The 404,166-nt window shown below is 65.0% G+C and carries 370 protein-coding genes, 5 tRNA genes, 1 pseudogene and 1 riboswitch (1 of these 377 running past the window's edge); of the genes and pseudogenes, 197 read left to right on the top strand and 179 right to left on the bottom strand.

Annotated elements, in window-relative coordinates:
- The first annotated feature begins 500 nt into the window (after positions 1-500).
- The 5 genes from RB623_RS02150 to RB623_RS02130 all read left to right on the top strand — a co-directional run bounded on the left by RB623_RS02150 (position 501) and on the right by RB623_RS02130 (position 8,592).
- Positions 501-2,453 carry a M23 family metallopeptidase gene (locus tag RB623_RS02150; RefSeq protein ID WP_308055091.1) on the top strand — a complete coding sequence of 651 codons (1,953 nt, stop codon included), beginning with the start codon at positions 501-503 and terminating at the stop codon, positions 2,451-2,453.
- 199 nt (positions 2,454-2,652) lie between these two features.
- Complete coding sequence (locus RB623_RS02145) at positions 2,653-3,729, top strand: alpha/beta fold hydrolase (protein ID WP_308055090.1); 1,077 nt, start codon at positions 2,653-2,655, stop codon at positions 3,727-3,729.
- A gap of 292 nt (positions 3,730-4,021) precedes the next feature.
- Positions 4,022-5,455, top strand: a complete 1,434-nt coding sequence (locus RB623_RS02140; RefSeq protein WP_308055089.1) for a DUF1254 domain-containing protein — start codon at positions 4,022-4,024, stop codon at positions 5,453-5,455.
- 69 nt (positions 5,456-5,524) lie between these two features.
- On the top strand, positions 5,525-7,039 hold the full coding sequence (locus RB623_RS02135) for a DUF1254 domain-containing protein (protein WP_308055108.1): 1,515 nt from the start codon (positions 5,525-5,527) through the stop codon (positions 7,037-7,039).
- Positions 7,040-7,515: 476 nt separating this feature from the next.
- Complete coding sequence (locus tag RB623_RS02130; RefSeq protein WP_308055088.1) at positions 7,516-8,592, top strand: class I SAM-dependent methyltransferase; 1,077 nt, start codon at positions 7,516-7,518, stop codon at positions 8,590-8,592.
- Positions 8,593-8,664: 72 nt separating this feature from the next.
- Here RB623_RS02130 and RB623_RS02125 read toward each other — a convergent pair whose 3' ends face one another.
- The 5 genes from RB623_RS02125 to RB623_RS02105 form a co-directional block, all read right to left on the bottom strand.
- The gene (locus RB623_RS02125; protein ID WP_308055087.1) at positions 8,665-9,903 is read right to left on the bottom strand and encodes an MFS transporter; all 1,239 of its coding nucleotides are present in this window, start codon (positions 9,901-9,903) and stop codon (positions 8,665-8,667) included.
- A 379-nt stretch (positions 9,904-10,282) separates the two neighbouring features.
- Entirely contained in the window at positions 10,283-11,773 is a 1,491-nt protein-coding gene (locus RB623_RS02120) for a L,D-transpeptidase (protein WP_308055086.1), read from the bottom strand.
- Positions 11,774-11,938: 165 nt separating this feature from the next.
- Complete coding sequence (locus RB623_RS02115) at positions 11,939-12,304, bottom strand: MmcQ/YjbR family DNA-binding protein (protein WP_308055085.1); 366 nt, start codon at positions 12,302-12,304, stop codon at positions 11,939-11,941.
- Between the two features lie 92 nt (positions 12,305-12,396).
- Positions 12,397-13,563, bottom strand: a complete 1,167-nt coding sequence (locus RB623_RS02110) for an MFS transporter (protein WP_308055084.1) — start codon at positions 13,561-13,563, stop codon at positions 12,397-12,399.
- Between the two features lie 13 nt (positions 13,564-13,576).
- Positions 13,577-13,819: a DUF1127 domain-containing protein gene (locus RB623_RS02105; protein ID WP_374121622.1), complete on the bottom strand. Its 243-nt coding sequence runs from the start codon at positions 13,817-13,819 to the stop codon at positions 13,577-13,579.
- Positions 13,820-14,051: 232 nt separating this feature from the next.
- On the opposite strand from RB623_RS02105, the gene RB623_RS02100 reads away from it, so the two are divergent.
- Both RB623_RS02100 and RB623_RS02095 read left to right on the top strand, forming a co-directional pair.
- On the top strand, positions 14,052-14,972 hold the full coding sequence (locus tag RB623_RS02100) for an agmatinase (protein ID WP_308055082.1): 921 nt from the start codon (positions 14,052-14,054) through the stop codon (positions 14,970-14,972).
- Positions 14,973-14,997: 25 nt separating this feature from the next.
- Positions 14,998-16,518, top strand: a complete 1,521-nt coding sequence (locus RB623_RS02095) for a winged helix-turn-helix domain-containing tetratricopeptide repeat protein (protein ID WP_308055081.1) — start codon at positions 14,998-15,000, stop codon at positions 16,516-16,518.
- A gap of 76 nt (positions 16,519-16,594) precedes the next feature.
- On the opposite strand, the gene RB623_RS02090 is transcribed toward RB623_RS02095, so the two are convergent.
- The 8 genes from RB623_RS02090 to RB623_RS02055 form a co-directional block, all read right to left on the bottom strand.
- Positions 16,595-17,413: a hypothetical protein gene (locus RB623_RS02090; protein WP_308055080.1), complete on the bottom strand. Its 819-nt coding sequence runs from the start codon at positions 17,411-17,413 to the stop codon at positions 16,595-16,597.
- Positions 17,414-17,928: 515 nt separating this feature from the next.
- A complete protein-coding gene (locus RB623_RS02085) occupies positions 17,929-19,452 on the bottom strand; it encodes a M81 family metallopeptidase (protein ID WP_308055079.1) in 1,524 nt (507 codons plus the stop codon).
- A 9-nt stretch (positions 19,453-19,461) separates the two neighbouring features.
- A complete protein-coding gene (locus RB623_RS02080; protein WP_308055078.1) occupies positions 19,462-20,412 on the bottom strand; it encodes an ATP-binding cassette domain-containing protein in 951 nt (316 codons plus the stop codon).
- Positions 20,409-21,317, bottom strand: coding sequence for an ABC transporter ATP-binding protein (locus RB623_RS02075; RefSeq protein ID WP_374121621.1), 909 nt, complete (start codon positions 21,315-21,317; stop codon positions 20,409-20,411). Before RB623_RS02075 ends, RB623_RS02080 begins: the two co-directional genes overlap by 4 nt.
- 5 nt (positions 21,318-21,322) lie before the next feature.
- On the bottom strand, positions 21,323-22,144 hold the full coding sequence (locus RB623_RS02070; RefSeq protein WP_308055076.1) for an ABC transporter permease: 822 nt from the start codon (positions 22,142-22,144) through the stop codon (positions 21,323-21,325).
- A gap of 3 nt (positions 22,145-22,147) precedes the next feature.
- Complete coding sequence (locus RB623_RS02065; RefSeq protein WP_308055075.1) at positions 22,148-23,083, bottom strand: ABC transporter permease; 936 nt, start codon at positions 23,081-23,083, stop codon at positions 22,148-22,150.
- Between the two features lie 86 nt (positions 23,084-23,169).
- A complete protein-coding gene (locus tag RB623_RS02060; protein WP_308055074.1) occupies positions 23,170-24,762 on the bottom strand; it encodes an ABC transporter substrate-binding protein in 1,593 nt (530 codons plus the stop codon).
- A 68-nt stretch (positions 24,763-24,830) separates the two neighbouring features.
- Positions 24,831-26,456 (bottom strand): amidohydrolase, encoded by a 1,626-nt coding sequence (locus tag RB623_RS02055; protein WP_308055073.1) that lies wholly within the window; start codon positions 26,454-26,456, stop codon positions 24,831-24,833.
- Between the two features lie 338 nt (positions 26,457-26,794).
- On the opposite strand from RB623_RS02055, the gene RB623_RS02050 reads away from it, so the two are divergent.
- Positions 26,795-27,742, top strand: coding sequence for a LysR family transcriptional regulator (locus RB623_RS02050; RefSeq protein WP_308055072.1), 948 nt, complete (start codon positions 26,795-26,797; stop codon positions 27,740-27,742).
- Here RB623_RS02050 and RB623_RS02045 read toward each other — a convergent pair.
- From RB623_RS02045 to RB623_RS02020, 6 genes are all read right to left on the bottom strand, one after another.
- On the bottom strand, positions 27,729-28,529 hold the full coding sequence (locus tag RB623_RS02045; protein WP_308055071.1) for a M55 family metallopeptidase: 801 nt from the start codon (positions 28,527-28,529) through the stop codon (positions 27,729-27,731). The genes RB623_RS02050 and RB623_RS02045 overlap by 14 nt on opposite strands.
- Positions 28,526-29,554, bottom strand: a complete 1,029-nt coding sequence (locus tag RB623_RS02040; RefSeq protein ID WP_308055070.1) for a P1 family peptidase — start codon at positions 29,552-29,554, stop codon at positions 28,526-28,528. The genes RB623_RS02045 and RB623_RS02040 overlap by 4 nt, the downstream gene beginning before the upstream one ends.
- Before the next feature lie 31 nt (positions 29,555-29,585).
- The gene (locus RB623_RS02035) at positions 29,586-30,461 is read right to left on the bottom strand and encodes a D-amino-acid transaminase (protein WP_308055069.1); all 876 of its coding nucleotides are present in this window, start codon (positions 30,459-30,461) and stop codon (positions 29,586-29,588) included.
- Positions 30,462-30,589: 128 nt separating this feature from the next.
- Entirely contained in the window at positions 30,590-31,636 is a 1,047-nt protein-coding gene (locus tag RB623_RS02030) for a mandelate racemase/muconate lactonizing enzyme family protein (RefSeq protein ID WP_308055068.1), read from the bottom strand.
- Between the two features lie 71 nt (positions 31,637-31,707).
- Positions 31,708-32,544 carry a pyrroline-5-carboxylate reductase dimerization domain-containing protein gene (locus tag RB623_RS02025; protein WP_308055067.1) on the bottom strand — a complete coding sequence of 279 codons (837 nt, stop codon included), beginning with the start codon at positions 32,542-32,544 and terminating at the stop codon, positions 31,708-31,710.
- 39 nt (positions 32,545-32,583) lie between these two features.
- The gene (locus RB623_RS02020) at positions 32,584-34,557 is read right to left on the bottom strand and encodes an FAD-dependent oxidoreductase (protein ID WP_308055107.1); all 1,974 of its coding nucleotides are present in this window, start codon (positions 34,555-34,557) and stop codon (positions 32,584-32,586) included.
- A gap of 216 nt (positions 34,558-34,773) precedes the next feature.
- Between RB623_RS02020 and RB623_RS02015 the strand changes: the two genes are divergently transcribed.
- The 5 genes from RB623_RS02015 (at position 34,774) to RB623_RS01995 (ending at position 41,848) form a co-directional block, all read left to right on the top strand.
- On the top strand, positions 34,774-35,670 hold the full coding sequence (locus tag RB623_RS02015; protein ID WP_308055066.1) for a LysR substrate-binding domain-containing protein: 897 nt from the start codon (positions 34,774-34,776) through the stop codon (positions 35,668-35,670).
- Between the two features lie 84 nt (positions 35,671-35,754).
- Complete coding sequence (locus RB623_RS02010; RefSeq protein ID WP_308055065.1) at positions 35,755-37,311, top strand: trimethylamine methyltransferase family protein; 1,557 nt, start codon at positions 35,755-35,757, stop codon at positions 37,309-37,311.
- 62 nt (positions 37,312-37,373) lie between these two features.
- Positions 37,374-39,428, top strand: coding sequence for an NADH:flavin oxidoreductase (locus tag RB623_RS02005; RefSeq protein WP_308055064.1), 2,055 nt, complete (start codon positions 37,374-37,376; stop codon positions 39,426-39,428).
- 17 nt (positions 39,429-39,445) lie between these two features.
- Positions 39,446-41,092 carry an ABC transporter substrate-binding protein gene (locus tag RB623_RS02000; RefSeq protein WP_308055063.1) on the top strand — a complete coding sequence of 549 codons (1,647 nt, stop codon included), beginning with the start codon at positions 39,446-39,448 and terminating at the stop codon, positions 41,090-41,092.
- A gap of 66 nt (positions 41,093-41,158) precedes the next feature.
- The gene (locus tag RB623_RS01995; protein WP_308055062.1) at positions 41,159-41,848 is read left to right on the top strand and encodes a B12-binding domain-containing protein; all 690 of its coding nucleotides are present in this window, start codon (positions 41,159-41,161) and stop codon (positions 41,846-41,848) included.
- 106 nt (positions 41,849-41,954) lie between these two features.
- Here RB623_RS01995 and clpB read toward each other — a convergent pair whose 3' ends face one another.
- The 6 genes from clpB to RB623_RS01965 all read right to left on the bottom strand — a co-directional run bounded on the left by clpB (position 41,955) and on the right by RB623_RS01965 (position 51,909).
- On the bottom strand, positions 41,955-44,561 hold the full coding sequence (clpB, locus tag RB623_RS01990) for an ATP-dependent chaperone ClpB (RefSeq protein WP_308055061.1): 2,607 nt from the start codon (positions 44,559-44,561) through the stop codon (positions 41,955-41,957).
- Positions 44,562-45,037: 476 nt separating this feature from the next.
- Positions 45,038-45,892: a DUF4167 domain-containing protein gene (locus RB623_RS01985; protein WP_308055060.1), complete on the bottom strand. Its 855-nt coding sequence runs from the start codon at positions 45,890-45,892 to the stop codon at positions 45,038-45,040.
- A 302-nt stretch (positions 45,893-46,194) separates the two neighbouring features.
- On the bottom strand, positions 46,195-47,088 hold the full coding sequence (gene prmC, locus RB623_RS01980; protein WP_308055059.1) for a peptide chain release factor N(5)-glutamine methyltransferase: 894 nt from the start codon (positions 47,086-47,088) through the stop codon (positions 46,195-46,197).
- Complete coding sequence (gene prfA / locus RB623_RS01975) at positions 47,081-48,160, bottom strand: peptide chain release factor 1 (RefSeq protein ID WP_308055058.1); 1,080 nt, start codon at positions 48,158-48,160, stop codon at positions 47,081-47,083. The genes prmC and prfA overlap by 8 nt, the downstream gene beginning before the upstream one ends.
- Before the next feature lie 127 nt (positions 48,161-48,287).
- Positions 48,288-50,558 carry a phosphoenolpyruvate--protein phosphotransferase gene (gene ptsP / locus RB623_RS01970; protein ID WP_308055057.1) on the bottom strand — a complete coding sequence of 757 codons (2,271 nt, stop codon included), beginning with the start codon at positions 50,556-50,558 and terminating at the stop codon, positions 48,288-48,290.
- 76 nt (positions 50,559-50,634) lie between these two features.
- On the bottom strand, positions 50,635-51,909 hold the full coding sequence (locus RB623_RS01965; protein WP_308055056.1) for an aspartate kinase: 1,275 nt from the start codon (positions 51,907-51,909) through the stop codon (positions 50,635-50,637).
- 266 nt (positions 51,910-52,175) lie between these two features.
- Between RB623_RS01965 and RB623_RS01960 the strand changes: the two genes are divergently transcribed.
- From RB623_RS01960 to RB623_RS01935, 6 genes are all read left to right on the top strand, one after another.
- Positions 52,176-52,252, top strand: a tRNA-Arg gene (locus RB623_RS01960).
- An 847-nt stretch (positions 52,253-53,099) separates the two neighbouring features.
- Positions 53,100-54,206, top strand: a complete 1,107-nt coding sequence (locus tag RB623_RS01955) for a LacI family DNA-binding transcriptional regulator (RefSeq protein ID WP_308055055.1) — start codon at positions 53,100-53,102, stop codon at positions 54,204-54,206.
- Positions 54,207-54,622: 416 nt separating this feature from the next.
- A complete protein-coding gene (locus RB623_RS01950; protein ID WP_308055054.1) occupies positions 54,623-55,609 on the top strand; it encodes an ABC transporter substrate-binding protein in 987 nt (328 codons plus the stop codon).
- Between the two features lie 153 nt (positions 55,610-55,762).
- Positions 55,763-57,262, top strand: a complete 1,500-nt coding sequence (locus RB623_RS01945) for a sugar ABC transporter ATP-binding protein (protein ID WP_308055053.1) — start codon at positions 55,763-55,765, stop codon at positions 57,260-57,262.
- A 166-nt stretch (positions 57,263-57,428) separates the two neighbouring features.
- Positions 57,429-58,427 carry an ABC transporter permease gene (locus RB623_RS01940; protein ID WP_308055052.1) on the top strand — a complete coding sequence of 333 codons (999 nt, stop codon included), beginning with the start codon at positions 57,429-57,431 and terminating at the stop codon, positions 58,425-58,427.
- A 2-nt stretch (positions 58,428-58,429) separates the two neighbouring features.
- The gene (locus RB623_RS01935; RefSeq protein ID WP_308055051.1) at positions 58,430-59,431 is read left to right on the top strand and encodes an ABC transporter permease; all 1,002 of its coding nucleotides are present in this window, start codon (positions 58,430-58,432) and stop codon (positions 59,429-59,431) included.
- Between the two features lie 13 nt (positions 59,432-59,444).
- Here the strand turns inward: RB623_RS01935 and RB623_RS01930 are convergent, their stop codons facing one another.
- Positions 59,445-62,111, bottom strand: coding sequence for a molybdopterin-dependent oxidoreductase (locus RB623_RS01930; protein WP_308055050.1), 2,667 nt, complete (start codon positions 62,109-62,111; stop codon positions 59,445-59,447).
- A gap of 66 nt (positions 62,112-62,177) precedes the next feature.
- Between RB623_RS01930 and RB623_RS01925 the strand changes: the two genes are divergently transcribed.
- Positions 62,178-62,363 (top strand): type II toxin-antitoxin system HicA family toxin, encoded by a 186-nt coding sequence (locus RB623_RS01925; RefSeq protein ID WP_106771309.1) that lies wholly within the window; start codon positions 62,178-62,180, stop codon positions 62,361-62,363.
- Positions 62,364-62,377: 14 nt separating this feature from the next.
- Complete coding sequence (locus RB623_RS01920; RefSeq protein ID WP_308055049.1) at positions 62,378-62,776, top strand: type II toxin-antitoxin system HicB family antitoxin; 399 nt, start codon at positions 62,378-62,380, stop codon at positions 62,774-62,776.
- Between the two features lie 17 nt (positions 62,777-62,793).
- Here the strand turns inward: RB623_RS01920 and nirD are convergent, their stop codons facing one another.
- The 6 genes from nirD to RB623_RS01890 form a co-directional block, all read right to left on the bottom strand.
- Positions 62,794-63,123, bottom strand: coding sequence for a nitrite reductase small subunit NirD (gene nirD / locus RB623_RS01915; RefSeq protein WP_308055048.1), 330 nt, complete (start codon positions 63,121-63,123; stop codon positions 62,794-62,796).
- A gap of 55 nt (positions 63,124-63,178) precedes the next feature.
- On the bottom strand, positions 63,179-65,629 hold the full coding sequence (nirB, locus tag RB623_RS01910) for a nitrite reductase large subunit NirB (RefSeq protein ID WP_308055047.1): 2,451 nt from the start codon (positions 65,627-65,629) through the stop codon (positions 63,179-63,181).
- A 16-nt stretch (positions 65,630-65,645) separates the two neighbouring features.
- Positions 65,646-66,950, bottom strand: coding sequence for a nitrate/nitrite transporter (locus tag RB623_RS01905; protein WP_308055046.1), 1,305 nt, complete (start codon positions 66,948-66,950; stop codon positions 65,646-65,648).
- Between the two features lie 339 nt (positions 66,951-67,289).
- On the bottom strand, positions 67,290-68,531 hold the full coding sequence (locus tag RB623_RS01900) for a CmpA/NrtA family ABC transporter substrate-binding protein (RefSeq protein WP_308055045.1): 1,242 nt from the start codon (positions 68,529-68,531) through the stop codon (positions 67,290-67,292).
- Entirely contained in the window at positions 68,528-69,130 is a 603-nt protein-coding gene (locus tag RB623_RS01895) for an ANTAR domain-containing response regulator (RefSeq protein WP_308055044.1), read from the bottom strand. The genes RB623_RS01900 and RB623_RS01895 overlap by 4 nt, the downstream gene beginning before the upstream one ends.
- Before the next feature lie 102 nt (positions 69,131-69,232).
- Entirely contained in the window at positions 69,233-70,030 is a 798-nt protein-coding gene (locus RB623_RS01890) for a glycerophosphoryl diester phosphodiesterase membrane domain-containing protein (RefSeq protein WP_308055043.1), read from the bottom strand.
- 135 nt (positions 70,031-70,165) lie between these two features.
- Here RB623_RS01890 and RB623_RS01885 point away from each other — a divergent pair, with 135 nt between their 5' ends.
- The 7 genes from RB623_RS01885 to RB623_RS01855 all read left to right on the top strand — a co-directional run bounded on the left by RB623_RS01885 (position 70,166) and on the right by RB623_RS01855 (position 77,717).
- On the top strand, positions 70,166-70,801 hold the full coding sequence (locus RB623_RS01885; protein ID WP_308055042.1) for a DUF4129 domain-containing protein: 636 nt from the start codon (positions 70,166-70,168) through the stop codon (positions 70,799-70,801).
- The gene (locus RB623_RS01880) at positions 70,798-72,009 is read left to right on the top strand and encodes a DUF4350 domain-containing protein (RefSeq protein WP_308055041.1); all 1,212 of its coding nucleotides are present in this window, start codon (positions 70,798-70,800) and stop codon (positions 72,007-72,009) included. The genes RB623_RS01885 and RB623_RS01880 overlap by 4 nt, the downstream gene beginning before the upstream one ends.
- Complete coding sequence (locus RB623_RS01875) at positions 71,996-72,949, top strand: MoxR family ATPase (protein ID WP_308055040.1); 954 nt, start codon at positions 71,996-71,998, stop codon at positions 72,947-72,949. The genes RB623_RS01880 and RB623_RS01875 overlap by 14 nt, the downstream gene beginning before the upstream one ends.
- Complete coding sequence (locus RB623_RS01870; RefSeq protein ID WP_308055039.1) at positions 72,946-74,259, top strand: DUF58 domain-containing protein; 1,314 nt, start codon at positions 72,946-72,948, stop codon at positions 74,257-74,259. The genes RB623_RS01875 and RB623_RS01870 overlap by 4 nt, the downstream gene beginning before the upstream one ends.
- Complete coding sequence (locus RB623_RS01865) at positions 74,256-75,272, top strand: stage II sporulation protein M (RefSeq protein WP_308055038.1); 1,017 nt, start codon at positions 74,256-74,258, stop codon at positions 75,270-75,272. Before RB623_RS01870 ends, RB623_RS01865 begins: the two co-directional genes overlap by 4 nt.
- Positions 75,272-76,141, top strand: coding sequence for an RDD family protein (locus RB623_RS01860; protein ID WP_308055037.1), 870 nt, complete (start codon positions 75,272-75,274; stop codon positions 76,139-76,141). Before RB623_RS01865 ends, RB623_RS01860 begins: the two co-directional genes overlap by 1 nt.
- Positions 76,142-76,310: 169 nt before the next feature.
- Positions 76,311-77,717 (top strand): DUF1254 domain-containing protein, encoded by a 1,407-nt coding sequence (locus RB623_RS01855; RefSeq protein ID WP_308055036.1) that lies wholly within the window; start codon positions 76,311-76,313, stop codon positions 77,715-77,717.
- A gap of 34 nt (positions 77,718-77,751) precedes the next feature.
- Here RB623_RS01855 and RB623_RS01850 read toward each other — a convergent pair whose 3' ends face one another.
- Complete coding sequence (locus RB623_RS01850; RefSeq protein WP_308055035.1) at positions 77,752-78,849, bottom strand: Hint domain-containing protein; 1,098 nt, start codon at positions 78,847-78,849, stop codon at positions 77,752-77,754.
- Between the two features lie 620 nt (positions 78,850-79,469).
- On the opposite strand from RB623_RS01850, the gene RB623_RS01845 reads away from it, so the two are divergent.
- Together RB623_RS01845 and RB623_RS01840 are read left to right on the top strand one after the other, a co-directional pair.
- The gene (locus RB623_RS01845; protein ID WP_308055034.1) at positions 79,470-79,709 is read left to right on the top strand and encodes a DUF3302 domain-containing protein; all 240 of its coding nucleotides are present in this window, start codon (positions 79,470-79,472) and stop codon (positions 79,707-79,709) included.
- Positions 79,706-80,641: an efflux RND transporter periplasmic adaptor subunit gene (locus RB623_RS01840; RefSeq protein WP_308055033.1), complete on the top strand. Its 936-nt coding sequence runs from the start codon at positions 79,706-79,708 to the stop codon at positions 80,639-80,641. The genes RB623_RS01845 and RB623_RS01840 overlap by 4 nt, the downstream gene beginning before the upstream one ends.
- A 58-nt stretch (positions 80,642-80,699) precedes the next feature.
- Here RB623_RS01840 and RB623_RS01835 read toward each other — a convergent pair whose 3' ends face one another.
- Both RB623_RS01835 and RB623_RS01830 read right to left on the bottom strand, forming a co-directional pair.
- The gene (locus RB623_RS01835; protein WP_308055032.1) at positions 80,700-81,533 is read right to left on the bottom strand and encodes a phytanoyl-CoA dioxygenase family protein; all 834 of its coding nucleotides are present in this window, start codon (positions 81,531-81,533) and stop codon (positions 80,700-80,702) included.
- Positions 81,534-81,650: 117 nt separating this feature from the next.
- Positions 81,651-81,998 carry a DUF423 domain-containing protein gene (locus RB623_RS01830; protein ID WP_308055031.1) on the bottom strand — a complete coding sequence of 116 codons (348 nt, stop codon included), beginning with the start codon at positions 81,996-81,998 and terminating at the stop codon, positions 81,651-81,653.
- Positions 81,999-82,114: 116 nt separating this feature from the next.
- Between RB623_RS01830 and RB623_RS01825 the strand changes: the two genes are divergently transcribed.
- On the top strand, positions 82,115-82,402 hold the full coding sequence (locus RB623_RS01825) for a BrnA antitoxin family protein (RefSeq protein WP_308055030.1): 288 nt from the start codon (positions 82,115-82,117) through the stop codon (positions 82,400-82,402).
- Positions 82,403-82,704: 302 nt separating this feature from the next.
- Here the strand turns inward: RB623_RS01825 and RB623_RS01820 are convergent, their stop codons facing one another.
- Both RB623_RS01820 and RB623_RS01815 read right to left on the bottom strand, forming a co-directional pair.
- On the bottom strand, positions 82,705-82,848 hold the full coding sequence (locus RB623_RS01820; protein ID WP_308055106.1) for a DUF1127 domain-containing protein: 144 nt from the start codon (positions 82,846-82,848) through the stop codon (positions 82,705-82,707).
- A 171-nt stretch (positions 82,849-83,019) separates the two neighbouring features.
- A complete protein-coding gene (locus RB623_RS01815) occupies positions 83,020-83,637 on the bottom strand; it encodes a TetR/AcrR family transcriptional regulator (protein ID WP_308055029.1) in 618 nt (205 codons plus the stop codon).
- A 121-nt stretch (positions 83,638-83,758) separates the two neighbouring features.
- Between RB623_RS01815 and RB623_RS01810 the strand changes: the two genes are divergently transcribed.
- From RB623_RS01810 to RB623_RS01785, 6 genes are read left to right on the top strand one after another with little or no spacing between them, the layout of a single operon-like run.
- Positions 83,759-84,364: a CDP-alcohol phosphatidyltransferase family protein gene (locus RB623_RS01810; RefSeq protein ID WP_308055028.1), complete on the top strand. Its 606-nt coding sequence runs from the start codon at positions 83,759-83,761 to the stop codon at positions 84,362-84,364.
- Between the two features lie 20 nt (positions 84,365-84,384).
- Positions 84,385-86,184 (top strand): bifunctional alpha/beta hydrolase/class I SAM-dependent methyltransferase, encoded by a 1,800-nt coding sequence (locus RB623_RS01805; RefSeq protein ID WP_308055027.1) that lies wholly within the window; start codon positions 84,385-84,387, stop codon positions 86,182-86,184.
- A complete protein-coding gene (locus tag RB623_RS01800) occupies positions 86,181-87,497 on the top strand; it encodes a phosphatase PAP2/dual specificity phosphatase family protein (RefSeq protein WP_308055026.1) in 1,317 nt (438 codons plus the stop codon). The genes RB623_RS01805 and RB623_RS01800 overlap by 4 nt, the downstream gene beginning before the upstream one ends.
- Complete coding sequence (locus RB623_RS01795; protein WP_308055025.1) at positions 87,494-87,934, top strand: hypothetical protein; 441 nt, start codon at positions 87,494-87,496, stop codon at positions 87,932-87,934. Before RB623_RS01800 ends, RB623_RS01795 begins: the two co-directional genes overlap by 4 nt.
- Before the next feature lie 9 nt (positions 87,935-87,943).
- The gene (locus RB623_RS01790) at positions 87,944-88,609 is read left to right on the top strand and encodes a lysophospholipid acyltransferase family protein (RefSeq protein WP_308055024.1); all 666 of its coding nucleotides are present in this window, start codon (positions 87,944-87,946) and stop codon (positions 88,607-88,609) included.
- Positions 88,609-89,541: a phosphatidate cytidylyltransferase gene (locus RB623_RS01785; protein WP_374121620.1), complete on the top strand. Its 933-nt coding sequence runs from the start codon at positions 88,609-88,611 to the stop codon at positions 89,539-89,541. The genes RB623_RS01790 and RB623_RS01785 overlap by 1 nt, the downstream gene beginning before the upstream one ends.
- A gap of 94 nt (positions 89,542-89,635) precedes the next feature.
- Here RB623_RS01785 and RB623_RS01780 read toward each other — a convergent pair whose 3' ends face one another.
- On the bottom strand, positions 89,636-90,100 hold the full coding sequence (locus RB623_RS01780; protein ID WP_308055022.1) for a L,D-transpeptidase: 465 nt from the start codon (positions 90,098-90,100) through the stop codon (positions 89,636-89,638).
- A gap of 359 nt (positions 90,101-90,459) precedes the next feature.
- Between RB623_RS01780 and RB623_RS01775 the strand changes: the two genes are divergently transcribed.
- On the top strand, positions 90,460-90,771 hold the full coding sequence (locus tag RB623_RS01775) for a hypothetical protein (RefSeq protein WP_308055021.1): 312 nt from the start codon (positions 90,460-90,462) through the stop codon (positions 90,769-90,771).
- Positions 90,772-90,806: 35 nt separating this feature from the next.
- On the top strand, positions 90,807-90,974 hold the full coding sequence (locus tag RB623_RS01770; protein ID WP_308055020.1) for a hypothetical protein: 168 nt from the start codon (positions 90,807-90,809) through the stop codon (positions 90,972-90,974).
- Between the two features lie 17 nt (positions 90,975-90,991).
- Here RB623_RS01770 and RB623_RS01765 read toward each other — a convergent pair whose 3' ends face one another.
- On the bottom strand, positions 90,992-91,678 hold the full coding sequence (locus RB623_RS01765; protein ID WP_308055019.1) for a response regulator transcription factor: 687 nt from the start codon (positions 91,676-91,678) through the stop codon (positions 90,992-90,994).
- Between the two features lie 45 nt (positions 91,679-91,723).
- Between RB623_RS01765 and RB623_RS01760 the strand changes: the two genes are divergently transcribed.
- A complete protein-coding gene (locus tag RB623_RS01760; RefSeq protein ID WP_308055018.1) occupies positions 91,724-92,503 on the top strand; it encodes a response regulator transcription factor in 780 nt (259 codons plus the stop codon).
- A 30-nt stretch (positions 92,504-92,533) separates the two neighbouring features.
- Complete coding sequence (locus RB623_RS01755) at positions 92,534-94,621, top strand: PAS domain S-box protein (protein ID WP_308055017.1); 2,088 nt, start codon at positions 92,534-92,536, stop codon at positions 94,619-94,621.
- Positions 94,622-94,724: 103 nt separating this feature from the next.
- Here the strand turns inward: RB623_RS01755 and RB623_RS01750 are convergent, their stop codons facing one another.
- Positions 94,725-95,135: a hypothetical protein gene (locus tag RB623_RS01750; protein WP_308055016.1), complete on the bottom strand. Its 411-nt coding sequence runs from the start codon at positions 95,133-95,135 to the stop codon at positions 94,725-94,727.
- Between the two features lie 445 nt (positions 95,136-95,580).
- Between RB623_RS01750 and RB623_RS01745 the strand changes: the two genes are divergently transcribed.
- Positions 95,581-96,780, top strand: a complete 1,200-nt coding sequence (locus tag RB623_RS01745) for an aromatic ring-hydroxylating dioxygenase subunit alpha (protein WP_308055015.1) — start codon at positions 95,581-95,583, stop codon at positions 96,778-96,780.
- A gap of 345 nt (positions 96,781-97,125) precedes the next feature.
- Here the strand turns inward: RB623_RS01745 and RB623_RS01740 are convergent, their stop codons facing one another.
- Positions 97,126-98,544: an aminotransferase gene (locus RB623_RS01740; protein WP_308055014.1), complete on the bottom strand. Its 1,419-nt coding sequence runs from the start codon at positions 98,542-98,544 to the stop codon at positions 97,126-97,128.
- Positions 98,545-98,791: 247 nt separating this feature from the next.
- On the opposite strand from RB623_RS01740, the gene RB623_RS01735 reads away from it, so the two are divergent.
- From RB623_RS01735 to RB623_RS01725, 3 genes are read left to right on the top strand one after another with little or no spacing between them, the layout of a single operon-like run.
- Positions 98,792-99,709 carry an ABC transporter permease gene (locus tag RB623_RS01735; protein WP_308055013.1) on the top strand — a complete coding sequence of 306 codons (918 nt, stop codon included), beginning with the start codon at positions 98,792-98,794 and terminating at the stop codon, positions 99,707-99,709.
- The gene (locus RB623_RS01730) at positions 99,706-100,518 is read left to right on the top strand and encodes an ABC transporter permease (RefSeq protein ID WP_308055012.1); all 813 of its coding nucleotides are present in this window, start codon (positions 99,706-99,708) and stop codon (positions 100,516-100,518) included. The genes RB623_RS01735 and RB623_RS01730 overlap by 4 nt, the downstream gene beginning before the upstream one ends.
- Before the next feature lie 7 nt (positions 100,519-100,525).
- Positions 100,526-101,599 carry an ABC transporter ATP-binding protein gene (locus tag RB623_RS01725; RefSeq protein WP_308055105.1) on the top strand — a complete coding sequence of 358 codons (1,074 nt, stop codon included), beginning with the start codon at positions 100,526-100,528 and terminating at the stop codon, positions 101,597-101,599.
- Positions 101,600-101,633: 34 nt separating this feature from the next.
- On the opposite strand, the gene RB623_RS01720 is transcribed toward RB623_RS01725, so the two are convergent.
- The 3 genes from RB623_RS01720 to RB623_RS01710 form a co-directional block, all read right to left on the bottom strand.
- Positions 101,634-102,035, bottom strand: a complete 402-nt coding sequence (locus tag RB623_RS01720) for a hypothetical protein (RefSeq protein ID WP_308055011.1) — start codon at positions 102,033-102,035, stop codon at positions 101,634-101,636.
- A 96-nt stretch (positions 102,036-102,131) separates the two neighbouring features.
- A complete protein-coding gene (locus RB623_RS01715) occupies positions 102,132-103,544 on the bottom strand; it encodes a flavin monoamine oxidase family protein (RefSeq protein WP_308055010.1) in 1,413 nt (470 codons plus the stop codon).
- Positions 103,545-103,708: 164 nt separating this feature from the next.
- On the bottom strand, positions 103,709-104,092 hold the full coding sequence (locus RB623_RS01710; protein ID WP_308055009.1) for a hypothetical protein: 384 nt from the start codon (positions 104,090-104,092) through the stop codon (positions 103,709-103,711).
- Between RB623_RS01710 and RB623_RS01705 the strand changes: the two genes are divergently transcribed.
- Entirely contained in the window at positions 104,091-104,480 is a 390-nt protein-coding gene (locus RB623_RS01705; protein ID WP_308055008.1) for a low affinity iron permease family protein, read from the top strand. The two genes, RB623_RS01710 and RB623_RS01705, sit on opposite strands and share 2 nt — an antisense overlap.
- Before the next feature lie 79 nt (positions 104,481-104,559).
- Here RB623_RS01705 and RB623_RS01700 read toward each other — a convergent pair whose 3' ends face one another.
- The 4 genes from RB623_RS01700 to RB623_RS01685 form a co-directional block, all read right to left on the bottom strand.
- Positions 104,560-105,642: an extracellular solute-binding protein gene (locus RB623_RS01700; protein WP_308055007.1), complete on the bottom strand. Its 1,083-nt coding sequence runs from the start codon at positions 105,640-105,642 to the stop codon at positions 104,560-104,562.
- A 25-nt stretch (positions 105,643-105,667) separates the two neighbouring features.
- Complete coding sequence (betI, locus tag RB623_RS01695; protein ID WP_308055006.1) at positions 105,668-106,342, bottom strand: transcriptional regulator BetI; 675 nt, start codon at positions 106,340-106,342, stop codon at positions 105,668-105,670.
- Positions 106,343-106,592: 250 nt separating this feature from the next.
- On the bottom strand, positions 106,593-107,375 hold the full coding sequence (locus tag RB623_RS01690; protein ID WP_308055005.1) for a methyltransferase domain-containing protein: 783 nt from the start codon (positions 107,373-107,375) through the stop codon (positions 106,593-106,595).
- Positions 107,372-107,893, bottom strand: coding sequence for a GNAT family N-acetyltransferase (locus RB623_RS01685; RefSeq protein WP_308055004.1), 522 nt, complete (start codon positions 107,891-107,893; stop codon positions 107,372-107,374). The genes RB623_RS01690 and RB623_RS01685 overlap by 4 nt, the downstream gene beginning before the upstream one ends.
- Positions 107,894-108,022: 129 nt before the next feature.
- Here RB623_RS01685 and RB623_RS01680 point away from each other — a divergent pair, with 129 nt between their 5' ends.
- Together RB623_RS01680 and RB623_RS01675 are read left to right on the top strand one after the other, a co-directional pair.
- Positions 108,023-109,642 carry an NAD(P)/FAD-dependent oxidoreductase gene (locus RB623_RS01680; RefSeq protein ID WP_308055003.1) on the top strand — a complete coding sequence of 540 codons (1,620 nt, stop codon included), beginning with the start codon at positions 108,023-108,025 and terminating at the stop codon, positions 109,640-109,642.
- Positions 109,629-111,191, top strand: coding sequence for an NAD(P)/FAD-dependent oxidoreductase (locus RB623_RS01675; protein ID WP_308055002.1), 1,563 nt, complete (start codon positions 109,629-109,631; stop codon positions 111,189-111,191). Before RB623_RS01680 ends, RB623_RS01675 begins: the two co-directional genes overlap by 14 nt.
- Before the next feature lie 82 nt (positions 111,192-111,273).
- Here RB623_RS01675 and RB623_RS01670 read toward each other — a convergent pair whose 3' ends face one another.
- On the bottom strand, positions 111,274-111,528 hold the full coding sequence (locus RB623_RS01670) for a hypothetical protein (protein WP_308055001.1): 255 nt from the start codon (positions 111,526-111,528) through the stop codon (positions 111,274-111,276).
- Here RB623_RS01670 and RB623_RS01665 point away from each other — a divergent pair.
- Positions 111,517-112,755 carry an aminomethyltransferase family protein gene (locus RB623_RS01665; RefSeq protein WP_308055000.1) on the top strand — a complete coding sequence of 413 codons (1,239 nt, stop codon included), beginning with the start codon at positions 111,517-111,519 and terminating at the stop codon, positions 112,753-112,755. The genes RB623_RS01670 and RB623_RS01665 overlap by 12 nt on opposite strands.
- A gap of 1 nt (position 112,756) precedes the next feature.
- On the top strand, positions 112,757-113,011 hold the full coding sequence (locus RB623_RS01660; RefSeq protein WP_308054999.1) for a hypothetical protein: 255 nt from the start codon (positions 112,757-112,759) through the stop codon (positions 113,009-113,011).
- 270 nt (positions 113,012-113,281) lie between these two features.
- On the opposite strand, the gene rpoH is transcribed toward RB623_RS01660, so the two are convergent.
- Both rpoH and RB623_RS01650 read right to left on the bottom strand, forming a co-directional pair.
- Entirely contained in the window at positions 113,282-114,193 is a 912-nt protein-coding gene (rpoH, locus tag RB623_RS01655) for an RNA polymerase sigma factor RpoH (RefSeq protein WP_308054998.1), read from the bottom strand.
- 176 nt (positions 114,194-114,369) lie between these two features.
- Entirely contained in the window at positions 114,370-115,395 is a 1,026-nt protein-coding gene (locus tag RB623_RS01650) for an RluA family pseudouridine synthase (protein ID WP_308054997.1), read from the bottom strand.
- 20 nt (positions 115,396-115,415) lie between these two features.
- On the opposite strand from RB623_RS01650, the gene RB623_RS01645 reads away from it, so the two are divergent.
- From RB623_RS01645 to RB623_RS01635, 3 genes are all read left to right on the top strand, one after another.
- Positions 115,416-115,802: a fimbrial protein gene (locus tag RB623_RS01645; protein WP_308054996.1), complete on the top strand. Its 387-nt coding sequence runs from the start codon at positions 115,416-115,418 to the stop codon at positions 115,800-115,802.
- Positions 115,799-116,209: a VOC family protein gene (locus RB623_RS01640; protein WP_308054995.1), complete on the top strand. Its 411-nt coding sequence runs from the start codon at positions 115,799-115,801 to the stop codon at positions 116,207-116,209. The genes RB623_RS01645 and RB623_RS01640 overlap by 4 nt, the downstream gene beginning before the upstream one ends.
- Before the next feature lie 92 nt (positions 116,210-116,301).
- A tRNA-Glu gene (locus RB623_RS01635) sits at positions 116,302-116,376 on the top strand.
- Between the two features lie 593 nt (positions 116,377-116,969).
- On the opposite strand, the gene RB623_RS01630 is transcribed toward RB623_RS01635, so the two are convergent.
- The 5 genes from RB623_RS01630 to RB623_RS01610 are packed head-to-tail and all read right to left on the bottom strand — an operon-like array spanning position 116,970 to position 122,923.
- Entirely contained in the window at positions 116,970-118,469 is a 1,500-nt protein-coding gene (locus RB623_RS01630; protein ID WP_308055104.1) for an ABC transporter substrate-binding protein, read from the bottom strand.
- 49 nt (positions 118,470-118,518) lie between these two features.
- Positions 118,519-120,195 carry an ABC transporter ATP-binding protein gene (locus RB623_RS01625; protein WP_308054994.1) on the bottom strand — a complete coding sequence of 559 codons (1,677 nt, stop codon included), beginning with the start codon at positions 120,193-120,195 and terminating at the stop codon, positions 118,519-118,521.
- Positions 120,192-121,046 carry an ABC transporter permease gene (locus RB623_RS01620; RefSeq protein WP_374121618.1) on the bottom strand — a complete coding sequence of 285 codons (855 nt, stop codon included), beginning with the start codon at positions 121,044-121,046 and terminating at the stop codon, positions 120,192-120,194. The genes RB623_RS01625 and RB623_RS01620 overlap by 4 nt, the downstream gene beginning before the upstream one ends.
- A complete protein-coding gene (locus RB623_RS01615) occupies positions 121,043-121,981 on the bottom strand; it encodes an ABC transporter permease (protein ID WP_308054993.1) in 939 nt (312 codons plus the stop codon). The genes RB623_RS01620 and RB623_RS01615 overlap by 4 nt, the downstream gene beginning before the upstream one ends.
- 51 nt (positions 121,982-122,032) lie before the next feature.
- Positions 122,033-122,923, bottom strand: coding sequence for a proline iminopeptidase-family hydrolase (locus tag RB623_RS01610; RefSeq protein ID WP_308054992.1), 891 nt, complete (start codon positions 122,921-122,923; stop codon positions 122,033-122,035).
- Between the two features lie 116 nt (positions 122,924-123,039).
- Here RB623_RS01610 and RB623_RS01605 point away from each other — a divergent pair, with 116 nt between their 5' ends.
- Positions 123,040-123,801 (top strand): LuxR family transcriptional regulator, encoded by a 762-nt coding sequence (locus RB623_RS01605; protein WP_308054991.1) that lies wholly within the window; start codon positions 123,040-123,042, stop codon positions 123,799-123,801.
- Positions 123,802-123,937: 136 nt separating this feature from the next.
- Positions 123,938-124,834: a proline iminopeptidase-family hydrolase gene (locus RB623_RS01600; RefSeq protein WP_374121617.1), complete on the top strand. Its 897-nt coding sequence runs from the start codon at positions 123,938-123,940 to the stop codon at positions 124,832-124,834.
- 53 nt (positions 124,835-124,887) lie between these two features.
- Here the strand turns inward: RB623_RS01600 and RB623_RS01595 are convergent, their stop codons facing one another.
- Genes RB623_RS01595 through RB623_RS01565 form a run of 7 tightly spaced genes read right to left on the bottom strand, consistent with a single transcriptional unit; the run spans position 124,888 to position 131,448 of the window.
- Complete coding sequence (locus RB623_RS01595; protein ID WP_308054989.1) at positions 124,888-126,216, bottom strand: aspartate aminotransferase family protein; 1,329 nt, start codon at positions 126,214-126,216, stop codon at positions 124,888-124,890.
- Entirely contained in the window at positions 126,213-126,881 is a 669-nt protein-coding gene (locus tag RB623_RS01590) for an isochorismatase family cysteine hydrolase (RefSeq protein ID WP_308054988.1), read from the bottom strand. The genes RB623_RS01595 and RB623_RS01590 overlap by 4 nt, the downstream gene beginning before the upstream one ends.
- The gene (locus RB623_RS01585) at positions 126,878-127,897 is read right to left on the bottom strand and encodes a branched-chain amino acid ABC transporter permease (protein ID WP_308054987.1); all 1,020 of its coding nucleotides are present in this window, start codon (positions 127,895-127,897) and stop codon (positions 126,878-126,880) included. Before RB623_RS01585 ends, RB623_RS01590 begins: the two co-directional genes overlap by 4 nt.
- Complete coding sequence (locus tag RB623_RS01580) at positions 127,894-128,784, bottom strand: branched-chain amino acid ABC transporter permease (RefSeq protein ID WP_308054986.1); 891 nt, start codon at positions 128,782-128,784, stop codon at positions 127,894-127,896. Before RB623_RS01580 ends, RB623_RS01585 begins: the two co-directional genes overlap by 4 nt.
- Complete coding sequence (locus tag RB623_RS01575; protein WP_308054985.1) at positions 128,781-129,494, bottom strand: ABC transporter ATP-binding protein; 714 nt, start codon at positions 129,492-129,494, stop codon at positions 128,781-128,783. The genes RB623_RS01580 and RB623_RS01575 overlap by 4 nt, the downstream gene beginning before the upstream one ends.
- Positions 129,487-130,221 (bottom strand): ABC transporter ATP-binding protein, encoded by a 735-nt coding sequence (locus RB623_RS01570; protein WP_308054984.1) that lies wholly within the window; start codon positions 130,219-130,221, stop codon positions 129,487-129,489. The genes RB623_RS01575 and RB623_RS01570 overlap by 8 nt, the downstream gene beginning before the upstream one ends.
- A 54-nt stretch (positions 130,222-130,275) precedes the next feature.
- Complete coding sequence (locus RB623_RS01565) at positions 130,276-131,448, bottom strand: ABC transporter substrate-binding protein (protein WP_308054983.1); 1,173 nt, start codon at positions 131,446-131,448, stop codon at positions 130,276-130,278.
- A 515-nt stretch (positions 131,449-131,963) separates the two neighbouring features.
- On the opposite strand from RB623_RS01565, the gene RB623_RS01560 reads away from it, so the two are divergent.
- Entirely contained in the window at positions 131,964-132,830 is an 867-nt protein-coding gene (locus RB623_RS01560; RefSeq protein ID WP_308054982.1) for a MurR/RpiR family transcriptional regulator, read from the top strand.
- Positions 132,831-132,942: 112 nt separating this feature from the next.
- Here the strand turns inward: RB623_RS01560 and RB623_RS01555 are convergent, their stop codons facing one another.
- From RB623_RS01555 to RB623_RS01525, 7 genes are all read right to left on the bottom strand, one after another.
- Positions 132,943-133,842 carry a hypothetical protein gene (locus RB623_RS01555; RefSeq protein WP_308054981.1) on the bottom strand — a complete coding sequence of 300 codons (900 nt, stop codon included), beginning with the start codon at positions 133,840-133,842 and terminating at the stop codon, positions 132,943-132,945.
- A gap of 622 nt (positions 133,843-134,464) precedes the next feature.
- Positions 134,465-135,529: a c-type cytochrome gene (locus tag RB623_RS01550; RefSeq protein WP_308054980.1), complete on the bottom strand. Its 1,065-nt coding sequence runs from the start codon at positions 135,527-135,529 to the stop codon at positions 134,465-134,467.
- 20 nt (positions 135,530-135,549) lie between these two features.
- Positions 135,550-136,197, bottom strand: a complete 648-nt coding sequence (locus RB623_RS01545) for a cytochrome c oxidase assembly protein (RefSeq protein ID WP_308054979.1) — start codon at positions 136,195-136,197, stop codon at positions 135,550-135,552.
- Entirely contained in the window at positions 136,185-136,571 is a 387-nt protein-coding gene (locus tag RB623_RS01540; RefSeq protein ID WP_308054978.1) for a hypothetical protein, read from the bottom strand. The genes RB623_RS01545 and RB623_RS01540 overlap by 13 nt, the downstream gene beginning before the upstream one ends.
- Positions 136,571-139,087, bottom strand: a complete 2,517-nt coding sequence (ctaD, locus tag RB623_RS01535) for a cytochrome c oxidase subunit I (protein ID WP_308054977.1) — start codon at positions 139,085-139,087, stop codon at positions 136,571-136,573. Before ctaD ends, RB623_RS01540 begins: the two co-directional genes overlap by 1 nt.
- Positions 139,084-140,067 (bottom strand): cytochrome c oxidase subunit II, encoded by a 984-nt coding sequence (gene coxB, locus RB623_RS01530; RefSeq protein ID WP_308054976.1) that lies wholly within the window; start codon positions 140,065-140,067, stop codon positions 139,084-139,086. The genes ctaD and coxB overlap by 4 nt, the downstream gene beginning before the upstream one ends.
- Positions 140,068-141,514: 1,447 nt before the next feature.
- A complete protein-coding gene (locus tag RB623_RS01525; RefSeq protein WP_308054975.1) occupies positions 141,515-142,444 on the bottom strand; it encodes a hypothetical protein in 930 nt (309 codons plus the stop codon).
- A gap of 312 nt (positions 142,445-142,756) precedes the next feature.
- On the opposite strand from RB623_RS01525, the gene RB623_RS01520 reads away from it, so the two are divergent.
- Both RB623_RS01520 and RB623_RS01515 read left to right on the top strand, forming a co-directional pair.
- Complete coding sequence (locus RB623_RS01520; protein ID WP_308054974.1) at positions 142,757-144,748, top strand: hypothetical protein; 1,992 nt, start codon at positions 142,757-142,759, stop codon at positions 144,746-144,748.
- Between the two features lie 128 nt (positions 144,749-144,876).
- A complete protein-coding gene (locus RB623_RS01515) occupies positions 144,877-145,722 on the top strand; it encodes a hypothetical protein (RefSeq protein ID WP_308054973.1) in 846 nt (281 codons plus the stop codon).
- A 39-nt stretch (positions 145,723-145,761) separates the two neighbouring features.
- Here the strand turns inward: RB623_RS01515 and RB623_RS01510 are convergent, their stop codons facing one another.
- Positions 145,762-147,528 carry a cation:proton antiporter gene (locus RB623_RS01510; protein ID WP_308054972.1) on the bottom strand — a complete coding sequence of 589 codons (1,767 nt, stop codon included), beginning with the start codon at positions 147,526-147,528 and terminating at the stop codon, positions 145,762-145,764.
- Positions 147,529-147,746: 218 nt separating this feature from the next.
- On the opposite strand from RB623_RS01510, the gene ubiG reads away from it, so the two are divergent.
- A complete protein-coding gene (gene ubiG, locus RB623_RS01505) occupies positions 147,747-148,499 on the top strand; it encodes a bifunctional 2-polyprenyl-6-hydroxyphenol methylase/3-demethylubiquinol 3-O-methyltransferase UbiG (RefSeq protein ID WP_308054971.1) in 753 nt (250 codons plus the stop codon).
- An 18-nt stretch (positions 148,500-148,517) separates the two neighbouring features.
- On the opposite strand, the gene RB623_RS01500 is transcribed toward ubiG, so the two are convergent.
- Both RB623_RS01500 and RB623_RS01495 read right to left on the bottom strand, forming a co-directional pair.
- Positions 148,518-149,495, bottom strand: coding sequence for an OmpA family protein (locus RB623_RS01500; protein WP_308054970.1), 978 nt, complete (start codon positions 149,493-149,495; stop codon positions 148,518-148,520).
- Between the two features lie 409 nt (positions 149,496-149,904).
- A pseudogene (locus tag RB623_RS01495) lies at positions 149,905-150,806 on the bottom strand (DMT family transporter).
- 181 nt (positions 150,807-150,987) lie between these two features.
- On the opposite strand from RB623_RS01495, the gene RB623_RS01490 reads away from it, so the two are divergent.
- On the top strand, positions 150,988-151,335 hold the full coding sequence (locus RB623_RS01490) for an MmcQ/YjbR family DNA-binding protein (protein ID WP_308054969.1): 348 nt from the start codon (positions 150,988-150,990) through the stop codon (positions 151,333-151,335).
- 12 nt (positions 151,336-151,347) lie between these two features.
- Here RB623_RS01490 and RB623_RS01485 read toward each other — a convergent pair whose 3' ends face one another.
- From RB623_RS01485 to RB623_RS01470, 4 genes are read right to left on the bottom strand one after another with little or no spacing between them, the layout of a single operon-like run.
- Positions 151,348-151,773 (bottom strand): DUF1178 family protein, encoded by a 426-nt coding sequence (locus tag RB623_RS01485; RefSeq protein WP_308054968.1) that lies wholly within the window; start codon positions 151,771-151,773, stop codon positions 151,348-151,350.
- Positions 151,770-152,636 carry a carbon-nitrogen hydrolase family protein gene (locus RB623_RS01480; protein WP_308054967.1) on the bottom strand — a complete coding sequence of 289 codons (867 nt, stop codon included), beginning with the start codon at positions 152,634-152,636 and terminating at the stop codon, positions 151,770-151,772. Before RB623_RS01480 ends, RB623_RS01485 begins: the two co-directional genes overlap by 4 nt.
- Before the next feature lie 11 nt (positions 152,637-152,647).
- Positions 152,648-152,917, bottom strand: a complete 270-nt coding sequence (gene grxC / locus RB623_RS01475) for a glutaredoxin 3 (protein WP_308054966.1) — start codon at positions 152,915-152,917, stop codon at positions 152,648-152,650.
- 35 nt (positions 152,918-152,952) lie between these two features.
- Positions 152,953-153,726: a ComF family protein gene (locus tag RB623_RS01470; protein WP_308054965.1), complete on the bottom strand. Its 774-nt coding sequence runs from the start codon at positions 153,724-153,726 to the stop codon at positions 152,953-152,955.
- Positions 153,727-153,796: 70 nt separating this feature from the next.
- On the opposite strand from RB623_RS01470, the gene RB623_RS01465 reads away from it, so the two are divergent.
- The gene (locus RB623_RS01465; protein ID WP_308054964.1) at positions 153,797-154,660 is read left to right on the top strand and encodes a methyltransferase domain-containing protein; all 864 of its coding nucleotides are present in this window, start codon (positions 153,797-153,799) and stop codon (positions 154,658-154,660) included.
- A 35-nt stretch (positions 154,661-154,695) separates the two neighbouring features.
- On the opposite strand, the gene RB623_RS01460 is transcribed toward RB623_RS01465, so the two are convergent.
- The 7 genes from RB623_RS01460 to RB623_RS01430 form a co-directional block, all read right to left on the bottom strand.
- A complete protein-coding gene (locus RB623_RS01460; RefSeq protein ID WP_308054963.1) occupies positions 154,696-154,878 on the bottom strand; it encodes a Flp family type IVb pilin in 183 nt (60 codons plus the stop codon).
- A 110-nt stretch (positions 154,879-154,988) separates the two neighbouring features.
- Entirely contained in the window at positions 154,989-155,303 is a 315-nt protein-coding gene (locus RB623_RS01455) for a hypothetical protein (RefSeq protein ID WP_308054961.1), read from the bottom strand.
- Between the two features lie 130 nt (positions 155,304-155,433).
- Positions 155,434-155,850 (bottom strand): (deoxy)nucleoside triphosphate pyrophosphohydrolase, encoded by a 417-nt coding sequence (locus RB623_RS01450; protein WP_308054960.1) that lies wholly within the window; start codon positions 155,848-155,850, stop codon positions 155,434-155,436.
- A gap of 1 nt (position 155,851) precedes the next feature.
- On the bottom strand, positions 155,852-156,658 hold the full coding sequence (locus RB623_RS01445) for a GNAT family N-acetyltransferase (RefSeq protein WP_308054959.1): 807 nt from the start codon (positions 156,656-156,658) through the stop codon (positions 155,852-155,854).
- Positions 156,639-157,880 carry a bifunctional glutamate N-acetyltransferase/amino-acid acetyltransferase ArgJ gene (gene argJ, locus RB623_RS01440; protein WP_308054958.1) on the bottom strand — a complete coding sequence of 414 codons (1,242 nt, stop codon included), beginning with the start codon at positions 157,878-157,880 and terminating at the stop codon, positions 156,639-156,641. Before argJ ends, RB623_RS01445 begins: the two co-directional genes overlap by 20 nt.
- A gap of 259 nt (positions 157,881-158,139) precedes the next feature.
- Positions 158,140-158,472, bottom strand: a complete 333-nt coding sequence (locus tag RB623_RS01435) for a hypothetical protein (RefSeq protein WP_308054957.1) — start codon at positions 158,470-158,472, stop codon at positions 158,140-158,142.
- Positions 158,473-158,775: 303 nt separating this feature from the next.
- The gene (locus tag RB623_RS01430; RefSeq protein ID WP_308054955.1) at positions 158,776-159,681 is read right to left on the bottom strand and encodes a peptidylprolyl isomerase; all 906 of its coding nucleotides are present in this window, start codon (positions 159,679-159,681) and stop codon (positions 158,776-158,778) included.
- Between the two features lie 233 nt (positions 159,682-159,914).
- Here RB623_RS01430 and secA point away from each other — a divergent pair, with 233 nt between their 5' ends.
- The gene (gene secA / locus RB623_RS01425; RefSeq protein WP_308054954.1) at positions 159,915-162,656 is read left to right on the top strand and encodes a preprotein translocase subunit SecA; all 2,742 of its coding nucleotides are present in this window, start codon (positions 159,915-159,917) and stop codon (positions 162,654-162,656) included.
- A gap of 584 nt (positions 162,657-163,240) precedes the next feature.
- Here the strand turns inward: secA and RB623_RS01420 are convergent.
- The 7 genes from RB623_RS01420 to RB623_RS01390 form a co-directional block, all read right to left on the bottom strand.
- Entirely contained in the window at positions 163,241-164,317 is a 1,077-nt protein-coding gene (locus RB623_RS01420; RefSeq protein WP_308054953.1) for a helix-turn-helix transcriptional regulator, read from the bottom strand.
- Entirely contained in the window at positions 164,310-165,440 is a 1,131-nt protein-coding gene (locus RB623_RS01415) for a helix-turn-helix transcriptional regulator (RefSeq protein ID WP_308054952.1), read from the bottom strand. Before RB623_RS01415 ends, RB623_RS01420 begins: the two co-directional genes overlap by 8 nt.
- A gap of 52 nt (positions 165,441-165,492) precedes the next feature.
- On the bottom strand, positions 165,493-166,590 hold the full coding sequence (locus RB623_RS01410) for a helix-turn-helix transcriptional regulator (RefSeq protein WP_308054951.1): 1,098 nt from the start codon (positions 166,588-166,590) through the stop codon (positions 165,493-165,495).
- 179 nt (positions 166,591-166,769) lie between these two features.
- On the bottom strand, positions 166,770-167,417 hold the full coding sequence (locus RB623_RS01405; protein WP_308054950.1) for an Isoquinoline 1-oxidoreductase subunit: 648 nt from the start codon (positions 167,415-167,417) through the stop codon (positions 166,770-166,772).
- A 4-nt stretch (positions 167,418-167,421) separates the two neighbouring features.
- A complete protein-coding gene (locus RB623_RS01400) occupies positions 167,422-169,584 on the bottom strand; it encodes a xanthine dehydrogenase family protein molybdopterin-binding subunit (protein ID WP_308054949.1) in 2,163 nt (720 codons plus the stop codon).
- Positions 169,585-169,587: 3 nt separating this feature from the next.
- Entirely contained in the window at positions 169,588-170,046 is a 459-nt protein-coding gene (locus tag RB623_RS01395; RefSeq protein WP_308054948.1) for a 2Fe-2S iron-sulfur cluster-binding protein, read from the bottom strand.
- Positions 170,047-170,159: 113 nt separating this feature from the next.
- Entirely contained in the window at positions 170,160-170,783 is a 624-nt protein-coding gene (locus RB623_RS01390; RefSeq protein WP_308054947.1) for a hypothetical protein, read from the bottom strand.
- 215 nt (positions 170,784-170,998) lie between these two features.
- On the opposite strand from RB623_RS01390, the gene RB623_RS01385 reads away from it, so the two are divergent.
- The 3 genes from RB623_RS01385 (at position 170,999) to RB623_RS01375 (ending at position 174,329) form a co-directional block, all read left to right on the top strand.
- The gene (locus tag RB623_RS01385; protein ID WP_308054945.1) at positions 170,999-172,405 is read left to right on the top strand and encodes a lipopolysaccharide biosynthesis protein; all 1,407 of its coding nucleotides are present in this window, start codon (positions 170,999-171,001) and stop codon (positions 172,403-172,405) included.
- The gene (locus tag RB623_RS01380) at positions 172,405-173,682 is read left to right on the top strand and encodes a GNAT family N-acetyltransferase (RefSeq protein ID WP_308054944.1); all 1,278 of its coding nucleotides are present in this window, start codon (positions 172,405-172,407) and stop codon (positions 173,680-173,682) included. Before RB623_RS01385 ends, RB623_RS01380 begins: the two co-directional genes overlap by 1 nt.
- 167 nt (positions 173,683-173,849) lie before the next feature.
- Complete coding sequence (locus tag RB623_RS01375) at positions 173,850-174,329, top strand: VOC family protein (protein ID WP_308054943.1); 480 nt, start codon at positions 173,850-173,852, stop codon at positions 174,327-174,329.
- A 36-nt stretch (positions 174,330-174,365) separates the two neighbouring features.
- Here the strand turns inward: RB623_RS01375 and RB623_RS01370 are convergent, their stop codons facing one another.
- On the bottom strand, positions 174,366-174,896 hold the full coding sequence (locus tag RB623_RS01370; protein ID WP_308054942.1) for a DUF6428 family protein: 531 nt from the start codon (positions 174,894-174,896) through the stop codon (positions 174,366-174,368).
- Between the two features lie 42 nt (positions 174,897-174,938).
- Here RB623_RS01370 and RB623_RS01365 point away from each other — a divergent pair, with 42 nt between their 5' ends.
- From RB623_RS01365 to RB623_RS01350, 4 genes are all read left to right on the top strand, one after another.
- The gene (locus RB623_RS01365; protein WP_308054941.1) at positions 174,939-175,292 is read left to right on the top strand and encodes a metalloregulator ArsR/SmtB family transcription factor; all 354 of its coding nucleotides are present in this window, start codon (positions 174,939-174,941) and stop codon (positions 175,290-175,292) included.
- A gap of 93 nt (positions 175,293-175,385) precedes the next feature.
- Positions 175,386-175,913 carry an arsenate reductase ArsC gene (locus RB623_RS01360; protein WP_308054940.1) on the top strand — a complete coding sequence of 176 codons (528 nt, stop codon included), beginning with the start codon at positions 175,386-175,388 and terminating at the stop codon, positions 175,911-175,913.
- Positions 175,913-176,584, top strand: coding sequence for an MIP/aquaporin family protein (locus RB623_RS01355; protein WP_308054939.1), 672 nt, complete (start codon positions 175,913-175,915; stop codon positions 176,582-176,584). The genes RB623_RS01360 and RB623_RS01355 overlap by 1 nt, the downstream gene beginning before the upstream one ends.
- On the top strand, positions 176,581-177,756 hold the full coding sequence (locus tag RB623_RS01350; protein ID WP_308054938.1) for an MFS transporter: 1,176 nt from the start codon (positions 176,581-176,583) through the stop codon (positions 177,754-177,756). The genes RB623_RS01355 and RB623_RS01350 overlap by 4 nt, the downstream gene beginning before the upstream one ends.
- A gap of 85 nt (positions 177,757-177,841) precedes the next feature.
- Here the strand turns inward: RB623_RS01350 and RB623_RS01345 are convergent, their stop codons facing one another.
- The gene (locus RB623_RS01345; protein WP_308054937.1) at positions 177,842-179,476 is read right to left on the bottom strand and encodes an AMP-binding protein; all 1,635 of its coding nucleotides are present in this window, start codon (positions 179,474-179,476) and stop codon (positions 177,842-177,844) included.
- Between the two features lie 299 nt (positions 179,477-179,775).
- Between RB623_RS01345 and RB623_RS01340 the strand changes: the two genes are divergently transcribed.
- On the top strand, positions 179,776-180,780 hold the full coding sequence (locus RB623_RS01340) for a calcium-binding protein (RefSeq protein WP_308054936.1): 1,005 nt from the start codon (positions 179,776-179,778) through the stop codon (positions 180,778-180,780).
- A gap of 19 nt (positions 180,781-180,799) precedes the next feature.
- On the opposite strand, the gene RB623_RS01335 is transcribed toward RB623_RS01340, so the two are convergent.
- The 3 genes from RB623_RS01335 to RB623_RS01325 all read right to left on the bottom strand — a co-directional run bounded on the left by RB623_RS01335 (position 180,800) and on the right by RB623_RS01325 (position 182,533).
- Positions 180,800-181,318, bottom strand: coding sequence for a disulfide bond formation protein B (locus tag RB623_RS01335; protein ID WP_308054935.1), 519 nt, complete (start codon positions 181,316-181,318; stop codon positions 180,800-180,802).
- Between the two features lie 28 nt (positions 181,319-181,346).
- Positions 181,347-181,934 (bottom strand): YqaA family protein, encoded by a 588-nt coding sequence (locus RB623_RS01330; RefSeq protein ID WP_308054934.1) that lies wholly within the window; start codon positions 181,932-181,934, stop codon positions 181,347-181,349.
- A gap of 299 nt (positions 181,935-182,233) precedes the next feature.
- Positions 182,234-182,533, bottom strand: a complete 300-nt coding sequence (locus RB623_RS01325) for a hypothetical protein (RefSeq protein ID WP_308054933.1) — start codon at positions 182,531-182,533, stop codon at positions 182,234-182,236.
- A 253-nt stretch (positions 182,534-182,786) separates the two neighbouring features.
- On the opposite strand from RB623_RS01325, the gene RB623_RS01320 reads away from it, so the two are divergent.
- From RB623_RS01320 to RB623_RS01290, 7 genes are all read left to right on the top strand, one after another.
- Positions 182,787-182,873 (top strand) — tRNA-Leu (locus RB623_RS01320).
- A gap of 128 nt (positions 182,874-183,001) precedes the next feature.
- A complete protein-coding gene (locus RB623_RS01315; RefSeq protein ID WP_308054932.1) occupies positions 183,002-184,165 on the top strand; it encodes an ROK family transcriptional regulator in 1,164 nt (387 codons plus the stop codon).
- Positions 184,162-184,926, top strand: coding sequence for an ATP-binding cassette domain-containing protein (locus tag RB623_RS01310; protein ID WP_308054931.1), 765 nt, complete (start codon positions 184,162-184,164; stop codon positions 184,924-184,926). Before RB623_RS01315 ends, RB623_RS01310 begins: the two co-directional genes overlap by 4 nt.
- A gap of 41 nt (positions 184,927-184,967) precedes the next feature.
- Positions 184,968-186,008 carry a sugar ABC transporter substrate-binding protein gene (locus RB623_RS01305; RefSeq protein WP_308054930.1) on the top strand — a complete coding sequence of 347 codons (1,041 nt, stop codon included), beginning with the start codon at positions 184,968-184,970 and terminating at the stop codon, positions 186,006-186,008.
- Between the two features lie 265 nt (positions 186,009-186,273).
- Positions 186,274-187,269, top strand: a complete 996-nt coding sequence (locus tag RB623_RS01300; RefSeq protein WP_308054929.1) for an ABC transporter permease — start codon at positions 186,274-186,276, stop codon at positions 187,267-187,269.
- Entirely contained in the window at positions 187,266-188,036 is a 771-nt protein-coding gene (locus RB623_RS01295) for an SDR family oxidoreductase (protein WP_308054928.1), read from the top strand. The genes RB623_RS01300 and RB623_RS01295 overlap by 4 nt, the downstream gene beginning before the upstream one ends.
- Positions 188,033-188,683: a GNAT family N-acetyltransferase gene (locus RB623_RS01290; protein ID WP_308054927.1), complete on the top strand. Its 651-nt coding sequence runs from the start codon at positions 188,033-188,035 to the stop codon at positions 188,681-188,683. Before RB623_RS01295 ends, RB623_RS01290 begins: the two co-directional genes overlap by 4 nt.
- A gap of 169 nt (positions 188,684-188,852) precedes the next feature.
- Here RB623_RS01290 and RB623_RS01285 read toward each other — a convergent pair whose 3' ends face one another.
- Both RB623_RS01285 and RB623_RS01280 read right to left on the bottom strand, forming a co-directional pair.
- Positions 188,853-189,410 carry an HNH endonuclease gene (locus RB623_RS01285; RefSeq protein ID WP_308055102.1) on the bottom strand — a complete coding sequence of 186 codons (558 nt, stop codon included), beginning with the start codon at positions 189,408-189,410 and terminating at the stop codon, positions 188,853-188,855.
- Positions 189,411-189,521: 111 nt separating this feature from the next.
- Complete coding sequence (locus tag RB623_RS01280) at positions 189,522-190,181, bottom strand: DNA-3-methyladenine glycosylase (protein WP_308054926.1); 660 nt, start codon at positions 190,179-190,181, stop codon at positions 189,522-189,524.
- A gap of 72 nt (positions 190,182-190,253) precedes the next feature.
- Between RB623_RS01280 and gluQRS the strand changes: the two genes are divergently transcribed.
- Positions 190,254-191,135, top strand: a complete 882-nt coding sequence (gene gluQRS, locus RB623_RS01275) for a tRNA glutamyl-Q(34) synthetase GluQRS (RefSeq protein WP_308054925.1) — start codon at positions 190,254-190,256, stop codon at positions 191,133-191,135.
- 102 nt (positions 191,136-191,237) lie between these two features.
- A complete protein-coding gene (locus tag RB623_RS01270) occupies positions 191,238-191,939 on the top strand; it encodes a thioesterase domain-containing protein (protein ID WP_308054924.1) in 702 nt (233 codons plus the stop codon).
- Between the two features lie 184 nt (positions 191,940-192,123).
- On the opposite strand, the gene RB623_RS01265 is transcribed toward RB623_RS01270, so the two are convergent.
- Entirely contained in the window at positions 192,124-192,966 is an 843-nt protein-coding gene (locus RB623_RS01265) for a hypothetical protein (RefSeq protein WP_308054923.1), read from the bottom strand.
- 583 nt (positions 192,967-193,549) lie between these two features.
- On the opposite strand from RB623_RS01265, the gene RB623_RS01260 reads away from it, so the two are divergent.
- Positions 193,550-194,422, top strand: coding sequence for a DMT family transporter (locus RB623_RS01260; protein WP_308054922.1), 873 nt, complete (start codon positions 193,550-193,552; stop codon positions 194,420-194,422).
- A gap of 194 nt (positions 194,423-194,616) precedes the next feature.
- On the opposite strand, the gene RB623_RS01255 is transcribed toward RB623_RS01260, so the two are convergent.
- Entirely contained in the window at positions 194,617-195,468 is an 852-nt protein-coding gene (locus tag RB623_RS01255; protein ID WP_308055101.1) for a YihY/virulence factor BrkB family protein, read from the bottom strand.
- 60 nt (positions 195,469-195,528) lie between these two features.
- On the opposite strand from RB623_RS01255, the gene RB623_RS01250 reads away from it, so the two are divergent.
- The 7 genes from RB623_RS01250 (at position 195,529) to RB623_RS01220 (ending at position 201,196) form a co-directional block, all read left to right on the top strand.
- The gene (locus tag RB623_RS01250; RefSeq protein WP_308054921.1) at positions 195,529-196,395 is read left to right on the top strand and encodes an SDR family oxidoreductase; all 867 of its coding nucleotides are present in this window, start codon (positions 195,529-195,531) and stop codon (positions 196,393-196,395) included.
- 23 nt (positions 196,396-196,418) lie between these two features.
- Complete coding sequence (locus tag RB623_RS01245; RefSeq protein WP_308054920.1) at positions 196,419-196,619, top strand: twin transmembrane helix small protein; 201 nt, start codon at positions 196,419-196,421, stop codon at positions 196,617-196,619.
- Positions 196,620-196,663: 44 nt separating this feature from the next.
- The gene (locus tag RB623_RS01240) at positions 196,664-197,245 is read left to right on the top strand and encodes a cob(I)yrinic acid a,c-diamide adenosyltransferase (protein WP_308054919.1); all 582 of its coding nucleotides are present in this window, start codon (positions 196,664-196,666) and stop codon (positions 197,243-197,245) included.
- Between the two features lie 42 nt (positions 197,246-197,287).
- On the top strand, positions 197,288-198,058 hold the full coding sequence (locus tag RB623_RS01235; RefSeq protein ID WP_308054918.1) for a rhomboid family intramembrane serine protease: 771 nt from the start codon (positions 197,288-197,290) through the stop codon (positions 198,056-198,058).
- A gap of 204 nt (positions 198,059-198,262) precedes the next feature.
- Positions 198,263-199,012, top strand: a complete 750-nt coding sequence (locus RB623_RS01230; RefSeq protein WP_308054917.1) for an electron transfer flavoprotein subunit beta/FixA family protein — start codon at positions 198,263-198,265, stop codon at positions 199,010-199,012.
- Between the two features lie 162 nt (positions 199,013-199,174).
- Positions 199,175-200,104, top strand: a complete 930-nt coding sequence (locus tag RB623_RS01225) for an electron transfer flavoprotein subunit alpha/FixB family protein (RefSeq protein WP_308054916.1) — start codon at positions 199,175-199,177, stop codon at positions 200,102-200,104.
- A 213-nt stretch (positions 200,105-200,317) separates the two neighbouring features.
- Positions 200,318-201,196 (top strand): 3-hydroxybutyryl-CoA dehydrogenase, encoded by an 879-nt coding sequence (locus RB623_RS01220; RefSeq protein ID WP_308054915.1) that lies wholly within the window; start codon positions 200,318-200,320, stop codon positions 201,194-201,196.
- 148 nt (positions 201,197-201,344) lie between these two features.
- Here the strand turns inward: RB623_RS01220 and RB623_RS01215 are convergent, their stop codons facing one another.
- The gene (locus RB623_RS01215; protein ID WP_308054914.1) at positions 201,345-203,177 is read right to left on the bottom strand and encodes a hypothetical protein; all 1,833 of its coding nucleotides are present in this window, start codon (positions 203,175-203,177) and stop codon (positions 201,345-201,347) included.
- 142 nt (positions 203,178-203,319) lie between these two features.
- Positions 203,320-204,033 carry a TlpA disulfide reductase family protein gene (locus RB623_RS01210; protein WP_308054913.1) on the bottom strand — a complete coding sequence of 238 codons (714 nt, stop codon included), beginning with the start codon at positions 204,031-204,033 and terminating at the stop codon, positions 203,320-203,322.
- 31 nt (positions 204,034-204,064) lie between these two features.
- Between RB623_RS01210 and argH the strand changes: the two genes are divergently transcribed.
- From argH to RB623_RS01185, 5 genes are all read left to right on the top strand, one after another.
- Positions 204,065-205,465, top strand: coding sequence for an argininosuccinate lyase (argH, locus tag RB623_RS01205; protein WP_308054911.1), 1,401 nt, complete (start codon positions 204,065-204,067; stop codon positions 205,463-205,465).
- 8 nt (positions 205,466-205,473) lie between these two features.
- The gene (locus RB623_RS01200) at positions 205,474-205,851 is read left to right on the top strand and encodes an ACT domain-containing protein (RefSeq protein ID WP_308054910.1); all 378 of its coding nucleotides are present in this window, start codon (positions 205,474-205,476) and stop codon (positions 205,849-205,851) included.
- Between the two features lie 85 nt (positions 205,852-205,936).
- Positions 205,937-206,143 (top strand): lipoprotein, encoded by a 207-nt coding sequence (locus RB623_RS01195; protein WP_308054909.1) that lies wholly within the window; start codon positions 205,937-205,939, stop codon positions 206,141-206,143.
- Between the two features lie 46 nt (positions 206,144-206,189).
- Positions 206,190-207,455, top strand: a complete 1,266-nt coding sequence (lysA, locus tag RB623_RS01190) for a diaminopimelate decarboxylase (RefSeq protein ID WP_308054908.1) — start codon at positions 206,190-206,192, stop codon at positions 207,453-207,455.
- 204 nt (positions 207,456-207,659) lie between these two features.
- Positions 207,660-210,236 carry a TIGR02302 family protein gene (locus RB623_RS01185; protein WP_308054907.1) on the top strand — a complete coding sequence of 859 codons (2,577 nt, stop codon included), beginning with the start codon at positions 207,660-207,662 and terminating at the stop codon, positions 210,234-210,236.
- A 10-nt stretch (positions 210,237-210,246) separates the two neighbouring features.
- On the opposite strand, the gene RB623_RS01180 is transcribed toward RB623_RS01185, so the two are convergent.
- Together RB623_RS01180 and RB623_RS01175 are read right to left on the bottom strand one after the other, a co-directional pair.
- A complete protein-coding gene (locus RB623_RS01180; RefSeq protein ID WP_308054906.1) occupies positions 210,247-211,107 on the bottom strand; it encodes a LysR family transcriptional regulator in 861 nt (286 codons plus the stop codon).
- A gap of 199 nt (positions 211,108-211,306) precedes the next feature.
- Positions 211,307-212,770, bottom strand: a complete 1,464-nt coding sequence (locus RB623_RS01175) for an amidase (RefSeq protein ID WP_308055100.1) — start codon at positions 212,768-212,770, stop codon at positions 211,307-211,309.
- A gap of 196 nt (positions 212,771-212,966) precedes the next feature.
- On the opposite strand from RB623_RS01175, the gene RB623_RS01170 reads away from it, so the two are divergent.
- Positions 212,967-213,863 (top strand): lipid kinase, encoded by an 897-nt coding sequence (locus tag RB623_RS01170; protein WP_308054905.1) that lies wholly within the window; start codon positions 212,967-212,969, stop codon positions 213,861-213,863.
- On the opposite strand, the gene hpt is transcribed toward RB623_RS01170, so the two are convergent.
- Positions 213,860-214,405 carry a hypoxanthine phosphoribosyltransferase gene (gene hpt, locus RB623_RS01165; RefSeq protein WP_308054904.1) on the bottom strand — a complete coding sequence of 182 codons (546 nt, stop codon included), beginning with the start codon at positions 214,403-214,405 and terminating at the stop codon, positions 213,860-213,862. The genes RB623_RS01170 and hpt overlap by 4 nt on opposite strands.
- 9 nt (positions 214,406-214,414) lie before the next feature.
- Positions 214,415-215,026 carry a hypothetical protein gene (locus tag RB623_RS01160; RefSeq protein ID WP_308054903.1) on the bottom strand — a complete coding sequence of 204 codons (612 nt, stop codon included), beginning with the start codon at positions 215,024-215,026 and terminating at the stop codon, positions 214,415-214,417.
- A 157-nt stretch (positions 215,027-215,183) separates the two neighbouring features.
- Between RB623_RS01160 and ftsE the strand changes: the two genes are divergently transcribed.
- From ftsE to RB623_RS01140, 4 genes are all read left to right on the top strand, one after another.
- Positions 215,184-215,843, top strand: a complete 660-nt coding sequence (gene ftsE, locus RB623_RS01155; RefSeq protein ID WP_308054902.1) for a cell division ATP-binding protein FtsE — start codon at positions 215,184-215,186, stop codon at positions 215,841-215,843.
- The gene (locus tag RB623_RS01150) at positions 215,836-216,822 is read left to right on the top strand and encodes a cell division protein FtsX (protein WP_374121616.1); all 987 of its coding nucleotides are present in this window, start codon (positions 215,836-215,838) and stop codon (positions 216,820-216,822) included. Before ftsE ends, RB623_RS01150 begins: the two co-directional genes overlap by 8 nt.
- A 69-nt stretch (positions 216,823-216,891) precedes the next feature.
- The gene (locus RB623_RS01145) at positions 216,892-217,602 is read left to right on the top strand and encodes a YdcF family protein (RefSeq protein ID WP_374121619.1); all 711 of its coding nucleotides are present in this window, start codon (positions 216,892-216,894) and stop codon (positions 217,600-217,602) included.
- Positions 217,603-217,720: 118 nt separating this feature from the next.
- Complete coding sequence (locus tag RB623_RS01140; protein ID WP_308054900.1) at positions 217,721-218,509, top strand: 1-acyl-sn-glycerol-3-phosphate acyltransferase; 789 nt, start codon at positions 217,721-217,723, stop codon at positions 218,507-218,509.
- A 24-nt stretch (positions 218,510-218,533) separates the two neighbouring features.
- Here RB623_RS01140 and RB623_RS01135 read toward each other — a convergent pair whose 3' ends face one another.
- Positions 218,534-219,481, bottom strand: coding sequence for an aldo/keto reductase (locus RB623_RS01135; RefSeq protein WP_308054899.1), 948 nt, complete (start codon positions 219,479-219,481; stop codon positions 218,534-218,536).
- A gap of 84 nt (positions 219,482-219,565) precedes the next feature.
- On the bottom strand, positions 219,566-220,141 hold the full coding sequence (locus tag RB623_RS01130; protein ID WP_308054898.1) for a gamma-glutamylcyclotransferase: 576 nt from the start codon (positions 220,139-220,141) through the stop codon (positions 219,566-219,568).
- Positions 220,142-220,260: 119 nt separating this feature from the next.
- On the opposite strand from RB623_RS01130, the gene RB623_RS01125 reads away from it, so the two are divergent.
- A complete protein-coding gene (locus RB623_RS01125) occupies positions 220,261-221,247 on the top strand; it encodes a DUF2125 domain-containing protein (RefSeq protein ID WP_308054897.1) in 987 nt (328 codons plus the stop codon).
- Between the two features lie 4 nt (positions 221,248-221,251).
- On the opposite strand, the gene RB623_RS01120 is transcribed toward RB623_RS01125, so the two are convergent.
- Both RB623_RS01120 and hisC read right to left on the bottom strand, forming a co-directional pair.
- Positions 221,252-222,178: a prephenate/arogenate dehydrogenase family protein gene (locus tag RB623_RS01120; protein ID WP_308054896.1), complete on the bottom strand. Its 927-nt coding sequence runs from the start codon at positions 222,176-222,178 to the stop codon at positions 221,252-221,254.
- Positions 222,179-222,186: 8 nt separating this feature from the next.
- Positions 222,187-223,293: a histidinol-phosphate transaminase gene (hisC, locus tag RB623_RS01115; protein WP_308054895.1), complete on the bottom strand. Its 1,107-nt coding sequence runs from the start codon at positions 223,291-223,293 to the stop codon at positions 222,187-222,189.
- Between the two features lie 1,011 nt (positions 223,294-224,304).
- Here hisC and RB623_RS01110 point away from each other — a divergent pair.
- The 7 genes from RB623_RS01110 to RB623_RS01080 all read left to right on the top strand — a co-directional run bounded on the left by RB623_RS01110 (position 224,305) and on the right by RB623_RS01080 (position 232,023).
- Positions 224,305-224,517, top strand: coding sequence for a hypothetical protein (locus RB623_RS01110; protein WP_308054894.1), 213 nt, complete (start codon positions 224,305-224,307; stop codon positions 224,515-224,517).
- A gap of 144 nt (positions 224,518-224,661) precedes the next feature.
- Positions 224,662-226,107 (top strand): DUF1254 domain-containing protein, encoded by a 1,446-nt coding sequence (locus tag RB623_RS01105; RefSeq protein ID WP_308054893.1) that lies wholly within the window; start codon positions 224,662-224,664, stop codon positions 226,105-226,107.
- Positions 226,108-226,156: 49 nt separating this feature from the next.
- Complete coding sequence (locus tag RB623_RS01100; RefSeq protein ID WP_308054892.1) at positions 226,157-227,686, top strand: DUF1254 domain-containing protein; 1,530 nt, start codon at positions 226,157-226,159, stop codon at positions 227,684-227,686.
- A gap of 650 nt (positions 227,687-228,336) precedes the next feature.
- Positions 228,337-228,657: a hypothetical protein gene (locus RB623_RS01095; RefSeq protein WP_308054891.1), complete on the top strand. Its 321-nt coding sequence runs from the start codon at positions 228,337-228,339 to the stop codon at positions 228,655-228,657.
- 237 nt (positions 228,658-228,894) lie between these two features.
- Positions 228,895-228,972, top strand: a riboswitch (SAM riboswitch).
- Between the two features lie 56 nt (positions 228,973-229,028).
- The gene (gene metA, locus RB623_RS01090) at positions 229,029-229,952 is read left to right on the top strand and encodes a homoserine O-succinyltransferase (protein ID WP_308054890.1); all 924 of its coding nucleotides are present in this window, start codon (positions 229,029-229,031) and stop codon (positions 229,950-229,952) included.
- Between the two features lie 124 nt (positions 229,953-230,076).
- A complete protein-coding gene (locus RB623_RS01085) occupies positions 230,077-231,243 on the top strand; it encodes an ATP-grasp domain-containing protein (RefSeq protein ID WP_308054889.1) in 1,167 nt (388 codons plus the stop codon).
- Positions 231,244-231,246: 3 nt separating this feature from the next.
- Positions 231,247-232,023, top strand: a complete 777-nt coding sequence (locus tag RB623_RS01080; protein ID WP_308054888.1) for an alpha/beta hydrolase-fold protein — start codon at positions 231,247-231,249, stop codon at positions 232,021-232,023.
- 8 nt (positions 232,024-232,031) lie between these two features.
- Here RB623_RS01080 and RB623_RS01075 read toward each other — a convergent pair whose 3' ends face one another.
- Together RB623_RS01075 and RB623_RS01070 are read right to left on the bottom strand one after the other, a co-directional pair.
- Complete coding sequence (locus RB623_RS01075) at positions 232,032-232,820, bottom strand: DUF1194 domain-containing protein (RefSeq protein WP_308054886.1); 789 nt, start codon at positions 232,818-232,820, stop codon at positions 232,032-232,034.
- Positions 232,821-232,889: 69 nt separating this feature from the next.
- Positions 232,890-233,621, bottom strand: coding sequence for a class I SAM-dependent methyltransferase (locus RB623_RS01070; protein ID WP_308054885.1), 732 nt, complete (start codon positions 233,619-233,621; stop codon positions 232,890-232,892).
- A gap of 378 nt (positions 233,622-233,999) precedes the next feature.
- Between RB623_RS01070 and gloB the strand changes: the two genes are divergently transcribed.
- Entirely contained in the window at positions 234,000-234,767 is a 768-nt protein-coding gene (gene gloB, locus RB623_RS01065; protein ID WP_308054884.1) for a hydroxyacylglutathione hydrolase, read from the top strand.
- Between the two features lie 2 nt (positions 234,768-234,769).
- Positions 234,770-235,231: a cupin domain-containing protein gene (locus tag RB623_RS01060; RefSeq protein WP_308054883.1), complete on the top strand. Its 462-nt coding sequence runs from the start codon at positions 234,770-234,772 to the stop codon at positions 235,229-235,231.
- 12 nt (positions 235,232-235,243) lie between these two features.
- On the opposite strand, the gene RB623_RS01055 is transcribed toward RB623_RS01060, so the two are convergent.
- The 4 genes from RB623_RS01055 to RB623_RS01040 form a co-directional block, all read right to left on the bottom strand.
- Positions 235,244-235,915: a lysoplasmalogenase gene (locus tag RB623_RS01055; protein WP_308054882.1), complete on the bottom strand. Its 672-nt coding sequence runs from the start codon at positions 235,913-235,915 to the stop codon at positions 235,244-235,246.
- Positions 235,912-236,802: an EamA family transporter gene (locus RB623_RS01050; RefSeq protein WP_308054881.1), complete on the bottom strand. Its 891-nt coding sequence runs from the start codon at positions 236,800-236,802 to the stop codon at positions 235,912-235,914. The genes RB623_RS01055 and RB623_RS01050 overlap by 4 nt, the downstream gene beginning before the upstream one ends.
- A 28-nt stretch (positions 236,803-236,830) precedes the next feature.
- The gene (locus tag RB623_RS01045) at positions 236,831-237,613 is read right to left on the bottom strand and encodes a DUF3108 domain-containing protein (protein WP_308054880.1); all 783 of its coding nucleotides are present in this window, start codon (positions 237,611-237,613) and stop codon (positions 236,831-236,833) included.
- A gap of 91 nt (positions 237,614-237,704) precedes the next feature.
- Positions 237,705-238,460 (bottom strand): adenylate/guanylate cyclase domain-containing protein, encoded by a 756-nt coding sequence (locus tag RB623_RS01040; protein WP_308054879.1) that lies wholly within the window; start codon positions 238,458-238,460, stop codon positions 237,705-237,707.
- 239 nt (positions 238,461-238,699) lie between these two features.
- Between RB623_RS01040 and rpmB the strand changes: the two genes are divergently transcribed.
- The 4 genes from rpmB (at position 238,700) to RB623_RS01020 (ending at position 241,481) form a co-directional block, all read left to right on the top strand.
- Positions 238,700-238,996 (top strand): 50S ribosomal protein L28, encoded by a 297-nt coding sequence (gene rpmB / locus RB623_RS01035; RefSeq protein ID WP_308054878.1) that lies wholly within the window; start codon positions 238,700-238,702, stop codon positions 238,994-238,996.
- A gap of 98 nt (positions 238,997-239,094) precedes the next feature.
- On the top strand, positions 239,095-239,772 hold the full coding sequence (locus RB623_RS01030) for a queuosine precursor transporter (protein WP_308054877.1): 678 nt from the start codon (positions 239,095-239,097) through the stop codon (positions 239,770-239,772).
- Positions 239,769-240,443 carry a hypothetical protein gene (locus RB623_RS01025; protein WP_308054876.1) on the top strand — a complete coding sequence of 225 codons (675 nt, stop codon included), beginning with the start codon at positions 239,769-239,771 and terminating at the stop codon, positions 240,441-240,443. Before RB623_RS01030 ends, RB623_RS01025 begins: the two co-directional genes overlap by 4 nt.
- A 144-nt stretch (positions 240,444-240,587) precedes the next feature.
- Positions 240,588-241,481: a DMT family transporter gene (locus RB623_RS01020; RefSeq protein ID WP_308054875.1), complete on the top strand. Its 894-nt coding sequence runs from the start codon at positions 240,588-240,590 to the stop codon at positions 241,479-241,481.
- 69 nt (positions 241,482-241,550) lie between these two features.
- Here RB623_RS01020 and RB623_RS01015 read toward each other — a convergent pair whose 3' ends face one another.
- Both RB623_RS01015 and RB623_RS01010 read right to left on the bottom strand, forming a co-directional pair.
- Complete coding sequence (locus tag RB623_RS01015; RefSeq protein ID WP_308054874.1) at positions 241,551-242,315, bottom strand: DUF4239 domain-containing protein; 765 nt, start codon at positions 242,313-242,315, stop codon at positions 241,551-241,553.
- Positions 242,316-242,426: 111 nt separating this feature from the next.
- Positions 242,427-242,729 (bottom strand): BolA family protein, encoded by a 303-nt coding sequence (locus RB623_RS01010; RefSeq protein ID WP_308054873.1) that lies wholly within the window; start codon positions 242,727-242,729, stop codon positions 242,427-242,429.
- A gap of 140 nt (positions 242,730-242,869) precedes the next feature.
- Between RB623_RS01010 and RB623_RS01005 the strand changes: the two genes are divergently transcribed.
- The 6 genes from RB623_RS01005 (at position 242,870) to RB623_RS00980 (ending at position 248,825) form a co-directional block, all read left to right on the top strand.
- Complete coding sequence (locus RB623_RS01005; protein WP_308054872.1) at positions 242,870-243,487, top strand: DnaJ domain-containing protein; 618 nt, start codon at positions 242,870-242,872, stop codon at positions 243,485-243,487.
- 261 nt (positions 243,488-243,748) lie between these two features.
- The gene (cobS, locus tag RB623_RS01000) at positions 243,749-244,735 is read left to right on the top strand and encodes a cobaltochelatase subunit CobS (protein WP_308054871.1); all 987 of its coding nucleotides are present in this window, start codon (positions 243,749-243,751) and stop codon (positions 244,733-244,735) included.
- Positions 244,732-245,202 carry a hypothetical protein gene (locus RB623_RS00995; RefSeq protein ID WP_308054870.1) on the top strand — a complete coding sequence of 157 codons (471 nt, stop codon included), beginning with the start codon at positions 244,732-244,734 and terminating at the stop codon, positions 245,200-245,202. Before cobS ends, RB623_RS00995 begins: the two co-directional genes overlap by 4 nt.
- A 75-nt stretch (positions 245,203-245,277) precedes the next feature.
- Positions 245,278-245,679 carry a hypothetical protein gene (locus tag RB623_RS00990; RefSeq protein WP_308054869.1) on the top strand — a complete coding sequence of 134 codons (402 nt, stop codon included), beginning with the start codon at positions 245,278-245,280 and terminating at the stop codon, positions 245,677-245,679.
- 15 nt (positions 245,680-245,694) lie between these two features.
- The gene (cobT, locus tag RB623_RS00985; protein ID WP_308054868.1) at positions 245,695-247,593 is read left to right on the top strand and encodes a cobaltochelatase subunit CobT; all 1,899 of its coding nucleotides are present in this window, start codon (positions 245,695-245,697) and stop codon (positions 247,591-247,593) included.
- 260 nt (positions 247,594-247,853) lie between these two features.
- On the top strand, positions 247,854-248,825 hold the full coding sequence (locus tag RB623_RS00980) for an esterase-like activity of phytase family protein (protein WP_308055098.1): 972 nt from the start codon (positions 247,854-247,856) through the stop codon (positions 248,823-248,825).
- A 31-nt stretch (positions 248,826-248,856) separates the two neighbouring features.
- On the opposite strand, the gene RB623_RS00975 is transcribed toward RB623_RS00980, so the two are convergent.
- The 3 genes from RB623_RS00975 to RB623_RS00965 form a co-directional block, all read right to left on the bottom strand.
- Positions 248,857-250,473: a GMC family oxidoreductase gene (locus RB623_RS00975; protein WP_308054867.1), complete on the bottom strand. Its 1,617-nt coding sequence runs from the start codon at positions 250,471-250,473 to the stop codon at positions 248,857-248,859.
- Positions 250,474-250,485: 12 nt separating this feature from the next.
- A complete protein-coding gene (locus tag RB623_RS00970) occupies positions 250,486-250,920 on the bottom strand; it encodes a sugar dehydrogenase complex small subunit (protein WP_308054866.1) in 435 nt (144 codons plus the stop codon).
- A 105-nt stretch (positions 250,921-251,025) separates the two neighbouring features.
- Positions 251,026-254,115 (bottom strand): calcium-binding protein, encoded by a 3,090-nt coding sequence (locus RB623_RS00965; RefSeq protein WP_308054865.1) that lies wholly within the window; start codon positions 254,113-254,115, stop codon positions 251,026-251,028.
- Positions 254,116-254,408: 293 nt separating this feature from the next.
- Here RB623_RS00965 and RB623_RS00960 point away from each other — a divergent pair, with 293 nt between their 5' ends.
- Positions 254,409-255,296 (top strand): DMT family transporter, encoded by an 888-nt coding sequence (locus RB623_RS00960; RefSeq protein ID WP_308054864.1) that lies wholly within the window; start codon positions 254,409-254,411, stop codon positions 255,294-255,296.
- Positions 255,297-255,318: 22 nt separating this feature from the next.
- Here the strand turns inward: RB623_RS00960 and aroE are convergent, their stop codons facing one another.
- Positions 255,319-256,218, bottom strand: a complete 900-nt coding sequence (aroE, locus tag RB623_RS00955) for a shikimate dehydrogenase (protein ID WP_308054863.1) — start codon at positions 256,216-256,218, stop codon at positions 255,319-255,321.
- A 159-nt stretch (positions 256,219-256,377) separates the two neighbouring features.
- Here aroE and RB623_RS00950 point away from each other — a divergent pair, with 159 nt between their 5' ends.
- Both RB623_RS00950 and RB623_RS00945 read left to right on the top strand, forming a co-directional pair.
- Entirely contained in the window at positions 256,378-256,770 is a 393-nt protein-coding gene (locus tag RB623_RS00950) for a hypothetical protein (RefSeq protein WP_308054862.1), read from the top strand.
- Positions 256,771-257,041: 271 nt separating this feature from the next.
- On the top strand, positions 257,042-258,139 hold the full coding sequence (locus RB623_RS00945) for a calcium-binding protein (protein ID WP_308054861.1): 1,098 nt from the start codon (positions 257,042-257,044) through the stop codon (positions 258,137-258,139).
- A gap of 21 nt (positions 258,140-258,160) precedes the next feature.
- Here RB623_RS00945 and RB623_RS00940 read toward each other — a convergent pair whose 3' ends face one another.
- From RB623_RS00940 to RB623_RS00925, 4 genes are all read right to left on the bottom strand, one after another.
- Complete coding sequence (locus RB623_RS00940; RefSeq protein ID WP_308054860.1) at positions 258,161-259,075, bottom strand: transporter associated domain-containing protein; 915 nt, start codon at positions 259,073-259,075, stop codon at positions 258,161-258,163.
- The gene (gene aroB, locus RB623_RS00935) at positions 259,072-260,190 is read right to left on the bottom strand and encodes a 3-dehydroquinate synthase (protein ID WP_308054859.1); all 1,119 of its coding nucleotides are present in this window, start codon (positions 260,188-260,190) and stop codon (positions 259,072-259,074) included. The genes RB623_RS00940 and aroB overlap by 4 nt, the downstream gene beginning before the upstream one ends.
- Positions 260,187-260,777: a shikimate kinase gene (locus RB623_RS00930; protein ID WP_308054858.1), complete on the bottom strand. Its 591-nt coding sequence runs from the start codon at positions 260,775-260,777 to the stop codon at positions 260,187-260,189. The genes aroB and RB623_RS00930 overlap by 4 nt, the downstream gene beginning before the upstream one ends.
- A gap of 369 nt (positions 260,778-261,146) precedes the next feature.
- A complete protein-coding gene (locus RB623_RS00925; RefSeq protein WP_308054857.1) occupies positions 261,147-262,310 on the bottom strand; it encodes a M20 aminoacylase family protein in 1,164 nt (387 codons plus the stop codon).
- Positions 262,311-262,514: 204 nt separating this feature from the next.
- Between RB623_RS00925 and RB623_RS00920 the strand changes: the two genes are divergently transcribed.
- From RB623_RS00920 to RB623_RS00895, 6 genes are all read left to right on the top strand, one after another.
- Positions 262,515-263,666, top strand: a complete 1,152-nt coding sequence (locus RB623_RS00920; protein ID WP_308054856.1) for a D-alanyl-D-alanine carboxypeptidase family protein — start codon at positions 262,515-262,517, stop codon at positions 263,664-263,666.
- Positions 263,667-263,712: 46 nt separating this feature from the next.
- A complete protein-coding gene (locus RB623_RS00915; RefSeq protein ID WP_308054855.1) occupies positions 263,713-264,867 on the top strand; it encodes a GTP-binding protein in 1,155 nt (384 codons plus the stop codon).
- Between the two features lie 77 nt (positions 264,868-264,944).
- A complete protein-coding gene (locus tag RB623_RS00910; RefSeq protein ID WP_308054854.1) occupies positions 264,945-265,100 on the top strand; it encodes a histidine kinase in 156 nt (51 codons plus the stop codon).
- The gene (locus RB623_RS00905) at positions 265,097-266,008 is read left to right on the top strand and encodes a site-specific tyrosine recombinase XerD (RefSeq protein ID WP_308054853.1); all 912 of its coding nucleotides are present in this window, start codon (positions 265,097-265,099) and stop codon (positions 266,006-266,008) included. Before RB623_RS00910 ends, RB623_RS00905 begins: the two co-directional genes overlap by 4 nt.
- 87 nt (positions 266,009-266,095) lie before the next feature.
- The gene (locus tag RB623_RS00900) at positions 266,096-267,046 is read left to right on the top strand and encodes an acetyl-CoA carboxylase carboxyltransferase subunit alpha (RefSeq protein ID WP_308054852.1); all 951 of its coding nucleotides are present in this window, start codon (positions 266,096-266,098) and stop codon (positions 267,044-267,046) included.
- A 210-nt stretch (positions 267,047-267,256) separates the two neighbouring features.
- The gene (locus RB623_RS00895) at positions 267,257-268,525 is read left to right on the top strand and encodes a murein L,D-transpeptidase family protein (protein WP_308054851.1); all 1,269 of its coding nucleotides are present in this window, start codon (positions 267,257-267,259) and stop codon (positions 268,523-268,525) included.
- A 98-nt stretch (positions 268,526-268,623) separates the two neighbouring features.
- Here RB623_RS00895 and ligD read toward each other — a convergent pair whose 3' ends face one another.
- The 3 genes from ligD to RB623_RS00880 all read right to left on the bottom strand — a co-directional run bounded on the left by ligD (position 268,624) and on the right by RB623_RS00880 (position 272,372).
- A complete protein-coding gene (ligD, locus tag RB623_RS00890) occupies positions 268,624-271,146 on the bottom strand; it encodes a DNA ligase D (protein WP_308054850.1) in 2,523 nt (840 codons plus the stop codon).
- 152 nt (positions 271,147-271,298) lie between these two features.
- Entirely contained in the window at positions 271,299-272,147 is an 849-nt protein-coding gene (locus RB623_RS00885; protein ID WP_308054849.1) for a Ku protein, read from the bottom strand.
- 3 nt (positions 272,148-272,150) lie between these two features.
- Complete coding sequence (locus tag RB623_RS00880) at positions 272,151-272,372, bottom strand: hypothetical protein (protein WP_308054848.1); 222 nt, start codon at positions 272,370-272,372, stop codon at positions 272,151-272,153.
- 124 nt (positions 272,373-272,496) lie between these two features.
- On the opposite strand from RB623_RS00880, the gene RB623_RS00875 reads away from it, so the two are divergent.
- Both RB623_RS00875 and RB623_RS00870 read left to right on the top strand, forming a co-directional pair.
- The gene (locus RB623_RS00875; protein WP_308054847.1) at positions 272,497-272,985 is read left to right on the top strand and encodes a GNAT family N-acetyltransferase; all 489 of its coding nucleotides are present in this window, start codon (positions 272,497-272,499) and stop codon (positions 272,983-272,985) included.
- A gap of 114 nt (positions 272,986-273,099) precedes the next feature.
- Positions 273,100-273,423 carry a hypothetical protein gene (locus tag RB623_RS00870; protein WP_308054846.1) on the top strand — a complete coding sequence of 108 codons (324 nt, stop codon included), beginning with the start codon at positions 273,100-273,102 and terminating at the stop codon, positions 273,421-273,423.
- A 5-nt stretch (positions 273,424-273,428) separates the two neighbouring features.
- Here the strand turns inward: RB623_RS00870 and RB623_RS00865 are convergent, their stop codons facing one another.
- Positions 273,429-275,477 carry a M3 family metallopeptidase gene (locus RB623_RS00865; protein WP_308054845.1) on the bottom strand — a complete coding sequence of 683 codons (2,049 nt, stop codon included), beginning with the start codon at positions 275,475-275,477 and terminating at the stop codon, positions 273,429-273,431.
- 178 nt (positions 275,478-275,655) lie between these two features.
- On the opposite strand from RB623_RS00865, the gene RB623_RS00860 reads away from it, so the two are divergent.
- Positions 275,656-276,129: a MarR family winged helix-turn-helix transcriptional regulator gene (locus tag RB623_RS00860; RefSeq protein ID WP_308054844.1), complete on the top strand. Its 474-nt coding sequence runs from the start codon at positions 275,656-275,658 to the stop codon at positions 276,127-276,129.
- The gene (locus RB623_RS00855; RefSeq protein WP_308054843.1) at positions 276,126-277,382 is read left to right on the top strand and encodes a multidrug effflux MFS transporter; all 1,257 of its coding nucleotides are present in this window, start codon (positions 276,126-276,128) and stop codon (positions 277,380-277,382) included. Before RB623_RS00860 ends, RB623_RS00855 begins: the two co-directional genes overlap by 4 nt.
- Here the strand turns inward: RB623_RS00855 and RB623_RS00850 are convergent.
- The 5 genes from RB623_RS00850 to RB623_RS00830 all read right to left on the bottom strand — a co-directional run bounded on the left by RB623_RS00850 (position 277,376) and on the right by RB623_RS00830 (position 280,473).
- Entirely contained in the window at positions 277,376-277,810 is a 435-nt protein-coding gene (locus RB623_RS00850; protein ID WP_308054842.1) for a nuclear transport factor 2 family protein, read from the bottom strand. The two genes, RB623_RS00855 and RB623_RS00850, sit on opposite strands and share 7 nt — an antisense overlap.
- Positions 277,810-278,454 (bottom strand): carbonic anhydrase, encoded by a 645-nt coding sequence (locus tag RB623_RS00845; RefSeq protein ID WP_308054841.1) that lies wholly within the window; start codon positions 278,452-278,454, stop codon positions 277,810-277,812. Before RB623_RS00845 ends, RB623_RS00850 begins: the two co-directional genes overlap by 1 nt.
- A gap of 104 nt (positions 278,455-278,558) precedes the next feature.
- The gene (locus RB623_RS00840) at positions 278,559-279,344 is read right to left on the bottom strand and encodes a DUF429 domain-containing protein (protein ID WP_308054840.1); all 786 of its coding nucleotides are present in this window, start codon (positions 279,342-279,344) and stop codon (positions 278,559-278,561) included.
- A gap of 13 nt (positions 279,345-279,357) precedes the next feature.
- The gene (pdxY, locus tag RB623_RS00835; RefSeq protein WP_308054839.1) at positions 279,358-280,245 is read right to left on the bottom strand and encodes a pyridoxal kinase PdxY; all 888 of its coding nucleotides are present in this window, start codon (positions 280,243-280,245) and stop codon (positions 279,358-279,360) included.
- Positions 280,246-280,251: 6 nt separating this feature from the next.
- The gene (locus tag RB623_RS00830; protein WP_308054838.1) at positions 280,252-280,473 is read right to left on the bottom strand and encodes a hypothetical protein; all 222 of its coding nucleotides are present in this window, start codon (positions 280,471-280,473) and stop codon (positions 280,252-280,254) included.
- Positions 280,474-280,613: 140 nt separating this feature from the next.
- On the opposite strand from RB623_RS00830, the gene RB623_RS00825 reads away from it, so the two are divergent.
- From RB623_RS00825 to RB623_RS00805, 5 genes are all read left to right on the top strand, one after another.
- Positions 280,614-281,246: a LemA family protein gene (locus tag RB623_RS00825; protein WP_308054837.1), complete on the top strand. Its 633-nt coding sequence runs from the start codon at positions 280,614-280,616 to the stop codon at positions 281,244-281,246.
- A gap of 220 nt (positions 281,247-281,466) precedes the next feature.
- Positions 281,467-282,264: a YgcG family protein gene (locus tag RB623_RS00820; protein ID WP_308055097.1), complete on the top strand. Its 798-nt coding sequence runs from the start codon at positions 281,467-281,469 to the stop codon at positions 282,262-282,264.
- A gap of 10 nt (positions 282,265-282,274) precedes the next feature.
- The gene (locus RB623_RS00815; RefSeq protein ID WP_308054836.1) at positions 282,275-282,910 is read left to right on the top strand and encodes a TPM domain-containing protein; all 636 of its coding nucleotides are present in this window, start codon (positions 282,275-282,277) and stop codon (positions 282,908-282,910) included.
- Between the two features lie 336 nt (positions 282,911-283,246).
- Positions 283,247-285,418 carry a calcium-binding protein gene (locus RB623_RS00810; RefSeq protein ID WP_308054835.1) on the top strand — a complete coding sequence of 724 codons (2,172 nt, stop codon included), beginning with the start codon at positions 283,247-283,249 and terminating at the stop codon, positions 285,416-285,418.
- 180 nt (positions 285,419-285,598) lie between these two features.
- Entirely contained in the window at positions 285,599-286,105 is a 507-nt protein-coding gene (locus tag RB623_RS00805) for a GNAT family N-acetyltransferase (RefSeq protein ID WP_308054834.1), read from the top strand.
- Between the two features lie 67 nt (positions 286,106-286,172).
- Here the strand turns inward: RB623_RS00805 and RB623_RS00800 are convergent, their stop codons facing one another.
- The gene (locus RB623_RS00800) at positions 286,173-287,411 is read right to left on the bottom strand and encodes a tetratricopeptide repeat protein (protein WP_308054833.1); all 1,239 of its coding nucleotides are present in this window, start codon (positions 287,409-287,411) and stop codon (positions 286,173-286,175) included.
- 267 nt (positions 287,412-287,678) lie between these two features.
- Here RB623_RS00800 and ppa point away from each other — a divergent pair, with 267 nt between their 5' ends.
- The gene (gene ppa / locus RB623_RS00795) at positions 287,679-288,212 is read left to right on the top strand and encodes an inorganic diphosphatase (protein WP_308054832.1); all 534 of its coding nucleotides are present in this window, start codon (positions 287,679-287,681) and stop codon (positions 288,210-288,212) included.
- Positions 288,213-288,270: 58 nt separating this feature from the next.
- On the opposite strand, the gene RB623_RS00790 is transcribed toward ppa, so the two are convergent.
- The 3 genes from RB623_RS00790 to RB623_RS00780 form a co-directional block, all read right to left on the bottom strand.
- A complete protein-coding gene (locus tag RB623_RS00790) occupies positions 288,271-288,870 on the bottom strand; it encodes a hypothetical protein (RefSeq protein WP_308054831.1) in 600 nt (199 codons plus the stop codon).
- 306 nt (positions 288,871-289,176) lie between these two features.
- The gene (locus tag RB623_RS00785) at positions 289,177-289,497 is read right to left on the bottom strand and encodes a DUF167 family protein (RefSeq protein WP_308054830.1); all 321 of its coding nucleotides are present in this window, start codon (positions 289,495-289,497) and stop codon (positions 289,177-289,179) included.
- Between the two features lie 9 nt (positions 289,498-289,506).
- Positions 289,507-289,797: a YggT family protein gene (locus RB623_RS00780; RefSeq protein WP_308054829.1), complete on the bottom strand. Its 291-nt coding sequence runs from the start codon at positions 289,795-289,797 to the stop codon at positions 289,507-289,509.
- A gap of 172 nt (positions 289,798-289,969) precedes the next feature.
- On the opposite strand from RB623_RS00780, the gene RB623_RS00775 reads away from it, so the two are divergent.
- Positions 289,970-290,045 (top strand) — tRNA-Ala (locus RB623_RS00775).
- 134 nt (positions 290,046-290,179) lie between these two features.
- On the opposite strand, the gene RB623_RS00770 is transcribed toward RB623_RS00775, so the two are convergent.
- Together RB623_RS00770 and RB623_RS00765 are read right to left on the bottom strand one after the other, a co-directional pair.
- A complete protein-coding gene (locus tag RB623_RS00770; RefSeq protein ID WP_308055096.1) occupies positions 290,180-292,282 on the bottom strand; it encodes a mechanosensitive ion channel family protein in 2,103 nt (700 codons plus the stop codon).
- A gap of 232 nt (positions 292,283-292,514) precedes the next feature.
- Entirely contained in the window at positions 292,515-296,690 is a 4,176-nt protein-coding gene (locus RB623_RS00765; RefSeq protein ID WP_308054828.1) for a PAS domain-containing protein, read from the bottom strand.
- Between the two features lie 238 nt (positions 296,691-296,928).
- Here RB623_RS00765 and RB623_RS00760 point away from each other — a divergent pair, with 238 nt between their 5' ends.
- The 8 genes from RB623_RS00760 to typA all read left to right on the top strand — a co-directional run bounded on the left by RB623_RS00760 (position 296,929) and on the right by typA (position 305,794).
- Entirely contained in the window at positions 296,929-297,177 is a 249-nt protein-coding gene (locus tag RB623_RS00760) for a hypothetical protein (RefSeq protein ID WP_308054827.1), read from the top strand.
- A gap of 131 nt (positions 297,178-297,308) precedes the next feature.
- Complete coding sequence (locus tag RB623_RS00755; protein ID WP_308054826.1) at positions 297,309-298,364, top strand: dipeptidase; 1,056 nt, start codon at positions 297,309-297,311, stop codon at positions 298,362-298,364.
- A 34-nt stretch (positions 298,365-298,398) separates the two neighbouring features.
- Positions 298,399-300,042, top strand: coding sequence for an ABC transporter substrate-binding protein (locus RB623_RS00750; protein WP_308054825.1), 1,644 nt, complete (start codon positions 298,399-298,401; stop codon positions 300,040-300,042).
- A gap of 21 nt (positions 300,043-300,063) precedes the next feature.
- Positions 300,064-301,128, top strand: a complete 1,065-nt coding sequence (locus RB623_RS00745) for an ABC transporter permease (RefSeq protein WP_308054824.1) — start codon at positions 300,064-300,066, stop codon at positions 301,126-301,128.
- The gene (gene nikC, locus RB623_RS00740) at positions 301,125-302,039 is read left to right on the top strand and encodes a nickel transporter permease (protein WP_308054823.1); all 915 of its coding nucleotides are present in this window, start codon (positions 301,125-301,127) and stop codon (positions 302,037-302,039) included. The genes RB623_RS00745 and nikC overlap by 4 nt, the downstream gene beginning before the upstream one ends.
- On the top strand, positions 302,036-302,866 hold the full coding sequence (locus RB623_RS00735) for an ABC transporter ATP-binding protein (RefSeq protein ID WP_308054822.1): 831 nt from the start codon (positions 302,036-302,038) through the stop codon (positions 302,864-302,866). Before nikC ends, RB623_RS00735 begins: the two co-directional genes overlap by 4 nt.
- On the top strand, positions 302,863-303,633 hold the full coding sequence (locus tag RB623_RS00730; RefSeq protein WP_308055095.1) for an ABC transporter ATP-binding protein: 771 nt from the start codon (positions 302,863-302,865) through the stop codon (positions 303,631-303,633). The genes RB623_RS00735 and RB623_RS00730 overlap by 4 nt, the downstream gene beginning before the upstream one ends.
- Before the next feature lie 334 nt (positions 303,634-303,967).
- Positions 303,968-305,794, top strand: a complete 1,827-nt coding sequence (gene typA, locus RB623_RS00725; RefSeq protein WP_308054821.1) for a translational GTPase TypA — start codon at positions 303,968-303,970, stop codon at positions 305,792-305,794.
- Between the two features lie 37 nt (positions 305,795-305,831).
- On the opposite strand, the gene RB623_RS00720 is transcribed toward typA, so the two are convergent.
- The 4 genes from RB623_RS00720 to RB623_RS00705 form a co-directional block, all read right to left on the bottom strand.
- The gene (locus RB623_RS00720; RefSeq protein ID WP_308054820.1) at positions 305,832-306,131 is read right to left on the bottom strand and encodes a type II toxin-antitoxin system RelE/ParE family toxin; all 300 of its coding nucleotides are present in this window, start codon (positions 306,129-306,131) and stop codon (positions 305,832-305,834) included.
- Positions 306,128-306,382 (bottom strand): type II toxin-antitoxin system ParD family antitoxin, encoded by a 255-nt coding sequence (locus RB623_RS00715; protein ID WP_308054819.1) that lies wholly within the window; start codon positions 306,380-306,382, stop codon positions 306,128-306,130. The genes RB623_RS00720 and RB623_RS00715 overlap by 4 nt, the downstream gene beginning before the upstream one ends.
- A gap of 74 nt (positions 306,383-306,456) precedes the next feature.
- On the bottom strand, positions 306,457-307,593 hold the full coding sequence (locus tag RB623_RS00710) for a DegT/DnrJ/EryC1/StrS family aminotransferase (RefSeq protein WP_308054818.1): 1,137 nt from the start codon (positions 307,591-307,593) through the stop codon (positions 306,457-306,459).
- 174 nt (positions 307,594-307,767) lie between these two features.
- Entirely contained in the window at positions 307,768-309,111 is a 1,344-nt protein-coding gene (locus RB623_RS00705) for a nucleotide sugar dehydrogenase (protein ID WP_308054817.1), read from the bottom strand.
- A 241-nt stretch (positions 309,112-309,352) separates the two neighbouring features.
- Here RB623_RS00705 and denD point away from each other — a divergent pair, with 241 nt between their 5' ends.
- Together denD and RB623_RS00695 are read left to right on the top strand one after the other, a co-directional pair.
- Positions 309,353-310,333, top strand: a complete 981-nt coding sequence (denD, locus tag RB623_RS00700) for a D-erythronate dehydrogenase (RefSeq protein ID WP_308054816.1) — start codon at positions 309,353-309,355, stop codon at positions 310,331-310,333.
- Between the two features lie 357 nt (positions 310,334-310,690).
- Complete coding sequence (locus RB623_RS00695; RefSeq protein WP_308054815.1) at positions 310,691-311,533, top strand: fumarylacetoacetate hydrolase family protein; 843 nt, start codon at positions 310,691-310,693, stop codon at positions 311,531-311,533.
- 97 nt (positions 311,534-311,630) lie between these two features.
- Here RB623_RS00695 and RB623_RS00690 read toward each other — a convergent pair whose 3' ends face one another.
- The gene (locus tag RB623_RS00690; protein WP_308054814.1) at positions 311,631-312,233 is read right to left on the bottom strand and encodes a HupE/UreJ family protein; all 603 of its coding nucleotides are present in this window, start codon (positions 312,231-312,233) and stop codon (positions 311,631-311,633) included.
- A 349-nt stretch (positions 312,234-312,582) separates the two neighbouring features.
- On the opposite strand from RB623_RS00690, the gene RB623_RS00685 reads away from it, so the two are divergent.
- From RB623_RS00685 to RB623_RS00650, 8 genes are all read left to right on the top strand, one after another.
- Positions 312,583-314,625, top strand: coding sequence for an adenylate/guanylate cyclase domain-containing protein (locus tag RB623_RS00685; RefSeq protein WP_308054813.1), 2,043 nt, complete (start codon positions 312,583-312,585; stop codon positions 314,623-314,625).
- 174 nt (positions 314,626-314,799) lie between these two features.
- Complete coding sequence (locus RB623_RS00680) at positions 314,800-316,809, top strand: CocE/NonD family hydrolase (RefSeq protein ID WP_308054812.1); 2,010 nt, start codon at positions 314,800-314,802, stop codon at positions 316,807-316,809.
- A 15-nt stretch (positions 316,810-316,824) separates the two neighbouring features.
- A complete protein-coding gene (locus RB623_RS00675) occupies positions 316,825-317,775 on the top strand; it encodes an ABC transporter permease (RefSeq protein ID WP_308054811.1) in 951 nt (316 codons plus the stop codon).
- Positions 317,768-318,646, top strand: a complete 879-nt coding sequence (locus RB623_RS00670) for an ABC transporter permease (RefSeq protein ID WP_308054810.1) — start codon at positions 317,768-317,770, stop codon at positions 318,644-318,646. The genes RB623_RS00675 and RB623_RS00670 overlap by 8 nt, the downstream gene beginning before the upstream one ends.
- Positions 318,643-319,608 (top strand): ABC transporter ATP-binding protein, encoded by a 966-nt coding sequence (locus RB623_RS00665; protein WP_308054809.1) that lies wholly within the window; start codon positions 318,643-318,645, stop codon positions 319,606-319,608. The genes RB623_RS00670 and RB623_RS00665 overlap by 4 nt, the downstream gene beginning before the upstream one ends.
- A gap of 169 nt (positions 319,609-319,777) precedes the next feature.
- On the top strand, positions 319,778-320,836 hold the full coding sequence (locus RB623_RS00660; protein ID WP_308054808.1) for an ABC transporter ATP-binding protein: 1,059 nt from the start codon (positions 319,778-319,780) through the stop codon (positions 320,834-320,836).
- Complete coding sequence (locus RB623_RS00655; RefSeq protein WP_308054806.1) at positions 320,808-322,370, top strand: ABC transporter substrate-binding protein; 1,563 nt, start codon at positions 320,808-320,810, stop codon at positions 322,368-322,370. The genes RB623_RS00660 and RB623_RS00655 overlap by 29 nt, the downstream gene beginning before the upstream one ends.
- Before the next feature lie 43 nt (positions 322,371-322,413).
- Complete coding sequence (locus tag RB623_RS00650) at positions 322,414-323,085, top strand: TetR family transcriptional regulator C-terminal domain-containing protein (RefSeq protein ID WP_308054805.1); 672 nt, start codon at positions 322,414-322,416, stop codon at positions 323,083-323,085.
- Positions 323,086-323,388: 303 nt separating this feature from the next.
- On the opposite strand, the gene RB623_RS00645 is transcribed toward RB623_RS00650, so the two are convergent.
- From RB623_RS00645 to RB623_RS00600, 10 genes are all read right to left on the bottom strand, one after another.
- Positions 323,389-324,927 (bottom strand): trimethylamine methyltransferase family protein, encoded by a 1,539-nt coding sequence (locus RB623_RS00645; protein ID WP_308054804.1) that lies wholly within the window; start codon positions 324,925-324,927, stop codon positions 323,389-323,391.
- Positions 324,928-324,935: 8 nt separating this feature from the next.
- Positions 324,936-327,035, bottom strand: a complete 2,100-nt coding sequence (locus tag RB623_RS00640) for an FAD-dependent oxidoreductase (RefSeq protein WP_308054803.1) — start codon at positions 327,033-327,035, stop codon at positions 324,936-324,938.
- Positions 327,036-327,187: 152 nt separating this feature from the next.
- A complete protein-coding gene (locus tag RB623_RS00635; protein ID WP_308054802.1) occupies positions 327,188-329,818 on the bottom strand; it encodes an AAA family ATPase in 2,631 nt (876 codons plus the stop codon).
- Positions 329,815-330,939 carry a DNA repair exonuclease gene (locus tag RB623_RS00630; protein WP_308054801.1) on the bottom strand — a complete coding sequence of 375 codons (1,125 nt, stop codon included), beginning with the start codon at positions 330,937-330,939 and terminating at the stop codon, positions 329,815-329,817. The genes RB623_RS00635 and RB623_RS00630 overlap by 4 nt, the downstream gene beginning before the upstream one ends.
- Before the next feature lie 551 nt (positions 330,940-331,490).
- Entirely contained in the window at positions 331,491-332,954 is a 1,464-nt protein-coding gene (locus RB623_RS00625) for an NAD-dependent succinate-semialdehyde dehydrogenase (RefSeq protein WP_308054800.1), read from the bottom strand.
- A gap of 72 nt (positions 332,955-333,026) precedes the next feature.
- The gene (locus RB623_RS00620) at positions 333,027-333,536 is read right to left on the bottom strand and encodes a cupin domain-containing protein (protein WP_308054799.1); all 510 of its coding nucleotides are present in this window, start codon (positions 333,534-333,536) and stop codon (positions 333,027-333,029) included.
- A gap of 35 nt (positions 333,537-333,571) precedes the next feature.
- A complete protein-coding gene (locus tag RB623_RS00615) occupies positions 333,572-334,054 on the bottom strand; it encodes a 2Fe-2S iron-sulfur cluster-binding protein (protein ID WP_308054798.1) in 483 nt (160 codons plus the stop codon).
- Positions 334,051-334,926, bottom strand: a complete 876-nt coding sequence (locus RB623_RS00610; protein ID WP_308054797.1) for a xanthine dehydrogenase family protein subunit M — start codon at positions 334,924-334,926, stop codon at positions 334,051-334,053. The genes RB623_RS00615 and RB623_RS00610 overlap by 4 nt, the downstream gene beginning before the upstream one ends.
- Positions 334,923-337,244 (bottom strand): xanthine dehydrogenase family protein molybdopterin-binding subunit, encoded by a 2,322-nt coding sequence (locus RB623_RS00605; RefSeq protein ID WP_308054796.1) that lies wholly within the window; start codon positions 337,242-337,244, stop codon positions 334,923-334,925. Before RB623_RS00605 ends, RB623_RS00610 begins: the two co-directional genes overlap by 4 nt.
- 3 nt (positions 337,245-337,247) lie before the next feature.
- Positions 337,248-338,291, bottom strand: coding sequence for a leucyl aminopeptidase (locus RB623_RS00600; protein WP_308054795.1), 1,044 nt, complete (start codon positions 338,289-338,291; stop codon positions 337,248-337,250).
- Between the two features lie 139 nt (positions 338,292-338,430).
- Between RB623_RS00600 and RB623_RS00595 the strand changes: the two genes are divergently transcribed.
- The 5 genes from RB623_RS00595 to RB623_RS00575 all read left to right on the top strand — a co-directional run bounded on the left by RB623_RS00595 (position 338,431) and on the right by RB623_RS00575 (position 343,594).
- On the top strand, positions 338,431-339,402 hold the full coding sequence (locus RB623_RS00595) for a LysR family transcriptional regulator (protein ID WP_308054794.1): 972 nt from the start codon (positions 338,431-338,433) through the stop codon (positions 339,400-339,402).
- Between the two features lie 127 nt (positions 339,403-339,529).
- Positions 339,530-341,149, top strand: coding sequence for a GMC family oxidoreductase N-terminal domain-containing protein (locus tag RB623_RS00590; RefSeq protein WP_308054793.1), 1,620 nt, complete (start codon positions 339,530-339,532; stop codon positions 341,147-341,149).
- A gap of 83 nt (positions 341,150-341,232) precedes the next feature.
- Positions 341,233-342,030, top strand: coding sequence for an enoyl-CoA hydratase/isomerase family protein (locus tag RB623_RS00585; protein WP_308054792.1), 798 nt, complete (start codon positions 341,233-341,235; stop codon positions 342,028-342,030).
- A gap of 32 nt (positions 342,031-342,062) precedes the next feature.
- Positions 342,063-342,674: a flavin reductase family protein gene (locus RB623_RS00580; protein WP_308054791.1), complete on the top strand. Its 612-nt coding sequence runs from the start codon at positions 342,063-342,065 to the stop codon at positions 342,672-342,674.
- Positions 342,675-342,697: 23 nt separating this feature from the next.
- A complete protein-coding gene (locus tag RB623_RS00575) occupies positions 342,698-343,594 on the top strand; it encodes an amidohydrolase family protein (RefSeq protein ID WP_308054790.1) in 897 nt (298 codons plus the stop codon).
- Between the two features lie 141 nt (positions 343,595-343,735).
- Here the strand turns inward: RB623_RS00575 and RB623_RS00570 are convergent, their stop codons facing one another.
- The 6 genes from RB623_RS00570 to RB623_RS00545 all read right to left on the bottom strand — a co-directional run bounded on the left by RB623_RS00570 (position 343,736) and on the right by RB623_RS00545 (position 350,280).
- Positions 343,736-344,209, bottom strand: coding sequence for a MaoC/PaaZ C-terminal domain-containing protein (locus tag RB623_RS00570; RefSeq protein WP_308054789.1), 474 nt, complete (start codon positions 344,207-344,209; stop codon positions 343,736-343,738).
- Positions 344,209-346,410 carry an acetate--CoA ligase family protein gene (locus RB623_RS00565; RefSeq protein ID WP_308054788.1) on the bottom strand — a complete coding sequence of 734 codons (2,202 nt, stop codon included), beginning with the start codon at positions 346,408-346,410 and terminating at the stop codon, positions 344,209-344,211. Before RB623_RS00565 ends, RB623_RS00570 begins: the two co-directional genes overlap by 1 nt.
- Before the next feature lie 153 nt (positions 346,411-346,563).
- Positions 346,564-347,319: an ABC transporter permease gene (locus RB623_RS00560; RefSeq protein WP_308054787.1), complete on the bottom strand. Its 756-nt coding sequence runs from the start codon at positions 347,317-347,319 to the stop codon at positions 346,564-346,566.
- Positions 347,320-347,430: 111 nt separating this feature from the next.
- Positions 347,431-348,231: an ABC transporter ATP-binding protein gene (locus RB623_RS00555; protein ID WP_308054786.1), complete on the bottom strand. Its 801-nt coding sequence runs from the start codon at positions 348,229-348,231 to the stop codon at positions 347,431-347,433.
- A complete protein-coding gene (locus RB623_RS00550; RefSeq protein ID WP_308054785.1) occupies positions 348,228-349,247 on the bottom strand; it encodes an ABC transporter substrate-binding protein in 1,020 nt (339 codons plus the stop codon). The genes RB623_RS00555 and RB623_RS00550 overlap by 4 nt, the downstream gene beginning before the upstream one ends.
- Before the next feature lie 25 nt (positions 349,248-349,272).
- Entirely contained in the window at positions 349,273-350,280 is a 1,008-nt protein-coding gene (locus tag RB623_RS00545; RefSeq protein WP_308054784.1) for a nitronate monooxygenase, read from the bottom strand.
- A 426-nt stretch (positions 350,281-350,706) separates the two neighbouring features.
- Here RB623_RS00545 and RB623_RS00540 point away from each other — a divergent pair, with 426 nt between their 5' ends.
- The 3 genes from RB623_RS00540 to RB623_RS00530 are packed head-to-tail and all read left to right on the top strand — an operon-like array spanning position 350,707 to position 354,876.
- Positions 350,707-351,969 carry a DUF1116 domain-containing protein gene (locus RB623_RS00540; RefSeq protein WP_308054783.1) on the top strand — a complete coding sequence of 421 codons (1,263 nt, stop codon included), beginning with the start codon at positions 350,707-350,709 and terminating at the stop codon, positions 351,967-351,969.
- A gap of 29 nt (positions 351,970-351,998) precedes the next feature.
- On the top strand, positions 351,999-353,330 hold the full coding sequence (locus RB623_RS00535; RefSeq protein ID WP_308054782.1) for a malonyl-CoA decarboxylase: 1,332 nt from the start codon (positions 351,999-352,001) through the stop codon (positions 353,328-353,330).
- 31 nt (positions 353,331-353,361) lie between these two features.
- Positions 353,362-354,876: a malonyl-CoA synthase gene (locus RB623_RS00530; protein ID WP_308054781.1), complete on the top strand. Its 1,515-nt coding sequence runs from the start codon at positions 353,362-353,364 to the stop codon at positions 354,874-354,876.
- 60 nt (positions 354,877-354,936) lie between these two features.
- On the opposite strand, the gene RB623_RS00525 is transcribed toward RB623_RS00530, so the two are convergent.
- Complete coding sequence (locus tag RB623_RS00525) at positions 354,937-355,404, bottom strand: carbon monoxide dehydrogenase subunit G (protein WP_308054780.1); 468 nt, start codon at positions 355,402-355,404, stop codon at positions 354,937-354,939.
- A gap of 178 nt (positions 355,405-355,582) precedes the next feature.
- On the opposite strand from RB623_RS00525, the gene RB623_RS00520 reads away from it, so the two are divergent.
- The 7 genes from RB623_RS00520 to RB623_RS00490 all read left to right on the top strand — a co-directional run bounded on the left by RB623_RS00520 (position 355,583) and on the right by RB623_RS00490 (position 363,470).
- A complete protein-coding gene (locus RB623_RS00520; protein ID WP_308054779.1) occupies positions 355,583-356,863 on the top strand; it encodes an amidase in 1,281 nt (426 codons plus the stop codon).
- 161 nt (positions 356,864-357,024) lie between these two features.
- Complete coding sequence (locus tag RB623_RS00515) at positions 357,025-357,921, top strand: ABC transporter permease (protein WP_308054778.1); 897 nt, start codon at positions 357,025-357,027, stop codon at positions 357,919-357,921.
- Positions 357,921-359,891: an ATP-binding cassette domain-containing protein gene (locus RB623_RS00510; RefSeq protein ID WP_308054777.1), complete on the top strand. Its 1,971-nt coding sequence runs from the start codon at positions 357,921-357,923 to the stop codon at positions 359,889-359,891. Before RB623_RS00515 ends, RB623_RS00510 begins: the two co-directional genes overlap by 1 nt.
- Positions 359,892-359,915: 24 nt before the next feature.
- On the top strand, positions 359,916-361,007 hold the full coding sequence (locus tag RB623_RS00505) for an ABC transporter substrate-binding protein (protein ID WP_308054775.1): 1,092 nt from the start codon (positions 359,916-359,918) through the stop codon (positions 361,005-361,007).
- 27 nt (positions 361,008-361,034) lie between these two features.
- On the top strand, positions 361,035-361,811 hold the full coding sequence (locus tag RB623_RS00500; protein WP_308054774.1) for a class II aldolase/adducin family protein: 777 nt from the start codon (positions 361,035-361,037) through the stop codon (positions 361,809-361,811).
- Positions 361,812-361,873: 62 nt separating this feature from the next.
- Positions 361,874-362,845 carry an NAD(P)-dependent oxidoreductase gene (locus tag RB623_RS00495; protein ID WP_308054773.1) on the top strand — a complete coding sequence of 324 codons (972 nt, stop codon included), beginning with the start codon at positions 361,874-361,876 and terminating at the stop codon, positions 362,843-362,845.
- Between the two features lie 4 nt (positions 362,846-362,849).
- The gene (locus RB623_RS00490; RefSeq protein ID WP_308054772.1) at positions 362,850-363,470 is read left to right on the top strand and encodes a flavin reductase family protein; all 621 of its coding nucleotides are present in this window, start codon (positions 362,850-362,852) and stop codon (positions 363,468-363,470) included.
- Positions 363,471-363,488: 18 nt separating this feature from the next.
- Here RB623_RS00490 and RB623_RS00485 read toward each other — a convergent pair whose 3' ends face one another.
- The 3 genes from RB623_RS00485 to RB623_RS00475 form a co-directional block, all read right to left on the bottom strand.
- On the bottom strand, positions 363,489-363,953 hold the full coding sequence (locus RB623_RS00485) for a MaoC/PaaZ C-terminal domain-containing protein (RefSeq protein WP_308054771.1): 465 nt from the start codon (positions 363,951-363,953) through the stop codon (positions 363,489-363,491).
- An 83-nt stretch (positions 363,954-364,036) separates the two neighbouring features.
- Positions 364,037-365,059 carry an ABC transporter substrate-binding protein gene (locus RB623_RS00480; protein WP_308054770.1) on the bottom strand — a complete coding sequence of 341 codons (1,023 nt, stop codon included), beginning with the start codon at positions 365,057-365,059 and terminating at the stop codon, positions 364,037-364,039.
- Positions 365,060-365,403: 344 nt separating this feature from the next.
- Positions 365,404-365,493, bottom strand: a tRNA-Ser gene (locus tag RB623_RS00475).
- A gap of 271 nt (positions 365,494-365,764) precedes the next feature.
- On the opposite strand from RB623_RS00475, the gene rplU reads away from it, so the two are divergent.
- The 9 genes from rplU (at position 365,765) to RB623_RS00430 (ending at position 373,809) form a co-directional block, all read left to right on the top strand.
- Positions 365,765-366,367: a 50S ribosomal protein L21 gene (gene rplU / locus RB623_RS00470; RefSeq protein WP_308054769.1), complete on the top strand. Its 603-nt coding sequence runs from the start codon at positions 365,765-365,767 to the stop codon at positions 366,365-366,367.
- An 80-nt stretch (positions 366,368-366,447) separates the two neighbouring features.
- Positions 366,448-366,717: a 50S ribosomal protein L27 gene (rpmA, locus tag RB623_RS00465; RefSeq protein WP_308054768.1), complete on the top strand. Its 270-nt coding sequence runs from the start codon at positions 366,448-366,450 to the stop codon at positions 366,715-366,717.
- Positions 366,718-366,837: 120 nt separating this feature from the next.
- Positions 366,838-367,425 carry a GNAT family protein gene (locus tag RB623_RS00460; RefSeq protein WP_308054767.1) on the top strand — a complete coding sequence of 196 codons (588 nt, stop codon included), beginning with the start codon at positions 366,838-366,840 and terminating at the stop codon, positions 367,423-367,425.
- A 262-nt stretch (positions 367,426-367,687) separates the two neighbouring features.
- Positions 367,688-368,722, top strand: a complete 1,035-nt coding sequence (obgE, locus tag RB623_RS00455; protein ID WP_308054766.1) for a GTPase ObgE — start codon at positions 367,688-367,690, stop codon at positions 368,720-368,722.
- Positions 368,723-368,776: 54 nt separating this feature from the next.
- Positions 368,777-369,925, top strand: a complete 1,149-nt coding sequence (proB, locus tag RB623_RS00450) for a glutamate 5-kinase (protein ID WP_308054765.1) — start codon at positions 368,777-368,779, stop codon at positions 369,923-369,925.
- 43 nt (positions 369,926-369,968) lie between these two features.
- A complete protein-coding gene (locus tag RB623_RS00445) occupies positions 369,969-370,289 on the top strand; it encodes a hypothetical protein (RefSeq protein WP_308054764.1) in 321 nt (106 codons plus the stop codon).
- A 10-nt stretch (positions 370,290-370,299) separates the two neighbouring features.
- A complete protein-coding gene (locus RB623_RS00440) occupies positions 370,300-371,583 on the top strand; it encodes a glutamate-5-semialdehyde dehydrogenase (RefSeq protein WP_308054763.1) in 1,284 nt (427 codons plus the stop codon).
- A 100-nt stretch (positions 371,584-371,683) separates the two neighbouring features.
- The gene (locus tag RB623_RS00435) at positions 371,684-372,280 is read left to right on the top strand and encodes a nicotinate-nucleotide adenylyltransferase (protein ID WP_308054762.1); all 597 of its coding nucleotides are present in this window, start codon (positions 371,684-371,686) and stop codon (positions 372,278-372,280) included.
- Between the two features lie 308 nt (positions 372,281-372,588).
- Complete coding sequence (locus RB623_RS00430) at positions 372,589-373,809, top strand: MFS transporter (RefSeq protein WP_308055094.1); 1,221 nt, start codon at positions 372,589-372,591, stop codon at positions 373,807-373,809.
- Positions 373,810-373,971: 162 nt separating this feature from the next.
- On the opposite strand, the gene RB623_RS00425 is transcribed toward RB623_RS00430, so the two are convergent.
- On the bottom strand, positions 373,972-376,110 hold the full coding sequence (locus tag RB623_RS00425) for a calcium-binding protein (RefSeq protein ID WP_308054761.1): 2,139 nt from the start codon (positions 376,108-376,110) through the stop codon (positions 373,972-373,974).
- A 297-nt stretch (positions 376,111-376,407) separates the two neighbouring features.
- Here RB623_RS00425 and RB623_RS00420 point away from each other — a divergent pair, with 297 nt between their 5' ends.
- Complete coding sequence (locus tag RB623_RS00420; RefSeq protein WP_308054760.1) at positions 376,408-377,337, top strand: hypothetical protein; 930 nt, start codon at positions 376,408-376,410, stop codon at positions 377,335-377,337.
- 103 nt (positions 377,338-377,440) lie between these two features.
- Here RB623_RS00420 and RB623_RS00415 read toward each other — a convergent pair whose 3' ends face one another.
- The gene (locus RB623_RS00415; RefSeq protein ID WP_308054759.1) at positions 377,441-377,884 is read right to left on the bottom strand and encodes a globin domain-containing protein; all 444 of its coding nucleotides are present in this window, start codon (positions 377,882-377,884) and stop codon (positions 377,441-377,443) included.
- Positions 377,885-378,214: 330 nt separating this feature from the next.
- Here RB623_RS00415 and RB623_RS00410 point away from each other — a divergent pair, with 330 nt between their 5' ends.
- From RB623_RS00410 to RB623_RS00400, 3 genes are all read left to right on the top strand, one after another.
- Entirely contained in the window at positions 378,215-379,099 is an 885-nt protein-coding gene (locus RB623_RS00410; protein WP_308054758.1) for a LysR family transcriptional regulator, read from the top strand.
- Between the two features lie 35 nt (positions 379,100-379,134).
- Complete coding sequence (locus RB623_RS00405; protein ID WP_308054757.1) at positions 379,135-379,605, top strand: globin domain-containing protein; 471 nt, start codon at positions 379,135-379,137, stop codon at positions 379,603-379,605.
- 318 nt (positions 379,606-379,923) lie between these two features.
- Positions 379,924-381,642 (top strand): calcium-binding protein, encoded by a 1,719-nt coding sequence (locus RB623_RS00400; RefSeq protein ID WP_308054756.1) that lies wholly within the window; start codon positions 379,924-379,926, stop codon positions 381,640-381,642.
- Between the two features lie 169 nt (positions 381,643-381,811).
- Here the strand turns inward: RB623_RS00400 and RB623_RS00395 are convergent, their stop codons facing one another.
- From RB623_RS00395 to RB623_RS00380, 4 genes are all read right to left on the bottom strand, one after another.
- The gene (locus RB623_RS00395) at positions 381,812-382,276 is read right to left on the bottom strand and encodes a TIGR03067 domain-containing protein (RefSeq protein WP_308054755.1); all 465 of its coding nucleotides are present in this window, start codon (positions 382,274-382,276) and stop codon (positions 381,812-381,814) included.
- Between the two features lie 240 nt (positions 382,277-382,516).
- Positions 382,517-384,949, bottom strand: coding sequence for a calcium-binding protein (locus tag RB623_RS00390; protein ID WP_308054754.1), 2,433 nt, complete (start codon positions 384,947-384,949; stop codon positions 382,517-382,519).
- A 312-nt stretch (positions 384,950-385,261) separates the two neighbouring features.
- A complete protein-coding gene (locus tag RB623_RS00385) occupies positions 385,262-388,159 on the bottom strand; it encodes a S8 family serine peptidase (protein ID WP_308054753.1) in 2,898 nt (965 codons plus the stop codon).
- Between the two features lie 316 nt (positions 388,160-388,475).
- Positions 388,476-388,844, bottom strand: coding sequence for a DsrE family protein (locus tag RB623_RS00380; protein WP_308054752.1), 369 nt, complete (start codon positions 388,842-388,844; stop codon positions 388,476-388,478).
- Between the two features lie 234 nt (positions 388,845-389,078).
- Between RB623_RS00380 and RB623_RS00375 the strand changes: the two genes are divergently transcribed.
- A complete protein-coding gene (locus RB623_RS00375) occupies positions 389,079-389,939 on the top strand; it encodes a cupin domain-containing protein (RefSeq protein WP_308054751.1) in 861 nt (286 codons plus the stop codon).
- A complete protein-coding gene (locus tag RB623_RS00370; protein WP_308054750.1) occupies positions 389,878-390,039 on the top strand; it encodes an AraC family transcriptional regulator in 162 nt (53 codons plus the stop codon). Before RB623_RS00375 ends, RB623_RS00370 begins: the two co-directional genes overlap by 62 nt.
- A gap of 16 nt (positions 390,040-390,055) precedes the next feature.
- Here the strand turns inward: RB623_RS00370 and RB623_RS00365 are convergent, their stop codons facing one another.
- On the bottom strand, positions 390,056-390,268 hold the full coding sequence (locus RB623_RS00365; protein WP_308054749.1) for a hypothetical protein: 213 nt from the start codon (positions 390,266-390,268) through the stop codon (positions 390,056-390,058).
- 215 nt (positions 390,269-390,483) lie between these two features.
- Here RB623_RS00365 and RB623_RS00360 point away from each other — a divergent pair, with 215 nt between their 5' ends.
- On the top strand, positions 390,484-391,509 hold the full coding sequence (locus RB623_RS00360; protein ID WP_308054748.1) for an AraC family transcriptional regulator: 1,026 nt from the start codon (positions 390,484-390,486) through the stop codon (positions 391,507-391,509).
- Between the two features lie 14 nt (positions 391,510-391,523).
- On the opposite strand, the gene RB623_RS00355 is transcribed toward RB623_RS00360, so the two are convergent.
- Positions 391,524-392,423 (bottom strand): mechanosensitive ion channel domain-containing protein, encoded by a 900-nt coding sequence (locus RB623_RS00355; RefSeq protein ID WP_308054747.1) that lies wholly within the window; start codon positions 392,421-392,423, stop codon positions 391,524-391,526.
- A gap of 253 nt (positions 392,424-392,676) precedes the next feature.
- Here RB623_RS00355 and rsfS point away from each other — a divergent pair, with 253 nt between their 5' ends.
- On the top strand, positions 392,677-393,054 hold the full coding sequence (gene rsfS / locus RB623_RS00350; protein ID WP_308054746.1) for a ribosome silencing factor: 378 nt from the start codon (positions 392,677-392,679) through the stop codon (positions 393,052-393,054).
- 70 nt (positions 393,055-393,124) lie between these two features.
- Positions 393,125-393,607 (top strand): 23S rRNA (pseudouridine(1915)-N(3))-methyltransferase RlmH, encoded by a 483-nt coding sequence (gene rlmH, locus RB623_RS00345; RefSeq protein WP_308054745.1) that lies wholly within the window; start codon positions 393,125-393,127, stop codon positions 393,605-393,607.
- Here rlmH and alr read toward each other — a convergent pair.
- From alr to RB623_RS00320, 5 genes are all read right to left on the bottom strand, one after another.
- Positions 393,595-394,779: an alanine racemase gene (alr, locus tag RB623_RS00340; RefSeq protein ID WP_308054744.1), complete on the bottom strand. Its 1,185-nt coding sequence runs from the start codon at positions 394,777-394,779 to the stop codon at positions 393,595-393,597. The two genes, rlmH and alr, sit on opposite strands and share 13 nt — an antisense overlap.
- 91 nt (positions 394,780-394,870) lie before the next feature.
- Positions 394,871-395,395, bottom strand: a complete 525-nt coding sequence (locus RB623_RS00335; protein ID WP_308054743.1) for an RNA pyrophosphohydrolase — start codon at positions 395,393-395,395, stop codon at positions 394,871-394,873.
- A 156-nt stretch (positions 395,396-395,551) separates the two neighbouring features.
- The gene (locus RB623_RS00330; RefSeq protein ID WP_308054742.1) at positions 395,552-396,700 is read right to left on the bottom strand and encodes a divergent polysaccharide deacetylase family protein; all 1,149 of its coding nucleotides are present in this window, start codon (positions 396,698-396,700) and stop codon (positions 395,552-395,554) included.
- A gap of 172 nt (positions 396,701-396,872) precedes the next feature.
- On the bottom strand, positions 396,873-398,198 hold the full coding sequence (locus tag RB623_RS00325; protein ID WP_308054741.1) for a S41 family peptidase: 1,326 nt from the start codon (positions 398,196-398,198) through the stop codon (positions 396,873-396,875).
- Positions 398,188-399,540 (bottom strand): murein hydrolase activator EnvC, encoded by a 1,353-nt coding sequence (locus RB623_RS00320; protein WP_308054740.1) that lies wholly within the window; start codon positions 399,538-399,540, stop codon positions 398,188-398,190. The genes RB623_RS00325 and RB623_RS00320 overlap by 11 nt, the downstream gene beginning before the upstream one ends.
- A 193-nt stretch (positions 399,541-399,733) precedes the next feature.
- On the opposite strand from RB623_RS00320, the gene RB623_RS00315 reads away from it, so the two are divergent.
- The 9 genes from RB623_RS00315 to RB623_RS00275 form a co-directional block, all read left to right on the top strand.
- On the top strand, positions 399,734-400,039 hold the full coding sequence (locus RB623_RS00315; protein WP_308054739.1) for a type II toxin-antitoxin system RelB/DinJ family antitoxin: 306 nt from the start codon (positions 399,734-399,736) through the stop codon (positions 400,037-400,039).
- Entirely contained in the window at positions 400,020-400,307 is a 288-nt protein-coding gene (locus RB623_RS00310; RefSeq protein WP_308054738.1) for a type II toxin-antitoxin system RelE/ParE family toxin, read from the top strand. Before RB623_RS00315 ends, RB623_RS00310 begins: the two co-directional genes overlap by 20 nt.
- Positions 400,308-400,348: 41 nt before the next feature.
- Entirely contained in the window at positions 400,349-400,609 is a 261-nt protein-coding gene (locus RB623_RS00305; protein ID WP_308054737.1) for a hypothetical protein, read from the top strand.
- A 134-nt stretch (positions 400,610-400,743) separates the two neighbouring features.
- Positions 400,744-401,997 carry a D-amino acid dehydrogenase gene (locus tag RB623_RS00300; RefSeq protein WP_308054736.1) on the top strand — a complete coding sequence of 418 codons (1,254 nt, stop codon included), beginning with the start codon at positions 400,744-400,746 and terminating at the stop codon, positions 401,995-401,997.
- Entirely contained in the window at positions 401,994-402,761 is a 768-nt protein-coding gene (locus tag RB623_RS00295; RefSeq protein ID WP_308054735.1) for a hypothetical protein, read from the top strand. The genes RB623_RS00300 and RB623_RS00295 overlap by 4 nt, the downstream gene beginning before the upstream one ends.
- Before the next feature lie 31 nt (positions 402,762-402,792).
- A complete protein-coding gene (locus RB623_RS00290; RefSeq protein ID WP_308054734.1) occupies positions 402,793-403,029 on the top strand; it encodes a hypothetical protein in 237 nt (78 codons plus the stop codon).
- A gap of 56 nt (positions 403,030-403,085) precedes the next feature.
- Positions 403,086-403,295, top strand: a complete 210-nt coding sequence (locus RB623_RS00285) for a cold-shock protein (RefSeq protein ID WP_308054733.1) — start codon at positions 403,086-403,088, stop codon at positions 403,293-403,295.
- A 124-nt stretch (positions 403,296-403,419) separates the two neighbouring features.
- On the top strand, positions 403,420-403,602 hold the full coding sequence (locus RB623_RS00280) for a hypothetical protein (protein ID WP_308054732.1): 183 nt from the start codon (positions 403,420-403,422) through the stop codon (positions 403,600-403,602).
- Between the two features lie 105 nt (positions 403,603-403,707).
- On the top strand, positions 403,708-404,166 hold the 5' end (the start) of the coding sequence (locus RB623_RS00275) for a cache domain-containing protein (protein WP_308054731.1). It continues 675 nt past the right edge of the window; the window shows 459 of its 1,134 coding nt (coding positions 1-459); the start codon lies at positions 403,708-403,710; its stop codon lies off the right edge, out of view.

The raw sequence follows: 404,166 nt of genomic DNA, 5'->3' as shown, positions 1-404,166 counted from the left end.
GCAACCCCCTCCCCACCACCAACAGCCCTCCCGAAAGTACGGTTCCGATTGCTTGTCCGGCGAAGTTTTTGCCGTCGCCCTGCGTTGCCCACCGGCACCAGGCCGGCGGCCGTCGATCAGTCCGGCAGGCGGCAGCCGCCGGCCATCCTCACCGCTCCGGCAGAAGCGCCGGCATCGACGCGAACGTCTTTCCCTCCTCGCATGGTCGGCGGCTTTCCACTGCAGGACAAGGCGTTGCTCGGTCCCTCTTTATATACATGCAATGGAAAGCCATCCGCGGCGACGGCGCGTCGCGGGCCCTTGCTGCGCCCAAGCCCTATTGCCGCCGCATTGGCGGCCCAGTCCTCGCCGACCGCCGGCCGCCTCGTTACAGGATTCGGGGGATCGCGAAGCCGGAGCGTCGCATATTCCAACCGCTTCGTTGACTTGCGGGGCCGCGGCGGGCAATTGTCGTGGCCAACAAAAAGACCGCCGAACCATCGGGGAAATTCGCCCGCGGAATGCAAGAGACCGAGTTGACCATAGCCGAACTCGGCAACGACCCGCCGCTGATCGCGGACGGGCGCGCGGGTCCGCCCGATCGCCGCGAGGTTTCGGCGCGCTGGCTGACGGGCACGTTTCTCACCGGCGTCACCTCGACCGTGCTGATGGGCGTTGCCCTCATCGTCGCGCTCGACGGCCGCGAGCAGCTCGCCACGCCGCCCGAAATCGCCGACATCGCCCCGGTCGCCGATGACGGCGGCGGCGAGGCGGCCAAGACGACGCGGCTGGTTCCGCCGCGCCAGGTCGCTCGCGCCAAGAACAGGCGGCGCATGGAAGTCTCGATGATGACGCGCGTCGGCGACCGCGACGTCATCAAGACGATGCCGTTCGTGCAGATCAAGATGCCGCTCGCCGCCGGCTACAAGACGAACCGCTCCTATCCGCCCTTCGACCCGCTCGCCGTCTTCGCCGAGGACGGCGCCGCGGTTGCCGCCGCCACCACCGGCGCGCAGATCTACGGCTCCAAGATCGAGAGCGAGATGAGCCTGAAGACGATCGATTTCCCGATCGCCACGGCAACCTTCGACGAGCGGAGCGACCTGACCTCGTCCGAGGTCGAGGAGGTGGTGCGCACCGCCGGCGCCTCGCTGACCGACGGCGCCGTCCAGGTCGCCGCCCTGCATTATGTCGACCCGCAGCGTTTTGGCGACGCGCTCGACGCGCAGACGCTCGCCACCGCGTCCTACGGCATCCGCATCACCCAGGAGAACGTGTCGATCGCCCCGCGCAGCGTGGATGTCGACAAGGAACTCGCCTATGCCGAGGACTTGATCCCCTTCAACAGCGACCGCGATATCGCCGAAGCGCTGGCCGACGCCGGTTATGCCGGCGACGATGCCAAGGCGATGGCCGCGGGCGTCGCCGACAGGCTGAACGCCACGACGCTGAGGGCCGGCACCGTGCTGTGCGTCGGGCTGGAAGTGCGTGGTGAAGAAGCCCGCATGGTGCGGCTCGGCGTCTACGACCGCACCCAGCATGTTCTGACCGTCGCGGTCAACGAAAGGAACACCATCGTCACCACGCCCGAGGCCGAGCCGAACCCCGGGCTGCAGACCGCTTTCGACGACACGCCGATCGTCACCGCGCGCGGCGCGCTGCCGTCCATCTATGACGGCATCTACCAGGCCGCCTATTCCTACGGCATGTCGCGCTCGATGACGCGCCAGCTCGTCAGACTGCTTGCCTCCGACGTCGACTTCCAGTCGCGCCTCAGCCCGACCGACCAGATCGAGGTGTTCTTCACCCAGCCGGACGACGCCGACGCGGTGTCCGACGATTCGGAACTGCTCTATGTCGCCACCAATTTCGGCGGCGTGGCGCAGAAATTCTACCGCTTCGCCTCGCCCGACGGCTCCGTCGATTATTTCGACGAGGAAGGCCGCAGCTCGAAGCAGTTCCTGCTTCGCAAGCCGGTGCCGAACGCCGTCTTCCGCTCGGGCTTCGGCGGGCGCAACCACCCGATCCTCGGCTATAATCGTATGCACACCGGCGTCGACTGGGCCGCACCCCGGGGCACGCCGATCATCGCCGCCGGCAACGGCGTTGTCGAAAAGGCAGGATGGGCCGGCGGTTATGGCCGCCAGACCATCGTCCGCCACGCCAATGGATACGAGACATCATACAACCACCAGAGCGGCATCGCCAAAGGCATCAAGCCGGGCACGCGCGTCCGCCAGGGCCAGGTCATCGGCTTCGTCGGCACCACCGGGCTGTCGACCGGCCCGCACCTGCACTTCGAGCTGGTCGTCAACGGCACAAAGGTTGATCCGATGCGCGTGCGCCTTCCTTCCGGCCGCGCCCTGAAAGACGATGACCTCGAGCGCTTCCAGGTCGAGCGCAAGCGCATCGACGACCTGCTCAAGGAAGAGAAAGACGGCAACGGCCTGAAAGTCGCCAGCGCCGGGAAATAGTTCGGACAGTGGCCCACGCATCGTTGCGCCGGACTGCCGGACAGTTTCCCGTAGCCGATCGAGGTTCAACAGGCCGCAAGCCGATCGCCGCGCCTCGCGGATTGCCTTTCCGTCCCAGCCGCCACGCTTGACGCCTCCTCGCACTTTCGCCGCGGACGGCACTACCGCCGGCGACGGTCCGTGCGTAGTGTGCGTGCCCATGGCGCTGCGCCAGTCCATACGGTTCTGCACCTCGCGCGACGGCACGAGGATCGCGGTCGCTTCGGTGGGAAGCGGGCCGCCGCTGCTGCGCGCCGCGCATTGGCTGAGCCACGTCGAATACGACCTCGAAAGTCCGGTGTGGCGGCCATGGCTGTCGGCGCTCTCGGAACACAACACCTATGTCCGCTACGACCAGCGCGGCTGCGGTCTGTCCGACCGGCAGCCGACCGACATATGCTTCCACGCCTGGCTAGCCGATCTCGAAGCGGTGGCCGCCACCATCGGGCAAAAATCCTTCCCGCTGCTGGGCATGTCCCAGGGCGGCGCGCTGGCCATCGCCTTTGCGCTCCGCCATCCGGAACGGGTTTCCCGCCTGATCCTTTTCGGCGCCTATGCGCGCGGCGCGCAATGCCGGGCGGAGAGCGAAGCGGAGCGGCTGGAGGCAAAAACCCTCGTCGATCTGATCCGCGTCGGCTGGGGCCGCGACAATCCGGCGTTCCGCCAGGTGTTCACCAGCCTGTTCATTCCCGGCGGCACGGCGGAACAGCATCGCTGGTGGAACGATCTCGAACGCATTGCCTGCCGCCCGGAGATCGCGGCGCGCACTCTCGAGCAGCTTCACGACATCGACGTCTCCGAAATGGCGGGGCAACTCCAGGTGCCGACGCTGGTCCTGCATGCGCGTGGCGATGCCAGGGTGCCGTTCGAGGAAGGACGCAGGTTGGCGGCGCTGATCCCGAACGCCCGCTTCGTGCCGCTGGACAGCGACAACCATACGCTCCTGCCCACCGAACCGGCCTGGCGCCAGTTCCTGGCGGAGGTCCAGGCCTTTGTAGCGCCTGCATCGGAAGGCGGCCGGCCGGCCGCGATCGATCGTGCGGGCCTGACCGCCGCCGAGGCCGAGGTTTTGGCGCTGGTCGCCGCCGGCCTGGACAACCGGGCCATCGCCGGACGGCTCGGCAAGGCGGAGAAGACAGTACGCAACCAGCTTTCCGCGGTTCTCGACAAGCTCGGGGTGAACAGCCGGTCGGAAGCCATCGTGCTGGCGCTGAAGGCCGAAGCCGGCGGCTCGTGATGTCGATTGCTTGCGCCCTTCCTGCCGGATGATGTCTCTGTTCGAATGTCCGGTTTCGACCCCGTTGCGGAAATGCGCAAGTGGCACTGCGAGATGCATTTTACGCTTCATGGTGACCATTGAGGACAGCTCTGTCGGTCCTTAGAGCCGACATTGGGGCGACCGGCGTCGCGGATAAGTCAGCGCATCGCATCGCGTTCGAGGCTCCAGATCACCCACTCGCAACAGTAATTTACGTTGCCATAGGCCCGGAAGCGACGCACCTTGATGAGGTGTTTTGAAGGGGAATGCTATGGAACTGACCAAACGTAGTTTTATTGCATCGGCCATCGCGGTTGGTGTCTCCAGTTTCCTCGTTGCCGGACCGGTCTTAAGCGCTGAATGGCCGGACATCATTGAGGCCAAGGACATCGCCGAGGAAGGCTTCATCTACGGCCTGCCGCTGGTGATGAACTACGCGGTCATGCAAGAGTTCGCCGTCGACAGGAATTCGGGGCAGTTCAAGGCGCCGTTCAACGAGATTTACAGCTATCACCACGTCGCCACTCCCGAGGATACGGCAGTCATCACGCCGAACAGCGACACGCCTTACTCGTTTCTCTGGCTGGATTTGCGCGCCGAGCCGATGGTTATCTCGGTGCCGGCGATCGAAAAGGACCGCTACTACGCCGTGCAGTTGATCGACGGCAACACCTACAATTTCGGCTACATCGGCACGCGCGCCACGGGGAGCGATCCGGGCGACTATCTGGTGGTCGCTCCCGACTGGAAAGGTGAAACGCCGACCGGAATCAAGAAGGTTTTCCGATCAACGACGCCGTTCACGCTCGCGCTTATCCGCACCCAACTCTTCAACCCCGACGACATGCCGAACGTAGAGAAGATCCAGGCCGGCTACAAGGCGCAGCCGCTTTCCGCCTTCCTTAAACAACCCGCCTCGCCCGCCGCGCCCCAGATCGACTTCCTTCCCGCCACCACCGCCGGGATCAAGGACAACTTCTTCGAATATCTCGACGTAGCCCTGCAGTTCGTCCCCGAGACGCCGAGGGACCAGGCGATCCGTGCGAAACTTGCGAAGATCGGCATCGGTCCCGGCAAGACCTTCGACTTCAAGGAACTATCGCTCGAACATAAAGCCGAGATTTTGATCGCCATGAAGCAAGGTGACGATAAAATCAACAAATGGCTGGCCAGCGGAAACAAACCCATCAACGGCTGGAACGTCAGCTCGCTTCTCGGCGACGAGGCTTTCTACAACGGCGATTGGTTACTGCGGGCCGGAGCTGCCAAGGCCGGGCTCTATGGCAACGATGCAGCCGAGGCAATGTACCCCTTCACCCGAACGGACGCGACCGGGGAACCCCTCGACGGCAGCAGGCACAACTACACCATCACCTTCGCATCCGGCCAGTTGCCGCCAGTGAATGCGTTCTGGTCGGTGACGATGTACGACGGCAAGAGCCAACTCCTGATCAAGAACCCGATCAATCGCTACCTCATCAACTCGCCGATGTTGCCGGGCATGAAGAAGAACGAGGATGGTTCGCTCACGCTCTATATCCAGAAAGACAGCCCCGGCGCGGACAAGGAAGCTAACTGGCTGCCTGCGCCCAATGACACGATCTATCTCGTGATGCGCCTGTACTGGCCGAAGACGGAAGCGCCTTCCATCCTGCCGGCCGGTGCAGGGACGTGGCAGCCGCCCGGTATCGTCGCGGCGCAATAATTTATCCCGACCATGAATTATCCCGACCATGCTGATGCGTGGCGTTGGCTGTCGATGAGGAAAGAGCAAATAATACGAACGACGAGACTAATTTGCGCCAGCGCCGCGATGGTGCTGATAAGCTTGGACGCCGCTTCCGCCGATACACAGACCTACAAGATGACGACGCCTTTCGCACCGGGCGTCGCCGTGCCGGACAAGATCGAGTCGTCGATCGGGCCGCTTAATCTCCACTACGGCTATCCGTCGGAAGATACCGTCGACAAAATCTACGACAACCTCGACCGCTCGCGCGCGCTACAGGCTTATCTGCTGGCGATCCCGATCGTAAATCAGGCCGGCATGCGCGACTCGATTCGCAAGTTCGGGCCTGACAACCAGACCGACGTGATCTGGGAAAATCTGGTCGATCCGAGGTCCGTAGAGCTGACGGCCAACGACAACACGATCTACAACTACGTTTGGGTCGACACGAGCAAGGGACCGCTGGTGGCCGAGATTCCGCCCAAAGTGCTGGGGATGATCGACGACTTCTGGTACAAGTGGGTGGCCGACATCGGCATTACCGGGGCCGACAAGGGCGAAGGCGGCAAGTACCTCCTGTTGCCGCCTGGGTTCAAGGGCGACATACCATCGGGGTATCACGTCGTCCGGCCGAGCACCTTTGGCAGCTACTTCGTTTTTCGCGCCTTCGTCGTCGATGGCTCCACCCAACCCGGGGTTGACTCGGTCAAGAACAACCTGCGGATTTATCCCCTGGCTGAGGCCGCTAACCCGCCGCCCATGAAATTCGTCAATGCCTCCGGAATTCCATCGAACTTCGTCGCACCGGGGGACTATTCGTTCTGGAGCCTGTTGAACCAGGTCATCCAGGAAGAGCCGGCGGACGGTTCTGATCCCACCACCTTGGGCCTGTTCGCCTCGATCGGGATCGTCAAGGGCCAGCCCTTCAATCCCGATGAGCGGATGAAGAAAATCCTCACCGACGCTGCCAACATCGGCGCTGTGACGGCGCGGACGATCGCCTTCAAGGTTCGGGCGAAGGATGCGTATTTCTATCCGGACAGTACGTGGCGCCTGCCGTTTTTCGGCGGCTACAAATTCGAGGTAGCTCCCGGCGTCAGCAACCTCGACGGTGCCGTCTTCTACTATTACTTCGCCATCGGCGTCACGCCGGCGATGGAAGAGAAGATGGTGGGCCAGGGCTCGCAATATCCCTGGTCGGTTCAGGATGCGGAGGGCAATCCCTTTGATGGCGGCAAGACTTACAAGATGCGGCTGCCGCCAAATATCCCGGTCAAGGATTTCTGGTCGGTCATCGTTTACGACAACCAGACCCGCCCGATGGTGCAAACCGACCAGCAAGCTCCAAGCGTCAGTAGCCAGAACAAGGAGGTCAAGGTCAATGCGGATGGTTCGGTGGATGTCTACTTCGGACCCAAGGCCCCGGCGGGAATGGAGCACAACTGGGTGCAGACGATTCCGGGCAAGGGCTGGTTCATGATCCTTCGCCTCTACGGTCCGCTGGAACCATGGTTCGACAAGACCTGGAAGCCGGGCGAAATTGAACTGGCGCATGGGTAGACAGTCAAATCGGGCGGATGGCTTTCATCCGCTCGCTCGATTTACGAGCCGCCTCGCTGGCACACAGCCTACTGCGCGGTGCGATGCGGCAGCAATCCACCCATAGCCGACATTCGAATCGAGACACTGCCGGCAAGCTCTCTCGTAAGAACAGATCCCCGACCGACATCTCTGCGCAGATCTCTTCGACTGTGCCGATTGGCAAGATCGGCTGCCAGGGGCGATGATAGCTGCGCGGCGGCCACGGCAAACGAACCCGGTCGATCCGGGACAGGCCCACCATACCGGCAGCCGTTTTTTCGGAATGCGCGGGACAACCGCCTCATGCCTTCGGCGCAGAAGCACGTCTTTCTGGCCAAGACTCCGCTTCGCCGGCCCGCATGCCGCGGCCGCGCCAGGTGCGTCGAAACCCTCATGGACGGTCCTGCCGCCTTCCCGGCGTCGCCGGGGCCGCACCTTACCTCGGAGGAAACCAGATGGACGCGTCCAAACAGGACAAATTCAACGAAGAGAAACTGAATAGTTTTATCGGACAATTGCTGTCCGATCTCGGCGGCGCCGCCAGCGTCCCGCTGGTCAGGATCGGCGACACGCTGGGTCTGTACCGGCTGCTCCACGAGAAGGGCCCGATGACCCCGGCGGCGCTGGCTGGGGCCAGCGGCTACCACGAGCGCTATCTGCGCGAGTGGCTCAGCGCCCAAGCCGCGTCGAACTATCTTGCTTATGACGGCAAGACCGGCGCCTTTTCGCTGCCGCCCGAACAGGCCATGGTGTTTGCCGTGGAAAGCAGCCCCGTCAACATGATCGGCGCCTTCGATATGATGGCGGCGATGGTCGAGAACCAGAAGATGGTGGAAACCGCGTTCCGCAGCGGCAAGGGCGTGGCCTGGGGCAATCAGGCCGGCTGCCTGTTCTGCGCGGTCGCCCGCTTCTTCCGTCCGGGTTATCTGAACAACCTGGTCTCCGCCTGGATCCCGGCCTTGAACGGCGTCGTCGAAAAGCTGCAGCGCGGCGCCAGGGTAGCCGATGTCGGCTGCGGACACGGCGTCTCGACCATGCTCATGGCGAAGGCTTTCCCGAACTCGACCTTCATCGGCTACGATTTTCACGAGGGTTCGATCGCGGAGGCCAACGCCCACGCCAGGGCGCACGGCGTCACCGGCAACCTGCGGTTCGAGGTCGGCCTTGCCAAGGACTATCCGGCCAGGGACCTGGACCTCGTGACGTTCTTCGACTGCCTGCACGACATGGGTGACCCCCACGGCGCGGCCGCCCATGTGCGGAAGTCGCTGAAACCCGACGGGACCTGGATGGTCGTCGAGCCGATGGCGCAGGACACGGTCGAAGCCAATTTGAATCCGGTCGGCCGGCTCTATTATTCGGCCTCGACGATGATCTGCGTGCCGACCTCGCTTGCCCAGGAAGAGCGCACGGCCCTTGGCGCACAGGCCGGCGAGAGCAAGCTGAAGGACGTCATCCGTTCCGGCGGCTTCGGCAGCGTGCGGGTGGCGACGTCGACCCCGTTCAACATGGTGCTCGAGGCGACCGCCTGAAGGTTCGAACCCTGGAGTTGTGAGCCGCCCGCCGCCGGATCGCCGGCGGCGGGCGCATGTCCGGATCGGCGTTCACGCCGGCTGAAGCTGCTCGCGCTGACGCGATGGCAATGGCGGGAAGGCGAGAGCCACCGCCACCGCCGCGAAGCCGACGCCCACCGAGCCGATGAACATCCAGTCATAGGCGTTGAAGGAATCGAACACCATGCCGCCGGCCCACGGCCCGATCGCCATGCCGATGCTGGAGGCCATGGTCGCGGCGCCGAACACCGCCCCCATCGCCTGCTGCCCGAAATATTCGCGCGCCAGCACCGCGTAGAGCGGCATCACGCCGCCATAGGCGGTGCCGAAGATCACCGCCAGCACGTAGAACTCGGAGAGTTCGTTGACATGGAGATAGGCGCCCATGACCAGGGCCTGCACGACCAGCCCGACGACCAGCACCAGCTTGACACCCAACCTGTCCGCCAGCACGCCGAGCAGCAGCCGTCCGCCGAGGCCCGCCAGACCCTCCACGCTGTAGATGCTGACCGCGGCAAGCGCCGGGATGCCGCAGGCGATCGCATAGGCGACCATGTGGAAGATCGGTCCGGCATGCGCCGCGCAGCACAGGAAGAAGGTGAAAGCCAGCACGAAGAACTGCGGCGTGCGAAACGCCTTCGCCGCCGTCATGCCACCGCTGCCCTCCGCAGCCGGCGCCTCCGCGCCTACCTCGGCGCCGGCCGGCCGCTGCCGCACGAAAAGCGCGGCGGGAACAAGCAGTATCCACGCGGCGACGCCGATCGTCATCATCGCCGTTCGCCAGTCATAGGACGTCAGCAGCCAGGCGGCGAAGGGCGAGATCGTCATCGGCGCTACGCCCATGCCGGCCGACACCAGCGAGACGGCAAGGCCGCGATTGGTGTCGAACCAGGCGGTGGCCGCCGCGATCATCGGCGCGAAGAATGCGCCGGCCGCGAGCCCGACAAGGATGCCGTAGATCAACTGGAACGCCGGCAGGCTGGTGGCGCGGCTGGCCAGCACCAACGCCAGGCCGAGCAGCACCGAGCCGGCAAGCACCACCGGCCTTGCGCCAAACCGGTCGCTGAGTGTGCCCCAGCCAAAGCCGGCCGCGCCCATCACCAGGAAATTGAGGGTCATGGCACTGGAGATGCCGGCCCGCGTCCAGCCCGTGTCGGCCGACATCGGCTGCAGGAAGATCGCCAGCGAGAACATCGCGCCGATGCCCACGCAACTCATCAGCGCGCCGATGGCGACGATGACCCAGCGATAGGAAATTTGCGTCTGCGATTCCGTTGTTGAATGGGACATGAGATGCCTCTTGCTCCGTCGAGGCGCAGCCTGGCCAATCCGGCAGGCAAAAATCCGCCTTCATGCCAATGACGTTCTCGCGGCGGCAAAGGAGACACTTTGAGCGAAAAAATCTGCGGCGGCCGGGCGAAGGCAACGAGGCCATTCGCTTCCATGATCCAACGGCAGCCTGAAGCAAGCTCATCGGCCCCGCAGGCAAGCCGAAAGCTCCCGAAAAGCAGTGAATCGGCGATTTTTGCGGGCCTGTTTCAAGCCCGCGGCGCGATTCCGCAGGCACTTCCGGAATAAGTCGTTGAAATCGCTCGACCTTCCTGACTTCACGCAGTTTTGGCCGAGAGGCCCGACCGTTGAAAAATCAGGGCTTTTCGGCCGTGAGATCTTATTCGACGAATTCGACCATCACCCCGGCCGAAACCAGCTTGGCGAGTTCCTGCGCATCCCAGTTGGTCAGCCGTACGCAGCCATGGCTCTCGGTCTTGCCGATCTTCGACGGGTCCGGCGTGCCGTGGATTCCATAGGTCGGCTTGTCCAACGCGATCCATACCGAGCCGACCGGCCCGTTCGGCCCGGGCGGGATGGTCAGCACTTTGTCGTTTTCGCCCTGCTTGAAGTTAAGCTTCGGATTATACGTGTAATTCGGGTTTATCGCGACGCGCGAGACAGCGTGCATGCCGGTCGGCGACGGGGTGTCTGCCGAGCCGATCGTCGCCGGATAGGCGACGACCAGCCTGTCGTCGGCATCGTAGGCCCGCACCTGCTTCTGGCCCTTGTCGGCGATGATGCGGGTGACCTTGGTGGTGGCGTTGGACCCGAAGTTGGCGACGCGCACAAGCGTGCCCGGTCGGGAGAAATTCGCTTCCGGATTCAAGGCCTTGAGATAGTTTTCGTCCATATGGAAGCGCTCCGCCAGCATCTCGGTGACGGAGGTGAAGCTCATATGCTCCAGCCTGGCCTTCTCGCCGTAGTCGGCGGGAACCGCGGCCACAAAAGGCCCGGCCGCGTCCTCCGGCGTGATTTCATAGAGGCTGAACGCATCCCCACCGCTGGCGGCAAGCGCCGCCTTGATCGCCACGGTGTCCGTGGACTTGAGGTTGGTGCCGGTGAGTTCGCGGTAGGCGGCGAGCGCCTTGTCGACATTGGACCCGAACTTTCCGTCGATAACCCCCGGCGAGGCCCCTGCCCTGTCCATAAGCACCTGAATTGCCGCGACATCCTCGCGCGCGGTGAAATTCAGCGCCGGCGGCGCGGACGGCTGCATCGTCGTGTCGGGACGCGGCTCGACGGTGCCCGTAATGTCCGGGTCGGAGGCGCTCCCATCGCCTGGCTCGACCGACGTGAAGCGCTGGTCATCGAGAGGCCGGCGCTCGATCGTGTCGCCTCGGGCAGTAACCGGTGGGACTTCCCGTTCGGCTTGGGGCGGCGGGGGCGCTTGCGGGAACTCGTCCGAGCGGTAATCGTCGTCTGGCAGGACGTAGTCCGGCTGCTGATAATCCGGAACGGCGTAGCCGTCGTCCAGCGGAACCCAGCCCTCGTCGCGCCGCAGCCGCGCCATGTCCTCCGGGTCGTCGAGATAGTAGCGGTCCTGGCGCCTGATTTCGCGGCGGCGCTCCTCCATGCGCTCGCGCCGCGCGTTGAGGCCGCCCGGCTGGACGGCGATCACCTCGCCGGTGACCGCATCGACGATCACCCGGTTGCCGTTGCCGTCGTAATAGACTTCGGCCTGGCGGTATTGCGCGAGCCGGATCTCGTCTTGCGCGGGCACTGGCCGCGCCTCTTCGCGCACCCACGCCGCGGGCGATTCGGCTGCCGCTGCGGCGCTTGCGGCAAATCCGATTGCCATGGCCGGAACAAAAATCAGCCCGCGAAACATCTTGGTCGCTCTCTCCGGTTCCTTCCCGCCCCACCGCGCCAAGGATGATCGACGGTAACGCGCCTGCGAATCTAGTTGTTCCAGTATGAACGGGGCATGAAGATGGCCGCCAGCATTTTCGTCATGACGGTCGGACCCGTCCCGAGGGAACCTCCGAATCGCCCGTCAAACCTCATTCAGCCCCAGGTCGCTCCGCACCTTCCTCGTCAGCCCAAGAACGACCAGCCGCCGGCTCTCGCGCAGATAGTCCTTGAGCGCGCCGTCGTCCATGGACGCTGCGGAAATACGCTGGATCCATTTCATGCCGCGTGAGGCGAGGTAAGGCGCCGGCCGGCAGCCCGGCTGCTCCTTCAGGATGTCGTAGGCCATCTCGGAAGTCTTGAAGGTGACGGCAAGGACTTCGCCGTCGCTCCATCCGGCGATGGCGAACACCTTGCCGCCGACCTTCCAGACATGCGCGCCGCCCCACTGCACGACATGGGTGGTTGCGGGCAGCGCGGCGCAGAAGGCGTTGTAGTCATCGAGGGTCATGATGTGCTGCTATCGCGGATCGCTGGCATCATGCTGGCTCCCTGTTGGTGGAAGCCGGCATAGCATCGAAGCGGCGGGAGGCAAGCCCTCGATCAGACCCGCCGTCTCCGCGCCATCAGAAACACCGCCAGCACGCCGCACAGCAGGCCGAGCGACAATGGCAGCCCCTGATGTCCGACAAGTTGCATCGCCAGCCCCGTCGCAGGCGAGCCCACGATACCGCCGATGCCCCAGACGAGCGAGAAGGCCGCGGCGCCGGTGATCAGGGCCTGACCGGCAAAGCGCTCGCCGAGTTGGACCAGCGCCATGGTGTAGATGCCGAACGAGACCCCGCCCCAGACGAAAAGCAGCGGCCAGACAAGCCACGAGTTGAACATCACCGGCAGAGCCAGGCAGCCGGCCAGCGAAGCCACTACGCAGAACAGCATGATCTGGGCCGAACCGAACCGTTCTGCCATGCGCCCGAGCACGATCTGCAGCGCTGCGTCACCTGCGATGAAACAGGCGATGAGCGAAGCGATGCGCCCTTCGCCGCTGCCGAGTGCTGCGCCGTAGACCGCGAACAGGGAGATCAGCGTCTGCTCGAAGGCGGCCGCGGCGAAAACCGCAAACAGCAACAGCGGCGCCAGCGCGAAGAAGCCCCCGACCGATGCTGCATCGTCTTCATGAGCCATTACCGGCAGACGCGGCACGATCGCAAACACGATCAGGCCGCAGACCAGGAAGGCCGCGATCCCTATCATGAAGGGCGGCCAGCCCTGCGTGCCGACCAGGCCGAGCGACAGCGGGCCGATGGCGAAACCGGCTGAGACGATCGACGAATAGAGACCCATGACGCGGCCCCGGCGCGAGGGCGGCGTGATCGCGATCAGCCAGGTTTCGCAGATCACGTAAGGCGGCTTGGAGAAGGAGCCGAGCAGGAAGCGCAGCGGCATCCACGCCCAGACGTCCTCGGCCCAGGCAATCGCGGCGATGCTCTGCGCGGTGAGAATTGAGCACAGGATCGCGAGCCGGGCTCCGCCCAGATGCCGCGCCAGAGCCGGCGTGAAGGCCGAGGCGACGATGAAGCCCAGCGGCGTCATCGCCGCCGACAGGCCGATCAGGCCGGGCGTCGTGCCCTGCCGCTCGAGGATGAAGCTGAGCAGCGGATAGAGTACCCCCTGCGCCAGGGCGCCCACCGTGACGGCCGCGATGATACCCGCCATCGCCGCCCAGGGCAGCCGGTCCTCGCAAGGTGCTGTCGTGCTTTCGGCGGTCATTGCGGCATCCGCACTAAGCTCGCCAGAAGGGCTTTGCGATCTCCGCCTCGACCTGCCGTCTCGTCAGACCAATATCGTCGATCAGATGGGGACTGTCCTTCGACCTTTGCGCAAGGTCCCAGCGAAAGCGCATTCGCTCGCTCCATGCTGCAACAAGGTCTCGCAGGGTCGCGATGCCGTCGTAACGCCGCGGGGCATCTGCCGGCCTGACAGGCGTTTCACGCCACGCCGCCGGATGTGGGATCAACCCAAGCATATCGTTCATGGCAACCTCCATGTCGGTCGAAGGCACGGGGCCCTAGACCTGAAAGAGGTTGAATTCTGCGGGATTGGAACGGAGCCGTAATTAAGCGCGCCCAAATAGTTCCAAAAACTTCCAAACGGTCTAAGCTCGCGCCCTACCGGCTTGGCGTCAGCCCCCAATCGCCCCGACGCATCCTGCGCCCTACACCGAAGCTCAGCCAATTCATCAACGAGACGAACGAGACATGACAGCTTCGCCTCCCTTTCTCGGCTTACCCGATCGTCTCGCCAACGGCGGCAAGCCGCGTGCGGTGATCTTCGGAGCCGGTCACGGTAGCACCTATCCCGGCCAGGACAGCAGCGGCTATGCGCTCGCCGCCGACGCCATCCGCGCCGCCAGCCAATTCGATGCCGGGCTCGTCGGACACTGGGATTTCGATCTCGGCGGCCCGCTGTTCAACGGCGGTCCGGTCTGCTGCATCGACGCCGGCGACGTCCCGACCACCATGCATGACAATGCCGGCAACCGGGCCCGGATCGAGGCGAAGACGCGCGAGGTGCTGGCCTTGCAAGCGGTGCCGATCATGCTCGGCGGCGACGATTCCGTGGTCATTCCCTTCCTCGCCGGCTTTGCCGGCCACGGACCGGTCTGGATCCTGCAGATCGACGCCCATATCGACTGGCGCGATGAGGTGCATGGCGAACGCCATGGCTATTCGAGCCCGATGCGGCGAGCGAGCGAGATGCCGCATGTCGCCGGCATGGTGCAGGTCGGGCTACGCAGCGTCGGCAGCGCGCGCCACGGCGAAATCGAAGCGGCACGACGCTTTGGCAGCCGCTTCGTGACCGCCCGCGAGATCCATGCGCAGGGCGTCGAAGCCGCGCTCCGGCATATTCCGGAAGGCGCGCGGGTGGTCGTCACGCTGGACTGCGACGGCCTCGATCCCGGCATCATGCCGGGCGTGGCGGCGCGCACGCCGGGCGGCCTCACTTACACGCAGGCGATCGACTTGATCGCCGGCCTTGGCCGGCAGGCCAGGATTGCTGGCTTCGATCTGGTCGAGCTCTATCCGCCCGCCGACATGGACGGCCTGTCGGCCCAGACCGCCGCGCGGCTTGTCATCAATGCGATCGGCGCCATCGTCCGGCAGGACGGTTCCGTCTGAGCCTCAAAGGCTCTATGGATCCCCTATGCAGGGATCGCGCTTCGCCTTCGGTCCGTTCGTGCTTGATCCGGATGCGGGAACGCTCACCCGGGACGATGCCCCCGTCGCAATCGGCTACCGCGGGCTGAAACTGCTCGCAGCACTGGTCGGACGGCCCGGCGAAATTCTCGGCAAGGCCGAGCTGATGGACGCGGCGTGGCCGGGCACGGCCGTCGAGGAAGGCAACCTCACCGTGCAGATCGCGCAGCTCAGGAAACTGCTCGGTCCGGCCGGCGATGCCGGCAACGGGAGCGGCGAATGGATCGCCACGGTTCCGCGCGTCGGCTACCGTTTTGTGGGCGCCGTCGAACGGCTCGGCGAGGCAAAGCGCAGCCCTTTGCCGCCACCCGGAAAGCCATCGATCGCGGTGCTGCCCTTCGTCAATCTCGGCGGCGACCCCGAGCAGGAGGCCTTCGCCGACGGCTTGACCGAAGACCTGATCACCGACCTGTCCAGGGTCTCCGGCCTGTTCGTCATCGCCCGCAACCCGGCCTTCGCCTACAAGGGCAAGGCGACGGACATGCGCGGGATCGCGCATGATCTCGGCGTGCGCTATCTGCTGGAGGGCAGCGCACGGCGCGCTGCCGGTCGCGTGCGCATCAACGCACAACTGGTCGACGCCGTGAGCGGCGAGCATCTGTGGGCCGAACGCTTCGATCGCGGCCTGGAGGACATCTTCGCCGTTCAGGACGAAGTGACGGCCAGGATCGTGGAGGCCCTGCTCGGCCGGCTGCGCGCGCCGCCGCCGCGCAACCCGCCCAGCAATCCCGAGGCCTACGAACTCTGCATGCGGGCGCGCAAGCTCATGGATGATTCGCCGCGGATGGCGCGGGAAGTGCACCTGATGCTGACGCGCGCGGCAGCGCTCGATCCGCAATACGCCGAGGCCTATCGCTGGCTTGCCATGAACCACTGGATGGGCTGGGTGCATTGGGGCGGGCCGACCGAAGCCAACCGCGAGGTCGCCCTGGAGCTGGCGCGCAAGGCCGTGGCGATCGATCCGGACGATGCAGGCTGCCGCTGGGTCCTGGCCTACCTGCTGGCCTATGAACGCAGCTTCGACGAGGCGGATGCGGAATTTGCCAAGGCGATCGAACTCGACCCCAACGAGGCCGACACCTGGACGGCGCTGTCCGACATCGCGGTGCTTGCCGGGCGGGTCGAGGAAGGCCTGGAACACATCCGCAAGGCGTTCCGGCTAAGCCCGTTTCCGACAAGCTGGTATTATCTGACGCTCGGCCAGGCGCAATATGCTTCGCGGGACTATGGCGCCGCCATCGAGACCCTGCGCCGGGACGAGACCTACCGGACAAGTTCACGCCGTTTCCTGGCGGCAAGCCTTGCCCAACTCGGCCGGCTCGAGGAGGCGCGCGCCGAGGTCGAGTTGTTTCTTGTCGGCAACCCGCATTTCACCACGCGCCACTGGGCCGAGACGGAGCCGTTCCGCGACGCCGCCACGCTCGACCATTTCGTCGACGGTTTTCGCAAGGCCGGGCTGCCGGCGTGAGGGAGCGGCGGGAGGACGCCGGAATTTCCCGCCGTCATCCACAAAACGATCCGGTTTGCCGCCAGTCGGGCCGCGGTCACGAGGTGTCGGGGCGCAGCGCATAATGGGCCAGCGCATGGGCGTGCGCCAAAATCTCGTCGACATCGCGGATGTTGCTCCTGCGCGGCGCGTCCGGTTCGTAGCGCGACAACCGGCCGCCCGGCGGCCGGCCGCCGCGCAGTGCCGAGACGCGATGAATGCGCCCCGCGGCAAGCGCCCGGTCGCGCCGCGCTTTCCAGCGCGCGAAGCGTTTTGCCTGCCCCGGCAGGTCGTCAAGCGCGCCGGCGAGCGCGGCAAGCCGCCGGCCGAGGCGGCCCGCATCGAGCGGATCGTCGGGCAGGGGCGGTTTTCGGGACGGGACGGCAAGGCGCAGGGCATCCTCGGCGATGGAAATGCGCGGCACGCCGGCAGCGGCCGGCCGCCGGCGGCGGCCGCTCCGGCGCTTCAGCGGATCGAGCAGCGGGAATGAGAGCGGGCGGGCAGCGGCCTTACGCGGAACGAGATGGGCCAGATGCGCCGGAACCGGCGCGCCTTGCCGCAGCACGATGCCGGTACCGACACCGTCGCGCACGAAGATGGATGTCGGCTTTGGCTTCGTCGGCCTGGCCTGGCGCGGGCGTGGCGGCGTCACCACGATGCCGCGCGCCAGCACGATGACCAGGCGCCGCGCCGCTGATTCGGCCGGCCGCAGCATTTTTAGTATGGCGCGGTGGAGATGGCGCGGCGCCATTCCGCCGGCCCCGGCGAAGCCACGCGAAACCAGGGTTGCCGCGCCGAATTCGAGCATGGCGACAAGCCCGGCCACGATGCGCCTCAGCGCCTCGCGGTGCTTCTCGATGACTGCGTTCAAGTCCATCGCCGCCTTCCTTGCTTAAAACACCGGCGCGAGGATTGTCGCCTGCGTCGCGGAGGGTGGGGACAGATCGGACGAATTTTTTTCGCCTGAACCAGGCAAGTAGCTGGGAATCATGGGGGAATATTTTTGACCTGCCGGAAAAGCCGAGAAATCTATCCCCTTTTTTGCCAACGATCCTGGAGTTTGACGCACGGCTCGGCCTTGAAGCCCCGGCCCTTCGGGCCACCTCTCCCTCACGGGCAGGGCAATCGGATATGAGTTTACCCCCACCCCTAACCCCTCCCCACAAGTGGGAGGGGGACTTGGCCAGGTTTTCGCCGCGCGCCAATCGTCGATGAGCTCGCTCGATATGGCGGCCGCAAGGTCCCCCTCCCCCTTGTGGGGAGGGGTTAGGGGTGGGGGTACGAGCGACAAAAGCCCCTGCGGTTCGTCATATGCGATTGCCCTGCCCGGGGGAGAGGAGCGCCGGCCGCAAGGGATGCGCCCGGAATATCCGCAAGCTCCTCCGGACGAGATCAGACTGCTTCGGAACGGGAGACGGGACGCTCGAAGTCCTTGTCGAGCGGCCAGAGCGGGCGCGGCGCGCGGACATAGGCACGCCGCTCGGCCCGCGGCGTCGCCAGCGCGCCCGCATCGCAGACGACGACCTTGCCCGCAATGGGCTCGAAGGCCGCGCGGAAATGCTGCATCGACTTCAGAACCAGAACGCGACGCGCGGTCGGCTCGATGCCGAAGGCGCGCAACTGCTGCAGGTCGATCATCTGCTGCGCCTCCGAGACGACCAGAACCTCGATCCCGTCGACATCGATCACGGCGGTCGGCCCGAAACTGTGGCTGAGCCCGCCAAGAATCGGTCCGTCGCCGACATAGGCGCCGTCTGAGAGCCTGCGGAGCACGCCGGTCACCGTCAGCGGGCCGCCGCCGAAAGCCGGATCGCCCTTGCCGCCGATCGTCACCGTCACGGTTTCGCCTTGCGTGTGGCGGTGCAATTCCTGCGCGGCCTGGGGATCGACCATCGGCGCGAACACGGCGCCATCCACGCCCGCGGCAAGCAGGCCCTCAAGCAGCGCGGTGGAATCGCCGTAGGAGCCGGCGCCCGGGTTGTCGGCATAGTCGGCGATGACAAGCGGCTTGTCCGCGCGCCAGAAACGCGCCTCGGCGGCGGCCTCGTCGATCTCGATGAACACATTGCGTTTCTTCGCGCGCCGCTGCCAGATCGCGCCGGCAAGTTCCTCTGCCACCTGTCTGGCGGCCGTTTCCGCCCCCGGATCACGGCTGTCATAGGTCGCGAGCACCGTGGGACCCACGCAGAACACGTCCGCCCCCGTGAACGCCGCGTTGACGGAAACCGCGAGCAGTCCCCGAGATTCGGCCTCGCGGGCGCGGTCGTAGAGCGCCAGCGTCTCGGGAATGTCGGTGCGGCCGGAATTCGCCTCGTCCAGCATCGGCACATGCGCCCTCACGGTGCGCGGCGCGACTTCGCCCTTCATCGCACGATCCAGGATCCGCGCGGCATGCGCGCCGGTTTCGCGCATATCCACGTGCGGATAGGTCTTGTAGGAGACAAGGATCTGCGCGTGCCGGACCATGTCCTGCGACACCATCGCATGCAGGTCGAGCGTCGCTGCGATGGGAATGTCGTCGCCCAATTCGGCCCGCAGAAGGCCGAGAAGGTATCCTTCCCCGTCCTGGCAGAACTCGGGCACCATCGAGCCGTGAAGACCGAGAAGCACGCCGTCGAGCCGGCTCCTGTTCGAACGGGCCGCGTCCAGGATGACGCCGGCGACATGATCGTAGGCCGCCTTCGTCACCTGCCCACCCGGCACGGCATGAGCCGAGATCGCGTGGACGACGTTCCAGCCCGCCACATCCGCCACGTCCATGAAGCCGGCGAGTTCGGTATTGGCGTTGCGCCGGGCGCGGATAGCCTCATCGCCGTAGAGCAGCGTATCCGCCTGGAACTGCGGCAGGCCGGTGCGGTAGCGCGAGAACGTATTGCTCTCGTGCATGAATTCGCAGGTAAGCACGGTGAACGTCATCAGAAGTCTCTATTGCGCGAGGCGGACGCGATGGCCTTGGCCGATCGGGACAAGCTCGCTTGCCTCGGGTTGCTCGTCAGGGTCCGGGCGGCGCGAAATGTCGGGCGAAAAGCGCGCTGCGCCGGGAACGGAGGCGGCGTCCGGCAAGGCGCGTGCGCCGGTCAGGATGGCGTCGGGATCGGGAACCGAACCGATCAGGCGGCGCGTATAGGGGTGCGTCGGGCTGCTGAAGATCGAATGCCAGTCGCCATCCTCCACCACGCGACCGAAATACATCACCGCGACATGGTCGCTGACATGCTCCACCACGCTGAGGTCGTGGGAGATCATGATGTAGCTGAGGCCCAGCGTCTCCTGCAGGTCCATCAAGAGGTTGATGATCTGCGCCTGGATCGACACGTCCAGCGCCGAGACCGGCTCGTCCAGCACCAGTATCTTGGGGTCGAGCATCAGAGCCCGCGCGATCCCGATCCGCTGGCGCTGCCCGCCCGAGAATTCATGCGGGTAACGGTCGGCATGGTCCGGGGTGAGGCCAACACGCGTCAGCATGTCGGCGACACGGTGACTGGCCTCGGTTCCCCTGGCGATTGCGTGCAGGACAAGCTGCGAGGACAGCATTCGGCCGATGGTCTGGCGCGGATTGAGCGACGCGTAGGGATCCTGGAACACCATCTGGGCGATGCGGGCACGTTCCTTCCGGGCGGGAGCGCTAGGCCCCGTCAACGGTCTGCCCTGAAACAGGATTTCTCCCGAGGTCGGCTCCTGCAGGCCCATCACGGCCAGCGCGGTGGTGGATTTTCCGCAGCCGGACTCGCCGACGATGGACAGGCACTCGCCCTCGTTCAGGGTCAGATTCACGCCCTGGACGGCGCGGAGCGTCCGCTTCGGCCCGAAAAGCGATCGGCGCGGCAGCGGGAAGTGGACGTTGAGGTCGCGGATCTCCAGCAGAGGCGGCTTCACGCGGTCGCCTCCGCCTGGAAGCCGCGCGGCGTGGTCATTGTCGGCGTATCGCGCGCGCGGTCCTCGCTGGCCACCACCTGGTCGAGTTCGGTCAGGCGGCCGCGTCCGGAAAGCGTTCGCGAGCCGAGGCGCGGGCGCGCCGCGAGCAGGCCCCTGGTATAGGGATGCATCGGGTTTGCGAAGAGGGCCCTGGTGTCCTGTTCCTCGACGAGCCGCCCCCGGTCCATGACCCCGACGCGCCGGCACATATTGGCGATCACGCCCAGATCGTGGCTGACCAGCAGCACGGCCGTTCCCTCGGCCTTGCAAAGCTCGGCGATCAGTTCAAGCACGCCCGCCTGCACCGTCACGTCAAGCGCGGTGGTTGGCTCGTCGGCGATCAGCAGGTCGGGACGGCAGGCCAATGCGATCGCGATCATGACGCGCTGGCGCATCCCTCCGGAGAGTTGATGCGGATAGGACCGGGCGCGCTCCTCTGGCGACGGCACACGGACGCTTTCCAGCGCCTCGACGGCCTTCCTGCGGGCATCCGCCCACCCCATGCCGCGATGAACGACGAACATTTCCGCGATCTGCCGGCCGATCGTCGCCAGCGGGTTGAGCGCCGTCATCGGCTCCTGGAACACCATCGCCATGCGGTCGCCGCGCAGGCGGCGGCGCGCGCGGCTGCCAAGCTTGAGGACGTCCTGTCCCCTGAACAGGACCGAGCCGCCGATCACTTCCAGCGGGCGCTTCAGCAGCCCCATCACCGACAGGCCGGTGATGCTTTTTCCCGAGCCGGATTCCCCGACAAGCCCGTAGGTCTCGCCGGGCAGGATGTCGAAAGACACGTCGTGCAGGATTTCGTTGCGCCTGCCGACACCGATGCGCAGGTTGCGCACCGACAGGACCGGATCGGGAAGGATGCCGTTCATGCCTTCCGCGTCCTCATATGGGGGTCGAGCATGTCGCGCAGCCCGTCGCCGAGCAGATTGAAGCCGAGGACCGTGATGAAGATCGCGAGGCCGGGGAACACCGACGCCCAGGGGGCGGTACGGATCAGTTCGCGCGCGTCCGTCAGCATGTTGCCCCAGCTTGGCTGCGGCGGGCGGATGCCGACGCCGAGGAAGGACAGCGCCGCCTCCGCCAGCACCGCGCCGCCGATGCCGAGCGTCGCGATCACCAGCACCGGCCCGAGGATGTTCGGCAGGATCTGCGTGCGCATGATGTTGGTGTCGCTGAAGCCGGCCGACCTGGCGGCCTGCACAAAACCCTGGTTCTTGAGCGAGAGGGTGGAACTGCGGGCGATGCGGCATGTCCACGACCAGTTGGTCAGGCCCAGCGCAATCAGCAGGCTTGGCAGCCCCGGCCCCAGCACAGCCATGATGGCGAGCGCGAAAACCAGCGACGGGATCGCCAGCATGACGTTCGTCAGCCCGTTCACGAGATCGTCCCACCAACCGCCGAAATAGCCGGCCGAAACGCCGAGCGCCGTGCCGATGCACGAGTTGATCAACTGTGAAACCAGGCCGACGGTGAGCGACACCCGCGCGCCGTAGAGGATGCGGGAAAGCACGTCGCGGCCCTGTCCGTCGGTGCCCAGCCAATGCTCCCAGCTTGGCGGCATTTCCGAGTTCATCAGGTCCGCGTCGATGACCGGATCGTAGGGCGCAATCCAGCCGGCACTGATCGCCGCGACGACCACGAGCAGCGCCAGCGCCAGTCCGAGGACGAAGTTGAAGCGCAGCCGCATGGATCAAGCCACCTTGATGCGCGGGTCGATCGCGGCATAGGCGACATCAACCAGCATGTTGATGACAAGGAACCACAACACGATGACGATGACCGCGCCCTGCACCACGGGAATGTCGCGCGCCGATACGCTGTCGACCAGCAGCGATCCGATCCCCGGCCAGGAAAACAGCTTCTCGATCACGATCGCCTGCCCCATGAGCGAGCCGATCTGAAGACCAAGCGTGGTCAGGATCAGCACCAGCACGTTGCGGGTGACATGAGCGCGAACCAGACGCGGTTCGGACAGGCCCTTGGCGCGCGCCGTACGCACGAAATCGGCGTTCATCACATCCAGGACGCCGGCGCGGGTGGTTCGCGCCAGCAGCGCCATCGGCGAGACGCCAAGCGCGATGGCCGGCAAGATGATGTGCCGGATGCTGTCGGCCTGGTAGCCGAAGCTAGGCAACAAGCCGAGCTGCAGCGCGAACACATACATCAGGAGCAGGCCAAGCCAGAACTCGGGAACCGACAGGCCGGAGACCGCCAGCATCATCGTGCCGGTATCGAACACGCTGCCCGGCTTGAGCGCCGCGAGAAATCCGAGGGGAATGCCGACCACGCCGGCAAAACCCATCGCTGCCAGCGCGAGCTTGATCGACGGCCAGAGCCGCGGCTCGATCACATTCCACACCGGCTCGCGGGTCCGGTAGGAAATTCCAAGGTCGAAATGCGCCAGCCCCCACAGATAGTCCCACAGGCGGACCGGCAGGGGCTTGTCCAGCCCGAACTGTTCGTTCAAATGCGCCATCACATCCGCGTTCGTGGCGTTGCGCCCCTCCGCCATCAGGCTCGATATGAAGCTGCCGGGGACGACGCTGAAGATCACGAAGATGATCAGGACGACCGCCAGCAGGGTCGGGATCATCTGCAGCGTGCGGCGAAAGATGAAGCGCAACATCCGCGGGTTCTGCCTCTCGTTGGGCGGGCGCCATGCGGCGGGCGGGACCGTGCCTGCCGGTCCCGCCCGCCAGTCATGCTACCCCGCTACTTGCGCGACGCGGGGGCGCTGTCGTCGATCCAGATGTCCTCGTAGTCCTGGATCGCCAGTTCCATGGCGTTCGGCTTCAGCCCATGGACCCACGGCTGATAGGCCATCACCGCCTTGTTGTAGTTGAAGAACCAGACCGGCGCTTCCTCCTGCAACAGGTTGTTGGCCTGCCTCAGGAGATCGTTCTGCTTGGCCGGATCGGTTTCGTTGCCCGCCTGCTCGATCAGCTTGTCGAAATCGGCATTGGAGAATTTGACGTAGTTGCAGGCGGTCTGAGAGGTCTTCGAATGGAAGCAGTTCAGATATTTCAGCGGATCCGGCCCGGACGAGTTCGACCAGATATAGGCGTCGAAATTGTCGGAAAGGATCTTGTCCGACAGCACCGAGCCTTCCACCGGGTCGGTCGTCACCTCGACGCCCACCTTGGCCAGCATCGGGATGATCGCCTCGACGATCGGCACGCCCCAGCTTTCGTTCGGGGTCGCGGTGACCGAGAACTTCAGGCTGGTCTCGAACCCCGCCGCCTTCAGCAGCTCCTTGGCCTTTTCCGGATCATAGGCATAGGGCTTGGCATCCTTGTCGAAGGCCGGCGACGAAACCGGCAGCCAGGAGACCGCGGAATAGGCCTTGTTCTTCAGCAGCTTCTCGACGATCAGGTCCTTGTTGATCGCGTAGTTGATCGCCTGGCGGACGCGCTTGTCCTTGAACGCCTCGATCTTCGTGTTGAAGCCGACATTGCGGGTATAGACTTCGGCCACCTCGGAGATGTGATCCTTGAGGGCCGGATCCTGGCCATAGGCTTCATATTGAACGGGTCCGAGAACGTTGACGTCGATCTCGCCGTTGCGGAAGGCGACGTCGCGGGCCGAGGCTTCGCCCATCAGCATGATGTCGAGCTTGTCGAGATGCGGCTTGCCCTTCTCGAAATAGCCGTCGAACTTCACCAGCTCGACTTTCGAGCCCGGGACATAGTTCGCCAGCTTGAACGGGCCGAGGCCGTTCGGCTTGGAGGCGAGCTGATCTTCCGGATAGTCCTTGGAATAGATCGGCGCATAGTTCGACATCAGGTTCCAGCCCGGTTCGGCCAGGTTGATGAAGGTGATCTCGATGGTCCTGTCGTCGATCTTCTTCAGCCCCGAAATGTGGTCAGCCTTGCCCGCCTGGAACTCGGCGACGCCGGCGATCTGCAGCATCTGCTCGGCGCCCGGCAAGGCCTTCTTGGGATCGGCCAGGCGGTTGTAGGACCAGATCACGTCATCGGCGTCGAACTTGTCGCCGTTGTGGAAGGTCGCTTCCCTGAGCTTGTAGGTATAGGTCTTGCCGTCGTCCGTCGTCTCGACCGATTCCGCGAGATCGAGCTCGGGTTTGCCGCTTTCCGGGTTCCATTTGTAGAGCGAGCGGTTGATCGCCTTCGCGACGATCTCGTCCTGAGTATGAGGCGTCGCCGTGATGTCGAGCGACGTGATGGAGTTGCCGTAGGGCGCGGTGAACACAAATCGCCCGCCATCCTTCGGAGTGGCGTCCTGCGCCAGCGCGGCGGTCGCCGTCCCAAGCGCAAGGGCTGATATAAGGCCAAGTCTGGTCAACATTCCATTTCCTCCCTGTAGGGTCTTTTGCTCATTTCCCGTCGGCACCCGGCGCGTCCGAGCGTTCCGCCTCACCCTCTGTCATGGACGATGCGCCCATCCAGAATCGTCATCTCGCAATGCGTTTCACGCAGGATCTTCTCGGGCTCGGCTGTCAGGAGATCGCTCGAGAACACGGCGATATCCGCCAGCATCCCGGGCTCCAGCCTGCCCTTCACCCGTTCCGCGCCCTGGGAATAGGCTCCATGCTCGGTATAGGCCCGCAAAGCCTCTTCTGGCCCAAGGATCTCGGAAGCGTCCATCACCGTGCCCTTGTGCGTCTTGCGCGTAAGCATGGCGTAAAGATCCGGGAAGGGATTGGGCGAGCAGACGGGCGAGTCGCTGCCGGTGGACGGCTTCATGCCCAGACGGTCCCAGGTCGCGATCGGATAGGAGGAGAGTCCGCGCTCGGGCCCCAGAACCGAGACATAGGCGTCGCCGAAATCGTAGATGAACGCCTGCTGCGGCGCGGGCAGGATACCCGCCTTGAGCATCCGCCGGTTGAGGGCATCGTCGACATAGCCGCAATGCTCGATCCGGTGGCGGCGTTCGTGGTCCGGGTTGGCGGCGCGCACGCGCTCATAGGCGCGCACGAGCTGGTCGATGGCGGCATCGCCGATGCCATGGCAGACCATGGTGTAGCCCATCGCGGTATAGCGGTCGACCAGTTCGAACAACTGGGCATCGGGCAGCATCCGGACACCGAAATTGTCTGGTTGGCCGACATAGGGCCGGCGCATCCACGCCGTGCGGCCACCCGCCGAGCCGTCGGTGAACACTTTCACGCCGCCGATGCGGAACATGTCGCTGCCAATGCCCGTGATGAGGCCCATGGCATGACAGGGCTCAACGATGGACGAACCGGGATCGCCCAGTAGCGTCGCCCAGACCCGGACCGGCAGCCGGCCGCTTTTCTCGGCCTGCCGGTAAGCATCGATCTCGGTCATTCCGTCGATCTGGCCGACTGCGGCATCCATGCAGGAGGTGATGCCGAACTGCAGCAGGTGCTGGCCGCCCGCTTCGATGGCGTCGACGATCTCGGCAAGAGACGGTGTCGGCTGGACATCGTAGACGAGGTTCTGCGCGTTCTCCGCCAGCATTCCGGTGAGCTGGCCGTTCTCCCGCCCGATCACACCACCGTCCGGATCGGGCGTGTCGACGTGGATCCCCGCCAGCGCCAGCGCCCGCGAGTTCGCAACCGTGATGTGGCCGCAGGCGCGCGTGACCGAAACCGGATGATCCGGCAGAGCGGCATCCAGTTCCTGCACGGTGGGCATCAATCCATCGGCATAACGGGTCTGGTCAAATCCGCGCGCCGTTACCCAGCCGCCTTTCGGCGTTTCGGCGGCACGCGCCTGCAACGCGGCCATCAACGCGCCGCGGGTCGGCGCGGCATCCGGCGTCGCATCGACCTTGCCGCGCAGCAGTCCTGTCGAGATCAGATGCAGATGCGCATCGTTCAGACCTGGCATCGCGAAACGCCCGGCCAGATCGACAACCTTGGTTCCGGGCCCGATCAGCGTCTTGATGGCGGTGTTCGAGCCGCTGGCCAACACCGTGTTGCCCCCGACCGCGATCGCCTCCGCGACCGGATTTCCATAGCCGGTCCAGATTTTGCCGCCGTGCAGAACAAGATCGGCCTGGTTCATGGAGTTCATATTACCCTTTTCTTCCTCCCGGCGACCGAACGTCACCAGCAATGGTTGGCGAGAAATGCCACCCTGCCCTCGTCGATAGGCTGCACAGCAAATTGCCTTGCGTCTGCGACGAGTGGAGCCTCCGACAGATCGACGCAGGAATTCGAGATTGTTCGCCCTCCGAACGCCGGCTTCGGCTGCCGGCTTGTTCGTTTTGCCTACGTTGCGGTGTCCGTGGCCGCATGGCCAATTCGGTTTTCGCAAGCACTCATGCAAAATTTGCATAACATTGCAATTAGAATGAGATATTTTGCCGGATGTGGCCTGCTCGAAGGTCGGGACGCTATGGAGGGGGCCGGGTGGAGATCAAATGGCTCGAAGATTTTGTGACGCTTGCGGAAACGTCGAGCTTTTCGCGGGCGGCCGAAATCCGCAATGTTACCCAGCCCGCCTTCAGCCGGCGCATCAAGCAGCTCGAGACATGGATCGGAGCGCCGCTCATCAGCCGCGCCACCATGCCGGCCGAACTGACGCCGGCCGGGCGCAACTTTCTGCCGATGGCGCAAGACGCGATCAGGATGTTCTATTCGGTGCGCGAATCGCTGCGCCCGCCCGCGGAGCAGGGGCTCGTACGGTTTGCGGCCCTTCACACATTGACCATCACATTCTTTCCGGTCTGGCTGCGGGAGTTGCAGCGGAACACCCACAAGTTCGGCACATCCTTCATAGCCGACAGAGGCGGCATCGAGGCGAACTTGGCTGCACTGACCGACGGCGAAGCCGACTTCTTCCTGACCTATGCGCACCGCGAAGTGCCGTTCCACCTCGACCGCGACAAGTTTGCCTATCTGGCGATCGGATCGGACCGCCTCATCCCCGTCGCCGCGCCGCAACTGCGCCTCGACAAGTCGGTTGCCCCTGCGGCAGGAATTCTGGACCATCCAAACACGGCGAAACTCGCCCTGCCCTATCTGGGCTATGGTCACAGCTCATTCTTCGGCGTCGCGCTCGGCAGCCTCTTCTCGAAGCACTCGCCGTTCCGGCGCCAGACGGTGCATGAAAGCACGATCAGTGCGGGCCTCAAGGAACTGGCACTGACGGGCGCCGGCATTTGCTGGCTACCGGAAAGCCTGGTCGCGTCAGACATCTCCAATGGCAGTCTTGTGGCCTGCTCGAATGACCGCACCTGGACGCTCGACCTTGAGATCCGGTTGTATCGCAGCTCGGAGAAGACGCGCAGCACCATGGTGGAAGCGCTCTGGCAGGCGTCCAGGGCGTTGGCAGCGAACGGCTTCAGCTTTTCATGAAGCGAAAGGCGCGCAGCACCTCGAAAAAATCGTCCGATCGAAACGCGACGGCGCGCGGCCCGTGCCGGCGCACGCCGGGATACCAGGAGGCACGGTAGGCATCGGCGGGATTGCTGAATTCGATGACGATCTCGATGTTTTCAGGGATCCGGGGCACGGCTTGCCGCGCCTTGTCGCGCAGCGCCCTTTCGACGCCCTCGCATATGGCGGCACGCGCCGCCGCCGGCGTTAGCGAGATCGTAGCCGCGCCGACGCCCTTGAGGGTCCCGACCGTGGCGATCCCCGGAACGAGGGCTTTGGCGTCCGCGCAAATGCCTTCGTCGCCGGAAAGAAAGAGCGAAGGCACGCCGTAACGCGCCGCGCATAGTGCATTCAAAGTGAACTCCGAGGCTGTTTCTCCATTCAGGGTCAGCCGCGAAATGCGCAATGTCGACGTGTGGGCGAGCGGGTTGTCTTCGGTTCCTGCCTTGGAATGATAGCCCGTATAGAGCGCGGCATCGAAGCTTTCGTCGACCCCGAACATCATCGCGTCCGGATGCCCAGACCAGCCCCTCACGATGCGCGCATAAGCAGGCAACCGCTCGAGAATAAGGTTGCGCCCACTGTCATGTGCATCCTTGATGACGATCTCGGTCGCGCCGGCAGCCCGCGCGCCCTCGCAGGCGGCCAGCACCTCCGCGGTCATCAGCGCACGAAATTCCGCGTAGTCCGCGTGCGTTCTTTCCGTTTCGTCCCAGGACAGGATGCCTGCCGTGCCTTCGATATCGGCCGAGATGAAAACCCTCATCCGCGCTCCCCCAACCAGTCGCCCAACGCCGGAAACCTGCGGCCATTTCGCCCGACCGTACTTTTCGCGGCGCACAGCGCGTTCAGCACGGCCTCGGCCGTGGCTTCCACAGCCGCTTCGAAAACCAGGTCGATGTACCTGTCATCGAGACGTTCAATCGAGTTGAATGGCGAAGACTGGACGTGCGGCAAGGGATCGGCGGTCGTGAAGGCGATGGCGATGTCGCCGCTGCCATGTCCCCAGAACGAGCCCAGGCGTGCGATGCCGGCACCGCCGCGGCGTGCAACCCGGTTCAGTTGCCTGTCGTCGAGCGGGATGTCCGTGCCGAGAATGACGATGATCGACCCGCTTTCAGGCGACTTGAGCCCTTTGGGATCGGCTCTGCGCCCATCCGGGAGGATCAGATCCCCTGCCCTGCCAAAGTTGGACAAGACCAGGGCGCCTAGCGTGAAGACGCGGCTCCCGATCTTGACGGTCCGGGACGCGCTGCCAATGCCGGCCTTGAACCCAAACGACGTCATTCCGGCGCCAGCGCCGATGCTGCCCTGTTCGACCGGGCCGGCGCTCGCGGCGTCCAGCGCAATCTCGGCGTCCTGCCGGCTGACCGCCATTGCCTGAATATCGTTGATGCCACCGTCGTTGCATTCGCACACGACAGGGTTGACCGTGCCGGTTTCGCGCCCGATCTGCGGATTGGCGGCAATGGCGCGCCTGATCAGCGCTTCGACGCAGGGCGCGACCGAGAACGTATTCGTCAGGAGGATCGGCGTCTCGATCGTGCCCAACTCGGCCAGTTGCATGAGCCCGGCAGACTTGCCGAAACCGTTGATGACCTCGACCGCTGCCCTGACCTTCGATCTGAACAGATCGCCGCCATGAGGCAGGACAGCCGTGACGCCGGTGGCCAGCCCGTCTGCGACGATCGTCTTGTGGCCGACCAGAACCCCCGGCACATCGGTGATCGCGTTGTTCAGGCCAGGCGCCAGCCGGCCCACGCCAAGACCGAGATCCCGCGCGGCTCCCATTCTCACATCCCGCTTGTCGGGCAAGTGCGGCTCATTCCGCGGCACTCCGGTTCGGCTCTCCAAAAGCTGCCCGCAGGTAGATTTCCTGCAGGCGGCATGTCAACGGGCCAGGCTGGCCGTTTCCGATCCGGTGGCCGGCGATCTGGACGACGGGTGTAACCAGGCTGGAGGCAGAGGTGTGGAACGCTTCCGCCGCCGAAAATGCTTCCTCGGGCGAGAACGCCCGCTCTTCCAAGACGATACCCGTGCTGTCGCATAGACGCTCCAGCGCCCGTCGCGTGCAGCCGGGCAGGATGGTCCGGGAATTGGCGCGTGTCACGACGCGGCCGTCGCCTGTCACAATAAACGCCGTCGCGGAAGCGCCTTCGGTCACCAACCCGTCTTCGACAAACCAGACGTCGTTGAAGCCGCCCTGGCTTGCGGCACGCTTTGCCAGGACCTGCCCCAGCAGCATGACGGTTTTTATGTCCCGCCGCGCCCAACGCGGATCGGGGGCGAGATCGACGGCGATGCCTTCGGCCTGGGCCTTGGTCCCCGTCAGCTTGCGGGCGCTTGTGAAGGCGATGAAGGTGGGCTCGATATCATCCGGAAACAGGAAGTCGCGTTCGGCTTCGCCGCGCGAAACCTGGAGATAGACCGTCCCTTCGTCCAGCCCGTTGCGCGAGACGAGTTCCAGTTGGACGGCTTCAATCTCGGCAAGCGACATGGGCATGGGAATGCCAATCTCGGCAAGCGATCGCTGCAGGCGGCCGAGGTGGAAGTCATTGTCTATCATTCTGCCGCCGATCACGGCGGTCACCTCGTACACGGCGTCCGCGAAGAGGAACCCGCGATCGAACAGGCCGATGCGCGCCTCGCCTTCGGGCATGTAACGTCGATTGCAATAGACTTGCGCCAATTTGGACATCCTCGGTTGTCAGCGTATCGCCGACCTTCCCGATTGATGCCAATGCCGGCCGGCGAATGCCAATTCCAAAAATGCAATTCGCTATGCCGATACCGTTGAGGCGCATCGTGCATGGGTTCCGTGGCGGCTCATCGCCCGTAGGTCGCGATCGGATTTCCCAAGCTTGCCTTGTCAGGCCGCACACCCAGCCCAGGGCCTTTGGGCACCTTGATGTGACCACCCTCTATGAGGACCGGATTCTCACGGTCGTAGTGGCCTTCGATGTATTCCTGCGCTATCCAGGCGCCTTCGAACCGACGCGGCTCCACGGTCGAGCCGAGATGCACGCAGGCCGCCGCAATGACGTCTCCACCCCACGCGTCGTCACAGCTATGCGGCAACGATCGGATGGCGCAAAGGTCGCGCGCGACGGCAGCCTTCGTCAGTCCGCCGAGCCGGGTCACCTTGAAACCGAACCCGTCCGCCATGCCGGTGGCGATTGCGCGCAGGACCGCATTGAGATCTTCCGTACTCTCATCGAGATACAGAGGACGCCGGATGCGCCCCTTCAAGCCCTGGTTTTCCTCCATCGTATTGCAGGGCTGCTCAAGCACGAAGGGGATGCCCTCGCAGAGAAGGTCGAACTGTAGCGCGTAGGCCGCCGTCATGCCGCGGTTGCCGTCGACGGCGAATCGAACGCGGTGACCAACCGCCTCCCAAACCTTGTGGACCGTCTCGGCGTCCTGCTCCAGGTTTTTCCCGCCGACCTTGATCTGCAGCCGCGGATAGCCCTTCTCGACCTTCTCGCGCGCGATCCGGGCGGTGTCGTCAGGCTGGCCGACGATGGTGGAATAGTAGCTCGGCACCCGGTCGGTGACCGCGCCACCCAACAGCGTCCCCACCGATACGCCGAGATGCCTGCCCAGGAGATCCATGAGGGCGATGTCGACGGCGGCCTTTGCGTATCCGTGTCCTGTCAGCCGCGAATCCATGCGAATCGCGACGGTGCGGGTCGAGGTCGCGTCGGCGCCGACCAAGCCGGGGCAAATCTCTTCGAGCGCTGCCCGTGCGCCCAGCGCGTGGTGCGGCTGATAGACCGGTCCGATCGGGCACGTTTCGCCCCATCCGGAGAGTCCGTTGTCGGCAACGATCTCCACGAGCGTGCTGTCCAGACCATTCACCGTCGCGCTGGCCATGCGATACGGACCGCCCACGACCGGAAGCACTACGCCATAGATGTTGATGTGTTCGATCCGCATGACGCTCCTCAGGAACTGCGACGACCGGTCTCGCCCGTTTCGCCGACCTCCGATGAAGACAGGCCCAATGCCTGCGACCTCTCAAAGGCTCGCTGAAGTCCCCAGGCGACGGCGCTGTCGAAACCCCGGTCGCGCATTGCCTCGATGGCCGCCGCGGTCGTGCCGCGATACTCGAGAAAGACGTCGACGACCTGATCCGGCGTTTGCCGGCGGGGTTCAAGGAGCCTGCCGGCGCCTGTAAGGACCGTCAGCGCAGCCTTTTCGGCAATTGTGCGTGACAAGCCGAATGAGACGGCATGGTCGACCATGGCCGACGCCAGCAACGCCGGGAACGCGGGTCCGGAGCCGGCAAGTCCGGTCAGGTAGTCCAGGTCCCGCTCGCTGGCCACTTCGTCCTGCGCTCCGCATGCCTCGAAGACGGCGCGAACGATCGACCGATCGTCTTCGGTCGTTTCTGCGGTCGCGATCCATGGGGTATAGGACAGGCCCACTTCCGCCGCGGCATTCGGTATCGTTCGCACCGCACGCCGCGTGCCATGGCGGTCGCAGATCGCGGCGAGCGGAATGCCCGCCATCACCGAGATCGTCAGCTTTCCGGCGGCATCCAGGTTCAGCACCGGCCAGTCTTGCGGACGGACCGAGAGGATGATCACGTCGCAACGATCGGCAAGCGCCTGGCTGTCCGGGGTCCAGAATGCTCCAGGAAACCGCTCCGGCTTCTTGCGCCTGTAGGACAGCGAAAGATTGCGCTCCTCGACGATGCCGGCGTTCAGCATCGCTTCCACGATGGCACTGCCTAGCCATCCGCCGCCGCCCACCACTCCGACGCGAATTGCGCTGCCCATTCCACCTTCTCCCCCGATTAGCCTGGCCGTGCAGGCGTCTCACAATCCGAGTGCTGCCTTGCGTCCATCGTGGAAGGCAAAGGCTGCCTGGCGCGAGGCCGTGCAGTCGCCGATGGCGGTGAAGGCGATACCGCGTTCGGTCAGCCGCATGGACAACGTGTCGTCGGCGACACTGGTCGCCGCATAGACGAGCGCGTCGGCGTCGAGTTCCTGCTCCCGCCCGCTCAGCAACGAAGCGATCCGGGCGGTCTTGCCGTCCCAGTGCACGATCGCGCTTTCGGTTACGAAGCGGACGCCGAGCGCGGCAAGGGCGCGGCGCAGGGGCAGGTCGACCGCCATCCGCTGCAATTCCTTGCCCACCATCGCATCGGGCGTAACGATCGTCACGTCATGGCCGTCTTCCGCCAATTTCCAGGCGGTGCCGCAGCCTTTCCAGTTGCCGCCATCGTCCAGCACGATCACACTTTTCCCCGGCCGTGCCTCGCGGGCCATGACGGCCTCGGCCGACAAAGCCTTCCCGCCGCCCGGAATGTCGTCGAACTGCGGGAGGGCGCGCTGGAAGGCGCCGTCAGAAGGAAGCGCGCCGGTGGCGATCACGACGCGATCGGGGCTTTCCCGCTCGACATCCTCCGCCTCCATGTACTGCCCGAAGCGGACCTCGACCTGCAACTGGTTGAGCTGGCGTTCGTACCAGTCGATCAGATCGAGTATCTGGGCGCGGCGCGGCTGCATGCCCGCCAGGCGGAACTGTCCGCCCAGCCGATCCGAAGCTTCAGCCAGGGTCACGCGATGGCCACGCTCAGCCGCCACGCGGGCCGCCTCCAGCCCCGCCGGTCCGCCTCCGACGACGAGAACGCTCTTCGGGCGCGCCGACGGCGTGAAGCGATCGCCACCCCATTCCCACTCCCGCCCGGCGGAAGGGTTGATCACGCAACTGATCCAGTAGTCACGCGAACGGCGGCCCCAGCACATCTGGTTGCACGACAGGCAACCCCGGATGTCCTGCGGCCTGCCCTCCGCGGACTTGGCGGCGAGATGCGGATCGGCGATCTGGCCGCGCACGATGGAGACGAGGTCGGCGCGTCCCTCGCTCAGCACTGTTTCGGCATTCTCAGGGGTGCGGATGTGGCTCTCCGCGGTCACCAGCGCGTGGCGCACCGTCGACTTGAGGACGGCTGCGAGATCGGCGCCGAGCTTCTCGGGATAAAGAAAAGTCGGCATGATCCTGTAGAAATCGAAATAGCTGCCCGATCCGCAGGTGACGTAGTCCATCATTGCATCGCGGTCGTGCAGGTCGACGATCTCGGCCAGCGCTTCGCGCTTGAGCGCGACTTCCACCTCCGGTTCGTCATTTATCGCAAGGCCGATGATGAAATCATCGCCGCAGGCCTTGCGGATGCGGGTCATGACCTCGCGGCTCATGCGGGTCCTGTTTTCAAGGCTTCCGCCCCAACGGTCGTCTCGCCTGTTGGACCAAGGTGTCCAGAACTGGTCGAGCATGGAGTGGTAGGCCGCCCACACCTCGACCCCGTCGAAGCCGGCCTCATGACAGCGGCGCGCCGCCTGCACGAACCCGTCGATCGTCTCCTCGATCTCCGCTTCGGTCATCCGGTGCGAGCCATCGGAATCGTGATAGCTCGGCAGGCCGGACGGCGACCACCCGGCATGGAACGAATTGTCGGCGTCCGCGTGCTGGCCAACATGGTAGAGCTGCTGGATCGCCACCGCGCCGTTGCCGCGGATCGCCTCCGTCACCTTGCGAAAATGGGGCACGACACGGTCGTCGGCGGGACGAAAGTTGCCCCGGGTCAGCACCGCCGCCGGGTGAACCGGCATGGGCTCGACCACGATCATGCCGGCGCCGCCGATCGCACGCTCCGCGTAGTAGCCGACGTGCCGCTCGGTCGGCAGGCCGTCGACCGCCATGTTGGCGGTATGTGCGCCGAACACGATCCTGTTGCGGAGCGTCTTGCCCCGCAACGCGGCCGGGGTGAAAAGTCGTTTGAAGACCATTTCGGACACTGCCCCTCCCTCAGACGCTCAAAGCCGAGCGTGTCGTGGCGCTTGCGGCGCATCCATCGTCATGCAGACGGCGATTGCACATCGACAGGCAACTGGGGCTAATAGTCAACGTGAACGAAATTCGTCGGCGATTGAGCCCTGGACAACCGACGCCGCAAGACGAGTCGGCGCGCAGGATCAACCGGCAAATGGGATGATGGCAGCGGGATGGTGCGCAGATATTACAGCCTTCCTTCGTTGAGCGCCCTCGCAGCGTTCGAGGCGGCGGCACGATATCTGAGCCTGACCAAGGCAGCCGAGGAACTGAATGTCACGCCCGGCGCCATTTCGAAGCAAGTTCGAATTCTGGAAGAGGAACTCGGCAGCCCGCTGTTCGTGCGCCGGCACCGGGCGCTCGAAATGACACGCGAGGGCGAGACGATGGCCGCGGCGCTGCGCGAAGGATTCGAGCGAATCTCGTCCACTTTCCTGCAAGTGAAGGCCGCCGGCGGCCAGCCGAACGTCACCATCGGCTGCACGATGGCCATGGCTCATCTCTGGCTCATGCCCCGGATGAACGCTTTCTGGAGCAGCCACCAGGACATCGTTGTCGATCACGTGATCTCCGATCAGCCACACGGCCTCAACCGTCCCGACATCGATCTCAGACTACGTTATGGCAGTGGGGACTGGCCGGACGAGTTGTCGGCGAAACTTTACGACGACCGCATATTTCCCGTGGCGAGCCCCGAGTTCGCGCGCCTGAATCCGGTGGCAACGGTCGAGGATATCTCGAAGCTCCAACTGCTTTCCGTCGAGGGAATAGAGTGGGATTGGACCACCTGGGCGGATTTTTTCCGGGAGCTGGGCTCGCCAAACCTGCGTCTGAATGTGCGACGCTTCAACAGCCACGTCATTGCTCTGCAGGCTGCCCGTACAGGCCAAGGGGTGGTGTTGGGGTGGGCAAGCCTCGTGACGCCCTTGATCGAGGCCGGCGACCTGGTGCAGATCGCCGGCGTGGCGATACCCGCCCCGCACTCATACTTCGTGACCTGGAGCGCTCGCCGGCCGCTCAGTCGCCAGGCAACCATCCTGAGGGACTGGCTCCTGTCCCTTGATCGTTGAGCTGAATTCAAGCGAAGTGGGCCGCTTATTCGCTTGAATCCGTGAGCGTGAGCGGTTCTCCTAGCGGCAAGGGAGTGCCCAGGAATGAATTCAACGAACGCCGTACAGATATCCGAGGAACCTTCTCACCGTCGCGGCGGCGGTCGCGTCGGCCGCAGAGCGATGCGAAGCGCGCCCGTCGCGTCGTTCCCGGCGCTGGTCCGCAACATTCCCGTCTATGAGATCGTGCCGGACGAGGCCGTCGAGCTGATCCACCAGGAATCGTTGGCCATCCTCGAGGAGGTCGGCTGCGAGTTTCGCGACGACGAAGCCATCGCATTGTGGAGGAAGGCCGGCGCGGATGTCACCGACACGCGGGTGCGCCTGGACCGTCATCTGCTCATGGATCTCGTTTCAAAGATCCCTTCCGAGTTCACCCTCAATGCGCGCAACCCGCAGCGTTCGGTGAAGGTTGGCGGCAAGAACTCCATCTTCGTCCCGATGTATGGCGCGCCTTACGTCCGCGACCTCGACAACAACCGCCGCTATGGCACGCTCGAGGATCTCCAGAATTTCCACAAGCTCGCCTATATGGCGCCGGCCCTGCATTCCTCGAGCTCGATCATCTGCGAGCCGATGGAGATCGCGGTGCCCAAGCGGCATCTGCACATCATCCATTCCGCGCTGAAGCACTCCGACAAGCCGTTCATGGGCATCGTCACGTCGAAGGATCGGGCAGAAGATACGATGGAGATGGCCGGCATCGTCTTCGGTGCCGACTATGTCAGAGACAATCCCGTCCTGGTTTCCATCACCAACTGCAACTCACCGCTGGTGTGGGACGCCACCATGCTGGACGCGATGAAGGTCTATGCGCGGCACAACCAGCCCCTGATCCTGGCGCCCTTCGCGCTGTGCGGCGCTTCCACCTCCGCCTCCGCTGTCGGCGCCGTCGCGCAGGTCAACGCCGAGGCGCTCGCAGGACTGGCCTTTACCCAGCTTATCCGCCCAGGCTCTCCCCAGATCTACGGCCAGTTCATGGTCACGGTCGACATGAAGACGGGCGCCCCCATGGGTGGCACGCCGGAGGCGGCCCAGATGATGTACCTGATGGGCGCGCTGGCGCGGAAGTACCGGCTGCCGTGGCGCACCTCCGGCTTCCATGTCGGGTCGAAGCTCAACGATGCGCAGGCCGGCTATGAGGCGAACATGCTGATGCATGCCGCGATCCTTGCGGGCGCCAACTACATCTGGCATTCGGCCGGTTGGCTCGAAGCCGGGCTCACCTGCGGCTACTCCAAGTTCGCCACCGACTGCGAACAGCTCGTCGGCTGGTACAAATATGCCGGCGGCCTTTCCTTCGACGATTTCAAGGACGCGATGGCGGCCATCCGCGAAGTCGGCCCGCAAGGCCACTTCCTCGGCACGCAGCACACCCTCGATCATTTCGAGAAGGCCTTTTTCATGCCGACGCTGATGGATTTCAATTCATTCGAACAGTGGTCGGCGGAAGGCGCCAAGGACCACGACACACGCGGCCGCGAGAAGGCGCGCAACATGTTGAAGGACTACGAGGAGCCTAAGCTCGACGAGGGTGTCGCGGAAGGGCTGCGCGATTTCATGGCGCGACGCGAGCAACGCCTGCCGGATACAGTCAACTGACCGGCAGTTCACCCAATGGTCAGCGCATCCGACATGTCCAGAACGGCTCCCACGGTGCAGCGATGAACGCTCCGCTCACGAGGGACCCCATCCTCCAGCCCTACCAGCTCAAACATCTGCGGCTGAAGAACCGGATCATGTCGACGAGCCATGAACCGGCCTATTCCGAGGACGGCATGCCGAAGGAGCGCTATCGGCTCTATCATGCCGAAAAGGCGAAAGGCGGCATGGCGCTGACCATGACGGCTGGCTCGGCCATCGTGTCCCGCGACAGCCCCGCCGCCTTCGGCAACCTGCATGCTTACCGCGACGAGATCGTGCCGTGGCTGAGCGAACTGGCCGACGCCTGCCACGAGCATGATTGCAAGGTGATGATCCAGATAACCCATCTGGGTCGGCGGACGGGCTGGAACAAGGCCGACTGGCTGCCGGTGCTGGCGCCGTCGCCGGTGCGCGAGCCAGCCCACCGCGCCTTTCCGAAGGCCATGGAGGAGTGGGACATCGATCGCATCGTTGCCGACTACGCCACCGCCGCCCAGCGTATGCAGGCGGCCGGTCTGGACGGCATCGAGTTCGAATCCTACGGCCATCTGATGGACGGGTTCTGGTCGCCGCTGACCAATCACCGTGACGACGAATACAACGGCTCCCTCGACAACAGGCTGCGCTTCACCTTCCGTGTCATAGATGCGGTGCGCGCGGCGGTGGGGCCGGACTTCATCGTCGGCATCCGTATGGTGGCCGACGAGGTTCTGGACAAAGGCCTGACCAAAGCCGATGGCATCGAGATCGCCCGCCGGCTGGCGTCGTCGGGCAAATTCGACTTCCTCAACATCATACGCGGCACGATCGAGACGGACGCCTCGCTGACCAAGGTCATCCCGATCACCGGGATGCGGTCGTCCCCGTCGCTGGATTTCGCCGGCGAGGTACGGCAAGCGACGAAGTTTCCGGTGTTCCACGCGGCGCGCATCGCCGACGTCGCCACGGCGCGCCACGCCATCGCGGAAGGCAAGCTCGACATGGTCGGCATGACGCGCCCGCACATCGCCGACCCGCATATCGTGCGCAAGGTCATGGCCGGCGAGGAGCACCGCATACGCCCCTGCGTCGGCGCGACCTACTGCCTGGACCGCATATACGAGGGCGGCGAGGCCCTTTGCATCCACAACGCGGCGACCGGGCGCGAGGCTTCCATGCCTCATGTCATCACGCGGACCGACGGGCCTCTCAAGAAGGTGGTGGTCGTCGGCGCCGGCCCAGCCGGGCTCGAGGCCGCACGCGTGACGGCCGAGCGCGGTCATTCGGTCACCGTGCTGGAAGCCTCTGGCCACGCCGGCGGACAGATCCGCCTTGCAGTCCAGAATCCGCGCCGGAAGGAACTGATCGGCATCGTCGACTGGCGCGTATCCGAACTGGAACGGCTCGGGGTCGACATGCGCTACGATGTGTGGGCAGAGGAAGGTGATGTCTTGCCCCTGGGACCCGACGTGATCGTCATCGCCACCGGCGGTCTGCCGCAGGCTCCGTCGCTTGAAACGGGGCAGGACCTCGTCGTATCGAGCTGGGACATCCTCTCCGGTGCCGTCAGGCCGGGTGAACGCGTGTTGTTGTACGACGACAATGGCGGGCACCAGGGCATGGGCGCAGCCGAGGCAATCGCCAACGCCGGAGCCCAGCTCGAACTGGTCTCGCCGGAGCGCTTCTTCGCACCCGAAATGGGCGGCATGAATCATGTGCCCTACATGAAGACGTTCCACGAGAAGAACGTGCAGATCACGATCAACACGCGGGTCACAGCGGTTCGCCGCGAAGGCAATGCGTTGGTCGCGACCTTGTCTTCCGATTTCGCGGAAGGCTGGCGTGACGAGCGCCGTGTCGACCAGGTGGTGGTCGAGCATGGAACCGCGCCGCTCGACGACCTCTATTTCGCGCTGAAGCCCAACTCCAGGAATCTTGGAGCGGTGGACTACGAGGCGTTGGTCAGGGGCGACGATCCTTTCCCGGAACGCCGGCCCGACGCCGCCTTCACCATGTTCCGCATCGGCGATGCCGTCGCCGCGCGCAACATCCACGCCGCGATCTACGACGGGCTTCGCTACACGCTCACCATCTAGATCAAAGGGAGGAAGACATGGGACTGTTCAAGAGCAATGGTGATCGCGTTCCGGCGGCGATCGAGAAGTTTGCCGAGGAAACCCGCGCCGGTCGCATGGATCGACGCGAGTTTCTCGCGATGGCCAGCGCGATGGGTGCATCGGCGGCGCTGGCCTATGGAATGATCGGGCTCGCGGCGCCCACTCCCGCCCTCGCGCAGGAGGGCACCAAGGGCGGCACGCTGCGCGTCGCCATGGCCGTGAAGGGTCAGAAGGATCCGCGCGTTTACGACTGGGTGGAACTCGCCAACATCAGCCGCTGCTGGCTTGAGCCGCTGGTCACTTATACGCGGCAGTTCACCTTCGAGCCTGTCCTTCTGGAAAGCTGGGAGGTCAGCGACGACGCTACGGAATACACGCTTCATGTACGCAAGGGTGTCGCCTGGACCAATGGCGACGAACTCAACGCCGACGACATCGTCCACAACCTCAACCGCTGGTGCGAGAAGGGCGTGTCGGGCAACTCGATGGCCGCACGCGTAGGCGCGCTCATCGACGAGGCGACCGGCAAGGCCAAGGAAGGTGCGATCACCAAGGTCGACGATCACACCGTCCAGTTGAAGCTCAACGCGCCAGATATCTCGCTGATCGCGAACTTCACCGATTATCCGGCGCTCGTCCTCCATCGCAGCTATTCCGGTGACGATCCGATCACGAACCCGATCGGAACCGGCGCCTTCGAACTCGTATCCTACGATGTCGGCTCGAAGGCCGTGGTGAAGCGGCGCGAGAACGGCAAATGGTGGGGCGGCGAGGCGCTGCTCGATTCCATTGAGTTCATCGACTACGGCACGGATTTCTCGGCGACAGTGAATGCCTTCGAATCCGCGGAGATCGATGTCAACTTCGAAACTCCCGCTGATTTCATCGACATCCTGGACAAGATCGGCCTGACCAAATCGGAGGTGGCCACCGCCACGACGCTGGTGGCGCGCACCAACGTCACCCACAAGCCCTACGACGACAAGCGTGTGCGCAACGCGCTGCAGATGGCCGTCGACAACAAGGTGGTGCTCGACCTCGGCTACAACGGACGCGGCGACGTTGGCGAGAACCACCATGTCAGCCCCATCCACCCCGAATACTATCCGCTGCCGAAAAAGACCCGGGATGCGGCCGGCGCCAAGAAGCTCATGGAGGAAGCCGGGCAGGCGGACTTCGAGCACGAACTCATAACCATCGAGGACGACTGGCAAAAGAATACGGGGGATGCGATCGCCGCGCAGCTTCGCGACGCGGGTATCAAGGTCAAGCGGACTGTGTTGCCTGGTTCGACCTTCTGGAACGACTGGACAAAATATCCCTACTCGATGACGATCTGGTACATGCGGCCGCTCGGCGTGCAGATCCTGGCGCTCGGATATCGCACCGGAGAGGCCTGGAACGAAAGCGCCTATTCCGATCCGAACTTCGACGCGAAGCTGAAGGACGCGCTATCCATCAGCGACCCGGAGAAGCGGCGCGAAGTCATGAAGGACCTAGAGACGATCCTTCAGGACTCGGGCGTGATCATTCAGCCTTTCTGGCAGAAGCTCTACAGCCATACCGCAGCGAATGTGAGGAACTACGGCGTTCACCAGACCTTCCAGATGGACCTGCAGAAGGTCTGGCTGGAACAAGCATAAGACAACGTCACGCGGACCGGCGGCTATGGCGCCGGTCCGCTACCTGCTTTGAGGAGAATGTGCCCGGTGGCCGACGACGAGATCATCCTGTCCGAGCTTTCCGACGACGAACTCGTGCAGCAGATGCACGACGATCTTTATGACGGCCTCAAGGAAGAGATCGAGGAAGGCACGAACATCCTGCTCGAGCGCGGCTGGGTGCCCTACAAGGTGCTGACCGAGGCGCTGGTCGAAGGCATGCGCATCGTCGGCGAGGATTTTCGCGACGGCATCCTGTTCGTTCCCGAAGTGCTTTTGTCGGCCAACGCCATGAAGGCCGGGATGCACATCCTGCGTCCGCTGCTCGCCGCCACCGGCGCGCCGAAGCAGGGCAAGCTGGTCATCGGCACGGTCAAGGGCGACATCCACGACATCGGCAAGAACCTCGTCGGCATGATGATGGAGGGCGCCGGCTTCGACGTCATCGACCTCGGCATCAACAATGCCGTCGAAAAATATCTCGCCGCCATCGAGGAACACCAGCCCGACATTCTGGGCATGTCCGCCCTGCTGACGACGACCATGCCCTACATGAAGGTCGTCATCGACACGCTGAAGGAAAAGGGCATCCGCGACGACTATGTCGTGCTGGTCGGCGGCGCCCCGCTCAACGAGGAGTTCGGCAAGGCCGTCGGCGCCGACGCCTATTGCCGCGACGCGGCGGTTGCCGTCGAAACCGCCAAGGACTTCATGAAGCGCAAGCACAACGTCCGATAGCGAGCTACCGCGATCGATGCCAAACGACGCGGCAGGCCAATCATAAAACCGGCGGTCGCCGGGCGATTACCCTCCCCGCGAACGGGGAGGGTGGCCGGCGCTCCGGTCATGCAGCTTCGGCCTCAGCGGCCACCGACGGACGCGGGCGGAAATTCAGCCGGTCCGAGCCCGCCGTGATCTTCACGGTCGAGTTGTCGCGCACGTCGCCGAGCAGGATGCGCTCGGCGAGCGGGTCCTGCAGGTCCTTCTGGATCACCCGCTTCAGCGGGCGCGCACCATAGGCGGGGTCGTAGCCCTTGGCGGCCAGCCATTCGATCGCATCCTGGTCGATGTCGAGCCTGATCTTGCGGTCGGCCAGCAGCTTCTCCAGCCGCTTCAACTGGATCTCGACGATCCGGCCCATATCCTGGCGACGCAGGCGATGGAACAGGATGATCTCGTCGATCCGGTTCAGGAACTCCGGCCGGAAGGACGCCCGCACGACGTTCATCACGTCGTCGCGAACCAGGTCGACATCCTGATCCTCGGTGAGGTTCACCAGATATTCTGAGCCCAGGTTCGAGGTCATGACGATCAGCGTGTTGCGGAAGTCGACCGTGCGGCCCTGGCCATCGGTCAGCCGGCCGTCGTCGAGCACCTGGAGCAAGACGTTGAAGACGTCGGGATGCGCCTTCTCGACCTCGTCGAACAGCACGACCTGATAGGGCCGCCGCCGCACGGCTTCGGTCAGCGCGCCGCCTTCCTCGTAGCCGACATAGCCGGGAGGCGCGCCGATCAGCCGGGCCACCGAGTGCTTTTCCATGAACTCCGACATGTCGATACGCACCATCGCGGTCTCGTCGTCGAACAGGAAGTCGGCGAGCGCCTTGGTGAGCTCGGTCTTGCCGACGCCCGTCGGGCCGAGGAACATGAACGAGCCGATCGGCCGGTTCGGATCCTGGAGCCCGGCGCGCGCCCTTCGCACGGCCTTGGAAACCGCCTGCACCGCCTCGCCCTGGCCGACGACGCGCGTGCCGATCTCGTCTTCCATGCGCAGCAGCTTGTCGCGCTCGCCTTCCAGCATCTTGTCGACCGGAATGCCGGTCCAGCGCGACACGATGTGGGCGACATGGTCCGGCGTCACGGTTTCTTCGACCATGCCGGCCTTGCCGTCCTGGGCTTCGGCTTCGTTCAGCCTTTTCTCGACCTCGGGAATCTTGCCGTAGGCGAGTTCGCCGGCACGGGCGAAATCGCCCTTGCGCTGCGCGATGGCGAGTTCGTTGCGCATGTCGTCGAGCTGCTTTTTCAGGTCGGCTGCGAGGCCGAGCTTCTGCTTCTCGGCCTGCCACTTGGCGGTGAGTTCGGTGGACTCCTCCTCGAGCGAGGCGAGATCGTTCTCGATGCGGGCCAGCCGGTCCTTCGACGCGTCGTCCTTTTCGAGCTTGAGGGCCTCGCGCTCGATCTTGAGCTGCATGATGCGGCGGTCGACCTCGTCCAGCGACTCGGGCTTGGAGTCGACCTGCATCCTGAGGCGCGCCGAGGCCTCATCCACCAGGTCGATTGCCTTGTCGGGCAGGAAGCGGTCGGTGATGTAGCGGTTCGACAGTGTCGCGGCCGACACGAGCGCGGAATCCGAGATGCGCACCTTGTGGTGCTGCTCGTATTTCTCCTTCAGCCCGCGCAGGATCGAGATGGTGTCCTCCACCGTCGGTTCCTCGATGAAGACCGGCTGGAAGCGGCGGGCAAGTGCTGCGTCCTTCTCGACATGTTTTCTGTATTCGTCGAGCGTGGTGGCGCCGACGCAGTGCAGTTCGCCGCGCGCCAGCGCCGGCTTCAAGAGGTTGGAGGCGTCCATCGCCCCGTCCGCCTTGCCGGCGCCGACCAGCGTGTGCATCTCGTCGATGAACAGGATGATCTGGCCGTCGGCCGAGGTGACCTCGTTGAGCACCGCCTTCAGCCGCTCCTCGAACTCGCCGCGATATTTCGCGCCTGCAATCAGCGCGCCCATGTCGAGCGCCATGAGCTGCTTGTCCTTGAGCGATTCGGGCACGTCGCCGTTGACGATGCGCAGCGCCAGCCCCTCAGCGATCGCCGTCTTGCCGACGCCGGGCTCGCCGATCAGCACCGGATTGTTCTTGGTACGCCGCGACAGCACCTGGATGGTGCGGCGGATCTCGTCGTCGCGGCCGATCACCGGATCGAGCTTACCGCTGCGTGCGTCGGCGGTGAGATCGCGCGCATACTTCTTCAGCGCGTCATAACCCTGCTCTGCGGAGGCCGAATCGGCGGTGCGTCCTTTTCGGATGTCGTTGATGGCGGCGTTCAGCGCCTGCGCGGTGACGCCGGCCTTGGCGAGGATGTCAGCGGTCTTGGCCGACTTCTCCATGACCAGCGCCTGCAGCAGCCGCTCGACGGTGACGAAAGAATCGCCGGCCTTCTTGGCCAGATCCTCGGCGGTGGAAAACACCTTGGCCAGCGGCTGCGCCATGTAGAGCTGGCCGTTGCCGCCCTCGACTTTCGGCAGCGCCTCGAGTGCCGCCTCGACGCCGAGTTTTGCGTCACGGGCACGGCCGCCGGCGCGTTCGATCAGCGACGCGGCCAGCCCTTCCTCGTCGTCGATCAGGACCTTGAGGATGTGCTCGGGCGTGAACTGCTGGTTGTTGCGGGAAAGTGCAAGCGTCTGTGCGGACTGGATGAAACCGCGCACGCGCTCGGAGTATTTTTCGACGTTCATATACTTGTCTCCTTTCCGTCCCGGCCCGCTTTGCGGCGCCGGTTTGGCGCTAGAGCGAGATCAGATGATTCCCGATCATTCTGCCGGAGCAGGTTTGGGCCAAGGTCGAGGGCTTCGTCGCGGGTCGGGCTGGTGGCCCGGACAAGACGAAGCCCGAAGGATTTGGCTCAAACCGGCACGGCCCTCCGGGTTTCGGTTTGGCGGGCGCCCACTTTGTCGGGCCGCTCGGCCGATGGAACCCCATCGACCTTCGCGACCCTCCGCGTGGATCGCCTCGCCAAACCAGAAACAGAATGACCGGGGATCATCTGATCTCGCTCTAAGATGACGAACCCCCTCGAAACCGAGGCCGGTTCAACTTGGGCGGATATGGGTATGTGCGGGTATTCCCTCAAGGCAGCTTTGAGCCGGATTGAAAAGAAAACGGCCGGACATTTCTGCCCGGCCGTTCGATGCGAACAATGGTGATTGGAAACTCAGCTCTCGACGGGAGCAGCGGCCTCGCCGGTGCCTTCCGGCGCGGCGATCAGTTCGCCCTGCGCCGATCCCTCGGCGTCTTGCGTGCGCTCGCCGCGGCGCGGCCGGCGGCCACGGCGCGGACGCGGCTGTTCCTCGGCGGCCGGGGCCTCGTCGGTCGCTGCAACGGCCGGCGCGGCCGGTTCCGGCGCCTGTTCCGGCTGCGGCGCTGGGGCCGGCGCCTCCTCGGCGTTTGCGTTCGCCGCATGGGCGGAGCCGCCATTCATGCCGTTGTGACGATTGTGCTGGTGCCGCCGGTCGCGATGGCGGCCGCCGCCGGTCGGCTGGCCGGCCGGCTCGCTGTTAAGCGCCACTTCCGCCGGCACACCCTCGATCACCGGCTGCGGGCCGGAGCCGTTCATCGGCTGGTGCTGCTGGGGCTGCTGCTGCTGTTGCGGCGCCTGCTGCTGCGCAGGTGCCTGCTGGTAGTTATCGGCGTTACCGTTCACGCCCCCGTCGAAGCCGAAGGACGCATCGTCGAGATCCTCGTCGAGGTCGTCGCGGACCGCCTGCGGCTGCTGCGACGCGAACTGCGCCTGCGCGGCGGCGATGATGCGATTGTAGTGTTCGGCGTGCTGGAGGTAGTTTTCCGCCATGACGCGGTCGCCGGAACTCTGGGCATCACGTGCCAGCGTAGCGTATTTTTCGGCGATCTGCTGGGCGGAACCGCGGATCTTCACGTCCGGCCCGTTGCTTTCGTAATTGCGCGTGAGGGGATTTGGGCCCCTGCGGTTGTTGTTATTATTGTTGTTATTGTTGTTGCCGCCGCCGCCATTGCGGCCGCGCATGCGCCTGTTCTGCTGTTGTGGCCTCATCAGACTCTCTTCGTTTAGAAAAAACTTTCACGAACGATGCGCCGTGCCGGCCATCCGGTTCGTAATCCTCCGACGGTGTTCGCCCGCATCGGTTGCGTCGGCGTCACATGCCATCCTGTTTCGGTCTCATGACACGACCCGGACGATCCCCGTACGAAGCATCAGCATCGTTTGCGCGATCAGGCAGCTAGCTACTTAGGGAACCGAATTGTTCAGAGCACTGCCTGCTTCGTCTCATCCGGTGGCCGGACCCTAACCGCATTCTTCCGGATTGCCAAGCGATATTTCCGGTGCCTTTTTCCTCAAATACCGGTCGCCCGTGAAGTTTTCGTGGCAAAAATCAGGACGCGGTCATTGCCTCCCAGATCTTTTGCCGACCCGGCCGGTACGAAACCGCTTTCAACGAACACGGCTGTCACCGACCGCTTCTGGTCGAAACCGATTTCAAGGCCAATTCGGCCATCCGCGTCGAGATGGTTCTTGGCTCGCCCGGCGATTCGGCGGTAGGCATCGAGCCCATCCTCGCCACCGTCCAGCGCTTTCAGCGGTTCATGATCACGAACCTCGCGCGCCAGGCCGGCGATGCTTTCCGTCGGTATATAGGGCGGGTTGGAGACGATTACATCCCATCGCCCCGAAACATTTTCGAACCAGTCCGACAGAAGCGGCGTGAAGCGGTCGGTCACCCCGATTCGCCGGGCGTTTTCGGTCGCCGCGGCCAACGCGTCGCGCGAGACGTCGACGCCGGTGGCCACCGCCGCCTCCACCTCGGACAGCAGCGCCAGCGCGATCGCGCCCGTGCCGGTACCCAGGTCGAGGATACGGCATGAGCCTTTCCGACCGGCGGTCTCGCGCACGAACGGAAGCATTGCGTCGACGAGCGTCTCGGTGTCCGGACGCGGCTCCAGCGTCGCCGGCGAGATCAACAGGTCGAGCCCGTAGAAGGCGCGAAAGCCGATGATGCGGTGGACCGGCTCGCCGGCCAGCCGCCGCTCGAACGCCGCCGTGACGCGTGCAGCGACCGCCGCTTCGACCGGCCGCCTCGGCGAGACGATCGCGTGTGCCCGCGTCGTGCCGGTGAAATGCTCGACCAGCAGCCGCGCATCCAGCGCCGGATCGTCGATACCGGCCGCGGAAAACATCTCGCGACCGACGCGGAGCAGGTCCTCCAGCGCCGTCGGGCGTTCGTCAGGCATCGCCGCCGACTTCGGCGAGCAGCTTCGACTGGTGGTCGGAAATCAGCGCCGAGACGATCTCGTCGAGTTCGCCCATCATGACGCGGTCGAGCTTGTAGAGCGTCAGGTTGATGCGGTGGTCGGTCACCCGCCCCTGCGGAAAATTGTAGGTACGGATGCGCTCGGAGCGGTCGCCCGACCCGACCTGCAGTTTTCGCGACTCCGACCGTTCCTCCGCCGCCCTGGTGCGCTCCATGTCGTAGAGGCGCGCACGCAGGATCTGCATTGCCTTGGCGCGGTTCTGGTGCTGCGATTTTTCCGCCTGCACCACCATGATGCCGGTGGGCAGATGGGTGATGCGGACCGCCGAGTCGGTGGTGTTGACATGCTGGCCGCCGGCGCCAGAGGCCCGCATCGTGTCGATGCGCACGTCCTCGGGACGGATTTCGATGTCTACCTCCTCGGCTTCCGGCAGAACGGCGACGGTCGCGGCGGAGGTGTGGATGCGCCCGCTGCCCTCGGTCTCCGGCACCCGCTGCACCCGGTGCACGCCCGATTCGAATTTGAAATGGGCGAAGACGCCGCGCCCGGAAACAGTGGCTATGATTTCCTTGAAGCCGCCGGCCTCGCCCTCGCTGGACGACTCGACCTCGACCCGCCAGCCCTTCGACGCCGCGTAGCGCTCATACATGCGAAACAGGTCGCCTGCGAACAGCGCCGCCTCGTCGCCGCCGGTGCCGGCGCGGATTTCCAGAATGGCATTCTTTTCGTCGGCCGCGTCCTTGGGCAGCAGCAGGATCTGAATGTCGTGCTGCAACGTCTCGACCCGCTCCTCCGCCGTCGGCAGATCGGCTTCGGCCAGTTCCCGCATCTCCGCGTCGGTCGCCTTGTCGTCCAGCATGGCATGCAGGTCGGCGACTTCCGCTTCCGCCGAACGCAGAGCCCGGACCTTGCCGACGATCTCCTGCAGTTCGGCATATTCGGACGCCATCTTCACATAGGCGTCAGGTTCCGGGCCGGCCGACATCTGCGCCTCGAGCATCTCGAAACGCTTGACGACCTGGTCCATGCGGTCACGGGGAAGAGAGATCATGATTGCGGTCGATGGTCCAGTCGGGGAGCCATTGCACTTAGTGTGTTTGGCCGTGCCGGCTCGGGAAACAGGACGGGGCAATAGCGAAGTTTGCGGAAAACCTCAACGCTCTGGCAGGCGGATGCGTTTACAGCGGTATCCCCCGGTCATCCGCGAAGGTATGCAGCAGCGCGCGCATCGGCAATCTGGCGCTCATGCCGGCGAGATTCTCGTTCATGAAGGTGGTGAGGTCGTCCACCGGCAGTTCGGCGAGCATGGCCTTGACCGGTCCGATCGCCGCCGGCGACATCGAGATCGCCCGGTAGCCGAGGCCGATCAGCGCCATCGCAGAGATCGGCTTGCCGGCGAGTTCGCCGCACAAGGTGACCGGCGTCTCGTTGCGTTTTCCCGCCTGCGCGATCTGCCGCAGTATGCGCAGGAACGGCACTGACAGCGCGTCGAAGCGGTCGGCAAGCTGGCTGTTTCCCCGGTCCGTCGCCATCACGAACTGGAACAGGTCGTTCGAGCCGACCGAGACGAAATCGACCGTCTGCATCAGTTCGTCGAGCTGGAACAGTAGCGAAGGCACCTCGAGCATGGCGCCGATCTTGAGGCTGTTCGGCAGATGGTGGCCGAAGCGCGACAGGTGCCGCACCTCGCGGTCGATGATCTCGCGCGCCTGCGCGATCTCGCCGAGCTCGGTGACCATCGGGAGCATTACGCGCAGCTCGCGCCCGCCGGCCGCGCGCAGCAGCGCCCTCACCTGGGTGCGCAGCAGTCCCGGCCGGTCCAGCGTGAGGCGCACCGCCCGCCAGCCTAGCGCCGGGTTCTCCTCCTGGCCGGCATCCTTGAAGTAAGGCAGCACCTTGTCGCCACCTATGTCGATGGTGCGGAAGGTGACCGGCTTGCCCTGCGCGGCGTCCAGCACGTCGCGGTAGAGCCGCTCCTGGGCCTCGGCGCGCGGGAAGGTGGAGGCCACCATGAATTGCAGTTCGGTGCGGAACAGCCCGATGCCGGCTGCGCCGGCGTCGGCAAGCTGCGGCAGGTCGACCGCAAGCCCGGCATTCATCATGAGGTCGACGCTCACACCGTCCCTGGACACCGACGGCTTCTTGCGCAACTCGCGATAGAGCTGCTGGCGCCGCGCCCGGAACCGCACCTTTTCCGCATAGGCGGACTCCACGTCGGATTGGGGGCGCAGATGGACCGCCCCTTCCTCGCCGTCGACGATGACGGCGTCGCCGTTCTCCGACATGGAGACGCCGCCCTTGACCTGGCCGACCACGGGGATCCCCATGGCGCGCGCCACGATCACCACATGGCTGGTGATGGCGCTGTCTTCCAGCACCAAGCCGCGCAGCTTTTCGCGCGGATAGTCGAGCAGTTCGGCCGCGCCCATGGAACGCGCCACGATAATGGAGTCCTTGGGCAGCGCCGCGGCGATGTCGTCGGGCGACCGCCCCATCAACTGGCGCAGCAGCCGGTTGGCGAGATCGTCGAAATCGCTCATCCGCTCGCGCATATAGGGGTCGGTCATGTGCACCATGCGCGCGCGCATGTCGGACTGCACCTTCTCGACCGCCGCCTCGGCGGTCAGGCCGTTACGGATCGCCTCCTCCAGCCGCCGCACCCAGCCGCGGTCGTTGGCGAACATGCGGTAGGCTTCGAGCACGTCGCGATGTTCGCCCTCGAAAGCGACCTCGCGCCGCGACAGCATGTCGTCGATCGACAGGCGCAGCGAGCCGAGCGCGGCGTCCAGCCGATCGACCTCCGCTTCCGAATCCTCGTTGAACAGGTTGGTGACGACGATGCGCGGCTCATGCAGCACGACATGGCCGAGACCGACGCCTTCGTTGAAGGCAAGGCCGGTCATCGATACCGGCCGGCTGAGGTCGAGCTCGATGCCGGGCCGCGACAGCCGTGCCAGGTCGCCGGCGGCAATCATCTCGGCGATCACCATGGCGGTGGTCTCGAGCGCCTCGACCTCGTCCTCGCGATAGGTCCGCATGGTGCGGTTCTGCACGACCAGCACGCCCAGCGTGCGGCCGGCGCGCAACACCGGCACACCGAGGAAGGAGTGGTAGATCTCCTCGCCCGTCTCCGGCAGGTAGGCGAAGGCCGGATGCTCCTGCGCGTTGGAAAGGTTGAGCGCACGCGCGCTGGCTGCGATCGTGCCGACGAGGCCCTGGCCGAGGCGCAGTTGCGCCAGATGCACCGAACCGGGATTCAGGCCCTCGGTGGCGTAGAGCTCGAGCACCGAGTCGGCGCGCAGCACATAGAGCGAGCAGACCTCCGCCACCATGTTGCGGGCGATGTCGCGGACGATATGGTCGAGCCGCTCCTGCGGCCCCAGGGGCTCGGCCATGAGCTCCCTGAGCCGTTTCAGCAATACGCGTGGTCCTACGACCGAATCACGCATCGGGGCTCCGTCTCCAAACGGCCTTGCGACCCTGCCACCCGGCAAGGCGCGAATCCCCGCCGGCTACTTTTCCAGTCTAATGCTTATCGAGGCCGTAGACCGAATGCAAAGTGCGAACCGCGAGTTCGGTGTAGGCGCCGTCGATCAAGATGGAAATCTTGATCTCGGAGGTGGTTATGGCGCGGATGTTGATGCCTTTTTCCGATAGCGCCTTGAAGGCGGTGGCGGCGACGCCGGCGTGGCTCCTCATGCCGATGCCGATGACGGAGACCTTCGACATGCCCTCGTCGTGCTGGATAACGTCGTAGCCGACCGAAGCCTTGCCCTTTTCGAGCACGTTGAGCGCCTTCATGACGTCGCCGGACGGCACGGTGAAGGTCATGTCGGTAAATTTTCCGTCCTCCGAAATGTTCTGGACGATCATGTCGACATTGATGTTGGCCTCGGCCAGCGGCCCGAAGATGCCGGCGGCGACGCCTGGGCGGTCTGCAACCCTGCGCAGCGAGATCTGGGCCTCGTCCTTGGCGTAGGCAATTCCGGTGACGACCTGCTGTTCCACGATTTCATCCTCGTCGCAAATAAGCGTTCCGGGTGGGTTTAGGAGGTCGCCCATGCCCGGCGCGTCGGGGTCGTCGAAGGACGACCGCACAAAAGTGCGCACCTTGTGCACCATGGCAAGCTCGACCGAGCGTACCTGCAGCACTTTCGACCCAAGCGAGGCCATTTCCAGCATTTCCTCGAAGGAGATGCGGTCGAGGCGGCGCGCCTTCGGCTCGATGCGCGGATCGGTGGTATAGACACCGTCCACGTCGGTATAGATGTCGCAGCGGTCGGCCTTCACCGCCGCGGCGATCGCCACCGCGGACGTGTCGGAGCCGCCGCGTCCCAGCGTCGAGACGCGGTTGTCCGGCGCGATGCCCTGGAAACCGGCGATCACCGCCACCTGCCCCTCGCCGAAACGCTTGATCAGGAAGGAGCCGTCGATGTCTGCGATGCGGGCGGCGCCGTGCGCATGATCGGTCCGGATCGGGATCTGCCAGCCTTGCCAGGAGCGGGCGTTGATGCCCATCGACTGCAGCGCGATGGCCAGCAGACCCGAGGTCACCTGCTCTCCGGAGGCGACGATGGCGTCGTACTCGCGGGCATCGAAGAAGGGGGTGTTGGCGCCGGTCGCCTTCGGCATGCCTTGCACCCAGCCGACGAGCTCGTTGGTCTTTCCCGACATGGCCGAGACCACGACGGCGACCTCATGGCCGGCGTCGACCTCGCGTTTGACGTGCCGCGCCACATTGTGGATGCGGGAGAGGTCGGCGACGGAGGTTCCGCCGAACTTCATCACGATACGCGCCATGGAAAGCGGATGCCCCGTTCGACTGTCCCGGGCTCGCGGAAGCCTTGGAATGCCTCGATTGAGGCGCCGGAAACGCCCGGCGCCGATGCGCGGCCTCATTAGCCAAAACACTCTGTTTCCGCAAGGCTCGCGACCATGCGGTCGAAATCGGGACGGACTGCATATCGGCGCCCGTTCCGTCACACCCCGTTCCGTCACATAATGAAACAGGACGCTCCGGAATCAGTTGGCGAAGCCACCGGAAGCCGCTATGTGTCGTTCCGGCTGGTCCCGTAGCTCAGTAGGATAGAGCGGCAGATTCCTAATCTGTAGGTCACAGGTTCGATTCCTGTCGGGATCACCACCCGGTCCCTGTACAGCCCGGCGTTCCAAGGCTCCTTCCGCCTCGCACCTCGTCGCTTGCGGGATCGCTCCCGCGATTTCCACCGGGAGCACGCTGGCATGAGGCCACGTCAGGCCAAAACCGCCGTTAACGAATTCTTAACCATGATTGCGGCGGGATGTGCGTATCGAATTGGCGCATGGCGGAGGCGCTCGACTTGGAATATGCGAGAGGTGGCCGGGCTCACTTCGAGGTCCAGTTGGCGAACTCAGGCAACATATCGCCAGTTGGGTGTGAGTCCGGCCACCTTTTCAACGCTCGACGGGATTTAAGAACCCCACCCGCCCTCTTTCCCGCCGAGCTGCATTCCCGATTTGGTACATCGGCGCCAAGATAGTCCTGGCGCTTTCAACCGCTGCAGGAACCATGCCAAGGCTGCGGGGTCGCGGTTCGACAGGCCCATGCTCCGACTGACTTGATTGACGCGGCCGGGCGCAACCGGCTTGCCCGGCAGCCAGCGCATCCATGTCGCACGAATGCATCCTGTGAGCCCTCGCCGAACGACAGGCGGTCACAGCCGGCTTTCACCGCATGCCTCGCAACCCCACAGCCCTCCCCTCCGATGTCCGATGTCCGATGGTGAGTGGGCGCTCGCGGCGCCCGTGTCTTTTGAGGTTGCCAGAAGGCGGCGGGCGGGCGCATTTCTGCCAGTTCGCGACCAGATAATTTCATGCCTAATCGATGGCGAAAATATTACTAGCTCACTGCAAATTTCATGATTATCCTGTTTCCGGGCTTTCACACGCGCCGCGACCCCGCAGGAGACCGCATGGGCAAACCGGCGCCGCGGCGGCAAGCGGAGAGCGGCATGACAAAAATCGACAGCAATGAAGATGCCGGCGGCGACAAACGCCGCGGCCGACCGACCATGACCGATGTCGCGCGCATCGCCGGCGTGTCGCAGTCCAGCGTTTCGCTGGTGCTCAACCAGATGTCGGGGGCGCGCATATCGCCGGAGACCCAGCAGCGGGTTTTCGACGCCGCGCGCCAGGTCGGCTACAAGCTGCCCGGCACAAGGCACGAGGCGGCGGACGGATCGGAGCGCCGCACCATCGCCTACCTGGTCGACGAGATCTCGACCAGCCCACATCCTGTCGTCAGTCTCGACGGCGCCCGCGATTTCGCCTTCGAGCAAAACTTCCTCGTTTCCACCTACGTGACCCGCTCCAATCCGGAACTCGAGGAGGCCACGATCGAGGCGGTCAAGCGCGACAAGTCGGTGATCGGCGTCATCTATTCGTCGATCTTCACCCGCCATGTGACCCTTCCCAAGGCGCTCGAAGGCGTGCCCACCGTCCTGCTCAACTGCTACGCCGAGCCGCGCAAGCATATCGCCATCCTGCCGGGTGAAGTCGCGGGCAGTTTCACGGCGACGGCGCATCTGACGGAACTGGGGCACCGGCGCATCGGTTTCATCAATGGCGAACCGTGGATGGACGCCTCCGTCGACCGGCTGAAGGGCTACCGCCAGGCGCTCGCCACCGCCGACATCGCCTTCGACGAACGGCTGATCCGCAATGGCGACTGGCTGCCGCTGACCGGCTACCACCATGCCCTCGACCTGCTCGGCGCCGACAATCCGCCCACTGCCATCCTCTGCGGCAACGACCTGATGGCCATGGGGGCCATGGAGGCCGCGCAGGAGATGGGGCTGAAGGTTCCCGACGAACTGACGATCATGGGTTACGACGACCAGGAACTGGCGCGCTACACCCATCCGCCGCTGACGACCCTGGTGCTGCCGAACTACGAGATGGGCCAGCGCGCCGCCGAGGCGCTGCTCGACATCACCATCCACGGCAAGAAGTTGAAGCCGATGACAATCAAGATCGACGGACCGCTCGTGATCAGGGCGACAACCGCGGCGCCAGCCGCTGTTCCAGCCCCGGCAAACGGCCTCCGGGTCGCGCGCTGAGGCGCAAGCCACTGTTTTTGATCATGTTGTCGTCAAGGGCCGTACCTTCAACCGTCGCCACGACCGCACATTCGGGAATTTGGTGAAGCGCGGAAGACGGAATGATTTCAAGAAGTTGCAGAGAGAAGACGAGGAAAATCCGGCGACTCGCTTGACGCCAGGCCTCGAACGCGCGGCACAACATGCTTGCAGGTGCGTTCGGGCTTGACGCCGGGCCTCCTTGGATTGACGATCAGCGCTTCGGCGCCTGCCCGCGGAAGAACCAAGAACTGGACCATCGGTGCAAACCGGCTGGTTCCTGATTTGGATTGACCGCTCATAAAATTAGGAGATATGATCAGTTTATGAGGCGGCGCGAACCCGCTTCTGTCCCGGCGGAGGAGCCGGGCTCGTCGGCCAAATTTGGAGGAACACCCATGCGTGACATCACCCGCCGCACGCTTCTGCTCGCGGCCACCGCAGTCGCGGCAGCCGGCCTGACCGCCGGCGCGGCATTTGCCCAGGACCTGCCGCCGCTCGAAAAGAAGGACACTTACAAGGTCGGCTTCGCTCAGACCGAGTCCAACAATCCCTGGCGCATCGCCCAGACCCAGAGCATGCAGGACGAAGCCAAGAAGCTCGGCTACCAGCTCGTCTACACCGACGCCGCCGGCTCCGCCGCAAAGCAGGTCGCCGACGTCAATTCGATGATCGCCCAGGGCGTCGACCTGATCTTCCTCGCCCCGCGCGAGGAGAAGCCGCTGATCCCGGCCGTCATGGCCGCCAAGAAGGCCGGCATCCCGGTGATCCTGCTCGACCGCAATGTCGACCAGGCGCTGGCCAAGGCCGGCACCGACTACGTCACCTTCATCGGCTCGGACTTCATCGACGAGGGCAAGCGCGTCGCCGAATGGCTGGCCAAGAACGCCAACGGCAAGTCGAAGATCATCGAGCTCGAAGGCACCACCGGCTCGTCGCCCGCCAACGACCGCAAGAAGGGTTTTGACGAGGCGATCGCCGCGGCCGGCGGCTTCACCATCCTGGCCTCGCAGTCGGGCGACTTCGCCCGCGACAAGGGCCGCCAGGTGGCGGAATCCCTGCTGCAGGCGCATCCCGACGCCGACATCATCTATGCCCACAATGACGAGATGGCGATGGGCGCCATCGCGGCGCTCGAAGCCGCCGGCAAGAAGCCCGGCACCGACGTGATCGTGCTTTCGATCGACGGCGGCAAGGAAGCCGTGCAGGCGGTGGTCGACGGCAAGATCAACGCTGTCGTCGAGTGCAACCCGCGCTTCGGGCCGAAGGCCTTCGAGACCATGGCCAAATACGCGGCCGGCGAGAAGATCGACGCCTGGGTCAAGAACGACGACAAGTTTTATGACCCGTCCAACGCGGCGGCTGAGCTGGCGAACGCGTACTGAGTTTTTCCTGAAAGGGCCGGGCAGGGATTCGTCCCTGTCCGGCTTTGTTTGTCTGGCGCCTATCTCCCCCGCAAGGAGGGAGATGGAGCGAACCCGCATTGCGCCCCGCCCCTCACGCATGCAAGATCACCTCGAGGGAGGAGCCCCAAAACGATGCTTTTATCGATGAAGGCCATCGACAAGAGCTTTTCCGGCGTGCGCGTGCTGACCGCCGCGACGCTCGACGTCGCGCCGGGCGAGGTGATGGCGCTGATCGGCCAGAACGGCGCCGGCAAGTCGACCATGATAAAAATCCTGACCGGCGCCTATTCGCGTGACGCCGGCGATATCGTCTTCGAGGACAAGCCCGTCGATTTTCGCTCCACCGCCGAGAGCCAGGCGGCCGGCATCGCCACCATCTACCAGGAGATCAACCTGGCGCCGAACCGTTCGGTCGCCGAGAACATTTTTCTCGCCCGCGAGCCGCGCACGAGGCTCGGCCTCGTCGACCGCCGGAAAATGCGGGCCGACGCCCGCGCGGTGCTGAAACGATTCAACCTCGACGTGGATGTCGACCGCCCGCTGGAGGATTTCGGCGCCGCGACGCGCCAGATGGTGGCGATCGCCCGCGGCGTCACCCAGAACGCAAGACTGGTCATCATGGACGAGCCGACCTCCTCGCTCGACGAGCGCGAGGTCGCCGTGCTGTTCGAGACCATCCGGACGCTGAAGGCCGACGGCGTGGCGACCATCTTCATCAGCCACAGGCTGGATGAACTCTACGCCATCTGCGACCGCGTCACCATCATGCGCGACGGGCGCACGGTCGCCGTCAGCACCATGAAGGACATATCGAAGATAGAGCTGGTCCGCTCCATGCTCGGCAAGGAACTGACCGCCTTCACCGCCCGCGTTCATGGCGAGGATATCGCCCGCGAACCCTTCGTCGACGCCACGCAACTCGGCGCCGGCCTGCGCGTGCGCGACGTGTCGCTGTCGATCGCGCGCGGCGAGATCGCCGGCCTGGCCGGCCTGCTCGGCGCCGGCCGCACCGAGACGGCCCGCCTGCTCTACGGCGCCGACCGCAAGGACAAGGGTTCGATCAGGGTCGCCGGCGCGGAGAAATCCTACGCCGCGCCGGCCGATGCTATTCGTGACGGATTCGGCTTCGTGTCCGAGGACCGCAAGGTCGAGGGCATCGTCCCCGAGATGAGCGTGCGCGAGAACATGACGCTGGCGATCCTGCCGCGCCTGCAGAAATCCGGCGTCGTCGACACCGCCGAACAGCAGCGCATCGTCGACCGCTACATCAAGGCGCTCGGCGTCAAATGCGCCTCGCCCGAGCAGCCGATCCGCGAGCTTTCGGGCGGCAACCAGCAAAAAGTGCTGCTCGCCCGCTGGCTATGCATGAATCCAAAACTGCTCATCGTCGACGAGCCGACGCGCGGCATCGACGTCGGCGCCAAGGCCGAGATCCTGAAACTGCTGCGCGGCCTCGCCGACGACGGGCTGTCCGTGCTGATGATCTCGTCGGAACTGGAGGAACTGATCGCCGCCGCCGACCACGTCACCGTGCTCAGCGACGGCTATTCGGTCGCGCATCTCGGCGCCGGGGAGATCACCGAGGAAAGGCTGATGACGGCGATGGCGCATCAGGACGAGGAAGCGGCGTGATGATGGTGCGACTATCCCCCTTCTCCCCGCTTGCGGGGAAAAGGTCCCGCCAGGGGGGTCCGAAGGACGGGCGGCACCTGCTCTTCAAAAGCGATCTCCTGCCCCTCATCCGCCCCTTCGGGGCACCTTCTCCCCGTTTACGGGGAGAAGGAAGGGGCGTGTCATCATGACCACCATCGAAACGACCGCGCCGCAAACCCGCCCGAAAGGCAGCGCTCTTGCCTGGGTCAGCCGCTACGGCACGCTGATCGCCTTCCTGGCGCTGATCGCCTTCAACGCGGCGGTGACGCCGAACTTCCTCACCTGGCAGACGCTCAACGTCAACCTGACCCAGGTGGCGACCATCGTCATCGTCGCCACCGGCATGACGCTGGTGATCGCCACCGGCGGCATCGACCTTTCGGTCGGCTCGCTGATGGCGATTTCCGGGGCGCTGGCGCCGATGATCTTCCTCGGCACCATCATGCCGATCCCCTCGCCGTTCCTGGCGATCCTGCTAGCCTTCACCGTGCCGGTCATCGTCGCCGCCGCCTTCGGCTGGTTCAACGGCATGCTGATCACCCGCTATTCCATCCAGCCGATCGTAGCCACGCTGGTGCTGTTCATCGCCGGGCGCGGCATCGCCCAGGTGATGACCAACGGCAATCTGCAGGTCTTCAAGAACGACGCCTTCCAGTTCATCGCGCTCGGCCGCGTGTTCGGCATCCCGACGCAGGTCATCATCATGGCCGTCATCGTGGCGCTCGCCGCCTTCATGGTGCGCCGCACCGCCTTCGGTCGGCAGATGCTCGCCGTCGGCGGCAACGAGAAAGCCGCAAGGCTGGCCGGCATTCCGGCCGTGCGGGTGAAACGCCTCGTCTACGTTATCAGCGGCGCGCTGGCCGGCATTGCCGGGCTGATCGTGGTTGCCCGCAACTCCGCCAGCGACGCCAATCTCGTCGGGCTCGGCATGGAACTCGACGCCATCGCGGCGGTCGCCGTCGGCGGAACCCTTTTGACAGGCGGCCGCGCCAACATTCTGGGCACCCTTCTCGGCGCCTTCGTCATCCAGCTCGTGCAATACACGCTGCTCGCCAACGGCGTTCCCGACGCCGCCGCGCGCATCGTCAAGGCGGGGCTGATCATCGCAGCGGTGTTCATCCAGCTACGCGCGGCGCGGGGTTAGATATGAACACGCTCGCCTCCCGCCTCGCCTTCCTCGGTCCGCTGGCGCCGCGCTCCAACATCGACCTGGCGCGGCTGGGCGTCGTCGTCGCGCTGGCCGCGCTGATCGTCTTCGGCGCGCTGCGCTACGACGGGTTCCTGTCGGCCTTCAACGCGCTGTCCTTCCTGCGCTACAACTCCATGTTCGCGCTGATCGCGCTGGGCATGGCGCTGGTCATCATGACCGGCGGCATCGACCTGTCGGTGGGCGCGACCGCAGCACTTGCCAGCGTCGTCGCAGCCCTTCTGTCGCCCTATCACTGGGCGGCGGGGCTCGCCGGCGGGCTGGCGACCGGCCTCGTCGTCGGCACCATCAACGGCCTCGTCATCACGCGGCTGAAGATCCAGCCCTTCATCGCCACGCTGGCGGCCATGCTGGCGGCCTACGGAACCGGCCTGCTGCTGGCCGACAACCAGTCTGTGTCGGTCTCCTACGACAGCGGCTTCACCGAGATCGGCCAGGGCGACTTTTTGGGCTTCCCGATCCCGGCCTGGATCGCGCTCGCTGCCTATGTCGTCGGCTGGATCGCGCTGGAGCGCCATCCGGTCGGCCGCCGCGTGCTCGCCATAGGCGACGGCGAGGCGACGGCGACGCTGATGGGCCTCAAGGTCGAGCGCACGCTGATGGGCGTCTACATTACCTCCGGCGTGCTCGCCGGGCTGGCCGGCGTCATACTTGCCTCGCAGTTCGGCGCCGGCCAGCCTATCGAAGGCCAGGGCTGGGAACTGATCGCCATCGCCTCGGTAGTGGTCGGCGGCACCCTGCTCACCGGCGGCGTTGGCTCGATCGGCGCGACGCTGGCCGGCGCGCTGCTGCTCGGGCTGGTGTTCAATATCCTGAACTTCGAGAACGGGCTGGGCTGGATCTCGCTGTCGGCTTACTGGCAGTCGGTCATCCGCGGCCTGTTCCTGCTCGCGGTCGTGGTGCTGCAGGCAAAACTCGCCAACGTCCGCCGCAATGCGTGAGTGATCCCCGCCGCTACTCCGCCGCCTGCAGGCTGGACGCCGCCAGCACCGCCCTGATCTCCGACCGGCAGGAGCCGCAATTGGTGCCGGCGTTCAGCGCCTTGCCGACATCCTCGACGCTGCGGCAGCCGGCGGAGACGGCGCCTGCGATCTGGTTGACCCCGACATTGAAGCAGGAGCAGACGATGCGGCCCACCGACGGCGCCGGCACCGGCGCCCGCCCCGACAGCAGCGCGCGGCGGTCGAGTGGCGATAGCGGTTCGCCCGACGCCAGCAACGCCAGCAGCCAGTCGCGCTCCGGCAACTGGCCGGGCCGGCCGACCAGCAAGGCCTCCGCAAGCCGCCCCTCCGCGTCGGTGGCCGCGGCGCGGAACATCACGCCCTTGCGGTCGGTGTAGTCGATCAGCCGGTCGCGCGGCACACCCGCGATCAGCGTGCGGGCCAGCAATATGCCCTGGTCGGGCGGCTCGGTGCCGGCAAGCTCGTAGGCCCAGCCGCCCGCGACCGCAGCCCGGCTCCAGTGGACCAGGCCGGTCGGGCGGATGTCGCGGCGGGTGATCAGCACGCCGGCCCATTCGATCGGCTCGCGGGAGATCCGCACGGGCACGTGCTTCAGTTCCGGCTGGCCGGAAAACGGGTCGGCGAGCGGCGAGGACAGCGGCCCCGCCGCCGCGTTTGCGGAAAAACGCCCGCTCCAGTGCATCGGCAAAAAGGCCTCGCCGCGGCGCTGGGCGTCGGTGACGCGCACTTTTGCGCGGGCGCCGCCGTAGCGGCTCTCGACGCGCGCCAGGTCGCCGTCGCGCAGGTTGCGCGCGGCCGCGTCGGCCGGATGCATCTCGACCGCGGGTTCCGGCGCGTTCGCCATCAGCCGGGGCACCCGCCCTGTGCGTGTCATCGTGTGCCACTGGTCGCGCGAGCGGCCGGTGTTAAGCGCCATCGGAAAGGCCGCGCCGAGCGGCAGCGCCGGCCCTTCCTGCCGCACCGCGACGAAGCGCGCCCGCCCGTCCGGCGTCGGAAAGCGACCGTCGGCCAGCAGCCTTGCGGTTTCTTGTTCGCTTTCCCCCTTGAGCGGCCAATGCACGGGCGACAGGCGCTCGTATTCGGCCTCCTCGATATTGGCCAGGCCGCCTATGTCGAACAGGCGTCCACCGCTGTTCTCGAATGCCGAAAGGGCGGCATGCTCGCGGAAGATTTCCGCGGGCGTCGAGTAAGAAAACGCCCCGGCGAAACCCATGCGGCGGGCGACCTCGGTGACGATCCACCAGTCAGGACGGGCCTCGCCAGGCCAGGACGCGAAACGCCGCTGGCGCGATATGCGTCGTTCGGAATTGGTGACGGTGCCGTCCTTTTCGCCCCAGCCGGCGGCCGGCAGCAGCACGTCGGCGAAACGCGTCGTGTCGGTTTGCGTGATGTCGGAGACGACGACGAAGTCACATTTTTTCAGCGCGGCCCGCACCCTGGTCGCGTCCGGCATGCTGACGGCGGGGTTGGTGCCCATCACCCACAGCGCCTTGAGGCCCCCGTCGGCGGCGGCCTCGAACAGGTCGACCGCCTTCAGCCCGGCGCGTCTGGCGGTCCGGGGGGCATTCCAGAAGCGGGCGACGCGGTCGATGTCCGCCGGGCTGTCAAAACCCATATGCGCGGCAAGCTGGTTGGCGAGCCCGCCAACCTCGCGCCCGCCCATGGCGTTGGGCTGGCCGGTGACGGAGAACGGCCCCATGCCGGGTTTGCCGATACGGCCGGTGGCGAGATGGCAGTTGATGATGGCGTTGACCTTGTCGGTGCCGTGCGCCGATTGGTTTATTCCTTGGCTGTAGACGGTGGCGCTGCGCTCGGTCTTGGCGAACCAGGCGTAGAAGCGCTCGACATCGGCGAGAGCGACATCGCAGCCCTCGGCAACCCGCGCCAGCGTCGGCGCGTCGGAGGCGGCCAGCGCCAGCGCGGCATCGAAGCCGGTCGTATGGGCGGCGGCATAGGCGGCGTCGACAAAACCCTCGCGCGCGAGATGGGCAAGCAGACCGTTGAACAACAGCACGTCGGTGCCCGGCCGGATCGGCAGATGCAGATCGCAATCCGCGGCGGTCGCCGTGCGGCGCGGATCGATGACGACGATCCTCGTTCCGCGTGTGGCGCGGGCCGCAAGCAGGCGCTGATAAAGCACCGGATGGCACCAGGCGGTGTTCGATCCGGCGAAGACGACGAGGTCGGCCTGCTCGAAATCCTCATAGGTGCCCGGAACGATGTCCTCGCCGAAGGCGCGCTTGTGTCCTGCCACCGAGGACGCCATGCACAGGCGCGAATTCGTGTCGATGTTGCCGGAGCCGATAAAACCCTTCATCAGCTTGTTGGCGACGTAATAATCCTCGGTGAGAAGCTGACCGGAGACGTAGAAGCCGACGGAATCCGGCCCGTGCGCCGCTATCGTCTCGGAAAAACGGCGCGCCACGAGGTCGAGCGCCGCATTCCATTCCGCGCGCTTGCCGCCGATCTCCGGGTGAAGCAGCCGGCCGTCGAGGCCGAGCGTCTCGCCGAGCGCCGAGCCTTTCGAGCACAGCCTGCCGCGATTGGCCGGATGATCGGGGTCGCCGCGGACGGCAACGCTGCCGTCCGCGGCGACCCGCGCCAGCACGCCGCAACCCACCCCGCAATAGGGGCATGTGGTCCTCACCTCGGCTGCCATGACGACCTCGTGACTTGAAACGGGACCCATCGATGTGTATTTTGATGCGCATAGAGGGAGGCGGGATTGGAGAGGAACAGCCGCCGGATCATCCAGAGGCTGAAAGCCGAGGGATTCGAGGAAGTGTCCGTCTCCGGTTCACACCACAAATTCCGCAAGGGCGACAGGACCGTGATCGTTCCGCATCCCAAGAAGGATCTGCCGGAAGGGACGGCGCGAAACATCGCCCGGGCCGCCGGCTGGCTGAGATAGAAGGACCGTCTTCCATGCGGGCTTACTTTGCCATCGTCCACAAGGATCGGGACAGCGCCTACGGCGTCTCGTTTCCCGATCTTCCGGGCGTGTTTTCCGCCGCCGACGAGGAAGAGGATATCGTGTCTAATGCGCTGGAGGCGCTGCAACTCTACGCCGAAGATGCAGAGTTGCCTGAACCTTCGACCATCGACGCTGTCGTGGCGAAGCCCGAACTCCGCGAGGAACTGGCGGCCGGCGCCTTCATCATCCGCGTTCCGCTCGTGGACAACGACACCCGCGTGGTCCGCGCGAACGTGACCTTCGAGGCTGGAATGCTGCGGGCAATCGACGAGACGGCGCAGCAGCGTGGCCTGACGCGATCGGCGTTCCTCGCGAGTTGCGCCCGCAAGGAAATCGAAGCCACGGGCTAAAAAGGCCGTCCCGCGCATCATTCTGCCGCGAGCAGCATTTCGCCGAGCGCGATCGCGATGCGGCCATCCTCGACCTTGACCGGTATCGTCCTGACCGCCCCCTCGTCCGCGCCCTGCGCCTTGCCTGTCTCCAGCGAGAACACCCAGTTGTGCAGCGGGCAGGTGACCGCCGCGCCGTGCACGATGCCCTGGCTGAGCGGTCCGCCTTTGTGCGGACAATGATCGTCGATGGCGAAGACCTGGTCGTCCGCTGTGCGGAAGATGCCGATCTTACCTTGCGGGGTGTCGACGCAGCGCGCGCCGCGCCTAGGAATGTCGGCGAGCATGCCGATGGGTGTCCAGTTCATCGCGTATCTCTCTTGTCGTGTGGCGTCAGGCGGTTTGCTCTTCTCAGGGCTGCGCTCACTCTGCCGCCTCCGCGAAACCCACCGTTGCCATCGGCTGGAACTCGTGCTTGTCCTTGCCGGAGACGCGTTCCGACCAGGGGTCGACCTGCGCGAACTTTTGGCTGAAGACGAAGCGCTCGTAATAGGCCTTGCGGCGTTCGACATCGTCCAGCACCTGGCGCTTGATCTCGGCCGTGCCGATGCGCTTGGCCCATTTGTAGATGCGCTCGAGGTAGCGCGCCTGCTCGCGGTACATCTGCGTCAGCGCGACGATGACCTCCAGCGCCTCGTCCTCGCTCTTTACCAGGCCGAGCACCTCGGTGCCCTTGATGTCGAGGCCGGCAGCACCGGCGAAGTGGATCTCGTAACCTGAATCGACGCAGATCACGCCGACGTCCTTGCAGGTCGCCTCCGCGCAGTTGCGCGGACAGCCCGACACCGCCATCTTCACCTTGGCCGGCGTCCACGAACCCCACATGAACTTTTCGATGCGGATGCCCAGCCCCGTCGAATCCTGCGTGCCGAACCGGCACCAGTCCGTGCCGACGCAGGTCTTCACCGTGCGCAGGCCCTTGGCGTAGGCCTGGCCCGAGACGAAGCCGGCCTTGCCGAGATCGGCCCACACCGCCGGCAGATCCTGCTTGCGGATACCCAGCATGTCGATGCGCTGGCCGCCGGTGACCTTCACCGCCGGTATCGCAAACTTGTCGACGACATCGGCGATGGCGCGCAGCTCCTTCGACGAGGTCATGCCGCCCCACATGCGCGGCACCACCGAATAGGTGCCGTCCTTTTGGATGTTGGCGTGGACGCGCTCGTTGATGAACCGCGACTGGTAGTCGTCGGCATATTCGTCCGGCCAGTCGGCAACGAGGTAGTAGTTGAGCGCCGGCCGGCATTTGGCGCAGCCACAGGAGGTCTTCCACTGAAGCTCCTGCATCACGGCGAGGATGCTCTTCAGCCCCTTGGCCTTGATCAGCCGGCGCACGTCGTCGTGGCCGAGCGTGGTACAGCCGCACATGGGCTGCACGGCGGCCGGGTTGTAGCTGTCTCCCAGCGTCAGTTTCAGAAGCTGTTCGACGAGGCCCGTGCACGAACCGCACGAGGCGGACGCTTTTGTGTGGGCGCGCACGTCGTCCAGGCCGGTCAGGCCTTTGCCGGTGATAGTAGAGGTGATCTTTCCCTTGCAGACGCCGTTGCAGCCGCAGATTTCCGCATCATCCGCCAGTGCCGCAACGGCCGCCAGAGGGTCCGCGGAGGCGCCCCCCTGGAAGGCCTGCCCGAAGATCAGCGTATCGCGCATCTCCGAAATGTCGGTCTGCTTCTTCTTCAGATCGTTGAACCAGGCGCCATCGCCGGTCTCGCCGAACAGCACCGTGCCGATGATCTTGTTGTCCTGCAGGATGAGGCGCTTGTAGATGCCGGCCGAGGCGTCGCGCAGGATGATCTCCTCGCGGTCCTCGCCGTCGGCGAAATCGCCGATCGAATAGAGGTCTATGCCGGTGACCTTGAGCTTCGTCGGCGTATCGGAATGGACGAAGCGCTTGTCCTCGCTATCGGAAAGCTTCGCCGCCGCGACACGGGCCATCTCGTAGAGCGGCGCGACAAGGCCGTAGACATGGCCGCCGACTTCGGCGCATTCGCCGAGTGCGAAGATCGTCGGATCGGAGGTGCGCATGCGGTCGTCGGTGACGATGCCGCGGTTGACCTTCAGCCCCGCCTCCCTGGCAAGCGCCACATTCGGCCGGATGCCGACTGCCATCACCACCAGTGTCGCCGGGATGATTGTACCGTCGGCGAGTTCGACGCCTTCGACCTTGCCGTTGCCGATGATGGCCTTGGTGTTGGCCTTGGTGATGACCTTGATGCCGCGCGCCTCGACCGCCTTCTGCAGCAGGTAGCCGGCGGCGGGATCGAGCTGCCGCTCCATCAGGGTGGGCATGACGTGCAGCACGGTGACGTCCATGCCGCGTTCCTTGAGGCCGGCCGCCGCCTCCAGTCCGAGCAGGCCGCCGCCGATCACCACCGCCTTGGCTCGCGACTGGGCGGCCAGCAGCATGGCGTTGACGTCGTCGAGGTCACGGTAGCTGAGCACGCCGGGCAGGTCCTTGCCCGGCACCGGGATGATGAAGGGCACCGAACCCGTGGCGATCACCAGCCTGTCGTAGTGTTCCGTCACGCCATGGTCGGAGGTGACGGTTTTCGCGTCACGGTCGATGGCGACGATCTTGTGGCCCTTGTAGAGCGTGATGCCGTGCTTGATGTACCAGCCGTCGCCATGGATGACGATCTCCTCGAACGCCTTCTCGCCCGACAGGACCGGCGACAGCATGATGCGGTCGTAGTTCACGCGCGGTTCGGCGTTGAAGATGGTGACCTGGTAGCGGTCGGGCGCGGCTTCCAGCAGGTGCTCCAGCATCCTGCCCGGCGCCATGCCGTTGCCGACGATGATGAGTTTCTCGGTCATGTCGCTGATCCCCGCTTCACTCGGCCGCCGCCACGAGCGACGGCTCGCGCGCCGTCGAGATGTCGCGGTTCATCCGCAGGATTGCCGCATGCATCCAGGCGAGGCAGGCCGCGACGACCAGGAAGAGCAGCATGAAGCAGCTCGACCAGACGCCCGTCAGGTCGTTCAGCGCCCCGAAGGCGATCGGCAGGACGAAGCCGCCAAGCCCGCCGATCATGCCGACGAGGCCGCCGACGGCACCGACACTGTCGGGGTAATAGACGGGGATGTGCTTGTAGACGGCGGCCTTGCCGATCGCCATGAAGAAGCCCAGCACGAAGGCGATGGCGATGAACGCCAGCCAGCCGATCTCGATGTGGAAGACGATCGGGCCGTCGATGCCGCGCACGGCATAGTCGGTCGCCGGCAGCGCCAACACCGCGCAGCACACTGCCGACACCACGAAGGTCCAGTAGAGCACGGTGCGCGCGCCGAGCCGGTCGGACAGCACGCCGCCATAAGCCCGGAAGATCGAGGCGGGGATCGAATAGGCCGCGCCGATCATGCCGGCGGTGGCGATGTCGAAACCGTAGACGCCGATCAGATAGCGCGGCAGCCACAGCGCCAGCGCGACGAAGCCGCCGAAGACGAAGAAGTAATAGAGCCCGAAGCGCCAGACCTGGAGGTTCTTCAGCGGCGCAAATTCCTGCCAGAAGCTCTTTGCGCTACGGTCCACGCCAGCCCGGCGCGCGCGGATCACCGGATCGTCCTCGGTGCCGAACCAGAAGATCAAGGCCATGAAGGCGAGCACGCACGCCCAGATCACGGCGACATCCTGCCAGCCAGCGGCCAGCAGCACGAACGGCGCCAAAAACTTCGTCACCGCCGCACCGACATTGCCTACCCCAAAAATGCCGAGCGCCGTGCCCTGCTTGCCGGCCGGATAGAAGCGCGACACATAGGCGACGCCGACCGCGAAGGAGCCGCCGGCCAAGCCGACGCCAAGTGCGGCGACCAGCATCTGCGCATAGGTCTGGGCGAAGGCCAGCAGGAACGTCGCGATTGCCGCAGCCAGCATGGTCGCGGTGTAGACGAGGCGCCCGCCAAAACGGTCGGTCCACACGCCGAGCAGAATGCGCACCAGCGAGCCGGTGAGGATCGGCGTGCCGACCAGCAGGCCGAACTCGGTTTCGCTCAGACCGAGTTCCTGCTTGATGCGCACGCCGATGATCGAAAAGATCGTCCACACGGCGAAGCAGACGGTGAAGGCGATGGTGGACATGGCAAGCGCGCGGGCCGGGGCTTTGTCCTGGCTGGGCGCGGCTGGGAAGGTTTCTGTCATTGTCGGCTCCGTTGGGCGGCGTGCGGGCCACGCCGGCTGGATCGCGAAAACAAAAAAGCTGCCGGCCAGGCTGCCTGCGTCCGTCCATCCGGGATCGCGGAAACCTGATCGGCAGCTTTGCCTGGGGGCGCCCGCCATTGGACGCCGATATTTTTGGCCCGAGGGCCTCGGATTTAACGAAGCAGGGAACGTGCCAGACTCGAAATCGAGTTAGAAGGGACGTAATTTCAATAGCTTGCAAAAATTGGCGATCAGACCGAGCCGTGACAGGTGCGATCAAACGCTAGTCAATCGCTGGTCAGTCTGCTCATTTATTGTGCGATGCACAAGAATGCCTGTTCAGCGATCAGGGGCCGTGGCCTGCCCCGCGATATAGGCGTCGAGCGCATCCGGGTCGAACAGGCTTCCGTCGAAGAAGCCGTCGGGACCGAGCGTCAAGCTTGCGCCCGCCGAACCGACCGGAGTGGCCGTCTTCAGCGCGCCTTCCACCTTGGCGTTGGCGCCGGGTAGCGCCACGCCGAGCGGCTTCAGCGCCTCGCGGTAGAGGTCGGGACGATAGGTTTCGCGGGCGATCGAGGCGTTGGCGGCGCTGTGCCCGACCTGCCCCCAGCGCGCCATCTGGCTATAGAACCACAGCGCGTGGCTCTTCCACGGAAAGGTCGCAGCCTTGGCCTGCGGCACGAAGAAATCCTGCACGCCGACGGTCGTTTCCGGCCCGGTTTGCAACCGGCCCGACAAAGCCGGCAGCATCCATTCGGTCGGCCGGCCGACATAGGCGGGAGCCGCGAGCATGCGCGCGAGTTCGCCCAGATTGGCGGGATCGCCGCACCACGCGGCGGCGCGGTAGAGCGCGCGCAGCAGCGAAGCCAGCGCCTCCGGCCGCGCCTCCGCCCAGGATTGCGCCACACCCAGCACCTTTTCCGGGCTGGAGCGCCAGATCGCCGCCTTCACCGTGGCGATGCGTCCGTGGCCGAGCTGCACCGCCGCCGTGTTCCAGGGTTCGCCGGCGCAATAGCCGTCGATCGCCCCGGAGCCGAGCGCGTCGGCCATCAGCGGCGGCGGCACGATGACGATGTCGATGTCGCGATCGGGGTCGACCCCACAGGCCGCCAGCCAGTAGCGGAGCTCGTAGTTGTGGCCCGAATGCGGGTGCACGACGGCGAAGCGCAGCGGCGGCTGGCCGGCGCGCGACCGCTCCGCGACGACCGTCTTCAGCGCGGCGCCGGCAGCGCGCGGCGCAAGATCATCGGTCGCGCCATGCGCCGCCAGAGCCTGCCAAAGCATGTTGGAGACCGTCACCGCGTTGCCGCCCAGCCCGAGCGCCATCGGCGCCACGGTGCGCGCGGCCAGCGGCGTCAGCCCGAGATTGCAGGCGATCGGCATCGGCGCCAGCATATGCGCCACCTGGAAATGCCCTACGGCCAGCCGGTCGCGGATGTTCGCCCAGGAAGTTTCGCGCGCCAGCGTCAGGTCCACGCCCTCCTTCGCCGCGAAGCCCGCCTCCTTGGCAGCGACCAGCAGGGCGCTGTCCAGCAGCGGCAGGAAACCGGCGGTGATCTGGTGCGGCGCGTCGGTGCTCATGCGTCGTCTCCCGGGCCGAGCAGGCCGGCGGCCAGGATCAGGCTGCGCGCCACCTCGCCGATCTTGCGGTTCTGGTTCATCGCGGTCTTGCGCAGCAGCGCGTAGGCTTCCGTCTCCGGCAGCCCGCGCGACTTCATCAGGATGCCCTTGGCCTTCTCGACCGCCTTGCGATCCTCGAGTTCGCTGCGCGCCTCCTCCAGTTCGCGCGACAGCCGCGAAAAGGCATTGAAGCGGCTGATCGCCAGGTCGAGGATCGGCTTCACCCGTTCGCGCTTCAACCCGTCGACGATATAGGCGGACACGCCGGCGTCGATCGCCGCCTCGATCGAATCGCGGTCCGAGCGGTCGACGAACATGGCGATCGGCCGCTTCACCGCGCGCGACAACTGGAACATGTTCTCCAGCATATCGCGGTTGGGGTTTTCCAGGTCGATGACGATCACGTCGGGGTTGATCGCGGCGATCCGCCGGGCAATGCCAGCAACGTCGTGCACCAGCGTCACGTCGTCATGGCCGGCCTCGCGCAGCCCCGCCTCGATGATCGAGGCGCGGATGCGGTTCTCGTCGATGACCAGAATGGCGAGGGGCGCTTGAGCCATGCCGCATTTTGCGCGCCGCCGATGATTGTGCAATGCGGCATTTGCGAAACCGGCCTCGGCGAAGCGAGGCCGGCGCTTGCTCCAGCATTTTCGCCTGGGCGGTTAGGCGAAGATCTCGGCGAGCTGCTTCACATCCGTGCCTTCCTTGACGTAGCGCAGTTCGACATAGGCGACGGCCATGGCGATCGACGCGATCACCGACGTCACCGCCGAAAGCACGGCAACCAGCGCCGTGGCCAGGACCGTCCCAAGGATGGGCATTATCGCCAGGGCCAGAAGTCCCAAAACGAGCTGCAAGATCCAGATCGCGACGATCAGGATGACGAACAGCCCGAAGATGCGCCAGCGGCTTCCCTTCGTCAGTTCGGAGCTGCGTCTCATGCTTTCAAGAACGCCGAGACGCTCGTGGACCAGCGCCGGCACCGCGGCCGACCAGCGGATAAGCAGATAGAGGCCCGGAATGATCAGCAGCACGAAGCCGATGCCGATGCCGAGATACATCAGGAACAGGAGGCCGATGATCGGCAGGAGCACGGCTATGCCGCGGCTCAGCGCGTCGGCGAATGTCGGCTGCTGCCCATTCAGGTCCTCGATTGTCGTCCGCACCAGGGCCGCCTGCAGGATCGACGCCAGCACCAGGTAGATGATGAAATAGACGAGGCCGGCAAGCGCCGACGTCGGCTCGAACTCGGGCGGCGGCACCGCCCCTGTCTCGGCCGACAACAGCGCGGCGTCGATCTGCGAGCCTGTCAAGAGCTGGTACAGGAAAGTCGGAATGCCTGAGAAAATCACCGCCAGCCCGAGGCAAAGCCCAAAATTGCGCCCAAGCACGCTGAACGTATCGCCAAACACCCGGCCGATGCGGAACGCCGCCGGCCGGTCGTAACTTGCCATGCTCATGTGGTCCTCTCCTTCGCAGCGTGTCCCCCGCGCTGCATTTCGAGCACAAGTTGCCAATCTCTCCGCGTTTCGTCCAGCGTCGCTTGCATTTTTCAGGCGCTGTTGCCAGTGATTGTCGCATGATGCGGAGATCGCATGGAAGGAAGTGACGCAGCGCTGGACGGATCGGCCGGCAGGCTGGCGGAGGCCCACCGCCGGTTGCTGGAGGACGACTCGATCCAGTTCGCGCTTCCGCCCTACCAGCAGCCCAAGCCGCCCGAGTGGCTGGTACCGCTCACCGATGCGCTGCAATGGCTGGCGCCTTACGCGATCTATATCTTCTGGACGGCGGTCATCGCCGGTGCGGTATTCATCCTCGTCCTGGTGATCCTCGAGCTGAAGGGCGTCGCCTGGCGCTTCCCGTGGCAGGGCAAGGCCGAGGAAACCGCGCCGGAGGAAGTTTGGCGTCCCGACGCCGTGGTCGCCCGCACGCTGCTGACGGAAGCCGATACGCTCGCCGCGCGCGGCGACTACGACGAGGCGGTGCATCTGCTGTTGCGCCGCAGCGTCGAGGATATTTCCCAGCGCATGCCGCATTTTCTGCGCCCTTCGCTGACGGCGCGCGACATTGCCGGCGCGACGCTGCTGCCGGCCCTGGCGCGCGGCGCCTTCGCGCAGATCGCCCAGATCGTCGAGGCGGCGCTGTTTGCCAAAAAACCGGTCGGCGTCGACGGCTGGCGCGAGGCGCGCGACGCCTATGAGCGCTTCGCCTTCCGGGATGCCTGGGCATGAGCATTGCGCCCTCGCCCGCCGCGACCGAATCGCCGTTCAACCGGCGGGTCGTCTTCTGGGGGATTCTGGCCAGCCTGCTCGCCGCCGCCGGCTTCGTGCTGTTGTCCACCTATGCGCCGGATTTCCGCATCGGCCGGCAAGGCGGCGCTTCGGCCCTGTCCAAGAGCGGCACCGGCTTCGCCGGCCTGGTCGAACTGATGACGCTGCTCGATGACGAGCCGTGGACGGCGCGCAGCATCGACGATCTCCATACCGACGGTCTCCTCGTCGTCACGATGTCGCCGCAGAGCGATCCGGATGCGCTGAAGGACATCATCGAAGCGCGCAGCGGCATGCAGACGCTGTTCGTCCTGCCCAAATGGCGGACGATCCCCCATGCCGGCCACGAAGGCTGGGAGGCGCAGGTCGGCAGGCTTTCCGCCGGCGGTGTCGACCGATGGCTGGCGCGTTTCGTGGAAGCCAGGCTCGGCAGCGACACGGTCGACGTGCAGCGCCTCCAGGTTCGCGGCGGCGCCTTTCCGGCGCTGGCGCCGCGCGACCTGCAATGGGCCGCGTCGGAAAATGCCGTGATTTCTGCCGGCGGCAACCGCGCCGTGCTGATCGAGGCGAAGGACGAGCCGTTTTTCGTGCTCACCGACCCCGACCTGCTCAACAACGCGGCGTTGAAGGACCCCGAGCGCGCCGCCGCAGCCATCGGCCTGATCGACATGGTGAGACCCAACGACGAGCCGGTGGCGTTCGACCTCACCCTGCATGGCGCCAACCGCAAGCACGATTTGATGAAGCTGCTGCTGGAGCCGCCGTTCCTGGCGTTGACGCTGGCGATCCTCGCGGCCGCGGCGCTGGCGCTGCTGCACGGTCTTGGCCGGTTCGGTCCGGCGCAGGCGGAAACCCGCGCCATCCCGTTCGGCAAGCGCGCGCTGGTGGACACGACCGCTCGGCTGATGCGCCGGGCCGGCCGGCTGGACCTTCTAGGCCCGCGCTACGCAGCGCTCATGCGCCGGCGCGCCGCCACTATCCTTGGCGCTCCGCAGGGTTTGCGCGACGACGCGCTCGACCGCTGGCTCGAGGCGCGAAACGACAGGGACAAGCAAGGTTATGCAGAACTCGCGGGCGCAACACGCCGGGCCGACAATGAGGCCGACCTCATGACGGCCGCCCGCCGGCTGCACCAGTGGATCGCAAGGAGGTTCAGTGAACGTCGATGATGTGAAGGCCGCCGCCGGCCGTATCAGGGCCGAGGTCGGCAAGGCGATCACCGGGCAGGCCGATACGGTCGACTTGATGCTGACGGCGCTGTTCGCAGGCGGCCACATATTGCTGGAAGGCCCGCCGGGCACGGCCAAGACCATGATCGCCCGCTGCTTCGCCCGGGCCCTCGGCGTCACCTATGGCCGGATCCAGTTCACCCCGGATCTGATGCCGGGCGACATCGTCGGCTCCAACATCTACAACTTCCAGACTGGCCAGTTCACGCTGACGCACGGCCCGATCTTCTGCGACCTGCTGCTTGCCGACGAGATCAACCGCACGCCGCCAAAGACCCAGGCCGCGCTGCTCGAAGCCATGCAGGAGAACGCCGTCACCTTCGACGGCGCCACCCATTCGCTGGGCAGCAACTTCATGGTGGTCGCCACCCAGAACCCGATCGAGCACCAGGGCGTCTATCCACTGCCCGAAGCCCAGCTCGACCGTTTTCTGTTCAAGCACAAGGTGTCCTATCCGAGCGTCGAGGAGGAGCGCGCCATCATCGTCAGTCACGGCGGCGCCGGCGCGCGCAAGATCGAGGATTTCGACATCGGGCCGCAGCTCGACGGGGACGGACTCCAGGCGGCGCTGGCGACGGTGAGTTCCGTCACGCTGGTCGACGAGGTGGTCGACTACATCGCCCGGCTGGTGCGCGCCACCCGCGACAGCGCCGAGTTGGAAGTCGGCGCCAGCCCGCGCGCCGGCGTCATGCTGGCGCGCGCTGCCCGCGCCCGCGCCGCGCTCGACGGCCGCGGCTACGTTATCCCCGACGACGTCAAGACGCTCGCCGTGCCGGCGCTTCGCCATCGCGTCGTGCTGTCGCCCGCCGCGCAGATCGACGGCCGCGAGATCGAGCAGATCGTCGCCGACCTCGTCGACCGCACGGAGGCGCCGCGTTGATCTATCCGACCGGCCGTTGCGTCTGGGCGGCCGTCATCGGCGTCGTCCCGGCCTTCCTGGTGGCGCTGGCGCTGCCGTCGGTCTGGTATCTCGGCCTGTTGTGGGTCTGCGTCCTTCTGGGGTTTCTGGCGGTCGACGCCTCCGCCGGTCCCGGCCGCGCCTCGCTCACCGCCGGCATCCGGTCCGTCCCCCAGGTCGGCATTGGCGGCCAGTTCCCGGTCTTCGTCAGCGCCTATTTTTCCGGCAGGTGGCCGAGCCGCATCGAGGCGCGTCTTGCCCATGACGAGCGGATCGTCCCCATCGGCGATGCCGGCGGCGCGCTCCATGCGACGCCCGAGGGCGGCGGGCTGGAGCTGCGCTTCCGCGCCGTGCGGCGCGGCATGGCCAGCCTCGACCGGCTGTGGCTGCGCTGGCCGGGGCCGTTCGGGCTGACGTGGAAGCAGGTCGCGCTGCCGATGGACAACAGGATAGCCGTGCTGCCCAACATCGCCGGCGTGCGCGACGACGCCATCTCTCTGCTGCAGCGCGACGCGCTGGTCGAGGGCAAGGAGCAGCGCCGTTCCGGCCAGGGCCGCGAGTTCGAAGCGCTGAAGGACTATCAGCCCGGCATGGGCCGGCGCATGATCGACTGGAAGCGCAGCGCCCGTCACGGCAGGCTGGTGGCGCGCGAATTCCGCGTCGAGCAGAACAACAACATCGTGCTCGCCATCGATTCCGGCCGGCTGATGTGCGAGCCGATCGACGGCGTCGCGAAGCTCGATCGCGCCGTCACCGCCGCGCTGCTCACCGCCTTCGTCGCGCTGAAGGGCGGCGACATGGTTGGCCTGTTCAGCTTCGACGCCCGCCCGCGCGTCATCGGCAAGGCGGTGCGCGGCTCCAGCGGCTTCTCGACCGTGCAGAAGCGCGCCGCCGAGATCGACTATTCCAACGAGGAGACCAACTTCACGCTGGCTTTGACCACGCTGTCGGCGCAACTCGACCGGCGCTCGCTGGTCGTCGTCTTCACCGATTTCGTCGACCCTATCAGCGCCGAGCTTATGCTGCGCACCGTCGGCCGGCTCACCGAGCGGCATCTGGTGCTGTTCATGCTGATGAAGGACGAGGAACTGGAAACCCTCTCCGACACCGAGCCCTCGACCGGCGAGGACGTGGCGCGCTCGGTCATCGCCGGCGGCCTGCTGCGCGAGCGCGAGGTCGTCATCGCAAAACTGCGGCGGCTCGGCGCCCATGTGGTCGAAGCCGATCACCGCCGCCTCGGTCCTGACTTGGTGCAGCACTATCTCGACCTGAAGCGGGAGAGCCTGCTGTGAGCGCCCCGGTCGTCGACGGCGTCCGCCAGTCGCTCGCCAGCTTCCGCTCGGAGCGCGAGCGCGACTGGAAGGCGTTCGAGGACCTGATCACCCGCGCCGAAAAACACTCGCCGAAAGCGCTCACCGACGAGGAGCTGCTTTCGCTGCCGGTGCTCTATCGTTCGACGCTTTCGGCACTTTCGGTGGCGCGCGCCACCTCGCTCGACAATGCGCTGATCGCCTATCTGGAATCGCTCTGCCTGCGCGGCTATTTCTATCTCTACGGCGCGCGGCGCGGTCTGATCGAGCGCATCGCCGACTTCTTCGTCCACGACTGGCCGGGCGCCATCCGCGACCTGTGGCGCGAGACACTTGCCGCGGTGGCGCTGATGGTGGTCGGGTTCGTCGCCGGCTTCCGGCTCGTCGCCTCCGACAAGACCTGGTACGACGCCATCATCCCCGCCGACCTCGCCGGCGGACGCGGCCCCGACGCCACCGCCGAATGGCTGCGCGCGGGCCTTTACGATGGCGGCGACGGCTATCTCTCCACCTTCGCCGCCTATCTGTTCACCCACAACGTCGAGGTGTCGATCCTCGCCTTCGCGCTCGGCTTCGCGCTGGCGGTGCCGACCGTGCTGCTCATATTGATGAACGGCTGCATCCTCGGCGCGATGTTTTTTGTGTTCTGGTCGAAAGGCCTGGGTTACGAATTCGGCGGCTGGCTGTTCATCCACGGCAGCACCGAGCTTTTCGCCATCTGCATAGCGGGTGCGGCCGGCATGCGCATCGGTACCCGCATCGCCTTCCCCGGCTCCTTGTCGCGCATGAAGGCCGCCGCCAAGGCCGGCCGTGTCGCCGCCAGCGCCATGGTCGGCGTCGCCATCATGCTTCTCGCCGCCGGCCTGCTCGAAGGGTTCGGCCGCCAGCTCATCACCAGCGACGGCCTGCGCTATCTGATCGGCGGCGGCTTCCTCGCCCTGTGGCTGGCCTATTTCTACCTGCTCCGGGCCGAGAACCCGGATGGAAAAGCCTGATGGCGCGGCCGAGCAAACGCCAGCCCGGAACCCGCAGGCGCTCGCTGGTCACGCCGGAGGGCGTCGATCTCGGCGTCACGCTCGCCGATGCCGGCGCCCGCGCCGGCGCGTTCTTCCTCGACGCGACCTTCATCATCATCGCCGGCATCCTCATCACCCTCGTCGCTTTGTTCGGCCTGGGCGGCCTCGGCCTCGACGGCGTCGAGCCGATCGCAATCGTCTGGATCGTGTTCGTCTTCTTCCTGCGCAACGCCTATTTCCTCGCCTTCGAGGCCGGCCGGGGCGCACGCACGCCGGGCAAGCGCATCATGGGCCTGCGCGTCGCCTCGCGCGACGGCTCGGGGCTGGCCATCGACCAGGTGATCGCCCGCAACCTGATGCGCGAGATCGAGGTATTCTTGCCGCTGTCCATGCTGCTGGCGCGCGCCGGCACCGGCGTCGCCGACACGCTGACCACGGTGTTCGGCCTGGCCTGGGCGCTGATCTTCGCGCTGTTCCCGCTGTTCAACCGCGACCGCATGCGCATCGGCGACCTGCTCGCCGGCACCTGGGTGGTGGAAGCCCCCAAACGCGCGCTGGCCGAGGATCTTGCGCGACGGGTCGACCGGGAAGCAGACGTCTATCGCTTCACCCCGGAACAACTCGACGCCTACGGTATCGCCGAATTGCACAAGCTGGAGGAGGTGCTGCGCGGCGACAACGACGCGGCGCTCGACACAGTGGCGAGGGCGATCGGCGACAAGATCGGCATGCCCTACCGCGGTTATCGCGCGCGACCGTTCCTGACCGCCTACTACACCGAGCTGCGCGCTCATCTGGAGCGCAAGCTGCTGCTGGGAAAGCGCCGCGCCAGCAAGCACGATGCCTGAGGATGCTCGCCTGACGCATCGGAGCGGACGCCCCTGTTTGCGACGGACCCTCGCTGGAAACGCCCGAAACGGATGCGGCCGGCGCGGCCAGGACTCCGCCGCTTGACTTGATTGTTCGCATGGTGTCCCGTCGCCACACGGACGGGCTATGCGAATGGAGGAGACCATCATGATTCCGTGGCGGCGCATCTCGGCGTCAGCGCTGTTGCTGGTCGCAATGACCGGCATCGTGGCCGCCGCCGAAGCGGTCAGCGACCAGGAAGCCCAGGCGATTGCAAAAGAGGCGTATGTCTACGCCTATCCGCTGATGCTGACGCACACCACGCTGCGGAAGCTGTCGAACTTCGCCGAGCCGGTCGACGGCGACGCCTTTGGCCCGCCCAACCAGTTCCATCACGCCCGCGCCTTCCCCAATCCCGACGACAAGATCGTCATCCGCGAGAATGTCGACACGCTCTATTCGGCCGCCACGCTCGACCTGAAGGCAGAGCCGATGGTGCTCACGGTGCCGGCGACCGATCGCTATTTCATGCTGCCAATGCTCAGCCTGTGGACCGACGTATTCGCCGTGCCGGGCACGCGCACCACCGGCAAGAACACGGCGCGGGATTTCCTCGTCGTCGGACCGCAGTGGAGCGGCGATGTCCCGGCCGGGCTGGAACTGATCAGGAGCCCGACGCGCTATGTGTGGATCATCGGCCGCACCCAGACCAACGGGGCGGCGGACTATGAGAATGTCCACAAGGTGCAGGACAGTTTTAGGCTGACGCCGCTCTCCGCCTGGGGCAAGAGCGACACCGTGCCGGCGAAGCATCAGGTCGATCCGGCGGTCGACATGAAGACGCCACCGCCGGAGATCGTCGACAAGATGGACGCCGCGACCTATTTCGGCCGCTTCGCCGAGTTGTTGAAGGACAATCCGCCGAACCAGGTCGACTATCCGATGATCCACCGTCTGGAGCGGGTGGGCTTCGAGGTCGGCCAGAGCTTTGACCTCGCGGCTGTGCCGGAAGCCGTCCGGCAGGCTTTCGAAAAAGGCTACGCCGACGGCAAGGCGCTGGTGCTGGCCGAAGGCAGGAAGGCCGGCGGCATCGGCGAAAAGGGCTGGGTCTACACCACCCGCAGCGGCGCCTATGGCGTCGACTACCTCTACCGCGCGGCGATCGCGCAATGCTGCGTCGGCGAAAACCTGCCGCAGGACGCGGTCTATCCCGCGCTGTCGAGCGACGGCGACGGCCAGCCGCTGGATGGCAACAACAGCTACGTCCTGCATTTCGACAAGGGCAAGCTGCCGCCGGTGGATGCCTTCTGGTCGGTGACCGCCTATGACGCGGAAGGCTACATGATCCCGAACGTGCTGAAACGCCAGGCGATCGGCGACCGCGACAAGCTCACCGCCAATGCCGACGGCTCGCTGGACGTCTACATCCAGGCAGAGCCGCCGGGCAAGGACAAGGAGGCCAACTGGCTGCCGGTCGGCAAGGCGCCGTTCACGCTGCTCATGCGCCTCTATTCGCCCCGCGAGGAGTTCCTCGAAGGCAACTGGGCGCCGCCGCCCGTCACGAAGGTCGAATGACGCTCAGGCGTGTCATGGTTTCCATGGCCGGCGGCTAGGCTCCCCTTTTGTGCGCTGGCAGCAAGCTGCCCGCCACCACGGCGATCCGCGCCTTGATGGACGGAGGAACCTGGCGAGAACTCATGGCGCGCGGCTGCCGCAGCTCTTCCATCGCGATCGGAGCGGCGCCGTAGAGCGCCTCGTACTCGGCATGATTGTCGAACCACCGGCGCGAGACATTGTCTATGAACGATTCCGCCGGAGTGCCTTGCGCCAGCACGATCTCGTGGTTCTCCGTTTCGATGTGGTAGACGACGAAACGCTCGCCGAGTTCGTCGTCGGGAATGCGCCGGATCGTCATGCCGTTCACCAGCGCGCCGGCATGCACCAGCACGCCGTCGATCAGCAGTGCGTGCGTCGAGGTCAGGCGCAGGTCGCGCGTCGGCAGGCCCTCCCCCAGCGCGCCGGCCGCGATGCGGACGGGTCGCCGCCCGTCCGGCATCCCGAACCGCATCGAAAGCGTTTGCCGGCCGATCCACTTCACCGGCACGGACCGGCCGTCGACGGTCCGCACCAGATCGCCAATGGCGAGCGATTCCACCGAAGCCTCGCCGGATGGCGTGCCGATCATCGTGCCGGGCAGATAGCAGACGGTGAAGCTGACGCCGTTGAGCGGCGATTCCGGATCGTTGAGGAAGTCGCCTTCCGGCGCGATGCCGTCGTTCGACTGGTCGCCGGTAGCGTCCTGCGTCGCCCAATTGCCGGAATTGTTGAGGGCGGCGAGCGTCGTGTCGCGGTCGGCGAAATTCGTGCCGGCGGTGCTGGGGTCATAGACGCCGAGATCCGCCCCCTGGTTCACCGCGCCGAGATCGACCGCGGTCTCGCCGGCCACGAGGCCGGTTCCGGTCAGACCTCCGGACGTGGCCGAGAATCCGTCGTTGGACACAGCGGCCAGGAAGGTGTCGGGGGCGTCCGGCGATCCGGTATAGGCGTAGAGTGTTTCGGAAACGGCGTTAAGTCCGCCGCTGGTCGGAGCGATGTCCACATTGGCGGTCGTGCCGATATTGGCCGTGCCGGCGGGCGCCGCTCCGACGCCGACGTCCGTGACCTGCACCACGGTTCCGGCGGGCACGCCGCCGACGGGGCCGTCCAACTGATGATGTTCTCGTTCGCGTCGTTGAACGACGTGCCGTTCCATTCATCCTGGCGGAAAAAGATCACTTCACCCGGATCGATGTCGTCGACCGCGACGAAAGCAAAACCGTCGCCGCCGTCGGCATTGTAGCCGGCGAAGGCGATGGAACCAGCGCTCAAGGCCATTGTCCGCTCCTTATCCGAAAAGGGTCATTGCAAATAGGCCGTGTGCAAGTCCGTCCAAAAAGACCTGCTCGCATTCCGATAGGACATTGGGAAAGGGCGCTACCCGGACAGGAGCCTGGCGCATCCGGGAACTGCGTGGCGCGCGAATTTGCAAACAAATGATGGCATGGCCTCTCCTCCGTGCCTTGCAAGCGTCGGACAGCCACCCACCCGCGATGACGATACAGAAATCACCGCAATGTGCAATCTAGCGGCTGGCAGCCACGGCGGGTACGCCGCAGGCCGAGCGGCCGGGCGAGCACTGCCAGGACGTTTGATCGGTGCCGGCGGAGAGTGGCATCTTGCCCCCGCGCAGCGATAGATACTCCGGGAAATCACCCGATTCCATCGCTCCAGGGCATAGGAAATATCTGGCCGTCGACGTACGATCGGCCGACTCATCGAGGCACGGCAATGAGCTTCATCGACATATTCGCCTGGATCGTCCTGCTTGTCGTCATCGCGACCTTGGTTGCGATCTTCGTGACCCTGGGCATGATGCCCGGGCGCATCGCGCGAAGGCGCGGACATCCCTGGGCTGAGGCCGTCACGGTCGGTGGCTGGGCGACGCTGATCTTCGGTTTCGTCTTCTGGCCCCTGGTGCTGATCTGGGCTTACGTGGACTATCCCGAGCGCAAGGAGCGGCCGCAATGATCGTCGTCCTGCTCAACAGCTATATTGCGCTGCTCGCTTTGTTCGTCTGGCTGCGGTTCATCCCCTTCAACCTGTTCTGGAAGCTGTCGCCGGTCCTGGTGCTGCTCGTGCTTCTTGTCGGACTGTTCATACCGATGGGATGGGGCGCACCGTCCGGGCCGGTCGCCGTCATCCGCAATTCCGTGGAGATCGTGCCTTCGGTGGCCGGCGAGGTGGTCGACGTTCCAGTCGTCGCCAACACGCCGGTCAAGGCCGGCGATATCCTGTTTCGCATCGATCCGACGCAGTACCAGGCTCAGGCCGACGCGGTTTCAGCTCAGTTGAAGCTTGCCGAGTTGCGGCTGGCGCAGATGACGAAACTGGCCAGCAGCGGGACCGGCCGAGAATTCGACGTTGAGCAGAGGCAGGCCGAAGTCGATCAATTGCGCGCGCAGCTTGCCGCCGCGCAGTGGGACCTGGACAGGACGACGGTCGTCGCACCGGCCGACGGATACGTCACCAATCTGGCGCTGCGCAAGGGTGCGCGCGTCAGCGGCCAGGCGCCGGTGATGGCTTTCATCGATACCGCCGATACGATCATCGGCGCGGAGATACCGCAGATCTATGCCCGCTACATTGCGCCGGGCCAGCCGGTCGAGATCACGTTCAAGACGTTTCCCGGGCAGGTTTATTCGGGTCAGGTGGAAACGGTGGTTCAGGCGATCGCGACGGGCCAGACGCAGACGGGCGGGCTCGCAATTGCGCCGGAGGCGATCAGCGCGGCGCCTTTCGTCGTGCGGGTCAAGCTGGACGACGCCGGCATTGCCGGCAGACTTCCCGCCGGCAGCACCGGCCTCGCCGCGATCTATACCGACCGCGTCAAGGCCAGCCACGTCATCCGCAAGGTCGTGCTGCGGCAGACCGCCATCCTGAACTACGTCAATCCGTTCTGATTCTGGGAAGCCGAGGCTCGCCCCGGCACCCGCTTGAGAGACGCAGGGCTGCTGCCCCTCACTCCACGCCCATCACCAGCCCCTCGATGTCGTGCTTCTGGGTGACCGGCACGAGTTCGTCGACCACGCGGCAGACCAGATGCTCGCGCACCTGGCGCGGCAGGGCGTCGAAATAGTCCTGCGTCACCATCAAATCGTGCAGCTTGTCATGCCCGGCGCCAGGCGCGTCGACGCCCAGCACCATCACCGGCCGGGCGATCGGCGAGGGATGCGCGGTGCCGCGATGCACGGTCAGCGCCGAACGGCAGGAAATATCCCCCATTTTCGGGTATTTCTTCATCCCCTTTGCGGCGAACCGGTCCCAGATCTCCTGCGGCGGGAACATTTCGTGCTTCCAGTCGCGCCCGTCGACATACTGCGTGCCGGGCGCCACCTCGAACGGGCCCATGTCCTCGGTGACGTCGACACCGGTGAGGTTGAAGGCGAGAGAGGTGATGCGGCGATCGCGAAAAGTGTCCTCCGGCGAGGGGAAATCGCGGTGCCAGGGCTGGTTCTTGGCGCCCTGGAACGGCGTGTCGAAGCCGATCTCGACGATTCTGTAATCCGGCCCGAGCGCCGCCTCGCACATCGCCACCACCCAGGGATGCGTGGTGAGTTCGACGAAACCGGAAAACTCCTGCGGATGGATTTCGACATACCAGCGGCGTGGGCCTCGTCCGACGGCGCCGCCCGGCCGCTGGATCGCCTTCCAGAAGGCGGTCGTCATGTCCTCTCGCATCGCCTCGGCGAAATCGCGGGAAAAAGCACCCTTCCTTCCCACGATGCCATCCTCGACCAGCGTTGCGAGATCGGGCGAAACGTCCGGTCGGGCTATGGCTTCATGCATGGTCATGGGTTCCTCCACCGCCTGCGCTCATACGCAGTTCATAGAATTCATATCGTTCATATTATGAGCGAAAATTGAGCTTTGCAACATGGATAGGAAGGGACACCTCGCCCGAGGAATCCCTTATTGCCGCCGCGGCGCCGAGGCGGCGATCACCAGCCAGCCAGCGATCAGCAACAACCCGCCGGCCGGCGCTGCGTAGGGGAAAAGCCGGCCGCCGAGAAAGTCGCGGGCCAAGAGGTCGCCGCAGAACAGAACCAGGCCGAGCGCCAGCACCGCGCCACCCAGCCGGGCCGCGCGGCCGGCGAGCAAAGCCGTCGCCAGCAGCGCCGGCGCGTGGATCAGGAGAAGATTCGCGGCGGTCTGGAGATTCTGTCCGCTGCCATGCGCGGCGGCCGCCGACAGCGCCACGCCCGCCGCTCCGGCAAGGCCGGCGATCACCACCAGCACCCGCTCCGCCATCTTCGCCATGGATTTTCCTCCGCCCTGCGACACGCCGGTCTCGTCAACCGCCTTTTGCCGGGCTAAATCTAATGCATGTCAGGCTGCGCCGCCTTGCGGCGTTTCGACTTCTCAGGAGCATTTCCATGGCATCCCCCACCCGCAGGCCCGGCGATCCGTTCAAGGCCGCCGAGGCCGTCTTCAAGCGCACCGCCAAGCCGGCCACCGAGGCGCCTCGCGCCCGACAGTTCAGCGCCGCCGCCCGCGAAACCGTGACGCTGAAACTCGACCGCGACGTGCTCGATCATTTCCAGGCCGACGGGCCCGGCTGGCAGGAACGCATCAATGCCGCGCTGCGCGAAGCAGCCGGCATCGGCGGGCTTGGCGAAACCGGCAAGCGGCCGGAAGAGCTCGACGCATCCAACGACGATTGATGCGCGAAGCGTTTTGGATGCCGCGCGAAGCTAATGAGCCGGAAAACACAGCGCAAACCGGCTATTTCGGGCCTCTGGTGAAGCGAATTGCGTGCCGCTCATCGTGCTGTCGCGGTAAGCAACTGATTCTGCTCGATCTTCCGGACTTCACGCCTTTTCGGCGATCGGCGGCCATTCACAGGTGAACAAAAAAGCCCGCCGGCAGGGGCCGACGGGCTTCAAGGATGACCGGCATTCCGGGAGGGGAACGAATGCCGGTCCTAGTCGCCGCGGAGGGAGGGAGCCGCGACGAAAACTGGTTCTTACTGGCGGCCCTTGGCGGCCACGACAGCGATGTCGGCGCGGGTGATGCCCAGGTCGGCGAGCTCGCGGTTGGAGAGGCGGCTCAGCTCGTTGACGGTGTCGCGATAGCGGCGCCAGTTACGGAAATTGCGGATCAGGTTCATGGTCTTCACTCTTCTTTTCTTTGCTCTTGCACGTACGGTCGTCTGTGTACGGTGCTCAGATAGGGGTTCCCCCTTCATATTTGAATTGACGCAAATGCATGAGTGCAATGCACAAATGCAAGGCTGTTTGCCGCCTCCTAAGGCAGCGAAAACGCCGGGATTGCCGGTTTTTTAACCTTTTTGCAGTGCAGCACCGTCGCAGAAGGCTTCGACGATGAAAACAATCTGTTCCTCGGCTTCCTTCGGCGACTCGGCCAGAAAACGCCTTTGAAATCCAAGACTTACGATTCCATGCACGGCCGCGAACAGCGCCCGCGCCACCAGCGCCAGCCGCTCCTCCCCTGCCCCAGGCAGCAGAACCTTCAGCGGCCTGACGATGTGTCCGACCAGCCTCGTGTTCTCCGCCTCGCGCTTTTCGGCGAATTCCTTGCCCAGCCTGGCCGACTGCTCGAAAATCGCCGACCACAGCAATGGGTTCTCCACCACGAAGGCAAGATAGGTCCGACCCAGCAGCACGAGCTGGCGTTTCGGCGTGCCGGCCTCGGCGTTTTTCGCGAAGGCTTCCGCCACCGCTCTCTCCAGCCGCGCGCCGGTGCGGGTATTCATCGCCGCCACCAGCGCATCCATGTCCTTGAAAATATTGTAGATCGCGCCGACCGCGCAGCCCGCTTCCGCCGCCAGCTCGCGCGCCGTCAGCGCCCGGTAGCCGTTTTCGGCGATCCGCCGCTCGGCAATTTCGAGCAGCGTTTCGCGCAGCCTGTCACGCCTCAACTCGGTCTTTCCGGCCACCGGGAGCTCCGCTTCAGAGTTTTTGAACGTCGTTCACAAACCATCTTGAACGTCGTTCAAAGTTGTGACACAAATAGCCTGAACAGCATTCAAGTCAAGCTGCAGGGGGAGAATCGGGCCGATGCCGACGCTTTACGATCTGAAGCCGGCCTTCCAGGGTTTGTTGCGCCCGCTCGCCGACCGCCTGGCGAAAGCCGGCGTCACCGCGAACCAGATCACGGTCGCGGCAGCGGTCATGTCAGTCGCGGCGGCCGCGCTCGTGGCCCTCTTTCCTGAAAAGCCGACCCTGGTCCTGATCATCCCTATCGTGCTGTTCCTGCGCATGGCGCTGAATGCCATCGACGGCATGCTGGCGCGCGAGCATGGCCAGGCCTCAACCTTCGGCATGTATCTGAATGAACTCTGCGACGTCGTCTCCGACCTCGCCCTCATTCTCGCTTTCGCCGCCCTTCCGGTCTTCCCGGCCTGGAGCGTGGTGGCCTTCGCGATCACGGCCGTCATGGCCGAGTATGCCGGCGTGCTCGGCGTGCCGGCCGGCATCGGCCGCAACTATGCCGGTCCGCTCGGCAAAAGCGATCGCGCCTTCGCACTCAGCCTCATCGCCGTGCTGCTCGCCTTCGATCTCTGGATCGATCCGGTCGCGCCCTACGTCTTCCCGGCTCTCGCCCTGCTGTCGCTACTCACTGTCGCAAACCGCGTCCGCGCCGGCCTTCGGTCCGCCGCGTGAACCGGTCCATCGAGGACATCATGAACCACGAACCCTCTTCCTCGAACCGGAAGACCGATCGGCGAACGGCCTCCGCCATAGAGCGCACATTTTCGACCCACGACGGCGCCGAACTGTTCTACCGCTACTGGCCGGCGGCCTCGGCCGAGCCGAAAGGCGCCGTCATCCTGTTCCATCGCGGCCACGAGCATGGCGGACGCATGGCGCATCTGGTCGACGAACTCGAGATGCCGGACCATGCCTTCTACGCCTGGGACGCGCGCGGCCATGGCCGCTCGCCCGGCGAGCGCGGCTACTCGCCTTCCTTCGCCGCCTCGGTGCGCGACATCGACAGTTTCATGAGCGAAATCAGGGATAAGGACAGCTTCGCCGAGGCGGACATCGCCGTCGTCGCGCAATCGGTCGGCGCGGTGCTCGCCGCCACCTGGGTGCACGACTACGCCCCAAAGATTCGCGCGCTGGTGCTCGCCTCGCCCGCCTTCTCGGTAAAGCTCTACGTGCCATTCGCGCGGCAAGGCATCGCGCTGTGGCAGCGGTGGAAGGGTCGCTTCTTCGTCAACTCCTATGTCAAGGCGCGTTTCCTGACGCACGATCCGGAGCGCATAAGATCCTTCGAAGCCGATCCGCTGATCACCCGGCCGATCGCCTCAAACATCCTGCTCGATCTTTACGACCACGCCGAGCGCATCGTCGCCGATGCCCGCGCCATCACCGTGCCGACGCAACTCCTGATCTCCGGCAGCGACTGGGTGGTGCGCCACGGCCCGCAGCACGAATTTTTCGTCAACCTCGCCAGCCCGGCCAAGGAGCGTCATGTGCTGCCCGGCTTCTTTCACGATACGCTCGGCGAACGCGACCGGGCGAAGGCGGTGGTGCTCGCGCGCCGCTTCATCGTCCGCCAGTTCGACGCACCGGAGCCCAAGGTGAATCTCACCCAGGCGGACCGCGCCGGCTTTACCCGCGACGAGGCCGACCGCCTTGCCTCACCCCTCGCCCTGCTTTCGCCAAGGGGCCTTTACTGGGCGCTGAGCCGCGCCTTCATCCGCATGGGCGGCTGGGTGTCGAACGGCATCGCCACCGGCGTGAAGACCGGTTTCGATTCCGGCTCGACCCTCGACTATGTCTATGAGAACGAGCCGCGCGGCCTTGGTCCGGTCGGCCGCTTGGTCGACCGCACCTTCCTCGACGCCATCGGCTGGCGCGGCATCCGCCAGCGAAAACTCAATCTGGAGGAACTGATCGGCCGGGCGGCGCGCGACCTGCGCATCGCCGGCCACCCGCTGCATATCCTCGACATCGCCGCCGGCCACGGCCGCTACGTGCTCGACGCCATCGCCAATCTCGAGGAGCCGCCGGCCTCCGTGCGCTTGCAGGACTATTCGGACATCAACGTCGAAAAGGGCAAGGCGCTGATTTCCCAGCGCGACCTGCCCGACAGCGTGACGTTCCGCCAGGCCGACGCCTTTGACGGCGAGGCGCTGGCGGCAATCGAGCCCGCGCCGGATCTGGCGATCGTCTCCGGCTTGTACGAACTCTTTCCGGACAACACGCTGATCCGCGGCTCGCTCGGCGGCCTGGCGCAGGCCATCGAGCCGGGCGGCATGCTGATCTACACCAACCAGCCCTGGCATCCGCAGCTCGAAATGATCGCCCGCAGCCTGACCTCGCATCGCGGCGGCCAGGCCTGGGTGATGCGCCGCCGCACGCAGGCCGAGATGGACCAGCTCGTCGAGGCCGCCGGTTTCGAGAAGGTCGACCAGCGCATCGACGAATGGGGCATTTTTTCGGTATCGCTGGCGCGGCGGGTTTCTTCGGCATGACCGCGTTCCCCGCTTCGCTATCGCCGCCCGACACGTTCGGCAAAATCTTCCGGCGCGCGGCGCTGTGGCTCCTCTTCCTCGCGCCGTTCTTCTACCTGACCTACGGCTACGCCAACTGGCTGGCGTCGCAGCGCGGGAACGTCGGCAGCATCGTGTTCTACTGGGAATACGCCGTGCCCTTCGTCGCCTGGACGATCCTGCCCTACTGGTCGATCAACCTGTTCTACGGCCTGTCGCTGCTGATCAACACGACGACTGGCGGCGTCGACCGGCTCGCCGGTCGCTACCTGACGGCGCAAATCATCGCGGTTGCCTGTTTCATCGCATTCCCGCTGACCGCAACGTTTACGCGGCCCGCAACGGACGGCCTGCCGGGTTTTATGTTCGCCGTGCTCGGCGGCTTCGACAAGCCGTTCAACCAGGCGCCGTCGCTACACATCGCGCTGCTTGTAATCATCTGGGACCACATCCGCCACCGCCTCGCCGGCGGGTGGAACCTGCTCTGGCACCTCTGGTGCCTGCTGATCGGCGCTTCCGTGCTGACGACATGGCAGCACCATTTCATCGACATCCCGACCGGCGCGCTGCTCGGCCTGTTCGCGCTCTGGCTGTTCCCGCGAGAGAGTCCCCTGCCCTTTGCCGGAGCGCGCCTGGCAAGGGACGGGAAGGCGCGGCGGCTTGCTGCCGGTTATGGCCTTGGCGCGGCACTGCTGCTTGCGGTCGCCGCAGGAGGCGCCTTCATCTCACCGGTCTGGCTGTTTTTCCTGTGGCCGGCCCTGTCGCTGGCGATCGTCGCCTTCGCCTATGCCACCCGCAGCGCTTCGGTCTTCCAGAAGTCCGCCGATGGCCACGTCACGCTGGCAAGCCGCCTGCTGCTCTTGCCCTACCGTATCGGCGCGCGCCTCAACGCATGGGCGTGGACACGCCGCCTGCCGCGCGCCGTCATGGTCGCCGACGGCATTTTCCTCGGTCGCTACCCGAGCGCCGCTGAAGCGGCCCGCTTCGTCTCCGTGATTGACCTCGCCGCCGAGTTCGAAAGACCCTCGGACTCACCCTGCACCTGGAAGAGTTTTCCCATGCTCGATCTGCTTCCGCCGCATCGCAGCGATCTCGCGATTGCCGCCGAAGCAGTGGAAGCCGCGCGGCTCGCCGGCCCCGTGCTGGTCTGCTGCGCGCTCGGTTTCCAGCGCAGCGCCGGCGTCGTCGCCGAATGGCTGCTGCGAACTGACCGCGCAGCAAACTTCGACCAGGCCCGATCAATGATCGCCGCGGCCGGACGGCCGGTCCATCTTCACGAGCCGGCGGAACCATGACCGCCGGCAGCCACGCCGATCGCGCCGAGAGGCTGGCGCGCCGGGCGCTGTCGCAGGCGCTGTGGCCGCCGCTTGCGGCTATCGCCGTTGGCGTGGCCGCGGTGGCCAACTGGCCCGATACCGCCTGGGCCGGGCCGTTCGGCTGGATGGCTGCCGGGCTGGCGGGCGCATCGAGCCTCGCCCTGATCGGCTTTTCGGCCTTGCTTGTGTTCGACGCGCTTCTGTTCCGCCTCGCCGCAAGTTATGAAGACGAATGGAAAGGCGGCGCCGCCGTCGACGACATTCTTGCCCGCATGCGCCTGAAACCCACTCCGCCGAAAACCCGCTCGCTATCCGACCGCGCCGCCGGCACGCGCCGCATCGTCTCCCGGCAGCGCATGGCGCTCGCGCTCCTGACACTGTCGGTCTGCGCGCCGTTGCTGGCCGCGCCGGCCTGAGCGCCAGCCATGAGCGCAGCGCGCGCCATCCGCCACCATCTGTTGCGCCCGGCGGCCTCGGTCGGCCTGTCGGCGCTGGCCTGGGCGATCACCGGCGTGCGGCCGATCTGGATGGGCAGCGAGCCGTCCGAGCGCCAGCGCATCTATTTCGCCAACCATGCCAGCCATGGCGACTTCATCCTGCTATCGGCCTGCCTGCCCGAGAGCGAGCGCCAGCGCACCCGCGCGGTGGCCGCCGGCGACTACTGGGGCAAGTCGCGCCTGCGCCGCTTCATCGCCGAGGACATGCTGTCTTCCGTGCTGATCAACCGCAACTGGACAGAACCCAAGGACAACCCCATCAACGCCATGCTTGCCGTGCTCGACCAGGGCGATTCGTTGATCCTGTTTCCGGAAGGCACGCGCAACATGGGCGACGAGCCGCTCATGCGCTTTCGGTCCGGCCTCTACAATCTGGCAATCATGCGGCCCGACGTCGAACTTGTGCCGTGCTGGATCGAGAACATGTCGCGCGTGCTGCCCAAGGGCCACTTCTTGCCGGTGCCGCTGCTTTGCCGCGTCGTCTTCGGCCCGCCGGTGGCGGTCGAGCGCGGCGAGGATCGCCACGATTTCCTGAAGCGTGCCCACGCCGCGCTGCTGGCGCTGAAACCGCGCCTCAAGGGGGACCGCAGATGATGCGCGAGACGACCCTGCTGATCGCCGGACTGGCAGGCGTGCTGACGCTTGCCAGCATCGTGGCGGCGATCCTCACCTTTCGCGCGCCGGACAGAAAAAACCCGGCGCTCGTCAACCTCAACCAGCGCATTCTCGCCTGGTGGGTGATGGTGGCGCTCATCGCCATCGCCTTCGTCTTCGGCAAGGACGGCATGACCGTGCTGTTCGCGCTGATCTCGTTTGCCGCGCTGCGCGAATTCGTGACGCTGACCCACACGCGGCGCAGCGACCACTGGGTGCTGCTCGCCATGTTCGCGGTCATCATTCCGATCCAGTACTGGCTGGTGTGGACGGCCTGGTATGGCCTCTTCACCATCTTCATCCCGGTCTACTGTTTTCTGCTGATGCCGGCCGTCACTGCCTTGCAGGGCGACACCGAACGTTTCCTCGAGCGCGTGGCGGCGCAGCAATGGGCGGTGATGTTGGCGATCTATTGCGTCAGCCACGTGCCGGCGCTGTTGACGCTGCAGGTGCCGGGCTTCGAGGGCCGCAACCTTCTGCTCATCGCCTTCCTGATTATCGTCGTGCAGGGCAGCGACGTGCTGCAATACATCTTTGGAAAACTGCTCGGCCGCCACAAGGTGGCACCGTCGGTGTCGCCCTCAAAAACCTGGGAGGGACTAATCGGCGGCGTGGCGTCGGCCAGCCTGCTGGGTGCGGCCCTGTCCTTCCTGACACCGTTCAGTCCAATTCATGCCGCGATCGTGGCGTTCCTGGTCTGCCTGATGGGTTTCCTCGGCGGGCTGGTGGCCTCGGCCATCAAGCGCGACCAAGGCGTGAAGGACTGGGGTCACCTGATCGAGGGCCATGGCGGCATGCTCGACCGCGCCGACAGCCTTGTCTTCGCCGCGCCGGTGTTTTTCCACATCGTGCGGTATTTTTGGACGGTGTAAGGGAATAGGGGAATGTTGAGCAGCCAGTGGCGGCTGCAAAGACGATCTGAACGAAGTAATGGCTGCGAGCCTACTTCCCCACTTCCCTACCGCCCTACTGTGAAATCACGATGCGGGTGTTGGCCGGTCCGAACGTCTCGACCAGCCGGTAGAAATCGGCTGCCGCCTCCGGATGCAGCCGCACGCAACCGTGCGAGGCGGGCCGGCCGAGCCGCTTGATGGCGTCTGTCGCATGCACCGCATAGCCGCCATTGAAGAACACGGAATGCGGCATCGGCGCGTTGTCGTATTTCCTCGAATACCACATCTCGTGCATGCGGTACGGCTTGAAGGAACCTTTCGGCGTCACGTAACCCTTGGCGGCGGTCGACACTTTCCACTGGAAGGCGGGCCGGCCGTCGATCGAAACATTCATGGTCTGCGTGGAGATCGAAACCTCGGCGACCAGCTTCGCGTTCGAAGCATGCGCGGCGCCGGAGCCGGCATCGAAGAACAGAGCCAAGCCAGCCATGGCAGCGGCGGCGACGTTGATCAGCTTGGCGGAAATGACGGTATCCATTTGCTCGACCCCTCTGTCGTGGACCGGGTTGTTCTCGGCCTCTGCCGTTCGGTCCTCATGGCCCCGCTTATCCCAACGTCACGTTTCGGATTGATTTCGCAATCGCGCCTTTTCGTTTCGTGATTGTTTCTATTTTTGACCGATTTTGCATCTTTATATGGACTTTTTCAGTCATATGTGGTCACATCGCCTCCATCGATCGAGTAGCAGGCCGATCGGTCAGGCTGACGGAAGGCAGACAAACAAAGGCTTTCCGGGCGAAGGAAACGGAACTGCAACAATGTGGTTTCTGAACGGCATAGTCCGGATACATCGTTGACGGATTATGCTGGACAACGAAAGCAGGAACGAAAGTGGCTATGAGCGGCACGGGGACTGGTTGGCTGAAGAGGGTCGTCATCGCGACGGCGATCCTGACGGCGATCGGTCTGCTGGCGGACACGGGAAAGGCGATGGCGGCCGGTAGCGGCGCCGACGGCGGTTCCACGGCTCACGCCCTCGGGCTCTTCCTTCTCGTCTGGCTGCTTTCAAACATTCGTGTTCGGCGCAAGGCGGGTCATTTTCGGCTCGGGTTCGAACCTTCGCCGCTGCCGCGCGTTAGGGCGCTATCGACGGTGCGCCGCGCCAACCGGCGTGGGCCGCATGACAATTCGGGACGACTCGGCGGCTGACGCCGGGCCGGCCCAACAAGGATCGAGACAGGGACATGAAGACCAATGTGGCTTCGGGCGTGTTGACCGCCCTGATCTATGCTCAGGTCGTGCTGTGCTTTGCTGGCGCAGTCACGGTCCTGATGCGCGACCGCGACGCCTCTCCGCAGCATGTGGCGAGCGAGGCCGAGGCGCCGGCGGCTTCTGCGGGAGTACGCCTCTAAGTGACGTCAGCGCCGGCCTATTCCGGCCAACCGGCCGGCGGATCGAAACGATATCCTGAACCGCGGATAGTGACGATCGATTCTGTGTCGAGCTTGCGGCGAAGCCGCACGATCCGCGAATCGATCGACCGGTCGAAAGCATCACTGCTTTCGGCCGGTGCCGCCGCGATTATATCGTCCCGCGTCAGCACCTTGCGCGGATGCGACAGGAACAGCCTGAGCAGCGCCACCTGCCCCGGCGACAATTGCTCCTCGCTTCCTGAATTGTGCATCACCAGGGCGGAGCGGATGTCCACAGTGGAGTTCTCCAGGCTGATCAGTTCCGGCTTGGGCTTGCCGCGTCGAGCGAGCAGGCCGGCGATGCGCGCCGACACCTCGCGCGGGTCGGCCGGCATGTCGACGACGTCGGCGGCGCCCAGTTCGAGCGCCAGCACCGTCTCCACCAGTTCGGTCTTGGGCCTGAGCAACATGACGCAGGGATCGGTGTCCTTCTGCAGGCGCCGCAGCAGCCCCATGGCGGAAGCCGCCGGCAAGTTCTCGCCGACGACGATGACGTCGACCTGCGGCGATGCGAGCAGCGAGCGAAGCTCCCACTCCTCCGCCGCTTGCACCACCTCATAGCCGCGCCGTTCGAGGTAGTCCGTGAAGGTTTCCGTCAACTCCTCGCCCAGGCAGGCAAGTGCTACGACCGGTCTTCTTGCCATCAGCGTTCCGATGCTTGTTCCGAATTCACAACCCGGCTGGACATTATGTTCTTATCTAATCTACTTTCCGCCGGGTTTGGAGGCCAGACCGCCCTGCGTGCCAAAATCGCCATAGTCGAGGACGAGCCCGACCTGCGGGACGCCGTCGCCGAGTATCTCGGCGCGAACGGCTATGACGTGACTGCGCTGGATAGCGCCCAGGCGATGCGGGACGCGGTGGAGACCGAATTCTTCCACCTCGCCATCCTCGACATCGCCATGCCGGGAGAGGACGGGCTGTCGCTCGGCCGCTGGCTGCGCTCGCGCATGCCGATCGGCATCATCTACGCTACCGCTGCCGGCGCCGCCATCGACAGGATCGTCGGGCTGGAGCTCGGCGCCGACGACTACATGGTCAAGCCCTACGAGCTTCGCGAGATGCTGGCCCGGGTCCGCAGCGTTCTGCGTCGCGTGCCGACGGCGGAGGAGGCGCAGGCAGCCAAGCCGGCCGGGGAAGAGCAGCATCGCCGCGCCGTCGCCTTTGGCGACTTCAGCGCCGACCTCGACAGCCGCATGCTCACCGGCCCTGCCGGGCATGCCATCGACATGGCCAAGAGTGAATTCGACGTGCTGGAGGTCTTCCTGACGCGGCCGAATCGGCTCCTGACCCGTGCAGCCCTTTCGGAGGCCATTGGCCTTACCGAGGAGCCGGAAACCTCCCGCGCCGTCGACATCCGTGTCATGCGCCTGCGCAAGAAGATCGAGGTCGATCCGGCCAATCCGCGCTTTCTGAGGACCGTGCGGGGTGAGGGTTACATTTTCGCGTTGCCCGACGACGCAAACTGACCGCGGCCCGGCCGCAAGGGGAACGCATTGATGACTGATGGGACGAACAGGCAGGTGGACACGCCTGTCGTGACAGCCGGCTCGGCGGTCGCTGCGCTGCGGATGACGCGGCTGCTGCGGCAGGCGCCCGACTGGCAGCAGACCGTTCCCGAGGTGCTGGAAACGCTCGCCCGGTCGCTCGACACCCACCGCGCCATCCTCTTCCGCCTGCGCGAAATGCCCGGCAAGGGTTTTGCCCAGTCGATCGCCGCCTATTGGGTCGACCCCGCGATCGAGGGCATTGCCGACCACCCGACCATGATCAGCCAGGAGAACATCGATTCCGATCCCCTGCTGGAACGGCTTTCGACCGAGGTGCGGCAGGGCAAGGTATTCGCCGGCCTGACGCGGGAGATCAGCGGCTTCCTGCGTCGCGATTTCGAGAGCCAACGGATAAAATCGTTCCTGTCGGTTTCCGTTTTCGCTCATGGCCATCTGTGGGGCACGCTCGCCGTCAACGACTGCGTCCACGAAAGAAGCTGGACCGAGGACGAGATTGCGGCGATCGAGATCGTCGCCTTGGCGATCGGCGATGCGATCGAGCGCTCCTTCTCGGAGGCGCATGTCAGCGAGATCATCCGCCGTACCATGATCCAGGCCTCTCTCGACGCCATCATCGTCATCGACGAGACCGGCGGCGTGGTCGAGTTCAACCCCGCGGCCGAAAAGATGTACGGCTACAAGCGCACCGAGGTGCTGGGCCGCGACCTGCTCGACCTCGTCGTGCCCACCAGCTACCGCGACGGCTACACCAATGCTTCGGACTACATGGCCGGACGCGGCGCGCCGATGATCGGCCAGCGCATGGAGACCGTGACCCAGAACGCTGCCGGCGAGGTCTTCCCGATCGAGCTGACGGCAACCGAGATCAAGGTCGCCGACCGGAAGCTGTACTTCGGATCCGTCCGCGACCTGCGCGAAAAACACCGCGCCGAGGAGGAGATCAACCGCCAGCGCGACCGGCTGCACCAGAACGAGAAGATGGCGGCGATGGGCTCGCTGCTCGCCGGCGTTTCGCACGAGTTGAACAATCCGCTGGCGGTGGTGGTGGCGCAGTCGACGCTCCTGCACGAATTCGCGCCGGATCCACAGACCAAGATGCGCGCGGAGAAGGTGCGCGCGGCCGCCGAACGCTGCGGCCGCATCGTCAAGAGTTTCCTCGGCATGGTACGCCTGCACCCTCCGAGCCAGGGCGAGATGGACCTGAACAACGCGGTGCGCGCCGCGATGGAAGTCACGGCCTATGGCGCGCGTTCCAGCGGCATCCTCATCGAAACGGATTTTGTCCGCGGCGCGCTTCCCGTCCTAGCCGACCCGGACCACATAACGCAGGTCGCTGCCAACCTTTTGGTCAACAGCCAGCATGCGCTCGCCGCCAACAATGGCGACAAGCGCATCAAGGTTCGCACCTTCCGCCGCGAGGACGGCAAATGCGGCTTCCTGGTCGAGGACAATGGCCCCGGCGTTCCCATGAACATCCGCCACCGCATCTTCGAATCCTACTTCACCACCAAGCCGGTCGGCGTCGGCACAGGCATCGGCCTTTCGATCTCGAAGTCGATCGTCGAGCGCCACAAGGGGCGCATCTATTACGAATCGGCCTTCCCCACCGGCGCGCGCTTCGTCGTCGAACTGCCGACGATGAAGGGCGGCGCCGACAGCTTTGCCGTCGGCCCGACGCAGGCGACCGGCATCATGGATGCGCTGATCATCGACGACGAACCGGACGTCGCCGCGTCCCTGTCCGATCTGCTGCTTTTGATGGGCATCAAGTCGCGCACGGTGCTCGCCTGGACCACCGCCGAGGAGGTGCTCGGCGGCGAGGACGTCGACATCGTTTTCAGCGACCTGCGAATGCCCGGTGTCAACGGCCTCGCCATTTTCCGCGAGCTGGTCGAGAAGCGGCCGGAACTCGCGGATCGTTTCGTGCTGGTCACCGGCGACATGATCGGCGCGCGCGCCGAGGTCGACGCCCTGCCCGGCGAACACCGGCCACAAATCCTGGAAAAGCCGTTCAGCACGCTAGACGTGCGCGGCATCCTGGCGATCGTCAACGATCAGTTGCTGGCGAAGCGGTAGGAACCGGGTTGGGCTGGGCCGGATCCCAGCGAAAAGGCCCCTGCCGGCAGGGGAGATCGGCAGAGGCCTTCGCGGTACGCCTGAGACGGCGCTGGGAGGAACTTTAGAAGACGGCAGACGCGGCGACGGGGGACCCGGCGAGCGCCAGCTTGCGCACATGGAATGCTTCGGACTTGCCGGAGTCCTTGGCGATCTGGACGAGGCAGTCATAGCTCTCCTCGCCCCAGGCCTGCCCGCGGCATACGTTGTCGGTCTCGCGCAGCGGCAACCGCGAGGTTTTCGCGGTCGTCTTCGCTCCGCTGGCGACCTCGGCCGGCCGCTCGAAGGAGGCGAAGCTCGTGCCTGTCGACGGCGTCGCCGCCATCGAGAGGAACGCCGCGCCGGCGGCGACGGCGAACATCGCCATCGGATGGTCGGCGGACCGGCGGCGCAGCGCCAGGCGCGGCATGACGCGGTTGCGTTCGCGCGGCGTGAAGCGGCGGTCGAAATCGGTGAAGGTGATCGAGGCGGTCATCGTCGTCTGCCTGTCGGCTTTTGTCGTTTCTTTCCCTGATGAAGAAAGGATTAAGGCGGCATTGTTTCTGCCCGATGCTGCCCGTATTTGCCGGTGTAACACGATTGAAACAGCGCAACCGGGCGAGTGGCGACGGGGCGCGCTGCCGCGTGATTATCCCCGAGGTGGCGTGCATGTTTGGCGGCCTCGGCCAGTGAAGACCGCCTCGGCCCACAGGGCGGAGACGTGAGAAAACCGCTCCTTTCCGCGTCGCGGCTGGCGCCTCCAACTCCTTGGCTAAGTCGCGGAGAATGCGGGATTTTCGCCGGCGCACCTATCTCGGCAAGACCGCCGCTCGGCTCCCACCGCCTTCTCGTCGGACAAGGCAAAAATTCATAAAGCATTGCTTGGAATACAAAAATGTGCTTATATTGAATGATCGTTCAATAAAAATCAGAGCATAATCATGAATCTCCACAGCCGTGACGTGACCGTTCCCAAAGATTGGGACCGGCGCGGCCTGCCGGGCTGGAGCTATCACAGCCAGGCCCTGCTCGACCTCGAGAAGGAGCACCTTTTCCGCAACCATTGGCAGATCGTCGGCCACGTGTCCGACGTTCCCAATCCGGGGGACTATCTCGCCATCGACATCGTCGGCGAGCGTGCGCTGGTGGTCCGCGGCAAGGATGGCGTGGTGCGCGCCTTCCACAATCTGTGCCGCCACCGCGGCTCGCGCGTCGTCGCCGACAACAAGGGCACCTGCAAGAACGCCCTGGTCTGTCCCTTCCACGGCTGGGTCTACAATCTCGACGGCACGCTGCGCGGCGCCGCGCGCCCCGGCTCGTTCCCTGAACTCGACAAGGCCGAATTTGGCCTGACGCCCCTCGAGCTCGACATCTGGATGGGCTTTTTGTTCGTGCGGTTCCGCAAAGGGCCGCAGCCTTCGGTGTCCGAACTCATGCAGCGGGTCGAGGGCGAGATCGCGCATTACGGAATCGCCGACATGCTGCCCGCCTATGGCGTGTGGACGCAGAAGACGCCGGTCAACTGGAAGTCGGTGCGCGACGTCGACAATGAAGGCTATCACGTCGCCATGGCGCATCCGGCGCTGCAGGACCTCTACGGCTCGACCTATTTCGACGAGCCATTCGACAACGGCGTGTCGCGCTCCTTCGCCACCTACAACCCGCATGCCGGCCGCCGCTGGAGCGTCAGGAACTATGTCCGCATCTCGCCCGAAGCGACGCATCTGCCCGAGCACCTGCGAAAAGCCTGGATCTATTACGGCATTTTCCCCAACATGGTGATCGCGCTGACGCCGGAGACCGCGCAGTTCTACCAGGAGTTCCCGCTGTCGACCGGCCAGACGCTGCTACGCGGCGCCATCTATCGCTACGCCGACGAAAGCCGGCGGCAGGCCGCGGCGCGTTACCTCGCGCTGCGCATCGACCGCGAGACAACCGCCGAGGACGTGCAGCTCAGCGTCTGGTCGAACGAATCCATGCTGTCCGACGCCTTTGCGGGTTTTTACCTGTCGGACCTGGAATATGGCGTGCGCACCCACCACGACCATCTGCGCGGCCAGCTTCCGGTGCTGGCGCTCGAAACCGCGCCGGAGGAAAAGGATATCTGGGGTCTCAACGAGGCCCTTCGCTCCCGGTCGTAGGTTCGCCGATACCGGCGGTCGCTAATTTTGAGCGGCGCCCCCGGCCGAAAAGGCCGCGCCCTCATTGCCGCTACGAGTGGTGTTACGCCCGTTTTTGCCGTCAATGCCGCCATATCGGCCGAAATCCCCCGAAATGCCATCAGCAAGGCATCATAGAGACAGCTAGACTGCGGATGCGGTCAGGGTTCGGCCGCGGCGTATTCAGCGGCGGCTTGCGAGAGGCTCGCCGTCCGGTGCTGGCGTCCCAAGCCCCAAGGGCGCCGTCGCCGCGCGCTCTTCGAAGGCTTCTCCTTGCGGGATGTCGAAGGGGGCGCGGTGAGCAACTCGCGAACCGCGCCCGCGCAGTCAGCCCCGCCAGACGCCTTCCTTGCGCAGATCGTCCATCGTCCGCGAGATTCCCTCGCGCAGGATGGCGACCATGTCGTCGACTTGGCTGCGCGAAATTATCAGCGGCGGGCTCATCACGCACATATGGATCAGTGGCCGCACCAGCAGCCCCAGCGCGTGGCAATGCGCGTCGATGCGCTTTCCCACCTCATAGTCCAGCTTCAGCGCGTCCTTGCTCTCGCGGTCGGCGACGCACTCCACGCAGCCCATCAGGCCGATGCCGCGCACCTCGCCCACCAGCGGCAGGTCTTCCAGTGTCCTGAGCCGCTCCTGGAAATAGGGCGCGACCGCGCGGGCATGATCGAGGACGCCGTTTTCCAGCAGGTCGAGATTGGCGAGCGCCACCGCGCAGCCGACCGGATGGCTGGTATAGGTCAGCCCGTGCGCATACATCGCGTCCGGATGGTTCGACTTGCGCAAATCGTCGAGCAACCGATCCGAGATGACGACGCCGCCCAGCGGGAAATAGCCGGAGGTCACGCCCTTGGCGAAGGTGATCATGTCCGGTTCCAGGCCGAACACCTCCTTGGACGCGAAAATTTCGCCGAGCCGGCCGAACGCCGTCACCACCTCGTCCGAAATGTAGAGGATATCGTTCTCCCGGCATATCTCGCGGATGCGCGGCAGGTAGTTCGCCGGCGGCACGATCACGCCGCCAGAGGCCTGCACCGGTTCGCCGACGAAGGCGCCGATTTTTTCGGCGCCGATCTCCTTCACGGTGTCACGGAACTCGTCGACCAGGAAATCGGAAAACGCCTCGATGGTCATACCGGCCGGCCGCCGGAACGGGTCTGGCGACGACAGTTTCACGACGAGCCCCTCGGCGACGTCCATCCAGTCGCGGTCGCGCGGCCTGCCGTTCAGCGACGCCGACAGATAGGTCGAGCCGTGATAGGCGCCGCCCCGCGACAGCACCAGCTTCTTCTCCGGCCGGCCGCGCACATTGTTGTAGAACTGCATGAAACGCAGCGCCGTCTCCACCGCCGACGACCCGCCGGTGGTGAAGAACACATGATTGAGATCTCCCGGCGCGTATGCCGCGATGCGCTCCGCCAGCACCGCCGACGGCTCGTTCATCGTGTACCACGGCGTGTTGTAGGACAGCGCCATCGCCTGGTCGTACATGACCCGGGCAAGCTCTTCGCGCCGGTGCCCGACATTGACGCACCACATGCCGGCAGGGCCGTCGATCAGCCGCCTGCCCTCGCCGTCGGTGATGTAGATGCCGTCGCCGCTGCCGATCAGGCCGCGCGCCTCGCTGCCGATCGAACCGGCATAGGGCCAGGGCTGCACGAGGTGCCGCTTGGCGAGTTCGACCGCTTCCGCCGCCGAATTTTCACCACCGTCGAGCCTGTCGATATCCCGGACCGCCGCCATGCCGGCCTCCTTCTCATGAAAATTCCGTGATCGCGAAACCGACTCCCGGCAAGCTGTCGGAAATCGGACCTTATTCGCCTTATTTTGAATATCCGTTCAATCAATATCCCAGAAATGCCGCTTGATTTCAATCCACTCTTGGGCCCATGATGTGGGAAAGCCGGGAAACAAGGGAACGGCCGGCGATCGGGATGGGAGCAGCCATGGAACGCAGGCCCACGCGATTCGCGACAGGCGAGCCGTTGCAATGACGGCTGCCGCGGAAGGGTCCATTGCGTACCGAAAGGCACGCCAGAACGCAAAACCCCTTCTGCAATCCGAGGCGGCGCGCGGCTTCGCGCTGGTCAGCCCCACCCTCGCCTTCGCGGTCGTCATGCTCTTGGTGCCGATCCTGGTAGTGATCGCCCACAGCTTCTGGACACAGAACTATCTTACCGTCGACTACACCTTCACGCTCGAACAATACCGCATCGCGCTGACAGAGCCGATCTATCGCGACCTTCTCCTGCGCTCGCTGTTCATCTCGTTTTCGGTCAGCGTGCTCACGGTCCTGCTCGCCTACCCGATCGCCTACTACATTTCCTTCCATGGTGGCCGTCACAAGAACCTGTGGCTGTTCCTCATCACCATCCCGTTCTGGACCAGCTATCTGCTGCGCGTCATGTCGTGGAAGGTCATTCTCGGCTACAATGGCGTGCTGAACTCCGGTCTGCTGGGGCTCGGCATCATCGACGAGCCGTCGACCGCGCTGCTCTACAATTCGAGCGCCGTCATCATCACGCTGACCCATGCCTGGGCCGCCTTCGCCATCCTGCCGATCTTCGTATCGCTGGAAAAGGTCGACCGCACGCTGATCGAGGCGGCCACCGACCTCGGCGACGGGCCCATCCGCAGCTTCCTGCGGGTGACGCTGCCGCTGTCGATGACGGGCGTCATCTCGGCGCTGCTGATCGTCATGATCCCGACCGTCGGTGATTACGTCACGCCGAAACTCGTCGGCGGCAAGGATGGCGTGATGATCTCCAACGCCATCCAGGCGCAGTTCGGCAAGGCGCTGAACTGGCCGCTCGGCGCGGCACTTTCGGTCTCCACCATGCTGGTCGTGTCGGCGATGGCCGCAGCATCGGTCCTGCTGCTCAGGCTGCTGGTGAGGCGGGCACGATGAAACGTTTGCTCGACCGCTGGCTTCCCGCCTACGCGGCGCTCTACATCGTCTTTCTCTACCTACCGGTGCTTCTACTGCCGATCTTTTCGATCAACACTTCGGCGGTGCCGAAATTCCCGCTCTCCGGCTTCACCTTCAAATGGTACGAGGAGCTTCCGCGCACCACCGCTCTGCTCGACGCGGCCTGGAACAGTTTTATCGTCGGCATCGCCGCCTCGCTGCTGGCGACCATACTTGGAATCTGCGCGGCGCGCGCCATCACTCGTTATCGCTTCCCCGGCCGCCGCCCGATCAACGGGCTGATCATGGCGCCGCTCATCCTGCCGGAGATCATCGTCGCCGTCTCCATGCTGCTGGTGCTGCAGCGCATGGGGCTCGGCCTGACGCTGTTCACGGTCGTGCTCGGCCATGTGCTGATCTGCATCCCCTACTCCGTCACCGTTCTGACCTCCGGCTTCGAGGGGTTCGACCGCAGCCTGGAAGAGGCCTCGGCCGATCTCGGCGAGACGGCATGGGGCACGTTCCGCCGCGTGACGCTGCCGATGATGGCGCCGGCGATCATCTCCTCGTTGCTGGTGTCCTTCACGATTTCGCTCGACGACTTCATCATGGCGTTCTTTCTTGCCGGCACAGAGACGACACTGCCGATCTACATCTGGGGCCAACTGCGTTTCGCGGCAAAACTGCCCAGCGTGCTGGCGCTCGGCACGCTGTTGCTGGTCGGCTCCTTCATCCTTCTCACCATCGCCGAAACTCTGCGCCGCCGCGCCGAGCGCAGGACGCACCTGACGGGAGTTGCCGTTGCCTGATCGCTCGATGATCGAAATCCGCAACGTCACCCGCAGCTACGGGACGTTCAAGGCCCTGGACGATGCCAATCTCGCCATTCGCGAGGGCGAGTTCTTTTCGCTGCTCGGGCCTTCCGGCTGCGGCAAGACCACGCTGCTGAGGATGATCGCCGGCTTCGATACGCCGACCAGCGGGTCGATCCTCATCGACGGCCAGCCGATGGACGGCATTCCGGCCAACCGCCGCCCCACCAACATGGTGTTCCAGAGCTACGCCATCTTCCCGCATCTCAATGTCGAGCAGAACGTCGCCTATGGGCTGAAGCGCATGAGGCTGGACGCGGCGGAAGAAAAGCGCCGCGTCGACGAAGCGCTGGCCATGGTTTCGCTGGCCGGCCTCGGCAAGCGCGGCGCCACGGAACTGTCCGGCGGTCAGCGGCAGCGCGTGGCGCTGGCGCGAGCACTGGTCATGCGGCCGAAGGTGCTGCTGCTCGACGAACCACTGTCGGCGCTCGACAAGAAGCTGCGCGAGCAGATGCAGGTCGAGTTGCGCCGCCTGCAGCAGGCGGTGGGCATCACCTTCATCCTGGTCACCCACGACCAGTACGAGGCGCTTGCCATGTCCGACCGCATCGCCGTGATGTTCGGCGGCAAGATCGCCCAGGTCGCCGCGCCGAAGGAAATCTACCAGCGCCCGGTCAACCGCCAGGTCGCCGATTTTTTGGGTGGCATGAACTTCATCAAGGCCGAGATCGTCGACGATGCCGGCACGTCGATCGTGGTCGATACGCTGGGTTTCGGCCGGGTCAAGACCGACAAGCCGGCCGCCTATGTGAAGAACGGCTCAGCGGCCACCATCGGCATCCGCCCGGAGCGGCTGCGCGTGCTGTGGGACGACGCCACCGCCAGGCACGAAGTCGCCGGCACGGTCGTCGAACGCCATTATTTCGGCGAGATCACCCACCTGATTGTCGAGGTGCCGGGCATGGACAGGCCGCTATCCGTCACCGAAACCAACGATTTCGGCGCCGACGACCTGCCGCTCGGCGCCACCATCCGGCTAGGCTACGATCCCGACGCGCTGGTGGCGATGGCGGATTGAGTTATTCGAATCTCATTCCAACGGTTATTTCTGTTCAGTCTGTCAACAACCGTGCAGCGAGATAGTCTCGCAGTTGGCTATCCCCACGTTTCTTCGATTCATCAAGAAAATATTTCAGGTCGCCAATCGCAACGAGTCCGTGATTTTCGAGATAGTAGATCGCCAGTTCCGGATCCGGAGAACATTTCGGATTGTTCAATTGGGTCAGCACGTGAAACTGAAGCCCGTGGTCGGTCTCCCAAACAGCGAAGGAGTTTATCGGCCAGCCGGCCTCAACCTCGGATCGGAGGGAACTCGCAGAATACTGACATACGCCCTTGAGCGAATTGTCCAGTTCCTCAATCTTGACGGGAGCGGTTGCGGACACACGGCCGACGGTAAAACCTGCAACGGCCATAATCGCTGCCGTCACCACAATGGCCAGTCCGCTTTTCATTTCGACCCTCCCATGGCTTTCCTCGCCGCTGCCTGCCCCGTAGGGCAATGATGGTAGCGCGGAGCGAGTAAGCAAGGCCATTCCAAGCGGTCGACATCAAGGGGTCTTGGTATTGAGGGGCGCGAAGACCTGTCTCGCTGTCCTTTCCGGCATCTCATCCCCCGGCTCAGGCGGCAGCCCACCGATCCTTTCAAGAATAGCCAATGCCTTATCGGGATCGGCCCTGGCGGCTCGTGTCTGAACAACAGCCTGTTGTGCCGCCGCCCGACCGGCCACGATCGCGCCCTCGATATAACCCGGATAGGACGGCGACAGTTCCGACGAGGCGAAAGTCACCGACGGTATGCCGCGCCGCATGATCGCTTCCGCGTCCTTCGCCGAAAAATCCATGATCGTGTCGAAATAGCCGCCGCCACTCCACGGGTCGTTCGTCCAGTCGCGCATGGTGACATCAAGCGGCGCGGCCGCCGCCGGTCCGAGCGCCGTCGCCAGCTTTTCAAGGATCATCGTGCGTGCCGCCTCGTTGCCAGCCTTGCGCCATTTTTCGGCGAGGCTGCCGCCGGCGAAGACGACGATCGCTGCATGGTCGTCGTCGCGGCTGGCGTCGCAGGCATAGAGCCCGAGCGGGTCGAGGAAAAACACGCTGCCGCTAAAACCCTTGTCGCGCCAGAACGGTTTTTCGTAGCGCACCAGCGCCTTTATCACCTTGCCGCTGCGCCAGGCCGACGTCGCCTGGCAGACTTCCACCGGCAGCGGCGGATCGTACATCAGCCGCCGCGTCATCACCGGCGGCACCGCGACTATGGCGTGTTCGGCCTCGTAGAGGCCCGCGTCCGTACGGATGCTGACCTTGTCCGGCCCGTGCCTGATGCTGCGCACCGCCTCGCCGAGCCGCAGCCGCGGTCCCAGTTCCCGGCCGAGATCCTCGGCCAGCGACTGCATCGTCTCCTTCAGGAAATATTGCAGCTCCGGTACTTCGTTGGTGATGCGCCGGTCGTTGGACACGAGATACCAGAGCGGCAGCAGATCGGTCGGCTGGCACCACAGGCCCTCGATCGTCCCGAGAAAAGCCCATTGCGCGTCATAGGCGTCCGGCTGCGCCTCCGCCCACGCCCGCACCGAGACGTTTTCGATGGACGGATCGTCAGGGTCGAGTTCGTTTGCCCGGTGGCGAATACTCGCGGAGCGGCGGTAAAGATCTTCGACCGTGCCGACGATCGTCCCCGGTTCGATCAGCCATCGACCCGCAAACAGTCCGTCCGCCCGCGTCTTGCCATAGGCATCCGCCAAGGCCGAAATTTCCGGCATGTCGTCGCAGAAATACTGGCCGCCAGCATCGATGCGCTCGCCCAGCCCGTTCTCGACCGCTTCCACACGCCCGCCGACGCGCTCGCGCGCCTCGATGACGATGAAGTCGACACCCGCATGTCTGAGAAGTTGCGCCGCCGAAAGCCCGGTGAAGCCGGCCCCTACGACGATTACCTGTGAACGAACAATTCTGGCACTCAATTGCCTGCCTCTGCCCTGCCCCATGCGGCAGGCAAGCCTGCCGGCGGCTCCGTCGGCCGCTTCCCGGCATCATACTCCGACGGCGCATGGCTGATGTCCACCGTCAGGGCGCCCAACACACGAGGCTTTTACCGGGCGCGACGACGGCAAACGGCGATCAGCGGTCAAAGCGTGGCCGCGCCCTTCTTGGGTTCCACTGCGCCAAGCTTGTCGAGAGCCTTGCGCACCTGACGCAATTCGTCGTCCCACCCGTCATTGGGGTTCATCGGGCCTTCGCTCGCGGCGCGTTGCATTCCACGCACCTCGGATTCGATGCCCCGCAGCTTCTCGATCTTGGTTTCGGTGCTCATCGACTTGTCCTCGACGATCTCCTGCACCCGCATTTCCCGGAACGTGACCATCATCGAACCTCCGATTGATCGTCCCTGAGAACGCGCGATCACGCTGGCCGTTCCGTCGTGCAGCGGTCCGCCCACCGGAACCCGTGCGGCGTCTCGATTGTTTAGAAGCAACTTGAGTTCCCGCGACGGAATGCGCGAGAGGGCCATGGAAAAACATTTCACGAAGATCGCCAACAAGGTGGCCTATGCCGCCGGCAAGCCGGTCACCTTCATCCTATGTGTGGGTATCATCGCGCTCTGGGCAGTGAGCGGCCCGCTCTTCGGCTTTTCCGATACCTGGCAACTCATCATCAACACCGGCACGACCATCGTCACCTTCCTGATGGTGTTTCTGATCCAGAACACCCAGAACCGCGACGGTGCCGCGCTGCAGACCAAGCTCGACGAACTAATCCGCACCTCGAAAGCAAAGAACCATTTCATCGGCATCGAGCACCTGACCGAGACCGAGCTCGAGGAAATCCGCAAGAAATGCGAGCAGGCCGCCAACCGCGCCGATGCCGCCGCGGAGGCGGCGGAAGAAGCCGCCGCCTGAGCCGACGAAAAGCCGGAGCGAAAACCCCGGCTTCCGGAATGGTTAGGGCCTGCCGGCTGCGGGCCGGCAGCAAGCCCCCTTAGTATCCCGCCTTGATCTTCTCGAACTCGGCGATCATCTTCTGCTTCAGTTCCGCCGGCACCGGCGACTGGAACAGCGTCTTGTCGACGAATTTCTCGACATTGTCGTAACCCTTCTCGGCCAGCACCTTCGGGTCGATCGCTTCCATCGCCTTGGCGTTGGCGTGGCCATAACCCCAGTCCGACAGCAGGAACTGCGCCACCGGCCCGGTATTGATCGAGTTGAGGAACTCGTAGGTCTTGTCGATGTTGCCCGGCGCGCCCTTCAGCCTTACATAACCGCACACCCAGGTCGACAGGCCCTCATCCGTGTCCTTCTTCGCCTTGATCGGCGCGCCGGCCAGCGCCGACTGCACGCTGGCGTCGTCCCAGGCCCAAGCGAGGTCTACCTCGCCGCCGCTCATCGCCTGCACGATGTCGGTATTGTCGGTCCAGTAGACCCGCACGTTCTTGTGCACCTCGCGCAGGAAGTCGGAAGCCTGCTTGAACTGCTCGTCGGTCATCTGTGTCCAGTCCTTCAGCCCAATCACCAGCGAGGCCAGCGCATAGGCGTCGTCGACATTGTCGCCGATCGACACCCGGTCCTTGAACTTCGGGTCGGCAAAGGCCTTCAGCGACTGGATGTCCTTCTCTTCGACCTTTTCGGAATTGTAGGTCACCAGCGTGTTGCCCCAGTCCCAGGGCAGGAACCATGCCGTGCCGTCGGCGGTGGTGGCGAGATCCTTCATCGCCATGATGCCGGGGTTGAGGTCCTTCCAGGCGGCGATCTTGGAGGTGTCGAGCGGCTCCAGCAGCCCGGCGTCGCGCCATTTCACCACGCTCTGCGAGCAGGGATGCGCCAGGTCGGTCTTGAAACCGGAGCGTATCTTCTCGAACGCCTCGTCCTCGTCGCCGAAGAAGGTGAAGGTCGGCGAATCCCCGTATTTCGCGATGTAGTCGGGGTGGAATTGCTCGGCCTCGTAGCCGGACCAGTCGAAGATCGTCAGCTCCGAATCCGCAGCCGTTGCGATGGCCGGCAAGGAGGCCGACAGCGCCGCGGCGAGCGCGATCGAAAGCGTTATGCGTCGGGAAAGGGTAGTCATCGTTCCATCCTCTTTTGGTTTTTTCTCATGCTATCTTGCGGACGCGCGGCGCCTCTCGCGAAAAATGCTTGGGAAACACCGAAGCCAAAAATTCGGAAGCCGCGTGCTGGGCGATCTCGCGGGTGGCGTTTTCGGTACCCATCATCAGCCGCAGCCACAGCCCCTCCAGCATCGCGCTCAAGCCCAGCGCCGTGGAGAAGGCGTCGAAATCATAACCGCCATCGTCCTTCAGGCGCCGGCAGAGATCGATGAACACCTGCTGATAGGCCTCGTCATTGGCCCCGCACAGCACCTGGTAGGTCGGCCGCGACTTCGCCTCGCCCCAGAAGGCGCACCAGGCCGCCAGCTTGCGCTTGTTGCAGATGGTGCGGTCGAAGTCGGCCTGCACCAGCGCCGAAAGCTGGCGGGCCGGGTCGTCGCCCGCCTTCAGCAGCGCGGCCCGCCAATGCGCCGAATATTCGTCGGCCATGTATTGCAGCGTGGCGACGAGCAGCTTTTCCTTGCTCTCGAAATGGAAGTTGACGATGCCGCGCGACAGGCCGGCGCCGTCGGCTACATCCGCCATGGTCGTCTCGGAATAGCCGCGCTTGGCCAGCGAATCGATCGTCGCCTCGATCAGTTGCTGCCGCCGTGTCTCCTTGGAGGCTTTTCGGCCACGCTTCTCGCCGTCCGCCGGCTGTTCCTTCAAGGGAGCGTTCATGGGCGCCCACCTTTACCCTCCCCCTTGAGGGGAGGGTCGGCGAACGATCGAAACGAAGTGGAGAGAGCGAGCCGGGGTGGGGTCGCTTCAGGATGGAGCACTTCATCACCAACCCCTCCCCGTGTCGCAATCCTGCTCGTTCCGAGCAGTTTGCGCCGCAACCATCCCCCCAAGGGGGAGGGTTCGCCGGCCGCGTCTCTCGGCAGAACAAAAGGGGATACGAAAGGGCTCATCGTCTCAATTCTTCCGCCTAATCCGGTTTCCTGCCGCGCAGATGAGTGGGACGGTGCTCGCCCGAGTCAAGCACCTTCTGCATGGCCTCCCAGGTGCGGATGTTTTTCGCCACATAGGCCTTGCCGACCGCCGCCACCGCCTGCCCGAACAGCGGCCCTTTCAGCCTTGCCAGTTCGTCGCGCGCGACATCGCGGTACCAGGCGTTGCGGTCCGAAACGACAATGTCGTGAAACCCGGCCCGTTCCATCGCCAGCCGGTAGCGGCCGGGCGACGCCATGGAAAAGCTCAGCCCCTCGGCATCGACATAGGCCTTCATGTCGGCCGACGGCTCGCCGTCATGGGAAATCAGCCAGTCGCTGGCGGCAAACACGCCACCGGGTTTCAGCACCCGAAAAATGTCGGCAAACAGCGCGTCCTTGTCCGGCACATGCAGCAGCGCATCCTTGGAAAACACCACATCGAACGAACCGTCGGCGAACGGCAATCTGCCCGGCGGCGCCTGCACAAAATCGGCACGGTCCGAAAGCCCCTTTGCTGCCGCCCGCTCGCGGGCGCGAAAGATCACCGGCGCCTCGATGTCGAAACCGGTGACATGGCCGGCATCGTGGTGCTCGACCAGGTGCAACGCGATGCCGCCCGCCCCGCAGCCGATGTCGAGCACGGATTTGTCCTTCAGCGACAGGCCGGCCAGCACCCGGTCGACCTCGTCCGGGCCGCCGGGCGAGAGATAGCCCTCGCCCCATAGCGCCTCCAGGAAGCGGATCGCGATATCGTCGTATTCGGGCTCGTCTGCTGTCACGTGCGTCTTTCCATGACGAGGCCGTTTTCGATGCCGTCGCCCCATTCGAAACCGGTCTCGCCGCAGACGCTGAACCCGTGTTTGCGATAGAACGCGATCGCCCGTTCGTTGCGATGCCAGACGCCGAGCCAGATGCGGCGACGCTGGCGCCGCGCGCATTCTTCCAGGGCAACTTGCAGGAGCCGCTGGCCGAGACCCGTCCCCCGCTGCCCCGGGTCGAGATAGATGCGGTTCAACTCCATCTCGTTGCCGCCCGGATCGTCGGTTATCTCGACATACCCGGCGATCTCGCCACATTGGTCCGCGATGAAGATCGAGACGGCAGGGTCGGCGATCTCCGCTGCCTGGACGTCGGGCGAGAATGCCTCACGCAGATAGTTGTGCATGTCGGGCGGGTCGTAGGTGCCTGCAAAAGCCTCCTCGAACACCGCTGCCGCGAAACGGGAAAGGCGCACGGCGTCCGCAACAATGGCGTGCCTAACCCTGATTTCCGCTTCCAACGCAAAATCCCCGGACATCGCACCTCCGCTGCAAAACCTATAGCAAACAAGAGGAAGCGCAAGGTCATTTGTTGAACATTCATTCAAAATCTCTGGACAGTTCCGTCACTCCCATGCCAGATTTGTGAAAAATGGGAACGCCGAAGCATGAAGAGCTGGGACGCGATCGTTGTCGGCGCGGGCCATAACGGGCTCGTCAACGCCTGCTATTTGCAGCGGGCGGGGCTCGATGTACTGGTGGTCGAGAAGAACGAATGGGTCGGCGGCGCGGCGGTCAGCCGCTCGCTGACGCCCGGCTTCCTCTATTCGAACTGTTCCTATGTCTGCTCGCTGTTCCGCCCCGAGATCATGCGCGATCTGGAACTGCCTAAGCATGGGCTCCAGGTCATCTCCTACGAAGGCGGCGCGGTGTTCACCCGCGACGGCGACTATCTCGCCAACTACCGCGACCACCATGCCCACCGCCGCGAATTCGCGCGATTCTCGAAGAAGGACGCCGAAGCCTACGACCGCTACGCCCGCGACGTGACGCGGCAATGCCGCTTCATCCAGCCGCTGCTGATGCGCACCGCGCCGGACCCGACCTCGCTGAAGCCGCGCGACATCGGCGAATTGCTTTATCTCGGCAGGAAATTCGCCGGGCTGGGCGCCCGCGAAATGGCCGACACGCTGCGCTTCTGGACCATGTCGATCTCCGATTTCCTCGACGAATATTTCGAGACCGATGTCATCAAGGCGAATTTTGCGCTCTCCGGCATCATCGGCACGGCACTCGGGCCGATGTCGCCCGGCACGGCCTATGTGCTGCTGCACCACTATATGGGCGAGGTCGACGGTTCGGTCGGCGCCTGGGGTTATGCGCGCGGTGGCATGGGGGCGATCACCAGGGCGCTGGCGGATTCCTTCCGGGCGGCCGGCGGCACCATCCGCACCGAGGCGGAGGTGGAACGCATCCTGGTCGAGAACGGCCGCGCTGGCGGCGTAGTGCTTGCCGGCGGCGAGGAAATCCGCGGAAAACTGGTAGTCTCCAACGCCGACGTAAAGCGCACTTTCCTGAAATTCGTCGAGGAAAAGGAACTGCCTGACATCTTCCTGCGCCGGGTGAAGAATTTCCGCATGCGCGGCTCCTCGGGCAAGGTCAACATCGCGCTGGATTCGATGCCGGAATTCCCGGCCCTGCCGCCGGATTCCCCCTGCCTGCGCGCCGACATGCATTTCACTGATTCGGTCGAGCGCATGGAGCGCGGCTACGACGACTGGAAGGCCGGGCGCTGGTCGGCCGATCCCTTCCTCGACATGGTCATCCCGACCACGCTCGACCCGACCATGGCGCCTCCCGGAAAACATTTCATGAGCTGCTTCGTGCAATATTGCCCACCCAAGGTGGAAGGTCGCGACTGGACCGACGCCGACCGCGACGCCTTCGGCGAAACCGTGATCTCGCAGATCGCCGACTACTCGCCCGGTTTTCGCGACCGCATCGTCCACATGGAAATCCGCACCCCGCGCGAGCTGGAGGCCGAGGTCGGCCTCACCGAAGGCAACATTTTTCAGGGCGAGCTCACCTTCGACCAGCTTCTGTTCAACCGCCCGGTGCCGGGCTACGCGCAATACCGCTCGCCGATCGGCGGGCTTTACATCTGCGGCTCGTCCACCCATCCGGGCGGCGGCGTCATGGGCGCGCCCGGCCGCAACGCCGCCAGCGAAATCCTGCGCGACCTGTCGCGCGGCGCCAAACACATGAGCCCGGCCCATGACGTCATTTGACGCGATCGTCATCGGCGGCGGCCACAACGGCCTGGTCGCGGCGGCCTTTCTCGCGAAATCCGGCCGCAAAGTGCTCGTGCTGGAAGCCGAACAGGAGACCGGCGGCGCCGGGCGCAGCCACGAATTCGCGCCTGGCTTCCGCGTTTCCATGGCGCATCTGCTGAACAGGCTGCACCCGGAGGTGGTGAAAGGCCTTGGTCTCGAAAGCCACGGCCTGAACCTTTCGCCGGCGCGCCAGATACCGAGCGTCGCTCTGTCGACCGAAGCCGATCCGCTGGTCCTGACGGGAGCCTATGGCGAACGCCTCGAAGGCATCTCGCCGGCAGCGGAACGCGAGTGGGCCGATGTGCGTGCGCAGCTTTTCCGCTATGCCGGCATTCTGAAGCCGCTGCTTGCCCGACGCCCGCCTGCCCTTGGCGGCATGGCGCTCACTGAGGCCGCCGCCTTCGCCATGACCGGCCTTTCGCTGAAGCGCCTCGGCAAGGAGGACATGCGCGATTTCCTGCGCGTGCTTTTGATGAATGCCGCCGACTTCCTCGACGAGGGGCTTGCCGACGACCGGCTGAAGGGGCTGCTTGCCTTCGACGCGGTGATCGGCAGCCATCTCGGCCCCCGCTCGCCAACTTCGCTGCTCGGCCTCTATTACCGGCTCACCGGCGAGACCGGCGGGGCGCCGGGCGGCCAGTTGCAGCCGGCGGGCGGCATGGGCGCGGTGACGGCTGCGCTGCGCAAGGCCGCCGAAAAGGCCGGCGCGACGATCCGCACCGGATCGGCCGTGAAGGCCATCACCGTCGAGAATGGCCGGGCCGCCGGCATCGTTCTGGAAGACGGCGAAGCGATCCGGGCGGCAACGATCGTCTCGGCCATGAACCCGCGCACGACCTTCATGGACCTCGTCGGCCCGCGTCACCTCGACACCGGTTTCACCAGGCGGGTGCAGAATATCCGTATGAAGGGCGACGCGGCAAAACTCCATCTGGCGCTCGACCGAGCCCCGGAATTTTTGGGCCTCCCTCTCGAACACCGGCGCGGCCGGCTCGTCATCGCCCCGTCGACCGACTATGTCGAAAACGCCTTCAATCCGGCCAAGTACGGCGAATTTTCCCTCGAACCGGCGATGGAGATCACCTTGCCGTCGCTCGACGATCCCTCGCTCGCGCCCGCTGGCGCCTGCGTGCTCTCGGCGACGGTCCAGTACGCGCCCTACGCGCTGAAGGAAGGCTGGGAGCGCGGCAAGCCGAAATTCCTGGAAGCCATCCTTTCCGTGCTGGAACGTCATGCGCCCGGCATCCGCAAGACCATTGTGCATTCCGAACTCCTCACGCCGGTTGATATCGAACAGCGCTACCGCATGCCGGGCGGCCACTGGCACCATGGCGAGTTGCAGGCCGACCAGATGCTGATGTCGCGGCCGGTGTTCGGCGCCGAGGGCTACGACACGCCGATCGCCGGCCTGTTCCTCGCCGGTTCCGGCTCGCATCCCGGCGGCGGCATTTCGGGCGTGCCCGGCATGAACGCGGCCAAGCGGGTGCTGGGGGTGAAGGGATGATTTCTTTCGCAGCCCACACCACATGGAGCGACGGGCGCCAGCCGCAATTTTGCGACACTAGCAAAATCATGCCTTACCGCCGTCACGCTGTCAAGGACTTTATTCCTAGATCTTTCGCCTCGTTCGGCAGGAAGAAGTCGATTGCATCGTTGGCGAGGCCCCATCGGCGATTTTCAACGCTGGAAACAGCCCTTTTTCGGTGTTTTTTGAAGCGCGAAACGCTGAAATCCCTTCCCGCTGCGACCATCGATTTGTTTTCAAACGATTTTCCCGACTTCACGCATCGTTTTGCGCGCGCCCGGGACGCGTGCGAAGGAGAGCCGTCATGACGCTGCAAGGCACTCTTCCGAAAGCCGCGCCGCGCCTCTCCCTCCAGCCGCATTTCCGCAAGCTGAAGCTGGATTCGCCGTTCCAGCCGCGCCTGGACGCCCTCAACCTGCAAGAGGCCTGGTACGATTGGGCGGGATACAAGGCCCCGTCCGCCCTGTGGGACGAGGAACTCGAATATTTCGCGATCCGCAGCCAGGCCGCCGTCTTCGACATTTCGCCGATGGTCAAATACCGCATCGAGGGTCCGGACGCCGAAGCCTTCCTCGACCGCCTCACCCTGCGCGACGTCACCAAACTGAAACCCGGCCGCGTCCACTACACCGCCTGGTGCGACGACGACGGTTTTGTGCTCGACGACGGCACTTTGTTCCGCCTCTCCCAAACCCGCTTCCGCCTTTGTTGCCAAGAGCGGCATCTGCCCTGGCTGCTCGACAGCGCCCTCGGCTACCACGTTGAAATCGAAGAGGAAACCGAGGCGATAGCCGGTCTCGCTTTGCAAGGCCCGACCTCTTGGTCCGTCCTCAACGTCGCCGGTTTCGTCGGTTCGGAAAGGCTGAAACCCTTTGATATCGCTACCTTTTCTCATGAAAACGGCGAGGTCACCATCTCCCGCACCGGCTTCACCGGCGACCTCGGCTACGAGCTTTTTGTCGATGCCGAACAGGCTCTCTCCCTCTGGGACCGCCTGTTCGAGGCCGGAAAACTTTTTGGAATCAGAGCCATAGGTTATCATGCCCTCAACACTGCCCGCATCGAGGCAGGCCTGATCGTCGCCAATGCCGACTTCGTCACCGCCGAACACGCCATCCGCCAGGACCGCGTCCGCATGCCCGACGAGATCGGCCTGGGTTTCATGGTCGACCCGAACAAGCCCAATTATTTCAACGGCCGTCGCGCCATCGAGGCCGCTCGGAAAATGGGCGGCCCCGCCCATGTGCTGGTCGGGCTGGAGATCGAGGGTAACGTGCCGGCCGAGCATGCCATTGTTTATCATAACAAAAAACGCGAGGTCGGCCTGGTCTCGGCGGCGATCTGGTCGCCGCTGGCCAAACGCAACATCGCCATCGCCAGCCTGCAACGCGCCTACGGCGAGGAAGGCAGCGCCGACCTCTGGGTCGAGATCTACGCGATGCGCGAACTGCAATATGTCAAGCTGATGAAACGAGCGAAAATCGTGCCGCGCCCGTTCATAAAACTCGACCGCCGCACGGCAACCCCGCCCCGGACGTTCTGAGATGGCCGACGACACGCCGCAGGAAGTCGCCGAACAGTGGGAACTGATCAACACCCCGCTCGGCGAGGCCTGGTCGGGCCGAACCCGCTACGCCGCTGCGATGTTTTTCCACAAGCGCGGCGACATGAACGCCGACACGCTGGAGGTCTACCGGCTCTGCTCGCGCCTCGACAATGAAGACCCGCTGCCGATCATCCGCCAGCGCGGCGTGGGCAAGGCGTGGCTGGAAAGGGTGGAGAGAGGCGGTCCGGCGTGACAGTGCGTCCTCCGAGGCTCGCCCCTCGATGATTTCGCTCCGACCGCGAACGGATTGCGGGCTCGCACCTCAGGATGAGGACGTAGTGCCGGCAGGCCAATCGCGAAGTCTCATCGGCACTCCGGAGGCCTCAGCACGTAACCACGCCTGAAGGTGAGCGTTGCACGCACAACGGTCCCCATCCTGAGGTGCGAGCCCGCAAGGCCTTGCAATTGTAAGATAAAACTTCGGCGGGCGAGCCTCGAAGGACGCACCCTCCACCAGCCGGCGTTACATCGCCGGCTGGGCCTCGATGGTGCGCAGGGACTGCGCCTGGCGCTTGGCGGCAGCCTTCACCGCGTCCTGCACCTTCTCGAAGGCGCGCACCTCGATCTGCCGCACGCGTTCGCGCGAAATGCCGAACTCGGCCGACAGGTCTTCCAGCGTCAGCGGCTCTTCTTCCAGGCGGCGCGCCTCGAAGATGCGGCGCTCGCGCTCGTTGAGCACCGACATGGCGTTGGTCAGCATGCCACGCCGGTTTTCCAGCTCGTCCTGCTCGATCAGCACCGCTTCCTGGCTGTCGTGGTCGTCCACCAGCCAGTCCTGCCACTCGCCGCTTTCGCCCTCGGTGGCGCGGATCGGCGCATTCAGCGAGGCGTCGCCCGAGAGCCGGCGGTTCATCGAAACCACCTCCTCCTCGGAGACGTTCAGCCGCGTGGCGATCTCGGCGATCTGGTCTGGCTTCAGGTCGCCCTCGTCGAGCGCCTGGATCTTGCCCTTCACCTTGCGCAGGTTGAAGAACAGCCGCTTCTGGTTGGCGGTCGTGCCCATCTTCACCAGGCTCCACGAGCGCAGTATGTATTCCTGGATCGAAGCCTTGATCCACCACATCGCATAGGTGGCCAGCCGGAAGCCGCGCTCCGGCTCGAACTTCTTGACGGCCTGCATCAGGCCGACATTGCCCTCCGAGATCACCTCGCCGATCGGCAGGCCGTAGCCGCGATAACCCATGGCGATCTTGGCCACGAGCCTCAGATGGCTTGTGACGAGCTTGTGAGCAGCGCCAGTGTCCTCATGCTCCTGATACCGCTTGGCGAGCATGTACTCTTCCTGCGGCTCGAGCATCGGGAAACGACGAATTTCTTCCAGGTAGCGGGAAAGCCCGCCCTCTCCGGAAACGATACTTGGTAATGACTGGGCCATGATAGCGCCCTCCTCTCTTCTGATTGCCCCCTGATCAAGGCGGGCATGTGGCGCCGCTGCATTCCCGCCAGGCGGCGCCAAACAGACTTATATAGGAACAAATCGGGAAAAGACAGGATTTGTTCAACCTGAAACAGTGCGTCACATATAAGTGAACAACGGTGAGCAGGTAACCGTTAGATACCGCGAAACGCATCGAGGAGTCCAGAAAAATCGCTTGGCACAGGCGCCTCGAAACGCATCAATTCGCCGCTGACCGGATGACGGAAGGCGAGCAGCCAGGCATGCAGCGCCTGGCGCGGGAACGTCGCGACCACGCCGCGCGCCGGTTCCGGCAGGCGGTTCGCCTTGGTGCGAAAACCGGTGCCATAGTCGCGGTCGCCGACCAGCGGGTGGCCGATATGCGCCATGTGGACGCGGATCTGGTGGGTACGCCCGGTCTCAAGCCGGCATTCCAGCAGCGCCGCCCGGGCGCCGCCGCTGTTTTCGCCAAAACGCTCCAGCACCTCATAGTGGGTCACCGCGTGGCGGGCATCGTCGCGCCCTTCCGGCACCACTGCGCGACGCACCCGGTCGGCGGCGCGGCCGAGCGGCGCGTCGACGGTTCCGCTCATCCGCGATGGAATGTTCCACACCAGCGCCAGGTAGGCGCGCTCCAGGTCGCCGTCGCGGCCGTGGTCGGCAAAAGCCTCCGACAGCGCCTTGTGCGCGCGGTCCGTCTTGGCCGCCACCAGCACGCCGGACGTATCCTTGTCGAGCCGGTGGACGATGCCCGGACGCCGCACGCCGCCGATACCCGAAAGGCTGTCACCGCAGTGATAGATCAACGCGTTGACCAGCGTGCCGGTCCAGTTGCCGGCGCCGGGATGCACGACCAGCCCCGCCGGCTTGTTGACAACGATCAACTCGTCGTCCTCGTAAAGAACATCGAGCGGAATGTTCTCGCCCAGCGGCTCCGCCGGCTCCGGTTCGGGCAGCACCACCCCGACCATCTCGCCCGCCGCCATCTTGCGCTTCGGCTCGGCCACCGGCCTGCCGTCGACGCTCACCGCGCCCTGGCGGATCAACGCTTGCAGGCGGCTGCGCGAAAAATCGCCGCCGAGGGCTGCCGCCAGCCACTGGTCGAGCCGCTGGCCTGCGGCGTCCGGGCCGGCCGCCAGCCCTTTCCTAACGCCGTCGCCTTCGTTATCAGGATCGCCCATAAGAAGGCTCGGAAAACCGCATGATCAGGCCCACATTCGACGACGAGGAAGAAAAGCCGCTCGACCCGGGGGTCGAGAAGGTGCGCAAGAAACTCGTCCGCTTCGTCGCGATCAATCTCGGGCTCTTGTTCGTCGCCCTTATGGCCGTGGTGGCGGCGATTGTCTACAAGACCCGCAGCGAAGCCCCCGCTGTCGCCGAACTCCCCCATTCCGACATTCCAGTCGCCGCCGGCGCGGTGCTGGAGGGCGAGATCGCGCTGCCGGCCGGCGCAAGGATCGTGTCGCAGTCGCTGTCGGGCAGCCGGCTGTCACTCGGCCTCGAGATGCCGGGCGGCTCCCGCGCCATCTATCTCTATGATCTTGCCGAGCGCCGCATCGTCGGTCGTTTCACGATCACAGCGCAATGAGCGAGCCCTCGCCCGAACCGCAGCGGCGCATCGCCACCGTCGCGCTGGTCGTCGCCGGCTATGATGAGGCGATCGCCTGGTACACGCAAAAGCTCGGTTTCATGCTGTTCGAGGATGTCGATCTCGGCGACGGCAAGCGCTGGGTCACGGTCGGTCCGGCGCAAGGCGGCGTCCGGCTCCTGCTGGCCGAAGCGAGCACCGAGCAGCAGCAAACACGCGTCGGCGACCAGACCGGGGGCCGCGTCTTCCTGTTCCTGGAGACCGACGATTTTGCCCGCGACCACGCGGCGATGCTGGTAGCCGGTGTAACCTTCCGCGAAGCGCCGCGCCGCGAAGCCTATGGTATCGTTGCGGTTTTCGCCGACCTCCACGGCAATCTCTGGGACCTGATCGAGCCGAGACGGTAGGCGCCAAGCGCTCGAGCCACGCGTCTTCTTCGTGATCGAGAATGCCGGTTGCTTTTTTCCGCCGCCCATCATAGATACGGCCCACTGGTCACGCGCCCATCGTCTAGCGGTCAGGACGGCGCCCTCTCACGGCGCAAACAGGGGTTCGATTCCCCTTGGGCGTACCAGTAAAATCAATTACTTAGCGTAAATTTCGGAAATACGTTGAATAACCGTCGAATAAACGCCGCCGGACGAACATGAACATTTGGGTGCGTGGTTCTGGACTAGAACCTCGTCAACGTCCCCCCGACCGGCTGGCAGATGGCGAAGGCGGTCCCACGCGGGTTCGCTAGAACTGCGCAGTCCACATAGAAATTCTAGATCTACCCGGAAACTTCCGGCTCGGAGATGCTTCCCGGGAGTTCGATGGCCACGACGTCTGGCGAGATAGCAGTCGTGCGCGGCTGTTTTGCGGTTTAACCTCCTAGCGCGGGGCCTACCCGGCGCACCCAATTGGCGTGTCCGCAATTGAGCCGTCGGCAGGCTATGGCGCCCATCCGACGCTCCGCGCCGGATGACATTGCGTCCTGTGTGGGGCCGCAAGCGGACCGTCCGCAGTCAACGCGGACCTTTCAGAAAGCGGAAATAGCGACGCCAGCCGGTCGCTCACCTCATCCCGGCAAACCACGCGCGGTGACCAGAACAGGCTAGACGCCTAGCATGTTGTCAGGGTTGGGCGGAACGCCCCCGGGGGCGTCCCGCGGCGTCGCTCGTAAGCCTAGTTCTTAACGACATCTTCCAGGAAGAACCGGCCCAGCGGATTCTGGTAAAAATTCTCGACGTTCTTGCGCGAAACGTTGATGAACGGGCTGTAGTAGAGGTCGATCCAGTTCACGTCCTCCTTGGCCATCTTCTGCAGGTCGGTATACATCTGCTCGCGCTTGGCAGGATCCATCTCGATGCGCGCCGCCGCCACCATCTCCTTGACCTTCTCGTTGTTGTAGCGGGTCATGTAGTTCATGTTGGCGTCGTGGCCGAGCACGAAGGTGGTCTTCTGGTCGGGGTCGAGGATGTCGTTGGTCCAGTAGTTGACGCCGACGTCATAGTCGCCGGCCACCAGCATGTCCCATTCCTGGCTCGGGTCGACCTTCTGGATGTTGACCGTTACGCCGGCCTTGGAGAGTTGCTCCTGAAGGAGGACGGCGGTCTGCTCGACGATCTCGTCGCCAGCGCGCACCACGTAGTTGAGCGACAGGTCGGAGGCGCCGGCATCGGCCAGCATCTGCTTGGCCTTCTCCGGATCGTAGGGCCGCTTCAGATTGTCGGCGTGGTAATAGAGCGCGCCTTTCGGTACGTAAGAATTCGCGACCTCACCATAACCGAAGGTCACCGTGTCGACCACGGCCTGCTCGTCGATGGCCATGTCGAGCGCCTGCCGCACTTCCTTCTTTGCCAGCGCGCCCTTCTCGTGATTGATCAGCAGGTGATCCTCGCGGGTGGACGGGTCGAGATGGACGGTGAGGTTAGCGTCCTTTTGCAGTTCGGCGACACGCGAGAACGGCACGAAGATCGCGGTGTCGAGCTGGCCGGCCTGCACGTTCAGCATGCGGGTGTTGTCGTCCGGCACGGAAATCCACTCGATACCGTCGAGGCTGACGCGATCGGCCTGCCAGAAATGCGGGTTCTTCGCGAGGATGACGCGGTCGCCGCGCCGCCATTCGGTGATGGTGAAGGCGCCGGAGCCGATCGGCGTCTCGGCATACTTCTCCGGTCCGAGTGTCTCGAAACCCTTCTTGGAAAGGATCGAGGCGATCGGAAAGGCGAGCGTGGCCAGGAACGGCGCGGTCGGCTGCTTCAGCTTGATCGTGACGGTCTTCGGGTCGGTCGCCTCGACGGTCTCCATCACCTTGAAAGGATCGGCCCACAGCGATCCCTCGTCGTCGCGGATGCGGGTAAGGCTGAACACCACGTCCTCGGCGGTAAGGTCGGATCCGTCCGAGAACTTCGCATCGCGCAATTTCAACGTATAGGTCAGGCCGTCCGGGCTGACCTCCCAGCTCTCCGCCAGGCCGGGCTCCAGCTTGGTGCCCGTCTTGTCGACGCGGATCAGCACGTCATAGACGTTGGCGAATACCCAGAGATCGATGTTCTGGGCGGTCTTGATCGGATCGAAGGTGGTCGAGTCCTCGCGCCGGCCGATGGTCAGCACGCCGGCAGCCTCGGCGATCGTCGCTCCGATGGAAAGGCTGGTCATCACCGTGACCAGGCCGATCCGCATCCATTTGTTCTTCAACATCTCACTTCCCCTTCTGGTTGGCTTCTGGTGGTCAATTCGCGGCCGCATGAGCATAAGCGGTCGCCATCTTCGGCGGAGCAAGCAGCGGCTTGTCCGGGTCGATATGCGGAACGGCGGCGACGAGGGCGGCTGTGTAGGCATGCCTTGGGCGGGAGAACACGTCCTCCGACCGGCCTTCCTCAACGATCGCGCCGCGATGCATCACCACGACACGCTGGCAGAGATTTCGCACGATGGCGAGGTCGTGGGCGATGAATATAAGGGTCAGCGACATGCGCTCCGCCAGTCCGCGGAACAGCTCGACGATCTGTGCCTGGATCGTCACGTCCAACGCGGCCACGCATTCGTCGGCGATGATCAGTTTGGGATCTACGGCAAGAGCGCGCGCGATGCCGGCGCGCTGGCATTGGCCGCCGCTCATCGAGCGCGGCTTGCGATCGAGGAATTCGCGCCCCAGCCCGACCAGGTCAAGCAACTCGCCGCAGCGCGCCGGGATCCGCGCGGACTCGATCTTTCCCTGCACCCGCAGCACCTCGGCCAGCATCTGACCGATCGTCATCCGCGGGTTCAAGGCGTTGAACGGGTCCTGGAAAACCATCGCGGTTTCGCGCCGCAGGGTCGCCAGCGCTGCTCGACCCGACGTTATGTCGTTGCCGTCGAAGCGTATCGCGCCGGACGAAACCGGTGTCAGCCCGAGCACGGCGCGCGCCAATGTGCTCTTGCCGCTGCCGGATTCACCCACGATGCCGACCGTCTCGCCGGGCATCACCCGCAGAGTCACGCCGTCGACGGCGTTGACTGAGCTTCGCTTGAACAGCCCGCCGCTGGCGAAGCGCACATGCAGCTTCTCGATGTCGACCACCGGCACCGCTCCCGGCATCTGGAGCTTCTCGGCCTTCGGCGCCGCCTCCTCCTCCGGCAACGAGGGGTGACTGGCAATCAGCGAGCGCGTATAGGCATGGCTTGGCGCGGCGAGAAGGCCGCGTTTCTCTCCAACCTCAACCACGCGCCCGTGCCGCATCACCGCGATGCGATCACAGACCTGGGCGACGATGCCGAGATCGTGGGTGATGAGGATCACGGAGAGCCCACGCTTTGCGCGGATGTCCATCAGCAGCCGCAAGATCTGCGCCTGTATCGTGACGTCCAGCGCCGTCGTGGGCTCGTCTGCGATCAGTATCTTCGGATCGCAGGACAGCGCGGCCGCGATCATGGCGCGCTGGCGCATGCCGCCCGAAAACTCATGCGGATAACTGTCGTACTGGCGCGCCGGGTCAGAGAAGCCGACCTGCGCCAACACATCCGTCGCCGCAGCGCGTGCGGCCCGGGCGTCCAGCCCCTGATGGAAGCGGATGCCTTCCGCGACCTGGTCGCCGATCCTCATAACGGGATCGAGATGGCTGGTCGGGTTCTGGAAGATCATACCGATCTCCCCTCCCCGCACCTTGAGCATCACGGATTCCGGTGCGTCGGTGAGCTCGTGTCCGGCAAGCTTGACCGAGCCGCCGGCGATCCTCAGCCGGCTCGACGGCAGCAGCCTGACCAGCGAGCGGCAGAGCAGGCTCTTGCCCGAGCCGCTTTCGCCGACCAGCCCGAGCACCTCGCCTTGGGCGAGGTCGAGCGAGACCGCATCGAGCAGCGCGCGCGTGCCGGCGTCGCCGTCATGGACGACGGTGAGGTCTGTGATCGCAAGCAGCGGCGCGCTCACTCATGCACTCCGAAGAGATCGGCCAGCCCGTCGCCGATCATGCTGAAGGCGAAGGCGAGCGTCACGATCGACAGGCCAGGAAACAGCGTAATCCACCAGGCAGTGGTGACGAAGGGCTGGCCTTCCGCGACCATGACGCCCCATTCGGCGATGGGGGGTTGAACGCCGAGCCCGAGATAGCTGATCGCCGCGCCGCTGAGCAGCACAAGCACTGCGTCGGACATGGCGAAGACGATGGAGCCGGCGGCGGCGTTCGGCAGCAGGTGGCGGAACATGATGCGCGTCCGGCTGAAGCCCAGGCTGACGGCTGCCACCGCATAGTCGTGATTTTTCAGCGCCAGCATCTGGGCGCGGATCAGCCGCGCATAGGACACCCAGCCGACCAGGGCCATGGCGATGTAGAAGCTGCCGAGACCCGGCCCGAGGATGGCGATGATCGACAGCATCAGCACCAGGAAGGGGAAAGCCAGGATGATGTCGACCAGCCGCATAAAGATGGCGTCGACGATGCCGCCGAAGAAGCCAGCCACCGTGCCCAGCGTGGTGCCGATGATGAAGGGGAAGAGCACGCCGATGATGGCGATCTGCAGGTCGATACGCGTGCCCCAGATGACGCGCGAGAGGATGTCCCGGCCGAAATTGTCGGTGCCGAACGGATGCAGCCACGACGGCCCTTGTAGCCGCGCCGCCGCGTCCTGCGCGATTGGATCGTAGGGAGCGATGAGCGGCGCGCCAAGCGCCAGGACGATGAACGCGCCAAGGAGGAATACGCCGACGGCGAGCGTACCGCGGCGGCGGAACAGGCTGAGCCGGCCGGCAAGCGGGGCAGTGACGGCCAGGGGTTCGCTCACAGCTTCACCCTCGGGTCGAGCGCCACGGTGGCGATGTCGGCCAGGAAGTTGATCAGCACGGTCGCGCAGGCGAACACCATCGCCACGCCCTGCACGACCATGTAGTCGCGCGAGAAGATCGCCCGCACCAGGAGCTGTCCCATGCCGGGCAGCGCGAACACCGTCTCCACCACCACCGTGCCGCCGATCAGCCAGCCTATGTTGACGGCGAGCAGGTTGACGGTGGGCACCAGCGAGTTGGGCAGCACGTGCCGCCAGAACACGATGCTTTCCGGCATGCCGCGGGCTCGCGCTGCGGTGGCGACGTCGGAGCGCAGCGCCTCCACCATGGCCGCGCGTAGGCTGCGCGCCAGCACGGTGGACAGCGACAGCGAGATGGTGAGGCTGGGCAGGAAGAGATGCGTGAGCTTCTCGGGCAGCGTATTGCCGTAGCCCGATACCGGGAAGATATCGAGCTTCACGCTGAACAGGATGATGAGCATCAGCCCCAGCCAGAAGGGCGGGAAGCCGATGCCGAAGGTGGAGATGACGCGGATTGCCTGGTCGGCGAACCTGCCCTGGTTGCGGGCTGCGACCGCAGCGACCGGCACGGCAATCAGCACCGACAGCACGACGCTGCACAGCACCAGCATCAGCGTCGGCTCGATGCGTGTGAGGATGAGCTTAAGCACATCGATCTTGTAGAGGATCGACCGCCCCATCTCGCCGTCCGCAAGATTGCGCAGGAAATAGAGGTACTGGACAAGGAACGGCTCATCGAGACCGTACTGCTCGCGGATGCGGGCGATTGCCTCGGGCGTCGCGCGGGTGCCGAGCAGCACGCGCGCCGGGTCGCCGGGGATCAGCCGGACCAGGATGAAGGTGATGATGCTGATGCCGAACAGCACCGGCAGGAACTGCAGCGGCCGGTAGAGAACGAACTTATAGCGGTGCATGGCCGTGACGGTTGTCTCCGTCCGCTCTCTGCAGCCTGGACCGAACCTGCATCAACCAGCCCTGTTGCGCTCGAGGAAGCGGGACAGGATCGGATAATACACAGCCGGGTTCTCGTAGAAAGGCATGTGGCTCGCGTTCGGGATTATATGCAGCTCGGCTTGCGGTAAGGCAAGCTTCATGCGCAGGCCGCAAGCCGGCGTCAGTTCGTCATGCTCTCCATGCGTGATCAGCACCGGGACCTTGATCTTCGGCAGCTCCGGCACCCGATTCCAGTCCTTGAGATTGCCTATGTAAAGGAACTCGTTCGGGCCCTGCATCGTCTCGTACGGGCCCATGTTCCAGTCGTCGAGCGAGCGACGGACGGGGGCCGGCCACTCCGGCAGCCGGCAGACATGGCGGTAGTTGAGGATCGTCACCGCCGCCATGTATTCGGGATGGCTGTAGGTACCCTGCGCTTCGTGCTTCTGCATCATAGACACCGTCTCGGGCCCGAGCGAGGCGCGCAGCCGCTCGAGCTCCGAGACCAGGTGCGGCATGTCGGCGACGGTGTCCTCGAGGATCAGCGTCCGCAGGTTCTCCTGGTAGGTCAGCGCATAGTCGATCGCCAGCCAGCCGCCCCAGGAGTGGCCGAGCATGTGTACCTTGCCGAGCCCCAGCACCTTGCGCATCGTCTCGGTCTCCTCGACGTAGCGGGCGATCGTCCACAGCGACGCGTCGATGGGCCGGTCGGATGCGCCCGTGCCGAGCTGGTCGAACGCCACGACGCGGTAGCCCTGGTCGACCAGGCAGGAATGCGACTCGCGCAGATAGTCGCACGGCAGGCCGGGTCCGCCGTTCAGGCAGAACACCGTCTCGCTGCCGGAGCCGAAGCTGTAGGCGACGACCTTGAAGCCGTCGACATCGACCTCGATGCGGTCGTCGGCCGCGATCTCACGCCACATCACGTTCCCCGCATGCACAGCTTTTGAGCATGCCCATACTGTTAGCTAAATGTTGTGCGTGTGTCAGCTATAAGAAGTGATAGGGTGTCTTCGGGATGGCGCTGCGGACAGGTATGATGCTTGACGAAGTCACTGCAACCAGGCGTCGGTTCGAGGGGCATCACTCGCTCGAAGAGTGTATCGACGAGGCCTTCAGGGCGGCCGGCCGCCTCGGCTACGATGCCCTGATCTACGATTACACGCCGGTTCCCTACGATCTCGACGGCACGATCATGATCCCGTCGATGCTGAAGCTGCGCAACATCGCCGATGACATGCACGACTACTGGTGCGACCGCGGCTATTTTCGCATCGACCCGGTGCAGATCGTCGCGGCGCGCAGTTCGACACCGTTCGCGTGGAACTATGACAAGGGGATGGATACCGAGATCGGTGCGCTTCTGAACGAGACGACCGAGCCGGTGGCGCGCTATCTGCGCGAGCGCGATCTCGCCAGTGGCGTGACCATCCCCATCCACATGCCGCGCGGCGGCTATGCCACCGTCACCGGCATCCGACCCGGTTCAAGCGACGGGGAAAACCACGATGCCGCGATCATCGCGCGCTTCAGCCTGCTGGCGCATGTCTTCCACGACGCCGCCTACGCCCACTACGACCGCTCGGCGCTCAGCCCGCGCCTGCCGGCCCTGACCGAGCGCGAGCGCGAATGCCTGCGCTATTCCGCGCACGGCCTGTCGGCCAAGGAAATCTCGCGCATTATCGAGCGGTCGGTGCCAACGGTGGTCATGCACCTCACGGCTGCCGCGCGGAAGCTTGGCGCCCGGAACCGCACGCAGGCCGTCGTGCGCGCCGCGCATTTCCGCCTGCTCGACGATTAAGGCGGTGACGGAGCGCGCATCCGCTCGTCGACGCTCAAGGTCCGCGGTCCCCTGCCCGCAGCCACCTATCACTTCTCATAGCTGCCGCGTATCGCCAGCCGCCCTTATGATGTCGCCAGCAGCGAGGAGAGAGCTTTTGACCGAGACGACCGAAGGCCACATCGCGTTTCGCGACTACCGCACCTGGTACCGCATAACCGGCACCCTGGAGTCTCCGAAATTGCCCCTGGTCGTGGCGCATGGCGGGCCGGGCTGCACGCACGACTATGTCGATGCCTTCAAGGATATCGCCGCGCTCGATGGCCGGGCCGTGATCCACTACGATCAACTCGGCAATGGCAACTCCACCCGTCTCCCGGACAAGGGTCCGGACTTCTGGACTGTCGACCTGTTCCTCGATGAACTCGACACGCTGCTGCGGGCGCTGGGGATCGGGAAGCGATATGCCTTCCTGGGCCAGTCCTGGGGCGGCATGCTCGGCGCCGAGCACGCCGTGCGCAGGCCGGAAGGCCTCAAGGCCCTGGTGATCGCCAACTCGCCGGCCAACATGCACACCTGGGTCACGGAGGCCAACCGGCTGCGCCGCGACCTGCCTCAGGAGGTACAGGATACGCTGGCACGACACGAGACCGCCGGCACGATCACCGATCCCGAATATGTGACGGCCTCGCGGGTATTCTACGACCGGCACGTCTGCCGCGTCGTGCCGTGGCCGCCTGAAGTGGCCCGCACCTTCGCCATCATGGACGAGGACAATACGGTCTACCGCAACATGAACGGTCCGACCGAATTCCACGTCATCGGCACGATGAAGGATTGGACCATCGACGACCGGCTGCCCAATATCGCCGTGCCGACACTGCTGATCTCCGGCCGCCACGACGAGGCCACGCCCGAGGTGGTACGACCCTATGTGGAGCGCGTTCCGGGTATTCGATGGGTACTTTTCGAGCATTCGAGCCATATGCCGCACGTCGAGGAGCGGGACCTCTGCATGCGCACTGTCTCGGACTTTCTCAACACGCAGGACTGAGGCGGAACCGGCAAGTATCGGGACGCGGGATGGGATGATGCCCTTGCCGTTGGTCACCATCCCGAAAATGCAGCCGCAGAGGCCGCATCCACGCGGCCGGCTGCGACATCCGTGAGCGCGCGGTCGAGCAGGTCGACGCCAATTTCGACTTCAGCCTTCGTCAGCGTCAACGGCGGCGTGAACTCGAGCACGTTGGAGCTTACGCCGACGTAGTAGAGTACCAATCCGAGCTCGAAGGCGCGAAGCACCGCCAGCGCCGTCTCGGTCTTCGCGGGCGTCTTCGTCGCCCGGTCCGTGACCAGCTCGACGCCGATCGCCAGGCCGCGGCCGCGCACGTCGCCGACCAGTGCATGCTTTTGTTTCAGGCCTTCCAGACGCATCCTGAGATGCGCCCCTGTCTCGGCGGCGTTGGCGACGAGCCCGTCGCTTGCGATCGTGTCGAGCACCGCGCATCCGGCCGCAGCCGAGATCGCGTTCCCGTGCACCGTCTGGAAGGAGAAGGCGGCGGCATGGTTCATGATCGCCTCAGGCCCAACCGCAGCCGACAGAGGCAGACCACCGCCCAGGCCTTTTCCGAAGACAACCGTGTCGGGCTCGATGCCGAGATGCTCGAAGGCGTTGAAGCGTCCGGTGCGGCCGAGCCCCACCTTCACCTCGTCGGATACGATCAGGATGCCGTGCTTGCGGCAGAGCGCCTCGACCGACCGAAAGTAGGTGTCCGGAGGCACCAGCATGCCGCCGTCGGACTGGATGGGCTCCAGGAAAAGTGCCGCCACCTCTTGCGGCGGTACCGACCCCGCGAACAGCGCCTCGAGCTCGGCCAGCGCAGCCTTGCCTGCCGGCTCCGCGCCGCCGTCGCGGTAAGCGTTTGGGTAGGGGACAAGGCTCAACCCGGCCGCCTTTGGCACGCCCTGCTGGACAGGATGGCCGGAGATCGCCATCGAGCCGGACGTGCCGCCGTGATAGGCGCCCTTGAACGAGATGATGCGCGGTCGCCCGGTCGCCGCGACGACCGCACGCGCCACGGTCTCGTTGGCATCGGAGCCGGAATGGCCGAGCCAGACGCGGCCCCTCGCCCGCTGCGGCACGATTTCGAGCAGACGTTCGGCCAGTTCCACGGCCGGCAGATTGGCGCTGGACAGGTGGCTTGCTGCGGCCTGGCTGGCGAGCGCCCGGTTGACGGCCTCGCGCAAGGCCGGATTCGAATGGCCGAGCGCTGCCGCGCCCCAGGACGCCGAAAAGTCGAGCAGCCGGCGCCCGTCGTCGCCGGTCAGCCAGGCGCCGTCGCCGCCAGTCACCGCCAGCGGGAAGAAACGCAGGAACGACATTTTCGACAGCGCCTGCTGGTCGCGCTCGTAGAGGCTCGCGCCGCCCTTGCTCATTTGAAGAAGCCGGTGACCTCGTCGAGCTGAACCACATGGCAGTAGATCATGTTGATGATCTCCAGCTCATGCCGGTGCAGTTCCATCGTCGCGGCCGCGCAGCAATCGTCGACGACCACGACGTCAAAGCTCTCGTCCACTAGGCTGCGCACCGTCGACGACACGCACTGGTCAGTGAAGATGCCTACGCAGACCACGTCCTTGATGTTCATGTTGCGCAAGAGCAGCCTGAGATTGGTGCCGGTTAGCACACTGTCGGTAGTCTTGGTCACGACGATGTCGTCGCCCTGCGGCGCGAGTTCCTTCACGATCTGGCCGTCGGGCAGGTCCTTCGGCAGCAGCAGATAGTTGAAGCCCGGCTTCTTCTGGCTGAGCGACCGGTCCCGCCCGTCGCGCTTGTGACAGGCAATACGCGCGTAGATCACCTCGACACCGAGGCCACGGCAGTCATCGATCAGCTTGGCGATGTTGGGGATGACGGTCTGGCGCATTCGGTCGTAGAAGGGCTGCCAGCGGGCCGTCTCGGCCGGCGTGTCCTTCGGCGCAAGGTAGACGTCCTGGACGTCGATCACCAGCAGCGCGGTCGTCGCCGGGTCGAGCACGATGTCGGCCGGCTCCTCGGCATTGGCGTAGTAGAAGGAACGGTACGCGGTCTTCCAGCTCATTTCCTGGTCTCCATGCGCCGCCTCAGAAGCGCGCCGATTTCGCGGGTGGGGAACAGCCCGCCAGGCCTGAGGATCAGCACCGCGATCATAGCGAGCGCCAGCACGATCTCGGTCAGTCCGATCACCGGCTCGCCGGTGACTTTCGCCTCGTTGAGCACGCCTTCTAGGCCACGCAGCCCCTCATAGGCGATGGTGACGATGAAGGTGCCAACAACCGCACCAGTAACCGTATTGGCACCGCCGATCACCAGCATCGACAGGATGACGAAGGTCTCCTTGAGGTAAAAGGCTTTTGGCGAGAACGACGTGATGAAATGCCCCCAGAGCGCGCCGCCTATCCCGGCGAAAAGCGCGGCCACAACGAAGGCGCGCCAGCGCAGCGCGGGTATGTTCACGCCGATCGCGGCCGCCGCTCGCTCGTCATCGCGGCTTGTGCGCAACAACCTGCCGGTCCGCGACTCCTTGAAGATAAGCGCGCCAATCACTGCCAGGATCGCCACGAACGCCGAAAGATAGATGTCGGTCGCCTTGGGCAGGCCAAAGAGCGTCCGCGGGCCGTTGGTCAGCGCGCTCCAGTTCGTCATCACCGTGTAAAGCACGACCAGCAGCGCGAAGGACGTGATGACCGCCGCGGCATCCGACAGGCGCATCAGCGGATAGGACACGACGGCCGCCACCACCGCCGCCATGACGCCGGCAATCGCGATCGACAGGTATGGCGACAGCTCGACGCCCTGCAGGAAAGGGTAGAGGTCGGGCAGGGCCATCCCCTTCATCTGCGCAGGGATCGAAAGTACGGCCGAGGTATAGGCGCCCACGCCCATGAAGCCCATGTGAGCGAAGGACAGGATGCCGGAATTGCCCATGAAGAGCTGCAGGCCAAGGACCAGCACCAGCGATATGCAGAGGTTCGTGACGATGCGGTCGTAGAGGCGGATGCCGAGCAACTGGCTGGCCAGCACCGCGAGAACGACGAGGCCGGCGAGGATTGCGGCGGTGAGGATATGACGCTTCATGTCCTCTGCCCCGTCGCCGGGCCTTTGACCAACCCTTCCGGCCGCCAGAGCAGGATCAGGATCACCAGGCTGAAGGTGAAGGCGTCGCGAAACTTCAAGAGGTCCTGCGACAGCGTGTAGTTGAGCGTGGTGTCGATCAGCGCCAGCAGGAAGCCGCCGATTACTGCGCCGGACAGGCTGCGCATGCCGCCGATCACGGTGGCGATGAAGGCCACGAGAAGCGGTTCGAGACCGATACCGGGAACCACCGTGCCGATACGGCCGATCCAGAGCAGCCCGACCACGCCAGCGAGGAAACCGGAGATCGCGAAGGCCGAGGAGATGATGAGGTTGGCCGGCACGCCGAGCATGCGCGCCATGGTGAAGTTGGTCGCCGCCGCGCGCATGGCGATGCCGAGCACGGTGCGCCGCATGAGGAGAGCGAAGAGCGCGAGCAGTATTACTGCGGCCGCGATGGTGATCAGGTTGCGCAGCGGCGTGATAGCCCCGCCGATCGTCACCGTCTGCGAGAAGAGTGCTGGCAGCGGAACGGTCTGCGGGCGCGGGGAGATGAACAGGAGCGCCGCGTTCTGGAGCAGCGTCGAGAAGGCGAAGGAGGTGATCAGCACCGCCGTCACCGACTTGGCGCGGACAGGTCGGAAAGCGACGTAGTCGGTGGCAATGCCGGCCAGCACCGCCATGATGACGGCGACCGCCGCCATCACCAGCCAAGGCAGGCCGGAGCCGCTGAATAGGAACATCGTGTAGCCGGCAACCATGATCAACTCGCCATAGGCGAAGTTCACGAGCCGCAGGATGCCGTAGACGATAACCAGCCCCAGCGCCATGAGCGCATAGGCGCCGCCGAGGCTCAGCACGTCGATCACGAACTGGATCGCGAACGTCATGGCTCGGCCCCGAGGTAGAGCGCGCTGAGGTCGGTGGCCGCGCTGATCTCGGCGGCGGTGCCCGACGCGGCGATCCGGCCGAGCCGCATCACATAGACGCGATCCGCGACCGACAAAGCCTTGGCGACGTTCTGCTCGACGAGGAGGATGGTGGTGCCGGCGGCCTTCAACTGCGCGATCATCGCGAAGATCTGGTCGACGATCACCGGCGCCAGTCCGAGCGACGGTTCGTCCAGCAGCAGCATCTTCGGCCGTGACATCATCGCCCGGGCGATGACCAGCATCTGCTGCTCGCCGCCGGAAAGCGTTCCGGCGGGCTGGCCGCAGCGCTCGGCGAGCCGGGGGAAGAGCGCGAACATCTTCGCGCGGTCTTCCGCGAGCCCGGCCGCGTCGCCACGTCTGGTATAGCCGCCCAGCGTCAGGTTCTCATCGACGGTGAGGTCGGGGAAGACGTCGCGCGTCTCCGGCACCGTCGCGATGCCTCTCCGTACGATCGACTCCGGCTTTCCAGAGGTGATGTCCTCGCCAACGAGACGCACCGAGCCGCCGGCCGCCTTCAGCGCGCCGGCGATGCACATCATCGCCGACGATTTGCCGGCGCCGTTCGCGCCGATGAGGGCGACCAGCTCGCCCTTCTTCACGGTCAATGAAATTCCGCGCAAGGCGCGGATCGCGCCGTATCGGACTTCGAGGTCGACAACCTCAAGCATGGGCGGCCTCGTGGCCGAGATAGGCCTCGATCACCGCAGGGTCGCGGCGGACCTCCTCGGCTGTGCCGGCGGCGATGGTGCGGCCAGAGGCGAGCACATGCAGACGCTGGCAGAGCCGCATGATCAGGCCCATGTCGTGGTCAATGATCATCAGGCCGAGGCCGCGTGCTTTCGGCAAAGCCGCGAGCGTATGGAGCAGCGTATCGGTCTCGGCTTCGTTCATGCCTGCCGCCGGCTCGTCGAGCAGCAGGAAGCTTGGGTTCGCGGCCAGTGCGCGTGCGACCTCGACGCGGCGCTTGTCGCCGTAGCTCAGCGCGGCGCCGAGTTCGTCCGCCCGCGCGGCAAGCCCGAATTCGGTCAGCAGCGCTTCGGCCTTGGTCCTGGCGGCGCGAAGGCTGTCGCCGCGGGCGAGAGCTGCCGCCTCGATGTTCTCGACCACGGTCATGTTGTTGAAGAGGCGCACGATCTGGAACGAACGCGAGATGCCCTTCAGCGCGACTTGGCGCGGTGCCAGCCCGGAGATGATTTCGTCGCCAAGCGTAACGCGGCCGGCGGCCAACCGTACCTGGCCGGTGATGGCGTTGATGAGCGTCGTCTTGCCCGACCCGTTCGGCCCGATCAGGCCGACGATCTCGCCGCGCGTCAGCGTCAGCGATACGCCCGCCAGCGCCTTCAGGCCGGCAAACTCGACGGAGACGTCGATTGCGTTGAGAGTGGATTCTTGCATGGCGATCGCGGAGGAACTGCGCCGGGGTCGAGCCCCGGCGCAGATACCTTTGGCTCAGGGAGCCGGCAGCCTCTCCGGCGTACGCCAGCCAAGGAAAGTCGGCTTGCCGCCCTTGAGCTCGACCATCACCGCTGCCTTGTTGGGGACGTGGCCCTCCTCGGTGGTGCCGTAGTCGAGATCGCCGGTCAAAAGCTTGAACTTGCCATCCTCGAGCGCCTTGGCGACCGCTCCGCCTTCCGTGCTGCCGGCAGCCTTCACGGCCTCCGCCATCAGCATGACGGTATCCCAGCCCGTGGCGACGAAAGCCGTGTCCGGGGCTGCGCCGTGCATCTGCTGGTAGAGGTCGAGGAACTTCTGCATGTCCGGATGGGCGTCCGGCGTCATGAAGGTGTGGGTGACGAAGAATACGTTGTTGCCGAGGCTCTCGCCGAGCGCTGCGTGCATGCCCGGATCGTCATAGGCGTCGCCGCCAAGCACCGGCGCGTCATAGCCGACTTCGCGCAGCGCTCGGATGATGACGCCGATATCCTGCCCGTAGGATGACAGGAAGATCACGTCCGGCTTCTTCCCGAGGGCCTGCAGACGGGCAAGCTGCGCCGAGAAGTTGTTGTCGCCGTTGGTGTAGGTGTCCTCGAGCAGGATCTCGCCGCCATTCGCCTTGAACTGGTCGACGAAATACTTCGACAGCGACTTGGTGTAGGCGATGAACTGGTCGGTCACCACGTAGGCGGTCTTCCAGCCCTTCTCCTTGAAGGCGAAGTCGGCCGCAGTTGCGCCCATCGTCGTGTTCCACATCGACAGGGTGAACTGCTTGTCGCCGAGCGACCAGGACGAATAGAGCGGGTCGGACGCGCAGGCGGAGATGCCGACGATGCCGGCTTCCTGGGCTTCGCGGCTGGCGGGGCTGCCGAAGTCGAAGTCGCAGGGGGCCATGATCAGGTCCGCGCCCTTGTCGATCAGCTCGACGGCTGCATTGCCCACCGTAACCGGGTCGGACTTACCATCCACGTTGATGAACTCGACCTGCTTGCCGAGCAGGCCGCCATTGTCGTTGAGGTATTTCACCGCAACCTCCGCGCCCTTCATTCCGGGCGTGTCCAACGGCGCCTGGACGCCGGTCAGGCACATGGCACCACCGATGATGATCTTGTCGTCCTGAGCGCTGGCGGTTCCGGCCAGCAACAGAAGTGCCGTCAGGCTGGCGAGGCTTTTCGTCGTGATCTGCATTTTTGCTTCCCCTTTTTTGCTTGTTGCTCTCACATTCTGTGGCGGTCTTTAAACGCTTACGCTAGCCGCGTTTTTTGGCCACCACAATTCGGCTCCTTGCCTCATTTCGAGGCACGCCTTTCGCCTGGTCGGTTTGCCTCATTCGGCGGCCTTGAAACGCCCTCGGCGCCAATGTCCCAGGCGATGTGCCGGTCCATCTCCTCACGGGCGACGCCGAGATCGCTGAGGCTTTCGGGAATGGCGTGGCCCGCATGCTCGCACGGCGAACGGCGAGGGACCGCCGGCATTGACCAGCTCGACCGGGCTGGGATCGCGCGGCGACGGCACCTTCGTTGTCATGTCGGTATACTGCAACATTCGTAGGAGGCTCGCTGGCTCGCAGACCCCGGTCTTTCGAAGGAAAGGAAACTTTTCAATCAGAGTCAATCAACCGATCCAGTTTGACTAATTTTTTTCAAGGTGGATAGTGCGATGTCGGTTATCAGTTTTCGGGACAATCTGAGCGACAGCGCCCCATGACCGTGCGTGAGACGATCCGGCGGGAGACGGCAAACCTGACCGCGAGCGAGCGCAAGATCGCCAATGCGGTGCTGGCGGACTATCCGTTCGGCGCTTTGCAGACGATCCAGGAGCTCGCCGAAAGGACCGGTGTCAGTGCGCCTTCCATCACCCGCTTCGTCAGCAAGATCGGTTTCGCCGGCTACCAGGAATTCCAGCGCCAGCTAATCGGTGAGCTCAAGGAAGGCAGCCGCTCGCCGCTCGACCTGAAGGCCACGGCGAAGCTGGGCGACGGCGATTTCGTCGCCGACTACGCGCACCGCGCCGCTGTCTTGCTCGGCGACATGGCGGGAAGCGTTTCGCAGGAGCAGTTCGACCGCATCGTCAGGCTTCTGTCCGACCCGGCGCGAACCATATTCCTGCTCGGCGGACGCATCAGCGACAGCATCGCCCGACTCTTCTCGCAGCACCTCAGGCAAATCCGCCCGCGCATCTACCACCTGCCGCCCAACCAGGAGGACTGGCCCGATCACGTGCTTTCCATGCGCAAGCAGGATGTTGTCTTCCTGTTCGATTTCCGCCGCTACCAGCCCGATCTCGCCCGGCTTGCCGAGCGCATCGCGGCCATGCGGCATCCGACGATCGTGCTGGTCACCGACAAATGGATGTCGCCGGTCGCGCGCCACGCCGATCATGTCGTGGCGCTGCCGATCGAGAACGACACGGCCTGGGACACGGCCATCTGCGCCGTGGCTTTCGTCGAGGCGCTGATCGTGAAGGTCTCGGAGGCCGACTGGCCGGCGACGAGGGGCCGTATCGAAACGTGGGACACGCTGCGGCTTTTGCCGCCAACGATGAAGAGCGGCGACAGCAATGACTCCTGAGGAGATGATCATCGCCTGCTGCCGCGACCTTGCTGGCAAGGTTCGGGGCAGGGCATTTCCGGCGCAAAACCCTACGCGCCTTTGCAGGGCGGACCACTCGGAGATCGAGAATTCAGACCACCTTTTCCACTTTTCCGAAGATCTTGTACAGGGCGGCTTCCTGCGACTTCGTAAACCCGAGATTGTGATCGAGTTTGTCTCTCAGTATCTCTTCAACATGCTCGGGCTCATTCACCGGGCCGATTTCGGCGAAGCCTTCTCGATGGATTGCCACAACGTCCGGAGTGTTCTGCACGCCGCGTTCCTGGTGTGCCTTAAGCGAGAAAACGTCAATTGGCGGCCGATCGAATGTAAATTTGAGAATGATGCCTTCCTGGTCGGAACTGTTCGCATTGCCGAAAGCCTTAACTTTTGCCAATGATGAAGACATCCAATAGCGGTAGTTTTCGGTATCTGTATTTTTAAATGCCGCCGCAAAGGGACTTCCCTTTTCCTTTTCTTTTCCCTTTCCCTTTCCTTTTCCCTCTTCCACCCCCATCGCCTCCCACTCGCCTTGGCTCACTTTTCGATAGTAGACTTTCGGGTCGGCGACAAATTCACTGATATCCAGGCGCTTCTCAAAATTCCTATGGTCAAACTCCCGGAGCAGGTTATCTTTCTCATAGATGTTGGCCAGTTGTCGCTGGACGCTGGGACGAACCTTTGACGATTTCATTCCCTTGGACAATACCTCTCTTTGCGATCGATACTCGAGATCCTTCTTGGACGGATTCTCGATGGTGTAATATTCTCCTGATATAACTGAACTGCTGACAGCATCATTCGAATGCTTCTCACCGGGCTGCCTTTGGAAAGGATCCAACGTCGTGAAGAATTCCTGGAAGACGCCCTTTGGACTGGTGCTTTCCACGTCTTTTCCTCTGCAAGTGAAGACGTGCAGCTTCATAGTCATGACGATAAACTTGGTATCTTTGCTGATGTCCTTCTTGCATTCCTTGCAAAACAGACCCATGCGCGTTCCCCAATGATGTCTTTTGCGGTTGCGCGGCAAATCCTTCGCCGTATTCAGCGCACAATTCCCGTAGCTGCTCTCCCAGTTGACGCCAGGTATTCTAGCAGCTTCGAACCGTCACTTGTATCCATATGAAATATTCGCGGAGAAAAAAGCGCGCTGCCCCGGTCACTGTCCAGATGCGCCGGCTGATGCCAACCGCGCAGGGCCTGCTGGCGAGCCTGTTTCACGCCAATTCGAGACGGAGGCGGTCAAGCCTTCTTCATTCTCTCCGGGGCGTACCATCGACGCTCCTTGCCGCCTGCGGTGCATCGGCTGCCCTGGCCAAGCGTAGCGCGCGCAGCCGTGCTGTCTTCAACGCGCGCGCTCTTGCTTCGTGGTCGATGATCTCCCGAGATGCCTGATCGATCCGCGCCATCTTGTCCGTGAACGACTCTGACTTCTTGGCCATTCTCACGAATTAGCGCGGAACTCGGCGCTTTCCACCGGCAGACCGCATTTGCCGGTGGCTGCAGGAACTTTTCCTGTATGTCGGCAGCTTCCTTTTCCTGGCCGAGCGATCACGTTCGTCTCGATCCGACTTGTCTTGCCCGTGGATCCTATTCGGAGAGGCCAAACGGCTTCAGGGGCCGTGTGTTGCAACCGGTGGACGCAAGGACGAAAAAAATGCCGCGACGCTCGCTATGTCGGCGTCGGACAGGCGCTTCGCCGCGCTTTCCATCAGATGGCTGAATCGCGTGCCACCCCTCTGTCCGTTCCGGAACAGGCGTAGCTGCGTGGTCATATACGCCGCCGATTGCCCTTCCAGCCTGGGGTAGGCCGGGTTCCGGTCGGGGCCGCCATGACAGCCGAGGCAGGCCGGTACCTTTTGCAGGGGCAGACCACGCCTGGCGATCTCTTCGCCGCGGCGCGAGACCTTTGCGTCGGCAGTCGACACGCTGTCGTTGCGGGGCGGCAGCGCCGCGAAATGTTTCGCCAGCGCCTGCATTTGCGCCGGATCGATGGCAACCGTTGGAAGCTGCATCATGCCGCTCGGACGCCGTGCCTCCGCATAGGCGCGCAGGCTCGCGAGCAGGTACGCTTCGTTCTGCCCGGCAATGACCGGCGTCGACGGGCTGCGCCCGAGGCCGTCCGACCCGTGACAGCGGCTGCATTCGGCGAGCGCGTCTTCGAAGCGGACCGGTCGAGACGGCGGCGGACGGCCGCTCCCGTAGGCAAGGTCGCGGTATCTCGCCGCATCCATCGTCGGGAGTTCGCGCAGGAAGGCGACCATCGCCCACACTTCGTCGTCGCGCGCCTGTGTCGGCCAGGCCGGCATGCCGGTGAAACGAACGCCGTGCTTGACAAGGCGGAACAGCTCGGCATCCTCCCACTCGCCGACGGCTTGCGCCAGGTCCGGCGGTTGCGGCAGCATGGCGAGCGCTGCAGGCGATCGCGGTTCGCCGGGCGCGCCATGGCAGATCGCGCAGCCGCGCGCGAAGTGGCCGGCCGCGGGCTGCACGCCGTCATGGGGCAGCCTGTCGGGAACCTCCACCGCAAGCGCATAGGTGCGCACGGCCGAGCGCATGGCGAAATGCAGGAACCATTCGGTTATCTTCCAGTGACCCGTGGAAGCACCCACGTTGAAGAAGCCGATCCAGGTTGCAACGAGGACGACAACGGGCAGAAATGCGAGAGCGATAGCCAAATGTTTCCAGCGAATGTGCATCAAGCCACCATTCGGGAACGGCCCGCCAGCACACCGGCCATCAGCGCCACGCCTCCCGCAAGATAAACCGCCGCACCGACGAGCAGCATTATGACGGCGCCCAACTGCTGGTCCTGCGCGGCCGTCAGTGTCGTGCCGAAACATACGACGTCGCCCGGGCCGTAGAGGGGGCGCGGGCTCAACCCGAGAAGAGCCCCCAGCAACGTCATGTGAACCGTGGTGAGCAAGAGGCCGAACGCTCCGGCCGCCCGGTGCGCCATGTCTTCCCGCGTGCCGATGGCCAGGCAGGACAACCAAAGGAACAGACCGGCGGCGAGGAAAGAGCCTTGTTCGAGCGCCGTCGCAGCGAAAGACCTTTCCACCCATGCGCGCGGGGCGGGGGCATGCCATCCCCAGACCACGATGAACTCGACGAGGGAAGCGACGACCGGAAGAGCCAGATAGCGAGAGGCCCTCGCGACTTTTCCAGAACCGAAAGCGTCCCGCAGTCCGAACGCGATCAAAGGGGCCGCGATTGTCACGACCCCCATATGCGCAAGCATGTGGGCTGCAAAGGATTCACGCCATTCGCTCAGAAGCGGGCCAAGCCAGATTGCCGCTAACACCAGCACTCCGAGCGTGAGACTGAGCAGCCTCATCGGAGGCACTCCGTCATGAAGAGAGCCGGCATGCCGGTCATGATGACGGCGACGAAGCTCAGCCCAGACAGCAAGAGGGTGGCGAAACCCTGAAACAGGACACGGTCGTGCCGTGTCGGATCGTCGTGCGGGGGGTCTCGGGTGCCGAAGCTCCATTGCCTCCAGGCGAGGAAGGCGGAAAGCACGATGGCCGCAAGGGCCGCGAAGGTGGCAAAGGCGATAGTTAGCCGGAGGGTTCCGAATCCCAGGCCGAACAATTGAGGCTTGGCGCAGAAAACCGCCGCTCCGACATAGCAGAGGAGAAAATGTCCGGCCCACACGATTGGTGCGGTGAACAGCGTCCACAGCGATTCGACTTCCTCTGGCAAAAGCCGGAAGACCATCAGATCGCCTCCGGGAACAGGCCTATCACCAGGAAAGCCACAACTGCAGTGACGGCCATGAAATGCCAGTAGAGTGCGACATTCCACAGGTCGATGTCGTGCTCGGACGTAAGGCGTCCGGCGAGGCTTCGAGCCAGGCAGTAGGCGAGCATGACGGCGCCTACTGCCCCGTGCGTAAGAACCCATGCGGTCAACACCCAGACAATCGCCGGATAGACATGAGCGGTGGGATCCATGCCGTGCGAGAACGGCCCGGCAAAGCCCGCCACCAGGGCAGCTCCCGTCAATCCAATCGCAACGGCGAGACCGCCGCGCAGGCCGCCCACATGGCCTTTGGCATTGAAATGCCTCGACGCAAGGGTCGCGCCCCAGGCGGCGACAAAAAGCAACGCCGACGTCAACGGCCATAGTTTGCCAGGCCCGGCGATGTTGCCCGCGAAGTCTTCGTGGATGGTCCAATAGAAGAAATATCCGAAGATCAGGCTGGCAAAGGCAGTGCCGTCGCCGATCATGGTGATGAACATCGCCCACCAGCCGACGGATGCCGGGCCGGACGCATAGAGCGGAAGCGTCAATCCGAGGCCGACGTCCTTTTTCGGTTTTTCCGGAATTTCGGCGGTTCCGGTCCATAGCCAATAGAGGATTGCGCAAATGCAGATTACCGCGGCGACGGCCGTGGCGAGCCACCATTTGAAGGTCATGGCTACGAACACGGCGCCCAGCGACAAGGCCGAGACGATGGTCACGTAGGAGGTGCCGCCCATCCGCAGAACCTGTTCGGGTTCCGCGTCGAGCACGGAGGTGATCAAGCCCTCGCGGAGACCTTCCTGCGCATCGGGCAGGTAGTAGCGGCCGTCGTTCACGTCGCGAAACAGTTCAGGTTGATCCCAAAGCGGGTAGCGGCTTTCGACCCTTGGGATCGACCGTACGCCCCAGTTCTCCTCGGGTTCGCTGATCCATTCCAGCGTGCCGGCATTCCACGGGTTCTGTTCGCCTCGGGACTGCCGGTGTTTTGGCCGCACGACGTCGAGGACGATGATGCATATCCCGAAGGCAAGAACAAACGCACCGACGGTCGAGACCAAGTTGAGCCAGTCCCAGCCCACATCACCCGGATAGGTGAAGACCCGTCGTGGCATGCCGCGCAGACCGGTCAGGTGCATCGGAAAGAAGCCGATGTTGAAGCCGATGAACATCAGCCAGAACGCAATGCGGCCAAGGCGGTTCGACAGGTGTTTCGCGTCGATAAGCGGATAATAGTAGTAGATGCCGCCGATCACCGGAAACAGCATGCCCCCGATCAGCACGTAGTGCAGGTGCGCGACGATAAAATAGGTGTCGTGCGCCTGCCAATCGAACGGTGCCAGCGCCACCATGACGCCCGTGAGTCCGCCGATGACGAAGATGGCGATGCCGCCGATCCCGAACAGCATCGGCGTCGAGAAGATCACCCGGCCGGCCAGCATGGTGGCCATGAAGACGAAGATCTGCACCGCCGTTGGGATCGCCACCGCCTCCGAAGCCGCGGAGAAGAAGGCGAGCGATATCTGCGGCAGGCCGGTTGCGAACATGTGGTGCACCCACAAGCCGAAGGACAGGAAGCCTGTGCCGACTGCCGCAAGCACGATCCAGGAATAGCCGACGATCGGCCTCTGCGAAAAGGTCGGCACGATCATTGCCATCAGGGCGATGGCCGGCAGGAAGATGATGTAGACCTCGGGATGGCCGAAAATCCAGAACAGGTGCTGCCACAGCAGCGGATCTCCACCGCGCGCCGGATCGAAGAAGGGCCAGTCGAACATGCGCTGCAGTTCGAACAGGATGTCGCCGGCGATCAGTGGCGGGAAGGCGAACAGGATCATGCCCGCGACGATCAGCAAGTACCAGGCAAAGAGCGGCATCAGGTTGATGCGCATGCCGGGTGCGCGGCATTTCATGATGCCGACGATGAGTTCGACCGCCGCCGCGATCGAAGCGACCTCGATGAAGGAGAGACCGAGCAGCCAGATATCCGCTCCGATGCCCGACAGTTCCTCGTCGGTGGCGAGTGGCGGATACATGAACCAGCCCGACGATGGAGCGGCATCGAAGAAGATGGATCCGCAAACAAAGACGCCACCGAGAAAAAAGCTCCAGAACCCAAAGGCGCCCAGCCTGGGGAAGGGCAACTCCCGCGCACCCAGCATCGGCGGCAGGAGAAAGATCGCCACCGCCTCGAAGATCGGCACGGCAAAGAGGAACATCATCACCGTGCCGTGGAGGGTAAAGGCCTGGTTGTAGAAGTCGGCGGACACCAGATCATTGTCGGGCACGGCGAGCTGCGCGCGCATGATGAGAGCCAGCACGCCGGCAAACAGCATGAAAGCAAATGCGGCCGATGCGTACCAAAGGCCGACCTGAGTGTTGTTGGCACTCGTCCAGTAGCGCCAGCCCGTCGGGTTCGCCCAAACCTTGCGCAGCCGCTCGGCCTGCGCATCGCGCTGGTCAGGTGGAAGGATTTCGATGGGGCCGGTCATTCCAGCCCTTTCAACCACGCCGCGATGGCCCGGATGTCGTCTGGTGGCAGCATGCCGAATGCCGGCATCTCGACGCCAGGCTTGATCTTGTCCGGCTCGGTGATGAATCGGGCTATGTTTTCGGCGGTGTTGGGCAGGATCCCGGCACCGAGGGTCAGGCGGGAGCCGAGATGCGACAGGTCGGGGCCGAGCGTGCCCGCCGCTTCCGTTCCGGCCACTGTGTGGCATGAACCGCAACCATGGCGAAGAAAGAGGCCGGCGGCGCCGGCCGTTGCTCCGGGCGAAGGTTTGACTCGCGAAGCAAGCCACGCGTGAAAATCCTTCGATTCCATGGCGACGGCGGAGAAGGCCATCAGCGCATGCGAAGTGCCACAGAACTCGGCGCAGGGACCGCGGAACGTGCCTGGCTTCGTGGCGAGCAGCGAAAGCCGGTTTTCGCGGCCGGGTATCATGTCCATCTTGCCGCCGAGCGCCGGGATCCAGAAGGAGTGAATCACGTCGTCGCTATGCAGGGTCAGTTCGACGCGCTCGCCAACCGGGAGACGGACTTCGTTGGCCGAGATGAGCGCCGGGTAACCGGGAACGTGATAGACGACCCGCCACCAGTACTGCCGCCCCGTGATCTCGATACGCAGGGATGTCCCGGCTTCGCCTGCGAAGGGCCTGAGGGACGGCATCAGCCACAGCGCAAAGCCGAGCAGGACGACAAGTGTTGCGGCCGTAAATACGCCACCCCACAGGATCAGGCTACTCGCCGCTGCCTCCGTGATCGGACGTCGCCCCGACCGAACGCCGTAGAGGAGAATGCCGCTGACGCCGAGCCAGATGATCGTGCCGACGGCCACAAGCACCCAGAACAGCTTGGCGATGGCGTCGGCTTCCGCCCCGGCAGGATCAAGCGCGGACTGAATACCTGAACAGCCGGTCACAACCCCGACTGTGGACAAAAGGCCGGCGCTCGCAAAATGCCGGAGTATCATCGGAAATTCCGCGTCAGCGGCCGGTGTGATTGGCTTTGCCGGCGACCTCGAATCGACTGACCGAAACAGTCACAAATGCTTCCGGTCTCGAATTCGAAGCGGTGTTTCGGCACTGCATCACCTTCTGGCAGAGATGGTCGCACCCTCGTCGCTTGAGAGGTCATCGCGGCACCACGGATTCAGGAGAACGGGCTCACATCAGGCCTTCGTCTCGCCGTGTACGTTCCTGTCGTCCGACATGCAGATCCTCCGGTCGAAGTTGAGGAACTGCGAGCACACGGGGAGAGTTCCGCGAGCAACGCGCGGAAAGTATGTCGGGTAAAGTTTGGCTGGACGTTCCCGCCCCGATGTCTGGAGCTGAACCGGTGTTGGCGACGCTTCGGTGAAGTCGTCGGATAGGCTATGCCTTCAAGGTTAAAGCAGAAGTTGAACTGGGAGAAGAAATCTCCGACCTGGACGAAGCCCGGTTCAATAGCGGCCGTTTCCTGGCGAGCTCAACACGACGACTCCGCCCATCCATCTTCGGCGGGTCGTCTTTAGACAAAAGCTTATCTTCCTGACTTCACGAATTCGTGTATTCTTGATGATGGAGCGGGCTGGGAGGAAACCAATTGACCAGGCCGTTCCGGGCCGCTGGCCACACCCCCCGCACCCTGCCCATGGCCGGCGGCCCTCATCTCTCTCACGAACTCATGGAATCGCTGTCGGCGCTTGAAGACGTTTGGAAACAGGCCAAAGCGGAGCGAGAACAGGTGCTTTTGTGAAGGGACGTTAGTCTCCGGCGACCGAAACTGCGCGCGTGCTCTCAAATCGCAGCATCACATGGCACGGCTGTTCGGCAGCCGCGGATATGTCTTTTTTCACGTCTGTGTCGAAGTACCAGAGATCATACTCAGTCGGAGACTGAGGCAGGCGTTCTGGTCGTGCCGCTTTCTTCATTATGGCTTCCCCCCTCACCGTGTCGGAAACTAAACGGGAGGATCGCCCTGCCGGCAACCCCGACCAAAGGCGCACCGCTGAACGTCAACTGGCGACCTAACGACCGGTCGTGTCGGGTGTCGCGGCGAAGCCACCCACTGTTTGACGGCGAAGGATGTCATTTCCGGCTGGAGAGCCGCTTCGGGACGCGCCCGACTGGCACGGCTTATGCAGCGTTTGAAGCAGCCAGCCCAATTCTGGCCTCGATGTACCAAATCGGGAATGAAGGATCGCCGGGCCTCGGGTGGGGCGGGGTAAAGGCCCGGCGATCTTTCAACGGGTTGGTGACCGAGCTTGCCTCATGGCATGGCGACGGGTTGCCTGGGTTCGCCGCGTGCCGATGGGCAATAAGTCCGGTCAACTTCCACGTTGTCTGACCCCAGCGTGCGCCGCCTTGTCCAAGGCAAAACGCTTCGCAGGGGTCGCGGCGCGGAAACGAACCGCGCCGCCTTCCAGGCGGCTATGCCGCTCAGATGATGATGAAATCCTGGTAGGTCAGGATCGGAACGTCGCCGGAAAAGTTGTCGGCTATCGCAAAGAGCACGGCGGCTTTGCCGCCGGCTCCGTCGGCGTCGTAGTAGATGGCGCCGTTGTTCTGGTTGTAGAGGATGTGGTCGTTGGCATCGACGGTCTGGCCGTTGCCGATCACCTTGAAGTCGCTCTGCTTGATCGTGCCGAGCGCCTGGCCGGTCCACTGGAAGATGGCGTCGTCGATCCGGATCGAGTCGTCCTGCGGACGGAAGTCGCCGATGTGATCGAGGTTGCCGTTGCCGGATAACAGTGCGGTGTTGAACACGAAAACGTCCCTGCCGTCGTCGCCATAGAGCGTGTCGCGGCCGAGGCCGCCATTGACGAGGTCGTTGCCGTCACCGCCATGGATCGTGTCATTGCCCTTGCCGCCGTGCAGCCAGTCGCCGAAATCGGAGCCGATGATTTCGTTCTTGCCGTCGTTGCCCGTGATCACGACGCGCGACGTCGCCATATTCGCTTCGATGTTCAGCAGTTGCGGCTCGGTGAAGCTTTTCGAGAAGTCCAGGGTTCCGCCGGCTCCCTGCAGGAAGAAGTAGAACGTCTCTCCTTCGTTGTTCACGCCGAAATGGGTGACGTCCTTGAGTTGCGCGACGGTGGCCGTGAGGTTGGTGGAGTCCACGATCATTTCCTCGACGCCGACGATATTCAGTCCGGCGTCCAGTACGTTGTTGCCGGCCCCCTGCAGGTGGACGCGGTCGTAGCCGGCGCCGCCGTCGATCAGGCCGGTCTGGCCGGTCTCGATCATGAACAGGTCGTTGCCGCCATTGCCGCGCAGGCTGTCGATGCCGCCCGCCGTGCCATGGAAGATGTCGGTGCCGTTGCCGGCACTGATCGTATTCTGGTTTCCATCGATTGTGTAAGTCGTCATTGTGGTTTCCTGGTGTTGCTTGTGTTGAAGGTTGCAGATAGAAGCCGGCATCACCCTCGGGTAACGGGCCGGCCAACTGCGAGGGTCGAAGCTGCTTCAGCGTGCGTGGTGCCTTCCGGTTCTTGGGGCATGACCTCGCAACGAAGCCATCCGACTCCTCTACGGAGCCGCGCGTGGGAGGACGCGCAGCTAGTCCGGATGGTATGGTGCCGCCTTCGTGTTTCGAGGCGGATTCGGGTTTGGCGCTCGATGCGCCGTTCCTTCGGTTGGTGGCTTTAAAGGCGTGCCGTGGAAGAGAGCGTGGGAGAAAGCGTGGACACGGCCATGGAATCGACCGGGCGACGCCCGATCGAAGCGGGCCGGCCGCTGGAGATTCGTCTGCTCGGACCTTTGGCGATCCGCCGCAACGGCACCGCGCTGCCGCCGCCGGCATCGCGCAAAGCGCGTGCGCTTCTGGCCTATCTCGCGCTTTCGCCGCATCCGGCGACGCGCGGCCAGCTCTGCGATCTTTTGTGGGACCTTCCAAACGATCCGCGCGGCGAGTTGCGCTGGTGCCTAAGCAAGATCAGAAGCCTGGTCGACGAGCCCGGCCTCCGCAGGGTCCGTGCGCATGGCGATACGCTCAGCCTCGACCTCGCCGGCTGTCTTGTGGACGCGGTGGCCGTCGCCGAGGCGGCGCAGCAGGGTTTCGACACTTTTTCCCCCGAGCGGCTGAAGGCGCTCGCCGGCCTGTTCGCCGGCGATTTTCTCGCTGGCCTGGAGATCGACCGCAGCCCGGTTTTCGAGGCCTGGCTCGTCGCCCAGCGCCGCCGCTTTCGCGATCATCACGCCGGCCTGCTGGAGCACCTGACCCGGCGCCTGCCGGACGACGAGGCGAAAATCTATCTCGACCGGTGGCTCCAGCTCACCCCCTTCGACCCGCTCCCCCATGAGGCGCTGCTGAACGCGCTGGCCGCCGAGAACCGCATCCGCGAAGCGGAAGAACATCTGTCGGCGACCGCAAGACTGTTCGAAGCCGAGGGTCTCGATTTTTCGCCGATGCGCGCGGCATGGCAATCGGCGAGGGTGCGCCCTGCGGCCCCGCCGCCATCTCGCGTGGCCGACGCGACGGGCACGCCCACGCCCACCGCACCCCTGCCATTGCCGGCCAAACCTTCGATCGCCGTCCTGCCGTTCCTCAGCATGAGCGACGATCCGGAACATGAATCCTTCGCCGACGGATTGACCGAGGACCTGATCACCGACCTGTCGAGGAATGCCGGCCTGTTCGTGATCGCGCGCTACTCGGTCTTCGCCTACAAGGGCAAGTCCGTGGATGTGCGCCAGGTGTCGCAGGAACTCGGCGTCCGATACCTGCTGGAGGGCAGTGCGCGCCGCGCTGCCGGTCGCGTGCGCATCAACGCCCAGTTGATCGACGCGGCCGCCGGTGAACATTTGTGGGCGGAGCGTTTCGACCGGACCCTCGAGGACATTTTTGCGGTCCAGGACGAGGTGGCGGCCAGGATCGTCGAGGCTCTCGTCGGCCGGCTGACCGCGCCGGTGCCGCGCAAGCGGCCGCAAAACCTTGAGGCGCACGACCTCTGCGTGCGCGCCCGCCTCCTGACCGAGGAGTCGCCGCAGACAGCGCGTGAAGCCTATCTGCTGCTCAAGCGGGCAGTCGAACTCGATCCGTCCTATGCCGAGGCGCACGCCTTGCTGGCCTATAACCGGTGGCTGGCATGGACGCATTTCGGTGAGCCGGAAGATCCGAACCGCACCCTGGCAATCGAGCTTGCGCAGAAAGCTGTTGTGCACGACCCGAACGACGCCGGCAGCTTCTATTTCCTCGGCACCATCCTGGCCTATGACAGGCGATGGGCCGAATCGGACGCCGCTTTCGCCAGGGCGCTGGAGATCGATCCTAACCACGCCGACACCTGGGCAGCCCTTTCGGATATGTCCGTCCTCAGCGGTCGGATACCTGAGAGCCTGGAGCAGATCCGCAAGGCGCTGCGGCTGAACCCCTATCCGGCCTGCTGGTATTTCTGTCACCTCGGCCAGGCTCAGTACGCTGCACGCGACTACGAGGCCGCGGTCGCCACGCTTCGCCGCGAGGAGACCTACCGCACCAACTCGCGAAAATTCCTGGCGGCGAGCCTGGCACAGCTCGGCCGGCGGGACGAGGCCGGGCGGGAGGCGGAAATGTTTTTGGTCTCCCATCCGCATTTCACCATCGGCCATTGGAGAAGCTCGCAGCCGCTGCGCGACACAGCCGTGGGCGAGCACTTCGTCGACGGTTTTCGCAAGGCCGGGCTCCCCGAATGAACGCCGAGCGACTCTGCTCAGGCGGCAACCGCCCGCATTCGCATTGTCAAGGATTTTTTTCCTAGGATTATTTACATCATGTCCTATCGGTGCGATAATCCCATCGCTTGTGTTCGAAAGGGGCGGCGATGGACGGCAGTGGCGCAATCGAGAAGAACCGGGAGGCGCTGAAGCGCATCCTCGTGATGCTCGTGTCCATGGCCAGGTTTGCCGACGGTGGGTCGACCCTGCCGCGCCAGCTTCATCGCGCAATCCTTCGGCTACTGCGCCCGGCCGAAGCCGCGGCGCGGCGGCTGATCATCGCGGCGGCGCGCGGAATTGTCGTGACCCTGCCGCCGCTGCGCCCACGAAAACCGAAACCCAAGACCAACGAGGCCATTCTGCGCCGCATCGGCATCGCCGTCACAATGTCGCACGACGACATCAGGCGCGCCACAGCGGCCAAGAGGGCGGCCGCAAAACGGGCCGCGCGACCGCGCACAAGAAACCTGTCGCTGCTCGATCCGCTGAAAAACCCGTTCCGAGTCCGCCGCCGTTATGTGCCGGCGCATGCCGTACCGCGCATCTCGGGGCTCGATTCCAGCTCGCAGCTCCGCCCGCTGCCGTCAAGACCGTCGCCCGACGATGCGGTCGACGCGGCGCGGCTCGGCCAGCGGCTGGAGGCGCTGGCCGCAGCACTCGACGACCTGCCGGGCCAGGCACAACGCTTTGCCCGCTGGAAGGCGCGCAACGACGCAGCACGCGCGCGGGACAGGCAAGCCCGCGACGCTGCGGTCGCGCAAGGCAAGCAGGTCGCGGTCCGCTTCCGCCGCCTCTCGCCGCTGCGGCGCGGGCGTCCGCCCGGCGGCCGGCTGTCGCGCTACGATCCGACAGCCACTCATCCCCGCAACATCCGCGAGGTCGACGAGATTCTTGCGCACGCCCATGCGCTGGCCGTCTACGCATTGGAATGTCCGCGCCCCGACACGTCCTGACGGCACAGCGTGTCGTGCCGCCACCCCTGACGGCGTGCCTTATTGCGCGGCTTCCGCGCCGTTTTCTTGCGTGACCGCGCTCGCGGCGCGATTCGCCTCGATGCGTTCGCGCGCCATCGTGTCGACGGCGGCGCGCAGTTCCGGGTGCCGCGCCATGAACTGGGTGAAGTCGCGCCGCTCCAGGAACTGGAACTCGCAGAAATCGACGGCGATCACGTCGGCGGTGCGCCTGGAGCCGCTGAGCAGCGCCATCTCGCCGAAGAACGAACCGGCATCGAGGCGGATCGCCCGCCCGCCGACCCGCACCTCCACCGCGCCGGAGGAGATAAAATACATGCCGTCGGCGCGGTCGCCGGTGCGGATGACGCGTTCGCCGGGCGAGGCGGACGCCGGCCGGAACAGCAGCAGCAATTCCTCCTGGTCGTCCGGCGGCACCAGTGAGAGCAGCGGGAAGGTCGCCACCAGTTCCTGGATGCGCACATGCCGCGCTTCATCGCGCGCCTCCTGGGCTGCCCGGATGCGGGCGAGTTCCTGCACCAGCGCGTCATGGTGCGCCCGGCCATAGCCGGCGGCCACCGCCGGCCAGCGCTGGCGCACCCATTTCTGCAGCTCGCCGGTAACATAGAAGGCGAGCGGATTGAGGGTGATCGACAGCAGCGCTCCAGCCAGGATCAGATCCTGGCCCTCCGTGGGGATCAGGCCGAGGCTGAGACCGAGCCCGACCAGGATGAAGGAGAATTCGCCGATCTGGGCCAGGCTGCCGGCCACCATCAGCCCCATGCTGACCGGATAGCGCAGCAGGATGACGATCAGGAAGCCGATCACCGACTTGCCGACCATGATTACCGCCAGCACGCCGAGTACGGCGATCGGGTCCTCGACGATGACCGATGGATCGAACAGCATGCCGACCGAAACGAAGAACACCACCGAGAACGCATCCTGCAGCGGCAGGGATTCGGCGGCGGCCTTGTGGCTGAGATGCGATTCGCCCAGCACCAGCCCGGCGAAGAAGGCGCCGAGCGCGAAGGACACGCCGAACACTTCGGCCGAGCCGTAGGCGATACCGACCGCCAGCGCCAGCACCGAGAGTGTGAACAGCTCGCGCGAGCCGGTGCGCGCCACCTTGGTCAGCACCCACGGCACCACTTTCGGCCCTAGGAAGATCGCCAGCGCGGCGAACACCGCGACCTTGGCCAGCGTGATCGCCAGGGTGAGCAGCAGCGAGGAACTGCCCCCCTCCGCGACATGTTCTGACACGGTGCCGGCGCCGCTGCCGGCAAGCATTTCCGCCAGCGCCGGCAACAGCACCAGCGCCAGCACCATGGCGAGATCCTCGACGATCAGCCAGCCCACGGCGACGCGCCCGCTCGGCGTGTTCAGCAGATTGCGCTCCTCCAGCGCCTTCAGCAGCACCACGGTGCTGGCCACCGACAGGCTGAGGCCCAGCACGATGCCCGCGCCGATGCTCCAACCCCACATCGAGGCGAGTCCGACACCGAGCAGGGTGGCGAGCACGATCTGGCCGATCGCGCCGGGTACGGCGACGCCGCGCACCGCCAGCAGGTCGGACGCGGAAAAATGCAGGCCGACGCCGAACATCAACAGGATCACGCCCATTTCCGCGAGCTGTGCGGCGAGCGCGCCGTCGGCCACGATACCCGGCGTGAACGGCCCGATCATGACGCCGGCGACGAGATAACCGACCAGCGGCGGCAGCCGCAGCCGGTCGGCCATGTAGCCGAAGATGGAGGCGAGCACGAAGCACACGGCTATCGTGGCGATCAGCGTCACTTCATGGTGCAATCGGTCGTCCCCCTCCGGTCTGCGCGCGGCTCCTCCGTCACATGCCGGGAAAGTGCCGCAATCGCAAGCCCGCGATCGGCTTTGGTGCCGAAGAGCTGCCGCGAATGACCGGTTTCCGACGTTGGTTCAAGGTCGCACCGATGCGGCGGCATCATGGCGGCGGCTTGACTTTCGCCTGTCCGCGCCCGACTTCTCACGGGCCGAACGGAGATCAAATCATGCCAGAGCCCCGCCGATCGACGATCGACACGCACGAAGTCGAACGCTTTTCCGCGCTTTCCGCCGAATGGTGGAACCCGAACGGAAAGTTCCGGCCGCTGCACAAGTTCAATCCCGTCCGCCTCTCCTACATCCGCGACCAGGTGGCGGCGCGATTCGGCCGCGACATCCACACGGCGCGGCCGTTCGAGGGGCTGCGGTTCCTCGACATCGGCTGCGGCGGCGGGCTGTTGTGCGAGCCGATGGCGCGGCTCGGCGCCGAGGTGGTCGGCGCGGACGCGTCCGCCACCAACATCGAGGTGGCAAAACTGCATGCCGCCGAATCGGGCGTAACCATCGACTACCGCGCCGCCGCTGCGGAAGACCTCGCCGACGCCGGCGAGAAATTCGACGTGGTGCTCAACATGGAGGTGGTCGAGCATGTCTCCGACGTCGGCCTCTACATCTCCCGTTGCGCCGAGATGGTGAAGCCCGGTGGCATCATGTTCGTCGCCACCATCAATCGCACGCTGAAGGCGCTGGGTCTGGCGATCATCGGCGCCGAATACGTGCTGGGCTGGCTGCCGCGCGGCACGCATCAATACGGCCGGCTGGTGCGCCCCGACGAACTGGAGAAGGCGCTGTCGGAGGCCGGCATGAGGATCGTCGATCGTACCGGCGTCATCTACCACCCGCTCGCCGACCGCTGGCAGCGGTCGAAGGACATGGACGTCAACTACATGGTGATGGCGGAGAAGCCGACGGTTGCCTGACCGCGGGATCGTCGGCGACTACATCGCCTCGATGACCACCCGCCGATTGGCTGCGCGCCCTTCGGGCGTCTTGTTGTCGGCGACCGGATGCTCCTCGCCGTCGCCGCCCGGCTGGAGCAGCGAACTGTTGAACAGTTTCTCCTTGACGAAAAAATCTGCGACCGCCTGGGCGCGTTGGCGGGAAAGGCGCTTGTTGTAGCCGGCGCCGCCGACATTGTCCGTGTGGCCGGTAATGTAGATCTTGTGGCTCGGGCCGAGCCGCTGCTTGATGTATCCGGCGGCCTCCCGCAGCCTCTGCTCGGCACCCGGCTTGAGCCGGAAACTGTCGAAGGCGAACAGTTCGTCGTTGGGAACCCGGAAACCGATCGTGGCGGTGGCGGTGCTGGGACCGATCCGCTCCGGCGACCCCTCGACGCGAAGATGCTTCGGTATCTTGGCGGAAATGCCATTCGACATCGATATGCGGGCCTGCGCGGAATGATAGCCCGGATGCTCGTCGAGCCGCTTCACCAGCGGTACGATCTCGTCGTAGGAGATACGCCGCCGGGAGCCGGGATTGCTGTCGAGACCGAACTGCCTGGCAAGCTGTATCGCCGTCTTGACGACGCCATAGCCGGCCGGAACCGTCGGCTTCGGATCCTTCAGCAGCAAATAGACGGCCTGCGCCAGATAGGCCGCCGACTCGTTGGCCTTGGCCGTCATCTTCACGAATTCCATGTCAGTCAGGGCGTGGGTGCATTCATGGACGAGGATCGACTTGTTGAACAGGTCCGCCGGCGAATCGGCCTTCTGGGTCTTGATCGTGTCGGTGTCGGGGCTGTAGGTCGCGAGTCCCTCGTCGTCTCCCGAGACGACGAGGATTTGTTCGTCGCGGATAAGCTCGAAGATCTTGCGATAGGCCTCGCCGCGGATGTGCAGCCCGTCGACCGTGAAATCCAGCTTGTTGAGGACCGCGTCACCCACCGCCGTCAGCACGTCCATCTCGTTGAGAGGCATGGCAATCCTTCCTTGCTGTGGTTGTTGTTAGCCAGACCTGACGTGGCTCTTGCGAGGCGTCATTACCTGTCAACTACCACATGGAATATGTGGAAGGCTGCAATCCTACGCTGGTTTTGACGGGCGCGAAATCGCGGCCGATGGGACCAGTTTCAATATAGACTTTGGACCAGTTACAACAACTTTTGATTGCGTCAAATAAAATCGAACGAATGGAAGTAACGCATTCTACAATAACGCATTCCCTAATATAAATCCCTCGGGTACGAGGGTAAACGATCGATCATCGACGCGCCCAATGCGCATTTTTTGCACGGCAGGCAAGCGCAAGATCGGCAAAACCCGTTACAAAGGATTTTTCAGCGACACAGGCCGCGCCTCCTCCAGCCGATCATTTTCAGCCCGCCCCTCACGCGTTTGCAGACGTGCTCCTGGCGCGCTGGGCTTTCGTCGTCATCAGCACGCCGACGAAGATGATCGCGGCGCCCAGCCACGTCAGCAACTGGTAGCGCTCGCCGAGGAACAGCGTTCCAGCAGCCCGACCGCTGCCGCGACATAGCCGATCTGACTGAGATAGACCGGGCCGCCGACCGCCTGCAGGCGGAAGAAGAACACGAACATCGCCGACGCGGAGGCTGCCTGCGCAACGACCAGCAGCGGGATCTCTGCGAGGCCTGCGATTGCCGGGCCGTTGCCCGACGCCAGCGCGCCGACAAGCAGCATGGCCGCAGCGGCGAGATGGCTGCCGATGGCGAGTTCGATCGGTCCGGTCCCTTCCGGCCAGTCGAAGGTGCGATAGATATTGCCGGCCGCGAGGCTGAACGGAATGGCGAGACCGACCAGCACCCAGAACAAATCGGCAGGTTGGCCGGCTTCGCCGCGTGTCGTCGCCACCATGACGGCGCCGACGAAACCGACGCCGATGCCTGCAACGCCGAGCAGGTTGGGCCGGCGCACGCCGAGCAGGATCGACAAGACCAGCGTGATCACCGGCGACAGCGTGAACATGATGCCGGTGTAGCCGGCGCCGAGATGCGGTATCGCCGTGAACATCAACAGATTGGGAATGGCGTAGGAAACCCCGGCAGCGATCAGGTAGTAGCGCAGCCGGTGCATGGTGAGCGCCATGCGGTGGCCCCACAGCAGCATGGCCGCGAACAGCACGCCGCCCGCGCCCGTCGAAATCACCAGCGCCCAGACAATGCCGGGGGTGCCGGCGTCGGTCGCCAGCTTGCCGAAGGGCAGCGTCAGTCCCAGCAGCAGCCCGGTGACCATGAGCAGGCCGACGGCGGAATTCCAGAGTGGCGTCATCCGATTCGTCCAGTTCTTCGGGACGCGGACATGACCGAAATTCTGGCTAATGCGCATGAGCCACGGCGGTCGATCCGACGACGCAGGCCTTGTTCGGCAGGTTGCAAATGTTCAAGCCAGCCGTAGCCGATGGCGGCATGATAGGCCGGCAACACGCACCAAGGGGGCTGGAGGACAAATCATGACCGCTGACGACTTTCGCCGCATAGCGCTTTCCCTGCCGGAGGCTGAGGAAAAATCGCATTTCGGAAAGCCGGATTTCCGGGTGCGCAACCGCATCTTCGCCACTCTGCCGCCCGGCGCTCATGCGGTGCTGAAGCTGACACCGGAGGAACAGGCAATGCTGGCCGGCGCCGAGCCGGAAACATTCCAGCCGGTGAAGGGTGGCTGGGGCCGCCAGGGCTGGACCGAGATGGATTTGACGGCGGCAGACGATGCGACGCTGCGCAGCGCCTGTTTGATGGCCTGGCGCAACACCGCGCCGTCATCACTCAGGAAGCGTCTTGCGGCGTCTGGCGGTCAGGCGTGAAGCCCGCAAAACTCAGTTCCGATCGTCGGGGAAAACCGGGATCGGCACGAACTCGACGCCATCCTCGACCAGGCCCTTGGCTTCTTCCGGCGTCGCCTCGCCGTAGATGCCGCGCGCCTCGGTCTCGCCGAAATGGATCTTCCGCGCTTCCTCGGCGAATTTGTCGCCCACATAGTCGGCGTTCTCGCGCATCTTCTCCGACAGCGCCTTCAATTGCACCATCGCCTGCTTCTGCGCCTCACCCATCGCCAGCGCGATCTTTTCCTTTTTACGGCCCGTCGAGACCGCCGGCGCCATCAGCGCCTTTTCGACCTTCTTCGAGCCGCATTCGGGGCATTCGACGAAACCGCGCTTCTTCTGGGTGTCGAAGTCGTCATTGTTACGGAACCACGCCTCGAACTCGTGGTCGTGGTCGCAATGCAGAGAGAAGCGGATCAAGATGCAGCTCCACGCAGCACGGCTTCCGGCCGCGCCACCTGGCGGACGGCGAATTCGCGCGCGTTCTTCAGATTGGGAATTTTTTTGCGCGCCTGCGCCGATTGCGCCGTGTCGATCTCGGCGACGATGACGCCCGGCTCGTCGTGATTGGCCTCGGCCAGCACGCGGCCCCAGGGGTCGACGATCAGCGAATGGCCAAAAGTTTCGCGGCCGTCTTCGTGCTTGCCGCCCTGGGCGGCAGCGATCACGAAGGCGCCGTTCTCGATGGCGCGGGCGCGCAGCAGCACATGCCAGTGCGCCTCGCCGGTCTGGCGGGTAAAGGCTGCCGGAACGGTCAGAACATCCGCGCCGGCCATCGCCTCGGCGCGGAACAGTTGCGGAAAGCGCAGGTCGTAGCAGACGGCGAAGCCGAGCCTGGCGATGGCGAGGTCGATCACCGTCGCGCCGACGCCCGGCTCATAGGCGGAGGATTCGCGCCAGCTCTCGCCATTGTCGAGATCGACGTCGAACATATGGATCTTGTCATAGGAGGCGAGCAGCGAGCCGTCCGGTCCGAACAGCAGCGCACGGTTGGCGAGCTTTCCGTCCGTGCGCAGGATCGCCGTCGAGCCGATATGCAGGTGGATGCCGAGTTCAGAGGCGAGCCGCGCTGCCGTGGCCGCGACGATATCCTTCTCCTCGGTGGTGAAGGTCGCGGCCCGCGCGTCCTTGTCGCGCACCAGCGCGCCGGTCATTTCCGGCGTCTGCACGTAGGTCGCACCCCGGGCTGCCGCCTCGCGCACCAGCGCTTCCATATCGGCCGCGTTGCGCCGAGGTTCGGTGCCCGACCGCATCTGGATGGCGGCGGCCTTGAAGAGGCTCATCGGCTTCTCCTTCAGTTCAGATTGCCGGTGGCAAGCAGGCCGTCGAGCCGGCCCTGCGATTCCAGCGCATGCAGGTCGTCACAGCCGCCCACATGCACGTCCCCCACGAAAATCTGCGGAAAGGTCGAGCGGCCGTGGGCGCGCGAAATCATCTCGGAGCGCAGTTCCGGCGCAAAGCTCGCATCGTGCTCGGTGTAGGCCACGCCCTTGCGATCGAGCAGGCTCTTCGCCGCGGCGCAGTAGCCGCACAACATGCGTGTGTAGATAGTGACGTCGACCATTCCGACATGCCTCTGTTGCAGACGTATATAGTCGCTCACTCTTCCGGCAGGAAGTCCCCCGGCAGAACCCGCGCAAAGGTGAGCACGTCGACCGCGCAAGCGCCGCCTTTTCGCAGCACCCGCGTCACCGCCGCCACCGTGGCGCCGGTGGTGTACACGTCGTCGACAAGCAGTATTCGCCTGCCCCGTATCCTCTCCCGCGATCCGACCGGCACCGCAAAAGCGGCGCGCACATTTTCCTCGCGCTCCTTGTGGCCCAGCCCGACCTGCTGCCGCGTGACCTTGATGCGCACCACCGCCTCCGGCTCGAACGCTGTGCCGGTGGCGCGACCGATGGCGCGGGCGAGTTCCGCCGACTGGTTGAACCGCCGCCGGAAGAATCGCCCGCGATGCAGCGGCACCGGCACGATCAGGTCGGCGTCCGGGAGCAGCTCGAAGCCGGCGCGCACCATCCAACGCGCCATCCACGGTGCGAGGTCGGTACGGTCGTTGTATTTCAGCCGCTGCACCATCTGCCGCGCCACGCCCGAGTAGATGACCGCGGCCCGCGCCCGCGCGAAGGGGGGCGGATTGGCGATAGCTTCCGCCGACAGAAAATTCTCGCCCATATCCTGCGCAAACGGCGTTCCCATCACCGGGCACCAGGGTCGGTCGAGGAAGCGCAGTTTGGGCCAGCATCGGCCGCACAGTGAGCCGGGCTCGCCGACCTGGCGGCCGCAGCCGGCGCAAACCGGCGGAAACAGCACGCGCCCCGGCAGCGCCAGCGCCATCGTCGCGATGTCCTTGATCTGCGCTGCCCAATCCGTCATGGAAACCCGTCCCCGCCGGGACCATATCATAACCGCGCGAATGCCGCGCGCCTGTCGCAAGCCGGAAACCGTGCAAGCAATCTTCGACACCCACCTCTCGCTCCAGCACAAGCGCCGTGCGCTGGCCCGTCCGGTCGATGGCGCGGATTTTCTGATGCAGCGCCTCGCCGAGGATCTTTCCGACCGCCTGGCGACGGTCGAGCGCCGTTTCGCTGACGCCGCTGCGCTGTTCTGCGTCACGCCGCATGCCCGCGACGCGGTGAACGCGAGCGGCAAGGCCGGCGCGATCGCGCGTATCGAGGCAGATCCGGCCTTCCTGCAAGGATCGGACGGCAAGCTGACGGCGCCGGAGACGCTGCCCCTGCCACCCGAGAGCCTTGACCTCGCCGTGTCGCTTCTGTCGCTGCACGAGGTCAACGACGTGCCGGGCATGCTCGTTCAGATCCGACGCGCCCTGCGGCCGGACGGCCTGTTCCTCGGCGCGATGGCTGGCGGCGGCACGCTTGGCGAACTGCGCGAAAGCCTGCTCGCCGCCGAAAGCGAGATTTATGGAGGCGCCAGCCCGCGCGTCTTCCCGTTCGCCGACGTCCGCGATGTCGGCGCGCTGCTGCAGCGGGCGGGTTTCGCGCTGCCGGTCGCCGACGTCGAGACCATCACCGTGCGTTACCCGGACATGTTCGCGCTGATGCGTGACCTGCGCGCAATGGGGTCGACGAGCACGCTGGTTTCCCGCAGCCGCCGCCCTGCGACCAGGACGTTGTTCCTGCGCGCCGCCGAGATCTACGCGGAGCGGTTCTCCGATCCGGACGGAAAAATCAGGGCTACGTTCTCGATCGTCTGGATGTCGGGCTGGGCGCCGGCGCCGACGCAGCAGAAGCCGCTGAAACCGGGCTCGGCGAAAATTTCCCTGGCAGAGGCGCTGCGCGGCGGCTGACTTGCCCGTATGCCCGAAATGCGAAGCGCAAGATCTCAGTGAGTGCTAAGACCCTGCTGGATTTTGCCGTTGTTGTCGCCCCAGAGATATTCAAGCTGGTCGCCGAAACTGCCGACCCCACCGACGATCGCGAGGGCGACAAGCGCAATGATCAGCCCGTATTCGATGGCCGTCGCGCCACCTTCATCTTGCAGAAATCCGCGGATCATCTTGGTCATCGGCCTCATCCTCGGAGGCTAACCTAGCGGCAAGAGATTAAGGAAGGTTAACGCCGCAGCCTTAACGCTGCATGAAGTGCGAGCCTGAATTTACGGGGATCGGCGGCGGCTCAGCACTCGCCTTCGCGCGTTCCATTGTCGTGCAGGATGCAGATCGAGTTCGGCGTCGGCTGCAGCACGCTCTTGCGGATCGTATAGGTGCCCGCATTGCCGATCGAGCCGGTCGCGGTAAAGTCGATGCCCTGCACGTCGCCCCTCGCGACATGGCTGCTCAACCGGTTGCCGACTACCTGGGAGACGACCAGCGCAAGCGCCACCGCGGCGGAGCCGAACAAAAGCGCCACGCGAAGAGCGCCACCGCCCGCCGCCTCGAGCCGCGCGCGAGCGCGATGGATGTCGTCATATTCCGGGTCGTCGAAAGCCATGCCGCCCCTGCCGCCGTCGAATCGATCATTGTGGTGCCTGCCGTCCACCTATTCGTTCATATTCGAATAAACTTTTTCTTAATCGGCGCCATCGGGCCCGCACGGAGCCACGTATGCAGGCCGGGCGCCGCTACAGAAGATCGATCAGGAACGGGATCAGCGGCTCGTCGGCCGGCGGCATCGGGTACTCGCGCATCTGCTTTGGCCGCACCCATTTGAGGGTCTGCCCCTCCTTCGGGGTCGGGATGCCGGAAAAGCGCCGGCAGACGAACAGCGGCATCAGCAGGTGGAAGGCCTCGTAGGAATGGCTGGCGAAGGTCAGCGGAGCGAGACAGGCCGTCTGCGTCTCGACGCCGATCTCCTCTCGCAACTCGCGGATCAGCGTTTCCTCGGGCGTTTCGCCCGGCTCGACCTTGCCCCCGGGGAATTCCCACAACCCGGCCAGCGTCTTGCCCGGAGGACGCTGCGAAAGAAGGACGCGCCCGTCGGCGTCGATCAGCGCGCAGGCCGAAACCAGCAGGATGGGTTTTCCCGGGCTTGCGTCCACGTTACGGCCCCGCGTCCGGCGGCTGCCGGTAGTGGTAGCGGTAGAGTTCCTTGAAGCCGATGGTTTCGTAGAGTCCCAGCGCCGGCACGTTGCCTGCCTCCACCTGCAGCCACGCCGTGTGCGCGCCGCGCAGCCGCGCCCATTTCAGCGCCGACAGCACGATGCGCCGACCATGTCCGTTGCCGCGTTCCGACGGCGCCGTGGCGATCTCGAACAGGCCTGCGAGATCCCCATCATGCACGCAGACCGCCGTCGCCACCGGCCTGCCGTCCTGCTCGAGCACGAACAGCCCGGCCTCGGGCTGGATCGTCTCGATGACCCGCGCCAACCCCTGCCCCAGCGCCGCATCCTGGCCGCGCACGGCCACCGCCGCGCCGACGAAGCGGCCGACATCCTTCATCGGAATCTGGTCCATCGCTTCGTCCACCGCCGCCCCGCCGAGCGCCAGCCGCATCACCAGCGACTGGTCGAAAAGCGTCCAGCCGAGTTCGTCGAGATGCCTGGAGATAGCGGGCGCGCCGAGCGGCGACAGCCGCATGGTCAGCGGCCGGCCCGCCGCGCCGAACCGCCAGGCCGCGCGCTCCAGCCGCGCCTCGATGTCGGACGCGTCGCCCGGATCGAGCGGGTTGATCGAGTTCAGCCGCTTGGCCGGATGGTGCGGCGTCAGCCTGATCGCCCACGCGCCGTCATAATGCACCGAACCGGCCGGCCAGGCGCGGAACCCCGCCGCCTCGAAGCGGCGGACCGTCGTCAGTTCCGGCACTGGGACGATGCCCGCCACCTCGGTGTCAGCTTCTGTAGTCGCCATTGATCGCGACATATTCCTTGGTGAGGTCGCATGTCCAGACCGTCGCCTTGCCGCGTCCGAGCCCGATGTCGACGCGAATGGCGATCTCGTCACGCTTCATATAGGCGGACGTCTTCGTCTCCGAGTAGTTGGGATCGCGCTCGCCTTCGAAGGCGAGCCTGTTGTCACCGAACCAGATCGCCAGCCGGTCGCGGTCGGCGGGCTCGCCGGCCTTGCCGACGGCCATGACGACGCGGCCCCAATTGGCGTCCTCGCCGGCCACAGCCGTCTTGACCAGCGGCGAATTGGCGATCGACAGGGCGATGCGCTTGGCCGAGCGAGCCGATTTCGCGCCGGTCACCGTCACTTCCACCTGCTTGCGCGCGCCCTCGCCGTCGCGGACCACCTGCAGTGCGAGTTGCTTCAGCAGCCGGTTCAGCGCTCGCTTGAACTGCGCAAGCCGCGGATCGGCGACGTCGGCAATGCGCGGCGCGCCGCGCTTCTCCGCCGCTCCGGTGGCGAACAGCATCAGCGTGTCGCTGGTCGAGGTATCGCTGTCGACGGTGACGGCGTTGAAGGTTGGGCCGACGCCCTTCGACAGAAGCGCCTGCAGCACCGGGGCGTCGATCGGCGCATCCGTCGCCACGAAGGACAGCATCGTCGCCATGTCGGGCGCGATCATGCCGGCGCCCTTGGCGATGCCGTTGAGGGTGACCTCCGTCTCACCGATCTTCACCGTCGCGGTGGCGACCTTTGGAAACGTGTCGGTGGTCATGATCGCCTTGGCGGCATCGCTCCAGCGCTCGGGCTTGGCCTCCTTCGCCATGTTGGCCAAAAGATGCGAGAATCGGCCGGCGTCGAGCGGCTCGCCGATCACGCCGGTCGAGGCGAGGAACACCTCGCCGGCCGGGCAACCCGCTGCCTTGGCGGCCGCCTCGCCGGTCATGCGGGTCGTCTCGCGTCCCTTTTTTCCGGTGAAGGCGTTGGCGTTGCCGGAGTTGACCACCAGCATCCGCGCCTTGCCGCCGGCAAGATTGTGACGGCAGAAATCCACCGGGGCGGACGGGCATTTCGAGCGCGTGAACACGCCGGCCGCCGTCGTACCCTCGTCGAACACCATCGCCAGCAGGTCGGTGCGGTTCTTGTACTTTATCCCCGCCTCGGCCGTGGCGATACGCACGCCTTCGACAGCCGGCATCTTTGGGTATTTTTTCGGGGCGAGCGGAGAGACGGTGGCGGACATCGGGGCCTCGATGCGAAGCGCTTGCGGGATTGCGCTCCGTTTGCCTCACCCCGTGCCTTTGCGCAAGGGCGCTGGCCACCGCGCGAACATCATGCGCCCGAAACGCTGAAGGGACTCAGTCTGGGACGATCGTGGCATAGGCAGCTCGCGCAACCGCTTCTGCAAGATCCAAAAGAAACGCCGCGCATCAAAGGTGCGCGGCGCGGGTTGCCGAAATGATGGACCATGGCGCGGCGCTTTGCAGCCGCGCCATGCCGGATCAGTTGATCGCGGCTGGTTCCTGGATCACGACCTGGTCGGCCACGCAGCTTATTTCGACCATGACAGGCGGCATCCCTACTTCTCGGGGTGTGGACAATTTGACGGTCTGTCCGGACACAAGGACAGCTTCGAAGCGAACCGGGTCGCTGGAATCATTGCCGATCAAGGTGGCGACGACGTGATAACCTTCCGGCTCGACGGTGAAATAGGCAATCCCGGTCATCGTGCCGAGATCGATGCTGCTGGCGTGCATCGGCTTCAGTTCGCCGCCGGCTGCTTCGCCGCCGAAGGCAAGGACGGCCAGCGCCGCTGCCGCGATAAGCTTGGTCATTGCTCTCTCCTGGGTTCCGACCGCACGAACACACGCGTGGCACGATTGCCCCGCAGCGCCTCGGCAGCTTGCGTTGAGCAGGAGAAATCCGCCAAACATCCCGCTCCCCTGCGATGCAAGGGAAGCTAGCGGCACTCTGTTTCAGAAAGATGTTCCGATCGTGTGGCTTTGTTTCTGGAATTTGCCAGAAAAACCTCAAAACCGCTCGAAAAACCACAAGCAGTCCGTTTCCGGACAAGTTGTGTAACAAGGCCTTTCGCGCACCGCCTCCTTTTTCTGGGGCGGCGCGACCGCCGGGGCGACCTACTGCTCCGCCTTTTCCATCGCGTCGACGCCCTTCTTCAGTTCCGGATCGGCCACATCGACCTTGCCGGCCTCGCGCAGGCGCTTGACCAGCGCGAAGTACTTTTCGCGCAGGAGAAGCGAGCGGAACTGCTCCTTCACCTGGTCGAAGGCCGGCGGCTGCTTGGCACGCTTGTCCTCGACCTTGATGATATGCCAGCCGAACTGCGACTGTACCGGCTCCTTGGTGTAGGAGCCCGGCTCCAGCGCAAAGGCGGCCTTCTCGAATTCGGGCACCATCTGGCCGGGCCCGAACCAGCCGAGGTCGCCGCCCTGCGCGCCCGAACCAGGATCGCTCGATTTCTCCTTGGCGATGTCCTCGAACTTGGCGCCGCCGTCGAGCTGCTTGACGATCGCGTCCGCCTCTTCCTTGGTCTTCACCAGGATGTGACGGGCATGCACCTCGTTCACCGGCGGGGTGTTGGCGATCTCGGTGTCGTAGCGCTTGCGGATGTCCTCGTCGGTGATCGTGGCGGCGACTTCCTTCTCGATCACTTCGCCATGCAGCGCGCGCTGCTCGAGGAAGGCCATGCGGCGCTTGTATTCGTCCGACTGGTCGAAACCCTTGGCCTTCGCCTCGGCGGCGAGCAGGCGTATCTCGATTACCGCCGACAGCGCGGCGGCGCGCTTCTGCTCCTCCGGAAGCCGGGCAAACTGCTGGTCGAGATCCTGGATGGCCTGGCTGAGATCGGCCTCGGTGACCGGCTGTCCGTCCACGGTGGCGACGACCTTGTTGGGATCGGCAGGGGTCGCCTTGCCGGCATCGGCCGCGGCTTCCTGCGACAGCGCGGCGCCAGGTGCTGCGGCGAGAAGAACGGCCGCGAGCCCAAGGCTGGCGAGCTTGGCGCGACGGGAACGGAAATTCATAACAATATTCTCCGGTAGAATGCGTTCGCGGCGACAAGGGGAGAATCTGGCCGGATTCGCCGGCACTTCAAGCGTTGCCGCGGCGTTGACATCGAAAGTGCCCCCTCTTATCTGTCCTTCGTCTTGGCGTCCAGAACCATTTCCGGGCGCCTTCTTCCGTTGCGATACGCTTAGGCGAGGACTGCGGTCCGCCGGCGCAGGCGCCGGAATACCGTGTTTTGAAAGGACCATGGATGGTCAGTCTCGGCGGCCTCGCCCGTAAGATCTTCGGCTCCTCCAACGACCGTCGCGTCAAGGCGACGAGACCGCGGGTCGAAGCCATCAACGGGCTCGAGAATGAGATGCGGGCGCTGTCCGACGAGGCGCTGCGCGCCCGCACGGAACAGTTCAAGGCCGATCTAGCCAACGGTGCCAGTCTCGACGACATCCTGGTCCCCGCCTTCGCCACGGCGCGCGAAGCCTCGCGCCGCGTGCTCGGTATGCGCCCCTTCGACGTGCAGCTCGTCGGCGGCATGGTCCTGAACAATGGCGGCATCGCCGAGATGCGCACCGGCGAGGGCAAGACGCTGGTCGCCACATTGCCCGTCTATCTCAACGCGCTGGCCGGCAAGGGCGTCCACGTCGTCACCGTCAACGATTACCTGGCCAAGCGCGACTCCGAATGGATGGGCCGCGTCTACGGCTTCCTCGGCCTGACCACCGGCGTCATCGTCCACGGCCTTTCCGACGAGCAGCGCCGGGCGGCCTATGCCTGCGACGTCACCTACGCCACCAACAACGAACTCGGCTTCGACTATCTGCGCGACAACATGAAATACGAGCGCGCCCAGATGGTGCAGCGCGGCCACAACTACGCCATCGTCGACGAGGTCGACTCGATCCTGATCGACGAGGCGCGCACGCCGCTGATCATCTCAGGTCCGCTCGAGGATCGTTCCGAAATGTACAACGTCGTCGATGCGCTGATCGTGACACTCGCGCCGGAAGACTACGAGATCGACGAGAAGCAGCGCACCGCCATCTTCACCGAGGCCGGCACCGAGAAGGTAGAGGATCTGCTCAAGGAGCGCGGCCTGCTCAAGGGCGAGTCGCTCTACGACGTGGAAAACGTCGCCATGGTCCACCATGTCAACAATGCGCTGAAGGCCCACCGCCTGTTCAGCAAGGACAAGGACTACATCGTGCGCAACGGCGAGATCGTCATCATCGACGAGTTCACCGGCCGCATGATGCCTGGCCGCCGCTATTCGGAAGGGCTACACCAGGCGCTGGAAGCCAAGGAGCACGTCCAGATCCAGCCCGAGAACCAGACGCTGGCCTCCGTCACCTTCCAGAACTACTTCCGCATGTACAAGAAGCTGGCCGGCATGACCGGCACGGCAGCGACGGAAGCCGAGGAGTTCGGCAACATCTACGGGCTGGAAGTCACCGAGGTGCCTACCAACAAGCCGGTCATGCGTCTCGACGAGGACGACGAGGTCTACCGGACCGTCGAGGAGAAGTACAAGGCGATCATCCGAGACATCCGCGAGGCGTCCGACAAGGGCCAGCCGATACTGGTCGGCACCACGTCGATCGAAAAATCCGAGCAACTTGCAGAGCGGCTGCGTCAGGAAGGCATCAAGGACTTCCAGGTACTCAACGCCCGCTACCATGAGCAGGAGGCCGGCATCGTCGCCCAGGCCGGCCGGCCTGGCGCCATCACCATTGCCACCAACATGGCCGGCCGCGGCACCGACATCCAGCTCGGCGGCAATGCCGACATGCGCTGCGCCGAGGAACTTGCGGACGTCGAGCCCGGCCCCGGGCGCGAGGCGCGCGAGGCGGCGATCCGCGCCGATGTCGAGCGCCTGAAGGAAAAGGCGATCGCCGCCGGCGGCCTTTACGTGCTCGCCACCGAGCGCCACGAGAGCCGCCGCATCGACAACCAGTTGCGCGGCCGCTCCGGCCGCCAGGGCGACCCCGGCCGCTCGAAATTCTACCTGTCGCTCCAGGACGACCTGATGCGCATCTTCGGATCGGACAGGATGGACGGGATGCTGCAAAAACTCGGCCTCAAGGAAGACGAGGCGATCATCCACCCCTGGATCAACAAGGCGCTGGAAAAGGCGCAGAAGAAGGTCGAGGCGCGCAACTTCGATATCCGCAAGAACCTGCTGAAATACGACGACGTGCAGAACGACCAGCGCAAGGTGGTGTTCGAGCAGCGCATCGCGCTGATGGACGGCGACAACCTGTCCGAGACCGTCGCCGAGATGCGCCAGGACGTGATCGACGATCTCGTCGCCAAATGCATTCCCGAGACGGCCTATGCCGAGCAGTGGGACGTGAACGGCCTCAAGCAGGGCTGCCGCGAATCCCTCAACCTCGACCTGCCGGTCGAGGAGTGGGCCAAGGAGGAAGGCATCGACGAGGAGCAGATCCGCGAGCGCGTCACCTCTGCCGCCAACGCCGCCGCCGGCGAGCGCGCCGAGCGTTTCGGCCCCGAGGTCATGACCTATGTCGAGCGCTCCATCCTGCTGCAGACGCTCGACCATCTGTGGCGCGAGCATCTGGTCAATCTCGATCACCTGCGCTCGGTTGTCGGCTTCCGCGGCTACGCGCAGCGCGACCCGCTCAACGAATACAAGTCGGAAAGCTTCGAACTCTTCCAGTCGCTGCTCGGCAATCTGCGCCAGGCCGTCACCGCGCAACTGATGCGCGTGGAACTGGTGCGCGAGGCCGCCGACGCCCCGCCGCCCGAGGCGCCGCGGACGTTCGGCCAGCACATCGACGCCACCACCGGCGAAGACGACTTCAACGACGACAGCTTTGGCGACGCGGCGGTAATGACCCGCGTTTCGGTCGACCGCGTCGTGGCCCCAGAGGACCGCGATCCGGCAAAGCCCTCGACTTGGGGCAAGGTCGGCCGCAACGAGGCCTGCCCCTGCGGCTCCGGCAAGAAATTCAAGCATTGCCACGGCGCCTTCGCCTGAGGCGCTTTTGCAGGCAGGCCTACCGGCCGGCGCGTAGATGCTGACAAAATGAGGCCACCTTCCCTTTCGGGAAGATGGCCGGCGGGACAAAGGGCCTACGTCCCGCAAAAACGCATTTCCGCCGCGCGACCGAGGCCGCGACGCTGCCTTCAGCGCATCTCCTGGCTAGAGCCGATCCGATCGAAACATTCTGTCGAGGTGGGGAAAGGACAGGACCATGCCGCGTGGCGGTCAAGACCGACGCGCCCGATCGAACCGGACTGCGTCATCCAAAGATCCTCCTGCCGTTCCCACGCCCACCCGCGACGACAGAAGAACTTCGTTGTCTCCGGAAACGGCGCCCCCGCTAACCGTTCCCCGGGCGAGGACGACGATGCTGCCCCGCCCTGTGCCTGCGCACACATGACCCTGCCCTTTTTTCAAAGATCCGGGGCCCCCGCGCCGAATCCCGGCAGACTTCATCAGCCTGCCTCCCACAATTGAGGATATTCAAGCCTCGCGCGAAGGTCATATCCCATTTGGGCTAGACGGCCCTGTGGGCGGGCTTTCGGGATGGTCTGACCCGCAGGATGGTTATGGAACCCTTAGAGCGGCGGGATCAGTTGCGCCAGCAGCCGCGCCAGGTCGAGTTGGCGGGCACAGCCAGTCTTCTGCAGAACGCTCTTCACCTGGTTGCGCACGGTATCGACGCTCTTGCCGTCCGTCAGGGCGATCTGTTCGGCCGTCTGGCCCGCCGCGATTCGCGCAGCGATACCGGCTTCCGTCGCCGACAGGTCGAACAGCGCCTGCAGCAGCGAGGTCGCCTGCGTCGGCGCCGACGACGCCTGGGTCAGCACCAGGATGGCCGCTGCCCGGCCGAACAGGTCGTGCGCGGCGCGGCGGATCGGCACGGCATGCAGAACTGCCGGCGTGCCGCCCTCCGGGGCGAGCAGCGGCAGCGAGCGCACGCCCAGCCCGGTGGCGGTCGTGCCCAGCGCCTCCTGAAGCTGCCGGTCGGCGCGGCGATCGGCAAGCGCGACGCGGTCGCCGCCGCGCGTCGTCCACAATGGGCCGCCCGTTTCGAATTCCCGGTTTGCCACGAGCACCGCGCCGGCCTGGGTGACCGCGCAGGCGGCCAGGCCGATGCCGGAAAGCGTCTCGACGGCGGTACGCGCCCGCTCGAAGGAGAGCCGCGCCGAGATCAGCGCCGAGCGCGCCAGGTGCGGCCTCAGGCCGTCGAGCCGCCCGACCGCCGCGGCATCGAACGCGCCGCGTGCGGCGGCGCGCTCGACGTTGACGATGATGGCGGCGCCGTCCGGATAGTGGATGGCGGTCGCCACCCCGCTGCCATAGCCGCGCGGGATCAGGACCTCGGTGTAGAGCGGGTCGTTCCTGATCTCGTCCGCACCAAACACGTCGGCGTCGACGAGGAAGCCGGCATGCCTGGCGGCGAGCAGCCGCTGCGTTCTGTGGTTCGCCGCCCCCGAAAAATGCCTGAATATGTATTCCCAGGTTTCCTTGAAGTCCTCGGAAGTCGAGATGATGTGCGCCGAATTCGCCTGGATCGTCGAGAGCAAGGCGGCCTGCCCTTCGACGGCTTCCGTCATCTGCGCGATGACGCCGCTCCACAGCTCCGGCAGGACCGACGCTTCGTAGATGCGGTCCACCAGCGGCTCATGCACGGCCGGCCTCCTCGTCGAGCGAAGCCCCCGAGGCAGGCTTTGCCTGGGAAACGGGCGGGATCAGTTGTGTCAGCAGGCGCGCGAGATCCACCTGGCGACGGCAGCCGGTCTTCTGCAGAACGCTCTTCACCTGGTTGCGCACGGTATCGATGCTCTTGCGGTCGGCCAGCGCGATCTGCTCGGCCGTCCTGCCCGCCGAGATCCGCGCGGCTACGTCGGCCTCGGTCGAGGATAGATCGAACATCGCCTGCAGCAGCGAGGTGGCCGGCGTCGCGTCCGACGCCTTGGTCGACACCAGGATTGCGGCGGCCCGCGTGAACAGGTCGTGCGCGGCGCGGCGGATCGGCACGACATGCAGCACGGCCGGGATGCCGCCGATCGGCGCGGCCACCGGCAGCGAGCGCACGCCATGTTCGGCGCCGATCATGTCGAGCGCCTGGTAGAGTTGGCGATCGGCGCGGCGGTCGGTCAGCGCGACCCGGTTGCCGCCGCGGGTCGTCCACAGCGACCGCTCGCTCTCGAAGCCGGTGTTGGCCACGATCACCAGGCCCGCCTGGTCGACCGCGCAGGCGGCGAGCCCGATGCCCGACAGTGTTTCAACGGCCGTCCTCGCCCGCTCGAACTCCAGCCGTGCCGAGACGAGGCCGGAACGGGCGATGTGGGGCCGAAGGGAATTCAGCCGTTGCAGGAGCCCCGGCCGGAAAGGGCCGAGCCTGTGATCGCCCTCGGCGTGAAAAACGATCGTCTCGCCGCTCGGAACGTTGATGACCGTTGCCACGCCGCGACCAAACCCCTCGGGATACAGGTAGTCGGCAAACACCGGTTCGTCGCGCATTTCCTCCTGGGTGAATACGTCGAAGTCGGTGATGAATTCGCCGCGGCGCGCGGCGAGCAGCCGCCGCGTCCGCTCCTGGCCGCCCGGATAGTCGTAGAAGCCGCGCGTCAGCGCCTCCATGCGCGGCGAAGAACCGATCCATTTCAGGCTGGGTCCGCCCGTCGCCACGATCACCGCCTCGCGGCTGTCCGCGATCTCGGCGAAATCCCGCAGCACACCCGGCCACAATTCGGGCAAGACGGATGCCTCGTATATGCGGTCGACGACGCCCCCCGGTTCCTGGTTCACAGCGCCTCCAACGGCCATAGTGCCACTTCGCCCCGCATGCCGGTCCCTCTGCTCAACCGCGCGGCACCAACTGCGCCAGCAACCGTGCCAGTTCCACCTGGCGGCGGCAGCCGGTCTTCTGCAAAACGCTCTTCACCTGGTTGCGCACCGTGTCGATGCTCTTGCCGTCTGCCAGCGCGATATGTTCGGCCGTCCTTCCCGCCGATATCCGCGCCGCAATGTCGGCTTCCTTCGCCGACAGGTCGAACAGCGCCTGCAGCAGCGAGGTCGCCTGCGTCGGAGCGGCCGACGCCTTGGTCAGCACCAGTATGGCGGCGGAGCGTGCGAACAGGTCGTGCGCCAGCCTCCGGATCGGCACGATATGCAGCACGGCGGGCGCGCCGCCCGCGGCTGGGACCATCGGCAGGGAACGGACGCCCTCCCCCGTGGCGATCGTGCCGAGCGCTTCGTAGAGCTGCCGGTCGGCGCGGCGGTCGATGAGCGCGATCCGGTTGCCGCCGCGTGTCGTCCACAAGTCCGGTTCGGCCTCAAAGCCGCGGTTCGCCACCACCGCCATACCCGACTGGTCGACCGCGCAGGCCGCGAGCCCGATTCCGGACAGGGTTTCGACGGCAGTCCTCGCCCGCTCGAATGACAGCCGCGCCGAGACCAGCGCCGAGCGCGCCAGATGCGGGCGCAGGGAATCGAGCCGTCTTACGACGTCCTGCCCGATTGCGCCCGCCGCAAACCGGCCCTCGCAATGCACGGCGATGATGTCCCCGGTCGGCGGCATGATGCTGGTGCCGACGCCGAAGCCGTAGCCACGCGGGATCAGGAAATCCCGATACAGCGGCTCGGTGTCCATCTCCTCTTGCGTGAGGACGTCGTAGTCGGTGATGAACCCCACATGGGGCTTGGCCAGCAGCCTCGCCGTTCGGATGTTGTTTGCGAACCGGTCGAAATGCGCCCTGACGATCTCTTCCGCCTCCGGCGACGAGACGGCCCAGCGGGCCTCGCCGTCGCGCGCCGCCACGACGGTTGCCCAGGCCGTGCCGGAAAGTTGCGTGAGCCCCCTAAGAACGCCCGGCCACAGCTCCGGAACCACCGACGCCTCATAGATGCGGTCCGCCAGCCCCTCCTGCGGCGCTCCACCTGGAGTTTTCGCCGTCACACACCCTCCCAGACTCCCCCAGTCGCAGAATATCAGAAAGCGCGGGAAGTCAAAGGGCGTTGCAACCCTGGAAATCTGTAGGGAAAATGCCGCCCGAAGAGCGGGACAAAGGCGTTTTCGGCGGTTCGACGCCGAAAACGCCGTCAAATCGGTGGGTGGACCGGCGCTTCCGGCGGAATTCAAGCCTTCGGGCAGGCCGCGCCGTCCGCCGCCCAGCGCCGCATCAGTTCGCCGAACACCTCCTGTGTACCCGGAACGGACTCACGGCCGGCGCCGGGGTCCCAGCCCCAGCCGACGAGGTCGTCATGCGCCATGTGCTCGACGATCTCGTCCAGTGTCTTGCCACCGTTGCGGGCCGGGTCCTTGATCTGCTCGCAGATCTGGCCGAGCGACCTGCCCTCCCACGCCATCTCGATCGGCGCCAGGTGCCAGGCGGGATTACCCGGAATGCTCTTGATCGTCTCGGCCTGGGCGACGACGTCGACATTGGCTGGCCCGTGGCAGGTACCGCACATCATGCCCGGCATACCGATGTCCGCCTCGCCGCGCGCCACCGGCGGCTGGTGCGGATGCATGCCCATGCCTTGCAGCGGCTTGTCTCCGGCCGGATGGCAGTTGACGCAGCGCGGATGCTGGATGACCTTTCCGGCTTCCTCGAACAGCGCCACCGCGCGCGCCGTCTTGTCAGTGATCTGCTCGAAGTCGCTGGCCGGCTTCAGCGTGGCGGCGGTGTGGTCCTGCGCAGCCGACACGCCAGCGGCCAGCCCGGCCGCCGCCGCCACGGCGGCCGATAGCCCGGCGATGAAGAGAAGTCTGGATACGCTCATGGCCTCACGACACTCCGCCCGGGACGATCGGCAACCTTCGCACCGGCGTGCCCGTCAGCCGCCGCCACGCATTGGCGGTTGCCGGCCCGATCGGCGGCACGCCCGGCTCGCCGACGCCGGTCGGCTTTTCCGTCGACGCGATCACCGCCACCTCGACATGCGGCATCTCGTTGATACGGATCGAGCGGTAGTCGTGGAAATTGGACTGCACGATCTTGCCGCCCTCCCCGAGCGTCACCTCGTCGAACAGCACGGCGCCAAGCCCGTAACCGACGCCGCCCTCCATCTGGGCCGCAATCACATTGGGATTGATCGGCTGGCCGCAATCCACCGCGCACCACACCTTGTGCACGCGCGGGAAGCCGCCCTCGTCGCGCGACACCTCGACGATCTGCGACACATAAGTCCCGAAGCTCTTGACCACGGCGACACCACGCTCGCGGCCAACCGGCACCGCCGAGCCCCAGTCCGCCATCTCGGCCACCCTCTTCAGCGTGCCGGTGTGGCGCGGCTCGTTGGTGAGCATCGCCAGCCGCCCTTCCACCGGATCCTTGCCCACTTTCTGCAGCAGCTCGTCGACGAAGGTCTCGACGGCAAAGCCGGTATGGGTGTGGCCGACCGAACGCCACCACAGCGGCGGGATGGTCAGCGCCACATTGTGCGAGATCACCCGGAGATTGCCGATGGCGTAGGGAAGCGTATGCGCGCCTTCGACGGAACTGTCGTCGAGTTCGGTCGAGGCCTTGCCCATGATCGACTGGCCGACAATCGTCTGGTCCCAGGCGACCACCTTGCCGTCCGCGTCGATCGCGCCCTTCATCCGATGCAGATACATAGGCCTGTAGAAGCCGCCGCGAATGTCGTCCTCGCGCGTCCACATGTGCTTCAGTGGCCGCTTGCCCCCGCTCGCCTTGTAAACCTCTGCCGCCTCTTGCATGTAGGGCGAGCCGAACTGCGCACGCCGGCCAAAACTGCCGCCGGCGAGCTGGGTGTTGAGACGTACCTTGGACGCATCGAGACCCAGGACCTGCGCCGCCGCCATATGATCGCCGCCGGGGAACTGCGCGCCGGTGTAGACGTCGAGCACGCCGTCGTCGCCCATCACAAAGGCGGCATCCAGCGGCTCCATCGGCGCGTGCGCCAGGAAGGGGAAGACGATCTCGGCTTCCAGGCTCTGCACGCCCGGCTCGGAAAAGGCCTTGCCGACGTCGCCCTTGTTGACGGCATCGATGCCCTTCTCCGCCACCATCTTTGCGAAATCCGCCTCCAGTTCGCTGCTGGAGCGCGTCTCGGCCTTCGACAGGTCCCACTCGACGGTCAGCGCCGCGCGGCCCTTCAGCGCCGCGAACGTGTTGTCGGCATAGACCGCCACACCCTGCGGCACCTGCTTCACGTCGACCACGCCCTGGACCTTGCGTGCCTCGCCGTCGTCGAAGGATTTCACCGTCGCGCCGAAATGGTCGGCATGCGCGACCACCGCGAACAGCATATCGTCGGCCAGCACGTCGAGCGTATAGATCGCCTTGCCGTTCGATTTCTCGGCCGTATCGAGCTTGGGCAGATCCTTGCCGATCAGCACGAAATCCTTGGGATCCTTGAGTTTCGGATCGGTCGGCGGCGTCTGCTGCGCCGCCTTGTCGGCCAGCGCGCCGAAGCCGCTCTCCTTGCCGCTTGCCGCATGTCTTATTCGGCCCTTCTCGACCGTGATCTCGGCTGCCGGCACGCCCCATTCCTCGGCTGCCGCCGCCACCAGCATGGCGCGCGCGGTGGCTCCAGCCGTCCGGTATTGCTCGTAGGAATTGGCGATGGCCGTCGACCCGCCTGTCCCTTGCATCCCGAACATCAGGTTGGCGTAGACCTTGTCGTCGGCCGGCGAATGCACCGCACGCATCTGGTTCCAGTCGGCGTCGAGCTCTTCCGCGACCAGCGTCGCCAGGCCGGTGAACGGCCCCTGCCCGAATTCGATATGTTTCGACAGGATCGTCACCGTGTCGTCGGTGCCGACCTTCACGAAAGCGTTCATCTGCGGCAGGCCGGAGCCTCCGCCGGCCGGCACGCCCTGCGCCACGCTAGCGGCAAAAGCCTTCGGCGCAACCGCGATGCCGATGACGAGGCCGGCTCCCTGCAGGAAGCCGCGGCGGGTGGTGGTGATCATCTGGAAGGTCATGGCTCAGCCCTCCATCATGCCGGCGGCGTCCTTGATTGCCTGCCGGACGCGTTGATAGGTGGCGCAGCGGCAGATGTTGCCGGCCATCGCCCCGTCAATGTCCTCGTCGCTGGGTTTGGGCGTCAGTTGCAGCAGCGCCACCGCCGACATGATCTGCCCTGACTGGCAGTAGCCGCATTGCGGCACGTCCAGCGCCAGCCATGCCTTGTGCACGGCGTCGGCTTCCGCACCGGATATGCCTTCGACGGTGACAACGTCCGATCCTTCGACCATCGAGATGGGTGTGATGCAGGATCGCCTTGGCGAACCGTCGAGATGCACTGTGCAGGCGCCGCACTGGGCGACCCCGCATCCGTATTTGGTGCCGGTGAGTTTTTCGAAATCCCGGATGACCCACAGCAGCGGCGTATCGGGATCGCCGTCGAAGGTCTTCTCAGTTCCGTTGAGAGTGAAGCTGACCATGTCCGAGCCTCCGTATCTGCGTAGCGCTCGCTGCAATTAGATGGTCCAGCGACCCGGAGCGTCAATGCACGATCCTGTCAATTTGTGCGCAATCGGGACGCGCGCGTGGGGTCTCACCTTATCCTGTGCAGCCGGATCGGACTGGTTTTCGACCGCGCGACGATGCCTTTCGCTTCGAGGTCGAGTTGGACCGCCTTCGCCCACCAGCCGGATGTGGCCCCGCCCGGAAACAGATCCTGCGGCAAATGCGCGACCACCCGCTGGCCGACTTCCGCCACCGTCAGCCCTGGTTTTTCGGCCGGCAGAACGGTCAGGTAGGCGTTCCGCATCGCCTCGTATTTCGCCGCGTCGGCCGGCTGCGTCGAGCCCGGATGGTTGATGTTTTCGAGCATGACCTTTTTCATCGTCTCCTCCTGTCGAGCCGGACGGCCGCCTGCCGCCTCCCGTTCAAGGACGCGGCGCCGCCTGTCGCTCCGACTCGGCCCGGCCGGTTTCCCCGAGCCCGGAGGGCCGGCCTCGCGTTCCGCCAGGTCGATCAGGTTCCTGAGCGCCGCCACGCCGAGCCGGTTCATGTGTTTTCGCCCGAGCGCGACATCGATGCGCATGGCGAGCATTTCGGCGTCCGCGCCCTTCAGCTCGATGAGCCGCTCCACGCTGATCTCTTCCAGGAAGGCGATCATCTTCGGCCCGATCGAATGGGCCCTCAGCATCTTTTCGCGTTCCTCGCGACCGATCATCCTGTCATGTTCCTCCGCACCGCCGAACTCCAGCCCCCGGCAAGAAAACCGGGCCGGCCTGCACGCCGCTTCTTGCCGGCGTCGAGGCGCGGCCTACATCGGTGGCCGGGCCTCGCGGCACGGCAAAGTTGTCCCCTCCGCGGCGCTTCCATACGGTCTCTTAACGGGTGAAAGTATAGACCGTGCCGACTGGCGGAATACGGAGACAGTATCGGGTGCGCTTTTCCGCGGCAACGACGGCCGAGAGGCTTCTGCCCGAGCGCCTCGCGCTTAGGCTGCGCCCGCTCGTCGACCGCATTGACGCCGTGCTCTTCGATCCAGGGGCGCGCGGCATCGCCGGCCGCATGTCGCTGATCGCCTTCGCCGTCCGCATTTTCAGCGCCGTCATCGCCTTCGTCAGCCAGGTGCTGCTCGCCCGCTGGATGGGCAGTTTCGAATACGGCATCTTCGTGCTGGTGTGGACTACCATGATCATCGCCGGCAGCATTTCCGGCCTGGGTTTCCACACCACCGTCATCCGCTTCATCCCCGAATTCCGCGAAAAGGGCATGATGGCCGAGCTGCGCGGCATCCTGATCGCCAGCCGGCTGTTCGTGCTGTTCGCCTCCTCGGCCATCGCGCTCGCCGCCATGGGCACGCTGTGGCTGCTGTCCGACCATGTCGAGCCCTATTACGTCGCGCCCTTCATGCTCGGCATGTTCTGCTTGCCGATGGTAGCGCTGTCGGACCTCCTGCAGGGCATGGCCCGCGCCCATTCCTGGGCGATCGCCGCGCTCGCCCCGACCTACTTGACCCGGCCGGTCCTGATATTGGTCTTCATGGTCGCGGCGATCGCGCTGGGCTATCCGGCAAACGCCAATGTCGCGGTCTGCGCCACGATTCTCGCCACCTACGCCACCACGGTCGCCCAGCTCGTCAGCATCACCGCCAATGTCGACCGCAAGCTGCCGCCGGGTCCGCGCAAGATCCACCTGAAGTCCTGGCTGGCCGTGTCGCTGCCGATCTTCCTGGTGGAGAGTTTCTTCTACCTGCTCACCAATGCCGACGTGCTTATGGTCGGGGTCTACATGCAGCCCGACGACGTCGCCGTCTACTTCGCCACGGTAAAGACGCTGGCGCTGGTGCATTTCGTCTATTTCGCCGTGAAGGCAGGCGTCGCCCAGCGCTACGCCCAGTTCACCCATGGCGACCGGCAAAAGCTCGCCGATTTCGCCCGCGAGACAGTCGCCTGGACGTTCTGGCCCTCCGTGCTCATGGCCGTGGTCGTGCTCCTGCTGGGAGAGCCCATGCTGGCCCTGTTCGGTCCGGGCTTCGGCACCGGCTATCCGCTGCTGTTCCTGCTGGTCGTCGGCGTGGTCGCCCGCGCAGCGGTCGGCCCTTGCGAAAGCCTGCTCACCATGAGCGGCCACCAGAACATCTGCGCCGTCGTCTTCGCCGCCACGCTGGTCTTCAATGTCGGCATGAGCATGCTGCTCATCCCGGCCTTCGGCCTGTGGGGCGCGGCCATCGCCACCGCCGCATCGATGATCTTCGAGGCCACCGCCCTTTCTTACACCGCCTGGCGCAAGCTGGGCATCAGGATGGCGATCTTCATGCCGCCGCTTGCCACGGAGACACGCTGATGGTTGCCAAGCCGATCGTGGAGGAAATCAGCGGCGGTCCCGCCGGCACGATGATTTCCGGCTTTGCCGGTCTCGACACCCCGCCGAGCCCGCCGGCCCACGAGGAATCGATCGAGACCCGCCGCACCGTTCGGCGTCTCAGCATCTATCCCGCCTCAGCCGGCTTCGACCTGGTCGAGGAGCTCGACTTCCTGTGCAAGCGAACGGTCGAGCCGAACGTCTTCTTCAACCCGCGCTTCCTGGCTCCGGCCATGCCGCGGCTGGAGGACCGTGAGGTCCGGCTGGCAGTCATCCGCGACGGCGACGAGGACCGCTCGCGGCTGCGCCTGCTCGTCCCCTATTCCGTCGAGAAGCCGCCGATGGGCGTGCCGATCATCCGCAGTTGGTCGAGCCCGTTCGGCCCGATCGGCACGCCGCTGCTCGACCGCGACGACCCAGCCGGCGTGGTCGGCGATTTCTTCGACATGCTGTCGCGGCCGCACCTGAAGCTCCCGAAGGTCCTGGTGCTGCCGGAAATGCGCCTCGAAGGCCCGGTCGCCGCCATCCTGAAATCGGTGGCCGACGCGCGCGGCCTGCCGATCGAGACCACCTCGCCGCAACTCAGGCCCTTCCTCGAAAGCGAACTCGGCGGCGATGCCTACCTGAAGGCCTCGCTGCGTTCCCACCACTATCGCGAGTTCCGCCGCATGAAGCGCAGGCTCGCCGAAAAGGGTCCGATCGAGTATATCGTCGCCCGCGCCGAGAGCCAGGTGCGTAACGGCCTGGAAGCCTTTCTCACGCTGGAGGCCTCGGGCTGGAAGGGCCGCCAGCGCACCGCCATGGCGATCGACCGTTTCCGCGCCGCCTTCGCCCGCGAGGCGGTGCATCGCCTGGCCGAGCATGACATGGCGCGTGTCCACCTGCTGACACTGAACGGCGAGCCGATCGCCGCCCTGATCGTCTTCGTCGAGGCCGGCATGGCCTATACGTGGAAGACCGCCTACGACGAGACCTATTCGGCCTTCTCGCCCGGCACGCTGCTGATGATCGAGGTGACCAGGAAACACCTCGAGGATCCCAACATCGACGCCACCGATTCCTGCGCCGTGCCGGACCATCCGGTGATGAGCCGGCTGTGGACCGAGCGCCGCCAGATGGGCACGGTGGTCATCGGCATGACGCCGAATTCCGACCGCCTCGTGCGCCAGGCCGCCTCGCAACTCCACCTCTACCGCGAGACCCGCAACATGGCTCGCATCCTGCGCAAACGGGTGAAGACCTTGCTCGGACGGGAGTGACGGGCCGACGCTTGCGCAATAGGCCACTCCGATATCGCTGCAACCGATCCGGCCGGCGGAACGTCCGGCGGCACGAGCGCATTCTATGCTAGCGTGCACCGCCGGACCCGACAGTTACTCGCCGCGAGCGCGGGCCAGAACCGGCTTCGAAAGCGAGAGGACGAGTTATGGAAATCGCCAAGAACACAATCTGCGTATGGTACGACAAGGACGCCGAGGCTGCCGCCCGCTTCTATGCCGAGGTCTTTCCGGACAGCGCCGTGCATGCCGTCCACCGCGCTCCCGGCGACTACCCGTCCGGCAAGCAGGGCGACGTGCTGACCGTCTATTTCACGGTCGCCGGCATCCCCTGCCTCGGCCTCAATGGCGGGCCCGTCTTCAAGCAGACCGAGGCCTTCTCGTTCCAGATCGCCACCGATGACCAGGAGGAGACCGACCGCTACTGGAACGCCATCGTCGGCAATGGCGGCCAGGAGAGCGTCTGCGGCTGGTGCAAGGACAAATGGGGCGTCTCCTGGCAGATCACGCCGCGCGCGTTGACCGAGGCGATGGCCGTCGGCGGCGACGAAGCCAAACGCGCCTTCGCAGCGATGATGGACATGAAGAAGATCGACGTCGCCGCGATCGAGGCGGCCCGGCGCGGCTGACCGTTCCAAGGCGGCCAAACTCGGCCGCTCGGCCGACTAGCTACAGCAAGGCTGCACCTTGCCCGAAGCGCCGCAGCACGAAGCCTTCTGCTCCTCGAGCCAGCGATCGCGGGGCTTGCAACTCGCCGGCCGCGGCGACAGTTCGACATGCACTTCTCCGCCGACGATCTCAGGCAACCCGGCGCGGTGAAGCTGCATCGGCCGCACGCCGTCGCTGACCTCGAACGTCAGTTTGGCGGCCGGGTCGAGCGCAACATGTTCCGTGACCTTGCGAACGATCGCAGAGAACTTGCCAGCCGGCATATGGGTCCGATCTTCGTTCACGTCCCATAGCTGCACGAAAATCTCGGTCCAGGATTCCGGGTTCGCTCCGCAATCGAGCGCCGCGAACTGTCCGGCTTTCACCTCCGTCACATGATAGCCGGGCTGCACCGGGCGGCCGTCGTAGAAGAACACAAGCGGCTTCTCCTTGTGTGCCGCCAGGAAGCCGAGCAGGCCGCCTATCGTGACGTCGGCCGGGTCCGGGACGGCGGCGGCTTCAAATTCGGTATTGTCAGGTGCGAGCATGTGCTGTAGTCCTCATTTCAACGTTTCAAGGATTATTGAAATATGGATGAACGTCAAGCCCTCATGGCTTTCGGCGCGCTGTCCCAGGAAACCCGGCTCAAGCTGCTGCGGCTTCTCGTTGTCGCCGGACCGGATGGCATCGCCGCCGGCGCATTGGCCGAACAGGTCGAGGTATCGCCGTCGAATGTCAGCTTTCACCTGAAGGAGTTGGAGCGCGCCGGGCTGGTGGCGACACGCCGGGATTCGCGCTCGATCGTATACAGCGCCGAATATGGCGCGCTCTCCGGTTTGATCCGCTTTATGATGGAGGATTGCTGCTCCGGCAGGCCGGAAATCTGCGTCCCGGCCGTCAATTCGTCCTGCTGCGTTCCCGATGCCAAAGGCGCCGTCCAATGATGGCCGAGCCGATCGTCGGAGACGCACCCCATCTGCGCAGCGCTTTGTCCGTCAAACACCGCGCTGCCTGCGCGGGCTATCTAGGGGGTCTTCATGGCTGATCGCATCTACAACGTCCTGTTTCTTTGCACGGGCAATTCCGCCCGCTCCATCCTGGCCGAAAGCATCCTGCAAAAAGACGGCGCCGGGCGCTTCCACGCCTTCTCGGCCGGAAGCCAGCCCAAGGGCGCGGTCAACCCGTTCGCATTGAAGGTCCTGAAAGCGATGGACTATCCGGCGGAAGGCTTCCGATCGAAGCCTTGGGACGAGTTCGCGGTACCGGGCGCCCCCGTCATGGATTTCATCTTCACCGTATGTGACGATGCTGCTGGCGAGGCCTGCCCGATTTGGCCAGGACATCCGGCAACCGCCCATTGGGGTATTGAGGACCCCTCGCATGTGGAAGGAACCGGGATCGACAAGGAGCGCGCCTTTTCGACCGCCTTCCGCTACATGAAGAACCGCATCGGCGCTTTCCTGAGTCTGCCCATTGGCACGATTGACGACATGGCACTTCAGGCCAGCCTCCATGGCATCGGGACCATGGAAGGTTCTACCGGCTCGCGCAACAAGGCGAACTGATGCCGGAATATGGCGGCCCACGCCGGGTGGTGGCGGAGGCGCTCGGAACGGCTTTGCTCGTGGCAACGGTCGTCGGTTCCGGCATCATGGCCGAGACCCTGACCAGGGACACCGCCGTCGTCCTGCTCGCCAACGCCTTGCCGACGGGCGCGATTCTGGTGGTGCTCATCACGATTCTGGGACCGATCTCCGGAGCGCATTTCAATCCGGCGGTCACGCTGGTTTTTGCCGCGCTCCGGCAACTTCCAGCGTCCATGGCGGTAGTCTATGTAGCCGCGCAACTCGCCGGCGGCCTGCTCGGCACGATCGTCGCGCATATGATGTTCGAGCGCGCCTTGCTTGAACCTTCCGGTCATGTGCGCACCGGCGCGTCACAATGGTTCTCCGAAGGCGTCGCGACCTTCGGCCTCGTCGCGGTGATCTTGGCCGGATTGCGCTTCGAGCGCACCGCAGTCGCATGGCTGGTCGGCCTCTATATCATGGCCGCCTACTGGTTCACGGCGTCCACGTCGTTCGCCAACCCGGCCGTCGCCGTCGCCCGTTCGTTGACCGACAGCTTTTCCGGTATCCGTCCGCTCGACCTGCCGGGCTTCGTGGCGGCTGAACTGATCGGCGCCTTTGTCGCGCTCGCAGCGATGCGCTGGCTGCTTCGCGAGGCGCCCGAGACATGACGGCCGCGCACAGTCGGTCGCTCACCATCACGGCCCTGGGCATCACCCAAATCCTCGCGTGGGGTAGTTCATTTTATCTCCCGGCCGTCCTGGCGAAGCCCATTGCCGCCGAAACCGGCTGGCCGCTGGCCTGGGTCGTGGGTGGCCTGTCGGTCGGGTTGCTGACCTCCGGCCTCGTGTCCACGCTGACGGGCAATGCGATACAGCGATGGGGCGGGCGGCCGATCCTCGTGGCAGGCGCGCTATTCCTGGCCCTCGGCCAGGCGACAATGGCCGCCGCCCCTCATCTCGGTGTTTTCCTGTTCGCCTGGGTGCTGATGGGTCTTGGCATGTCGGGCGGCCTCTACGATGCCGGCTTCGGCACGCTTGGCCGTCTCTATGGCAACGAGGCGCGAAGCGCTATCACGGCGCTGACCCTGTGGGGTGGGTTCGCCAGCACTCTCTGTTGGCCGCTTAGCGCCCTTCTGGTCGAGAACTACGGATGGCGTGTCACCTGCCTGGTCTATGCCGGTATTCAGATCGTCGTAAGCCTGCCCTGCTTCCTGCTCTTCGTGCCCAATCCCGCGCGGCCGGCGGCAACGCAACAGGCCCCGAGGAGAACGGCGACCATCGGGCGATCGTACCGGCCCGCATTCGTTCTGCTCGCGGCCATCACGACGTTGGCCGCGATGATCGCCTCGATGCTGTCGGTCCACCTGCTGACCGTGCTGCAACTGCGGGGCATCGACCTCGCGGCCGCTGTTGGCCTGGGAGCGTTGATCGGTCCCTCCCAGGTGGGCGCCCGGTTGGTGGAAATGCTGTTCGGCCGGCATCACCATCCGATTTGGGTGATGATCGCCTCGGTGCTGCTCCTGGCGCTGGGGATCGGGCTGCTTCTGAGCAACCTGCCGATCACGGCCATGGCGCTCGTGCTCTATGGAGCAGGAAACGGCGTGCATACGATCGCGCGTGGCGCGCTTCCCCTGGTGCTCTTCGATCCGCAACGCTACGCCGCTGTCATGGGCCGCCTCGCGCCGCCCAGCCTGGTCGTGCAGGCGACCGCGCCCGCGCTCGGTGCGGTCCTTCTGGACCATGGCGGCAGCGCAGCCATGCTCAGCACGCTCTTCGCCGCTGCCGTGCTGAACCTGTTCCTGACATGGGGGCTATGGCTGGTCAGCCGTAGGCCGGCCTAACGACAAGCCTTCCGCCGTCTTCGCGCGACGCCGGACGCGAAAGGCCGCTTGTGACCGCCTTGCGGACATTCGCGTCGTGACCTCCTCACTCCTCGATCTCGTGCCGCGCCCGGTCCCGAAAAATCCGCCGAATCACTTTTCCGGTCGTGGTCAGCGGCATCGAATCCACGAACGCGACCTCGCGAGGATATTCATGCGCCGACAGCCTTTCGCGCACGAAATTCTTGATCTCGGCGGCAAGCGCCTCGCTCGGCGAAAAGCCGTCGCGCAGCACGACGTAGGCCTTCACGATTTCGGTGCGCAGCGCGTCGGGCTTGCCGACCGCCGCGGCCAGCGCGATCGCCGGGTGGCCGGTCAGGCAGTCCTCGATCTCGCCGGGACCGATGCGGAAACCGGCCGAGGTGATGACGTCGTCGTCGCGCCCGAAGAAAGAGACATAGCCGTCCGCGTCGCGAATACCCTGGTCGCCGGTGGTCATCCAGTCGCCGATGAATTTCTGGCGCGTCGCCGTCTCGTTCTGCCAGTAGCCGAGAAACATCACCGGGTCGGGCCGGCGCACCGCGATCTGGCCGATCTCGCCCGCGGGCATCTCTCTGCCCTCGCCGTCGATGATCGCCACCGTGTGGCCGGGCGACGGTTTTCCGATCGCCCCTCCCCGGCTGACATCCAGAGCCGCGCAGGACGACAGCACGATGTTGCATTCCGTCTGGCCGTAGAACTCGTTGACGGTCAGCCCGAGTTCGTCCTTCGCCCATTCGTAGGTTTCACGGCCCAGCGCCTCGCCGGCCGAGCCCACCGTGCGCAGGTTCAGGTCGAAGCGCCGGCGGATGCCGGTCACCGACTTCAGCATGCGCAGCGCCGTCGGCGGGATGAAGGCGTTGCGCACACGCATCTTTTCCACCAGCCCGAGCGCTGCCTCCGGATCGAACTTTTCGAATTTTCCGAACGCCACCGGCACGCCGAAATAAAGCGACGGCAGCAACAGGTTGAGCAGTCCCCCGGCCCACGCCCAGTCGGCCGGCGTCCAGGCGAGATCCCCCTTCTGCGGGAAGAACTCGTGGTGGAACTGCACGCCGGGCAGATGCCCGAGCAGTACGCGGTGGCCGTGCAGCGCGCCCTTGGGCGGGCCGGTCGTGCCGGAGGTGAAAATCATCATCGACGGGTCGTCGGGCGTGGTATCCACCGCCTCGAAGACCGGCCGGTTGTCGGCCACCGCCCGATGGAAGCCGAGCGTGTCGCCGTCCGCCCCGTCGGTTGAAACCACCAGCTCCAGCCCAGGCAGGCGGGCGCGGATGGCCTTCAGCTTGGCAACGCCTCTGGCGTTTGTGACGACCGCCTTCACGCCCGCCGTCTGCAGCCGGCACTCCAGCGCCTCGACGCCGAACAGCAGCGCCAGCGGCACGGCGATGGCGCCCAGCTTGTAGATGGCCACATGGGCGATGGCCGTCTCGAAACTCTGTGGCAGCAGGAGCGCCACCCGGTCGCCGCGGCCGACGCCCCGCCGGCGGAGCGCATTGGCCAGCGCGTTCGACTGGCGCGACAGTTCGCCGAAACTCATGCGGACCGGTTCGCTCTCCTGCCGGTATTCCAGCAGCGCGGTGCGCTCCGGCTCGGTGGCCACCCAGCGGTCAGAAACGGCGACGCCGATGTTGAACCGGTCCGGGATCGCCCAGCGAAAATTTCTGTAGAGCGCCTCGTAGCTGTCCGCGCGCTGCAACATGCTTGTCCGGCCGCCGCCTTTCTTTTGCGCCGCAACAATCGGCGATGCGTGGATTACAGGACCGGACGCGCAGCGGTCAACTCGGTGCGATTTCGCGGTGCGGCGAAGCAGGGCAATCCGGCAGTAAGAATATCGCCGCCTGAAGGTTTGGACATGCAAATTCCTGGTCGATGAATGCTTTCTGGCAGAGGCCGGCGGCGCGTTGCGCGCCTGGATCGGGTCAGTTGCAGTCGCAATGACGGCAATTGCAGGTAGCAACACGAAATGATAAATCCTCCGGGCAGTCTTGGGAGGACTTCATGCTCATCAGCGATTTCGTTTCCGGTATCTCGCCGGAATTTACCTTGACACGCAGTGGCAATCAGGTGACGGCGACCTTCCACTACGGCCTCACCGGCTATTATGACGAAGATCTCGGCTATTATCTTTGGAACGGCGACATCTACAGCAGCATCGGCATCTACGAGAACTATTTTTATCAGGACGCCGACAGGCCGATGGATCAGACCGTCGTCGCGACGCTGGCCGATGCCACCCCAACCACCGGCACGTATGCGATAAACGACAATATCGGCGGCGCCATCCTCAATCACGAATTCACCGTGACGGTGTTTTCCTCCGCCGGCAATTTTGTCGGAACGGAAAAGGCCGACTACGTCTTCGGCTCGGGCGCGGCCGACACGTTCCGCTCGAAAGGCAGCGGCGATGTTTTCGAGGGCGGCGGCGGCAACGATCTCTACCGCGTCTACAGCAGCGACGTGAAAATCTTCGAGTCGGCGGGCGGAGGCGACGACAGCGTCGCCAGCGGCGTATCCTACGTGCTGGGCGCCGGGGTCGCGGCGGAGCATCTATCCACCAATGGCTCGATGGGCACTACGGCGATCAACCTGACCGGGAACGAATTCGCCCAGGAAATCAGGGGCAATGCCGGCAAGAACGTGCTCGACGGCAAGGGCGGCAGCGACACGCTGAACGGCGGCAGCGGCATGGACTATTTCGTGTTCTCGTCGGCGCTTGGGGCGGGCAATGTCGACACCATCGTCAATTACAGCGTGGCCGCCGACACGATCCGGCTGGAGAATGCCATCTTCACGGCATTGTCGACCGTCGGCGCCCTGGCGGCGGCGGCCTTCAAGGATATCGCCGACGGCCCGAAGGATGCCGACGACCGCATCATCTACTATTCCACGACGGGCAATCTCTACTACGATGCGGACGGCTCGGGCGGCGCATACGGCAACGTGAAATTCGCCAACATTGCCAATCTCGCCGACCTGACGGCGGCGGATTTCGTGGTGGTCTGAAACAGCGCAAGCTGCCGGGTCAACCGGCCTTCGCGAAGGCTCCCCGGAACGCGACGATCGCGAGCGCAAGGCTGGCGATCGCATTCCAGCCGGCGAGCGACAGGCCGAGGATGCGCAGCGCCGCCTTGTCGCAGGAGGGCGGCACGATGGTGTTGAGCGCATCGAGCACGCCCTTGCCGCCGGTGTCGGGCGGGGCGACGACCATGCCGCAATCGGTCGGGCCGGGCCAAAAACCCCATTCGACGCCGGAATGGTAGACACCGAGATAGAGCCCGTAGGCCATCAGCAGCCCGCCGGCGAACAGTAGCCCTCGCGACACGACCGGCGGCAGTCTGACGGTCGCCGCGACAAGCGCCAGCAGCATCAGTGGCACGCCGACGTAATAGGGGATGCGCTGCTCGTAGCAGAGCTTGCAAGGAATGTAGCCGCCCAAATGCTGGAAGCCGAGCGCCGAGCCGACGGTGGCCGCCATGGCGACGGCCAGAAACAGCGCGGTCAGCGCCTGCGGGCGCGTGGTCGGGGTGGGCATACTGGTCATGAGAAAAAGATCCGTTCAGGCGGGCTCGTCAGAACACGTACCTGACCAAGATATAGAGCAGAATTAGGACAACGGCGGCCGCACCCGCAAGCAGGCCGAGGCGCTTCTCGATAAAGTGACGGATGGATTCGCCGTAGCGCCTGAGCAGCCAGGCGAGCAGCAGGAAGCGCGCGCCGCGCGCCACGATCGCCGAGACGATGAACCAGCCTAGCGGAAAGCTGATGACGCCGGCCAGGATGGTGACGACCTTGATCGGCGGCAGATGGGCAAAACCGGACGTCACCAGCATCAGCAGGATGAAGCCGGTGCCGGCCGACACGCGCAGGGTCTCGAACTCGTCGTATTTTCCGTAGAATTCAAGCACCGGCCGCGCGACGGTCTCGTAGGCATAGTGGCCGAGGAACCAGCCGGCGATGCCGCCCAGCACCGAGGCGGCGGTCGCCACCAGCGCGTAGCGGTAGGCGCGGTCCGGGCGCGACAGCGCCATCGGCAGGTAGAGCACGTCGGCCGGCACGAGGAACACCGAACTCTCGACGAAGGCGATAACCGCCAGCCACACTTCCGCCGACTTGCGGGCGGCAAGCGACATGGTCCAGTCGTAGAGTTTTCGCAGCATCGGCCGTTCCGTCGTTATTCCCGCCGACCGACACCGCACGCCTGCAGAAGCCAGTCCGGAGGACGCGGACACCCATAGCCTGCAATTCCTGTAAAAAGAATTGCGCCGCTCGGCCCTGCGCCCAAACGCCGCCATCCCGTTCAGCGACGGTCAGTCAGGCCGAAAACTCCGGTTGTCCGGAATGGCAACCCTACGGAGGCGAGAAACCGACAGCGCATTGCACACGCAGCCGCTCGCCGCTGAATGATTGGAGACGATCCTCGAAAATCGCCGTTGCGCAAGCGGACGCGCCTTGCCGCTCACGGCCCGCTTTTGGCATCGTCGACCTCCAGCGTGTCCATGGCCGGCGTGGCGTCACTGTCTCCGGCCGAGGCGGTGTCCTGTGCCTCTTCTTCGCCGTTTGCCCTGTTCAGCGCTTCTTCTATCGCCTCTTCGATATTGCCGATCTCCGCTTCCCGAACCTCCTGACTGTAGCCGGCGGCTTCGGCGTCCTGCTCGAATTGCCGCGCCAGAACGGCAAGGCTCACCTCGCTCTCGGACGGGAGGTTGCCGACGTTCTCTTGCAGCCAGGTCTCGAAGAATTCCCGTGTGATACCCATGCCGTATCTCCTTCGCCAAACTAAGCGCGATGGCCGGCCCGAGGTTCCGCCGCGAAAATCTTCGCCGCCCTCGACACTCCGCCCTGGCCGATGTCCCACCCGGCCAATCGACAAGGCTCCGCAAGAGAACGCTAATCGCGGCGTCTTGCCGAGACCGGTTTCATTTGGTAGGTCGCACGGCGCTTCGCGGCTGCCAAAGCGGTTTCCAGCACCAAAGTGCCGGGCTCCGTTCGCGCAAGCGACAAATGCGAATGCCCCTGTGGCGGAATTGGTAGACGCGGCAGACTCAAAATCTGTTGCCTTCACGGGCGTGCTGGTTCGATCCCGGCCAGGGGCACCATCTCAATCCTCTTTGTCCGACGAGATATGAGCTCTCAAAGCACGCCTCAAACGTGTTGAAAGTTTTTCTGAAAACCGTTTGACTAAATAACTTCACGGTGCAAATCTCTCCTCGGGAGGCGCCGAAACGTGGCACTCAAGGGGACCAATCAGGAATCCGGGCGGCCGTACAACCGGCGCATCGTGCTGGAGTCGATCCGCCTGCACGCGCCGACCACGCGCGGCGACATCGCAGCGCGCGTCGGGCTTACCGTGCAGACTGTCTCCACCATCGTCCGCGAGCTGGAGGAACAGGGTTTTCTCATCTCTGCCCGCGAAGAGCCCAAGGGCCGCGGCGTGCCGCCCACGACGCTCCGCATCAACCCGGACGGCGGCTATGCGGTCGGCGTCCACCTGACGCCGCTCGGCGTCAGCGCCGCGCTGGTCAACCTCAGCGGCGACGTGGTCGAGAACCTGCACCGCGACGCGCCGGCGCCCACTCCCGGCCAGGCCTTCGATCTCATCGGCGGGCTGGTGCGTGAACTGACAAGACTGCGCCCCGGCGGCCGCATGCTCGGCGTCGGCATGGCGTTGCCCGGCCCGTTCGGCGTCGAAGCGATGAGCTTCGTCGGTCCGACCACAATGGACGGCTGGCAGGAGGTGCCGCTGAAGGAGCGGCTGGCCGAGGCGACCGGCCTGCCCGCCTTCATCGAGGCGGACATGGCGGCGGCGGCGCTGGGCGAGCAGATATACGGCGTCGGCTCGGATTTCTCCGAATATTATTATCTTTATTTTGGCGTCGGCCTGGGCGGCGTCATGGTGCATGACGGCGCGGTACTGCGCGGCGCCTGGGGCAATGCCGGCGAGATCGGCCATATCCCCGTCGTGCCGGACGGCGAGCCTTGCCCGTGCGGCAATCGCGGCTGCCTGGAACGCTACCTGTCGCTGGAGGCGCTCGGCCGCCACAAGGGCGGCGAGGCCGCCTGGGCGGGCGAGATTGCGCCGATCTTCCGCAACGCGGTGACCACCATCGAGAACCTGTTCGATCCGCAGACCGTGGTGATCGGCGGGCTGGCGCCGACTCCGCTGCTGGCAAGGCTGGCGGCTGCAGCCAAAACCCTACCCAATTCGGTCTCGGCGCGCCGCGACCGGCGCGCCCCGCGCGTCACCGTCGCCCGCGGCGGCGAGCAATCAGTGCTGCGCGGTGCCGCGGCACTTGCCGTGTCCGGCGTGCTGTCGCCGCGCTTCGGCCAGATGTTCGCGGCGCGCGAGGATGGGCGGGAAGCGCCGGACGGCAAGGAGATGGCCGCATGACCGAACCGCTGCTGGTACTGGAAGACATCCGCAAGAACTACGGCGCGATCGAAGCGCTGAAGGGCATCTCGTTCTCGATCGGCAGGGGCGAGGTGGTGGCGCTGCTCGGCGACAACGGCGCCGGAAAATCGACGCTGGTAAAAATCATCGCCGGCGGACTGGAGCCGAGTTCGGGCCGCATGCTGTTCGAAGGCAAGGAGTTTCTGGCGAAGTCTCCCGCCGAAGCAAAAGCCGCCGGCATCGAGACTGTCTACCAGGACCTGTCGCTCTGCACCAATGTCGACGTCGTCGCCAACTTCTTCATGGGCCGCGAGATCACCCGGAAAGTGCTCGGCGTGCCGGTGCTAGACGAGCGCGCCATGGAGCGCGAGGTGGCGAAGGCGCTGGCCAATGCCGGCACGCGCATCCCGTCGCTCAGGACGAACGTCGAGCACCTGTCGGGCGGCCAGCGCCAGGCGATCGAGCTCAACCGCTTCGTCCACTGGGGCGGCAAGCTGGTGCTGCTCGACGAGCCATTCGCCGCGCTCGGCGTCGAGCAGACGCGGCGCGGCCTCGACATGATCCGCCAGGTCGCCCGGCAGGGCATCGGCGTCGTCATCATCACCCACATCATGCAGCAGGCTTTTCAGGTCGCCGACCGGATCGTGGTGATCCGCCAGGGCGTCGTGGCCGGCGATGTGGCGCGACAGAAAACCAGCCCCGACGCGGTGATCAACATGATCACCGGCGAAACGCTTGCCGGTGCCGGACCGGTGGGCTGACGGGGAATAAAGAGGGGTCCGGCTCAAAAGGAGCGAACGAAATGAAACGAATAGTGTTAGCCGCATTCGGCGTCGTTGCGTTGGCCATGGCCATGCTGACGCCGGCCTTCGCGCAATCGAAAGGCACGGTCTACTACCTGGTGCCGACGCTGCTCGACGAATTCCAGACCGGCTCGGTGAGCGCGCTGGAGATGTTCCTGAAGCAGACCGGCTACGAGATGAAGACGCTCAACGCCGACAACAAGACCGACGCGCAGCAGAGCCAGATGAACGACGTGATCGCGCTGAAGCCCGCGGCGATCGTCCTGGCCGCCGTCGACTTCAACGCGCTGAAACCGTCGATCGAGGCGGCGATGGCGGCCGGCATTCCGGTGGTCGAGTTCGACCGCCAGATCACCTCTACGCCGTCCGCCTTCACCTCCGTCGCCGGCACGGTCGAGATCGGCTACGTCGCCGCGGAGCAGGCAGAGAAGCTGCTCAAGGCCAAGAACGGCTCTGTCAAGGGCAAGATACTGCAGGTGCTGGGCGACCCCGGCGACCCCTACACGCTCGACATCCAGAAGGGTTTCGAGGAGAAGATGAAGGCGTCTCCGGACGTCACCATCGTCTCGCTGCCCGCCATGCAGTGGGAGGCGAGCAATGCCGGCACGATCGTCGCCGACCAGCTCGTCGCCAATCCCGACATCGACCTGATATTCAGCCATGCCGCGCATCTCTCAGTGGCTGCGGTGGCCTCGCTGGAATCGGCCGGCAAGAAGCCCGGCGACATCATGATGATGAGCTCGAACGGCGCGCCGGTCGGTCTCGACCTGATCCGAAAAGGCTGGCTGAACGTCGAGGTCGAACAGCCGCTCTACGCCCAGGCAGCCGCGGTGGCGATGTTCATGGACAAGATCGTCAACAAGCAGGAGATCAAGCCCGGCGAATATGACGTGCTTCATCTCAAATCGACGGTGACCAACGAAGCATGGGGCCCGAACATCAAGATTCCGGGTGCCGCGATCGACAAGTCGAACGTCGACAACCCGGCCTTCTGGGGCAACATGAAGCCGCCGACGGAGACCATCAAGGCGGTGGAGTGAACTACTCGGACCGCGCAATTGGTCCGTTGACCGTCGCGCTGCCCCTCATCCGCCTGCCGGCACCTTCTCCCCGTAGGAACGGGGAGAAGGACGCACGCATCACCGCTTTCGCTAACCTTCAACGTTGACGGTTGGCGAAATCGTTGCGGCCGTCGTCTCTCTCCCCGCCTGCGGGGAGAGATGCCCGGCAGGGCAGTGAGGGGCGGCGCCTGCGTCGCCGAGTACCCATCCGGCCGTTACCAGCCAAGCCGAGCCTCGAACTCACATGAACCCACGCACCCGCAAAATCCTCGAGATCGTCCTCGACAATCTCGTCTGGTTCATGCTGCTTTTCGTGCTGATCGTCTTTTCGATCTTCATCCCGAACTATTTCCAGCTCGGTATCTTCGCCAACATCATCGAGGCGTCCAGCGTGCTGGGCGTCATGTCGATCGGCCTGGCGCTGGTGATCATCGCCGGGCACATGGACCTGTCGGTGGAATCGGTGGCGGCGCTCGCGGCCATGGCAGTCGGCATCCTGTTCTGCTCGGCCGGCATCGGCTTCGGCATAAAACTTTATCCCGAATGGCTGATGGTGCCGGTGTCGCTGCTGGTGGCGGTCGCCGTCGGCGGGCTGATCGGCTTCTTCAACGGCTTCCTGGTCGTAAAACTCAAGATGAGCGCCTTCATCATCACGCTGGCCTCCTACATCTGGGTGCGCGGGCTGGTGCTGGCGGTGTCGGGTGGACGCTCCGCACAGGACCTGGCGCCGGCCATCCGCTGGTTAGGCATCCAGCGCCTGCTCGGCCTGCCGCTGACCGCCTGGATCGCCATAGCCTGCTTCGTGGTCTTCTCGGCTGTCATGGCGAAGACGCCTTTCGGCCGGCATCTGAAAATGATCGGCGGCAACGAGACGGCGACCTACCGCGCAGGCATCCGCGTCACCCGCAACCTCGTCATCGCCTTCATGCTGGCGGGCGCCATCGCTGGGCTTGCCGGCTGGCTGCTCGCCATCCGCACCTCCGGCGCGACGGCCAATCTCGGCGTCGGCCTTCTGTTCAACGCCTTCGCCGCCGTCGTCATCGGCGGTGTCAGCCTGAAGGGCGGCGTCGGCTCGCTGCCCGGCGTCTATGCCGGCGTCTTGCTGCTTTCCTCCATCAACACGGCGATCAACCTCATGGGCCTTCCCGCCAATTTCACCCAGGTCGTCCACGGGCTGCTGGTGCTCGCCGCCGTGCTGCTCGACACGTTCAAGCAGAACCTTCGCCAGAGGCTGGCATGACCGGACGTTTGCAGGACAAGGTCGCGCTGATCATCGGTGCGGCGCGCGGCATCGGAAAAGGCATCGCAAAACGTTTCGCCGAGGAAGGCGCAAAGCTTGTGCTCGCCGACAGCGAGACCGAAGTCGGGCAAGCGACCGCCGACGAACTCGGCGCCTCCTTCATCGCTATCGACATCTCGAAGATGGCCGATGCCGAAGCCGCCGTCGCGCTGGCGCTCGACAGGCACGGCCGCCTCGACATCGTCGTGCAGAACGCCGGCATCTATCCGTGGCAACTGATCGAGAACACCAGTCCGGACGACTGGGACCGCGTCATGGCCGTCAATCTGCGCGGCACTTTTAATGCGGCGCGGGCCGCGCTCGTGCCGATGAAGCGCCAAGGCTCAGGGCGCATGCTGTTCACCTCGTCGATCACCGGCCCGCATGTCACCAGCCCCGGCCACGGCCACTATTCGGCGAGCAAATCCGGCATCAACGGTTTCATCCGCTCGGCAGCACTGGAATTCTCCGGCTACGGCATCACCGTCAACGGCGTCGAGCCGGGCAACATCCTGACGGAGGCGATCCAAGAGCAACGCGGCGCGGCCTTCATCAAGAGCATGGAGGACGCGATCCCGCTCGGCCGCCTCGGCACGCCGCGCGACGTCGCCAACGCCTTCCTGTTCCTCGCATCCGACGATGCGAGCTACATCACCGGAACGACCATCGTCGTCGACGGCGGCCAATTGCTGCCGGAAGGCGCCGATTTCCGCATTCTGCCGCCGTGACCCACGCCCGTACGATCCTCGATTTCGGCAACGGCTTTTTCCTGCGCCAAGCGACGCAAGCCGACCGTCCGGCGCTGCGAAAAATCTGCCTGGAAACTGGTGACGCGGGCGAGGACGCCACGGCACGGGAAGACGATCCCGACCTGATCGGCGATATCTACGCGGTCCCCTATCAGGTGTTCGAGCCGGACTTCGCTTTCGTCATCGACGGCCCCGGCGGCACGGCTGGATATTTGCTCGGCGCGCCGGATACAGCATCGCTCTACGCTCGGCTGGCGGAACAGTGGTATCCGGCCCTGCAACGCCGTGTAACTGACCCCGGTTCGGACGCCGCACACTGGAAGGGCAGCGATTGGGCTCGCCACAGGATCCACAATGCCGATCTGACGATCCCGCCTGCTCTTGCCGCGTTTCCGTCCCACGGCCACATCGACCTCTTGCCGCCGGCACAGGGAAAAGGCATCGGCCGGCGCTGCATGGCGTATCTGGAACAGCGGCTGGCCGAAGCCGGATCGGCCGGACTCTGGCTGGAGGTCCATCCGCGCAACCTGAGGGCGCAGCGTTTCTACACGAGCCTGGGATATGAGCGCGTGCCGGACGTGGGAACGCCGGACCAAGCTGTCTATTTCGGCAAACGATCGAAATGAAATTGAACCGTCAAAGCCGATACGCCATTTCAGTGAGTGCGCGGAAATGGATCAGGGCGTAGCGAAAACGTCGTTCTGCGAGCACCGAAGCGGAGCGTACTATAAGTACGTGAGCATCGGAGCGCAGCAGAACGGCGTTTGCAGCCAGCCCTCATCCATTTCCCGGGCCTCAAGGCTCCAGTTCGACGTCCCAGTACAGATAGTCCATCCAGCTTTCGTGCAGGTAGTTCGGCGGGAACAGCCTGCCGTTGTTGTGCAGGTCGTGCACCGTCGGCTGGTAAGGTTTTTGCATCGGCCACATCTTCGCCTGCGCCGGCAGGTGGCCGCCCTTCTTGAGATTGCAGGGCGAGCACGCGGCGACCACATTCTCCCAGGTCGTCGCGCCGCCGCTGTGGCGCGGTATGACATGGTCGAAGGTCAAATCCTCCGGCGTGCCGCAATACTGGCACTGGAAACGGTCGCGCAGGAACACGTTGAAGCGCGTGAACGCCGGGTGGCGCGACGGCTTGACGTAGCTTTTCAGGCTGACGACGCTCGGCACCCGCATCGAGAATGACACGGACGAGACCGAGTGCTCGTATTCGGCGACGATGTTGACGCGGTCGAGGAACACCGCCTTGATCGCGTCCTGCCAGGACCAGAGCGACAGAGGGTAATAGCTGAGCGGCCGGTAGTCCGCATTCAGCACCAGCGCGGGAAGCCCATCCGGAGATACGGCGACCGTCACTTCCAAAACCTCCATCGCAGGCGAACGCCTGACACCGATAGTCTAAGCCCGACATGACAAGGATGTGAAGCGGCTTCGCGGCTACAATACGGCGCAAAACACCTCGATCTTTCACGATTTTCCGGAGCTTTGCAGGATCGGCGCGGCGTCCCGGCCCTTCGTCTCGCGATAATAGGCCCAGAAAAGCCGCGACGCGATGCCGCGCCAGGGCGACCATGATTCGGCGATTCGGGTCAGCGCCTTGTCGCTGGGCCGCGTTTCGATGCCGAGCGCATGGCCGACCGCCGCCTGCAGGGCCACGTCGCGGGCCGGGAAAATGTCGGGATGTCCGGCGGCGAAGAGCAAGTAGACTTCCGCCGTCCACGGCCCGATCCCCGGCACGGCCGTCAGTTTGGCGATCGCCTCCTCCGCCTCCAGATCGCAGAGATGGATCAAGTCGAGCCCATCCGCCACCGCGCGGGCCGCGGCCAGCATCGCGCGCTGCTTGGGCCGCGAGAATCCGGCCCCGCGAAAGATGTCCTCGCCGGCGGCGAGCACGGCTTGCGGCGTCAGCGGATCGACAAGCTTCACGAAGCGTCCGAAGATCGCGTCGGCGCTGGCCCGCGACACCTGCTGTGAGACGATGATGGAGGCAAGGCTGGGAAAACCCGGCTCGGTCAGCCGCAACGGCACCTCGCCGGCCATCCGGCGCACCGCAGCCAGCCTCGGATCGGCGGCGCAGAGCGCGTCGAGCCCCTCCGAGATGTCGTCCAATCCAAAAATTCGCCGCATGCCGCCCTTGTCCGTGAAACGCCGGCAAAGTAGCAATCGGACAAATTTTCGCGCAACCCGTTTTAAGCGCCGATGAGCCCGCCCGTCTTCCGCTTCGCGCCCGGTCCGAATGGCCGGCTGCATCTCGGCCACGCCTATTCGGCGCTGCTCAACCAGGGACTCGCCGATGCCGCAGGCGGACGCCTGCTGCTCAGGCTGGAGGACATCGACACGAGCCGCTGCACGCCGGAATTCGAAGCCGGCATTTTCGAAGACCTGCGCTGGCTGGGCCTCCGCTGGGAAGAGCCGGTGCGCCGGCAATCCGATCATTTTCCGGTCTATGAGGATGCACTGCTGCGGCTGCGCAGCGAAGGGCTGGTCTACCCCGCCTTCATGAGCCGGGGCGAGATGCGCGCCCATATCGTCGAGCAGGAAGCGGCCGGAAAAAACTGGCCGCGCGACCCCGACGGCGTGCCGCTCTATCCGGGACTGGACAAGGCGCTGCCCGCCCGAAAGCGCGAGGCGCTGATCGCTGGAGGCAGACCCTTCGCCTGGCGGCTTGACATGGCGGCGGCCGTCGCGCGGATCGGCCGGCCGCTGGCATGGGCCGAGCTGAGCGCCGATCTGTCGGCATCGGAAAGCGTCGAGGCTGGCCCGGAACTCTGGGGCGACGTGATCCTCGCCCGCCGCGACACCCCCACCAGCTACCACCTGTCCGTGGTGGTCGACGACGCACTGCAAGACATAACCCATGTCGTGCGCGGCCAGGACCTGTTCGCGGCCACCGCCGTGCACCGCGTGCTGCAGGAACTGCTCAGCCTGCCGGCGCCGGCCTACCATCACCACCGGCTGATCCTCGGGCCGGACGGAAGAAAACTCTCCAAAAGCCTCGGCGATACCGGCATCGCCGCCCTGCGCGGAAATGGCGCAACGCGGGACGACATCGGGCGGATGACCGGCCTCGATCCCGTTTGATCGCCAAGTCTCGGAAACGATGCGGCGGCCTTGGTATCGCCTCTCTCGGCACTTAGAGACGGCGGCCGTGCGGGCGGGCTTCGATACTGAATCGAGGTGCCCTTGCCTGTATCCGCTCCCGCTTTCCGCCTGGCGCTGCTGCCCCTTGCGCTCATTTTCCAACTGGCCGGATGCGCCTCGCCTGTCATGCAGGAAGGCGGGCTTGCCAATCCGCCGCTCTCCGAAAAGGGTGTCGTCTATCTCTTCGCCGGGTTGACACCGGCGGGCGACGACATGGCGCGCAGCGGCATGTACAGCCTGACGCAATACATTCGCGCCTCCGGCGTGCGAGCCGACGTCTACAATCCCGTCAATTGGAAGGAGGCCGCCGACAATTTCCTGGCGCAGCCAAACCGGGTCGAAACGCCCGTTGCGGTTGCGGGCTACTCCCTGGGCGGCAATGCCGCCACCCAATTTGCCGACCGTTTGCAGGCAGCGGGCGTGCCGGTGCAGACGCTTCTCGCCTTCGAGGCCTACAAGCCGACACCGGTATCCTGCAACGTACGCCGGGCGATCGACATGTACGGCTCGGACGGATTGTTCAGCATGTCGTCGCGGCTGCGGCCCGAAAAATCCTTCACCGGCCGGCTGCAAACCGTGGACTGGTCGAAGCTGCACAAGAACGGACGCCACGACCATCTCGGCGTGTCGAAGGAGCCGGCCGCACTTGAATACGTCAAGCACGCGCTGATCGACGGCGGCCGGGTGCGCCCGCTGGCCCCATCCCCGGGCGAGGCCGCCTGCTTGGGGGCCCGAACCCCCTGACCGCCCCGGCACGGGCAAGGGTCGTGACACTCCGCATCGTCGACGCCGGCTGACGACTGGACAACCGCCATCGCCGCCGCGGGGCGGAAAACTCCGCGCCGGCGTCGGTCTTGTTGCCTTTGACTTGCCCCAGCCCTAGCCCCGTCCCACAAGGGGGAGAGGTTGGGGGGGCGACAAGCGCGCGTCATGACGTGTCGGGAGTTTCCAGCGCGTACACGGCCAGCGCATGGGCGTGCGCCAAAATTTCGTCTATCTCGCGGATGTTGCGCGGATGGGTCGCGATCGGGTCGTAGCGCGACAGCCGTCCGCCGGGAGGACGCCCGCGCCGCAGCGGCGAGACGCGCCGGAAGCGGAATGTGCTACCACCTTGTTTGCCCTGTGCAACGGCAGCGGCGCGGGCTTCCCTGCCCCGGGCACGCGCGGCGTCGTGGCGCGCCTTCCAGCGGGCAAAACGTTGTGCCTGTCTCGGCAGGTCGTCGAGTGCGCGGCCCAACGCCTCCAGCCGCTGGCCAAGGCGGGCGGCGTCGATCGGATCGTCGGGCGATGGTGGCGCAGGCAGGGGGCGGTACGGTGCGCTGAAATCGAGCGACATGATGCGCGGCACGGCATGTGCGGGCACATAGCGGCGGCGGATGCGGAACGGATTTTTGAGCGGATCGAGCAGCGACAGGTTCAGGATACGAGGACGGGCGGCGCGTTTGGCGGCGGCCCGCTTCGCTGCTTCGGCGCGCGCAAAGTCGGCATTCGACATTGTGACGGCGATGCCGAGGCTGCGCAGGATCGGCTCGACGGATCTGGGTTTCGGTTTTCGCGGGCGAAACGGCGGCAGGGTCACCACGATGCCGCGCGCCGCCGCGATGATCAAACGCCGCGCCGCGGCTTCGGTCGGGCGCAGCAGTTTTAGGATGGCGCGATGGAGATGGCGAGGAAGGGTGACCCCGTCGCCCAGTTCGGCCATGCCGACAAGCATGGCCAGCAAGCGCTTCAGCGCCTCCCAGTTCTTGTCGACCGCCGGACTTCTCTCCATCCCACCGCCTCCTTCCAGCACAGGCGACGGGGATTATCGGTCCATTCGGGAGGGAGGGGGATAAGTCGTGGGAAAAGAATCCTGACATATGCTGACGATGGTCCCGTCCGTTGAGCTTCAACAAGCAGTTGCCCCTCTCTTGGATTTTCTACGACTTAGCGTCGCTTCTTCCGCGCCTGCCGGCTCGGCGCTCCGCTAAGATCGTGAAAATCCATTCTCCCCCGCAAGGGGGGAGATAGCGCGCTTCGCCGTTTGCGCCAATCGCAGACGTTGGTGATTGGCGCGGATGCCGGCGCCGGCTCCATCTCTCCCCTTGCGGGAGAGAAAGCGATTTCAACATCTTAGCTGGAGCAGCCCGAAGGGCGTCAGCGGAAGCTAAGTGTTAGAAATCGCAAGTGAGGGGCTCGCCGCAAGGGAGGGGTTCCGCCAAATGGATATCGGCACGGCGGTGCAAAGCACCTCGCCACCGGAGGCCCACTGGCTTCATGACCTTCACGCGTCCTGAATCATTGATTCAGCATTTCGCCTTTGCAGGACGGGACGAGACCCAATAGAGCGGGCGCTCCGAACTCGGACGCCGCTCATGCCATCCGCAAGAAAACTCATCCCGGCGCTGTTCGTCGTGCTCTGGTCCACCGGTTTCATCGGTGCACGCTACGCCATGCCCTGGGCGGAGCCCTTCACCTTCCTCGCAGCGCGTTTCGGCCTCGCCTTCATGCTCCTTGCGCCGATCGCCTTCGTCATCGGCGCGTGGCGGATGTCGCGCCGCGACGTGTTCTATTCGCTGATGGCCGGCGCGCTGATGCATGGCATCTATCTCGGCGGTGTGTTCTGGGCGGTGCGCGAGGGCCTGACCGCCGGCCTGTCGGCGCTGATCGTCGGGCTGCAGCCGCTGATCACCGCCATACTGGCCGGCCTCTTCCTCGGCGAGGAAATCCTGCCGCGCCACTGGGCCGGCCTTGCCGCCGGCTTCGTCGGCGTGGTCGTGGTGATCCTGCCGAAGCTCGGAGCCGGCCTCGACGCCGTGACCTGGCCGATGCTGGCGGCCGCCCTGTTCGCCGTCGCCGGTATGAGCGCCGGCACGGTGCTGCAGAAGAAGTTCGGCGCGGCTCGAAACCTCGTCATGGGAACCGCCTGGCAGTATGTCGGCGCAACCGTGCTGATGGCGGCCGGCTCGCTGGCGCTGGAAACGCGGACGGTTGTCCTCAGCGGCGAGTTGATCTTCGCCATGGTCTGGCTGGTGCTGGTGCTGTCGATCGGCGCCATCTTCCTGCTGATGATCCTGATCCGCGAGGGCGAGATGGCGAAGGTGTCTTCTCTGTTCTATCTCGTGCCGGCCGTCACCGCCGTCATGGCCTGGTTCCTGTTCGGCGAGAGCCTCACCTGGGTGCAGATCGCCGGCATGGCGCTCGCCACCTTCGGCGTCGGTCTGGCGACGTCGCCGGCGCGGCGGTAACCCTCCCCCTTGAGGGGAGGGTCGCGGAGAAAACCGAGCGGGACGCGAGGTTTTTGACGCGGGGTGGGGGTCGCCGAAGAGGTGCTCCATCCTGAAGCGACGCCACCCCGTCTCGCTCAACTCCACTTCGTTGCGTTGGCGGCTTACCCTCCCTCGAGGGGAGGGTAAGCCGCCAACGCCCGCCCGCATTTCCTTCAGCCGCCGACCCGCGCACGCGCGTCGAGATAACGACGGATCGAGGCGTTGAGCTCGCCACCGAGGATGAACACCGCCGAGACGATGTAGAGGAACACCACCGCGATCATGATCGAGGCCAACCCTGCATAAGTGGTCACGTAGGACGAGAAGCGGTCGAGATAGGCCGCGAACACCGTCGAACCGATCAGCCAGCCGATCAGCGTGAAGATGATGCCTGGCACGATATGGGTGAAGCGACGCTTGCCGGCAGGCAACCAGACATGCACGGCGATCAACCCCAGCACGATGACGACCGAGGCGATGACGAACCGCCACAGCGTGATCGTGCCCAGATAGGGTTCGATCCATTCGGCCTTCGCCAGCGCGAGGCGCACGATCAGCGGCGCAAACAGCAGCAGCACGCTGATGACCAGGAAACCCACCGTGGCGATCAGCACGAAGGCGATGCTCTGGATGCGCCTGTAGAGAAACGGCCGCGTCTCGGTGACGCGGTAGGCGCGGTTGAGCGAGGTACGCAGCGCCTCGATGCCGTTGGAGGCAAAGAATGCGCCGAGCAGCGCGCCGTAGGTCAAAAGATCGCTGCGCGGCACGGTAAGCACATTGATAACCTCGCGCGCGATGGGTGCTGCGATCTGTTCCGGCCAGGTGTCGAAGACGATGTGCACGGCGGTCTCCGAGAAGGCCTGGGCGCCGAGAAAGCTTGCCAGCGTGGTGGCGAAGATCAGGAACGGGAACAGCGCCATCAGCGCGGTGATCGCCAGATGGCTGGCCATCGACCAGCCGTCGTCGTCGTTGAAGTGCCCGAGCATGTCGGCCAGCACACGACGGACCGCCACGATCTTCCGCATCACGCCAGCGCACTCCGTCGATTGTTTCGCGACCGCGAATATGGGAAGGGTTTGCCGCAGATGGCAAGCCACGACTCCACCAAGACTCCCGCCGCCGGACATGCCCGTACGATCGTCGTGACCGGCGCCTCGTCCGGCATCGGCGCCTATTGCGCGCGGACGCTGAAGAGCGAGGGCTGGCGGGTCTTCGCCACCGCCCGCAAGCCGGAGGACATAGCGGCGCTGGAGAGCGAAGGCATCGAGGCTTTTTATCTCGACTACCGCGAGCCCGAATCGATCGCCGCCTTTGCCGCCGCCGTGCTGGAGCGAACCGGTGGCAAGCTGGATGCCCTCTACAACAACGGCGCCCATGCACAGCCGGGCGCGGTGGAGGACCTGCCTGTCGAGGCGCTGCGCGAGCAGTTCGAGGCAAATTTTTTTGGCTGGCACGACCTGACCCGCCGCATCGTGCCGGTGATGCGGGCGCAAGGCCACGGCCGCATCGTCCACTGCTCGTCGATCCTCGGGCTGACGCCGGTGAAATTCCGCGGCGCCTATTGCGCCTCCAAACACGCGCTGGAAGGGCTGATGCTGTGCCTGCGCACCGAACTGCAAGGCTCGGGCGTGCATGTCTCGCTGATCGAGCCGGGACCGATCGCCTCGAAGATCGCACCGAACGGTCTGGAGTGGTTTCTCAAGAACATCGACCACGAGCACTCCGTCCATCATGAGGCTTACCAGGCGCAACTGGAGCGCATGCGCGGCGGCGGCTCGAAATCGCGGCTGAAGCTCGGGCCGGAAGCGGTGCATGCGGTTCTGCGTCACGCCCTCCTGTCGCAAAACCCGCGTCCGCATTATGTTGTCACCTTGCCGGCAAGGATCGGCGTCGTCCTGAAGCGCATCCTGCCGGCGTCGCTTCTCTACCGCGTCCTGGCCTCGCAGGCCTGAGCCGCCATCATTCGGAATGGACCATGGCCACCGTCTTCAACGCGCTTGCAATCATCGTCATGGCCGCGGTGGTCATCGTGCTGATCCGCGGATTGGCCAACATGATGCGCGGCGGGTCCGGCAGTACGTCCAACAAGCTGATGCAGGCGCGCGTCTTCCTGCAGTTCATCGCGCTGGTCCTGATCCTGCTGGCGGTGTGGTTCAACCGTCAGGGCGGCGGTTGACGGCAGGCGTCGCGAGAAGCTGAGGCGGCGGACCGGGAGGGCGTGTGGTAAAACTCAACAAGATCTACACCCGCACCGGCGACGACGGCACCACCGGGCTGGGCACCGGCGAGCGCCGGCTGAAATCCGACCTGCGCGTCGAGGCCTACGGCACGGTCGACGAGGCTAATTCCTGCATCGGCCTGGCGCGGCTGCACACGGCCGGCATCCATCCGGGGCTCGACGCCGTTCTCGGCCGCATCCAGAACGATCTGTTCGACCTCGGCGCCGACCTCGCCACGCCGGACGATGGCAGGCTGCTCGGCTACGAGCCGCTGCGCATCGTGGCGTCGCAGACCAAAAGGCTGGAAGCCGACATCGACGCGCTCAACGCCGATCTGCAGCCGCTGCGCTCCTTCGTCCTGCCCGGCGGCTCGCCGGCCTCCGCCGCGCTGCATCTCGCCCGAACGGTGGCGCGGCGCGCCGAGCGGCTGATGGTGGCGCTGGCGCAGGTAGAGGGCGAGCATGTGAACCCGGAAGGCATCCGCTACATCAACCGCGCTTCCGACCTCTTGTTCGTGGCGGCGAGGGTCGTCAATGACAATGGAAAATCCGATGTGCTATGGGTGCCGGGACAGAACCGCTGACCCGCGGCGGCTCGACGCCCTCATCCTGAAGAGTGCCGCGCCTTGTTCATCCCGCTTCACGACGCCAACGGCCTCGAGCACATAAAGCTTCAATACGTCACCATCGGCCTGATCCTGGTCAACGTTGTCGTTTTCCTCTTCACGGGTCTCGGTTCCGAGCAGTTCGCGGTGGCGACCACTTACGGCCTTGGCTATATACCGTCGGTCGCCTTCGATCTGGTGGAGCTGCCGCCCGAACTGTATTTCGTCCCGGAAGACCTCACCTACCTGACCTATGCCTTCATGCATGCCGACGTCTTCCACCTCGGCGGCAACATGCTGTTCCTGTGGGTATTCGGCGACAATATCGAGGATGCGCTCGGCCATTTCCGCTTCCTGCTCTTCTACCTGCTCTGCGCCATCGGCGGTGCGGTCTTCCACGGGCTCCTCGACCCCGATTCGCAGGTTCCGCTGATCGGCGCCTCGGGCGCCGTCGCGGGCGTGGTCGCCGCCTATCTGATCCTGCATCCGCGCGTAAAGATATGGGTTCTGGCCTTTGCCCGCATTCCCCTACGCATTCCCGCCTGGATCGCGCTGACGCTGTGGATCGGCTTCCAGTTCGTCATGTTCGCGGCCGGCGGCCAGGAACAGGTGTCCTGGGCCTGCCATATCGGCGGCATATTCTCCGGCGCCGTCCTCGTGCTGCTCTTGAAACGGCGCACGGTACCGCTGTTCGACCGCGAGGTGGTCACGCCGCGCGCCGTCGAGGTGCAGCAGGAAAGCGCCGTGCGGCCGATCGAGGCAAAGCCCGCGCCGCGCTGGGGCCGTCAGTAGATTTCAAACGATTCTATGCCGGCCGCCACTATTGACGGGCCAATGCGCCCTAACTAGGGTCCGCCACGCTTCCGCAAGCCGTGCCGCCACCGGAAGTGTTCCATTTGTACCGTTTTTTCGCGGTCGATGTCGTCATTCGACAAACGGACGGGCGTTGATCCTGCTACCAGCGCCGCGGAATCTTGAAAGAAGGGTGAAACGCGCATGAAGGTCCTCGTCCCCGTGAAGCGGGTGGTCGACTACAATGTGAAGATCCGGGTGAAGGCTGACGGCTCGGGCGTCGAGCTTGCCAATGTGAAGATGTCGATGAACCCGTTCGACGAGATCGCCGTCGAGGAGGCGCTGCGGCTGAAGGAAGCCGGCAAGGCGGAAGAGATCGTCGTGGTGTCGATCGGCCCGGCGCAGGCGGCCGAGACGCTGCGCACGGCGCTGGCGATGGGCGCGGACCGCGCCATCCTGGTGAAGGTCGATGCACCGGTCGAGCCGCTTGGCGTGGCCAAGGTGCTGAAGGGCGTGGCCGAGGCCGAGAAGCCGGGGCTGGTGATCCTCGGCAAACAGGCGATCGACGACGACGCCAACCAGACCGGCCAGATGCTGGCGGCGCTGCTCGGCTGGAGCCAAGCGACGTTCGCCTCGAAGGTTGTCATCGAGGGCGAGAAGGCCAAGGTGACGCGCGAGGTCGACGGCGGCCTGCAGGTGGTCGAGGTCAAGCTGCCGGCGATCGTGACCACCGACCTGCGGCTCAACCAGCCACGCTATGCCTCGCTGCCCAACATCATGAAGGCCAAGAAGAAGCCGCTCGACGAAAAGAGCCCGGCCGATTTCGGCTCCGATGTGACGCCGCGGCTGAAGGTGCTGAAGACCGAGGAGCCGGGCGGCCGCAAGGCCGGCGTGAAGGTCAAGTCGGTCGCCGAGCTGATCGACAAGCTGAAGAACGAAGCCGGCGTGCTGTGAATTCCGATGAGGCCGGCCTGCAAACGGCCGGTTTCTGCGCTTCCGGTGCTCACGTACCAAAGGTACGCTCCGCTCCGGTTCTCGAAACCAACCGTTTTCGGCTCGGCCTGACCGGAATTCCGGCGCCTGATGCGGGAACGACAAGTCGAAGGTAACTGAACCATGGCCATTCTTCTAATCGCCGAACACGACAACGCCACCCTCTCCGACCAGACCGCCAAGACGCTCTCGGCGGCGCTGAAGATCGGTTCGGACGTCGACGTGCTGGTCGCCGGCTCGGGCGCCAGGGCGGCTGCCGACGCCGCGGCAAAACTCAAGGGCGTGCGAAAGGTGCTGCTCGCCGAGGCCGGCGAACTGGCCGAGCGCCTGGCCGAGCCGCTGGCGGCAACCGTCGTTGCGCTCGCCGGCAACTACGACACGATTGTCGCGCCGGCCACCACCAGCGGCAAGAACGTCATGCCGCGGGTGGCCGCCCTGCTCGACGTGGCGCAGATCTCGGAGATCATCGAGGTCGTTTCGCCCGACACGTTCAAGCGCCCGATCTATGCAGGCAACGCCATCCAGACGGTGCAGTCGGGCGAAGCCAAGAAGGTGATCACGGTGCGCACCGCCTCCTTCCAGTCGTCTCCGGAGGGCGGCGCGGCAGCGGTCGAGACGGTCGCGGCCGCCGCCGATCCCGGCCTCTCCACCTTCGTCGAGAACCGGCTGTCGGAGAGCGACCGTCCGGAACTGACTTCGGCAAAGATCATCATCTCCGGCGGCCGCGCGCTCGGCTCGTCGGAAAAGTTCCAGGAAGTCATCCTGCCGGTCGCCGACAAGCTCGGTGCCGCCGTTGGCGCCAGCCGCGCCGCCGTCGACGCCGGCTACGCCCCTAACGACTGGCAGGTCGGGCAGACCGGCAAGGTGGTGGCGCCGCAGCTCTACATCGCCGTCGGCATTTCCGGCGCCATCCAGCATCTCGCCGGCATGAAGGACTCGAAAGTCATCGTCGCAATCAACAAGGACGAGGAGGCGCCGATCTTCCAGGTCGCCGACTACGGCCTCGTCGGCGACCTCTTCACCATCCTGCCGGAGCTCGAAAAGGCGCTCTGACGCCCTTCACTACCACCGGACCACTCAAGGCCGGGGCGGCGCCAGCCGCTCCGGCCTTTGCGCCTCATCGATCGCCTGCCACACGCAGCCTTGGACTTTGGAAGCACACCGTGCACAAAGTTTGCGCATCACACTGGACGAATGTGGCTTCGAACCGCTAGTGTGCACTGCAAAAAATCAAGGTGGCGAAAAGCCTGATACGGGATCACATCGATGAGCCAGATTGAAACCGTCGGCATTGTCGGCGCGGGCCAGATGGGCAGCGGCATCGCGCATGTCTCCGCAGTCGCCGGCTACAAGGTGCTGCTTTACGATCTGGCTGCGGATCGCATCGAGAAGGGAATTGCCACCGTCAACGGCAACATGGCCCGCCAGGTCGCAGGCGGCAAGCTTACCGAGTCCGACCGCAAGGCGGCGCTGGAACGCATATCGCCAGCCCCTGCCCTCCAGGATCTCGCCGACGCCGATCTCGTCATCGAGGCGGCCACCGAGGACGAGAGCATCAAGCGCAAGATCTACGCTCAGCTTTGTCCCGTGCTCAATCCCACGGCGATCCTCGCCACCAATACCTCGTCGATCTCGATCACCCGGTTGGCCTCCTCCACCGATCGGGCCGAACGCTTCATCGGCATTCATTTCATGAATCCCGTGCCGATCATGAAGCTGGTCGAACTGGTGCGCGGCATCGCCACCGACAACGGCACCTTCGAGTCTGCCAAGGAATTCGTCAGGCGCCTCGACAAGACCACCACCGTCTCCGAAGACTTCCCCGCCTTCATCGTCAACCGCATTCTCTTGCCGATGATCAACGAGGCGATCTACACGCTCTACGAGGGCGTCGGCACGGTAGAGGCGATCGACACGGCGATGAAGCTCGGCGCCAACCATCCGATGGGACCGCTGCAGCTCGCCGACTTCATCGGCCTCGACACCTGCCTGTCGATCATGCAGGTGCTGCACGACGGCCTGTCGGATACGAAATACCGGCCTTGCCCGCTTCTGGTGAAATATGTCGAGGCCGGCTGGCTCGGCCGCAAGAGCGGCCGCGGCTTCTACGACTATCGCGGCGAGCACCCGGTTCCGACCCGGTAGAGGGTCCGCTGAGATTCAGGCTTTGAGGGCCTGCAAATGGCGCTTTTCTGCGCTTCCGATGCTCATGTACTTCCATGTACACTGCGCTTCGGTTCTCGAAAAACACCATTTTCGGCTCCTCAAAGCCAGAATCTCAACAGACCCCAGCCTATCCGTTCGGAACGATCGTCGGACAGGCTTCGGCAGGTTCCGACGCCAGCCGGTAGATGCGCAGCACCGCCTCGGCCGGCAGCGGACATTCGCTGAGCCAATCCGGAGGCCTGCCTTCCATCAACGCCGTGGCGAACGGCAGTTGCCGGCCCAGTTCGGTCAGCGGCTTGCCGTGCCAGGCGCAGACGGCGACATGCGTGGCCTTGGCATCGCCGGCATACAGGCGCGGATCGGCGGTTGCCGGGTCGAAGAAGCGATAGCTGCGCTCGATGCCTTTCGCTGCGCGGTGGAACGGGATCGAAACCACCGCGGCGCCCGGCTGTGAAAGGACGCGGACCCCGATGCGTGGCGGCGCCAGCACCTGTGCGCCGGCCGGCCAGCGGTAGGCCTCGATCGTGTCGAGGTCGCAGAATTCCGCCACGGCCACCGCGTCGACCACGGCTTTTCCCGACGGTGCGGCCGCGCTCCCCGCCACGATCAGGCACACAAGCGCCGCGCCCGGCACGAGCGGCAGGAAGCGCAACCCGTTCTTCGGCGTGGGCACACGGCTGATGAAGCGCCTGGCGACCTCGCCCGGAGCAACGGCGCAGAGTGCGAAGGCAAGCCCGGGGCCGACGAACAGGGGCATGAACCGCAGATATCGAAAGTGCAGAACGCCCTGCGCGACGGCGAGAACGGCGAACAGCGCAAAGACGGTCCACGGCCGGTCGCGGGGACCCGCGCGCCATGCCGCCACGGAAGCGGCCATCGCGCCGACCAGCAGCACCGCCAGGTAGACCATGTTGAGGGACAGGACGAAGTCGGGGCGCCCAAACAGGCTCTTTTCCTGACCGATCGTTCCCAGCCAATGTACGCGCACATAGTCCGGAAGGTCTGCATAGGGTCCAGCGAGCGTCTGCGGAAACAGACCGAAGACGACCATGGCGGACAGGGCGGCGCAGGTGCCAAGGCCGGTCGTGCGCGTAACCGGCCCTGCCTTCGCGCAGAGTACAGGCATCAGCCAGAAAGTCGCGCCCGCCGCCGTCAGCGCCAATGCGTGCGGCAGGGAGAAACGGTCGGGGTAAGCGTTTCCATAGTCTTCGGGCGCGATCAGCAGGAAGAAGCACAGGATCGCCGCGCCGGCGAGGCCGATGCCAAAGGCTTGCAACCGAGCGTCGGCCCCGCCGCCCCGACGGATGAAATCGAAGGCGTGGATCGCCATCACCAGCGCGAAGAACAGCGCGAGCTCCAGGCCGATGGCGAGCGCCAGCGCGGTGACCGCGCCGTTTGCGAGCGCGGCGGCACGGCTGGGAACGATCGTCAGCCACACGGCAGCGAGCAGCAGCACCATCTGCAGACTATGATAGTCGATGCGCCCAGGCTCGAACTCGGCGACGGTGGCCGACGCCGATACCAGCGCCACCAGGAAGACCGAGTTCGGCTGGACGAAACCGAGCGTGCCGATGATCCGCCGCAGCAAGACCAGCGCCGGGACGAGCAGCAGCAGCGGGACGACGAAGAATGCCGCCCGGATCGCAAATTCCTGCCCCACCAGCGGGCTGAGCACCAGCGCGACCGCCGCGTAGGGCGCGTCCGCGACCCACGGCCAGTGCAAGACAAAAGGCTCCGGCTGCGCGATGCCCGGCAACGTGCGGTCGAGTATGTCGCCGGTTGCGATGAGATGGCGGATTTCCCAGGCTTTCAGCAGGTCGTCGTCGTCGCCGTTCGGAACGTAGCCGAACATCCAGAGGGCCGACAGCACCAGCGAGATGATCGCCCAGGCAAGGATTACCGCCGAGTCGCCAAACGAGCCGGCACGCGACTTCAGGCCAGTCATGGACAAATCGGACATCGGCGCCCCTCCGGCCGATCAAGAGCAACGTCCGATCAGATTGAACCCATTCTGCCGGCAATGGGTCAATCTGGTCGGACATTGCTCTAGTAGCTCGGGGACGCTTTCGATCCGGTAAAGTCGCCGCCCGCAGCGGCGGAAATCAGCTTCCGCGCGCCGCCGCGATCAGCTTCTTCGCATCCTCGCCCGCCCATTCGGCAGGCCCGTTCATATGGGCAAGCAGGCAGCCTTCCCCGTCGATCAGCAGGGTCACCGGCAGGCCGAGCGCCAGCCCGCGTCTTTTCAGGTCATTGAAGAGGTCGAGCGTGTTGTCGCGATAGTAGGCAAGCGCGGAAATCTGCGTCTCCGCCAGGAATTTTTTCGGCTTGGTGTCGTCGCCGCTATCGACATTGACGGCGATCACCTCGAACCCGTCGTCGCCGGCCTCCTTCTGCAATGCGTCGAGCGCCGGCATCTCGGCCCGGCAAGGCGCGCACCAGGTAGCCCACAGATTGAGCAGCACCGTCTTGCCGGCGCGGTCGGCAAGCGTCATCGGCTTGCCATCGGGGGCGTTGAAGGCGAGTTTGGCCAGCGATTGCGGCGGATCGGCCGGCAGCATCGCCGCCACCTGGCCGGTCGCGGACGCGGCGACCGTCTTGGCCATGTCGGCTTTCAGGGTGCAGGAGTCCGCAGGGTCGGGCGCGGGAGCGGTCGCCACGGCCTCCTGCGCAACGTCGCCCGGCGCGCCTGCCGGCGTGTTGCCAGAGAAGCCTCCGGTGACATATACCGCCACCGCGCCGGCCAGCGCGCCGGCCGCCATGGCGGTCAGGATGGCGCGCCAGGCCGGGATCAGTTTTTTTTGCTTGCCGTCCGACATTCTCAAAAACCTCCGGAACCCGGGTAGCACGATGAACGACAAAAAGGCCAGCAATGCGATGTGGGGCGGGCGTTTTGCCTCGGGTCCGGCGGCCGTCATGGAGGCGATCAACGCTTCGATCGGCTTCGACAGGAAACTTTACGCCCAGGACATTCGCGGCTCGCTGGCGCATTCGGAAATGCTGGCGGCAACGGGCATCATTTCGGCCGCCGATCAAGAAAAGATTGCTCACGGCCTGAACACGATTTTGAAAGAGATTGAAAGCGGCGCCTTCATCTTCTCGACCGCGCTGGAAGACATCCACATGAATGTCGAGGCGCGGCTGGCCGAACTGATCGGCCCGGCCGCCGGCCGCCTGCACACGGCGCGATCGCGCAACGACCAGGTGGCCGTCGATTTTCGCCTTTGGGTGAAGGACGAACTCTTTCGCGTCGCCGAGGCGCTGAAGGGGTTGATCGCCGTCTTCCTGACGCGCGCCGAGGAGCACGCGGCGACGGTGATGCCCGGCTTCACCCACATGCAGTCGGCGCAGCCGGTGACCTTCGGCCATCACTGCATGGCTTATGTCGAGATGTTTGCCCGCGATCTTTCGCGCGTGCGCGACGCGATCGAACGCATGGACGAATCGCCGCTCGGCGCGGCCGCGCTCGCCGGCACCGGCTTCCCGATCGACCGCCACAGGACCGCCAAGGCGCTTGGCTTCCGCGAGCCGACCCGCAACTCGCTGGACAGCGTGTCGGACCGCGATTTCGCGCTGGAGTTTTTGTCGATCGCCGCGATCTGCGCGACGCACCTGTCGCGGCTGGCGGAAGAGATCGTCATCTGGTCGACGCCGCAATTCGGCTTCGTGAAACTTTCGGATTCCTTCTCCACCGGCTCCTCGATCATGCCGCAGAAGAAGAACCCGGACGCCGCCGAACTGGTGCGCGCCAAGACGGGCCGCGTCAACGGCCATCTGATCGGCCTGCTGACCGTCATGAAGGGCCTGCCGCTGACCTATTCCAAGGACATGCAGGAGGACAAGGAGGCGGTGTTCGACGCCGCCGAAACGCTCGACCTGATGCTGGCGGCGATGACCGGCATGGTCGGCGACATGACCATCGACACGGAAGCGATGAAGCGCGCCGCCGGCTCCGGCCATTCGACCGCCACCGACCTCGCCGACTGGCTGGTGCGTACGCTGGGCCTGCCCTTCCGCGAGGCGCATCACGTCACCGGCCGCGCGGTGGCGTTGGCCGAAACGATGAAGACGACGCTGGCGAAACTGTCGCTGGAGGAACTCAAGGCGATCCATCCGGGCATCACCGGCGACATCTTTTCCGTCCTGTCGGTGCAGAATTCGGTGAAGGGCCGGAAATCCTTCGGCGGCACCGCGCCGGGCGAGGTGCGCCGCCAGGTGCGCTACTGGAAGAAGCGGCTGGCGAAGGCGTAGGTGCTACGATGGCGATTCGGCTGAAAGCTCTTTCCGGAACCTACGCCATCGCGCGGCTCGACGCCGCTGACCGGATACCGGATTGGGCCGACTGCGGCGGATTTGTCAGCATTAGCCGGACAGAGGACGAACTCTCCATCGTGTGCCTTCAGGAGCATATACCGAACGGCGTGCGAAACGACGAGAACTGGTCGTGTTTCAAGTTCGAAGGTCCGTTCGCCTTCGACGAAACCGGAGTTGTCCTGTCCGTCATCGCACCCTTGTCGACCAACGGTATTGGCATCTTTGTCGTGTCAACCTTCGATGGTGACCATATCCTCATAAAAGCGGATGACGTTCTACGATCACTGGACCTTTTGGAGCAAGCCGGCCATTCGTTTGTCTGAAGCCGGACGGAATCGAGGCCTCGCGAGGGCGTGCAATCTCGTCCAATCTCCGCTAAGTGCGATCTACCTCGTGATGGGACCCGACATGACCACACCTCGACTGATCCTATCCGCGGCGCTCATCGCATCCCTTGGTCTTGTTGGCTGCGGCCGCAAATCCGATCTCGACACGCCCTACGCCGCCGCCGTGCAGGCGCGCAAGGATGCGCAGAAGGCCGGCGAGCCGCTGCCGCCCGAGCCGCGGAAACCGGTCGAGGACAAGCCGTTCATTCTCGACAGACTGATCCAGTAACGCCGTCTCCGACGATCGCGGCCATACTTCCTCGCGGAACCTGACGATGAACCATTTCGAATTTCGCGACGGCGTTCTGCATGCCGAGGACGTGCCGGTGCCGGAGATCGCGCGCGCCGTCGGCACGCCGTTCTATTGCTACTCCACCGCCACGCTGGAGCGGCACTACAACGTCTTCAAGCAATCCTTCACCGGGCTGGACGCGCTTGTCTGCTACGCGATGAAGGCGAATTCCAACCAAGCGGTGATCGCCACGCTGGCCAGGCTCGGGGCCGGCGCCGATGTCGTCTCGGAAGGCGAGATGCGCCGTGCCCTCGCCGCCGGCGTTCCGGCGGAAAAAATCCTGTTCTCCGGCGTCGGCAAGACCGCGCGGGAGATGGATTTTGCGCTGGCCGCCGGCATCCTCTGCTTCAACGTCGAATCCGAGCCGGAACTGGAACTGCTGTCTCAGCGCGCCGTCGCCGCGGGCAAGGTCGCGCCGGTGTCGCTGCGCATCAACCCCGACGTGGATGCCAAGACACACAAGAAGATCTCGACCGGCAATGCCGAGAACAAGTTCGGCATTCCGCGCCAGCGCGCCCGCGAGGTCTATGCGCGCGCCGCCGAACTACCGGGCCTGAACGTCACCGGCGTCGACATGCATATCGGCAGCCAGATCACCGATTTGCAGCCTTTCGACGACGCCTTTTCGATCCTCGCCGAGCTGGTCGCGACGCTGCGCGCGGACGGCCATAAGATCGAGCACATCGACTTCGGCGGTGGGCTGGGCGTGCCCTACCGGGTCGACAACGACCCGCCGCCGCATCCGGACGCCTATGCCGACATCATCCGCCGCCGCGCCGGCCACCTCGGCGTCAAGGTGATGTTCGAGCCGGGCCGGCTGATCGTCGCCAATGCCGGCATCCTCGTCTCCGAGGTGATCTATGTGAAGGAGGGCGACGCCCGCAATTTCCTGATCGTCGACGCGGCGATGAACGATTTGATCCGGCCGACGCTCTACGACGCCTTCCACGAGATCTTTCCGGTGGTGCGCCAGCCGGTGGAGGCACCGCGCATGGTCGTCGACGTGGTTGGCCCGGTGTGCGAGACCGGCGACTATATCGGCCTGTCGCGCGATCTGCCGCGGCTGCAAGCCGGCGACCTGATCGCCGTCGGCACTGCCGGCGCCTATGGCGCGGTGCAGGCCGGCACCTACAATTCGCGGCTGCTGGTGCCCGAAGTGCTGGTCAAGGGCGACAATTTTCATGTCGTTCGCCCGCGCAAGACGTTCGAGGAACTGATCGCATCGGATTCCCTCCCCGACTGGCTCTAATCTGCCGGCAACGCTTCACCTGTCCCGGCCGGGTCTGAGATTGCCGTCGCCGCTCGTGCGGCGGGAACAAATGGGCCGCCATCGGATTTCGGCTTCGTGGTGCGGCATCACGATTCTGTCAATCGTCTCGTATTTGCCGCTTTTGTTGATATTCTTCCGACTCTACAGGCTTGGCTCCGTGCCCGGCCGAAACCGGAAAGTCCGATGAAGGAAGCGCCCGAGAAGTCGGAAAAATCCATCTTTTCCAGACGCTTGATGCATACAAGGCTGGCGACGCGCGCGGCCGTCATACTGGAGCGCGTCTGGCCCCTTATCCTTCCGCTGCTTGTTGTCGCCGGCCTTTTCGCCAGCCTTTCCTGGTTCGGCGTCTTCCGACTGATGCCGGATGCCGCACGGCTTGCCCTGGTCGCCGCCTTCGGCCTGGCCGCGCTCGCCTCGCTCTATCCGCTGCGCTTCTACCGCGCGCCGCGACCTGAGGAGATCGACCGGCGCATCGAGGCCGCGAACGCGCTCGTCCACACGCCCTTGCAGGCGCAAACCGACAGGCCGGTCGGAAAGGACGACGGTTTCGCGCTGGCGCTCTGGCGCGAACACCAGAAACGCATGGCCGAGACTCTGGCCGACGTCGGCGGCGCCCTGCCGCGCACCGGCGTGCCGGAGCGCGACCCCTGGGCTTTGCGCGCCGTCGTCGCGCTGCTTCTCGTCACCGCTTTCGCCTATTCGTTCGGCCAGCGCGGCGGCTCGCTCGAAGACGGCTTTCGTGCCGCAGCACTTGCCGAAACCGTGCCCCCGCGCATCGACGCCTGGGTCACGCCGCCGGCCTATACAGGCAGGGCGCCGATCTTTCTTACCGCCGAGAACAACGCCAGCGCGCCGGTCTTCACGGTTCCGGAAGGCAGCGACGTCACATTGAGAATCACCGGCGGCAGCGGCGAGGAATCTGTAGTCTTCACCGGCCGGGACGGAACTGCGCGAGACATCGCGCAAGCAGATGTGGCGCAGCCCTCTCCCGCGCCGGCCGAGAATGCGCCCGCCCTGCCCCGGCAATTCGCCGGAAAACTCACAGCCGACGGTGTCCTCGCCCTGCGCGCCGGCGAAAAGGAGATGGATAGCTGGGCCTTTGCGGTGGTTGCCGACAAGCCGCCGGTGATCCGCTTCGCCGACGAGCCGAAGCGCGCGGCCAACGGCGCGTTCGAACTGCGCTACGAGATCGAGGACGATTACGGCGCGGCTTCGGCCAAGGCCGATTTCGCGCTGGAGGACGCTCCGCCGCCTGATGCCCGGCCGCTCTACGGCCCGCCGGAAATGCCGCTGTCGGTGCCGCGACGCGGCAGCGGCGGCATCGCCATGAAGGCGACGCGCGATCTGACCGAGCACGTCTGGGCGGGCAGCCGCACAAAACTCACGCTTTCGGCCGTCGATGATGCCGGGCAGGAGGCAAAAACCGAAACGAAGACGATCGAACTGCCGCAGCGCCCGTTTACCAACCCGCTGGCGCGCGCCGTTGTTGAACTGCGCAAGGTGCTTTCGCTCGACGCCAACCAGAAGCGGCGGGTGGTTGACCTGATCGACGCCATCACGCTGCGCCCGGAGGACACGTTCGACAATCCGACCCATTATCTCGGACTGATGGCCGGACGCACACGGCTCAACCTGGCCTCGACCGACGACCAGTTGCGCGACGTCGCCGACTACCTCTGGAACATGGCCTTGCAGATCGAGGATGGCGGCCTGACGGACGCCGAGAAACGGCTGCGGCAGGCGCAAGAGGCGCTCAAGCAGGCGCTGCGCGACGGCGCCAGCGACGAAGAAATCGACCGGCTGATGAAGGAACTGCGGCAGGCGATGAACGAATTCCTGCGCGAATTCGCCGAGCGCGCCGCCCGCGACCCCAACCTTGCCCAGCAGGAATTCCAGCCCGGCCAGGAACTCAGCCAGAGCGACCTGGAACGCATGATGGACCAGATCGAGAATCTGGCGAAGTCGGGCAACCGCCAGCAGGCCGAGGAACTGCTCTCGCAATTGCAGGACATGATGAACAATCTGCAGGCGCGCCGCCAGCAGCAGCCCGGCGAAGGCGGCCAGGAAAGCGAAATGCGCCAGCAGATGAACAAGCTGGGCGAGATCATGCGCCGCCAACAGGAGACGATGAACGAAACCTTCCGCATGGACCAGATGCAGCGCGGCCAACAGCAGCGCGGCCAGGACCGCGGGCAGCAACGCGGCCAGGAGGGCGAGCAGGGCGAAGGCCAACAGCGCGGGCAGGGGCAGGGCATGACCCCTGAAGAGTTCGCCGAAGCGCTGAAGCAGTTGCAGCAGGGACAAGGCCAACTCCAGAAGGATCTGGAAGCCTTGATGAAGGGCCTGGAAGGCATGGGCATACAGCCAGGCGAAGGTTTTGGCGAGGCCGGCGAGGCGATGGGCGAGGCTGAAGGTGCGCTCGGAGACGGCGACGGTGGCCGCGCCACCGGCGAGCAGGGCCGCGCGCTGGAGGCGCTGCGCCGCGGCGCGCAGGACATGATGCAGCAGATGCAGAACGCCATGCAGGGCGACCAGGGCGGCGGCGAGGAAGGCGGCCGCCAGCAGAACGCCGACCGCGATCCGCTCGGCCGCCCGCGCGCCACCACCGGTCCGGATTTCGGCGAATCCGTCAAGATTCCGGACGAGATCGACGTGCAGCGCGCGCGCCAGATTCTCGAGGCGATCCGCAAGCGGCTGGGCAACGCGCTCAGCCCCGAACTGGAGCGCAGCTATCTCGAGCGTCTGCTGAAGCTGGACTAGATCGCCCCGCCTACCCTTCCGATCCGCTGCGGAATGCCTCGCGAATCGCCTGGGCCATGCCGTCGACCGTCGGGCCGGACGCGCCGGGATTGCGGCGCAGCACGACGCGTGCAGCGTCGATGGCGCCGAAACCCTCCGCGACGGTCAGTTCGCGGCAGCCGGCCGGGATGTTGCTGCGCGAGATCGGCGCCACGGCAAGCCCGGAGAGCGTCGCCAGCCGCAGCCCGCCGCTTGTGTCGCTCATATAGGCGATCCTATAGGCGATGCCGCCCCGCTCCAGTGACTTCAGCGCAAAATCCCGGCACCAGCCCAGATGCGGATAGATCGCCACCGGCAGCGGCCGCTCCTCGTGACGCAGATGCAGCGCCGAGGTCACCCACACCGTCGGATCGACCATCAGCAATTCGCCGTCGCAAAAATCCTCCCACTCGAACACCACCGCAAGATCGAGCTCACCGGCGTTCAGCGCAGCCACCTGCGCACCGGACGTGGCGAAGCGCACGGTGATCTCGACGCGCGGATGCAGCTTCGCGAAAGCGCCCAGCGCCCGCGCGACGACCGTCTCGCCGTATTCCTCGGGAATGCCGATCCGCACCGGCCCGTCGAGGGGAGCGGTGCGCAGCGAGGCGGCGGTCTCGTCGAGCAGCGCGACGATGCGACGGGCATTGCCGATCAGGTCCTCGCCCTTGCGGGTCAGCCAGACGCCGCGCGAGCCGCGCCGGAACAGGGCGTCGCCCACCATGTCCTCGAGCCGGCGTATCTGCATCGATACGGCCGACTGCGTGCGGCCCATCTGATCGGCCGCCTTGGTGACGTTGCCGGTCTCCGCCACCGCCACGAACGCCCGCAAAAGGTCGCTGTCGAGATTCATCCCGCCGGACTGCCATCATGCCTGCTGATGACAGGCATCATTGCTATTCGTTTCCCGCATGTCAATTCGGGCTGGTAGGATGTTTCCGCAAACTTCCGGGACAGGAGTCGGCCCTGTCCGGCACGGTCCTCACTCGGCCCGCGACCCTCCGGGTGGCGGGTTCTTTTTTTGCCCGAAAGCCGATTGCTGCGATATCGGTCTACACCCCCGCCACGATTGCACAAACCTGCTCGTAGCTCGCGGCGGCGCCGAGAACCGCGGCGTCGCCACGCGGCCGGCCGATAAGCTGCATGCCCATAGGTCTGCCCCGCGCATCGAAGCCGACCGGCACGCTGATCGCCGGACAGCCGGCCAACGTGGCGAACGCCGTCACCTCCATCCAGCGGTGGTAACTGTCCATCGCGCGTCCGGCGATCTCCGTCGGCCAGTGGATTGCGGCATCGAACGGGAAGACCTGGGCGGTGGGCAATGCCAAGAGGTCATGACGCTCGAACAGCCCGAGCACGGCTTTGTACCAGCCCGATCGGACCGTTGATGCCGCATAGACCTGCACAGCGGTGAGGCCAAGCGCGCCTTCGATTTCCCAGATCGCCTCGGGCTTCAACAGGTCGCGCTGCCCCGGATTGTCGTAGTAAACTTTCAGCGCGGCGCCGCTGGTCGATTGGCGCAGCGCGATAAAGGCCCACCAGAGGCGCTCGAAGTCGATGTCCGGAACGAACGGCTCGACACGGAACGGCCCTGCCTCGGCGCGGTGGAGCGCGGCCTCGCAGAGGTCGAGAATACCGTCTTCCATCGGCAGATCGCCGCCCAGGTCGCCAAGCCAAGCGACGCGCCACGGCTGCCCCCTGTCGCGCGGCTCGGCCGGTCCGGGGAAGCCGCCGTCCAGCGACAGCGGCGCGCGTGGGTCGTAGCCGGCCTGTACGCCGAGCAGCAGCGCGAGGTCGGCGACATTGCGCGCCATCGGGCCTTCGACGCCCATCTGGGCGACGAACATTTCCGGTTGCGGGCCGGCCGGCACCCTGCCCTGCGACGGGCGGAAGCCGAAAATGTTGTTGAAGGCCGCGGGATTGCGCAACGAACCGCAGAAATCGCTGCCGTCGGCCAGCGGCAGCATGTTCAGCGCCAGCGCGGCCGCCGCCCCGCCGCTCGAACCGCCCGAAGTCAGGCACTGGTCGAAGGCGTTGCGCGTCGGGCCGAAAACCTCGTTGTAGGTTTGCGAACCGAGCCCGAATTCCGGCACGTTGGTCTTGCCGATGATGATGGCGCCCGCCTCGCGCATGCGTTCGACGAAAAAATCGTCTTCATTCGGGACGAATTCGGCGAAGATGCGCGAGCCGAAGGTCGTGCGCAGGCCCTTCGTCAAGGCCAGGTCCTTGATCGCGATGGGCAGGCCGAAAAGCGGGCCGGGGCTGGCGCCCCGCGCAAGTGCGGCGTCGGCTTCGGCCGCCTCGGCGAGGATATCGTGACGGTCGCGCAGCGAGACGATCGCGTTGACGGCGCCGTTCACCTGCTCGATGCGATCGAGGAAGGCGGCGGCCACCTCGGCCACCGAAACCTGCCGCCGCGCGATCATCCGCACAAGATCGGTGGCTGGACGGCGGCAGAGCTCGCTCGCCTGGGGAAGCGCATTTTCGGGAATTGCTTGGCTGGGCTGGGCAATCATCGCGCATTGATGCGCGAGGGCGGCGCTGGGTGTCAATCAGCGCTCCGGGAACCGCCACGACGATCCTTGGTCTTCATTCAGGGACGAGGCCGCCAAGGCCGGCGGTGATTTTGCCGCGGTCGAACGTTCGCGCGTCTTCCCCTCGTTGCTTCGAGACCCTACTTGCAGGCCGGCTGGATAGCAGCCGGCGGAGCAAATGGTGCAGATAGGTCAGACAGGAAAACGGGCGCTTCTGGTGGTCAACCCGCGTGCCAGGCGCGGCACCGGCTCGATCGCCGCTGCGGTCGATCGGCTTGAAGCCGCCGGCCTCGACGTGCGCGAGGTCAAGGCCGGGGAACAGCACAAGATCGACGACGTCATCCGCGCCGAGGCGAAAAGCTGCGATCTCGTCATTGTCGGCGGCGGCGATGGTACGCTGAATGCCGCCGCGCCCGCGCTGGTCGAGACCGGCCTCCCGCTCGGCGTGCTACCGCTCGGCACCGCCAACGATTTTGCCCGAACCGTGTCGATCCCGCCGGACCTGCAGAAAGCCGCCGACATCATCGCCGCCGGCAATCTGCGCGACATCGACCTCGGCGAGGTCAACGGCCACCTGTTCTTCAACGTCGCCAGCATCGGCTTCAGCGCGGAGCTGGCGGCCGAACTGACGCAACACGCCAAGAAGCGCTGGGGCGTGCTCGGCTATGCCGTCGTCGCCGCCCGCATCCTGCTGCGGTCGCGGCTGTTCACGGCGCATATCGACCATGACGGAACGACCGAGCACATCCACACCATGCAGGTGTCCGTCGGAAACGGCCGGTATTATGGCGGCGGCATGACGGTGGAGGAGACCGCGACGGCCGACGACGGCAAGCTCGACGTCTACAGCCTGGAGGTCGACCATTGGTGGCGCCTGCTGGCGCTGCTGCCGGCGCTGCGCAAGGGCACGCAAGGACAATGGGACGACGTGCGCGCCTTCCCAACCACCGAGGTGACAATCCGCACCCGCCGCCGGCGGGCCGTCAACACCGACGGCGAACTGTCAACCTACACGCCGGCGCATTTCAGCATCAGGCCGAAGGCGATCCCGGTGTTCGCGCCGCCGGCGGGTTAAGTCGCATCCCCCTTGACCACGCCAACAAACGGCAGCTCGCGAAACGCGTGGGCGACATCCATGCCGTAGCCAACGACAAAATAATCCGGGCAGTCGAAGCCGACATAGTCGGCATTGAGCGTCGTCTGCCGGCGCATGCGCTTGTCCAAGAGCACGGCGATCGAGCAGCTCTTGGCGCCGCGCGACAGCATGAGCTCGCGCGTGTAGCGGAGCGTCTTGCCGGATTCGAGGATGTCGTCGATCAGGAGCACGTCGCGGCCCTTCACCTCGTTGTCGATGTCGCGCAGCACGCGCACCTCGCCGCTGGTGGTCCCGGTGCCGTAGCTGGAGATGAAGATGAACTCGACTTCCGGCGACAGGCCGACATCGTGCATGGCGCGGATCAGGTCGGCGGCGAAGACGAAGGAGCCCTTCAGGATCGAGATGACCAGCAGGTCGTGATAGTCGCGTCCGGCGATCTCCTTGGCGAGTTCGAGATTGCGCCTGGCGATTGCCGAGGCGCTGAACAGCACCTCGATCTCCTTGTTGCGGACGACTGGCATAGGCATTTCCTATTCGGCGAAGGTGACAGATACGGATCTTACCCCGTTTCTAGGCGCGTCCAGCCGGCTGGAAAAGGCGAAACGCTCGCCCGGATCGAGTTGCCGGGCGAATGTCCCCAGCTTGTAGCGCGTCGTCTTGCCGTCCAGGCCCGCCACATGGATTTCCAGGCCGGGCAAATGTCCAGCCACGGCACCGTCGTTACCCGCCTGCCCGTCGACCAGCAGCACCGGCCTTGTGCCTGAAGCATCGACCCGCGAGCTGATGTCCGTCAGCGTGAAGGCAGCGCCAGGCGACGGGGCTCCAGCCTGCGGCAGCATCAGCGCATGGCCGCCGGAGATCCAGAAGGCGAGCAAGGCGAGCAGGCCGCCGCCCGTCCAGAACAACGCACCGCCGGGCCGGCCGAACAGGCCCGGCCGATCGGGCGTGGATTTCGCCGCCAGAAAATCCATGCCGGGCTCCAACCCTGCCCGGAACGACCGCGGCGGCACCATGGGCTGGCGCTCTCCGACGACCTCGAACTCGGCATCCACCACGTCGCCCGGAGGCCCGGCCGCGCGGCGCGACGCGGCGGCGGTCATGATTTCGCCGGAAACCGGGCGTGCGGTGCGCGTCGCGGCCATGGGGTCGATGTCTCCTCGCGCAGCCGGCTTTCCGGTGAACGCATGCGGTCGGCACCATTTCACAACCGTATCCTTAACCGGCGGTTAACCATGCGGGCAGATGGTCGATTCGGATAAGAGGACTCGCGAAAGGGTCCGGGAAAACCAGAGCAGAGACTTGATCCGCTTCGAGAATGTCGGCCTGCGTTACGGGATGGGTCCGGAGATTCTCCGGGACATCTCGTTCCAGATTCCGCCGAGCTCCTTCCAGTTCCTCAGCGGCCCCTCCGGCGCCGGCAAGACGACGCTGCTGCGCCTGCTGTTCATGTCGCTGAAGCCCACGCGCGGCCTGATCAACATTTTCGGCAAGGACCGCTCGCGCATATCGCCGCGGGACCTGCCGATGATGCGGCGGCGCATCGGCGTGGTGTTCCAGGATTTTCGCCTGCTCGACCACATGACCACCTACGAGAACGTCGCGCTGCCATTGCGCGTGCGCGGGCGCGAGGAATCCAGCTACCGCGCCGACGTGTCGGAACTGCTCAAATGGGTCGGCCTGGGCGAGCGCATGCATGTGCTGCCGCCGATCCTGTCGGGCGGTGAAAAGCAGCGCGCCGCGATCGCCCGCGCCCTCATCGAGCAGCCGGAGATCCTGCTGGCCGACGAGCCGACCGGCAATGTCGATCCGCCGCTGGCACGCCGGCTGTTGCGCCTGTTCATCGAGCTCAACCGGCTCGGCACGGCGGTGGTGATCGCCACCCATGATCTCGGCCTGATGGAGCAGGTCGACGCCCGCCGCATGATCCTGTCGAACGGAAGGCTGGACATCTATGATTGAGATGCCAGCCGAGGTTTCCGCACAGGCGCCCGCCGCCCGCGAGGCGCCCCAGGAGCGGGCGCAGCGCCGCACCGCGCCGATCGTGCCCGCCGGCAACGTCGCCGGCCGCGCGTTGATCCTCGTCATTGCCATCATGACCTTCCTCTCCTGCCTGACGCTGGGCGCCGTCTCGCTGGTGCGCGACACCGCTTCCGTCTGGCAGAACCAGATCGCGCGCGAAGCGACGATCCAGATCAAACCCTCAGACGGGCTGGACATGGAGGCAGCCCTCGCCGACGCCGCCGCGATCGCGGGAAATTTTCCCGGTGTGAAGGCTGTTCGCATCGTCGACCGCGAGGCGACCGCCCGATTGCTGGAACCATGGCTGGGATCGGGGCTGAACATCGACGAACTGCCCGTGCCGCGCCTCGTCGTCGTCACCATAGATCAGTCGAGCCCGCCGGATTTTCCTGCTCTGCGCGCGGCTCTGGCCGGCAAGATACAGGGCCTGTCGCTGGACGATCACCGCACCTGGGTCGACCGGCTGGTCACCATGGCGCGCACCACGGTGATGCTGGGCATCGCCGTTCTCGTGCTGATGCTTTCGGCCACCGTGCTCACGGTCGTGTTCGCCACGCGCGGCGCCATGGCCGGCAACGGCCACATTATCGAGGTGCTGCATTTCGTCGGCGCCGAGGCGAAATTCATTGCCACCGAATTCCGCCGCCACTTCCTGCTGATCGGCATGAAGGGCGCGGCCGCCGGCGGCGCGGCGGCCATCGTGGTCTTCGTCACCTTTTCCTTCTGGTCGGCCCGCAACCTCGCGACGCCCCAGGCCGATCAGGCCACGGCGCTGTTCGGCAACTTCGCCATCGGCGCAACCGGCTATGCCGGCGTCGCGTTGATCGTGCTCGTCATCGGCGCGCTGACGGCGGCGACATCGCATTTCACGGTTGTCGCCTATCTCAACGACCTTGAATTCCGTCAGCCGGACGGGTGATGCAAGTCGGGCGCCGTCGGTGCGACGGCGCTACCCAACCAGGCGAATCGGAGGTATCGATTGCCAATGGTGGAATTGAATCTGAGCGATTCGACCGGAGCCGGCGGCCGCGGGGGGAGCCGGCTGGTTGCTGTATTGCGACTCTCCGTCCTGGCTGCGGCGATTGCCGCCGCGGTTTTCGCCGCCGGTTTCGGCCTGTTCGGCACCTATGTCAGCGAAATGACGACGCCGGACGATGTGCAGCCCGCCGACGCCATCATCGTGCTGACCGGCGGCCAGGCCCGGCTCGACGCGGCACTCGACCTGCTGAAGACCGGCAAGGGCAAACGCCTGCTGATCAGCGGAGTCAACCCGATCGCCAGCCGCGAGCAACTGCGCCTGGCGACCGGCGGCGACAAGGCGCTGTTCTCCTGCTGCGTCGACATCGACAACGCCGCGCTCGACACGATCGGCAACGCCGAGGAGAGCACCAAATGGGTCCAGAGCCACGACTACGGCAGCGTCATCCTGGTCACCAACAACTATCACATGCCGCGTAGCCTGCTGGAGATGAGCCGCCTGGTCGAGATCGCCGAGTTACAGCCCTACCCGGTGGTCAATACACGTCTGGATCGGGGCGGCTGGCTGACCAAGCCGGAGGCGCTGCGGGTGATCTTCACCGAATACACAAAATATGTAGCGGCGCTGGCCCGCTCCGTCGTTCCGACCGGCGAAACGCCGGCCGACGACGAGCCTCGCTACACCGCCACAATCCGCAGGCCGGACGCCGCAACACCCTGAACCGTTCGAGGTCGGAATCGCGCGCCACGCGCAAGGCGGCGTTGTGCATCGCCCCGTGGCTGATGTACGAACGGCGGGCCGCCTGCCGCGGCGCCTTCGTCAGGAACCCCGCCTCGCCATGATCGCCTTCCGGTCGCTGCTGTTCAACGCCGTCTTCTATCTGAACCTGATCGTCCAGATGATCCTGTGGGCGCCGTTGTTCTTTCTGATGCCGCGCAAGAAGGCATGGTTCGTCCCGAAATTCTGGGCGCGTTCGGCGCTCTGGCTGCAAGACAAGCTGGCCGGCACGAAAAGCGAGATAACCGGGCTGGAAAACCTGCCGGCGGGCTCCTTCATCCTGGCACCGAAGCACCAGTCGTTCTGGGACGCCATCGCCTTTTTCCAGTATCTCCGTGATCCGCTTTATATCCTCAAGCGCGAACTGACCTGGATACCCTTCTTCGGCTGGTACATTCTCAAGATGCGGCTGATACCGGTCAATCGCGGCAGCCGGGCCAAGGCGCTCAAGCAGGTCGTTGCGGATGCCAGGCGCGAGATGGCGAACGACCGCCAGCTCATCATCTATCCGGAAGGAACGCGTCGCGCGCCCGGCGACGAGCCGGCCTACAAATACGGCATTGTCGAACTCTATTCGCAGCTTGGCCTGCCCGTCGTGCCGGTGGCGCATGTCGCCGGGCTTTTCTGGCCGCGGCGCAAATTCATGCGTTATCCAGGCACGATCAAGGCAAGATTCCTGCCGCCCATTCCGGCCGGGCTGGAACGGGAAGAATTCATGCAGCGGCTGATCGCCGAGACCGAGGCAGGCTGCGACGCGCTTCTGGTTGATGCCGCGAATACGCCCGGCCACCCGCCTTTGCCACCGACGGCAGTCAAGCGGCTGGCCGAACTGAAGGCGACGGCGGGCTGAGACTCGCCACCGATCCGCGAAATCTCAAGCGCTCGCCCGATCGAGCTCCGCGATATCCTCAGGCGAAAGGGCGAGCGAGGCCGCCTTGGCGAGACTGTCCACCTGCTCGACGCTGGTGGCGCTGGCGATGGGCGCGGTAACCCCTTGCCGGGCGATGACCCAGGCTAGAGCGACTTCCGCCTGCCTGGCCGAATGGCGCGCCGACACCGCGTCGAGCGCGGCCAGAATGCGCATGCCGCGCGCATCGAGATAATGCTTGATGCCGCCGCCGCGCGCGCTTTTGCCGAGGTCGGCCTCGCTGCGGTATTTGCCGCTCAGAAAACCCTTGGCGAGGCTGAAATAGGTGATGACGCCGAGCCCCTCTCCCATGCAGAGGTCGCGCAACGGACCGTCATAGGAGGAGCGATCGTAGAGATTGTATTCCGGCTGCAGCACCTCGTAGGGCGGCAGGCCTTTTTCCCTAGCGACGTTCAGCGCGTCCGACAATTGCGCAGCGTCGAGATTGGACGCGCCGATATGGCGGATTTTTCCCTTTTTCAGCAGCTTCTCGTAGGCGCCGAGCGTTTCCTCGTAAGGCACGGTCGGGTCCGGCCAATGCGAGAAATAGAGGTCGATCGCGTCGGTCTGCAGCCGCCGCAGCGAGGCCTCGATCGCCTTCTCGATATAGGCGGCGGACAGGTCCTTCTTGCCCTGCCCCATGTCGGAGCCGACCTTGGTGATCAGGACCACGCTGTCGCGGTTGCCACGGCTCTTCATCCACTTGCCGATGATGGTCTCCGACTCGCCGCCGGAATTGCCCGGTACCCAGGTCGAGTAGGCATCGGCGGTGTCGATGGCGTTGAGGCCGGCCGCGAGGAACCGGTCGAGAATCTCGAACGACGTCTTCTCGTCGGCGGTCCAGCCGAACACGTTGCCGCCGAGCACCAGCGGCACGATGTCGAGGCCGGTGCGGCCGAGTTTGCGTTTCTGCATGGATGTGTTCCTTGATGGGATGCGGTCGGATGGGAGGGTCTTCGCGACAAAGCTAAGGCGCGAGGCCTCGCTGGGCAAAGCCTATCACGCCGATTTGCCATGCGGTTCGAGCCGGATCATTGGGCCAGCGGCCTCGGCCTCGGCCTCGCGCACGCGCGTGGCGACATCCTCCATCCAATGGTCGCGAATGCCGAGCGCGGCAAGATGCTCCACCGTGCTCAGCACATAATCCTCGTTGCGGCCCGACTGCCCGACCGCGCCGAGCACGATCGCGGCGGCTTCCGCCTCGCCGAGGTTGCCGGCATATTGCGGATGCATCCGGTCGACGACGTAGCACACCGCCTGCACGACATCGCCGCCGTCCAGCCGCACCGGCAGCACGCGCTCTAGGTAGACATTGGTCACCAACTCGCGCTCGCGCAGATAGGCCATCGCTTCGTCGCGCAGCTCCTCGGGAACGCGAAAAGCCAGGCCGACGCAGGAGCCGCCGCGATCGAGGCCCAACACCAGGCCCGGGCGTTGCGGCGTGCCGCGATGCACATGCGAATGCACACAGAGCGAGCGCCGGTAGCCGAAGAGCCGCGCCCTTTCCGTTTCGGTATGGGCAAAACCCGGCCGCCAGATCAAAGAACCGTAGCCGAAAACCCAAAAATCGCCCATATCGCCAAGCCAAGTCCATGCTACGAGGGGGTCGCCCGCCGCCGCAGTCCTAGACGAGTCTCGCCGTCCGGGGAAACAGCAAAGCGCAGGACGACCGTAGAAGCCGACCGGAAGACAGAATGCACGAACCATCCCGCCCCAACGGGCGCTACGGCCGCCGGATCTTCTGGCTGGGCGTCGTCATCGCCATTGTCGCCGGCGGCTACACCGCGGGCTGGTTCTGGCTCGCCCGCAAGATCGAGGCGCAGACGCTGGCCACGCTCGCCAGGCTGGAGGAGCGCGGCGTGAAGGCCGAATGCATCAATCCGACGGCGCGCGGCTATCCGTTCCGCATCGGTCTCTATTGCGATCGCGTCGCCTTCGCGCGGCCGGCCGAGGCGCTGACCGTCGCGGCCGGCGCGTTCCGCTCCGCAGGGCAGATCTACGACCCAATGCGGCTGGTGGCCGAACTCGACAGCCCCGCCACCATTTCCGCACCCGGCGGCCAGATCGCCCTGGACTGGCGGGCGCTGCGCGCCAGCATGCGGCTGACCACGGCATTGCCCGAGCGCGTCTCGCTGGAGGGTTCGAAGCTCAGGCTCGGCATGGACGAGCGCGCGCAACTGGTGACCGCCGACACGTTCGAGGCGCATATGCGGCCGAACGAGGCCGATCTCGACGTCGCCGGCCGCTTCGGCGGGCTGGTGATCGACCCATCGCTTGTGGCGGGACGCAACGTGCCGTCGCTGTCGGGCGAGGCCGACCTGTCGGTCAAGGACGGCGTGGCGCTGCTGGCCGAGCGCGGTCCGCTAAAGCTGCGCGGCCGTTCCGGCATCGTCCGCGACCTGACCCTGCAGCTCGGCGACAAGGGCGCCCTGAAACTGTCCGGGCCGTTCTCCATCGACCTGGACGGGCTTATCGACGCCGACCTGAAGGTGGCGATTAGCGACCCCAAGGCGCTGGCGGTATCGCTGTCGCAGGTGTTTCCGGAGCAGGAAGACAAGATCAAGCAGGGATTCGCCGGCCTCGCTTTTTTCGGCAGCAAGCCGTCGCTGCCGATGCGCATCACCAAGGGCGAGGTGACGCTGAGCTTCATCCCGCTGGGCAAGATAAAGCCGGTGGATTGACCATCTACCGAGGTGGATGCTCCACCGCCTGGCGGCCGAAATCGGGTACGTCGACCTCCTGTCCCGCCTCGATGATCGAGCGCCGCACGCCGCGGGTGCGGGTAAATATCTCGAACAGCTTTTCGCCCTCGCCCCAGCGGATCGCCCGCTGCAGCAGCGCCAGATCCTCGGAAAAGCGCGCCAGCATTTCCAGGATGGCGTCCTTGTTGTGCAGGCAGACGTCCCGCCACATGGTCGGATCGGACGCGGCGAGGCGGGTGAAATCGCGAAAACCCGAGGCCGCGTATTTGATCACCTCGGATTTGGTCACCGTCTCCAGGTCGTCGGCGGTGCCGACGATGTTGTAGGCGATGATGTGTGGCAGGTGCGAGACGATCGCCAGCACCATGTCGTGATGCTCCGGGTCCATCGTGTCGATGTTGGAGCCGCAGCGCCGCCAGAATTCGGAGAGTTTTTCCAGCGCCGCCGGATCGGTGCCGGGCAGCGGCGTGAAGATGCACCAGCGGTTCTCGAACAGCTCGGCAAAGCCGGCGTCCGGGCCGGATTTTTCCGTGCCGGCCAGCGGATGGCCGGGGATGAAATGCACGCCGGCGGGAATATGCGGCTGCATCTGCGCGATCACCGAACGTTTGGTCGAGCCGACATCGGTGACGATAGCGCCCTTCTTCAAGCGCGGCGCGATCTCCTCCGCCACTTTGCCGGAGGAGCCTACCGGCACCGACACGATGACGAGATCCGCGTCGGCGACCGCTTCACCCAGGTCGGCAAGATAGCTGTCGCCCAGCCCGAGTTCTTCCGCCCGCTTCAGCGTGGAGGCGCTGCGCGTCGCGACCGCGATATGGCCGGCAAGCCCCTCGCGGCGGATGACGCGCGCCAGCGACGAGCCGATCAGGCCGATGCCCACCAGGGCGATTTTGTCGAAGAGCGGCATTTTCCGGCTCAATTCTTCAAGAATTCGGCGAGCGAGGCGACCACGCCACGGTTTGCCTCCTCGGTGCCGACCGTCATGCGCAGTGCATTGGGAAAACCGTAGCCGGCGACGCGGCGCAAGATGTAGCCGCGCGCCGAGAGACAGTCGTCGGCCGCCGCCGCCGAATGCTTGGCGTCGTCCGGGAAATGGATGAGCACGAAATTGCCGACGCTGGGCGTCACCCGCAGGCCGAGTTTCGACAACTCCGCCGTCAGCCACTCCAGCCAGTGGGTGTTGTGGGCGACGGTGCGGTCCACATGGGCGCGGTCGCCCATCGCCGCCACGCCGGCCTCGATCGCCGCCGCGTTGACGTTGAACGGCCCACGCACGCGGTTCAGCGCATCGGCGATATGGGTCGGGCAATAGGCCCAGCCGATGCGCGCCCCGCCCAGCCCGTGGATCTTGGAGAAGGTGCGGGTCATCACCACGTTCTCGAAGGCCGAGACCAGCTCGATGCCAGATTCGTAGTCGTTGCGGCGCACATATTCGGCATAGGCCGCGTCGACCACCAGCAGCACGTTTTTCGGCAGGCCGGCATGCAGCCGCTTGACCTCGTCGAAGGGGATGTAGGTGCCGGTCGGGTTGTTGGGGTTGGCCAGGAACACGATTTTCGTGCGCGGCGTCACCAGCGCCAGGATGGCGTCGACATTGGCCGTCTCGGCGGTCTCGGCTGCCACCACCGGCACCGCGCCGGCGGCCTGGATGTAGATCTTGTAGACCAGGAAACCGTGCTCGGTGAAAATCCCCTCGTCGCCCGGCGACAAATAGGTCTGCGCCAGCAGCCCGATGATCTCGTCCGATCCGTTGGAGCAGACGATGTTGGCGGGATTGAGCCCATGCGCGGCGCCGATCGCCTCGCGCAGCCGCGCTGCCGAGCCGTCCGGATAGAACTCCAGCTTCTCCGCAACCCTCTTCACCGCCGCGATCGCCGCCGGCGAGGCGCCGAGCGGGTTCTCGTTGGAGGAGAGCTTGTGCACCCTGGCGACCCCGGCCGGCGCGGCGCTCTTGCCCGGCACATAGGCTTCGATGTCGAGAATGCCGGGTTTCGGCTGCGGGCGGTTCTGGTCGGCGGTCATGCTTGGTTTTCCGGCTGATGGCTCGGGCGGGGCCGCACGCGGAATATCAGGGGGGAGGCGGAGTTGTCGAGGGGTGGAGCGCTTTCCCCTCCCCCTTGAGGGGAGGGTGGCCGCGAAGCGGCCGGGAGGGGTCGCTGCGGCCAAACGCCAACGTTGCTTTGCGTCGGAGCGTGGCCGCTATGACCCCTCCCCCGCCAGCCCTCCTCTATGGCTCCGGGCGTTCGTCATTCGAAAAGCCAAATCGTTGGCTTTTCGTCCGCTTCGCGGACCATTCCTCACCCCCTCAAGGGGAGGGGAAGTCGGCGCGCTTCCCCGTCGCCACGCTGCGAAATCGCCCTGGCCGTTGAACTCCCTGCCTCGGAGGGAGAAGTCGGGAAGACGGGCGGCCGTTCGATCGCTCATCTAGTAAATAATCTGCGACCTTGCGGCCGCCCGTCCGGCGCGTGCTTTCGCCATCCCGTTCCGCTACGATCAACCATCGCCTTACGGCTCTCACCTGCGATCAAGTTGCGTACTGGCAGACATACTCCAGGTTGTGTATGTGGGAACTCTTGGGACAGCCCCCGGCCTTCGCGGCCACGTTAGCCGCTCTCTCCAAGACGCCGGCTCCTCCCCGCAAACCACCGTCATGATCGGCGTCCCCGCGGGAGAAACTGCGGCTGATTATGCAGGAGGCGGAATGGGAGGGGACAAAGAAACATGATCATTTTCCGAGCTGACCCCGCAAGCCATTGAAGAAAACGAAAGATTTCCTGCTCTGTCATGCGCGCGTTCGGGCGGGGTGCCAAACTATCCCCGGCTGCGACATCGAAAATGTCGCAAAGGCAACAGCGCATTCACGACGGAACATCCCGCTACGGTTCGGTGGGTTCGGCTAGTCGATTGCCACGCCAAATGGCCCTTTGGCCACCAAGTGACCTTTGGGTCAGGATTGCTGTCCTTATCCCGCCATTTCCGGCCTCATTCGGTCGAGCCATTGCCGCTTGTGTTGGGGAATCTTGCGACACGAAAATGGCGGCATTCGACCCCGTTGCGGACGTTAGCCACAATGTCCATAACTGGGAGCATGTCGGGTTAGACATCGGCAAAGTCTTTCAGATCAACGACAAGGTTACGGCCAACGCCTTCATTGAACCCCAATACACGGTCTGGTCGGAAGGCGCGGGCAATCCCGGATGGCAGATTTTTGCAGGGATAAATTTTCAGTTCGCGCTCGGAAAGTAGCGGCATATAGAGGAACGAAATCCGATGTTGAATCGACGCCAGGCAATGAGGATGAGAGAGATGGTGACTTATTTTCCTGCCTTCGGGCCCGCTCACGACGCCGCCAGGAAGCTGGTGAGAACAATAGCAGTCGGATCTTTCGCCGTGGCTGCGGTTTTGGCTCCCGCTCTCGCACAAGACGCGCGCTGGGATAATCTCGCCAACGCCCCGTTCCCCAATGGCTATCCGACGGAGGAAACGAGAACGCTTCTGCTGGACGAACTCTACTTCCAGCGGGCGGTACAGGTTTATCTCAGCGGGCTTCCGGCCGTGAACATGCTCGCGATCCGCGATGGCTCGGAGGCCAAGTTCGGCTCCGGCCATAACATCCTGCCCGTCTGGAAGAAGCGGATGGATGCCAAGGCGATCATCCCGACGCCAAACGCCGACGTGATCTACGCCCAGAGCTATCTCGACCTGAAGAAGGACGGCCCGCTCGTGGTCGTCGCGCCGCCCGGCCTGATCGGCATGTTGACGGACTTCTGGCAGCGGGCGCTCACCGACGTGGGCATCGGCGGACCGGACAAGGGCCAGGGTGGCGTCTATCTGCTGCTGCCGCCGGACTACGACGGGCCTGTCCCGAGCGGCTACAACACCTTCCGCTCGCCGACCTACAACGTTTTCCTGTTCTGGCGTGCACCCATGACGAAGGGCCCGAACGGTCCGGAGACGGCCCAGGCTGTCGCCCATATCGAACAGACGCTGATCTATCCACTGCGCGCCGGTATTCCCAGCGAATGGAAGAAGATGCAGTTCCCCGACGCCTCGGGCGTGCCGCTGAACATGATGTACCCTCGCGACGCGACCTTCTTCGACAGGCTGGCGCAGTTCATCGAGTACGAGCCGGTCGCCTCCGTCGATCCCTTCCTGCGGGGCATGATGGCCTCGATCGGCATCGTCAAGGGCCAGCCCTTCAAGCCCGACGCACGCCATCGGCAGATCCTCGAAAAAGCGGCGCAGGTTGCACCGAGAATTGCGGACGCGCTTGTCGTAAGTCCCGACCATTTCCAGGGCAGGCTGTACTATCCGGGCAAACGTCAGTGGTTCAACGCGTACGCCGGCGTCGACGACAAATTCTTCAGCAACGGCTACCTGAACCTCGATGTGCAATCGACGTTCTTTACAGGCGCCTACTCTTCCGCTCCCTACATGAACGTCAATGCGCCGGGGATCGGCGCGCGTTATCCAGCTGCGGTCAAGGATGCCGACGGCGACTACTTCGTCGGTGACAGGACATATCGCCTGCACCTGCCGGCCAACGTTCCGGCGGCCCTGTTCTGGTCAGTCACGGCTTACAAGCCGGCCGACGGGTCCATGATCGAAAACGGCCAGCCTTTCCCGTCGATCAACTCGATGAGCAAAATCGCGCAGAACGCCGACGGTTCCTACGATCTCTACTTCGGACCGCAACTGCCGTCCGGCAAGCCGGAGTCGAACTGGATCAGGACCAATCCGGGTGAGGGATTCATGCTGGCGCTGCGTCTCTATGGGGCCACGATGCCGTTCTACGACCAGAGCTGGATTCCGGACGATATCGTGAAGATGCAGTGACGCGACCGCCCGACCCCAATACGAGATCCGTCATTCCAGGGAGCAATCGATGACCATTCAGCACACAAAAACAGGGGGCGCCTCCCGTCGCGAGCTTCTTTTGTCCGGAGCGGTTTTCGCCGTTGCGTCCGCCGTCGGCGCCACGCTTTCGATCGAGACCGCGCAGGCGGAGGTGCAGCCCCCGGCCGTTCCGGTTCCGCCGTCTCCGAACTGGGCGCGCGCCATGCCGCCCGCGCCCGACACTCGGGTCAAGATCACCGAGGAATACGCGCGCCACGTGGGCCGAGACGCCTATTTCTGGGCGTGGGCGATGGTGAACATCTACAATCGCCGGCTTGCCTTTACGCCGCTGAAGGAGCCGGCCATTGCCGGGTCCCTGCCGCAGCCGCCGCTGAATGTGGTCACCATGCTGACAGACTATGTCGATCCGGCCGAGCGAGCGGTTGCCTGTCCCAATCAGGACGTCGTGTATGGCGTGGCGTCGCTGGCGCTCGACATCTCGCCTGTGGTGGTCCAGGTGCCCGATTTCGGCGATCGATTCTGGGTTTACCAAGCGGTCGACCTGCGCACCGACAGCTTCGTCCAGATCGGCAAGATGTACGGCTCGACGCCCGGATTCTATCTGCTGGTCGGGCCGGATTGGCAGGGCGAGGTTCCAAAGGGCATCACCCAGGTATTCCGCTCGCCCAGCAACACCGGCTTCATTGCCCCTCGCATCTTTCTGGACGACACGCCCGAGGACAAGAAGGCGATCCAGGGCGTCCTGACCGAAGTGATGACGTATCCGGTGGCCGAATACGACGGCAAAATGAAATCCATTGATTGGGCCAATATTCCCAAGCTGCCTGCGCCGCCGCAGGGCGAAGCGGAAACACGTTGGGTATTCCCGGAAAAGTTCGTCGACGAGTTGCCGATCGTTCTCGCCGATGCGCCGCCGCTGCCCGGCGAGGAGGCGCGCTATGCCCAGGTGCTTGCCGTCGTCGCTGCCGCCAAGGACGATCCCAAGCTGAAGCAGGCGATGATCGAGGGCGCGACGGAGGCCGAGGAAAAGCTCGTCACGCCGCTGTTCCAGTTCCGCAACTACGGCCAGCAACTGCCGCATAACTGGAGCACGATCTCCAACGAAGCCGCGTTCGGGGCGGACTACTACACACGCACCGCGGTCGCAAAGTCCAATATCCTCGTCAACTCGCCGAATGAGACCAAGTACTTCTACCAGGACCTCGACGCTGACGGCCAGCGGCTGAACAGCTCAAACCGCTACACCGTAACGTTCGCGAAAGACGCGACCCCGCCGGTCAACGGTTTCTGGTCACTGTCCATCTACAACGAGCACCATTTTTTTGTTGCCAATTCGATCAACCGCTTCTCGGTCGGCACCAAGAACAAGGATCTCAAATCCAATCCTGACGGTTCACTGACCATCTACGTGCAAGCCGAGGAGCCCAGCGATCCTGTCCAGCGCGCCAATTGGCTCCCCGCGCCGAAGGGTGACTTCTCCCTTTACGTTCGTGCTTATTGGCCGAAGGCGGAAATCCTTGAGGGTTCATGGACGCCGCCGGGGGTGCAACTGGCGTAGCGACAGCCAACGGCTCCAATTCCGGGCTCTGTCTCATCAAGGTCCGGTTCGGGTCAGCCATTGTCGGCAATCGGCGCAGCTGCGACTTTCAGAATGGCCACCAACAATGTCCGCTTTCGACCAATAGCAACGATCACCTAGACGGCCGATATCGGGCGCGTTGCCGTCGAAGCTTCCTTGCCAGATGAATGCCCGCTTTCCCGGTGCAGCCGCCAGAACCAGCCAGTCAGCTTCCCACCCCGATATCGCCGTTCGACTGCCGCGAAACGGTTCCGCACGCTCAGGATCGTGGGCCGCCGTTCGCTTCCACGCGGTCCACGCACGCATGACAGCCCATGCTTGGCTGACGAAAAGGACAATATGAGCGCAGCGAGCAAAGGCAGCCCAGCGAGTTGCAGTCTAACACCGTCCATCCCGGCATCCCACGATCCCATCAGCGCGAACAAAGCACGTCACGCTGCTCACTGAGTCAGCATTCGGCGCCGGCACTGTCGATGGCGTGCTAGAGATACATGCTCCGGCCGCGGATATTGATGCATGTCTCATCGGTATGCCATTTGCCCGAAATGGCGCTTAGCGCGCGCCGGAGAACCGGAGAAGACATCGTTCTCTGCTTCAACTACGTTGGCGTGCCAGTTTGGAGGACCACTATGTTGAGAAATTTGTCGATCGCGGCAATCGGCGCCTTGATGCTTGCAGGCTCCGAGCATTCCGCGTCTGGCGCGTCGGTCGGTGCGGGCAACCCCTACCCCGTCAGCGATTACACGTGCGAGGACGGCACGCGTCTGGCCGTGCGTCTTTTCGGTGATCGCGCTTCGGTATCCGTCAACGACGCAGCCGCGGTCGATCTGCCCTCCATGGGGCCAGAAGGAACGACCTATTCGAACGGCAAGCAGACGCTGACCATCATACAGGGGCGCCTATCGTGGGGCGTTGGCCGAGCCGTGCCGTCCGCATGCACCGGCGGTTGAGCGTCTCGTTTCGCTGCCAGAAAACTGATATGCGAAGACTGTAAGTCACGCTGTCTGACAAAGGCAATTTTAGCCTGGCAAGAAAGGCCATTTTGCTGATCGCCGACGGCGCCTGTTTAACCGGTCGCTGCGCGACGGCGACGCTCCCGGCTGGCTGGAATTCCGACGATAGGGGATCTGCCGCCATTCGCGGCGGCGGCTCCCCATTGACGTGCCCCCCTTCCGGCAGTATGAGCGCTGCCACTCCGTGGTGATTTGGCCGGTCGGCTTGCAGCCACGTTAAACAAGTCGCTAAAGGGCCGTCGGCACGACAAGCCGTTTGGACCGGGCGCGACTTTCGCGGCCGGTTTTTTGTTTTTGGAGGCAGCGCCATGCCGATCAGGATCCCCAACCAGCTTCCCGCCCGCGACGTGCTGGTGCGCGAGGGCGTCTCGGTCATGGACGAGCGGACGGCCATGCGCCAGGACATCCGCCCGATGCAGATCGGGCTGTTGAACCTGATGCCCAACAAGATCCGCACCGAGACGCAGTTCGCGCGGCTGCTGGGCGCCACGCCGCTGCAGGTGGAACTGACGCTGGTGCGCGTCGGCAACCACAAGGCCAAGAACACCCCCGAGGACCACCTGATCTCCTTCTACCAGACCTGGGAGGAAGTGGCGGACCGCAAATTCGACGGATTCATCATCACCGGCGCGCCGATCGAGCTTCTGGATTTCGAGCAGGTCGACTACTGGGACGAGCTGACGCGCATCCTCGACTGGACGACGACCAACGCCCACTCCTCGTTCTTCATCTGCTGGGGGGCGATGGCGGCGGCCTGGCATTTTCATCGCGTGCCGAAACACACGCTGGACAAGAAGGCATTCGGCGTCTTCCGCCACGGCAACAACGCGCCGGCCTCGCCCTACCTTGCCGGCTTCTCGGACGATTTCGCCATTCCCGTCTCGCGCTGGACGGAGGTGCGCTCCGCCGACATACCGGCGGCCTCGGGCCTCGAGCTGCTGATGGAATCGGACGAAACCGGACCCTGCCTGCTCGCCGAAAAGGCCGCGAACCGGCTCTATATCTTCAACCACATCGAATATGATTCCACCTCGCTCAAGGAAGAGTACGACCGCGACGTGGCCGCCGGCGTGCCGATCGAGGTGCCGCACGAATATTACCCCCACGACGATCCGGCCCTTAGGCCGCTCAACCGCTGGCGCTCGCACGCCCATCTTCTGTTCGGCAACTGGATCAACCAAGTTTATCAGACGACACCCTACGAGCTGGAGGAGATCGGCAAGGGGGCGTAGGCGCATAACAAGTCCTCGCCGATCTGGAAGGTCATCAAGGGCCAGTAGCCACCCCTTCCACGCCGCCAAAAAATACACGACACTCCACTAGCCCCGCCCTCGGCGCGGCAAGCGGAGGGCGTTCATGAACTTCGTCTTCTTCTCCCCGCATTTCCCGTCGACGGGTCGCGATTTCTGCGACCGGCTGAAAAAGGCCGGCGCCACGGTGCTGGGTATTGGCGATGCGGCCTATGACGATCTCGATCCGCTGCTGCGATCGGCCCTGTCGGAATATTACCGCGTCGCCGACATGGAGAATTACGACCTGGTGCTGCGCGCCATGGGCCATTTCATCCACAAATGGGGCCGCATCGACCGTTTCGAATCGCTCAACGAGCACTGGCTGGAGCTGGAGGCCAGCATCCGCACCGACTTCAACATTTTTGGCACGAAACTCGACTTCGTGAAGAATTTGAAGAAGAAGTCGCGCATGCGGGCGTTCTTCAGAAAGAGCGGCGTCGACACCATCCCGCAGCGAAAGTGCTCCGACCGCGCCGGCGCGCTGACCTTCATCCGTCGCGTCGGTTATCCGGTGGTGGTCAAGCCGGATTCGGGGTCCGGGGCCAGCAACACCTTCAAGATCTCCAACGCGAAAGAGCTCGACGCCTTCTTCCGCGACCGGCCGGAGGACGTCAGCTTCGTCATGGAGCAGTTCATCGACGGGCTGGTCGTCACCTATGACGGGCTCGCCAACCGCGACGGCGAAGTGGTGCTGGCCGCCAGCACCCGCTACGACCATAGCGTCATGGAGGTGGTCAACAAGGACCGGCACCTGAGCTATGTCTGCTATCCCGAGATCGACCCGGCGATCGAGGCGGCGGGCCGCAAAATCCTGAAGGCCTTTGACGCGCGCGAGCGCTTTTTCCACCTGGAGCTGTTCCAGACCAGGGACGGCCGGGCGATTGCGCTGGAGGTCAACATGCGGCCGCCCGGCGCCTGGATGACCGACGCGATCAACTTCACCTACGACATCGACGTCTATGCCGAATGGGCCGAAATGGTGGTCAACGATCGCCGCCGCGGGCCGTTCGCGGGCAAATATTTCACCGCCTATGCCAGCCGCAAGCGCCACATCCGCTATCGCCACGATCATCGGGCCGTGCTAGCCGCCCATGGCGGCAAGATCGTCCGCCACAACGCCATCGAGGACGTGTTCAGCCGCGCCATGGGAAACTACGCCTATCAGCTCCGCTCGAAAGACCTTGCCGAGGTTCGCGAGGCGATCGACTTCATCCACGCGGAAGAGGCGTAACCGATGCGCATCTCCTACCACAGCATCGACAGCCGCTATCTCGACCGGCCGATGGAGCACAAGCGCTACGGCCATGCCGGCCGCCCGATGGTGGTGTTCCCGACGTCGAAGGGACGTTTTTTCCAGTTCGAGGATTCCGGTGGCGTCGCCGCCCTGTCGGAATTCATCGAGGCGGGCCGCATCCAGCTCTGGACGCTGGACGGCATCGACTGGGAGACCTTTTTCTCGACCGAACCCGATCTCCAGGCCCGCATCGGCCGCCACGACGAGTATTTCCGCTACGTCCGCGACGAGGTTTTTCCGCAGATCGCCGAAGAGGCAAAAACCTCTAACGCGGGAAAGCAGCTCAGGCCGATCATGGCCGGCTGCTCGATGGGCGCCTTCCACGCCTCGAATTTTGTCTTCCACTATCCCGAACTGGTTTCGGGCGCGATCGCGCTTTCCGGCGTCTATTCGACCCGCGACTTCTTCGGTCCGGCGCTGGACGGCGGCATCTATTTCAACTCCCCGCTCGATTATCTGCCCGGCCTGAACGATGGCGCTGTGCTGGCACGGCTGCGCGCGATCCGACTGATCTTCTGCTGCGGCCAGGGCGCCTGGGAAGAGCGCATGCTGGCCGAGACGCGCGAGCTCGAACAGGTGCTGCGCGAAAAAGATATCCCGGCCTGGGTCGACTATTGGGGCACCGACGTCAGCCATGACTGGCCGTGGTGGCAACGGCAGTTGCAGTATTTCGTCGGCCACTGGCTGGATGCGGACACTCGCGATCCGCGCGGATAGCGACAGCTCTACCGGTCCAGTTCCGGAAAATACGGATCGGAATAGAACCTGCGGTCGCGCTCGCCTCGGAGGCAGTCGACCGGCTCGTCTGTGGAGGCCAGCGTGCGGGCCGGCGGCGCCGCTCCGCTCACCTCCAGGATCAGCTTGCGGCGGATCGCCGTGGCGAACTCGTCGGCCGACCGTATCGGCAGCACGAACGAGCCCGGCCCGCCGATGACGCATTCGGCATAATAGCGGTCGAGGTCAGGGAGCGTGAAGGACGGCCGGATCAGGATGGGCAGGCCGTTCACCACGACGCCCGCCGCCACGGCGCGGTCGCGCGCGGCGGTTACCGGCAGGCCGGTATTGTTCGGTCCGTCTCCCGAGACGTCGATGACGCGCCGCGTGCCGTCGGCCGTATCGCTGTCGAACAGTCCCGTCGCGAAATCCAGCGCCCCGGAGATCGACGTGCCGAGATAGCCGCCGAACGGCCGCTCGGCGAGCACGGAGGCAAAAGCCACGGCGCTTTCCGGCCCGTCGACGATGTGCCACGCAACAAGCGATTCCTCGCGCACGGTGCCCGCCCATTCGAAATAGGTGATAGCGATCCGGCCACGCCGGCCGGCGCGCACGGCGGCGACAAAGGCGGGATGACGGATCGCCTCGACGTAGCCGGCGCGCTGCAGGGCGAATTCCTCAACATCCATCGAGCGCGACACGTCGACCGCCAGCACCAGTTCGACATCCACCGGCATCTCCGCCGCGACCGGCATCGGTTCGCAGCCAAGGCAGAACAACAGGCCGAGCAAGGACAGCATGACCGAACCCCGCGAGGAGGCTCCTAGACGAGACCACGAACATGGCGGAACGCGGGCGGTCTTGCCCGGCTAACCCCTGGTCGCCCCCTGCGGGTTGAGCACCGGCACGAAGACTCGGCGGGATGCCCGCTTGGCGACCGGCAAGCCCTGATAGAGTCGCTTCTGCGCCTCGACGATTATGACGCCGGAGAAGATCGGCCAGAAGCGCCGGCCCGTGCGCTCCAGCATGGGCTGCAGCCGCATCATGAAGCCGCGCCGCGACGGCGGGAAGTACAGCGCGTCGGAAGAGGCCGACGGCGTGAAATTGGCATCCCGCAACAGTTCGGTGATTTGCCCTCGCGAGAAAGGTCGGCCGGTGCCGAAGGGCGTATGCTCGAAGCGCGCCCACACGCCGCGACGGTTCGGCACGACGATTACGACTCGCCCGGCCGGCGACAGCACGCGCCAGATCTCCTTCAGCGTCTCGCGCGGGTTTTCCGCGTGCTCCAGCGAATGCACCAGGATCATCCGGTCGATCGACGCGTCGACTAGCGGCAGTTCCTCGTCGAACACCAGCGCCGTCGACGACGGACCGTCCTGCGGCCAGCGCACCGCCCCTTGCGTGCCCGGCATGAAGGCGAAGACGCGCTCCGCATCGGCGCCGAACCGCTCGAGCCAGGGCAGCGCGTAGCCCAGCCCGACCAGTCGCTCGTTGGGCAGGTTCGACCAGATCGCCGACAGCGCGAAGGTGATGGAACGCTCCGCCGCCTGGCCGAGCGGCGAAGCGTAGAAGGAGCGGAGATCGACAATGTCGGAATTCATGGGCCGCGACGGTAGCGGCGTCGCATGAGGAGTTCAACATGGACACAGAGCGTGTCGCGCCCAATCGGGTTCATTCTGTTTCTCGTTTGGCGAGGCGATCCACGCGGAGGATGGCGCGGGTCGTGCTGGTGGCACGGCCAAGTCCATCCGACAAAGTGGGCGCCCGCCAAACGGAAACCCGGAGGGCCGGGCCGGTTTGGGCCAAATCCATCGGGCTTCGTCTTGTCCGGGCCACCAGCCCGGCCTGCGACAAAGCCCTCGACCTTGGCCCAAACCATTCCCGGCAGAATGAGCCCGATTGGGCGCGACACGCTCTCGCTGCGGGATGACACCGGCGGTGCGCCGCTCTATCTATCTCGCCGAAAAGGAGAAGCCTTGATGACGATCGACATCGACCAGTTCATGTGCCGCACCGACAATTTCGGCGTGCTCATCCGCGACCGCGAGACCGGCGAGACGGCGCTGATCGACGCGCCGGAGGAAAAGCCGATCCTCGACGCCGTCGAGCGCACCGGCTGGACGCCGACGCTGATCCTGACCACGCACCACCATCCCGACCATGTCGAGGCCAATCTGGCGCTGAAGGAACGTTTCGGCCTGAAGATCGTCGGCCCGGCGAAGGAGCAGACGCAGATTCCGGGCATCGACGAGACGGTCGACGGCGGCTCGACCTTCAGGTTCGGCGGCGAGGAGGTGCGGGTGATCTTCACGCCGGGCCACACGCTCGGCCACGTCTCCTACCATTTCCCGGTTTCCAAGGTGCTGTTTGCCGCCGACACGCTGTTTTCGCTGGGCTGCGGCCGGCTGCTCGAAGGCACGCCAGCACAGATGTGGCAATCGCTGAAAACGCTGTCGGCCCTGCCGCCCGAAACAGCCGTCTATTGCGGCCACGAATACACGCAATCCAACGCCCGCTTCGCGCTGAGCGTGGATCCGGACAACAAGGCGTTGCAGGAGTGCGCCTCCGAGATCGACCGGTTGCGCGCCGACGGCATGCCGACGCTGCCGACGACGATCGGCCGCGAACTGGAGACCAATCCGTTCCTGCGCCCGCACGATCCGAAAATACGCCGGAACCTCGGCATGGAAAACGCCTCGGACGAGGCGGTCTTTGCCGAAATCCGCAAGCGCAAGGACAATTTCTGACCATGTCCGATCTGATCGCGCCACTCCAGGACCCAGCAGCCCCGACGGCGGCGGCGATCATCGAACTGCTCGGCATGAAGCGCCACCCGGAAGGCGGGTGGTATGCCGAGACGTTTCGCGATGCGCCGGCCGCGGGCGGCCGGGGCCATTCGACGGCGATCTATTTCCTGCTGGAGCGCGCTGATGTCTCGGCATGGCATAAGGTGCGCGACGCGGTCGAAGTCTGGCATTTTTATGCGGGTGCACCGCTGGAGCTGACGATTTTCGACGGGGTCGGCGGGCGTCGTTCGCACCGCCTCGGCGCCGATCTGCCGGCCGGCGAGCGTCCACAGGCAATCGTTCCGGCGGATGCCTGGCAGACCGCCCGCAGCCTCGGCGACTGGACGCTGGTCGGCTGCACGGTCGCGCCGGGGTTCGCGTTTTCGTCGTTCGAGCTCGCGCCGGACGGCTGGGAGCCGGAGTGAGGGGTGCGCCCTTCAGAACCGGATCAGCCCAAGCGTGATCGCCAGTTGGCCGAGATAATACGTGCCCCACACTGCATAGCGCATCCGGTCGCGGTAGCGCGAGATCGCCGGTAGCAGGAATTTTTCGCCGGCCAGCAGCGTGTCCGAGACGATGAACAGCAGCGCGCCAAAAATCACGAGCGGCGCGTCGAGGGTCAGCGCGGAAATGCCCATGCCGAGGATGGCGACGATGTAGACCGCCACCGGCAGGCGCAGTTCCGGCCCGATCCGCCGCCACAGCAGCACGAGCATGACCAGCCCGTAGACGGTGAGAACCGCCGCCGCTGCACCGCGCCATGGCTGGGCGGCAAGCAGAGCGAACCCGCCGCCGATCGTCGCGAACAGCACGATGTAAGCGATATGCGCGGCGAGAAAGCTGGCCAGCCCGGCTAGGAACGCCTTTTCGCCCGGGCGCGAGAGAAAAAGATCGCCGGCGGCGCTCAGCGCCAGCGCCAGAACCAGAAGCCAGTGTCCGCCCTGCATGGCGGCCAGCACCGCCAGCAGCGCCACGGCCAGCGTCTTGACGAGCGATGCGACGAAACGCGGCGGCGCGGCCGCCATGGTGCCGTAGAGCAGCGCAGCACCGCAGGAGAAGATGAAGGTGGCGTTGCCGGGACTCTCTACCCCGCCGTCGAACGGCATCATGCGCCGGCCTCGCCCTCAGCCGTCTGCCTTGCCGAAAACAGGTTCGGCCGCGCCGCCAGCACCGCGCCGACTGATATCAGCAGGCAGGCACCGATCACATTCCAGGTGGGCTCGGCGAAGCCGGTGGCGATCAGCACGAGCGTCGACAGCAGCGGCGCGGCATAGCTCGCCGCGCCCAGCACCTGGATGTTGCCGCGCTTGACGCCATAATCCCAGGCGTAGAAGGCCGCACCCACCGGCATCAGGCCGAGGCCGAGCACCGCCAGCCACTCGCCGGCGCCGGACGGCAGCACGGTCTCTTCCAGCGCAAGGTGGCAGATCAGCGACAGGATGGAAGTGGCCGCGCAGAACCAGGTGACGATGCTGGTCGGCACTTCGGCGAAACGCCGCGACAACAGCGAATAGCTCGACCACAGCACCGCGCAGACGGCGGCCATGGCATAACCGAAGGTGTAGCGGCTCTCGAAGGATAGTCCGCCGCCCTTGGTGACGATCAGAACGGTTCCGAGCAGCCCTAGCACCGCTCCGGCCACATGGTTCCAGCGCAAGCGCTCGCCCGGCATCAGTGCCGAGCCGACGACGATCAGCAACGGCCAGAGATAGGCGATGAGGCTCGCCTCCACCGCCGGCGCGTTGCGCAAAGCGGTGAAATAGAAAAAGTGGTAGCCGAACAGCCCGCCTATGCCGATCAGCCAGACGACCGGCGGGATTTTCACCGGCGCCGGTTTTGGCCCGAACAGCCGGGCGGCGAGCCCGACCGCCGTGCCGATGGCGAAGGTGATCGCCGACAGCAGGAACGGCGGCACTTGTCCCGACGCGTCGGTGAGCAACGCCAGCAGCGCCCACATCGCCACTGCGGTGAAACCGATCAGCGTTGCCCGTGCCATTCAAAAACTCCGGCGCGGGCGCGTCCCGCTATTTCTTCGTGTCGATTCTCTTTGCCCGTACCGTCACCGTGCCAATCTCGGTGCCGACGGTCGCGTGGACCGGCGCATATACGCCGGTCGAGCCCAACGGCGCAAACGCGATCATGATCCTGCTCTGCTTCTCCAGATAGTCCAGCGACTTCCGGCCCTTGCGGTAACCAGAGACCGGCTTGACCGTGACGCGGCAGGTGACGACATCGTCGCCATAGGCTTTCGCCGCTTCCGAATTCGGCGCGGGATGCAGCGTCGCGTCCATGCGGAACTCGCCATCGAAGAGTTTTATGGTGCGGCCGCACACCTTGTCCGGGCTTGCCGCCTTGACGATGCCGGCCGAAAGCGGATCGGTGACGCCCTTCAGGTCGCCGGATCTTACCGGCACCCAGTTCTTGCGTTTCTTCAGCGGCGGCAGGTTTTCGGTGCTCACCACCGTGCCGCCGCGGAACTTCAGCGCCGTCATCTGCTTGCGCTTGCCCTCGCTGTAATCCATGCGGAAGGCGCTGGGCTGGGTGCGGTCGCCGGCAAAGCCCCCGGAGGCGGAGCCCTTGCCCTTGGTGCTGTCGAAAATCTCGGCAATGCCAGCGCTCGATACCGACCCTTCCACCGAGAACTTTTCGCCCTCGAAGCGGCTTTCGAAGGTCGAGCGGGCAATGGTGAAGCCCAAGAAGGAAACGGTGTATTCGCCCTTGAAGGTCTCGACCTCGGCGCGGGCTGGCGCAGCACCCGTCATGCCGAGGGAGAGCGCGAGCACCGCCAGCCCGGCCCTCCGCCCCATTCGCCCCGCCGCGCAAACGGCTTCCTGCATCTTGTCGATCATACCGATCAGGAAAGCGAAGAATCCGGCAGCAATGTGAAGGCGGCTCCTGTCAATGCACAGTCAGCACATGCGCCGGGACGGGCTGGTTGATGCCCTTCAGCGACAGGTCGCGCATCACCGCTCCTGTCACGAGTTCCGGCGCCTGAGCGGCAGCCTCGGCCGACACGAGGATCTCGCCGGCCGCCGCCTGCGATTCCAGCCGCGCCGTCAAATTGACCGCGCCGCCAATCGCGGTGAAGTCGCTGCGGAAGGTCGAAAACTCGCCGATCTCGACCTGGCCGGTGTGGACGCCGACCCCGACGCCCAGCGCCTCGGCCGCAGTGTCGATGCCGCGCGCCGCCAGTTTCTCCAGCGCCTGGCCGCAGCGCCGCTGCACTTCGATCGCCGCCCGGATGGCGGCCGCCGCATGGCGCTCGTTCTTGATCGGAAAATTGAAGATCGCCATCAGCCCGTCGCCCATCTGCTTGTTGACGATGCCGTCATGCTCCCAGATGGCTTTCGCGCATTCGTCCTGGAAAGTGCTGACGATCTCGCTGAGCACGATCGGGTCGAGCCGCTCCGACAGAAGCGTGTAACCGCGGATGTCGGCGAACAGGATCGAGGCGGTGGCCGAGATATGCCGCTGTTTCTTGACGAAGGTGAAGGCGCGCTCGCAGATCGTGCAGATGTTGGGGTTCATCTTGCTGCGGGTGATGCCGAACGCCTGGAACGGCACCGCCAGCGGTCCCCGGATGGGGATCGGCATGTGCATCTGGTCCCAGCAGCCGCGGCAGATGCGGGCATTGTGGCTCGTGGTCGACAGCATGCGATGGTTTCCGTCCCGATCGGCAGGCAGGCGGCCAGGCTGGCGCTCTTGCCTTCACCGGTGCTATGCCGCCTCCACAGTGTTCCCTTCGGAGGCTTTTGGCAACTGCGTCGCGGCTTGACGCATCGGCGAAATGCCACTATGGAACGCCGACTTTTCCAAGAGGCCGCCCGAAGACCGCGCGCCATAGCTGGCGAAGACGATCTGTTGGCCCGATACGAGAACCGAAGGTTACAAAAATGTCCCGTGCTTGCGAACTGACCGGCAAGGCCGTGCTCACCGGCAACAATGTCAGCCACGCCAACAACAAGACCCGCCGCCGGTTCCTGCCGAACCTGGTCAGCGTCACGCTGATCTCGGAAGCGCTGAACCAGAACGTGCGCCTGCGCATCTCCGCCAACGCGCTGCGTTCGGTCGAGCACCGCGGCGGCCTCGACGCCTTCCTGGCCAAGGCCGACGTGGCCGAGCTTTCGCAGCGCGCCCGTCTGCTCAAGAAGCAGATCGCCAAGAAGGTCGCCGAGCAGGCCGCCGCCTGAATTTTTGCGGCGGGGGACGACCGCCTCACCGGAGCCCGGCGTCCCAGACGGCGGGCTCCTTTGTTTTGACCACTGGTTCCATCACCCAGGATAAAAAAATGACCTTCAGAACCTATCTGCCTTTTGTCGTCGCGATGGCGCTCGTCGTCGTCGCCTCCAATATCCTCGTGCAGTTTCCCGTTCAGGGTTCACTTGGCAGCCTGTCGCTGGCCGACATCCTGACCTGGGGAGCGTTCACCTATCCGGTCGCCTTCCTCGTCACCGACCTCGCCAACCGCCGCCACGGCCCTTCCTTCGCGCGCCGCGTTGTCTTTGTCGGCTTCGTGGCGGCGGTGACCTGCTCGATCCTCGTGCCGCCGCTGCTCTATCGCCTGGGTTTGATCGAGTTCGATACCGCCGCGGGTCGGCTGGTGCGCATCGCCATCGCCTCGGGCACGGCCTTCCTCACCGCGCAGTTGCTCGATGTCACCGTCTTCAACTGGCTGCGCCGGCAGAGCTGGTGGCGCGCGCCGATCTTCGGCACGCTGGCCGGCTCGGTCGTCGATACGATGGTCTTTTTCTCCATCGCCTTCGCCGCGGCTTTCGCCTTTGTCGGCCCGAGCGACGCGTTTGCGCTGGAGACCGCTCCCCTGCTCGGCGTGCTGCCGGCGGAAGCGGCGCGCTGGATTTCCTGGGCGTTGGGCGACCTGACGGTAAAACTGATCATCGCCGTCTTCGCTCTGATCCCTTACAGGCTGATCGCAGCCCGCTGGAGCCAGCCGGCGGTCCTCGCTTGATCCCCTGGATCCAGCTCGACAGGGCGCCGGTCCCCGGTGGCGGCGAGCTGCGGCTGAAACAGCGCGGATCAGAATTCTCGATCATGCTCGGCGCCAACGAGCTGATGAACAGCCGTCTTTCCGGCTCGGAAGAGGCGTTGGCGAAATTTTCCTGCAAACGCATCCGCGGGCGGCCGACGCAGAAGATCCTGATCGGCGGGCTGGGCATGGGATTTACGCTGCGCGCCGCCCTTGCCCAGCTCGGCGATGATGCAAGCGTCACGGTCGCGGAACTCGTGCCAGCCGTGGTTGCCTGGGCGCGCGGGCCGATGGCGCCGGTGTTTTGCGGCTGCCTCGACGATCCGCGCGTCGTCATCCATGAGGGCGACGTCGGAGACCTCATCCGGTCCGGCAAGGGTTTCTGGGATGCCATCCTGCTCGACGTCGACAACGGGCCGGAAGGGCTGACCCGGCAGGGCAACGACGCGCTCTACGATCTTTCCGGACTTGCTTCCGCCCATGCGGCGCTGAAGCCGGGCGGCGTGCTTTCGGTGTGGTCGTCGGGGCCGGACGCCGGCTTCACCCGGCGGCTGCGTCAGGCCGGATTTTCGGTGGAAGAGGTCGCAACGCGGGCACGCGGCAAGCGCGGCGCGCGTCACGTCATCTGGATCGCGACGAAGCCGGCCCGGTAACCAGACGCATCACGTTCAGCGTTGCGTTGGCTGGTCGATGCCCGCAAGCGTGGCGCTATCGTCGCGTCTCGCAAGATGCTGGAAAGCCGCCGAGGCAGACCGTCCGGTTTCGGCGATCGGACGTCTCGCGGGAACCGCAGCTTCATGGCCACATCAATCACCGCTACACACTCGACATCGGAAACGACGAAGGGCATCGTGCTGATGATCGTCGGCGTCCTGACCATCCAGATGGTCGACGGGCTGGCGAAGCACCTGTCGGGCACCTATTCGCCGCTGTTCATCAGCTCGGCGCGGTATGCGATCGCATCGGTGATCGTGCTGCCCATCGCCTTCGCCGTGCATGGGCGCAAGATCTTCCCCGGGGAGCAGATCGGCGCCAATCTGCTGCGCACCGTCTTCATCATCGGCGCAATGACGCTGTATTTCCTGGCGATCGCCCGTATCCCGCTGGCGACCGCGATCAGCGCCTATTTCGTCGCGCCGATCGTCGCCGTCATCCTGTCCATGCTCATCCTCAAGGAGCGCATGACGGCCAGGAAAGGCATCAGCCTGGTGCTCGGTTTTGCCGGCTCCATGGTGATCCTTCAGCCGGGCGGCGCGCTCGAGCCCGGCATCCTGCTGGCTCTCGGCTCCGGCGTCTTCTTCGCCTTCTACATGATCGCCAGCCGCCAGGCTGCGCAAGGCAGTGAAGTGTTGAAGATGCTGGCGTTCCAATGTGTTATCGGCATGCTGTTGCTCGTCCCGCAGGGAATCGTCTTCTGGCAGGCGCCACCGCCCGCCGATCTGCTGCTGTTCTTCCTGATCGGGTTGTTGTCCACCGTCAGCCACGCATTGACCATCTATGCCTTCCGGCTGGCCGACGCCTCGACGCTGGCGCCGCTGCTTTATGTGGAGCTGCTCGGCGCGGCGGTGATCGGCTACGTCTTTTTCGGCGACATCCCCGGCCTGACGACCGTTCTGGGCGCCGCGCTCATCGTCATCGGCGGCCTTGTGCTGTTGCAGCGCCGCAAGACCCCGATCCTGCCGGCTGCATAGGACCGACGCCGCACGTGCGGGCGTAAACGAGCGCGGCGTCGATTCCTCGGTCTCGACGACACGCGAGGATCAGCTTTTCCCGAGCTGCGACAACGCCTCGCGCAGCGGCGCATCTGAAATGTAGATCAGGCCCTGATAGGGCTGGTCCATGTCGGCGATGACGAACACCGCGCCGGCGACCGACAGCCCGCAGAGCAACAGCGTCGTCAGCACGGTCGAGTTGCCGGGCGCCAGCAGGCCGAAAGACACGAACAGCAGCGCCAGCCAGAAAACCAGCACGATGACGAAGGCGCCCGGCAGGCCCTCGGTCTCGGATTCCACCAGCAGCCAATGCGCCTCCGCCACCTCACCGCTGACGCCGAGCGCACGATCTTTCAGCCAGCGCTGCCCGTCGTTGGCGGGGACCAGCGCGCGCAGCGCATCCTGCACGCTCTCCACGCCGGTACTGTCGCCGATGATGTCGATCGGATCGCTGCCGGCATCGCGGACCGTCCAGCTCTGCCCCAGCCGTTTCTCGACGAGCCGGCGCAGTTCCTGGCGGGCGGGCCGGGTTTCCGGGCCGTAATGCACCATCACCCGGTCGAGCAGCACGATGCGGGCCGCCGAGGTCCTCAGCTCGTTCTCGGCGTCGTCATAGGCGTTCTTGGCCGAGGCGATCAGCAGGCCGAGCGCCAGCGCCGTCAGCGTTCCGATGATGGCGGTGGAGAGCCGGATCGCATCCTTGGAATCGGAGCTGAGATGATGGGTGGGAAGCTTGTCCCGCAGCCAGCCGCCGGCCAGCGCCGCCCCGATCACGCAGACGAAGACGATCCCGCCCAGCAGGAGAGAACTCAATGGTGCGGCCCCCGACGATGTTTGCCGGCACGCTATCGCATCGTTCCGCGGAAGGCGATGGCGCCGGGGCGGTTCCACCGCCATCGCGGCGGTTCCGGACGTGAAATGCTTTTACCACCGTGTCTTTTCGCCGGGGGCCGCCGGCTCGATGGCGAGCGCGTGCACGCCGCGCTTCAACTCGCCGGAGAGCAGATGGTTGACGGCGCGGTGGCGCTCGACCCGGCTCTTGCCGGCGAAGGCGGCGGACACGATGCGCACGCGAAAATGCGTCTCGCCGGTGCCGTCGAATGTGGCGTGGTGACCCGACTCGACGTGGTGATGGCCGGCATGCTGGTGGCTCTCGTTGATGACCTCCAGCCGTTCCGGCGCGAAGGTTTCGGTCAGCTTGGCCTCGATTTCGGACTGCAGGGACATTATGTAGGCTCCAGGCGCCTGGCCAGCGCACGCCGAGGGGCGGCGAAGGCCAAAATTAAACCGCGATTCAGCGGTTAGGGCGATCCTTCCCGAAATGTCAATTCTTGTTTCGCACCTGCGAACGCACCATAACAGACCGGATGAGCACGTTTTCGAAATATTTCGAGAAGATCCGCGTGCGCCCCGACCCGATGGCCGAGGCGAAGGCGGCCGCGCCGTCATGCCAGTGGGACGGCTGCAAAGAGGCGGGAACCCACCGTGCGCCAGTCGGCCGGCTGCGCGAGGGCGAATATTTCCGCTTCTGCTTCGACCATGTGCGCGAATACAACAAGGGCTTCAACTATTTCGCCGGCGCGCCGGCTGCCGAGATCGCCCGCTTCCAGAAGGAGGCGCTGACCGGACACCGCCCGACCTGGACCGTCGCCTCCAACGGCAGCGCCCGCTTCGCGCCGGATTTTTCGCAAAAACGCTCGGGCCGGGCGGGCTACTACAAGAACGTTCGCGACCCGTTCAACCTGTTCTCGCAGCAGCGCGCCGAGGCGCCCCGCGCCGAAAGCCTGGCCCGGCCGCTGGAAGCCAAGGCGCTGGAGACACTCGGGCTCGACGCCAATGCCAACGCCCAGGCGATCAAGTCCCGCTACAAGCAGCTTGTGAAACGCCATCACCCGGACGCCAATGGCGGCGACCGGGGGTCGGAAGACCGGTTCCGCGAGGTGATACAGGCGTACAAGATGCTCAAGCAGGCAGGCCGCTGCTGAACAAAGCCGTGAGGGCGGGCTGCAAAAATGGCGATTTCTCCGCTTCCGGTGCTCACATACTAAACGTACGCTCCGCTCCGGTTCTCGAAATCACCATTTCGCCACGCCCTGACGGATTTTTCGGCCGCAGCCTTCCTTTAGGCCAGACGCGACAAGGTCGCTTGCCGGACCTATTTCCAACTTTCATCCGGCGGGAAAAGGTCTTAAGACCGCGCGGACGAATTTTATGCCGGCGAAGCCTGCTTCGCCCTTGGAGACGTTATGAATAAGGTCGATCGAGACATAACAAACCTGCCGGATACCACCGTCTCGGTGAAGGACAAGTTCGGCTTCGATTCCAAGATGGTCGTGCCGGCCTACTCGACGGCCAGCGAACACGTACCCGATCTCGACCCGGACTACCTGTTCGACAAGCAGACGACGCTGGCGATCCTTTCCGGCTTCGCCTTCAACCGCCGCGTCATGGTTTCGGGATATCACGGCACCGGCAAGTCGACCCATATCGAGCAGGTGGCGGCCCGCCTCAACTGGCCATGCGTGCGCGTCAACCTCGACAGCCATGTCAGCCGCATCGACCTGGTCGGCAAGGACGCCATCGTGCTGCAGGACGGCAAGCAGGTCACCGAATTCCGCGACGGCATTTTGCCCTGGGCCTACCAGCACAATGTCGCGCTGTGCTTCGACGAATATGATGCCGGCCGGCCGGACGTGATGTTCGTCATCCAGCGCGTGCTGGAAAGTTCGGGCCGCCTGACGCTGCTCGACCAGAGCCGCGTCATCCGTCCGCACCCCGCCTTCCGCCTGTTCGCCACCGCAAACACGGTCGGCCTCGGCGACACCACCGGCCTCTACCACGGCACGCAGCAGATCAACCAGGCGCAGATGGACCGCTGGTCGATCGTCACCACGCTGAACTATCTGCCGCACGACAATGAGGTGGCGATCGTGCTTGCCAAGGCCAAGCATTATCGCGACGCCAAGGGCAAGGACATCGTCAACAAGATGGTGCGGGTCGCCGACATGACCCGCTCGGCCTTCATGAACGGCGACCTGTCGACCGTCATGAGCCCGCGTACCGTCATCACCTGGGCCGAGAACGCCGAAATCTTCGCTGATATCGGCTGGGCCTTCCGGCTGACCTTTTTGAACAAGTGCGACGAGCTTGAGCGGCCTATCGTCGCCGAGTTCTACCAGCGCTCGTTCGGCCAGGAACTGCCGGAGAGCGCGGCGAACGTGGTGTTGAGTTGAACTTTGGCCGCAGCAGCCTCCTTGCGGGCGTAATTTTTTTCGCTGCAACCCGGCTGGCTGCGGCTGATGGTCAATTGATTCCGCGAATTCATGGTGAGATCACGGAAAACAACTTTCGTAACCTTCAAGCTTTTCTGAAAGCCAAATCCTACCCTTTCGTCAAAGATCTTTCGAAGGCTGTGGTGTCACTTGATGTTCGATTGGACGAAAATAGAGATGATGTAAGGGGAATTGTAACGAAATCCAGCAAGGACGGCCTGGAGATCAAGCAATACAATCAGGATCCGTATTTGCCTCACTTAGAGATTCTGCAGAACTTATTCTCCGTTGACGGTCAATATACCCTGAGCGAGCTCTATATGGTGCGTATCGTCGGCTTTCATGGAGAATGGCTCCGCTTGGAGCCGATAGCTATTCCAGGCACGTATCAGGATATTTCTATCGACGATCTGAAGGATGCGGATTGAAGTCATGCAACGCCTTGACGACAATCCACTCGGAAGGCTTGGTGAACCGGGTGCCAAGTCGATTGGGATTTTTCGGTGAAGCGACTCGGCTGGAGCCTCATCGGCCTGCTGGCCTGCGGCTGCACCAGCTATTACCCCGCGGCGAATGGCGACTACCTGCTCAGCACGACCCAGCCGGGCTTCTTCCAGCGCGGCTACGACGTCAAGGAGCGTGGCTGGGTGGTGGACATGCTGGCCCGCAACGGTGCCTCCTGCTCGGCAAGGCCGGACGAATACGTGACCCGCTGCGCCTATGCCTATTGCGTCGACGCGCGACCGAAGATCCTGACCTGGACCGTCGGGCGCAGGGTGACGACCAGGACGGTGCGGCCGCCCAAGCTTGACGAATTCACGAGTGCGTGCGGGCCGCACCACCTGTATGTTCTGCAAAACGCCTATGTTGCTCGCAACGGCGCGACCGTCGTGTCGCTGGATTAGGATAAAGAGGTTCTCTTGGCAGGCCCCGGCGACAACACCCGCTCGAAGCCGAAGAACGGCGCGGACACCGACCTGTTCAAGCGCTCGGTGACGGTGTGCATGCGCGCCATCTCCGGCGACCGCGAGCTGGAGGTCGGCTTCGCCAAGGACCGCCCGGCGCTGGCCGGCAACCGCGCCAGACTGCCCGAACTGCCGAAGAAGCCGACCATGACCGACGTCGCGGTGACGCGCGGGCTGGGCGATTCGATGGCGCTGAAGCGCGCCTGCCACGACAGCCGCGTGCATTTGAAGCTGGCGCCGGAAGGCAAGCAGGCGCGCGCCGTGTTCGACGCGGTCGAGCAGGCGCGGGTGGAATCGATCGGCTCGCGCCGCATGACGGGCGTCTCCGACAATATCGGCCACATGCTCGAGGACAAGTATCTCAAGGCCAATCTCGCCGACGTGCGCGAGCAGTCGGAAGCGCCGCTTGAGGAAGCTTTGGCGCTGATGGTGCGCGAAAAGCTGACCGGCCGGCCGGTGCCGAAGAGCGGCGAGAAGCTGGTGTCGTTATGGCGCGACTGGGTCGAGGAGAAATCCGGCGGCGCGCTGGACGACCTCGCCAACAAGCTCGACGACCAGCAGGCTTTCGCCCGGCTGGTGCGCGACATGCTCGCCTCCATGAACATGGCGGAAGAACTCGGCGACGACCAGCAAGACGACGAGGCCGAGAGCGAGGAGAACGAGCCGCAGGGCGAGGAAAACAGCGAGGAAGGCGGCGACGACGATTCCGCCGGTGACCAGGCGCAGCCGGAAGACAGCGACGCCTCGTCCGAGGACGAGCAGGCCGGCGAGATGGAAGCCGCCGACGCCGACACCGACGACATGTCCGATGACGAGGAGGCCGACGCCGAGACGCCGGGCGAGACCAAGCGCAAGGACAACCCCTTCACCAACCTGCCGAAGGAGATCGACTACAAGGTCTTTTCGACCGCCTTCGACGAGACCATCGGCGCCGAGGAACTGTGCGACGAGGAAGAACTCGACCGGCTGCGGGCCTTTCTGGACAAGCAGCTCGCCAATCTGTCGGGCGTGGTCGGGCGGCTGGCCAACCGGCTGCAGCGGCGGCTGATGGCGCAGCAGAACCGCTCCTGGGATTTCGACCTCGAAGAGGGCTATCTGGATCCGGCGCGGCTGGTGCGCGTCGTCATCGATCCGATGCAGCCGCTGTCGTTCAAGCAGGAGCGCGACACGAAATTCCGCGACACCGTCGTCAGCCTCGTGCTCGACAATTCGGGCTCGATGCGCGGCCGGCCGATCACGGTGGCGGCCACCTGTGCCGACATTCTTGCCCGCACGCTGGAGCGCTGCGGCGTCTCGGTCGAAATTCTCGGTTTCACCACCCGCGCCTGGAAGGGCGGGCAGGCGCGCGAGAAATGGCTGAAGGACGGCAAGCCGGCCAATCCCGGCCGGCTGAACGACCTGCGCCACATCATCTACAAAAGCGCCGACACGCCGTGGCGGCGCGCCCGCCGCAATCTCGGCCTGATGATGCGCGAGGGCCTGCTCAAGGAAAACATCGACGGCGAGGCGCTTTTGTGGGCGCACAACCGCCTGATCGGCCGGCCGGAGCAGCGCAAGATCCTGATGATGATTTCGGACGGCGCGCCGGTGGACGACTCGACCCTCTCGGTCAACCCCGGCAATTATCTGGAACGCCATCTGCGCGCGGTGATCGAACTCATCGAGACCCGCTCGCCGGTCGAACTGCTCGCCATCGGCATCGGCCACGACGTGACGCGCTACTATCGCCGCGCCGTCACCATCGTCGATGCGGAGGAACTTGCCGGCGCCATGACCGAGCAACTGGCCTCGCTGTTCGGCGAGGAGACGCCGCGCGACCTGCGCCGCAGCGGCGGTTTCCGGCGGGCGGGATGAGGATGCGCTTGCTGCGCGCCGTGAAGTCGATGCTTTGGCGTGATGTATTGCGCTCCTTCGCACCCCCCTCTGTCCTGCCGGACATCTCCCCCACAAGGGGGGAGATTGGCAGTTTCAGCTTTGCCGCTTCTCCTGCGAAGGTTGTGATTGGCGAAACCAGGACGGCCGGCCAATCTCCCCCCTTGTGGGGGAGATGTCCGGCAGGACAGAGGGGGGTGCGAAGGGATGCGGCGTGGACCGCATTTTTCTTCGCGGCTCTCATCGGCCTTGCGCCATTCACGCCAGCCCATGCCGACCCCGCGCCCGTCGAGCGCATGGAAATCACCGCGCGGCCGATCGAAAACTTCCACATCGGCCGCGACGAAAAGCTGTTCGGACCGCTGGAATTCGTCGGTGGGCTGGAGATGACCTCGTCCGCGCGCGATTTCGGCGCGCTGTCGGCCTTCCGCTTCACCTCGCCCGGCAAGGATTTTGTCGGCGTGGCCGATACCGGCTTCTGGTTCTTCGGCTCGATTGCCCGCGACGTCGAGGGCAGGCCTTCCGGCATCGATAATTTCCGCATGGTGCAGATGGCCGACGAGACCGGCAAGCCGATCGTCAAGAAATGGCTGGTCGACGCCGAGGGGCTGGACGTCAAGGACGGCGTCGCCACCGTCGGCTTCGAGCGCAACCACCGCATCGCCCAGTTCCGCCTCGACCCCGACAACATGCAGGCGCCAGTCCGCCAGCTCGATTTCCTCGTACCGAAGAACGAACTACGCCAGAATCGCGGTTTCGAGACGGTGACGCGTGCGCATCCGCACGGCCAGCACGCGGGCGGGCTGGTGGTGGTATCCGAAAAAAGCCTCGACAAGGCGGGCAACATCTTTGCCGCCATCATCGAGGGGCCGAACAGGGGCGTCTTCACGGTGAAGCGCAGCGGCGACTTCGATATCACCGACGGTGCTTTCCTGCCCGACGGCGACCTGCTGCTGCTCGAGCGCAGCTACCGCCTCGCCGACGGCGTAAAAATGCGGCTGCGGCGCATTTCTGGCGAGTCGATCGCCAGGGGGCAGGTGGCGGACGGGCCGGTATTGCTCACCGCCGACATGGGTTTCCAGATCGACAACATGGAGGGGCTGGACGTGTGGCAGCGGGCCGACGGCGCCACCATGGTGTCGATCATCTCCGACGACAACCATTCCATCCTGCAGCGCAATCTCTACCTGGAATTCGTGCTGCACCCGGACTGAGCGGGCGCCGGGTCGCCCACAACTAGCCCACCTACCCCACCAGCGCCGCCTTCACCGCGTCGGCCGCGCGCAGGCTGAGCGCGGCAATCGTCAGCGTCGGATTGGCGGTCGCCGAGGTCGGGAACACCGTCGAGCCGAGGATGAACAGGTTGGCGTGGTCATGGCTGCGCAGGGCGCGGTCGACGACGGAGCTTTTCGGATCGGCGCCCATGCGCGCCGTGCCGATGATGTGGCCGGCGCCTTCCGCGCCGTCGCGGTGCTGGATTTGCGTGGCGCCGAGCTTGCCGAAAATCTCGGCATGCGCCTCGCGCGCCGCCGCCAGCCCGTCCTGCACGTAGGAATCGAGGCTGTAAAAGAGGCGCGGCAGCGGCACGCCGTAAAAGTCCTTTTCACCGGGATCGAGCGTCACCCGGTTCTGCGGTTCCGGCAGTTGCTCGATCAGCGAGGCCATCCTGACGTGCCGGGAGGCCTGGTCGCGAAGGGCGGCGTCCAGCGCCTTGCCGCGCAGGCCTTGCTGCGCCAGTTCGACCGCCGTGGTCACCGGCGCGCCGGTCGGCCACGACCAGCCGTCATTGCCGATCTCGATGCGGAAGGCCGGCCGCTCCCGGCGGAACTCCCCGTCGCGCAGGTTCTCGATACCCGAGGTCGACAGCGGCCCGCGATAGGGCCACAGCGGCTCGGGCGCCAGCGCCCAGCTCAACTGCGTCGGATGATCCATCAGGTTGCGCCCGACCTGGTCGGAACTGTTGGCGACGCCGCCAGGCCGCTGTTCGCTGGCCGAATTGAGCAGCAGGCGCGGCGTCTCGATGGCATGCGCCGCCAGCACGAACACTTTTCCGACAGCCGTGCCTTCGCTGCGGTCGCGGCGCCTGAAGCGGATGGCGGAAATCCGACCGTCCGGACCGACGTCGATGCTGGTCGCCGTCGTCTCCGTGTGGATCGCCGCGCCGCCCTTCTTGGCCCGCGTCACATGCACCGTCGCGTCGTATTTCGCCTGCACCGGACAGACCGGAATGCAGCTTGCATTGCCGCAGCAGGCCGGGCGGTCGTCGCGCTCGGCCGAGTTGCGGCCCTGCGGCGTCGACCGCACCTCGTATTTGGTGCCGGCCAGCGCCCTGGCGTAGGCCTTGTCGAGAAAGGTCGGCGGGATCGCCGGCATTGGATAGCGCGACGAGCGCGGTGCGCCGAGCGACTCGGCGGAATCGCCGGAGACGCCGATTTCGGCCTCCGCCTCGCCATAGAATTTTTCCAGTTCTTGATAGCCTATCGGCCAGTCGACACCCCTGCCGTAGGTGCTGGAGAGGCGAAAATCGTTGGGCACGAAGCGCAGGCAGGTGCCCAGCCAGTGCCAGGTGGTGCCGCCAAGCACCTTCACATAGGTGCTCTTGAATTTTTCGGGCCCTACCTGCCGGTACCAGTGGTCGAGATTGTCGCTGACCGGGTGGTCGGCCTCGGGGCTGACCGGATACGGGCATTCCGGAACCTTGATCAGCGCGTCCCAATAGCGCTGCACCGCCTCGGACCTGTCGACCGGGGAACCTGCCTCCAGCACCGCTACCTTAACGCCGGCGGCCGACAGTTTCGCGGCGAGCAGCGCGCCGGAGACGCCGGAGCCGACGACGATCACATCCGCTTCGATATCGGCCATGGGAAAACCTCGTCAGCTTTGCGGAGGCTCTGCCCAATAGCCGGTCTCGCCGCCGCAATAGGCAAAGGGTTTTGTGAAATCGAGGGCGTTCCACATCAGCGCCTCGGTGAAGCCGGCCACCGCCTGGCCGTCCGTGGTATCGACGACGCCCGAATACCAGGCCGCGACCACGTCGTTCGCCACCGTGCCGGTATCGACCTGAGTATCGGTGGACAGCAGGACCAGGCCGGGTCCGCGCCCGGTCGCCAGCATCGACTGCAGCAGCTTTGCGGCCATGATCGCATCGAGGCTGGACGCTTCCGCGCCGGTCAGCCGCGCCGACAGCGCGAGGAACTGCTCGGCGGTGACGCTGTCCTGTGCATTCGCCCAGCGCGGAAAACCGGCGGCAAGCGCCGCGAGGCTGGCGCTGCCTAGAAAGACATCGCGGCGTGTGACGGTGGGCTTCATGCGGTCCTCCCCGCTGTGGCTGAGCGGGATATAGCGCCGCCGGGGTTTAGAAAAGGTGAGTGGACCGGAATCGGTTCCCGGGCCCGATGACGCGGCAGCTTCGCCTCAAAGAATGACGAAATCGCCGAGCGTCACTACCGGCGCTCCGGTCAGCGTCGCCATCTGGATGGCCGCGGTGGCGCCGCTGCCGTCCGTGTCGTAGCGCAGGATGCCCGTGTCGGTCTCGTAGATGAAGCGCTGATCGGCCGTAGTCGCCACGCCCGTCGTATTGGCGAGGAAGCGGTTCGGCGCCAGCGAGCCGGCAGGCAATGCTCCGAAGACCGAGCCCGTGAAGCGGAAATAGTCGTCATTGCCGGCGCTCGCCGAAAAGTCCCGGATCGTGTCGCCGCCGTGAGCGGTCGAGGTATAATCGAATCCGTCGTCGCCGGTTCCGCCCGTCAGTGCGTCGGCTCCCGTGCCGCCGAGCAGGGTGTCGTTGGCCTCCTCGCCCTGGAGCGTGTCGTTGCTGCTGCCGCCGATCAGCCGGTTGACGGCCGCGTCGCCGCGCAGCACATCGCCGAAATCCGTTCCGGTGACACGCTCGATGGACAGCACGGTGTCGAGGGCCGCTTCGCCCTCGGCGGCGAAGGAGCCGTCGAGCGCAAGCTTGATGCGCGCCGTGGTCACGTTGTCGTAAGTGATCGCGTCGAAGTCGTCCCCGCCGTCGAGCACGTCTGCGTCTTCGCCGCCCTCCAGCGTGTCGTTGCCTTCGCCGCCTTCGAGCGTGTCGTCGCCGCTGCCGCCGGTCAGCGTGTCCGTGCCATCGAGGCCAGACAGCGTAAAGCCCGTGTCGAGGACGGTCATGACGTCTGCGTGCGCCGAGCCCTTCACCGCTTCCATCCTGACCGCGCCGTCGCCGTTGGCACCGCCGCTGCCCTGCAGGACGGCTCCCACCTGGGTGATCACAACGCCCGTGGTGGCCGCGCCATAGTCCGCCGTGTCGAAGCCTTCGCCGCCATCGAGTATGTCCCCGTATCCCGAGGCCACGAGCGTGTCGTCGCCGCCGCGGCCCGTCGCCGAGCTGATGGAGCCGCTAATCTCCAGCCGGTTGTCGTTCTCGTCGCCGAGGAGATCGCAGCGTGCGGTGCCCTGATAGGTGATGTTCTCGACCGAATCGAGCGTGTCGCCCGCTGCCGCCTGGCGGTTGAGGGTCGCGTCTTCCAGATCGACGAGCAGGTCGGTCGTGCCGAGCGCGTTGGAATAGACGACGGTGTCGCTGCCTTCGCCGCCGTAAAAGGCATTGACGCTGTTGTCGGCCTTGAAGATGTCGTCGCCGGCATTGCCATGCGCTTCCGCCCAGTTGGAAAGCGTGTCGTTGCCGCTGCCGCCGATAATGATCTCGACGCCATTGAGCAGGTCGGACCCTATGTCGGCGCCGGACGCCGCGATCGTGCCCACGGGGCGCGCCGCAACGATGCCGGCGACGGAAAAGGCGTAGTCCACGGTGTCGGTGCCGGCCCCGCCATTGACTGTGTCGTTGCCGGAGCCCGGCAGCAGAATATCGTCATCGTCGCCGCCGTAAAGCGTGTCGGCGCCGTCGCGACCGTCGAGCGTGTCGTTCCCGTCATCGCCCGTAAGCACATTGGCGTTGGCGTCGCCGCGGATGACGTCGCCGTTCCAGGTGCCGATGACGTTCTCGATGCTGGAAAGCTGATTGAGGTGGACGCCCTGGACCTGGTTGACCGTGCGCTCCAGATCCACGTCCACCGCGGAAATCGGGATCAGGTAGCTCGCCGTGTCGATGCCGCTGCCGCCGTTCAGCGTGTCGAGGCCGCCGTCGCCCTGGAGGAAATCGTCGCCGGCGCCGCCGTTGAGTACATCGTCATCAACGCCGCCATAGAGCGTATCGTTCTCGCCGTCGCCGTAGAGCGTATCGTTCTTGATGCCGCCGTAGAGCGTGTCCTCGTCCCGCCCGCCGCGCAGGGTGTCGCGGCCATCGCCGCCATCCAGCGTGTCGTCGCCGTTCTCGCCGCGGAGCACGTCATTGCCGCCCAGCCCGTGCAGGGTGTCGCCGCCGTCGCGGCCATACATCGTGTCGCCCTTGCTGCTGCCTTCGATCGTGTTGCCGCTCGAATTGCCGGTGGCCGTCATTGCGGCTGTCCCGGTGTAATCGAGAATCTCGATGCCGGTCTGCATGGTAAAGACGGCAAGGGCAGTCTGCACCGTGTCTATGCCGTCGGTCAGGAGTTCGTTGACGAGGTCGCCGCTTTCGACGCCGACATAGAGATCGTCGCCGTCGCCGCCCGACAGGATGTCTCCCTGGCTGCCGCCGATCAGCGTGTCGTTGCCGTCGCCGCCAGCCAGGCTGTCGACGTCGGCGCCGCCGTCCAGCGTGTCGTCGCCATTGCCGCCGCTGATGACGTCGTTGCCGCCGTTGGCCTCGATGAGAAAGTTCTCCCAGGTGTCGGCGTAGAACGGGCTGTCGAGCGAATCGACGTCGATGCTGTCGGCGAAGGCGCCGCCCTCTACATGGACGGTGACGTCGCTGCCGCCTGAGTATTTGAGACTTTCGATGGTCACGTCGTTCGCGGCGCTGACCAGGAGCAGGTTTTCGATGCCGACCATCGAAAACGTGAAGGTTCCGGCAGAGAGCATCACCAGCCAGTCGTCGTCCGCTCCGCCGTCGAGCGTGTCGCCATCGATCTCGGTGGCGGTGCCGGAAAAGTCGTCGTCATCGTCTCCGCCGAGCGCTTCCTCGATGCCCGAACCGAGGTAGAACGTGTCGTCCCCCTCGCCTCCGGTATATTTGCTGCCGCTGCCGCCGCCGGTGATGGTGTCGCTGCCGTCCTCGCCTTCGATCCAGATCGGCAGGGCCGAGGTCACGTCGGAGGCGTCGATAGTGTCCCATCCGCCGCCGCCGCGGACGATCAGGCGGTAGATCGCTGTGCCGGGGGTGGAGGTGACGAGGCTGTCCGGGATTTCGACGATGTCGCCGAAATCGTCGAAATAGAGGAACTCGACATTGCTTACATTGGTCAGGGCGTTCCAGCCGCCCCATGCGAGAAGCTGGCCTCCGGAGAAATGGATCTCATCGGAGGCGGCGCCCCCGATGACAAAATCGGTCGACGCCAGCTCGGCCGGCTCGAAGTAATAATGGTTGACCTCGTTTGGTCCTATGAAAATGTCGAGCGAGGAGGTTCCGTAGAAATTAGCCATGGACGGACACAGCCTGTGTAGCGGTCCGATCTTGTGCTGAAGATCGAGACCCGAGCGAATTTTCTACTCTGGAATGACCAGGCGGCAGGTTCCCGCCGGTCTGCAACGATCCGATGTCGCCGGATCGGAACCCGGGATTCAGCGGCTGTTACACGAGCACCGGCGCCTTGCCCTCGATCGCCGCCCTCCGGTTCCATCTGCCTGGCACGACGGAAGGTCGGCCTCCGGCCAATTGATTGTCGGCCGAACTTCGATGAAATCGGCGCGCAACCTGTACGAGCCGACTTCGCAACATGTCCCTGCCTTCCCATCCGTTTCGCGGCCCGCTTTTCATGGTGCTGGCCACCTGCTTCTATGTCGTCAACGACACGATGATGAAGGTGGCGACCGAGGCTCTGCCGCCCTACCAGGTGCTGACTATGCGCGGCATCGCCGCTTTGCTGTGGGGCATGCCGCTTTTGTTTCTGCTCGGCTATCGCGTCAGCCTGCCGCTGATGTTCGAGCGCCGCGTGCTGGCGCGCAACCTCTGCGAGACCGGCGGCATCCTCTGCTTCGTCGTGGCGCTCGCCAACATGCCGATCGCCGACGCCACCGCGCTCGGCCAGATCACGCCGCTGGTGGTGCTGCTCGGCGCTGCGCTGGTGTTCGGCGAAAAGATTCCGGGCTTTGCCATGGCGCTGATCTGTGCCGGCTTCGCGGGCGCGCTGATGATCGCCCGGCCATCGGGCGAGGGCATTTCCGTGTACGCGCTGCTGGCGATCGCCAACGCCGTGCTGTGCGCCGTGCGCGATCTCGCGGGACGCCGTATCGCCGGCCATGTTCCGGGCATGATCGTCGCCATGTCGGCGGTCGTCGTGGTGCTGATCGCAGCGGCGATCATGCATCTTGCATTCGAGCAATGGCGCGCGCCGGACACGCAACACGTGCTGCTGCTCGCCGGCTCGGGCCTCTTCCTGATCTTCGGCCATTTCTTCATCTTCATGGCCTACCGCGTCGGCCCCACCAGCGCGGTGGCGCCGTTCTACTACTGCTTCACCGTCTGGGCGGTGGTCTCCGGCGTCGTCGTCTTCGGCCACCTGCCCGACCTGGCCGCGCTCTGCGGCATCGTGCTGGTGGTGGGCAGCGGCCTTGCCATCGTGCTGCATGACCGCCGCCGGCGACGGCTGGCGCCTGTGGCGTGAGCGGTCCGCCGACCTGTCTGCGTCAGACCCCGAAAATCTGCTCGATCCGCCGCCGCATCACGCCGGCATCGGCGTCCACGCCGGTCCAGTATTTGATGTTGATGACGCCCTGGTTGACCAGCATGCCGAGCCCGTCGAGCACCGTGCAGCCGCGCACCTCCGCCTCGCGCACCAGCCGGGTGCGCGGCGGGTTGGGGATGATGTCGGCCACGACCATGCCGGGCCTCAGCGACGCCGGATCGAGGTCGAGCCGCGCATCGACGTCCGGGTAGAGCCCAATCGAGGTGGCGTTGACGACGATGTCGGTGTTTTCCGGCACCGCGTAGTTCGTGGTCCACGGCGCATAGGCGACGTTCGCGGGCGTGCGCTCACCGACCAGCCCTGCCAGTTCCTCGCCACGCGTCCGGCCGCGGTTGACCACCGTGATCGAGCGGGCGCCGGCCAGCGCCAGTTCCACGCAGATGGCGCGCGCCGCGCCGCCGGCGCCAAAAATGACCACGTTCCTGCCGGCCGGGTCGACAACCTCCCGCAGTGACTTCAAAAATCCTTTTCCGTCGGTGTTCTCGCCGATCAGCTTGCCGTCGCGCAGCACCGTGCAGTTGACGGCCCGCATGATCGCCGCCGATTCGCCGAGCCCGTCGAGATGCTCGATGACAGTCACCTTGTGCGGCAGCGAGCAGTTGAAGCCCGCCCAGCCCATGGCGCGTGCGCCACGCACGGCGTCGCCGAGTTTTTCCGGCGGCACCTCGCAATTGATGTAGCGGGCATCGACGCGGTGATGAGCGTAGGCCGCGTCCATCATCGCCACCGTCGGGTTTTCCGCCGCCGGCATGGCGAAGGATCCCGTGATCAGGCTCAGGAAATTCATCCGTCCTCCAGCCAGCGCCGCAGCGAACAGCCCGTCGTGCCATATCGAAGCCATGCTATCCGAGAACTTGGCATTCGCAAGCCGGCGCCGTTGCGGACCGAGCCGGTAACCATCGCAAAAATTGACGCTGGCGTTCCGGGCGGCGACACGGTTTGCTAAGGTCGTGCGCAGTCCGCCGACGCGCGGCGCACCTGGCCGGATCGAGGGGATGTCATGAGGAACCACGCAGCACGTCTGACCATCGCGGGGGCTTTGGCGATCGGTGCGCTGACGCAGGCGAATGCCGAGCCGCTGAAGACCATGGACGAGGTCGGCGCCGCGTTGCAGGCGTGCTGGACGCCGCCGCCCGGCAGCGGCGATTCGTCGGTGACGCTGAGCTTCAGCTTCAGGCGCGACGGCACGCTGATCGGCCCGCCGCGCCCCTCGGCGATCAACGTCGCGGGTGACGAGGCGGCGCGAAAGCAGTTCGTCGACGCGGCCACCGCCGCACTCGAGGCCTGCCTGCCGCTCGAGTTTTCGCCGGCAATCGCCGATGGCATCGCCGGCACCGTCTTCACCATGCCGTTCGGCTCGACGCCGGCCGATCCCACCGCCGAACCGGGCTGAGCCGACCCGGCCCACGCAGCGCTCACGAACAGTCCGCCGCTTCCCTGCCCTGCGGCGTCTATGACGTTTCCGGCGACCGCCGTGGCGCAGCCGAAGAACAGCCGCTTGTATTCGACCTCCAGCCCTTCCTCGCGCAGCGTCTGGGCCAGGCACGAGAACCCCGGCATCTCCAATCATCGACAGTCTTGCGTCACACTACCGACCGGTTCATCCTTGCCGCCGAGGGAATTACTTGGATGTGGCCCGCCCGCAACTGCAAGGGAGATGATCCATGCCCACCATGACGCAATTCTCGCCCGGCAATCCGGAGACGTTGTTTACCAGCGTCACCACCCGCTCCAACCAGACGACTTTTGCAGGAGACTCCACTTACTTCAGCTACGGGCCCGGCATCTTCTCCGTATCGGGTGTGCATCTGGATGTGGTCGGAGTCGGCCTGAGCGGATACTATGACGACGAAGAATGGTATCCTTTCAATTCCGGCACCGTCACCGGCTATCGGATCGTCACCGCCGACGGTTATCCGTTGGTCGAGATCAGCGGGCTCAACCAGTCGGTCAACGACTTCTACAGCCTCTTCGTCAGTGGCAATGCGGCGACGCTGCGCACCTTCATCGAGGGTCAGGCATGGACCTTCAACGGTAGTGCGGCGGCCGACTCGCTCACCGGCGGGCTGTCGGCGGACACGCTCAACGGCAACTCCGGCAATGACAGCCTCTTCGGCCTTGCCGGCAACGACGACCTGTTCGGCGATGCCGGCAACGACACGCTCGTCGGCGGCGCCGGCGCGGATTTCCTCGCGGGCGGCACCGGCACCGACACGGCCTCCTACGCGACGGCCACCCAGGGCGTCGTCGCAAGCTTCGGCAATCCTTCGATAAATACCGGCGATGCGGCAGGCGACACATACGAATCCGTGGAGCGTCTGGTCGGATCGAGCTACAACGACTCGCTCTTTGGCTCCCACGCGACCAACGACGTCATTTCCGGTGGCGTGGGGGCGGACGTCCTCAAAGGTTACCGTGGCAACGACACACTCTACGGCAACAACGGTGCCGACGCGTTCGTCTTCAACTCGGCCCTGAGCGCATCCACCAATGTCGACACAATCAAGGATTTCGGCGGCCCCGACACGATCCAGCTCGACAACGCCTATTTCACCGCGCTCACCGCCACCGGCGTGCTGGCGACCGAACTGTTCAAGAATCTCAATGTCGCCGCCGTGGATGCCGACGACCGCATCCTTTACGATCAGGACACGGGCAGCCTTTATTACGACAGCAACGGCTCGGGCTCGGGCGGACGTGTGCTGTTTGCCCATATCGACAACGGCTTCATCATGACTGCCGGGGATTTTGTGGTGATCTGAGAACGGCCCGTCAGCCGACGGTCACGTCGCTTGACTGAGCTGCGACGACGCTGCCCTGATCCTGATCCGCGTGATCCGGTTCTTCTCGCGTTTCATCACCACGAAGCGCATGCCGTGGAAGGTAAAGGACTGCTTTTCCTCGGGGATCGACTGCGTCTCGTGGATGACCAGCCCGGCGATCGTCACCGCCTCGTCGTCAGGCAGGCTCCAGCCCAGCGCACGATTGAGCTCGCGGATCGGCACCGAGCCGTCGACTACCACGGAGCCGTCCGCCTCCTGCTTGACGCCCTGCACGTCGATGTCGTGCTCGTCGGCGATGTCGCCGACAATCACCTCGATGATGTCCTCCAGCGTTACCAGCCCTTCCACCTCGCCATATTCGTCGACGACGATGGCGAAATGGCTTTTTCGGCGCAGGAAGGCGTTGAGCTGGTCCGGAAGCGCAGTGGTGTCCGGCACGAACCAGGGTTTTGCCGAAAGCTTCATCACATCGAGTTGCGCGGCGTCGCCGCCTGCCTCGCTGAGGGCGCGCAAAAGATCCTTGGCGTGGACGACGCCGACGATGTTGTCGAGCGAGCCGCGCCACAGCGGCATGCGGGTGTGCGGGCTCTGAATGATCTCGCGCACGATCTGATCGGCGGGCAGGTCGGCATTGATCGAGCGCATGTCGGTGCGGTGAACCATCACGTCCGACACTTCCAGCTCCTGCAGGTCGCGCAGCGCGTCCATGCGCGCCCGGTCCTGCTTGGCTGCCTCGGCTTCGCGATGTGCCTCCTCCCCGGCGGCCACAGGCTCTTCCGGCGGGGGCGGCGGCTCCGGCTCGCGCCGGCTGACGACCGATGCCAGCAGCTTTCGCAGAAGCCAGAACGCCGCGACGAGAACGAACGCGCCGCCCGCCCCGATCAGGATTCCGGCCAGCAGCTTCGGCTCGTTCATCCCCGCAGTTGCTCCTTGAGGAAGGACAGGACTTCGGAGGCCGGCACGTCCTTTGCGATGAAGGACTTCCCGACGCCATGCGTCAGGATGAAGGTCAGTGCGCCGCGCGACACCTTCTTGTCCTGCGCGATATAGGCGAGCAGGCCGTCGGCGTCCGGCATGTCGCCCGGAATGTCGGAGATGCGCCAGGGCAGCCCGACGGCCTTGAGATGTGCCTCGACACGCGCCGCGTCGTCCGGGCTGGCCAGGTTCATGCGCGCCGAAAACCGGTGCGCCAGCGCCATGCCGATGGCCACCCCTTCGCCATGCACCAGCCTTGCGCCGTCATAGGCGGTCGCCGCCTCCAGCGCGTGGCCAAAAGTGTGGCCGAGATTGAGCAGCGCCCGGTCGCCGGTCTCGAACTCGTCGCGCGCCACCACGTCAGCCTTGGCGCGGCAGGATTCGGCGATGGCATGGGTGCGCGCCGGGCCGCCGGCAAACACGTCGCGCCAGTTCTTTTCCAGCCACGCGAAGAAGCCAGGCCGGTCGATCAGCCCATATTTGGCGACCTCGGCGTAACCGGCGCGGAATTCGCGCTTGGGCAGCGTGTCGAGCACGCCGGTATCGGCCAGCACCAGTTTCGGCTGCATGAACACGCCGACGAGATTTTTCCCCCGCGCCGTGTTGATGCCGGTCTTGCCGCCGACGGAAGAATCGACCTGCGCCAGCAGCGAGGTCGGCGCCTGCACGAAATTCATGCCGCGCCGCACGATGCCGGCCGCGAAGCCGGAAAGGTCGCCGATCACCCCGCCGCCCAGCGCGACGACCACGTCGCCACGCTCCAGCCGCGCCTCCAGCACGTGATCGACGACGTCCTGCAAAGCGGCAAAGCTCTTGGTCTTCTCGCCCGGTGGCAGCACCACCGGCGTCGCCTTGATGCCCGCCGCCTCCAGGCTGGCGGCCATGCGATCGAGATGGCGCGCGGCGAGGTTCTCGTCGGTCACGATTGCCGCGCGGACGCGCGGCAGGCGGGCGGCGATCTCGGCGCCTGCTCGATCCAGCAAGCCGGAGCCGATCAATATGTCGTAGCCGCGCTCGCCCAGCGCGACCTTCACCGTCTCGATATTTTCCGTCATTGCGCCTGCCCTTGCCCGAGATGGCCCATCAGTGCGTCCAGCACCTCGCCGACGATCACCTCCTTGCGTTCGTCGCGGGTGTAGACCGTCACATTGGCCTCGGCATAGACCGGGTATCGCTCGTCCATCAGCCGTCCCAGCGTCGCCTTCGGGTCCTCGGTCTTGAGCAGCGGCCGGTTCTGCTTCTTGGCCACCCGCGCGAACAGCACGTCGAGATCGGCCTTCAGCCAGATCGACACGGCCTGGGCCGCGATCAGCCCGCGCGTCTGCGCGTTCATGAACGCACCCCCGCCGGTCGACAGCACCTGCGGCCCGCTCTCCAGCACGCGCTGGATCACTCGTTGCTCCAGGGCCCGGAACTCCGGCTCGCCGTAGCGCTCGAACAGTTCCGGTATCGTCATCGTCGACACCTGCTCGATCTCCTGGTCGCTGTCGATGAACGGCAGGTCGAGCAGTGTCGCGATCCTGCGGCCGATCGCCGTCTTGCCTGCACCCATCAGTCCGACGAACACGATCGACCGACCGCCCAGCCGGCCGAGCACGTCGCGCCTGCGGTCGCCGTCCAATGTGGCCGCCTCTGTTTCCATCAAGCTCCCCGGTGGTTCCGGGGCGTTACGACATGAATGTCCTGTGGCGTCAAGCGCGGGCGATTTCGGGTCACGCCAGCGTCAAGCCAACAGCCGTTCGCATCGGCGGAAACTGGCGCTCTGGGCATGAAAACGGCTCCGAAAATGGCCGTCCGCGAATGCCGCGGCGGACCGGTCAGCTTGCGGGGACCGTAACGCCTTGTTCTGGATATCTTTTCCGGACTTCACACAAGCGCGCGGCCTCGTCGCCGGCGCCACGTCACCTCGGCGACGCCGGCCTCAAGTATCTGCATATACTATGTTTTGAGGCTGGAGACGGCCTTGGCCGCCGCGCCGCTCGACCAGGATCGCTCCCCCACCGCCGCGCCCTCACGCCGCCAGCGAGGTCTCCGCCAGCTTCACCCAATAACTCACGCCGTGGGGGATGACCTCGTCGTTGAAATCGTAGGCCGGGTGGTGGAGGTTGGCGCTCTCGCCATTGCCGATGAAGATGAAGGCGCCGGGGCGGGCCTCCAGCATGTAGGAGAAATCCTCGCCACCCATTAGCGGCTGCACCGCCCGGTGCACCTGCGTCTCGCCGGCGATCGTGGTCGCGATGTCGCCCGCGAACACCGTCTGCTCGGGATCGTTGACGGTCACCGGATAGTTGGCGTCGAAGTCGAAATGGATCGAGGCGGCGAAAGTGGCGGCAATGCCCTCGCAGATCGCCTGCATGCGCTCACGCGTATTGGCCGCCACCTCCTTGCGCAAGGTGCGCACCGTGCCGGCGATCTCCACTTGCTCGGGAATGACGTTATAGGCGTCGCCGCCGTGGAACTTCGTCACCGTCACCACCACCGAATCGACCGGGTCGGTCGAGCGCGAGGCCACCGTCTGCAGCGCCACGACAAGATGGCTTCCCACGACGACCGGGTCGATGGTGCGGTGCGGCTGCGCGGCATGGCCGCCGCGTCCCTTGACGGTGATGGTGAACTCCGCCGTCGCCGCCATGATCGGGCCGGGGCGGATGGCGAAATGGCCGAGCGGCAGGCCGGGCATGTTGTGCATGCCGTAGACCTTCTGGATGCCGAAACGGTCCATCATGCCGTCTTTGACCATGGCGAGCCCTCCGGCGCCGCCTTCCTCCGCCGGTTGGAAGATGACCGCCACCGCGCCGGCGAAATTGCGGGTCTCGGCGAGATACTTGGCAGCGCCGAGCAGCATGGCGGTGTGGCCGTCATGGCCGCAGGCATGCATCTTGCCAGGGTTCTTCGAGGCATAGGGTTTGCCGGTGATCTCGCGGATCGGCAGTGCGTCCATGTCGGCGCGCAGGCCGACCACGCCGCCGTCGCCCAGCCGGCCCTTGATCAGGCCGACTACGCCGGTACGGCCGATGCCCGGCACCACCTCGTCGCAGCCGAACTCCTTCAGCTTCTGTTCGACGAAGCGCGCGGTCTCGATCACGTCATATTGAAGTTCCGGGTTCTGGTGGATGTGCCGTCGCCAGCCGGCGATTTCGTCCTGCATCTCGGCGGCGCGATTGAGTATCGGCATATCAAAAATTCCATTCCGCTCGTTTGCCTACGGGACCGCGTGTTGCGGCCGCCATGCAGGCTCTGCCATTTTGACGTCACATAGGCTAAATAGGCCCTACCGGCGAAGCAGTTCCACGAACTGCGCCCTTGCCGGCGTGCGCGACGCGACGGCGCAAGCTTATTGATCCATGCTCGACCACGGCAAGAGGCTTTATTCGAAACGATGATCCGGCGTTCACTTATCCTCTCCGCCCTGATCGCCGCGACGGCCCTGCATGCCGCGCCGGCCGCCGCCAATCCGTCGATCGTGTTCGACGTGGCCACCAGCCGGGTGATCGAGAGCGACGATCCGTTCCAGCGCTGGTATCCGGCCTCGCTCAGCAAGCTGATGACCACCTATGTCGTGTTCCGCGCCATCCAGGCGGGCGAGGTGACGTTCTCGTCGCCGGTGCGCATCTCCAAGGCCGCTTCGCAACTGCCGCCCAGCAAGATGGGCTACCCGCCCGGCTCGGTGCTGACGCTCGACAATGCGCTGAAGATCATCATGGTGAAGTCCGCCAACGATGTCGCAAGGTCGATCGGCGAGAGCATTGCCGGCTCGCAGGCTGCCTTCGCCGCCCGCATGAACGCCGAATCGACGCGCCTCGGCATGAGCGATTCGCACTGGGTCAACCAGCACGGGCTGCATGACGAGGGCCAGTACACCTCGGTGCGCGACCTCGCCATCCTGTCGGACGCGTTGCGCCGGGAGTTTCCGCAATATGCCGACTATTTTTCGATCGAGGGGCTGCTCGCCGACGGCAAGGAAATGCCCAGCCACAACAACCTGCTCGCCCGCTACGACGGCGCCGACGGCATGAAGACGGGCTACACCTGTCCCGCAGGCTTCAACCTCGCCGCTTCGGCGACGCGCAACGGCCGCACGCTGATGGCGATCGTCGTCGGCGGCGAGACCGTCGAGGCGCGCGACGAGAAGGCGGCCGAACTCTTGTCGCGCGGTTTCGCCTCCGCGCCGGGCGCCGGCCCGACCATCGCCGAACTGAAGCGGACGGAAACCGGGGCGAACGTGCCGGTCAACATGTTCGAGCAGCTTTGCTCGAAAGAGGTGCGCGCGGCGCGTGCAAAAAAATACAAGGAGCTCGTGGCCGCGGTTAAGGCCGGCAAGGCAGTGATGCCGCAGCCGATCTACTCCGCCGATCTTTCGCGCCCGCGCCGTCTCGTGCCGATCCAGCTCGGCGGCGCGCAGGGGCCGGCGGCCAAGGCGATGGCCTCGGCGGAGGCGGCCGACGTGCCGATCCCGACCTGGCGGCCCGACATGCCGGTGCCGGGCCTGCGTACGGCGCAGCAGGGCGACGCCGACATGGCCTCGCAATAGGCGTGTCGCCACTTCCGATGGAATTCGAACTGCCGCAGGCTTTTCCGTGACCGATTTTCCCATTCCCGTCTCGGTGCTGACCGGCTTTCTCGGCGCCGGCAAAACGACCTTGCTCAACCGGCTGCTGAAGGATCCGGCGCTGAAGGACACCGCCGTCATCGTCAACGAGTTCGGCGACGTGGCGATCGACCATCTGCTGGTCGACCAGGCCTCCGACGGGGTGATCGAGCTTTCCGACGGCTGCCTGTGCTGCACGGTGCGCGGCGAGCTGGTCGACACGCTGGCCGACCTGATCGACCGGGTGCAGACCGGGCGCATCCAGAACCTGGCGCGCGTCGTCATCGAGACCACCGGGCTGGCCGACCCCGCGCCGGTGCTGCAGTCGCTGATGGCGCATCCGGTGCTGGTCCAGGCATTCCGGCTGGACGGGGTGATCACCCTGGTCGACGCGGTCAACGGCGCGGCGACGCTCGACAGTCACGTCGAGGCGGTGAAGCAGGCGGCGGTCGCCGACCGGCTGGTGGTCAGCAAGGGCGATCTCACCGACGCCGCGGAGTTGGAGGCGCTGAAGCGTCGCCTGCGGCAGCTCAACCCCGGCGCGGCGATCCTCGACGTGCGCGACGTCGGCGCGGCGTCCATTCTGGCCTGCGGCCTGTACGATCCCGCGACCAAGACGGCCGACGTGCGCCGCTGGCTGGGCGAGGCCGCCGATCACGAGCGCCATCATGCCCACGCCCATCATCATCACCACGGCCATGGCGAGCACGGCGACGCGCACCATGATCATGATCATGGCCACCACGATCTCGATCACCACCATGCTCATGACGAGCGCATAAGATCCTTCTCGCTGGTGCATGACGGGCCAGTGCCCTACGCCGCGGTGGAGATGTTCCTCGACCTGCTGTTGTCGGTCCACGGCGAAAAGCTCTTGCGCATGAAGGGCATCATCGAATTGCGCGAGGACCCGTCGCGGCCTCTGGTGATCCACGGCGTGCAGCGCACGCTGCATCCGCCGGCGCGGCTGCCGGCTTGGCCGGAAGGCGCGCGCGGCGTGCGGCTGGTGCTGATCACGCTCGACATGCCGGAGGACTATGTGCGCAGGCTGTTTTCCATCATCACCGCCAAACCGTCGATCGACACGCCCGACCGCGCGGCGCTTCGGGACAATCCGCTCGGCATACCGGGGTTCATGCGGTAGCGGGCACCAGCCGCGCCCTTGCGCCTCGGCTGCCGTGCGGCAATAACGGGCGGGGACCAACGGGACCGAGTCGCTTGATGCCGACCCTCTTCCGGTTTCTGACGACGCTGGGCATCGTCGTCGTGCTCGCCTACGCGGCGATGTTCGCGCTCGCCACCTTCGTGAAGCCGCGCCAGACCGAGATGATCGTCGACGTTCCGATCGGGGACAGGATCGCAAAGCCCTCGCCATGAGAGACTCCGTCCGCATCGATGCCTTTCTCGAAATGATGAGCGCCGAGCGCGGCGCCGCCGGCAACACGCTCGCCAGCTATCGCCGCGATCTTGACGATGCGTCCGAACAGATCGGCGGTCTCGGCAATGCCGGCCCGGCCGAACTCAGGGCCTATCTCGGCGACCTCGCCTCGCGCGGCTTCGCCGCCACCTCGCAGGCGCGAAAACTGTCGGCGCTGCGCCAGTTCTACAAGTTCCTCTACAGCGAGGGGCTGAGGCCCGACGACCCGACCGGCACACTGGACGCGCCGCGAAAAGACCGGCCGCTGCCGAAGACGATGAGCGAGGCCGAGACCGGCCGCCTGCTCGACCGGGCAGCAGCCGAAGCCGCCGAAAAACCGGACGATCACGCCGCCCTGCGCATGCATGCGCTGGTCGAAGTGCTCTACGCCACCGGCCTGCGCGTTTCCGAACTGGTCGGCCTGCCTTTGTCTGTAGCGCTGCGCGACGAGCGGTTTTTTGTCGTCACCGGCAAGGGTAACAAGGAACGCATGGTCCCGCTGTCGCCGAAAGCGCGCGCGGCGATGCGCGCCTGGCAGGCGGCGCGGTCAAAGGCGCCGGCCTTTGCCGAAAGTTCCTTCCTGTTCCCCGCGGCCTCCGACACTGGCTTTCTGCCGCGCCAGGTGTTTGCCCGCGACTTGAAGGCGCTGGCGGCCAGGGCGGGCATCGCGGCGGCAAAGATTTCGCCGCATGTCATCCGCCATGCCTTCGCCAGCCATCTGCTCCAGAACGGCGCCGACCTGCGCGCCGTGCAGCAACTGCTCGGCCACGCCGACATCTCGACCACCCAAATCTACACCCATGTGCTGGAGGAAAGGCTGGTGCGCCTGGTCAACGACCATCACCCGCTTGCCGATGCGGCGCGCTGACGGTATGTGGAGGCGGATTTTAGCGGCTTGCCGGCCGCCAGCCCCGTTCACCGGCCCAAGTCGACGGGCTCGCACGTCCGAGAGCGCATGTACAATTATCTCGATTTCGAAAAACCGGTTGCCGATCTCGAAGGCAAAATCATCGAACTGAAAAAACTCGCCGAGAATGGCGAGGCGGTCGATGTCGCCGAGGAGATCGGCAGGCTGGAGAAGCGCTCCAGGGACGCGCTGCGCGAGGTGTACAAGGCGCTGACCCCCTGGCAGAAGGTGCAGGTGGCCCGCCATCCGGACCGGCCTCACTGCCTCAACTACCTGGATAGGCTGATCGCGGACTTCACGCCGCTGGCCGGCGACCGCGCCTTCGGCGACGACCATGCAATCATCGCCGGCTTCGGCCGCTTCCGCGGCGAGCCGATCGCCGTGGTCGGGCAGGAAAAGGGTTCCGACACCAAGAGCCGGCTGAAGCACAATTTCGGCTCGCCGCGCCCGGAGGGCTACCGCAAGGCGGTGCGGGTGATGGAACTTGCCGACCGCTTCCAGATCCCGGTCCTGACGCTGGTCGACACCGCCGGCGCCTATCCCGGCGTCGAGGCCGAGGAACGCGGCCAGGCGGAGGCCATCGCCCGCTCGACCTCCGCCTGCCTGGCGCTGAAGGTGCCGTCGGTCTCGGTAGTGATCGGCGAGGGCGGCTCCGGCGGGGCCATAGCCATCGCCACCGCCAACCGCGTCTACATGCTGGAGCACGCCATCTATTCCGTGATCTCGCCTGAGGGTGCGGCCTCGATCCTGTGGCGCGACACGACGCGCTCGCGCGACGCCGCGACCTCGATGAAGATCACCGCGCAGGACCTGCTCGACATGAAGATCATCGACGGCATCGTGCCCGAGCCGGTCGGCGGCGCCCATCGGTCGCCGGAAACGGTGATCGACGCGGCGGGCGACACCATAGCCAAGGCGCTGACCGATCTCGCCGGATCGAACATGGATCTGCGCGAGCAGCGGCGTGAAAAATACCTGGCGATCGGCCGCAACTTCTGAGCGCGCCCGAGCCGGTGCCGCTACTTGCATCGCCGCCCGCTTTTTGCCACAAATTCGCCGCCTCGTTCGCTTCAATGGGCGGGTGGCGGGACAATCGGTTAAACCTTGCGGTAATCAATTTTCAAGGTTAACCGATCTATGGTCCGCTGGATGCCGGCCTGTTCGCACTTGCCGGCGAGTGAGACTGGACAGACACCGATACGCATGCCGATGACCGCACGACTGCTCCGCGCCGGACTGATCGCCCTCGCTCTTGGCGTTGCCGGCTGCACTGAATCGACGCTCGAAGTGAGCGGATCGAGCGGCAACGCCAATGCGCCGCTGCCGCAGAAGATCGTCCAGGTGATGGCGTCCAAGAGCATGGCGCGCGGCTCGCCGATCGTCGCGCGCGTCTTCAAGGAAGAGAACAAGGTCGAGATCTGGAAGCAGAAGACCAACGGCCGCTACGACCTGCTGGCGTCCTATGAGATCTGCAAGATGTCGGGAAAGCTCGGGCCGAAATTCATCGAGGGCGACCGCCAGTCGCCCGAAGGGTTCTATACCGTGCGCCCGCATCAGATGAACCCGAACTCGAGATATCACCTGGCCTTCAACATCGGCTATCCCAATGCCTACGACCGCATTCACGGCCGCACAGGCTCTAACCTGATGGTGCACGGCGCCTGCTCGTCGTCAGGCTGCTTTTCGATGAACAATTCGCAGATGACGGAAATCTACGCCATCGCGCGGGAATCCTTCAAAGGCGGCCAGACCGAGTTCCAGATCCAGTCCTTCCCTTTCCGCATGACCGCCGCCAACATGGCGCGCTACCGTGACGATCCGAACTACACCTTCTGGAAGAACCTGAAGGAAGGCTACGACTATTTCGAGATCACCAAGACCCCGCCCAAGGTCGACGTCTGCGAGAAGCGTTATGTCTTCAACGCTGCGGCCCCTGGCCAGTCATTGACGGCGAGCGGCGCCTGCCCGGCGGTCGCCCAGCCCGATTCGCTGAGGATGGCGTACCAGACCTACCAGACCAGCTATGACGCAGCGTTCAGCCACGCCATGAGCGCGAGCGACAAGCAGCCGCCGAAACCGGCCATTCTCGGCATCCAGGAAGCCAAGCTGGTGTCGGACTGGACCAAGCGGCGGGCGCGCGGCGAACGCGTCACCGTGGAGCCGCCGTCGATGACGGCGACCGGGTCGATCGTGCAGACCAGCCGCATGGGCCGTATCGATTCGCCTGCCGGGCGCAAGATGGCGGCGCTGGACGCCGCCGAGGCCGAGAAGAAGCGCATCGCCGAGGAAAAGGCCGCGGCCAAGCGCCAGGCCGAGCAGGAGAAGGCGGCGGCCAAGGCCGCCGAACTTGCCGCCGCCGAGGCCGCCAAGAACCCGCCGCCTCCGCCGCCGGTCGAGGCGGTCGTGGCCGCGCCCGAAGAGAAGCCCGGTCTCCTCGGCCGCGTGGGCAAGCGCATCACCAACATGTTCGGCAGTTGAGGCCGGGTCGTACCGCGGGCGTGACCGGCGTGTGAAACACGGCGATCCGAGGTTTGCGATCTCAAGGGCCTCAAGCGCGAAGACGAGAGCCGCTGGCCTCAACCTTTCCAGGTCAATACTCTTCCCGCCTCGAAGAAACCGACCCACGGATCGGCCGCCTTCAGCGCCCTCTCCAGCGCCTTGTTGCCGATGGCAAAATGGTCAGGCGTCAGCCCGTCGAGCATGTCCCACGGAACTGGCACGGAGACCGTTGCGTCAGGCTTGCCGCGCGCCGAGAAGGGGGCGACCGTGGTCGAGCCACGACCGTTGCGCAGATAGTCGATGAAGATGCGGCCCGTCCGGGCCTTCTTCGACAGGGTCGAGGTGTATTTGTCCGGCTCGCTTTCCGCCATGGCCTGGGCGAAGTCGTGGGCAAAACCTTTCACCGCCGCCCAGTCGGCCTTGGGCTTCAGGGGCACGACCACGTGAAATCCCTTGCCGCCGGATGTTTTCAGAAAATTCGGCAGCTCTAGCTCGTCCAGCTTCCATTTCACCGCCCAGGTGGCCTTGCGCACGTCCTCGACGTCCAGCCCCTCGTCCGGATCGAGGTCGAAGACAACCTGGTCCGGCGTGTCGATCTTTTCGATGGTCGCACCCCAAATGTGGATCTCGACCACGCCGAACTGCACCAGCGCCGACAGCCCCTCGAAATCGCTGATGTAGAGCAGTTCCTCGCCGTCTTCGGGATCCTTCATCCTGCGGATCGACTCGTGCATGCCCTTTGAAGCGTGTTTCTGGAAGAAGCGCTGGCCCTCGACGCCATCGGGCGCGCGTACCAGGCTGAGCGGCCGGTCGACGACAAAACGCTGCATGCGCGGCCACACCGCCTCGTAGTGCTCGAGCAGGCCCTGCTTGGTCACGCCGGCCTTCGGCCACAGCAGCTTTTCCGGATGTGACAGCGTCACCGCGTCCTGCCTTCCTTTGCTGGCCTGTCTTCGGGCCTTGGCCTTCGTGCCGCCTGCCGGCGCCACGCCAGCCGCCGGTACTTCAGCCACCACTTCCTTGACCGGCTTGTCGTCGCGAAAACCCTGGAAGGAAGAGTGCCTTATGATGCCGTCTGTCGTCCAGCTTCGGAATTCGATCTCGGCGACGAGTTCGGGTTTCAGCCAGATTGCACCCTTCTGACCGGGCGGCGTCTTGTCGAAGGGCGAGGATTTTGCCTTCAGCCGGTCCATCCGCTGCTTCAACTCGTCGCCCATGCGGCTGGAAAAACCGGTGCCGACCCGGCCGGCGTAGCGCAGCTTGCCATTCTCGTTGTAGCCGACCAGCAGCGAGCGCACGCCACGTCCGGCGGCGTTCGAGGGTACATAGCCGACGATGACGAATTCCTGGCGGTTCGTGCATTTCGACTTGATCCAGTCGAGGCTGCGGCCGCTCTCATAAGGCGCGTCGGCGCGTTTCGAGACGACGCCCTCCAGCCCCATGCGGCAGGCATGGCGCAGCATGGTCTTGCCCGGCTCGACGAAATGTTCGCTGTAGCGCAGCGGCCCGTCGCTTTCGCCGATCAGCGCGCTGAGCCGCTCCTTGCGCTCGACCAGCGGCTCCTCGCGCAGATCCTGCCCGTCGAGGAAGAGCAGGTCGAACACGTAGAAGATCATCTTGTCGGTGTGCTTGCCCGACAGCGCGGCCTGCAGCGCCGAGAAGGAGGCGACACCTTTGTCGGCAAGCACGACGATCTCACCGTCGACGACAGCATTCTTGCAATCGAGCCCAGCCACGGCCTCGCTGATCGACTTGCCGAATTTTTGGGTCCAGTCGAGGCCCTTTCGGGTAAGCAGCTTCACCTTGCCGCCGTCGAGATGCGCCTGGATGCGGTAGCCGTCGAACTTCACCTCGTGCAGCCACTCGCCAGCATCCGGCGGCTCCCTGCGCAGCGTCGCCAGCATCGGCTCGACGAAATCCGGGGTTTCTGCCGCCGCCTTTTTCGCGGCGCCTTTGCCGGCCGCCTTCGAACGCTCGTTGGCCTTTGCCGGTTTGCGGTCGGCGCGCGCCGACCTGCCCTCGGCGACATCCTCGATGGTGCGCCCGGTTACCACCGACTGCGGCGCGTCCTGCAAAATGTCCTCGCCGGGGCGAGCGAAGGCGTCGTTGGACTTTATCAGCAGCCAGTTGTCCTTCTTCTCGCCTGGCCGGGGTTTTAGCCGCACGAGGTGCCATTCGCCGTTGAGCTTGTTGCCCTTCAGCGTGAAATCGATATGGCCCTTCTTCATGCCCCTGGCCGGATCGTGCGCCGGCATCCACTCGCCCTCGTCCCAGACGATGACGGCGCCGGCCCCATACTGGCCTTCCGGGATCACGCCCTCGAAACTGCCATAGTCGAGCGGATGGTCCTCGACATGCACCGCCAGCCGCTTTTCATGCGGGTCGGGGCTCGGGCCACGCGTCACCGCCCAGCTCCAAAGCACGCCGTCGTGCTCAAGACGCAGATCGTAGTGCAGCCGGGTTGCATCGTGCTTGTGGATGACGAATTTTCCGCCCCCGGCCCTCTCCGCCTTGCGGCGTTGTTCGCCCGAGGGCTCGCTGGTGATGCGAAAATCGCGCTTGGCGCGATAGGTCGAGAGGGGATCGTGCGCGGCCGGCATGCTTTACGCCCCCTCGCAACGAAGGATCGAGATTTTCGATAACGGCCGATGAAGCCCGTCATTCCCAACCTCGTGAGTGACCGCAGGGAGCGGAGAGTGTCGAGGATCCATGCCTCGGACTCGCCGCGACAAAGCCGTGGACGGAGACCGGTTCACTTGTGTTTACCCTTCGCCGAAGCGGTGCGCTTGGCCGGCGCCTTGCCGTCTCCGCCATTGTCGTCACCGCCGGCGAGGCTCTTCTTCAGCGCGTCGAACAGGTTGACGACGTTGGAAGGTTTCGGCGCGGCGGGCTTGGCCTTCGGCGGCTTGCGCCCCGCCTTCTTCGACTTGATCAACTCGAGCAGCGCTGTCTCATAGCGGTCCTCGAACGTGCTCGGATCGAACTTGCCCTTGTGGCGCTCGATGAAACGCTCGGCGAGCTCGATCATCTCCTCGTCCAGCTCGGGCTTCTTACCCTCCTCGAGCACGTCGCCGACGTGCCGCACCGTGCTGCCGTAGCGCAGCGTGGTCAACAGCATGCCGGCGCCGAACGGTTCGATCACCACCGGCCGCTCGCGGCGGTAGAGCACGATGCGCGCCAGCCCGGCCATCTTCTTCTTCGTCAGCGCCTCGCGGATGACGGAAAAGGCCTCTTCCGATACCTTGTCGGCCGGCGCCAGGTAATAGGGCGTGTCGAGGTAGATCTGATCGATGTCGCCCTTGCCGACGAAACCATCGAGGCTGAGCGTGTGCGAGGCCTCGATCTGGACGGCCTCGATATCCTCCTCCTCGATCAGCAGGTACTCGTCCGTGCCGGTCTCGTATCCTTTCACCTCATCCTTGTCGGCGAGCCGCTTGCCGCTCTCGGCATCGACATATTGCCGCTTCACCGTATTGCCGGTCTTGCGGTTGATCACCCGGAACGAAACCTTCTCGCTCTGCGTGGTGGCGTTCGACAGCTCGACCGCGCAAGTCACCAGCGAAAGCTTGAGGTATCCCCTCCAGGCGGGCCGCGGCGCCATTGTTCAGGTGTCCAGCCGCAGGTTCGACTTTTCCGGCGGCAGGAAGGCGCGCGCCGCCTCCATATCCTCCTCGCCGACGGCAGAGCCGCTGCGGTCCGCCAGCGCAGCGCGCATCTCCGGCGAGAACACCCCGCCGGCGATCGCGTCCTGCAAGGCCTCGCGGGCCTCCCGTTCCGCATTGGCCAGAGCCGACAAAGCGAGGATGAGGCGGTCGCGTTGGTCCATCGGGAAATTCCTGCATGACAACGGTCCGGCGCGCGGCCAGACCGCATACAACGCGTGGCGCTTGCGGCGGTTCCCTGAAAATGGCACGTGCCCGGCCAGTATCCGCCGCTAAGGAAACACCAGCATGACGCTATCGACCCATGCAACGCCGCTGGCCGGGGTGTCCGAGGCCGCCGTGCTGAAACTCAACAACGCGCATGCGGCGGAGCTTTCCTGGCTCGAGCCGCACGAGCTACGCCATCTGATCGCAGAAGCCTTTCACGCTGAGGCGATCGGCGATTGCGACGCCTTCATCATCGCCTTCGATCAGGACGCGGACTATTGGAGCCCCAATTTCAAATGGTTCCGCGACCGCTATCGGCGCTTCGTCTATGTCGATCGCGTGGCCGTCTCACCCACGGCGCGCGGCCGCGGTCTTGCGCGCGCGCTCTACGAAAGCCTGTTCCGCAAGGCCGCCGAGGCCGGCCACGCGGTCGTCACCTGCGAGGTCAATGCCGAGCCGCCCAACCCCGCTTCCGACGCCTTTCACGCCGCGCTCGGTTTCCTGCCGGTGGGCGAGGCTGCGATCCACGGCGGCGCGAAGACGGTTCGTTATTTTGCGCGCGACCTGTGATCCGGCGCCTGCCCTTCGGGACGACCTTTTCGCAAGGGATTCTTAACTTTAGTTGGTTCTAATGCGGTCTATTGACGGCTTCGGAACCATTTCCGGCCGCAGCGGTTCTTTCCCATGGCTTTCTTCACCGGCAACGGCAAAAATTTCGGATGGGCGGCGGCTTTCGTCGCGCTCGTCGTTTCTGCCGCCGCGATCTCGTCCGGCGCCGCTGCCCCCACCGACGAACGAACTGGCGTCCGGGCCGCGCTCGAAAAGGCCCCGATCCGTGCTCCGGCTGCGGATGGCGAGGACGTCGCCGAGCGCTTCGCCGATGCACCTTACGGCGTGGACCCGGTGGTCACCGGTCCGGTCAGCGCCTCCTTCAGGAAGCAGCGCGAGGCCGCCGGCTGCGACAAGGCCGTGTGGCCAAACGTGCCGGCTTCCTGCTACCCCGACTGATCCTCTCAGGTCAGTCCGCGCTTTTCCATCATGGCCTCGGCCGTCGGCATCTTTCCGCGGAACGCCATGTAAAGCTCTTCCGGATCCTTCGACCCGCCGGCGGCATAGATATTTTCGCGCAACTTTTCCGCCAGCACCGGGTTGAACGCGTCGCCGGTCTCCTCGAAGGCGGCGAAAGCGTCGGCGTCCAGCACTTCCGACCACATGTAGGAATAGTAGCCGGCTGAATATCCGTCACCGGCGAACACATGCTGGAAATGCGGCGTGCGGTGGCGCATGGCGATGGCGTCCGGCATCTCCAGTTCTTTCAGCGTCTCCGCCTCGAAGGCGAGCGGGTCGGCCGGCGCGTCGGGGCGGGCGTGATAGGCCATGTCGACCAGCGCGGAGGATGTGAACTCCACCGTCGCGAAGCCGGCCCCAAAAGTCTTAGCCGCCAGCATCTTGTCCAGGAGCGCCTTCGGCATCGGCGCTCCGGTCTTGTAGTGCAGCGCGTGCTTTTCCAGCACCGCCGGCACGGTCAGCCAGTGTTCGTAGAGTTGCGACGGCAACTCGACGAAGTCGCGGCTGACGGAAGTGCCCGACACCGACGGCCAGGTCACGTCCGTCAGCATGCCGTGCAGCGCATGGCCGAATTCGTGGAACAGCGTTTTTGCTTCGTCCAGCGACAGCAATGCCGGTTCGCCCTCCGGCGCCTTGGCGAAGTTCATGATGTTGTAGATGACCGGGCTTGAGCCCTTGCCAAGCTTGTAGCCGGATTTGAGCGCGCTCATCCAGGCGCCCGAGCGCTTCGACGGCCGCGCGAAATAGTCGGCGAGAAACAGGCCGAGCTGGCTGCCGTCCTTGCGCCTGATCGCGAAGGTGCGCACGTCGTCGTGCCAAGCCTTTATGCCCTTCTGCTCAACGAAAGAGAGGCCGAACAGTCTCCCGGCCACGTCGAAGCAGGCGTCGATGATGCGCTCCAGTTGCAGATACGGCTTCAGTTCCGCCTCGTCGAAGGCGAATTTTTCGGCGCGCAGCTTTTCCTGGTAAAAACGCCAGTCCCAGCCGGCGATGGTGTCGTTGCTGCCGGCGGCGGCCGCGATGCGCTGCAGCTCGGCCTGGTCCCCGGCCGCCTTCTCGCGCGCCTTCTGCCACACCGGATCGAGCAGGCCGTGGACGTTCTTCGGCGTCTTCGCCATCGTGTCGTCGAGTTTCAGCGCCGCGTAGCTCTCATAGCCGAGCAGCTTTGCCTTCTCCGCCCGCAGCGCCAGCGTTTTCGCCACCACCGCGCCGTTGTCGGTCTCGCCGCCGTTCTCGCCACGGCGGATGAAGGCCTTCCAAGCCTGCTCGCGCAGGTCGCGGCGGGCCGAGTAGCTGGTGAAAGGTTCGTAGATCGAGCGCGACAGCGTCACCGCGTACAAGCCCTTGCGGCCACGCGCCTCAGCCGCCTGCGCCATCGCGTCTCGCACGAAGGCCGGCAGTCCGTCGAGGTCGCTTTCCTCGAGGAAAAGCACCCAGTCCTTCTCGTCGGCCAGCACGTTCTGGCCGAATTTGGCGCCGAGCGAAGCAAGTTCCTCGTTGATATCTGCCAGGCGCTTCTTGCCCTGCGGATCGAGTTTTGCGCCGGCGCGCACGAAATTTTTCCAGGTCTTTTCCAGCACGCGCAGCGTCTCGGCATCGAGGCCGAGCTTTTCACGCTGCCCATAGAGCGCATCTATGCGCGCAAACAGCTTCGCGTTCATCGAGATCGCCGAAAAGTGCCGCGCCATTTTTGGTGCGATCTCGCGCTCCATCGCCTGGATCGCGTCGTTGGTGTGGGCGCCCGCCCGGCACCAGAAGATGGAGGAGACGCGGTCCAGCGCCTCGCCGCCAAGCTCCAGCGCGGCCAGCGTGTTTTCGACTGTCGCCGGCTCGGCATTGCCGGCGATGGCCTCGATCTCCGCCTCGTGCGCCTTCAGTGCCGCGTCGAACACCGGGCCGAAATCGCCGTCGGCGATCCGCGAAAAATCCGGCAGGCCGAGCGGCCCGGTCCAGTGCGTCAGCGGATGGTCATCGAGCGTCACAGCCGAAGTCATGGGTGAAATCTCCTGGATCGAAGCGCATTCGATGTAGGGCCGCGCCGATGTCGGCGCAACCATATCGCAACGCAATCGCTTCGGGCGACGCCCTCAAAAGAGCAGACTGCTCAACCACGTTGACGTCGACACAACCAATCTCTAAGCAAGCCTGATAATAAGCAGGACTTACTATATTATGCCCGAGCGCGCAGACCCCGACAACGTCGGATTCCTCATCGCCGACGTGACGCGGTTGATCCGCGCCGAGATGGACCGCCGCATCACCGAGGAGGGTATCGAGCTCAATCCGGGCGACGCGCGCACCCTGACGCATGCCGCGCGCTGCGGGCCGCTGCGCCAGAACCTTCTGGCCGAGCGCATCGGCGTGGAAGCGATGACCGTCAGCGCCTCTCTTGACCGGCTGGAGGCATTGGGCCTCGTCGAGCGCCAGACGGACAGCGCCGACCGCCGGGCCAAGCTGGTGCATGTCACGCAAGCCGGCGAGGCGATGCTGGAGCGCATCCGGCCGATCGGCGCCCGCCTGCGCGCCGATATGGCGCAGGACATCGCCCCGGAAGACTGGCAGCGTTTCCTCGACACTCTGAAGAATGTGCGGACCAACCTGACCGTCATGCGAGACCAGTTCCGCAAGGAAAGCGCCGCCGCATGAACATGCAATCGAGAGTGCTTCCCGCGCCTGTGATGAGCGAGCGGCGCGTCAGTTGGATCGGCGCCGTGCTGGTCGCCATCGGCCCCATGTCGATGGCGCTCTACACGCCGGCCATGCCCGAGATCGTACATGCCTTCGGCACGACCGAGGCAGCCGTGAAACTGACCCTTTCGCTGTATTTCGCCGGGTTTGCCGTGGCGCAACTGGTCTGCGGTCCGCTGTCCGACGGTTTTGGCCGAAAACCGGTCACCTACGCCTTCATGGGCATTTTTCTCGTCGCCTCATTGATGGCCATGCTGGCGACCACGGTGGAATTGCTGATCGCCGCACGATTCCTGCAAGGCGTGGGCGCCGCCGTCGGCTGGGCGATCGCACGCGCGGTGGTACGCGATCTCTTCACCAGCGAGCGCTCCGCCCGCATCATGAACCTGATGGGCCTGATCCTCGCGGCCGGCCCCGCCTTCTCGCCGACGCTTGGCGGCATCACCATGGAGATCGCCGGCTGGCATGCGATCTTCGTGCTGATGTTCGCCTCGGCTGTGGTCATCATGCTGATCGTGCGCTTCGCCATGGTCGAGACGGTCGAGCGCGACCTGTCGCGGGTCCGCCCAAGGGCGCTGCTCGGCTCCTACAAAAAAGTGCTTTCCAGTCCCTATTTCGTGCTGTCCAGCATCGTACTGGCCGGTTCGGTCGGCGCCATCTACACGCAGGCGACCATCCTGCCCTTCATCCTGATGGAGCGCGTCGGCCTGACGCCCAGCCAGTTCGGCGTCGGCATGCTGATGCAGTCCGGCTTCTATTTCCTCGGCTCCCTGGTGGTGCGCCAGTTGCTTGGCCGCTTCGGCGCCTTTCGCCTGGTCCCCGTCGGCCTGGCGTTCGTCGCTGTCGGCAGCGCCTCGACGGCGATCGGCCTGCATCTGTTCGAGCCGACCTTCCTGCTGGTCATGGGGCCGATCGCCTTCCATGCCTTCGGCATCGCCTTCGTCATGCCGGCCATGGCGACGGCAACGCTTGCCCCGTTCCCCAACATCGCCGGCGCGGCCTCGTCGATGAGCGGCTTTTTCCAGATGGGCGGCGGGCTTGTCGGCGGGCTGCTCTGTGCGGCGATCGGCGAGCCGGTCGTCGCCATGTCGACCGTCATCCCGGCGATGGGTCTCATCGCCATCCTGTCATGGGCGGTCTGGCATCGCCTGCCGAAACCCGCCGCCGCCAATATCGTGCACGCCCCGCCCCCGGATCAGCCGGTTCAATAAGCCTCGCAGCTTTCGGCGATCTCTACCTGAATGTTCTCGCGGATCAGCCCGGCCTCGACAAGAAATGTCTCGCGCAGCAGCACGTCGTTGGCCGGGAAATGGTAGCAGGCGATGACGGTAGTGACGGCGCCGGCCGTCTTTTCGATGCGGTGGCGGATGGTGGCTCCGGCCATCGCCGCTTCCCACTCGTCGAGCGAATCCACGAACTCGGCCTTCGTCTGCTCGACGCCGAGATCGATGAGCCGGATTTTCGCATCGTCGGCCAGCAGGCTTTCGAATTTTCCGCGGTCGGCCGTCGCCAGCGCGGCATACCATTGCTCGACCACCGGTTCTTGCGCGAAAGCCGATACTGACATTAGAGAAACCAGCGCCGCCGCGCAGGCCGCGACCCGGCGCATCCTGCTGGCCGGAGCGCCGGCCGGCATCATCAGCCCATCTCCGGCCGCTCGAAATCGCCGGTCTGGCGGTTCATCACCCACAATTCGCCGGTCGAGATATCGAACCAGGCGCCGCACAGCGTGATCTTGCCCTTGCCCTCCAGGATGCTGATGCAGGGGAAGGTTCTGAGATTGGCGATCGAATAGCGGACGGAGATGCGCTCCAGCGCCGTCTGCCGCTCGCTCTGCGTCGACAGCGCGTTGCTGGTGACGGATTCGGCGGCGGGGCCGAGCAGGCTCATCCACCTGCCGATGAAATCGCCCGGCGACAGCGGCGCAGCCGCCGGCGACAGTGCCGCGCGGATGCCGCCGCAGCGGCCGTGGCCGATCACCACGATGTTCTTCACCTTCAACACCTGCACGGCGAATTCCAGCGCGGCCGAGGTCGAGTGGAATTCGCCGTCCGGCGCGTAGGGCGGCACCAGATTGGCGACGTTGCGCACCACGAACAGCTCGCCCGGCCCGGAATCGAAGATCACCTCGGGCGCGGCGCGCGAGTCGCAGCAGGCGATCACCATCGTCTCCGGCGACTGCCCCTCGCGCGCCAGGGTGCGCCACTTGTCCGTCTCCGAGGCGTAGCGCCCCTTCATGAAGCTGCGGTAGCCGGCGAGAAGGTGGTCGGGCAGGTCGGTCATGAGTTTCACCTAACGGCAATATCGCGTGCTGATCAATCGGAATCGCTGCGGTGCAGCAAATCGCGTGGCGCATAGCAAAGTCTTCCGCCATGCAAATACGCCGGTCATGCCCAGATCGCCACCGGAATTCCATACGCGTCCCGGCCCGGCGGATCGGGAAACGGCTCTGCCTCGCCCCGCGCACGCCTTGCCGCAACCGTTAGCACGGCCGCAGCATCCAGAAAATCGTCCTCGGCCGCGCCGCGCGGTGGCGGCATGTCGAGGAAGGCGCGGGGCAGGCCGTTGGCGGCCAGCAGCGCCTTGCGCTCCTCCATGCCGGCCGGATTGACGCTTCCCTTGACCTTCTTCGGCAACGCCATCGCCTTGGCGCCGTTCAGCCGCCAGAACGCCACCTCCGGATGCGATTCGATGACCCGCAAGCGCAGGTCGGGCCTGTCGCGCATCAGCCGGTCCAGCTCGCGGATTTTCGAGAAGATGCCGAACGCCTGGATGGACACGCCGCGCGGCGGGTCGGATGTTTTTCGCGCCACGTCGCTGGCGATGCGGTGCATCTCGTACCAGCGCTCGATGGTGGTGAACGGTTCGTCGGCGGCGTACATCGCCGCCCGCGACGGGATGGAAAAGACGCTCGACTGCCGCTCGCCGAGAAAGCGCCGCACCAGCACCTCCGGCCCGCGTCCGCCATGATGCGTGAAGTCGGGCAGGCCGATCGGCATGTCCACCGCCACCACCGCGTCGCCCCCCAGCCCCGCCAGCACATCCTCGAACGTGCCGCAGACCTTTGCCGCAAGCTGCCCGCCGCGCCGCAGGGTGACCGCGACCCAGCCCGCCTTGCAGCCGTCGACGCCGGCTATGTCGATCTCGGCCGCCAGCGCGGGGTGCATGGACATCTGACGGCCAAGCTCAGGCCCGCCGGTCACGGCCGGGATGCGTGAGATGCCGCAGTTGCACCATCGCCATCGGATGCGACAGGCTTTGCGCGTCGGTCTCGATCTGCAGCTCGTCGGCGCCGCGCTTTGTCGTGCGGGCCAGGATCTCGAATACAGAGGCGGTGGCGGATTGCAGCGCCTTGCCGGCCGGCTGGCCGTCGAGCAGCCGCGCCATCAACACCGCCGCCATCAGGTCGCCGAGCCCGTTGGGCGGCTTTTCGATCGCCCTATGCTCGGCCAGCAGGGCTTCCGACGGCGTCAGCATCAGATTGCCGATGCCGCCCGCCATCAGCCCCGGCGCCGAGGTCACCAGCATGGTCGGCGGCCCGGCATCCATCGCCGCCACCATCACCGAGCGCAGATCGTCCAGCTTTGCCCCGCCCGCCATCCATTCCAGCTCGTAGCGGTTGGGTGTCGCGATGTCGGCCATCGGCACCAGCAGGTCGCGTTGCGCCTCCGCCAGCGGTTTCGGCACATAGAGCCCGCCCATGTCGCCCATCACCGGGTCGCAAACATAAAGCGCGCGCGGGTTTTTCGCCCGCACCGCCGTCACCAGTGATGCCACCGCCTCGGCCTGCACGACGTCGCCCAGATAGCCGGAGAGCACGCCCGCCACCTCGCCCAGCCACGGCGAAGCTTCCAGATCCTTCATCAGCGCCGCGAAACTTTGCGGTTCCGGCACGATGCGCGTCGCCCGTCCGTGCCCGGGATGCCAGGGCAGGATGACGGTCGGCACCGCCCACACCGGAAAGCCCAGCGTTTCCAGCGCGAACACGGCGGCGCGGTTGCCGACCGAGCCTCGCGCCACATGGCTGGACACGACGATGACGGCGCGCGGTGTCTCGGGCTGCTGGGTGGTCATGGCGCCTCAGAAATACCGCATGATATAGACGACGCACCAGGCGATCACGGCGACTGTGATCGCCATGCTGAGCACACGGGCGATACGCATCCCCATCTTCTCGACCGGGTCGGCGGGATCGTCGGCCCCGCGGCCGATGGAGGCGCTGCCCGGCTCGGCCTCACCGGAGACGCGGGCCAGAATCCGCCTGGATTCGTCCGTCCGCTGGCTGTCTCCGTCGCTGGGCACGCAATCCCCCGGGGCATGGCTTCGAGATTTTCGCCTATCACACGCCGCGACGCGCGTCCAAGGCCCAAGGTTGGGCGCCGGTTCCTTTCAACCGTGAATATGCTAAGTCTCCGCCGTCAATCCGTTGTCGAGGGCTGAAAATGTCTTTTCCGACCATCGCGCCGACCGCCCGCCGGGCGTTCCCGTTCCTGCTGCTTGCCTTGCTGCTGCCGCTGCTGTCGGCCTGCGGCTACAACACCATCCCCACCGCCGAGGAAAAGGCCAAGGCCGCCTGGAGCGAAGTGCTCAACCAGTACCAGCGCCGCGCCGACCTGATCCCCAACCTCGTCGAGACGGTGAAAGGTTACGCCGCGCATGAGAAGGACACGCTTGACGCCGTGGTCGAAGCCCGGGCCAAGGCGACCCAGGTGACGGTCACGCCGGAAACGCTCACCGACCCCGACGCCTTCAAGGCGTTCCAGGACAACCAGGCGGGCCTCACCGGCGCGCTGTCGCGGCTCTTGGCCGTGGTTGAAAACTATCCGGACCTCAAGGCCAACCAGAATTTTCTTGGCCTCCAGGCGCAGCTCGAAGGCACCGAAAACCGCATCGCCGTGGCGCGCCGCGACTACATCGAGACCGTGCGCGAATACAACACCACGTTGCGCACCTTCCCCTCGATAATCTGGGCGACCTTGTGGTTCACCGACAACAAGCCGTTCCAGAATTTCACGGTGGCCGAGGACAAGATGGAGCCGCCGAAGGTGGATTTCGGCACGAAGCAGGGCGGCTGACGCCGGCGTCATGGACGTGGCGGACGGCGCAGCGCTTTCCCTCCCCCTCGAGGGGAGGGTGGCCGCGAAGCGGCCGGGTGGGGTCGTCGCGGCAGTGCTCGACCTCATTTTCTTGTCGGAAAAAAAGGTCCCTCATTCTGCCGCAGCGACCCCTCCCGCCTCGCTCCGCTCGGCACCCTCCCCTCGAGGGGGAGGGAAAGCGGCGCTCGTCCTCGCGCTAATCCTCCTCCTCTTCTCCCTCCCCGGCCTCGCTGCCGATCTGCCAAAACTCACCGGCCGTATCGTCGACGCCGCCGGCATGATCGACCCGGCGACTGAGACCGCGCTCACCCAGAAACTCGAGGCCTTCGAGAAGAAATCCTCCGACCAGATCGTGGTTGCCACCATAGACAGCCTCGACGGCGAGGCGATCGAGCCCTACGCCAACCGCCTGTTCCGCGCCTGGGGTCTTGGCCAAGGCGGCGAGGACAACGGCATATTGCTGCTGGTCGCCAAAAACGACCGGAAGATGCGCATCGAGGTCGGCTACGGGCTGGAGGGCACGCTCACCGACCTGCATTCGAAGCTGATCATCGACAACACCATGGTGCCGGCCTTCCGTGCCGGCGACTTTTCCGGCGGCATCTCGCGCGCCGCCGACGATATCGTGATGGTGCTGGAGGGCAACGCGGCGGAGCTTGAAGCACGGGCAAGGCGCAATCCGCCGGCCGACAACACATTCGCCGACGTCGACTGGATCTTTGTCGTCTTCATCGCTTTGTGGGCCACCATCTTCCTGGGCGGCATGGCGATGGCGATCCTGCCGCCGATCTTCGGCACGAAAATCGGCCCCAACCGCTACCGCTGGCTGGGCATGGACATCACCGTCGGCGGCCGCTCCAGAGACAGATCGTCCGGCGGCTGGTCGTCGGGCGGCGGCGGCTGGTCGTCAGGCGGCGGCGGCTGGTCGTCAGGCGGCGGCGGCTTTTCCGGCGGAGGCGGATCCTCCGGCGGCGGCGGCGCCTCGGGGAGCTGGTGATGGAAGCCCGATGACAAAAACCCTCAGCGACGCCGACCATGCCCGCATCGCCAGCGCCATCCGCGCGGCGGAGGAAAAAACCGCGGGCGAGATCTACTGTGTCGTCGCGCGTTCCAGCGACAGCTATTTTTATCCCGCCGCCTTTTTCGTCACCCTGGCTGTGATGGTGGTCAGCCTCGTTGCCGCATTCCTGCTGGAATATTGGTGGGTATCGATGCGCCTGCCGGTGTTCTGGGCCGCCGTGGCGCTGGCGCTCGCCTCCTGCTGGCTGGTGCTCCTGCTTGCGCCAGGCATCCGGATGCATTTCGTGCCGCGCCGCCTGCGCTATCTGCGCGCCCACGACAACGCATTGAAGCAGTTCCTGGCGCGCAACGTCCACATCACCGCCGCGCGCACCGGCGTGCTGGTGTTCGTGTCGCTGGCCGAGCGTTATGCCGAGGTGGTCGCCGACGCCGGCATAAACGCAAAGGTGCCGCAACAGACCTGGAACGGCATCGTTGCAGGCCTCGTCGACCATGCGCGCTCAGGCCGGCTGGCGGACGGTTTCGTCACCGCGGTCGCCGCGGTCGGCGTGCTGCTCTCGGAACATTTTCCACGCGGCGCCGAAGACGCGAACGAACTCGACGATCATCTTGTAGAAATCTGATCCGGGTTATTTTACCCCGCCGATGCCGACCCGCGCCCGGACGGCGCCATCAGCTATGCGGGTGCGGCAGGCCGTGCTATTTTTTTGCCGGAAGTGCTGTAGCGCCAGCCTGCGGGGGGTGCGGAATGGGGCACGGGTGTTGCCCGCGAAGGCAGGGCGCATTCCTTGACCGGGAGCGCCCAAGCGCCCCCGTGTCCTCTTCGATCGACATAGGTAGACGGTTGACGGTCTCCACGCGCGGGCGGCGCGCGGTTCTCGCCGCACTGCCTTCTGGCAGCGCGGCGGAGCCCATGAACGGAGTTTGACAGCACGCAATCCAGCCAGGGAGGAGTCGAAATGCCGACACGCAAATGGGGTGCCGAGAAGCTGGTCAATACGACGACCGCGGGATCGCAGGCATTTTCGGACGTCGCCGCGCTTGCGGGCGGCGGCTTCGTCGTCGTCTGGGAGGACGAGAGCGCCGGATCGGACGCAGCGATCCGCGCGCAGCGCTACGACGCGACGGGTCAAACCGTCGGCGGGGAAATACTTATCGCCGGCCCTATCCCAACGAACGACCTGGACTTGCCGTCGGTGACAGGGCTCGCCGATGGGGGCTTCTATGTGACCTGGACACAGAACGTCGGGTCGGGCAACAACTACATCCAAGGCAGTGTCTACAATGCCAACGGCGGCTTCGTGCGCGACCAGCCCGTCGTCTTCGCATTCGGCGAGGACGACGACTCGCACGTCGCGAAGTTCGGAACAGGCTCGATCGTCGCCTGGACGGATCCGAACTTTGCCACCGGCCACAACGTCCTCTTCCGGATCTTCGACGCGGCCGGGAATGGCAGTCCGGTCCTCACCGCAAACAGTTTCACGCCTGGCTTCCAACAAGCTCCCTCGGTCGCCGCGTCGCCCGACGGGTCGACCGCCGCCATCGTCTGGACAGGCGATGGCGCCATTTGGGGGCGGCTGTTCGATACGGCCGGCGCCGAGAAGGCGCCGGAGTTCCGCGTCGACCTCCCTGGTTCGTTCGGCGCCTTCGATCCCCTGGTAGCCTTCCTGAGCAACGGCGTAGTCGCCGTGGCCTGGCGGCAACTCAACAGCCTTGACGCTGCCAGCAACGAGATCAAGGTCCGCCTGTTCACGGCGAACGGGCCGAATGCCCTGCCGCTGACGGGCGAGATCGCGGTCAATTCCACGATCTTTGGTTCGCAACAGGACCCGACGCTGACGGCGCTGCCGGACGGCGGCTTCGTGGTCTCCTGGACGGATACGAGCGGCGTCGGCGTGGACGGCGACTCCTGCATCCGCCTGCAGGCGTTCGACGGCGCTGGCGGAAAGATTGGCGGCGAAATGGTGGTGAATACGACGACGGAACTCTCCCAGGTCGCCCCGTCGGTTTCGGCGCTTGCCGACGGCCGGGTGGTCGTGAGCTGGACGGACAATAGTTCCGGCAACAACGATATCCGCATGCAGATCGTCGATCCGCGCGACGGAATCGTCACCGGAAGCGGCGGTCAGGACACGCTCTACGGCCACTCGCTCGTCAATGACGAGATCGGCGGCGGCGCCGGCGACGACACGCTCTATGGCCTGGGCGGCAATGACGGCCTCTACGGCGGCCAGGGCAACGACACGCTGAACGGCGGAACCGGCGGCGACGAGATGTATGGCGGCGCCGGCAACGACATCTATTATGTGGACAACGCCGACGACGTCGTGGTCGAGGCCGCCGGCCAGGGCGCCGACCTCGTCGCCGTCACCCTCGACTACGCGCTCACCGCGGGGGTGTCGGTCGAGACGCTGCGCACCACCTCCAACAGCGGCACGAACGCGATCGACCTGACCGGCAACGCGCTGCAACAGGTGATCGTCGGCAATGCCGGCCAGAACATCTTGCATGACGGCGGCAAGGGGGCTGCCGACACGCTGACGGGCCTTGGCGGCAACGACACCTACCGGGTGTTCAATTCCGGCGACGTGATCGTGGAAGGCGCCTCGCAAGGGACGGCAGACAGGGTGCTTGCGGCGGTGGACTATACGCTGGGAACGGGCGTGTTCGTCGAAATCCTCGCCACCAATGGCTCCTCCGGCGCCGCCGGCCTGAAACTCACCGGCAACGAGGTGGCGCAGGCGATCACCGGCAACGCTGGCGACAACCGGTTGGAGGGCAAGGGCGGGTCCGACACGCTGACCGGCCTGCTCGGCGACGATACATTCGTCTTCGCCACCGCGCTCGGGGCGGGCAACATCGACGCCATCGCCGACTTCAACGTCGCCGACGACCGCTTCCTTCTGTCGGACGCCATCTTCACCGCGCTGAGCGCCGGCACGCTGGCTTCGGCCGCCTTTCTCGCCAACACGACCGGGCTCGCGCAGGATAGTTCAGACCGCATCATCTACGAAACCGACACCGGAAAGGTCTTCTACGACGCGGACGGCATCGGCGCGATCGCGCGTATCCAGTTCGCCACGATCGGTGCCGGCCTCGCCCTCGCCAATACGGATTTCTCGGTGGCGTGAGGCGAGGCGGAAGGCGTCGCGGTCCGCTTGCGAGACAGGGAGGGTGAACCGCGCTGCGCCGAAGACGCGAACGAACTCGACGATCATCTTGTGGAAATCCGAACGGCTTTTTCGCGCCCCTGGCGCCAGCGTCATTGCTGTCGCTTGCAATGGCGGCCGGGCGATCTAAACTTGGTTATCATGACCACGCTCGCCATCGACATCCGTAGGGCCGAACCGCGCGACGCCGACGACATCGCCGACGTTCACCACGCCGCCTGGATGGGCGCCTATGCTGGCATCATCCCGCACAAGGCGCTGACACGCATGGTCAACCGGCGCGGCGGCCAATGGTGGGCCAACGCCATCCGGCGCGCCGCCACCGTCATCGTCGTCGAGATCGGCGGCGAGGTGGCCGGCTATGCAACGATCGGCCGCAACCGCGCGAAGGAACTGCGCCAGCAGGGCGAGATCTACGAACTCTACCTCAAACCCGAATACCAGGGCGTCGGCCTTGGCAGCCGGCTGTTCGCCGCGGCGCGCAAGAAGCTCGCTGACCACGGCCTGAAAGGTCTGGTGGTCTGGGCGCTGGAGGAAAACCACAACGCCGTCGCCTTCTACCAGGGCGCCGGCGGCCGCGACGTCGCCGAAGGCGTCGAGGTCTTCGACCAGAAGGCGCTGAAGAAGATCGCCTTCGTGTGGGAGTGAGGGTGTCCCGCAAAGGTCGTGCCACTGCCACGTGCGGTGTGCGTTGCCGCGCTTTCAGGCATAGGCCTTACCCGTAGACCAATCGCAGGCGAGCGGCCTCGGGATTGTCCGGTAGCCCGCTTGATTTGATTTGCGCTCTGACGCGCGTTTCTCGTGCCCTGAAGGCTTCGTTATCAGGAGCCAGCTTTACCGCTTTTGAAATTTCTGTCAGCGCCCGCTTATAAAGGCCGGCCTTTGAATAGATAATGCAGAGATCGAAATGCGTTTTCGCCGTTCCGACACCGTCGCGAATTGACCGCCGATGTGTTGAGATTGCCAGATCGTTATCTCCGAGATGTCGAAAGCAATGGCCAACATAGAATCGGTATTCTCCTTCACTAGGCAATATAGCCGATGCGACGGCGAACATCCTCAACGCCTCGTCGTAATTGCCCGTTTTCAGATAGGCACGCCCCAGCAGATAGTGTGCATGATCCGACCAGGCGTTGTTCGAGACTAGCTTGCGGCCAATATCGATGGCACTGTCCCAGTCCTCACGGAAGCTTGCAACGTGAAGCGCGTAATAATCTCGCGCGAAATCTGGGTGATCCAGCGCATTGCCATCCTCTTGCATCGGAGGGATCTGCTCCCCTGCAATGAAGGTTTCGAGAAAAGAGCGCAGCCGGCCCCTGTTCTTGAGATAATTCGGTACGCCGTGGATGACGCGCCGCATCGTCCTGCCATGGTAGTTGGGTAGGTTTTTCGCGAGGCTCATGCAGTAAAGATCGATCGGATCGCGCTCGCCAGCAAATACGGTGACCGGCTTCTTCGCTTGCCGGATGAAATCGTGCAGATCTGGAAAACGAACCGGTGCCGTAGGATGCATGAGCTTCTCGCTGCGGCTGCCCGGCAGCTTGATGGTCGTCTCGGGGGAACAGGCCAAAACGCGCGCACCGAGCTGCGTCCCGTACAGGATGGCGCCAGCCGCGCCCATGCTTTGGCCAATGGCAAGGATTTCTTTCGTGCCAAGGTAGCGCGCCCAGTCCGACAGTGTTCGCAGCACGCCTGCAAGATCGTCGCCAAGACCGGGAATGCCCCCTTGATACCACTCGATGCGACTGCCGCTATTGATGAAGATGCGGTTGACGGGGAGTTCGTTCCCTGACGCCCAGAAATCGAAACCTCCAGTGCGGCCAGCGCCAGTGCCTGTGGGGAAAATGACGAGTTGTTCGGAACCTGGATGCGGGATGACCTTGAAAGCCTCCCCTTCAAATTCCGAAGGCGACGATCTTGCCGTTTTGACCTTCGATCCTAGCGAACTGGCCACCCACCCCCCTCCGCGACCAGGACGCCAAACAAGCGGGCTTCCCAACCTGACGACTCGATCACTGAAAAGCATATGCACCCATCTCGGCGCTGAGAAGTGCTTTGACGATATGGGTTTACCGCCGGGCGGCAGATCGGGTTGAGCGAGCTGTCGACCGCCCGGTACCGTCCGTGGCAAAGGAGAAACTTGGCAATTCAAACTGTGCGCCCTTGCTCTAGCCTAGCATGGCCGGCTATCGGTCTCCCAAACAGCAAGGGGACCCCAGCCATGCGCATCGAAGCCATTCCGACCGGCGAGAACCCGCCCCACGACGTCAACGTCATCATCGAGGTGCCGGTCGGCGGCGAGCCGATCAAATACGAGATGGACAAGGACGCCGGCACGCTGTTCGTCGACCGCTTCCTCTACACGCCGATGCGCTATCCCGGAAACTACGGGTTCGTGCCGCACACGCTGTCGGGCGACGGCGACCCGATCGACGTCCTGATCTGCAATACGCGCGTGCTCATCCCCGGCTGCGTCATCAATGTCCGGCCGATCGGCGTGCTGATCATGGAAGACAATGCGGGCCAGGACGAGAAGGTCATCGCCGTGCCCTCCCCGCACGTCACCAAGCGTTACGAGAAGGTCCACAACTACACCGACCTTCCGCAGATCACCCTCGACCAGGTCGCGCATTTCTTCGAGCACTACAAGGATCTCGAGCCCGGCAAATGGGTCAAGATCGGCGGCTGGCACGACGCCGCGCGAGCACGCCAGATGATCGTCGAGGCGGTCGAGCGGGCGAAGGCGGCGAAATAACAGCGCCGTTCGTTGAGAGGCTCCGGGGGACAGGTTTATTCGGTCCACCCGTGGCCGCTCAATTCTCCTGCCGGTCGAAATCCGGCAGCGCCACGTCGCCGCTGACCACCACCCGTTCGTCGGCGCCGCAGGCAAAATCGCGCACCTGCTCGTCGGCGATCTTGCGCGCCGTCTCGTTGGCCTTCGGGTTGCCGCTCGCCACCACCAGCCCGACCGTGCAGCCCTCGCCCACCCCGATCTGGCCGACCTTCTCGACCACCAGCACCTCGGTCTTCTTCTCGCTGTCGTCAGGATCGCTGCTGACCGACCAGCGGTGGATCGCCGCGATCGGCACCTGGCGGTCGCCATCCACCTCGATGCGCCATTCGATCTTCGGTGCGGTGGAATTGAAGGCCGAAAAACTCTCCCACACCGTATCGCCGCCCGCCGGCGGAAAACCGTAGAACACGGATTCGCGCAGGTCGCCGGTGTAATAGACGACGGGATAACCCCGCCATCCGGGGCAGACGAAATTGGCGAAATCGCCACCCTCCTGATTGGCTGAAAAGCTCGAGCAGGATTTTTCGAAGTCGATATCCGTGTACTCGCTTTTCATCTCCGCCGCGGCGGCCGGCAGGCTGAGTACCGTAAGGAAGAAAAGTACCAGAGGGTATCGCATGGCCGCTGCCTCGCTTTGTGTTCGTGTCCGAAGCTAGAACAACCCCTTTCGGAAGAAAACCGCTTGCATCGGGTGGTTGCCCAAGCGTGAGGCGCGCATGAAGCGAAATGGCTGTTTCGGGAAGTCGAAGCGGCGAAAAACAACGCCGGAGCCGCAAAAATGGGGCTCAAATGAAGCGATTCGGCACGTCGGCGACAAAGTTTCCAGCTATCATGTTGAAAACCAAAGATATTACGGACTTCACGCAGATATTCGGACCGGCCCGTCAGATGCCGTGAACATCCCGGCTCGATGAAAAATTGTTAGTTAGATTAATGGCTTGGCCATTCCAGTCAGAATTGGGCGCAGGAATTCCGGGGCGGCTTCGATCCGCACCGTCTTGAGGCGGGCTGTATGGCCTCCGACGACCGAAACTTTCGACCGTCCGACCCCGAAATGCTCCGCGACCAGCCGTTCCAACGCGGCGTTGGCCGCGCCTTTTTCCGGCACGGCACGCACCTTTGCCGCCAGATGGGAGCGGCCGTCCGCGGCCGTCTCGACCCCGCCGATCCGGTCGGCGGCGGCCTTCGGGGTCAGCCGCACGAACAGCTCGACGCCGCCCGCGATCCCCCGATAAAACCCAGTCATTCCAGTGCGTTAACGGACCATCGGTTCGATGGTCGTCCACAGGAACTGTCTCAGAAAAAAGATGATCAGCAACGCAACAATCGGCGAGATGTCGATGCCGCCGAGGTTCGGCAGAAGCCTCCGGATCGGCGCCAGCACCGGCTCGGTGACGCGGTAGAGGAAGGTGCCGATGGTGTTGACGAACTGGTTTCGCGAGTTCACCACGTTGAAGGCGAAAAGCCAGGAGAACACCGCCGCTCCGATCAGGAACCACCAGTAAATACTGAGCGCGAGATCCACCGTCTTGATGAGGGCGAGCATAAGAATCTCCTTTGGTCCGCCGACATGTAGCCATTGGCTGGATTGACGACAAGCTTCGATTGTCCCGGTTTCCCGCCGTTTGAACCCGGCTCGCAGCGGCGGCGCGCAAAACGCCGCTGCTCCTGCTTGACACGCGCCCCGCGCCTGCACATAACACCGCCATTCGCCGAACGGGGCTGTAGCTCAGCTGGGAGAGCGCGTCGTTCGCAATGACGAGGTCAGGGGTTCGATCCCCCTCAGCTCCACCATTCGGCGGAATTTCAAAGGCTTAGCGAGAGGTTGTCGGCCAGACAGGCGCGCTCAGGGCGCGGGCTGCGTGTCCGGAAACCTCCAACGGCCGTCGAGCGGCCGCGTCCTTGAATTCGTCGGCCGCGATCCGGCGTCAGGCCGAAGCGGCGGCAGCGGCCTCTTCCACCGCCTTCCTGCGCAGCGTCTCGCGTGCCGCCGCAGCAGCCGCGTCGTCGCCACCGCCGGACACCTGCACCATCGGCGTTGCCAGCTTGATGCCGGCCTCGTCGAACGCCTTCTTGATCATCACCAGGGCGCGGCGCTTGATGCCGAATTGCTGGCCCGGCTTGGTCATCAGTTTCATGCGCAACACGATGCCCAGATCGCCGAAACTGTCGACGCCCTGCATCTTGAGAGGCTGCAGCGTGTTGTCGGCGAATTCGGGGTCCTGCGCCAATTCCTGGCCGATCTTCTTGACAATCTTGCGAGCCGCCTCGATGTCGGAATCGTAGGTGACGGTCAGCGTCATCTTCTCGATCACCCAGTCGCGGCTCATGTTCTGGACGGCGCCGAGCGAGCCGAACGGCACGGTGAAGATCGGTCCGCGCTGGTGGCGCAGCCGCACCGAGCGCAGGCTGAATCCCTCGACCGTGCCCTTGTAGCTACCGCTCTGGATGTATTCGCCGACGCGGAAGGCGTCGTCGAGCATGAAGAACACGCCGCTGATGACGTCTTTCACCAGCGTCTGCGAACCGAAGCCGATCGCCACGCCGAAGATGCCCGCGCCGGCCACAAGCGGCGCGATCGCCACGCCCATGCCGGAAAGGATGGTCAGCACAGCGACGATGCCGATGAAGACGGCAAGCACGTTGCGGAAGATCGGCAGCAGCGTGCGCAGCCGCCCGCGCCGTGCGATCTCGTCGGCGGTGCCGCCTTCCTGCCCCGTTACCTCCAACCGGTGGGCGATGAACGCCTTGGACAACTGCCACAGCAAATCCGCAATGAGCAGGATGATGACGCCGTGCAGCAGGCCGCCAACGAGGCGATCCATCACAGCGTTGCCGCCGACCGCATCCGCCCGGATCTCCCAGATGTAGGCGAGCCACGCCACCGCCAGCGCGATCACCAGCGCCCGGGCGCCGCGCACGACCAGCACATTGGTCATCCTGCTCAGCAGGGTGTCCGAACCATTGCGGGCAGCAAGCGTCTCCGCCGCCTGCCCGACGCCCCTCACCGCCCTTGGCAAGAACAGCGCGTAGAGTCCCAGCCACAGGAACCCGACCATCCCGCTTACCCAGACTAGCCAGAGAATGACCAGGAAGAAGGTCACCAGCCAAGCGCGCGTCGGCGTCGACGACGTGTCGAAATGCGGCCGCCGCCAGACACTTTCGATGGCGACGCCGAGCAAGCCCAGGCCGAAAACATAGCCGACGAGTTGCATTGCGCCGCGCGAGAAGCTTAGCGCCGGCATCAGGCTGGCGATCGCCCAGCCGACGAGGAAGATGCCCGCCAGCAGTTGCACCCGATGAAACCAGAAACCCGCTTCCGCATCGTCCTGGTCGACCATCCGCGGCCGCTCGGCTGTCGCGCCGTCCGGCGCCAGCAGCAGTTTCGCAATGGTGCGGATGAGCCGGAACACGATGAAGGCGAGCAGGACGGTGAGCACGGCCTTGCGCAGCAGCGGCGGCCATTGGAAGACCAGGAAGAGACCCGCGCTGGCGAGCGCGAAGACCAGCAGCGGAATAAGGTCGGCGAGAAGCCGCAGCGGTTGGTCGGCAGCCGCGGTCACGGAACGTTCGGATTTCTCCCGGCGCAACAGCCGCCGGAACAGCCATTCCGCGCCATAACCGACCGCGACGAGTACAGCGAGAATACCGATGACCTTGCCCGGACTGCCCGAATTGATGTCTTTGGCCACCACCTCGGAGGCACGGGCAAGTTCCTGCGGGAAGTTCAGAAGCCCGTTCTTGAGCCCACCTATATGGCTGCGGATACGGTTCTCGAAATCGGAGACGCCGCTTGCCACGGTGTCCTCGGCCGCGGTATCGGCCGCAGCCGGAGCGGCGGGTCTCGCTTCGAGCCACGCCTTCACCTCGGGATCGTTGAGCAGTCCGAGTAGTTGCTGGACCTTTTCCGGTGGCGGCGGTGCGGCGGTGACCGGCTGAGTCTGGGCAAGCGAGACGCCGCCGGCCACGGCGAGAAAAATGGCAACGGTCGCGATCGTCAGGAGAAAGCGCGCAACCGGCCCAGGAGTCATCGAGTTCCCCGATTTGCGACCCTTCGTACCGCCAACAATCATGCCGTCGATACCCGATCTCCAGCTCATGTCACCCCCCAAAAAAGCTCGCTTGCCCGAACCTAGCATCCACAATGCAGGCTGGAAATCCGATTGTCGAAGTCGAAATCCAATCGCGGCGCCGCAAGGGCGGACGCAGTCGGTCAACGTCTCGAACGACATAGGCGTCGGCCCCGGGGAGTTCGGCTTGTTTCTACCGGACTGAAGACGCATTCTGCCGTTCCGGCGCGGACGACCAGCGCTCGAGCTTCTCCTGGAGGGCGCGAGGGCTGATCGGCTTGGAAAGATAGTCGTCCATGCCAGCCTCCAGGCATCGCTCCCGATCGCCGCGCAAGGCGTGCGCCGTCACGCCGATGATCGGCGTATGGCCGCCCGACGACGCCTCGAAAGACCTTATCGCCGCTGTGGCCTCGAAGCCATTCATTTCCGGCATGGACACATCCATCAGCACCATCATCGGACGCATTTCCCGGAACGCCTCCACGGCCAGGCGCCCGTTGCCGACAATCTGGAAGGTGTAGCCGGCGTCGGACAGGATCTGGGTGAACACAAGCTGGTTCACGTCATTGTCCTCGGCGACCAGTATGTCGACGCGATGCGGCGTCGCATCGTCGCGCTCGACTGTCCGTCCATTCGCCTCCGTCTCGCCAATGCTCCGCGCCGCCTCCGGCCCTGGCAGACGAGCCGCCTCCACAACCCGGGTGCCCTTGCGGCCACGCCCCTGGAGGATGATCGACGTCACAGCCTCCAGCAGAGCCGAAGCCCGCACTGGCTTGGTCAGTTGCGCGTCGATGGCCATGTCTCGCATGGCGCTCGCGCCTAACGAAAGATCGACCGAGGTCAACAGCACGACCGGCGTATCGGCCAGCGACGGCATGCCGCGTATGACACGGACGAAGTCGAAGCCGTTCATGCCCGGCATCTGATAGTCGAGCACGACGCAGTCGACGGAAAGCCCAAGTTGCGTCGCGGCCGCGAGCACCTGCAGCCCTTCCCCGCCGCTCGAAGCCGCGCAGGCATCGAAGCGCCAGTTCGACATCTGTTCCAGCAGAATGGTCCGGTTGACGGCATTGTCGTCCACGACCAGGACACGTGCGCCGGTCACGTCGGCTGGCGCGCCCCTGGTCGGCGCCGGCATCTCGGCTTCCGGCAAGGACAGGGTGACGGAAAAGGTCGAGCCCTGACCCTCGACGCTTTCCACGCCGACCGTTCCGCCCATCAGGCCGACCAGCCGCGAGGTGATCGCGAGGCCAAGGCCCGTGCCCTCATGCCGGCGTGTCGACGAAGCGTCCACCTGGCTGAATTTTTCGAAGACGGTGCCGAGTTTGTCGGGCGGAATGCCTATGCCTGTGTCGGTCACCGACATACGCAGGTTGGTCCCGTCCGTGCCAACGCCATTCCTGGCCTCGACGAGGACGTGGCCGGCGTCGGTGAACTTGATGGCGTTGCCGATCAGGTTGGTGACGATCTGCCTGATCCGGCCAACGTCGCCGACATACGTGTCCTTCAGGTCGGGCGCGACGCGGATGATCAGTTCGAGGTCTTTCTCCTTGGCACGCGCCGAAAGCAGCGTGGCGACGTCCTCGATCGCGTCGGAAAGCCGGAACGGCGCCGCGTCGAGCACCAGTTCGCCGGCGTCGATCTTGGAGAAGTCCAGAATATCGTTGATGATGGTCAGCAGCGCATTACCGGATTTGACGATGATGTCCGTGAACGTCTTCTGTTTGGGATCGAGATCGGAACGCGCCAACAGTTCGGCCATGCCCAGAACGCCATTCATCGGCGTGCGGATCTCGTGACTCATATTGGCGAGGAATTCGGATTTCGCCCGGTCGGCGAGTTCGGCGCGCCGGCGCGCCTCGCGCAGTTCCGCCTCGTGCCGCTTCTGCTCGCTAACGTCGACGGACGAACCGATGAGATAGAGCGATCCGTCTGACGCCGCGAAAGCACTCTTGCGAGCAAGCTGGTGGCGAGTCGAGCCGTCCTTCAGCAGCACCGTCTCGTCGTTGACCTGCGTCTCCCCGGTGCGCAGCACTTCGAGATCGGCCTTGGCGAAGGCTTCGCCGTCCTGGCCGAACAACTGGACATCGGTCCTGCCGATGGCGTCGTGCCTGGAAATGCCGGTGAGATCGGACCAGCCCTTGTTGACGTAGACCAGCTCGAGATCGGGTTTCTTGGCGTAGATGGCGGTCGGCACATTGTCGATCAGGCTGCGGAAAACCTCGTTCTCCCGCAGGCTCTGCTGCAGAAGCGCCTCGCGGCGCTTGATATCGGAAATATCGGTGCTGCAGCCGAAGACATGCCTGAGACCGTCCTGGGTGGTCAGCCGGCCCTTGCGGGTCATCACGTGCATGACGGCGCCATTGCGGCTGGTGACAGCCTCCTCGGCCTCGATGCCGCTGCCAGTCGTGGCCACATAGGTGTCGTCGGCGGTGAAGCCGCTGGCCTCTCCTGCGCCGAACAGTTCCAGATCGGACTTGCCGATCGCGTCCTCCCTGGAATAGCCGGTCAGCTCGCACCAGGCCCTGTTGACGTATTCCAGGGTCAGGCGTTCGGACTTGATGTTCGTGGCCACCGGCATCTCGTCCAGCACGCGGCTGAACAGCTCGATCTGGCGCATCGATTCGCGCAGCGACGTCTCGCGCTCCTTGAGATCGGTGACGTCGACCCGGACGCCGATGAACGAACCTTCCCGGGTGCGTGTGTCGTAGACCTTGAACCACCTGCCGTCGGGATTGAGCCGTTCGGTGACGAGATGCGGCTGATGATAACGCTTCAGATAGAGTTCGACCCATCCATCGCGGTCACTGTCGTAGAGCGCGTCGAGTTCGGGATCGCCGCTGTCGCGGAAGTAGCCGACGGAATGCGCGAGTTCGATCGCATGGCGCAAGCTTCTGTCGGGAAGCCAACTGTCCTTGAGGGCGGGAAGCGTGTCCTGAAGCTTGCGGTTCGCCAACACGAACTTGTCGTCGCGGTCGTAGATGATCACGGCCGCCGGCAGGGACTCCAGAACGTCGGCGAGACGCCGGCGGGCTTCCTCAGCCTCGGTCTCCCTGGCCTTGAGTTGCGAGACGTCGAAGACGAGGCCGGCTATGTACTGCTTGCCGTTTTCGGTGTCGACGCGGCTCTTGCGGACGATGCGCGTACGGCCGATCCCCGCGAACTCGAAATCCTCCTCGATCTCGAACGGCTCCCCTGTCTCCAGGACGGCACGCTCACTCGTTTCGAACCGGTGACCTTCGGTGTCGGAGACGTAGTCGCCGCCGCGCGTGCCGATCATCGCTTCGGCAGTGGCGCCGCAGATAGACGCGAAGGCCTGGTTGACCAGGACGAATTTCAGGTCGCTGTCCTTGATGAAGATCGGATCCTTGATCGTTTCGATGACCGCCTCGGCGAGGCGCGAGCGCTCATGCGCCTCGGCAAGTTCGCGTTCCCGCCGCTTCATCTCGGTGATGTCGAAATAGGAGATCAGCCGCTTGCCACCGGAAAGCGCGGTGACGGAATAGATCAAGGTCTTGCCGTCGGCCCGGACCAACTGGCGCGGCTCGACGTCGCCCGCCTTGATCTCCGCGAGGCGCGACGCGACATAGGTCTCCCACTCCGCATCGGCTACGCCATAGATGCCGGTACGGCGATTTGAATCGATGAGCGAACGGAAGGGCCGTCCGACAGGCAAGGCGTCCGGCGCCAGGCTCCATATGGCATAGAACGCCTTGTTGATGATTTCGGTGTTGAGGTCGGCGTCGAGCAACACGACTCCGAGATCCAGCGAATCTATCGTCCGTTTCAGATCCGAGAGCAGCCGCTCGGACTGGCTGGTGGCATGGTCCAGCGCCGCCATCATGCACGCTGCATCCGGCACGGTTTCCGCATCGGAAGGCGTCTCATTGACGCGATCCGCGAGCGGTGCGGCGCCGTTCAGCCGGGAAAGGGTGGCGGCCACGCCGGTGATGTTGCGCGCGATGCCGCGATAGCCGGCGAACTTGCCGGCATCGTCGACACGCGGAAAACCGGTCATCGATACCCAGCGGCAGTCCGGGCGCGCGCCCGCAAGCATGCAGACGAAATCCCGGAAGGGCCGGCGCGCCTTGAGGTCGGCAAGATGCGCGACTGCCACCATATCCGTATCGTCGCGAAGGCCAAGGGCGTCGGGGTACGCACGCCCGAGCATGGCCTCGGCCGCCTGTCCGGTCGTGGTCGCGTAGCTGGCGGAAAGCCAGGAAAACTGGAGTTCGATGTCGGTTTCCCAGACCCAGCCGGCATCGGCGTCGATCAGGATCTCCGCCTCGGCGCTGGAGAGTTCCAGAGGCACGCCCTGGCCTGCGGCGTGCAGCCGCACCGCCGGTTCCGGATGTTTCGTCGGGGACACAGGTCCTCCCCCGCAAATTTCGCCATCGTGCCCGCCCCCAAGGGACAGGGCGAGCGCCTGATCCTCCGGACACCACCGACTCCATAGGGTCGAACGATTAAGGATTGACTAACCATAAGGTTGAAAATCCCGCGAGCCACGCGCACCCATTCAAATTGTTCGCCCGGCGCAACCACGGCGGTTGCTTGCCGTTGATGCCGGACCGATGATGGCGCATCGACAGCGGAGGAAAGCCGGCATGCCACGCACGCAACCCATCGACACGGCGCCCATGGATGGTCGCAAGGTCCGCGTCGTCTGGACCGACATGGATGGGCAGGAGAACGAGTCGATCGGCCAGTACCGTTCATTGGAAAAGATGCGCGGGACCGGCGGCGACTGGGACGACAGCGATGCCGGCTGGTGGGTTTTCGTCGACGGCTCGACACAGAAGAAGATCTCGCCGCATGCCTGGATCGGCGGCGGGGACGACGACGAGGAGAACTGACCGGCGCCGTCTGTCCGACGCTGCGTGGACCAATCGCTGAATGCGGGGTGACCGGTTCGGGCGACCAGATGCGGGCTTGCGCATATCGCGCGAGCGGCTAGCCTGCGCGGGACGAAGCGCAAGAGGTCCGCATGCAGAAGGTCTTCGACGGCCACAACGACGTTCTGTTTCGCTTGTGGCGGCGTCAGCGCGAAGGCTTCGATCCGATATTCGAGTTCATCGACGGGTCGCCGGCCGGTCACATCGACCTGCCGCGTGCCCGCGCCGGCGGCCTCGCCGGCGGACTGTGCGCCATCTACATCCCCTCCGACGACCTGCACTTCAAGCCTCCGGGCCCCGACGGAACCTACGACACGCCGCCGCCGCGGCCATTGGAACGGGCGCCCTCGCTGGATATCGCGCTGGAATACGCGTCGATCGCGGTAAGGCTGGAGCGGGCCGGTGGCTGGCGGCTCTGCCGCTCGACCGCCGATATCGACGACGCAATGAAGGCGGACGCCTTCGCCGCCGTGCTGCACATGGAGGGATGCGAGGCGATCGGCGCGGATCTCGCCGCGCTCGACGTCTTTTATGCCGCCGGCCTGCGCTCGCTCGGCCCGGTCTGGAGCCGGACCAACATCTTCGGCCACGGCGTGCCCTTCTCCTTTCCGAAGAGCCCCGACACCGGCCCCGGCCTGACCGATGCCGGCAAGGAGCTGGTCAAGGCCTGCAACCGGCTGGGCATCCTGGTCGATCTTTCGCACATCACCGAAAAAGGGTTTTGGGACGTCGCCGCGCTCTCCGACCAGCCGCTGGTCGCCAGCCATTCGAACCCGCACGCTCTGGTTCCGGTGGCACGCAACCTGACCGACAAGCAGCTCGCCGCAATCCGCGAAAGCAACGGCTTGGTGGGCCTGAACTTCGCCGTCACCATGCTGCGCGCCGACGGCCGCGAGAACGCCGAGACGCCGATCTCCGACATGGTTCGCCACATCGATTATCTTGTCGACAAGCTCGGCGTCGACGGCGTGGCGATCGGCTCTGACTTTGACGGCGCGCTGGTGCCGGGCGAAATCGCCGACGCGGCGGGCATGCAGAAGCTCGTTGCCGGACTCCGGGGCGCCGGATATGCTGACACCGAACTCGACAAGATATGTCGTGGAAACTGGCTCAGAATCCTCCACTCGGCTTGGCACGAGCGGGGCTGAAAGACCGGTCAGGATAACAACAGGGGAAAGAACTATGCTGATGGAAAAGATCAACCGGCGCCTTGCGCTGCTTCTGGCCGGCGCGGCGATGTCGGCGGTGATGACCGCGGGCATGCCCGCCTATGCCGACACGCCGGCCGACACGCTGGTGCAGGCCTGGGCGATCGACGACATGATCTCGCTCGACCCCGCCGAGGCGTTCGAGCTTTCCACCGGCGAGATCACCGGCAACACCTACGACATGCTGGTTCGCCTCGACGCCAACGACACCACCAAGATCGTCGGCGGCATCGCCGAAAGCTGGACCGTTTCCGACGACGGCCTGACCTACACCTTCAAGCTGAAACCCGACCTGAAGTTCGCCTCCGGCAACCCGATCACGGCGGAAGACGTCGCCTGGTCGTTCGAGCGCGCCGTCAAACTGAACAAGAGCCCGGCCTTCATCATCCAGCAGTTCGGCCTTACCGGCGACAACGCTGCGGAAAAGGCCAAGGCCGCCGATCCCTCCACCTTCGTCTTCACCGTCGACAAGGCCTATGCGCCGAGCTTCGTGCTCAACTGCCTGACCGCCACTGTCGGCGCGGTCGTCGACAGCAAGACCGTCAAGGAACACGTCGCCGCCGTCACGCCCAGCGACGAGTACAAGTTCGACAATGATTTCGGCAATGGCTGGATGAAGACCAACTTTGCCGGGTCCGGCCCATACAAGACCCGCGAGTGGCGCGCCAACGAAGTCGTCGTGCTGGAGCGCAACGACAATTATTACGGCACCAAGGGCAATCTCGCCCGCGTCATCTACCGTCACGTCAAGGAAAGCGCCACGCAGCGCCTGATGCTGGAAAAGGGCGATGTCGACGTCGCCCGCAATCTCCAGCCCGGCGACATCGACGCCGTCAGCAAGAATGCCGACCTGGTCATCACAGCGACGCCGAAGAGCACGGTCTATTTCTTCAGCCTCAACCAGAAGAACGAGAACCTGGCCAAGCCGGAAGTTCGCGAGGCGTTCAAATACCTGGTCGACTACGACGCGCTCGGCGACACGCTGTTGAAGAACATCGGCGCCATGCGCCAGAACTTCCTGCCCAAGGGCATTCTGGGCGCTCTCGACGACAAACCCTACAAGCTCGACATCGCCAAGGCCAAGGAACTGCTGGCCAAGGCCGGCCTGCCGGACGGTTTTTCGGTGACGATGGACGTGCGCAGCACCCAGCCGGTCACCGGCGTCGCCGAGTCGCTGCAGCAGAACGCCGCGCAAGTGGGCATCAAGATCGAGATCATCCCCGGCGACTTCAAGCAGGTGCTGACCAAGTTCCGCGCTCGCACCCACGAGATGTATATCGGCCAGTGGGGCGTCGACTATTGGGATCCGAACTCTAACGCCGAGACATTCGGCATCAACCCGAACAATGCCGACGACTCCATGAACAAGACCCTGGCCTGGCGCAATGCCTGGGACGTGCCGGCCGACATCCAGGACGAGACCAAGGCCGCCCTGCTCGAACGAGACGCCACCAAGCGCGCGGAGATGTATGCCGACCTGCAGAAGAAAGTGCGCGAAGCCGGTCCGTTTGTCTTCCTGTGGCAGGAAACCGAGGTCGCCGGCCTGCGCAAGAACATCCAGAACTTCAAGCTCGGCCCGACCTTCGACACCAACTTCGTCGGGCCCGTGACCAAGTAACGAACCGCGAAGTCGGGTTCTTTGGCGAACGTCGCCACGGCTGTCGAACCGGGGCGGAGGCGCAAGGGCGTCTCCGCCGTCGTTTCGGCTGTTCTGCGTTTTGTGGTTGTCGGCGCCGTCACCTTCCTTGGCCTGCTGACCGTCACCTTCTTCATCGGCCGCGTCGTGCCGATCGATCCGGTTCTGGCCATCGTCGGCGATCGGGCGTCGGCAAGTGCGGTCGCCGCCGCGCGCCAGCAATACGGGCTAGACCTGCCGCTCTGGCAGCAATTCGCGCTCTACCTGAAGAAAGCTCTGACCGGCGATTTCGGCACCTCGGTCCTGTCCAGCAATCCGGTGATGCAGGACATCTTGCGGGTGTTCCCGGCGACGCTGGAACTGGCCACGGCAGGCACGTTGATCGGCCTGTTTTTCGGCATCCCGCTCGGCGTGCTGGCGGCGGTGAAGCGCGACAGCCTGATCGACCAGATCGTGCGCGTGATCGGCCTGGTCGGCTACTCCATCCCGATCTTCTGGCTAGGCCTCATGGGCCTGCTGATCTTCTACGCCAAACTCGACTGGGTCGCCGGCCCGGGCCGCATCGACATCGCCTATGAATACACCTTCACGCCGATCACCGGCCTGTTCCTGTTCGACGCGGCGATCCAGGGCGAATGGGCTGCCTTCGCCGACATCTTCAGCCACATCATCCTGCCTGCCTCGCTGCTCGGCTATTTTTCCATGGCCTATATCAGCCGCATGACCCGCTCCTTCATGCTGAACGAGCTGGCCCAGGAATACATCGTCGCCGCCCGCGCCAAGGGCCTCCGCGAGACGCGGATCATCTGGGGCCACGCGTTGCGCAACGCCGCCGTGCCACTGGTCACCGTCATCGCGCTTTCCTATGCGACCTTGCTCGAAGGCTCGGTGCTGACCGAGACGATCTTCGCCTGGCCGGGAATTGGCATGTATCTCACCAACTCGCTGCAGAACGCAGACATGAATGCGGTGCTCGGCGGCACCATCGTCATCGGCACCGTGTTCATCGGCCTGAACCTGTTCGCCGACCTGCTCTACCGCCTCCTCGATCCAAGGACACGCGCATGAGCGCCAATGCGATAAGCCGTCGCGACTGGCTGCTGAGCGAGCGGCCGCAATCGCGCCTGCAGGCCCGGCTCGGCCGCGCCTACATGACCTGGCGGCGCTTTTCGGCCAACCGCCTCGCTTTGATCGGTCTGGCGATCATCGTTGCGCTGCTCGTCGTGGCCGCCTTCGCCGACCTGATCGCGCCTTACCCGCCGACGGTAGGCGATCTTCGCCAGGGCCTGCTGCCGCCAAGCGCCGAACACTGGTTCGGCACCGACGACCAGGGCCGCGACATCCTCTCCCGCGTCATCTACGGCTCGCGCCTGACCCTCTATGTCATCGTGCTTGTTGCCATCATCGCCGCCCCGGTCGGACTGATCGTCGGCACGGTGGCAGGCTACGCCGGCGGCTGGATCGACGTAGTCCTGACCCGCATCACCGACATCTTCCTGGCGTTCCCGAAACTCATCCTGGCGCTGGCCTTCGTCGCAGCGCTCGGCCCCGGCATCGAGAATGCGGTGATCGCCATCGCCATCACCTCATGGCCGCCCTATGCGCGCATCGCCCGCGCCGAGACGCTTACCGTGCGCAACTCGGACTATATCTCGGCGGTGAGGCTGATGGGCGCCTCGCCCTGGCGCATCATCCTGCGCCACATCATGCCGCTCTGCATCTCCTCGCTGATCGTGCGGGTAACGCTCGACATGGCGGGCATCATCATCACCGCCGCCGGCCTCGGCTTCCTCGGCCTCGGCGCGCAGCCGCCGCTCCCCGAATGGGGTGCGATGATCGCGTCCGGCCGCCGCTTCATCCTCGACCAGTGGTGGGTGGCCGCCATGCCGGGTGCTGCCATCCTCATCGTCAGCCTCGGCTTCAACCTGCTCGGAGATGGGCTGCGCGACGCTCTCGACCCGCGAGGCAGCCGCCAATGACGCTGCTCCGCATCGAAGATCTCTCCATCCGCTTCCCAACCAGGACCGGCGACATCGAGGCGGTGCGCGACATCTCGTTCAGCGTCGGGCGCGAACGGCTGGCGATCGTCGGCGAATCCGGCTCCGGCAAGTCGCAGACCGGCCGCGCTATCCTCGGCCTGACGCCGGCGTTTGCGCAAGTGACGGCGAAACGCCTGGAGTTCGACGGTATCGACCTCTTGAAGGCGACGCCCCGCCTGCGCCGCGACCTGCGCGGCAAGCGCATCGCCATGATCCTGCAGGATCCGAAATATTCGCTGAACCCCGTGATGCGCATCGGCCGCCAGATCGTCGAGGCTCTGCGGGCCCATGAAAATGTTGGCACGCGCGAGGCGCGCGAGCGCACGCTCGACATGTTGGCCGCCGTGCAGATCCGCGATCCGGCACGCGTCTTCGATCTCTATCCGCACGAGGTTTCCGGCGGCATGGGCCAGCGCGCCATGATCGCCATGATGCTGATCGCCGGCCCCGAATTGCTGATCGCCGACGAGCCCACCTCGGCGCTCGACGTCACGGTGCAACTGGACATCCTCGCCATTCTCGACCGGCTGGTCGCCGAGCGCGGCATGGGACTGATCTTCATATCGCACGATCTGCGGCTGGTCTCGTCCTTCTGCGACCGCGTCATCGTCATGTATGCCGGCCGCGTCGTCGAGGAGATCGCTGCCTCCGAGCTTTCGCGCGCGAAACATCCCTATACGCAAGGCTTGTTGAACTGCATGCCGAGCATCGACGCAGACCGGCATCCGCTGCCGACGCTGGAGCGCCGGCCGGAGTGGCTGCTTTGACCGCCGCGCTCGACATAACCGGACTCGTCGTTTCCTATGATGGCTTTCGCGCGCTCGACGGCGTCAGCCTGACGGTGCAGCCGGGCGAATCCTTTGGCCTCGTCGGCGAATCCGGCTCCGGCAAATCGACCGTGCTGCGCGCCATCGCCGGGCTGGCGCCGGTCGAAAGCGGAAGCATCGCCGTCGAGGGCATTCCGATCGGCAAGCGCCGCGACAAGGCCTTCTATCGCCGCGTCCAGATGGTGTTCCAGGACCCCTACGGTTCTCTGCATCCCCGCCAGACGGTAGACCGGCTGCTTGCCGAACCGCTGGCGATCCATGGATTCTCCGATGCCGAAAGCCGCATCCTGCGCGCACTGGACGAAGTCGGCCTGGGTTCGGGGTTCCGCTTCCGCTATTCGCACCAGCTTTCCGGCGGCCAGCGCCAGCGCGTCGCCATCGCCCGCGCGCTCATCCTCGAGCCGTCGATCCTGCTTCTCGATGAACCGACCTCGGCGCTTGACGCCTCTGTCCAGGCCGAGGTGCTGAACCTGCTCGAAAAGATCCGGCGCGACCGCAAGCTGACCTATCTCATGGTCAGTCATGACCTCGCCGTCATCGCCCATATGTGCGGCCGGTTGATGGTAATGCGCGGCGGTCAGGCGGTCGAGTCGCTTGCCGCGAAAGACCTGGCCTCCCGGCGCGCCGGCGATCCCTATACGCAGCGGCTGCTGGTCGCCAGCGAAGGGTTTGTGCGCAACGCGGAAACGGCCGCTAGCGAGGCCTGAAAAAATTCCGCTTGCGATGCAACCAAGATTTTCGCCGCGCATTGTTGGAGCGGGTGAGATCTCTTCGGCCCCCCTCCCGAACCGCTCACCAGATGGAAAGCCGCCTTCCCCCCAGGCGGCTTTCCTTATTTTGGCGACCGGGTCTCGCCGGATTCGCACCTAACGAAGCTGCGGACGGCCTGTCCGGACCAGGCGAGGACGCATAGGTCCCGCCTTACCGCCGCATGGCCAGAGAGCTTCAGAGCCCTTTCGCATTTGCGAAAAATCCGTTATGAGCCCGCCAACGAAACGCGGCGCATACCGGTATCGCGCCCGAAACCTTCCCGAGCTGACAATGAACATCCGCAATATCGCGATCATCGCGCACGTCGACCATGGCAAGACAACGCTTGTCGACCAGCTACTGAGGCAGGCCGGCTCGTTCCGCGAGAACCAGCGCGTGGCGGAACGCGCGATGGACTCCAACGACCTCGAAAAGGAACGCGGCATCACCATCCTTGCCAAGGCGACCTCGGTCGACTGGAAGGATACCCGCATCAACATCGTCGACACCCCCGGCCACGCCGATTTCGGCGGCGAGGTCGAGCGCATCCTGTCAATGGTGGATAGCGCCATCGTGCTGGTGGACGCCGCCGAAGGGCCGATGCCGCAGACGAAGTTCGTCGTCGGCAAGGCGTTGAAGGTCGGCCTGCGCCCGATCGTCGTCATCAACAAGATCGATCGCCCCGACGCGCGCCATGTCGAAGTCGTCAACGAGGTGTTCGATCTGTTCGCCGCGCTCGACGCCAATGACGAGCAGCTCGATTTCCCGATCCTCTACGGTTCCGGCCGCGACGGCTGGGTGGCGGAAAACCCGGAAGGGCCGAAGGACCAGGGGCTGGCCCCGCTGTTCGATCTCATCCTGAAACACGTGCCGGCGCCGGCGGTCCACCCTGGCCCCTTCCGCATGATCGGCACGCTTCTCGAGGCCAATCCGTTCCTCGGCCGCATCATCACCGGCCGCATCGAATCCGGCACGCTTAAGTCCAACATGCCGGTCAAGGTCCTCAACAACGACGCCTCGGTGGTCGAGACCGGCCGCATTTCAAAAATCCTCGCCTTCCGCGGCCTCGAGCGCCAGCCGATCGACGAGGCCCAGGCAGGCGACATCGTCGCCATCGCCGGCCTGTCCAAGGGCACTGTTGCCGATACGTTCTGCGACCCGTCCGTGACCGAGCCGCTGCACGCGCAGCCGATCGATCCCCCGACGGTGACGATGTCGTTTATCGTCAACGACAGCCCGCTCGCAGGCACCGAGGGCGACAAGGTCACCAGCCGCGTCATCCGCGACCGTCTGTTGCGCGAGGCGGAAGGCAATGTCGCGCTCAAGATCGAGGAATCGGCCGAGAAGGATTCGTTCTTCGTTTCGGGTCGCGGCGAATTGCAGCTTGCCGTGCTGATCGAGACGATGCGCCGCGAAGGGTTCGAACTCGCCGTGTCGCGTCCGCGCGTCGTCATGCAGAAGGCCGAGAACGGCGACCTGCTGGAGCCGATCGAGGAAGTCGTCATCGACGTCGACGAGGAGCATTCGGGCATCGTCGTGCAGAAGATGTCGGAGCGCAAGGCCGAGATGATCGAGCTGCGCCCGTCCGGCGGCAACCGGCAACGCCTGGTTTTCCATGCCCCAACGCGCGGCCTGATCGGCTACCAGTCCGAACTCCTGACCGACACGCGCGGCACGGCCGTCATGAACCGGCTGTTCCACGCCTACGAGCCCTACAAGGGCGACATCCCGCAGCGCACCAACGGCGTGCTGATCTCCAACGACGCCGGCGAGTCCGTCGCGTTTGCGATGTGGAACCTCGAGGACCGCGGGCCGATGGTCATCGAGGCTGGCGTAAAAGTCTATCAGGGCATGATCATCGGCATCCATTCGCGCGACAACGACCTGGAAGTGAACGTCCTGAAAGGCAAGAAGCTCACCAACATCCGCGCCGCCGGCAAGGACGAGGCCGTCAAGCTGACGCCGCCGATCCGTATGACACTGGAACGCGCGCTCGCCTGGATTCAGGACGACGAACTGGTCGAGGTGACGCCGAAGACCATCCGCCTGCGCAAGCTCTATCTCGATCCCAACGAGCGCAAGCGCTTCGAGAAGCAGAAGATCAGCGGTGCGGCTTAAGTTTTATCTCTCGTTCGAGGCTACGGAGCGCGGATAGCTAACCGTCCTTGCCCAAGATAACTTCGTAGTCCATGGCGCCGTGCAGTACATGGACTACCTCTATGCGATCGTCCGTGATCCGATAAACGATCAGGTAGTTCCCGTGTACCTTGCGACGAATCTGACGGTGCACGAAACCGGCCAGCAAAGCGTTCGCATAGGGCCGCTCCTTGATCTCACGAAAACGCTCGCGCAATTGCGCGGTCATTCGCAGGGCTGCGCGCGGGCTATCATGAGCAATGTAGTCAGCTATCCGTGCGACTTCTGCCCTGGCAACACCAGAGACAACCAGCTTCATTCGCCAGCCATGCGGCGATATTTCTGCTCCAGACGGTCTAGGAAGACTTCTGCATCTTCGACATCGCCGGCATCGGCAGATGCGATGCCGCGTTCGATGGCTTCATGCAGGGAGCGCAGGCGTGCCTCCCGCTCCTGAACCAGCCGCACGCCTTCGCGTAGCACTTCGCTCTTGGAGTGATAGCGCCCGGAAGAGACGAGCTCCGTCACCGCTTTTTCGAGCGTCTCGCCCAGTTCCGCACTGATCGCCATCGGACGCGTCCCAAATAGTTACCGCCTTCAATAACTATTATTGGCCTGTCGGAAGCGGTAATCAAGGGCGACCGCTACGCCGCCAGCGCCTCGCGCACGCTGTCGATGATATAGGCTTGGTCGTCCGCCTGCAGATAGGCGTGCATCGGCAGGCTGAACACGTCCTGCGCGACACGGTCGCTGACTGGCAGACCGTTGCCGGCCACCGGGAAATGCCTGTAGGCCGTCTGCCGATGCAGCGGCTTCGGATAATAGACGGCAGTCGGCACGCCCTTGTCCTTCAGCCGCCCGAGCACGGTGGCGCGGTCCTTGCCCGGCGCGCGGACCGTATATTGCGCCCAGGTCGACACGCAGCCCTCCAGCACCTTCGGCACAATCGCGACATCGGCCAGCCCGTCATTGTAGGTGCCGGCGATGCGGTTGCGCGCCTCGATCTCCTCGGCAAAGATCGCCAGCTTTTCGATCAGGATCGCCGCCTGCAGCGTGTCGAGGCGACCGTTCATGCCGATGCGGACATTGTCGTATTTGTCCGTGCCCTGTCCGTGTACGAGCAGCGAGCGGATCACCGCTGCCGTCTCGTCGTCGTCGACGAAAATCGCGCCGCCGTCGCCATAAGCTCCGAGCGGCTTTGCCGGGAAGAAGCTGGTCGTGGTCATTTCGCCGACGGTGCCGACCTTGCGGCCGCGATAGGTGCCGCCGAAACCCTGCGCGGCGTCGCAAAGCAGCCACATGCCGGCCTCCGCCGCGATCGGCTCGATGGCCCCGTAATCGGCCGGCTGGCCGAACAGGTCGACGGCGATCACCCCCGCAAGCGGCAGCCCGTCCCGCTTCGCTTGGCTGATGGCAAGCTTCAGGCTGGCCGGATCGAGGTTGAACGTGTCTTCGAGAATGTCGACGAAATAAGGCACCGCGCCCAACATGGCGACCACTTCCGCCGTCGCGGCGAAGGTGAAGCTGGGGCAAAACACTGCCTGCCCGGCCTTCAGCCCCTTAGCCATCAGGCAGAGTGTTAGAGCATCGGTACCGTTGGAGCAGCCGATCGAATGTTTTACGCCGCAGAAGTCGCTGAGCGCGGCCTCGAACTCACCGACCTCGGGGCCGAGAATATATGCGCCGTGGGCTAAGACCCGCTGGATCGCTGCGTCGACCTTGACCTTGATGCGCTCCTGCTGCGCGGGAAGATCGATGAAGCGGATCGGTTTTCTGGTCATGCGGAACCCGGGTTCGAGAGAATCGGCAACCGCGCTCCAGTCGGAGCGCGCGGCGCACTCCGTAGCGTCGTTTCTCCGGCAAAGTCAAAACACACGCATTTTCAGGCCGATACGGAGCGTGTGATCGAAGCGCCCGCGCCGTTGCCCCGGAGTACGAGGCAAATGCCGGCCCGGCTAAGCCTTCACGACCTTGTCCGACCGCACACCCTTGCGCTCGCAGGCGTTGCGCGTATCGACCACCAGCCTGCTACCGGCAACCAGTTCGGCATAGTCGATCGCGTCGTGGTCGGTGGCGATCAGCGTGATATCGTAGCGCTCGAACGTGGTGGCGTCGACCCCGACCGATTGCCGGCCCGCATATTCCGGATGCTCGCGCGTCATGGTGATGACCGGCACATGCGGGTCGAGATAGTCGACAAGCGCGCCGCGTTCCTCCAGCAGCCGGATCAGCGTCAGGCCCGGGCTTTCGCGGATGTCGCCGACATTCTTCTTGTAGGCGAGCCCAACCAGCAGCACCTTTGCGCCCTTCAATCCCTTGGCGAAACGGGCGTTGAGCGCCTCCATGGCGACCGAGACGACATGCGCCGGCATGGCCGTGTTGATCTCGCCGGCGAGTTCGACCAGCCGCGTCGACATGTCGAATTCGCGCGCCTTCCAGGTCAGGTAGAATGGGTCGATGGGGATGCAGTGGCCGCCCAGCCCCGGCCCCGGATAGAACGGCATGAAGCCGAATGGTTTTGTCTTCGCAGCGTCGATGACTTCCCAGACGTCGATGCCCATGGCGCCGTAGATAAGCTTCAACTCATTGACCAGCGCGATGTTGACGGCGCGGAAGATGTTCTCCGTGATCTTAACAGCCTCGGCCGCGGCCGTGGACGACACCGGTACCGTCTTGACGACGATCTGATCGTAGAGCGCGACCGCCAGCTCCAGCGCGATCGGGTCGGCGCCGCCCACCACTTTCGGAATCGACTGCGTGCCGTAGTCGGGATTGCCTGGATCCTCGCGCTCGGGGCTGAAGGCGACGAAAAAGTCCGCCCCGCTACGGAGCCCGCTCTTCTCCAGTTCAGGCACCAGCAGTTCGGTGGTCGTGCCGGGATAGGTGGTGGATTCCAGCACGACGAGCTGGTTTTTCCTAAGATGCGGCGCGATCGAGCGGGCCGTGCCTGCGACGTAGGAAAGATCGGGCTCGCGGTGTTTCGTGAGCGGCGTCGGCACGCAGATGACAATCGCATCGGCTCGCTCGATCGCCGAGAAATCCGCCGTGCAGGCGAGGCGGCCCTCACCGATCCTCTCGACGAAATAGGCGGCGTCGAAATGCCTGAGATAGGCGACGCCCTCATGCAGCATCCTGATTTTTTCAGGATCGATGTCGATGCCGAGGCCTGTGAAACCCGCCTCCACCACGGCCTTCACCAGCGGCAAGCCGACATAACCTAACCCGATGACGGCGACCCTCGCCTGCCGGTTCCTGAAGGTAGAAAGAAGGTCGGAAGCGTTTGCCGGGTGTGCTGTCAATCGAGGCCCCTGAAAACCGAAGATCGGCACCTTCAATGATCGACTTGCGTGGACAAGGCAAGGCAGCCGCGGGCCGGGACGCTCCTCGGACGACGACACCGGCTGGAGGAGTCCGCGAGTTTCAGATGCGGAAACATCGCATCCGGCGACATCTTCCAGATCGCAATTCCCCCATGCATTCAAAAACATTCCGGGCTATGTGTCCGGCGGACGCAATCTGGAATCCAGGGAAGAGAACAGCATGCATGTCATGATCATTGGCGGCGCCGGCATGGTCGGCCGCAAGCTCGCCGACCGCCTCGCTGAAAAGGGCACCGTCGGCAAATCGCCGATCGACCGGATGACGCTGGTCGACGTGGTCGAACCCGCCGCGCCTAACACCACCGCCGCGGTGAAGACGATCGTGACCGACCTGTCGACGCCGGGCGAGAGCGAAAAACTCGTTGCGATGCGGCCGGACGCGATCTTCCACCTCGCGGCAATCGTGTCAGGCGAGGCGGAAGCCGATTTCGACAAGGGTTACCGGATCAATCTCGACGGCACGCGTTTCCTGTTCGAGGCAATCCGCCAGGAAGGCCTGCGGCAGCCCTACAGACCGCGCGTCGTGTTCTCGTCCTCGATCGCCGTCTTCGGCGCGCCGTTCCCGCAAGCCATTGGAGATGAATACTTTTCGACCCCGGCGACGAGCTACGGCACGCAGAAGGCAATCGGCGAACTGCTGCTTTCGGACTACAGCCGGCGCGGCTTTTTCGACGGCATCGGCATCCGTCTGCCGACCATCTGCATCCGGCCCGGCAAACCCAACAAGGCCGCTTCCGGCTTCTTTTCCAATATCTTGCGCGAACCGCTGTCCGGTCAGGAGACCGTCCTGCCGGTATCGGAAAGCGTGCGCCACTGGTTTGCCAGCCCGCGCGCCGCGGTGAACTTTTTGGAGCACGCGGCGACGATCGATCTCGCGCCGCTCGGCCATCGGCGGAACCTGTCGATGCCGGGTCTGTCGGCGACGGTCGGGGAAGAAATCGAGGCGCTGCGCCGCTTCGGCGGCGACAAGGCGGTGAAGCTCATTCGCCGCGAACCCGATGAAACCATTATCAAAATCGTCGCGGGCTGGGCGGAGCGGCTGGATACGCCGCGCGCCGAGGCGCTAGGGTTCCGCGCTGAAACCTCCTTCGACGAGATCGTGCGGGCGCATATCGAGGACGAGCTGGGCGGCAGGATCTGACGCCCAAACAGGCTCCGCCAAAGGCGTGTGAAGTCGGGAATATCCGGCGATATCAATCGCTTGAGGTGACGACGTCGCGAAAACAGCGCCATGGACTTCACTTGGAGCCCGCTTTTGGGTCCGCTGCAGCGATTCTTCGGCATTTCGGCTTTCCGCGAGGGGCAATTTCATTCATGGAACCGTGCCACGAAATCGGCAGAACGGTCTGGCCGTTGATACCGCTATCATGGTAGGGCCACTTCCCGCGCCTGCTGCCAATCCCGGCGGCGGCGTTCCGGCCCATAAGACGGGCCGCGTCCGCGTTGTCGATGCAGGACTGAATCCGCAGATTTGTTCTTCCCTAGGAGAGACTTTGAAATGAAGCTGTTGCGCTACGGCCCCGCCGGCCAGGAGAAGCCCGGAATTCTGGACAGGGACGGCCGCATCCGCGACCTGTCGGGCAAGGTGTCCGACATCGCCGGCGCCACGCTGCTCCCGGAAGGACTCGAGGCCATCCGCGCCATCGAGGTCTCCACCTTGCCGCTGGTCGAAGGCAACCCGCGCCTCGGCCCCTGCGTTGCCGGCACCGGCAAATTCATCTGCATCGGCCTGAACTATTCGGACCACGCCGCCGAGACCGGCGCGACGGTGCCGCCGGAGCCGATCATCTTCATGAAGGCGACTTCGGCCATCGTCGGCCCGAACGACCCGGTCGAGATCCCGCACGGCTCGCTCAAGACCGACTGGGAAGTTGAGCTCGGCGTCGTCATCGGCAAGAAGGCGAAATACGTGACCGAGGACGAGGCCATGGACCACGTCGCCGGTTACTGCGTCATCAACGACGTGTCGGAGCGCGCCTTCCAGGCCGAGCGCCAGGGCCAGTGGACCAAGGGCAAGTCCTGCGACACCTTCGGTCCGACCGGCCCGTGGCTGGTGACGGCCGACGAGGTTCCGGACCCGCAGAACCTTTCGATGCATCTCGAGGTCAACGGCCGCAAGTTCCAGGATGGCTCGACCAAGACCATGGTCTACGGCGTGCGCTATCTGGTTTCCTACCTGTCGCAGTTCATGAGCCTGCTGCCCGGCGACATCATCTCCACCGGCACCCCGCCCGGCGTCGGCCTCGGCCAGAAGCCGAACATCTTCCTCAAGGCCGGCGATGTCGTCACGCTCGGCATCGAGGGTCTTGGCGAGCAACGCCAGGAATTTGTTCAGGGCTGATTGAGACTCGACCGGGCACCTTGCGCAAAGAGGCTCGGCTCGCAATTTACAGACAATGGCGCCGCGATCCGCGGCGCCATTGAAAAGCCTATGAAGGCTAAAGAACTCCCGTCAGCAGCCCTACTCCTGCGACAGCGGCCAGGCCGCCTGCCGATCGCACGACGACCTGGCCGTGGCTCTCGCCGGCCTTGCCGATCATAAAACCCACGCCGATGCCTGCGGCGTGCAGCAGCGCCGTGGCGATCATGAAGCCGGCCGCGTAGGCGAGACCACCAGCGTTCTCCGGCATCTCGGCACCATGGGCATGGCCGTGGAAGATCGCGAAGAGGCCCACCACGCCCATCGCCATCGCGACCGGCGCCTTGACGCCAAACGCCACGGCCGCGCCGAGCGCGACCACCGAAAGGGCGATTCCGGTCTCGACGAAAGGAACCTCGATCCCGGCGACGCCCAGCGCGCCGCCAAGCGCCATGACAGCCACGAAACTCGCCGGCACCAGCCACAGCGCCCGGCCGCCGAGTTGCCAGGCGAAGACGCCGACCATCACCATCGCAAGGATGTGGTCGAGGCCCGATACCGGATGGGCAAAGCCGTGCAGAAAACCGCCGGCGCCGCCGGCGCCGGTATGCGCCAGCGTGGCCGTCGGGAGGAAGGCAGCCGCCATCGCCATGCCGCGCGCTATCGTCACTCTGAATTTCATTCGCCTGACCCCATCAAAAATCCTCTCGAGCCATTGGTGGCATCTTCGCCGCATCGAGAAAACAGAAAACCAATGTCGGTGCGGATTATGCGCGGCGCCAGCCCGATGCCGCAAGGCAGCACCGCGTCGATTTGCCGGGGTAAAACCACATCCTTGTACCGAAAACGCTCTGGCGTTTGGGCGCATATGCTGCGACCGTGCGGCCGAGGGGAATAGCATGCCGACGAACCATCGCCATTCGCTGACGCGTCTGGAGCCATTTCTTGACGCGCATGCGCTGTCCGGCGGCAGGCCGATCTGCCCCCTCCCCTTGCCTTCGATCGTCCCCCTGATCTCCTGGGTCGCCTAGATGGCAACCGAAACCCGCCAGCCGCAAAGCGGCAAGTCTCCGGTCGTCGCGGCGGGCGACGCGTCGCAGGCTGCCGCGCCCGCCGGAACCGCCGCAGCCACGCCGGACGTCGTCGCAGCCCGCTGGGTTCAGCCGCTGCGGCTGCATCTCAGCATCGTCATCGTACTGCTGCTGATCGGCATCTCCGTGCCGCTGATGGCGCTCACCTACGAGCAGGGGCGGCGCATGGCGCTTGCCAATGCCGAGCAGCAGATGGCGCAGCTCAGTCAGCAGACGATCGACCGCTACCGCAGCCTGTTCGGCGACGGCTATTCCACCGTGACGGTTGCGTCGGTGCTGACCCCGCTGCTGACCGCCCCACCGCAGGACCTGAAGGCCAATACCGACTACCTGATCAAGACGCTCGAGGGCTCGCCCTATATGGACGGCGCCTATGTCGGCTATCCGGACGGCTCGTTCCTGCATGCCGTCGCGGTCACCCGCAACCCGAAATGGATCGAGGCGGCGGACATGCCCGCCGATACCGTGTTCGCGGTGCGGACCATCGAACAGCAAGAGACCGGCCCGGTGCTCACCTGGCGCTTCCTCGACCGCAACAATGTGACGATCGCCGAGCGTTCCACCGACAAGGTGACCTACGACCCGCGCCGCCGTCCATGGTACCGGGCCGCCTCGAAGGCCGGCGAACCTGTCTCGGTCGGCCCCTATGTGACGGCGACGACCGGTTCGCTGGCGCTGACGCTGGCGGCGCCGATGGCGGGCGACGGCGGAGTGGTGGTCGGCGTCGACCTGCTTCTGGAAACGCTGAGCCGGGTGCTGGCCGACGGCGCGGTCTCGACGAATGCGCGCGGCTTCGTCTTCGACCGCGAGAAGAAGTTGATCGTCCATTCGGACGAAGCGACGATGAACGGCATTCTCGAAGGTTTCGCCGGGGTTTCCAAGGCGGGCAGCCAGCCTCCGCCGGTCGACCAGGCCCTGGATGCGATCAAGGAGGAATTACGCGTCATCGCCGAAAACCAGGACCGGACGGCGCGTTTCCAGGTCGCGGGCGAGCCCTATCTGGCGCGCATCTCCCCGGTTGGCTTCTCCGACCTGCTGAAGGGCAACACCATCGTGATCGCCGCACCGCTGTCCGATTTCGTCGGCCCGAGCGAGCGGCTGCTGCGAAAGAACCTGATCGTCACCGGCATCGTGCTGCTCGCGGGAATCCTGGTCGCGCTGCTGGTGGCGCGGCTGATCAGCCGGGCGCTGCTCGGCCTGTCGGAAGACGCGCGCCAGATCGGCAACCTCGACTTCGACGCGCCGCCCGCGCCGAATTCGTGGATCGCCGAGATCAACACGCTGTCGCGGGCGCTGGCCGCGGCGCGCGAGGCGATCCGCACCTTCGCGCTCTACGTGCCGCGCGAGGTCGTGCGCACCATCGTCGCCTCCGGCCAAGCCAAGGCCGGACAGGCGGCCAGGCAGGACGTGACGGTGCTGTTCACCGACATACGCGACTTCACCACCATCTCGGAGCAGCATTCGCCCGAGGAGGTGGTCGGCATGCTGTCGGTCTATTTCGACACGATGAACCCGATCGTCGAGCGCCACAACGGCGCGATCATCCAGTATCTGGGCGATTCCATCTACGCAATGTGGAACGCGCCACTCGCCGATCCGGCGCATGTCGACGACGCCTGCCGCTGCGCTCTCGAGCTCAAGGCTGCGATCGACGAGCTCAATTTGCGCTGCCGGCGGGAGGGACGCCCCGAACTGGTGACGCGCTTCGGCGTGCATACCGGCGAGGCGGTGGTCGGCAGCGTCGGGGCGCAGGCGCGGCGCCAGTACACCGCCATGGGCGACACGGTGAACGTCGCCTCGCGGCTGGAAGGCATGAACAAGCAGTACGGCACGACGATCCTGGTCAGCGACGCGGTGCGCGGCAAGAGCGGCGGCGGCTTCACCTTTCGCAGCCTCGGCGTCGCCCAGGCCAAGGGCCGCGCCGCCGGGATCGAGATTTTCGAGCTGGTCGGCGAGACGAACGGAACCGCGCCCGGCGCCTGACCCGTGAGGCCGACGGCCGGCCTGGCGCCGCTGACCGCGCGGCAAGCCGAGCCTCCGCCCAAGTACCTTCCAGCCTTCCAGCGAAACCAAGCGGATCGTGCCTATATCCGCTTGCCCCTCGAAACGCCTTGTTGTACGATCGTTCAACAAGGCGTTTTCCGGGACATCCCCGCCGTGGTGCGAACCGAATTCCCCTTCGAGGTCGAAACGATCGATCCGCTCTGGATCATGCTGGCGGACGGCACGCGGATCGCCGCCACGCTGTGGCGTCCGGTGACCGACAAGAAGGCGCCTGTGGTCGTCGAAATGGTGCCCTACCGCCGCCGCGACGGCACCGTCGCCCGCGACATGGACATGGCTCCCTGGTACGCCGGCCACGGCCTCGCCTATTGCCGGGTCGACATACGCGGCGCGGGCGATTCCGATGGCGACCTTGCCGACGAGTATCTGCCGCGCGAACAGGAGGATGCCTGCGAGATCATTGCATTCCTCGCCGCCGAGCCCTGGTGCAACGGCAGTGTCGGCATGACCGGCATTTCCTGGGGCGGCTTCAATTCGTTGCAGGTGGCCGCCCGCCGACCGCCGGCGCTGAAGGCGATCATCGCCCATTGCGCCACCGACGACCGCTATGCCGACGACATCCACTACATGGGCGGCGCGCTGCTGACCGAACAGGAGATGTGGTCGAACTTCATGCTGGTGAAGAAGGCGATGGCGCCCGATCCGCAGATCGTCGGCGACGCCTGGCGCGGCATGTGGGAAGAGCGGCTGAAGACGACACGGTCGCTGTCGGAGATCTGGCTCGGGCATCAGCGCCGCGACGCCTACTGGAGGCAGGGTTCGGTCTGCGAGGATTTTTCCGCAATCGAATGCGCGGTGATGGCCGTCTGCGGCTGGGAGGACTCCTATTCGAACTTCGTGCCGCGCCTGCTGGAGAAGCTTTCGGCGCCGAGGCTGGGAATCGTCGGGCCGTGGTCGCATGCCTATCCCTGCCGCGGCGCGCCCGGCCCGCTGATCGGCTACCTGCAGGAGGCGTTGCGCTGGTGGCGCCATTGGCTGAACGGCGAGGACACCGGCATCATGGACGAGCCGATGTATCGCGCCTGGATCACCCGCGAGGAACGGCCAAAACCGTTCTACCTGCCCGACCATGCGGGATCGTGGGCGACGGAAGAAAAATGGCCGTCGCCGCGTATCGAACGCCGGACGCTGCACATGAACGCCACCGGACTGGGGCCGGAAGCGGTGACGGGCGGGACGCGGTCCGTGTGCTCGCCGACCAATGCCGGCCGCGACTGCGGCCGCTGGGGCGGTTATGGCGGAAGCTGTCCCGACATGGCGATCGACCAGCGCCGCGAGGACGGGCTGGCGCTGTGTTTCGACACCGAGCCGCTCGACGAGCACCTGACGCTGCTCGGCGCGCCCGAGATCGATCTTCTGGTCACGGTCGACCAGCCGCATGTCAACCTCGCCGCCCGGCTCTGCGACGTCTACCCGGACGGCACGTCGGCGCTGATGACCTATGGCGTGCTCAACCTCAGCCAGCGCGACAGCCATGAGTTCCCGGAGCCGTGCCCCGTTGGCAGGCCGTTTCGCGTCCGGCTCAAGCTCAACGATTTCGGGAGGATCGTCCCGAAGGGCCATCGCGTCCGGCTGGCCATCGCCAATCAGCATTGGCCGATCCTGTGGCCGCAGCCAAGACTCTCGACGCTGACGGTGGCGACGGGCGAAAGCACCCTTATTTTGCCCGTCCGCCCGCCATCACCACTCGACGGCACGGTACGCTTCGAACCGGCCGAGACCGCGCCGCCAGTCCCGACAACCGTGTTCGAACAAGGTTTCGACCGTCGCATCGTCACCGACGATGTCGGCGGTGGCCTGCAGACGATAACCCTCACCTCCGATCACGGCCGCCTGCGCTATGACGACCGCGGCATAACCGTTGCATCGGCCAACACCGACATCATGAGCATCCGCCCCGACGATCCGCTTTCGGCGAAGCTGGTGACCGAGTACCGTTGGGCGATCGAGAGCGGCGAGGCCGACACGGAAAGCGCGGCGCGCACCGAACTGACGGCCGACGAGACGCATTTCACCCTGAGCTGGCGTCTGGAGGCGCGAGAACGAGGCCAACTCGTTCACAGTGCCGCGGCGACGCGGCGCATCAGGCGCGACTTCGCCTGACGGGAGCGGGAGGCCATGCTCACCTACGCCTTCAAGCGCATCGGTCTCGGTCTCCTGATCCTTATCTTCGTCATGGTCGCAATGTATGCGGCTGTCTTCCTGGTTCCAGGCGACCCGGCGAGCGTGGCGCTCGGACCGCGCGCCACACCCGAACTCAAGCGGATGCTTACCGAGCGCATGGGCCTCGACCAGCCGGTGTGGTGGCAGATCGTCCAGTTCTTCCGCAACGCGCTGACCGGCAATCTCGGTTACGACGTGTGGTCCAACCGCCCGGTGTCGACGCTGGTCATGGCGGCCCTGCCCAACACGCTGATCCTCGGCGTGGCCGCGCTTGCGACCGCGCTGATCATCGGCGTGCCGCTCGGCTGCCTGTCGGTGATGCGGCGCGGCACGGCGGCCGACACGGCGATCGGCGTGGTGTCGGTCGCCGTCATCGCCGTGCCGTCTTTCGTCGTCGCCATCTATTCGCTGCTGGTGTTCGCGGTCACGCTGCGCTGGCTGCCGGCGATCGGCGCCGGCGAGGCCGGCAGCATCGTCAGCCAGATCGAGGCGCTGATCCTGCCAGCGCTGGCGATCGCGCTCGGCTGGATCGGCTACATCGCCCGCATGGTGCGGGCCTCGATGATGGAGGTGATGGGCGAGCCGCATATCCGCACCGCGCGCTCCTTCGGCCTGCCCGAATGGAAGATCGTCTCCAAATACGCGCTGCGCATCGCCATCATCCCGACCATCTCGCTGGTCGCCGTGGGCCTGGGCTCCATCCTGTCCAGCGCCGTCTTCGTCGAGGCGGTGTTCGCCCGGCCCGGCATCGGCAAGCTGATCACCGACGCCGTCAACACCCGCAACTATCCCGTGGTGATGGGCACGGTGCTGATCATGACCGCCATCTATGTTTCCATCACCATTGCCGCCGACCTGCTGATCGCGCGGCTCGACCCGAGGGTGCGCGATGTCTTCCGTGGCTGAGGTTGGCGCTTCCTACAGCGGCCGGCAACGCTTCCCGGCGCTGCGCGCGCTGCTCGCCGACCCGATCACCAGCATCGCGCTGGTGCTGGTCGTCGGCTTCCTGGTCACCGCGGCCTTCGCGCCGTGGCTGGCGCCCTATTCGCCGACCAGGATCGACGTGCTGCACAAGCTGCAGCCGCCGTCCATGGAGCACTGGTTCGGCACCGACCATCTTGGCCGCGACCTGCTTTCCCGCGTCATCCACGGCGCGCGCACCGCGCTGATGATCGCCATGGTCTCGGTGGCGATCGCCGGCGCCGTCGGGCTGCTGCTCGGGCTCATCGCCGGCTACGGGCCGCGCTGGCTCGACGCCATCCTCGTGCTCACCTTCGACAGCCTGAACTCGCTGCCGATGATCATGTTCGCGCTGGCCATCATCACCGTGCTCGGCGCCGGCACAGGCACGCTGATCCTGGTCATCACCATGACCTCGTTCCCGAGCTATGCGCGGCTGATCCGGGCGCAGACGCTGGCGCTCAAGAACAGCGACTACATCCTCGCCGAACGGCTGCTCGACGCCGGCCCGTTCCGCATCATCTTCATCCATCTCCTGCCCAATGTCGTCGGCCCGCTGATCATCCTCCTGTCGATGGACATACCGGTCGTCATCATGGTGGAAGCCGGCCTGAGTTTCCTCGGCCTGGGCGTCCGGCCGCCGACCCCGTCCTGGGGCTCGATTCTCTATGACGGCTATACCTCGATCCGTTCCGCGCCGTTCATGGTGATCTTCGGCGGCCTGCCGCTGGTGCTGGCGACGCTGGGCTTCACCTTCCTCGGCGAAGGCCTGCGCGACTATCTCGACCCGCGCATGAGAGCGGGGCGGCCCGCATGACCGGCTCGCTCTCCGCCCAAAACCTCAGCGTCCGCTACGAGACGCCTCAGGGCGCGGTGAACGCATTGCGCCACGTCGATATCGAAGCCAGCCCGGGGGAGGTGATCGGCATCGTCGGCGAGAGCGGCTGCGGCAAGTCCACGCTGGTCACGGCGCTCGCCAACCTGCTGCCGGCCAATGCGCGTGTCGAAGGCTCCATTGTTTACAACGGCACTGATCTCGTCGGCCTCGACGCCCACCGCCAGCGCATGCTGCGCGGCGACGAGATCGCGCTGGTCGGCCAGGACCCGATGACGGCGTTCAACCCCGTGCTGACCATCGGCGACCAGCTCGTCGATTTCCAGCATCGCCGCCGCGATCTGAGCCGCGGGCAGAAGAAGGAGCGCATCGCCGCCATGCTGGCGCGCGTCGGCATCGCCGATGCCGCGCGCCGCATGGCGAGTTATCCGCACGAACTGTCGGGCGGCATGCGCCAGCGCGTCGCCATCGCCGCGGCGCTGCTCACCGACCCCGGCCTGCTGATCGCCGACGAGCCGACCACGGCGCTTGACGTGACCATGGAGGCGCAGATCATCCATCTGCTGCGCGAGTTGCGGCGCGAGTTCAACGGCATCATCATCGTCGTCTCGCATCATCTCGGCGTGATCGCCGAACTCTGCGACCGCGTCTACGTCATGTACGCCGGCGAAGTGGTGGAGGAAGGCGGGGTCGATGCGATCTTCCACGATGCGCGGCACCCCTATACGCAGGCGCTGCTGGCCTGCGACCCCGCCCGCTTCCACGACAGGCTGGAGCGGCTGCCGACCATTCCCGGCACGCTGCCGAGCCTGCTGGCGCCGCCGGCGGGATGTGTCTACGCCAGCCGCTGCGACCGCGCCTTCGCGCCCTGCCTGACGGTGCTTCCGCCAAAGGTGACGGTGTCGACGCGGCATGCGGCCCGCTGTCATGCGGTGGCCGCATGAGAACAAACGCGCCAACGCCTCCCTCCCCCTTGAGGGGAGGGTGGCCCGAAGGGCCGGGTGGGGTCGCCGCGGGAGAGCTCGACGTTCTTCTTTGCGCTGGCGTGTTGGAGGTTACCCCACCCGCCTCGCTTCGCTCGGCACCCTCCCCTCAAGGGGGAGGGATACGCCCATGACCCCGCTGCTCGCCGTCGAGGATTTGTCCGTGACCATCGGCCAGGGTGGCTTCCTCAGCCGCCTGCTCGATCCCCGGCCGCTGCCCGGTTTCAACATCATAGACGGCGTCACGCTGGCGCTCATGCCCGGCGAGACGCTCGGGCTGGTCGGCGAGTCCGGGTCGGGCAAGACGACGCTGGCGCGCACCATTCTCGGCCTGGTGAAGGCGGCGGCGGGCCGCATCGCCTTCGACGACCACGAGGTGCGGACATCAGTCGATTTCCGCGCCATGCGCCGCCGCTCGGCGATGATGTTCCAGGATCCCGTCGCCTCGCTCAGCCCGCGCCTGCGCATCGGCACGCTGCTCACCGAGCCGCTGGTCATCCAGGGCGTGGCGGTGCCGGACCGCCGTGCCACCGCCAAAACCCTGCTGGCGCAGGTCGGCCTGCCGGCTTCCTTCGTCGACCGGTTCCCGCACGAACTCTCCGGCGGGCAGGCACGCCGGGTCGGCGTCGCCCGCGCCTTGTCGGTGAAGCCGCGTCTGCTGCTCGCCGACGAGCCGACCGCCGGCCTCGACGTCTCCGTGCAGGGCGACGTGCTCAACCTGATCGCCGAACTCAAACGCGACCTCGGCTTCGCGGCGATGATCGTCACCCACAATCTGGCTGTCATTCGCCATGTCAGCGACCGCCTCGCCATCATGTATCTCGGCCGGTTGGTCGAGACCGGGCCGACGCAGGATGTGTTCGACGCGCCGATGCATCCCTACACGGCCACGCTGATCCAGTCCGAGCCGGTGCCCGACCCACGCCGGCGCCGCGCCGATCTTGCCATACGCGGCGAGATTCCGAGCGTGTTCAGGCGGCCCCCGGGCTGCGAGTTCCACACGCGCTGTCCGATCGCGCAGCCGCGATGCCGAACCGAGGCGCCGGCCTATCGCCACATGCCCGGCGAGCGGACGGTGCGCTGCCATTTCCCGCTCGAAACGGGCGGGCAAGAACGGGAAGCCTTCTCACGCGCTTCCCCCAACCACAGGGGAAACAGACATGATCAGATGGAACACCGACCGGCGTAACTTCTTGAAGGCGGCGGGCGCTTTCGGCGCCGCCGCGATGATGCGGCCGGGCTTCGCATGGTCCGCGGACGGCGACACGCTGCGCATCCGCATGGAAGGCGACATCCAGGTGCTCGACCCCGCCTTCATGATCGGCGGCATCGAGGACGTCATCATGCGCGGCATCTACGTCTCGCTGAACCGCCTCGGCGACTTGAGGGAGGGCGCGCCGTGGTCGCCCTGGGGCGCCGAGAAGCTCGAGCAGAAGGATGCCAAGGCGATCGCCTTCACCCTGATCGACGGGCTGAAATGGTCGAACGGTCTCGGCCCGGTGACGGCGGACGACGTGAAATTCTCCTATGAGCGCATCGCCGATCCGAACATGGCATCGCCCTGGGCCTACCAGTTCGAGCAGCTCGACCATGTCGAGGTGATCGACCAGCGCAACGGCATCATCCACCTCAAGAACCCGTACCAGCCGATCTTCGTCGTCAGCCTGCCCTATTATGGCGGGCACATCATCTCGAAGGCGGGCACCGAGAAGGCGGGCGGCAAATACACGACCGAGATACCGGCCACCTGCGGCCCCTACCTGTTCACCAGTTGGGAGCAGAAGCAGAAGGTGACGCTGACGGCCAATCCCGACTGGCCGGGGCCGAAGCCGGATTTCGCCAAGGTCGAGATCTACATCGTCGCCGACGACCAGGCGGCGCAGCTCGCCTACGAGGCCGACGCCTTCGATTACACCAAGATCGCGATTGCCGCGACCAAGGCCGTCAAGGCCAGCCCGCCGGCCAACACCAAGATCATCGAAGCACAATCCACGCGATACCAGTGGCTGTCGATCAACATGCTGAGCCCGCGCCTCAAGGACGCGAAAGTGCGCCAGGCCGTGCAATACGGCATCGATGCCAGCCAGATCCTGACCGGCGTCTATGACGATCTCGTGCCGCGTTCCACCGGCGTGGTGCAGCCAGGCACCAAATTCGCCCGCAAGAAGAACCTCATCGACGCTCCGGATTACGAGAAGGCGGCGGCACTGCTGGCGGAGGCCGGCGTCAGCGACCTGTCGCTGACGCTGACCGTGATGAACGATTCGGTGCGCACGGCTGTGGCGCAGATCATCCAGGCCAGCCTCGAGCAGGCCGGCATAAAGGTCGAGATCCAGCCTTACGACGAGGCGGCCTTCTGGGGTGTCGGCGACAAGACCAAGGGCGACGGCTACAAGGACATCGACCTGGCGCTGATGGATTTCGCCGGCGGCGTCGATCCGTCGGAAAATCTGGTCTGGTTCCGGCCGGACCAGATCGGCGTCTACAACTGGTCGGGCTTCGACAGTCCGGAATTCGAGAGCAGCTACCAGCAACTGATCTCCGAGACCGACGAGGCCAAGCGCATCGCGCTTTCGAACCGCATGGAGGACCTGATGGAGGAATCCGGCGGCTTCCTCTTCATCTGCCACCAGCCGCTCGTCGTCATCCACAGGGACGCCTTCACGCCGGTGATCTATCCCGACGGGCATCCGAACCCTGTGCTTTTCAAGAAGAATGCGTAGGCGGACCGTGGACAGCCCGGGCGCCGTGGATTAGCTGGGACCAGTGGCGGATACCGGATCAACGATCGAAAAGCGGAAGCGCGGCGCGAAAAAATCGCCGCGCTTCAGCCGCGAGCAGGCCGAGGTGCGCCGCGGCATGCTGGTCGAGGCGGCGGCCCGCTGCCTGTCTCAGGGCGGCATCGGCGCCTTCACCGTGGACAGGATCTGCCGCGAGGCCGGCGTATCGCGCGGCCTGATCAACCATCATTTCGACGGTCTCGATGGGCTTCTGGTCGAGGTCTACAAATCGTCGCTCTATGCCAGCGTGACAGCCCATATGGCCGAGGCCAAGCGCAGGCGAGCCGAGAATGCCGACTGGCCGCCGGAAACGGCGCTCGCGGCGCTGATCCAGTCGAACTTCTCGCCGCAGTATTTCAGCCGGGCGAACCTGCTGATCTGGCTGTCGCTATGGGGTGAGATCGCCATCAACGCCCGGCTCAAGGCGGCGCATCGCGAACTCTACGATGCCTATCGTGCCGAGCTTGCCGAGGACATAGCGGCCGTCGCCAGGGCACGCGACAGGGAGGTCGATGCGCCGGCGCTTGCCCGCAACTTCATCGCGCTGGTCGACGGGCTGTGGCTGGAGTGGTGCCTCGACGAGACGGTGGTGACGCCGGAGGCCGCGGAAGCGGCCGGCTTCGAGATGATCGAGGCGCAGGTGGGGGTGCTGAGGTAGCTGCGAAGCCTTTCGGCGATTGTCCAGATGCTGTATTGAACGCCGGCTGCGTGGGAGGCCGCGTCACAATGCCGTCATCTACCGAAGATTCGAAAGTCGTCGGCTTGAATGCTGATCGGGATACGCAACTCTCCATCCTCAACGAGACCGTCATCCGCCTTTCGCTCGAGTCATTCGAGCATTTCGTCCAGGTCATAAGTTCGCCAGCACCGACGCCTCCCGCCAAGGTCGCCGAAAGACTGGCGCGCAAGCATCCGCGGAACACCCCATAGACCGGTCTCACCGCGGTGACGTCGGCACTCCTCAATTCAGCGGCGAGCCCCCCTCGCGCTTGCGCCACTCCATGTAGTCCCTCAGCGCATCGTCGATGCCGGGGTCGATCGGCGGCTGCTCATAGTCGGCGACCAGCCGCTTCCAGATCGTGTTGGCCCTCTCCCGTGCGGTGATCTGGCCACGTTCGACCCATGTGTCGTAATTGTCCCAGTTGGACACCAGCGGCGAATAGAAGGCGCGCTCGTAGCGCTGCATCGTGTGCGCCGCGCCGAAGAAATGCCCGGCCGGGCCGACTTCGCGCACCGCGTCCAGCGCCAGCGTGTCGACGTTGACAACGGGCGGCTCGAAATAGGCGGCCATCATCTGCAGCATCTCGCAGTCGATCACCAGCTTCTCGAAGGAGGCCGTGAGCCCGCCGCCCAGCCAGCCGGCGGCGTGCAGGACCAGGTTGGCGCCTCCCATCAGGCAGCCCCATAGCGACATGGCGCTCTCATAGGTGGCCTGCGCGTCGACAGCATTGGCGGCGGTCACGTTGGACGAGCGGAACGGCACGCCGATCAGCCGGCAGAGCTGGCCGGTGATCTGCGCGGCCTGCGTATACTCCGGCGTGCCGAAGGCCGGCGCGCCCGTCTTCATGTCGACATTGGAGGTGAAGCCGCCATACATGACCGGCACGCCGGGCCGCACGATCTGGGTGAGCACGATGCCGGCCAGCGCCTCGGCATGCTGCTGCGACAATGCGCCGGCCAGCGTCACCGGGCTCATCGCGCCGGCAAGCGTGAACGGTGTGATCACGTTGACCTGGCCGTGCTGGGCAAGCGCAATCAGCCCCTCGGCCATCGGTTCGTCGAGTTGCAGCGGCGAGTTGGTGTTGATGATCCCGGTGAACACCGGCATCTCGGCCGCAAGATTTTCGCGCCTGGTGCCGAACGAGATGGCGACCATCTCCAGCGCGTCGATGGCGCGCCCCTTTCCCAACGTCTGCGGCTGCCAGTTTTTGTCGAGCAGCGTGATCTCGGCGTAATAGAGGTCGAGATGCCGCGTGTTCTGGTGCAGGTCGAGCGGCTCGAATGGCCCGCCGCCCTCCTGGTGCAGCACGTTGAAGGACTGGATCAGCTTCAGGTAGTCGCACATCTCGGCATAGGTGCCGGGCCGGCGGCCGCGGTCGTTGTCCATCACATAGGCCGGGCCGCCGACCGACGACAGGATGCAGTGCGGCCCGCCGACCTTAACGTTTTTCCGGGGATTGCGGGCGCGCAGTTCGAAGGATGAGGGCGCGGTGGCGATGCGTTCCATGACGAAGGCGCGATCGAAACGCACCCGCATCTCGCCCTCGTCGACCGTCGCGCCGGCTTCGCGATAGAGCCGCCGCGCCTGCGGCTGCAGCACACGCATGCCGATCTCTTCGAGGATGGTGAGGCCGGCTTCGTGGATCGCGTGGACATGATCTGCCGACAGCGGTTCGATCGGCGGATAGGGCCGTGTCAATTGCTTCCACGGACGCTGCTGGATACCACCGACCTCGCGTGGCGGGCGGCCGGGCCTGCGACGTGCCGAGCTGCGTTCCATCTCCGCTCCTATTCGGCCGCCGTGCGTGTTTCGAAATCCGGTGCGGCGTCGACGATCGGCGTATCGCGGCGGTAAGGCTGGAAAGCCGCCGCGCCCAGTTCGCGCGCGAATTTGTGGCCGCTGTGCACGGCGTGGACGATCGCGCCCGGCGCCAATGCGTCGCCGATGCGGTCGACGCCACGGATGCCGGCGGCGGAGATTTCGTCGGAACGCGCCACCAGGGCATCGTGAAGCTCGTTTCGCGGCAGCCTGAGTCCGACGATCAGCACGGAGCGGCAGGCAACGCGGCTCTCCTCGCCGGTGAAGAGATGCGCCAGCGTGGCCGCCTCGCCGTCGAAGGATTTTAGCACCTGCAGCGTCGCGACGGAGACACGACGTCGCGACAGCGCCCGGTGCACCAGCGGCAGCTCGTTTGTCATGATCGTCCAGGCCGAGGCCCGGCCGGCCGGCGTGGCGTAGCTGACCGGCACGCCCTGCGCCGCGAGATGCTCGGCGAGCACGCCGCCCATGTAATAATTATCGAAGTCGAAGACGAGCGTCGGTCCGTCGGGCAACCTGCCGGCGGCGATTTCGTCCGGCGTGAAGACGTTCGGCCCGTCGAGCCGGCCGACCGGGATCTCCATCGCCGAATAGAGCAGCTTGGTCCAGCGCGCCCCGGTCGCCAGTATCACTCGGTCCGGGGCCAAGTCTATGATCTCGTCCGCCCCGAGCGCGCTTTCAAGATAGAGCGAGACATTGGTCATCCGGTTGAGACGGCCGAGACGGTAGTCGACCACCCGGTTCCAGGCGGCAAGGCCCGGCAGCGTCCTCTCGAAGGTGAGTCGCCCGCCGAAGGCGCGGCCGCTGTCGGCCAGCGTCACCTCGTGACCGGCGCGGCCGAGCGTCAGTGCGCATTCCAGTCCGGCCGGCCCGCCGCCGACGATCAGGATCCTTTCGGGCTTCGCGGCTCGCTCCACCCGTTCGGGATGCCAGCCGCGCCGCCATTCTTCGCCGGCCGTCGGGTTCTGCGTGCAGCGCACCGGCACGCCGTCATGCCAGCTCGAGATGCAGATGTTGCAGCCGATGCATTCGCGGATCTCGTCCTCGCGCCCCTCCCGGATCTTGTTGGGCAGGAACGGATCGGCGATCGACGGGCGCGCGCCACCGATGAAATCGAGCACGCCGCGGCGGATCTGCGAGACCATCGTGTCGGGCGAAGTGAAGCGGCCGACACCGACCACCGGTTTTTTCGTCAGCGACTTGACGAAGTCGATCACCGGCTCGTGGCTGCCCTCGCCGGTGAAACGCGACGCCGAACAGTCGGTCGGGCTGGAATCCATCTTGACGTCGAAGAGGTCCGGCACATCAGCCAGCAGCTCGATCAGCTCGTGGGCCTCCGACGGCTGGTTCGCCCCTGGCCGCCCGCGCAGTTCCTCGAGGCTGACGCGCAGCGCCACGCCGCAATCCTTGCCGACGGCATCCTTGGTAACCTCGATCATCTCGCGCACGAAGCGCACGCGGTTCTCGATCGAGCCGCCATATTCGTCGGTGCGGTGGTTGTATTCCGGCAGCAGGAATTCGTAGCCGAGATAGCCCATGCCGGCATAGACATAGACGATGTCGAAACCGGCGGTGCGCGCCTTGCGCGCGCCCTCCGCCTGCCATCTCAGCACGTCGCGAATGTCGGCCCTGTCCATTGTCTTCGGACGCAGATTGCCCATGAAGCCGACATGCGTCGCCATCCACGGAATTCCCGACGGCGACAGCGGCGGCAGCCGGCTCGCCCGGTTCATCACCGAGGCGCCGCCGTGCCAGAGCTCGACGCCGGCCAGCGAGCCGTGGCGGTGAACGGCCTCGGTCATCAGCGCATGGGCGCGGATGTCGTTGTTGTCCCACATCGTCGCGAAGGGCAGCGGCGCGTCGTCCGAGCTCGGATCGATGGAGCAGGCGCCGGTGCAGATGACCCCCCAGCCACCCTCGGCCTTGGCCTCGCGGAAGGCGGCGCGGACGCGCGGCAGCGCGTTGGTCATGCCGCTCGCATGCGGCACCTGGTAGAACCGGTTCGGCGCGGTGACGGGGCCGATCCGCACCGGTTCGAACAGGATTTCGTAGCGCTGATCGATGCCCATCTCACCATCGCAATTGGCTTGTTGAACGATCGTACAACAAGCCAATTGCGAACACAATGGCCGCGCAAGTGACCGCCTGGACACAAGCGGCCGCCGGCGGCCTGAAAAGACCGGTTGGGCTTGTTTCTTGGAACGCGACCAGCGATCGCGGGTCAGTCCTGCGGTTGCCAGTCGGTCATCCGCAGGACATTGCCCCCGAGTTTTGAGAAAGCGCGCTGGCGGCAAGAGAAGACGATGATCTGCTGGCCGCGGGACTGGCGGTGCAACGCGTCGAACATGCGCTCGATCCGGTCATCGTCCGAATAGACGAGCGCGTCGTCGAGGATGACCGGCGCGGGCCTGCCATCGCGGGCCAGAAGCCGCGCGAAGGCCAGGCGGGTGAGGATGGACAACTGTTCGCGCATGCCGCCGCTCAGGCGTTCGACATCCTCGTCCAGACCGTTCCTGCGGATGGTCTGCGGCAGAAGCGTCTTTTCGTCGAAGGTGATGGAAACGTCCTCGAAAAGCAGTTCGAGCAGCGGACGCAATTCCGTCATCACCGGCTTCAGATAGAGATCGCGCGCAGCCGAACGCGCCGCCTCGAGCGCGGTTCGCAGCCGCTCCAGGACCCTCACTTCTGTCTCGAAAGCCTTCACCCGCGCCGCCGCCGCGCCCAATGCTTCGACCGCCTCTCGCCACAGTTCCTCGACTGCCTCGTCGGAGCGCGTCCGGATGACCGCGTTCAGATCCGCGAGGCGCTCCCTGAGCAGTCCCGCTTCCCTGGAAGCCGCTTCCTCGGCCGATTTCGCCCGGCGCAAGGCCGCCTCGGCCGACTCAAGGTCGATCGAGGAGGCGCGGAGGTCCGCCACCCGCGCTTCCGACTCGTGAAGCCTGATCTCCAGCTCCGCCAGCGTCCCCGCCAAAACCTGTTCACGTCCGCCCCGCTCGGCTTCGGGGCCGAGAATCGCCTCGACATGCGCGCCTTCCGCCCTGAGGGACGCCAGCGCCGTCTCGGCGGCTATGTAGGCTTCATCGGCGCCGCCACGCAGCGGCTGCGCTTCGCGGACCGCATTTCGCGCCTCGGCCAGTCTGTTGCCCGCATCGGCAAGCGCTTGCCGTGCCTGCCCGGGATCACCCTTCAGTTCCAGCGTGTCAGCGCTGGCAGCGGCCCGGCGCAGGACCTCCTCGCGGAGAGCCAGGAGCCCGCCAGGCGCAAGTGCGAGAATCCGGTTGCGCAAGCGGTCGAGATCGGCGGCCTTGCGCTGGGCCTCGGCCTGCCGCCGGCGCGCGGCTGCGAGGCTGTCCACACCGATCGCCGCGAGCAGGTTTCGTCTTTTCGCTTCCGCCTTTTCCAGGCGTTTGTCGGCATGCGGCGGCCGATTGGAGCGCAGGGTCAGCAGCCCGATGCCCGGGATCGAGAGCTTCGCATTGTCGTCGTAGCCGCGCTCGTCGCCATCTCCCAGCAGGCACCCGTCGAGCGCGATGCAAGCCTCGACACCCGCATCGTAGGCGATGACGACTGCGGGCCGGGCGGCCTCCTCGACCGCGCGCAGCCGCGCGATCTCGACGTCCAGTTCCTGCAATTCGTCGACTGAAGCCGAGGCTACGTCAAGCAGCGCCCATTCCGCCTCGCCGGCTTCGAGGTCCGCACGGGCAAGCTCGGCGTCCGCCAGGCGGGCCCGCATGTCGGCGAGTTGTCCGGCGGCCTCACGCGCCTTCAGCGCGGCGTCGAGACGGGCAAGGAGCGCCCGCGCTTCCTGTTCATCGTTCTCGGCCGACTGCGCGACGGCGAACGCTTTGTCGATTGCTTCGGCCGCGGCGCTACGTCTGCCGAGCGCCTCGTCCCGACGCCGTTCCGCCAGTACGAGCGCTTCCCGCAGGCGTATGGCTTTGTCCAGAGCTTCGCGAAATGCGGAGAGGTCGCGGCTTGCCGTATCCCGCAGTTGATGCGCCAGCCTGCTTTCCGCTTCGGCCGCCTTCAGCGCCTCGCCATGCGCCTTGGCCTTGTCGAATCGAGCCTGGGCCTGGTCGATCGCCGACCGGCGCTCCTCCCGATCCTCCGGCCTCTCCAGTTCGCTAAGGCGTTTGAGCGCGACTGCACGCCTGTCGAGCGCATCCCGCAGCGCCGCGACCTCGTCGCCAAGCCTTCTCTCCGTCTCGGAGAGCGCCCGATGCTGTTCGATGGCGGCATCGTACCGGCTTCCTGTCCTGGGCTTGCCGGTCGGCGTCACGAGGCGGCCGAGTTCCTCCGCGCAAGCCGCCATGACCTCGGCCATGCGCCGCCCGCCGGTGACGGCCTCGACCTCACCCTGCACGGATTCCAGCAGGCTTGCGCGCGCCTGCTTTTCGCCATCCTCCTCGCTGGCGCTCCGCTTGTCGATGCCGGTGATCCCCTGGCGGACCCAGAGCAGGCCCGCGGGACCGGCGGTGCCGCCGCGGACGAGACCCGCTATGAAAGTCTCGGCTTCGTCCGCCTGGGCGATCAGCCGGCCGCTGGCGAGATCTGTCACGCTCGCACGCTTGCCCCCATAGAATTGTTTTGTCAGCCGGTAGCGGCCGTCCGCCGTCGCTATGTCGGCCTCGATCAACGGATTGCCGGCGCTGTAAGGCCGCAGCCGCCGCACGTCTCCCGGCGTTCCCGTATGCGGCTGGAAAAACAGGGCGTGCAGCGCTTCGAAACTGGTCGACTTGCCGAATTCGTTGGCCGCGCAGAGCACATTGACGCCGTCGCCGATGCCTTCGATCGCGACGCCCTTGCCGGCGAAGCGCTTCACATTGAAGAGACGCAGTGCCGAGATCTTCACGATGCGGTCGTCTCGCAAAAGGAGAAGAGGCGCGCCAGCGCCGCGCGCGCGACGTCCTGGTCGGCAGCGGACCGGCCCTCTTCGCCCGCTTCGGCCAGAAGCGCATCGGCTGCCTCACGCAAGGCGCCCGCGCGGTCGATGAGGTCGAGGTCTTCACTGTCGCATTCGGTCGCAAGCGCGCGCTCGTCGAGTTCCAGAAAGGCGAAGTCCGGCATGGCGTGCCCGACCGAGGCGGCAAGCGCCGTGCGCCCCGCCAGACGGCAGCGCCCCGACGCGGCAATGCGAGCGAGCGTATGCCGGCGCAGCCGCGAGTCCGGAAGGATCGCCTCAAGCGCTGCCGCGCAGTCGTCGCCGTCGAGGAGATGCAGCGGCAGCGTCCGCCAGGCAAAGCTCGCCGTGTCCAGCGGCGTGACGTCGGGGAACGCCGCCGGTCCGGCGATGTCGACAAGCAGCGCCTGGCCGGGACGATCGTGCTTGAATCGGTCCGGTTCGGGCGAACCGCTGTAGTGCGTGCGCCGGTCGACCGCGACGGCTCCGTGCCAATCCCCCAGCGCCAGATAGTCGAGGCCGGACCGCCGGGCACGATCGGGCGCGATCACGTCCGAGGCCACGTCATCTTCCGAAAAGCGCTGGATGGCGCCGTGGGCGAGGCCGATCCGTATCGTTCCTTCCGGGGTCGGCGCGCCGTCCATCCATTCGGAAAGATCCCGGCCGGGACGTCTCGTCGTGCAGGGTGCGGGAAACAACATCGCTTGCGGCGCGAGAAGAACCGGTTGCGGCTCCACCGCCAGCACGACGTTTTCGGGCGCTTCAGCGCACAGCGCCGACCAGAGCTGCGCCGCCTGCAGGGAATCGTGGTTGCCGGGAAGGACAACCCAGCGCAGCGGCGCGTGGTGGCGCATTTCGGCCAGCGCCTGGCGGCGGATTTCCGGCGAGGGTGTTTCGGTGTCGAACGTGTCGCCGGCAAGCAGGATCGCGGTCGCGCCATGATCCCGCGCCAAGGCGGCCAGGCGCGCGATGACCGCATGCCTGGCCTCGCGCAGCCGACCCGGCAGGTCGCCGCCGAAATTGCCGAAGCGTTTGCCCAGATGCAGATCGCTGCTGTGGATGAAACGGTACATGGCTACCGGACGGATTGCGCGTCTCGAACAGAATGAAATGCGACTGGTCCGCAATATCCTTGATTGCCATCCGATCGCTCCCCGGGGTTAGAGGATACCCCGGCTCGACGCGGGAACGAAAGGCACCCGCGGAGTTTACCCACTCAAAAACGAACGGCCGTGCTGCCCCCGGCAAACGAGCGGCCAGGGGGCAGGGAAAGATCGTGGAGCAACTCCACGGAGACGCCGACGATCGCTAGAGTCCCGATTCCGAAATTCGCCGCATTTGATATCACGCTCAGAGCGAATTTCGGAATCTGAGGGACACTAGCAACTTATTGATTCTAGTGTCGTATTGATTTCGAAGTTCGCCTAAGCGGCCGATATCGACAATGAAGCGAACTTCGAAATCACGACACTAGCGCCTTAACCGGGATCCTCAGGACCATTCCGGCCGATCGCCTGTTCGTTACGGCGGAAAGGAGCGCCTTCGATGCCGAACGCCAGCAAAGCTGGCCAAGACGCCAAGCCGGCCGATATGCACATAGAGGTAAGCCGCCGGTTCCGGCGTCTCAGTCTTTGACGCGAATCGCCAGGAGCTTGGTTTCCAGGTATTCGTCCAGGCCTTCCCGGCCGCCCTCGCGGCCGATGCCACTCATCTTCACGCCGCCGAAGGGCGCCTCCGCAGCGCCGAGTCGGGTCTCATTGATGCCCACCATGCCGCTCTCAAGCTGCTCGCCAACCCGAATCGCCCGGTCCATGTTCTCGGTGAAGATGTAGGCCGACAGACCGTAGTCGACGTTGTTGGCCAGATCGACGACCTCGTCCTCGGTTTCGAAGGTGTAAAGGGCGGCGACCGGACCGAAGATCTCCTCGTCGTGCAGGCGCGCCGTCCGCGGCACCCCGGTCATCACGGTCGGGGCGTAGAAACAACCCCTTTCGTATGCCTCGCCCTGCATGCGCGAGCCGCCGGCGCGCAGGACGGCGCCCTTTCCGACGGCGTCGGCGACCAGTTCCTCGACCTTCTCGACCGCCTTCATGTCAACCAGCGGCCCCATGACGACGCCGGCCTGCGAACCGTCGCCCACCTTCATCTGCCTGGCATGGTCGGCGAGACGGCGGCTGACCTCCTCATAGATGGACGACTGCACGTAGATGCGGTTGGCGCCGATGCAGGCCTGGCCGGCATTGAGGAACTTGAGCGACGCCACCGCGCGGATGGAGGCATCGAGGTCGCAATCCTCGAACAGTATCACCGGAGCGTTGCCGCCCAGTTCCATCGAGGTGCGCTTGATCTGATCGGCCGCGCCTCGCAACAGCAGGCGGCCGACATCGGTGGACCCCGTGAAGGATATCTTGCGCACGCGGTGGTCAGTCAGGAAGACATTGCCGATGGCCGACGCCTTGCCCGTGACGACGTTGATGACGCCTGCCGGTATTTCGGCCTCGGCGAAGACCTCGGCGACCTTGAGGGCGACATAGGAGGTCGCCTCGGCCGGTTTCAGCACCATCGTGCAGCCCGCTGCGAGAGCCGGTGCAGCCTTGCGGAAGATCATGGCGCAGGGCACATTCCACGGGATGATCGCGCCGCAGACGCCGACAGGCTGGCGCTGGGTCAGGAGGCGCCGTCCGGGGACCGGGTCGGGGATCCACGCGCCATAGGCGCGGCGCGCCTCTTCGGCGTACCAGCGCAGCGAGTCGATCGAAAGCTGAAGCTCTCCTTGCGCCTCGTGGAGTGGCTTGCCCTCCTCGCTGGTGACGACAAGCGCGATCTCGTTGCGGCGACGCTCAAGGGCATCGGCGAGGCGATGCAGGTGCTTGGCCCGCGCAGCAGCGCTGAGCTTCGACCACGCCGGGAAGGCAGCCGCCGCCGCGTCGACGGCAAGCCTGGCGTCGCGGTCGTCGCCGAACGGGATCCTTGCGATCGGCTCGCCATTCGCGGGGTTTGTCGAGACGAATGTTTCGCCGCTCTGCGCCTGCTCGAGGCGTCCGTCGATCAGCATTGCCGCCAGCGGCAACCGAGCATCCTGCGTCATCGAATACTCCTTCCGGTCCAAACGCCGGGCCGAAGCCCGGCCCGATGGAAACCCAATCAGCTAAGCGCAAGCCTACTTGGCCGCGGCGGCCAGCTCGGCCGTCAGTTCATCGACGGTCATGCCGAGTGCGCGCGCCTCGATCTCCATCGGATCGACCTCGATACCCGAACGGACGGTGTCGACCGCAGTCGAAAGATCCGGCGTCTCGTCGTCGAAATAGAGGCCGAAAGCTCCCTTGCGGATCAGCGGATCGCAGGCGGGCGCATGGACTTCGATCAAGGTGACCTCGGCGTCGCTGCGGTTCCACGCCCAGTGAACGGCGTTGCGCGGAATTCGGCACAGATCGCCGGCCCGCATCAGAAAGCCGCGGTCTCCTATGAACACCCAGACCTCGCCGGCGGTGACGTAGTTGATCTGCTCGGCGTCATGGGTGTGCGGATGGGAATGATAGCCGGGCCCGCGCACAGCTATCATCATGTTGCAGTCGTTGCCGTAGACCATCTTGGTCGACATCGCACCACCGCGCGTCTGCAGAACGTTCTGGCCTTCCTCGATGTCGTCGATGTTCACGCAAATCGGCATTTCTATTCCCTATGTTCTTCTCGGTGTTCCGATGGCTAGGCGTTGTTGGATTGGTGGCGGGCGGCGACCGCCTTTGCCGCATTCATGATGCCCTGGTAGCCGGTGCAGCGGCACAACTGCCCGGAAATGGCCTCCTGGATCTCGGCCTCGGTAGGCTGCGGATTGCCGGAGAAAAGGTGGTGCAGCACCACGACCATGCCGGGGGTGCAGAAGCCGCACTGCAGGCCGTGAAACTCCCGCAGTGCCGACTGGATCTCGCCCAGCCCGACCTTGGGCGACACGCCCTCGACGGTGACGACCTCGGCGCCCTGAGCCTGCACGGCCAGCATGAGGCAGCCGCGCACCGGATCTCCGTCGACGATGAGCGTACAGGCGCCGCATACGCCGTGCTCACAGCCAAGGTGCGTACCTGTCAGGCCAAGCTCGCCGCGCAGCGCATCGGCGAGACTTTGGCGCGGCTCGACCTGCATGGAAGCCGGGCGGCCATTGACGGTCAGTTCGACCAGGTGCTTCTTCACTTGCGCAGCTCCCTCGCACGGGTCACCGACTGCATCAGGGCGCGGCGCGCCAGGACAGGCGCGATATGCCGCCGATAGGCAAGGCTGATCTCCGGATTGTCGAATTCGAAGACGTCGAGATCGATGAGGCGCACCACTTCGCGGATGCACGCCTCGCTCGGCTCCTCGCCGACGAGTGCCTGCGCAACCGCGTCGCAGCGCAGCGGCACCGGCGCCACGGCACCGATCATCAGATGGGCTTCGACACACTTGCCGGCGTCGTCGAGGCGGATGCGCGCGGCAGCCGACGCCATGGCGAAGTCGCCCCGGCGCCGCGACAGCTCGGCAAACCCGGTCCCCTCGTCGGGCCGCGACTCCACGATGATTTGCTTCAGGATCTCGCCTTCCTCCAGGCAGGTCTCGAAGGTGCCAAGTGTGAATTGGCCGGCATCGACCGTGCGCTCGCCGCGGCTGCCGGCGATGACCATGGTCGCGCGATAGGCCAGCATTATCATCGGCGTCTCGGCGGCCGGATCCGCGTGCGAAATGCTCCCGCCGAGCGTGCCGCGGGCACGGGTCGGCGGATGGCCGACATTCTCGAGGCCCAGATGGAGAAGCGGCAGCTTCTCGCGCACGACGGGGCTTGCCAGCGCCATCGCCTGGCGCGTCATCGCGCCGATGCGCAGCGTGCTTCCTTCCTCGGCTATTCCGGCGAGCGCGGGAATCCGATTGAGGTCGACGATCACTTCCGGTCGAGCCAGCCGCAGGGCCAGCATCGGCACGAGGCTCTGGCCACCGGCGATGACGCGCGCATCCGGCCCGTAGCGGTCGAGCAAGTCGAGCGCCTCCTCGAGGCTGGTCGGCGCAAAATAGTCGAACGGCGCCGGTTTCATACCTGCCCCCCGAATCCGATCGAATGCAGGACCCGCTCGGGCGTAAGCGGCAGCTTGTTGAGGCCGCTTACCGCGCCAAGCGCGTTCGCAATGGCGTTGCCGATCGTGGCGCCCACGCCGGAGGGGCCGACCTCGCCGACGCCCTTAACACCCAGCACGTTGGTGGGCGCCGGCGACTCCTCGAACACCAGGGCGGTGATCGGCGGCGCGTCATAGACGTTCGGCATCAGATAGTCGGCGAACGTGCCGGTGGTGAGCTGTCCGTCCTCGTTGTAGGCGAGTTCCTCGAGGAAGGCGCCGCCAAGGCCCTGGACGACGCCGCCGACGATCTGGCCCTCGACGATCAGCGGATTGAGCTGGCGACCCACATCGCAGGCGACGAAATACCGCTCGACCTTTGTCTCGCCCGTTTCCGGATCGACCAGCACGTCCGCCATGTGGACCGCAAAGACCGCCGCACCGGAGGGTACGCCGCGCACATAACTCGTCACCACCAGGCCATCATTGTCGGGGATGTTCCCTGCCGATGGCGAGGTCAGGATTTCCTGGTTGCCCGGCATCAGCATGCGCGCGATCCCGCCAAGCGTGACGAGCGGTTCGTTCTTCCGTCCGTGCCAGATCGCGCCTTCGCGCAGGTCGAGTTCCTCGACCGCGATGCCGAACTTCCCGGCCACCGCCTTCAGCGCCTTCTCGCGCACGCCGACGGAGGCGCTGTGCACCGCATTGCCACCCATGATGGCAGTGCGGCTGGCATAGGTGCCGCCGCCAAAGGTGATGATGCCGGTGTCGCCGTGGCGCACGCGGATCCTGTCCATCGGAACGGTGAGTGTCTCCGACGCGATCTGCGCCAGGACGGTCTCGTGACCCTGACCCTGATTGCTCGATCCGGAGAAGATCTGCACCTTGCCGTGCTGGTCGACCTCGATGCGTACGCCCTCGAATGGCCCGAGCCCGGACGGCTCGACCAGCACGCATATGCCGCGGCCGCGTTTCCAGCCGTCAGCCTCGCGTTCGAACGGCGCGCTCCAGCCATAGGCCTGCAGCGCGCGATCCATGATCAGAGGGAAGTCGCCGCTGTCGAAGATGGTCGGTCGCTTCACGCTCTCCGTGCCGACGTGCCAAGGCATCTGCTCGGGGCGGATAAGATTGCGGCTGCGGAGTTCGGCACGATCGATGCCCATCTTGTCGGCGAGCCGGTCGAGAATGCGTTCGCGCGCGAAATTCGCCTCGAACATGCCCGGCGCGCGGTAGGTACCGGTCGGCGTCTTGTTGGTCATTACCGTCATCGCATCGACGCGGTAGTTGCGGACGCGGTACGGGCCGGGAAAGGACGCGGCCGCATGCGACGGCACGACATCGCCATGGGTGCGGATGTAGCTGCCCATGTCGGTCACCAGCTTCACGTCGAAAGCAGTGATGATGCCGTCCTTGTCGGCGCAGACATTGACGTCGAAGGTGCAGTCGCGCGAATGGTTGATCGCCGCGAAGTGCTCGACGCGATCCTCGATCCACCGCACCGGCCGCTTGAGGCGGATGGAGGCGAACGGGATGAGGTAGTCCTCAGGATAGAACTCGCCGCGCGCGCCGAAGCTGCCGCCGACGTCCGGTTCGATCATACGGATTTCCGCCTCGCCCATGCCGAGCATCGCCGCCAGCATGTTGCGATTGGTGTGCACCACCTTGGTCGGACCGTAGATGTCGAGCAGGTTGCGGCCGGCGTCATAGCTCGCCAGCAGGCCGCGCGTCTCCATCGGCATCGCCGAATGGCGCTGAATGGAGAAGCTGTCCGACGCCGTGAACGCGGCCGCCTTCAATGCGCCCGCGACGTCCCCGAGATCGAAGCCCCAGCGACCCGCGAGATTGCCGGGCGCGTGGATGGGCGCGGCGCCGTCGGCGGTCGCCTGTTGCGGACTGGTGATCGCGGGCAGCGGGTCGAATTCGATCTCGATCAGCTCGGCCGCGTCCTCGGCGATGGCGCGCGTATCGGCCACGATTACGGCGATGGGCTCGCCGACATAGCGCACCGTGTCCCGCGCCAGCGGGTGCTGCAGGTAGGGCGAAAGGTCGCCGTGGGTGGGAATGCGGCACTGGATCGGCGGCAGCCCCTCCGGCAGATCGACGTTGGTGAAGATGGCGTGCACGCCCTTCAGCGCCAGCGCTTCGTCCAGTCCGACAAGGCCGATCCTCGCATGTGCGTGCGGGCTGCGGAGGATGTGCGCCTCGAGCATGAAAGGGAGCGTGTAGTCCGCCGTGAATCGGCCTTCGCCCCTCAGGAAGCGCTCGTCCTCGACCCTGACAACGGGCTTGCCGATGGCCATTGCTTACGCGACCGACTTGTCGATGAACTTGCAGCAATCGACGATCGGCTGGCCGTCGAGTTCGAGGCGGGTCGAGCGGAACGACATGTCGATGTGCAGCCGTGACGGGTTCTTGCCGCCGAGATCGCGATTCTCGCCGATCGCCAGCAACACGTTGCCGTAGCAGGAGCGAGTCTCGACGCCGCCAGCGTTGTCCCAGCCGCGGATAGACAGCGCGTCCCAGGTAGCGCGGTGCTCGACCCCCCAGCCGACATGCGACAGGCGCCGGGCGCCGTCGTCGCCGCGGTCCTCCAGCAGGCTGCGCAGCATGACCGCTTCTCGGCCGCCATCGAGGCGGTGTGCGACGCCCTTGTCGAAATGGATCTTCACCGGCTCGGTCACGTAGCGCTCGAACGGAAAGAGCACGTCGCCGGGCGACAGGACGAGCACGCCCTCGACCGTCTCCTCCTCGACCGTCGTGCAGACCAGGCCAGTGCCCCAGTGATCCCAGCGGCCCGTCTCGTCGGCCATGCCGTACTGGTTGGACGCAGGGCGCGAACCCTTGCTCATGACGAGGTCGGTGCCGCCCTCGGACGTCAGTCGAATCGTCCCGGCCGATCCGTAGCGCTCGACGCCCCGGATCGCTCGTTCCTTGACCTCCTGGCTGGGCATCAGGCGCAGCAGGATATCCTCGGGCTCGCGCACCCGCAGGATCCGCGTGCCGGTGGCCAGGATCGCTTCGTGATCGTTGGAGTAGAGCATGCCGCCGGTCGAGACGTCGACGACGAAATCGGCCATCTTCATGACCTCGATCATCAGCGGCTGCGGGCTGGCGCGCCCGAGTCTGTTGGACGCGTCGGCGTTGATAAGAGGCTGCGTCATCACAAAGGCGTCCGCGCCGAGATCGCGCGCGGCGGCCATGAACGCCGCGGAATAGACCGGATTGGTGAAGCTGTCGGCATAGACGACGACTTTCTGGCCGGCCGCCACCCGCGACTGCCTCAGCCCCTCGCGGAAAATGGGGATGATGTCGGTTGCGCTGTCTTGCGTGATTGGTAGCCGGATCATTCTTCACCCGCCTCGTAAATCCATGCGCGTCGGGCGGCTCGCTGGTACACGCGCCGACACCTTACAGTCCTGGAAGTAGACATGCCGTCGATAGCCAGATAGGACATATTTTGTTTTAGATATAGCTAGCAGGCATACCTTGGATCAGAAACAGCTCGAGCGTTTCGTGGATGTGGCCGAGAGCGGAAGCCTCAGCCGCACGTCGAAGCGCCTGTACATCTCACAGCCCGCCCTCTCGAAAAGCCTTCGTCTCCTGGAGGAGCAGCTCGGCGTGCGCCTGCTCGAACGTGGCCCGCGCGGCGTCAAGCTGACAAGGTTCGGCGAGGCCTTCTACAAGCGCGCTCGCTCCGTTACCTCCGAACTGCGGCGAGCGAACGACGACCTCAACCATATCAAGGGGCAGTTCTCGGGCTGCGTGTCGCTGGGCGTCACGCCCGGCCCCGGCATCCTCGACCAGATCATCCCGAAAGCCATCGTGCGTATCGCGCTGAAGCGGCCCAACCTGAAATTCAAGATCCGCAGCGGCGCGATCTCGGAGCTGCTCGTCGATCTTCACCGCGGCGACCTCGACATGCTTTTCACCATCCTCGACGAACGCACCAAGGGTCCCGACCTCAAGACCCAGAAACTGTTCGACGATTCCTTCGCGCTGGTCGTACGGACTGGCCACAAGCTCCTGAGCCAGAAGGAGATCTCGCTCCACGACCTGATCGAGAACCGGTGGGTCATGCTCGAGGACGCGTTGCCGCTCTGGGACGGTGTGCTTGATCTCGCCCGCCAGAACCGGATCGAGGCATCGAAAGGGCCGATCGAAAGCAACTCGCTGGTGTTCATCCGCGAGGTCGTGCGCAAGACCGACTTCATCGGCATCATCCCGGCCTATGCCGCCGAGATCAGCACCGGGTCGGGCAACCTGCGCTACATCCCGCTCGAGCGAATTTCGCGCCACGACCTTTTGCCGAACCTGACCCGTTCACTGGGCCTCGTCCATCCGGCGGAGATCGAGTTGACGCAGACCGCCGAGGCGTTGCTGCGCAGCATCAACACGGTCTGCTTCGAGCTCAATCTGATCGGCAAGGCCCCGCGTGCCATAACCAGTACGAATGGCTAGCGGGGCCAGATATATACCTGAACGCCATCCAACGCTGTAGGCTGGACTTCAACAGCATCCAGGGACCGGCTTCCGCCGCTGCCGCGCGGCGGGTCGGCGAGGAGCCATCTGCCGGGCAGGAGGCGCCATGCCAAACCCCACAACCTTCGACTACATCGTGATCGGCGCCGGCTCGGCCGGCTGCGTCATGGCCGCGCGCCTGTCCGAAGACCCCGACGTCAGCGTGCTTCTTCTCGAAGCGGGAGGGTCCGACGTCAACCCGCTGATCCACGTGCCGATCGGCTGGGGCATGCTGATCCGCCTCGGCATCCACAACTGGGGCTACAGGAGCGAGCCGGTGAAGGCGCTCGGCGGGCGCAGGCTCGACTGCCCGCGCGGCAAGGTGATGGGCGGCACGTCATCGATCAACACCATGGCCTATGTGCGCGGCAACCGGCAGGACTACGACGGGCTCAGCGAGCACGGCATCCAAGGCTGGTCCTATGACGACGTGCTGCCCTATTTCCGCAAGCAGGAAAGCTGGGAGGGCGGCGAAAGCGCCTATCGCGGCGGGTCCGGGCCGATCAGCACCGGCACGTCCAGATACACCGACGAGGCGATCGAGGCCTATGCCGACGCGGTTAGCGCTGCCGGCCACGCCTGGGTCGAGGACTACAACGGCGCCTCGCAGGACGGCTTCTCACGCATGCAGTTGACCCTCCGCGACGGCCGCCGATGCTCGACCAACCTCGGTTATGTCAAGCCTGCGCTCGGGCGCAAGAACCTGACGGTGATCACACTCGCGCAGGTGGCGCGCATCAACCTGGAGAACAACCGGGCGACCGGCGTAGACTTCATCCGCCAGGACATCCGCAGCACCGCGAACGCCCGCCGCGAGGTGATCGTCAGCGCCGGCGCGTTCAATTCGCCGCAGATCCTGATGCTGTCGGGCATCGGCAACGCGGACCAGCTCGCCGGCCTCGACATCGGCTGCAAGGTCGATCTGAAGGGGGTCGGGCAGAACCTACACGATCACTACGGCGTCTCGATCGTCTACCAGCGCCACAAGCCCGGCCCCTTCCACGCGAACATGCGCGCTGACAAGGCGGCGCTGGGGTTTGCCCGCGCATATCTCGCCGGACGGGGCTTTGCCTCCGAGCTGCCCGGCGGCATCACCGGCTTCCTGAGGAGCGAGTCCGGCCAGGCGCTACCCGACCTTCAGTTGCTGTTCGTCGGCGCGCCAATGGACGCACACCCCTGGATGCGGCCGTTCGTGAAGCCCTATCAGGACCGCTTCATGACGCGCGTCGTCATGTGCCGCCCAGAAGGTCGCGGCTCCGTCACGCTGAAGTCGGCAGACCCTTTCGACGCCCCGATCATCGACGAAGCCGTGCTCGGCACCGACTCCGACCTACGGCGCCTGCGCGAAGGCGTGAAGATATTCCGCGACATCGGCCAGCAGACCGCTTTGACGCGGCATTGCACCGAAATCGGGCCCGGCCTCGCCAAGACGAAGGACGCCGATATCGACGACTATATCCGCAACATCGTAACGCTGTCGTACCACCCGTCGGGCACGTGCCGCATGGGCCCGGACAGCAACGCGATGAATGTGGTCGACGACGAGTGCCGCGTGCATGGCGTGGAGGCCCTGCGCGTTGTCGACGCCTCGATCTTCCCGGAGCCCCTGGGCGGCAACATCAACGCTCCAATCATCATGGCTGCCGAACTGCTGGCGGACAGGATGCGCCGCGCCCGGCAGCCATAACCACGAGCTATACCGAGTACCATTGCGGGGCTTATCCGTGCCGCGGGCCGACGGATAGTGTCGGCGGCAAGACGGAGGAACTCATGCAGGATCAGGACGATGGCGCGATCGAGTACTCGGTCGACGACAGGATCGCCCATATCGAGATCAACCGGCCAGCGAAGCACAACGCGCTGACGCTGGCGCAGATCGGGCGCCTCGGCGAGGCCCTCGACCGTTTCGACACCGACACCAAGGCCTGCGTGGCCGTTCTATCGGGCCGCGGCAAGTCGTTCTGCAGCGGCGCCGACGTGGCGGAGAGCCAGATGGCGAGCCGCGAGCAGATGGCGGCCAGCCGTGACCAGATGAGCATCGGCCATCCGTTCTTCGAACTCTTCAACCGCTCGCTGAACAACAAGCCCGTCGTCGCCGCCCTGCACGGAAACGTGCTCGGACTCGGGCTCGGCCTGGCGCTCGACTGCGACTTGATCGTCTGCGACGCCGCGGCGCGCCTGCAGGTCACCGAGACGTCGCGCGGACTCGGCGGTTATCGCCATCTGGCGCTGATGAAGGCACGCGGCTGCGGCATCTGGGCGGACGAGATCTGCCTGACGGGCCGTTTCTTCAGCGCGGAGGAAGCCTGCCAGGCCGGACTGTTCAACAGGGTCGCGCCGCCGGGCGAGGCGCTGGACGCAGCCTTCGCGCTGGCCCGCGGCATCGCCGCCAATCCCCCGCTCAGCGTGCGCGAAACCAATCGCATCCGTCGCTGGCATTTCGCCAGGCACGTACGCGAGATCGCGTTCGAAACGGGACACCTCAAGCTGCAGATGACACAGGACTTCGAGGAGGCGGTACGCGCCATGGCGGAGAAACGCACGCCCGGTCCCTTCCGCGCCTGCTGAACCGGCCGCCCCCTCCCCTGACCACATACCCCATGATCACGATCCCCACGCAAGGCCTGGACGAAAATCGCTCCTACAAGCTGATCTCAGCGGCCGTCACTCCGCGCCCAATCGCCTGGACCGCGACGCTGAGCGAAGGCGGCGGGGTCAACCTGGCGCCCTACAGCAGCTTCACCTTCATCAGCTATAGTCCTGCAAAGGTGCTCATCAGCGTCGGCCCGGGAACCGACGCGCTGAAGGACACGCTCGCCAACGCCATCGCGCGCCGCGAGTTCTCGATCAGCTCTGTCACCCCCGACCTGCTCCAGCCGATGGTCGACAGCTCGCATCCGTTCGCCCCGGACGTCAGCGAGGCAGCCGCGCTCGCCGTCGCGCTTTCACCGGGAACCGTAATTGCCACGCCGTTCGTCAGAGACGCGGCGGTGGCAATGGAGTGCCGCCTCGACCGCATCGTCGAGGTCGGCGACGAACACGCGCACCGCCTGATCATCGGCGACGTCGTCTGCTTCCACGTCGCCGAGGCGCTGTGGCAGGGCGACCGCATCGACCCCGTGGCCTACGCCTCGCTCGGCCGCATCGGCGGCCCCCTCTACGTGACGCGCGGCGAGACCGTCACGGCGCGGATTTCCCGGACCATCACATGAAGTCTGCTCAAGGAGGAGTTCACATGCCCGGCTTGCGGATCGTCGACGCCCATCACCACCTGTGGGATCTGAATCACATCCATTATCCATGGCTGTCCATGCGCCCGGTTCCGCCGACGATCTGCGGCAACATCACGCCGATCACCGACAACTTCACCATCGATCGCTACATCAAGGGCTTCGGCCACCACAACGTCGTCAAGTCGGCGCATGTGGAGGCCGGCTGCGATCCGGCCAAGGCGGTCGAAGAAACCGAATGGCTGCAGGGCATCGCCGATGCGCACGGCTATCCACACGCCATCGTCGCCAAGATCGAAATGCACCGTGAGGACGCTCAGTCCCACATGGAGCGTCACAAGGCCTTCGCCAATGTGCGCGGCATCCGCCAGATGATCAACTGGCATTCCGACATGAGCAAGGTTTACGCCCCCGAGAACTATCTCGAGCACGACACGTGGCGGAAGAACTTCGCCATGTTGTCCGGCTATGGACTATCGTTCGACCTGCAGATCTATGCCGGTCAGATGAGGCAGGCGCACGACTTGCTCAAGGCCAATCCCGGCGTACCGGTGGCCATAGACCATTCGGGCATGCCGATCGACCGCAACCTCCCGCAGCTCAAGGAATGGCGCGATGGGCTCAAGCTGCTGGCGCAACTCGATCATGTCACCATCAAGCTGTCCGGCCTCGGCATGGTCGACCACAAATGGACCACCGAATCGATCCGGCCGTACGTCCTCACGATGATCGACATCTTCGGGCCGCAGCGCGCCATGTTCGGCAGCAACTTCCCGGTCGACAGCCTCTACAGTGACTTCGAAACGCTCTTCGACTCCTACGACACGATCACCCACGACTTCAGCGCCGACGAACGCGACATGCTGTTCGCCGGCACCGCCGAGCGCTTCTACAGGATCTGAGACACCGGAAGCCCGGGTTTCGCCCGCGCATCCTCCCAAAGCCCGCCGCGTCTCGCGGCGGGCTTTGTTTTGCATCCCGCCGACGAAAAGGCCCGGCGCTTCGCCGCCGGGCCCTTTCTTTACCAAACCCTGCGATGCCGATTAGACGTCGGCACGCCGCCACATCGACCGGGCCACGCCCTTCTGGACAGCTTTGCCCTTCTGGTTGATCAGCGTGATCTGGCGGTCGACGACATAGCGCTTGCCGTCGCTGGTGAGCTTCTTCTCGACGATCTCGACTTCGATATGCAGTGTGTCGCCGACGAAGATCGGACCCATGTAGGTCCACTCCTTGATTCCGAGCGCACCGATAAGGGGGTCGGCCGACCTGAGCAACGGCGCCTCGAGATGGCTGCCCAGCGAAAGCGCGATCCCGAACGTTCCTTGCACCAGAAGGCCGTCGAGGCCGGCCTCGCGGGCATGCTCCACGTCGCAGTGGATCGGATGCCAGCCGCCGGTCAGCATCATGTAAAGACTGTGATCGGCGTCGCTGACGGTGCGGCCGATGCTGACAGACTTCTGGCCGACCTTGAGCGTGTCATAGGTGAAGTCCAGCGGAATGGTTGCCTGTGCCATCAGTGTGCGGCCTCCCTGCCCAGCACGACGACCGCATCGAGCGCGATCGGATCCTTGCCGCCGGCGCGGCTGACGAGCGGGTTGATGTCGATCGATTCCAGCGCATCGCCGAGATCGACCGCAAGGTTGCCGAGCGCCACGAGCGAGTCGGCAATGCGCGACAGGTCATGCGCGGCCTCGCCGCGATACCCCCCGAGCAGCTTGGCGATGCGGGTCGAACGGATAAGGTCGAGTGCGCGACGGCGGCTGATCGGCAGCGGCGCGAAGGCGACATCCTGCATCAGCTCGAGCAGCACGCCGCCGCTGCCGATCATCAGCACGGCGCCCATCTCCGGGTCGCGCTGAATGCCCGCCACAAGTTCCTTACCGCCGTCGATCTGCTGGCAGACCAGAATGCCGTCGAGCTCGCCCTCGAAGCCGGAGCGCCCGACATTTTCGTGGATCAGCCAGTAGGCGGCCTTGACTGCCTCGGCGCTGCCCAGTCCGAGCTGAACGGCGCCGATGTCGGACTTGTGATAGAGCCGGTCGGACACCGCCTTCAGCACGACCGGATATCCGATCGCATCCGCAAGGCGAACCGCCTCATCGGCGCTGGAGGCGACTTCCTCGCGCGTCACCGCCATGCCGTACGAACCGAGCAATTGCTTGGAATCGCGCTCGTTCAGCAGGAATGTGCCGGTTGCGCATTTCGCCCGCTCGCGCAGTTCGATCACAGCCGGCGACGCATCGCGCGCATCGTTCCCGGCGGCCGTGCCGGCTTCGCCGCTTGCACGCCGCGCAAGCTCCGACCATTTTGCAAGCCGAGCCAGCGCACGCACCGACTTTGTGGTCTCATGGATGAATGCGACATTGGGCAGCCCGGCACGCAGCCGGCGGGTGTAGTCGGTGTACATGCGCGAGAACATGGAGATGAAGGCGAGCTTCTTGCCGCGCCGCGTGACCAGGTCGTGGATGCCTTGGAAACGCTCCTCCCAGTTGGCGGCCATGCCCTCCTCACGAGGCAATTCGGCCTGCAGGACCAGAATGTCGAGGTCCGGATCGTCGCAGAAGATGTTGACGGCCTCGATGTATTTTTCGACGCTGGTGAGTACGGTGAAACCGCCGTCAGCCGGGTTACCCGCTGACGATCCCACGCCCAGAAGGTCCGTGAGGCGCCGTTCGACGTCGTCTGCCAGTTTGGGGAACTTCATGCCGCTGCCGGCGGCAGCGTCGACAAGGATGCCGCGATAGGCGCCGGAGAGGCTCATGGCGCCGATATTGTAGCCGATCGGCACGCCGAGATGCACGACCAACTCGATCATCTCGACCGCCTCGTCGAGGCTGTCGGCGCGCAACACGCCGACGTCCTGCAGCACGGCGTCGAAGACCGCGGAACTGCCGGCAAGGGCGCCGGTGTGTGTCATGGCAGCCTTGCGGCCCTCTTCGCTGGCGCCGATCTTGAAGACGATCACCGGCTTGCCATTGTCGCGCGCCAGCGCACAGGCAGCCTTGAACTTGTCGAGGTCCTTGATCGCCTCCAGATAGCAGAAGATAACGCGGGTAGCCTCGTCCTGTGCGAGGTAGGCGATATAGTCGGCGCAGTTGAGGCCGACCTCGTTGCCACTGGTGATGAGCTTGCCCACCTGGATGCCGCGGTCGGCGAGGATGTGGTTGGCGTAGAGCAGCACGCCGCCGCTCTGGCCAACCAGTGAAACCGCACCCGGCGCGACGTTCAGCTTGCGGTGGTCGACCAGCGTCACCAGGCCGCTGTCGGCGATGATGTTGCCGGTGCAGTTGGGACCGGTGACGCCGATGCCGCTCTGCTCGACGACGCGCCTCAGTTCGGCTGCAAGCTGCAATCCGTCGGGGCTGCCATCTTCGCCGAACCCGGACGCGAACACGGTCGCGCTGCGCGCGCCGGCCGCCGCCGCCGCCGCCAGCCCGGCCGGCACATGCTGGGCAGGCGTCAGGAAGGCGACGTGATCCGGCTTTTCCGGCAGCGACGCGAAGTCCTTGTAGCAAGGCTTTCCCCCAATCGTGTCGCGGTTGGGATTGACAGCGTAGATGTTGCCCTTGAACCCGTGTTCGTGGACGGTCTTCCACACCGTCGCCGGCCAACTGCCGGGCCTATCGCTGGCGCCGACCAGCACGATGTTCCTGGGATTGACGAGCGCGCCGACCTGCTCGATTGCCGTGGCGACGGCTTGCTTGGCGTTGGACATTTTTGCTCCTCCGGACTTGCTCCGCCCGTGCCACGTGCGCGACGTCGCGGCGGTTTCGGACGCGACAGGACGCGCCGGTTTTACGGGCAGGTTTGAAAACTTGATGACGGTGCTGGCGAAAGGCCCCGGCGAAACCGCCAGAACCCCGGCACATCAATTCGACGAACCGTGCCAGGGAATGAGATATTTCCTCATGCCGACGACCACGGCGTAGAATGCGAAGCCGAGGATCGACAGATGCATTATCACGGCGAACAGCGCGGTAGTGTTGTAGGAGTTCATCTCCTTGACCGCGAGGTTGCCGAGACCGGTATTTCCGCCCAGATACTCGCCAACGACGGCGCCAATGATGGAAAGGACGACGCCCACTTCCATGCCGGTCAGGATGTAGGGAAGAGAGCTCGGGAAATCGAGTTGCGTCAGCCGCTGCCAGCGGGTCGCGTTCAGGCTCTTCATCACCTCCTCATGGCCGTGGTCGACGGACTTGATGCCAAGCACCGTGTTGAGCAGGATCGGGAAGAAGGCGAGGATGGTGGCGATGACGACCTTCGAGGTCATGCCGAAGCCAAACCAGACAACGAACAGCGGAACGAGAGCCACCTTCGGGATCACCTGGGTCGCAATGACGAATGGATTGAGCATCCGCTCCAGCCGCGGCATCTTGCCAAGCAGAAAACCCAGGCTCACGCCGAGTATGCCGGCGAAGACGAAGCCAAGGAAGGTTTCCCACGCAGTGACGCCTGTGTGGTACCACACGCTCTTGCTCACCAGGAATTCAAGCCACTTCAGGACAACTTCCGACGGCGGCGGCAGCACCAGCTTGCTGACATCGAACAGGTGGACATAACCTTCCCAGACGCCGAGAAAGACCGCCAAGATTATCAGGCTGCCGACCCAGGATGGGATCATCGGAGCACTGTTTTTGACGTAACTGCCTTGAGAACTCATCTCTGCACCGTGGATTGGTGTGATGCGGGACGCCGCCCTGCACTCATTGGACTGATCGCCTGCGTGCTGCGCCTAGTGCTCGAGCTTGTCGCGCAGGTAGGCGACAATCCGCTGGAACTCCGGGTCGCGATGAACGCTCTGGTCGCGTGGCCGCGGGAACGGCACCTCGATAATCTCCTGGACGCGGCCCGGACGCGGCGACAGCAGCACGATCCTGTCGGCGAGGAAAACCGCCTCGCCGATCGAGTGCGTGACGAGCACAACCGTCTTGCCGGTCTCCATCCAGATGCGCTGAAGTTCGTTGTTCATCGTATCGCGCGTAATGGCGTCGAGCGCGCCGAAGGGCTCGTCCATCAGCAGTATGCCAGGGTCGTAGCTCAGCGCGCGGGCGATCGAGGCGCGCTGGCGCATGCCGCCTGAAAGTTCGCGCGGCATGCGCCGCTCGAACCCGGAGATGCCGACGAGGCGGCACAGATCGTGCGCCTTGGCCAGGCGCTCCGCCTTCTTCACACCGCGCAGCTTCAGCGGCAGCGCGATGTTCTCCTCTATGTTCAGCCATGGAAACAGGTTGGCGTCCTGGAAGACCATGCCGAGATGCGAAAGCGCCTCGCTGTTGCGCTTGCCATTGGCCCACAGGTTGACGCCGCCCACCTCGATGACGCCCGACGTGGGGGTCTCCAGACCCGCGATCAGGCGCAACATGGTGGTCTTGCCGCATCCCGACGGCCCGAGCAGAATCGTCATGCCGCCACCGGCGATGTCGATCGTCGTCGGCGTCAACGCCTGGACACCGGCCCCGGGCACCCCGAACTGCTTCTCGGCGGCCCTGAGGGAGATCGACTTGTCGTGACTATCGGCGGCGGCAGTGCTCATTTGAAGGCCTCGTCCGCGAAGCTGTTGTCGTAGAGCGCCGCGGCATCCGGCACCGTGACGATGCCCGCGTCGTTGACCAGCTTGGCTACAGCCTCGAACACCGAGGGCACGTTGCGCATCACGTTCTCGCGGCCCTGGGCGAGCGTCAGGTCGTTGTAGGCCTTGATCGCATTCAGCCGGAACTGCCGATCCTCGTTTGTCGTGATATCGAACTCACCGACGATGCGGTCGAGGATAACGGCCGGATCGGTATCGATGATCTCCAGCGCGGACGCGCGCATGGCCCGAAGGAACCTGACGACAGTCTCGCGATTCGCCTGCGCAAACTCGTCCGTCATCATGATGACGCCGCCGGGCAGCGGGGCGAACTTCGAGGTGCTCCAGATCTCGACCGGCTCGTTGTTCATCTGCAGGATCAGCGCCGTTTCGGTGCTAGCGATGAAGGCGTCGACGCGACCCTGTTTGAGGATCTCGACATTGCCGGCATTCGAACCGATCGCCTGGCGTTCGACTTCCTCCGGCTTGATGCCCGCGCTGGACAGCATCAGGTTGAGCACGTTCTCCTGGCCGCCGCCGAGCGACGCCACACCGACGACCTTGCCCTTGAGATCGGCGGGCGAATTGATCGGGGCGTCCTTGCGGCTGACGAGGTTGAAAATGCCGCCTTGCAGGCTGGTCGCCACCGAGACGATCTTCGCCTCCTGCGAACCTGCCGCCTTGAGCAGATCCAGCAGCCCGATGCGGGTGGTATTCGCCTGCGTGGCGATCACTTGCTGAATGCCGACGGCAGTGCCGCGCACGTTGGTGATCGAGACGTCCAGGCCTTCCTTGCCGAAGTGACCGCCGACGATGGCGTTCATCTCCTGCGCGTATTCGAGAGCCAGGTCGAATGGCTCCATGAATACGAGCTTCGTGGCGCTCTGGGCGAAGACCGGCAGACCGCTGGCGAGGAACACCGATGATCCGGCGGCGGCGCCCTTGAGGAAGGTGCGGCGGGATACGGCATTGGCGATCATGCTATTTTCTCCGGCTGTTTGAGGGTCACGCGCAGGCGGCTTCGCCGCTGTACTTGCGGAACCAGGGGTCGTTCTGTTCCTCGCGGATCGCCTGCTGGTATTCGCGGTGCAGCTTGGCCACGACCGCGGCCATCGGCTCGATCTTCTTCACTGCGCCGACGCCCTGGCCCGCGGACCAGATGTCCTTCCACGCCTTCGGCTGCTTCTCGGCATAGTTGAGGTCGAAGCCCGTGGCCGTCCCCAGATTGTCGGGATCGAGGCCGACGGCCTCCAGGCTCGGACGCAACTTGTGCGACCAGGCGCCGGTAATCACATTGGTCATGACGAGGTCCTTGGACGTGGCGTCAACGACCATCTGCTTGTAGCGCGGATCGGCGTTGCTCTCCTCGCACGCGATCAGGTGGGTGCCGACATAGACCAGATCCGCGCCGAGGATTTGTGCGGAACGGACCGCGCTGCCGGTCGATATCGCACCGCCGATGACGATGATGCCATCGAAGAACTCGCGCACCGCCTGCACGAATGCAGCCGCCGCGATCTGGCCGGTATGGCCGCCGGCGCCCGAGCAGACGAGCACGAGGCCGTCGGCGCCCGCTTCCGCCGCCTTTCGTGCGTATTCCGGCGTGCTGACGTCGGCGAACACCAGTCCGCCGTAGGAATGCACCGCTTCGATCGCCGGCTTGGGGCTGCCCAAGGCGGTGATGACGAGCGGCGGCCGGTACTTGCGGCAGAGTTCGAGGTCGTCAGGGAGGCGCGCATTGGTGCGGTGCGTGGTCAGTCCCAGCGCCCACGGAGCCACCTCGACACCCTCCGATCTTGCTTGTTCGAGCCCGGAGGTCAGTTCGGCCAGCCAGCCATCAAGGATTTCCGGCGTACGCGCATTGACGGTCGGAATGCAGCCGATAATGCCATTGCGGCTGCCTTCCAGCACCATCGCGGTGCTTGATACCAGGAACATGGGAGCAGCCATGACCGGCATCTTCAGCCTGTCAATCCAGTCCTGTGGCAGACGACTGGCCTTCGCAATTGTCATCAATATTCCTCCAACCCCTTGAGCACTCTCGTCATGTCTCCAGTGCTCGTCAGGGCAGGAGGTCGGGCCCGCTCATCCGTCGGGAGACGGGATTGCGTTTGCGTGGACGAAGGTGTCGCCGACAAGACGTTCCACATATTCGCTATTTCCGGAACATATAGGATCGTTCCTGCTATCTCCATCAGGAATACCGCGGCGGCGCATCATTGCCACGCAAGAGCATGACTCTACCGACAAGCGGGCTTCTCGAAGCCATCCGCTGCTGGTTGTCGTTCGTAAACGGCCACGACCGCCATTCCTTGACGCCAGGCCGGCAACGGTAAGCGGCTCCACCTATAACCATGGGGGATGACTCGCCTCCATATGGCGATGGACAGGTTCGGAGTGAATTTCCACGATGCGGCTGATTTTCACGATGGACGACAGATGCCTCACGCGCTGACATCCTCCTCCTCCTCGACGCCGTCCGACGCCCAAGCCGCGTTCGATCGGCTGTGCGAGGCACATCCGATGCTGATCGGCATCGAACGCGCCGGCGACGTCATCCCCGGCATGCGGCGCGACCTCGTCCTGCATGCCGGACCGCCGATTTCGTGGGACAGGATGACGAGCGCGATGCGTGCCTCGATTTGCGGCGGCCTGGTCTTCGAAGGGCTCTGCACGACCGTCGAGGAGGCGGAGCAGCTTGCCGCGTCCGGCGAAATCGGCTTCGCGCCCGCACACGATCACCAGGCCGCCGGCGCTATGGCCGGGACGATCACTGCCTCGATGCCGGTGTTCGTCGTGGAGGAGCGAAATTCGGGACTGCGTTCCTTTGTCAGCGTCAACGAGGGATTGGGCAAGGCGCTGCGCTTCGGAGCCAACGGCCCGGAGGTGCTCGACCGTTTGCGCTGGATCCGCGACAGTCTCCATCCGCTGCTGAAACACGCGCTTGCGATCAGCGGGCCGATGGACCTCAAGCAGATGATCGCGGAGGCGCTGCGGCGCGGCGACGAAGTGCACAACCGCAACAAGGCCGCAACCAGCCAGTTCTTCCGCGACATCGCGCTGGCGCTTGTCGCCACGCGGGCCGAACATGGCGAACTGGAAAAGGCGCTGCGCTTCATCAGCGGGAACGACCATTTCTTCCTGTCTCTGTCCATCGCCCACGCCAAGGCCGTGTCGCTCTACGTCGAGGAACTCGGCTCGGGCGACATCGTCACAGTCATGGCCGGCAACGGCGTGGAGGTGGGCATCCGTGTCGCCAGTCTCGGCAAAACCTGGTTCACTGCGCCCGCAAGCGTCGCCAACGTCAAGTTCTTCGAGGGTCATGGCGAAGCCGACGCGACGCCAACGATGGGCGATTCCTACATCACAGAGAGCATCGGCCTTGGGGCCTTCGCCCTGGCCGCGGCGCCGGCCATCTCGTCCTTCATCGGCGGCACCGTCGAAGAACTGATCGCGCGCTCCGAGCGGATGCGCGAAATCACCGTTGGCGAGCACCGCCACTTCCGAATCCCGGCACTGGGCTTCAGGGGGGTTCCGTCCGGGATCGATGTGCGCAAGGTGGTCGCGACCGGCATCAGTCCGCTGATCAACACCGGCATCGCCTCACGCGTGCCCGGCGTCGGTCAGATCGGCGCCGGGGTGCAGCAGATCCCGTTGGGCTGCTTCGCTGCCGCACTGGCGGCGCTCGAGCGGCAGTCCTGACGACGCGAATGGCTTGGGGAGCATTCTGAGTGAGCGTCGCCCTGCTTTCGGATTTCATGGCCGGGCTTGGCCACAAGGGCTTCAACTTCCTGTCGCGAACGCGGGAGGAGACGAAGCGCGACATCGCGTCTCTTTGCGATTCGCTCGTCTCGGGCCGCGGCGAGATTTCCTGCTTTGTCATCGCCGAAGCCATCTTCCAGCGCTGGGAGATGCTCGACGCCGGGCAGCGGCGAGCCTGTCTGGGCAGCCTGTCGAAGCGTTTTGCGCCCGACGCGGAGGCGATCCAGCGGCATATCAAGGCCATCGAGAAGTATCCTTCGCCCGAAAACTTCTACCAGCTGCACGCCATCAGCGAACCGCGCGCGCAGGAACTCATCCGCCGGCTAAACCACGCGCGCAACGGCACCCGGCGCCTCGTGCAGATGCGCGAGGTGCTGCTGGACGCGCTGACGACCGACAGGTCGCTGGAGGGCCTCGACCGCGACTTCGTGCATCTGTTCACGTCCTGGTTCAACCGAGGCTTCCTGCAGCTCAAGCCCATAAACTGGGATACGCCGGCCTCGATCCTCGAGAAGGTGATCCGCTACGAGGCGGTGCACGCAATCACGGACTGGGACGACCTGCGTCGTCGCATCGAGCCGGAGGACCGACGCCTGTTTGCGTTCTTCCATCCGCAAATGCACGACGAGCCGCTGATCTTCGTCGAGGTCGCGCTGACGACCGCCATCCCGGGCGACATCGCCGGCGTGTTGCGGCCGGACCGGACGATCGTTCCGCGCGACGAGGCGACCACGGCCGTCTTCTATTCCATCTCCAACTGCCAGATGGGGCTGCGTGGCATCTCGTTCGGCAACGTGCTCATCAAGCAGGTTGTCGAGGAGCTTCGCCGCGACCTGCCCAGCCTGCGTGCCTTCGTCACGCTCTCGCCGGCGCCAGACTTCGCGCGCTGGCTGACACACTTGCGGACCGATTCCGGCCAGTCGATCCTGTCGGCTTCCGACATCGCGCTGCTGGCCAAGGCCAGCGTCAACGGCTGGGAGCGCGACACGGATCTGCTCAAGGAACTGAATCCACTGTTGCGGGGGCTTGCAGTCCGTTATTTCACTCAGGCAAAAAACCGGCAGAATCGTCCCTTTGACTCCGTCGCTCGCTTCCACCTGGGCAACGGCGCCAGCCTCGAGAACATCCATGCGATGGCCGACGTCTCCCCCAAAGGCCTCGCTACCTCCTACGGCCTGATGGTCAACTACCTCTACAAGACCGGGGAGATAGAGACGAACCATGAGAACTATGCCGAAAATGGAACCATCGCCATTTCCGGCCGACTGAAGACGCTCCTGAAACACGTCACATCAAAGTAACGATACACAAAGACCGGGATAGACGGCGGCGATGTCACAAAACTTCTTTTCACTCATCAGAAGCGGCACAACGGACAACGACAGGATATTCATCCGCACGACGGATGGGCGCAGCTACACCTACCAGGAAGCCTGGGACTTATCGGCGCAGCTTGCCAACGTGCTCGGTTCGAAGGGGGTGGTTATCGGGGACCGCGTCGCTGTGCAGGTCGACAAGTCCCCCGAAGCGATAATCCTCTACCTCGCTTGCCTGCGCGCCGGAGCGGTGTATCTGCCGCTCAACACCGCCTATACGTTGGCGGAGCTGGAGTATTTCATCGGCGATGCCAAGCCGCACGTGGTGGTCTGCACGCCCGACAAGTACGACGCAATCGAGCCGATAGCATCGACACTCGGCGTCTTCAGCACCTTGACGCTGGGAACGCGGAAGGACGGTACGCTGGCCGCTGAAGCGGCAATGGCCTCGAATTCCTACGACCCGGTCTTCGTCGAGCCGAGCGACCTCGCCGCGATCCTCTACACATCCGGCACGACGGGGCGCTCGAAGGGTGCGATGCTGACCCACGCGAACCTCGCCTCCAATGCGCGAACGCTGGTCGAGTACTGGCAGTTCACCGATCGCGACGTGCTTCTGCACGCGCTGCCGATCTTTCACACGCACGGACTGTTCGTCGCCACCAATGTGGTCCTGCTGTCTTCCGCTTCGATGTGCTTCCTGTCGAAGTTCGACCCGAAGCTGATCCGCCATGAAATGCAGTCGGCGACCGTGATGATGGGCGTGCCGACATTCTACTCGCGCCTGCTGAAGGAAGAGTGGCTGAACCGCGACAGCACGGACCACATGCGACTGTTCATTTCGGGTTCCGCGCCGCTGCTGGCAGACACTCACCGCGCATGGACCGACACGACCGGCCACCACATCCTCGAGCGGTATGGCATGACCGAGACCAACATGATCACTTCCAACCCCTACGACGGGGAACGCGTGCCGGGGTCGGTGGGGCTGCCCCTGCCAGGCATCAACGTGCGCATCACGGAGCCCGAAGGTGGCAAACCGCTGCCGGCGAACACGCCCGGCATGATCGAAGTGAAGGGTCCTAATGTGTTCAAGGGCTACTGGCGCATGCCCGAGAAGACGCAGTCCGAATTTCGCACCGACGGATACTTCATCACCGGCGACATCGGCTACATCGACGATGACGGCTATGTCTTCATCAGTGGTCGCAGCAAGGACCTCGTGATCACAGGCGGCTACAATGTCTATCCCAAGGAGGTCGAAAGCGAGATCGACTCCATCGAGGGCGTCGAGGAGAGCGCGGTGGTCGGTCTGCCGCATTCCGACTTCGGCGAGGCGGTGACAGCGGTCGTGATCCTGAAGGACGGTGCAACGCTCACCGAGGCCGAGATCCTCTCGCGCCTCGATCCGGTGCTCGCCAAATACAAGCTGCCCAAGCGGGTTCTGTTCGAGCCGGCGCTGCCGCGCAACACCATGGGCAAGGTCCTGAAGAGCGAACTCCGCAAGCGGCACGAAGGCCTATACAAGTAGGCCGCCACGGCGGCATCGGCGGTCCGTCCCGCCGACGCCGCTCGCATCTCCTGAGAAGCCTCAGGCCGCGCTGCGCCCACTGGATGCGCTGAACGTCTTCGAGAAATTCTGGAAAAACTGCTCGGACAGCTTCTTGGCGACGCCGTCGATCAGCCGCGACCCGAGTTGCGCGATCTTGCCGCCGATCTCGGCCTCGACCTCGTAGGACAGGCGCGTCGCCCCGCCTGCCGGCGTCAGCCGAATACGTGCTCCGCCCTTTGCGAAGCCGGCGATACCGCCCTGTCCTTCGCCGACGATCCTGCAGCTCGCGGGCGCATCGACGTCCACGAACCGGACAACGCCCTTGAAGCGCGCCGAAATGGGACCGATCTTCAGCTTCACGGTGGCGTTGAATGCGCCGTCCTCTCCCCGCTCCAGGCTCTCGCAGCCGGGAATGCTGAGCTTCAGAAGCTCGGCGTCGTTGATTGCCATCCACACTTCCTCCGGCGAAGCGTCGAGGAGGACTTCGTTCTGCATCATGAATGCCATGGGTCTGCTCCGGCTCAAGGTGACCATGCCCGCGTGACACGCAGCCCATGCCCGACACCATCTCACAAAGCAGGGCATCTATCGACGTTGGTTATGCCCGTGTCCGCTTGCCCCCTTATCTCGCGTCTGGAACGGCCTAGAGTCGGCGACGAATGGAACACCCGCTGGAGCCGAGCTGATGCAACTTCCGACCGCCCTTGTCGACACGCCGCTGATCCAGCGTCCGGCTCCCACCGTCATCGAGACGCGCCGAGCCGTCGAGCACGGCGAGACCACCGTCTCCCAGGCGATAGCTGCCTGCCGGGCGCGTATTCACTCCATCAACGGGACGCTCGGCGCCTTCACCACGGTCAACGAAGCGGAGGCCGTTGCTTCCGATCCGCGCCGGCCGCTTGCCGGCATCGCCATCGGCGTGAAGGATCTCTACGACACCGCCGGAATGACGACGAGCTACGGCTCGCCGATCTATCACGACCACGTGCCGGCCGCCGATGCGGCGCTCGTGGCAAGCCTCAGGGAACTCGGCGGCCATGTCGCGGGTAAGACAGTGACGACCGAATTCGCCTGGCGACAGGCCGGGCCGACCGTAAATCCATGGAACACCGCGCACACGCCGGGAGGATCGTCGAGCGGAACGGCCGCCGCGGTGGCGGCCGGGCTTGTGCCGCTGGCGATCGGGACGCAGACTTTCGGCTCGGTCATACGCCCCGCAGCTTTCTGCGGCGTGGTCGGCTTCAAGCCGAGCTACGGCCTGCTATCGCTGGCAGGCGTGCGGCCGCTCAGCCCGGCGCTTGACCATGCCGGCCTGTTCGCGAGGTCTGTGCAGGATATCACCTACGTGTTCCGTCTCCTGACGGCTGCGCCGGCGAACGAGCCCGCAACAGGTAAGCCGCCGCGACTGCTCCTGCTGCGTGGACCCTGGTGGAATCAGGCTAGCGCCACCCAGCAGGCCCTGCTGGAACAGGCCGCCGCCGGATTCGTGGACCGCGGCGCCACGGTGGAGCAGGCCGAACTTCCGGGTGCATTCAACGACGGTCTTGCCATCGCCGAAACGATCCTGTGCCAGGAGGCGGCCGAGAACTACGCTTCTCTAGTGGTGTCGCGGCCCGGTCAGATCAGCCGGCACATGAAAGAACTGGTTGCGCGCGGGCAGGCCACGTCCAACGCGGCCCGGCAGCAAGCGTTTGCAGCGCGCTCCGAACTCCTACCGGAATTCGCCAAGCAGATCGACGGATATGATGCGGTGCTCACCTTGCCTGCACTCGGCGAAGCGCCCCTCCTCGAGGAGGGCACCGGCAATCCCGGGCCCTGCGTGTTGTGGACATTGCTTGGTGCGCCGGCGCTGGCGCTGCCGGTGGCCGCCGGCGCGGGCAATCTTCCTCTCGGCCTGCAGTTGGTCGGCCGTTCCGGGTCCGACCAGGCGCTGTTGTCGACCGGCGCCTGGTGTGCGCAGACCTAACGCATGTCGCGCAAACCATCGCCGGCTGCCGCTCCGCCGCTCAGCAGACACCCAGAGCTATAACCGTCGGGAATGGCCTGGCGCATCTGGTCCATGGACAGGAAACCCGTCGGCCCAAAAGATATAGCCGACCAAGAACCTCCCTGCCTCTGGATTCCGGAATGCGCAACGCCACCTCAGTCAGCCAATCAGCGGCGGGCGCGCCGTACGGTGCGGACTGGGAGACGCAGAGAAGGCGCGTGACCGCTATCCTCCTGATCGCGCCGGTGGCGATCATGACGTTGCTGTTCCTGGCCCCGCTGGCATACCTCATTTGGCTGAGCTTCGGCGGACCTTCCGGCCCCAACATCAACAGTTACAAGCAATTAGCCGCACTGGTCTATCTGAACCTGGCGTATTACACGCTGCAGCTCGCATTCATCGTGACCATAGCCTGCGCCGTAATTGCCTATCCGCTCGCCTATCTGCTGGCCAACATCGAAAACGCGGTGTCGCGCTTCATGATTGTCGGCCTGCTGATCTCGCTTTGGCTGAGCGTGCTGGCGCGCACCTACAGTTGGATCATCATCCTGCAGCGCAACGGCGTCGTGAACAACCTGCTGCTGCAGGCCGGTATAACCGATGAGCCATTGCCTTTGGTTTACAACGAAACCGGCGTCTATATCGGGATGATCCACATCCTGCTGCCCTACATGGTGATGACGCTCTATCCGACGCTGCGGGCGATCGACTCCTCGCTGGTGCGTTCGGCACTGAGTCTCGGCGCCTCGCCATGGACGGCGTTCCGCCGCGTCTACTTTCCGCTGTCGCTGTCGGGCCTCGTCTCGGGCAGCATCCTCGTCTTCACCATGGCTATCGGGTTCTTCGTCACGCCGGCCATTCTCGGCGGGGGGCGCGTCAACACGATCGTCATGGCGATCCAGAACCAGGTCCAGGTGCTGGTTGACCTGCCCCTGGCCGCCGCGACCTCGGTTGTGCTCCTGCTCGTCAGCCTCCTTATCCTCGTCGTCTACGAAAAGATTGCCGGCGTCGAACGCATCTTTGGAAAAGGGCGCTGATGAACGAGTACCTCCTTGGCACAAACGGCCGCCGCCTGCTGGTCGCCTATGGCTGGCTGCTAATCCTCTTCATCGTCGTCCCGGCGCTCGTGCTGGTTCCCGTGTCGATCGGCAAGGACGATTCCTTTGTCATCATCCCGCGGGAATTGTCGCTGCGCTGGTATGAGACGCTGTTCGCCGATTCGCGCTGGCGCGACGCCTTGGTCCTGTCGCTGAAGCTTGCGGCTTTCGCCTCGGTGCTGGCGACGGTCACCGGGGTGCTGGCCGCGATCGGCATCAGTCGCGCCTCGCCGAAGGTGGCGAAGGCGCTGCGCCTGCTCTTCATCGCGCCGATCATCGTGCCCCTGATGGTCATCGGCGTCGGTTTCTATGTGCTCTACGCCCGTATGCGGCTGCTGGGCGGCTTCGTGCCACTGGGCGCTGCGCATGCAGTGCTGGTGCTGCCTTTCGTCATGCTGCCGGTCTCGGCGCGCCTCTACAGCATCGACCACAGGCTCGAATGGGCCGCCGCCTCGCTGGGCGCAGGCCCATACCGGACCATCGTCAAGGTCATCCTTCCCCTGCTGATGCCCGCGATCCTGGCCGGCTTCGTCTTCGCCTTCATCTTCTCGTTCGACGAGGTGGTAATAGCGCAATTCCTTTCAGGCCCCCAGATGGAAACCCTGCCGCGCCGCATGTGGGAAGGCATCCAGATGGGCGGCCTCGACAAGACCATCACCGCGGTGACCACGGTGCAGCTAATCGTCGCTGTCCTGGCCATGCTGTTCCTCACCATGTGGCAGCGGCGCGCCAAGACGCGCAACGTCGCCGCCCCCGACAAGGCAGACGAATTCATGTCGAGCGCAACCGTCCTACAATCCAGGCCGAGCGCCGCAGCACCCCACGCGGCCGGCCGGCCGGCGTCAGGAAAGCCTGTGGGGACTGCCGGTGTCGGCGTCCGCTTCGAGCATCTGGCGAAGCGATACAACGACTTCTACGCGGTCGACGGCCTCAACCTGGACGTCGCGCCCGGTGAGTTCCTGAGCATCCTGGGCCCGAGCGGCTCGGGAAAGACCACCGTCCTGATGCTGATCGCGGGCTTCGTTTCGCCGTCGTCGGGCAAGCTGCTTTTGGGCGAACAGGACATCTCGCAGATCCCCCCGCACAAGCGCAACATTGGCGTGGTATTCCAGAACTACGCGCTGTTCCCTCACCTCGACGTAAAGAGCAACGTGGCCTTCCCGTTGCAGGTCCGCGGGCTGGCCAAGGACGAGATCGCGCGACGCGTGAATTGGGCGTTGCAGCGCGTCCACATGAGCCAATACGCCGACCGGCGCATCTCGCAGCTTTCCGGCGGCCAGCAACAGCGGGTCGCGCTGGCGCGCGCGATCGTGTTCGAACCGCGCGCCTTGCTCATGGACGAGCCGCTGGCCGCGCTCGACCGCAACCTGCGCGCCGACATGCAGCACGAGATTCGCAGCCTGCAGCGCTCGCTCGGCCAGACCGTCATCTATGTGACGCATGACCAGGAGGAAGCGCTCAACCTCTCCGACCGCGTCGCGGTGATGGACCACGGCCGGCTGCAGCAGGTCGACACGCCGAAGAATCTCTATCTGCGCCCCGCCAACCCATTCGTTGCCGGATTCTTCGGCGAGGCCAACCTCATCCGCGGCCATGCCGAGGCTGGCGTCTTCACCAGCCAGGGCGGCGTGCGGCTGCCGGTCGCCGGACGTGCCCGGGGCGCTGCCGTCCTTTGCGTGCGACCGGAAATGATCGTGTTCGACGGTCAGAAGGCAGACTCCCCCTTGCTTGAAGGCTCCGTCGTGGAGACCCGCTTCCAGGGCAGCATCCTGCGCATTGCGCTGCAGACTCCGCTCGGACCGATCACGGCGGTGCGGCACATCAACACCACGAATGAAGCTCCGGCGGAGGGCACCAAGCTGCCCTTCGGCTGGAACACCGAACTTGGGCACCTGATGGTTCAAGACTAAGCCACCATGACTGGGAGAAAATTCATGAAGCAAGTACTCAACCGTCGCGGCCTGCTTGCCGCTGCGGCATTCACCGGCGCGGCGCTTGCGTTCGGCGCACCGGCCGGCGCGAACGAAACCGCCGCGGAAACGCTTAAGGGCTCGGGCAAGGTCGTCGTCTCGACCTGGGGCGGGTCCTATGTCGACACGCAGTCCAAGGTCTTCTTCAAACCCTTCACCGAAGCGACCGGGATCGAGGTGATCACCACTGGCACGCCGGACGCCGCGAAGCTGAAGCTCATGGAACAGAGCGGCAATGTCGAATGGGACCTTCTCGACGCGGAAGGTCAGATGATGATGCTGTCGGCCAAGGACGACCTGATCCGGAAGGTCGACTACGACCTGGTCCACAAGATCGCGCCGGCCGACGACCTGCTGACCGAGACGCTCAACGAGTATGGATTTCCCTCGGTCGCCTTTGGCTGGGTGCTGACCTGGAACACCGACAAGTATAAGGAAGGGGCGGCGCCCGCCAACTGGGCCGACTTCTGGAACATCGAGAAATTCCCGGGGCGCCGAGCCGTCTACGCGAATCCGCGCCCGCTGCTCGAAGTGGCGCTGATGGCCGATGGCGTGCCGCACGACAAGCTCTATCCCCTCGACATAGACCGCGCCTTCAAGAAGCTTGACGAGATCAAGCCGCACGTCAGCGTCTGGGTGGAAAACACCGGCCAGTTCGACGTGCTCCTGCAGAACTCCGAAGTCGACATGATGATGGGCAGCCTCGGCCGCTCCACCATCGCCAAGGGCAAGGGCCTGCCGGTCGACTACACAATGAACAACGGACTGTGGCAGCAGAGCTACTGGATCGTTCCGAAGAACGCTCCGAATGCCGAGAACGCCATGAAGCTCATCGCCTGGATGGCGCAGGCGGAGAACGAGGCCGAGTTCGTCAAGGTTTACCCCTACGGCATGCCGAACAAGAAGTCTTACGACCTTATGTCAGCCGAGACGAAGGCCAACATCCCGACGTCGCCGGAGAACCTTGCGATCCAGGCGCGGATCGACGCCGACTGGTGGACCGCCAATCTCGAAGAGGTCAACCGCCGCTGGCTCGAGTGGTACTCCAAGCGCTGAACCTTCGGAACACAAGTGGAGACCATCATGACTTCAGTCGCCAACCCCTCGCCCATCGAGGGAATCTCGGATGAGGAATGGCAAATCCGCTGCGACCTCGCGGCGCTCTACCGTCTCGTCGCCGAGTTCCGCATGACGGACCTGATCTACACCCACATCAGTGCCCGGGTCCCCGGTCCCGAGCACCACTTCCTGATCAACCAGTACGGGCTGCTCTTCAGCGAGATGCGCGCGTCCGACCTGGTTAAGATCGACATGAACGGCAACATCGTCGATCAGCCGAACAAGGAAAAGAAGATCGTCAATCCGGCGGGCTTCACCATTCATTCGGCAGTGCACATGGCGCGTTCAGACCTCAAGTTCGTCCTCCACACACACACGGCCGCCGGCATGGCGGTTTCGTGCCAGAAGGACGGCCTGCTGCCGATCACGCAGTTGGCGCTCAAGTTCTACGGCCGCATCGCCTACCATGGATACGAGGGCATCGCGCTCAATCTCGACGAGCGCGATCGCCTGATCGCCGACCTCGGTCCGCACAACGCGATGATCCTGCGCAACCACGGCCTTCTGGTTGGCGGCCCGACGGCGTCGCAGACGTGGAACTGGATCTACTTTCTGGAGCGTGCCTGCCAAGCCCAGGTCGCGGCGCTGGCCGGCAATCGCGAGTTGGTCTTTCCGCCGGAGGAAGTGCGCCAGACGACGCAGAAGCAGGCCAATCCGCAAGGCTATTCCCAGCACCAGGAACTGGCCTGGGAAGCCTGCCTGCGCATGATCGATAGCGGCGCGATCCCGTATCGCACCTGATCAGACCTGCCGGGCCCCTTGAGGCCCGGCATCCCACCACGACAGACCCGGCGAACACCGCGATGGCGACCAAGCACAATCCGATCCTGCTCTATGCCTATGATCCATCGCAGCGTGCGCGGTTCGAAGCGCACGAATCCGCGCCGCAACTGCGCGAGAACGCACCCGGCGTGCCGGTGTGGCAGCCGCCCGCCGATGCCGACGCGATTGTCTGCTTTCTGAGCAGTTGGGCCCGGGCGCCGAAGAAGGCGCCCGAGGGCTGGCCCTTCAACATCAGGTACATCCAGTTCGCGTCGGCCGGCGTCGACACGCTGCCCGAATGGGCGCGGAGCGTGCCGCACGTGGCGAGCGCCCGCGGCATCACGGCCGAGCCGATCGCCGATTATGTGATGGCGGCGATCCTCGGCGACTGCAAGAAACTCGACCTGCTCGCCGCGCTACTGCGAGCGGGCGACAAACCCTTCGACGAGACGAAATGGCCGAAAGACAGCATGCGCTCGATCAAGAGCCAGACGCTCGGCCTCGTCGGCTATGGCGCCATCGGGCAGGCAATCGCGCGCCGTGCCGAAGCCTTCGGCATGGAGGTGATCGCGGTGCGCCGCAGTGCGCCCGACGGCTCCGCGCGCTTCGTCGACAGCATCGAGCAACTGGCCGCCTGCGCGGATCAGATCGTCCTTTGCGCTCCGGCGACGGCCGACACGCACAGGATGGTCGACGATCGTTTCCTCTCGCTGGTCAACCCGACCGCGCATCTCATCAACGTCGCGCGCGGCGCGCTAGTCGACCACGATGCGCTGCTGCGTGCACTCGACACCGGTCGATTGCGCCACGCAACGCTCGACGTCACCGACCCCGAGCCGCTGCCGCTTGCGCATCCCCTCGCCCATCACCCCAAGGCAACCGTGACGCCGCACGCTGCCTGGTATTCGCCAGATCACTTCGACCGGGTGACCACCAAGCTGCTCGACAACCTGCGGCGCTATGCCAACGGCGAGCCGCTGGTCGACACCGCCGACTTCGCGCGCGGCTACTAGCGCAATGTTCTTCGACTTCGGCGAACTGTCGCGACACAATTGCCACAAGCTGATGACGTCCACGATCGTGCCACGCCCCATCGCCTGGGTCAGCACCCTCAATGCGGACGGCTCGGTCAATGTCGGCCCGTTCTCGTTCTTCAACATCGTCAGCGAGGATCCGCCGCTCGTATCCATCGGCGTCGGCAGCGGTGAGCGGTTCCAGGGCGATCGGAAAGATACCGGCGTCAATATCCGTCGCAGCGGGGAATTCGTCGTCAGCCTGGTCGCATACGTCAATGCCGACGCGATGGTGATGACCGCGGTCAACCTGCCTGCCGGCCGGAGCGAACTCGAATTTGCAGGTCTGGAAACGATGCCATCCGCCAGGATCGCGGTGCCACGCATCAGGCAGAGCCCGGTTTCGCTGGAATGCAGGCTGTTTCAAAGCATCGATATCGGCGATGGCCAGTCGCTGGTGCTGGGACGGGTGGTGGGCGCGCATGTCGACGACGGCGCGGTGCTCGACGCAGGCAGGTGCTACATTGATACACGCAAGCTCGACCTGATTGCCCGGATGCACGGCAATGGCTGGTACACCCGCATGACGGACTGGTTCCAGCGCGTGACGCCGCGGGCTAACTGAGGTCGCTGCGCCTCGCGCTCAGGCGTCGCGTCGCCACATCGACTTCGCGACGCCCTCCTGCAGGATCTCGCCGTCCTGGTTGATGATCCGCACAAGGCGAGACACGACATAGTCGCGGCCGTTCTCCTGCAGATCCTTGCCGACGATCTCGACGTCGAGGTGGATCGTGTCGCCGGACACCAGCGGCCGCCGATATTCCCACCTGTCAACACCCATCGCCCGCACGAACTCGTCTGCGCCCTCGAGGACGGAACTCTCAAGGTGGCTGCCGAGCGAGATTGCGATGCCGAACGAACCTTGCGCGCGAACCCGGCCAAGGCCGTTCCTGCGCATGAACTCCTTGTCGCAGTGGACGGGATGCCAACCACCCGTCAGCATCATGTAGAAGGTGATGTCCGTGTCGGTGATGGTGCGTCCGCCCGTGCGCGAAATCTGGCCAACCTGGATGGTGTCATAGGTGAAGCTGAACGGGATCTCCGCCACGGTGCGCCTCTCGTACTTGCCTTTTACAATGCGCTGCCCGCGGCGGAAGCGCCGCGGGCACGACTTGCTCCGACGCGTCTGGATCAGCCCTTGATCGCAGCGTCGATGTACTCGTTGGTGTAAAGGCTGTTGACGTCCTGGACGCTGACGATGTTCGCCTTCGAGGCGAGGTCGGCAGCCATCGTCATGACGTCCGGAACGTTGCGCATGACATTCTCCTCGCCATTGACGAAGCTCATTTCGTTGTAGGCCTTGATCGCCGCAATGCGGAAATCGCGGTCCTCGTTGGCGGCGATGTCGAATTTTGCGGTGATGCGGTCGAGTATCTTGCCGCTGTCCTCGGTGTTGATCTCCAGCGCCGAATTGCGCATGGCGCGCAGGAACTTGACCACCGTCTCGGGATTCGCTTCCGCGAACTTTCTGGTCATCAGCAACACGCCGCCCGGCAGTGGGGCGTATTTTGAGGCCGGCCAGATCTCGACCGGCTCGTTGTTGCGCTTGAGCAGCAGCGCCGATTCAACGGTGGCCAGGAACGCGTCGACGCGGCCGGCCTTGAGGATCTCGACGTTGCCGGCATTCGAGCCGATCGCCTGGCGATTGACGGAATCGAAGGGCACGCCGGCTCCGGCCAGCAGCAGGTTCAGCATGTTCTCCTGGCCCCCGCCGATCGAGGCAAGCCCGACCAGCTTGTCCTTGAACTCCTCCGGAGTGCGGATCGGGTCGCCAGCCCGGCTGACGACGTTGAAGATGCCGTGGTGAAGGCTGGTGCCGACGGAGATGACCGGCTCGGACTGGGCTTCTGACGCCTTGAAGACGTCGAGCAGGCCGACGCGGCCGACGAAGGCCTGTTCGGTGACGACCTGCTGGATGGCGGCGGACGTGTTGCGGATCGAGGCGATCTCGACATCCAGACCTTCTTTTTCGAAATGTCCGCCGACGATCGCGTTCATCTCGTGGATATATTCCAAGGCCATGTCGTAGGGCTCCATGAACACGAGCTTGCCTGACGACTGGGCGAGGACGGGCATGGAGCCGAACATGAAACCGGCGCTGCCGGCTGCCATGGCCTTGAGAACAGTCCTGCGCTTCATGATGGTGTTGTTCATAGTCCTCTCCCATTTGTTGTTGGCGCGGGCCACATTCCCGCGCACCGTCAATGGAAAGGATTTCACAGCGGAAACGGGCAACGCTATATCTTTTGTGGTTCTGGCCATCGCCGGTGGTAATGACTGCTCGCGGCGTGCGTGACGCGGGGGACCATTGACCGTGTCCCGGTCACGTATGCCATCTCCAAGGCCATAGGACAGCGTAGGCCCTGCTAACGCGCCCGCAGTCACCGAAGCAGCGACCTCCTGTGAAGCAAATTTGGGGGGCCAAATTGGGAGACCAGCCTTTTGGCCATATCTCTTAAGTATCTGATCTCAAAGAGATTTACGAGGCAAATAGGCGATGGCGGAGAGGGGGGGATTCGAACCCCCGATACCCTTGCGAGTATGCCGCATTTCGAGTGCGGTGCATTCAACCACTCTGCCACCTCTCCGCGGGGCGTGGTCCGCCTTTCGGCGCGGCACTAGATAGCGGCAGGTTCTTTCGGTTACAAGGCCCTATCTTCAACGTCTTTGGCCGCAGCCGGCTTGGCAAAATCCGGCGCTTCGCCTTGACTCTCCGCGGCGCTTCGGCTACGGACGCCCCCAAATCCGGCGCGGGGCTTCTCCGCGCTGGTTTTTATTTGAACCCTCAACGACTGACAAAAAGACGGCCAGACCGCCCAAAAGCGTTCGAAAGCCGGACCGAACAGCGAAAGGCTAAAAATGTTCGCAGTCATCAAGACGGGTGGCAAGCAGTACCGCGTTGCCGCCAACGACGTGATCAAGATCGAGAAGCTGGCAGGCAATGCCGGCGACATCGTCGAATTCGGCCAGGTTCTGGCTTTCGGCGAAGGCGACAGCGCCACCTTCGGCGCCCCCTTCGTGGAAGGTGCTACGGTCACCGCGGAAGTGCTCGAGCAGGGCCGCGCCGCCACCGTCATCGCCTTCAAGAAGCGCCGCCGCCAGAATTCGCGCCGCAAGCGCGGCCATCGCCAGCATGAGACGACGGTGCGCATCGCCGAGATCCTGACCGGCGGCGCCAAGCCGTCGAAAAAGGCGAAGGAAGCCAAGGCCGAGGCCGCTCCCGCCGCCGAGGCGAAGGCAGCTCCGCTGTTCACGGCTCCGGCCGGCAAGGGCGACGACATCGAGGTGATCAAGGGCATCGGCCCGGTGGCCGCCGCCCAGCTCAAGGAGCAGGGCATCACCACCTTCGCCCAGATCGCGGCCTTCACCGACGAGGACATCGCCCGCATCGACGCGGCCATGCCCTTCAGCGCCGAGCAGATCGGCGACTGGCGCGAGCAGGCCAAGGAACTGGCGAAATAATCGCCAAGACAGCTTTCGGTGGCGCTCGAAGCGCCCTACAATGAGATCAGGCGCTTCGAACGGGCGCAAAGGAGTTTGAAATGGCACACAAAAAGGCTGGCGGTTCGACGCGCAACGGTCGCGATTCGGAATCCAAGCGCCTCGGCGTGAAGAAGTTCGGCAGCGAAGCCGTTATCGCCGGCAACATCATCGTGCGTCAGCGCGGCACGCAATGGCATCCGGGCGCCAATGTCGGCATGGGCACCGACCACACCCTGTTTGCGCTGCAAGCCGGCGTCGTCGCCTTCAAAAAGAAAGCCAACGGCCGAACCTACGTATCGGTCAATCCGATTACCGAAGCCGCGGAATAGCCGGATCCGCACCTCAAACACCGGCGCCCCATCTCGGGAACCGGTGTCTGGCAACGCCAGGAAAAGGATCAGGGGAGATGGGCCGCCATCTCCCCTTTTTCTTTGCCTGGAGGGACTAAAATGGTTGCCGAGAAGGAAGACAGCGAAGACGAAAGTCTGGCGATAGACCGCAGCGTCCTGGTCACCGAGCGGCTGGTGCTGCGCCGGCCGCGCGACGGCGACGTTGCCGCGCTCGCGGCGCTCGCCGACAACCGGCACGTCGCCGAGATGCTGGCGCGCATGCCGCACCCCTATGGCGAGGCCGAGGCGCGTACCTTCATCGCCATGGAGACTAACCGCCGCTCCGGCGCCGCCTATGCACTGACGCTGGCCGGTACCGGCGGTTTTGTCGGCTGCGCCGGGCTCAACGTCACCGATCGCGGGCTGGAACTCGGCTACTGGATCGGCGAGCCGTTCTGGAAGCAGGGTTTCGCCACCGAGGCCGCGCATGCGCTGGTTGATCTCGCCTTCGAGGCAACTTCGACCAACGTGCTGCACGCCTCCTGCCGGGTCATCAATCCGGCGTCGCGCCGCGTCATCCACAAATGCGGCTTCCAGTATGCCGGCCAGGGCATGATGCACTCGCTGGTCGCCGGCCAGGTGCCGATCGAGCGTTACCGGCTCGACCGCCGGACCTGGACGAGCTTGCGGAGCTGGGCACGGAGTTGAGCCGACCTCACCCTCCCCCTTGAGGGGAGGGTCGCGGAGAAAACCGAGCGGAACGCGAGGTTTTTGACGCGGGGTGGGGTCGGTGACGGGGCGCTCCGACCTGAAGCGACCCCACCCCGGCTCGCGATCTCCGCTCGCTCCGATGGCTTGCCGACCCTCCCCTCGAGGGGGAGGGTTCGCCAATCGCTACCGTTTCAGCCCTCGCGCCCGACAAAACTTTCCGCTAGAGCAGGCGCTTCGTCAGGCGCGACAAAGCAAGAAAATGAAATTTCTCGACCAGGCAAAAGTCTACATCCGCTCCGGCGACGGCGGCGCCGGCGCGCTGTCGTTCCGCCGTGAAAAATTCATCGAGTTCGGCGGGCCGGACGGCGGCGACGGCGGGCGCGGCGGCGACGTCTGGCTGGAAGCCGTCGACGGGCTGAACACGCTGATCGACTACCGCTACCAGCAGCATTTCCGCGCCAAGACCGGCGTCCACGGCATGGGCCGCAACATGACCGGCGCCAAGGGCGCCGACGTGACGCTGAAAGTGCCGGCGGGCACGCAGGTCTTCGAGGAGGACAACGAGACACTGATCTGCGATCTGACCATCGTCGGCCAGAAATTCCTGCTGGCGAAAGGCGGCAATGGCGGCTTTGGCAACCAGCATTTCAAGACCTCGACCAACCAGGCGCCGCGCCGCGCCAATCCCGGCCTGCCGGGCGAGGAACGCACCATCTGGCTCAGGCTGAAGCTGATCGCCGACGCCGGCCTGGTCGGCTTGCCCAATGCCGGCAAGTCGACGTTCCTCGCGGCGGTCACGGCGGCAAAACCGAAGATCGCCGACTATCCCTTCACCACCCTGCATCCGGGACTGGGCGTCGCCCGCATCGACGCGCGCGAATTCGTCATCGCCGACATTCCCGGCCTGATCGAGGGTGCGCATGAGGGCGTCGGCATCGGCGACCGTTTCTTGGGGCATGTCGAGCGCACGCGGGTGTTGCTGCACCTTGTCTCGGCGCAGGAAGAACATCCCGGAAATGCCTACAAGACGGTGCGGGCGGAACTCGCCGCCTACGGCAACGGACTGGCCGAAAAACCCGAGATCGTAGTGCTCAGCCAGGCCGATACGCTCGACCCGGACACGCGCAAGAAGAAGCTAGCGGCGCTGAAGCGCGCCGCCGGCCGCGCACCGCTGGTGATTTCCGCCGTCACCGGCGAAGGCGTCGAGGCGGCGCTGCGGGCGCTGATGGCGGAAATCCAAAGCGCGCGGGAAGCCGGCACGCCGGCCGTTCTGGACGCGCGGTGGCGGGATTAGTGTGAGGGTTCGTAGAGCGCCACCTCTTGAGCCCTCTGCCATTGCGAGGACTGCATGACCCCTTCCCTCAAATCCTATCGCCGCATCACGGTAAAAATCGGCTCTGCGCTGCTGGTCGACCGCGAGACCGGACTGAAGCGCGGCTGGCTGGACTCGCTTGCCGACGACGTCGCCGACCTCGCCAGGGGCGGGGCGGAAATCCTCGTCGTTTCCTCCGGCGCCATTGCGCTCGGCCGCACGATCCTGTCGCTCGGCAAGCGGGCGCTGAAGCTGGAGGAAAGCCAGGCGGCCGCCGCCGTGGGTCAGATCGCGCTGGCCAGCGCCTGGTCGGAATCGCTTGGCCGCCATGGCCTGCGCTCCGGCCAGATTCTTTTGACGCTGGGCGACACCGAGGAGCGCCGGCGCTACCTCAACGCCCGGGCGACCATCTCGAAGCTGTTGGAATTCAAGGCGATACCTGTCATCAACGAGAACGACACGGTGGCTACGACGGAGATCCGCTACGGCGACAACGACCGGCTGGCCGCCCGCGTCGCCACCATGATGCGCGGCGACCTGCTGGTGCTACTGTCGGATATTGACGGGCTCTACACCGCGCCGCCGGCCCGTGACCCGAACGCAAAATTCATTCCGGTGGTCGACCGCATCACGCCGGAGATCGAGGCGATGGCGGGTGCCGCGGCCAGCGAATTGTCGCGCGGCGGCATGCGCACCAAACTCGACGCCGGCAAGATCGCGACGCTCGCCGGCACCGCCATGGTCATCACGTCCGGCACGCGGCAAAATCCGCTGGCGGCGATCGAGCGCGGCGAGCGCGCCACCTTCTTCCGACCCAGCGCCACACCGGTGAAGGGCTACAAGACCTGGATCGCCGGCCAGTTGGAGCCGGCCGGGCGGCTCACCATCGACGCCGGCGCGGTCGGCGCGTTGATGTCCGGAAAATCGCTGCTCCCGGCGGGCGTGCGCCTCGTCAGCGGCGCGTTTTCGCGCGGCGACACGGTCGCCATCCTCGATCCGGACGGCCGCGAAATCGCGCGCGGGCTGGTGGCCTACGATGCACCCGACGCCGTGCGCATCGCCGGGCTGAAGACGGCGGAGATCGCCGAACGGCTGGGCTACGAGGCGCGCTCGGCGATGGTGCATCGCGACGATCTTGTCGTCAGATACACGAGCAATGCTGATGTGCGCAGGCTCCTTGCATGATATGCGTTTTGGAACGCTGAATCGATTGAATGGATTTGCTAACATGCCCTCGCGCGACGAGGAACTGGACAAGCGAGGGGATGGCGGGCGCACAGCTCTTGCTTATAAACTGGCCCTGGTAACGCCGGCTGCGATCGTTGTCGCGATCTGTTACGGGATGATTGCAACTGAGGATCAATCGCGACAGGTCTACTATTCCTGGATCGGTCTTTCATTGATAGTCGCAGCCACGCATTCGATTGGAATCTGGCTAGGGAATAACAATTTCGGCGCGGTGATACTAAACTTGGTATTGATGCTGCTTGCATTGTCGTTTGGCGGCCTGTTGATGTCGCTGACCGATGCAGGCAGAGGTGTACTCTAAGGCAGATTCGATGCTGACTACGAACTCTCGACTTGAAGATACCGTCGCGCTGATGGCCGAAATCGGCCGCAAGGCACGCGCCGCCGCGCGGCCATTGGCGCTGGCCCCTGCAAAGCAGAAGAACGACGCGCTGGCCGCCATGGCCGACGCCATTTTGCGCGATGAGCAAAATATCCTCGACGCGAATGCCATCGACCTGAAAAACGGAGAGGAATCAAGGCTTTCGCCGGCGATGATAGACCGGCTGACGCTAACGCCTGCCCGCATTCGCGGCATGGCCGAGGGCGTGCGGGCAATCGCCGATCTGCGCGACCCGGTGGGCGACGTGATCGCCGAGTGGGACCGGCCGAACGGGTTGCATATCGAGCGGGTGCGCACGCCGCTCGGCGTCATCGGCGTGATTTACGAGAGCCGGCCGAACGTGACCGCCGACGCCGGCGCGCTCTGCCTGAAAGCCGGTAACCCCGTGATTTTGCGGGGCGGTTCGGATTCGCTGAACTCTTCCGCGGCGATCCATGCCGCGATGGCCGAGGGTCTCAAGACGGCAAGTCTGCCGGAGGACGCGATCCAATTGGTGCCAGTGGCCGACCGTGCCGCTGTCGGCGAGATGCTGAAGGGACTTGGCGGCAATCTCGATGTGATCGTGCCGCGCGGCGGCAAGAGCCTGGTGGCGCGGGTGCAGAGCGAGGCACGAGTGCCGGTGTTCGCGCATCTGGAAGGGCTCTGCCATGTATACGTCGACAAGTCGGCGAAACTCGACATGGCTATCCCCTTGATCGTCAACGCAAAAATGCGGCGCACCGGCATCTGCGGATCGGCCGAAACGCTGCTGATCGACCGTGCTGTAGCACAGACGCATGCTGTGCCGATCCTGACCGCACTGGCCGACGCAGGCTGCGAAATCCGAGCGGATTCAGAAACTTGCACGCTTTACCCCGCTGCCAAACCGGCGACCGAGGAGGACTGGGCGACTGAATATCTCGACGCAATCATCTCGGTGAAACTCGTGGATGGCATTTCCGGGGCGATCGAGCACATCGAACGATGGTCGTCGCACCACACGGAGGCGATCATTGCCGAGGATAATCAAGCGGTTGAGCGGTTCTTCAACGAGATCGACTCGGCCATCCTGCTGCACAACGCCTCGACACAATTCGCCGACGGCGGCGAGTTCGGCTTCGGCGGCGAGATCGGCATTTCGACCGGAAAGATGCATGCGCGCGGGCCGGTTGGCGTCGAGCAGCTCACCTCGTTCAAATACCGCGTGCGCGGAAAAGGCCAGCTAAGGCCTTGATCCCACACGTAAATTGAACATCACCTCGCGCCCTCCCCTGCAGCCCGCCGGCCATTTGTCCCGCAAGGGCGCAGAGCCGGTCGCGGACGGCTACCTCCGGATGCCGCATGTCGAAAAGGGCATGCGGGTCGGGCTGTTCGGCGGCTCATTCAATCCGCCGCATGCCGGCCACGCGCTGGTGGCGGAGATTGCCTTGCGCAGGCTCGCTCTCGACCAGCTCTGGTGGCTGGTGACACCCGGCAACCCGTTGAAAAACAAGAACGATCTGCTGCCGCTCGGCGAACGGATAAAACTGTCCGAACGGGTCGCAGGCAACCCGAAGGTCAAGGTGACGGCTTTCGAGGCAAGCAATAATTTCCGTTATACGGCCGACACGCTGGCCTACATCAAGGCGCGCAATCCGGGCGTGGATTTCGTCTGGATCATGGGCGCGGACAATCTTCGGGATTTTCACCGCTGGCAGCGATGGAGGCAAATTGTCCTTACTTTTCCGATAGCTGTGGTCGACCGGCCGGGCTCGACGCTGGCTTTTTTGTCATCGGTTGTGGCCAAAACTTTTGACTATGCAAGGGTCGACGAGGCGGACGCGCCGCGCCTGGCGAGGATGAAGGCGCCGGCCTGGACGTTCATCCACGGGCCGCGCTCGCTGCTTTCGTCGACGGCCATCCGCGCCCAGAAAACCCAGCAAAATCAGTAGGCCAGCCCAGCGAACGATTTTGTGTGAAGTCCGGAAGATCCGGCTATTTCAACAGCTTGCGCGGAACGTACGCGAACATCACCGCGGCGGGCTTGAATACGGACCTGAAAAACGTGGCTCGCGCTTCCCTCATGCCGCCTTTCGCTTCACGCAACCGCCGAAAAGACGCGCGCGGGCTTCACGCAACCGCCGATGTCGTTTTTGACGCCGCACGAAAGGTTTCGGCACGCCATTTTCACTGCATGGGAGACGTGGCTGCGAGCATTGGCAAGACTGCGGAGGACCGGGAGAACACTTCCGCGCCGCTGATGGCGATCACCTCGATCATCCTGTCGATGGCGCTGGTGGCGGTCGGCAACGGACTGCTGTTCGCCTACATTCCGGTCCGGCTCGGCGCTGAGGGTTTCGCGCCGACCTGGGCGGGGTCGATCCTGACCGGCCTGTCGGCCGGTGGGCTGCTCGGCTGCCTCCTGACGGCGCCGCTGGTGCGCCGGGTCGGCCATGCGCGCAGCTACCTGCTGTTCTCCGGCCTGATCGTGCTGGCCAACGCGCTGGTGGCGGTGACGGTCGACGGGCCGACCTGGATCCTTTCGCGCGCCCTCTACGGTTTTGCCATCACCGGCCTGTTCATCGTAGCGCAGAGCTGGCTGAACGACGTGGTCGGCAATGCCATACGCGGTCGGGTGATGGCAATCTTCTACGTCGCCTATGTGGTCGGGTTGGGATGCGGCGCCTTCCTGCTGCGTTTCGCCGATATCCAGACGCCGCAGGCGCCGATCTTCGGCATCATCTTCGCAGCCCTGTCGATCCTGCCGGTGGGGCTGACCAACCTCGCCCAGCCCCCTGCCCCCGAGGGCGGTTCGGTGGCGTGGACAAAGGCCTGGCGCATCTCGCCGGTGGGCATTGCCGGCATGCTGGCGGTGGGCGGCCTGTCGATGATGATCGCCGGCTTCGCACCCATCCACGCCACCGCCAAGGGCTATTCGCAGGCCGAGGTGGCCACCCTGATGTCGGCGATGCCGCTGGGCACGCTGATCTTCCAGATCCCGCTGGGCTGGATTTCCGACCGCACCGACCGCCGCTATGTGATGATCGGCGCGGCCACGCTGGTCGCCATCATGGGCGTGCTGGCGATCCGCTTCGACGGCGCGGCGCTGCTGGCCATCATCGCCATCTATGTGGTGTGGGGCGGCGCGTCGGATTCGCTCTATTCGCTCTCCAGCGCCCATGGCAGCGACCGCGCCCGCAAGGACGAGCTGGTGACGCTGTCCAGCACCATGCTGTTCGCCTGGTCGGTGGCGGGTTTTCTGGCGCCCGGCCTCGGCACGGTGCTGACGGCGCTCTACGGCACGCAGAGTTTCATCTATGTGGCGATCGCCATCGCGGTGATGTTTTCCGCCTTCGTGTTCTGGCGGGTGCTGAAGGCCTCGCCCGTGCCGGCCGACGAAACCGGCAGTTTCGCGCCGATGACGGCGCAGGCGCCGCTGCCGGTCGACCTGGCGTTTCCGGGAGAGGAGGAGCGGAAGTAGAGGGCGGGATAGCCATATCACGTCGATTTCAGCCTGCGCGACATTGCGTCGACTGCGTCCGCACGGCTGGCAGCCAAAGCCAATAGCTGAAATGTGTGAACGCGGCCGGGTGCTTACGGGAGAGAGACCCAGCCGCTATGACGCCACACGGCAGGCCCGTCCTCAGATCACCATAAAATCCGCGGCAGTGAGGCTGAGGCCAGGTGCGAGCGATGCGAATTTCACTGCAACGGACGCGCCCGTTCCATCGGCATCGTAGAACAGCGAGCCGGTGTTCGAGTTGTAGATGATGCGGTCATCCGCATCTCGCGCCGCCAGGAAGTTGTCCTTGAACGCCGATGCCGCAAGCACACCGGTCGTGGTCAAAGCGGTGAAGATCGCGTCGTCCAGTTGGATCGTGTCGGCGGCGACGCTGTAGTCGACGATCGCGTCGACGTTGCCAGCACCCAATGCGGTCGAAAAGACGAAGAAGTCCCTGCCGCTACCGCCGCGCAACTCGTCGGCGCCGCCCTTGCCGTCGATGATGTTGGAGCCGGCATTGCCGATGATCGTCTGTGCGTTCTCGTTTCCGGCGAGGTTGACGTTGAATGTTCCGGTCGAGCCGGTGGTGGTCAAAAATTCGATGAACGAGTTGGGGTCGAGAGCATAGTCGACGGACGTGATGACACGATCGGCCGTGCCAGCCGCCGACCCGGAGGCCTCGATAATGGTGTCGAATGAATTGTAGATGCGGTAGGTGTCGTTACCCTTGCCGCCGATCAACGTGTCGTTGTCACCGGCGCCGCCGTCATTCAGGACATTGTCGCCCGCGTTACCGATTATGGTCTGGAAGGACGCATTGCCGGTGAGGTTGATTGCCGCCGTGCCGCCATTGGCAGTCGTTCTCAGCAATTCGACTTCCATCCTGGCGCCAAGGGCATAACTGGTGCTGACGATCGCCGCATCGTTGCCGGCGCCACCCACCTCAACGATCAGGTCCTTGGCATTGTCCACGTAGTAGACATCGTCGCCACCGCCGCCGACGAGCGTATCGACGCCACCCCGGCCATTGAGAACGTCGTTTCCCTCGCCGCCGGTCAGGGTATCGTTGCCGCCCATTCCATACAGCGCATCGTTGCCGTCCAGCCCGTTTATGAACGTGGCGTCCAGCCGGCCAACGATCGTGTCATTCCCCTCGTCACCGGAAATCGAGCGGTCGCGAGGGTCCAGGATCACAAAGGCCGCGTAGTGATCGTTGGTCGAATCCCCGGTCTCCGAATCGTAAACAACGATCAGGCGCCCATCCGGCATGACAGTGATGTCGGAAAGGGTCTGGTCTCCGGGATTGTCGATCCTGAACTGCTCACCAATGCGGTTCCCGGAGGCGTCGAACATCTGGACTGCGACGTCGGCATCCGGGGTTCCGTCCACCTCGTTTCCGACATAGCTTGTCCAGGCCATGACGAACCCGCCATCCGATGTCCCGACCACCTTTGGGTGGAGGCCATACGCATCGGACACTGAGCGGAGTATTGTGATATCGGAGCCATCCGATCCGATGACCTTGAAGTACATTTTCTGATCGGCGAGATCGTCCCAGGCGACGACCGCGTTGCCGTTGGTTAGCGACGTGACGGTTGGCGAACTGGGGCTGCTTGTATCCGCGATGACCCGCTGGGCCGCTACTTCCTGGCCGTTTTCGTCGAAGACAGAGATCTGGATGGTGGTCGAATTCGTAGAGACCACGTAGTTCTCGAAAGCGACCACAATGTTGCCGTTCGCAAGAACGGAGACGCTGGGATTGCGCTGCCAATCCGTCGAGGCACCGTGAGCGTCCATTACCACGCGTGGGAGGACGCCAGTCGGATCTTCGATCGACAGACCGACATCATAGTCGCCGGCTCCCTCATGATGGAAAGTGGTAAAAACGGAGACGATGCGCGTTGAGCTGAATGGCGCGAAATGTCCCGCAATCTCATCATCGCCACTGGCTCTCACATCCAGATCAGTCGTAATGCCGGTTGGCGTCAGGACCGCTGCAAAAACATCATGATCATTTGGGGCAAACTGAATTGAATAAGCCAGATAGATGTTTCCGTCTGGCGCTGAAGTGAGACGGGGGCTGAGCATAGGCACGTCTCGCCACGAGATATCGTAGAGCGCATCGCCTCCGAAGGTATTGCCGAGCGCGTCATAAAACTGGCTGCTGAGATCGCCATAGAAGTCACCGGCTATCGCGAACCTTCCATCGGAAAAGCAGGCCACGGTGGAGCCCGTGGCGATGGCCGTCTCCGCCTTCCAGAGTGTAGGTGTACCTGGCATGTTTTTCTCCCCACCACCCGAGAATTATTTCGTTGATCTCGAGACCGTTACAAATAAATTCTTGAAACGCATGGCGCTCGCGGATTGCGAATACAGTTTCCGATCCGGACAAGCAGTTGACCCGGCCGATAACACTTTCCGGAGCCTCACGTCGCCCCCACCCATGGAAGCGGCCATCGTTTACCTCTGCTAGTTGATCGAGCCAGCCCTGAATACATTCGCGAGTGGAAAACACTTGGAATTCTTCTTCTTTTCCTGGAAAATCAGCCTGGAAATTCCGCAGCCGAGGATTGCCCGTTGGCCAAGGACATCGACCGAAAGCTGCGGGTGACGGCCGCCTTGCTGGGCACGATCACGATCAAGGATCTCGGGGCGGCGTTCCGGCGGATCAACCCCGCCACGCCGTTCGACGTCGAGCGCGCTCACAAATGGATGCAGGGACGCGCCAATCCGCGCGAACTTCAACTCTATGCCGACTGGGCCAGGCTGCTCGATCTCGATCGGTCCGGCGATTGGGTCGCCGAAGCGGACGCCGAAGACTTCCTGGACGCCGTCTGCGCGCGCCACGATCGCGACCGCGAAACGCTGAAACGGCACCTCGGGCGGCCGAATGGTCATGCCGCCCAGCCGGAGCGCGGGCTCACGCTCGCCGGCACTTATGCGTGCTATTCCCATGCCTGGTCGCCTTATTTTCGCGGCCGCGTGATCCGTGGAGAATTGTCGATAGGGCCGGGCTCGGGTCCCAACCGGTTGCAGGCAAGCTACGCGGAGGTACTGCCGACCGGCCGGCTTTCTCTCGAAGGTTCGGTCTCCATGGAAAAGCAGGCTCTCCATCTCGATTTACGCGAACGGGGAGGCGACGCCCATTTCGTCTACTTCCTTTTTCCGCCCACGCCGCCGGTCAGTGTCCTGGCGGGCCTCATGTGCGGCGCCACGATCATCGGCCCCGTGGCCCAGCCTTCCGTCACGCGCATCGCGATGGTCAAGCTTCCCGCCGCCAACGCCCGGCTCAGCACCGCCGAGGCGTATCTGCCCACCCAGGGCTCCATCGCCGAGGACTTGATCTCGCTGGGTTTGGGAATCGCTGATCCCGGCGCGGTCGACCGCAATCTCGGCACTTTCCTGGCAAGAGGCGACGGTCTCGATCAGATCTCGATCAGCGATTACCAGCCGCTGGTCGAATCGCTCGACCGGGCATGGCTCGACTTTCCCAGCGCCAATCCTTAGAGCGCACCCAATCGGATTCATTCTGCCGGTGACGGTTTGGGCCAAGGTCGAGGGCGGCGCCCTGTGGCGAGATGAGGGCTGGCCGCGCGCGACGCCGCAGGCGTCAGGCAGATTCTGTGTCGCTGTCCGCCTCCGCCGGATAGGCAAACTCCAGCATGACCGCCTGTATGCCCGTGTACGCCTTGCGCCAGGCGAAAACCGTCTCCTCGGTGCAGAAAGCACCGAGCCGCTCGCGCAGCATTGCGATGAGCGCCTCGCCCACCGCGTCGTAGTGTTCGGGGCGTACGCCATAAGCGAGGTGGCGGATGGCGAGATCTTCCACCGTGACGCGCAGCAGGCCCCAATTGCCAACCTGGTCGACGATCACCTGCAGCGTCTGCGCCAACTTGACACCCTGGCGCCGCATGTCGGCCACGAACAGGTTTTCTGCCTCGGGCAGCAGTCGGAACAGGTGGCGGTAGAAGCAGGCGGCGGCGCCAGGCGCGTCCACCGCCAGGGCGCGAAAGCTCGCACCGATCAGCGCCTGCTCCGTCGCGTCGAACTGCATGATCCCGATCCGCCCCGGGCCGACAATGCCCGACCGCAGCATGTCGCAAAGCCTGCGGCCTGCCAAGCGGCGGGACATCGCATGTGAGATGCCCCCTCACCCGCCCTCCGCTTCGCTCGGGCGACCTCTCCCCGAGGGGAGAGGAGATCGCGGACGCCTGCGCCCTCCACCTTCTCCCCGCGGGGAGAAGGGTGGCCGCGAAGCGGCCGGATGGGAGCGCGTTCAATCGACTGCTGGGCCAGGCGAAGGGCGGACGGAAAGCGGATCGCACCGCGGCACTTCCCGAAAACGCCGCGACAGGGCATTCTGGCGGTGCAACCGGGGGAGCGCATGCAGCCGAACTGGGACGACCTGAAGGTGGTGCTGGCAGTGGCTCGCTCGGGCTCGCTGACGCTGGCCGCCGAGGCGCTGGGTATGGACCAGTCCACCTGCAGCCGGCGGCTGGGCTCGATAGAGGCCGGTCTCGGCACCATCCTGTTCCTGCGCTCCAAGGGCGGGCTGACCGCCACCGAGAGCGGCGAGATCGTCATCAACCGGGCCACCGAGATCGAGCGGCGCATGGTCCGGATGACGGAGGATCTTTCGCGCGGACCGGAGGGCCCGGTGGGCACGGTGCGCCTCGTCGGCAATCCGTGGACGCTGGAGCGCCTCGCCGGGCCGCCAGCGCGAAAACTGCTGGAGGCGTGCCCGCGGCTGGACCTCAGGCTCATCCCCTATCACCCGCGCGCCGCCGCCCGCGCCGACCCGACAATGCAACTGTGGTTCGAGCAGCCGCCGCGCGACTTCGAGTTCGCGGTCAAGCTCGGCGAGGTGCCCTATGCCTTCTATCGCAGCGGCGACTGCGATCCGAGGGACCTGCCGTGGGTCGCCTTCAGCGACGAGGATTCGCCCCGGCTGGCGCATGTGCAGGCGCTGGAGCGGGTACGCAGGCAGGGGGACAAGGTGCGGCTGCAGTCCGGCGACAACCGCGTGCTGATGGCGGCGATCGCCGCGGGCGTCGGCAAGGGCCTGCTGCCCATGTGCCTTGCCGCCACCCATCCCGGCCTGGCGCGGCTCGAAGCCGGCCCGCCGGAACTGGTGCGCATCCTGAACCTGCACCTGCACCCCGATACGGTGCAGACACAGCGCGTGCAGGCGGTGACCCGCTGGCTGCGCGAAATCTTCGTCGAGACGTTCGGAAACCCCGAGATTGCGCAGATACCCGACAAAATGTAGTATTTGTCGTTCATCTTGCGGGTCGGGCTGCCCAAATGGCTTTATCGGACGAAGAGATCGACCAGCTTCATCTCGGCCTGCGGCTGATGCAAGAGCGCAAGGAACTTGCGGCGGCGCTTTTTTATCCGCGTCTGTTCGAGATCGCTCCCGATACACGCCCGTTGTTCTCCGACGACATCGTCGGCCAGACCGAAAAGACGCTGTTCGCCTTCGGCGCCGTGGTGGCGCGCATCCACGAACTGGAGAGCGAAGACTCCATGAGCCGCGACCTGGCGCGGCGGCATGTCGCCTACGGGGTGAAGCCGGCGCACTATCCGCAGGTCGGCAAGGCGGTGCTGAGCATTTTGGCGGAAGTCCTTGGCGACGAGTATTTCACGCCCGAGATGGAGACGGCCTGGCGCAAAGCTTATGACGAGATCGCCCTATCCATGGTGAAGGCCGCCTACGGGATCGAGGTGCAAGACCTCGCCGACCTCGACGAGCCCGCGCTGGAAGCCGCGCAGTAGCGGCGCACTTCGGGTCCATCCTGCCGGCGAATTGCGCCGGCCGGCGGGGCCTTACCGGAAAATCCGCATGACGACGATGCAGTTCCGCGGGTTCGCGAGCATCGCCCATGCGGGTATCACTCGCCCCCGACCGGCAGCGGGCCTTCCGACACTCCGCGCCGAATAATCTCAATCAATCCATTTGGGTCGGTGAAACGCGCCGCAGTTCGAGCGAACCGCGGGCGAACCCCTGCGCGCCGAGGTTTTCCGGGGCGCGCGAACGCCAACGCGACGGCCCTGGCCCGAGAGGCCGGCCCGAGCAAATGAAGGAGAATGGATATGCAGAACATCTACATGTCGATGTACGGCACGAAAGGCAACGATACGGTGGTCCTCAACCATGCGGCGGTCGCGGATTGGGAGCACTCCGGATGGGACCCGAATTTTGGGTTCGTCAACACGCTCTGGGTCGGCTACTACCACGCCGGCGAGGGCAATGACGCGATCATCCGCGATCGGCCGGGAATGTACCGGCTGGGCTGGGACGGGTCTGGCGACGCCTACATGTTTGGCGGTTCGGGCACCGACACCATTTCCTACGCCCACTATACCGGCGCGATCGACATCGATCTTTCGACGTCGGATGGCCACGGTCTCGCCAAGGCGAAAGGCGTGTCCGGGCAGACGATTCTGGGCGACGACGTCCTTTACAGCTTCGAGAACGCCACCGGCACCAACGGCAGCGACATCATCCGCGGCAGCAACGGCGTCAACACGCTGGTCGGCGGCAACGGCCATGACGAGATGCATGGCGAGGGCGGCAACGACAAGCTCTTCGGCGGCAACCACAACGACAAGCTTTATGGCGGGTCCGGCAACGACACGATCAAGGGCGAAAGCGGCAACGACACGGCCCATGGCGGCGCCAACGACGATATCATCGAAGGCGGCTCCGGCAACGACACGCTCAAGGGCGACGACGGCAAGGACTTCCTCTACGGCGGCAGCGGCCACAACGTTCTGTGGGGCGGCAATGGCAACGACACGCTGCTGATCGAAGGCAGCGGCCGCGCCTTCGGCGATGCCGGCGACGACATCCTGGTGGGCGGCGCGTCCGACGACGAGCTCCATGGCGGAACCGAGGCCGACACGCTCACCGGACTTGCCGGCAACGACGAACTCTACGGCGACTTGGGCGACGACAACATGCTCGGCGGCGACGGCAACGACACGCTCGAGGGCGGCAATGGACAAGACGTGATCCATGGCGGGAACGGCAACGATTTCGTGATCGGCGGCCACAACAGCGACGATCTCAGGGGAGGCGAGGGCATCGACACTGCCGCCTGGGAAGGCTCCGCGCGGGTGGTGATCGACCTTCGCCCCACCAGCGTCGGCACGGCGGTCCAGTACAGCTTCACCGACAGCCTGGCCGGTTTTGAGAATTTCCGGACCGGCTCGGGCAACGACTGGATCAGCACGAACGGCACGGCGAACTATGTCGATGCCGGCGACGGCAACGACTACGTGAACGCCGGAAGCGGCAACGATGCCGTGCTGGCCGGAAAGGGTAACGATGGCGTGCGTGGTGGCCAGGGCAATGACAGCATTCTGGCTGGTGACGGCGACGACTGGTTATGGGGCGACGCTGGCAACGACACGCTCTCCGGCGGGGACGGCGAGGATCTTGTCCGGGGCGGCTCCGGCACGGATATCCTGTTCGGCGGCAACGACGCCGACCAGTTCGTCTTCGCGGCCGGCGACAGCGGCATCGACTCCATCCGCGATTTCGTGCTGGGCGAGGACATGGTCCGCTTCGACGACTTTCTCGCCGACGAGCCGGAGATCGGCGAGAGCTATGTCGGCAGGGTCTATGCCGCATCGGCGGACATGGGTCACTCGACCATGCTGGTCGCCATGACCGACGATGGCTGGCAGGCCTTCGCCAAGATCGTCGGCAACGGCAACGTCGCTTCCTTCAATGCCGCGATCGCCGATGGCGGCCTGTTCAACCCGTCGATGCTCAACGGCGACTCGCCGATGGACATCATCATCTGAACGACCCGGCATGACGGCCCGGCGGCGCCAGACCGCCCACCGGGGACTGCGGCCGGACGTCCGAAAGACCCGGCGGCGCGCCACGGCGCGCTGCCGGGTTTTTTCGGTTGCAGAACGCAGGAAGCTGCGGCGCCGGTGGGCGATCAGAGCGTGCCGGTGCGCCCGCGCACTATTGCTTCGCACGTTCGAAGATGAACAGCGCGTGACCCGAGCCGCTCGCGGCCTCCAGGGCTGTCGGCCGGCCGGCCTCCAGATTCGGAGAATTGTCGCAGATGCTCAGCGTGTCGCCGTCGAGCGCATAGATGCCCTTCCAGGTCTTGCCCACCGCATCGCCTTGCGTGTTGACGAAATCGATGGAAGCCGGTCTCGCGGCCGGATCGACGCTGGTTGTTCCGGCAAAGATCGTCTTGCCGTCGCTCGACCGGATCTGGAAATTCGCACCGTCGAAGGTGAGCCGGTGGCCGACGAGGTTTTCCGCCGGCTTGCCTTCGGACACGACCTTGGTCGCCACCCATGTCCCCTGCAGCTCCTCGGCCGCCACGGCGGGCTGGGCCAAACCGAGGGTGGCTGCAGCCACCAGCCAAAGCAGGATCGGGGCCAGCCGGCTCCGGAAAGAACTCATGAAACCGCGCATGCCTGTCCTCCAGTGAACGGGTGCTGTTCGATATCGAGCTCGCCGGCGGTGTTCACCAGCCAAACCGACGTCCGAAGCTAGCCGATGCCGCCGAACCCTGCGAGGCCCTGTTGCGCAGTTTCGCCAGATGCGGCCTGCGTCCGCATTTCCGCCTGCGACTGCAAACGTGAAAAGCCGGCGATGGCACCATCGCCGGCCTGTGCGCGGGGCGCATCGGCCCCGCGCTTCGGTTGCGGTTTTTTAGAAGACCACGAAATCGGCCGCGCCGAGCGCCGGGTTTCCTGTGAGGGTGGCGAAGTGGATCGCGCCACCGGCGCCGTTGCCGTCGGCGTCGTAGAACAGTTTTCCGGTGTCGGTTTCGTAGACGATGTGGTCGTTGCCGTCCTGCGCCGTGCCGCTGGCGTTGGCGCGGAAATAGGCGGACGCCAGCGGGCCGGTCTTGGCCATGGCGGCGAAGATCGCGTTGTCGAGCTGGATCGTGTCGGCGGCCGCGTCGAAGTCGGTTATCTTGTCGACATTGGCGGCGGCGTCGAGCGCGGTGTTGAAGATGAAGGCGTCGCCGCCCGCGCCGCCGACCAGCGTGTCGTTGCCGGCATAACCCTTGATGAAATCGTCGCCGGCGCCGCCATTGACGACGTTGGCCCCGGCGTTGCCGTAGACATAGTCGTCATATTTCGTGCCGGAGATGTTTTCGATCGAGGTGTAGCTGTCGCCGGCGGCGAAGCCGGTGTTGATGGCGGCGTTGGCGAGGCTGGCGATCACGCCGGCCGCGGACCCCGAGTAGTTCACCGTGTCGGTGTCGGCCCCGCCGATCAACTGGTCGGCGCCGTCGCCGCCATAGAGCGTGTCGTTGCCCGCGCCGCCGTCAAGCCGGTTGTCGCCGGCATTGCCGATCAGCTTGTCGACGAAGCCCGAACCGGTGAGATGCTCGATCGACAGATAGGTGTCGCCCGCGGCGTCGCCGGTGTTTGCAGCGGCATCGGCGAGATTGGCGGTCACACCGGCCGTCGCGCCGAGATACGAGGCGGTGTCGGAACCCGAGCCGCCGCTCAGCCTGTCGCCGCCGACGCCGCCGATCAGCGTGTCGTCATTGTCCTGGCCGTAGAGCTTGTCGTTGCCGGCGTAACCCTTGAGCGTGTCCTCGCCGGCGCCGCCGCGTATGTCGTTGACGCTGTTGTTGCCGTTGAGCGCGTCGCCGTGGCCGGAGCCGATCAGGTTCTCGATCGCGTTGTAGGTGTCGCCGGCGGCGTCGCCGCCGTTGATCGCCGGATTGGCGAGGCTTGCGATCACTCCGGCGGCGGCGCTGGCATAGGAAGCGGTGTCGGTGCCCTCGCCGCCCTCCAGAATGTCCGCGCCCTCGCCGCCGATCAGCACGTCGGCGCCATCGCCGCCGAGCAACTGGTCGTCGCCGCTGCCGCCGTCGATCAGGTCGTTGCCACCGGCTCCGTCGAGGAAATCGCCGCTGCCGGCGCCGTCGATGACGTCGCGCAGCGCGTCGCCGGCGAAGGTGTCGGCGTCATCGTCGCCGGTGGTGGTGCGCACGATCTCGCTGACCGACGCGCCGATGCGGCCGTCGACGCCGCCGTCGGGGGAGCTGTCCTGCCAGGTGGTGACGAACTTGCCAGAGAGCAGGCCGGAGATGGCCGAATGGCGGTCGGCGCTGGGCCCGAGGTCGAGAGCGAATTCGTCGGTGACGGCGACGCCGGCGGCCGTGAACACCCGCGCCATGACGCCGTAGTCGACGAGACCCAGGTTCCTGGACCAACTCACCACGATGAATCCGTTCTCCAGCACGGTGACGTCGGGCTCGACGTCGACCTCGGCGGACGGCGCGTTGACACGGATGAAGCCGGTCAGGTCGTTGCCGTCGTTGTTGAGTATCTTCAGCGTGATGCCGGAATTGCCGGCGTCGGCGGCGCCCCAGCCCGTGTCGGTGTAGGCCACCGCCCAGTTGCCGTCGGCCAACCCGACCGCGCTGGCCTCGGTGTTGTCGCCGATGCTGTCGATGGCGAAGTCGTTCACCTTGGTCGTACCGTCGTTGTAATAGATGCGGGCGCGCAGCGTCTGCTCGGCGGGATTGGTGTCAGTATAGGTGACGACGTAGCTGCCGGTGCTCAGCGCCGCCACCGCGGCGCCGGTCTGGACGCCGGCAAGCGCGGGGTTGTTGACCATGGCGCTCGGGCTGAACTCGTTGCCGAGGCTGTCGAAGCGCGTCTGCCAGACATTGTCGGCCCTGGTATCGGCCACGACGAAACCGCCTCCGGCCAGCGCCGTGACATGGACGTCGCTGCCGACGGTGTCGATCGCGATCTCGCTGCCCACCGCGGTGCCGTCGGCCTCGAAGATGCGCCCGCGCAGGTTCAGGATCGGCGCCTCGGCGTCGATCCAGGTGACCAGCACATTGCCGTTGGCGAGCTCGGTTATCTGCGGCTGGCCGGCCGCCATGGTGCCGTTTTCATAAGGCACCTTGAACGAGCCGATGCGCTCGTTGCCGGCGTCGTAGAAATCGACCAAAACCTCGCCGTCGGCGAGGATGCCGTTGTTGTAGACGACGGCGAAGCCGCCATTCGACAGGCCGGTCACGTCCGGCCGGAGCTGGTTTCCGGTTTCGAAGCTGTTGGCCTGGAACTCGGGTTTGACGAAGACGTGGGCATAGGTACTGGTGGTAGCCATTGCAGTCGTTCCTTCAAGACAAGGGGATAGCGGCCGCGCCATAGGGCGCGGGACAGGCTTCCCGGTTGATGAGCACGAAGGCGGCGCCGGCGGCAGTCGCCGGGTGACGAGCGGCGCCGGGATCCACATTCGCAATGGCGTGGCGGGATAGGGGACAATCGCCCCCTCGTCTTGCACCCGGAAGCACTCGAATTGACCGCCGGGGAACCGGCGCGTCAAAAAATCATCGAAATGCCGGATCGTTGCTGTTTCTGGTCGCGCGACGGCTGGCGAAGGGAAGGTTTGGCGAGAGCCGGCTTCGTCCAGCCCGGCTCAGATCACCACGAAATCGGCCGCGCCGATCGCCGGATTGCCGCTGAGCACCGCGAACTGGACGGCGACGCCCACGCCGTTGGCGTCGGCGTCGTAGAAGAGTCTTCCGGTGCCGGTGTGGTAGATGACATGGTCGTTGCTGTCCTGCGCGGTGCCGGTGGCGTTGGCGCGGAAGTAGCCTGAGAGGAGCGCCCCGGTGGCCGCCAGCGCCGCGAAGATTGCGTTCTCAAGGTTGATCGTGTCGTCGGCTACCGAGAAGTCGGCAACCGTGTCGACATTCGAAGCGGCATCGAGCGCGGTGTTGAAGGTAACGCTGTCCTTGCCCGCGCCGCCAAAAAGCGTGTCGTTGCCCGCCAACCCCTTCATCGTGTCGTCGCCGGCCTTGCCGTCAAGGATATTGGCGCCGGCATTGCCGACCACTTCCTGACCGAGCTCGTTGCCGGTGAGGTCGATGGCTGCAGCGCCGGCGGTGCCGTTGGTGGCGAGCCGCTCGACCCAGGCGCCGGCGGTGAGAACGTAGTCGACCGCCGCCATCACCAGATCGGCGGCGCCCTGTGCGGCGGTTTCGACGATGACCGTGGCCGTGCTGTAGACGAGGTAGGTATCGTTGCCGCTCATGCCGCGCAGCAAATCACCGTCGCCGCCACCGTCCTTCAGCGTATTTTGGCCGGCATTGCCGATGATCGTCTGGGCGAATTCATTTCCGGTGAGGTCGATGCCCGAAGTGCCGGTCGAGCCGTTGGTGGTCATCATCTCGACGGCGACGCCGGCCTTCAGCACATAGTCCACGGCCGCCGTCACCCGATCCGCCGCGCCTTCCGCCGCCCCTTCGATGATCGAATCGCCGGCATTGAACACCCGGTACGTGTCGTTGCCGCCGCGCCCCTTCATCACGTCGGCCGCGCCCTTGCCGCCATCGTGCAGCACGTTGTCGCCTGCATTGCCGATGATCGTCTGGGCAAAAGCGTTGCCGGTAAGGTCGATCGCCGCCAGGCCGCCGATCAACGTGGTGCGCAGCCCCTCCACGGCGGAATCTTTCGCAAGCGCGTAGCTGACATTTGTGGCGACCCGGTCGCTGCCCTGTCCGGCCTTCTCGAACACGCCGTCGCCGGCGCCGTTGACGTAGTAGATGTCGTTGCCGCGCCCGCCATGCAGCTTGTTGTCGGCGGCGTTGGCGCGGATGACATCGTTGCCGTCGCCGGTCACGGCATTCTCGATCAGCGTGCCGGCGTCGGTCTGAATGAACTGCCCGCCATCCAGCGTCGAGGATGCACCTGCCCGCAGATCGAGCACGATGTCGCCACTGAGCGCTGCCATGTTCAGCCAGTCGACGCCGGAATCGCCGTCGGCGACGAGCCGACGCGACGCATCGAGCGACGCCATGGCGGCAAACTCGTCGGTGAAGTGATAGACGTCGTCGGCGCCTCCGGCGTGGCCATAAATGCCGAACTTCACGTCCGCGAGTTGCCCCGCATTGCCGGAGACATGGGAGACCCGGATCGACCAGTCGCCCTGCGCCGCGACATTGCGCAGGCCTTCGACGCCGAACCGCCAGATCACGTCGGTGTAGTTGATGGAGGTGATATCGTAATAAAGCAGCGGATGGACGGAGCCGTCAGGCCCGATCAGCTCGGCGCTCAACGCCGGAAAGGTGGAATTGACGAAACGCAGCGTCACGTCGACCCGTTCGACCACGAGGTCCGAGGTCAGCGCCAGCGTGTAGGTGGCCGGCTGGCCGGTGATCGCCAGGTTGGCTGCCCCCGACGCCTCGACATAGGCTTCGTTCGCCGAGGTCCGCGGCGCGCCGAACAACTCCCACGCCTCCGCCATGCGCACCGCGTTGTAGGCGTCGACCACGCCGTAGCCGTAGTTGACATGGAAATGCAGGCCGCCGCCGTTCCAATTGTCGGCACCGTTGACCACCCAGGCGCTGTTCTCGAAACCGGTGCTGCCGGCACCGATGGCGCTGCCCGTATGCGTGGCCGACATTGCCAGAATGTCGCGCACGTCGCGCCAACCGAGATTCTTGTTGGCCTCCAGCATGAGCGCGGCCACGCCGGAGACGACGGGCGCTGCTCCCGACGTGCCGCCGAACCGGTTGGTGTAGTCGTTGTCGCCGCCGCCGTCCCAGTTCCAGCCCTCGTCGCCGAGGATGTCGACCGTGACCATGTTGTAGCCGGCCGGCGCGGAGACCAGCACGTTGGCGCCGTGGTTGGAATAGTCGGCGACAAAACCGTCATCGGTCACCGACCCGACCACGATAGCGTGCCGCGAGACGTTCAGCCCGATGCTCTGGGCGCTCCAGTAGTCGTTGCCTGATCCCTTGACGACGATCGTGCCCAGGCCGCTGCGGCCGTTCTCGGCCAGATCCTCCCAGATCCCTGCGATGACGGAGTCGACGGTCTCCGGCCGGATTATGTTGTGGGTGTAATGAAAGGACGAGCGAAAGGTCCAGCTATTGTTGACCACGTCGAGCAGCGCGCCCTGGGCAAGCGCCGCGAAGAGGCCGGTCTGCGTACCCATGTTTAGGTAGAGCGCCGTGGCGGGGTTGAAGATGTCGAAGCCGGTCAGGCTGGCGCCCGGCGCCACGCCCACCGAGCCCTTGCCGTCCAGCGCCGCCGCGATGACGCCGGCGACATGGGTACCGTGCTCGGTGCCGTGCGGGTTGCCGTCCTTGGCCGGACCGGTATAGGCGGCGTCATAGACTTGGCCCTCGAAGACGAGATGCTTGCTCGGGTCGTAGCGCCCCGCAAACTCCGGATGGGTGTACTGGATGGCGCTGTCATAGATGCCGACCGAGACGCCTGCGCCGGTGTAGTCGTCCCACACTCTCGGCATGTCGCCGATCAGCGCGAGATGCCATTGCTCGTCGAAAAGCGGATCGCTCGGATAGGGCATGCTCCCCCCGCATACCTGGCCCGGCATGACGCAGGCGGCCCGATGCAACCAACCATTCGCCGTCAGGCTGGCGGAGAATTAGGCACATGCCGGCGGATTGTTCAACGGGAATCAGGCGTCACGTGGTGACGGAGCTTCCTCCGAAGGTTGTTCCCAGATCACCAATGCAATCCGCCGCTACAATCGGCGGATTGCCTCGACCAGCGCGAACTGGACGGACGCCCTGTCACCGTCGGCATCGTTGACGAGTTCCTCCGTCGGTCCTGGATGCAGGCGACGGAAGCGATGGTCGCCCCAGCCGCCAAGGCGCCGCCGCTCAGAAGGACAGCGTCGCCGCGCCCTGCCTGATCTCGGCATGCATGGCACTGGCGCCGACGACGATGACGCCGTCGAGCAGGTCCGACTGCTCGTAGCCGCGCGACTGCACGCAGGGCGGACATGCCCAGATGACGCCGCCGCGCGCCTGGAAATCCTCGATCAGCGCGGCAAGCGGTTTCAGCGGGGTCACCTCCGTCAGGCGCTGGGCGCCACGGCGAACCAGGTCTATCGCAGTGCTGGTCAGGAACATCGAGACCTTCAGCCCGGCGGTGAGCCCGCCATTGGCGATGGTGAAGGCGACGGAGGACAGTTCGGAATCGATGCCCTTGGTGACCACGTTCACCAGTTTTTCGGTTTCTGCTTGCATGTTTGTATCTCCTCTAAAGGGTTGCGTTTGTTCTGTTCTTCAAGGAATGAACGCCGTCGGCCGTTCGGCGGCGAAAGGCGCTTTTCGGTCGTCTGCGGGACCGCTCACGAGCGGGCCGCCGAAGGAACGGCGCCGGCGCTGATCGGTGACATTCGTTGGGTGCTGAATTACAGTGCGTCGCGCGGCAGTTGAATGACCGGGCCGCCGGAAGACTTGACCGTTTGGCGGGAAACCATGGACGCGCTGGGGGAAGTGCTGGGCGCCGTCAGGATGACCGGCGGGGTTTTTCTCGACGCGCGCTTCTCCGCGCCCTGGTGCGTCTCGGCCAATATGGATGCCGGCGACCTCGAGCCGTTCCTGCAGAACCCCGTACAGATGATCGCCTATCACTATGTGATCCAAGGTCGCATGCAGGTCATGGTCGACGGCGAAAGCCCACTCGAGGTTCGCGCCGGGGAAACCGTGGTGTTCGCGCGCAACGACCGGCACATTCTGGGCAGCGCGCTCCCTGCGCAGCCGGTGCGCACCGGCCACCTCATTCAGCGCAACGCGGCAGGCGCGCTGGGGCAGGTCGTCCATGGCGGCGGTGGTGAGCCGACGCACATCGTCTGCGGTTTTCTAGGCAGCGCCGAGCACCGCAACCCGCTGATCGCCACGCTGCCGCGTGCACTCAAGGTCGACATGGTCGGCGCCGGCTCCAGCGAATGGATCGAGGCCTCGCTGGGTTTCGCCCTGAAAGGCCTGCGGGAAGGCAAGATCGGTTCCTCGACGATAATGTCGAAACTGTCGGAACTGATGTTCGTCGAGGCGGTGCGCGGCTATGCGGCGACGCTTCCGCCCGAGCGCAAGGGCTGGCTGGCCGGCATGCGCGATCCGGTGGTCGGCCAGGCGCTTGCGCTAATGCACGGACGGGTGAACCATCCCTGGACGGCGGAGGAACTGGCGCGCGAGGTCGCCCTATCGCGCTCGGCCTTTTCCGATCGTCGCCGCGCTCGTCGGCATGCCGCCCATGCGTTATCTCACCCTGTGGCGCATGCAGCTTGCCAAAGAAAAGCTGCGCGGCGGCCGCCAGGCCATCGCCCAGATCGCCTATGATGTCGGCTACGAGGCGGAGGAGGCGTTCACCCGCGCCTTCAAGCGTGAATTCGGCACGCCGCCGGCCGCCTGGCGCAAGGCGGCGCAGGCGGCGGAATGAGTTTTGGGCGGTGTCCTCAGCGCGCCGGTCCGATCCAGGCGGCCATGTGGTCCAGCCCATCCGACAATTTGGTCGGATCGATCACGCCTTGCCGGAACAAATCCATTACCCTGATCGCGATGTCATCGCGGTCGGGACCTTTGTCGATCCCGTGCTTGGCGCAGTAGTCGTCCAGAGCCCTGGTGAGGACTGCGAGCTCGGCCGGATCCGCCATGCCAAAGCCATACATGCCCCTACCTCCCATTCGGGCGAAAGCATGATCGATTCTTTCAAGCACCCGTCCGCCTCAGTTGATCGCGGGTGACGACTTCACCATACGCTCTTGCGAGCGGCATGACGAATCCATTTCGAAGGCGAACCGCCCTGTCCGACCACACGCCGCTATGACGCCGCAACGGATTCCGCTACCTATTGCACGTCGGTTCCCGGAAGGGCTCCCAGCGGATGCAAAGATTGTTGCTCTCCTCCGATGCGCTGCCGCACGGCATTGACGACCGTGCCCGCATCGGCGCGTGGCACGACGCCTATGGCGACCGGTTCGGCTCGGTCGGCATGTCCTACCGCAAGGACGTGGCGTTTTCGGCGAATTGCCTGCTCGCGGCGTTCGGCGATCTCGGTTTCATGAGCTTCAACGGGACGCTCGAGCGTGTGTCACGGACATCCAGGAATGTGGCCGCCGATCCGCGCGGTGATTTCCTGCTCGGCTTTCCGCGCGGCGGCGCCGATGCCGTCGTCGTCCAGCGCGGACGTGACGTGCACTGCGGCACAGGCCAGGTCGTCATCACCTCGAATGCCGAGCCGATGGAGACGCAGGTCGGTCCGGGCTCGACCATCGCGTGGCTCGGCCTCTCGGTGCCTCGCGCAAGGCTTCTCGACGTCGTCGCCGACGCCGACGACGTGGTGTCGAGGCGGCTCGATCCAGGCGCGCCCTCGATGCGGCATCTCATGCGCTATCTCTGTCTGCTCGCGGCGCCCGACGCGCCGGATAGCGACCCTGCCCTTGGCGCTCATATCGAGCGCACGCTGCTCGATCTGGTCAGCCTGGCGCTGGGTGCGCGCGGCGACCACGCATATGTCGCACGCGAACGCGGCTTGGCGGCGGCGCGGCTGGACGACATTCTGGCCATCATCCGGCGGCGTTTCGCCGACCCCGGCTTCGAGGTGGCGGATGTGGCGGATGTGGCGGATGTGGCGCGCCGGTTGGGCGTCTCACCCCGCTATGTCAATGCGCTGGTGCACGATACAGGCCGCAGTTTCGCCGAGCGGGTCATGGAGTTGCGGTTGCAGAAGGCGCGCGAGATGCTGACGGACATGCGCCAGGACCGCATGAAGATTATCGATATCGCATTCGCCTGCGGCTTCAACGAAGTGTCCTACTTCAACCGCTGCTTCCGCCGACGCTTCGGAAGCGCGCCGTCCGGCTTGCGCGGCGCAAGGAACGGCGAGAATGTCCGAAACGCGGACGCTTGACGCACTGCTCGTGACTACTGCCGGGTCGGCCGGCGCTCCGCCCGCTCCTTCTCAGGCATTGCATCGCGGTCCACCTCTGCTTCCTCCGCCACCGCTGTTACCGGCTCGGGAAAGCCGATGCCGCGTTTCGCCAGCCGCGTGCGGGCGAGCTTGGTCAGGTCGAGTTTCGCGCGGAAAAAATCGGTGTCGGAAGTCCAGTAGCGCAGCGCCATCTGGATGGAGCCGTCGTTCAGCGCGTTGACGAAGGCGAGCGGCGCCGGCTGCTTCTTCACCCGTAGGTCGGCGGCGGCGAGCTCTGTCAGCAGGCGTTCCGCAGCATCGATGTCGTCCCCGTACCGGATGTTGACGGCGATGTCGTTGCGCCGCAGCCTGTTGCGTGTGGAATTGCGCACCGGCTCGTTCCACAATTTCGAGTTGGGCGCCAGGATATAGATGCCGTCGGCGGCGCGCAGTTTTGTCGCGAACAGCCCGACTTCCTCGACCTCCCCGGAAATCGAACCGACCTCGATGGACTCGCCGATGCGGAACGGACGCAGCACCAGGAGCATGATGCCGGCCGCGATGTTCTGCAGCGTGCCTTGCAGCGCCAGCCCTATTGCCAGGCCGATGGCGCCGATCGCCGCGATGATGGATGCTGTCTGCACGCCGAACTGGCCGAGCACCATGACCAGCACCAGAACCAGCACGGCGTAGCGCGCTGCCGTCGCGAAGAAATGCCGTAGTGTGCCGTCGAAGCCGGGCAGCCGCGACAGGCCGCCGGAAATGCCGCGTTCGACCAGGCCGGCGACGATGTAGCCGACGACCATGAGCATCACGGCGCCCAGCACCGAGAAGGAATAGGCGATGACCAGCGCCCACACGGCGTCAAATCCCGTGCCGATGCTGGCGATGGCGTCCTGCGCCGCATTTTCCATTTGAAGACCCTCCGATTTTGCCGCAATCCGACCGAAACTTTTCGCGTCCGGATGGGTTCCTTACTGGAGGGCAGCAGCAAGCAGCGAAGGACACCCCAGGACACGCCGCAAAAATCAGGTGGCGAAGACGTCTTGAAACCTTCACCATGCTGCGCCTATCTTCGCAGTATCCGCTGATTTGGCGGATGAAGCAGTTGTTCTTGATGCGAAAGGAAAGACACTGAGAACAGCACTACGGAAGAAGGCGCATTTCGTGCCTTCGCCGGCCGGGATCAGCGGAATAGACTCCGTGTCCCGCGCCCTCGAAACAGTCCTTGCCAGTCTCGACGACTCCAAGGCCGAAAACATCGTCCCCATCGACATCCGCGGAAAGTCCAGCCTCGCCGACCACATGGTGGTGGCGTCGGGCCGGTCGCACCGTCACGTGGCGGCGGTTGCCGAACATCTCCTGACCGCGCTCAAGGACGCCGGCTTCGGCAATGCGCGCGTCGAGGGGCTGCCGGCCGCCGACTGGGTGCTCATCGATTCGGGCGATGTGATCGTGCATGTGTTCCGCCCCGAAGTCCGCGAATTCTACAATCTGGAAAAGATGTGGCAGACGCCGGACCTAGAGGAAGAGACCTTGCATTGATGCCGGGCTGCGCTCCCGCCTGACCCGACGTCTGGCGGCGGGCGGCGTTCGCCTGTAAAGGCGGGACGCCATGAAGGTATCGATCCATGCCGTGGGCCGCCTGAAGGCCGGCCCCGAGAAAGAATTGGCCGCGCGCTATCTCGACCGCTTCTTGAAGAGCGGGCCGACGCTCGGGTTGGATTTTTCGGGCGTCACCGAGATCGCCGAGAGTCGGGCGGCGAGCGCGGGCGAGCGTGGCCGCGAGGAGGCCGACCGGCTGCTTGCCTTCGTCGACGAGAAGGCCGCGCTGGTGCTGCTCGACGAGCGCGGCAAAAACCTTTCTTCCCCACAATTCGCCGAAAAGCTTGGCGCGCTGCGCGACGAAGGCCGAAGACACACGGTCTTCGCCATCGGCGGGCCAGACGGGCATGCCGATTTCTTGCGCGAGCGGGCGGCGATTTTATGGTCGTTCGGCGCGCTGACCTGGCCGCACCAGATGGTGCGCTTCATGCTGGCCGAGCAGCTTTACCGCGCGACGACGATCCTTTCCGGGCACCCGTATCACCGGGTTTGAAGGCGAGCGGTCGCTTCGCCCTCGTCAATCCCCAAATACACCCTGTGAAACCGCGACCCGAAACTGGTCAGCACCTCGTAGCCGATGGTGCCGGCCTGGGCGGCGACCTCGTCGACGCTCTGGTGCGGACCGATGAGTTCAACCAGCGCGCCGGGTTCCGGCAATCCGGGCGGCAGAGCGGTGACGTCGAGGATGATCGAATCCATCGAAACGCGGCCGACGAAAGGAAGCCTTTTGCCGGCAAGGAAGGCATAGGAGGCGGCGCGGCGGTGCCAGCCGTCGGCATAACCCAACGAGATGGTGGCAAGCCGCATCGGTACCGTTGCCTTTGCCGCGTGGCCGTAGCCGATGCCGGTCCCCGCGGGGACCTCGCGCGTCTGGATGACCTTGGCGTCGAGCCGCACGACCGGGCGCATCGGGTTCGGCAGTCCCGGCTGCGGGTTGATGCCGTAGAGCGCGCAGCCGGGGCGGGCAAAATCGGCAATGTCGTCGCGGTTAAGGAAAATGCCGGACGAATTGGCAAGCGAGCGCGGCGCTGCCGGCAACTTTTCGGCCAGCGCGGCAAAGGCCCTGCGCTGGGCGGCGTTCGACGCCTCGCCCGGCTCGTCGGCACGGGCGAAATGGCTCATCACCAGTTTCAGGTCGATGCGATCGAAGGCATGCGGGTCGGCGGCGATGCGATCGACTTCATAGGGCGGCATGCCGAGCCGGGCCATGCCGCTATCCACCTGCACCGCCGCCGGCAGCGTTCTTTCCTGCTTCGCCGCCAGCGCGCGCCAGGCGAAAAGCTGGGCCTCGCTGTTCAGCACCGGTATCAGGCCGGCAGCGGCGCAAAAGGCCTCCGCGCCAGGCGGCAGGCCGTTGAGCACGAAAATCTCCGGGTTCGCTCCGAGTATCTTTCTCAGGGCAAGTCCCTCGCCGAGAAGGGCGACGAAAAACCTGTCGCAGCCTTCGCGGACCAGCGCCGGCGCTACTTTTTCGGCGCCCAGCCCATAGGCGTCCGCCTTGACCACGGCCGCGCAGCGCCCGCCGCCCTGACGGTCGCGCAGCAGCCGGTAGTTGGCGCGTATGGCGCCGAGGTCGATGGTGAGCACCGCACCGGCTTGCACAAGGCCGGGGTCGAGCGTTGCAGCACCCGCGGCCGAACCGGCGTGATCGTCGCGCTTCAGCATGGTTCTCTTCCGTTGGTCGAGCGGCAATGAGTAGTGCCACGGTCTGGCCGCCGCAACCCTTCGGCGGCAACGCTGACGTCCAGCGCGCCTCTCACGCAGCCAGATGCCGGAAGGCGGCGACCACCTCGACATAGGTGTGGCGCTTGAACGGCACGATCAGGTCCGACAGTTCGTCCATCGGCTTCCAGGCCCAGTCGTCGAATTCCGGCTCGTGGCCACCCGGCGGCGGGTTGATGGCGATCTCGCGCTCGTCGCCGTCAAAGCGCAGCGCGAACCATTTTTGCGTCTGGCCGCGGTATTTCCCTTTGAACGCAATCCCGACCAGATTGGCCGGCAGATCGTATTTGATCCAGTAAGGCGCCTCGGCGAGCAGCGAGACGCTCCTCATGCCGGTCTCCTCGTAGAGCTCGCGCAACGCCGCCGGATACGGTTCCTCGTCCTTGTCGATGCCGCCCTGCGGCATCTGCCACAGCATCGGCGTGCCGGCGAACTCGCTGTCCGGCTGGGCGATGCGGTGGCCCGTCCACACCAGTCCGTCGCGGTTCAGCACCATCACGCCGACGCATGGGCGATAGGGCAGAGTCTCGGGAGCGACGGTTTTTTTCGATTTGGACATGAAGGCTCCGGGGAACTCTTTGAACCACGAGGCTCAGACCTATAGCAGCAACCCCGGCGTTTTATGAACAGTCTGCGCGCTTCGAGACGCGCCGGCTTGAGCGCTCACGCTCCCCCGCGGGAATTGCCTCTCAAAAACGGGTAGAGGAAGCGGTGGCTACCGCTCCGGGTCGCTTGCCAGCGCCGAGATAGGCACGATCTCGATACCGCGCTTCTTCGCCTCGGCGGCCCAGCCGGTGACGGCCTCGATGGTCGTTTCGAAGGCGAAGCCGGTTGCGATTGCGAACCCCTTGGCGCGGGCCGTGCGTTCGATTTCGTCGAGCTTTTTCAGGATCGCGCCGCGGTCGCGGTCGGCGTCGATCACTGCGTCGCCGGCTGCGAACGGCACGCTGTTCTTCAACGCCAGTTCGGGCGCGGCGCTGCGCGCCGAGGAGCCGTCGTCGAGATAGAGCAGGCCACGCTTGCCGAGTTCGGCGAGGAACGGCTGCATGGCGGCGCCATCGGCCGAGAAGCGCGCGCCCATGAAATTCATCACCCCGGTGTAGTTGGTGGTGCGCGACAGCGCCCAGCGCAGGTTCTTGAGATTCTCCTCGGCCGTGGCCTCGACCGTCAGCGTGTTGCGGCCAGGATCGACGTTCGGATAGTCGAACGGCTCCAGCGGCACCTGCATGACGATCTCGTGGCCCTTCTGGCGGGCGGCCTGCATCCAGCGGCCGATGCTGTTACCCTGCGGCGAAAACGCGATGGTGACCTCCGCCGGCAGGCGCTGGATGGCGTTCTGCGTGCCGGTCTGGGAAATGCCGAAACCGCCGATGACGATGGCGACGCGAGCGCCGCGAGCGCCCGACCAGGGCCGGGCATAGACGTCGAAGGGCCGCCTGCCGTCGGCGGCGCGGATCGGCAGCGGGCCGCTGTCGGTGCGCTCGATCAGCGCCGGGTCCGGCAGATGCGCGACGCGCAGGTTCTGGCCGATGGTCGACGGGTCGCGGATGACCACCACGCCGCTGCTGGCCGGCCGATCAGCAGGGTCGAGCTGGATGATCTTTGCGCCGCCGTCGGCCCCGGCGGCTGTGGGTTTTGCGGGGACGAGATCGCCGGTCGCAGCGGCGACTTCCGGTGTGGTGGTGACAACGGGCGCGGGGGTTCGGAACGGCTTGTCCCGCAGTGCGATGGCGCTGGAAGCCGCGAGGATGGCGAGGACCGCGAAGCCCGAGGCGATGGTGGAGGGCGTCAGGCGTGGCGTATGGCTGACCGTCGCCAGCCCCTGCCCCAGCGGACGTTCGATTTCCCGTTGCGTAACCGACAAGCCGCACCCCTTTGCCAACCAAGGCAAATCCCGCCAGCTTCACCGTGCCATCGGAAGCTTGCGGCAGGCTTTCGCCAAGGCAAGCCACAAACCAACCCGGTACGCGCTGCGGCGGATACGCTTCGCCGATCGAAAAAGCGGCGGAGAAATTCTCCGCCGCTCCCGAAAACGCTTACTGCTGGAGAACTGCCCGGTCCGGATTCGGCGGGAAGGCCGGATCGGTCTTGACGCCGCGCAGGAGGTCGAGCGCGTAGCCGAGCTGCACGTCGTCCTTCGGATCCGGCGGCACATAGGCGGCCGAACCCGAGCCCTGGTCGCTCTCGTCGGCGCCCTTGATGTGGCCCTTGAGATCCGATTCGCCGCGCGTGGTGTCGACATCCTTCAGATCTTCCGGCAGCGGCTGCTCGACCTTGATGTCGGGCGTGATGCCCTTGCCCTGGATCGATTTGCCGGCCGGCGTGTAGTAGAGCGCCGTGGTGAGCCGGAGCGCGCCGTTCTCCCCGAGCGGGATGATGGTCTGCACCGAGCCCTTGCCGAAGGACTGCGTGCCGACGACCGTGGCGCGGCGGTGGTCCTGCAGCGCGCCGGCGACGATCTCCGAGGCGCTGGCCGAGCCGCCGTTGACCAGGACGACCACCGGCTTGCCGCCGATATCGTCGCCGGGCCGCGAGTCGAAGCGGGTCACGTCCTTCGGATCGCGGCCGCGCGTCGAGACGATCTCGCCGCGGTCGAGGAAGGCATCGGATACGCTGACCGCCTGGTCGAGCAGACCGCCGGGGTTGAGGCGCAGGTCGAGCACATAACCCTTCAGCTTGTCGTCCGGCACCTGCTTCTTGATCGCGGCGATGGCGTTTTCCAGGTCGTCAAAGGTCTTTTCGGTGAACGAGGTGATCTTCATGTAGCCGACGTCTTCCTCGACGCGGAACTTGACGGCCTTCACCTTGATGACGTCGCGCACGATGGTGAGTTCGATCGGCTTGTCGGCGCCTTCGCGCAGGATTGTGAGCTTGATCGGCGTGTTGACGAGGCCGCGCATCTTCTCGACGGCGTCGTTCAGCGTCATGCCGCGAACCTCGGTGCCGTCGATGGCCGAGATGAAGTCGCCGGCGCGCACCCCTGCCTTGGCGGCCGGCGTGTCGTCGATCGGCGTGATCACCTTGACCAACTCGTTCTCCATGGTGACTTCGATGCCGAGGCCGCCGAACTCGCCCTTGGTCTGGACGCGCATGTCCTTGGCGGCTTCCGGATTGAGATAGGAGGAGTGCGGGTCGAGCGAAGTCAGCATGCCGTTGATGGCGCTCTCGACCAGCGCCTTCTCTTCCGGCGGCGTCACATATTGCGCGCGCACCCGCTCGAAGATGTCGCCGAAGATGGCGAGCTGCTTGTAGGTCTCGGACCCCGCAGCGTTCGCCGTCGTGCCGGCCGCGCCGTAGACGAGGCTCATGGCGGATGCGCCCATCAACGCTCCGGCAAACAGAAGCGACAATTTACGTATCATTCCCTGTCCTTCCAGAAAGACGCTCCGCCCACCAGGGAGACGGATCGACGGGTTTTCCATCCTTGCGGAACTCGACATAGAGTTCCGGCCCATTCGCCACTTTGCTGGCCAGAGCGCTCGCCACCCTGGCCTCCCCCATCGCTCCGACCGGCTCTCCAGCCAGAACCGAACGTCCGAGCGCGACGGTGATTCTGTCCATCCCCGCCAGGACGACATGATAGCCGTCGCCCGCGTCAAGGATCAAGAGTTGTCCGTAGGAGCGGAAAGGCCCGGCATAAAGCACATTTCCGTCGGCGGGAGCCGTGACGATGGCGCCCGATTGTGTCGCAACCGTGTCGCCTTGCATCACGCCGCCGTTATCGTCCTTGCCGCCGAAGCGGCGGCTGAAGCGGCCGTTGACCGGCAGCGCCAACTGGTTGTGCAGGGCCGGGAAGGGCAGCGAGGCCATGCTGCGGTTGTTCTCCGGCAGCGCCGCGATCTCGGCGTCGCGGGCAAGCAGCTTCTCCTTGGCGGCGCGCGCCAGTTCCGCGGCGGCGCGATCCTTCTCTGCCTGCTTGTCGAGCGAGGCGATCAATTCCTTCAGGCTGCCCGCCTTGGCGGCGAGTTCCTCGGCGCGCTTGCGCTCGGCGGCGAGTTCGGCCTCCGTCTCGCCCTGCAGCTTCTGCTTGGCTTCCAGCAGCAGGTTGAGGCGACGCTGCTCGGCGACCTGGTCGGCGGCCGACGCGGCGAGTCGGCCGCGCTCGGCCTCGATCGAGCCGGCGATGCGCGACAGCTCGGCCATGTCGGCCATCAGGGTCTCCGTCTCGTGCCTGAGTTCCGGTACGACCGCTCCAAGCAGGACGGCGCTGCGCACCGACGACAGCGCGTCCTCCGGCCTGACCAGGATCGCCGGCGGCGGGTTCAGCCCCATGCGCTGCAGCGCGCCGAGCACTTCCGCCAGCACACCGCGCCGCGAGGCGAGAGAGGCGCGCACCGTGTCGGCCTCGGCCTTCAGCCGGTCGAGCCTGAGCGCGATCACCTCGATGTCCTGGCCGAGTTTCTTTTCGGTCTTGGCGGCCTGGATGAGCGCGGCGGTGATCGAGGCATAGTCCTGCTTGACCCCGGCGACCTCCGCGGCGAGCGTTTCGAGGCGGTCGGCGGAAAGCTGGATGTCGTGGCTGACGGATTCGTATTCGGCGCGCCTCGCCTCGGCCTGCGGCGCGGCGCCCTGCGCTTCCGGGCCGGCCGGTGGCGTGACGGCCGCCTGCTCGCCGGAAGCCGGCATGGCGGCGGCCAGCAGCATGGCGGCACCTGCCACGCTGCGGCAAAGCCTGTCCGCAATGCGTCTCGTCCTGTCGGCCATTTTTCCGGCACTGGGTTCGTTCGGGCGGGAGTCTACTCCGGCCTTTGTTAACGAACCATCAACCATAAATGCGCCCCGCATGGCGCAACTTCGAACAGCAATTTGGCGAAAGTTCGGGCGGTATACTGCCAGATCACCAGTTGCACGTATCTCAAATGAGATACATATTGGCTCGGAACCCCGGAGAATTGGAATGGCCAACCGGACCTCGATGCTGCATGTCCGCGTAGACGACGATTTGAAGGCAGCCGCGTCGGAGACGCTGGCCGGCGTAGGACTGACCATATCCGATGCCGTACGCATCCTTCTGACCCGTGTCGCCAAGGAAGGCGGGCTGCCCGCCGGCCTTGCGTCGGACGCTGAAGCCTACGACCGGTGGTTCCGCGCCAAGGTCGGGGAAGCCCTTGCGGACACCAGACCTCCTGTGCCCCACGGTCAGGTCATGGATGAGGCTCAAGCGCTGATCGACAGGAAGAGCCGTGCCCGGACCGGCGCTTGAATGGAAGGCCACCGCGCGCGCCGATCTGCTGGCAATCATCGACTACATTTCCGACGACAATCCCAAGGCTGCGCAGCGCGTCAAGGATGACATCGAGGCCAAGGTGGCGCGGCTGCCGGAGTATCCAAAACTTTATCGGCCGGGCCGAATGGCCGGCACACGCGAGATGAACGTGCGCACGAATTATGTGGTCGTCTACGTGGAGGACGCCCGCGCCGTGACCATCTTGAGGGTGCTGCACGCCGCCCAGCAATGGCCACCCGAATAACGGCTGACATCCACGTAGTGCTGATCCACGGAAGACTCGACTTGAGCAGCCCGCCCGACATCGCCTGGGAACTGGCGCGGGCATGGCCGGGCAGCGAACTGGTGCTGATCGGCGAGGCCGGCCACGGCGCGGGACATTCAAGCGTCAGCGATGCCGTCATCGCCGCGACCGACCGGTTCGCGGCGCGAAGCGGGGACGCTGCCGTCCTCTGGTCCGGCGTTCCCCCGCCGATGCCCATGCTACCCGGCGCACGTCGCGTCCGGCACGAAACTGTTCGCGGACAATCCATCCATGGCGCATGACAAGGTGGTTGCCATTGAGCCAGCTTCTGCCTCAATGACGCAGCCTGCCCGGCCTTGGCTGCGCAGGGCGAGTTCTCCCGTGGGAAAAAAGCGTTCGCGACCCCGGGGGCCAGTTCGAAAAGCGAGGGGCGACGATGAAGATCCTTATCCTTGGCAGCGGCGTGATCGGCGTGACCGCCGCGCATTATCTTGCCGAGGCCGGCCACCAGGTGACGGTGGTCGACCGGCAGAACGGCCCGGCGCTGGAGACCAGCTTCGCCAATGCGGGCGAAGTGTCGCCCGGCTATTCCTCGCCCTGGGCCGGGCCCGGCATTCCGGTCAAGGCGATCAAATGGCTGCTGATGAAACACGGCCCGCTGGTCATCCGCCCGCTCATCGACCCGGCAATGTGGTCGTGGGTGCTCAAGATGCTGATGAACTGCAACGCGAGGAGCTACGCGCTGAACAAGGCGCGCATGGTGCCGATTGCCGAATATGCGCGGGACTGCCTGCGCGAGCTGCGCGCCTCCACCGGCATTGCCTATGACGAGCGTAGCCAGGGCACGCTCCAGCTCTTCCGCACCGAGAAGCAACTCGCCGGCATTTCCGGCGACGTCGAGGTTCTGAAACAGTTCGGCGTGCCGTTCGAGGTGCTGGACCCTGCCGGCTGCATCGCCGCCGAGCCCGCGCTGGCCAGGGTCAAAGGCAAATTCGTGGGCGGGCTGCGCCTGCCCGGCGACGAGACCGGCGACTGCCAGATGTTCACCGAAAGGCTGGCCTCGCATGCGGCGGGCCGCGGCGTGACGTTCCGCTTCGGCACGACGATCGAGCGCATCGTCACGGAGGGCGGCAAGGTGACGGGCGTCGCCACCAGCGCCGGGCTTTTGGCCGCCGACGCCTATGTGGTGGCGCTGGGCAGCTATTCGCCGATCATGCTGAGGCCGCTCGGCCTGTCGCTGCCGGTCTATCCGATCAAGGGATATTCGATCACCGTGCCGATCAAGGACGAGGCCGGCGCACCTCAATCGACTGTGATGGACGAGACCTACAAGGTGGCGATCACCCGGCTGGGCTCAAGAATCCGCGCCGGCGGCACGGCCGAGATCTCCGGCTACGATTTGCGCCTGCATGACGGCCGCAAGGATACGCTGACGCATTCGGTCGGTGACCTGTTCCCGGCCGGCGCCGACCTCGAGGGCGCAAAGTTCTGGTGTGGCTTGCGGCCGATGACGCCGGACGGTCCGCCAATCATCGGCGGCACGCGCTATCCCAACCTCTATCTCAGCACCGGTCACGGCACGCTGGGCTGGACCATGTCCTGCGGTTCCGGCCGGGTGCTCGCGGACATCATCTCGGGCCGGAAGCCGGACATCGACGTCAAGGATCTGGCGCTGAGCCGCTACCGATGATCTTGACGAATGAAACCCTGATCGCCGGTTTCGTCTTCCTCGGCCTGGCGGGAGCGTCGCTTGGCGCACTGGCGACCTATGAGCGGCTGCCAGCCCATCACCGCGCCGACGAGACCTACAATCTGGTGCGCGTCATCGGCAACCTCTTCGTGGTGATGACCTCGCTGGTGCTCGGCCTGACCATCAACTCGGCAAAAAACACCTTCGAATCGATCGACGACAACGTCCATGTCTTCGCGACCGAACTGATCCTGCTCGACCGGTCGCTCCGGCACTACGGACCGGAAACCGGACCGGCGCGCGAATTGCTGTCGATCTATCTGAAGGGCGTGACCCGGGACGCGGACGCCGACACCCGCGCCTATGCGATCGACGACAGGAGATCGGAGCAGTTGCTCACCCAGGCCGGCCGGGAGATCGACGCCATAAAGCCGCCCGACGCACAGAAGATGACGGTCTGGCAGGACGTGCGCCAGCACTACCAGAAGGTCGTGGGACTGCGCTGGATGCTGATCGAGCAGTCCGAGGGCGACATCCCCAGGGCGCTGCTGGTCATGCTCGTCGCCTGGCTGCTGGTCATCTTCGCCAGTCTGGGCTATCGGGCGCCGCGCAACGCCGCGATCGGTGTCACCTTCGTGGCGTCCGCCGGCCTTCTCGCGGCATCCATCTATCTCATCCTCGACATGGAAAAACCGTTCGCCGGAGCGATCCAGGTGTCGTCGGCGCCGTTGCAGCGCGCGCTGGCGGAGATACAGGCAAAGTAGGGAAATCGCCGTCGGTAGCTTGCGGCCATCCGTGCAGCGCTTGTGGATCGAAGGACGCGTCGACAAGGTCCAATTGGCCCTCTGTGGCGAACAGTTCAATGGGAAACGGCAGCGGCGCACGGTCGACAAAGAGCGACCCCCGCGCGGTTTGACTTTTCGCGCCGAAAAGCCTATGTATCTCAAATCGATGTTGCTAGCCGATTTTGTCTATCAAGCGCTGCAGAAAGCGCGCTCTGGCGAATTCTTCTCCAAAATCGATCAAAAATAATCCGGCGTGCACCTGCTCGCCGGATGATATTTCTAGAACGATTGAAAGGAATCGTCATGAGCACAGGTACTGTCAAGTGGTTCAACGGAACCAAGGGTTTCGGCTTCATTCAGCCCGACGAGGGTGGCGCGGACGTGTTCGTCCACATCTCCGCCGTCGAGCGCGCCGGAATGCGCAGCCTCAATGAAGGCCAGAAGGTCAACTACGAACTCGTTCGCGACCGCAAGTCCGGCAAGATGTCGGCGGACAGCCTGACGGCTGCCTAATATCCCATCTCGCATGGTGACCGCGGACGTACCGGCACCGAAGCGACATGGAACGGGAGGGTCGGCTGGTCCGGCCCTTTTTTATTTTCGGCGATCAGCGCCGACAGGTGTCGGAGGCCAGGCCATGAGCCAGAAAGACAACCAGGACCGCGCGGCCCGTACCACGGTGGCCGCCAGGACAATCATCGATGCGGAGACGAAGGCCCGCAATGCCAAGACCGATCGCCTGCGCAAGCTGCGCCTGGCGCAAGAAGCCGTGACCGCACCGGAGGCCAAGTCGGCGGGCGGGCGGCGGCGTACAAAATAGCCGGCGCATAGCCGCGCCTGACCGATTGATCGCGCACCGTTCCTCTGCCAGAAATTAGCCGGGGCATTCTTCTGGGCATCTCCATGCGAGATGGGGCGGGCGGGCATGACATTTCGAAGAAGCGCGCCGGCGGCGTTGATCGCTGCGGTGGTGGTGGTTGTGACGGCCTTGACGATCCTGTCGGCGCGCCTGTTCAGCGGGCTGACCGACGCGGTCGAAAAGAGCCAGTTCGAATTGATGCAGGCGATCTTCGACACGGCGCTCGCCGACGCCGAGAACAAGGCGCTGGCGCGCGCCGAGATGCTGGCCTCCCTGCCCTTGACCCGGCAGGCGGTGGCGGCAAAAGACCGGCAGGCGCTGCTCGACAACTATGCCGCCATGTTCGAGGGACAGAAGGAGCGGCACGGCGTCGACCAGGTGCAGTTCCATGTGCCGCCGGCCACCTCGCTGCTGAGATTGCAGGATCCAAAACTGTTCGGCGACGACCTGACGCGTTTCCGGCCGATGGTGGTTGCCGTCAACCGCGACCATGTATCGGTCAAGGGGCTGGCGATCGCCCGCACC

Source organism: Mesorhizobium sp. LHD-90 (genome assembly GCF_030929505.1).
Classification (GTDB): domain Bacteria; phylum Pseudomonadota; class Alphaproteobacteria; order Rhizobiales; family Rhizobiaceae; genus Kumtagia.
Note: the sequence above shows the minus strand (reverse complement) of the source record. Positions and strands in the feature narration are given on the sequence as shown.

Excerpts from the sequence above, each read along its gene's own strand:
- denD (WP_308054816.1), top strand. The coding sequence starts at position 309,353 with ATGCATGTCATGATCATTGGCGGCGCCGGCATGGTCGGCCGCAAGCTC.
- RB623_RS01050 (WP_308054881.1), bottom strand. The coding sequence starts at position 236,802 with ATGGCACGGGCAACGCTGATCGGTTTCACCGCAGTGGCGATGTGGGCG.
- RB623_RS01725 (WP_308055105.1), top strand. The coding sequence starts at position 100,526 with ATGATCGAAATCCGCAACGTCACCCGCAGCTACGGGACGTTCAAGGCC.
- RB623_RS01245 (WP_308054920.1), top strand. The coding sequence starts at position 196,419 with ATGGCCACCGTCTTCAACGCGCTTGCAATCATCGTCATGGCCGCGGTG.
- RB623_RS01835 (WP_308055032.1), bottom strand. The coding sequence starts at position 81,533 with ATGACCATGCATGAAGCCATAGCCCGACCGGACGTTTCGCCCGATCTC.
- RB623_RS01085 (WP_308054889.1), top strand. The coding sequence starts at position 230,077 with ATGAACTTCGTCTTCTTCTCCCCGCATTTCCCGTCGACGGGTCGCGAT.
- RB623_RS01945 (WP_308055053.1), top strand. The coding sequence starts at position 55,763 with ATGCTTTTATCGATGAAGGCCATCGACAAGAGCTTTTCCGGCGTGCGC.
- RB623_RS01570 (WP_308054984.1), bottom strand. The coding sequence starts at position 130,221 with ATGCAAGAATCCACTCTCAACGCAATCGACGTCTCCGTCGAGTTTGCC.
- RB623_RS01230 (WP_308054917.1), top strand. The coding sequence starts at position 198,263 with ATGAAGGTCCTCGTCCCCGTGAAGCGGGTGGTCGACTACAATGTGAAG.
- RB623_RS00675 (WP_308054811.1), top strand. The coding sequence starts at position 316,825 with ATGCTCACCTACGCCTTCAAGCGCATCGGTCTCGGTCTCCTGATCCTT.
- RB623_RS01900 (WP_308055045.1), bottom strand. The coding sequence starts at position 68,531 with ATGAGCACCGACGCGCCGCACCAGATCACCGCCGGTTTCCTGCCGCTG.
- RB623_RS00940 (WP_308054860.1), bottom strand. The coding sequence starts at position 259,075 with ATGAACGAGCCGAAGCTGCTGGCCGGAATCCTGATCGGGGCGGGCGGC.
- RB623_RS00950 (WP_308054862.1), top strand. The coding sequence starts at position 256,378 with ATGAGGAACCACGCAGCACGTCTGACCATCGCGGGGGCTTTGGCGATC.
- RB623_RS02020 (WP_308055107.1), bottom strand. The coding sequence starts at position 34,557 with ATGGTCTTCAAACGACTTTTCACCCCGGCCGCGTTGCGGGGCAAGACG.
- RB623_RS00825 (WP_308054837.1), top strand. The coding sequence starts at position 280,614 with ATGTCTTTTCCGACCATCGCGCCGACCGCCCGCCGGGCGTTCCCGTTC.
- RB623_RS01460 (WP_308054963.1), bottom strand. The coding sequence starts at position 154,878 with ATGACCAAGATGATCCGCGGATTTCTGCAAGATGAAGGTGGCGCGACG.
- RB623_RS00645 (WP_308054804.1), bottom strand. The coding sequence starts at position 324,927 with ATGGAACGCAGCTCGGCACGTCGCAGGCCCGGCCGCCCGCCACGCGAG.
- RB623_RS01445 (WP_308054959.1), bottom strand. The coding sequence starts at position 156,658 with ATGGCGACTACAGAAGCTGACACCGAGGTGGCGGGCATCGTCCCAGTG.
- RB623_RS00380 (WP_308054752.1), bottom strand. The coding sequence starts at position 388,844 with ATGCAAGCAGAAACCGAAAAACTGGTGAACGTGGTCACCAAGGGCATC.
- RB623_RS00715 (WP_308054819.1), bottom strand. The coding sequence starts at position 306,382 with ATGGCGATCAGTGCGGAACTGGGCGAGACGCTCGAAAAAGCGGTGACG.
- RB623_RS00530 (WP_308054781.1), top strand. The coding sequence starts at position 353,362 with ATGTCACAAAACTTCTTTTCACTCATCAGAAGCGGCACAACGGACAAC.
- RB623_RS01365 (WP_308054941.1), top strand. The coding sequence starts at position 174,939 with ATGGATGAACGTCAAGCCCTCATGGCTTTCGGCGCGCTGTCCCAGGAA.
- RB623_RS01500 (WP_308054970.1), bottom strand. The coding sequence starts at position 149,495 with ATGCCTCTCAACGAGATGGACGTGCTGACGGCGGTGGGTGACGCGGTC.
- RB623_RS01060 (WP_308054883.1), top strand. The coding sequence starts at position 234,770 with ATGTCCGATCTGATCGCGCCACTCCAGGACCCAGCAGCCCCGACGGCG.
- RB623_RS00735 (WP_308054822.1), top strand. The coding sequence starts at position 302,036 with ATGACGCTGCTCCGCATCGAAGATCTCTCCATCCGCTTCCCAACCAGG.
- RB623_RS02105 (WP_374121622.1), bottom strand. The coding sequence starts at position 13,819 with ATGCTTGGGTTGATCCCACATCCGGCGGCGTGGCGTGAAACGCCTGTC.
- RB623_RS01685 (WP_308055004.1), bottom strand. The coding sequence starts at position 107,893 with ATGTCCGGGGATTTTGCGTTGGAAGCGGAAATCAGGGTTAGGCACGCC.
- RB623_RS01765 (WP_308055019.1), bottom strand. The coding sequence starts at position 91,678 with ATGGCAAGAAGACCGGTCGTAGCACTTGCCTGCCTGGGCGAGGAGTTG.
- RB623_RS02150 (WP_308055091.1), top strand. The coding sequence starts at position 501 with ATGCAAGAGACCGAGTTGACCATAGCCGAACTCGGCAACGACCCGCCG.
- RB623_RS02005 (WP_308055064.1), top strand. The coding sequence starts at position 37,374 with ATGAACGCTCCGCTCACGAGGGACCCCATCCTCCAGCCCTACCAGCTC.
- RB623_RS00360 (WP_308054748.1), top strand. The coding sequence starts at position 390,484 with ATGCAAAGATTGTTGCTCTCCTCCGATGCGCTGCCGCACGGCATTGAC.
- RB623_RS01070 (WP_308054885.1), bottom strand. The coding sequence starts at position 233,621 with ATGAATTCCGACATTGTCGATCTCCGCTCCTTCTACGCTTCGCCGCTC.
- RB623_RS01395 (WP_308054948.1), bottom strand. The coding sequence starts at position 170,046 with ATGGTCAGCTTCACTCTCAACGGAACTGAGAAGACCTTCGACGGCGAT.
- RB623_RS00295 (WP_308054735.1), top strand. The coding sequence starts at position 401,994 with ATGATCTTGACGAATGAAACCCTGATCGCCGGTTTCGTCTTCCTCGGC.
- RB623_RS01330 (WP_308054934.1), bottom strand. The coding sequence starts at position 181,934 with ATGCTGCGAAAACTCTACGACTGGACCATGTCGCTTGCCGCCCGCAAG.
- RB623_RS01935 (WP_308055051.1), top strand. The coding sequence starts at position 58,430 with ATGAACACGCTCGCCTCCCGCCTCGCCTTCCTCGGTCCGCTGGCGCCG.
- RB623_RS01160 (WP_308054903.1), bottom strand. The coding sequence starts at position 215,026 with ATGGCCGCGACGCGCACCGCACGCCCGGTTTCCGGCGAAATCATGACC.
- RB623_RS01180 (WP_308054906.1), bottom strand. The coding sequence starts at position 211,107 with ATGAATCTCGACAGCGACCTTTTGCGGGCGTTCGTGGCGGTGGCGGAG.
- pdxY (WP_308054839.1), bottom strand. The coding sequence starts at position 280,245 with ATGACCACCCAGCAGCCCGAGACACCGCGCGCCGTCATCGTCGTGTCC.
- RB623_RS01895 (WP_308055044.1), bottom strand. The coding sequence starts at position 69,130 with ATGGCTCAAGCGCCCCTCGCCATTCTGGTCATCGACGAGAACCGCATC.
- RB623_RS01805 (WP_308055027.1), top strand. The coding sequence starts at position 84,385 with ATGAACCACGAACCCTCTTCCTCGAACCGGAAGACCGATCGGCGAACG.
- RB623_RS01345 (WP_308054937.1), bottom strand. The coding sequence starts at position 179,476 with ATGTTGCAGCGCGCGGACAGCTACGAGGCGCTCTACAGAAATTTTCGC.
- RB623_RS00755 (WP_308054826.1), top strand. The coding sequence starts at position 297,309 with ATGCAGAAGGTCTTCGACGGCCACAACGACGTTCTGTTTCGCTTGTGG.
- RB623_RS01755 (WP_308055017.1), top strand. The coding sequence starts at position 92,534 with ATGACTGATGGGACGAACAGGCAGGTGGACACGCCTGTCGTGACAGCC.
- RB623_RS00720 (WP_308054820.1), bottom strand. The coding sequence starts at position 306,131 with ATGAAGCTGGTTGTCTCTGGTGTTGCCAGGGCAGAAGTCGCACGGATA.
- RB623_RS01555 (WP_308054981.1), bottom strand. The coding sequence starts at position 133,842 with ATGGGTCTGTTTTGCAAGGAATGCAAGAAGGACATCAGCAAAGATACC.
- RB623_RS01825 (WP_308055030.1), top strand. The coding sequence starts at position 82,115 with ATGGCATCCCCCACCCGCAGGCCCGGCGATCCGTTCAAGGCCGCCGAG.
- RB623_RS02040 (WP_308055070.1), bottom strand. The coding sequence starts at position 29,554 with ATGGGAGCCGCGCGGGATCTCGGTCTTGGCGTGGGCCGGCTGGCGCCT.
- RB623_RS01080 (WP_308054888.1), top strand. The coding sequence starts at position 231,247 with ATGCGCATCTCCTACCACAGCATCGACAGCCGCTATCTCGACCGGCCG.
- RB623_RS01255 (WP_308055101.1), bottom strand. The coding sequence starts at position 195,468 with ATGCGGAAGATCGTGGCGGTCCGTCGTGTGCTGGCCGACATGCTCGGG.
- RB623_RS01930 (WP_308055050.1), bottom strand. The coding sequence starts at position 62,111 with ATGGCAGCCGAGGTGAGGACCACATGCCCCTATTGCGGGGTGGGTTGC.
- RB623_RS00870 (WP_308054846.1), top strand. The coding sequence starts at position 273,100 with ATGGCTTTCTTCACCGGCAACGGCAAAAATTTCGGATGGGCGGCGGCT.
- RB623_RS01615 (WP_308054993.1), bottom strand. The coding sequence starts at position 121,981 with ATGCACCGCTATAAGTTCGTTCTCTACCGGCCGCTGCAGTTCCTGCCG.
- RB623_RS01400 (WP_308054949.1), bottom strand. The coding sequence starts at position 169,584 with ATGACCTTCCAGATGATCACCACCACCCGCCGCGGCTTCCTGCAGGGA.
- RB623_RS01680 (WP_308055003.1), top strand. The coding sequence starts at position 108,023 with ATGAAGAGCTGGGACGCGATCGTTGTCGGCGCGGGCCATAACGGGCTC.
- RB623_RS00390 (WP_308054754.1), bottom strand. The coding sequence starts at position 384,949 with ATGGCTACCACCAGTACCTATGCCCACGTCTTCGTCAAACCCGAGTTC.
- RB623_RS00900 (WP_308054852.1), top strand. The coding sequence starts at position 266,096 with ATGTACAATTATCTCGATTTCGAAAAACCGGTTGCCGATCTCGAAGGC.
- RB623_RS00855 (WP_308054843.1), top strand. The coding sequence starts at position 276,126 with ATGAACATGCAATCGAGAGTGCTTCCCGCGCCTGTGATGAGCGAGCGG.
- RB623_RS02120 (WP_308055086.1), bottom strand. The coding sequence starts at position 11,773 with ATGTTTCGCGGGCTGATTTTTGTTCCGGCCATGGCAATCGGATTTGCC.
- RB623_RS01480 (WP_308054967.1), bottom strand. The coding sequence starts at position 152,636 with ATGAGCCTCTTCAAGGCCGCCGCCATCCAGATGCGGTCGGGCACCGAA.
- RB623_RS01860 (WP_308055037.1), top strand. The coding sequence starts at position 75,272 with ATGGCGCGGCCGAGCAAACGCCAGCCCGGAACCCGCAGGCGCTCGCTG.
- RB623_RS01880 (WP_308055041.1), top strand. The coding sequence starts at position 70,798 with ATGAGCATTGCGCCCTCGCCCGCCGCGACCGAATCGCCGTTCAACCGG.
- RB623_RS01170 (WP_308054905.1), top strand. The coding sequence starts at position 212,967 with ATGGTGCAGATAGGTCAGACAGGAAAACGGGCGCTTCTGGTGGTCAAC.
- RB623_RS01055 (WP_308054882.1), bottom strand. The coding sequence starts at position 235,915 with ATGATGCCGTTCGACGGCGGGGTAGAGAGTCCCGGCAACGCCACCTTC.
- RB623_RS01195 (WP_308054909.1), top strand. The coding sequence starts at position 205,937 with ATGACCACACCTCGACTGATCCTATCCGCGGCGCTCATCGCATCCCTT.
- RB623_RS01005 (WP_308054872.1), top strand. The coding sequence starts at position 242,870 with ATGAGCACGTTTTCGAAATATTTCGAGAAGATCCGCGTGCGCCCCGAC.
- RB623_RS00285 (WP_308054733.1), top strand. The coding sequence starts at position 403,086 with ATGAGCACAGGTACTGTCAAGTGGTTCAACGGAACCAAGGGTTTCGGC.
- RB623_RS00400 (WP_308054756.1), top strand. The coding sequence starts at position 379,924 with ATGCAGAACATCTACATGTCGATGTACGGCACGAAAGGCAACGATACG.
- secA (WP_308054954.1), top strand. The coding sequence starts at position 159,915 with ATGGTCAGTCTCGGCGGCCTCGCCCGTAAGATCTTCGGCTCCTCCAAC.
- RB623_RS01040 (WP_308054879.1), bottom strand. The coding sequence starts at position 238,460 with ATGCTGTCGACCACGAGCCACAATGCCCGCATCTGCCGCGGCTGCTGG.
- RB623_RS01560 (WP_308054982.1), top strand. The coding sequence starts at position 131,964 with ATGACCGTGCGTGAGACGATCCGGCGGGAGACGGCAAACCTGACCGCG.
- RB623_RS00760 (WP_308054827.1), top strand. The coding sequence starts at position 296,929 with ATGCCACGCACGCAACCCATCGACACGGCGCCCATGGATGGTCGCAAG.
- RB623_RS00580 (WP_308054791.1), top strand. The coding sequence starts at position 342,063 with ATGATCACGATCCCCACGCAAGGCCTGGACGAAAATCGCTCCTACAAG.
- RB623_RS01095 (WP_308054891.1), top strand. The coding sequence starts at position 228,337 with ATGTTGAGAAATTTGTCGATCGCGGCAATCGGCGCCTTGATGCTTGCA.
- rplU (WP_308054769.1), top strand. The coding sequence starts at position 365,765 with ATGTTCGCAGTCATCAAGACGGGTGGCAAGCAGTACCGCGTTGCCGCC.
- RB623_RS02065 (WP_308055075.1), bottom strand. The coding sequence starts at position 23,083 with ATGTTGCGCTTCATCTTTCGCCGCACGCTGCAGATGATCCCGACCCTG.
- RB623_RS01790 (WP_308055024.1), top strand. The coding sequence starts at position 87,944 with ATGAGCGCAGCGCGCGCCATCCGCCACCATCTGTTGCGCCCGGCGGCC.
- RB623_RS01110 (WP_308054894.1), top strand. The coding sequence starts at position 224,305 with ATGGCGGCATTCGACCCCGTTGCGGACGTTAGCCACAATGTCCATAAC.
- RB623_RS01455 (WP_308054961.1), bottom strand. The coding sequence starts at position 155,303 with ATGGCTTTCGACGACCCGGAATATGACGACATCCATCGCGCTCGCGCG.
- RB623_RS01020 (WP_308054875.1), top strand. The coding sequence starts at position 240,588 with ATGGCCACATCAATCACCGCTACACACTCGACATCGGAAACGACGAAG.
- RB623_RS01490 (WP_308054969.1), top strand. The coding sequence starts at position 150,988 with ATGACCGCTGACGACTTTCGCCGCATAGCGCTTTCCCTGCCGGAGGCT.
- RB623_RS00430 (WP_308055094.1), top strand. The coding sequence starts at position 372,589 with ATGGCGATCACCTCGATCATCCTGTCGATGGCGCTGGTGGCGGTCGGC.
- RB623_RS01800 (WP_308055026.1), top strand. The coding sequence starts at position 86,181 with ATGACCGCGTTCCCCGCTTCGCTATCGCCGCCCGACACGTTCGGCAAA.
- RB623_RS00610 (WP_308054797.1), bottom strand. The coding sequence starts at position 334,926 with ATGAAACCGGCGCCGTTCGACTATTTTGCGCCGACCAGCCTCGAGGAG.
- RB623_RS00880 (WP_308054848.1), bottom strand. The coding sequence starts at position 272,372 with ATGGACCAACGCGACCGCCTCATCCTCGCTTTGTCGGCTCTGGCCAAT.
- rlmH (WP_308054745.1), top strand. The coding sequence starts at position 393,125 with ATGAAGGTATCGATCCATGCCGTGGGCCGCCTGAAGGCCGGCCCCGAG.
- RB623_RS00640 (WP_308054803.1), bottom strand. The coding sequence starts at position 327,035 with ATGGGCATCGATCAGCGCTACGAAATCCTGTTCGAACCGGTGCGGATC.
- RB623_RS01575 (WP_308054985.1), bottom strand. The coding sequence starts at position 129,494 with ATGCTTGAGGTTGTCGACCTCGAAGTCCGATACGGCGCGATCCGCGCC.
- RB623_RS01705 (WP_308055008.1), top strand. The coding sequence starts at position 104,091 with ATGGAAAAACATTTCACGAAGATCGCCAACAAGGTGGCCTATGCCGCC.
- RB623_RS00920 (WP_308054856.1), top strand. The coding sequence starts at position 262,515 with ATGATCCGGCGTTCACTTATCCTCTCCGCCCTGATCGCCGCGACGGCC.
- RB623_RS00505 (WP_308054775.1), top strand. The coding sequence starts at position 359,916 with ATGAAGCAAGTACTCAACCGTCGCGGCCTGCTTGCCGCTGCGGCATTC.
- RB623_RS00660 (WP_308054808.1), top strand. The coding sequence starts at position 319,778 with ATGACCCCGCTGCTCGCCGTCGAGGATTTGTCCGTGACCATCGGCCAG.
- RB623_RS00665 (WP_308054809.1), top strand. The coding sequence starts at position 318,643 with ATGACCGGCTCGCTCTCCGCCCAAAACCTCAGCGTCCGCTACGAGACG.
- RB623_RS01355 (WP_308054939.1), top strand. The coding sequence starts at position 175,913 with ATGCCGGAATATGGCGGCCCACGCCGGGTGGTGGCGGAGGCGCTCGGA.
- RB623_RS01660 (WP_308054999.1), top strand. The coding sequence starts at position 112,757 with ATGGCCGACGACACGCCGCAGGAAGTCGCCGAACAGTGGGAACTGATC.
- RB623_RS01215 (WP_308054914.1), bottom strand. The coding sequence starts at position 203,177 with ATGTCCGATTTGTCCATGACTGGCCTGAAGTCGCGTGCCGGCTCGTTT.
- RB623_RS01210 (WP_308054913.1), bottom strand. The coding sequence starts at position 204,033 with ATGTCGGACGGCAAGCAAAAAAAACTGATCCCGGCCTGGCGCGCCATC.
- RB623_RS01030 (WP_308054877.1), top strand. The coding sequence starts at position 239,095 with ATGACCTTCAGAACCTATCTGCCTTTTGTCGTCGCGATGGCGCTCGTC.
- RB623_RS01295 (WP_308054928.1), top strand. The coding sequence starts at position 187,266 with ATGACCGGACGTTTGCAGGACAAGGTCGCGCTGATCATCGGTGCGGCG.
- RB623_RS00490 (WP_308054772.1), top strand. The coding sequence starts at position 362,850 with ATGTTCTTCGACTTCGGCGAACTGTCGCGACACAATTGCCACAAGCTG.
- RB623_RS01350 (WP_308054938.1), top strand. The coding sequence starts at position 176,581 with ATGACGGCCGCGCACAGTCGGTCGCTCACCATCACGGCCCTGGGCATC.
- RB623_RS01630 (WP_308055104.1), bottom strand. The coding sequence starts at position 118,469 with ATGCGGATCGGCCTGGTCACGGTGATGACCAGCCTTTCCATCGGAGCG.
- RB623_RS00425 (WP_308054761.1), bottom strand. The coding sequence starts at position 376,110 with ATGCCAGGTACACCTACACTCTGGAAGGCGGAGACGGCCATCGCCACG.
- RB623_RS01525 (WP_308054975.1), bottom strand. The coding sequence starts at position 142,444 with ATGACGACTTACACAATCGATGGAAACCAGAATACGATCAGTGCCGGC.
- RB623_RS01840 (WP_308055033.1), top strand. The coding sequence starts at position 79,706 with ATGATCGTCGTCCTGCTCAACAGCTATATTGCGCTGCTCGCTTTGTTC.
- RB623_RS01585 (WP_308054987.1), bottom strand. The coding sequence starts at position 127,897 with ATGAAGCGTCATATCCTCACCGCCGCAATCCTCGCCGGCCTCGTCGTT.
- RB623_RS02130 (WP_308055088.1), top strand. The coding sequence starts at position 7,516 with ATGGACGCGTCCAAACAGGACAAATTCAACGAAGAGAAACTGAATAGT.
- RB623_RS02145 (WP_308055090.1), top strand. The coding sequence starts at position 2,653 with ATGGCGCTGCGCCAGTCCATACGGTTCTGCACCTCGCGCGACGGCACG.
- hisC (WP_308054895.1), bottom strand. The coding sequence starts at position 223,293 with ATGACCGCCGACCAGAACCGCCCGCAGCCGAAACCCGGCATTCTCGAC.
- RB623_RS00710 (WP_308054818.1), bottom strand. The coding sequence starts at position 307,593 with ATGACCAGAAAACCGATCCGCTTCATCGATCTTCCCGCGCAGCAGGAG.
- RB623_RS02090 (WP_308055080.1), bottom strand. The coding sequence starts at position 17,413 with ATGGACTTGAACGCAGTCATCGAGAAGCACCGCGAGGCGCTGAGGCGC.
- rpmA (WP_308054768.1), top strand. The coding sequence starts at position 366,448 with ATGGCACACAAAAAGGCTGGCGGTTCGACGCGCAACGGTCGCGATTCG.
- RB623_RS00785 (WP_308054830.1), bottom strand. The coding sequence starts at position 289,497 with ATGACTGGGTTTTATCGGGGGATCGCGGGCGGCGTCGAGCTGTTCGTG.
- RB623_RS01260 (WP_308054922.1), top strand. The coding sequence starts at position 193,550 with ATGCCATCCGCAAGAAAACTCATCCCGGCGCTGTTCGTCGTGCTCTGG.
- gluQRS (WP_308054925.1), top strand. The coding sequence starts at position 190,254 with ATGAGCCCGCCCGTCTTCCGCTTCGCGCCCGGTCCGAATGGCCGGCTG.
- RB623_RS02025 (WP_308055067.1), bottom strand. The coding sequence starts at position 32,544 with ATGGGCAGCGCAATTCGCGTCGGAGTGGTGGGCGGCGGCGGATGGCTA.
- RB623_RS01435 (WP_308054957.1), bottom strand. The coding sequence starts at position 158,472 with ATGACCAAGCTTATCGCGGCAGCGGCGCTGGCCGTCCTTGCCTTCGGC.
- RB623_RS00605 (WP_308054796.1), bottom strand. The coding sequence starts at position 337,244 with ATGGCCATCGGCAAGCCCGTTGTCAGGGTCGAGGACGAGCGCTTCCTG.
- RB623_RS02000 (WP_308055063.1), top strand. The coding sequence starts at position 39,446 with ATGGGACTGTTCAAGAGCAATGGTGATCGCGTTCCGGCGGCGATCGAG.
- aroE (WP_308054863.1), bottom strand. The coding sequence starts at position 256,218 with ATGGCTTCGATATGGCACGACGGGCTGTTCGCTGCGGCGCTGGCTGGA.
- RB623_RS00550 (WP_308054785.1), bottom strand. The coding sequence starts at position 349,247 with ATGATCGCCAATGCCGTATCCCGCCGCACCTTCCTCAAGGGCGCCGCC.
- RB623_RS01645 (WP_308054996.1), top strand. The coding sequence starts at position 115,416 with ATGATCAGGCCCACATTCGACGACGAGGAAGAAAAGCCGCTCGACCCG.
- RB623_RS01720 (WP_308055011.1), bottom strand. The coding sequence starts at position 102,035 with ATGAAAAGCGGACTGGCCATTGTGGTGACGGCAGCGATTATGGCCGTT.
- RB623_RS02060 (WP_308055074.1), bottom strand. The coding sequence starts at position 24,762 with ATGTTGACCAGACTTGGCCTTATATCAGCCCTTGCGCTTGGGACGGCG.
- argJ (WP_308054958.1), bottom strand. The coding sequence starts at position 157,880 with ATGTCCGCCACCGTCTCTCCGCTCGCCCCGAAAAAATACCCAAAGATG.
- RB623_RS00910 (WP_308054854.1), top strand. The coding sequence starts at position 264,945 with ATGCCGACCCTCTTCCGGTTTCTGACGACGCTGGGCATCGTCGTCGTG.
- RB623_RS00495 (WP_308054773.1), top strand. The coding sequence starts at position 361,874 with ATGGCGACCAAGCACAATCCGATCCTGCTCTATGCCTATGATCCATCG.
- RB623_RS01730 (WP_308055012.1), top strand. The coding sequence starts at position 99,706 with ATGAAACGTTTGCTCGACCGCTGGCTTCCCGCCTACGCGGCGCTCTAC.
- RB623_RS00525 (WP_308054780.1), bottom strand. The coding sequence starts at position 355,404 with ATGGCATTCATGATGCAGAACGAAGTCCTCCTCGACGCTTCGCCGGAG.
- RB623_RS00590 (WP_308054793.1), top strand. The coding sequence starts at position 339,530 with ATGCCAAACCCCACAACCTTCGACTACATCGTGATCGGCGCCGGCTCG.
- RB623_RS00585 (WP_308054792.1), top strand. The coding sequence starts at position 341,233 with ATGCAGGATCAGGACGATGGCGCGATCGAGTACTCGGTCGACGACAGG.
- clpB (WP_308055061.1), bottom strand. The coding sequence starts at position 44,561 with ATGAACGTCGAAAAATACTCCGAGCGCGTGCGCGGTTTCATCCAGTCC.
- RB623_RS00975 (WP_308054867.1), bottom strand. The coding sequence starts at position 250,473 with ATGGCCGATATCGAAGCGGATGTGATCGTCGTCGGCTCCGGCGTCTCC.
- RB623_RS01380 (WP_308054944.1), top strand. The coding sequence starts at position 172,405 with ATGGTTGCCAAGCCGATCGTGGAGGAAATCAGCGGCGGTCCCGCCGGC.
- RB623_RS00845 (WP_308054841.1), bottom strand. The coding sequence starts at position 278,454 with ATGACCGACCTGCCCGACCACCTTCTCGCCGGCTACCGCAGCTTCATG.
- RB623_RS01135 (WP_308054899.1), bottom strand. The coding sequence starts at position 219,481 with ATGCAGAAACGCAAACTCGGCCGCACCGGCCTCGACATCGTGCCGCTG.
- argH (WP_308054911.1), top strand. The coding sequence starts at position 204,065 with ATGAACGACAAAAAGGCCAGCAATGCGATGTGGGGCGGGCGTTTTGCC.
- RB623_RS00575 (WP_308054790.1), top strand. The coding sequence starts at position 342,698 with ATGCCCGGCTTGCGGATCGTCGACGCCCATCACCACCTGTGGGATCTG.
- RB623_RS01590 (WP_308054988.1), bottom strand. The coding sequence starts at position 126,881 with ATGAGCTGGAAGACCGCGTACCGTTCCTTCTACTACGCCAATGCCGAG.
- RB623_RS01325 (WP_308054933.1), bottom strand. The coding sequence starts at position 182,533 with ATGGGTATCACACGGGAATTCTTCGAGACCTGGCTGCAAGAGAACGTC.
- RB623_RS01360 (WP_308054940.1), top strand. The coding sequence starts at position 175,386 with ATGGCTGATCGCATCTACAACGTCCTGTTTCTTTGCACGGGCAATTCC.
- RB623_RS00750 (WP_308054825.1), top strand. The coding sequence starts at position 298,399 with ATGCTGATGGAAAAGATCAACCGGCGCCTTGCGCTGCTTCTGGCCGGC.
- ligD (WP_308054850.1), bottom strand. The coding sequence starts at position 271,146 with ATGCCGGCCGCGCACGATCCCCTCTCGACCTATCGCGCCAAGCGCGAT.
- RB623_RS00905 (WP_308054853.1), top strand. The coding sequence starts at position 265,097 with ATGAGAGACTCCGTCCGCATCGATGCCTTTCTCGAAATGATGAGCGCC.
- RB623_RS02115 (WP_308055085.1), bottom strand. The coding sequence starts at position 12,304 with ATGACCCTCGATGACTACAACGCCTTCTGCGCCGCGCTGCCCGCAACC.
- RB623_RS01785 (WP_374121620.1), top strand. The coding sequence starts at position 88,609 with ATGCGCGAGACGACCCTGCTGATCGCCGGACTGGCAGGCGTGCTGACG.
- RB623_RS00515 (WP_308054778.1), top strand. The coding sequence starts at position 357,025 with ATGCGCAACGCCACCTCAGTCAGCCAATCAGCGGCGGGCGCGCCGTAC.
- RB623_RS01710 (WP_308055009.1), bottom strand. The coding sequence starts at position 104,092 with ATGGCCCTCTCGCGCATTCCGTCGCGGGAACTCAAGTTGCTTCTAAAC.
- RB623_RS00320 (WP_308054740.1), bottom strand. The coding sequence starts at position 399,540 with ATGGCCGACAGGACGAGACGCATTGCGGACAGGCTTTGCCGCAGCGTG.
- RB623_RS01760 (WP_308055018.1), top strand. The coding sequence starts at position 91,724 with ATGTTCTTATCTAATCTACTTTCCGCCGGGTTTGGAGGCCAGACCGCC.
- RB623_RS00860 (WP_308054844.1), top strand. The coding sequence starts at position 275,656 with ATGCCCGAGCGCGCAGACCCCGACAACGTCGGATTCCTCATCGCCGAC.
- RB623_RS01885 (WP_308055042.1), top strand. The coding sequence starts at position 70,166 with ATGGAAGGAAGTGACGCAGCGCTGGACGGATCGGCCGGCAGGCTGGCG.
- RB623_RS00805 (WP_308054834.1), top strand. The coding sequence starts at position 285,599 with ATGACCACGCTCGCCATCGACATCCGTAGGGCCGAACCGCGCGACGCC.
- RB623_RS01175 (WP_308055100.1), bottom strand. The coding sequence starts at position 212,770 with ATGATTGCCCAGCCCAGCCAAGCAATTCCCGAAAATGCGCTTCCCCAG.
- RB623_RS00405 (WP_308054757.1), top strand. The coding sequence starts at position 379,135 with ATGGCTTTATCGGACGAAGAGATCGACCAGCTTCATCTCGGCCTGCGG.
- RB623_RS01515 (WP_308054973.1), top strand. The coding sequence starts at position 144,877 with ATGGACGGCAGTGGCGCAATCGAGAAGAACCGGGAGGCGCTGAAGCGC.
- RB623_RS02140 (WP_308055089.1), top strand. The coding sequence starts at position 4,022 with ATGGAACTGACCAAACGTAGTTTTATTGCATCGGCCATCGCGGTTGGT.
- RB623_RS01950 (WP_308055054.1), top strand. The coding sequence starts at position 54,623 with ATGCGTGACATCACCCGCCGCACGCTTCTGCTCGCGGCCACCGCAGTC.
- RB623_RS01565 (WP_308054983.1), bottom strand. The coding sequence starts at position 131,448 with ATGCAGATCACGACGAAAAGCCTCGCCAGCCTGACGGCACTTCTGTTG.
- RB623_RS01955 (WP_308055055.1), top strand. The coding sequence starts at position 53,100 with ATGACAAAAATCGACAGCAATGAAGATGCCGGCGGCGACAAACGCCGC.
- RB623_RS02015 (WP_308055066.1), top strand. The coding sequence starts at position 34,774 with ATGGTGCGCAGATATTACAGCCTTCCTTCGTTGAGCGCCCTCGCAGCG.
- RB623_RS00375 (WP_308054751.1), top strand. The coding sequence starts at position 389,079 with ATGGACGCGCTGGGGGAAGTGCTGGGCGCCGTCAGGATGACCGGCGGG.
- RB623_RS00865 (WP_308054845.1), bottom strand. The coding sequence starts at position 275,477 with ATGACTTCGGCTGTGACGCTCGATGACCATCCGCTGACGCACTGGACC.
- RB623_RS01305 (WP_308054930.1), top strand. The coding sequence starts at position 184,968 with ATGAAACGAATAGTGTTAGCCGCATTCGGCGTCGTTGCGTTGGCCATG.
- RB623_RS01965 (WP_308055056.1), bottom strand. The coding sequence starts at position 51,909 with ATGGCGCGTATCGTGATGAAGTTCGGCGGAACCTCCGTCGCCGACCTC.
- alr (WP_308054744.1), bottom strand. The coding sequence starts at position 394,779 with ATGCTGAAGCGCGACGATCACGCCGGTTCGGCCGCGGGTGCTGCAACG.
- RB623_RS00685 (WP_308054813.1), top strand. The coding sequence starts at position 312,583 with ATGGCAACCGAAACCCGCCAGCCGCAAAGCGGCAAGTCTCCGGTCGTC.
- RB623_RS01640 (WP_308054995.1), top strand. The coding sequence starts at position 115,799 with ATGAGCGAGCCCTCGCCCGAACCGCAGCGGCGCATCGCCACCGTCGCG.
- RB623_RS01735 (WP_308055013.1), top strand. The coding sequence starts at position 98,792 with ATGACGGCTGCCGCGGAAGGGTCCATTGCGTACCGAAAGGCACGCCAG.
- RB623_RS01340 (WP_308054936.1), top strand. The coding sequence starts at position 179,776 with ATGCTCATCAGCGATTTCGTTTCCGGTATCTCGCCGGAATTTACCTTG.
- RB623_RS02030 (WP_308055068.1), bottom strand. The coding sequence starts at position 31,636 with ATGGCCAGCGCGACGGTGAATGGTCTGGACAGCACGCTCGTGGAGATC.
- RB623_RS01370 (WP_308054942.1), bottom strand. The coding sequence starts at position 174,896 with ATGCTCGCACCTGACAATACCGAATTTGAAGCCGCCGCCGTCCCGGAC.
- RB623_RS01430 (WP_308054955.1), bottom strand. The coding sequence starts at position 159,681 with ATGAATTTCCGTTCCCGTCGCGCCAAGCTCGCCAGCCTTGGGCTCGCG.
- RB623_RS00500 (WP_308054774.1), top strand. The coding sequence starts at position 361,035 with ATGACTTCAGTCGCCAACCCCTCGCCCATCGAGGGAATCTCGGATGAG.
- RB623_RS00370 (WP_308054750.1), top strand. The coding sequence starts at position 389,878 with ATGCAGCTTGCCAAAGAAAAGCTGCGCGGCGGCCGCCAGGCCATCGCC.
- RB623_RS01140 (WP_308054900.1), top strand. The coding sequence starts at position 217,721 with ATGATCGCCTTCCGGTCGCTGCTGTTCAACGCCGTCTTCTATCTGAAC.
- RB623_RS01665 (WP_308055000.1), top strand. The coding sequence starts at position 111,517 with ATGACGCTGCAAGGCACTCTTCCGAAAGCCGCGCCGCGCCTCTCCCTC.
- RB623_RS01220 (WP_308054915.1), top strand. The coding sequence starts at position 200,318 with ATGAGCCAGATTGAAACCGTCGGCATTGTCGGCGCGGGCCAGATGGGC.
- RB623_RS00810 (WP_308054835.1), top strand. The coding sequence starts at position 283,247 with ATGCCGACACGCAAATGGGGTGCCGAGAAGCTGGTCAATACGACGACC.
- RB623_RS00600 (WP_308054795.1), bottom strand. The coding sequence starts at position 338,291 with ATGATCCGGCTACCAATCACGCAAGACAGCGCAACCGACATCATCCCC.
- RB623_RS01810 (WP_308055028.1), top strand. The coding sequence starts at position 83,759 with ATGCCGACGCTTTACGATCTGAAGCCGGCCTTCCAGGGTTTGTTGCGC.
- RB623_RS00925 (WP_308054857.1), bottom strand. The coding sequence starts at position 262,310 with ATGCCGATACTCAATCGCGCCGCCGAGATGCAGGACGAAATCGCCGGC.
- RB623_RS01390 (WP_308054947.1), bottom strand. The coding sequence starts at position 170,783 with ATGATCGGTCGCGAGGAACGCGAAAAGATGCTGAGGGCCCATTCGATC.
- RB623_RS00335 (WP_308054743.1), bottom strand. The coding sequence starts at position 395,395 with ATGTCCAAATCGAAAAAAACCGTCGCTCCCGAGACTCTGCCCTATCGC.
- RB623_RS01225 (WP_308054916.1), top strand. The coding sequence starts at position 199,175 with ATGGCCATTCTTCTAATCGCCGAACACGACAACGCCACCCTCTCCGAC.
- obgE (WP_308054766.1), top strand. The coding sequence starts at position 367,688 with ATGAAATTTCTCGACCAGGCAAAAGTCTACATCCGCTCCGGCGACGGC.
- RB623_RS02055 (WP_308055073.1), bottom strand. The coding sequence starts at position 26,456 with ATGAACTCCATGAACCAGGCCGATCTTGTTCTGCACGGCGGCAAAATC.
- RB623_RS00630 (WP_308054801.1), bottom strand. The coding sequence starts at position 330,939 with ATGTACCGTTTCATCCACAGCAGCGATCTGCATCTGGGCAAACGCTTC.
- RB623_RS02085 (WP_308055079.1), bottom strand. The coding sequence starts at position 19,452 with ATGACGTTCACCGTGCTTACCTGCGAATTCATGCACGAGAGCAATACG.
- RB623_RS02125 (WP_308055087.1), bottom strand. The coding sequence starts at position 9,903 with ATGTCCCATTCAACAACGGAATCGCAGACGCAAATTTCCTATCGCTGG.
- RB623_RS00280 (WP_308054732.1), top strand. The coding sequence starts at position 403,420 with ATGAGCCAGAAAGACAACCAGGACCGCGCGGCCCGTACCACGGTGGCC.
- RB623_RS01920 (WP_308055049.1), top strand. The coding sequence starts at position 62,378 with ATGCGGGCTTACTTTGCCATCGTCCACAAGGATCGGGACAGCGCCTAC.
- RB623_RS01820 (WP_308055106.1), bottom strand. The coding sequence starts at position 82,848 with ATGAACCTGATCCGCAATTTCCGTAACTGGCGCCGCTATCGCGACACC.
- RB623_RS01470 (WP_308054965.1), bottom strand. The coding sequence starts at position 153,726 with ATGACGGATTGGGCAGCGCAGATCAAGGACATCGCGACGATGGCGCTG.
- RB623_RS02110 (WP_308055084.1), bottom strand. The coding sequence starts at position 13,563 with ATGACCGCCGAAAGCACGACAGCACCTTGCGAGGACCGGCTGCCCTGG.
- RB623_RS00520 (WP_308054779.1), top strand. The coding sequence starts at position 355,583 with ATGCAACTTCCGACCGCCCTTGTCGACACGCCGCTGATCCAGCGTCCG.
- RB623_RS00790 (WP_308054831.1), bottom strand. The coding sequence starts at position 288,870 with ATGCGATACCCTCTGGTACTTTTCTTCCTTACGGTACTCAGCCTGCCG.
- ppa (WP_308054832.1), top strand. The coding sequence starts at position 287,679 with ATGCGCATCGAAGCCATTCCGACCGGCGAGAACCCGCCCCACGACGTC.
- RB623_RS01595 (WP_308054989.1), bottom strand. The coding sequence starts at position 126,216 with ATGAGCAAGGGCGGCGCGAGCCTCTACGAGCGCGACCAGCAGGCGCTG.
- RB623_RS00945 (WP_308054861.1), top strand. The coding sequence starts at position 257,042 with ATGCCCACCATGACGCAATTCTCGCCCGGCAATCCGGAGACGTTGTTT.
- prmC (WP_308055059.1), bottom strand. The coding sequence starts at position 47,088 with ATGCCTGACGAACGCCCGACGGCGCTGGAGGACCTGCTCCGCGTCGGT.
- RB623_RS02095 (WP_308055081.1), top strand. The coding sequence starts at position 14,998 with ATGCAGGGATCGCGCTTCGCCTTCGGTCCGTTCGTGCTTGATCCGGAT.
- RB623_RS00570 (WP_308054789.1), bottom strand. The coding sequence starts at position 344,209 with ATGGCACAGGCAACCATTCCGCTGGACTTCACCTATGACACGCTCAAG.
- RB623_RS01905 (WP_308055046.1), bottom strand. The coding sequence starts at position 66,950 with ATGACAGAAACCTTCCCAGCCGCGCCCAGCCAGGACAAAGCCCCGGCC.
- RB623_RS01605 (WP_308054991.1), top strand. The coding sequence starts at position 123,040 with ATGCTTGACGAAGTCACTGCAACCAGGCGTCGGTTCGAGGGGCATCAC.
- RB623_RS01855 (WP_308055036.1), top strand. The coding sequence starts at position 76,311 with ATGATTCCGTGGCGGCGCATCTCGGCGTCAGCGCTGTTGCTGGTCGCA.
- RB623_RS01700 (WP_308055007.1), bottom strand. The coding sequence starts at position 105,642 with ATGACTACCCTTTCCCGACGCATAACGCTTTCGATCGCGCTCGCCGCG.
- RB623_RS01300 (WP_308054929.1), top strand. The coding sequence starts at position 186,274 with ATGAACCCACGCACCCGCAAAATCCTCGAGATCGTCCTCGACAATCTC.
- RB623_RS01045 (WP_308054880.1), bottom strand. The coding sequence starts at position 237,613 with ATGGGGCGGAGGGCCGGGCTGGCGGTGCTCGCGCTCTCCCTCGGCATG.
- RB623_RS01775 (WP_308055021.1), top strand. The coding sequence starts at position 90,460 with ATGAGCGGCACGGGGACTGGTTGGCTGAAGAGGGTCGTCATCGCGACG.
- coxB (WP_308054976.1), bottom strand. The coding sequence starts at position 140,067 with ATGATACTCCGGCATTTTGCGAGCGCCGGCCTTTTGTCCACAGTCGGG.
- proB (WP_308054765.1), top strand. The coding sequence starts at position 368,777 with ATGACCCCTTCCCTCAAATCCTATCGCCGCATCACGGTAAAAATCGGC.
- RB623_RS00410 (WP_308054758.1), top strand. The coding sequence starts at position 378,215 with ATGCAGCCGAACTGGGACGACCTGAAGGTGGTGCTGGCAGTGGCTCGC.
- nirB (WP_308055047.1), bottom strand. The coding sequence starts at position 65,629 with ATGACCGAGAAACTCATCATCGTCGGCAACGGCATGGCGCCGGGCAGG.
- RB623_RS00445 (WP_308054764.1), top strand. The coding sequence starts at position 369,969 with ATGCCCTCGCGCGACGAGGAACTGGACAAGCGAGGGGATGGCGGGCGC.
- RB623_RS01845 (WP_308055034.1), top strand. The coding sequence starts at position 79,470 with ATGAGCTTCATCGACATATTCGCCTGGATCGTCCTGCTTGTCGTCATC.
- nikC (WP_308054823.1), top strand. The coding sequence starts at position 301,125 with ATGAGCGCCAATGCGATAAGCCGTCGCGACTGGCTGCTGAGCGAGCGG.
- aroB (WP_308054859.1), bottom strand. The coding sequence starts at position 260,190 with ATGACGGAAAATATCGAGACGGTGAAGGTCGCGCTGGGCGAGCGCGGC.
- RB623_RS01740 (WP_308055014.1), bottom strand. The coding sequence starts at position 98,544 with ATGGCGGCGGTCCGGGATATCGACAGGCTCGACGGTGGTGAAAATTCG.
- RB623_RS01580 (WP_308054986.1), bottom strand. The coding sequence starts at position 128,784 with ATGACGTTCGCGATCCAGTTCGTGATCGACGTGCTGAGCCTCGGCGGC.
- RB623_RS01830 (WP_308055031.1), bottom strand. The coding sequence starts at position 81,998 with ATGGCGAAGATGGCGGAGCGGGTGCTGGTGGTGATCGCCGGCCTTGCC.
- RB623_RS00395 (WP_308054755.1), bottom strand. The coding sequence starts at position 382,276 with ATGCGCGGTTTCATGAGTTCTTTCCGGAGCCGGCTGGCCCCGATCCTG.
- RB623_RS00840 (WP_308054840.1), bottom strand. The coding sequence starts at position 279,344 with ATGTCCATGCACCCCGCGCTGGCGGCCGAGATCGACATAGCCGGCGTC.
- RB623_RS00620 (WP_308054799.1), bottom strand. The coding sequence starts at position 333,536 with ATGCCGATTTGCGTGAACATCGACGACATCGAGGAAGGCCAGAACGTT.
- RB623_RS01120 (WP_308054896.1), bottom strand. The coding sequence starts at position 222,178 with ATGCCGCTCTTCGACAAAATCGCCCTGGTGGGCATCGGCCTGATCGGC.
- typA (WP_308054821.1), top strand. The coding sequence starts at position 303,968 with ATGAACATCCGCAATATCGCGATCATCGCGCACGTCGACCATGGCAAG.
- RB623_RS01795 (WP_308055025.1), top strand. The coding sequence starts at position 87,494 with ATGACCGCCGGCAGCCACGCCGATCGCGCCGAGAGGCTGGCGCGCCGG.
- RB623_RS00355 (WP_308054747.1), bottom strand. The coding sequence starts at position 392,423 with ATGGAAAATGCGGCGCAGGACGCCATCGCCAGCATCGGCACGGGATTT.
- RB623_RS01890 (WP_308055043.1), bottom strand. The coding sequence starts at position 70,030 with ATGAGCATGGCAAGTTACGACCGGCCGGCGGCGTTCCGCATCGGCCGG.
- RB623_RS01200 (WP_308054910.1), top strand. The coding sequence starts at position 205,474 with ATGGCGATTCGGCTGAAAGCTCTTTCCGGAACCTACGCCATCGCGCGG.
- RB623_RS01265 (WP_308054923.1), bottom strand. The coding sequence starts at position 192,966 with ATGGAGAGAAGTCCGGCGGTCGACAAGAACTGGGAGGCGCTGAAGCGC.
- RB623_RS01405 (WP_308054950.1), bottom strand. The coding sequence starts at position 167,417 with ATGAGCGTATCCAGACTTCTCTTCATCGCCGGGCTATCGGCCGCCGTG.
- RB623_RS00875 (WP_308054847.1), top strand. The coding sequence starts at position 272,497 with ATGACGCTATCGACCCATGCAACGCCGCTGGCCGGGGTGTCCGAGGCC.
- RB623_RS01310 (WP_308054931.1), top strand. The coding sequence starts at position 184,162 with ATGACCGAACCGCTGCTGGTACTGGAAGACATCCGCAAGAACTACGGC.
- RB623_RS01540 (WP_308054978.1), bottom strand. The coding sequence starts at position 136,571 with ATGGTCTTCCGGCTTTTGCCAGAGGAAGTCGAATCGCTGTGGACGCTG.
- RB623_RS02010 (WP_308055065.1), top strand. The coding sequence starts at position 35,755 with ATGAATTCAACGAACGCCGTACAGATATCCGAGGAACCTTCTCACCGT.
- RB623_RS01130 (WP_308054898.1), bottom strand. The coding sequence starts at position 220,141 with ATGGGCGATTTTTGGGTTTTCGGCTACGGTTCTTTGATCTGGCGGCCG.
- RB623_RS00480 (WP_308054770.1), bottom strand. The coding sequence starts at position 365,059 with ATGAACAACACCATCATGAAGCGCAGGACTGTTCTCAAGGCCATGGCA.
- cobS (WP_308054871.1), top strand. The coding sequence starts at position 243,749 with ATGAATAAGGTCGATCGAGACATAACAAACCTGCCGGATACCACCGTC.
- betI (WP_308055006.1), bottom strand. The coding sequence starts at position 106,342 with ATGAACGCTCCCTTGAAGGAACAGCCGGCGGACGGCGAGAAGCGTGGC.
- RB623_RS01750 (WP_308055016.1), bottom strand. The coding sequence starts at position 95,135 with ATGACCGCCTCGATCACCTTCACCGATTTCGACCGCCGCTTCACGCCG.
- RB623_RS00365 (WP_308054749.1), bottom strand. The coding sequence starts at position 390,268 with ATGTATGGCTTTGGCATGGCGGATCCGGCCGAGCTCGCAGTCCTCACC.
- ptsP (WP_308055057.1), bottom strand. The coding sequence starts at position 50,558 with ATGCGTGATTCGGTCGTAGGACCACGCGTATTGCTGAAACGGCTCAGG.
- RB623_RS01075 (WP_308054886.1), bottom strand. The coding sequence starts at position 232,820 with ATGCTGTCCTTGCTCGGCCTGTTGTTCTGCCTTGGCTGCGAACCGATG.
- RB623_RS00960 (WP_308054864.1), top strand. The coding sequence starts at position 254,409 with ATGTCCCTGCCTTCCCATCCGTTTCGCGGCCCGCTTTTCATGGTGCTG.
- RB623_RS01650 (WP_308054997.1), bottom strand. The coding sequence starts at position 115,395 with ATGGGCGATCCTGATAACGAAGGCGACGGCGTTAGGAAAGGGCTGGCG.
- ctaD (WP_308054977.1), bottom strand. The coding sequence starts at position 139,087 with ATGACCGGCCCCATCGAAATCCTTCCACCTGACCAGCGCGATGCGCAG.
- grxC (WP_308054966.1), bottom strand. The coding sequence starts at position 152,917 with ATGGTCGACGTCACTATCTACACACGCATGTTGTGCGGCTACTGCGCC.
- RB623_RS00850 (WP_308054842.1), bottom strand. The coding sequence starts at position 277,810 with ATGATGCCGGCCGGCGCTCCGGCCAGCAGGATGCGCCGGGTCGCGGCC.
- RB623_RS00415 (WP_308054759.1), bottom strand. The coding sequence starts at position 377,884 with ATGCAGTTCGACGCGACGGAGCAGGCGCTGATCGGTGCGAGCTTTCGC.
- RB623_RS01940 (WP_308055052.1), top strand. The coding sequence starts at position 57,429 with ATGACCACCATCGAAACGACCGCGCCGCAAACCCGCCCGAAAGGCAGC.
- RB623_RS01100 (WP_308054892.1), top strand. The coding sequence starts at position 226,157 with ATGACCATTCAGCACACAAAAACAGGGGGCGCCTCCCGTCGCGAGCTT.
- RB623_RS00545 (WP_308054784.1), bottom strand. The coding sequence starts at position 350,280 with ATGACAATTGCGAAGGCCAGTCGTCTGCCACAGGACTGGATTGACAGG.
- RB623_RS00970 (WP_308054866.1), bottom strand. The coding sequence starts at position 250,920 with ATGAAGCCCACCGTCACACGCCGCGATGTCTTTCTAGGCAGCGCCAGC.
- RB623_RS00435 (WP_308054762.1), top strand. The coding sequence starts at position 371,684 with ATGCCGCATGTCGAAAAGGGCATGCGGGTCGGGCTGTTCGGCGGCTCA.
- RB623_RS00885 (WP_308054849.1), bottom strand. The coding sequence starts at position 272,147 with ATGGCGCCGCGGCCCGCCTGGAGGGGATACCTCAAGCTTTCGCTGGTG.
- RB623_RS01780 (WP_308055022.1), bottom strand. The coding sequence starts at position 90,100 with ATGGATACCGTCATTTCCGCCAAGCTGATCAACGTCGCCGCCGCTGCC.
- RB623_RS00690 (WP_308054814.1), bottom strand. The coding sequence starts at position 312,233 with ATGAAATTCAGAGTGACGATAGCGCGCGGCATGGCGATGGCGGCTGCC.
- RB623_RS00510 (WP_308054777.1), top strand. The coding sequence starts at position 357,921 with ATGAACGAGTACCTCCTTGGCACAAACGGCCGCCGCCTGCTGGTCGCC.
- gloB (WP_308054884.1), top strand. The coding sequence starts at position 234,000 with ATGACGATCGACATCGACCAGTTCATGTGCCGCACCGACAATTTCGGC.
- hpt (WP_308054904.1), bottom strand. The coding sequence starts at position 214,405 with ATGCCAGTCGTCCGCAACAAGGAGATCGAGGTGCTGTTCAGCGCCTCG.
- RB623_RS01375 (WP_308054943.1), top strand. The coding sequence starts at position 173,850 with ATGGAAATCGCCAAGAACACAATCTGCGTATGGTACGACAAGGACGCC.
- RB623_RS00895 (WP_308054851.1), top strand. The coding sequence starts at position 267,257 with ATGACCGCACGACTGCTCCGCGCCGGACTGATCGCCCTCGCTCTTGGC.
- RB623_RS01770 (WP_308055020.1), top strand. The coding sequence starts at position 90,807 with ATGAAGACCAATGTGGCTTCGGGCGTGTTGACCGCCCTGATCTATGCT.
- rpmB (WP_308054878.1), top strand. The coding sequence starts at position 238,700 with ATGTCCCGTGCTTGCGAACTGACCGGCAAGGCCGTGCTCACCGGCAAC.
- RB623_RS00560 (WP_308054787.1), bottom strand. The coding sequence starts at position 347,319 with ATGATCCCATCCTGGGTCGGCAGCCTGATAATCTTGGCGGTCTTTCTC.
- RB623_RS00315 (WP_308054739.1), top strand. The coding sequence starts at position 399,734 with ATGGCCAACCGGACCTCGATGCTGCATGTCCGCGTAGACGACGATTTG.
- RB623_RS00300 (WP_308054736.1), top strand. The coding sequence starts at position 400,744 with ATGAAGATCCTTATCCTTGGCAGCGGCGTGATCGGCGTGACCGCCGCG.
- RB623_RS01150 (WP_374121616.1), top strand. The coding sequence starts at position 215,836 with ATGATTGAGATGCCAGCCGAGGTTTCCGCACAGGCGCCCGCCGCCCGC.
- RB623_RS01125 (WP_308054897.1), top strand. The coding sequence starts at position 220,261 with ATGCACGAACCATCCCGCCCCAACGGGCGCTACGGCCGCCGGATCTTC.
- RB623_RS01185 (WP_308054907.1), top strand. The coding sequence starts at position 207,660 with ATGAAGGAAGCGCCCGAGAAGTCGGAAAAATCCATCTTTTCCAGACGC.
- RB623_RS00780 (WP_308054829.1), bottom strand. The coding sequence starts at position 289,797 with ATGCTCGCCCTCATCAAGACGGTGGATCTCGCGCTCAGTATTTACTGG.
- prfA (WP_308055058.1), bottom strand. The coding sequence starts at position 48,160 with ATGATCTCTCTTCCCCGTGACCGCATGGACCAGGTCGTCAAGCGTTTC.
- RB623_RS01010 (WP_308054873.1), bottom strand. The coding sequence starts at position 242,729 with ATGTCCCTGCAGTCCGAAATCGAGGCCAAGCTGACCGAAACCTTCGCG.
- RB623_RS00965 (WP_308054865.1), bottom strand. The coding sequence starts at position 254,115 with ATGGCTAATTTCTACGGAACCTCCTCGCTCGACATTTTCATAGGACCA.
- RB623_RS00460 (WP_308054767.1), top strand. The coding sequence starts at position 366,838 with ATGGTTGCCGAGAAGGAAGACAGCGAAGACGAAAGTCTGGCGATAGAC.
- RB623_RS00930 (WP_308054858.1), bottom strand. The coding sequence starts at position 260,777 with ATGGAAACAGAGGCGGCCACATTGGACGGCGACCGCAGGCGCGACGTG.
- RB623_RS00540 (WP_308054783.1), top strand. The coding sequence starts at position 350,707 with ATGCCTCACGCGCTGACATCCTCCTCCTCCTCGACGCCGTCCGACGCC.
- RB623_RS01335 (WP_308054935.1), bottom strand. The coding sequence starts at position 181,318 with ATGACCAGTATGCCCACCCCGACCACGCGCCCGCAGGCGCTGACCGCG.
- RB623_RS00770 (WP_308055096.1), bottom strand. The coding sequence starts at position 292,282 with ATGACTCCTGGGCCGGTTGCGCGCTTTCTCCTGACGATCGCGACCGTT.
- RB623_RS00695 (WP_308054815.1), top strand. The coding sequence starts at position 310,691 with ATGAAGCTGTTGCGCTACGGCCCCGCCGGCCAGGAGAAGCCCGGAATT.
- RB623_RS01280 (WP_308054926.1), bottom strand. The coding sequence starts at position 190,181 with ATGCGGCGAATTTTTGGATTGGACGACATCTCGGAGGGGCTCGACGCG.
- RB623_RS02045 (WP_308055071.1), bottom strand. The coding sequence starts at position 28,529 with ATGAGGGTTTTCATCTCGGCCGATATCGAAGGCACGGCAGGCATCCTG.
- RB623_RS00815 (WP_308054836.1), top strand. The coding sequence starts at position 282,275 with ATGACAAAAACCCTCAGCGACGCCGACCATGCCCGCATCGCCAGCGCC.
- RB623_RS01985 (WP_308055060.1), bottom strand. The coding sequence starts at position 45,892 with ATGAGGCCACAACAGCAGAACAGGCGCATGCGCGGCCGCAATGGCGGC.
- RB623_RS00385 (WP_308054753.1), bottom strand. The coding sequence starts at position 388,159 with ATGCCCTATCCGAGCGATCCGCTTTTCGACGAGCAATGGCATCTCGCG.
- RB623_RS00625 (WP_308054800.1), bottom strand. The coding sequence starts at position 332,954 with ATGACGCAGGATGCTCGGTTGCCGCTGGCGGCAATGCTGATCGACGGA.
- RB623_RS00555 (WP_308054786.1), bottom strand. The coding sequence starts at position 348,231 with ATGAGCACTGCCGCCGCCGATAGTCACGACAAGTCGATCTCCCTCAGG.
- nirD (WP_308055048.1), bottom strand. The coding sequence starts at position 63,123 with ATGAACTGGACACCCATCGGCATGCTCGCCGACATTCCTAGGCGCGGC.
- rpoH (WP_308054998.1), bottom strand. The coding sequence starts at position 114,193 with ATGGCCCAGTCATTACCAAGTATCGTTTCCGGAGAGGGCGGGCTTTCC.
- ubiG (WP_308054971.1), top strand. The coding sequence starts at position 147,747 with ATGCCAGAGCCCCGCCGATCGACGATCGACACGCACGAAGTCGAACGC.
- RB623_RS00565 (WP_308054788.1), bottom strand. The coding sequence starts at position 346,410 with ATGTCCAACGCCAAGCAAGCCGTCGCCACGGCAATCGAGCAGGTCGGC.
- RB623_RS02100 (WP_308055082.1), top strand. The coding sequence starts at position 14,052 with ATGACAGCTTCGCCTCCCTTTCTCGGCTTACCCGATCGTCTCGCCAAC.
- RB623_RS01610 (WP_308054992.1), bottom strand. The coding sequence starts at position 122,923 with ATGTGGCGTGAGATCGCGGCCGACGACCGCATCGAGGTCGATGTCGAC.
- lysA (WP_308054908.1), top strand. The coding sequence starts at position 206,190 with ATGAACCATTTCGAATTTCGCGACGGCGTTCTGCATGCCGAGGACGTG.
- RB623_RS01250 (WP_308054921.1), top strand. The coding sequence starts at position 195,529 with ATGGCAAGCCACGACTCCACCAAGACTCCCGCCGCCGGACATGCCCGT.
- RB623_RS00440 (WP_308054763.1), top strand. The coding sequence starts at position 370,300 with ATGCTGACTACGAACTCTCGACTTGAAGATACCGTCGCGCTGATGGCC.
- RB623_RS02070 (WP_308055076.1), bottom strand. The coding sequence starts at position 22,144 with ATGCGGCTGCGCTTCAACTTCGTCCTCGGACTGGCGCTGGCGCTGCTC.
- RB623_RS01745 (WP_308055015.1), top strand. The coding sequence starts at position 95,581 with ATGAATCTCCACAGCCGTGACGTGACCGTTCCCAAAGATTGGGACCGG.
- RB623_RS00325 (WP_308054741.1), bottom strand. The coding sequence starts at position 398,198 with ATGATACGTAAATTGTCGCTTCTGTTTGCCGGAGCGTTGATGGGCGCA.
- RB623_RS01675 (WP_308055002.1), top strand. The coding sequence starts at position 109,629 with ATGACGTCATTTGACGCGATCGTCATCGGCGGCGGCCACAACGGCCTG.
- RB623_RS02035 (WP_308055069.1), bottom strand. The coding sequence starts at position 30,461 with ATGTCCAAATTGGCGCAAGTCTATTGCAATCGACGTTACATGCCCGAA.
- RB623_RS00655 (WP_308054806.1), top strand. The coding sequence starts at position 320,808 with ATGATCAGATGGAACACCGACCGGCGTAACTTCTTGAAGGCGGCGGGC.
- metA (WP_308054890.1), top strand. The coding sequence starts at position 229,029 with ATGCCGATCAGGATCCCCAACCAGCTTCCCGCCCGCGACGTGCTGGTG.